Source organism: Mesorhizobium sp. U510 (genome assembly GCF_059180695.1).
This window is the reverse complement of record NZ_CP180532.1, coordinates 5,079,596-5,533,710: the sequence shown is the minus strand read 5'-3', so window position 1 is coordinate 5,533,710 and position 454,115 is coordinate 5,079,596. Positions and strand designations below refer to the sequence as shown.

Sequence of the window (454,115 nt, the reverse complement as noted above, 5' to 3'; positions counted from 1 at the left end):
GCAATGGCCTGCAAGTATACTTTTTCGTAAGCTTTGACGTTGGGGCTGTTCGGCAAACCGGACGATGTGGTTTAAGCGCCGCATGGTGGGAATAGACGACTCCATGGATGGTTGGGAGCCGGCGGGGCTGACTGCCGCCGGCCTTGACTCGTCATCGGTATGGCCCGGCCTGCTCCGCCATCCCTGGTATTTGTTGGCGCTTTTGTGCCTGGTGCAGATCCTGTGCTGGACGGTGGTGCCGGCACTGATCGATCCCGCCCCGCCCGGCGATGTGGTGGAAGGTTTCATGTGGGGCCGCGAATGGGTGCTGTTGACCTACAAGCACCCGCAGCTTCCAGGCTGGCTGCTCGAAACCAGCCATCTTCTGACCGGATCGTTCCGCTGGCCACAATATATGCTTGCCCAGCTGACGATCTCGTCGACCTTCATCCTGGTCTATCTGCTGGCCCGCGACATGCTCGGGCAAAGCCGTGCGCTGGCCGCCGTGCTTTTGATGCCGTCGGTCTATTTCTTCGGCTGGCCGACCCCGCAATTCAATCATGACTACGCGCAGATGCCGTTCTGGGCGGCCATTTGCTGGTTGCTCTGGCGCGCCGGCCGTGGCGGCGGGCCGGGCTGGTGGCTGGCGCTCGGACTGGTGTCGGGCGTCGGGCTCTATGCCAAGTTCTCCACCGGCCTGCTGCTAGCCTTCGGCGCGCTCTGGCTGTTGTATGACGCACGCGCGCGCAGCCGGCTGGCGACGCCCTGGCCATGGCTCGGCCTTGCCGTCTTTCTCGCCGTTGCCGCGCCGCTGGCCATCGCGCTCTACCGCATCGATTTCCTGCCGCTGACCTATTTCGCAGCCCGCGACCAATGGGTGACCGAAAACCGGGCGCGTCTCTACTACATCGGCGTCCAGATGGCCGGGCTCTCCGGCTTTCTTCTGGTGCTGACGATATCCGGGTTGTTGCGGCGCTCGCCGGCCCCAGAAGCGCCGGTCGAGCGCGGCATTCTGGTCTATCTCGTGTGGATGGGGCTCGGCCCGGCGACCCTGATCATGGTGGCCTCGTTGTTCACCGGCACCGGCGAGTCCTGGGGCGCGCCGATGTACAATCTTGTCGGCGTCACGGTGCTCGCCTTTCTCGGCCACCGGCTCGGCGCCATCGAGATGCGAAGGCTGGCGATCTGCGCGTTCCTCTGCATCCTCACCATGTCGGGTGCCTATGCGGCGCTGCGCTGGACGGGCTGCAATGTGCGGGGGCGCCTGGACGCCGTCTGCTGGCCGGCACAGCCGATCGCGGACGAGGCCGAGGCGGTCTGGCACGCGGCGGCGCCCGGCCGGCTCGACATTGTCGGCGGCGATACCCAGGTGGCTATGCTGGCGGGCCTCAATGCCTATGACAAGCCGTCGATCTTCACCGATCTCGATACGCGGTTCGCGCCCTGGATCACCAGGCAGCGCTTGCACGACCACGGCATGCTGATGGTTTGGCCAGGGCATGACGTTCCGCCGCAGTTGCAGACATGGCTGGGCAACCTCCCGGTCAAGACGGTTCTTTTCAATTGGTCGCGCACGGCGCCGCCGGTGGCAATCAGCTTTGCCGCCATTCCGCCCGGCACGCTGTATCCGCCGCTTGCCGTCGACAGCCGGACCCTGCATCCGGGCAACTGAAACGGTTCGATCCCGACCGCGTCGTGATATCGTTCGCTCATGGCCGCGTTGTTTCCACGCGACTGGACGAAGCGGACGACAATGCCCATTTATTGGTAAATCCAATTTTGTCCGCGCAATTCCGGGCGGGAAACCGCTACATGAGCTGGAATTGCCTTTTGAGGAGACGTGACATGGCGACTTCGACCGAACGCGCAGTGCTTGCCGGTGGCTGTTTCTGGGGCATGCAGGATCTGATACGGCGCTATCCCGGCGTCATCTCCACGCGTGTCGGCTATAGCGGCGGTGATGTAGCCAACGCCACCTATCGCAACCACGGCACCCATGCCGAAGCCATCGAGATCAATTTCGATCCGGCCGTGATCAGCTATCGCACGCTGCTGGAGCGCTTTTTCCAGATCCACGATCCGACGACGCGCAACCGCCAGGGCAACGATGTCGGGATGAGCTACCGTTCGGCGATCTACTATACGAGCGACGAGCAGAAACGCGTCGCCGAAGACACCATCGCCGAAGTCGATGCTTCCGGCCTGTGGCCTGGCAAGGTCGTCACGGAAGTCGCGCCGGCCGGCGCCTTCTGGGAAGCCGAGCCCGAGCACCAGGATTATCTGGAGAAATATCCAAACGGCTACACCTGCCACTTCGTCAGGCCGGGCTGGAAACTGCCGGTTCGCGAAAAGGCCGCATCCTAACGGTTGGCACAAAGCATCGTTGGAAGTGATATCGAAAAGCCGCCGGATGTCCGGCGGCTTTTTTGTTTTTGGACAATCACTTACTTGCCACAGTTGTTGTCGTTCACGGTGGGCGCCGTCAAATTGCCGTTGGCATCGGACTGCGCACCTTGCGGGTTGGTCGGGCAATTCCGATCCGCATTGGAGTTCATGTCGCCCGGCGCGATGGTGGTGCTGTTGGTAATTGCCGGATCGACCGTATTGGGCGAAGCCGGCGTGCTCGGGTCTACAGTCACTGAGTGGCCGCTGCCGCCTGACCCATCCATGCCGTTTGCGGTGTTGCTTTGCGCCATCGCGGAAGTGGCAAGCGCAACGGTGAACGCCGAAGCTGCGAGGATTTTCATGAACATGGTTTTGCCTCCGAACTCGCCGCGTTGCGACCGGTGGGACAACCTCTCGGCTTGGCGAAGGTTCCCCATAAAATTCCGATTGCGCGGCGTCGCCAGCGTCCACGCAACGGCCAGAGTTGGTGCAACGCTTTTGGCCCGGTGCGCTGAAAAAACGGCTTCCCCTTCCGTTCGAATGGTGCTTTAACGCGTCCATCCACAGGGGTGCTCCGTACGGTCGGGGCTGAGACGGGGGCGGCAAGCCCACAGACCCTAGAAGCTGATCTGGGTAATACCAGCGGAGCGAGGCGGGCTATGTTTTCAGGCGCACAGATTTCCCTATATCCCATGGCCGACGATTTCGTCGGCGTCATCCTGGGTGCGCTCGGCGCGCTCGATCCCTACCGGGACAGGCTCCGGATCGAAACCGACGACATCTCGACCTTGCTGGTCGGGCCGCCCGAAGTGTTGTTCCCGGCGCTGCGCGACCTGTTCGTGGCGGCGGCGCAGAGCGGCAAGCATTGCGTGCTGTCGGCCGCCATTTCGCGCGGCTGTCCTGGCGAGCCGGACGATCCGATCTGCCGCTCCGACGCGTCTGGCGGGCCTGTCGGGCCGCTCGGGCCGCGCAAGGAAGCCGCCATCGCCGCCGTGCGCAGTGCTGCTGCCACCGGCCAGCCGGCGGCGGCGCAGTTCTCGCTCTATGTGATGGGCACCGGCGACCACATGGATGAGATCTATGGCTGCATCGATTTCCTGAAACAGTCCGGCGTCTACGATCGCTCCAAGAATTTTTGCACCAAACTGCGCGGCGATACCGGCGCGATCTTTTCGGCGCTGAACGAAGCCTTCTGCCGCTTCGGACCGGGCGCGGGCCACGTAACCCTTGACGTCACGGTTTCCGCCAACAGCCCTACCGCTGTCTGAACAGAACGCGCTTTCGTCGCGCGGTCAAGGTTGTCCTCTCGTGGTCTCATTGTCGTCAAGCCGCCCGCGGCAGCTCGCGGGTCTCTTCGCCAGGGCGGCACCGGCCGTGATGTCGGTCGGGTTGCTGCTCGTGGCCTGGGAACTCTACGCAAATTATTCCGGCATCAAGCCGACGATCCTGCCGGCGCCGTCGCGCGTCTTCGAACAGGCGATGCTCAATCGCGAGGCGCTGATCGACAACGCCGTTCCCACCATCCGCGCCACGCTGATCGGCTTTGCCTGCTCGCTCGGCGCCGCTTTCGCGCTGTCGATGCTGGTCGACTTCTTCCAGCCGCTGCGGCGCGCGCTGTTTCCTGTCTTCATCGTCAGCCAGACCTTGCCGCTGGTGGCCATCGCGCCGCTGGTGGTGCTGTGGTTCGGCTTCGGTTTGACGCCAAAGATCATGCTGGTGGCGCTGGTCACCTTTTTCCCGATGCTGGTGGCTCTGGTGCAGGGCTACGAGGCGACCGAGGTGGAGATCGGCCAGATGCTGCGCGCCATGGGGGCAGGGCGCTGGCGTGTCTTCGTTCTGGCGCGGCTGCCTTCGGCACTGCCCTATTTCTTCGCCGGCCTGCGGATCTCCATCACCTATGCCGTGGTCGGCGCCATCTTCGCCGAATATGCCGGTGCGGCCAAGGGACTGGGCATCTACATGCTCAACGCCAAGAACAATTTCCGCCCCGATCTGGTGCTGGCCGCGGTCGGCGTGAGTGCCGCGCTCACGCTGATCCTGTTCGGGCTGACGGCGCTCTTGCAGCGCCTCGCCATGCCCTGGGAACGGATCGGCCGTCAGCCGGCAGGGAAGGGGCCGGGGCGATGAGCCGGCTCGAATTGCGGCATGTGCGCAAGGCGTTTGGCGGGCTCGACGTGCTCGCCGACATTTCGCTCAGCGTCGGTGCCGGCGAATTCGTCTCGATCCTTGGGCCTTCGGGCGCCGGCAAGTCGACGCTGTTCCAGCTTCTGACGGGTGCCGAGCATGGCGAAGGCGAGATGTTGTTCGACGGCATGCCGCTCGACGACCATGGCCGGCATTTCGCATTCATGCCGCAGCGCGACGCCCTGATGCCGTGGCGGCGCATCCTCGACAACACGACACTCGGGCTCGAAGTGCAAGGCGTCAGACGCCAGGCAGCGCGGGCGCGGGTCGCGCCGCTGCTTGCAGAGTTCGGCCTTGCCGGCTTCGAGCGGCATTTTCCGGCACGGCTTTCCGGCGGCATGCGCCAGCGCGCGGCGCTTTTGCGCACGGTGGTGCAGGAGCGCGACATGCTTTTGCTCGACGAACCGTTCGGCGCGCTCGACGCATTGACCCGTGCGGCCATGCAGCGCTGGCTCGAGCAGATGTGGCGTCACCATCGGTGGACGGCGCTGCTGATCACCCACGATGTGCGCGAGGCGGTGTTCCTGTCCGACCGCATCTATGTGCTGTCGGCGCGTCCGGCCCGTGTGTTGCGTGAGATCACGGTGCCCTTGCCGCGTCCGCGAGATCCGACTGGCGCCGCCGCGCAGCAGGCCGGCGCACTCGAGGCCGAGATCCTCGACATCTTGCTCAACCCTCAACCATCCAAAGGACATGACCATGACTGATATGACACGCCGGCAGGCCCTGCTGCTCACCCTTGCCAGCGGTCTTCCGCTGATCGCTGGAGCGAGCCGCGTCTTCGCCGCGACGCAAAAAGTCACCGTCGCGCTGGACTGGACTGTCAACACCAACCACATCGGGCTGTTCGTCGCCCGCGACAAGGGATTTTACCGCGAGGCCGGCCTCGAGGTCGACATTTTACCCTATAGTGACACCGGCGCCGGCACGCTGGTCGCCAACCGCGTTGCCGACTTCGGCATCAACGGCACCATCAGCCTGTTCAGCCAGAAGACCGGCGGGGCCGACTTGAAGGCCGTCTACGCCGTGGTGCAGTCCGAAACCGGCCGCGTGGTCTTCAATGCGGCGCGCAGCGAGATCAAAACTCCCAGGGATCTTGACGGCCTGACCTATGGCGGTTTCGGCAGCGCCTGGGAAAACGCACTGATCTCGACCATCATCCGCCACGACGGCGGCAAGGGCAATTTCGAAACGGTGACGCTCGGCACTTCCGCCTATGAAGCGCTGGCCAATGGCTCGGTCGACTTCACGCTCGAGGTCTCGACCTGGGAGGGCGTCGAGGCCGAACTCAAGGGCGTCAAGCAGCGGAGCTTCGTCTATGCCGACTACGGCGTGCCGGACGAGCACACGACGCTGATCTCGTCGAGCGAAGCCTATCTCAAGGCAAACCCGGCATTAGCGTCGGCCTTTATCCAGGCAACGCGGCGCGGCTATCAGTTCACCGTCGATCATCCGGCCGAAGCCGCCGCGCTGCTGATCGCCGGCAACAAGGACGCCTTGACCAATCCGGCATTGATCGAAGCATCGCTCAAGGCGTTGATCGACGGACACTATCTGCGCGCGGAGAACGGCGCCATCGGTACGATGGATCCGGCCAAGATGGACGCCATCGGCGACTATCTCTTCAAAGCGGGCATTTTGCGCGACGCGGATGGTAAGGTTCTGACGCAGCGCCCTGATTTTGCAGGGTATTTCAGCAATTCAGCTCTGGGGTAAGGTGCGTCGGTCTGCCTTTCGCGCCTCGAGGGAATGGCTGGCTAGCCAAAGGCGCTCGGTTGGCGTGAAAGCTTCCCATCGTTCAAAGCTTTTCAACGCGTCATCTGGCAGCGTTCTCGAACCTTACTTCGCGCCAAGGCTCAGCGCCTTCTTGCGGTCGGCCTCGGCGCGCTTGTGGTTGCCCTTGGCTTCCCACGCCTGGCTTTGCGCGTTGTAGGCGGTGGCGAAATCCGGTTGAAGCTTTATCGCGTGGCTCAAATCGGCGATGGCGCCGTCATAGTCCGCCCTGCTGGTCCGGATCACGCCTCGGCCCAAATAAGCAAAGGGGTTTCCGTGATCGAGGCTGAGTGCCTTTTCGAAATCGCGCAACGCAGCGACGTCCTCATGCCTGCCCATCCATATGAGTCCCCGATTGGCATAGACCCTTGCGTCCGAGGTGTTGAGACTGATGGCCATGTTGTAGTCCGCGAGCGCCCCGTCGTAATCGCCTTGGAAACCGAGGTTCTGGCCGCGGTCGTAATAGGTCTCGGCAAGATTCGGATTGAGCGTAATCGCCTGGCTGTAATCGGCGACCGCATGCGCGTAATCGCTCTTGGCCTCCCAGGCCACTGCTCGGGCTAGATAGGCGTCGTGGAATGCAGGAAAGAATGAAATCGCCTTGCCATACAGGGATATGGCGCCGTCATAGTCGTCCTTGCCATACAGCGCTCGACCCTTGTTGAAGGTCTGTGCGGCCAGCGAAGTCCAACTCGGCCTGGTCGCTTGCTCGCCAGCCCGGCCAACGGCTTGGCCCGGCATGTTCGATGCGTTGGCTTCGTCCCTTGCAAGCATCGCCAATTCGCGACCCTTGCGGGCGAGGGCCATCTTTGGATCGAGCTTCAGCGCTTGGTCCAGGTCGGCAATCGCCGGGTCGTAGTCGCCCTTGGTGAACCAGACAGCGCCACGTGCAAAATAAGCCGGCGCATATTGCGGGTTGAGTTCGATCACGCGGCTGTAGTCGGCGATGGCACGATCCAGTTCGTTCTTGTTTGTCCACGCGACGGCGCGGCCGATGTAGGCGTCTGAATGGCCGGGATAGAGTTTGATCACCTCGCCGAAGTCGGTGATGGCTGCGTCGTACATGCCCTTCTCGACAAACGACAGACCGCGGCCGACATAGGCCGAGGCCTTTCTTGGATCGAGCGCAATCGCCTTGCTGTATTCGGCGATGGCGCGATCGAATTTGCCTTTGTCGTAGAAGGCGTCGCCGCGGTCGATGAAAGCCTTGAGGTCCTTTGGGGCCGGGCCTACGGCGTCCGGCGCGGGGCCACCCTCTGCCAGCGCAGCCACCGTCGCTTTGCGCGCAACCGTATAGTCTGGATTGCTAGGGCTGAGCTTTATGGCTTGATCGAAGTCGTCAATCGCCTTCGAATAGTCCTTGCCGTCGGCCCACGCCATGCCGCGCCCGTAATAGCTTGCATCATCCTTCGGATCGATCCCGATCGCCACCGAATAAGCAGCGATTGCGCTTCCTGCGTCGCCCTTGGCATGCTGAGCCATGCCTTTGCAGTAAAATGCGTCGCGCGCCTTTGGATCGAGCGCGGCGGCTCGGTCGCAATCGGCGAGAGCACCATCGATGTCCCCAAGGGTGATCTTAGCGAGGCCTCGGCGAAAATGCGCCGCGGCAAAATTGGGGGCGCGTTCGATGGCCTGGCCGTAGTCGGCGATCGCCTGCTGGTAGGCGCGTTTGGCAGCCCAGGCCTTGCCGCGGCCGAAATAGGCGAACCGGTTGTCCGGGTCGAGCGCGATCGCGTGGTTGTAGGCGCCGATGGCCTGATCGTACTTGCCCATGTCCAGGAAGGCATCGCCGCCAAGGATCGCTTCCAGGGCCTGCGGGTCGTTCGCCTCCAGGGCCTTCGCGGCCAGCGTGTCCTGCGTGGCCGTTACATCGGCAACGACGGCTCGCGGCGTCGGCTGTAGGGTGTCCGGCAATGGTGGCGGTTTGCTGTGGTTACCCGCAACCTGTTCACTGCAGCCTCCCGTCCATTTTGGATCGAGTTCGGCGGCGCGACGGCAATCCGCCGCTGCACCGACCATATCGCCCTTCAGTGTCCTGGCACCGGCCCGGCTGAAATAGGCTTCGGCGCTCTCGGGATCCAGGTTGATCGCCTTGTCGAGATCGAGAAGTGCGCCTTCGATGCCATATTTTGCAAGCCGCGCCTCGGCGCGCTCGAGCAGGATTTTTGCGGCTGCCGGGTCCTTCCCTGTGGCAACCGACGGAGCTGTTTCGCCTGGGGCGTGTTCGCTGCAAGAGCCTGCGCGCTTCGGGTCGAGTTCGATGGCGCGCCGGCAGTCCGTGGCGGCAATGGCGTAATTTCCCTGGGATGCCTCGGCAAGCGCCCGGTCGTAAAAGGCCTCGGCGTTGTAAGGATCCAGCTGGATCGCAAAGCTGAATGAGTCTACCGCGCCTCCGACGTCGCCTTGCACCTGCTGCTCCAGCCCCCGTTTGAGATTCCAGGCAACGAGTTCGGAATGATCCTCTTTGGGGTATAGTTGCAGCGGCTCGTAAACCGGGGACGCGGCAGGCTTGGGTGTCTGTGGCACAGCCGGCGCCTTCGCGCCCACCGGCCCTGTGTCGCAGCCACCTGCCTTTTTCGGATCGAGCTCGATGGCCTTTCGGCAATCGGCGGCACCGCCGGTGGCGTCGCCGCTGCGGGTGCGCACCAGGGAGCGACCGAAATAGGCCCTGGCATAGTCTGCATCAAGAGCGATCGCTCTGTCGAAATCGGCTATGGCGCGATCGTTGTTGCCCTTGCTTGCCCACGCGACGGCTCGGTAATAGTAACCGTCGATACCAGCGGCATCGAGTTCGACTGCCTTGCTGGTGTCGGAAATCGCGCGAATCCAATCGTTCTTGCCAAGCCAGGCGGCACCGCGGTTGGCATAGGCGTCGGCGTTCTCGGGATCGAGGCCCAGCGCCACGTCATAATCGGCGATGGCGGGATCGAATTCACCCTTGGCGGCGCGGGCAATGCCGCGGTTGATGTAGACGATCGCGTCCTGCGGATCGATGCGGATCGCCTCGTCATATTCGGCGACGGCGCGCACCAGGTCATTCTTCCTGTCCCAGGCGATCCCGAGGCCGGCATGCGCCTTGCCGTTGCTGGGATCGGCCTCGATCGCCTGCTGAAAATCGAGAATGGCCGCGTCGGTCTTGCCTTTGCGCAGGAAGGCAGCGCCGCGGCTGGAATAAGCATCGCTGGACGACGGCTCCAGGCTGATGGCGGCGTTGAAATCCGCGATAGCCCGGTCGTTGTCTCCCTTGTCGTACCAATCGGCTCCGCGGTTGAAGTATGGCGAGGCCTGTTTTGGATCGAGCGCAATCGCCTCACTGTAGTCCGCGATCGCCCGATCTTGATCCTGCCTGTCGTCCCAGGCGATGCCTCGATAGAAGTAGGCCACGACGCGGATGCGCGTCACCTCCGTGGTGTCCTTGGCAATCGGGGTGCAGGCGGCGATGCGCTTGTCCGGCTCGATGTCCTTGCCGATGCAGGTAGCATAATCCTTCTCTGCCGCGAGCGCCGATACGTTCAGCGCAAGAACGACAGCAAGCCCAGCCAATAGCCGGCTGGGCGAAAGCTTCATCGGCACACGCAATCCGATCGCGGCTGCGGACAATCCCACACCTTTCCAGCTCGTCATATTGCTGGTCCTCCCCCGAAAAACCTTGGTCCGCCTCAACGGTTAATCCATGTATTGTTCCTTATTTGTTCCAAAAATGCAAGCATAAATTGTAGGCCCGCGCCGACACTGCCTGAACCTGATCTCGCGCCTGACGCGAACCCGATTTGATGCCGATCCGATCTTCCCGGTTAACCGCCCGGCAATGGTTGCGTGCAATGGTCCCTTCGAGGGATCATTGGGGTGTTTGCGTTGCTCACGTCAAAAAGTGAAGCGTTTTCGCATAGTAATGAGGGCGGATTTTTCTCCGCCGCGCGAAGGCGTGACATCCTGGTCGACCTGCGCGAAGGCTTCTTTCGCCTCTGTGCCCTGGCCTGCGCGGGGCTGTTCGTCTATCGCGGCGTGTCCCAGCTCGTGGAGGACCCGACCCGGCTCAACGCCGCGCTGGTGGCGATTTCCGAGATACTCACGTTCACCTGGCTGCTTCTGTCGCGGCGTCCGGTGACGCGTGATTGGAATCCGCTTACGGTCATCGTCTCCGTGACCGCCAGTTTCGGGGTTGCGCTGATCAGCCTCCAGCCCGGCATAGCGCTTGTTCCGGTCTATTTCGCCGCGCCGCTGCAGTTCGTTGCGCTGTTGTTTGTCATCTGGGGCAAGATATCGCTTGGCCGTTCCTTTGCCATCCTGCCTGCCAATCGCGGCGTGATGACGGGCGGTGCCTACCGGATTGTGCGGCACCCGATCTATGCCGGCTACCTTGCCGGCCATGTGCTCTATCTGCTGTCGGCCTTTTCCTTCCACAACCTCGCGGTCTATGCGGTCATCACCTATATGCAGCTGTATCGTATCCTGCGCGAGGAGGCTCTGCTGGCCGCCGAGCCGGAGTATCGCGCTTACATGGAACGTGTGCGCTACAGGCTGTTCTACCGCCTATTCTGAGGGCAGACTGTCGAAAGGCCGAGTGGCGTTCGGCTTGTGGCCTGCCGCGTATGTTAATAGCTGTTCGCCGTTTCTCAGAAACGCCAACCTGCCCATCTCGTGTTTTTGGCAAGTTCCCAAGGGAAGCGCTACGCGCCTTTCCCGCGACAACCGGTTCCAGATTTCCTGGAACTGCCTCAAGCCTGTGACGGCCTGGTTTTCCAACGCCGCCCGCTGGGTTCTGCGCTGCGAGCACAACCATCGTGGCCGATGTCCAATCATCACGATATGCGCTAGGCGTCAGCAATATGGAATCGAGTTTCTTTCCGCGCGATAAAGGTATATCGACGATTATCGTTCTCGATTTGGAATATTTTTTACATATGTATTATAGTTTTATCACTCTTATAATATATGCATTTCATCAATAAATACCATCATCTGCGTAAGTATGCGCCGAATGAAACTGAATCTCACCTGCGGCGTAGCTGAATGTGCAGTCGGCTGTGCGCCGGCTGTCATAGGGCAACGACAACAGGAGAGTGTTATGGCTTTCACCATCAAGACAGTCGCCAGTGTGTTGGCGGGTAGTGCAATGGTCCTCGTCCTTTCCATGCCCGCAAGCGCGGCTGGGCTCGGCGTCGGCGCCTCGGTGGGCGGCAGTGGCGGTATCAATGCCGGCGTCGGCGCCTCGGTCGGTGGTAGCGGTGGCGTCAACGCCGGCGTCGGCGCTTCTGTCGGTGGCGGCGGTGGCATCAATGCCGGAGCCGGTGCCAATGTCGGCGGCTCTAACGGCGCCAGTGCCGGGCTCGGTGCTTCCGTCGGGGGCAGCAACGGCATCAATGCCGGAGCGGGTGCCAATGTTGGCGGCACGGGCGGCGTCACCGCCGGGCTGGGCACTAATGTCGGTGGCGCTGGCGGCGTCACCGCCGGCCTCGGCGCCAATGTCGGTGGCACCAGCGGCGTCGGCGTCGGCTTGGGTATTGGTGGCGGAACCAATCCCAGCAATCCCTCGAACCCCAGCAATCCCAGCAATCCCAGCCATCCGAGCCTGCCGGGTGTCGTGGCGCAGATGTCCAGCAGCCAGGTTGCGCGCATGAAGAAGCGCTGTGTCGACGTGCTCGGCAGCGAAGGCACCTATGATCGCGACCTGCGTCAGCTTTGCCTGTTGATCGCCCGTCGCTGAAGCCAATGCTGCCAGGGATGGAGCCGTGAGGCTTGGCGCCCTGGCCTCCGGCCGGTCGGAAGCCCGCCATTCAGGCGGGCTTCCTGCGTATCGGGCCTTTCAATTCCGACCCTGTATCTATCGGGACGATCGGGTCCTTTCGTTCGCCGGTGGACATTGGGGGCGGAACGGTAAGGCGGCTCGAGCGTTCTCGTCTTCGAAACACCGTATCAGGCGGTGCTCAAACCGGCGCATCAGCGCCCAAGGGAGCGGGAAAAATGAGCTTAGGCACGATACTCATCATCATTCTTGTCATTGCGCTGCTTGGCGGCTTCAGCGGGCTCGGCGGCGGGCCGTTCTATGGAACGGGCTACTACGGCGGCGGCGGGCTCGGGCTTGTCTTGCTTATCATCATCATCCTTGTCGTGCTGGGGCGCATCTAGCTGCCTGCAAGCAGGATGATCGCAATCTCGTGACCGCGCCGAGGCCGAGGCGCACCGGATTGTGATGCAAGCAAGCCGGCTTGTGATCCGAAATTCCGCGGGACTCGCGTATGGTGATTTCGGTCCACACCCCCCGTGGAAACAAGAGGAGAGGGTCCCACCCCTTCATCCTCCTCCAAGGCCCGCCCCGGTATCCCGGAGCGGGCTTTTGCGTTGAAGCCGTGGGAACCGGCTGGCGTCGAGACAGTTGAGTTTGCGTTAGGCCCGCAACGCTCAGAACGACACTCTGCGAAACTCGCGATGATCTTCACGTCCGGTGGCGGCTCGCGGCCATATCGAGACCCTCCACAGCACAGACGCGGTGATCGGCATCGCGAAAGCAGAGGCTATCAAGGTGATACGCCGCATCGATCGCGCGGCCTGAACAGGAAGAAGGATTGGATGAATATCAAGGAGATGACGCGACAGGATTGCGTCGCCCTTTTGAAGGCGCAACGCCTTGGTCGCCTAGCCTGCGTGCGTGACCATAAACCCTATGTGGTGCCGGTCCATTTCGCCTTCGGCGAGAATTCCATTTTCAGTTTCTCGCTTCCCGGCCGGAAAGTCGACTGGATGCGGACCAACCCCCATGTCTGCCTTCAGGTCGACGATGTCGGGGGTGTCGATGGCTGGAGGAGCGTCGTGGTGGAAGGCGTGTTCGAGGAATTGCCCAAAGCGCCTGATCCGGATGCCGGCTTGACGAGCGCCGAAAGGATGACCACTTCCGTCGATGGCGACCGCCAGCTTGCCTGGTCGCTTCTTGCCACGCATGCGAATTGGTGGGAGCCGGGAGCACTGAAGCCCGGCGATGCCCTGGCGCCCTCGGGCAGCCATCTCTTTTATCAGATCAGGATCGAGGCGCTGTCGGGAAGGCAGGCCTCGTGGTAACGGTTCTTACGCCGCGCGCGGCACCCGTGAGGTGAACGTTGCCCGGGTGACCGAGACGCTGGTGCCGTCGTTGTCGCCGATGACTTCCACCTTGGCCTCGAGCTGTTTCACCAGCGCCTCCACGATGGCTGTTCCAAGGCCGGTGGCCGGCACGTCGTTAGCGATCTTGCCGACGCCATTGTCCGAAACCGTCAGTTTCCAGTCACTGCCGGCGGTCTCGTAGCTCACCTGGATCCGAGCGCCGTCCTTTTCCTTGGGGAAGGCATATTTGATGGCGTTGAGCACCAGTTCGGTGACGATCAGTCCGAGGCTGACTGCCTTTTGCGAGTCCATCCTGCCGCCTTCGGTCGTTACGGTGACTTCGATCGGCTGGGCCTCGCCAACCATCGAAGTGGCGAGGCTTCCGCACAGCTTCGAAAGGTAGGAGCCAACATCGATCTCGTCGACGCCGACCGAGGTGTGGAGATGGCGCTGCACCTCGGCCACGGACAGCACGCGCTGATGCTTCCTTGAGGTGTTGGCGTGTCTCCTCCGACGTGACAGAGCGCGCCTTCAGCAACAGGATGCTGGCGATGATCTGCAGGCTGTTGGCAACCCGGTGCTCCATTTCGCGCAGCAGCATGTCCTTCTGCCGGAGCAGATCCTCGGTGCGGCGCAGCAGCTCTTCCTTTTCGCGCTCGATGACACGGCGGGCGGTGATGTCATTGAAGGCAAGAAGGATGGTGACGGCCGGACTGTGGTCGTAAAGCACCTTGCGGGCGTTAAGCAGCATGGTGCGGCGGCCGATCCGCGGGAAATCATGCTCGACCTCGAAACCGTCCATGGCGGTCTTCTCGGGAATGATCGTCTCCAGAAGCACGCGAAGCGCGGGAATGTCCCACTGACCGTCGCCAAGGGCGTAGAGCAGCGTACCTTGCGTCTGTGCGGGGTCGACCTCGAATGTCTTGTAGAAGGAGCGGCTGGCGGCCAGCACACGAAACCGCTCGTCAAGCACCAGGAATGGCTCGGTGATCGTGTTGACGATCGCCTGCGCCAGCGTTTGCGCATCCTCGATATTCGCAATGGGTTGAAACATGGGCAAAAGCCAGACGAGCGGCGTCCTGCCGCTCCAAGGATTGAAGCTACACCTTTGCAGGACCGTTGTCGCGAATTGAATCCGCCAGCGGCTGCGTCGCGGGCGTATCGCCGAAAGGAAAAGACGGGCACTGGGCCCGCCTTATCCAAATGGTCAATCGGGCCTGCGCCCAATCGCGGTGCGTCAGTTCGCGCCGCCGAGTTGCTTGGTCATCTTGCAGAAATTGTCGTGCGACTTGCCGATGACACTGTCGCCGCAATCCTTCGTCATCGAGGTGCGGTCTTCGTCCTTCATAGCCATCCAGGCTGCCTTGAACTCCTTCTCGGACTTCATGGTTTTCATGCCGGAGTCTGTGTAGAAGGGCGCCATCTTTGCCGGATCGTCCAGCGCGGAGGTGTGGGTGGCGGCGAGCGCCGAGCCGGTCATCATTGCAAGCGCCATCGCGCCCATGGTCAGCATCTTGAAGTTCATCTGGAAATTCCTCTCTATCGAGGTCATTGGAATAAACGACCTGCAGATAAACGGTGTCGAGAGAAAACGGTTCCTCTATATCGGTAAATATTAAAACCAGATTTTATTTTACCGAGTCTACAGCGGGGCGTCGCCGCTACTCCATGTCGGGCACGTCGCCGCTAACAAACAGCGTGGTCGGCGGGCCGTAGTCGCCAAGTGTCGGGTCGGCATCGCGGCTCCAGGCGATGACGCCGACATGTTTTGCCGCCAGAGCTCGGGCGGTGCGTATGGCGCGGTCTTCGCTCTGCTGGTCGGCGGGGCCGAAGGCTGGAAACAATTCACCGTCCTCGCCGCGGTCGAATGCGGCCACGACGATCAGCTTAGGATTCTTATGCTCTGTTGATTGGGACATGTTGCTCCTTCGACCTGGAACCTACCACACTACCGGGAACAAGGGCGGTCTGTTTGACCTGTCTCAGCATCGCATTGACAGGAGGTTTACAGCCATGTATTGAACAGGACTATACAGGTTCACTGAACAGGTATGAATATGAAGCGGCGCGCGGTTCAACTGTCTCCCGGCACGGGCAAGCCCGAGCAGATCGCGACCGTTCTGGAGCATGAAATCCGCTCCGGCGTGCTCGGCTTCGGCGACCGCCTGCAAAGCGAAAACGAACTCGTCCAGCGCTTCTCCGTCAGCCGCAACACCGTCCGCAAGGGCCTCGAGGAACTGTCCAGCCGCGGGCTGATCACCACCAAGGTCGGCATCGGCTCCTTCGTCACCTTTGACGGCAAGCCGGTCGACGACGCCATCGGTTGGTCGCGGGCGCTGGCCAATGCCGGCGCCAATGCCGAGACGAGGACGCTGCGGCTGGAGGTCATCGAAGACGCCGATCTCGCCGCCTTGCTGGAGATCGAAAGCCCGTTCTTCATCGCCGTCGACCGTGTGCGCACCAATGCCAGCGACGGCCACGCGATTTCCATCGAGCGCAGCCGCCTGCCGCTGTCGCCAGAGCTTGAGGATGTGCCGCTGCGCGGCCTGCGCGAAGGCTCGCTGCACCAGACGCTGCGCGATGCCGGCCTCATCCCCGACCATGGCGAGGAATGGGTCGGCATCGAGATGCTCAATGCTGAGGATGCGGCGATCCTCGGTTGCCCGCAAGGCACGCCCTTCCTGCGCGGCCGCCGGCTGACACGCGCGGCCGACGATCGGCCGATCGAATATGTCACCAGCCTGCTCAACCCGGCGCATTTCGCGCTGTATATGAGGTTCTGAGCGATGGCGGATAACACCATTCTCGATCGTGCCATGGGCGCGCTTGTCGGCGGGGCGCTGGGAGACGCGCTCGGCATGCCGACGCAGCTCCTGTCGCCGGCGCGTATTGCCGAACTCTACGGCCATGTCGACGATTTCGTCGCGCCCTTCGCCGATCATCCGGTGTCGAAGGGATTGTTGGCCGGCACCATCACCGACGATACGGAACAGGCGCTGCTGCTCGGTCGCATTCTCGTCGAGTCAGGCGACCGTTTCGATCATACACGCTGGGTCAACGCGCTGCTCGACTGGGAGCGCGAGGTCAAGGCGCGTGGCAGCTACGATCTTCTGGGTCCGTCGACCAAGCGCGCCATCGATGCCATCAACAATGGCGTGCCGCCCGAGGAAGCGGGGCGCGGCGGCGATACCAATGGGGCTGCCATGCGCATCGCGCCGGTCGGCATCATGATGCCGCTGGAGCCGCTCGACGCATTCGTCGCTAAGGTGGCCGAGACCTGCCGCGCCACGCACAACACCTCGATCGCCATTGCCTCTGCCGCAGCGGTCGCGGCCGCCGTCAGCCGCGGCGTTTCCGGCGGTGACTGGCGCGCCGCCTCCGACAGTGCCGTCGCGGCGGCGCGGCGAGGGGTGACGCTTGGCCATTGGGTGACCGGCGGCGACATCGCCGCGCGTATCGTCTGGGCGCAGGATCTGGTGCGTGGCAAGGTGACGGGGGATGCAATCCAGCTGATCACCGACCTGGTCGGCACCGGCGTCGCCAGCCAGGAATCTGTTCCGGCCGCCTTCGCCGTGCTGGAGGTCGCCGGCGGCGATCCCTGGCAAGCGGCTGTGATCAGCGCCAATCTTGGCGGCGACACCGACACGATTGGCGCCATCGCGGCCGGCATGGCCGGCGCCTGCACCGGCCTTTCGCGGTTGCCGCAGCAGCATATTGCCCGGCTTGTCGGCATCGACATGTCAGAGGTGCGCGCGCTTGCCGCCGATCTCGTGGCGGCAAGGGTGGCGAAGACCGGCAAGGATGCGGCGGCATGAGCGGGCGCCTCGTCCATATCGGCAGCGCGGTGGTCGACTATGTCTACCGCATCGACGCCTTGCCGGCGCCGGGCACGGAGAAGACGGCATCGAGCTTTGCCCGGGTCGCCGGCGGCGGCTTCAACATGATGGTCGCGGCCAGCCGCACCGGCATGACGGTGGTGTTCGGTGGGCAACTCGGCAGCGGGCCGAACGGCGACTTCCTGCGCTCCGCCTTCGCCGCCGAAGGCATCGAGACGCTGACGCCGCCATCGCCGCATATGGACAGCGGCAATTGCGTCGCCATGATCTCGAGCGATGCCGAGCGCACCTTCGTCTCCTGGCCTGGTGCGGAGAGCATTCTCACCCTCGACATGATGGCGCCGGTATCGGTGGCGCCCGGTGATTGGGCGTTCACCTCGGGCTATACGCTGAGTTATCCCGGCAGCCGCGACGCGCTCACCGATTGGATCGAGGCGCTGCCTGCGCAAACGCCGTTCGTCTTCGACCCGACGCCGGTCATTTCAGACATTCCGCGTCCCATCCTGTCGCGCGTGCTTTCCCGCACCACATGGCTGAGCTGCAACGCGACGGAGGCGGCCGAGATTGCCGGCCCAGGTGATGTCGAGAGCCTGGCGGCGCGGCTGCTTGCCGACCATTGCCCCCGCGCCGCCGGTGTCGTCATCCGTTCGGCCGCCAAGGGCTGCCATGTCAGGCTGGCCGACGGCACGGCGCAGACCATTGCCGGCTTCAAGGTCACGGCGGTCGACACCAACGGCGCCGGCGACAGCCATATCGGCGCTTTCGTCAGTGCGCTGGCGCGTGGTGTGCCGCCCTTCGAGGCGGCGCGCTACGCCAATGCGGCAGCCGCCATTTCGGTCACCCGCCATGGCGGGTCATCGGCGCCGACCGACGCGGAAATCCAGACTTTCCTGAGCCAGGCCGCCGCGACCGGCGCGCCGGGCCAGAACCAGAAGGCCCATCAGACAGCCTGACAAGCCCCGCCAAGCGGGCAAACAAAGAGAGGAACCAACATGCGCATGCCAAGACTGACTGCTCTCTTGACGGCGACCGCCGTCTTCACCACCGCACTCACGCTGGCCGCCAGTGCCGCCGAAGTGCATGTGCTCAACTGGAAAGGCTACGGCGCCGACGAGCCCTGGGCGGTCGCCGCCTTCGAGAAGGCGACCGGCAACAAGGTCGTCAACGACTTCTTCAATTCCGAACAGGAAATGCTGACCAAGATCCGGACCAATCCGGGGCTTTACGACGTGGTCATGATCAACGCCGCCTTCAACGACCAGGCGATGGCGGAAAAGCTGATCCAGCCGATCGATACCTCGAAGCTGCCGAACTATGCCGACATCAGCAAGGACAAAGCCGGTTCGCCGATGCTCGACCATGACGGCAAGGTCTATGGCGTGCCATGGGTGTGGGGCCTGACGGCGCTCGCCATCAATGAAAAATCCTTCGACAAGCCGCCGACGTCGATCGCCGAAATGTGGGATCCCAAGCACAAGGGTCGCGTCGTCATTCGCGACGACGCCGTCGAGGCGGTGCAGTTCGGCGCTATCGCCACCGGCCAGAACATCAACGACATCAAGGATATGGATGCGGTCAAGACGAAGCTCACCTCGCTGATGCCGCAGATCAAGACCTTCTGGAGCTCGGAGAACGACTGGAACCAGATGGTCGCCTCCAACCAGATCGACATCGGCACCTATTGGAGCGGCTCGGCCGACCGTGCCAAGACGCATTTCAAGCTGCCGGTTTCGCTGGTCATTCCGCAGGAAGGCGCCGTCGCCTGGCTGGATGCCTTCTCCATTCCGGTCGGCTCCAAGAATGTCGAAGGCGCGCAGGCCTTCATCAACTGGATGATCGACCCGAAATTCTACGTCGAATGGGTCACCAAGGTCGGCGCGCCTGTCTCGGCAAACACCAAGGCGGTGGAGGCGCTGCCGCAGGATGCCTTCAACCGCAAGGTGATGGGCGATCCAGAGGTAGCCAAGCGCATCCAGTTCCAGGCGCCGATCACCGATGCCCAGCGCGAGGCCTATCTGGCGCTCTGGCAGCAGCTCAAGGTCGACGTGAAATAAAACCCACGTCCGGACCAGCCGGCGGTTCGCGCCGGCTGGTGCTTTCAATCCTGGGGAGGAGGGTGGCATGGCAGCACAAAGCGCGACCGCATCGCGCAGCGGGTTGAGATCGGCTCTGCCGCTGCTGGCGCCGGCCTATCTCTGGCTGACGGTGGCGATCTTCCTGCCGCTGTCGGCCATGGTCTTTTTCTCCTTCATGACCGACCTGCCGCTGTCGGGAAAGTCCTGGGCCTTCACCCTTGGCAATTATGCCGCCTTCTTCTCGCAGAGCCTTTATCTCACGCTGCTGCTCGCCTCGCTGCGCCTCGGCCTCGAAGTGACCCTGTGGTGCATCGTCATCGGCTATCCCGCCGCTTACGTGCTGGCCAAGGTGCTGAAGGGGCGCAGTCGTGAAGCGATCTTCCTGCTCGTCATCCTGCCGTTCTGGTCGAACGGGCTGGTGCGCATCTTCTCCTGGGCGATGGTTTTGCGCGAAGGTGGCATCCTCGATACGACGCTCAATGCCGTGCTGCCGTTCAAGATCAACATCGATCTGATGTATTCTTATCCGGCCGTGATCATCGGGCTGGTGCACTCCTACGTGCCCTACATGGTGCTGACCTGTTATCTCACCTTGCAGGCGATTGACGACTCGCTGATCGAGGCCGGGCGCTCGCTCGGCGCTTCGCGGCTGCAGGTGCTGAAGCGGGTGATCATCCCGCTGTCGATGCCGGGTCTTGTGGCGGGGGCGGCGCTGATCTTCGTGCCGGTTGTCGGCTCGTTCATGGAGCCGCGCATCCTCGGCGGCCGCACCGGCACCTTCTACGGCACGGTGATCGAGGACCAGTTCGTCGCCGTCTTCAACTGGCCACTGGGAGCGGCACTGTCCTTCATCCTGCTCGCCGTCGTGCTGGTCATTCTGGCGATCGCCTCGCCGGTGCTGCGGAGGGCTGCGTGATGGCGACGACCCGAATCCTCGAAGGACTTGGCCGCCTCTACATCGTCCTGCTGCTCGCCTTCCTCTATCTGCCCATCATCATAATGGCGCTGATGTCGTTCAACGTCTCGCCCTTCTACCAATTGCCGTTCGAGTGGACGACGGAATGGTATGCCTCGCTGTGGCAGAACGACCAGCTGATCGCGGCCACCTGGAACAGCCTCGAGATCGCAATCATCACCACGCTGATCAGCGTGGTGCTGGGCTCGGCGGCGTCACTGGCGCTCTACCGCTACGAATTTCGCGGCAAGAAGGTGCTGCAGGCGCTGCTCTTCCCGCCGATCGCCATTCCGTGGCTGATCACCGGCACGGCGATGCTGATCTTCTTCTTCGGCGTCGGCATCGGGCGCGGCCTGTTCGCCATCCTGCTCGGCCATGTCGCCTTGGCGCTGCCCTATGTCATCGTCGTCGTCTCGGCGCGGCTGCAGACCTTCGCGCCGGAGCTGGAAGAGGCGGCGCGCTCGCTCGGCGCCAACCAGTGGCAGGTCACAATGCGCGTGACGCTGCCGTGGATCATGCCGGGCGTCATTGCCGGCGGGCTGTTTGCCTTCGCCGTGTCGTTCGACCAGTTCGTCGTCTCCTACTTCCTGTCGACGCCCGGCCAGACGACGCTGCCGGTCGAGATCTACGCCGCGATCCGCAAGGGTTTCACGCCCGAGATCAATGCGGTCTCGACCATCATCATTGTCGTGTCGATGGCGCTGATGCTGCTGACGGCACGCTTCTTCAAATTCGGCGGAGAGAAATAATGGCCGGCGTGCAGGTAGCGAACGTCTCGCGCAGCTTTGGCGCACACAAGGCGCTGGACGATGTCTCCATCGATTTCGCCGATGGCGGCTTCTACGCGCTGCTTGGGCCTTCAGGTAGCGGCAAGACCACGCTGCTGCGCCAGATCGCCGGCTTCGATTTTCCCGATACCGGCCGCATTTCCATCGGCGGCGAAAGCGTCGAGCGGGTGCCGGTCGAGAAGCGGCGTATCGGCATGGTGTTCCAGAACTACGCACTGTTTCCCAATATGAGCGTCGCCGACAATGTCGCCTTCGGCCTTTCGGTGCGCGGCGAGGCCAAGGCGGTGATTGCAGCGGAAGTGCAGCGCGCGCTCGACCTGGTGCAGTTGGGCAAGCTCGGCGGCCGGCGTCCGCACCAGCTCTCCGGCGGCCAGCGGCAGCGCGTGGCGCTGGCGCGCGCCATCGTCACCAAGCCGCGCGTGCTGTTGCTCGACGAGCCGCTCGGCGCGCTCGACAAGGCGCTGCGCGTCGACATGCAGATCGAGTTGAAGCGCATCCAGCGCGAGATCGGCATCACGACCATCTTCGTCACCCATGACCAGGAAGAAGCGCTGACGATGAGCGACCGCATCGGCATCTTGCGCGACGGCAGGCTGGTGCAGGAAGGACCGCCGGAGGACATCTATGACCGGCCGAAAAGCGAATTCGCCGCCACCTTCCTCGGCGACGCCAATATCTTTCGCGGCGATACGACCGGCAACGGCATCCGCCTGCCGGACGGCACGGCGATTGCCGCAGGTGCGGGCGCGACGCTTGCCGCCGGCGCCAAGGCGAGCTGCGCCGTACGGCCCGAGCGCATTCGGATTGCCACCGATGCCGGAGCTTCGGATGGCGATGCCAACACGCTGAAGGGTCAGGTTTCCAAGCGCATCTTCGCCGGCAACAACAGCACCTATTTCGTCGAGCGTGACGGCCAGACGCTGAAGGTCATCGTGCAGAACACCGGCGCCGACCGGCTGGCGGAGGGGCAGGACGTGGTGCTGCGCTGGTCGCCGGAGAGCACGGTGTTGATTGCGGCCAATTAGGCCTAAATGGGGGAGGCGGGCGCCCGTCACCCCCCTCTAGCCTGCCGGCCATCTCCCCCGCAAGGGGGAGATCGGCAGCTTTGGCGCTGCTGCTCTTCCGGCAAAGCTGAAAATTTGCGAAAGCAGAGATGACGGCCAATCTCCCCCCTTGCGGGGGAGATGCCCGGCAGGGCAGAGGGGGGTGCTTCCCACCATCCTGTCAGGCATAAGCCCGGAGCATTCCGATGACGCTAGAACTGACCGCACAGGACCAATCCATGCTCGACGGCGAGCAAGGCCCGTCGGCCGCCGCCGCCATGAAAATCCTGGTCGCCTTCTCCAACGCGATCGGCGCGCGCGGCCTGCTCGATATCAGCGGCGCCCATATCGATGGCTGCCTCTATCACGGCAAGGCCGGGCTCGATTTCGTCGAACGGCTGGTCGAGGGCGGCGGGCGGGTGCAGGTGCCGACGACGCTCAATGTCGGCTCGTTCGACCTCATCCATCCCGGCATGGTGAAGATGCCGGCGTCGGAAGAGGTGCCGGCGCGGCGGCTGATGAAGGCGCATCTGGAGCTTGGCTGCCAGGCGACCTTCACTTGCGCGCCTTACCAGACGCGGTTCCGGCCTGAATTCGGCCAACAGGTCGCCTGGGGCGAATCCAACGCCATCGTCTTTGCCAATTCGGTGATCGGCGCGCGCACCAACCGCTATGGCGACTTCATCGATTTGTGCTGCGCCATGACCGGGCGCGCGCCGGCCTGGGGCCTGCATCTGAGCGAAAACCGGCGTGGCCGCATCCTGTTCGAACTGGACATCGGCGAGGCCGACCCAAACGACAGCCTGTTCGTCGGCGTCGGGCTGATCATCGGACAAGCCAGTGGCGACCGCATTCCGGTCATATCGGGCCTGCCGCAGGCGCGCGACGAGGATCAGCTGAAGGCGCTTGGCGCGGCGGCCGCGACGACCGGTGCCGTGGCACTGTTCCATGCGGTCGGCATCACACCGGAGGCCAACACACCAGACGAAGCGTTTCATGGCCACGCGCCGGATGAGACGATCCGCATCACCCCAGCAGACATCGATCATGCGCTGTCCAGATTGTCCGGAGTGGCCGACGGGGCGCCGCTCGCCGCCGTCTCGCTGGGCACGCCGCATTTCTCGCACGAGGAATGGACGCGCCTGTTGCCGATGCTGCGCGAGGCAGCGCCGGGCAGGGGCATCCCGATCTATGTCAACACCGGTCGCGCGACGCTGACGCGGCTGCAGGAGGAGGGCGCGCTGACCGGCATGGAGGCGTTCGGCCTGATCCCGGTCGCCGACACCTGCACCTATGTCACCTCCATCATCGAGCGGCTCGACGGCGTGGTGATGACCAATTCCGGCAAGTGGGCGCATTACGCGCCGGGCAATATCGGCGTGACGGTCGCCTTCGCCGAGATGGCGGATTGCATCCGCTCCGCCGCTGCCGGACATGTCGTGCGAGGTGCCTCATGACGCAACCCGTTGCAAAGGACGCCGTCGATCGGCTGGGCACTTTTCAACTCGCCGGTGAGGCCGATGGCCCGGCTTTGGTGTTCTCGCAGCCGCTCAGTTTCTGGGGCGGCATCGATGCCGAGACGGGGGAAATCATCGACCATTCGCATCCTGGGCTGGGCCAGAATGTCGCCGGCAGGATCCTGGTCATGCCAAGCGGGCGAGGCTCATCCTCCTCGTCCTCTGTCCTGGCCGAAGCGATCCGCCGGGGCACCGCGCCTGCGGGCATTCTTCTGGAGCGGCCGGACCCGATCCTGGCGGTGGGAGCGATCGTCGCCGAGTTTCTCTACGACATCCATATGCCGCTGGTGGTCTGCGACATTGCGGGGATCGTTTCGGGCGACCGGATCGCGGTGCGTGTCGGTGAGCAGGGCGGGGCGGTCATCCGTAAAGCCCAATAAACGCTGCCCCCGGTGATTGGTGTCGCTGATGGGAAATGATGGTGCCGGCCTTGGCTGACCGGCAAGCCCTGGCGCTATATGCTGTCCTCCAGGGAGGAATGGATGGCAGGCACGGATTTCGAACCGGATGTGAAGGTTCGCACCAGGGAATACCGGATCGGCTGCGTCGGTGCGGGCATGATCATGGCCGAATGCCATCTGGCCGCCTATGCGCAAGCCGGCTTCCCGGTGGTTGCGATCGCCTCGCGGACGAAGGCCAGCGCCGAGAAGGTGGCTAGGCGCTGGGATATTCCGATCGTTCACGATACGCCCGAGCAATTGATCGAGGATTCCAAGGTCGAGATCGTCGACCTTGCCTTTCCGCCCGACCAGCAGCCGGCTCTCATCCGTCACGCGCTGAAGCAGCCGCACATCAAGGCGATCCTGGCGCAGAAGCCGCTGGCGCTGTCAGTGGAGGAGGCGGTCAAGCTGCGCGATGAAGCCGCCAAGTCCGGCAAGATCCTCTCGGTCAACCAGAATATGCGCTACGACCAGTCGATGCGCGTCCTGAAGCAGATCATCGACAGCGGTGCGCTGGGGGACATCGTCTTCGCGCAGATCGACATGCATGCGATCCCGCACTGGCAGGCTTTCCTTGCCGATTACGACCGGCTGACGCTCGCCAATATGAGCGTGCACCATCTCGACGTGCTGCGCTTCCTGTTCGGCGACCCCCAGGACATCACGACGCTGACGCGCAAGGATCCGCGCACGGCATTCGACCATTCGGACGGCATCACGGTGTCGACGCTGCGCTTCCCCTCCGGGGTGCTTGCCGTTTCGCTGGAAGATGTCTGGTCCGGTCCGCGCGAGCAGGGCTATCGCGACGACCAGCACATCAACTGGCGTGTCGACGGCATCAAGGGCGTCGCCAAGGGCACGATCGGCTGGCCGACCGGCGTCGCCTCGACACTGACCTATGCCTCGACGCAGACGACAGGCGGTGAGTGGGTGACGCCCAGTTGGGACACGATGTGGTTTCCGCACGCCTTCATCGGCGTGATGGAGCAGCTGCAATATGCGGTGAAGACTGGCACGCCACCGGCCCTCTCCGTCGCCGACAACGTCAAGACCATGGCGCTGGTCGAGGCCGGCTACCGCTCGATGGCGCAAGGCCGCACCGTCAGGCTTTCTGAAATCTCGACCAACTGAAATACGCCGCCGTGCAATAAGCGTGGCGGCTGAATCGCTTACCGGGAGGAGCTCACATCATGATGCAGGCGGGGATCTTCACCGGCTACTTTCCCTACGAACTCGATGAGTCCGCCAGGCGCATCCGCGCGCTCGGCTTCAACACCGTACAGCTCGACCTGCATTTCCGGGATATCGATCTCACCCCCGGGCAGATCACCAGGGACAAGGCAAGGACCGTGCGTGATACGTTCCGCGATCACAATCTGCCGGTCTGCTGCATCTCCGGCTACACCAACATCATCCATCCCGACAAAGCCGAGCGCGAGAAACGCGTCGGCTATCTCAAGGAGATCATCCGCAGCGCACGCGAATTCGGGTCGCCCTACGTGATCTCGGAGACCGGGACCTACAACACCGAGTCCGACTGGGTGCATCACCCCAGGAACAAGACCGAGGAAGGTTTCGAGGAATGCCGCAAGGTGATTTCGGATCTTGCCCAGACCGCCTATGACCATGGCGCGGTCTTCCTGCTCGAAACCTACGTCAACAATGTCGTCGGCTCGGTCGAGGAGACGGTGAGGATGCTCGCGCAGGTCGACCATCCCAGCCTTGGCCTGCTGATGGACCCGACCAATTACTTCGAGGCGCACAACATCGACCGCATGGATCAGGTGCTGAACCAGGTGTTCGACACGCTGACCGACAAGATCCGGATCGCGCATGCCAAGGATGTGAAGCGCTCAGGCACCGACAAGTCGGAAAAGCACGCCGACATCGGCGACCAGGACGCGCATGAGGGACTGACGTTCCGTGGCGTCGGCGAGATCGAATTGCCGGCGCCTGGCCTCGGCTCGCTCAACTATGATCTTTACCTGAAGCGGCTCAGCGAAAAGCACCCGAACATCCCGGTCATCATCGAGCATCTGACCGAGGATGACGTGCCGCGCGCGAAAACATTCCTCGACGGAAAATTCCGCGCCAACGGCATCTAGGCCGCGCGGGAGGCGACGATGACGACGGCCAAGACAAAGCGCGATTACAGCCTGGTCGGCGAAAGCACCCGGGCCGCGATCGAGACCGGCCTGGCCTCGGCCGAATGGTACCACACCGACGTGCCGCGCAAGGCGATGAAGGAATTGATGCAGCGCTCGGACGGTCCGGCGATCCGCGACACCATCATCTGGCTCGCCGCCATCCTGGGCTCGGCCGCCGGCATCGTCTGGTTCTGGGGCTCGTGGTGGGTGGTGCCGTTCCTGTTCCTCTATGGCGTGCTCTACGGTTCGTCGAGCGACTCGCGCTGGCACGAATGCGGCCACGGCACGGCCTTCCGCACGCGCTGGATGAACGATCTCGTCTACCACATCGCCTCCTTCATGCTGATGCGCAATCCCGTGCAATGGCGCTGGAGCCACGCCCGCCACCACACCGACACCATTATCGTCGGCCGCGACGCCGAGATCGCGGTCATGCGCCCGCCGGACCTGTTGAAGGCGGCGCTGGCCTTCACCGGCATTCTCGATTTCCGCTATTCGCTGCCGACGCTGGTGCGCCAGGCCTTCGGTACGCTGTCGGAGGAGGAGAAGAGCTACATCCCCGAGATGGAACAGCACAGGGCGGTCGTCGCCGCCCGCTGGCACATGGCCGTGTACGTTGCGACGATCGCTTTCGCGATCGCGCTGGGATCGTGGGTGCCGCTGGTGCTAGTCGGCCTGCCGCGCCTCTACGGCACCTGGCACATGGTGATGACCGGCCTGCTGCAGCATATCGGCCTGGCCGACAATGTCGTCGACCACCGGCTCAACACCCGCACCGTCTACATGAACCCGGTCAGCCGCTTCATTTACTGGAACATGAACTACCATGTCGAACATCACATGTTCCCGATGGTGCCGTATCACGCGCTGCCCAGGCTGCATGAATTGATCAAGCACGATCTGCCGGACCCGAACCCGTCAATGTGGCATGCCTATCGCGAGGTCTGGCCGGTGCTGCTCAGGCAGCTGAAATACGAGGATTATTACCTCAAGCGCGAACTGCCGCAGACGGCCAGGCCCTATCGCGGCGAGTTCCACGAGGTCGATATGTCGGCTGCGGCCGAATAGCGATCGCGAATTTTTTGCAGGAGACCGAGATGGCCTATTGGGTTGAAGCATGCGCGGTGGATGATGTCGAGGAAGAGGATGTCATCCGCTTCGACCATGGCGGCCGCACCTTCGCGATCTACCGCTCGCCCGACGACGAGTTCTTCGCCACCGACGGCCATTGCACGCATGAGAAGGCGCATCTGGCCGACGGGCTGGTGATGGACGACATCATCGAATGCCCCAAGCACAATGGCCGCTTCAACTACAAGACAGGTGCCGCCAAGGGCGCGCCGGTCTGCGTTAATCTCGTGACCTATCCGGTCAAGATCGAGGCCGGTAAGGTGATGATCCAGATTTGACGCGCGGCAACCGATCCAGCATCACAAAGGGGACGTTTTCATGAGCCGAAAGAGACCGACCGTCGCCGATCTGCGCGCGATGAAGGGCAAACGGCAGCTGACCATGCTGCGCGTGCTCAACCTGGACGAGGCGCAGGCCGCCGAGCGGGCAGAGGTCGATATCGTCTCGGTACCGCCCGAACTGGTGCTCAACCCTGAGTATCGCGATGCCGCGCCCAGCCTGTTCACCATGCCGGGCGAGAATTTCTTCGAGATCGGCACGGCGGATGATTTCGTGCGCTGGGCCTTCCGGCTCTACAAGGCAAGCGCCGACGCGGTCTATTGCAGTGCCGGCTACGCCACGATCAAACGCATGGCAGACGACGCCATTCCCGTCATCGGCCATGTCGGCCTCATTCCGTCGCGCGCCACCTGGACCGGCGGCTTCAATGCGGTCGGCAAGACCGCCGACACCGCCCTCCAGGTCTTTGAGGCGGTTAAGCAGTTGGAGGCCGCCGGGGCTGTCGGCGCCGAGATCGAAGTGGTGCCGGTCGAGGTCGCCAAGGCGATCTCGGAGCGCACCTCGCTGATCATGCTGTCGATGGGGGCGGGCACGGGCTGCGACGCACAGTACCTCTTCGCCGACGACATTCTCGGCCAGAACCGGGGCCACATGCCGCGCCACTCCAAGGTCTATCGCAACTTCGCCGCCGAGTATGACCGGCTGCAGGCGGAGCGGGTGGCGGCGTTCTCCGAATATGTCGCCGATGTCAACAGCGGCGCCTATCCCGAGGACGGGCACGTCGTGCACATGGACCCGGCCGAGCTCAGCCTGTTCATGAAAAGGGTAGACGCGAAGAGCTGATCATTCGGTTTCTTTGCTGACCGCCGCAGCGCCTCGCCACGCTCCATCGGCGAGCATGGCGTGGAGCACCTCGGCGTCGGTCCCCAGCGGCCGGTCGTCTTTCAGCATCGATACATGCGCGCGCACCGCCGCATAGATCGCGCCAGTGCGCGGCGCCAGCGTCAATCCCTCACGCAGGTCGACGGCCTGGGCGGCGGCCATCAATTCGAAGGCGATCAGCCGCCGCCACAGCGCGATCATTCCGGCGCATTTCGAAACGGCGAGGGGCGACTGGGTCGCGTGGTCCTCGACGCCTTCCGAAACGGGCAGGAAGTCGAGCATCACCGGATTGGCCTTGTGGCGGATGGCAGCCAGGATCGATGTCGCCGTCTTCTGCAGCGGCACAAAACCGGCCGAGGCACCGCCGATCGGCGACAGATATTTGGTCAGGCCGTTGCGGCCTGAACCGGTGAGCTGGATGAAGCGGGCGACGCTCGCGGCGGCGCATTGCGCGATGGCCAGGCCGAGCGTCTCGAAGGCAAGCGAGAGTGCGGCCGTGTGGAAATTGCCGGTCGACATCACCAGTTCGTCGTCGCCGATCACCAGCGGGTTGTCGGCGGCGGCGTTCAGTTCGATCTCGACAGCACTCTTTGCCTGGCCGATCGCCTCGATCAGCGCGCCGTGGATCGACGGCATGCAGCGGATCGACAGGGGATCCTGAATGGTGGTGGGCGCCGGCATCTCGTCGCGGGCGAGAAGGTCGTGCAAGGCCTTCGCCGCCTCCTGCTGTCCGGCAGCCGGCCGCGCCATCTGCAGGCGTGGATCGAGGATGGTGCGGTTGGCGCCAAAACCTTCCATGGTCAGCGCGCCGGCCTGCTGCTGTTGGGCGAGCGCCGACAGCGCATCCGTGATCGCGAGGGCGCCGCTGCCGGCGGAGACCGCCGAGGCGTTGATCAGCGACAGTCCGTCCTTGGGAGCCAGGCTGATCGGCGCGAGGCGGGCCATCATCAGCGCCTTGGTCGCCGGCATGCGCCGGCCCTGATAGTCGGCTTCGCCTTCGCCGATCAGCAGGCGGGCAAGCGCGGTCATCAGCACGAGGTCGCCGGCGCCGATCGAGCCGAGCGACGGCATCACCGGATGGACGCCGGCATTGAGCGCGTCGACCAGAGCGACGAAGACCATGGGCGACAGGCCGGAGCCGCCGGCCGACAGCATCGAGGCGCGGGCGACCATCGTGGCCCGCACGGCCTCGACCGGTAGAGTTTCGCCGACCGCGCCGCTGCGGCCCTGCAGCAACTGGCGCTGGAAGGCGCTGGCGTCGCCTTCGACGGAGGTGCCAAGATTGGCGCCAAGCCCGGTGTTCAGGCCGTAGATCTGCTGGCCTGAGGCGGCGGCCTGGTCGAGCACTTTTCGCGCCTTGTCCAGCTTGCCGATGACATCGGGTCCGATCTCCACCTTGCGCGCCTGGCGGGCGACGGTGGCGACATCACCGACACTGACGCCGGCTCCGGCTAGGACGAGCGCGCTCATGCGAAACGCAGCCTCTGGCCGATGCCTTTTTCTCCTGCCTTGGCGAGCATCGCCTTGCCCAGCGCAATGTCGGAGAGCGACAGGCCGCGATGCCAGAACAGGATGGTCTCGTCGTCGCTCTGCCTGCCTGGCTTGAGGCCGGCGGCGATCTGGCCGAGCTCGGCATGCAGCGTCTTTTCGCTGAGCCGTCCGGTCTCGACATGGGCGCGCAGCGAGCCGAACTTGCCGCCCTTGCATTGGCCCCAGTCGTCGACGACCATCTTCTGCATGATGTCGGTCAGCGACAGCTCCACCGCGCTCATCGTGCCATAGGGCACGACCAGCGCGCCGGGCTTGATCCATTCGGTCTTGAGCAGCGGCTGCGGCTCCGGCAGCCGTGAGGCCTCGACGACGATGTCGGCGCCTTCGACGCAGCTTTTCCAATCGGCTACGGCCGTGACTGTCTTGCCGAGATCGGCGGAGAGTTTTGCGGCAAAACCGTCGCGGCTTTCCGGTCGGCGCGAATGGACGCGGATCTCGTCGAAATCGAAGAGATGGTCGAGCAGCCGCACATTCCAATAGGCAGTGCCGCGCGCGCCGATATGGGCGAGCACCTTCGAATTCTTGCGCGCCAGATGCTTGGCGCCGATCGCGGTGAGCGCACCAGTGCGCATGTCTGTGATGACGGTGGCGTCGAGAATGGCGCGCGGCGTGCCGGTGCGCGGATCGAACAGATTGAGGATGCCGAATTCCGAGGGCAGGCCGTGCAGATAGTTGTCGACATAGTCGCCGACGATTTTCACGCCCGCCGTGTCGAGCGGCGCCACATACCCGCGCAAGACGTTGAAATGGCCGTGGAAGGATGGATCCGGTTCAAGATGGACGCGCGGCTCGATCACTGTCTGGCCCTTGCCCTGGGCGACCAAGCCCGCCTCGACGGCGGCGATGATTTCGCCATCGGTCATGGCGAGCGCTTCGATGTCGAGGGCATTGAGATAGTCGATATAGATCGGCTTCATTTTATGCGCGCACTTTCCTCGATCACCCCGTTCATCCCATAGCAGGCCGCGGCGCGACACGAAAGTTTGTTGCGCTGTGTCTGGACGCTGCCGGCTAAATGCTGTTCAAACCGGATCGACATGACTGCCATTCCCGAGACTGAAGCCTTACCCGAAACGGCCACCAATGCGCGGCGCGTGGCGCTGATCGTCGCAATCGCTTTCTTCATGCAGCTGCTGGATTCGACGATCATCTCGACCTCGCTGCCGCAGATGGGGGAATCCTTCCGTGTGCCGGCCGTGGCAATGAGCATCGGCATCACGGTCTACATGCTGACCATGGCGGTGTTCGTGCCGCTGTCGGGCTGGCTCGCCGACCGTTTCGGTGCGCGCAACATCTTTCTCGTGGCGATCGCGCTGTTCACGCTGGCCTCACTTGCCTGTGGCTTTTCGGGAAATCTGACCCAATTTGTCGTCGCTCGCGCCGTGCAGGGGCTGGGCAGCGCGCTGATGACGCCGGTGGGCCGCATTCTCGTCCTGCGCAATGCGTCGAAATCCGAGTTGCTCAACGCCACCGCGCTGATCACCTGGCCGGCGCTGTTCGCGCCGGTGGTCGGTCCGGTGCTTGGCGGCTTCATCACCACCGCTCTGTCCTGGCACTGGAATTTCTTCATCAATATCCCGCTTGGGCTGGTTGGGCTGGCACTGGTTGCCCGCTTCATCCCGAGCGATCGCGAGGCCGATCCCAAGCCGCTCGACTGGCTCGGGTTTTTCCTGACCTCGCTCGGGCTCGCCTGCCTGCTCTACGGCCTCGAGCGCATCGCGCACCCGGAAGATGGCATGCTGCCGACAGTGGCGCTGATCGCGGCGGGCATCGTCATCGGCTGGCTGGCGGTGCGGCATCTGCGGCGCGCTCCGCATCCGCTGCTCGATCTCTCCTCGTTCAAGGTGCTGACCTTCGCCATCTCGACGCTCGCCGCCGGCACCATATTCCGGGTGGCGATCAACGCCACGCCCTTCCTGCTGCCGCTTTTGTTCCAGCTCGGCTTCGGCCTCTCGCCCGTCGATGCCGGCTTGATGATCCTGGCCTATTTCCTTGGCAATCTCGGCATGAAGACGGTGACGACGCCAACGCTGCGGCGTTTCGGTTTCCGTTCTGTGATGGTGGTCAACGGCATCATCGCCTCGGCCTCGATCATGGCTTGCGGGGTGATCTCGCCGCAGACGCCGCAGGCACTGGTGGTGGCGCTGATGCTGATCGCCGGGCTGTCGCGCTCGATGCAGTTCACCGCGCTCAACACGCTGGCCTTCGCCGATATCGAAGCCGCGCAGCGCAGCTCGGCGGCGACGTTGTCCTCGATGCTGCAGCAGGTGGCGATGCTGTTCGGCGTCGCCGTGGCGGCGGCGATTCTCAATTTGTCGCAGATCGCAAGGGCGCAGCCGGCGCTCGACCTCGTCGATTTTCGAATAGCCTTTTTCGTGATCGGCGCCATCGGGCTGGTCGCGGCGCTGCGTTTTCTCGTCCTGCCGCTCGGCGCTGGCGCCGAGGTTTCCGGCCACGCGCCGAGGAATTGAGAATCGGATTTTCTCGCCTGAAGCGGAGATAAATTCCGCCTCATCCTTTCGCCTTGATGCCGCACTTTCGCGAATGGCTGCGATGGCGCAATCGATTGCCAAAAATGCAGGATTTTCCGGGCATTGCACCAGTTTTGGCAATCGATGCGTCCACTCGGCGAATATCGGTATATGGCCACGTTCTGAACGCGGATTCATTTGACGAACCGGCGCAGAGCCGATTAGCTTTTGCTTTCGGGATGGCAGCGCTGCCATCGGGGCAAATGCAGACATGAATGCGATCGGCTGGCTAAATCTCAGGAGCCTGAATCAGGAAGGCATTGTCTTTGCCATCGCGGTGGTGCTGTTCGTTGCCGCTGCCATCGGCCTGCCAGGCTTCATCGACCCCAACAACCTCGTCGCTATCGTCAGATCCGTGTCGGTGCTGGGCATTCTGGCGCTCGGTATGGCGGTCGTCATCATCGGCCGCGGCATCGACCTGTCGGCCGTGGCGATCATGGCGATGTCGGTCGCCTGGTATCTGCAACTGCTCAACACCGGCACCTCGGACGGGCTGGCCTTCGCCTATGTGGTGGCCGGCGTGCTCGCCATCGGCCTGCTCAACGGCGTTCTCGTCGCCTATGCCGACGTGCCGGCGATCTTCGTGACGCTGGCAACCGGCTCCTTCGTCTTCGGCTATGTGCGCTCGCAACTGATCACGCAGGACGCGGTTCCGGTGCCGCAGGGCCATTGGGTCGAACTGCTCGGCGGCCTGCGCTTTCTCGATATCCCGATCGAGGTGTTCGTTTTCGCCGGGCTGGCTTTCCTGTTCTTCCTGTTCCTGCGCTACACCAAATGGGGCCGCTACATCTATTTCGCCGGCGACAATCCGGTCGCCGCCCGCAACATCGGCATTCCGGTGCGGCCGATGCTGGTGCTGCGCTACGTGCTCTCCGCTTTCGTGGCGCTGATCGCCGGCCTGCTGACGGCGTCCAGCCTGCATTCGATCAACACGCGCGTCGTCAATTCGACGCTGCTCTACGACATCGTGCTGGTGGCGGTGATCGGCGGCATCGGCCTGTCCGGCGGGCGAGGCGGGGTGCGCAATGTGCTGGTGGGGGCGGCGCTGATTGGCATCCTGCTCAATGCCATGACCATCATCGACATTCCGCTGCTCTACCAGAACCTGATCAAGGCGGCGATCCTGCTCGGGGCCATCATCGTCGACGGCATCATCAATCCGCGCGACGAGCAGACCGCGCAACAGGGCGACATTTAGAGCAGATGGGCTAGCCCATCTTGCTCGGGGTACCTGGCGCGATCGCGACGATCGGCCGGCAATGAAAACCGAACCAGAGGATGTGACATGAGACTGATCAAGACATTTATGGCCGCAGCAACGGCGCTCGCCATTACCGCTTTCGTGGCGCCGACTTTCGCCGCCGACGATCCGGGCCCGGCGGCCTACGCACAGGCGCTCAAGGGCAAGCGCGTCATGCTGGTGCCGCTGGCGATGGGCTTCGACCTGGCGCAGGGCTGGGCGCACTATCTGAAAAAGGAGGTCGAGGCCTGGGGCGGCACGTTCGAGACGCGCGATCCGAACTGGGTGGTCGACGCCGGCGCGCAGGCGATCACCGATGCCATCTCGTCCGATACCAGGCCCGACGTGCTGATAATCCACGCCCCGGACCTCAACTCCTATTCCAAGCTGATGAAGAAGGCGCAGGCCGCCGGCACCTATGTGCTTCTGGTCGACAACCCCGCCAACTTCCCGGCCGACGCCTTTGTCGGCAGCGACTGGGACCGACTGGGCCAACTCGAGGCCGAAGCAGCGATCAAGGGCTGCGGCGAGAATTCTTCCAAGAAGATCGGCCTTGTGCAGGGTGATCAGGCGAACTCCTCCAGCCTCTACCAGTATGCCGGCATCATGAAGGTGCTGGACAAGCATCCCGACTTCAAGGTCGTGGCCAAGCCCGACTCCAACTGGGATGCGACGACCTCGCGCAATGTGACGACGACGATGCTGCAGCAGAACCCGGACATCTGCTCGATCATCGATTTCTGGGACGGTGACGCCACCGGCGCATCCGCCGCGATCCGCGACGCCAAGCTCGACGGCAAGGTGTTCCTGGTCACCACCGGCGGCGGTGAAAAAGCCGCCGATTGCGACAAGCTTCAGGACGGCACCTATGGCGCCGTGGTGATGACCGAGCTCGCCCGCCAGTCGGGCGACATGAACGCCATCATCAAATTCCTTCTGCAGAGCGGCCAGCCGGCCGGAACCTCGCACACCTATATCTACACGCTGGAGAAGGCGACGACCAAGGCCGACCTCAAACCCGACAGCTGTTGGGATCTGAAGGCGCTACAGGCAGAAGCGGCGGCGAAATAAGCTACGCGGTCGAATAGACTCCACGAGGTGGCCGGATCAGTTCGGCCACCTCTTTCTCATAAGCCACGGCAGCCAATGTCCTTTCGCGAACGCCTCCAATCCTGGCGCTACAATCTCGTGCCCGACCATCTGGTCGGCGAGATCCTGACCAAACGCTGGACCGACAACGCCATTCCGTTCCTGGCACTGGTGGTGACATTGGCGAGTTTCGGCTCGATCATTCCCGGCTTCTTCAAGCTGAACGCGCTGCAGGAATTGACCCGCCAACTTGGCGAATTCTCCATGGTCGTCACCGGCATGACGGTGGTGATGCTGGGCGGCGGCATCGATCTGTCGGTCGGCTCGATCTTCGCGCTGTCGTGCTTCTCCGCCGTCTATGTCTTCTTCATCCTCGAACAGTCGATCTGGCTGGCGATGGCCGCCTCGCTCGCCACCGGGCTGATCTTCGGCGCCATCAACGGCTACCTCGTCGGCTACCTCAGGCTGCGCGCCTTTCTCACCACGCTGGTCACCTTCATCTTCGGCCGGGCACTGTTCGACATCCTTGTCACCACCTATGCCGCCGACGTGCAGCTTTCGACCGCCACCTCGGATGTGCTGGATTTCATCGGCGACAGCACCTTTTGGGGCCTGTCGGTCTCGGTGTGGCTGGCCATCATCCTCGCCATCGTCACCCATATCGCACTGACGCGGTCGCGGCCCGGCTGGCATGTGCTGGCGGTCGGTGGCTCCAGGCGCTCGGCGCACAATGCTGGCATCCGCGTGCGCCGCACCGTGTTCATGACCTATGTCTTTTCCGGCTTCTGCGCATCGATCGGCGGTTTTCTCATCGCCTGCCGCCTGAGCGGGGCAGGGCCGGGCACCGGCCTCAACCTCGAGATCATGGCGCTCACTGCGGCGGTGGTCGGCGGCGTCAGCCTGGGCGGTGGGCGCGGCTCGGTGATCAAGGGGCTGATGGGCGCCATCATCGTCCTGACCATGACCAACGGGCTGATCCGGCTGGGCTACGGCACCGGCACCAACCAGATGGTGCTCGGCATCATGCTGGCGGCGGCGGTGACCATCGACATCCGCTGGCTGAAGAACCGCCACAAGGTGCTGAATGAAGTCTATGTCGCGCCGGTTTATCTCAAGATGGGCGAGACACAGTCGGCAGTGCCGGGCTCCGGCACGCCTTACGAACTCGACAACCGGCTGTCGGCGGCCGACCATATCGGGCTTGGCGAACTGGAAGGGCCGGAGGACGTCATCCTCGACCGCGACGACCATCTCTATTGCGGCACCCGCCATGGCGAGATCGTCCGCTTCTTCGCGCCCGACTATGTGAAGTCGGAAGTGTTCGCCCATATTGGCGGCTTCCCGCTGGGCCTGGCCTTTGACAAGACAGGCAACCTGATCAGCTGCGTCGGCGCCATGGGGCTCTATTCCGTCTCGCCGCAGCGGGAGGTAAAACGCCTGACGGCCGAGACCGCGCGCTCCTGGACCTCGATCGTCGACGATGCCCGGCTGCGCGATCCCAATGATTGCGACATCGCGCCGGACGGCCGCATCTATTTCACCGACTCGACCAAGCGCTACGACGCGCATGACTGGGCGCTGGATTCGATCGAAAACCGCGCCACCGGCCGGCTGCTGGTCTATGACCCCAGGGACGGCTCGACCAAGACGCTCCTCGACGGCTACCGCTACACCAACGGCGTGTGCATGGCGCATGACGGCAAATCGCTGTTCTTCGCCGAAAGCTGGGCCTGCCGCGTGCATCGCTACTGGCTGGAAGGGCGGAAGGCCGGCACCGCCGAATGCGTCATCCGCGACATGCCGGGCTATCCCGACAACATCAACCGGGCCTCGGACGGCAATTACTGGATGGCGTGGCTCGGCATGCGCACGCCAAGCTTTGATCTCTCGCTGCGCCATCCCGACATGCGCAAGCGCATGACGCGCCGGCTGCCGCAGGACGAGTGGCTGTTCCCCAACATCAACACCGGCGGCGTGGTGAAATTCAACGAGAAGGGCGGCATCGTCGAGGCGCTGGGCGACCTCTCCGGCGACGCCCATCCGATGGTCACCTCAATGCGCGAACACAAGGGCTATCTCTTCGTCGGCGGCATCCTCAACAACCGCGTCGGCCGCTACAAGATATCAGGCGCCGACCCGAACTGGACCAGCCCCGCTTCCTATTGGGGAGCAAAGCCATGATCCTCGATCCGATCCTGGATATGTTTCGCGGCAAGGCGGTGACCATCCCGCCGCTCGACGGCGCTTTCCGGCCCAACACGCGGCTGGATGACGCGCCGGCATTTGCTGAGCTGAGCGAGCCCGACAATCTGCTGGTCTCGGGTGATCGGCTGCTCGCCTCCAGCGGCAACGCCGTCTATTCGCTTGCAGCCGGAGCCGAGCCCAAGGTGAACGACACCTTTCCGTCGCCCATCACGGCGCTGGCGCTGTCGCCATCGGGCGACCTGACGGTAGCGCTCGAAAGCGGCAAGCTGCTGATATCAGGCATGGACGTTTCGCTGCCGGCGGATCTCAGCTGCATAACCGCGCTCGCTTATGTCGAGGACGGCACGTTGTGGCTGGCCAATGGTTCGGCCGAACATGCGCCCTCGCAATGGGCCGCCGATCTGATGAAGAAGGGTGCGTCCGGTTCGCTTTGGAAGCGGGACGCCACGGGCGGCGCGTTCCGCAAGGTGGCCGACGATCTCGCTTTTCCCTATGGGCTCCAACCTCTTGGCGGGGACGTGCTGGTCAGCGAAAGCTGGCGCCACCAACTCATCCGCTTCGAAGGCGCGACCGGCAGCCGTTCGACGGTGCTGACGCATCTGCCTGGCTATCCCGCGCGGCTTGCGCCGGCCGGCGATGGCGGCGCCTGGCTGGCGCTGTTTGCGCCGCGCAACCGGCTGATCGAATTCGTGCTGCAGGAAACGCACTACCGGCAGGACATGATCGACCAGGTGCCGCCGGCCTACTGGATCGCGCCGGCGCTCGCCTCCAACCTCAGCTTCCTCGAGCCGCTGCAATGCGGCGGCATACGCACCATGGGCATCCACAAGCCGTGGTCGCCGAGCCGTTCCTACGGGCTGGTGGTCCGGCTCGATGCAAAGATGCAGCCGCAGTTCAGCCTGCACAGCCGCGCCAACGGCACGCGCCACGGCATCTGCAGCGTGGCGGAAAAGGACGGACGGCTGTTCATCGCCTGCAAGGGCGGCGACTGCGTGCTCGACGCGGGCGGTTTTTGATGGAACCGATCGTTCGCCTGGAAAACGTCACCAAAAACTATCGCGGTGTGCCCGCGGTCAAGAATGTCAGCTTCGAGCTGCGCAAGGGCGAGATCCACGCGCTGCTTGGCGAGAACGGCGCCGGCAAGTCGACGCTGACCAAGATCATCGCCGGCGTGGTCGACGCCACGTCGGGCGAGATGTTTCACAAGGGCCGTGAGATCGCCTACGCCTCGCCGCATGCCGCCCTCGAGGCCGGTATCGCCATGGTGTTCCAGGAAACCAGCCTGGTGCCGTCGATGACGGTGGCGCAGAACCTCTATCTCGGCACTGAAAAATTCCTCAACCGGCTGCGCGGCACGTATATTTCAGCACAGCAATTCCTGCAGTCGCTGAATTTCCCCGTCGATCCGAACGCCATGGTGGCGACGCTGGGCGCCGCCAAGCGGCAGATGGTTGAGATCGCGCGCGCCGTGCACCACAATGCCGAGATCATCATCTTCGACGAGCCGACGGCGACGCTGACGCCGGAAGAAAAGCGCCACTTCTTCGCGCTGATCCGCCGGCTGAAGGCGAGCGGCGTCTCCATTGTCTTCATCAGCCACGCGCTGGAGGAGGCGCTGATGATTGCCGACCGCATCACCATCCTGCGCGACGGCGAACTGGTCATCACCGACGACAAGTCGGCCTTCGACCGCGACAAGATCGTCGCCGCCATGGTCGGGCGCACATTGTCAGGCCAGATCTACCGCCAGCGCGACGAGGCCAAGCTGCGCAAGGCCGGCAAGAAAGTGCTGTCGGTGCAGGACATTTCGATGAGCAATGTCGTGCGCAACAATTCCTTCTCGATCTTCGAGGGCCAGATCACCGGCGTGTTCGGGCTGATCGGCTCCGGGCGAACCGAGACCTTCAAGATCGTCTCGGGCATCTACAAGCGCGATTTTCTGCGCGGCGGCGCGATCGAGCTCGACGACAGGCCCGTGCGCTATCTCGTGCCGAGCGAGGCTGTGGCCGACGGCATCGTCTACGTCACCGAGGACCGCAAGAGCGAAGGCATTTTCGAGACGATGGGCATTGCCGAAAACCTGTTCGGCGGGCTGCTCGCTGCGGGCCGCGAAAAGGCCTGGGTGATCAACCAGCAGGAGATGCGGCAGCTTTCCGCCGAATGGACGAAGACGCTCAACATCAAGGCGATCAACGACAATGCCCGCGTCGTCGAACTGTCCGGCGGCAACCAGCAGAAGGTGGTGATCGGCAAGGGGCTGGTGCAGCAGCCGCGCATCGTCATCTTCGACGAACCGACGCGCGGCGTCGACGTCGGCGCCATCGCCGAGATCCACCAGATCATCAACCGGCTGGCGGATGAGGGTCTGGCCGTCGTGGTGATCTCGTCCTATTTGCCGGAGATCATGAACCTGTCGGACCGGATACTGGTCTGCCGACAGGGCCGCATCGTCGAGGAGTTTTCGCCGGCGGAGGCCACGGAGGAGAAGATCATGTACGCGGCCGTGCATTAGATTCAGGTGAGGCCGGCCTGCAAATGGCGGCTTCCTGCGCTTCCGGTGCTCACGTACTTCAGTACGCTCCGCTCCGGTTCTCGAAAGCCACCATTTTCGACTCGGCCTGACCTGAATCTCGACGCCGGCGCTGGGAAAGTGAATCGAGCCAATCGATTGGGCGGATCTGCTCAGAATCTGATTCAAAACGAAGGGAACCCCTCCATGGCCACGACAAAACTCCTCAACGATGCCGAGGTCGAAAAAATCCCGGCGGTGAAGGCCGTGTTCGACGACATCAGGTCGACTCGCAAATCGGATTTCGTCAACAATTTCTGGCGCGGGCTGGCCAATGACCCGGCGTCGCTGAAGCGGGTGTGGGAGCAGCTGAAGGCGGTGATGGTGGCCGACAGCGCCATCGATCCGCTGACCAAGGAGATGATCTACATTGCCGTCTCGACCGCCAATGGCTGCTCCTACTGCGTCCATTCGCACACGGCCGCGGCGCGTGCCAAGGGCATGACCGATGCACAGCATGGCGAACTGATCTCGATCATCGGGCTGGCGGGCCAGACCAACCATCTGGTGACGGCGATGCAGATCCCGGTTGATCCGCAATTCGAGGTGAAGTGAGCATGATCTCCAGCCGCGCGTCACAAGATTGTGAGCGCGGCCAATGGGTCGCGTATCGACGGTAAGCGGCTGAATTTTTTCGATTTCCGCGTTGTGGCGCATGCCTCTGGCGCACTTCGACGACCGTTTCCCGCAATTGCACGATTTATCCCAGCCGCTGTTAAGGAAGTGACATGGAACGGCACTAAGGAAGCCCCTATGCGATGCCGCTTGCCTGGGGGCGCGGCTGCATGGTGGAGCCGGCATGAAAATCGTTCAGATCACAGACACACATTTCAGTCCGACCAAGCCGCACTTCAACGGCAATTGGGCGCCGCTCGCCGCCTGGATCGAGCAGAGCTGCGCCGATCTTGTCATCCACACCGGCGACCTCAGCGTCGACGGTGCCGACAAGGATGACGACATCGCCTTCTGCATGGATCTGATGCGGGAAGTCTCCGCGCCGATGCTACTGGTGCCCGGCAATCACGATGTCGGTCATCTGCCGGGCTCGCTGCAGCCGGTCAATGCCGGACGCCTCGAGCGCTGGCGCCGGCTGGTCGGCCCCGATTACTGGATGGAGGACGCCGGGAGCTGGCGTCTCATCGGGCTCGACAGCCTGCTGATGGGCTTTGACGATGCCGAGGACGAGGCGCAGTTCGAATGGCTGCGCAGCGCGCTGGAAAGCCGCGGCGGCCGGCGCGTTGCGCTGTTCGCCCACAAGCCGCTGTTTGTCGATGCGCCCGGCGAGGGTGATACCGGCTACTGGAGCGTCAGGCCGGCGCAGCGCCAGCGCCTCTACGATCTGATCGCCGCGCACGATGTCGCGCTGTTCGCAAGCGGCCACCTGCACCGGGCATGGCAAGGCCGGTATGAAAACACGTCGCTGGTCTGGGGTCCGTCGGCGGCCTTCGTGGTCGGCGACATGGAGCGCGACATGCCGGGCGAGCGGCTGCTTGGCGCCGTCATCCATCAGTTCGGGCACCAATTCGGCGATACGGTCGCCAGCGAGATCGTCGCCATCCCCGGCATGACCACCTACGTCCTCGATGATGTGGTGGCCGAGGTCTATCCGCACGAGGCGCACAAGGTTCGAAAGCGGGTCGCGTCATGAGCGCGCTGTCGCTTCGCGGCCTGAAAAAATCCTTCGGCGGTAATGCCATCTTGAATGGTGTGAGCCTTGATGTCGAAGCCGGCGAATTCATCGCGCTCGTCGGCCCCTCGGGATGCGGCAAGAGCACCTTGCTGCGCATCCTGGCCGGGCTCGACCATGCCGACAGCGGCGATATCTTCGTCAACGGCAAGGACATGTCGCCGGTTGCCGCGGCCGACCGTAACATTGCCATGGTGTTTCAGTCCTACGCGCTCTACCCGCATCTGACGGCGGGGCAGAACATTGCCGTGCCGCTTGCCATGAAGCGGCTCAGCCGGTCGCGGCGCCTGCCGCTGGTCGGCTCCCTGCTGCCCGGCCAGAAGGAGATCCGCACCGGCATTGCGCGCGATGTCCGCGAGATGGCTGTCTTGCTCAAGATCGACCATCTGCTCGACCGCAAGCCCGGGCACATGTCGGGCGGCCAGAGGCAGCGCGTGGCGCTGGCGCGCGCCATGGTGCGCCACCCCAGCATCTTCCTGATGGACGAGCCGCTGTCCAATCTCGATGCCAATCTGCGTGTGCATGCCCGTGGCGAGATCGTCGAACTGCACCGCCGCGCCGGCGTGCCGACGCTCTATGTGACGCACGACCAGGCCGAGGCGCTTTCGATGGCCGACCGGGTTGCGGTGATGATCGGCGGCAATCTGCTGCAGCTCGCCGCGCCCGATGTGATCTACAACGATCCCGCCCATATCGAGGTCGCGCGTTTCGTCGGCCAGCCGAGGATCAACATCATCCCGGCGCTTGCCGAAAACGGCCGTGTCGGCTTCGAAGGCATCCGGCTGGCTTTGCTGGAGAAGGTGGCAAACGGCCCGGTCAGCCTCGGCATCCGGCCGGAATTCGTCAAACTGTCCCCAAGCGGGCGCAGCGGCCTTGCCGGGCGGATCGAGCGTCTCGAATTCCTCGGCTCGGAAGTCATTGCCCATTGCCGCCTCGATGCCTCGGGCGACAGCGTCGTCGCCAAGCTGGCGCCTCAGGAGGCGAGGGACTTGATCGCCGGAATGAAGGTGGGTGTCGTCCTGGCCCCTGAACAGGCGATGGTCTTCGGGCCGGAGGGAAAGCGGCTGCGCATCGCGGCGAGTGCGCGGCAGGAGCCGGCCTATGGCTAGCGTCGCGCTGGCGGGCAATGTCGCGAGCGCCGCGGCACTGCGCGCGCGCAGCGAGGACCGGACCGCCTGGCTGCTGGCGGCGCCGGCCATCGTGCTGTTGCTGCTGTTCGTGCTGTTGCCGGTGGCCGCCGTCATCTTCCTCGGCTTCACCGATTTCGAGCTCGGCTACGGCAAATTTCGCTTCGTCGGCTTCGAGAATTATGCGCATCTCCTGAACGACCGCACCTTCCGCCGGTCGCTGTGGAACACCTCGGTCTATACGGCGATCGTCGCGCCGGTCTCGATCATGCTTGGCCTGGGGGTTGCGCTGCTGATCGAAGGCGAGGGACGGGCGCGCGGCTTTTTCCGCACCGTCTATTTTCTGCCCGTCGCCTCGCTGATCGTCGCCATGGCGACGGTCTGGCAATACATCTTCCACCCGACGATCGGGCCGCTCAACGCTTTGCTCTCGCTCGCCGGCATTCCCGGCCCGAACTGGCTCGGTGCGTCGAGCACCGTGCTCTACAGCCTGTCGATCATCGGCATCTGGCAGTCGGTCGGCTTCAACATGGTGCTGTTCCTGGCGGGGCTGACGGCGATCCCGCGCGAGCTCTATGCCGCCGCTCATGTCGACGGCGCGAAATCGGCGCTCGACCGGTTTTTCCTCGTCACCTGGCCGATGCTCGGGCCGACGACGCTCTTCGTCGTCACCATCAGCATCACCAATGCGGTGAAGGTCTTCGAGACGGTGAAGATGCTGACCGACGGTGGGCCCAACAAGGCCTCCGAAGTGCTGCTTTTCACCATCTACCAGGAGGGCTTCGTCTATCTGCGTGTCGGCTACGCCTCGGCGATGACGGTCGTCTTCCTGGCGATCCTGGTCGTGCTGATGCTTCTGCAATACCGCGTGCTCGACCGGCGGGTGCATTACACATGAACAGCATCCCGGCCGGCCGCATCATCCGCTTCGCGCTGCTTTCGCTCGGTGCGCTGATGATCCTTGCGCCCTACATCTTCATGATCTCGACCGCGGGCAAGACGCAGAGCGACATCTTCACCTCGTCGCTGTCGCTGATCCCGCAGCGTTTCTACTTCGCCGAGAATTTCGCCAAGGCGTTTGCCAAGGTGCCGATGGCGACGCTGCTGTGGAACGGCGTCGTCGTGTGCGGCCTGATCTTCTTCTTCCAGCTCGTGGTGGCGATCCCTTGTGCCTACGCGATGGCCAAGCTGAAGTTCCGCGCCGCACAGCTGATGATGGTGCTGGTCATGCTCGGCCTGCTGGTGCCGATCCACGCGACGGCGCTGCCGCTCTACGTCGCCTTCGACCGGATGTCGCTCTTGAACAGCTACACCTCGCTGGTCGCGCCCTTTACCATATCGGTGTTCGCGATCTTCATGTTCCTGCAGTTCTTCCGCGCCATGCCCGACGACTTGCTGCACGCGGCACGGCTCGACGGCATGTCCGAATTCGGCATCGTCGCGCGCGTCATCGTGCCCAATGCCTGGCCGGCGGTCACCGCCTTCGCGATCTTTTCCGTCGTTGCGCACTGGAACGATCTCTACTGGCCGCTGATCGTCGTCAGCAAACAGGCCTACGCCACGCCACCGCTCGGCCTGATGTATTTCCGCGCCGCCGAGGCCGGCGACGACTACGGCGCGCTGATGGCCGCCACGCTGATCATCACCCTTCCTCTCGTCGCCGCCTTCCTGCTTGCGCAGAAGCGCTTCGTCGAGGGCATCACCATGACCGGTCTCAAAGGCTGACCGGGCCAACAAGGAGCACGAACGATGAAGCATATTTCCAGGATCTTCGCCGCCGCGGCGGTGTCGCTGGCGGCGGCCCTTCCGGCCTATGCCGAGACGACGCTGACGGTTCACTACCCGATGCCCGGCTTCTTCAAGAACGTGATGGACACGATCTCGAAGAAGTTCATGGAGGAAAATCCCGACATCAAGATCCAGTTCGCCAGCCCGTCGGCGACCTACGAAGAAGGCATCCAGACCATTCTTCGCCAGGCCGGCACCGACGAGATGCCCGACATCACCTTCATCGGCCTCAACCGCCTGCGCATGCTCAATGAGCGTAACGTTGCCGTCGATCTCGGCCCGCTGGTCAAGAAGGAAGGCAATATGGTGGAGCTCGGCTTCTCCGACACGATCCTGAAGCTGGCGCAGGTCAACGGCAAGCAGGTTGGCCTCGCCTTCGCCACCTCCAACCCGATCATGTATTACAATGCCGACCTGGTGAAGGCGGCCGGCGGCGATCCGGACAATCCGCCCAAGACCTGGGATGAGGTCATCGCGCTCGGCGGCAAGATCAAGGCTCTCGGCAATGGCGTCGACGGTATCGACTTCCGCTGGCAGGGCGACGACTGGATGTTCTCGGCGCTGTTGTTCGGTGCCGGCGGCAAGATGCTGAACGAGGACGAAAGCAAGGTCGCCTTCAACGGGCCGGAAGGCGAGAAGGCGGTGGAGATCCTCGAGCGGATGGTGAAGGAGGGCGGCATGCCGGTCTTCACCAAGCCGGCGGGCGAGCAGGCGTTCGCGGCCGGCAAGGTCGGGTTCGAATTCCAGACCACCGGTGCGCTGGTCAACACGATCAAGAATGTCGGCGACAAGTTCACGCTGCGCACCGCCAAGATCCCGCTGATCGATCCGGTCAACGGCCATCTGCCGACCGGCGGCAATGCCGTGGTCATCCTGACCAAGGACGCGGCCAAGCAGGAGGCGGCCTGGAAGTTCGCGAAATTCGCCGCCGGCCCCTATGGCGCCTCCGTCGTCGTGCCGGGCACCGGCTATGTCCCCAACAACGAGCTGGCTGCGAAGTCTCCCGAGTATCTCGGCGATTTCTACAAGAAGAACCCGCTGTTCCAGGCCGGGCTCAGCCAGATGCCGCGGATGGTTCCCTGGTATGCCTTCCCGGGCACCAACGGGGTCAAGGTGACGCAGACGATCGTCGACAACCTGTCGCGCATAGTCGACCAGTCGGCGACACCGAAGGAAGCGCTCGACGACGCGGCCGGTGACGTCGAAGGCATGCTGCCGACGCAGTAAGGGGTTATGGCGACGCTCTTCCTTCCCCCCTTGCGGGGGAAGGTGGATCGGCGCGCAGCGCCGAGACGGATGAGGGGTGTTCCAGCGGAGTGAGACGTGGGCGTTCCCTGGAGCACCCCTCATCCGACCTCGCTTCGCGAGGCCACCTTCTCCCGCAAGGGGAGAAGGTAGGTCGCAGCTATACCGGCCGATACACGCGCTCCGCCGTGTTCCAGAAAATATCGGCCTCGGCTTCTGCGCCGTGCCTCGCCACCGCATCGCGGTGCGCCTTGATCAGTTCGGCGTGGCTGGTCCAGAGCTTCTCGATCGGGAAATTCGAGCCGAACATCAGATGATCCGCGCCCAGGATGTCGATGGCGTTGTCGACGATGTAGGTGATGACAGCCGGGTCGTTGCGGTGGACGAAGGTGCCGAGACCGGACAGCTTGGCATAGAGATTGAGTGCGGCCGACAGCGTGCGCAGGCCAGCCTTCCAGGTCTCGGTGGTTTCCTGATCCATGCCGGTCAGCATGCCGGCATGGGTGAGGATGAAGTTGGTCTCAGGGTTCTCGCCGACCAGCGTCAGCCCGTCCTTCATCTGGGCGGGGAAGAGCTGCAGGTCGAAGGACAGGCCGTAATCCTTCAGCCGCGCCACATTGGCCCGCACCTTGGGGTCGATGACCTGATCCGCCGAGGCGGCGAAGCGGAAGGCCGGCGTCTCGTGCCAGTGCAATTGCATGCGCACCCCGCGCAGCAGCCTGTATTTCATCAGCCGGTCAATCTGCGGCCGGACATCATCGACCGTCATGTCGGCATAGCCGACAATAGCGTGCGGCCAGCCGGTCTCGTCAGCGGTCTTCTGCAGGAAGGCGACTTCCTTCTCGAAATCCTGCTTCGCCCAGTTGGTCTGGACATAGACGGCTTTCTCGACGCCTGACCCCTCCTGGTCCTCGAGGAATTCGCCGATCGGATAGTCGCGGCGGATCGGCTCGTAGGGGCCGAAGATGCGCGGCACCATCGGCCCGACCAGCCAGGGCTGGTCCTTCTGGCGCCAGATGTGGAAATGCGCGTCGATGGCTTTCTGCATCACGATACCCTTTTCCAGATTGTCGATGCGGCAGGGGCAGGGCGGGCGAGCGACAGGATGAAATCGGCGAGGCTGGTCAGCGACGAGCCGTCGATGAGATCGTCGAGATCAGGCAGGATGGCGCGCAGCGCCGCCGTTGCCGGGCGGAAGCGCGGGTCGCCAGCCAAAGGCGTGGCCAGCGACAGCCGGAAGGCGCGGGCGCTCAGCCTTCGCATCGCGGTCTCCAGTTCGGCATGATCGCCGCGCTCCAGCGCGTCCGACAGGATCACGACCGCCGCACCGCGCGCGAACGACGAGAAGCGGGGAACGGAGAGAAAGGCAAGCAGCGTCGGCCCCATGCGGGTGCCGCCGTCCCAGTCGTCGACCTGGGCCGCCGCACGCGCCAGCGCCTGGTTGCGGTCGCGGATGCGCAGGGCCGAGGTGATGCGGGTCAGCCGCGTGCCGAAGGTGAAGATCTCGGCGCGGTCCGCACCTTGCAAGGCGGCATGCGCCAGCTTGAGATAGTCCGCCGTGTGCAGCTTCATCGAGCCGGAGACGTCGATCAAGAGCAGCAGCTTGCGCGGCACGGTCTGGCGGCGGCGCAGCAGCGGCGAGGGCACGTCGCCATCGGCGCTGACGATTTCCCTGAGCGAGCGGCGCAGATCAAGCTTGCCGCGCGAAGCGGTGCGCACGGTACGGAAGGAGCGGCGGGTGGGCAAAGCGGAGGAGAGCTTGCGGCGGAAGGCGGTCAGCCTGTCGTCGTCGCGCTGGAAATCGCGCGTGCTCAACTGCTCGAGTGCCGAAGATAGCTCGCCGCCTTCCTGGCTGCGCTCGGCCTCGATCCGCTCGTTATCGGCGCCGCCATCATCCTTGATGCGGGTTTCCTCGTCCGCTTCGCCTTCGACCACGGCTGAAGTGTTCCCATAGAAATGGCTCTGGAAATGGGCTTCGAATTCGTCGCGGCGATCGGGTGGGGGTGCCAGCGTGGCGAGGGCCGCCTCGCGAATGTCGGCCATTGAGCGCGGGCCAAGTAATGTCACCGCTTGCATGAAGCCGGAGATTTGCTCCGGTGCGACGGCGAAGCCGTAGCGGCGCAACAGCCGGCCGAAGCTGAGGAAGGGGTGGGCGGCGGGAGGTAGGCTCTCCTCCCCCGGTTTACGGGGGTCCGCAGGACGGGTCGAGACAGGCGGCTCGACCCCCGATGCCGGCAGGCAGGTGAGGGGCAGCGCCATCTTCTGCCCATGATGGCGCTGCCCCTCATCCGCCCCTTCGGGGCACCTTCTCCCCGTAAACGGGGAGAAGGGATTGTTGAGGCCGCGGCTCACCCCAGTGCCTCCTCAACAATCCTGCCGAGCTCAGGCGCGATGTAGGAGAGGTCCTCCTCGTCCTTGATCAATACGCCGATGGCGCGGCGGAAGGCTTCCGGCCAGGGGCTGCCGCCTTTTTCGAGGATGGTCGCGGCATTGGCCCATTCGACCGCTTCGGCGATGCCGGGCGGCTTGGCCAGCGGCCGGGCACGGATAGTCTGCACGGCTGCCGCCACGGCGCGCGCGGTTGCCTCGGCGACGTCGCCGGCGCGCAGCATGATAATGGCGGCCTCGCGCCCGGCATCGGGATAGCCGATCCAGTGGTAGACGCAGCGGCGGCGCAACGCCTCGGCGAGCTCGCGGGTGCGGTTCGAGGTCAGGATGACAATCGGCTGGGCTGCGGCGCGGATCGTGCCGCGCTCGGGAATGCTGATCTGGAAATCGGAGAGGAATTCCAGCAGCAGCGCCTCGAATTCATGGTCGGAACGGTCGATCTCGTCGACCAGCAGCACGCGCTGCTCCGGCGCCTTCAACACCTGCAGCAGCGGGCGGGCGATCAAAAAACGGTCGTCATAGATGTCGATCTCATGCTCGCCGGCATGGCGGATGGCGAGCAGCTGGCGCTGGTAGTTCCATTCGTACAGCGCGTGCGCGGCATCGATGCCCTCATAGCATTGCAGCCGCACCAGATCGCGACCGAGCAGCTCGGCGATCGCCTTGGCCGCTTCGGTCTTGCCGACGCCCGGCGCACCTTCGAGCAGCAGCGGCTTGCCCAGGCGTATCGCCAGGAAGATGGCCGTGGCCAGGCTGTCGTCGGCCAGATAGCGCGAAGCGGCGAGATGTTCTGACACCGCCTCTGGCGAGGTCGCGACGGACTCGGCTTTGACCTCGGGCATGTCAGTTCGCCGCTTGCGCCTTGAGCGCGCGCAGGATGCGCTCCGGCGTGATCGGCAGCGTGTCGATGCGCACGCCGACGGCGTCGAAGACGGCGTTGGCGACCGCCGGTATCTGCGGATTGGCGCACATTTCGCCCGGCCCCTTGGCACCGTAGGGACCATCCGCCGAAGGCCGCTCCAGAACGATGATCTCGGTCTGTGCGAGATCGCCCGGTCCCGGCATCAAATACTGGTTGAAGTCGGTGCCGCCATGAACGCGGTTGGGATAATAGGGCTCGGTGGTCTCGTAGAGCGCGTGGCTGATGCCCATCCAGGAACCGCCGACGAGCTGCTGCTCGACCATTTTCGGGTTCAGCGCGCGGCCAATCTCGAAGACGTTCTTCACGGTCAGCACCGTCACCTCGCCGGTCTCGTCGTCGACCTCGACTTCGGCCACGGTGCAGGCGTGGGCGTAGCAGGTCGACGGCTTCATCGCGCCGGTTTCCTTCTCCGGATAGGAGCGCGGGATCAGGAACATGCCGCGGCCCGATATGGACCGGCCGCGCTTGAAATGCGCCGACAGCGCGACATCGAAGATCGAGATCGATTTCTGCGGCGCGCCCTTGACCAATATGTTGCCCTGGCCGTCGGTCTCAAGATCGGAAGCATTCACTTCCAATTCCTCGGCCGCCACTTCCAGCATCACCTGGCGGGCTTCCCTGGCCGCCTGGATGACGGCATTGCCGGCGCGGTGCGTGCCGCGCGAGGCGAAGGTGCCCATGCAGTGCGGACCGGTGTCGGTGTCGGCGGTGTCGACGACGACGCGGTCGGTGGGCACGCCGATCGTCTCGGCGCAGATCTGCGCCATGATCTGCTTCATGCCCTGGCCGAGATCGACGGAGGACAGCGTCACCATGAAATTGCCGGTCGGTGTCGAATGCACCAGCGCCTGGGTCGGGTCGCCGCCAAGATTCATGCCGGTGGGATAGTTGATCGCGGCAACGCCGCGTCCACGCCGGATCGCCATGTCAGGCTCCCTTCCTGTAGGAGGACATCGCCATATATTTCTCCGCCACCGGCCAGTTGGCGGCGCGCGAGGCTTCCTGCATGCACTCGATGAGTGCCGCCCCCTCGGTCGGCTGGCGGTGTGCCTTCATGTCGCCGTCGCGATAGGCGTTGATGAAGCGGAATTCGAGCGGGTCCATGCCGATCAGCCGCGCCAGCTTGTCCATCTGCACCTCCAGCGCGAAATCGCCGATGGTGACGCCGAAGCCGCGCATGGCCGAGGACGGCGTGCGGTTGGTGTAGACGCAATAGGTGTCGATCCAGACATTGGGGATGGTGTAGGGGCCGGGATAGTGCCCGGCACCCTTCTGCGCGCCATAGGGCGAGTGGCGTGAATAGGCGCCGGCATCGGTGTAGCCTGTGACCTTGCGCGCGACGATGCGGCCATCCTTCATCACGCCATCCTTGATGACCACCTTTTCGGCGGCGCGGGGCGAGGAGATCTGCATCTCCTCCTCACGGCTGTAGACAAAGGAGACCGGCCGGCCCGTGAGCTTGGCGCCGAGGATGGCGATAGGCTCGACGATGACGTCGACCTTGCCGCCAAAGCCGCCGCCGACGGTGCCGCCGACGAAATGCAGCTTCGAGCCCGGCATCTGCAGGATGATCGAGGTGTTGTCGAGGGTGAAGAACATCGCCTGCGTGTTGGTGTAGCAGGTGAAGCGGTCATTGCCTTCGGGCGCCACCACGCAACCGGTGGTCTCGGTGGGCGCATGCTCGATCGGCGAGGATTGGTAGCTCTGCTCCAGGATGTGGTCGGCGCTGGCGAACCCCGCCTCGACATCGCCGAAGCGGACCTTGCGGCACTCGCCGCTGTCATAGAGATAATAGTTCTGGCCATGATATTCGTTGACCAGCGGCGCGCCGGGCTTCAGCGCTTCCTCCATGTCGAAGACGGCCGGCAGCACTTCGTAGTCGATCTTGACCTTGGCGGCGGCCTCCTGCGCGGCGCGCTCGGTCTCGGCCAGCACCGCCACCACGGCCTCGCCCTTCCAGCGCACCTTGCCGTCGGCCAGCACCGTCTCGTCCTCAGGGCCGATCTGGATGAGGATCAGGATGGTGTAGACATTGTGCGGCACATCCCTGGCGGTGAGGATTTTCACCACGCCGGGATGCTTCTCGGCCTCCGAGGTATCGATACTGCGGATGCGGGCATGGTGGTGCGGGCTGCGCACCATCTTCAGGTGCAGCATGCCGGGAAAACTGCGGTCGGCGAAAAAGGCAGTCTTGCCGGTGACATGGCCGGGTGAATCCGAACGGGGCCGGGGCTGGCCGATTTCGTGCAGATCGTCCTTGCGGACATCGGCGAAGTAGTTCTTGCGCAGTTCCATCTTTGCTTCCCCTCAGAGCATGATGCCGAAAAGTGTGAAGCGGTTTTCGGACGACATCATGCTCTATCTCTTTGATTTAGAGCCGGATTCGGATTTCAGGTCGAACAGACCTGAAATCATCCGGCTCTAGGCCGCGTTCTGCGAATTGGCGCGGGCCGCGGTGAGCACCGCCTGGATGATCGGCTCGTAGCCCGTGCAGCGGCAGATATTGCCCGACAGCGCCTCCACCACCTCGTCGCGGCTGGGGTTGGGCGTGTGGTCGAGCAACACCTTGGCGGCCATGATCATTCCCGGCGTGCAGAAGCCGCATTGCGTGGCGAAGGTGCCGAGGAAGGCGCGCTGCAGTGGATGCAGCACGCCGCCTTCGGCAAGGCCGGATGTCGTGGTGATGGCAGCGCCATTGCAGGTTTCGGCTAATGTCAGGCAGGACAGCCTGAGTTCGCCGTCGATGATGACCGAGCAGGCGCCGCATGTGCCCTGGTGGCAGCCGCCTTTCGGCGAAGTGTCGCCGATCTTGTCGCGCAAAGCGTTGAGTAGCGTCGTGCCGCTGTCGATGAATTCGGCTTTCTCGGAGCCGTTGAGCGTGAATTGAACCGGGACCTTCGCCATGTTTCCTCCTTGCGCGCCTGCCCGACGGATCGGACAGACGCGCGCCCCCCAACGGTGGTTTCAGGCCAGCAGCAGCCGGCCGAGATGGACCGGCAGGACTTCAGCGCGGTACCAGGCGCTGGCGATCGGATCTGTGATCGGCGCAATGCCCTCGGTGGCGGCGGCCAGTGCTGCCGCGATGCCGTTCTGGTCGAGTTTCTTTCCCTTGAGCGCCTTTTCCGCCGCCTTGGCCCGCATTGGCCGGTCGGCCATGCAGCCAAGCGCGATCCGCGCCGAGGACACGGTGCCGTCGGCAGCCTGTTCCAGAACGGCCGCGATGCTGAGCACCGAAACGCCTTTGGGCTTGACCCGCGACACTTTCAGAAAGCGGAAGCCGTCGGCCTTCGGCAGCGTGAAGCTCACTGACGTGACGATGGAGCGGCTGCCGTCCCGCCTGGCTAGAAAAGTCTCGATCGGCAATTCGCCATCCTCGGTGCCGACCGCGGCGTCGAGCGCCAGCAAGGCCACGGCGAAATCGCCATAGGGCGCCGGCGCGAACAGATTGCCGCCGACGGTCGCCATGTTGCGGATCGCCGGACCCCCGACGGCGCGTGCGGCCTTTGCGAGCGGGCCAAGGTCGGGATGACGAGCGATCGCCGCCATGGTCACCGAAGCGCCGATGCGGACCTTGCCGCCGGCGGCCGCGATGGCCGACAGGGCCGGGTCGGTCGACATGACAAGGCCGGAGACCGAAACATCGCCTTCATTGGCCGCGCGGACCACGAGGGTACCGCCGCCGAGGTAGCGGGTGCCGGCCGTCTTCAGCGCCGCATTGGCGTCCTTAACGGTCGGGAAAGTCTGGAGGGCAAGCGCCATGGAACGCTCCTGTTCTCAGTCCTGGCCGGCAAAATGGCTCTTCAGGGCGTTGAAACCGCCCTGGAAGACGTTGGCGCCCATGCCGGCGGCGATCTTGTCGGCTTCTTCGGGTGCTGCGTCGAAGCTGGCGGTCCATTCGGCATAGGTGCGGTCGCCATCGGTGACGCGGCGCAATTGCAGCGTCGCCTTGTGGTTGGTCAGCGGCTGCGGCGTTTCCAGGATGGAATAGCTGACGAGGTAGTTCTCATCGGAAAAGTCGAGCAGTTTTTCGCGCAGCCGCGCGCCGGTGATCAGTTCGAAATTGCGCACGCAGCCGATCGTCGAGGCGTTCTTGCCGTCCTCGATATGGCTTTCGACCATGCGCGGATGCCAGCCCGGCAGGCCGTTGAAATCGCGTATGCGCGCCCAGACCTTTTCGACCGGCGCGTCGATGACGCTGGAGATGGTGACTTTTGCCATAGGTCGTTCCCTTGCGAATTCGACAGTCGGGCAAGGGTAGGGCGGTGGCCCGGGTGACGCTTATCAATGCGTCTTGCGCGCGTATCAAGGAGTCTGAAAAAGCAGGCTCAGGCGGTTGCCCGCGCGGCCTCGCGGTAGAGCGTCGGCGGCACGCCGACATGGTCGCGGAAGAAGCGCGAGAAATTGCCCTGCGTGGTGAAGCCGAGATTGCAGGCAACCGAGATCAGCGGCTCTTGCGACCACTGCAACTGCCGCACCGCTTCCTCCATGCGCAGCGTGTTCCAGTAGACATTGGGCGTCAGATTGGTCTGTTCCTTGAACAGGGCGAAGAAATGCGGCCGCGACAGGCCGACGCTTCGCGCCACATCGTCGAAGGAAATGCGCTCGCAGACATTGGCCTTCATCAGCTGGATGGCCTTGCGGACGCGGAAGTCCTGCATGGTGTTGATGCGGGTGCGCGCCTCCTGCGGCGCAGACGCATCGGCGGCATCGAGCACCGAATCGATGAAGCGCTCGATCTCGTAATTGGCGACGTCGTCGACGCTCTCATTGTCGGTCAGATGGTCGAGCAGGCTGGCGGCGGCCTGGTGCAGCCATGGCTCGAGCGTGATCTTCGCCTGGGCAAACAGCGGCGCGGAGGAGGGCAGGTCGCGGCGGCGGCGCGCCCAGTCGGGATCGATGTAGAAGGCGAGAAACAGACCTGGCATCCCGTTTTGCGACAGGACGTGGCTGTGCGGCTGGAAGGAATTGATGCCGGCGGCGGTGCGGGGGCCGAGCCGCACCGTCTCGCGGCCGATGGTCATCTCGCCGGCGGTGCCTTCGAGCCAGATGATCAGATGTGCCTCGACATGGGCATGGGTGACGAAGTCGCTCGCGACATTCAGGACAGAAACATGTCCGAACCGGCCCCAGTAGAGCCTGATCGCTTCCGTCATGGGTATATCCTCCCGCAGACGACCGGCCTCCCTTCGTCTGCATCGAGGATTGTGCGGCCGGTTTCAAGCTTCCGTCAAGGCATCGGCCGTTGGCCGATAGGCAGGGCGAGCCGCTTCAGGCGATTTTCAGACTGAGCGATAGGAGGTGAAACGAATAACGCCCGGCACTTTCCTTCTCCCACCAGGGAGAAGGAAAGGCGCTTGAATCAGTCGCTGCGCCTGAAATTGCGGATGCGGTCGAACAGCACCGCCAGCAGGATGGCGCCGCCGATGAAGGTGCCTTGCCAGAAGGCATTGATGCCGAGCAGGCCAAGGCTGTTGCGGATGACCTCGATGAGGGCGGCGCCGACAATGGCGCCGAAGGCGGTGCCGACGCCGCCGGCCAGGTTGGCGCCGCCGATGACCGTGGCGGCGATCACCTGCAGCTCCATGCCGGTACCGAGATTGGTGGTGACGGCGCCGAGCCATCCGGTCTGGATGATGCCGGCAATGCCCGCCGACAGTGCCGAGATCATGTAGACGGCGACCTTGATCTGCTTCACCGGGACGCCGGTCAGCGTCGCCGCGTGCTCGTTGCCGCCAATGGCGAAGATGTGCCGGCCGAACTTGGTCCAGCGCAGGATGAAGCCGGTGATCAGCGCCAAAAGGATCATGTAGAGCACCGGATTGGCGATGCCGAACACCCAGGCGCCGCCGCCGAGCGCCAGCAGCTTGTCGTGGTCCGGCCCGAACTGGAAGACGACGGTGTTGTTGGAGGCGACCATGGCCAGGCTGCGGGCAATCGACAGCATGCCGAGCGTCACCACGAAAGGTGGAAAGCCGAGATAGGCGGTCAGGATGCCGTTGAAGGCACCGATGGCGAGCGCGGTGGCGATCGAGGCAAGGATGCCGATCTCGATCGAATAGCCGGCATGCATGGTGACGGCCAGCACCATCGACGACAGGCACAGAACCGAGCCGACCGAAAGGTCGATGCCGCCGGTGATGATGACGAAGGTCATGCCGAGCGCGACGATGGCGACGAAGGTGATGTTGCGGGTGATGTTGTAGAGGTTCTTCGACGTTGCGAAGGCGTCGGTGGCGAACGACAGGAAGATGCAGGCGAGGATGACGGCGATCACCACCCAGAAGGTCTGGGTGGAGAACAGCCGCGACAGGAAAGTGTGCTGCTTCTGCGCGATCGTCTGATCAAGGGTGACTGCCATTATCGACCTTTCCTGCCGGCGGCGATGCACGCCAGCCTGGTGAAATCCGGATTAGCCGCGCTCACGAGACCTGCTCGATGGCGCCAGTGATGAGCCCGGTGACCTCCTCGGGCGAGCTCGACGCGATTGCCTTGTCGGCGACCTTGCGTCCGCGCCGCATGACGATGACGCGGTCGGCGACGTCGAACACGTCGGGCATGCGGTGGCTGATCAGCACCACCGCTATGCCCTGGTCGCGCAGATGGCGGATCAGGTTGAGCACTTCGGCGACTTGCCTGACCGAGATCGCCGCCGTCGGTTCGTCCATCAGCACGATTTTGGCCTGCGACAGCATGGTGCGGGCGATCGCCACCGCCTGGCGCTGGCCGCCCGACATCTGCTTGACGAGATCGCGCGGGCGGGTCTCGGACTTCAGCTCGGCGAAGAGCTGGCCGGCGCGCTTGTACATCGCGGCATAGTCGAGGATGCGGAATGGACCGACGCCGCGCCGCAGCTCGCGGCCGAGATAAACATTGGCGGCGGCCGTCAGATTGTTGCAGAGTGCAAGATCCTGATGGACAATCTCGATGCCGTGCTGGCGGGCCTCCGCCGGCTTGTTCAGGATCAATTCCTTGTCGTCCATGCGCATGGTGCCATGGCTCGGATGGAAATTGCCGGCGATCATCTTGACCAGCGTCGATTTGCCGGCGCCATTGTCGCCCATCAGGCCGACGACCTGGCCGGGTTCGATCGACAGCGACACGTCGTTGACAGCCTGGATGGCGCCAAAATGCTTCGAGATGTTGGTGAGTTCGAGAACCGCCACCAGCCTGTTGCCTCCCATGTCTTGCTGCATGCCTTTTCCAGGTCGCAGCTCCGATATCGTGCTCCCCATTCCTCCCGGAAGCAACGATCTTCGGCATTTACGCGAATGCCTACTCGGGCGTCAATTGTCGAAATTGGCTATTTGTCAGACGAATAGTGACATGTGCTTCTGAAAAATCCGTTTTGTAGGACAAATAGCAATTGACGTTGGCGCCGCGCCGTTATTAGTTGATGGTCAGAGAAAGATTTCCGGTCCCAGGCCTTTGTCGCGACGGGACCGGTGGGAGGTTATCGGCCGGTCCGGCACGTTGCCGGTCCGGTCGCATCTGAAAATGCTTATCGGCCTTGCCCGGCGGCACGAGCGTTGGCTCTGCCATCTCGCATCAAGTCGATTTGTATGGCGGGCACGCCGTGTCCGTCTGTTTCCAAGGGAGGACTGACAATGAGGAAAACAGTATTGCTCGCCGCCGTCGCCGCCATGGCGCTGGGCGCCGGGCCGGCTTTGGCCAAGAAGCAGCTCGTCATCGTGGTGAAAGGTCTCGACAACCCGTTCTTCGAAGCCATCCATCAGGGCTGCGAGAAATGGAACAAGGAGAATGCCAGCTCGGAATATGAGTGCTTCTACACCGGTCCGGCGTCGACTTCCGACGAGGCCGGCGAGGCACAGATCGTCCAGGATATGCTGAGCAAGCCCGACACCGTGGCGATGGCGATTTCGCCGTCCAACGCGCCGCTGATCGCGCAGACGATCAAGAGCGCCAATCCGTCGATCCCGATCATGACCGTCGACGCCGACCTTGCCAAGGAAGACGCAGCCCTTCGCAAGACCTATCTCGGCACCGACAACTACCTGATGGGCAAGAAGATCGGCGAGTACATCAAGAAGGCCAAGCCGAAGGGCGGCACGATCTGCACGATCGAAGGCAATCCGGCTGCCGACAACATCCTGCGCCGCGCACAAGGTATGCGCGACGCTCTGACGGGCAAGGAAGGTCTCGCGACACTTGCCGGTGAAGGCGGATGGACGGAAGTCGCCGGTTGCCCGGTGTTCACCAATGACGACGGCGCCAAGGGCGTTCAGGCGATGACCGACATCCTCGCCGCCAACCCCAAGCTCGACGCCTTCGGCATTATGGGCGGCTGGCCGCTGTTCGGCGCGCCGCAGCCTTATCGTGACCTGGTTGGACCGCTGAAGGACCGGCTGGCCAAGAACGACTTCGTCATCGGCGCCGCCGACACGATCGGCGACGAAGTGGCGATCGCCAAGGATGGTTTGGTCACCGCGCTGGTCGGCCAGCGGCCTTTTGAAATGGGCTACAAGGCGCCGTCGGTGATGATCGACCTGATCGAGGGCAAGAAGGTCGACGATCCGGTCTTCACCGGCCTCGACGAATGCACCAAGGATACGGTCGACACCTGCATCCAGAAATAGGTCTTTCGATCCGGGGCGCTCGGCAACGGGCGCCCCGTCAATTCCTGAGCGAGACGCCGTGGCAAGGGGCAACAGGCTCCGGCCTTGACGCGTCCGTGGTTTGGATTTTTCGGTGACGGGATCGGCGCGCCAAAGGGTTCGGAGTATCTCCGGGCGACAGGCGGCCGACCTATTGGAACGTGGATGCCCCAGGACAAGGCAAAGAGACAAGCCAGCCGGGCCAAGGCGCAAGCCAGCCGCGATCCGGCGGTCGTGCGCAGGGCGGATGCGGCGCACTTTCCCGGGTCCAGTGTTCATGCCTCGCTCGCCAGCGAGATTGGGCTGCGGATCGTGCGCGGCGACTATCCGCCCGGCAGCATCCTGCCCAACGAGGCCAAATGGGCGGAGACGTTCAATGTCAGCCGCTCGGCGGTGCGCGAGGCGATCAAGATGCTGATGGCCAAGAGCCTTCTGGCATCACGCCCCAAGATCGGCAGCTGGGTCGAACCGAAGGAGCGCTGGAACCTGCTCGACCGCGACGTGCTTGCCTGGTACGCGACCGCACCCGACCGTGAAACCTTCCTGCGCACCGTGCAGGAGTTCCGCCATATCATCGAGCCGGAAGCATCCGCCTTCGCCGCCATGCGGCGCAGCGACGAGCAGATGGCCGAGATCAGCCTGGCCTGCCGCGAGATGGGGGAGGCTGCGAACCTGCCGGAACGCATCCGTGCCGACACGCGCTTCCACCTCGCCATCCTGCGGGCCTCGGGCAACGACCTGCTGGTGCCGCTCGGCGTGCTGATCGAGTCCGCACTAGACCATCTCTTCGTTTTCACGACACGCCAGGTCAGCGACCAGAACCGGGCGCAGAAACTGCACGAGGCGATCGAGAAGAACATCCGCCTGCAACGGCCGGCGGCGGCGCGCAATGCCGTGCACAAGCTGCTCGCCGACACCGATGAGGGGATCGGCAGCCGGCGGCGGTAGCCGTCCGGCCGTTAGAGCAATTCTCGGGAAAGCGCGTAGCGCTCTCCCTAGGGAGTTGCGTCAAAACAAAGAGTTAGAGCCTCAAATCGTCTGCTTCTTACCATCCTTGGTCGGCATCAGGTCGACGCCGTTGACCTTGCCGATATGCGTCGCCAGCATCGGCACGAACTGCTCGGCCGGGCCGGTGGCATGGGCGCCGGCGAAGGAGTTCTTGGTGGCGTTGCCGAGCGGGTTGGCGATGCCGGCGGCACCCGCCATCAATTCCAGATAGGTCAGGTCCTTGAAGGCGTTGGCGATGGTGAATTTGTGGGCGTCGCGGTCGCCTTCCAACGTCCAGCGCATGAAGGTCTGGTAGAAGCCGCAATCCATGCGCCCGTTGCGGATGACGCTGTCGAAACGCGGCGGTGAGATGCCGACCTTTTCGGCCAGGGCCAGCGCCTCGGAATAGATGGCGGCGTAGCCCAGCGAAATGAAATTGTTGAGCAGCTTCATGCGGTGGCCATCGCCGGTGTCGCCAATGTGGACGATGCGGCCGGCCCAGGTCTCGATCACCGGCTTGACCCTGGCAAAGACGGCGTCGGGTGCGCCGACCATGGCGTCGAGCGTGCCTTCCCAGGCTTCCTTCGGCGTGCGGCTCAGCGGCGCGTCGACATAGTCGATATCAAGCGCCTTGAGTTCGGCCGCAAGCGCCACGGTCGAGACCGGGTCCGAGGTCGAACAATCGACGACGACCGAGCCTTTCTTCAAGCCTTCCTTGAGGCCGCCGAGGCCGCGGATGATGGCTTCCACTTCGCGCGAACCGGTGACGCAGATGAAGACGATATCGGACGCTGCCGCGACATCGCGCGAGGTCGACGCCTCCTTGGCGCCGCGGCCGAGGAGGTCCTCCGCGGGTTTGCGGTTCTTGCGGCCAAGGAATGTCAGGGGATAGCCCTTGTCGACGATATTCTTGGCAATGCCGTGCCCCATCAGTCCAAGGCCGATGAAGCCGATCTTTTCGCGCGCGGTGGTGGTGTTCATGTCGTCGTCCTATCCCGGATTATCGATAATTGCGCCGCTGTTTTAGCCATATGCGGTTGCAGAAAGCAATATTGTCTGACAATAGACGGTAATTCCAGAGCCTGTCATGGAGACCAGAATGACGAAGCGGATCATGTTCACCGGCGGCAGCGGCAAGGCTGGGCGCCATGTCGTGCAATATCTTGTCGAACAGGGCTGCCAGGTGCTCAACATCGACACCAAGCCGCTCGACAATCCCAAGGTGCGCACGCTGATCACCGACATCACCGATAGCGGGCAGGTGTTCAACGCGCTGTCGAGTTATATGGGCCTGCACGAATTCGACCCCTCGCTGCGCCCGCAGCCGGTGGATGCGGTGGTGCATTTCGCTGCCATCCCGCGCATCATGATCACGCCGGACAATGAAGTGTTCCGCATCAATGCGATGGGCACCTACAATGTCATCGAGGCCGCGGTGAAGCTCGGCATCCGCAAGGTGATCGTCGCCTCCTCGGAGACGACCTACGGCCTGGTGTTCGCCAACGAGCCGCGCGACCCCAAATATTTCCCGCTCGACGAGGAGTATGACGTCGACCCGATGGACAGCTATGCGCTGTCCAAGATCGTCAACGAAAAGACCGCGCGTGCCTTCGCGCAGCGCAACGGCACCGACATCTATGCCTTGCGCATCGGCAATGTCATCGAGCCGCATGAATATTCGCTGTTCCCGAAATGGTTCGCCGATCCCGGTTTCCGCAAGCGCATCGCCTGGAGCTATGTCGACGCGCGCGATCTCGGCCAGATCACGCTGCGCGCCATCGAAAAGGACGGGCTCGGCTACCAGGTGTTCAACGCCGCCAATGACGACACCTCGTCCGACCTGCCGACGGCCGAACTCCTGAAGCGATTCTATCCCAACGTGCCGGTCAAGGCTGAACTCGGTGAGTACGAGACGCTGCTGTCGAACCGCAAGGCGCGCGATATGCTGGGCTTCCGTCCGGAGCATAGCTGGCGCAAATACGTCAAAACCGCCTGAGCAAGCAGGCAAAACGGGGTTGGGCTGTGCATAGCGGCGCGCTTTGCGGCCCAACCGCCCGGTGGTGCTTGACAGCTTCCGCAAACCGGCCTTTCTGAAGTCCATGCGGGACGCAAAGCCGAACAAGGAAAAATCGCCGAAAAAGCCGGCATCCGCCGAACGCCCCTCCGGTGTTCGCCGGCCCGACGCGGCACGCATTCCCGGCGCCAGCGTGCACACGTCGCTGGCCAGCGAAATTGGCCTGCGGATCGTGCGCGGCGATTATCCGCCCGGTACCATCCTGCCCAATGAGGCGAAATGGTCGGAAACCTTCAGCGTCAGTCGCTCGGCGGTGCGCGAGGCGATCAAGATGCTGATGGCCAAGAGCTTGCTTGCTTCACGCCCCAAGATCGGCAGCTGGGTCGAGCCCAGGGAACGCTGGAACCTGCTCGACCGTGACGTGCTCGCCTGGTACGCAACCTCGCCCGACCGCGAGGTGTTTCTGAAGACGGTGCAGGAATTCCGCCACATCATCGAGCCGGAAGCCACTGCCTTCGCCGCCATGCGGCGGACCGACGAGCAGATGGCCGAGATCAGCCAGGCCTGCCGCGAGATGGGGGAGGCGGCCAGCCTGCAGGAACGCACGCGCGCCGACACACGCTTCCACCTGGCCATCCTGCGCGCATCCGGCAATGATCTTCTGGTGCCGCTCGGAGTACTGATCGAATCCGCGTTCGACCATCTCTTCACCTTTACGACACGGGCGGTCGACGATCTCAATCACGTGCAGAAGCTGCATGAGGCGATCGAGAAGAACATCCGGCTGCAACGCCCGGACGCAGCGCGCGCCGCGGTGCGCAAGTTGCTCGCCAACACCGATCACGTGATCAAGTCGCGCTAAACCACTAATCTTCCTTCTCGCGGCCGAAGGCCACGCGCAGTTCGTCCTTGGCGTGCTCGAGCACTCGCCTGCGCGTGGCGGGCAGGTTCTTGCCGGCGCGGTTGATATAGAAATTCAGCATCGACATGGCGGATTGAAAAGGTTCGGCCTTGCGGCGGTGGCTGTGTTCGGCCGACTGTTTGAGCGAGGCGGCGATCTTCCTGGCATCGTCGGACTCGAAGATGTGATCCTCGAGATCCATGGCGTCGCTCTGCTCGGTCACCTCGGCCGACCATTTCTGCCTGGCAGCGGTCATGGCTGGGACTCCTTTGCGGTTTGATGGTCGGAAAACTCCAGACATTGGCGTCGGTTCCCGCCTTCTGACCGCTCTGGAGCCACGGATTTGCCTGCTGTGGCGCTGCTGCACGCAGAGAATGCGCCGATAGTGGTGCAAACGGCGGCCGGTTTTCGAGACCGCCGACAGGAAACGCCTTTGACCCGAACCGACCTGAACCGGCCGAGCCCCGGCATAGACAGTTCCTACGCTTGGGTGCGCCTGGCCATATCGATGGTGCTGGCGACGATCGGTGGGGTCGGCATGTGGGCTGTCGTCGTGGTGCTGCCCGCGGTGCAGGCGGAGTTCGGCGTCGACCGCGCCGCGGCATCCATGCCCTACACCGCGACCATGGTGGGCTTCGCCGCCGGCAATGTGTTGGTCGGCCGCGCCATCGATCGCATGGGGTATTGGATCCCGGCGCTGATTTCCTCCGTGGCACTCTCGGCCGGCCTGCTGCTTGCCGCACTTTCGACCTCGATCCTGCAATTCACCCTTGCGCAAGGGTTGCTTATCGGTGTCGGCACGTCGGTGATCTTCGGGCCGCTGATCGCCGACATCTCGCACTGGTTCAACCGCCGGCGCGGCGTCGCCGTCACGGCGGCGGCGGCCGGTAATTACCTCGCCGGAACGCTCTGGCCGACCATCATGCCGACGCTGATCAAGGCGGAAGGCTGGCGCTTCACCTATGCCGCGATCGGCATCTTCTGCCTGGTCACCATGGTGCCGTTGGTGCTGATGCTGCGGCGCGGCGCTCCTGAGGCTACCGCCGCCGGCTCACCGGGAAGCCGGTCTGTGCAGCCGATTCCCATGTCGCCGGCGGCGCTGCAGGCGCTGCTGGTTGTCGCCGGCCTTGGCTGCTGTGTGGCGATGTCGATGCCGCAGGTGCATATCGTCGCCTATTGCATGGATCTTGGCTACGGCATTGCGCATGGCGCCGACATGCTGTCGATCATGATGGCGGCGGGCGTCGTCAGCCGGCTCGCTTCGGGCTTCATCGCCGATCGCATCGGCGGTGCGAAGACCCTGGTCATCGGCTCGGTGCTGCAATGCCTGTCGCTGCTGTTTTACATTCCGTTCGACGGGCTCGCCTCGCTCTACGTCGTGTCGCTGGTGTTCGGCCTGTCGCAAGGCGGCATCGTGCCCTGCTATGCGATCATCGTGCGCGAATACCTGCCGGCCAAGGAGGCCGGCCAGCGTATTGGCATCGTCATGATGGCGACGATCTTCGGCATGGCGATCGGCGGCTGGATGTCGGGCTGGATCTACGACCTGACCGGATCCTACGCCGTAGCCTTCCTTAATGGCATCGCCTGGAATTTGCTGAACATAGTGGCGATCGGGCTGTTCATGTGGAAGGCAAGGCAAAGGGCCGTCATGGCAGCCTGAGGCGCGCCTCGGCTTGACAATAGGCAGGCACTGCGCGACCCCAGAGATCAAGGGTTGCGGCGACAGGCCGGTGAGATGGCGACAGCTGTGATGATCGTACTGCGGATGTGTGCAAGCGGACCTCGGCCTTGATCAAGCCGCGCTCGCGCCGCGGCGGCGGCCGCCCGACCATAGCGGATGTCGCGCGCAAGGCCGGCGTCGGGGCCATCACCGTGTCGCGGGCGCTGCGCGAGCCGGAGCGCGTCTCGGAAGAATTGCGCCGTCAGATCCAGGCCGCCGTCGACGAGCTCGGCTATGTGCCGGACCCCAATGCGCGCGCGCTGGCCTCGGCGCGCGCCGAGGTGTTCGGCGTGCTGGTGCCATCGCTCACCAACAACGTCTTCGCCGAGGTGGTGCGCGGCATCTATGACAGCCTGTCGGACAGCCCGTTCCGCATCCAGCTTGGCAACACGCACTATTCCGGGCTCGAGGAGGAGCGGCTCTTGCAGCTGTTCGGCTCGCAGCGGCCGGCAGCGCTGATCGTCGCAGGTATCGACCAGACGCCTACCTCGCGAAAACTGCTCGAAAATGCCGGCTGCCCCGTGGTGCAGGTGATGGAGACCGGGCCCGATCCCGTCGACATGATGGTCGGCTTCTCGCATTTCGACGGCGGCAGGACGGCGACCGAGCACCTGATCGAGGCAGGGTATCGCCGCATCGGCTTCATCGGCGCGCGCATGGACCCGCGTTCGCAGCGGCGCCTCGCCGGCTACCGCGCGGCGATGGAGAAGGCCGGGCTGTTTGATCCGCGCCTGGTCACCACCACGCCGGTGCTGTCCAGCGTGCCGCTTGGGCGAGAACTGTTCCGCGATGCCCTGGCCAAGATGCCGACGCTCGACGGCGTGTTCTGCAACAATGACGACATCGCGCTCGGTGTGCTGTTCGAATGCCACCGCGCCGCGATCGATGTGCCTAAGACCATCGGCATCGTCGGTTTCAACGATCTCGACATGATGCAGGTGGCGTTTCCCTCGATCACCAGCATCCGCACCTACCGCTACGAAATCGGCAGGCGTGCCGTGGCCATGGCACTGGCGGCGATCGCCGGCGACCGGCCGCAGGAGCGGGTCGTCGATCTCGGCTTCGAGCTCAAGCGCCGCGAGAGTACAGCCCGCTGAACCCACTTTCTAGAAGGCGCTCAAATGGTGCTTTACACAACGTTATGGTAGCGCTACCATTTTTCTGAACGAGCCTCGCCTCTGAAGTGCTGGGTTTGTTTATTATACATAAGCAACAGCTCATGCTTGTTTATTATGTATAATATGATAGTTTTTCTTCGATCGACGGGGACGGCAAAGGGGAGGTGGCGCAAAGGTCGTTGGCACCTGGGTAGGCGTGACTGGGCAAGGCGGGAGGGCCTGCCGGAAACGCGAGAATTGCATGAAACTGAAGCAAACAAATCAGAACTGCAATCGGGAGGATTATCGATGATCAAGTCACTCGTCGGTGGCATCGTTGCCGCCAGTGCATTCGTTATGTTGAGCTCGTCGGCGATTGCCGCGGGTCCCGAAATCGTCAAAGGTCCGGCTGCCGAGCCTGACTGTTTCGCGCCCTGGGCCGCCGACACGCAATTCTTCAAGTTCCCCAAGAAGGCCGGGCCGTACCGCATCGCGCTCGCCAATGGCTATATCGCCAATACGTGGCGCATCCAGATGGTGCAGACCGCGAAGGCCTATGCGGCGCAGAAGGACGTCGCCGCGAAGCTGAAGGAATTCAAGGTCGTCTCGACCGGCGAAGATGTGCCGGCGCAGATTTCGGCGATCAACAACTTCATCGATTCCGGTTATGACGCGATCGTCGTCAACGCGCAGAACCCGACCGCATTCGGGCCAGTGATCAAGCGCGCCAAGGAAGCCGGCGTCGTGCTGGTTGCCTTCGACAACATTCTCGACACCAAGGACGCCATCAACGTCAATGTCGACCAGAAGGGTCTTGGCGAGCTGTGGGGCAAATGGTTGGTCTCGCATGTGCCGAATGGCGGCAAGGTGCTCGAGGTGCGCGGCGTTGCCGGCACGTCGGTGGACACTGACCGCCACAATGGCATCCACGAGGTTCTCGATGCCTCCGGAAAGAAATGGGCCGTCACCGAGGTCGTCGGCAAGTGGGATGACGGCGTTGCGCAAAAGGCTTCGGCCGACGCGATCGCCACCAACGGCCCCTTCGACGGCGTCACCGGACAGGGCGGCGACACCGGCATCGTGCAGGCGATGATCGATGCCAAGCATCCCTTCGTGCCGTTCGGCGGCGAGACCGAGAACGGCTTCCGCAAATTCTGCGCGGCCCACGCGGCCGACGGGTTGAAGTGCTCGTCAGCTGGTACCGGTCCGGCGCAGGTGGCGGTTGCCATCAAGACGGCGATCGCGGCGCTTGAAGGCAATGTCGTCCCGCAATCGGTCAAGCTGCCGCTGGCGATCGTCGAGGATCCAAACTTCAAGGCTGGTCAGGATTTCTTCCCCGACCAGTCCGACAATTTCTTCGTCGGCAATTCCTTCCCGACCTGCGGCATCAATTTCACCGCACAGGAAATCATGGGGCAGACCAAGGCGGATCAGTAGGCTGCACTCCCGGCGCCGTGGGATCTCCCGCGGCGCCGGTCAATTGATACGCTCAAAGCGCCCCGGGGAGGGCCGATGGACAGTGCGGTTCCGCTCTTCCAGATGGAAGGCATATCCAAGCGCTATGGTGGCGTGCGAGCTCTGGAAAAGGCGGAGCTTGTCGTCACATCCGGCAGCATCCACGCCATCCTTGGCGAAAACGGCGCCGGCAAGTCGACGTTGATCAAGGTCATGGCTGGTGTCGTGGCGCCCGATGAGGGCCGCATGACGCTGGATGGCCGTGAGGTGACCTTCCTGTCGCCAGCCGCCGCCAACCAGGCAGGCATCGTCTGCATCTTCCAGGAGCTGTCGCTGGTTCCAGATCTCAGCGTCGCCGACAATATCGTCATTTCCGATCCGCCCAAACGCTTCGGCATGATCGACCGCAAGGCGCAACGTCGCGTCGCAGAGGAAGCCCTTGCGCGCGCTGGCGCGGCCGACATCCATCCGCTGGCGCTGGTCAAGGACCTTCCCCTTTCAAGAAGGCAGATGGTCGAGATCGCCAAGGCGCTGGCCAGAAAGCCACGCATTCTCATCCTCGACGAGGCGACATCGGCGCTCACGGCGGCGGATGTCTCGAAGATTTTTGGCGTCCTGAAACGGCTGCGCTCGGAAGGGCTGGCGTTGCTCTATATCTCGCACCGCATGAACGAGATCGCCGAACTTGCCGATCAGTGCACGGTGTTCCGCAATGGCCGCAATGTCGCCAGCTACAAGGCCGGCTCGAAGAGCGACAATGAGGTGGTCGAATTGATGATCGGCCGCGAATACAGTCACATCTTCCCGCCCAAACCGGCGACCGTGCCAGCTACAGCCGCACCCAGGCTTGAAGCCCGCAAGCTTTCCTGGGCCGACCGGCTGCACGACATCTCGCTGACCGTCAGGGCAGGCGAGGTGGTCGGCCTCGGCGGTCTCGACGGCCAGGGCCAGCGCGAATTGCTGCTTGCCTTCTTCGGCGTGCTGCGCGGCCTTTCCGGCGAGGTGCTGATCGACGGCAAGCCGGTGGCGATCAGCAGTCCCGCGGCGGCCCGCGAGGACGGCATCGGCATGGCGCTGATCCCCGAGGACCGCAAGACCGAAGGCTTGATGCTGCCGATGACGGTGCGCGAGAATTTGTCCTTCGCCGCGCTCGATCGCTTGTCCAAGGGCGGCATCATCGACCGCGCCGCCGAGCAGCGGCTGATCGACGATATGGTCGGCCTGCTCGCGATCAAGACGGCGGGCCTCGATATTCCGGTCGGCGCGCTGTCGGGCGGCAACCAGCAGAAGGTGGTCATCGCCAAATGGCTGATGCGCCAGCCGCGCATCATCCTGCTCAACGACCCGACGCGGGGCATCGATGTCGGCACCAAGCAGGAGCTCTATCAGCTGATGCGCAAGCTGGCGGACGCCGGGGCCGCGATCCTGTTCTATTCGACCGACTATGACGAGCTGATCGGCTGCTGCGACCGCGTGCTGGTGCTCTACGACGGAGCGGTCAAGCGCGAACTGGTCGGCGCCGAGATCACCGAGCGGGCGCTGATAGCGAGCGCGCTCAACATCCATGGCGAGGAGAGCCCGGTGGGCCTGGGAGCAAGTGCGTGAAAGATTGGCGCTACTGGCTGGCAGAGCAGCGCGGAACGCTGCTGGCGCTCGGCATCTTCATCGTCATGTTCATCATCTACACCTCGAACCATCCGGCCGGCTTCACTGCCAATGTGGTGCAGACGGCGGCGAACAAGGGTGTGCTGCTCGCCTTCGTCGCCATGGCGCAGACGCTGGTGGTGATCACCGCCGGCATCGACCTGTCCGTCGGCATGATTTTTCTGCTTACCAACTGCCTGGCCTCCTGGCTGGTGGTGGGCACGCCCATGCAGACGACGCTCGGCGTCATCGCCGTGCTGGCGGTCGGTCTTCTGTGCGGCGCCATCAACGGCGCCATCGTCATCTACGGCCGGCTGCAGCCGATCGTCGCCACCATCGCCACCGGCGCCGTCTTTTACGGCATCGGCCTTCTGCTGCGTCCCTTTCCAGGCGGCTCGGTCAATGAGGACCTGGCCGATGCGATGACCGGACGCGTCTTCGATGTGGTGCCGGCGAGCCTCGTCGTGCTGTTCGCCATCGTGTTGTTGATCTGGGTGCCGTTCAGCCGCTCGGTGCTTGGCCGTGCTGCCTATGCGGCGGGATCGTCGGAGACGGCGGCCTATATGTCGGGCGTTCCGATCAGGCGCGGCAAGTTCGCCGCCTACACGCTGGCCGGGCTGCTGGCCGCGATCGGCGGGCTGTTCCTGACCTTCTTCACCTATACGGGCGACGCTGCCTATGCCAGCGGCAACGCCTACACGCTGTTCTCGATCGCCGCCGTGGTGCTGGGCGGTGTCTCGCTGTTCGGCGGCAAGGGCAGCGCCATCGGCGCCATCTTCGGCGCGCTGGCCTTCCGCACCATCGGCGATCTGTTGTTCGTGTTCGATTTCGATCCGCTCTGGCAGCCGCTGTTCCAGGGGGTTATCCTGCTGATCGCGGTCAGCCTCGGCGCCTTCGCCCTGTTTCGGGTCCGCAACCGGCTGGAGTGGTTCCTGTGAGCGAAACGACATTGGGCGGCATTGCCGGCCGCATGCCGAAATTCATCCGCCGCGCCGATCCGGCTGTGCTGACGGCATTCGCCTGCATCGTGCTGTTGCTGTTCCTCGGCAGCCTCTATTCCAGAAGCTTCCTGTCACCTGAATATCTGCTGCAGCAGTTGAAGGTGGCCTCGTTCCTCGGCGTCATCGCCACCGGCATGATGCTGGTCATCCTGCTCGGCCAGATCGACCTGTCGGTGCCGTGGTCGGTGGCCGCGGGCGCCATGATGGCCTGCGCGGCGGCCGCCTACGGCCCGGTCGGCGTGGTGCTGGCCATTCCGTTCGGCATCTTCTGCGGCGTGCTGATCGGCGTCATCAACGGCATCGGCGTCGCCTATCTGCGCATTCCCTCGATGATCATCACGCTTGCCACCAATGCCGTCGCGCAAGGGCTGATGGTGGTCTATACCGGCGGTTTCTCGCCCCAGGATTCGGCCACGGGCGCGATGCGCTACCTCGCCACCGGCTTTGCCGTTCCAGGCGTGCCCAATGCGGTCATCATCTGGGCGCTGATCGGGGCGGCGATGGTCTTCGTGCTGACCCGCACCGGCTTTGGCCGCACCGTCTACGGCATCGGCAACCGCGAGCGCGCTGCCTATCTATCCGGCATCGACACAAGGCGCGTGGTGATGATTGCCTTCGCCGTCTCCGGGGGACTCTCGGCCTTTGGCGGCGTGTTGCTGGCCGGTTATGCCTCGAAGGCGGCGCAGTCGATGGGCGATGCGTATTTGCTGCCGTCGATCGCCGCAGTGGTGCTCGGCGGCACCTCGATCCTCGGTGGGCGCGGGTCCTATCTCGGCACCGTCGCCGGCGTCATCCTGATCACGCTTCTGCAATCCATCCTGTCGGTCATGCAGATGCCGGAGGCGGGGCGGCAGATCATCTATGGCGTCGTCATTGTCGCCATGCTGCTGCTCTACGGCCGCGCGCCGGCAAGCCGCTAGAGCCGGATGATTTCAGGCCGGATCGACCTGAAATCTGAATCCGCCTCTAAATCAAGGAGATAGAGCATGATGTCGTCCGAAAACCGCTTCACACTTTTTGGCATCATGCTCTAGCCGTGGACGAAGAAGCAGCGCAGGCGCCGGCGGGCGCTCCCGGTTCGGTGCCTCCGGCGATTGTGGTGATGGGCGTCGCCGGTTGCGGCAAGTCGGCTGTCGGCATTGCGCTGGCGGCCGCGCTGGGGGCCGTCTTCATCGAAGGCGACAGGCTGCATCCGCCGGAGAATGTGGCGCGCATGGCAAGCGGCGAGCCACTTACCGACCAGTTGCGTGAGGGCTGGCTCGACGCCATCGGCGAGCGCATCGCGGCGTCGGTCGGCGAAGGGCAGGGCGTGGTCGCGGCCTGCTCGGCGCTGAAGCGCGGCTATCGCGAGCGCCTGCGCGGTTTTCGCCCCGACATCGTCTTCCTCTATCTGGAGATCGATCCGGCGACGGCAAGGCAGCGGGTCGCCAGCCGCAAGGGCCATTTCATGCCGGCAAGCCTGGTCGACAGCCAGTTCGCCATTCTCGAGCCGCCGGGGAGCGATGAGCGGGCGCTGACAATCGACGCGACGCGTCCCGTTGCCGATGCCGTTGCGGACGCGATGCGTCTGCTGGCCAATTCGTAAGCCGGTACCGTCGCCTGTCATGGCATCGCCATGGGCGATCATGGAACCTTGCTATGACAAACGCCGCCCCCAGCCGTCAATCTAGACTAAATCTGCGAGGACAGCTCGACCGGGAAATCGTCGTTATCGGCATCGCGCATGGCTGCGAGGCTTCTGTTATCGAGCACCTCGGCAATGGCCTGGCGCACTTCCAGCATCATGTGCCGGACCTGGCAGGTCGCCTCGTCGCAATCCTCGCAGCGCTGGTACTGCGTGCGGCTGGCGCAGGGTATCGGCGCCAGCGGGCCGTCCAACACGCGCACGACATGGCCGATCTTGATCTCGGAAGCCGGGCGAGCGAGGCGATAGCCGCCTTCCTTGCCCTTGCGGCTCTGGACAAAGCCCGCATTGCGCAATTCGCCCAGAATGGCATCGAGGAATTTCTTCGGGATGTTGTTGGCGACAGCAATGTCGTTGACGAAGGCCAGTTGGCCCGCCGGCAGGCCAGACAGATGCACGAGGGCCTTGAGGCCGTATTTGCCTTTTTTTGTCAGCATGCCCGAGTCAACCCGTTGAAGCCCCAACCACCCCGCATCTGGCGGCTGTTTGTGTGCAAATAATGACGGTTTCGCCGCACGATGATATTTCGCGAAAACAAGACGCCGAATAGCACGTTAGGCACAAACGCGTTGATTCTTTGTAACGTTTTGCCGGGATGATGCCGTATTCGTCCTGGCTGATGGCAAAAACGAAGAAAGCCGGCTCACTGCCGGCTTTCCTCATCTGTTCAATCCATGCCGCAACCGTCAGCGGCTGCCATAGGCTTGGTCGAGCAGGCCGCCGGCGGCAAAGTGCTCTTTCTGGATCTTGTCCCAGCCGCCGAAGACGTCTTCCACCGTCAGCAGGCGCACGTCCGGGAAATCGGCCTTGTATTTGGCGGCGACGGCTGCATCACGCACCCGGTTGCCGTTCTGGGCGAGGATATCCTGGCCCTCGGGCGTGTAGAGGAAGTCGAGATAGGTCTTGGCGAGATCGCGCGTGCCGTGCTGGTCGGCGACCTTGTCGACGATCGCCACCGGGAATTCGGCGAGCAGGCTGACCGAGGGCGTGACCTGCTCGAACTTGTCGTCGCCATACTCCTTGCGGATGCCGCGCGTCTCGGATTCGAAGGTGATCAGCACGTCGCCGATCTCGCGCTGCACGAAGGTTGTGGTCGCGGCGCGGCCACCCGTGTCGAAGATCGGCACATTGTTGAACAGCTTGGTGATGAACTCCTTCACCTCGGCGTCGTCGCCCTTGAAGGCTTCCTTGGCGTAGGCCGTGGCGGCCAGATAGGTGTAGCGCGCATTGCCCGATGTCTTCGGGTTGGGGAAGATCACCTGCACGTCGTCGCGCACCAGATCGTTCCAGTCCTTGATGTGCTTGGGATTGCCGGCACGCACAAGGAATGAAGGCAGCGAATAGAAGGGTGAGGCGTTGTTGGGGAAGTCCTTCTGCCAGTCGGCGGAGACCAGCCCTTTCTTGACCAGGAAATCGACATCGGTGACCTGGTTGAAGGTGACGACATCGGCGCCAAGCCCTTCGGCAATGGCGCGGGCCTGCGCCGAGGTGCCGGCATGCGACTGGTCGACTGTCACGCCCGGATGCCCGGCGACGAAGGCCTTGTTGACCTGGACGAACAGTTCGCGGCCGACGTCATAGGAGGCGTTGAGCAGCTTGTCGGCCGACCAAGCTTGGGAGGATGCGAGGAACAGGCCGGCAACGGTGGCAACGCCAAGGAAAAATCGCTTCATGAAAAGGCTCCGGATGCAATGCGTTATGGCTCGACCATAGCCGTGGCGCAGGGGGCGGGGCGAGGCATGGGTTCCAGAGCTTGGCGCTCGTCGCTAGAAAAACCGTTGCCCGAACTGGCGGATCGTAGCATTTTCTTTCAGGTGGGTTCGCTCTGTCTGGCCGGCCCCTTCAATCCCTCCTGGCAAGGCAACAAGTAGATACACATTGTGTATGCGAAGTGCTATGATGCCGGAAAGGAGTCCTCCATGACAAAGGCCGCCCCTGAGAACCACGCCAAGCCTGTCAATCTGCGTATCCGAGAGGACATGCGCATACTAATTGACCGCGCCGCGAAAATACGCGGGAAAACCCGCTCCGACTTCATGATCGACGCTGCCTACCGTTCGGCTGAGGAGACGCTGCTCGACCAGACCCTGATCAAGGTGGATCCGGAGAGTTACCGGCATTATCTCGACATCCTTGACAAATCGCCAAGCGGGGAGGGTTTTGCGCGCCTTATGAACGCGCCCAAGCCATGGCAGGACTGATGCTATCGGCGCCGGCGCCCCTGGCCGAAAACCACGATCTCGAACTTTTCCAAAGTGGGACTGAAAGCCTCGACCAATGGCTTCGCCGTAGGGCGCGGGCCAACCAAGTCGGTGGCGCGTCTCGGACTTATGTGGTGGCGGAAGGCGCTCGGGTTGTCGGCTATTACTGCCTGTCTTCGGGCGGGCTTGATCTTGCGGAGGCGCCTGGCCCCATCCGTCGCAACATGCCGGATCCCATCCCAATGGTCGTACTCGGGCGCCTTGCCGTGGACGCAAGCTGGCAAGGCAAGGGGCTGGGTGCCGCGCTCCTGCAAGACGCCGTTCTGCGCGCCGGCCACGCCGCGACGATCCTCGGGATTCGCGGCATTTTCGTTCATGCCATATCGGATGAGGCGAAAGCCTTCTACGAGCACTACGGCTTCGCGGCTTCTCCGAAGCATCCAATGACCTTGGTGCTATCGTTGAAGGGCCTGGTGAAAGCTTAGGTCACTGCCATCGGTCCGAGATGTGCCTTTGGCGTACCAAATCACCGTGGCCCTAGGCCGCGGGAAACAGCTTCCAACGCCCCGGACGGAACGCCACCCGGCTCTTCTGCGCCGCGGGATGTCCGACGGGCAGTTCGATCTCGACCCGCTGGCGTTCGCCGCCGATCTCGAGTTCGACGCGCCGGGTGCCGGCGACGCGGCGGCTGGCGGCGACCGTGCCGGCGATGCAGCCGCTGCAGCCATCGAGCAGTTCGACGTCGTGCGGGCGGAAATAGAGCGTCGCCTCGCCCTCGGGCGCGTGCGGCGCCGACAGCCCGATCGGGCGATCAGCGAGCCAGATTTCGCCATTCTCGACCTTGACGGGAAGCGAGCTCGATTCGCCGATAAAGCCGTAGACGAAGGGTGAGTTCGGCGTGTCATAGATATCGTCGGCGGTGCCGACCTGCTCGATGCGGCCCTGGCTCATCACCACGACGCGGTCGGCAAGTTCCAGCGCCTCTTCCTGGTCGTGGGTGACGAAGACGGTGGTGTGGCCGGTGCGGTCATGGATCTCGCGCAACCAACGGCGCAACTCGCGGCGCACCTGCGCATCGAGCGCGCCGAACGGCTCGTCGAGCAAAAGCACCTTGGGTTCGATCGCCATGGCACGCGCCAGCGCGACACGCTGGCGCTGGCCGCCGGAGAGCTGTGCCGGATAGCGCTTCTCCAGCCCTGAAAGCTGGACGAGGTCGAGTAGCTCGGAAGCGCGACGGCGGATTTCTGCTGCCGGCGGCCGCGAGGCCCCGTGCCGGACCTTCAGGCCGAAGCCGATATTGTCGGCCACCGTCATGTGCCGGAACAGCGCATAGTGCTGGAAGACGAAGCCGACATTGCGCTCTTGGATCGACTTCTGCGAAGCATCCTCGTCGCCGAAGAAGATCTTGCCGCGCGTCGGCCGTTCCAGCCCGGCGATCAGCCTGAGCAGCGTCGTCTTGCCGGAGCCTGACGGCCCCAGCAAAGCGATCAGTTCGCCCGACTTGATGTCGAGCGACACGTCATGGAGCGCTGGAAACCGCTCGAACTCCTTGCGCACGTTGGCAACGCGAACTTCCATTTACAAAACCTTTTTTGGTGGATGCATGTCGTTGTCCCAAAACCGGTAGCCACTTTTGGGCGACATGCATCAATGTCCGCGCGTCGCGGCGAGTTCGGCGCCGTAGCGCATCTCGAGCAGTGTTTTCAAGACCAGCGTGACGAGCGCCAGCCCGGCAAGCAGTGAAGCGACGGCAAAGGCACCGACGGCATTGTACTCGTTGTAGAGGATTTCGACATGCAGCGGCATGGTGTTGGTCAGGCCGCGTATATGGCCCGACACCACCGACACCGCGCCGAATTCGCCCATGGCGCGCGCGTTGCACAGCAGCACGCCGTAGAGCAGGCCCCATTTGACGTTGGGCAGCGTCACATACCAGAAGGTCTGCCAGCCATTGGCGCCAAGCGAAAGGGCGGCTTCCTCATCGCCATTGCCCTGTTCCTGCATCAGCGGGATCAGTTCGCGGGCGACGAAGGGGAAGGTGACGAAGACGGTGGCCAGCACAATGCCGGGCACGGCGAACAGGATCTGGATGCCGTGTGCCTTCAGCCACTCACCGAGCAGCCCTTGCGCCCCGAACAGCAGCACATAGACCAGGCCCGAGATGACCGGCGAGACCGAGAAGGGCAGGTCGATCAGCGTGGTGAGAAACGCCTTGCCCTTGAACTCGAACTTGGCGATCGCCCAGGCGGCGGAGATGCCGAAGACGACATTGAGCGGCACCGAGATCGCCGCGACAAGCAGTGTCAGGTGGATGGCCGAGCGTGCGTCCGGCTCGCCCAATGCCTGCGTATAGGCGCCGACGCCTTTTGCCAGCGCCTCGTGGAAGACGATGATCAGCGGCAAAAGCAGGAAGACGCCGAGGAAGACAAAAGCGATCGCCATCAGCACGGCCTGTGCCGGACGGCTCTCGGTCACCGCCGCCGAGCGGCTCTCATGGTAGGGTTCGTAGGATTTGATTTCGGGATCAGCCATAGCGCTTGCGGCTCCATGTCTGCACGAGATTGACGACCAGAAGCATGACGAACGACAGGGCCAGCATGATCGCAGCGATCGCGGTCGCCGCCGGGTAATTGTATTCCTCCAGCCGGATGACGATCAGCAGCGGTGCGATCTCGGATTTGTAGGGCAGGTTGCCGGCGATGAAGATGACCGAGCCGTATTCGCCGACGCCGCGCGCGAAGGCCAGCGAGAAACCGGTGATGATGGCCGGCGCCAGGCCCGGAAACAGCACGCGGGTGATGATCTGGAAGCGGCTGGCGCCAAGCGTGGCGGCGGCTTCCTCCACCTCCTTGTCGATCTCCTCCATGATCGGCTGCACCGTGCGCACGACGAAGGGCAGGCCGATGAAGACGAGCGCCACGACGATGCCGAGCGGCGTATAGGCGACCTTGATGCCGAGCGGCATCAGCAATTTGCCGATCCAGCCATTCGGCGCATAGAGCGTGGTGAGCGCAATGCCGGCCACCGCGGTCGGCAGGGCGAAGGGCAGGTCGACCATGGCGTCGACAATGCGGCGGCCGGGAAAGCGGTAGCGCACCAGTACCCAGGCGACGAGCGTGCCGAAGACGACATTGACGGCCGCCGCGAGGAAGGCGGTGCCAAAGCTGATTTCCAGCGCGTTGATGGTGCGGCGGTCGCTGGCGATCGCCCAGAATTCAGCCCAGCCGAGCGAGGCCGAGCGCCAGATCAGCCCGGACAGCGGAATGAGGATGATGAGGGTGAGGTAGGCAAGCGAGAAGCCGAGCGTCAATCCGAAACCCGGAATGACACTCGGCTGCCTGAATCGCCACCCCGCCTGCGCGGGTGCTGTGGTCATGGAGTTCTGGATCGTCCCTTCTTACTCAACAAGATTTTCGCTGAAAGAAGCCCATTCGCGGGCTTCTTCGGGCACTGCCCAACCTCACTGGGCCGGCTTGTAGATCTGGTCGAATATACCACCATCGCCGAAATGATAAGGCTGCGCCTTCTTCCAGCCGCCGAAAAGCGGATCGTCGATGGAGATCAGCTTGATGTCGGGGGTCTTGGGCAGATCCGCCGGCGCCACCAGTTCGGGCTTGGCCGGACGATAGTGGTTCTTGGCGATGATCGTCTGGCCTTCCTTGGAATAGAGCCAGCCGAGATAGGCTTCCGCCACCTTGCGCGTGCCCTTGGCATCGACATTGGCATCGACGATCGCCACCGGCGGCTCGGCCAGGATCGATGTCGGCGGATAGACGATCTCGAAATTGTCGGCACCGAATTCGTCGAGCGCCAGATAGGCGTCGTTTTCCCAGCCGATCAGCACGTCGCCGATGCCCTTTTGCGCGAAGGTGACGGTCGAGCCGCGCGCGCCGGTGTCGAGAACCGGGGCATTGGCGTAAAGCTTGCCGACGAATTCCCTGGTTTTGGCTTCGTCGCCGCCATCATGGGCGTTGGCGTAGGCCCAGGCGGCGAGATAGTTCCAGCGGGCGCCACCCGAGGTCTTCGGATTGGGGGTGATCACCTGGGTGCCATCCTTGACCAAGTCGCTCCAGTCGTGGATGCCCTTGGGATTGCCCTTGCGGACCAGGAAGATGATGGTCGAGGTGTAAGGCGCTGAATTGTTTTCGAATTTCTTGCGCCAGTCGGGATTTACCTTCTTCGATTTGGAGACGATGGCGTTGATGTCGCCTTCGAGCGCCAGCGTCACTACGTCGGCGTCGAGGCCGTCGATCACGGCGCGCGCCTGGGCGCCCGATCCGCCATGCGACTGCTGGATGGTTACCGTCTCGCCGGTCTCGGCTTTCCAGTGTGCGGCGAAGGCCTCGTCATAGGCCTTGTAGAGCTCACGCGTCGGATCATAGGACACGTTTAGGATGGTGGTGTCGGCGAACGCGAAACCGAGCGTGCCGAACTGGACAGATGTGGCGACCAGTGCGCCGAGCAGTTTCCGGAAATGAGGTTTGGTCATTTCTGCCTCCGTTGAACCGCGCCAAATCTAGCGAATTGATAGAAATTAGATGCATCGAATGTTGCCTTTTTTGTCCTCCTGAAGAAAATCTTCGACGATCTTCGGTCGCATGGGGAAATATTTTCCTCGCCGGCGCTCGGCGCGGATTCGAGGTTCTATCTAGGGATGCGCGGTGCCGAGGCAAGGCGCGCTGGTCCGGCAAATCACTCGGCGCTCACCGGGAAATCGAAGCGCTGGGTGGGAAAGGGCTCATGCCGGAGCGTATAGTGCCACCATTCGCGCGCGTAGTTCTTGAAGCTGCCGGCACGCATGGCCTCGACGAGCAGCCTGCGGTTTGCTGTCGCTTCATTGCCGAGCGGGCGATGCGCCGTCTCGCTCATCGGGTCGAAACAGTCGAAACCGCTGCCGAAATCGAGCGTATCGGCATCGATGGCGCCGCAAGCGGATTTGGCGACGGATGGGCCGTCGGCCCGCGCGATCGCGACATCGACGGTCGAACCGCGCGAATGGGTCGACAGTTCGCCGACATAACCTTTGGCGATGAGGTCGCCACGCCGAACCCCGGGATACCATCGCGGATCGGGCGGCCCGCCATGTCGCGTCCAGTCGCCCATATCGGCGACGGCACGGGCAGGGCGGTAGCAGTCGAAGACCACCAGCGTCAGGCCTTTCGCGGCGATGGCCTGCTGGACGCCGGCAAGAGCTTGCGCCGCCTGCAAGGTGAGAATGCAGACAGGTGCATCGTAGCCGGTCACCTTGCGGTGCAGGAAATTGTCCGATCCGGCGTAGCGGATGTCCTGATAGATCGACGGGGCGATATCGGCGAGGCGGACGAAGCCGGCGGGCAGGGGGTCGGCAAGTGCCGGCAGAACGGGAGCGACAACCGTCAGCGCGAAAAAGCCAACGCGCAGAATCGCCTGGCGCACTCTATTCAACGAACACTTTCACGCTGGCCGCTCGCCCGGCCGCGTCGATCACGGTCAGCGTCGAATAGCCGGCGCCGTCCGGTTGCCAGGTCGCGGTACGGCGGCGGTCGAGGCCAACCAGCGGTTTGCCGTTCGCAAGCCAGCGGAACGGCGCACGGCCGCCTTGCAGTTTGAGCACCAGCGGCGTGGCGTCGGCGGAATTCGTGGCGAGGTCGACGCGGGCGCCGTCCGGCGGGAAGATGATTGTCGGCGCGGGCTCGGTCGGCGTCGCCTGCACCAGGCCATCGGCGCCGGCGCCGAAGCGGGCAAGCGTCACCGGCAGGTCCTCGCGCTTGGGGGTGAAGGCGCCGGGCGGCTTGCTCGGCAGCGGCACGGTGGCAAGGCCCGAGCGGACAAAGCCCTCGAACAGGATGGGGGCGGCCGAGACGTAGCCGGAAAGGCCCGGCACGGCGCTGGCATCGGGACGCCCGACCCAGACACCCAGTACATAGCGGCCGTCGAAGCCGACCGACCAGGCGTCGCGGTAGCCGTAGGAGGTGCCGGTCTTGTAGGCGATGCCGCGCTGCAAGGCGCCTTCGGGTGGCTTGACCCCCGACAAGATGTCGATGATCTGCCAGTTCGCCTGATCGTTGAGGATGGTGGCGGTGGTGCGCTCGGCATTGGCCGGCTCGGTGCCGTCATGCAGCGTGTGCGTCTTGCCGCCATTGGCGAGCCCCGTATAGAGCTGGACCAGGTCGCGCAGCGTGACGCCGACGCCGCCGAGGCCGATGGCCAGGCCCGGCGCCTCGTTGATCGGCAGGATCGGGTTGACGCCGGCTTGGCGGAAGCGCGCGGTCAGCCGCGCCGGACCGACCGCGTCGAGCACGCGGATCGCCGGCACGTTGAGCGACAATTGCAGCGCCTGGCGGACGCTGACATCGCCCTGATAACCCATGTCGAAATTCTTGGGCCGGTAGCCGCCGAAATCGACCGGGCTGTCCTCGATCAGCGTTTCCTGCGCCACCAGCCCCTGTTCGAAGGCGAGGCCATAGATGAACGGCTTCAGCGTCGAGCCGGGCGAGCGCACGATCTTGGTCATGTCGATCCAGCCGGAACGGCTGGCATCGAAGAAATTGGCCGAGCCGACTTCGCCGAGAATCTCGCCGGTGCGTGAATTGGCCAGCACCATGGCGACGGACAGACGCGGTCCAAGCTTGGTCGCGGCGTCGCGCGCCACCTGTTCCAGTCCTTCCTGGACGCTTTTGCGGATCGTGAGTTTGAGCGGCTGGCCGGGGACGGCCCTGGGCAGCATCGCATAGGCGGCGTGCGGGGCAAGCGCCGGCAAGGTGCGGCGCAGGCCCGACACGTCGTCAAGCGCGGCGCGCGCGGCCTCGCTTTCGCCGATCAGGCCCGAGGAGACCATGCGGGTCAGCACACGGTCACGGGCGGCGTGGGCGATTGCCAAGTTGCGGTCGGGCCGGCGCTTCTCCGGCAATTGGGGCAAGGCGACGAGCAGGGCGGCTTCGGAGACGGTGAGCCGCTTCGGCTCCTTGCCGAAATAGGCAAGCGAAGCGGCGCGCACGCCTTCGAGGTTGCCGCCATAGGGAGCCAGCGTCAGATAACGTTCGAGGATCTCGCGCTTGGACAGCCGCCGCTCGATCTGGATGGCGCGCAGCATCTGCTTGATCTTGGAGCCGAGGCTGCGGCTTTCGCGCGGCTCGATCAGGCGGGCCAACTGCATCGACAGGGTCGAGCCGCCGGAGACGATGTGGCCGCTGGTGATGAGCTGGCCGGCGGCGCGGCCAAGCGCCAGCACGTCGACGCCCTGATGGTCCCAGAAGCGCTTGTCCTCATAGGTGACCAGCATGTCGACGAACTGCTTGTCGACCTGGTCGAGCCGGGTTTCGAGCCGCCAGTAGCCGTCCGGCGTGGCGAAGGCGCGCAACAACTGGCCATCGCGGTCTTGGACTTCGGTTGAGACCGTGAGTTCCGCCGGCAAGGGTGGCGGGAAAGAGCGGTCGAGTTCCCACAGGGTGGCGACCGATAGCGCGAGGATGCCGGCGCAGGAAGCTGCCGTTATGGCGGTGCGGCGAAGGAATTTCTTGGAAAACATGGCGCCGCCCCTCATTGCCCTGCCGGCACGACGGCCCTTCGGGCGTTCGCCGTTCGAAAAGCCAAGCAATTGGCTTTTCGTCCGCTGCGCGGACCACGGCTCACCTCCCCGTACAGAGACGGGGAGAAAGGAGCCTTCACCGAGGCTTTCGCCAATTTCCAAAGTTGCAGAATCGGCGCTGACGACTGCGGCAGTCCCCTTCTCCCCGTCTCTATACGGGAAGAAGGTGCCGGCAGGTGGATGAGGGGCAGCGCCGTCGTCCTGTTCATGTTCACCAACAACGCCTTACGGTGCCTTGATCTCCATCATGCCGGTGGCGGTGCGGGCCGAATATTGCGGCCGGTACATGTCTTCCACCGTCGCCGCCGGATGGGCGTAGGTGCCCGGCGTCACGGCGCGCACGACATAGGCGAGCGTCAGATTGTGGTCGTGATCGCCGTCGGCCGGGTTGAACGCCGCGACGAAACGGTCGTCGCGGAATTCGAGATGAGCGGCGTCGGTCTGCGCCAGCCAGGAGAAGTTCGTCAACTGGGCGCTGGAGACCAGGCCGGGATTGTCGATCTCGAAGCCGGCCGGCAACAGGTCGGTGACCAGCAGGCGCGACGGCCAGCTGTTCTGCTCGGTGACCTTGAGCACGACGACATAGCGTTCGTTCTGGGTTGCCTCCGTCACATTGGCTTCGGTGCCGTCGAGCTTGTAGTAGGTGCGGCTGATGGTGAAGCCGTCACCGCCGGCCGGCAGGGGCTGGATCGGCGACGCCACGGTGGTGACGACGGCCTGCAGCGGGGTCTTGCCGGTGTTGGCGATTTCGAGCGGGCTGTCGACCAGTTCGGAGCCGTTGACCTGGTTGGAATAGCCGCCCGAATGCGGCGCGCCATTGACGGAGAGCGCAATCGAGTCATTGCCTTCTTTCAGCGCGCGGGCCGCCAGAAGCATCCAGGAATCGTCCTGGGTGCTGGTCCAGCGGGCTTCGGCGCGTTGCCTGGTCACCAGCTTGATCAGCTCCGGCACGACCGACGACACCGGCTTCGATTCCGCCGCCAGCGACAGCATCGCCGCGCCGTCACGCAGCGCCGAACCGTAGTCTGAGCGGTACCAGTCGTAGTCGGTGCTCGATTTGGCGAGCTGCAGCGCGGTCTTGAACGTCGCCTCCGAGCGCTGGGTGTCGCCGTAGAGCGCAAGGCTCGCCGCAAGCTGGGCAACGGCCATGGGGCTCGAGAAGGCTTCGAGCTGGGTGTCGGCATAGTAGCGCAGATCGCCGATCGAGGCCTTCTTGTTGCGGGCCAGGACGTAGAGGGCGTAGGCGATCTCGCTGCCGCGGTCCTGTACGCTCTGGTCGTAGCCGAGCGAGTTCTGCAGATTGCTTAGCGCCTGGTTCATGGCAAGCGCTGGCACGTCGTACTTCTGCTCGCGCGCCCTGGTCAGGAACTCGCTGACATAGGCGTCGAGCCACAGATCGCCGGAGCCCGGGCCCCACAGGCCGAAGCTGCCGCTCGAGGACTGGTAGCTCAAGACCTTGTAGATGGCATCCTGGATACGGCCATGCAGGTCGGGGTCGCTTTCCATGCCGATGCCCGAGGCCATCTCATTGACATAGAGAAGCGGCATGGCGCGGCTGGTGGTCTGCTCGGCGCAACCATAGGGGTAGCGATCGAGCGTCATCAGCAGCGAGGGCACGTCGAAGGCAGCCGCCTGCGAAACGCCGACGCTGACGGAAGCACCCTCAAGCAGGCTTGCCGCCAGCAGTTCCTTGTCGACGCGCAGCGCGCCGCCATTGCCCTTGAGGTCGACCACAAGGCGCGTGGTGACCGGCAATTGCGCCGGGCGCACCGGCACGTAGAGCGTCTGCTCGACCTTGGTGCCGTCGGCGTGCGCCAGCTTGATGGTGAGCGAGGCATTACCCGGCGTCTTGGCGATCAGCGGCACGGTCAGCGTCTGGCGCTTGCCCTGGGCGAGCGTCAGCTTCTGGGGCAAGGGCTTGTCGCCCGTCGACAGGTCGCCTGTCGTGTCGATCGAGAAGGCATAGTCGCCGGCCGGGCCGTCGGTGTCGGCCACGTCAAGCCGCATGACGGCATTGTCGCCGGGCGCCAGGAAGCGCGGCAGGCCGGCGGTGATGACCACCGGGTCGCGCACGATCACATCCGACTGGGCATGGCCGACCGCTTCCTTGGTCCAGGCGACAGCCATGACGCGCACGGTGCCATTGAACTGCGGGATGTCGAAGTCGATCCGTGCCTTGCCGTCGGCGTCGAGCTGGACCGGGCCGGAGAAGAAGGCGACCAGCTTTTCGGTGGGCGGGCTGCCTTGCGCCTGCATGTTGGCGCCGTCACCGCCGGTCCTGAGCTTGCCGGTGGTGCCGAGCGAACCGTCGATCAGGCGGCCATAAATGTCACGGATCTCCATGCCCAGCATGCGCTGACCGAAGAACCAGTTCTCCGGGTCCGGCGCCTTGTAGTTGGTCAAATTGAGGATGCCGACATCGACGGCGGCGACCATGACATAGGCGTTGGTCCCTGGCTGCACGCCGGCCACGGAAACCGGGATCGACAGCTGCTGGCGCGGCATGGTCTTGTCCGGCGGCGTCAGCGTGACCGCGAGCTTCTTGGCGCCCGGATCGACCGTCAGCCATTTCACGCCGATGGCGCGGGCCGGCATGCGCGTCTCCTGCGCATCGCCCGGCCGGAACAGGGTTGCCGTGACATAGGCGCCGGCGCCCCAGTCGTCACCGACGGGAATGTCGACGGTGCTGCCGCCGGCTGGCACGGTGGCCGTGATGGTCTTCAACAGCTTGTCGGATCCGATGTTGATCAGAAGTTCGCCGGCAAAATGCGGCGAGACCTTCAGCTTGGCCACTTCGCCCGCGGCATAATTGTCCTTGTCGAGAGCGATTTCGAGGCCGTCAGGCGTTTCGGTGGTGGTCGAGGCGACATACCAGCCGGCGTCGAACTCATAACTGGTCGCGGGACCCTCGGGGTCCGAGGTCTCGACCTCGAGCCGGTACTGGCCCCAATCGACCGGCACGGAGACGGTGGCGTCGCCATCGGCGCCGAGGTCGATCTGGCCATTGGCGATCGATTTGGTGAAGGTCACCGGTTCGTAGCTCCACGAATTGTTGGAGCGGTACCATTGGTAATTGCGTTCGACCTTGACCAGCGTCCACTGCGCGCCTTTCAGCGCCTCGCGCTTGCCGGCCGGATCGACCGCGATCAGGCTGAACTTGGCCGTGCCGCCCTGCGGCACCTCATCGTCGGCGAAGTCCGGACGGATGCCGATCATATGGCCTTGCGGGCGGATACCGATGTTGAGCGAGCGCTCGATGGCGCGGCCGCCGGTTTCGCGCATGCGCACCGTCACCTTGCCGTCGACCAGCTTGGTGGTCGAGGGCAACTGGTCGACGGTAACAGGGAAGGTCGCCTTGCCGTCATCGCCAACCACCGGCAGGTTGGTCAGCGGCGTGACCGTGGGCTCGGCCGACTGCTCATCGGCGAGGCCGAAGGAGAAGTTGGGGAAGCGGTCCCAGTCGCGCGCCGTCGACAGCGTCAGCTCGCCTTCCAGCGCCAGGCCCGCCGCCGGCGCGCCATAGAGGAAGCGGCCGTCAATGTTGATGTTGGCGGTTTCGCCGCGCTCGATCTCCTGCTTGTCGGCCTTCATGTCGAATTCGATGCGATCCGGCACGAAATCCTCGACCAGGAACATCTGGCTGGCGACCGCCGGCTGCTTCGGGTCGGTGTAGATCGACACCGACCAGGTGCCGCGCATGGCATTGGGTTCTAGCGGCAGGTCGACGGCATGGCCGCCGGCCGAAGCGCCGTCGCTGACGATGCGGCGGTCCTCGACGCCGTCGGGACGCGAGAAGATGAAGGTCAGCGGCAGGTTCTCGACCGCCTTGGCGGCGCCATCGCGGGCAAGGGCCGCGACATGGACATCCTCGCCGGCGCGGTAGATGCCACGCTCGGTCCAGGCATAGACGTCGAGCGCGCCGGGCGCCGCGCGCCCGGTGACGCCGCGGTCCGACAGATCGAAGCCGGCCTTGGACATGTCGAGGAAGACGAAATCATTGTCGCCCTGCTTGGCCATCAGCACGGCCGGCACCATGCCGCCGTCGCCGCGCGTCAGGCCGGGATTGAAGACGGCATGGCCGTCGGCATCCGATGTCGCGGTGCCGAGAACCTCGTTGTTCCTGGCAACCAGCGTCAGTTCGGCGCCGGCGATCGGCTTGGCCGAGCCCAGCGAACGGGCAAAGACATTGAGCCCGTCCTGGCCGGTATAGGTCGACAGGCCGATGTCGGAGACGACGAACCACTGCGTGGCCAACGAATTGTAGTCGTCGCCTTTGCCGTCGACGGCCTGTGCGGTCAGCACATAGACGCCGGGCTTGCGCTGCGGCAGCGCTTCGTCGACCGGGAAGGAGGTGGTGACCTCCTTGTTGAGGTCGTTGACGATGTCGAGCTTGCCATGCCAGACCGGGGCGCCCATCTGCTCGGAAATGTTGGAAATATCATAGCCGTCGAGCTGGTGCAGGAACTGGTAGCCCGACAGAAGCTGCGCCAGCGAACGATCGCCGATGCGGTAGAGCTTCATCTCGGCGGCGTTCATGTTGACGGTGACGACCGGAATGCCGCGGCGCGCGCCGGACGGCAGCACGAAACTGTCACCGGTGAAGCGGGCGGAAGGGGCGCGGTCCTGCACATAGATCGACAGCACCACGGGAGCGGCGGTCACTTCGCCGATGGCCGCCGGCAGGCCGGCGCGGAAGGTGACATCATAATGCTGGCCGTGTTCGAGGCCTTCGACGCAGATCTGCTTGTCCTTGGCCTCGACGCCCTTCGGCGGCGCATTGTCGACGGTGACGAACTGCGCGTAGTCGACGCCGGTCTTGACCAGTTCCTCGGAGAATTGCGCGCAGATGCGGGGCGCGCTGGTGTCGGCATCGACGCTGTGGTCGACGACACGAAAACCCTTGCGGGCCTTGAGATCGGCATAGTCGGCCTGCACGGCCGGCGACGTCACGAGCGCAAGGCTCGCCTCATAGGCCTGCAGGGCCGGGCGGTAGAGATCGCGCTTGTCGAGGCCGGCGCCAAGCAGCGCCAGCACGTCCGCGCGGGTCTTGGTGGTGCGCAAGAGCTTATAGGCGTTGAAGGCGGCCGAAGTGGCGTTCATCGGCAAGGTCGAGGCTTCGGAGGTGTTGGCGGCGGGCTGCACGGCCAGCGTTTCACGCGCCAGATTGAGCCAGAGCTGGCCATCATCGGGCATCACCGAGACCGCAGCCTCGTATTTCTGCATCGCGGAGCGATGGTCGCCGGTCAGCATGGCCTGTTCGGCCGAGTTGATCAGGGCGGCCATGCCTTCGGTCGGCTTGTCGAAGGCCGGGCCAAGCAGCCTGTTGCGGTATTGCTGGGCCTGGTCGGCCATCCAGTTGGGGAAGAAGGTCAGTTCCGGCGGCGCGCCGATATCGGGATCGCCGTCAATGTTGACGACCTTGCCGGCGACCGCGCCGTTGAACGGTTTCAGTTGGTTGTAGTCGGATTTGAGAAAGCACCATTTGGCCTTGGTGTTGTAGGTGAAGGCGCGGCAGGCCCGATCGCCAAGGCATGTCGTCTTGCACTGGTCGAGGGTGACATTCTGGTCGGATCTGAGATCAAAGCCGAAATAGTCGGAATTGTCCGTCGTTGCGATTCGCCGGGCCTCGGCCGCTTGCGCGACACCAATCCAGGCCAAGACATTGGCCCAGGCGAAGAAGAGAAGGATCAGGATCGACAGACCACGAGCCGCGCGCATTGCCATAACACCCTCCAGACAATTGCAGACGTCCAGGCATGTTCAAGCTTCAGTCAAGCTTGTCAACGCAGGACGCGGCAGGGTTCCGCCTGCCAACGGTTTCCTTTCCGGCCGATGACCGGTAGTACCTCCATAGGACAGGGGATCACGCATTCTTGCGGCGACGCAAAAGGTGTGAATTCCAAGCCCGTCCTATTTCAGACAATTGGATTGTGGCCCCTTTACGAGCGCTTCAGAACTTCATTCCAATTTTAGTTTTGTAACCTAGGTTGTCTTAATGCCGGCGCATGAAGAGCAGATGTCAGGAGGGACCGCGCCAGGGCGCGTGCTTCCGCGCGCCCTGCTTTTGGCCATGATGTGCGTGAGCGTGCTGGCCGCCGAATCAAGTCCTGCGGCCGCGTTCGAGCTTTTCGGCATCAAGCTGTGGGGATCGTCCAAAGACCAGGACGCCGATATCGTCGATCCGCTGCGCTACGCCGTGACCATCACCGCGCCCGATGCCGACAAGGATCTGGTCAAGAAGCTCGAAAACGCCTCGGCGCTGAAGGGCGACGAGGATCGGCCGGTTTCCGGTTCGCTCGGGCTGATGGCCAAGGCGCGCAGCGACCGTGAACAACTGGTTGCCGCCCTTTACGCCGATGCCCGCTACGAAGGCGTGGTCACCATCACCATCGACGGCAAGCCGCTCGACGACTTGCCGCCGGACGCCGAATTCAAGGGCCCGCAGCCGATTCCGGTGGCGATCACCGTCTCCGCTGGCCCCAAATTCACGCTTGGCGATATCAGGCTGGAGGGCGACGCGGCGGGGTTGATGAGCGCCGATTACGGCTTGATATCCGGCGGTGACGCCGGATCCGGCGCCGTCCTCAAGGCCGAGGCGCTGATCGTGCGGACGCTGAAGGAGCAGGGCAGGCCGCTGGCCAAGGTGACCGACCGGCAGATTGTCGCCGACCATACCACCTCGACGCTGGACGTGACACTGACGGTCGCGGCCGGGCCGGTCGCCGGCTATGGCGCGACCACGGTGGAGGGTACCGAGAAGGTCGATCGCGACTTCACCGAATACATGACCGGGCTGAAGCGTGGCAAACAGTACTCGCCGCAGGAGATCAGCGACGCGCGCGACCGGCTGCTGGCGCTGGAGGTCTTCAACAGCGTCACCTTCAAGGAAGCCGACAAGCTCGACGCCGACGGCAACATTCCGATCGGCGTCCAGGTCAGCGAGCGCAAGCCGCGCTATTTCGGCCTGGGCGGCACCTTCTCGAACACGGAAGGGCTGGGCCTGGAAGGCTATTGGGGACACCGCAACCTGTTTGGTCACGCCGAAAAGCTGCGCATTGATGGCGCCATCAGCGGCATCGGCAGCAACAATCTGTCCGATCTGAACTACAATGCCGGTATCATGTTCGAGAAACCCGGCGTGATCGGGCCGGCGTCGAAGTTCTTTGCCAGCTTCAAGACGGTGCTCGAGCATCCGGATGCGTATGACCATTTCTCGGTCAAGGGCAGCACCGGCCTGTCCTACGAACTCGACAAGAAGCAGACGGTCTCGGCGGAAGTGGCGCTCGACTATTCCAGGATCACGGATGCGTTCGGCAAGCACACCTACCTCATCGCCAGCGTTCCCCTGCAATATGTCTACGACAACAGGGATAGCAGGCTGAACCCGACTAGGGGCTTCCGGGTGCTGGCCTATGCCGAGCCGAGCTACGACATATTGAGCGGTGCCGCCTTCCTCAAGCTGAAGGGCGAGGGATCGGCCTATCAGTCGCTGGATACGGCGTCGAAATTCGTGCTGGCCGAGCGTGTCGCCATCGGATCGATCGTCGGGACCGGGCTGCAGAACGTTCCGGCCGACCGGCGCTTCTACTCCGGCGGTGGCGGTTCGGTGCGTGGCTATGCCTATCAGGGCATCGGCCCGAAAGACTTCACCGGCCAGCCGATCGGCGGCCTGTCCTTCTTCGAGACCTCGGTCGAAATGCGCATCGCGGTCACCGACACGATCGGTATCGTGCCGTTCGTCGATGCCGGCACGGTGTCGACCAAGTCGGTGCCCAACTTCTCCGACGTCAAGGTCGGCGCCGGTGTCGGCCTGCGCTACGTCACGCCGTTCGGCCCGCTGCGCATCGATGCGGCCGTGCCGCTCAACCGCGATCCCAGCGATCCGCATTTCGGCATCTACGCAGGCATCGGGCAGGCGTTCTGACATGAAGACGGTGTGGCGCATCCTTCGCATTGTCCTCTACACGCTGCTGATCGTGGTCGCGGGCGCCATCGGCGCGCTCGTTGTCCTGACCAAGACAGAGCGCGGACGCGACAATCTCGCCGGCATCATTTCGCGACTGGCTTCGAACGACGACCGCAAGATCACGGTCAGCGGCATTGACGGCATCTGGTCTGGCGCGCTCAGCGTCGACCATGTGGTGCTGGAAGACCGCCAGGGCGCCTGGCTGGTGGCGCGCAAGGTTGCCGTCGACTGGTCACCGTTTGCGCTTTTGTCGAAAAGCTTCAGCGCCGACCGCATAGCCGCCGAGCGCATCGAACTGGCACGCCTGCCGGTGGCGGGCACACAGCCGCCGGCGCAGGGCGGCACGACGACGCTGCCGGTTTCCATCGACATCAGGCAGATCGACCTGCCGGAAATCGCGCTTGGCCAGCAACTGGCCGGCAGCGGCATCGCCGAACTCGCCGCCAAGGGGATGCTCAAGGCCGACGCGGCGCCCCTGGCGGTCGAGACGGTGCTCAACGTCACCCGCCATGACGGCAAGCAAGGCAATGTCGACGCCAAGATCCACTTTGCACCGGCAGACAACAGGCTCGACCTCGACCTCAAGGCCTCGGAGCCGGCCGGCGGCATCATCGCCAATCTGCTCAAGCTGACCGATACGCCGCCGGTCGAAATAGCCGTCTCGGGCACGGGACCGCTTGCCAACTGGAATGGCATCGCCACATTCATGGTCGACGGTAAGATCGTCACGCAACTGACGGGCCGTCATCAGCTCACCGACAAGGGCAACCACGTCGAGGCCAAGGGCGACGGCGAGTTCGCGCCCTTCCTGCCGGAAAATCTGAGGCCGCTGTTTACGGGCAAGACCAGCTTCGATGTCGCAGGCACCGCCACATCGGCCGGCGGCATTAGCGTCGATCGGGCTAGTATCGAAAGCGACGCCATCCATGGCTCCGCGACCGGCATCGCCGATCCGGCCGGCGCCAGCGATCTGTCGGTCGAAATCGCGGCCAAAAGCGCGCCGGTGCAGATCGTTGTTGGAAGTGCGGCGCAACCGATCACCATTGCGATCAGGAACGCCACCGCCCGCGCCTTCGGCGACGGCAAGGCGCCGATCGTCGACATCGGTGCCTCGTTGGCTTCAGTGGTGGCGGGCGGCACTCAGCTCAACGATATTTCGGCGCAGATCCACTCCGACGGCTTCGACATCCCGAACCGCGCCGGCCCGGTCGCCGTCAAGCTGACGGCGGGCGGGCTGAAGACCGACGTGGCGACGCTGGCGCCGCTGGTCACCGGCAAGGTCGATGTCGACCTGGCGGGATCGCTGAGCAAGGACGCCATCGCCATCGACCAGGGCACGCTGCGCTCCGATGCGCTCAACGCCTCGCTGACCATGACGGTGGCGCTTGCGGATCTGTCGATGCAGCTCAAGATGAATGCCGATGCGGTGTCGACCGCCTTGCCGCCGCAGATCAGTTCCGTGCTCGGCGAGCGGGTGAAGTTCTCGGCCGCCGCGACGCGCGATCCGCAAGGGGCCTTTGCCGCCAATTCGATCTCGTTGACCTCCGGCTCGCTCAGCGCCAGCGGCACCGCCAGCGCGCAAGGCACCGACATCCAGGCCGACATCAAGGGCACGCTAGGCGATGTTTCGGTGCTGTCGCCGATGGTCGGCGTGCCGGTGGCCGGCGGCGTCAATTTCGCCCTTTCGGCAAGCGGCGCCAGGACGGCGCCGGATTTCACCATCTCCGCCGACAGCGACAGCCTGACGGCCTCGGGCCGCACGGTGAAGGCGATCAAGCTGACGGCAAGCGGCAAGGCCGACATAACAAGCCCCTCGGCCGATGTTTCGCTGACCGGGTCGGTCAATGACCAGCCGCTCGATATCAAGGCGGCGCTGGTGACCAGCGAGGGCAAGCGCTCGATCAACGGTTTCCTGGTCTCGCTCGGCGACAACAAGGTTTCCGGCGACCTGGCGCTCGATGACAAGCTCATGCCGCTCGGCACGCTGACGCTCGCCGCACCGGCAATCGACCAGCTGGCGGCACTCGCCGGCCAGGCCGTGACCGGCGACATCAACGGCACCATCCTCTTTGCCAAGGACGGCGACGCGCCCTCCGTCACCATCGATGCGAAAAGCACGTCGGTCGCACGTGGCGAAGTGACGGCCAAGGCGATCGCCATCAACGCGCTCATCGCCAACTATCTCAAGGCGCCGGCGATCTCGGGCACCATCAAGGCCGACAGCGTAACCTCAGGCGCCACCGAAATCAGCGGCATCGGCGTCGACCTGAAGCGTGACGGCGAGTGGACCAATTTCACCGGCGGCGCCACGATCGCGGGCATTCCGGCGACCGCCGCCGGCCGAGTCAAGATCGCTGAGGGCACCACCAGCGTCGAGATCGCCTCGGGCGAAGCCACGGTTCGCGGCATCAAGGCGGCAATCGCTGCACCCTCGACGCTGAGCATCGCCAACGGCACGACCAGCATCGAGAAGCTGGCGCTCGATGTCGGCGGCGGTTCGGTGACGCTGTCGGGCAGCGCCGGCCAGACGCTCGATCTCGCGGCACAGTTCTCCGCGCTGCCGGCGGCCCTGGCCAATGACTTTGCCCCCGAGCTCGATGCGGCGGGCACGCTCGGCGGCGCCGCGCAAGTGACCGGGTCGCCATCCGCTCCCGAAGTTCGGTTCAACGCGCAGCTTGAGGCCGCCGAAACCAGCCAGACCCGCCAGGCCGGGCTCGGGCCGCTTGCGGTCGATGCGGCCGGTGTCTACACCCTGGCCGGCGGCGTCGTCCTCGACCATGCGACGCTGTCCGGCGACAAGATTTCCGGCGAGGCCTCCGGCACCATCAATCCGAATGGCGCCAGCGATTTTGCCCTCGACCTTACATCGTCGGGACCGAGCCTGCCGCTGACGGTCGGAAGCGCCGAGAGCCCGGTGAAGCTCGAGATCCGGTCCTTGTCGGCGAAGGTGGCGGGTGAGAGCACGCAGGCCCGCCTTGACGTCTCCGCGATCCTGCCGTCAGTCACCACCAGCCCGGCGAAGGTGGACGGGCTTGTCCTGGCACTGCACTCGGATGCGTTCGATCTCAAGAACCGCGCTGGACCGGTTTCCGGCACAGTGTCGGTGGACAAGGTCGGTCTCGACAATGCCGCCATAGCGCCGCTCATCGCCGGCAAGGTGACGGCCGCGCTGAACGCCCGGCTGACGTCGGACGGCGTCGCCATCGACAGCGGCTCGCTCAAGAGCGATGCGCTGAACAGCCAGGTCGCCGGGCAGGTGTCGTTGCGCGATGGCGCCATCGACCTCAAGCTGAGTGCGGATGCCCCGTCATCGGCTTTGCCGGCGGCGGCGCGCGGCATGCTTGGCGAGCGTGCGCAGATCAGCGCCACGCTGAAGCGCGATCCTAACGGCAGCATCAATGTCGACGGGCTGAAGCTGGTCTCGGGCGGACTGACCGCACAGGGGCAGGCGAGCCTTGCCGACAACAAGCTGGCCGCCGACATCACCGGCGCCCTTGCCGATATCTCGCCGCTGTCGAAGGACGCCAAGGGCGCCATTGCGTTTGCGCTGAACGCACAGGGCCCGGCCATCGCCCCCGATCTGTCGCTGACGGTCAACAGCGATCGGCTTTTGGTGGCGGAGCGCGAGATCACCGGACTGAAGCTCACCGCCACCGGCAAGGCGGATGCCGCCAACCCGGCCGCGAACGTGCAACTGACCGGCAACGTCGCGGGACAAGCCTTGCAGGGCAGCGCGGTGCTGGCGACGTCGGATGGCAAAAGCGCCATCAACGGCCTGCTCCTGTCGCTGGGCAAGAACCGGATTTCCGGCGATCTGGCGCTGGACGACAAGTTCGTACCCGAAGGCACCATCTCGCTCGACCTGCCCGATATCGGCCCGCTCGCCGCGTTGGCGCTGGAAAAGGCGGAGGGCGACGTGCGTGGCACGATCGCCTTCACGAAGAACGGTGCCGCACCTCAGGTCGCCATCAAGGCGGCCACCGCCTCGATCACGCGCGGCGATCTCCAGGCGAAGGCGGTTTCCATCGATGCGCTGATCGCCAATTATCTCGCCGCACCGGTGATTTCGGGCAATATCCGCGCCGACACCGTCACATCGGGCGGCATCGTGATCAGCGGCATCGATGTCGACCTGAAGCGCGACGGCGACTGGACCGGCTTTTCCGGTGGCGCCACGGTCAAGGGCATTCCGGCCAAGGCCGCCGGCCGCGTGAAGGTGGCCAATGGCACGACCACCATCGAACTCACTTCCGGCCAGGCGACCGTCCAGGGCATCAGGGCGGCCATCGCCCAGGCTTCGACGGTCAGCATCGCCAACGGCACGACGACGCTGGACCGGCTGGTGCTCAACCTTGGCGGCGGCACGGCGACGGTGACCGGCAAGGTCGGGCAGGCGCTCGACATCAATGCGGCGCTGGCCAAGGTGCCGATGTCGCTCGCCAACGGTTTCTCGCCGGGGCTCGATGCCGCCGGTTCGATTTCCGGCACGGTGAAGGTGACGGGCGCGCCGGCGAGCCCTTCCGTAGCCTTCAATATAGACGCGGCCGGCGTGCAGACGTCGCAGACCCGAGGCGCCGGTATCGGCGCGGTGAGCGTGTCCTCCTCCGGTACCTTTGCCGGCAACAAGCTGACCTTCAACGCCAATGTCGGCGATGGCGCCGGCCTTGGCCTCAAGGGCGGCGGCACGGTGACGACGGCGGGCACGCCGGCGCTGGTGCTCGACTTCAATGGCGCCGTGCCGTTCGGCATGCTCAGCCAGAAGCTTGCCGCGCAGGGCTTGTCGCTGTCGGGAACGGCCACCGTCAATGTCCAGGTGCGTGGCCCGGCGACGTCGCCTGTCATCGGCGGCAGCGTCAGCACATCGGGCGCGCGGCTGGTCGATGCCCGCTCGGGCCTTGCCGTCAACGATCTGGCGGCCGACGTCTCGATCGGCGGCGGCGTCGCCAGGATCAACCGGCTGACCGGAACATTGTCGACGCGCGGCAGCCTGTCGGCCAGCGGCACGGTCGGCATCAACCCGGCGCAAGGGTTTCCGGCCGACCTGTCGATCAAGCTCACCGACGGGCGCTATACGGACGGACGCGTGGTGACCGCCAATCTCGGCGGCGACCTGACGATCAAGGGACCGCTGGTATCGGCACCGGTGATTGCCGGCACCGTCAATCTGGCCAAGACCGTCATCACGGTTCCGGACAAATTGCCGGGCTCGCTCTCGGCGCTCGACGTCAAGCACAAGAACGCGCCCGCCGCCGTCAGGGCGCAGGACAAGGCGCTGCGGCCGCCAACGACGTCGGGCAAGAGCGGCGGTAGCGGGCTTGCGCTCGACGTCACCGTCAATGCGCCGAACCAGATCTTCATCCAGGGCAGGGGCGTCGATGCCGAATTCGGCGGCTCGCTCAAGCTGACCGGGCCGGCCTCGTCGCCACAGGCGGTCGGCACCTTCACCTTGCAGCGCGGCCGGCTGTCGATCCTGGGCAAGCGGCTGACCTTCACCGAGGGAACGGTGGGTTTCTCCGGCTCGCTGGTGCCCTATCTCAACCTGACGGCGACCACGACGACCGCCAGCGCCACCGTCACCATCGTGGTGTCGGGCGAGGCGACCAATCCTAAGTTCACCTTCTCCTCGGTGCCGGCGCTGCCCGAGGACGAGGTGCTGGCGCAATTGATCTTCGGCCGGTCCATGTCGAACCTGTCGCCGCTGCAGATCGCGCAACTGGCCGAAGCGGCCGGGCAACTGGCCGGTGTCGGCGGCTCGACGTCGCTGCTTGAGAATCTGCGTAGCGCCATCGGCGTCGACGATCTCGACGTCACCACCGACGACAAGGGCGGCACGGCGGTCTCGGCCGGCAAGTACCTGAACGACCGCACCTACGTGACCATCCAGAAGGGCGACAAGCCCGGTTCGGGCAAGGCCACCATCGACCTCAACGTCGGGCGTGGCGTCAAGTTGCGCGGCGAGGCGACGGACGCCGGCGAGGCCAAGGGCGGCATCTTCTACGAAAAGGAATATTGAGGGCCTGGCCCTCACCATGGCCGGGACTGGCGCTGTCGTAACCCATGCCAATGTCTCAGTTTAATCGCCTTGAGTAGATTTTGGCGAAATCTGGGCGCACTAGCAATTTTGCGTCAAGACTGTCGCTATCGCGCGTACCGCTCCCTTTTCAAAGTTGCACATTCGTCAACATGTTCCCAATCCAAGCCGTCTTTGACATCATGGCCTGGATGCGGAATGTTAATCGGCGGAAAGCCAACAATGGGAGTTAGTCATGACAATCTACAAGAGTAATGGCGATCGCGTTCCGGATCACATCCTGGCCATGGCCGAAGAAGCCAAGGCAGGTAAGGTCGATCGCCGCGAATTTCTGGCCATGGCAAGCGTCTTCGGCGCCTCGACGGCGATGGCTTATGGCCTCCTCGGTCTCGCCGATCCGACGCCTGCAAGGGCAGAAGAGGTAAAAGGCAAGAAAGGCGGCACGCTGAAGGTCGCGCAGTGGATCAAGGATCCCAAGGATCCTCGCAAGGCCGACTGGTCGGAAATTGCCAATGCCGAGCGCCAGGCGCTGGAGCCGCTGGTCAAGTACACGAGCGAATATACGTTCCGCCCTTATCTGCTGGAAAGCTGGGACGTGAACGACGACGCCACCCAGTACACGCTGCATGTACGCAAGGGCGTAACCTGGTCGAACGGCGACCCCTTCATAGCCTCTGACGTCGTCTTCAACCTGAAGCGCTGGGCCGACAAGAAGGCCGAAGGCAATTCGATGCCCGGCCGTCTCGGCTCGCTGGTCAAGGATGACAAGCTCGACGAAAGCGCCGTGACGATGCCGGACGACCACACGGTCGTGCTCAAGCTCAGCAAGCCTGACATCGCGCTTATCCCCAACATGTGCGACTATCCCGGCCTGATCGTCCACAAGACTTTCGACGAGAAGGGCGGCGACTTCAAGGCCTGCCCGATCGGCACCGGCCCATTCGAGCTCGTCTCCTACGACGTCGGCCAGAAAGTCGTCTACAAGCGCCGCGAAGACAACAAGTGGTGGGACGGCGAAGTGTTCCTCGACGGCATCGAATTCATCGACTACGGCACCGATCCGGCCGCCATGGTCAGCGCTTTCGAGGCTGGCGAAGTGCACACCAACTTCGAAACGTCGGCCGACTATGTGTCGATCCTCGACAAGATGGACTTGGTCAAGTCGGAGATCGTCACGGCTTCGACCATCGTCTGCCGCACCAACGTCAACAACAAGCCCTATGGCGACCAGAAGGTGCGCAACGCGCTGCAGCTCGCGGTCGACAACAATGTCGTCCTCCAGCTCGGCTATGGCAATGCCGGCTCGGTCGCCGAGAACCACCATGTCTGCTCGATCCATCCGGAATATTACGAGCTGCCGAAGGTTGCCCGTGATCCGGCCAAGGCCAAGGCGCTGATGGCGGAAGCCGGCCAAGCCGACTTCGAACACGAGCTGATCACGGTTGACGAGGACTGGCACAAGAACACCGGCGACGCGATCGCCGCACAGCTGCGCGACGCCGGGATCAAGGTGAAGCGCACGGTGCTACCGGGCTCGACGTTCTGGAACGACTGGACGAAGTATCCGCTGTCAATGACCAACTGGAACATGCGTCCGCTCGGCGTCCAGGTTCTGGCCATCGCCTATCGCACCGGCGAGGCCTGGAACGAGGCTGGCTGGTCGAACCCCGACTGGGATGCCAAGCTCAATGCGGCACTCGCCGTCGCCGACGCTGCCAAGCGCAAGGACATGATGAAGGACATCGAGCAGATCCTGCAGGCTTCCGGCATCATCATCCAGCCCTACTGGCGCAAGCTCTACAGCCACTCGGTCAAGGCGGTGCAAAACTACAAGATGCATCCGACCTTCGAGCGCGACTACGGCAAGGTCTGGCTCGATCAGGCCTGATCGATCGGACCTGGGAAAGGGGCATTGCCCCTTTCCCTCCCTCTTTGCGTCGCCATTGCAGGTTCGTCCGCAAAAAATACGGACTCACCCGGGAAGGCCGTGCAATAAAAACAGGGTTGATCGCATTCGAGGGCCTGTTTGACGGCCAGTCCGCCGGTGACGGCAGGCGAGGCTTTGAAGCCGGCTCAAAACCCAACCCCATCGGCAGGGGGCCGTCATGCTTTCCTTCATTATCAGGCGTCTTGGCACCATGGCATTGACGATGCTGTGCCTGACGATGATCGTCTTCTTCCTGATCAACCTCGAACCCAACCTGAAGAAGCTGGCGATCAGCCAGACGGAAATGCACACTTCGGCCGAACAGCTGGAGGACTGGCTGGTCAACCATGGCTACCGGCAGAATTTCTTCGTCCGCTACGGACAGTGGCTGGGCCTGCTGCCCAAGCAGCCGGTGACCGACCCGGCGACCGGCAAGCCGACGCAGCGTTTCACTTTCTGCAACGACCCGGTCGTACCAACCTTCTCCGGCGTTCTCGAAGGGGATTTCGGTTGCTCGACCAAGTTCAAGACAACGGTTGCCTCGAAATTGTTTCCAGCACTTGGCGCCACCGGGATCCTGATGTTCTGTGTGTTGGCGGTGATGGTGCCGGTATCGCTCTTGATCGGCATCCTGGCCGGCATGCGCGAGGGATCGCGAACCGACCGGGTGCTTTCGGTGGCCTCGATCGCCTCGACGGCGACGCCCGAATATGTGTCGGGCGTCATCTTCACCGTCATCTTCGCCTCATGGCTCGGCTGGTTGAACGGTTCGGCCGCGTCCGCAAGCCAGGGCATCACCTTCTACAATTTCACCCTGCCGGTGATGACGCTGGCGATCTACGGCATCGGCTACATCGCCCGCATGACCCGCGCCTCGATGGTCGAGGTGATGACGCAGCAATATATCCGCACCGCCCGGTTGAAGGGTCTCTCCTTCGGCGGGGTGGTGGTGAAACATGCGCTGCGCAACGCGCTGATCGCACCGTTCACCGTCATCATGCTGCAATTTCCCTGGCTGCTCACCGGCGTCGTCATCGTCGAGGTGATGTTCCGCTACCAGGGCTTCGGCTACACGCTGGTCGAGGCCGCCGGCAACAACGACATCGACCTTTTGCTTGGTTGTTCGCTGGTCTCGGTGTTCATCGTCTTGATCACGCAACTCATTTCCGATGTCGGCTACGCGTTTCTCAATCCGCGTATCAGAGTTCAGTAGGGGGCGAAGCGGATGCAGGTCCAATATATCAGTGCCTTCAGCGTCGTTCTCGAAGTGCTCTCGCGCTTCTGGCCGGTCTGGGTTGCGCTCATCATCGTCATGGGTGCGAGCTTCGCCTACAAGAAAAGGCTGGCGCTCTACGGACAGCTGTTCGACAGCGGCGTCGGCATCGTCGGGGTCGGCATCTGCCTGTTCTGGCTGTTCACGGCGATCTTCGCATCGACCATCTCGCCTTTCGATCCGCTGGCACAGGTCCCGGTGATGAAGGACATGCTGCCCGGCGCCATTGAGCCGCAATCGGGGCTTGTCTATCTGTTCGGCGGCGACAAGCTGGCGCGCGACGTGTTTTCACGCATGGTCTATGGCAGCCAGATCGTGCTGATCATCGCGCCGGCGGCGACCGGCTTCGCGCTGATGGTCGGCATCACCCTTGGCCTGCCCGCCGGCTATTACGGCGGCAAGATCGATACGGTGCTGTCGTTTCTGGCCAACCTCGTGCTGGCCTTCCCGGTGATCCTGCTGTTCTACCTCTTGGTGACGCCGGGCATCATGGACACGCCGATCCCCTATGCCATGGCCGGCGTTTTCTTCCTGTTTCCGATCATCTTCTTCAGCGTGCTGTTCTGGACGCGTTACAAGAACCGCCCAGACCGGCTGTACATCCTGCTCGGCCTGACGCTGATCATAGGCGGCTGGATCTATCTCGGCCTCGTGTTCGACAAGGACCCGCTGCACATCGTCCACATCGATCCCAACCAGCTCAATATTTTCGTGGCGGTGGTGTTTGCCTCTAGTCCGGGCGTGTTCCGCATCGTGCGCGGCTTGGTGATGGACATCAAGACGCGCGACTATGTGGCGGCGGCGCAGACGCGCGGTGAATCGCCCTGGTACATCATGCTTTGGGAAATCCTGCCCAATGCACGCGGACCGCTGATCGTCGATGCCTGCCTGCGCATCGGCTACACCACGATCCTGCTCGGCACGCTGGGCTATTTCGGCCTCGGCCTGGCACCGGAAAGCCCTGACTGGGGCACCGCGATCAAGGATGCCAGCCGGCTGCTGCGCTCCTTCATCCATCCGGCGCTGCCGCCGACGATCGCGCTGATGTCGTTCGTGCTGGGGCTCAACCTGTTGGCCGACTCGCTGCGTGAACAATCGATGAAGGACTGATTGACGGGCTCCGGCCCGCATCTGGTAGAATTTGGATTGGAGCGACCCATGAACGAGGCAGTTCGAAATCCCGCAGAGCCGATCATCGAGATCGAAAACCTGTCGATCTCCTTCTTCACCCGCAAGGGCGAAATACCGGCGGTGATGGATTTTTCCTGCACGGTCATGCCCGGCGAGGCGATGGGCATCGTCGGTGAATCCGGCTGCGGCAAGTCGACCGTGTCGCTCGGCATCATGCGCGACCTCTCCAACATCGGAAAGATCGTCGGCGGCAGGATCAAGTTCCAGGGCAAGGACATGGGCGAGCTCTCCGAGGAGGAGCTGCGCGCCATTCGCGGCAACAAGATCGCCATGATCTACCAGGAGCCGATGGCCAGCCTCAATCCGGCGATGAAGGTCGGCCAGCAGTTGATGGAAGTGCCGCTGATCCACGACAAGGTGTCGAAGGAGGAGGCCTACAAGCGCTCCCTCGAAATGGTGCGCGCGGTCAAGCTGCCCGATCCCGAGCGCATGATGCGCTCCTATCCGCATCAACTCTCCGGCGGCCAGCAGCAGCGCATCGTCATTGCCATGGCGCTGCTGTCGAAGCCGGCGCTGCTTCTGCTCGACGAGCCGACGACGGCGCTCGACGTGACGGTGGAGGCGGGTATCGTCGAACTGGTCAAAGGGCTGGGCGAGAAGTTCGGCACGTCGATGATCTTCGTGTCGCACAATCTCGGCCTCATCCTCGAGACCTGCGACCGCATCACCGTGATGTATTCGGGCGAGGCGGTGGAGACCGGCAAGATCAAGGACGTGTTCGACCGGATGCGCCATCCCTATACGCAAGGGCTGTTCCGTTCGATCCCGCTGCCGGGCGCCGACAAGAATTCGCGGCCGCTGATCTCCATCCCCGGCCAGTTGCCGCTGCCGCATGAGCGGCCGAAGGGCTGCAATTTCGGTCCGCGCTGCCACCATTTCGTCGAGGGCGTCTGCAACGCCGCCGAAATCCCGATGGTCGAGGTCGCCGGCCACGAAGGCCATTTCTCACGCTGCGTGCGCTTCAACGAGATCGACTGGGAGGCGCTGCCGCCCGGCGCCAAGAAGGTCAATGAGCGTGTCGTGCCCGGCGCGCCGGTGCTCAAGATCGAGGATCTGCGGAAATACTACAAGGTCGGCGGCAGCGAGGTGTTCGGCTCGAGCGAAGGCCGCGTCGTCAAGGCCAACGAGACGATCTCGTTCATGGCACGAGAATCCGAGACGGTCGCCATAGTCGGCGAATCCGGCTGCGGAAAGTCGACATTGGCCAAGGTGCTGCTCGGGCTGGAGACGGCGAGTGCCGGCACGGTGACGCTGGGCAACAAGGAAATCCAGTCGACGGGCATCGAGAGCCGCAGCGTCGAAACCGTGTCGTCCATCCAGATGGTGTTCCAGAACCCGTTCGACACGCTGAACCCCAGCCATTCGGTCGGCTCGCAGATCATCCGCACGCTGGAGAAATTCAATGTCGGCAAGACGGTTGCCGACCGGCGCAAGCGCATGCTGGAACTACTCGACCTGGTGAAGCTGCCGCGCGCCTTCGAGACGCGCAAGCCGCGCCAGCTGTCCGGTGGCCAGAAGCAGCGCATCGGCGTGGCGCGCGCCTTTGCCGGCGATGCCAAGGTGGTGGTGGCGGACGAACCCGTCTCGGCGCTCGACGTGTCGGTGCAGGCGGCGGTGACCGAACTCTTGATGGACATCCAGCGCAAGAACAAGACGACGATGCTGTTCATCAGCCACGATCTGTCGGTCGTGCGCTACATCGCCGACCGCGTCGTCGTCATGTATCTCGGCTATATCGTGGAGCAAGGCACGACCGACCAGATTTTCGCGCCGCCCTATCACCCCTATACCGAGGCGCTTTTGTCGGCGATCCCGATCGCTGACACCAGCGTGGTCAAGCGGCACATCGTGTTGGAGGGCGACATTCCCTCGGCGATGAACCCGCCGTCCGGCTGTCCGTTCCAGACACGCTGCGGCTACAAGAAGCTGGTGCCGGACAATCTGTGCGAAACCAAGGTGCCGCCGGTCAAGCATCTCGGCGACGGCCATATGAGCCTGTGCTGGCTGTCCGACGATGTGCTGGCGACGATGGAGCCGGTGATCAAGTTCGACAAGGAACACGCGGCGCATGAAGGTGTTCCGGACGATGCGCACGGCACCGGGCCGGGTCCGACCGGAACGGCGCCCAACCGGCCGCGTGGCAAAACGGGCAGCGCGGAAGCCGACCAGATCGGGGACGCCGTGGAGCAAAGCGAGGCTGGCATGCGAGCCCGTCGCCACGAAGTGCGCGACGAGACTTCCGAAACCGGTGTCTCCAAGCCGAAAGATACCACAAGGCGGCACTAGCCAGGGCTGAGTGTCAGCTTCCGCACTGGCGTAGCTGCGATTCATAATCCCGCGCCATCTTGTCGGTCGCCCGGGCGTAACCCTGCACGCCGGCGTCGCCACGATTGCCGCGGCCATAGGCGGTCCAGCCGAGATAGTAGGCGAGGTAGAGATTGTAGGTGTCGTTGCGCGCGACGCCGTAAGTGTCTGCCGTCTTGGAATGGTACCAGCCGACGAAATCGACGGCGTCGGCGAATTTGGTGCGCCGCGCCGCCCAGTTGCCGGTTTCGCGCTGATATTGCGACCAGGTGCCGTCCAGCGCCTGCGAGAAGCCGGTGGCCGACGAGACATGCTTCCAGGGAATGAAGCCGAGGAGCTTGGTGCGCGGCGGCCGGGCATTGCTCTTGAAGCCGGATTCCTTGCGCACCGTCGCCATCAGCACAGGGACCGGCACGCCATATTTCTGCTCAGTGCGTTCTGCTGCCGACTGCCAATTGTCGAACCAGCCGTCATTCTGGTCGAAGACGGCGCAGACATTGTTGATGTGGCTGGGCGCTGTCGCGCAGGCCGAAAGTGCCAGCAACACGCCAACTGCTACGATTTTACTAAAACTCGACCTACGCATTGGATGAGCAATAGGCCGAAATCATAAAGGGAATCTTGCCGCCGCCGTTAACGCCTCGCAGTCACGAGCGCTCGGGAAAAGGCCCTGTAGATATTCCGACGCCTTCTGTCGCTTTTGATAAAATGGCGCTGCATAAATGCCGCCTTGGCTAAAATCGCGCCTGTAAACGGCGTATTTCTGACAGCTTGCCTGGTTTGCCAAGGCTTTGATGCCTGGCATGAACGAACCAAGACGCAAGCGTGGCGCCGAGCGCACCAGCAACCGGGGGCCGGCGCCCATCCCGCAGCTGCCGCAGAGGCGGGTGACCAATCCCTATCCGCCGATGGCGTTGCTGTCTCCAGACCAGATCGAGGCGATCCATCAAGCGTCGATGCATATATTGGAGAATTTCGGCATCGAGGTGATGAGCCCGCGGGCGCTGTCGCTGTTCGAGCAGGCGGGTGCCAGGGTCGACCACGCCTCGGCCAATGTCCGCCTCGATCGCGGCATGGTCGACGAGGCGCTGAAGACGACGCGCTCCAATTATACGCTGACGCCGCGCAATCCGGCCAACACCATCCATCTTGGCGGCAACACCATCAATTTCACGCTGGTCGCCGGCCCACCCAATGTGCACGACATGGAGCGCGGCCGCCGCGCCGGCAATCTCAAGGATTATGCGGACCTGACCCGGCTGGCGCAGCATTTCAACTGCATCCACATGCTCGGCAACCAGGTCTGCGCGCCGGTCGAACTGCCGGCCAATGCGCGCCATCTCGACACCTACTTCACCAACCTGACGCTGACCGACAAGAGTTTCCATGTCTCGGCGATCGGCCGGGGCAGGGCGCTGGACGGCATCGAGATGATGGCGATCGCGCGCGGGCTGACATTGGATCAGCTGCGCGACGATCCCGGCATCGCCACCATCATCTCGGTCAACTCGCCGCGCCGCTTCGACGAGATGATGGCCGAGGGCCTGATGACCATGGCCGAGTTCGGCCAGTCGGTGGCGGTGACGCCGTTCACGCTGATGGGGGCGATGAGCCCGGTGACGCTGGCGGGTGCCTTGGCGCAGCAGAATGCCGAAGCGCTGTTCGGCGTCGTGCTGACGCAATTGGTGCGGCCGGGCGCGCCGGTGATGTATGGCGCCTTCACCTCCAATGTCGACATGAAGTCCGGGGCGCCGGCCTTCGGCACGCCTGAAAACACCAAGGCCAACATTGCGTCCGGGCAATTGGCGCGGCGCTACGGGCTGCCCTACCGGACGACGCCCGGTTCGGCCTCCAATGCGGCCGACGCGCAAGGCGCCTACGAGACGCTGATGGCGCTGTGGGGCGCGGTGCTCGGCCATGGCAATCTCGTCTATCACGCCGCCGGCTGGCAGGAGGGCGGGCTGACGGCATCGTTCGAAAAGTTCATCATCGATGTCGAGATGATCCAGCACATGATGGAGTTCCTGCGGCCGATCGTGGTCGACGAGGCGGAACTCGCCGTCGAGGCGCTGGGCGCGGTGCCGACCGGCGGCCATTTTTTCGGCGAGCCGCACACGCTGGAGCGCTACGCCACCGCCTTCTACCAGCCGATGCTGTCCAACTGGCAGAATTTCGAAGCCTGGGAGGAGGCCGGCAGCCTCGATGCAACGGCGCGCGCGACCCGGCTGTGGAAGAAGGCACTGGAGGATTATGTCGAGCCGGTGATGGATATCGCTGTGCGCGAGGCGCTGGAGGCTTACATGGCCAGGCGCAAGGAAGCGATCGGGCAGGGTGAGCCGTGATACCTCCCATATCGATTCATCTCACTCATACAACTCACTGATATCAGAGAAAAATCCATGAAATCGCATGCAAAGGTCGTGGTCATTGGCGGCGGCGTCGTCGGGTGTTCCGTGCTGTTTCATCTCGCTCGCCATGGCTGGACCGACGTGGTGCTTCTGGAGCGCGACGAGCTGACATCAGGCTCGACCTGGCACGCGGCGGGCGGCATGCACACGATCAATGGCGACCCCAATGTCGCCAAGCTGCAGAAATACACGATCAGCCTCTACAAGGAGATCGAGGAACTGTCAGGCCAGGCGACCGGCGTGCACCTGACCGGCGGCGTGCTGCTCGCCGCGACCGAGGCGCGGCTGGACTGGCTGCGCGGTGTCGTCGCCAAAGGCCGCTATCTCGGCATCGACCTGGAAGTGATCTCGGCGAAAGAAGCGGCCGAGCTGATGCCGCTGCTCGACCCCAAAGAGTTCGTCGGCGCTGTCCGCAACAAGGAGGACGGCCATCTCGATCCCTCCGGCGTCACCCACGCCTATGCCAAGGCCGCCCGTAAACTCGGCGCCGAGGTCGAGCGCTTCACCAAGGTCGAGGACATTGTGCGGCGGCCCGACGGCCTATGGCGCGTCATCACCAACAAGGGCGAGGTGGTGGCCGAGCATGTCGTCAATGCCGGCGGCCTGTGGGCGCGCGAGGTCGGCCGCATGGTCGGGCTCGAATTGCCGGTGCTGGCCATGGAGCACATGTACCTGATCACCGAGGACATGCCGGAAGTCGCCGCCTGGAACGCCAAGACCGGCACCGAGATCATCCATGCGGTCGATTTCGATGGCGAGCTCTATCTGCGCCAGGAGCGCGGCGGCATGCTGATGGGCACCTACGAGAAAGCCAACAAGCCGTGGTCGGAATACCAGACGCCTTGGAATTTCGGCCATGAATTGCTGGCGCCCGACATCGACCGCATCGCGCCGTCGCTGGAGGTCGGGTTCCGGCATTTCCCGGCCTTCCAGAACACCGGCATCAAGCAGATCATCAACGGGCCCTTCACCTTCGCGCCCGACGGCAACCCGCTGGTCGGGCCGGTGCGCGGCCTACCGGGCTTCTGGGTCGCCTGCGGTGTCATGGCCGGCTTCAGCCAAGGCGGCGGCGTCGGGCTGGCGCTGTCCAACTGGATGATCGAAGGCGACCCTGGCGCCGATATCTGGGCCATGGATGTGGCGCGCTATGGCGACTGGGCGACGATGGCCTACACAAACGCCAAGGTGCGCGAAAACTATTCCCGGCGCTTTTCGATCCGCTTCCCCAATGAGGAGCTGCCCGCCGGACGGCCGCTGAAGACGACGCCGGTCTACGATCTGCTGTCGGCCAAGGGCGCACAGTTTGGCGTCGCCTATGGGCTGGAAGTGCCGCTCTGGTACGCGCCGGAAGGCGTCAAGGACGAGTTCTCCTGGCGCCGTTCCAGCGATTTTTCCCATGTCGCCAGGGAAGTCGCGACGGTGCGCGACGGCGTCGGCCTGTCGGAGATTTCGAGCTTTGCCAAATATAAGGTTACGGGCGAGGGGGCGTCGGCCTGGCTCGACCGCCTGCTCGCCTGCAAATTGCCGAAACCCGGCCGCATGACGCTGGCGCCGATGCTGAAGGATGACGGCAGGCTGATCGGCGATTTCACGCTGGCCAATCTGGGCAGCGATGGCTGGTTCATCGCCGGCTCCGGCATTGCCGAGCAGTACCATATGCGCTGGTTCGAGGCGCATCTGCCTGGCGACGGTTCGGTTCATATCGAGCCGCTGGGCGCGAAACTCACCGGCCTTGCCATTGCCGGCCCCAAGGCGCGGGAAGTGCTGGCCAAGGTCAGCCGCGCCGATGTCTCCAATGCGGCGTTTCCGTTCATGGCGGTGGCCAGGATGGATATCGGCATGGCGCCGTGCCTGGTCGGCCGCGTCAGCTACACCGGCGATCTCGGCTACGAGATCTGGGTGGCGCCGGAATATCAGCGCGCGGCTTATCATGCGCTGACGGCAGCGGGCGCGGAATTCGGTATCGGCCTGTTCGGCTCGCGCGCGCTCAATGCGCTGCGGCTGGAGAAGAACTATGGCTCATGGGGACGCGAATACCGGCCGATCTACGGGCCGCTCGAAGCCGGGCTCGACCGCTTCGTCGCCTATGGCAAGGAGGCGGATTTCATCGGCAAGACGGCAGCGCTGGCCGAGCGCAAGCAAGGCGGCAAATTGCGGCTGCGCAGCTTCATTGTCGACGCCGACGATGCCGATGTCATCGGCGACGAACCGATCTGGTTCGGCGGCGCGGTGCGCGGCTGGGTGACGTCGGGCGGCTACGCCCATCATTCAAAGAAGTCGGTCGCCGTCGGCTATGTGCCGAAGGAGATCGCCGACGAGAGCGACGGCTTCGAGATCGAGTTGCTGGGCAAGCGCCATGCGGCGCGTATTCAGGCAGCCCCGCTGTTCGACGCGAATTTTGAGCGCATGCGGGGGTGAAGGTTCATCCCCAGCGGGGACATCAGGCCTCGCTGCGATTGTCCAGCGCAAAGGCGCCGGCGCCGGCGAAGACCAGATAGAGGAAGATGAAGCAGAAGGAGATTGCCGCGTCGCCGCTGTTGTTGACCGGGAAGAAGTCACGCGGCATGTGCGCCATGAAATAGGCGATCGCCATTTCGCCGGCCAGAAGGAACGCCACCGGGCGTGTGAACAGGCCGAGCGCCAGCAGGATGCCGCCGGCGAATTCGAGGATGCCGGCGGCTGTCGTCAACCCGGTGAGGGCGTGAGGCTGGGCGCTGACGGGGAAGTTGAACAGTTTCTGGCTGCCATGTTCGATGAACTGCAGCGCGGTCATGATGCGCAGCACGCCGAGTGCCTGCGGCAGGTATCTGGAGAGGCCTTCAAAAAGCTTCATCTGAACTCCTTTTCGCCCTCCCGGCCCGGCCATAGATCATGGTCCGACGATGGACCATTCACTTCCCATGGCGCGCCATCAACAATCGGTGATTGGAAATGTTCTCCGGTATGCCCTTTCATATCGTTCTCGTCAGGGTTGCATTTGTATCGCTATGGTTGTATTGATGTGGGCACTCTAAACCTGTGGGTTCTCTTGCCATGAAAAAACTCGTCGTCAGCCTATTCGCACTCCTTGCAGGCACCAGCTTGGCCATGGCCGAGGACGCCGGTTGCGAGGCCTTCAAATGGCCGGTGACGCGGGAACAGGCGCTGTTTGCCGCAGCGCCCGCAACGCCGGCTGGAGCGGAGCTGGCGGTGGGTGCCGCCGCGGATCTGGCATTGGTTCCGGCGGACAAAGCCGGTTTTACGCTGCCGCCCGAGCGCGCGCCGGCGGGGGGCACGTTCGGTGCCGTCGCCAGCGTGGAGGTGCCGGCCAGCGGAGCCATTCAGATCAGCCTGTCGGGCGAAGCCTGGATCGACGTCATCCAGGACGGCAAGGCCATCAAGTCGGCCGGCTACAGCGGTGTGAAAACCTGCCCCGGCATCCGCAAGAGCGTGCGCTTCAAGCTCGCGGCCGGACCGGCCATCGTTCAGTTCAGCGGGGCGAAAAAGGCCGAGCTGAAGGTTGCGGTGCTGACGCCGGAATAGAGCGGCAAATGGAGCAATACGGCCTTTCATCGGTGGTGAGATGAAAGGCCGCCGCTTCGTGCCGGCGAAGCTGCCGTCAGCGCACCGGCGCCATCAGCGCGAAATGCGCGCCCTGCGGATCCTGGCACTGCACGATCCAGCTGCCGCCGGGCGCCTCCATCGGGCCCATCAAGATCTTGCCGCCATTGTCGGTGACGCGTCTTGCGGACGCGTCGATGCCGGTGACGTTGAAATAGAACTGCCAGACCGGGACGGGGATTTGCGCAGGCTTGTTCATGATGCCGCCGCCGGACTCGGGGCCGGCCGTAAACGTCTGGTAGATGCCCATCGGGCCCATGTCGAAATCACCGGCATTGGTCCAGCCGAACTGGCCGGAATAGAAGTCGAACGCGGCCTTCCAATCGCTGGTGTAGAGCTCGTGCCAGCCGATATGGCCAGGTGTGCTGGCTGGCACGACGGGCTGGTCGGGGCCGTTGGGCTGCAGGAACATGAAGGTCGCGCCTTGCGGGTCGGCGACCACGGCGAAGCGGCCGACGCCCGGAATGTCGCTGGGTTCGCAGTGAACGCCGCCGCCGGCGGCTTTCAAGGATTTGGTCGAGGCGTCCACGTCGTTGGTATGGATGTAGCCCAGCCAGGCCGGCGGCGCTCCCATCTTCCTGACATCCTCGGGCATCGTCATCAGCCCGCCGACGCCACGCTCGCCGACATTCATGACGATGTAGCGCGGCATGCCGGGCGCTTTGTCGAAGGGCTGCGCCGTCCAGCCGACAACCTTGGTGTAAAAGGCCTCGGCGGCGTCGAGGTCGGAAGTCATCAGCTCGTACCAGAAGAAGGGCATTGGGGATTTCGGCATGGTCGGTCTCCTCACGGTTCAGCATCGATCGTTGTCCGATCCACCGCAGGACGATCCAAGATACGGGATTCCGACAACCGCCCGGACAATAATGCCTGCCCATGACATGCGTTCCCGGTTGCGTGCCCCGCGATTTTCGATTTCTCTACGGCAAAGGGGGTGTTCATGCGCCAGATGTCGCTCACGCCGGAGCTTGTCGCACTGTGCCACAGGGAAGAGGCCGATCCTGGCCCAGACTTGAGTTGGACGGAGCTGAAGGACGGGGATTTCCAGACCCTTGCATCGCGGCTGTCCGGCGAAGCGGATGAGGGGCCGCTGTGGGTGTTTGCCTACGGCTCGCTGATCTGGAAGCCGGAATTCGAATCGGTCGAGCAACGGCTCGCCACGGCCTTCGGCTGGCATCGCTCCTTCTGCCTCGACATGGTCCGCTGGCGCGGCAGTGCTGCGCAGCCGGGGCTGATGATGGCGCTCGAACGCGGCGGTCGCTGCAACGGCGTGATCTACCGATTACCGGAAGGTGAAAAGCCGGCGCAGATCGAAAGGCTGCTGCGCCGCGAGATCAGCGACCATGAGAGCGTCAGCTCGGTCAGGTGGCTGCCGGTGCATACGGCGCAAGGCGCGCTGCGGGCGCTGGGTTTCTGGGTCGGCGTGAAGGGCAGGGGAACGTCGCTCAGCCAGCCGCTGGACAGAGTGGCGAGCATATTGGCCAGGGCCTGCGGCCATATCGGTTCCGGCGCCGAATATCTCTACAACACGGTCAGCCATCTCGAAGCGTTCGGCATCCATGACCGAAATCTGTGGCGACTGCAGGAACTGGTGGCGGACGAGGTCCGGGCACTCCATGGCCGGCCGGTCGACGAGGGTAGCGCACCCAGGCAAGAGCAGCCGTCCACTGCATAACATGAGTAAAAAAATCATGTTTTTATCGAGCCTTTTCAGCAGCTTGTGCCAAAAATTGACCAATTGATAAAAAAATAAAACGTGCTAGCCTTCCCCAAAACGAAAACATGGGGAACTGACAATGCCAGAAGGCCAGTTCAAGGAAGGTATCGTCGGCGGCCGGCTTCCAGCCGAGCAGTATGCGGACAATTTTTCCGACCTGCATCCGCCGCTCGATCATCACGAGGCGTTGGTCGAATCCGACCGCTGCTATTTCTGCTACGACGCGCCGTGCATGAACGCGTGTCCGACCTCGATCGACATCCCGCTGTTCATCCGCCAGATCTCGACCGGCAATCCGATCGGTTCGGCCAAGACGATCTTCGACCAGAACATTTTGGGTGGCATGTGCGCCCGCGTCTGCCCGACCGAGACGCTTTGCGAAGAGGTCTGCGTGCGCGAGGTGGCGGAAGGCAAGCCGGTGCAGATCGGCCGCCTGCAACGCTACGCCACCGATGTCGCCATGGCCGAGAACAAGCAGTTCTATCCTCGCCCGGAGCCGACCGGAAAGACGGTTGCCGTGGTCGGCGCCGGCCCGGCCGGCCTTGCCGCCGCGCACCGGCTCGCCCGCCATGGCCATGACGTGACCATATTGGAGGCGCGGCCGAAGGCCGGCGGCCTCAACGAATACGGCATCGCCGCCTATAAGAGCGTCGACAATTTCGCCCAGGCCGAGGTCGATTATGTCACGGCGATCGGCGGCATTGACATCCAGAACGGCAAGGCGCTCGGCCGCGACTACCAGCTCTCCGACCTGATCCGCAATTATGACGCGGTGTTCCTCGGCATGGGGCTTGGCGGCGTCAACGCGCTGCGCGCCGATGGCGAGGATGCCGCCGGCGTCACCAATGCGGTAGAGTTTATCGCCGAGCTGCGCCAGGCCGGCGATCTCGCCAGCCTGCCTGTCGGCCGCCGCGTCGTCGTCATCGGCGGCGGCATGACGGCGATCGACGCCGCCGTGCAGTCGAAGCTGCTCGGCGCCGAGGAGGTGACGATCTGCTACCGTCGCGGCCAGGAGCATATGAACGCCTCCGGGTTCGAGCAGGACCTGGCCGCCGCCAACGGCGTCACCATACGCCATTGGCTGCAGCCGAAGCGGGTGATCGCTGACGCCGGCCAAGTGTCGGGCATCGAACTCGAATACACGGCATTGAAGGGCGACAAGCTTGCCGGTACCGGCGAGACGCTGACGCTCGTCGCCGACCAGGTGTTCAAGGCGATCGGCCAGAGCTTTGTCCCGGCCGCGCTCAACGGCAGCGAGGCCTCGATCGAGCTCGAAGCCGGGCGTATAAAGGTCGATGGGGAAGGGCGCACCTCGCTGGCGAAAGTCTGGGCCGGCGGCGACTGCATCTTTGGCGGTGACGACCTGACCGTTTCGGCCGTGGCGCAAGGGCGCGATGCGGCGGAAAGCATACACAGGAGTTTGACGCAGGGATAAGGATCATGGCCACGGTGGAACCGGGCATCGCCCGTCACTACGACATAGCGGGTCTCGAGCAGCGCATCCTTGCCGCGCTCGCCGATACGGGCGTGGACGTTGCCCATCTGCGTGCCGGCGATCTCGAAGCGGTCGACGAATTCCACATTGGCGGTATCGCCGCCACAAGGGAACTCATCGGGCAGATGGGGCTGAAACCAGGAGCCATGCTGCTCGATATTGGTTCCGGCGTGGGCGGTCCCGCCCGTTTTGCCGCCAACGAAGCCGGGGCCGATGTCACCGGCATCGATCTCACGCAAAGTTATGTCGATATCGCGACCAGCCTGTCGAAGCGCACTGAAATGGCCGACAGGACGCACTTCGTGCAAGGCAGCGCGCTGGACATGCCGTTCGCCGATGCTGGCTTCGACGCGGCCATGATCCTGCATGTCGGCATGAACCTTCCCGACAAGAAAAAGCTGATGGGCGAGGCCGCGCGTGTGCTCAAGCCGGGCGGCGTCTTCGCCGTCTACGACGTGATGCGGCTCAAGGACGGCGCGCTGACCTATCCGCTGCCATGGGCTTCGGACGAGAGCATGTCCTTCGTTGCTACGCCCGACGACTATCGCTCGGCTGCCACGGCTTCCGGCTTCTCCGTCGTCGCCGAGCGGCGGCGCGGTGCTTTCGCCGTCGAATTCTTCGCCGCGACGCGTGCCCGGATGGCCGCCGCGCAAGCGGAAGGCAAGAAGCCGCCGCCCGGCGTCGGCCTCGTCATGGGCGAAGACGCCCATACCAAGATCGCCAATGTCACCGCCGCGCTTGAAGGCGGTATTCTCGCACCCGTTGAACTGCTTCTTCGTCTCGGCTGAAAGGGACCTGTCATGGCAGACCTCCGCAACAATTTCGTCGGCATCAAATCGCCAAATCCGTTCTGGCTGGCCTCGGCGCCGCCGACCGACAAGGCCTACAATGTCATCCGCGCCTTCAAGGCAGGCTGGGGCGGCGTGGTGTGGAAGACGCTGGGCGAGGAAGGCCCGCCGGTCGTCAACGTCAACGGCCCGCGATATGGCGCGATATGGGGCGCCGACCGGCGCCTGCTCGGCCTCAACAACATCGAGCTGATCACTGATCGTGACCTTCAGACCAATCTGCGCGAGATGAAGCAGGTCAAGATGGACTGGCCCGATCGGGCGCTGATCGCTTCGATCATGGTGCCTTGCGAAGAGGCAAGCTGGAAAGCCATCCTGCCGCTGGTCGAGGAGACCGGCGCCGACGGCATCGAGCTCAATTTCGGCTGCCCGCACGGCATGTCGGAACGCGGCATGGGTGCCGCCGTCGGCCAGGTGCCGGAATATATCGAAATGGTGGTGCGCTGGTGCAAGCAGTATACGCGCATGCCCGTCATCACCAAGCTGACGCCCAACATCACCGATATCCGCAAGCCCGCGCGTGCGGCGCATGCCGGCGGCACCGACGCGGTGTCGCTGATCAACACCATCAATTCGATCACCGGTGTCGACCTCGACAGCTTCGCGCCGATGCCGACCATCGACGGCAAAGGCTCGCATGGCGGCTATTGCGGCCCAGCGGTGAAGCCGATCGCCATGAACATGGTGGCCGAAATCGCGCGTGATCCGGAGACACACGGCCTGCCGATCTCGGGCATTGGCGGCATCACCACCTGGCGCGACGCGGCCGAATTCCTGGCGCTCGGCGCAGGCAATGTGCAGGTGTGCACGGCGGCGATGACCTACGGCTTCAAGATCGTGCAGGAGATGATCGCGGGTCTCGAAAACTGGATGGACGAGAAGGGCCACCGCTCGCTCGACGACATTATCGGCCGCGCCACGCCCAACGTCACCGACTGGCAGTATCTCAACCTCAACTATGTCGCCAAGGCGCATATCGACCAGGACGCCTGCATCAAATGCGGCCGCTGCCACATCGCCTGCGAGGACACTTCGCACCAGGCGATCACCAGCATGGTCGATGGCGTGAGGCATTTCGAGGTGATCGAGGCCGAATGCGTCGGCTGCAATCTGTGCGTCAATGTCTGCCCGGTCGAGAACTGCATCACCATGGAGCCGCTGGCCGCCGGCGTCATGGACCAGCGCACCGGCAAGCCGGTGTCGCCGATCTACGCCAACTGGACGACGCATCCGAACAACCCGATGGCCAAGGTGGCCGCGGAGTAGGGGCGGCATTCAACAAAAAAGCGGCGCCTTCGGGCGCCGTTTTTCACTTTCCTATTGCAGATAAGAAATATCCACGATAAAAGATATCAACGAAAGGGAGATCGGCATCATGAAGCTGGGCGAGGGCGTTGAGGCGGCCATCCACTGCACCGCCACGCTGGCGAGCGTCGAGGGCAACAGCACCATGCCGGGCGCTGCTCTCGCTGAGTGTTTCGGCCTGTCGGCGAGCTATCTGCTAAAGCATCTCAACATGCTGACCGCCGCGAGCATCCTGGAATCGGTGCCGGGGCCGGCGGGTGGCTATCGGCTGGCGCGGGCGGCCGAACGCATCACTCTGCTCGATATCGTGCTGGCCATAGAAGGGCGCGAACCGGCATTCCGCTGCGGTGAGATCCGCCGCAACGGTCCGGTCAAGATCGATGCCTCGGCCTATGTCAAACCCTGCGGCATCAATGCCGCGATGCTCAAGGCCGAGCGCGCCTATCGGGCAGCGCTTGCTGAAGTGAAGCTGTCCGACATCGTGGCGGATTACGCGGCAGAAGGCGATCCGCGATCCTTTGCCGCCAGTTGCGCTTTCGTGGCGCGCCACCAGCGGCCGCAGAAATCCAGTTCAACCCCCCAAAAGCAGATGTGAAAGGACATTAGATGAAACAGAGGATGCAATTCTTCGCCAAGGCGCCGGAGATCATGAAAGCGGTGTCGGCGCTGAACAAGGCGGTCGACGAATGCGGGCTGGAGGTCAGTCTGTTGCATCTGATCAAGCTCAGGGCCTCGCAGATCAACGGCTGTTCCTTCTGCGTCGAAATGCACAGCCGCGAGGCGCGGCGCGACGGCGAAACCGAGCAGCGGCTCTATCTCGTCGCGGCCTGGAAGGAATCGCCGCTGTTTTCCGAACGCGAGCGCGCCGCTTTCGCCTGGACCGAGGCGGTGACCCTGATCGCCAACAATGGTGTGTCGGATGAGCTCTATGCCCGCACGCTTGAGCATTTCTCGGAAGAGGAGTTGGTCAAGCTGTCGGTGGCGCTCGGCATGATCAACACCTGGAATCGGCTTTGCGTCCCGTTCCAGGCCATTCATCCGATGCCGGCCGCCAAGGCCGCCTAATCTTATCGCTATTGGAGCGCCGTCGAGGAGACGGCGCTCCCCATTGTTTCAAAGGGAGTGTTTTATGCCTGCCGATTTGCCATCGACCTTGTTGTTTCTGGGCCGCCTGCTGCTTGGCGGCGCCTTCGTCTTCGCCGGCCTGCGCAACATCCAGAACGCGGTCTTCCTGACCGGGCTGATGGCGGCGCGCGGCGTGCCGCAAGCGCGATTGGCGCTGTGGGCCGGCATTGTGCTCCAGATCATCGCCGGTCTCCTGGTGATGGCCGGCCTGTGGACGGCAACCGCCTGCGCGGTGCTGGTGCTGTTCCTGATTGCCGCCACGCCGATGTTCCACAATTTCTGGGACCACCAAGGCCCGGACCGCGCGGCGCGCATCAACGGCTTCGTCGGCAATGTCGCGCTGGGCGGCGGTTTCCTGACGTTGATCGCTCAGTCACTTTAGGGGCAGGAGTCAGGCCGCGAACCGCAACCCACCATCGCAGGTCAGCACCTGGCCGGTCATGAAGCCGTTGGAGACGAGGAAGGCTATCGCTGAGGCGACATCCTCGGCGCGGCCGATGCGGCCGACCGGCGTCTTGCCGGCATATTCCGCAAAGACCGCCTGCCGCTGGTCGTCGGGCAGAAAATCCCACCACGGCGTGTCGATGACGCCGGGCGCCACGACGTTGACGCGCAGGGGTTTCAGCTCGACCGCCAGGATCGGCGCCACGGTCAAGAGCATGCCGTTTATCGCGCCGATACCCGCGATGCCGGGCATTGTGGCCTGAGCCGACACCGCAGATATGAAGGTCACCGATCCAGATCTGTTAAGCGTCGGCAATGCCGCCTGCAGGCAGGACAGTTGCGGCCGCACCTTCTCTTCGACGCCGCTGCCGATATCGGCAAGGTCAAGCGTCTCGAACGGGCCAAGGCCCTTGCCGCCGCTGGCCGCCAGGACGAGGTGGTCGAACGGGCCGAGGCGCTCGAAGAACTGGTGGACCTCATGCGGTTTCGACGCATCGAACGCAGCCTTGTCGGCGGCGCCGCCGAGGCTCTTCCAGGCGCTGATAAGCTTGTCCTGGTTGCGCCCTGTGATCGTCACCTTCATGCCCGGGCCGAGCAGTTTTCGCGCGGTCGCCAGGCCGATGCCGGACGAGCCGCCGATAATGACTGTGTGTTCCGTTCTGTCGCTCATGAATTCAGGTCCTTCGATTTTGAGGAGGCCGGGCCGATAAGGTCGAGGCTCAGCTTTCGCAATTGTTGCCGTGCCCTGGCGTCGTAAGCCTGGGCATCGGCGCGGGCTTCGCGCAGTCCGTCGAAATAGAGGCCGCTGCGGCCTGCGAGCGCGGGTGAGGCGGCAAGGTTCACGATGGCTTCGGCGCCGGTCTCGACCGAACTCCATGGCGTCACGCCGGCCTGCCGGACCATGGTGGTGTTCATGTAGCTCGCCGGATGCAGCGCGTTGACGGTGACGCCGGTGCCTTTCAGCTGTTCCGCCAGATCGACGGTGAACAGGATTTGCGCCAGCTTGCTCTGGCAATAGGCGCGTACGCCGCTATAGCCGTGGGTGAGCATCACGTCGCCGAAATCGATCGCCTGCTGGCCGGCCGAGGCGACGTTGACGATGCGCGCCGGAGCGCTGGCCTTCAGCAGCGGCAGAAGCTCCGAGGTCAACAGGAAGCCGGCAAGATAGTTGACGGCGAAACGCAATTCGTAGCCATCGGCGCTGACCTGCCGCTTGGCGCCTGCCGTGCCGATGCCGGCATTGTTGATGAGGATATCGAGCCGGTTCGTTCGGGCACGTACCGCCTCGGCGAGGTGGCGAATTTCGGCCAGCGAAGCAAGGTCGGCGGCGAGGAACTCGGCCTTGCCGCCGGCCGATTCGATCTCGGCGACCGCTGCCTTGCCGCGCGCCGCATCGCGGCCATGCACCAGCACCCGGGCGCCGTCGGCACCCAGCCTTTGCGCGACGACGCGGCCGACGCCGTCGGTCGAGCCGGTGATGAGGATTGTCTTGTCTTTCAGGTCCATGTCCAGAGCCTCCTGTCTGCTGCTCTGAAGGCAAGATGGGACGTCTGGCCGATCTCAAACAGTTCAAACTTTATCCTGGTATCAATACTGCTATAGTACGCGTCATGGATGCTCCGTCTCATTCCGCTGAAGACAGCCGCCGGCGCGAGCTTGGGGCTTTCCTGCGCTCGCGCCGCGAAAGGCTGACACCCTCGGCGACCGGCATCTCGACTGGTCTCAGGCGCCGCACGCCAGGCTTGCGCCGCGAAGAGGTGGCGATGATCGCCGGTGTCGGCACCACCTGGTACACTTGGTTGGAACAGGGCAGGGACGTGCGACCTTCGGTGGAGGTGCTGACGGCGCTTAGCGGTGCGCTGCGCCTCGATGCCGTCGAGAAGCGGCACCTGTTCATCCTTGCCGGGCGTCAGCAGCCGGAGCGCCGCGTCGCCGCGCCGGAGAAAGCCGATGGTCCCTTGCTGCACATGTTGCAAAGCCTCGTCCTGCAACCCGCCTACGTCGTTGGTCGGCGCTGGGACGTACTCGCCTGGAACAGAGCGGCCGTCGCGGTGTTCGGCGACTACGGCCTGCTGGAGGGTGACGCTCGCAACATCGTCCACATGGTGTTCACCAGCCCGCACCACCGCCGTCTGCTGGTCGACTGGGAAGAACTCGCCCGCGTGGTGCTCGCGTCGTTTCGCGCGGAAAGCGCCAAATATGTCGGTGATCCCGATTTCGACCGGCTGATCGCGCTGATGATGCGCTCGAGCCCCGAGTTCCGTGACTGGTGGCCTCTGCGGGACGTGGCGCGAAGACTGACGGGTGTGAAGCATGTGCGGCACCCCATTGCGGGTGCGATGACATTCGAGCACATGAGCCTGTCGATCGACGATGGTTCTGACATGAGGCTGATCGTCTACACGCCGCTCGCCGAGCAGAACTCGATCGTCAAGCTGCAGTCCTTGCTGGACGCGCTCCCCGCCGAGCGGCGTAGCGCCTGAGCCGTCGTGGCGGGGTCAGCCCTTCGGCTTCAGCCCCTCAAGAAACAACTGCTCCAGGAACCTTGCCGCGTCCTCGAAGCGGCCGTCGCCGCCACGGTTCGGCCCGAGCACGGCGCGCACCTGGACGTCGAAATCGGCGTAGTGCTGCGTCGTTGCCCAGATCGAGAAGATTAGGTGCCAGGGATCGGTCCTCGCGATCTTGCCGGCGCGCATCCAACCCTTGATGACGGCGGCTTTCTCATCGACCAGCGTTTTCAACTCGCCCGCCAGCAGCGGCATGATGCGCGGCGCGCCTTGCAGGATTTCGTTGGCGAACAGCCGGCTCTCGCGCGGGAAATCGCGCGCCATTTCGAGCTTGCGCCTTATGTAGCTCCTGAGTTCGGTCATCGGATCGCCGATGTCGTCGAGCTCGCGCAGCGGCGCCAGCCAGGTATCGAGCAGGCGCTGCATCAGCGTCTCGTGAATGTCCTCCTTGCGACGGAAGTAATAGAGCAGGTTGGGCTTCGACATGCCGGCCGCTTCGGCGATCTGGTCGATGGTCGAGCCGCGGAAGCCATGGGTGGAGAACACTTCGAGCGCGGCCTCCAGGATGAGTTCGCGCTTTTCCTGCTGGATGCGCGTGCGGCGAGGGGCTTCCGTGCCGGTGTTCACCGTTGCGAACCCTCATGTTGCCAAATCTCGCATTCAAGGTCATCTGGACCAATTCTCTGGACCAGTTTTTCCCTAGGCTGTGGAACGCACTTCAGGAGCCGCATTTCCGCTAGTAATCCCTTGACCGCCGACAGGGCGGTGCTAACGTTTGTCCAATCGGTCAAAAATTTGCGTAGCATGAAAATGGCGCAAGGACCAAGCGTTGGACGCACCGAAACAGGTTACAAGGGGAAGTCTTGGTCATGTCCAACCGGCTGAAAGTCACGCCGAACGATCTCAGTGCATTCTGGATGCCGTTCACGGCAAACCGGCAGTTCAAGCAGGCGCCACGCATGTTCGTGTCCGCCAAGGACATGCATTACACGACCAGCGATGGCCGCAAGGTGCTCGACGGCACCGCCGGTCTGTGGTGCGTCAATGCTGGCCACTGCCGGCCGAAGATCACCGAGGCGATCCAGCACCAGGCCGCCGAACTCGATTACGCGCCAGCCTTCCAGATGGGTCATCCGATCGTGTTCGAGCTGGCCAACCGCCTGGTCGACATCGCGCCCAAGGGCATGGACCATGTCTTCTTCACCAATTCCGGTTCGGAATCGGTCGAAACGGCGCTGAAGATGGCGATTGCCTATCACCGCATGAAGGGCGAGGGCGCGCGTACCCGTCTCATCGGCCGCGAGCGCGGCTATCACGGCGTCAATTTCGGCGGCATCTCGGTCGGCGGGATCGTCTCCAACCGCAAGATGTTCGGCACGCTGCTCGGCGGCGTCGACCACATGCCGCACACGCATCTGCCGGAAAAGAACGCCTTCTCGAAGGGCGTGCCGGAATATGGCGCGGAGCTCGCCAACGAACTGGAGCGCATCGTTGCCCTGCATGACGCCTCGACCATCGCCGCCGTCATCGTCGAGCCGGTCGCCGGCTCCACCGGCGTCATCCTGCCGCCCAAGGGCTATCTGCAGAAGCTGCGCGAAATCTGCACCAAGCACGGCATCCTTTTGATCTTCGACGAGGTCATCACCGGTTTCGGCCGTCTCGGCGCGCCGTTCGCAGCCGACTATTTCGGCGTCACGCCCGACATCATGACCACCGCCAAGGGCGTCTCCAACGGCGTCATCCCGATGGGCGCGGTGTTCGTGAAGAAGGAAATCCACGACGCCTTCATGACCGGCCCCGAGCACATGATCGAGTTCTTCCACGGCTACACCTATTCGGGCAATCCGATTGCCTGCGCCGCGGCCCTGGGTACGCTCGACACCTACAAGGAAGAGGGCCTGCTCACCCGTGGTGAAGAACTGGCGCCCTATTGGGAAGACGCGCTGCACTCGCTGAAGGGCGAGCCGCATGTCATCGACATCAGGAACATCGGCCTGATCGGCGCGATCGAGCTGGCGCCGATCGCCGGCAGCCCGACCAAGCGTGCCTTCTCGGCCTTCGTCAAGGCGTTCGAGCGCGGCGCGCTGATCCGCACCACCGGCGACATCATCGCGCTGTCGCCGCCGCTGATCATCACCAAGGGCCAGATCAACGAACTGATCGACCATGTGCGTGAAGTGCTGAGGTCGATCGACTAAACTTGCTTTTACCTGGGCGGGTGGCGATGGGAACCGCCACCCGCCCAGATCTTGAAATGGAAGGACTTTGAATGGCCGCACCCGGCGAGAATCTGCGAATCAATTCAGACCGTTTGTGGGATTCGATAATGGAGATGGCGAAGATCGGCCCCGGCATTGCCGGCGGCAACAATCGCCAGACCGTGACCGACGAGGACGGCGAGGGCCGGCATCTGTTCAAGCGCTGGTGCGATGCCGCCGGGCTCGAAATGGGTGTCGACGAGATGGGCACGATGTTTGCCCGCCGCGAAGGCACCGACCCCAGCCTGCCGCCGGTTTACGTCGGCAGCCATCTCGATACGCAGCCGACCGGCGGCAAATATGATGGCGTGCTCGGCGTGCTTGGCGGCCTGGAGATCGTGCGCTCGCTCAACGATCTCGGCATCAAGACCAAACATCCGATCGTCGTTACCAACTGGACCAACGAGGAAGGCGCGCGCTTCGCACCGGCGATGATGGCGTCGGGCGTGTTCGCCGGTGTGCTCGACCAGGCCGACGTCTATGGGCACACGGACAAGAACGGCAAGAAATTCGGCGAGGAGCTGGAGCGCATCGGCTGGAAGGGCACCGAGAAGGTCGGCGATCGCAAGATCCACGCCTTCTTCGAACTGCATATCGAGCAGGGGCCGATCCTCGAGGACGAGGACATCGACATCGGCGTCGTCACCCATGGCCAGGGCCTGAAATGGCTGCAGGTGACGCTGACCGGCAAGGAAGCCCATACCGGCTCGACGCCGATGCCCAAGCGCCGCAATGCCGGGCTCGGCATGGCCCGCGTGATCGAGCTGGTGCACGAGATCGCCATGGACTACCAGCCCGACGCCGTCGGGGCGGTTGGCCATATGGAAGCCTATCCCAATTCGCGCAACATCATCGCCGGCCGCACCGTCTTCACCATCGACATCCGCTCGCCGGAGAAGGAAGTGCTTGACGCCATGGATGCGCGCGTCCGCGAAGGCATCGACACGATCTGCGAGGCTCTCGACATCCAGTACAAGGTCGAGCAGGTCGGCCATTTCGATCCCGTCACCTTTGATGCCGGATGTGTCAAGGCCATCCGCGATGCCGCTGACCGGCTTGGCTATACGCACCGCAATATCGTCTCGGGCGCCGGCCACGACGCCTGCTGGATCAACCGCGTCGCGCCGACGGCCATGGTGATGTGTCCCTGTGTCGACGGGTTGTCACACAACGAGGCCGAGGAAATCACCAAGGAATGGGCCGGCGCCGGCGCCGACGTCCTGTTCCACGCGGTGGTGGAGACCGCCGTCATCGTGGAGTGAACTTAGCCATCTAGATTCCAAACGCCGCTCGCAAAGAAGCGCGAAGAGAACAAGGGAACAAGACAATGACCAAAGTCATCAAGAACGGCACCGTCGTCACCGCCGACCGCAGCTGGAAGGCCGACGTGCTGTTCAGCCACGGCAAGATCGTCGCCATCGGTTCGGACCTGCATGGCGACCATGAGTATGACGCCACCGGTTGCTATGTCATGCCGGGCGGCATCGACCCGCACACGCATCTCGAAATGCCGTTCATGGGCACCTATTCGGCCGACGATTTCGAATCCGGGACGCGGGCCGCCCTTGCCGGCGGCACGACGATGGTGGTCGATTTCTGCCTGCCGGCGCCGCAGCAGTCGCTGCTGGAGGCCCTGCAGATGTGGGACAACAAGACCTCCAAGGCTGCCTGCGACTATTCCTTCCACATGGCCATCACCTGGTGGGGCAAGCAGGTGTTCGACGAGATGGCGACCGTCGTCGACAAAGGCATCACCTCGTTCAAGCACTTCATGGCCTACAAGGGAGCGCTGATGGTGGATGACGACGAGATGTATGCGTCGTTCCAGCGCTGCGCCGACCTTGGCGCGCTGCCGCTGGTGCATGCCGAGAATGGCGACGTGGTCGCGGCCCTGTCGCAGAAGCTGCTGGCCGCGGGCAACAACGGTCCGGAAGGTCACGCCTATTCGCGACCGCCCGAAGTGGAGGGCGAGGCGACCAATCGCGCCATCATGATTGCTGACATGGCCGGCGTGCCGCTCTATGTCGTGCATGTCTCCTGCGAGCAGGCGCATGAGGCCATTCGGCGGGCACGGCAAAAGGGCATGCGGGTGTTCGGCGAACCGCTGGTCCAGCATCTGACGCTCGACGAGACGGAGTATTTCAACAAGGACTGGGACCATGCGGCGCGCCGGGTGATGAGCCCGCCTTTCCGCAACAAATTGCATCAGGATTCGCTGTGGGCCGGCCTGCAGGCTGGGTCGCTGCAGGTGGTGGCGACCGACCATTGCGCCTTCACCACCAAGCAGAAGCGCTTCGGCGTCGGCGATTTCACCAAGATCCCCAACGGCACAGGCGGCCTCGAAGACCGTCTGCCGGTGCTGTGGACCAAGGGCGTCAACACCGGGCGGCTGACGATGAACGAGTTCGTCGCGGTGACCTCGACCAACATCGCCAAGATCCTCAACATGTATCCGAAGAAGGGCGCTATCGTCGAAGGCGCTGACGCCGACATCATCGTCTGGGATCCGAAGCGCAAGAAAACCATCACCTCGAAGAAGCAGCAGTCGGTGATCGACTACAACGTCTTCGAAGGCGTCGAGGTGACCGGCCTGCCGCGCTTCGTGTTCTCGCGCGGCGAATTGTCGATCGAGGAGGCCGAGGTGAAGGCAAAGCTCGGCCACGGCCAGTTCGTCGGCCGCGAGCCGAACGCCGCGGTCAACCGGGCGCTGTCGACGTGGAAAGAGATCACCGCGCCGCGCAAGGTGGAGCGCACAGGCATCCCGGCGACGGGAGTTTAGGCTTGGCGCGTTCGGCCGCGCTCATCTCGATGGTCTTGGCGGCAGTTGCCGGTGGCCCGGCAACCGCGGCTGGCGTGCTGGCATGCTCCTGGGGCAATGATGTCGGCTGTGCCGGCATCAAGGCCGGTTATCAGAACAGTGATGCCTACATCCTGCTGACTGCGGAAGGCATCGAGACCTATGGCAGCGGTTGCCGGTTCGAGCAGCAATTGACCCCAATGCCGGGTCCGCAATCGCTGCGCGCTACCTGTTCCGCCGAAGGCGAGGCGGGAACGACTAGCGAAACAGTCGTGGTCACCAACAAGGGTGCGGATGGTTTCTTCGTCACCATTCCCGGCCTTGAGGAACTGGGGCCGCTGCAATCATGTTCGTGATGTTGTGAGCATTGGGAGTTGGGGATGAGCATGCGCGGTTTCGGCTTGTCTGTTGCGATGACGCTTGTGCTGGCGGCGGGACAGGCTTCCGCGGCAAGCATTGATCTGTCGAAACCCTATGGCGACAAATATGGCTGCATCAACCGCAACGGCCAGGAAGTCGCCGCCGATCAGATGCTGCTTTTGACCGACAAGGAATTGATTACCGCCGCCAGCGCCTGCACGTTCACGAAGACGCAAGCGCAGGCTGACGGATCGCTGGTGGTGACAGCGACATGTGAGGCGGAAGGCGACGAGGGACAGGCGCCGACCAATTTCACCATCAAGCGCAGTGCCAAGAACGGCAAGAAGCTGACGATCGCCGATGCGGACGGCAATGTGATGGGGGAAGTCTCGCGGTGCAAATGACGGCGATCCCGTCGACCTCAGGCGACCAGCGCATCCAGTTCCGGCAGCAGGACGACGCTCTCCTGTTCGTTGGGGTCGGTGCGCGCAATGACGGCGGAGGACGGAGCGTTGCTCAGATTGGCCGGCAGATGCGGTACGCCGGCCGGAATGTAGAAGAGGTCGCCGGCCTTGACGACGATGTGGTGCTCGAGCCGGTCGCCATACCAGGTATGGACCTCGCCGGAGAGCACGTAGATCGCCGTTTCATGGTTCTCGTGCAGATGCGCCTTGGCGCGGGCGCCGGGCGGCATGGTGAGCACATGCATGCAGATGCCGGAGGAGCCGACCGACTCAGTGGCGATGCCGGCGAAATAGGTCAATCCCTGCTTGCCTTCATAAGTGCTTTCAGGGCGGATAAGATGACAAGTGGGTTTGGGCGACATCGGGGAACTCCGGGCGTCGATTTGCGTGGAACAGGGCCAATGGGACAGGGCGAGTGGAAAACAACATCGCGATAAAAGCAATCGGATTCCTGCCGGCGCCCCTTTGGCGGGAACAGGCAGGCAGCAGCCGATGACAGGGATTTCGCCAGCCGTCGTCGCGGCAAGCAAACTTGGCCTCACCTTCCAGACCAATGACGGCCCCGTCCAGGCACTGTCCAATGTCGATCTGACCATCGGCAAGGGGGAGTTCGTCTCCTTCATCGGACCGTCCGGCTGCGGCAAGACCACGCTGCTGCGCGTCATCGCCGATCTGGAGAAGCCGACCTCGGGCACGATCTCGGTCAACGGCATGACCGCGGAGCAGGCACGCGAGAAACGCGCCTATGGCTATGTCTTCCAGGCCGCCGCGCTGTTTCCGTGGCGCACCATCGAGCGCAATGTCGCCCTGCCGCTGGAGATCATGGGCCTGTCGAAGGCCGAGCAGGCGGAGCGCATCAAGCGCACGCTCGACCTCGTCAACCTCGCGGGCTTCGAGAAGAAGTACCCCTGGCAGCTTTCCGGCGGCATGCAGCAGCGCGCCTCGATCGCCCGAGCGCTGGCCTTCGACGCCGATCTGCTGTTGATGGACGAACCGTTCGGCGCGCTGGACGAGATCGTTCGCGACCACCTCAACGAGCAATTGCTGCAGTTGTGGGCGCGCACCAACAAGACCATCTGCTTCGTCACCCACTCGATTCCGGAAGCCGTGTATCTGTCGACGCGCATCGTCGTCATGTCGCCGCGCCCTGGCCGGGTCAGCGACATCATTGAATCGACGCTGCCCAAGGAGCGGCCGCTCGATATCCGCGAGACGCCCGAGTTCCTGGCGATCGCCGCGCGCGTGCGCGATGGTTTGAGGGCAGGGCACAGCTATGATGATTGAGGCGAAGCGCTAGATGGATAGCTTCCGCGACAAGCTCGTCCCCGTGACCTCGATCCTCGCCGGCGTGGTCGTGCTCTGGTACGTCTTCGCCGTCATCCTCAACGCGCCGTTCCAGCGCGATCTCGACACCCGGGCCAACGAAACGCCCGGCACCGTCGAGTTCATCGGCAAGACACTGGCGCAGCCGAAGCCGACGCTGCCGGCGCCGCATCAGGTGGCGATGAACTTCTTCGAGAACACATTTCTGCGGCCCATCACCTCTAGCCGCAGCCTCGTCTACAATGCGTGGGTGACGCTGTCGTCGACGCTGCTCGGCTTTGCCTTCGGCACGGCGCTCGGCATCATCATCGCCGTCGGCATCGTGCATGTGGCGACGCTCGACCGCAGCCTGATGCCGTGGATCATCGCCTCGCAGACGATTCCGATCCTGGCGGTGGCGCCGATGATCATTGTGGTGTTGGCGGCGATCGGCGTCACCGGGCTGATCCCGAAGGCGATGATCTCGACCTATCTGTCGTTCTTCCCGGTGACGGTTGGCATGGTGAAGGGGCTGCGCTCGCCCGAAATCATGCATCTCGACCTGATGCACACCTACAATGCCAGCCCCTCGCAGACCTTCTGGAAGCTGCGCGTGCCGGCCTCGGTACCGTTCCTGTTCACCTCTATGAAGGTGGCGGTGGCCGCGAGCCTGGTCGGCGCCATCGTCGGCGAACTGCCGACCGGTGCGGTCGCCGGCATCGGTGCCAAGCTGCTCGCCGGCGCATATTACAGCCAGTCCATCGACATCTGGTCGGCTCTGGTCGCGGGTTCCATCGTGGCGGCACTGCTGGTCATGGTGGTTGGCATGGCCGGGCGCATCGTCGACCGCGCCATGGGCGGGAGGTCGGCATGAACTGGCTGAAACCTTCGTGGCAAGCCGTGCTGGCGATCGTGTTGTGCGTGATCGCAATCGCGCTCGGCGCGATGTCGAAGCCGGAAGCGGCAGCGCTTGCGGACCCGACCGCCAGCATCAACTATCCCTATCTCGGAACCAAGGGCTTGATGCTCGGCCTGGCGATCTTGGCGGCGCTGGTCTCGATGGTCAGGATTCCATCGCTCGCGGAGGCCGGCGTGCTGTTTGTCGGCGCCCATCTCGTTGCCTCGCTGCTGATCTCGGGCATTGCGGGGTTCGAAGGCACGGCATTGGCGCCGTATTTCCTGCTGCTCACGGCCGCCTGGCTGCTTGGCTGGCGCTGCGTGGCGGTGCTGTCGGGGCTTCGCCCGATGGCGGGCTCGGCCCGCAACGCGCTGCGCCTGATCATCCCCGCCATCTTCGGAGCCTGGATCCTGATCATCTGGGAAGCGGTGACGCGCGGCGCCGGCATTCCCTTCATCCTGTTGCCGCCGCCGAGCGCCATCGGCGCGCGCATTGCCGGTTCGCTGCCGGTGCTCGGCGCCGATGTGCGGCAGACCATCTTCAAGGCGGTGATCTTCGGCTATGTCGTCGGCAGCGGCGCCGGCTTCATCACCGCCATCCTCACCGACCGCGTGCCCTTCCTGCGGCGTGGGCTTTTGCCGATCGGCAACATGGTCTCGGCGCTGCCGATCATCGGCGTGGCGCCCATCATGGTCATGTGGTTCGGCTTCGACTGGCAGTCCAAGGCGGCGGTCGTCATCATCATGACGTTCTTCCCGATGCTGGTGAACACGGTCGCCGGGCTCGCCGCATCAGGCCATATGGAGCGCGACCTGATGCGCACCTATGCATCGGGCTACTGGCCGACGCTGATCAAGCTCAGGCTGCCGGCCGCCGCCCCCTTCATCTTCAACGCGCTGAAGATCAACTCGACGCTGGCGCTGATCGGCGCCATCGTCGCCGAGTTCTTCGGCACGCCCGTCGTCGGCATGGGCTTCCGCATCTCGACCGAGGTCGGGCGGATGAACATCGACATGGTCTGGGCCGAAATCGCAGTTGCAGCACTTGCGGGTTCGGTCTTTTATGGCGTGGTCGCTCTTGTCGAAAGAGCCGTCACGTTTTGGCATCCCTCTGTCCGTGGTGGATAGGGGCGGTGGGTTTAAGGGTGCTAACTTCAGAGGGTAAAAACATGAAAAGACTTGTCATTCCAGTTCTGGCCGGCGCGATGTCGCTCGCCGCCTTCCAGGCAATGGCCGCCGACAAGGTGACGTTGCAGTTGAAATGGGTCACGCAGGCCCAGTTTGCCGGCTACTATGTCGCCAAGGCCAAGGGTTTCTATGAGGCAGAAGGCCTCGACGTCGACATCAAGCCCGGCGGTCCCGACATCGCCCCCGAGCAGGTGATCGCCGGTGGCGGCGCCGATGTCATCGTCGACTGGATGGGCGGCGCGCTCGCCGCGCGCGAAAAGGGCGTGCCGCTGGTCAACATCGCCCAGCCGTTCAAGAAGGCCGGCATGGAACTGGTCTGCCCGAAGGACGGCCCGATCAAGACCGAAGCCGATTTCAAGGGTCATACGCTGGGCGTCTGGTTCTTCGGCAACGAATATCCGTTCTACGCCTGGATGAACAAGCTTGGCCTCAAGACCGATGGCGGCAAGGACGGTGTCACCGTGCTCAAGCAGAGCTTTGACGTGCAGCCGCTGATCCAGAAGCAGGCCGATTGCATCTCGGTCATGACCTACAACGAGTACTGGCAGCTGATCGACGCCGGCTACAAGCCGGAACAGCTCACCGTGTTCAACTACTCGGCGATGGGCAACGACCTGCTCGAGGATGGGCTCTATGCGTCGGAAGACAAGCTCAAGGATCCGGCCTTCGCCGACAAGATGGTGCGTTTCGTGCGCGCCTCGATGAAGGGCTGGAAATACGCCGTCGACAACAATGACGAAGCGGCAGGCATCGTCATGGATGGCGGCGGCCAGGACGAGAACCACCAGAAACGCATGATGAGCGAAGTCGCCAAGCTGATCGACAATGCCGACGGCAAGCTCGATCCGGCGACCTATGAGCGCACCGCCAAGGCGCTGCTCGACCAGAAGATCATCACCAAGGAGCCGAAAGGCGCCTACACCACCGCGATCACCGACAAGGCGATCAAGTAACCCTACCGGAGCGTGATCCCGAAAAGATCATTCTCAAACGACAAGATGGAGCGGCGCCCCTGGCCAGATGTCAGAGGCGCCGTTCCTTTATGGTGTTCATGACGAAGCTGGTCTCGATCGAGGCGACGCATTTCAGCCGTGCGATCTTCTCCTTGATGAAGCGCTCGTATTGTTCGAGGCTTCCGGTCACCACTTTCAGCACATAGTCGCGCGAACCGGTGACGAGGTGGCACTCCAGCACCTCTTCCCAGCCGCGGATCGCGTCCTCGAACATGACGATCTCGTCCTCGTTCTGCCGGCTGAGCCGGATTGTGGCGATGGCGACCATGCTCCAGCCGAAGGCGGCGGGATCGACCAGCGTGGTGTAACCCTTGATCACACCCGTCTCCTCCAGCCGCCGCACGCGCCTGAGACAAGGTGACGGCGACAGGCCGATGCGCTCGGCGAGCTCGTTGTTGGTGATGCGGGCGTCATCACGCAGTTCGCGCAGAATCCTGAGGTCAAAATCGTCGGCTATCTTCTGCTGCATTTTTTATCACTCCGGGGCATTTCTTGCCGGCAAGCAGCCATGTACGGCCGAAAATAGCAAGGACTGGCCGATCTAGATCGCATAAATTGCGGCGGGATATCTCTCAAAAAAGCAGGAAAAGCCATGACCGCGCCACGCCCGTCGAAAACCCATATCGGCAACCACAAGCTCCATCCGGAGACGCTGATGCTGAGCTATGGCTTCGATCCGCAGCTGTCGGAAGGCGCGGTCAAGCCGCCAGTGTTCCTGACCTCGACCTTCGTGTTCAAATCGGCGGAAGAGGGGCGCGACTTCTTCGACTACACGTCCGGCCGCAAGGAACCGCCGAGCGGCACGGCATCGGGTCTCGTCTATTCGCGCTTCAACCATCCCAACAGCGAGATCGTCGAGGACCGGCTGGCGATCTATGAGGGCACGGACGCCTGCATCCTGTTTTCGTCCGGCATGTCGGCGATCGCGACGACACTGCTGGCCTATGCCCGTCCGGGCGACGTCATCCTGCATTCGCAGCCGCTCTATGGCGGCACCGAGACGCTGCTGACGCGCACGCTGTCCGGCTTCGGCATCGGCGCTGTCGGCTTCGCCGACGGTGTCGACGAGAAGGCGGTTCGGGCAGCCGCCGATGCCGCGGTGGCGAAGGGGCGCGTTTCCGTCATCCTGATCGAGACGCCGTCCAATCCGACCAACAGCCTGGTCGATATCGCGCTGATGCGGACGATCGCTGATGAGATTGGTGCGGGCCAAGGGTCAACACCGATCATCGTCTGCGACAACACGCTGCTCGGCCCGGTGTTCCAGCGGCCGATCGAGCACGGCGCCGATGTCTCCGTCTATTCGCTGACCAAATATGTCGGGGGCCATTCCGACCTCATCGCGGGCGCGGCCATGGGCAGCAAGGCCGTCACCAAGCCGATCAAGGCGCTGCGCGGCGCGATCGGCACGCAGCTCGACCCGCATTCCTGCTGGATGCTCGGCCGTTCGCTGGAGACGCTGTCGATCCGCATGGAGCGGGCCAACGACAATGCGCGCCTGGTCGCCGAATTCCTGCGCGATCATGCCAAGGTCGAGAAGGTGCATTATCTGCCGTTCCTGGGCGAGGGTACGCCGGCGGGGCGCGCCTATGTGAGGCAATGCAGCGGCGCCGGCTCGACATTCTCCTTCGACATCAAACGCGGAGAGAAGGCGGCTTTCGCATTTCTCAACGCCCTGCAGATCTTCAAGCTGGCGGTAAGTCTCGGCGGCACCGAGTTGCTCGCCAGCCATCCGGCGGCCATGACCCATTCCGGCATTCCATTCGACGTGCGCCAGCGCATCGGGGTGCTGGAGACCACGGTCAGGCTGTCGATCGGTGTCGAGCATCCGGACGATCTGATCGCGGACCTGACGCAGGCGCTGGCGTCGGCCTGAAGCTTGCTCTTTGGAAACTACAAAGGGGCGAGCGATCGTCCCCTTTGCTTTTCCTGGTAACAAAAACGTGTGCGGGGAAACATTGCGCGCTCCAGCCGTTGCGTTGAAGCATGCGCGCGTCGGGGGACCGTGACCCATGCGACAGCCAATCGGAGGTTTTTCATGCGCACATATTCTTTCCTGCCGGTGCTTTCGGCCCTTGCCGTTTCGACCGCCTTCCTGCTCGCTTCGCCAGCAATGGCCGAGGTGGTGAAGTACAAGGCAACGCTCGATGGCGGCCAGCAGAACCCGCCCGTCACCACCAAGGGCAAAGGCACCGCCACGCTCACCTTCGACACCACCAAGAAGAAACTCAGCTGGAACGTCAAATATTCCGGCCTCAGCGGACCGGCGACGGCAGCGCATATTCACGGCCCGGCGGCGATGGGTGCGAATGCCGCTCCGGTGATCCCGTTCAAAGGCAAGCTCAAGAGCCCGATCAAGGGGTCGGCAACGCTGACGGATGCGCAGGCCGCCGACCTGGCGGCCGGCAATTATTATGTCAATGTCCATACCGCCGCCAACAAGGACGGCGAGATCCGCGGCCAGATCGAGGCGGCGAAATAACGGAAACCGCTTAAAAAAGGGGCGGGCGACCGCCCCTTTTTGTTTGGATCACGCCTTGTCGCGGATCTGCGTCATCGTGCGGGTTGGCGTGATCGCTTCGGGGTCGAGCCTGATTTCGACGATGGCCGGCTTGCCGCTGGCCCGCGCTCGCTCGAAGGCCGGCGCGAAGTCGGCCGTCTTCTCGACCGTCTCGCCATGGCCGCCATAGGCGCGTGCCAGCGACGCGAAGTCGGGATTCCTGAGATCGGTGGCAACGACGCGGCCGGGATATTCGCGTTCCTGATGCATGCGGATGGTGCCGTAAATGCCGTTGTTGACGACGATCACGATAATGGGCAGGTCATATTGCACGGCGGTGGCGAACTCCTGGCCATTCATCAGGAAGCAGCCGTCGCCGGCAAAGGCGATCACGGTGCGATCCGGATAAAGGGCCTTGGCGGCGACGGCAGCCGGGGTGCCGTAGCCCATCGACCCGGAGGTCGGCGCCGCCTGCGTGCCGAAACGGCGGAAGCGGTGGAAGCGGTGCACCCAGGTGGCGTAGTTGCCGGCGCCGTTGGCGAAGATGGCGTCGTGCGGCAGCTCCTGTTCCAGATAGTTCATGATCGGGCCCATCTGCACGTCGCCCGGACCCGTCTGCGGCGGCGTCGACCATTCGAGATAGGCGCTATGCGCTTTCGCCGTCTCGGCTGCCCAGGATGGTGTGCCGGCCGGCTTGCGCTTGGCAAAGGCCTCGACGAAGGCGGCGGGCGAGGCGTTGATTGCCAGCGTCGGCCGGTAGACGCGGCCGAGCTCGCCGGCGTCGGCGTGGACATGCACCAGCGCCTGGTCGGGGTAGGGGCTTTTCAGCAGCGTGTAGTCGGAAGAGGGCATCTCGCCCATGCGCCCGCCGATCAACAGCACGACATCGGCCGCCTTGACCTGCGCCGCCAGCTTGGGGTTGATGCCGATGCCAACGTCGCCGGCGTAGTTCGCGTGAAGATGGTCGAAGAGCATCTGGCGGCGGAAAGAGCAGCCGACGGGAAGCGACCATGTCTCCGATATGGTGCGCATGCGCGCGACGGCTTCCTCATTCCAGCGTGTGCCGCCGAGGATGACGAATGGTCGCTTGGCGCCGTTGAGCAGCATTTCCAGCGCATCGAGTTCGGCCCCGCCGGGATAGGTCTCGACCGGCGTGTGGGGAAGCGCTTCCGGAGCCTGGACCTCGCTGGTCAGCATGTCTTCGGGCAGCGAGATGACGACCGGGCCAGGCCGTCCCGATGTCGCGACCGCGAAGGCGCGGGTGACGAATTCGGGGATGCGCGAGGCGTCGTCGATCTCGACCACCCATTTGGCGATGTCGCCGAAGAACCTCTTGTAGTCCACCTCCTGGAACGCCTCGCGCTCCTTGGCGTGGCTGGCCACCTGGCCGATGAACAGGATGAGCGGCACCGAATCCTGCATGGCGATGTGGATGCCGGCGGAGGCGTTGGTGGCGCCGGGGCCGCGGGTGACGAAGCAGATGCCGGGCTTACCGGTCAGCCGGCCCTGGCAGTCGGCCATCATGGCAGCACCGCCTTCCTGGCGGCACACGATGGTGCGGATCGATGAATCGTGCAGCGCGTCGAGCACCGCCAGATAGGATTCGCCCGGCACGCAGAAGATGCGGTCGGTGCCGTTTGCTTCCAGCGCCTCGACGATCAGTTGTCCACCGGTCTTCATTTCGCTGATCTCTCCAGTTCGGCAAGGATTTCGTCGGTGTGTTCGCCCAGGCGCGGCGAGGGGCGCTCATAGACCAGCGGCGTGCCCGACATCACCATCGGCGCGCGCACCGAGGGCAGAAGATTGCCATGGCCGTCGTTGAGGTCGAGCCGCATGCCGCGCGCGATCGCCTGCGGATCAGCAAACATCTGGCCGATCGTGTTGATCGGGCTGGCCGGCACGCTTGCCGCTTCAAGCTTTGCCAGCAGCGGGTCGCGATCGAGCGTGCTCAGCGCCTCGACGATGCGTTCGCGCAGCTTCACCCGGTTGGTGACCCGGGCCGGATTGGTGGCGAAGTCGGGATTCGTCGACAATTCATCCAGCCCGACGGCGGCGCAGAATTTGGCGAACTGGCCGTCATTGCCGACCGCCAGGATGATGTGGCCGTCCCGGACCGGCACCACCTCGTAAGGCGCGATGTTCATATGCGCATTGCCCATCTGCACCGGCGACTTGCCGGAGACGAGATAGTTGAGGTTCTGGTTGCCGAGCGCCGAGATCTGCGTGTCGAACAGCGCCATGTCGATATGCTGGCCCTCGCCGGTTTGTTCGGCATGCCGCAACGCGGCCTGTATGGCGATGACGGAATAGAGCCCGGTGAAGATGTCCGAGATGGCGACGCCGGCCTTTTGCGGCTCGCGGCCGACCTCGCCGGTGATCGACATCATGCCGGCCATGGCCTGGATGATGAAGTCGTAGCCGGCGCGCGGCGCATAGGGCCCGTCCTGGCCGAAGCCGGTGATCGAGCAATAGACGAGGCGCGGGTTGATCTTGCGCAGGCTGTCGTAATCAAGCCCGTATTTCTTCAGGCCGCCGAGCTTGAAATTCTCGATCAGCACGTCCGACGTGGCGACCAGCCGGCGCAGGGTCTCGGCGCCCTCCGGCGTCGAGAAATCGATAGCGATGGAACGCTTGCCGCGGTTGCAGGAATGGTAATAGGCGGCCGACAGGTTCTCGCCGTCATGGCTCATGACGAAGGGCGGGCCCCATTTGCGGGTGTCGTCGCCGCCATCGGGACTTTCGACCTTGATGACGTCGGCGCCGAGATCGGCAAGCAATTGCCCGGCCCATGGCCCGGCGAGGATGCGGGCGAGTTCGACGACGCGGACGCCTTTCAGGGGTGGTTCGGCCATAAATCACCGTGATTGCCGCAATCACCATGATTGCCGCGAAAGCAGAGCCTCTATCAAGCCCGGCATCGGCTGTCACGGCCCTTGCAATAGGCCAACGGGCCGGTTCGAAAAGGATTCAGGTCGCTATTTCAGCACGCTGTCAGCCCAGGTGGCGAAATCGTTCATGATGATATCGCGGTTCACCTCGTTCAGGCCTTCGTGGCGGGTGTCGGCGTAAACCTTTGAAACGAGATTCGAAAAGCCCATCCCGCGCATGCGATTGGCAAGGTGGGTGATGCCCTTGGCATAGTCCGAGGCGGGGTCTTTCTCGCCGCCGATGATGGCGACGGGAAGGTCGCGCCGGACGCCGGCAAAGCCGGCATCCTTGCCGCCGTTGAGCGCCATCGAGACCACGTCGCGCCACATCGACACGGAGGCATCCCAGCCGCACAGCGGATCGGCGATGTATTTCGCCACCTCGGCCTCGTCGCGCGACAGCCAGTCGAACGGCGTGCGGTGATCGGGCACCGCCTTGCCCCAGGCCTGAAAGGTGAGTTTCGGCAGCAGGCGGGACGGGACATCGGAGCCCAGCCGCATCCGTTCCCAGGCCAGGATGCCGAGCGCCACCTGCCCAAGCCGCCCTTGCGAAAAATTGCCGTTCCAGATCGCGGCGGCATGGATGCGCGGCGAGTGGCCCAAAAGGTAGTTCAGCGCCACCGACGCGCCCATCGAATGACCGAAGAGGATGACCGGGAGGCCTGGGCATTCGCTGGCGATGAGGTCATGGATGGCGTCGACATCGGCGATCACCTTGGCCGGTCCATCCTCGTCGGCGAATTTGCCGAGCGGTGCGTCAGGCGCCTTGGTCGCGCCGTGACCGCGATGGTCATGGACATAGAGGTGGAAGCCGCGCGCGGAGAGGAAATCGGCAAAACGGGCATAGCGCGCGGCGTGCTCGGCCAGGCCATGGTTGATCTGGACGACCGCACGCGGTTTGTCTTCAGCCTGCCTGACGAAGAGATTGAGATCGGCGCCGGTCGGTGAGTGGACCATGCGTTGCTGATTGAAAGGCATGGCCGCCCGCTCTCCCCCCTCGTTTTATCGTTGTTGGCTTTTCTTGCGCCGGCGCCGGTTACGCGTCAATCCACAGCAAATGCTTTTGCGCGACGATGTTTCTTGCGTTCGACCAGCAAAATATCGCAATTCTGACATGGAGACAGCTTCAGTCTGTCGCCCACTTCTCAGCCGGGGATCTCTCATGCGCATTGGTGTCGTTTTCGGATTGGCCATGCTGGCGGTATCGCTGGCCAATGCTGCGCATGCCGAAGTCAAGATGAGCGGCACCTTCGTTGCCGATGCGGCCTGTCCGGCAACGCAAGCCATCAAGAACGGCAAGAACCCCGGCAACGTCTCGACCGATGCCGGAAAGAGCTACCAGCTGCTGGCCGGCAACAAGGACGCGCCGACGCATTATCTGATCCTGGTGCCGGGCGCCGATCCGGAGCGCCGCTGGGTGAAGGTCACTTGCGGCCATGTCTCGGGCAGCAGTGCCTCGACGGTGCCTGCGGCACCTGGCGGACAAGGCAAGGCCGCCCCATCGGGGAGACCCGAATATGTCTTCGCGCTGAGCTGGCAGCCGGCTTTCTGCGAGACCAAGTCGAGTAAAACCGAATGCAGGGCGCAGAACCCGAATGAGTTCGACGCCACCAACTTCACCTTGCATGGGCTGTGGCCGCAGCCGAACGGCAATTCCTATTGCCAGGTGGCGGCCAGCGACAAGGCCAACGACAATCCCGTTCACTGGAAGGATCTGCCGCCGGTCAATCTGGACGCCGGCACCCGCAAGGAGCTCGATCAGGTGATGCCGGGCACGGCCTCCCAGCTGGAACGGCATGAATGGATCAAGCACGGCACCTGCTACGGCAAGAGCCAGCAGGAATACTTCTCCGACGCGCTCGGCCTGATGCGACAAGTAAACGCCTCGCCGGTGCGCGAGCTCTTCGCCAAGACCATTGGCGGCAAGCTGACGGCGGACCAGATCCGTGGCGCCTTCGACCAGGCCTTCGGTGCCGGGGCAGGGGATCGCGTGCGGGTGTCCTGCGTCATCGATCCCTCAAATGGCCGGCGGCTGATCGGCGAATTGACGCTCGGCCTTGCCGGCCCGATCAGCCCGAACGCTTCGCTTAAGGACCTGCTGCTGGCTTCCGTGCCGACCAACAAGGCCGGTTGCCCGATAGGCACCGTCGACGCGATCGGGTTCCAGTAAGGACACACCTAGCTCTAGATCAGAACTGCGCCGACCTGGTCCAGGCGATGGCGGCGTCCGGCTCATGGCCGCCCGGCTCGCCGACGACGCGGTCGCGTCCGGTGGACTTCGCCTTGTAGAGGCGCTGGTCGGCAAGCGCGAACAGATCGGCAAGACAGCGCGTCGTTTCGCTGACGGTTGAAACGCCGGCGCTGACGGTCAGCTCGAAGCGGCTGGCCACGGGCGATGCCTTGACGGCGTAGCGGATGCTTTCGCCAAACAGCCTGGCGACCGGATGCGGGCGCGAACTGAGGATGGCGAACTCCTCGCCGCCGATGCGGAACACCTGGTCTTCGGCGCTCGCCACTTCGCGGAGCAGGCTTGCTACCGCTTTCAGCACCTTGTCGCCTTCGGCATGGCCGAAACGGTCGTTGATCGACTTGAAATGGTCGACATCGACGATCAGCAGGCTGAGGGGCCTCGCCGTGCGCAGGCTGACCTCGACGGCGGCTTCACCGTCGGCGTCGAAGCGGCCGCGATGCAGCAGGCCGGTCAGGCCGTCGCGGCCGACATGCTCGACCAGCGCTTCATAGCGCTCGCGATAGGTCAGCGTTTCGAAAATGTCGGTCAGCCCGCGCGGCAGCGCAATGTCGCGGGCCTCGAACCATCTGAGGTAGGCCACGAGCATACCGCTGAAGGCAAGCGCCGCCGCCATCTTGGCGAACCAGCCGCCGAAGAAGACGGCAATCGGCGCGCCGGCGACGAAATGCAGCGCGGTGAAGAAGCCCGCCTGGTCGAAGGTCAGCACGCAGGCGACGCAGATCAGAATGCGCGCGAACTGCGCCTTGCGCAGGGTGCGTCCAAGTCTTTCATAGAGCAGGATGATCAGGATGGCGTCGATGAACAGGAGCGTCGTGCCCCACACCATCAGCCAGCCCATCTCGTCGATGAAGCCGATATCGGGCAGCTTGCCGTCGGGGAGCGGCGCGATGGCATGCAGGCGCAGGAGCAGCACCAGCCCGATCATCAACGCATTGCCGAGCAGCAGGCCATAGATGGGCTGGCGCACGGTGGCGGCGTCCTCCTTGATGTAGAGCAGGAGCAGCATCACCAGCTTGCCCGAAAACAGCACTGCCGAGCCCGGCGAGACCAGGCCGAACGGCAGCGCGACATAAAAGACGCTGGCGAGATAGGTTTCCAGGAAATGCATGACGCCGAGTGCGCAGACGAAGACGCCGAGACCAATGCGCTTCCTGAAGCGAAAAAGCGTCACCATGACGCTGAAGTAGACGACCGCTTCGGCAAGGAGCAGGAAACTGTTCAGCACTGCCGTCGATCCGCTTTCTCTACAGGAATCGCGGCCAGCCAGCGATTCCACCCCGATCCTGTTGTGACGCGGAAGGGTTAACCGGACATTTCAGCGCGCCTCGTGGCCGTGGGAAAACTTTGGCGGTCAGCGCACACGTGTCCGTGTGATCGGCTTGATCTGGCAAAAGCGATTGCCGTTCGCCGCCGCATCGCCTACATAGCGGCCAACCTCCATTCAATTCGACAATTCAGTCAGTTTTTCAGGGAAAGCGCGCGTGGCACGCCAGTTCATCTATCACATGTCCGGCCTGTCGAAGGCCTACGGCACCAAGAAGGTGCTCGATAACGTTCACCTGTCCTTCTATCCGGACGCCAAGATCGGCATTCTCGGGCCCAACGGCTCGGGTAAGTCGACCATCCTGCGCATCATGGCCGGGCTCGACAAGGAGTTCCAGGGCGAGGCGTGGCTGGCCGAGGGTGCCACCGTCGGCTACCTGGCGCAGGAGCCGCATCTCGACAACTCAAAGACCGTGCGTGAAAACGTCATGGACGGCGTCGGCAGGAAGACCGCCATCATCGAGCGCTACAACGAACTGATGATGAACTATTCCGACGAGACGGCCGACGAGTCCGCCAAGTTGCAGGACGAGATGGACCGGCTCAACCTGTGGGATCTCGACCAGCAGGTCGAGATGGCGATGGACGCGCTGCAGTGCCCGCCGGCCGATTCCGAAGTGACCAACCTGTCGGGCGGCGAGCGTCGCCGCGTGGCGCTCTGCCGGTTGCTTCTGGAACAGCCCGACCTGTTGCTGCTCGACGAACCGACCAACCATCTCGACGCCGAGACCACGGCGTGGCTGGAAAAGCACCTGCGCGACTATCCCGGCTCGGTGCTGATCATCACCCACGACCGTTACTTCCTCGACAATGTCACCGGCTGGATCCTCGAGCTCGACCGTGGCCGCGGCATTCCCTATGAGGGCAACTACACCAGATATCTCGACGCCAAGGCCAAGCGCCTGATCCAGGAAGGCCGCGAGGACGACGCTCGTCAGAAGTCGATCTGGCGCGAGCGTGAATGGATCCAGTCCTCGCCGAAGGCGCGCCAGACCAAGTCCAAGGCGCGTATCAAGGCCTATGAGGAACTGGTCGAGCAGTCGCAGAACCGCAAGCCGACCGACACACAGATCGTTATTCCCTCGAGCGAGCGCCTCGGCAACGTCGTCATCGAGGTCGAAGGCCTCAACAAGGGTTTTGGCGACGAGCTTCTGATCGAGAACCTGTCGTTCCGGCTGCCGCCGGGCGGCATCGTCGGCGTTATCGGCCCCAACGGCGCCGGCAAGACGACGCTGTTCAAGACCTTCACCGGCCAGGAAAAGCCGGATGCGGGCACCGTGCGCATCGGCGAGACGGTCAAGCTCGGCTATGTCGACCAGAGCCGCGACGCACTGGATGGGAACAAGACCGTGTGGGAAGAAATCTCCGGCGGCGCCGAAATCATCAAGCTCGGCAAGCACGAGATCAACAGCCGCGCCTATTGCTCGTCCTTCAACTTCCGCGGCGGCGACCAGCAGCAGAAAGTCGGCAACCTCTCCGGCGGCCAGCGCAACCGCGTGCACCTGGCCAAGATGCTGAAGAACGGCGGCAATGTCCTGCTGCTCGACGAACCGACCAACGACCTCGACACCGAAACGCTGGGAGCGCTGGAAGACGCGCTCGAAGCCTATGCCGGCTGCGCCGTCATCATCAGCCACGACCGCATGTTCCTCGACCGTATGGCGACGCACATGCTGGCCTTCGAAGGCGACGCGCATGTCGAGTGGTTCGAAGGCAATTTCGAGGAATATGAGAAGGACAAGCTGCGGCGCCTGGGCGCCGAGGCGGCGGCCCCGCACCGCATGACGCACAAGCGGCTGACGCGGTAGGGGATTGTTAGGGCGGTGAATTCTCAAAGCCACATGAGGAGTTCAAATGGCTGACTGGTCCGCCGCCCAATATCTGAAATTCGAGGATGAGCGCACGCGGCCGGCCCGTGACCTTGTCGCGCAAGTGCCGGTCGACTTCCCGCGCCGGGTCGTCGACATAGGCTGCGGGCCTGGCAATTCGACCGAGCTTCTGGTCGAGCGCTGGCCGGATGCGCAGGTGATAGGCTTCGACACCTCGCCCGACATGATCGAGAAGGCGAGGGCGCGCCTGCCCAATGTCAGCTTCGACCTGGCGGACGCGGCGACATGGCAGCCGGCCGAACCGGTCAATGTGATCTTCGCCAACGCGGTGTTCCAGTGGCTGCCCACGCATCCGGCGGTGTTCCAGCGGCTGATGGGCTTTCTGGCGCCTGGTGGCGCGCTGGCCGTCCAGATGCCGGACAACCTGCTTGAGCCCTCGCATCAGATGATGCGGGAAACCGCCGCCGAAATGCCCTTCGCCGATAAGCTGAAGGGTGCGGCGCGCGGACCGTTGCCGCCTGTGTCGTTCTATTATGACCTGCTGTCGCCGCTCTCCGATCGACTGGATATCTGGCATACGGCCTACAACCATCCTCTGGCCGACGCCGAGGCGATCGTCGAATGGGTGAAGTCGACCGGGCTGAAGCCCTTCCTCGATCCGCTGGACGCCGACGAGCGCAAGATGTTCCTGGACAATTACACGGCCAAGGTCAAAAAGGCCTATCCCAGAATGGCGAACGGCAAGGTGCTGCTGCGCTTCCCGCGTATCTTCATTGTCGCCAAGCGGGACGGCTAGGAAAGAATTATCCACTTCGCCTGCAGCCGATTGCCGTGGCTTGACCCGGTTTCGCCGTCATGCCCAATTCATCGCGTGGGGCCATGATGGCCGCGTGGCAGGGGGAAATGATGAGTTTGAAAAGGTTGCTCTATGGCGGCGGCGTTTGCGCGGCGGCACTTCTGGCGTTCTCGGTTTCGGCGCAAGCCAAGCGGGCGCGCTGCTTCACCACGGATGATGGGTATTTCCCGTGCAGCTACCGCGCCATCGATGATGCCGGCAGTTTCCGGATCTCGGCGCCGGGTTACCCGACCTATGTGCTGGAGATCGACGGGCCGGGCTTTGCCTATGGCTATGTCAATCTCGGCCGCCGCAACGTGCCGCTGGCGGGGCAGTTCGTGCGCAGCCGTGACGACGGCGCCTGCTGGAACAACCCGCAGACAAACACCAAGCTGTGCGCCTGGTGAAATCCTGGTTCAAGCCGGCCCGAATCCTTAGTTTAAGCCGGCGTAAACCGGCCGGATGAGAAAAGTGTTGCGCCGAAGCGTTTCGGCGCCCACATGAAGCCGCAACGCCTGCGGATGGGACGGACTGAAACATGCATCGCGTCATCATCAGCGGCATTGGCGCTGAAATTCCTGAAGCTGTCATCACGAATGAAGAACTGGTCGAGAGCTTCAACAGCTGGGTCGACACGGAAAATGCGCGCCGTCAGGGCACAGGCGAAGCGCTGCTGCAGAAATCCGATAGCGACTTCATCGTCCATGCCTCGGGCGTGAAATCCCGTCATGTCATCGAGCGCGAAGGCATTCTCGACCCGACCCGCATGACGCCGCGCATTCCCGCGCGGCCCGACGATGCGCTGTCGCTGGAGGCCGAGTTCGGCATTGCCTCGGCCAGGAAGGCGCTCGACCATGCCGGCGTTGAGCCGTCCCAGATCGACCTGATCATCTGCTCGGCCTCGCACCACCAGCGGCCCTATCCGGCGATCGCCATCGAAATGCAGGAGGCGCTCGGCACCACCGGCGCCGGTTTCGACATGGGGCTCGGCTGTTCGTCCGCGGCGGCCGCCCTGCACATGGCGGTCAATCTGGTGCGCTCTGGCGCGCACAAGCGCATCCTGGTGACCACGCCGGAAATCATCACCGGCCATCTCAATTTCCGCGACCGGCAGACGCATTTCATCTTCGGCGACGCTTCGGTGTCGATGGTGGTTGAGGGGCTTGCCCAGGGCGACAAGCGGCCGGGGCGTTTCGAGGTGCTGGATACGCGGCTGTGGACGCAGATGTCGAACAACATCCGCACCAATCTCGGCTACCACACCCGCACCGCCCAGGATGATCCCTACATGATCAATCTGGAAGGCAACCTGATCAAACAGGTCGGCAACAAGGTGTTCAAGGAAGTCACCGTCGCCGGCCAGAAATTCATCGTCGAGTTCCTGGCAGAGCATGGGCTGACGCCGCAGGCGATCCGGCGCTTCTGGCTGCATCAGGCCAATGCGCGCATGAATGCGATGATCCTGAAGCTGTCGTTCGGCCACGATGTCGATCACGATCGCGCGCCGATGGTGCTGGAGCGGCTGGGCAACACGGCGGGCGCCGGCGCCATCGTCGCGCTGTCGGAGAACCATGCCGACATGAAGCCCGGTGATTTCGGCTTGATCTGCGCCTTTGGCGCGGGGTATTCGATAGGCGGCGCGCTCATCCGGATGCTCTAAGCAATGTCGCGGTGACGCTGGCCCGAAAGGGCCATTCGGACTTTCGTCCTCAGCCGGGCCGCTGCGCGCCCGTCCTACATTCCCGTTCAGCCTGGACCGACCCTCGACACGCCCGTGTCGGGGGCGGCTTGAATCAACGCGATCCCGTTTCAGAAAGGAGAGTTCCAATGGTCGATGCCCGGTGTAGCTGCGGTGCCCTTACGCTGATGCTGACAGGACCATCAAAACTGGTTGTCGCCTGCCACTGTCTCGATTGCCAGCGCCGAACCGGCGCGCCCTTCGGCGTCGGCGCCTTTTATCCGGCTGACGCTGTCGCGATCTCTGGAACCGCGAAAGAATTCACGCGCGATACCACGAGCGGCGGCAAGGTGCACAACCACTTCTGTCCCGCCTGCGGCTCGACGGTCTATTGGAAAGCCGACAGGCTGCCATCGCTGATCGGTGTCGCGGTTGGTGCGCTTGCCAACCCGAACTATCCGCCGCCCGTCCGGTCGATCTTCGAACAGTCGAAGCATGATTGGGTTCAAATCGACGGTGCCGTCGACCATTTTCGGCAAGGCAGCGGGGCGGGGAAATCGAGCTGAGCGGGCGTTCGCCGCACCTTGGCGTGTCAGGCCGGCGTAAAGGGAACCAGCATCGGCACCCGCCGCGCGTAGTCGTCATAGGCGGGGCCAAGTTCGCCGCGCAAGAAGCGCTCCTCGAGTTTTGCCTTCATGACGATGCCGATGGTGAGCAGTGCGACACCTGCAATGCCCCACACAGTGCCTTTCGCGAGCATGGTGGCGAGGAGCGCCAGCAGCAATCCTGTGTAGATCGGGTGGCGGACGAGGCCGTATGGACCGGTATCGACCACGCGGTGGTCTGCCTTGGCAGTGACCGAGGCCGACCACAGCCTGCCCAGATGAATACGCGCCCACCACGAGAAGATGAGGCCGATGGCGATCAGGGCAATGCAAGCCCAGGCCTCGGCGAGGCTTGGTGTCCACAATCTCAACCTGCCCTCATAGCCGTGCGCCGGGACGAACAGCAGGACGGTGCCGGCCAGCCAGAACACTCGATAACGGACCTCCGCGCCGATGGTGGCGCGTTTTTTAGCCGGATCAGCCCACATGGCGGCCGCAATCCAGGTGACCACCCAGACGAGCCAAAGCAGCGCGATTGCCGTCGCCGGTCGCATGAGAACCTCCGCAGTGTCTCGCCAACATGAAAGCGATCCGACGCGGCGGCAATGCGGCACCAATTCCATTTCCGGTAAGAAGATCGTGATCCTTCGCCTTCATTGACCCGAGCAACTGAACATCCACTGCACGCCATAGGCGTCGACCAGCATGCCGAAGCTGGTTCCCCAATATTGCCGCGCCAGCGGCACGGTGATGCGGCCGCCGGCGGCCATGCGGGCAAAAAGCGCGCGCATGTACACCAGCTCGTCGAATTCCAGCATCATGGCGGAGCCTTTCATCGGCTCCGCATCGTCATTGTCGGAGGCATAAAACAGCACGCCCGGACCTTCGAAGCGCGCATGCAGGATTTTTCCGCGCATGGTTTCGGTCCGCACCGGCATGCCGTTATCGCCCCAGCGCAGCAGGATCGTTCCCCGGCCAAGCCCGCACTGTTCGTAGAAAGCCAGTGCCGGCTCGCAAATGGTGGTGAAGAAGAGCGAAGGGGAGAGCCGCATCACATCTTCCCTATCAGATCAATGCGCAGCGGCGGTGGCGGCGGCGATGAGCGCGTCGCCGGTAAATTGCCTGTCGCCGATGCCCCAGCCGCCGTCAGGCGCGTTGACGATGTTGATCCAGGTATTTTCCGGCTTGTGCCCGGGCACGCAGAGTTCGGCGACAATTCCGGCGGCCGTGGTGATGAAGGCGTTGCGGGTCTCGATCGAGCCAAGGCCGATATTGGGCAATTTCAACTCCACCATCACGACGGGCCTGTTGGCGCCGCCGGCATAGATATGGCGCAATGGCAGGATGTGGACCGTGCCGCCGACGATCGCGGTGAAGAAGGCATTGCCGGTGGCGCCGGAAGCTTCGATGAGGGCGGCGCTGAGGCGCGGCAGGATCTCGCGCTCTCCGGCCTCTGTCAGGACGCCTTCCGGCGCGGTCACGGTGATGGGCATTGGTCTCTCCTTGTCCTCGGGCTGCACGGCCTTGCCGGAAGATCGTCTTCCGGCTTGCCATGTTTCGTATCAATTGTTACGTTATGTGAAACGAGCAAGTCAATAGGTTTCGTATCGATCACTATGGATAATTTGGAAAAGGCTAGGGGTGGTCGTCCCCGCGCGTTCGACCCCGACCGGGCGCTGGATGCGGCGATGCATCTGTTTTGGGAGCACGGCTATGAGGCGACGTCGCTGGCCATGCTGCGCGAGGCGATGGGGCTGACGCCGCCGCAGATCTACAACGCCTTCACCGACAAGGAGACCTTGTTCCGCAAGGCGCTGACGCGCTACCACGAGACGGAGATCGGCTTTGCGCTGGATGCGCTGAGCGCGCCGGTACCGACGCGCGAGGCGATCCGGCGGTTGCTGCAGGGCGCGGCGGAGGCCTATTCCAGGCCCGGCAAGCCGGGCGGATGCCTTTTTGTCAGCGGTGCCCTGGCGGCCTCGCCGCAGGCGCAAGCCATCGCGGATGAACTCAAGGCCTATCGCAAGGCGAGCGAAGCGGCGATCGCGGAGCGTCTGGCCAAAGGCCAAGCGGCGAGCGATCTGCCGGAAGGCTTCTCCGTCGAGAGCTTCGCCAAATATATCGCCGGCGTCATGAACGGCATGTCGATCCAGGCGCGGGACGGCGCGTCGGCCGAAGAGTTGCGCATTATGGCCCAAACCGCCCTTGCTGCCTTGCCGCCCGAAGAGCAAAAACGGGGAGCATGATTCAAGGACGGAACGCCATCATGGATCTCTTCCCCAAAGCCGAGAAGCCGGTCGAAATCATTCCGGCGAAGAAGCTTTCCGCTCGCGCCGCAGCGCTCTTTGTCGCGCCGGCGGATCATTTCCAGACGCGACCGGTGGAGGAATTGCGGCTCGGCTTCGACGGCATTTCGGGCGATTTCCATGCCGGATCGACGCGGCGCTCGGGCGGGCGCGAACCCTGGTATCCGCGCGGCACCGAAATGCGCAACGAGCGGCAGCTGTCGATCGTGGCCGCGGACGAACTGGCCATCGTCGCCGGGCGGATGGGCCTTCCCGAGATCAAGCCGGAATGGATCGGCGCCAATCTGGTGATCGAAGGCGTGCCGCATCTGTCGATGCTGCCGGCCGGCACGCTGCTGTTCTTCAAGGATGGCGTGACCCTCAAGATCGATGCCCAGAACGGACCATGCCGCATCGCCGGGCGATCGATCGCCGAAAATGCTGATATGGCCGACATCGAGGCCGGCGCGCTGCTCTTTCCCAAGGTGGCCAAGCGGCTGCGTGGCGTGGTCGCCTGGGTCGAGAAGCCCGGAACGATCAGGGTCGGCGAAGAGATTTCGGCGCGGGTGCCGGAGCAGTGGATTTATCAGGCATAGCCGCCCGTTCTCATCGTGACCGAAGGCTACGCCGCTGATGAGCGGCGTAGCAAAATGCTGGAGCCTCAGCCCTTGCGGTTCTTGTTGGCGCCTTGCGCCATGACGGACACGTGGTCCCATTTGTCCCAGGTGGCGAGGCGGTTGGCGTATTCCTGGCGGATCATCGGCAGGCCGCCATCGCCGAAGAACACGCGCAGCGGCGGCTCGGCAGCATCGACGATGGCCAGCATCGCCGGGCCGGTCGCCTCGGGATCGCCGGCGACCGAATTGGCGCGGCGCTCGGCCATCTTGGCGCGGGCGGGCGCATAGGCTTCGATCGGCTTGGAGACCTTGGCTGAGGCGCCGGACCAGTCGGTGGAGAAGCCGCCCGGCTCGACCAGCGTGACATGGATGCCGAATTCCGCGACCTCGATGCTGAGCGACTGGCTGAAGGCTTCCAGCGCCCATTTCGAGGCATGGTAGAGGCCGAGCGAGGCAAAGGCGTTGACGCCGCCGATCGACGAGATCTGGATGATGTGGCCGGACCGCTGCGCCCGCATGATCGGCAGCACGGCCTGCGTGACCCACAGAGCGCCGAACACATTGGTTTCGATCTGGTCGCGGGCTTCTTGCTCGCTGACCTCTTCGATGGCGCCGAAATGGCCGTAGCCGGCATTGTTGATGACGACGTCGAGCCGGCCAAAGCGCTTGTGCGCCTCGGCGACAGCGGCATCGACGGCTTTCTTGTCGGTGACGTCGAGCTTGATCGCGGCAATGTTGTCGCCATATTTCTCGATCAGATCGGCGAGCGTGCCGGCGTCACGGGCGGTCGCGGCAACGCGGTCGCCGCGCGCTAATGCGGCCTCGGCCCAGACGCGGCCAAAACCCTTCGACGATCCGGTGATGAACCAAACCTTGTTTGTCATGATGTGGAATCCTTGCCCCTGCGGGCGCAATCTTGGATAAAAGCGGAGGCTTCTCCGCTTTCGGGCATATACGGCCTATCTCGTGATTTTCCAGAGGCGAGGGGGATCTTTTTTTGAACAAGACGCCCTTTGATCAGGGATAACTCACCTGAGACGACCAGGCCGGATCGTCGTGCTTTTGCCAGTAGAGCACCATCAGCCGGCCGGTAACAGGCCCGACCTTGCCGTCGGCGATCGCAGCGCCATCGATCTCAGTCACCGGCATGATGCCGCCCGCGGTCGAGGTGATGAAGACCTCGTCGGCCGCCTTGAGCGCTGCAACGCTGACATCGGCGGCGGCGGCGACAAGACCGTCTTCGGCGCAGAGATCGAAGACGGTGCGTCGGGTGATGCCAGGCAGCACGCCGATGGCCGGCGTCGACAGTTTGCCATCCTTGACGCAGAAGACGTTGAAGCCCGGACCTTCGGCGACATTGCCGTTGAAGTCGAGGATGAGCGCGGTCTCCGCACCGCGGTCATAGGCGTCGTAGAGGCCGCGCACCAGATCGAGCCAGTGGTAGTTCTTGATCGACGGATCGACCGAAGTCGGCGGGATGCGCACCTTGTCGCTGATGGCGACGCGCAGGCCGCGCTGCAACTGCTCGGCATTGGCGACCGAGCCGAAGGGCACGGCGAAGGCCATGAAGCGGTTGATTGCCTGGCGCGGATCGCGGCTGAAGGTCGGCGAGGCGCCGCGCGTGCACAGCATTTCGACATAGGCGGCGCGATGGCCCGAAAGGGCGACGCAATTGTGGAGGATCTCGGCCACGCCATCCCTGTCGAAGGGGATGGCCATGCGCAGCTTTTCCAGCCCGCCGAAGAAGCGATCGAGATGCAGGTCGAGGCGGAAGAAGCGGCCGTTCAAGACATGCACCGTGTCATAAGTGGCGTCGGAATGCAGGAACCCCCAATCCAGCACCGACACCTTGGCCTGCGACATCGGCAGATACTGGCCGTCGAGGAAGGCGATGCCACCGGGATAGGAATGCGGGTCGACGTGGCGGTCGCCGACCGTGAGCAGCGGCCTTGAAGCCTTTGTTGCCGTCGTGTGGTCCATCGGGACCTCCTCGTGTGTGGGGCGGGCCATCAGCCTACCGGCCCGGGAGAGGAGGCATAGTGCCAGCCGTCCGGGCGCTGTTCGTCCTCCATAACGGTCCAGCCGATACACCGGATTGGAATTGCCGTATGATAGGTGGCTTGGAGTGGGAGGGGATATGGGCAGGCTTGGGACGGTCATCGCAACCATGATGATTTTCGCCGGCGCGGGCGAGGTCAGCGCGCAGTGCGTGAAACAAGGTGACGAACTCTGCCAAAAGGGCCAGACCTATCGCTGCGAGAAGACCGGCAGCGAACTGACGCCGATCTTCCAGAATGTTCCTTGCGCGGTGAATGCGCCGGCGCCGACGCTGACCGGCACCTGGGTCGGCAGTGGCCACCAGAGCCCGGCGGGGGACGCCGGCGCCGACTGGTCGATCGCCATGACGATCAGGGATGACGGCGCGTCGATCGATTATCCGTCACTCGGCTGCGGCGGATCGCTGTCGCAGACGTCGAGGGACGAGACATCGGCGGAATTCCATGAGAGCATCACCTACGGCCAGGACAAGTGCATCGACGGTGGCGACATCACCGTCCGGTTTTTCAAGGGAAACCTGTCCTGGACCTGGGTCGGCCAGGCCGACGGCCAGCCCTACAATGCGATCGCCGTGCTGACCAGACAATAGCCGCCTCATTCCTCTTCGTCGTCGGCGTCGAGCAGGCGTGTCGCGCGCCAGCGGGTGAGCACGATGTTGGTCTGCTCGATGACGAAGAAGCGGGCGGAGTCGCGGTCATAACCCTCGGCCAGCAGCTTTTCGTAGTCGGTGTGCATGTGGCGGATGTGGGCGATCGTCGCCAGCCACACGGCAATGCCCGGCGGCAAGGTCTTCATATGCACCGCGCCGGCGTCGGCGCGGATCTTCTCCATGTCGGAATAGGGCGCCAGCGGCAGAAGGGCGGTCAGCGCCTTGGCGATGGCGCGGCGGCGGCCGGTCGGTGCTGTCATCGTTCATCGCGTCCTTCGACGATCGCCTCTGGCATGGCGTCGGTCGAGGCGAAGTAGGGCTTGATGTCGATGACCGCCGTGCCGTCGAGCACGTCGATGGCGTCGAGATCGATGCGCCCAGTGGCGATGTCCAGTCCGATGAGCCTTGCCACATGCAGGCCGACCGGGTTCGGCCGGGCAGGGGAGCGCAGGCCGAATACGCCTTTCGCTTCAGCCGCATGGCGAGGTTTTTGCACAATAAGATTCCGCGGCGCGTGATGCAGCCAGGACAGGATGATGACATGGCTGGCGCGCTCCAGCCCGCGCAGGCCTTCACGATAGGGCGCGTCGATGGTCAGCATCGCCGGCTGCCCGGTCTCGCGCGCCGTGCGCATGTTTTTCGGGCAGCTTTCCCGCGTTACCCAAGGCGAGGCGATGCGGCCGATGAAGACGATTCCGGCATCCGCCGGCATCGTTGCCGGATCCTGTTCCAGCCTCTGCTCGCCTTCGCGTGCCACGAACGTTTCGCGCGGCCCGGTCATTTTGCCCATCTCCGTGCTGCTGGCTGTCATTGTCAGAAGACCGCTACACATTTTTGGGCGGCGCGCACCGGAAAATCACGCATGCGGCATTTTCTTGTCCGGAAGCGACATAGAGCTTGCAAGGTTTTGAAAATCGACATAAACATATGTTTATATCTTTTTCAAAGTGAATGCGCTGAAAAGAGAATACGCTGAAAAGAGAATACGCTGAAAAGAGAATACGCTGATGCATGTTTCGCTCGACACCATGGTGGATACGCTGAAGGCGGCGGCCGAATCCAGCCGCCTGCGCATATTGGCACTGTTGTCGCGTGGCGACCTCACCGTTTCCGATCTTACCGAAATTCTCGGCCAGTCGCAGCCGCGCGTTTCGCGGCATTTGAAGCTGCTTCTCGAGGCCGGGCTGATCGACCGCTACCAGGAAGGGTCATGGGCGTTCTTCCGCCTATCGGATGCCGATTCCGCGCGTGACTTCGTCATGGGCCTGGTTTCCAGCATTCGCGGCGCCGATCCGCAGGTCGAGCGCGATCTCGAGCGGCTGGCCTCGGTCAAGCGCAAGCGGCAGGACCGGGCGGCGGAGTATTTTTCGGTGAATGCCGCAAGCTGGGACCATATCCGCTCGCTGCATGTGCCGGACCGCGCGGTCGAGGCGGCGATGCTGAAGCTGGTCGGCAAGCGGCCGTTCCAGTCGATGCTGGATCTCGGCACCGGCACCGGGCGGCTGCTCGAAATCTTCTCGCCGCTCTACCGGCGCGGTGTCGGCATCGACATGTCGCGCGAGATGCTGACCGTGGCGCGCGCCAATCTCGACAAGGCCGGCGTTTCCAATGCGCAGGTGCGGCAGGGCGATATCTTCTCGCCGCCGGTCGAGCGCGATGCCTTCGATCTCGTCACCATCCACCAGGTGCTGCACTATCTCGACGATCCGGCCCGCGCCATCCACGAGGCGGCGCGGCTTTTGCGCCCGTCGGGCCGGCTGGTCATCGTCGACTTCGCGCCGCACACGCTGGAATTCCTGCGCGAAGAGCACGCACATATGCGCCTCGGCTTTTCGGACCGGCAGATCGGCGAATGGTTTGCCGAGGCCGGCCTCGATCTCGAGGATGCCCAGGAATTCGAGCCGCGCGGCGGCAGCGAGCCCAGGCTCACCGTCAAACTCTGGCTTGGCCGCGATAGGCGCCTGATGATCGCCGACCCTGCCAACGACAGCCAGCAGACCAAAGTGAATTCGATAGGGGAAATCGCCTGATGAACCAGTTCCGCTTTTCCCGCCGCCCCGACATTGGCGACAAGGTCAAGGTTTCCTTCGAATTCTTCCCGCCCAAGAATGACGAGATGGAGGCGCGGCTGTGGGACACGGTCACAAGGCTGGAGCCGCTGAAGCCGAAATTCGTCTCGGTGACCTATGGCGCCGGCGGCTCGACGCGTGAGCGCACGGCGCGCACCGTCTGCCGCATCCTGAACGAGACCAGCCTGACGCCGGCCGCGCACATGACCTGCGTCGATGCCGCCCGCCATCAGGTCGACGCGGTGATCCAGGAATTCGCCGATATGGGCGTCAAGCGCTTCGTCGCCCTGCGCGGCGATCCGGCCGCGGGCGTGGGAACCGCCTACCGTCCGCATCCCGACGGCTATGCCAATGGTGCCGAGCTGGTCGGAGCTCTGAAGGACGCTGGCGATTTCGACATTTCGGTTTCGGCCTATCCGGAGAAGCATCCGGAAAGCCCCGACTTCGCCACCGATATCGACATGCTGAAGCGCAAGGTCGACAATGGCGCGACGCGGGCGATCACCCAGTTCTTCTTCGACAACGATCTCTACGAGCGCTATGTCGAGCGCGCGCGCCGGGCCGGCATCTACATCCCGATCGTTCCCGGCATCCTGCCGGTGCATAATTTCACCCAGGTCGCCAATTTCTCGGCGCGCTGCGGCGCGCTGGTGCCGGCATGGCTGGCCGAGCGCTTCGACGGCCTGCAGAACGACCCGCAGACCCATGCGCTGGTGGCATCCGCCGTCGCCGCCGAACAGGTTCTCGACCTGGTCGAACGCGGGGTGGGCGACTTCCACTTCTACACGATGAACCGCGCCGACCTCGTCTTTGCCATCTGCCACATGATCGGCATCCGCTCGCATGAGGCGGAGGTGGCGGGCTCGGCTGCTGCATGAGGCAGCGCTGAACAGCAAAAGGCCGGGTAAAAACCCGGCCTTTCGAATTGTTTAGACTATCTGGTGCTGGTCTTCCCTGTTTTGGCGGGTTCAGGGAAGGACGCCCATAATGAGGGCGCCGATGAAAGCAAACGCAGCACAAATCATCAATGCGTTGATTGGCCTCGTAAGTCCCATGACATAGCCTCCTCTTAAAGAGCTATGCCTAAGAGTCTAGGTCCATTTGTGCCACAGGCAAGCGGAAAATGTGCTGCATTGCGACGTGATTGTGAAATTTGCGACTCCGATTTTGCCGTTAGCCGTTGAAACTTCTCGGCAAAAACCCGCTTCAGACCTGTGAATAAATTGTGGCGGCGACGTGTCGATGCTGTGTCATGGCAGCGCTACCGCCGCGAAAATCGACTTCGATTTTCGCGCCTAACGCCTTCCAAGGACACGTCCGTCGATTGTGAGAAGACCGAGGCCGATCAGCACCACGCCGCCGATCTCGAACAGTTCCAGCCGCTCGCCCAGGAAAAGGAAACCGAGCAGCATGGCGCTGGCCGGCACGATCAACGTGACCAGCGAGGCGTTGGTGGCGCCGGCCGAGGCGACGAGGTTGAAATAGAGGACGTAGGCGAAGGCGGTGGACAACAGCGCCAGTGCCAGCACCGCCGCCCAGACTGGCGGCGAGGCCGAGAACAGGCCGGCCGGGCCGTGCGCCAGCAGCACGACCGGTATCATGATGATGGTCGAGGCGGTCAACTGCCCGGTGGCGATGACCGGCGAGGGCACGCCCTTGAAGCGGCGGGCGACCATCAGCGCGACGCCATAGGACAAAGACGCGCCGATCAGCGCGAATTTGGCCCATACCGGGCCGCCAAGCCCGGCAAGCACGCCGGGACCGATCATGACAGCGGTGCCGGCGACGCCGAGCCCGATGCCGGCGAGCTTGTTCCAGGAGAGCTTCTCGTCCGATGTCAGCGCGTTGGCAAGGATCAGCGTCCAGAACGGCGTCGTCGCGTTGAGCACCGAGGCGACGCCGGCGCCAAGCTCGGTCTGGCCGGCGAAGATCAGCGAGAAGGGGACGACATTGTTGGTGAAGGCCAGCAGGAAGAACAGGCCGGCATGCGGAAAGGCAAGGCGGAAGGACGGGCCGCGCAGGCCGAGATAGATCTGCAGCGCGATTGCCGCGATGGCGACGCGAAACAGCACCAGCACCAGAGGGTGAAGCTCCGCCACCGCGATGCGGGCGAAGAAGAACGAACCGCCCCAGATGGCGCCAAGCAGCAGCAACTGCCCCCAGTCGGTAAGCGTCATCGGTCCGCGCGACGCTGATGTAGCGGCAATTGCCATGTGGATCGTCCTCCCCCCGACATGCCGGCTCGAATGTCAGCTGGCCAGACACGGGCATATCGGGTCTGGCGACAAGCGCCACCCGAAACCTGATCGATGGTAAGCGATGTCGCCGAAGATTAGCGCCGCGGCGTCAGGTGCACGAGACACAGAATTGTTTTCATTGGCCGCTAGCTTGGATTAATTGTGCGCAGCCGAGATCGAGGATTCGTCAATGCAGCGATTCGAGAATGCCCGCGAGGCGGCACTGGCGCTTCGTCCTGACGATCCGGTCTATTGCTTCCGCCCGCAGGTGCTGAAGGCCGATGCCAGGCAGTTCATGGGCATGTTCCCCGGCAAGACCGCCTATGCGGTCAAGACCAATGGCGAGCAGATCGTGCTGAAGACCTTGGTCGAGGCCGGCGTCAACGCCTTCGACGTCGCTTCGCCCGGCGAATTCGCTGCCGTGCGCGCCGTCTCTGCCGATGCCGAGATGCTCTACATGCACCCGGTCAAGGCGCAGTCGGACATCAAGCTGGCGCTGGAGAAATACGGCATCCGCGTCATTTCGCTCGACCATGAGGACGAGATCACCAAGCTGACGCGGGTGGTGCGGGCGCTCGACATCGACCCCGGCTCGATCAGCGTATTCGTGCGCATCCAGACGAAAGGGTCGGCGGCCTACGAACTGTCGAAGAAATTCGGGGCCGGGCCGGCCTATGCGGTAGAACTCGCCGAGCGGCTGAACCGCACGGGCTACAAGGTCGGCCTGTGTTTCCATGTCGGCAGCCAGATCGAGGATCCCGACACCTATGAGCGGGCGCTGGCTTCGGCCGACTGGGTGCGCAACCGGTTGACCTTCGACATCGCCGGCCTCGATGTCGGCGGCGGCTTTCCGGCCGAATACGGCCATGATCCCAACCGCAAGCAGATCGAGATGCCGTCGCTCGGCCAGATCATGTCGCGGCTCTCCGGCGACTTGAAGGAATATCAGTTCGACCAGATCCCGCTGGTGGCCGAGCCGGGCAGGGTGATCGTGGCGCGTTGCCTGTCGCTGATCGTGCGCGTGCTGTTGCGCAAGGGCAAGCGGCTCTACATCAATGACGGCATCTGGGCGTCGCTATCGGATTCATGGACCGGCAAGATCACGCTGCCGGCGCGCTTCATTCCTGATCCGGCGATCAGGACCCGCAATGGCGCTGAAAAGAACATCGTGCCGTTCAAGGTCTGCGGCGCGACCTGCGATTCCGTCGACATCCTGTCCAGGCCCTTCTGGCTGCCGGAAACCGTCGACACTGGCGACTGGATCGAAATCGGCCATATCGGCGCCTATTCGCTGTCGCTACGCACACGCTTCAACGGGTTCTATCCCGATACTTTCGTCGAGGTGACGACGCCGTTCGACGAAGGCGATGCGCCGCAAGGCTTTGCGAGTTTGGAGACGATGGCAGACTAGGGGGTAGGGAATAGGGAGTAGGGATCGTTTGTTATACTGGCGCTTTCAATGTCACCTTTGGTATTTGCCTACTGCCTACTGCCTACTGCCTACTGCCCACTGCCTACTGCCTATCCCTACGCCACTCCACCGCCAGCCTGGATGTTCTCGCCGGTCAGCCAGCGGGCCTCGTCGCTGGCCAGGAAGACCGCGATATCGGCAACGTCGCGCGGCGCGCCTATCCTGCCGAAGGGCGACATGCCGGCAGCCACGGCGCGATCGCGCTCTGGAAGCAGGTCCGTGTCGGTGAAGCCCGGCGACAGCGCATTCACCGTGATGCCGCGCGATCCGAGTTCTCGGGAGAGCACGCGGACGAACTGTTCGACGGCGCCCTTGCTGCCGAGGTAGAGCGCCGTCTGCGTGAAGAACATCTTCGTGCCGCCGGTGGAGACAGCGATGATCCGGCCGCCGTCGCGCACCCGGCGCGCTGCTTCCTGCAATGTGAAGAAGGTGCCCTTGGCATTGGTGCCGAAGACCTGGTCGAAATCGGCTTCGGTTGCCTCGGTCAGCGGTTTGATGACGGCGACGCCGACATTGGCCACGACGATGTCGATTGCGCCCAGCTTACTGTCGGTCTCGTCAAACAGGCGGCGGACATCGGAAACGCTTGATATGTCGGCTTGGATGGCGAGCGCCTTTCCTCCCTTGCTGGCGATGCCGGCGACGACCTCGTCGGCGGCTTTCTGGTTGCCGACATAGTTGATGACGACGGCAGCGCCCTGGGCCGCGAGTCCTTCGGCGATGGCCCGGCCGATGCCGCGCGAACTGCCGGTGACGATTGCGGTTTTGCCGTGCAGAGACTGGGACATGATCAATTTCCTTCAACCATTCTGGCCCGCGGCTTTACCTGCGATGTGGCCGATGGCTGAGAAATAGCGGCATGCAATTGATAAGATAATGACCTATTATCTGATTGGCTTGTTAATCCATGGATACACAGTGCGCGGATCCGAATTCACTGAGCTCAAGGCATTTTCCGCCATCGTCGAAGAGGGCAGTTTCGTCCGTGCCGCCGCAAGGCTGCGTGTGTCGCCGCCGGCGCTTAGCCAGTCGATCCGGCAGTTGGAGATGCGCATCGGCGTCAGGCTCCTCAATCGCACGACGCGCAGTGTTTCCGCGACCGCGGCAGGCGACGCGCTTTTTTCGCGCCTTGCCGTCGCTTTTGGCGAACTGGAAAGCGCCATTGCCGATGTTCATGCAGCGCGCGATCGGCCGGCGGGTTCGCTACGCATCAATGTGCCGCGTGTCGCCGCCGTGCGGTTCATCGCGCCGATCCTCGGGGACTTTCAGCGCGCCTATCCCGATATCGCGCTGACCGTCATCGTCGACGACACGCTGGCCGACATTGTCGAAGGCCGGTTCGATGCAGGAATCCGGCTCGGCGAGCGGCTGCAGAAGGACATGGTGGCGGTGAAACTGAGCGAGGATTTGCAGATGGCCGCGGTGGCCGCTCCCGCCTATCTCGAGAACCGGGCCATACCGCGTCATCCGCAGGAACTGCACCAGCACCAATGCATCAAATTCGAGTGGCCGGGCGGCGGCAACCTCTACCGATGGGAGTTCGCGCGCGGCAAACGGGCCCTCGAAATCGCCATCGAAGGCAGCCTGACCGTCAACGATACCGAGCTGATGCTCAATGCCGTGCTGGATGGCGTGGGCATTGCCTACATGTTCGAATACCAGGTCCGGCCCTGGATCGAGCAAGGCAGGCTCGTCCGTTTTCTGGAAGCCTGGTCGCCGAGTTTTCCCGGCTTCTATCTATACCACCCAAGTTCACGGCACGTGCCGCCAGCCTTGCGGGCGTTCATCGATTTCGTGCGGGCGAGGAGAGCAGGCGCTAGCCGGTAGCGAGGGCCTCAAGAATGGCGGCCCCTCACTGCTTCGCCAAAAGCTCCGGTGTCGGCCAGCCGTCCACCGGCAGGCCAAGCCGCATCTGCTCCTTGCGGATCGCTTCGCGGGTGTTGGTGCCCAGAATGCCGTCGACCGTGCCGACGTCGTATCCCCGGGCCTCGAGCTTGGTCTGCAGCGCCTTCATCTGCTCGTTGTTGAGGCCTTGGTCCGGGGTGCGCGGATCAAGCGGCGGCGCGCCGGCGAGCCGCGCGGCGAGGTTGGCCGCGGTCAGCGCGTAAGTGAAGGACTGGTTCCATTCGAGATAGACATCGAAATTGTCATAGGTGAGGAAGGCCGGACCCTTGCGGCCCATGGGCAGCGCCAGGCCGGCCTTCAGGCCCTTGTCGACGAGCGGCGAGCCGTCGGGATTGGTGACGCCCCACTGCGCCCACTGCGTCAGCGGCAATTTGTTGGTGCGCCCGGTCTGATCCCAGGGCATCTCGTCGGGCACCCGCACTTCCTGTATCCAGGGTTCGTCGCGCTTCCAGCCGCGCGACAGCACCTTGTTGGCCGTGGTCATGATCACGTCGGGCACGCTGTTGCGCAGGTCGATCTTGCCATCGCCGTCGCCGTCGACGCCCCGGGCCAGATAGTCCGAAGGCAGGATCTGCGTCTGGCCGATCTCGCCGGCCCAGGCGCCCTTGACGTCGGCCGGCAGCACGCCGCGATCGATCAGCTCCAGAAGCGGCACCAGCTGCTGGCGGAACAGCTGCGGGCGGCGGCAATCATGCGAAAGCGTCACCAGCGCGCTCAGCGTGTGGAAATCGCCCTGCACGGCGCCGAAATCGGTTTCCAGCGCCCAGAAGGCGGTGATGACCGGCGCCTGCACGCCGAACTGCTGATCGGCGCGGGCGAAGACATCGGCGTATTTCTTCATGTTCGCCGCACCTTGCTTCAGCCGATAGGCCGAAATCATGCGGTTGGAGAACTCGATGAAGGTCTGGGTGAAGACGCCCTGCGCGCGGTCGCGCGCCAGCGCCCGCTCGTCAAAGGTGGCATCTTCCAGCGCATCGAGACCCACGGCGCCGACACCGGCCGCCTTGGCTTCCGCCGCCACGCCCTGTTTCCAGGTTTCGAAGTCGCCGCCGCATTCCTGCGCCATCGCCGGCAAGGCCGTGGCGCACAGGAATAGCGCCGCGAGGGCTTGGGAACGCAGTCGCATCAGCTTCCTTTCGAAACGAAGAGGGCATTGTCGCGCTTGGCTGGAAACCCAATGCCCCGGATTACCGGCGGTTGCACTCTTTACCGCTGGCTGTGTCGAAAAGCAGGCGGCAGGCCCGGTGTCAACGGGTGTTCTGCCGCAACCACTTATTCCATGCGGCTTCCGAGCCGTTGAAGACGTTGATGTCTGATTTGCCGGTCATGCCGGGAACGATGCCGGTTCCGGTGTATTGCCAGAAGGTGAAGGGGTGGCTGCCGTATTTTTCGCGCGGGTGGCCGGCGACCGAGCGCAGCCAGTAGGGGTAGCCGCGGAAGCTCGACAGCTCGTTGTCGTCGAAGAAGTCGACAGAGGTGTAGATGATCGGCTTCTTGCCGTAATGGCGCTCGACGATCTGGAGGAAGGTGGTCATCTCCGCGCGCACCGTGGCGGCGTCGGGACGCAGCCGGCAGGTCGGCGATTTCGGGTTCCATTCCATGTCGAGAACCGGCGGCATGGCGGAGCGGTCGACGGGAACGTTCTGGATGAACCAGCGCGCCTGCTGGGCAGCCGGAGTGCAGAAATAGAAGAAATGATAGGCCGCGCGCGGAACGCCGGCGGCTTTCGTGCGCGCCCAGTGCTCGTTGAAATACTCGTCGAAGCGGTCGCCGCCTTCGGTGGCCTTGATGAAGGCGAAGGAAATGCCGCTCGCCTTGGCGGTCGGCCAGTCAACCGAGGTCTGGTATTTGGAGACATCGGTGCCGTGAACGGCATAGTTCCACGGCGCGCCGCTGTCCCATTCATGCGGCTTGGAATCCTCGAAGCGCGGCGCGCGTACGGCGACCGTCGGGCTGCTGGACCCGGACGGCGACAGCGGCGACAGATCGTCCACGGTCGAGCAGGCGCCAAGCAGCGTCAGCATGAAAAGGGCCGCAAGACGGCGCATCACAACTTCCAAGCCGGAAACAGCCGGTCGCTGATGGGTCTGTGAACCGATGGCCGACGATTGGTCGAGCCCCCTCCGGGCGATCGCCCCACAGCATCGCCCAGTCTATCCCTTTTTGTGCATGTCGTGGTCCCAAAACCGCAGCGCACTTTCGGGCGACATGCCTCCTGTGATCGCCGATCATGGTTGAGAATCCGTTGACGGCGCTCGACAAGTGCCCTGATTTTGCGGAAGCAATGGCGGCAATTCGATGACATAAGGGGCCGGCGAAAGTCCGGGAGGAAGCGGAATGCGGTTCGTCGTCAAGATCGTCAGATGGCTGCTTGGCCTGATCGTTATGGCGGTCGCCGGGCTGTTTGCCTGGCTCTACATCGCGCCGCCAGAACTGATCCGCGTCGGTTCCGGCTATTCGGCCAAGATCGTCTGCTCCAACGTCTTTATTGCCGGGCGCGATGCCAACGAAGTGCTTGCCGTCGACGTGCAGGCGCCCGGCCACCCGCTGCTGCGGCTGATGCGGGTCTCGGTCGACAAGAACCGGGGCACCGTTTCGGCGGGCCTGCTGGGCTTCCTCGGCAAGAGCGAGGCGGTGTCGCGCGATGGGCTGGGCTGCGCCTCGATCCCCGACGGCGATGTCGGCAAGGCGCGGCGCACGACGGTCCATGTCGAGCCTTCGCCAACCAGCCGGGATACGCTGTGGCCCGAAGGCGAGCGGGTCGAGGCATCGCAGGATCCGGTGATTGCCAAGCTGCTCGACGATGCGGCGCTGACCGGTTCGGGCATGCGCGCGGTGGTCGTGGTCAAGAACGGCCGCGTCGTCGCCGAGCGCTATGGCGACGGCTTTTCGGCCAAGACGCCGCTGCTCGGCTGGTCGATGACCAAGACGGTGAATGCCGCCATCGTCGGCACGCTGGTCAAGGACGGCAAGATGGCCGTCGACAACAAGGGCCTGTTCGCGCCGTGGAAGGCGGACGGCCGCGCGGCGATCAGCCTTGCCGACATGATGGCGATGTCGAGCGGTCTGGAGTTCAACGAGGACTATGGCGACGTCGCCGACGTAACGCGCATGCTCTATCTCGAGCCCGACATGGCGGGCTTTGCCGAATCAAAGCCGCTGGCAGGCGAGGTCGGCAAGGTGTTCTCCTATTCGAGCGGCACGGCGGTGATGCTGTCGCGGCTCTGGCAGGACGCGATCGGCGACAAGGCGAAGGCGCTGACATGGCCGCGCACGGCGCTGTTCGGGCCGCTCGGCATGCACAGCGCCGTGCTTGAAACCGACGAGCAGGGCACCTTCGTCGGTTCGTCCTATCTCTACGCCACGGCGCATGACTGGGCGCGCTTCGGCCAGTTCCTGCTGCAGGGCGGCGTGTGGAACGGCAACCAGGTCCTGCCGACGGGCTTCGTCGACTGGATGCGCGAGCCGGCGCCTGCCTCGAAAGTCTACGGCAAGGGCCAGTTGTGGATCGAGGCGCCGGGCGATGAGGAAAATCCCGGGGCCGGCGTCGCGGCAGGCCTGCCAAAGGACACCTATTGGATGGAGGGGCATGACGGCCAGACCGTAGCGATCATTCCGTCGGAGCAGCTGGTGATCGTGCGGCTGGGGCTGACACCGGCCAAGGTCGGTTATCGCCCACAGACGATGGTGGGGGCGCTGGTGAAAGCGCTGCACTAGCTAGTTGCGCGGTCCAATTACGCCAAGCCAGGCATAACCGCGATAAAGCGTGAGGAAACGGAAGGTTGCGCCGGTTCGCCGAGATTCCGATTCCAGAACTTCGCGCAGCGATTCACGCGGCGTGACGTGGAATTTACTGAGCCAACCGCGCAGCAAGGTCCGGAACCAGCCCGGCAGGCCTTCCTGCTGGCCGAAATCGACGATGTGCAGCGAGCCGTCGGGGGATAGCGCGGCGAGTGCCGCCGACACCGTCTTTTCCCAGCCTGGGATCATCGACAGCGAATAGGAGACGAAGACCCGGTCGAAGCGCTCGATGCCGTAAAGGGAGCCCGCATCGAAATCGGTAGCGTCGCCTCTTGCCAGCGTGACGCGGCCGGACAGGCCTTCGCGGTCGATCGCCTTGCCGGCCGTCTCCAGCATCTCGGCCGAGATATCGAGGCCGAAGAAGCGGGCACCAGGGTAGCGACGGGCGGCCAGGATGATGTTGCGACCGGTGCCGCAGCCGAGTTCCAGCACGGTGCCGCCTTGTGGCACCTCAAGCCCATCGATCAGCCGGTCGCGGCCGAGCAGATAGTATTTGCGGGTCAGGTCGTAGATGTGCCGCTGCCAGTGGTAGACGCCGTCCATCAGCTCGGCATGATTGGCCTTGAATGCGGGGCTGGGCGGCAGCTCGGTCGTGCTCATGCGGCGCGCTTCACGTAGAGGTGGAAGCCGCCATAAATGGCGGAGCGGTCGCGGGTCGAGAATTCGCGTGAGGCCTCGTCCTGATAGTCCCACTGGTCGAGCAGCGAGGTCGAGACGCGGCCCGGCAGCAGGCTGGGTTCGGCGGCGGTGCGGAAAATGACGCGGGCGCCTGCGGAGGCGGTGCGGCTGATTTCCGACCACAGCGCGTTGAGCTGGTCGTCGGTCATCCAGTCCTGCGCATCGAGCAGGATGAAGCGGTCGACGGTGCCCGCATCCTTGCCGGCGAGGAACTCGATCAGATTGGCATGGTGGATGGCGACGCGGTCGACATTGCCGCGAATGGCGTCGTAGTTCTGCTTTTCCAGGTAGGCAGGCAGGGCGGCCTCGCCGGGCTCGGGATAGCGGCGGGCAAAGGCCTGCCAGGCGAAATAATTGTTTTCCAGGGGAAAATCGCAGGCTAGCTTTTCCAGCCGGGCCTTCAGCACGCTGGCCATGGTGCCGTCGCCAGACGTGATCAACGAATCGTATTGCGCCGGCGGAATGCCGAGGCCGAACAGCGAAGCCTTGCGCGACGTCGCCCATTTCAAAAGCTTCCTGTCGAAGACCGGCGCCAGTTCCTCGTTGAAGAAGCGGCGCTGCTCGGCGATATTCCTGGCTTCCATCATGCGGGCCGGGTTGACGCCGAAGAACTTCGCCGTGCGATGGCCCATGGCGATGAACAGGCCGAGCAGGCCGGTCTGGTAGAAATTGCGGTCGAAAACACCGATCCGACGGCGACCGCGCCAGTTGCGGCGTTCCCAATAGTGGCGGCTGACCGGATCGAGATGCGGCGCGATGAAACGGTCATAGGCTTGCGAATTGTGGCTGGTGTCGGCGGCGCCGAAGAAGCGGAACAGGTCGCCCTGCGAGGGCAGGCGGCGCACCGCCTCCAGCTTCATGCGGTTCAGCGCGACATGGGCGGCGTTGAGGTCGACGGCTTCGATCCGTGCCGGCGATCGGGTGAGGTAGGCCAGGATGTTGCAGCCACCGGAAGCGATCGTGACGATGCGATGGCCCTCACCAAGCTGCATGGCCTCCATGTCGACATCGGGGTCTTCCCAGATCTGCGGATAGACAAGGCCGGAAAACAGGAAGGCGAACAGCCGCTCGGAAATGCCGGCTTTGGAAAGCGCGCGGTTCTGGTAGACGGCCTTTCCAACTTCCTTGCCGCGGCGAAAAACCAGATCCGAGGAGACGTCCGTCATGGCAAAGTGATTCCCCATTTGCTTTGCCGCAAGCGGGTAGCGCAGCGTCATGACAGGCCGGTGACAGCCTGTTGACGTGTTCTTTACAGCTTGCCAAAGCCCCCCGGCGTCGGCGTCGTCAGGATCACTGCATCGCCGGCCTCGAGCACGGTCTGATCACAGGCCTTCAGCATCTCGATCGCGCCGTCCTTGCGGCGGATCTTGGTCGAGCCGACCTCGCCGTCGCCGCCGCCGTCCAGTCCCTGCGGCGGGCGGTTGCGGTGCGAGGACAGGATCGCGCATTCCATCTTCTCGAGAAAGCGGATGCTGCGTTTGGTGCCGTCGCCGGCGCTCCATTTACCCTTGCCGCCGGATCCCTTACGGATGTGGAAATCCTCCAGCACCACGGGAAAGCGCAGTTCCAGCACTTCGGGATCGGTGAGGCGAGAATTGGTCATGTGGGTGTGCACGCCGGAGGTGCCGGCAAAGCCGCGGCCGGAGTTCATATGGCCGGCCGGTGAGCCGGAGCAGATCGTCTCGTAATACTGGTACTTCTTGTTGCCGAAGGTCAGGTTGTTCATCGTCCCCTGCGCATTGGCCATCGCGCCCATGGCGCCGAACAGCGCGTTGGTGACGTGCTGCGAGGTCTCGACATTGCCGGCAACGACGGCGGCAGGGTAGGCGGGCTTCAGCATACAGCCGTCGGGAATGACGATGTTGATGGGCCGCAGGCACCCGGCATTCATCGGGATCATGTCCTCGACCATGACACGGAAGGCATAGAGGACCGCGGCGCGGGCCACCGGCTCCGGCGCGTTGAAATTGTTCTTCATGACAGGCGATGTGCCGGTGAAGTCGACGGTTGCCTCGCGCTTTTGCCGGTCGACCGATATCTTCACCTTGATCACCTGGCCGGTGTCCGTTGGATATTCATAGGCCGATGTATCGGGCAGCCGCTCGATCACCCGCCGCACGCTCTCGGCCGCATTGTCCTGGACGTGGCTCATATAGGCCTCGACGACATCGAGGCCGAAATGCGCGACCATCTTGCGCAGTTCGGCGACGCCTTTCTCATTGGCGGCGATCTGCGCCTTGAGGTCGGCAATGTTCTGGTGCGGGTTGCGGGCCGGGTAACGATGGTCGGTGAGTAGCGCATGCAGCTCTTTTTCGCGGAATTTGCCGCGGTCGACGATGCGGAAATTGTCGAACAGCACGCCTTCCTCGTCGACCGTGGTGGCGAGCGGCGTCATCGAGCCGGGGGCGGTGCCGCCTATATCGGCGTGGTGGCCGCGCGAGGCCGCCCAGAACAGGATCTCCTTCTGGGCGTCGTCGAACACCGGCGTCACCACGGTAATGTCGGGCAGATGCGTGCCGCCATTGTACGGTGCGTTCAAGGCAAAGACGTCGCCCGGGTGGACGTCGCCGGAGTTCAGCCGGATGATGGTTTCGACCGAGCGGTCCATCGAGCCGAGGTGCACCGGCATGTGCGGCGCGTTGGCGACCAGAGCCCCTGTATGGTCGAAGACGGCGCAGGAGAAATCCAGCCTTTCCTTGATGTTGACGGAATAGGCAGTGTTCTGCAGCGTGACACCCATCTGCTCGGCGATCGACATGAACAGGTTGTTGAAGACTTCGAGCATGACCGGATCGGCTGATGTGCCGAGGGCGGCGGCACGCGCCTTCTTTTCTGTACGGCGGATCACGACATGGTTGAGGTTGGTGATTTCGGCCTGCCAGCCCGGTTCGACGACAATGGTCTGGTTCGGTTCGATGATAAGGGCGGGGCCGGCCACCAGATTCGATGGGCGCAGGTTCTCGCGACGATGGATGCCGGCTTCATGCCACCGGCCCTCGGTGTAGATGCGCCGCGTTCCGGAAGCGCCGGCTTCAATCCGTGCGGGTCCGGCGGGCGCATAGGCCTCGGCGCTGCTCTGCCCGATTTCGCTGCCTTCGACGCCAACCGTCTCGACGATCATCGGCTTGTCGTCATAGACGAAGCCGAATTGCGCCTTGTGGGCGATTTCGAAGTCGCGCTTTGCCTGGAAAATCGAGTCGCTTTCGAAATTCACCGGCAGTGTCGTGTCGGTGCCGTCATAGCGGATGTGCAGGACGGGCTTGGCGGCAACCGTGTCCTCGGCGATGCCTTGCGCGGCCAATTCGGCGATCACGGCCTTTTTCAAGGTGGCGATGAGGCTGGCGATCTCTGTTCGGGACTCCTCGGCAAGCGGTTTGAGCAATGCCTGCTGGCGCGAGGCAAAGACCGATGCCAGGCCGATGCCATAGGCCGAAAGCAGGCCGGAGAAGGGGTGGATCAGCACCGCTTCCATGCCGAGCGCATCGGCGACCAGGCATGCGTGCTGGCCGCCGGCCCCGCCGAAGCAGTTGAGCAGATATTCGGTGACGTCGTAGCCGCGCTGCACGGAAATCTTCTTGATGGCGTTGGCCATGTTCTCGACGGCGATGGTAACGAAGCCTTCGGCAACCGCTTCCGGCGAGCGGCCGTCACCGATCTGGTCGGCCAGGGCCGCGAATCTTGAGCGCACGGTCTCGACATCGAGCGGCTGGTCCTGGCCGCGGCCGAAGATCGCCGGAAAGAAATCGGGCTGCAATTTGCCGAGCATCACATTGGCGTCGGTGACGGCGAGCGGGCCGCCGCGCCGGTAGGCGGCGGGGCCGGGATTGGCGCCCGCTGAATCCGGCCCGGCGCGAAAACGGCCAGCCTCGTAGTGCAGGACCGAGCCGCCGCCGGCGGCGACGGTGTGGATGCGCATCATCGGTGCGCGGACGCGCACGCCGGCGACTTCGGTGTCGAAAGCGCGCTCGTACTCGCCATCATAGTGGGCAACGTCGGTGGAGGTGCCGCCCATGTCGAAGCCGATGACCTTGCCGAAGCCCGCGAGCTTGGCCGTCTCGACCATGCCGACGACGCCGCCGGCCGGACCCGACAGCAGCGCGTCCTTGCCCTGGAACATGTCGGCGGCGGTGAGGCCGCCCGACGACATCATGAACATCAGGCGAGGGGACTGGTCGCCGTCTCTCGCGGCGCCCAACTCTCCCGCCACCCTTTGCACATAGCGTGACAGGATGGGCGAGAGATAGGCGTCGACCACGGTGGTGTCGCCGCGGCCGACCAGCTTGATCAGCGGCGAGACCTCATGGCTGACCGAGACTTGGGCGAAGCCGATCTTGCGGCAGACCTTTGCCACCGCCTTCTCGTGATCGGGGTATTTCCAGGCATGCATGAAGACGATGGCGACGGCATCGATGCCGTCGGCCTTCGCCTGCTCGATCGCCGGCCGGCAAGCGGCGATGTCGAGCAGTTGTTCGACGCAGCCGTCGGCGAGCACGCGCTCGTCGATCTCGATGACGCGCTCATAGAGCTGCTCGGGAAGGATGATCTCCTTGGCAAAGATGTCGGGCCGCGCCTGGTAGGCGATCCTCAGCGCGTCGCGAAACCCCTTGGTGATGAGCAGGAGCACGCGGTCGCCCTTGCGCTCCAGGAGCGCGTTGGTGGCGACCGTGGTGCCCATCTTGATGTCGCCGATCAGCCCGGACGGGATCGCGGCGCCAGGATCAACGCCGAGCAGGTCGCGGATGCCCTGGATGGCCGCATCGGCATAGGCTTCGGGATTCTCCGACAGAAGCTTGCGCGGATGCAGCCCCCCTTGCGGATCACGGCCGATGACATCCGTGAAGGTGCCGCCCCTGTCGATCCAGAAATCCCATTTCGCGGCCATGGCGGCTGTCTCCGGCATTTTTCGTTTTCAGCTTTCGTTGTTAATGCGCCAATGCGCCGGCAGCAACGCATCCCGTTGATGTTACACGCGGAAACGCAACGTTACGAAACTCATGGCCGTGTCGCGCATTTCCTCTTCGACCGTTCACCGCAACGTGAGCGTGTATTGAAGGAGAGATATTATGAAAAAGCTCATTCTGGCTTCCGTGTCCGCTCTTGCCCTGCTGGGCGTCGCGGCCTGCAGCGACAGCGGCAAGGGCACTGACACCACGACAACGCAGAGCACCAATCCGCCGGCTGCCGAGCAGCCGATGAAGCCTGCGGCTCCGGCCGACAATTCGACCAAGCCTGCCGAGCCGGCTCCGGCAACGCCTGCTCCTGCGCCCGCGCAGTAGTTTGTAAAGCAGTAAGAGTGTCTTGGGAGGAAGGGCCGGCGTCTCGCCGGCCTTTTCTTGCAAAGGCAGCCACCTGGACCGACCAAGGTGCCTCTGGTTCACGGACCCGGCAGCGGCCGTTATTGGCTTGATAGCGGGGACCGGTTGGTTCTATGAAGCGGGCCATGTCGATTTGGGACCGCCTCGGCGAGTTTATCACACGCGTATCGTCTTCAGCCTCGTCGGGCGTTGCCGATGTCGTGGAGGCCGTGCGCACGGTTTTTTCCGGCGATGCGGACCTGCGCCGCCGCGTCGCCTTTTCCGTGGCGATGATCGCGCTCTCGGCCAAGATGGCCAAGGCAGACGGCATCGTCACCCAGGATGAGGTGCGCGCCTTCCAGGAAATATTCGAAGTGCCGCCGAAGGAGACGCGCAACGTTGCGCGGCTGTTCGATCTCGCCCAGCGGGACGTGGCTGGGTTCGAAACCTATGCCGAGCGCATGGCGCAGTTGTGCGGTTCCGGGCATTCCAATTGCGTGATGCTGGAAGACATACTCGACGGCCTGTTCCACATCGCCAAGGCCGACGGGCTGGTGCATGAACGCGAAGGCATCTTCCTGCACCGTATCGCCGAGATCTTCCGCATCGACGAGGCCCATTACGAGTCGATCCTGGCCCGGCACGTCAATCTTGGCGCCGGCGACCCCTATGTCGTGCTCGGCATCGAGCGCGGCAAGCCGTTCGAGGAGGTCAGGAAGCGGTACCGCAAGCTGGTCTCCGACAACCATCCCGACCGGCTGATCGCGCGTGGCCTGCCGCAGGAATTCATCAAGATCGCCACGACCAGGGTCGCCGCGATCAACGCCGCCTATGAGATGATCGAGCGGGGCCTGCGGCACGTATGAGCGGCTTCCTGCCCGACGAGCCGAGCGCCGAGGTCAGGGTGTCGCCGAATTTCGGGCCACGGCGCGATACGCTGAAACCCGACATGATCGTGCTGCACTATACTGGCATGCCCACGGGGGCCGGAGCGGAAGCCTGGCTGTGCGATCCGGCGAGCGAGGTTTCATCGCACTATCTCGTCCACGAGAGTGGCCACATCGTGCAGATGGTGCGGGAAAGCGACCGCGCCTGGCACGCCGGCAAGAGTTCCTGGTTCGGACGCACCGATATCAATTCCTGCTCGGTGGGCATCGAGATCGTCAATCCTGGCCATTCGCTGGGCTATCCCGGGTTCCCTCGGCGCCAGATCGAGGCGGTGATCGGCCTGTGCAATGGAATTACCGCGCGGCATGCGATCCCCGCCATGCGGGTGCTGGCGCATTCCGACGTGGCACCCGGCCGCAAGATCGATCCGGGCGAGAAGTTCCCTTGGGCCGCCCTGTTTGCGGCCGGTGTCGGCCATCTTGTGCCTGCTGCACCCATCAGGCGCGGGACCGCGCTGAAGCCCGGCGACAGCGGTGCCGATGTCGAGGCGTTGCAGTCTATGCTGACGCTCTATGGCTATGGTGTCGAGATATCGGGTGTTTTCGACCATCAGACGCGGATTGTCGTCGAGGCCTTCCAACGGCATTTCCGGCCCCGTCTGGTCGACGGGCTGGCCGATGGCTCGACCATGCGCACGCTGCAGAAGTTGCTTGCCTCGGTGAGCGGCTAACCCAGGGCAGGGCGCCGCCCAAGTAATCTTTTTCCCCTGTCAGGTTACAAACTGTCACTCAAAGTGACTTGCCCCGCCTTCATTGCCGCCAATTCGGGCCTCAAAGGGCAATTCGTACAGTTTGTCGGACCTCTAGCCCCCCGGATGTTCCGCTATTAATCAAGCAGCGCCACGCGAACATCTTCGCGTGGTCCAGACAGAACAGGATCACATGCAGAAATTGACCGTTGTAACGGCAGCTCTTGCTGCCGGCGTAGTGACTTTTGCCTTCAGCGCGGCCGATGCCGCGACATGGAGCCCCCGGGCCGATCAGGGGCTCGTCGCGGTGACCAAGGGCAAGGCCATTTCAGCCAAAAGCAGCAGGAGCCTGAAGGCAACGGCGAAGCACGCTTCCGCCAAGGTGGAAAAAGCCAGCTGGACCAAGGCGAAGAAATCCTCCGCCAAAAGGCAGACGAAGCGTGGCCGCAAGACCGTCGACATGACGACAACGGCATCGATCGGTCTCAGGAATGTCGCTGCGTCGACGGCAGCGGTGGCCAGCAGCGGCCAGTATTCCGCTATCGTTGCCCGCTACGCGGCAAGCTACGGCGTTCCGGTATCGCTGGCCAACGCCGTCATCACGATCGAGAGCAACTATCGGCCGAACATGGTCGGCAGCGCCGGCGAGATCGGCCTGATGCAGATCAAGCCGGCGACGGCGCGGATGATGGGCTACAACGGTTCGGCCAAGGGCCTGTTCGATCCCGACACCAACATCAAATACGGCATGAAGTATCTCGCTTTGGCGCAGAACCTTGGCGGTGGCACGACTTGTGGCACGATCCTGAAATACAATGCCGGCCATGCCGCGACGCGGATGAACCCAGTTTCGGCCGCCTATTGCAGCAAGGTCAAGGTTCAGATGGCCGCGCTTTGATAGCAAGTTGCGAGAGCCGGCGGACAAGTCGGCTTTTTCATTTGCGTTTTCCCGGCTGAACCCCTTTATACGCCTTGCCAGCTGGCTGGGCGGCCGCACTCGCAAACGCCGAAAGGCCGCGAGTGAGGAAAGTCCGGGCTCCATGGAGACACGGTGCCGGTTAATGACCGGCGGGGGCGACCCCAGGGAAAGTGCCACAGAAAGCAAACCGCCACGACTTTGTCGGGGTAAGGGTGAAAGGGTGGGGTAAGAGCCCACCGCGCGACTGGCAACAGGAGCGGCACGGTAAACCCCACCGGGAGCAAAACCGAATAGGGGCGGTGCGAGGGGAAACCCTCGAGGGCTGTTTCCGGCTCACCGTCCGGGTAGGTTGCGTGAGGCGTATGGCAACATGCGCCCAAGATGAATGGCCGCCACGTTCTCGTCCCGCAAGGGGCGAGGGCCATACAGAACCCGGCTTACAGGCCAGCTGGCAGTTTCGTCCCTCGAAGAGAAATCCTTTTGAGATCAGCAGGTTGCGCCCTCGGGCGCGCCTGTCGATTTAAGTCTTTTCAGCTATTTGCAAGCAAGTCGGCAATCGGCCAACGCTTGAACCTGGTGCGATTAAATCGTACCATCTGCCGAATGGCATCGGGAGCCTATCCATGGGGCAAGTCGACAAACGCAGCATCACGCTGTCGCCGGAACTGGCGCAAGCGTGGACGATGTCGTTGCCGCCGGCGAATATGCTTCGGCGAGCGAGGTGATCCGCGAGGCGCTGCGGCGGTGGAAGGACCGTCGCGATCTCTTTCGGCTATACGGTTGAGGAACTGCGCAAGTTGGTGCAGGAAGGGATCGACAGCGGGCCGGGACGATTTGCATCGATGGATGAAATCAAGGCCGAGGCACGGAGACGCTTGCGATCTGACGACGCGGCATGAATTTTCTGCCTATCGTTCGGAACGCACGAGCTGAAGATGATCTGATCGCGATCTGGCTTCATATTGCGCGCGACAACGAGGCCGCAGCCGATCGGCTGCTCGACCGCTTCGAGGCGCGGTGGCACGGCCATCGCAACATCGAGGCCGACGACCTAGCTTCGTGACCAGTCCGTCAGGCGCCGATCCCGTCCAGCGACGTCTCAATGGCCTTCCAGAGCTCTTCCACCGGTTCGCAGCCGACTGACAGGCGTACAAAGCCGGGCGGTACCGCATCGCCTCGCTTCGAGCGTCGTTCGGCCGAAGTGTGGACGCCGCCGAAGGAGGTCGCGGCCTCTATCAATGGGCAATTGTTGATGAAATCCTCGGCTTTGTCCTCCGAGGCGAGTTCGAAGGAGATGAGGAAGCCGAAGCGCTCCATCTGGGCGCGGGCAAGGTTGTGCGACGGGTCGCCGTTCAGGCCGGGAAAACGCAGGCCGCGCACCGCGCGATGTTCCTTCAACCGCTGCGCGATCGTTTCGGCGGACGAGCACATGCGGTCGAAACGCACCTCCAGTGTTTCGAGGCCGCGATGCACCAGCCAGGCCTCGAACGGCCCGGGAATGCCGCCGGCCATTGCGCGCCAGTCCGTCACCTTGGATATGATGCCGGCGTCGCGGCTGGCGACGTGGCCGAACAGCACATCCGAATGGCCGTTGACCGCCTTGGTGTCGGCGGAGACGACGATGTCGGCGCCGAAGTCGAGCGGACGCTGGCCGAAGGGCGTCATCGTCGTGTTGTCGACGACAAGGATCCCGCCTTGTTCGTGGACAGCCTTGGCGATCGCCGAGATATCGCAGATGTCCAGCCGCGGATTGGACGGGGTTTCCACGAAGACCAGCGAATAGCCTTTGAAACCGCCGTCAAGGAAGGTCGGCGTCGGCCTGGTATCGCAGGTGATGCCGAGCGGCTTCAGGAAGCGTTCGGCCATCGCGCGCGTCGCGTGATAGCCGTCCGCCGGCAGGAGCACGCGATCGCCCGATTTCAGGAGCGCGAAAAACACCGAGGAAATCGCGCCCATTCCAGAGGGAAAACTCAAGCATTGCGCGTCTTCCAAATGGCCGAGCACATGTTCCACGGCGCGCCAGGTTGGATTGTCGTAGCGGCCATATTGATCGACCCCGGTCTCTACGCCCGGCGTGTGAAAGATCGAAGCCATGATCAACGGCAAGGGGATCGGATCGCCACTGGCGAAATCGCGGCTGCGCAAATGGGACAGTTCGGCGGCGCGTGACTTTGCCGTCTCGGACATGAGCTCGATCCTTGTTTTTTGGGCGGAAGACGTCGCTCGACGCTATGCGCGCGGGTGATCGGCGGCAAGCCGGGTCTTTTGGGCCAGCGGGCTCTAAACGCTTCGTTAGGCTTAATGGATCATAAAGACGAGACGTGCCGTAACGGCTGCTCGGATTGGTCGCGATGCGCGTGTTTGTGAAGCCTATTCCCGTTGACGCCCATAGTACCCCATGATATCCCATCGAGACATCAAAGCCTTCGTTCCGCGTCAGGGTAAAGCGTACGCCAGTCGGGCAGCCGCGGCGGCTGCGCGTTTGCCGGTTTTTGGCCATGCGGGCGAGGCTGATACGGGGCAGGGAACGCGCTGCGGCGGCGCGTACGAGACGATGAAGAGGGGTGCGGCGGCGCAAGCGGCTGTAGGGTTTAATGGACCGGTTTCTGTCGAACACGGTGAGCAGGATCGATGCGAAGGGGCGGGTGTCCGTTCCTGCGCATTTCCGCGCCGTCGTGCAGAAGCGCGGCTATTCGGAACTCTATGCACTGCGCTGCCTGGACCTGCCGGCGATGGATGTCGGCGGGCTGGATCTGCTCGACCGCTACGAGCAGCGCATCGCGCAGGAAGATCCCTTCCTGCAGACGGCGGACGACATGTCGTTCTTCTGCCATGGCGACGGAGCGTTCCTGAAACTCGACCAGGACGGCCGCATCACGATGAGCGATTTCATTCGCGAGCATACCGGCATCTCGGCGGAGGTGGCCTTTGTCGGGCGCGGCAATTTCTTTCAGATCTGGGAGCCGGGACGGCTTGCGGCCTATGGGGCGCAGGCGCGGGCCAGGCTGTTGCAGCTTCGGCAGGGGACGAAGCCTGGGGAGCGACCGGAATGACGGTGGGCCACGGCGATGACATCCACGCCGTTGGCGGATCGGTCCGCCACATTCCGGTCCTCCTTGGCGAAGTGCTCGAGGCACTGGAGCCGGCGAAGGGCGACATCATCATCGACGGCACGTTCGGCGCCGGCGGCTACACCAAAGCCATTCTGGCGACCGGCGCTTCGGTCGTCGCCATCGACCGCGATCCCGACGCGATCGCTGCCGGGCGCGATCTCGAGGCACAATCGGGCGGCAGGCTGAGACTGGTGCAGGCGCCGTTCTCGACGCTGGACGAACATGTCGAAAGCGCCGACGGCATCGTGCTCGACATTGGTGTGTCCTCCATGCAGCTCGACCAGGCCGAGCGCGGCTTTTCCTTCCGCTCCGACGGGCCGCTCGACATGCGCATGGCGCAAGCGGGCCTGAGTGCGGCCGATGTCGTCAATAGTTTCAAGCCGGGCGACCTTGCCCGCATCTTCGGCTTCCTCGGCGAGGAGCGCCACGCCGGCCGCATCGCCCGCATGATCGAGGCGCGCCGCGAAAAGAAGCCATTCGAGCGCACGCTGGAACTGGCCGACGCCATCGAGACGCATATTGGCCGCGCGCCGAAGGACAAGATTCATCCAGCGACCCGCGTCTTCCAGGCGCTGCGCATCTACGTCAATGACGAACTCGGCGAACTGGCCAAGGCGTTGTTCGCGGCCGAACGCGCATTGAAGCCCGGCGGGCGTCTGGTTGTGGTGACGTTCCATTCGCTGGAAGACCGCATCGTCAAGCGCTTCATCGCCGACCGCGCCGACGTCGCCACCGGCTCACGTCATTTGCCCGAGGCGCATGCGCGCACAGCGACCTTTCGCAAGGCCGGCGGTGGCGTGACGGCGGGCGATGCCGAGGTCGCTGCCAATCCGCGCGCCCGCTCGGCCAGGCTGCGCGCGGCGATCCGCACCGAAGCGCCGGCGCGCGCCGGCGATTTTTCCATTTTCGGCCTTCCAAAGCTTCCCGGCATCGATCGGCCGGGGGAGAGGTAGCACGTGTTCCGTACCAGCGACATTGTCCTGATCGCCGTCATGGTTTCGGCGGCGGCCCTGACCTACAAGACCAAGCGCGAGGCCGAGGATCAGTTGGCGGCGGTGCAGAAGATCCACAACCAGATACGCTACGAGGAGGAGACGATCGACCTGCTCAAGGCCGACTGGAGCCTGCTCACCCAGCCTTCGCGGCTGCAGAAGCTCGCTGAGCTCTACAAGTCGCAGCTCGCGCTCGAGCCGGTCAGCGCCCGCCAGATCGTCGGCTTGAGCGATCTGCCGGCCAAGGCCCTGGATATCCAGGATATTCTGAACGGACGCCAGGGCGGCATGGCCGACAATTCCGACAAGGCGCCTGCGGACGGCAAGGATCCCGTCGTGACCGGAGGCATCGCCCAATGATCGGCAAACTGCTGAAGCGTCGCCCCAGGACGGGTGAAGATGGATCGATTGTCGTCGAGGGCGCCCGCAAGGCGACCGGCGGCAAGGGCAAGGCGCGCATCGTGATGACGATGGCGGTGTTCTTCGGCATCTTCTCGACCATTTCTGGGCGGCTGGTCTACCTCGGCTTCCAGACCCCCGATTTGTCGGGCGGCCCGCAGAGCCGGATCACCGCCTCGCGGCCCGATATCGTCGACCGCAATGGCGAAGTGCTGGCGACCGACATCAAGACGGCGTCGCTCTTCGCCGAGCCGCGCCGCATCGTCGATGCCGACGAGGCGATCGAGAAGCTGTCGACGGTGCTGCCCGAGATCGACTACGAGCAGACCTACCACAAGCTCAAGAGCGGCGCCGGCTTCGTCTGGCTGCAGCGGCAGCTGACGCCCAAGCAGCAGGCCGACATCATGCAGCTCGGCATTCCCGGCTTCGGCTTCCGCACGGAGAAGCGCCGTTTCTATCCGAGCGGCGAAACCTCATCCTACATTGTCGGCCTGACCAACATCGACAATCAGGGCATCTCCGGCATGGAGAAATATATCGACGAGCAGGGCCTGAGCGACCTGCAGGCGTCGGGCCTGGCGGTGGCCAAGGATCTCAAGCCGGTGAAGCTGTCGATCGATCTGCGCGTCCAGCATGTGGTGCGCGACGAAATCGCCGCCGGCCTGGAGCGCTACCGCGCGATCGGCGCCGGCGCCGTCGTGCTCAACGTCAAGACCGGCGAAGTGATCGCCATGGCCTCGGTGCCGGATTTCGATCCGAACAATCCCTACAATGCACAGGAAAAAGATCGGCTGAACCGGATGTCGGCGGGCCTCTATGAGATGGGCTCGACCTTCAAGAGCTTCACCTCGGCGATGGCGCTCGATTCCGGCAAGGCGACGATGAACAGTCGTTTCGACGCGTCGCATCCAATCCGGGTAGGCCATCAGGCCATTCACGATTTCCACGGCAAGAACCGTGTGCTGTCGCTGCCGGAGGTGTTCCTCTATTCGTCCAACATCGGGTCGGCCAGGGAAGCCGAGCTGGTGGGCATCGAGGGGCACCGGGAATTCCTGCATCGCCTTGGCATCCTGGAAAGGATGCAGACCGAACTGCCGGAAGTCGCCCGCCCGACCGAACCGAAGGTCTGGAAACAGGTCAATTCGTTCACCATCGCCTTCGGCCATGGCGTATCGACGACGCCGTTGCAGGCGGCTGTCGGCTGCGCGGCACTGATGAATGGCGGCTATTTGATGAATCCGACCTTCCTGGTGCGCACGCAGCAGGAAGCGATGGCGATTGCCAAAAAAGTCGTCAACGAAAAGACGGTCGAGGGCATGCGCTACCTCTATTCGCTCAATGCCGAGAAGGGCTCGGCCAGAAACGCCAGAGTCCCAGGCTACCGCGTTGGCGGCAAGACCGGAACGGCCGAAAAGGTCATCAACGGCCGCTACTCTAAAGACCTGAATTTCAATACCTTTGTCGCTGCCTTCCCGATGGACGATCCGCAATATCTGGTGTTCACGATTGCCGATGCGCCGCACCCGGAAAAGCCCGGGATGACCGACGTCGCGGCCGCGAATGCGGGGGTCATAGCGGGTAATATCATCAGGCGGTCGGCGGCCATGCTTGGCGTGAAACCAGATTTCAGCCATGAAAATGGTGCAACGTTGGTTTCCTACGAGTGATTCTTAGGGCGCGCCGGCGACTGCGCGCTATTTTATTGCGGTGAACGGAACTCGATGAAGCTCAGAGATCTAGCCGGTGTCCTGCCAGTCGAAGGAACAGCTTCCGCCGATCTGGAGGTTACCGGGATTTCGTCCGATTCCCGCCAGGTAAAACCGGGCGTCGTCTTTTTTGCGCTCGCCGGTACCAAGGCGGACGGCGCGGCTTACGCTGCCGACGCGGCCAGGCGCGGCGCCCTAGTGATCGTGTCAGGCAAAAGCAGTTCCATCGCCGGACTGCCGGTTCCGGTGCTGGCGGTCGACGATCCGCGCCTGGCGCTGGCGCTGAGTGCCGCCCGCTATTTCGGCAAGCAGCCGCAGACCATGGTGGCGGTGACCGGCACCAGCGGCAAGACCTCGGTCGCCGCCTTCACCAGGCAGATCTGGGAGCAGGTGGGGTACGCCGCGGCTTCGATCGGCACCACCGGCGTGGTGGCGCCCGGCCGCAACGACTATGGCTCGCTGACCACGCCCGATCCGGTTGCCCTGCATCAGCTGCTGCGGGAATTGGCCGATGCCGGTGTTACCCACGCTTCGATGGAAGCCTCCAGCCATGGGCTCGACCAGCGCCGTCTCGACGGGGTGAAGCTCGCCGCCGGCGGCTTCACCAACCTTGGCCGCGACCATATGGACTACCATCCGACGGTCGAGGATTATCACCGCGCCAAACTGCGCCTGTTCGACACGCTGCTGCCGAAAGGCGCGCCCGCGGTCATCTTCGCCGACGATCCGTGGTCGGCGCCGACGATCCAGGCGGCCCAGGCTGCCGGGCTCAAGGTGCTGACGGTTGGCCGGCATGGCGATTTCCTCACGCTGAAGCGGGTCGAGCACGAACGCCATCGCCAGCGCGCCGAGGTCGAGGCCGAGGGCGTGCTTTACGAAATCGACCTGCCGCTGGCCGGCGATTTCCAGATTTCGAACGCGCTGGTTTCGGCAGGGCTCGCCATTTCCACGGGAACACCTGTCGCCAAGGCATTGGCCGCATTGGAAAAATTGAAGGGAGCGCCGGGTCGGCTCGACCTCGTTGGCACCACGGTCAGTGGTGCGCCGGTCTATGTCGACTACGCCCACAAGCCCGATGCGCTGGAAAACGTGCTGGCTTCGGTCCGCCCGTTTACCACTGGTCGCGTCATGGTCGTGTTCGGCTGCGGCGGTGACCGCGACCGGGGCAAGAGGCCGATCATGGGCGAAATCGCCACCCGGCTTGCCGATGTCGTCATCATCACCGATGACAATCCGCGCTCCGAAGTGCCCGAAACGATCCGCGCCGCCATTCTGGCCGCCGCACCCGGCGCCATCGAGATCGGCGACCGGCGCAAGGCGATCCACGAGGCTGTCGCCATGCTTCATGCCGGCGACACGCTGATCGTGGCCGGCAAGGGGCACGAGGAAGGCCAGACGATCGGCACCGAAACCCTGCATTTCTCCGACCACGAGGAAGTCCGCGCGGCGCTGCGGGAGCGTGCCGCATGAGTATGCTGTGGACCTCCGAGGCGCTGGTCGCCGCCATGGACGGGCGGCCGCTCGGGCCCATGCCCGAGGGCATATCGGGCATTTCGATCGACAGCCGCAGCCTGCAGCCGGGTGACGCCTTCTTCGCCATCAAGGGCGAGGCGATGGATGGTCACGACTTCGCCACCGCGGCCATCAAGGCCGGCGCCGGCGTGCTGGTGGTGGCGGAAGGCAAGCTGCCGTCGCTCGGCCGGCTGACGGCGCCGATTATCGTCGTCGAGGACGTGCTGGTTGCATTGGAAAAGCTTGGTGTCGCGGCGCGCGCCCGCTCCCAGGCCAAGATCATCGCGGTGACCGGGTCGGCCGGCAAGACCACCACCAAGGAAGCGCTGCGCCATGTGCTGTCGGCGGTCGGCAAGGTGCATGCCTCGGCGCAGTCCTTCAACAACCATTGGGGTGTGCCGCTGACGCTGGCGCGCATGCCCGATGATTGCGACTATGCGGTCTTCGAGATCGGCATGAACCATCCCGACGAGATCCGGCCGCTGGTGAAGATGGTGCGGCCGCATGTCGCCATCGTCACCATCATCGCGGCGGCGCATCTCGGCTTCTTCCGCAATCTCGACGAGATCGCCAAGGCCAAGGCCGAGATTTTCGAAGGGTTGGAGCCAGAGGGCGCGGCCGTCCTCAACCGCGACGATGCGCGCTTCAAGCTGCTCGACAAGATGGCGCATGCCGCCGGCGTCGAGCATGTCTACGGCTTCGGCGAGAACGCGCGCTCGACCTTCAAGCTTACCAGATGCGAATTGCATGCCGACCATTCCGACATCGCCGCCCGGATTGGCGGTCATGACATGATCGCCCGCATCGGCGCGCCCGGCCGGCACATGGTGCAGAACGTGCTGGCGGTGCTGGGCGCGGCGCAACTGGTCGGCGCCGATCTCGACAAGGTGGCACTGGCACTGGCCGATCTGTCAGCCGAGCGCGGCCGCGGCAAGCGCCATGTGTTGCGCCACCCCGGTGGGCCGATCACGCTGATCGACGAGAGCTACAACGCCAATCCGGCTTCGATGGCGGCGGCGATGGCGCTGCTCAACGCGACGCCGGTGACGGGTGAGGGGCGCCGCATCGCCGTGCTCGGCGACATGCTGGAACTTGGCGAGCATTCGGCCAAGCTGCATGCCGCCCTTGCCGATCTCATCGTCGGCACCGGCACGCAGACCGTGTTTCTTGGCGGCCCCGAAATGCGGGCACTGGCGGAAGCGCTGCCTGAGGACATCAAGACGGAATACCGCGCCGGCGTCGAGGAATTGAAGCCGGTGCTGCTTGCCGCGCTGAAGCCGGGCGACGTGGTGATGATCAAATCGTCGAAGGGCATCGGTTTTGCAAAACTGGTCGATGCGCTGCTGGGCAAGTACCCGGCTGAAACGACAACCAGCAAACTGACCTAGGTCGAGTCGGGGACGAAAGCGCATGTTTACACTGCTGGTCGATTTCGCGGACAAGATCTCGGTCTTCAATGTCTTCCGTTACATCACGTTCCGCACGGGCGGGGCGCTGATCACCTCGGCGCTGATCGTCTTCATCTTCGGACCGACCATCATCAATTCGCTGCGGCTGCGCCAGGGCAAGGGCCAGCCGATCCGTGCCGACGGCCCGCAGACGCATTTCAAGAAGGCGGGCACGCCGACCATGGGCGGGCTGATGATCCTGTCCGGCATCATCGGCTCGTCGCTTCTGTGGGCGAACCTGTCGAGCATCTATGTCTGGGTCGTGCTGCTGGTGACGCTGGGCTTCGGCTCGATCGGTTTTTATGACGACTATCTGAAGGTGACCAAGCAGTCGCATCTCGGCTTCTCCGGCAAGGCACGGCTGGGGCTCGAATTCATCATCGCCGGCATCGCCGCCTGGGTGATCATGCACAACGGCCAGGCGCCGTTCTCCTCGTCGCTGACATTTCCCTTCGCCAAGGAATTCATCATCAACCTCGGCTGGTTCTTCATCCCGTTCTCCTGCTTCGTCATTGTCGGTGCCGGCAATGCGGTCAATTTGACAGACGGCCTCGACGGACTGGCGATCGTGCCGATCATGATCGCGGCGGCATCCTTCGGCGTCATCGCCTATCTCTCGGGCAATGCGGTGTTCGCCGAATATCTGCAGATCCACTTTGTGCCCGGCACCGGTGAACTCGCGGTCGTGCTGGGCGCCGTCATCGGCGCCGGCCTCGGCTTCCTCTGGTTCAACGCGCCGCCGGCGGCGATCTTCATGGGCGACACCGGTTCGCTGGCCATGGGCGGCCTGATCGGCACGGTGGCGGTGGCCACCAAGCATGAGATCGTGCTCGTCATCGTCGGCGGATTGTTTGTCGTGGAAATCCTGTCGGTCATCATCCAGGTCGGCTACTTCAAGATGACCGGCAAGCGCGTGTTCCTGATGGCGCCGATCCACCATCATTTCGAAAAGCTCGGCTGGACCGAGAGCCAGGTGGTGATCCGCTTCTGGATCATCGCCGTCATCCTGGCGCTGGTCGGCCTCTCCACCCTGAAGCTCAGATAGGAAGCCTCCCTTGATCCCCGCTGCATCCTTCGCAGGCAAACAGGTTTCGCTCTTCGGCCTCGGCGGCTCGGGGATCGCGACCGCGCGGGCATTGATCGAGGGTGGGGCGCAGGTGCTTGCCTGGGACGACAATCCCGACAGCGTGGCCAAGGCAGCCGCCACCGGCATCGCGACCGCCGATCTGCGCGGCGCCGACTGGGCAAAATTCTCGGCTTTCGTGCTGTCGCCGGGCGTGCCGCTGACGCATCCCAAGCCGCATTGGACGGTGGAATTGGCGAAGGGCGCCGGCGTCGAGATCATCGGCGACATCGAGCTTTTCTGCCGCGAGCGGACGCTCAGCGTGCCAACGGCGCCTTTCATCGCCATCACCGGCACCAACGGCAAGTCGACCACCACCGCGCTGACGGCGCACATCCTCAAATCGGCGGGCCGCGATACCCAGATGGGCGGCAATATCGGCCGCGCGGTGATGACGCTCGACCCGCCGAAGCCCGACCGCCACTATGTCGTCGAGTGCTCGTCCTACCAGATCGACCTCGCGCCCTCGATCAATCCGACCGCCGGCATCCTGCTCAACCTGACGCCGGACCATCTCGACCGCCACGGCACCATGCAGCACTACGCCTCGATCAAGGAGCGGCTGGTGGCGGGCAGCGAGACGGCGATCATCGGCATCGACGATTCCTGGTGCGCGCAGATCGCCGAGCGGCTGGAGCGGGCCGGGCGGCAGGTCATCCGCATTTCCAAGCGGCTGCCGCTGACCGACGGCTATTTCGCCGACGGCACCAATCTGATGGAGGCCGTGCACGGCCGCTACAGCAAGGTCGCCTTCCTCGAAGGCATCGGTTCGTTGCGCGGCCAGCACAATGCGCAGAACGCGCTTGCCGCGGTCGCCGCTTGCCTGAAGGTCGGGCTCGACCTTGGCGAAATCCAGTCGGGGCTCGAAAGTTTTCCGGGTCTCGCGCACCGCATGGAGCAGGTCGGCCGCAAGGGCCATGTCCTGTTCGTCAACGATTCCAAGGCGACCAACGCCGATGCGGCCGCCCCCGCGCTGTCGAGCTTTCCGCGCATCTACTGGATCGCCGGCGGCCTGCCCAAGGAGGGCGGCATCGAGCCGCTGCGCGGCTTCTTCCCGCGCATCGCCAAGGCCTATCTGATCGGCGAGGCCGCACCTGCCTTTTCGGCGACGCTGGGCGAGGCGGTGCCCTACGAGATCTCGGGCACGCTGGCCAAGGCGGTCGAACACGCCGCGCATGATGCGGCCAAGGACGACAGCGGCGAGGTGGTGGTGCTGTTGTCACCGGCCTGCGCCAGTTTCGACCAGTTCAAGAATTTCGAAGTTCGCGGCGAAGCCTTCAGGCAAGCTGCGAGCGCTATAGATGGCGTCAAACCCATCGGAGGGGCACGATAATGCAGAGCCGTCTCGATAAAAGTCCTGTCGCAACCTGGTGGTGGACGATCGATCGCTGGTTCCTGGCGGCGTTCCTGTCGCTGATGGGGCTGGGCATCGTCTTGTCCTTCGCCGCCAGCCCAGCGGTGGCCGAGCGCATCGGCCTCGACAGTTTCCACTTCGCCACCAGGCAGATCATCTTCACCGTGCCGGCCCTCGGCGTGATGCTGGCGGTCTCCTTCCTCGATTCCCGGCAGATCCGGCGCATGTCGCTGATCATGCTGTGCCTGATGCTGGTGCTGATGGTGGCGGTGCTCTATATCGGCGTCGAGGTGAAGGGCGCACGGCGCTGGGTGTCGCTTGCCGGCCTGTCGATCCAGCCGTCCGAGTTCCTCAAGCCGGCCTTCGTCATCATGTGCGCCTGGCTGTTCGCCGAGCACAAGCGCCAGCCCGACATTCCCGGCAATTTGTTCGCCATGCTGCTCCTGGTGCTGGTCGTGTCGCTGCTGGTGGCGCAGCCGGACCTCGGCCAGACCATGCTGACGACCGGCACCTGGGGTATCATGTTCTTCATGGCCGGGCTGCCCTGGCTGTGGATCATCGTGCTGGGTGCTGCCGGCGTCGGCGGCGTCTTCGCCGCCTATACGGTGTTTCCGCACGTTGCCTTGCGTATCGACAAGTTCCTCACCGGCGAGGGCGATACGTTCCAGGTCGACATGGGACGCGACGCGCTGATCAATGGCGGCTGGTTCGGCGTCGGCCCAGGCGAGGGCACGGTCAAGCGGGTCATCCCCGACAGCCACGCCGACTTCGTCTTCTCGGTCGCTGGCGAGGAATTCGGGCTGATCATGTGCTTCTTCATCATGTCGATCTTCGCCTTCATCGTGCTGCGCGGCCTCAACACGGCGCTCAAGGAACATGACGATTTCACTCGCTATGCGGTCGGCGGTCTCGTCACCGTGTTCGGCCTGCAGGCCGTCATCAACATGTGCGTCAACCTGCAGCTGGTGCCGGCCAAGGGCATGACGCTGCCCTTCATCTCCTATGGTGGCTCCTCGCAGATCGCCATCGCCATTTCGATGGGCATGGTGCTGGCGCTGACCCGCAAGCGGCCGGAGAAGCGCAAGCAAATGGGTTTTGCGCTGCCGCCGCGCGCTTTACCGGCGGAGTGACATGGCGAGGGGTGTCATCCTTCTGGCGGCGGGCGGAACCGGCGGACATCTGTTCCCGGCCGAGGCGCTGGCGCATGAGCTGAAGGAGCGCGGCTGGACGGTGCATCTGGCGACCGACGACCGCGCCGAGCGGTTTGCCGGCCACTTCCCGGCCGCTGCCGTCCATCCGATCCAGTCGGCGACGATGGGCTCGAAAAATCCCATCGCCGTGCTTGGCGCGTTCTGGAAAATCTGGCGCGGCGTGCGCCAGGCCTCCGCCATTATCGGCCGGATCAAGCCGGATGCGGTGGTCGGCTTTGGTGGCTATCCGACCCTGCCGCCGCTCTACGCGGCGACGCGGCGCAAGGTGCCGACGCTGATCCATGAGCAGAACGCGGTGATGGGGCGCGCCAACCGGGCGCTGGCCGGCCGTGTCGATGCCATCGCCGGCGGCTTCCTGCCGCAGGATACGAGTGCCACCGGCGAAAAGACGGTGACGACGGGCAATCCCGTCCGGCCGGCGGTGTTGGAGGCGGCCAAGACGCCTTATGCGGCATCGACGGGGGAAGAGCCTTTCCGCCTGCTGGTGTTCGGCGGCAGCCAGGGCGCGCAGTTCTTTTCCGATGCCATGCCGGGAGCCATCGCGCTGCTTTCGGATGCACAGCGCAAACGTCTGGTGATCACGCAGCAGGCCCGCGCGGATGACGTAGCGCGGGTGAAGACGGCCTATGCCGCGCTTGGCGTCACCGTCGAGGTCTCGCCCTTCTTCACCGACATGGCGGCGCGCATGGCCGCTGCCCATCTGGTGATTTCGCGCTCCGGCGCCTCGACCGTCTCGGAGATCGCCGTCATCGGCCGGCCGGCGCTGCTGGTGCCCTATCCCTATGCGCTCGACCACGATCAGGCGGCGAACGCGGCAGCCCTTGCCGCTGCCGGCGGCGGCGAGGTGCACCCGCAATCGACGCTGTCGCCCGAGCGCATCGCGGCCCTTGTTGGCGGGCTGATGGACAATCCCGAGCAGCTGGCGGCGATGGCCGCGGGCGCGAAATCGGCCGGCAGGCCGGACGCGGCACGGTTGCTCGCCGATCTCACAGAGGCTATTGCGTCCCAAAAAACCGTTTCGGATTTCAGGAAAGGGACGCAAGCATGAAGATGCCGCAGACCATCGGCCTTGTGCATTTCATCGGCATTGGCGGCATCGGCATGAGCGGCATCGCCGAGGTGCTTCACAATCTCGGCTACAAGGTGCAAGGGTCCGACCAGGCCGACAGCGCCAATGTGCAGCGGCTGCGCGACAAGGGCATCGAATGCTTCGTCGGCCACAAGGCCGAGAATCTTGGCGATGCCGAGGTGGTGGTCGTCTCGACGGCGATCAAGAAGACCAATCCGGAGCTGAAGGCCGCGCGCGAAAAGCTGCTGCCGATCGTGCGCCGCGCCGAGATGCTGGCCGAACTGATGCGCTTCCGTCAGGCGGTGGCGATCGGCGGCACGCATGGCAAGACGACGACGACCTCGATGGTGGCGACCTTGCTCGAAGCCGGCGGGCTCGATCCGACCGTCATCAATGGCGGTATCATCAATGCCTATGGCACCAATGCCCGCATGGGCGACGGCGAGTGGATGGTGGTCGAGGCCGACGAGAGCGACGGCACCTTCCTCAAGCTGCCGGCCGACATTGCCGTCGTCACCAACATCGATCCCGAGCATCTCGACCACTACGGCAGCTTCGACAAGGTGCGCGAGGCGTTCCGCCAGTTCGTCGAGAATGTGCCGTTCTACGGCTTCGGCGTGATGTGCACCGACCATCCGGAAGTGCAGGCGCTGGTCGGCCGCATCGAGGACCGCCGGGTCATCACCTATGGCGAGAACGCGCAAGCCGATGTGCGCTTCACCAACCACCGCATGGCGGGGGCCACCTCCGAGTTCGACGTGGTGATCCGCGACCGCAAGACCGGCAGCCAGAGCACGATTTCAGGCCTGCGCCTGCCGATGCCCGGCCGCCACAATGTCTCTAACGCCACCGCGGCCATCGCCGTCGCGCATGAGCTCGGCCTGTCCGGCGAGGCGATCAAGAAGGGCCTGTCGTCCTTCGCCGGCGTCAAGCGCCGCTTCACCCATACCGGGTCCTGGAACGGCGTCGATGTCTTCGACGATTACGGTCACCATCCGGTCGAGATATCGGCGGTGCTGAAGGCGGCGCGCAGCGCCACCAACGGCCGCGTCATCGCCATTGCTCAGCCGCACCGCTTCACCCGGCTGCACGATCTGTTCAACGAGTTCTCCGCCTGCTTCAACGACGCCGACACGGTGATGGTGGCGCCGGTCTATGCTGCCGGCGAAGACCCGATCGACGGCGTCAGCTCGGACGAGCTGGTGTCGCGCATCCGCGCCGGCGGTCATCGCGATGCGCGCTACATAGAGGGTCCGGCAGCGATCGCGCCCATCATTCGCGACCTGGCCAAGCCCGGCGACTTCGTCGTCTTCCTCGGCGCCGGCAACATCACCCAATGGGCCTATGCTCTGCCAAAGGAGCTTGCCGCCTCATGATGCACGGCCAGGCCCTGATCGACAGACTTGGCGACCGGCTTGCCGGCCTGCGCGGCCGTCTCACGCCGAATGCCGAAATGGACAAGATCACCTGGTTCCGCGCCGGTGGCCTGGCCGAGGTGCTGTTCCAGCCGGCCGACGAAGAAGACCTTGCCGCGTTCCTGCGTGCGGTTCCCGAAGAAATACCTCTTACCGTCGTTGGTGTCGGCTCGAACCTTCTGGTCAGGGACGGCGGCATTCCGGGTTTTGTCATCCGGCTCTCGGCCAAGGGCTTTGGCGAGGCCGAGATCGTTTCGCCGATCAGGATTAAGGCGGGTGCCGCCACGCCCGACAAGCGTGTCGCGGCCCTGGCGCTGGAAGCCGGCATTGGCGGCTTCCATTTCTATCACGGCATTCCAGGCGCCATCGGTGGGGCGCTGAGGATGAATGCCGGCGCCAACGGCGTCGAGACGCGCGAGCGCGTGGTCGAGGTGCGCGCGCTCGACCGTAAGGGCAATGTCCAGACACTGAGCAATGCCGAGATGGGCTATGCCTATCGCCATTCGGCGGCTCCTTCCGGGCTGATCTTCACCTCGGCCGTGTTCGAAGGCTTTGCAGAGGACAAGGCCACGATCAAGGCGGCGATGGACGCGGTGCAGAACCACCGCGAGACGGTGCAGCCGATCCGCGAGAAGACCGGCGGCTCGACCTTCAAGAATCCTGAAGGAACGTCGGCCTGGAAGGAGATCGACAAGGCGGGCTGCCGTGGCCTGATGATCGGCGGCGCGCAGATGTCGCCGATGCACTGCAATTTCATGATCAACACCGGCACCGCGACCGGCTACGACCTCGAATATCTCGGTGAGACGGTGCGCGCCCGCGTGCTCGAACATTCGGGCATCCGGCTGCAGTGGGAGATCAAGCGCATCGGCAATTTCCGGCCCGGACATGCCGTCCAGGAGTTTCTGGGTCAGCTTCTCTAGGTACGCTGATATTCAGATGATGCCGGCCTGCAAACGACGGCCTTCTACGCTTCCGGTGCTCACGGACCCGAATGTCCGCTCCGCTCCGGTTCTCGAAGGCCATCGTTTTCGACTCGGCCTGACCTGCACCTCAACGTACCTTCGCTGTTCATGAAGTTCATGTGATGCATGAACTTCAATGCGCTCGCAAAACGCTTAAAACCGTTGCTCCAGGGACTCACCGGCACGGTTTTCGCAGCCATTTTCTCAGAAAGTGAATCTCTCGGATTCATAAGCACTTGCCAGTGAATCAACTCTCTGATTCTCTGCTGGAAAGCGTTTCCTGATTTGAGTCGTTCGACGCGTTACCCGCGTTTTCCGTCTGGGGGGCAACCTGCCGGGAGACTCGGACTCAATGTTGCGGAAATCTTGGTTTTTGGTCCGCCGTGAGAGGGGATGACGGGGAATGAAAAGCAAGCATGTGGCCGTCCTGCTGGGAGGTTTTTCGTCCGAGCGGCCCGTGTCCCTGTCCTCCGGAAAGGCCTGTGCCGATGCGCTGGAGAATGAGGGTTATCAAATCACCCGCGTCGATGTCGGACGCGATGTCGGCTCGGTGCTTGCCGATCTCAAACCTGACGTCGCCTTCAATGCGCTGCACGGTCCGTTCGGCGAGGACGGCACCATCCAGGGCATCCTCGAATATCTCGGCATTCCCTACACGCATTCCGGCGTGCTCGCCTCGGCGCTCGCCATGAACAAGGAGCAAGCGAAGAAGATCGTCAAATCGGTCGGCGTTCCCGTCGCCGAATCGAAGGTCGCCAATCGCTTCGCCATCCAGAACAAGCATCCGATGAAGCCGCCCTATGTGATCAAGCCGGTCAATGAAGGGTCGAGCTTTGGCGTCGTCATCGTGTCGGAGGGGCAGTCGCATCCGCCGCAGGTCGTCGGCTCGTCCGAGTGGAAATATGGCGATACCGTCATGGTCGAGCGCTACATCCACGGGCGCGAGCTGACCTGCGCCGTCATGGGTGATGTGGCGCTTGGCGTCTGCGAGATCATCCCGACCGGCCATTCCTTCTATGATTACGATTCAAAATATGTCGCGGGCGGATCAAAACACGAATGCCCCGCAAAAGTTTCACCGAATATTTACCAAAAAATACAGACACTGGCGCTCAAGGCTCACCAAGCTGTCGGCTGTCGGGGCGTTTCCCGGTCGGACTTCCGTTATGACGATCGTCACTCCGAAAATGGCGAAGTTGTATGGCTCGAGGTCAACACTCAGCCGGGCATGACGCCGACGTCTCTGGTGCCTGAAATCGCGGCCCATGCCGGGCATTCGTTTGGTGAGTTGTTGAGTTGGATGGTGGAGGACGCTTCGTGTCTGCGTTGAAATGGGGACAAGGCAAGGGGAAGGGCGCGGCCGGGCCGTCGCTGTTCGGCTTGTCGTTGTCATCGGGCCATTTCGTCCTGCCGCGCGTGCTTCGCCGCCCGGTGCGCATCCTGGCGCGCCTGGGCGATGGCGAATTCGAGGTGCCGCGCTTCTCCGCGGCGATGATGTCGGCGGTGCTGCTCGCTTCGAGCGGCGCCTATGGCGCCTATCTCGGCGGCCATGCCGATGGCATCATCCAGAGCATCACCGCCCGCACGGGCTTTGCCGTCGATCAGGTCAAGGTGGTCGGCAACCGCCAGACCTCCGAGATCGACATTCTCGACAGGCTCGAGCTCGACGGCTGGACCTCGCTGATCGGCTTCGACGCCGAGGCCGCGCGCGAGCGCATCTCCGGCCTGCCGTGGATCGAGGTGGCGGCGGTGCGCAAGGTCTATCCGCATACGCTGGAAGTGCGCGTCGAGGAGCGTGAGGCTTTCGCGCTCTGGCAGCAGGGCAATGATCTCTCGGTCATCGAGAGGGATGGCGCGGTCATTGCGCCGTTCTCCGGCGGCAAGCAGGTGCTGCTGCCGTTGCTGATCGGCGAGGGCGCGCCGGCCAAGGCGCCCGACTTCCTGGCCAAGGTCGAAAAGTACCCCGACCTCGCGAGCCGCGTAAAAGGCTATATCCGCGTTGGCGATCGCCGCTGGGACCTGAAGCTCGACAACGGCATCACCGTCAAGCTGCCCGAGGACGGGGAAAACCAGGCGCTCGCCGAACTGGTCAAGATGGATAAGGACAAGGGGCTCTTGTCGCGCGACATCGCTGCGGTCGACATGCGCCTGACAGACCGGCTGGTCGTGGAGCTGACGCCCGAAGCGGCGACGCAGCGCGAGGCCGCGCTCAACGAGAAGCCGAAGACCCTCAAGCGCAAGTCGGAGACGAAGATATGAGCTGGCTTGGCGGTTCAGGCGATGCCTCGTCGCGCCGATCCGGCACTCTGACAGTGCTGGATGTCGGCTCGAACAAGGTCTGCTGCATGGTGGCCAAGCTCAAGCCGAACGATGACGGCAAGCTGTTGCGCGGCCGCTCGCACCGGATCCAGGTGATCGGCATCGGTCATCAGAAGTCGCAAGGCGTGAAGTCGGGCGTGGTCGTTGATCTCGACCGGGCCGAGCATGCCATCCGCCTGTCCGTCGACGCCGCCGAGCGCATGGCGGGGCTGACGGTCGATTCGCTCATCGTCAACATGACCGCCGGCCGGCTGAAGAGCGAAGCCTTCTCGGCGACCATCAACCTTGGCGGCCACGAGGCCGACGAGGCCGACATCAAGCGCGTGCTCGGCGCCGGCGCCAAGCAGGCGCTCAAGGCCGAGCGCGAGGTGATCCATTCGCTGCCCGTCGGCTTCTCGCTCGATGCCGAGCGCGGCGTGCGCGATCCGCGCGGCATGGTCGGCGACGCGCTTGGCGTCGACATGCATGTGCTGACGGGTGACGCGGCGCCGATGCGCAACCTCGAACTCTCCATCAACCGCTCGCATCTGTCGGTCGAGCGCATGGTGGCGACGCCCTATGCAAGCGGGCTGGCGGCTCTGGTCGACGACGAGCTGGAACTGGGTGCGGCCTGCATCGACATGGGCGGCGGCACGACGACGATCTCGGTGTTTTCGGAAGGCAAGTTCGTCCATGGCGACGCCATCGCCATCGGCGGCAATCACGTCACGCTCGACATGGCCAAGGGGCTTTCGACCTCGCTCGATGCCGCCGAAAGGCTGAAGGTCATGCATGGTTCGGCGCTGCCGGGCAGTGCGGATGACCGCGACCTGGTCTCGATCCAGCCGATCGGCGACGATGGCGACGTGCCGCTGCAGATTCCGCGTTCGGTGATGACGCGCATCGTGCGCGCCCGCATCGACGAGACACTCGAACTGCTGCGCGACCGGCTGAACAAGTCCGGCTACGGCAACGCCGTCGGCAAGCGCGTCGTGCTCACCGGCGGCGCCAGCCAGCTGGCCGGCCTGCCGGAAGCGGCGCGCCGCATCCTGGGGCGCAATGTGCGCATCGGCCGCCCGCTCGGCGTGGCGGGCCTGCCCGAAGCAGCGAAGGGACCGGCCTTCTCGGCCGCCGTCGGGCTTCTGATCTATCCGCAGATGGCGAGTTTCGAGAGCCATCCTGCAAAAGGCATTTCCGGTCTCAGGATGACCGGAACGGGTGGAAAACTGCATCGCATGAGTCAGTGGTTGAGAGACAGTTTCTAATTGACGGGGACAGCCCCATAGGCGGCCGCGGCGGCGAAGCGGCGTGAAAGGCAAAGGACGGAGACAATGACCATCAATCTGCAGAAGCCGGACATCACCGAGCTTAAGCCGCGCATCACCGTGTTCGGTGTCGGCGGCGGCGGCGGCAATGCCGTGAACAACATGATCACCGCGGGCTTGCGCGGTGTCGAGTTCGTCGTGGCCAACACCGACGCGCAGGCGCTGACCATGTCGAAGGCCGACCGGCTGATCCAGCTCGGCGCGCATGTCACCGAAGGCCTCGGCGCCGGCTCGCAGCCGGAAGTCGGCCGCGCGGCGGCGGAAGAGTGCATCGACGAGATCATCGACCACCTATCCAACACCCATATGTGCTTCGTCACCGCCGGCATGGGCGGCGGCACCGGCACCGGTGCTGCTCCGGTCGTTGCCCGCGCCGCGCGCGAGAAGGGCATCCTCACCGTCGGCGTCGTCACCAAGCCGTTCCACTTCGAAGGCCAGCGCCGCATGAAGACGGCCGATTTGGGCATCGAGGAACTGCAGAAATGCGTCGACACCCTCATCGTCATCCCCAACCAGAACCTGTTCCGGCTGGCCAATGACAAGACCACCTTCGCCGACGCCTTCGCCATGGCCGACCAGGTGCTCTATTCCGGTGTCGCCTGCATCACCGACCTGATGGTCAAGGAAGGCCTGATCAACCTCGACTTCGCCGACGTGCGTTCGGTGATGCGCGAGATGGGCAAGGCGATGATGGGCACCGGCGAAGCTTCGGGCGAGGGCCGCGCGATGGCCGCCGCCGAGGCTGCGATCGCCAACCCGCTGCTTGACGAGACCTCTATGAAGGGCGCCAAGGGCCTGCTGATCTCGATCACCGGCGGCCGCGACCTGACGCTGTTCGAAGTCGACGAAGCTGCGACCCGTATACGCGAGGAAGTCGACCAGGACGCCAACATCATCCTCGGCGCTACTTTCGACGAGGAACTCGAAGGCGTCATCCGCGTCTCGGTGGTCGCCACCGGCATCGACAAGTCGGCGGCTGAAATCGCCGCGGCGCCGATCTCGATCCGTACGGCACCGCAGAAGCCGGCCGCCCGTCCGGCCGTTGCCGCCGTGGAGAGCCGCCCGGCGCCGGTCCAGCAGCCTGTCTATGAGCCGCGCGCCGCGGACCCGGTCGCCGAGGCCATCCAGCTCGCCGAGTCGAACGCTGCCGCCATGGCGCAGGCCCGCCCGGCTCCTGTCGCCCATGCGGACGATTTCCGCCCGCAGAGCAAGATCTTCCAGGCGCCGCCGCAGCAGCCAATGCCGCAGCCGGTTGTCCAGCAGATGCAGCCGGCCCCGCAGCCGCGCGAAATGCTGCGCGAGGTCCAGCAGCCGGTGGCGATGGCACCTCAGCGCATGCCGCGCGTCGAGGACTTTCCGCCGGTGGTGAAGGCCGAGGTCGACGCCAAGAGCCGCCCGGTGGACCACGAGAACAACAGCGGCCCGATGGGTCTGTTGAAGCGCCTGACCAACGGCCTGACCCGCCGCGAGGAGGAACCCGCAAGGCTGCAGCCGGCGCAACCGCGCGAGCCGAAGCTGCGCCAGGCAGCGCCTGAAGTGCGCCGTCTCGCCAGCCAGGACGCCCAGCTCTATGCGCCGCGCCGCGGCCAGCTGGACGACCAGGGCCGCCTGACGCCGCAGACCAGGGCGACTCAGGACGACGATCAGCTGGAGATTCCGGCGTTCCTGCGCCGCCAGGCCAACTGAGCGGTTAACGGACCGTAACAATTGTTAACAGGCAAGCAAGGAATTGCTTGCCTGTTAACGTTTTAAGTGCTGTAGAATCAAATAGTTACGATGTGGAGCTGACTCTGGTTCGCGGTTACAGAGGGTAAGAAACCGTGATTTGGAGTCTCCTTGGCGGGACATTATCTTCGCTGCCTACCATAGTCGGTCTGCCGGGATTTCGGGGAAGTGGCCCTGCCTGCCGATTTAACAAGAGCCGCGCCCTCGGGCTGGAGAAGCGGACTTAGGCATATCGGGCTTATGGGGATTGTCTTGCACGACTACCAGACGACAGTGAAAACGCGCGCGTCGCTTACGGGCACCGGCGTTCACAGTGGCAAAGAAGTTTCCATCAGTTTCCTGCCGGCGGATGCCGACACCGGCATCGTGTTCCAGCTCATCAATAGCGACGGGCTGGGCCGCGAGTTCCGCGCCCTGTTTTCCGAGATCGGCGCCACCGATCTGTGCACCATGCTTGGCGATCCCTCGGGCGAGCATATCGCCACGGTCGAGCACATCATGGCCGCGCTGTTCGGGCTCGGCATCGACAATGTTCTCATCGAGATCGACGGCCACGAGGTTCCCATCCTCGACGGCAGCGCCATGGCCTTCGTGGAAGCCATCGACCAGGCGGGCATCGAGACGCTGCCGGTCAAGCGGCGCTATATCAGGGTCGTCAAGCCGGTTCGCATCGAAAACGGTGCTTCCTGGGCGGAGTTCAGGCCCTATGACGGCACCCGCTTCGAGGTCGAGATCGATTTCGAAAGCCCGGCCATCGGCCGTCAGCTCTTTGCGTCGGACATCAATGCCGACATTTTCCGCCGCGACGTTGCGCGCGCCCGAACCTTCGGCTTCATGAAGGATGTCGAGCGGTTGTGGGCGGCCGGCTATGCGCTGGGATCTTCGCTCGAGAACTCGCTCGTGATCGGTGACGACAACCGCGTCATCAATATGGGCGGCCTGCGTTATCCCAACGAATTCGTGCGCCACAAGACGCTCGACGCCATGGGCGACCTGGCTCTGGCCGGCGCCCGCTTCATCGGCTGTTTCCGCTCCTATCGCGGCGGTCACAGGCTGAACGCTGCGGCGCTGCGGCGCCTGCTGTCGGACCGCACGGCCTTCGAGATCGTCGAGACGACACGCCGCGAGCGGGGCCGCGCGGCGGAGATGAGCGCCGTCAATGCGCCGCTCTACGCGCCCTGGATGATCTAAGCTCCGCACCGTTTTCGCACCCTGTGGCGGAATGCCGGGTGTTGCAGGAATGCATCATCGGTCGGCGAAAATATAGGGATGCGTCGGCGCCGTCGCGCCGCCACAAAAATGCGCCATTGCCCGGAGATAGCGTTGCCGGGCAAGGCGGTTATGGGTTATGGCTGCTGCCGTCGATTAGTGCATGTCGCTCAAAAGTGGGGACCAGTTTTGGGACAACAGCATGCAAGAGGCATTAAAATAACGCCGAAAGGGCGCAATCCAATCATGTTCTTCAAGCGAGTCGGTCAATCGAAAGCGCCAAAGCGGTCTGTTCTCCTGGCGCTTTCGCTGGTTGTTCCATCGCTCTTTCTGTCGGCCTGCATGTCGTCGGAGAAAGACATCGACCTGTCGAAATATGTCGACCAGACCGAGCCGGCCGACGTTCTCTACAACCAGGGTCTCGCCAATTTGAATGCCGGCCGCCTGGACGAGGCGAGCAAGAAGTTCGACGCCGTCGACCGCCAGCATCCCTATTCGGAATGGGCTCGCAAATCGATGGTGATGGGCGCTTTCACCGACTACCGAAAGGGCAGCTACGACGAGGCGATCTCGTCGGCCAAGCGCTATCTGGCGCTTTATCCGTCCACCGATGACGCGCCCTATGCACAGTACATCATCGGCCTGAGCTACTATCGCCAGATCAAGGATGTGACGCAGGATCAGAAGGAAGCGCGCCAGACGCTGCAGACGATGCAGGATCTGGTCACGCGCTGGCCGACGTCGGAATATGTCGACGACGCCAAGGAGAAGATCCGCTTCGCCAACGACCAGCTCGCCGGCAAGGAAATGCAGATCGGCCGCTATTATCTAGAGCGCCGCGAATATATCGCCGCCGTCAAACGCTTCCGCACCGTGGTGGAGAACTATTCCAACACCCGCCACGTCGAGGAAGCGTTGGCCCGCCTCACCGAAAGCTACTACGCGATGGGGCTGACCTCGGAGGCCCAGACGGCCGCAGCGGTGCTCGGCACCAACTATCCCGACAGCCCGTGGTACAAGGACTCCTACAAGCTCCTGCAGAGCAATGGGCTTTCGCCGCGCGAGAATGCCGGATCGTGGATTTCCAAGGCCGGCAAGCTGATCACCGGCGCCTGATCTGTCAGGCGCAAGCGTGCGCAGCGCGCTTTTCGGATTGATCCGATGCTGAAACAAAAAGATAGTGCGGCGCTGCGACTCCGATTGGTCGCGTGCCGCTCCACGGCGGTTCAGTGGTTTGATTGAAGCGCTGAGCCGTCCCAACTTTTTGTTCTACGCAATTCCCATGGGAAAAACGCTCCGCACTTTTCCTGGAATTGCCTGAGGTCCGGGTTCTGATGCTTTCCAGACTGTCGATCCGCGATATCGTCCTGATCGAGAAGCTGGATATCGACTTCCAGCCGGGCCTTTCCGTGCTGACCGGAGAAACCGGCGCCGGCAAATCCATCCTGCTCGATGCCCTGTCGCTGGCGCTCGGCGCGCGCGGTGACGCTTCTCTGGTGCGCCATGGCGCGGCACAAGGCCAGGTCATTGCCGTGTTCGATGTGCCGCGCAACCATCCGGTGCGGGCGCTGCTCGTCGAAAACGCCATCGAGGACGATGGCGACATCATCCTGCGCCGCGTGCAGACGGCGGACGGCCGCACCCGCGTTTTCGTCAACGACCAGCCATCCAGCGTAACCCTGATGCGCGATGTCGGGCGCGCTTTGGTCGAGATCCACGGCCAGCACGACGAGCGCGCCTTGGTCGATCCCGGCGCCCACCGCGACGTGCTCGACGCCTTCGGCGGCCATCTCGGCGCGGTTCGCTCGACCGGCGAGGCCTGGCGGCACTGGCGCGCCTGCGAGCAGGAGCTTACGCGCCACCGCGCCAAGGTCGCGGCGGCGGCGCGCGAGGCCGATTACCTGCGCGCCGCTGTGGCGGAACTGACCAAGCTCGATCCGCAGCCCGGCGAGGAAACGGAACTTGCCGAATTGCGCGCCCATATGATGCGCGCCGAAAAGATCGCTTCCGAAATCCATGACGCCCAGGATGTGCTGTCCGGCCCGTCTTCGCCCTTGCCGCAGCTCGCCAGCCTGCTGAGACGGCTGCAGCGCAAGGCGACGGAGGCGCCCGGCCTGCTCGAGGATGTGGTCAAGTCGCTGGACGAAGCCATGCTGTCGCTCGACGCCGCGCAATCCGGCGTCGAGGCGGCACTTCGCGCCACGGAGTATGACCCGCAGCGGCTGGAGAAGGCGGAAGAGCGGCTGTTTTCGCTGCGGGCGGCGTCGCGCAAGCACAGTGTGGCCGTCGACGATCTGGCGCAATTGCGCGACACGATGGTTGCCGATCTGGCCGATCTCGACGCCGGCGAGGAACGCCTGCACGGGCTAGAGAAGCAGGCCGCGGCGTCGCGCGAGGCCTATGACATCGCCGCCGCACAGCTTTCCTCGCTTCGCCATGCGGCGGCCATCGGCCTGACCAGGGCCGTCATGGCCGAATTGCCGGCGCTGAAGCTCGAACGCGCCGCCTTCATCGTCGAGATGAAGAGCGAGGCCGAGACCCGCATGGAAGAAGGCATCGACCAGATCGAGTTCTGGGTGCGCACCAATCCCGGCACGCGGCCCGGGCCGATGATGAAGGTGGCGTCCGGCGGCGAGCTGTCGCGCTTCCTTTTGGCGTTGAAGGTGGCGCTGGCCGACCGTGGCTCGGCGCCGACGCTTGTCTTCGACGAAATCGACACCGGCGTGGGTGGCGCCGTTGCGGACGCCATCGGCCAAAGGCTGGCGCGGCTGTCGAAGCGCGTGCAGGTGCTGTCGGTCACCCATGCGCCGCAAGTGGCGGCGCGCGCGGCGACGCATTTCCTGATCTCAAAATCGGGCAGCACCGACCGTGTGGCGACCGGCATTGCCGAGATGGACAGGCCGGCGCGGCAGGAAGAGATCGCCCGCATGCTGGCCGGCGCCACGATCACCGACGAGGCACGCGCCGCCGCCGAAAGGCTGCTGCGCGAGAACACAAACGCGGCATAAGGCCATCCAGCGTCATTGACGGGGCAGGATATGGCAGCGAGTCAGGATATGGCTCCATCCTGCTGTTCAGGAATGATCTTTTCCGAAAACCGGTTCCCACTTTTCGGGATCATGCTCTATTGTGGCGCGCCACCGTTCGGGGAAGAAAAGCATGGCCGAAAAACCTGTCGATTCGCTCAGCGAAAGCGAGGCTGAAGCCGAACTGAAGCGCCTGGCGGAGGAGATCGCCGAGCACGATCGGCGCTACCATACCGAGGACGCGCCGACAATCTCGGACGCCGCCTATGATGCGCTGACGCGGCGCAACCTTGCCATCGAGCAGCGTTTTCCCGACCTGGTGCGCGAGGATTCGCCATCACGCAGGGTCGGCGCGCCGCCGGCCGAGGGTTTCGCCAAGGTGCGCCATGCCGTGCCGATGCTCAGCCTCGCCAAGGCCTATACAGACGAGGATGTCACTGATTTCATCGAGCGCGGCCGGCGCTTCTTCGACCGCGACAAGGATCTCGATATCGCCTTCACCGCCGAACCGAAGATCGATGGGCTGTCGGCGTCGCTGCGCTATGAGAATGGCGTGTTCGTGCAGGGCGCGACGCGCGGCGACGGAACCGTGGGTGAGGACATCACCGCCAATCTCAGGACCATCGCCGATATTCCCGCGAAGCTGAAAGGCTCGGGCTGGCCTGATGTCATCGAGATACGCGGCGAGGTCTACATGACCTATGCGGAATTCGAGGCGCTGAAGGCGCGCTCGGCCGCGGCCGGCGGCCAGGATTACGTCAATCCGCGCAACACGGCTGCCGGATCGCTGCGCCAGAAGGATGCCTCTGTCACCGCCAGCCGCAATCTCAAGTTTTTTGCCTATGCCTGGGGCTTCACGACCGCGGATCCGGCGCCGACCCAGTATGAATCGGTGCAAAAATTCGCCGACTGGGGGTTCAAGATCAGCCCTTTGATGGTGCGGGCGAAGTCGGTCGAGGAACTGGTCGCGCATTACCATCTGATCGAGGAGCAGCGCTCCTCGCTCGGCTATGACATTGATGGTGTCGTCTACAAGGTCGACCAGCTGGAGCTGCAGCGCCGCTGGGGTTTTGTCACCGGCGAGCCGCGCTGGGCGGTTGCCCACAAGTTCCCGGCCGAGCAGGCAATGACGACCGTGCAGAGGATCGACATCCAGGTCGGCCGCACCGGCACGCTGGCGCCGGTCGCAAGGCTTGCGCCCGTCACCGTCGGCGGCGTTGTGGTCGAAAACGTCACGCTGCACAATGAGGATTACATCAAGGGTTTCGACAGCAACGGCCTGCCGATCCGCGACGGCATCGACGTGCGCATCGGCGACACGGTGGTGATCCAGCGGGCGGGCGACGTCATTCCGCAGATCGTCAGCGTCGTCATCGACAAGCGCCCGGCCGATACCGTGCCTTACGAATTCCCGCATACCTGTCCAGTCTGCGGCTCGCCGGCGACGCGCGAGATCAACGAGAAGACCGGCAAGGAAGATTCCCGCCGGCGCTGCACCGGCGAACTGATCTGCGCCGCGCAAGCCGTGGAAAGATTACGCCATTTCGTCTCGCGCGGAGCGCTCGATATAGAGGGGCTGGGCGCCGAAAACATCGACACCTTCTTCAATGCCGGGCTGATCAAGACCGCCGCCGATATTTTTACGCTCAGGGACCGCCGTCCCGCGGTCACCAAGGCACTGGCCGAGCGGCGCGAGGAGCAGGCCAGGCAGCGCGAGGCGGCGTCCGGCAAGACGCGCAAGAATGTGCGCAGCGTCGAGGACCGCAACTATGAGGGCCTCGACAAGCTGTTCGCGGCCATCGATTCGCGCCGCGAACCGGAACTCGATCGCTTCATCTTCGCGCTCGGCATCCGCCATATCGGCGAGACGACGGCGGCCGTACTCGCCAAGACCTTTTCCACCATCGAGGAACTGATCCGCGTCGGCAAGGAAACGGCGGCAGCGGAGGACCCGCACACCGTATTCCCATCGGTCAACGGCATCGGTGACACGGTGATCGATGCGCTGCGCGATTTCTTCGGCAATGAACGCAATGACGACGTGCTCGACAAGCTGCTCGAACAGGTCAGGCCCAAGCCCTATATCGTCACCGTCTCGGCCGACAGCGAGGTCGCGGGCAAGACCATCGTGTTCACCGGCACGCTGGAGAAGATGACCCGCTCGGAAGCCAAGGCGATGGCCGAGCGGCTCGGCGCCAAGGTTGCCGGTTCGGTTTCGGCCAAGACCGATCTGCTGGTCGCCGGACCCGGCGCCGGCTCCAAGCTCAAGCTTGCCAGCGAACTCGGCGTCGAGGTCATCGACGAGGACACCTGGCTGCAACGGGTCGGCAAGGCGTGACCGCGTTCAACGGCTTCGGCCCAAAGGCCATCCCATTCCTGAAGGCGCTGGATTTCCACCAGAGCCGGGAGTGGTTTCTGGAGAATCGCGACCTGTTCGAACAGGAATTGCGCGATCCCCTTGGCGATCTGGTCGACACGCTGACACAGCGCTTCGCAGAGGCAGGGCTCGGTTTGCGCGGCGATCGCAAGAAGTCACTGTTCCGCATCAATCGCGACGTGCGCTTCGCCAAGGACAAGCGGCCGTACAACCGGCATGTCTCGGCGATCCTGTCGCCTGACGGCAGCAAGGCCGTGCAGGGCGTGTTCTACATTCATATCGGGCTTGAGGGCTGCTTTGCCGGCGTCGCCTGGTGGCAGCCGGAGGCCGCGTTGCTGCTGGCGATGCGGCGCGCCATCGAGACATGGCCGGACAGGTTTCGCGCCATGGTGAAGGCGTTGAAGAAGAACGGCCTCGAGCTTAGCGCCGAAGACGCCATGAAACGCACGCCGCGGGGCTTCGAGCACGTCACGGATGAGGATCTTGTCGCTGCGATCCGCAATCGGCATTTTGCCGTCCGCCACGTCATCGATCCGGCAGGCATCCACGGGCCGGATCTGGTCGAGGAACTCGTCGATTTCACCATGCGCGCTAGGCCGCTGCTCGACTGGGGCAGGGCGATCAAGGGCAAAATCGCGAAGGACTAAGTTCCATCTCGAGCCCGGCGACGATCATTTCCGCTGATCGTTTGGCTCAAGCGAATTCGTGTGACAAGGCGGGCTGCACTACCTACATCGGCGGTTTCGACCCTGGGAGCGATCGATGGCGACGGACGTGATTTCCGAGAGCGGCGGCAGAAGCGACTTCTGGCAAGGCGTGCGACTCTCCATGCCTGTCGTCGTGGCGTCGGCGCCGTTCGCGGTGCTGTTCGGGGCGCTTGCCGTCGACAATGGCTTCTCGGTCCTCGAAGCCTTTCTGATGAGCGCGCTGGTCTATGGCGGCGCCAGCCAGATGGTCGGCATCCAGCTGTTCGGCCAGCATGTCGCGCCGTGGCTGATCGTGCTTTCGATCTTCGCCGTGAATTTCCGCCATGTGCTCTACTCCGCCGGCATCGGCCGGCGCATCGCGCACTGGCCTGTCATCCAACAGGCGCTCGGCTATTTCATCCTCACCGATCCGCAGTTCGCCGTGGCCGAGGCGAGGGCGGCGTCCGGCCAGACGGTCGGCTTTGCCTGGTATCTGGGGCTTGGCCTGCCGGTCTATCTGTTCTGGGTGATCGAAAGCGCGCTGGGTGCCGTGTTTGGCAAGCTCATCCCCGACACGCATGCGCTGGGCATCGATTTCCTGCTGCCGATCTATTTCCTCGGCCTGGTGATGGGCTTCCGCAAGCGGCCGCTGTGGCTGCCGGTGGTTATCGCCAGTGCGTGCGCCTCGATCATCGCCTACAAGACGGTCGGCTCGCCCTGGCACGTCTCGATCGGCGCCATTGCCGGCGTGCTGCTCGCCGTCATCCTGCCACCGCACCATAGCGGCGTGGAGACAAGGCCATGAGCACGACTTTCTGGATCATCATCGCCGGCGCGGTCGCCACCTATCTCACGCGAATCGGCGGGCATCTGGTCATCTCCCGCTTCGACAACATCCATCCACGCGTCGAGGCCGGCCTCAACGCCGTGCCGGCGGCGGTGCTGACGACGCTGGTGGCGCCGGAGCTGCTGAATGCCGGACCGGCCGAATGGGCGGCATTGGTCGTCACCGCCGTGGTCTCGCTGCGCGGCGGCCTGATGGCGATGTTTCTGGCGGGCGCGGCAGTGTTGATCGTGGCTCGGCAGTTCGTGGGATAGAATTCTGCGAGTGCCATCGATTTAAATCGCTGACTTACCAAGCTAGATTCAAATCTTCGCATCATGCGGCAGCGGTGCCGTCGCCTTCTCAAGCCAGGCCAGCGTCTCGCCGTCGAGCATCGGTCCGATCTCGGCCAGCACGCGGGCATGGTAGGCGTCTAGCCAATGCAGCTCCTCGCGCGTCAGCAGCTCTGACCGCACCAGCCTGATGTCGATCGGCGCCAGCGTCAGCGTCTCGAAGCCGTGCATGGCGATGTCGCCGCCCTCGATCTGTTGGGCCGGCGTCACCAGGATCAGGTTTTCGATGCGGATGCCGTAAGCGCCTTCCTTGTAATAGCCGGGTTCGTTGGACAGCATCATGCCTTCGAGCAGCTTTTCGGTGCCGGTGCGGGCAATGCGCTGCGGGCCTTCATGCACGGCGAGGTACGAGCCGACGCCATGGCCGGTGCCGTGGGCGAAATCGCAACCATGCTTCCACAGCGCCATGCGGGCAATGGCGTCGATCTCCGAGCCGCGCGTGCCGGCGGGGAAGCGCAGCGTGGAAATACCGATCATGCCTTTCAGCACCAGCGTGAAGCGTTCGCGCATTTCCTCGGTCGGCTGGCCGATCGGCACGGTGCGGGTGATGTCGGTGGTGCCGTCCTGATATTGCGCGCCGGAATCGAGCAGGAACAACTCGCCCGCCTGCAGCTTGCGGCTGGTGGCGCGCGACACGCGGTAGTGCATGATGGCGCCGTTCGGGCCAGCGCCGGAAATGGTGTCGAAGGACACGTCGCGCAGCGGCATCTGCGTTTCCTCGCCGGTCTGCCTGCGGCTCTCCTCCAGCCTGGTGACGACCGCGATCTCGTCGAGCGAGCCGGGTTTTTGCCGCTCCAGCCAGCACAGAAGCTTGGCCACCGCCGCGCCGTCACGACGGTGCGCGGCGCGCGAGCCGTTGATCTCGGCCTGGTTCTTGGTGGCACGCGGAATGCGGGCAGGATCGGGCGCGGCAACCACCGTGCCGCCATTGTCCTCGACCAGTATGCGCAGCCGGTCGGCCGCCAGGACCGGGTCGAGTGCGATCTTGGCGCCGCCCTTGGCAAGCGCCGCGATCGCCGCTTCGAATTCGCCGGGCTCGTGCGGATCGGCGAGCTGGGTGAGATAGGCCGCGACCTGGCGCGAGAATTTGCGGCTGTCCATGAACAGCTGGTGCGAACCATCCGCTGCGAGGATGGCGAAGCCGAGCGCCAGCGGCGTGTGCGGCACGTCGCCGCCTCGGATGTTGAAGGCCCAGGCGATGGAGGAGGGGTCGGTCAGCACCGCATGGGTGGCGCCGTCCTTGCCGATCGCTGTCGCCAGCCGCGCCAGCTTGTCCTTGGCGAGTTCGCCGGCAAAGCCGATCGGGTGCAGCTCGACCGGCGTCACCGGCGCCGCCGGCTGGTCCTTCCAGATGATGTCTATCGGGTTTTTCTCGAGCGGCACCAGCACCGCGCCGGTCTTGTCGGCCGAGGTCTGCAGCGCCTTGACCTCGCTGATCGTGTGCAGCCATGGATCGAAGCCCAGCCGCGCGCCCTTGCCTATATTGTCCTTGAGCCAGACGGCGGGCGGGTTGTCGACAAGGCTTTCGACCGAAAAAATGTCGAGATCGACCTCGCTGCGCACCTGCAGCGTATAGCGCCCGTCGACGAAGATGAAGGCGCGGTCGCGCAGCACGATGGCGACGCCGGCCGAGCCGCTGAAGCCGGTCAGCCATTTCAGCCGTGCCGAACGATCGGCGACATATTCGCCCTGATGTTCGTCGGCGCGCGGGATGATAAAACCGTCTAGGCCATTGGCGGCAAGCCATTGGCGCAGCAGCGCCACGCGCGGCTTGCCAACCGAAGGCTCGCCCGCGGAATCGAAGGTCTGGAACATGATGGGCCTCCTGATGTCGGCGTGACCGTAGCCTATGGGTCCGGAAATCGGAATCGATTTCCAGTTGGCGCAACCTGCTACAGCGCCGGCTGGCTGACAACCAGATGGGGCTGGTCCAGCCGCGGCACGATCAGCTTTCCGGCGAAATCCATGCCACGGCGCATCAAGTTCTAGGTGTTGGGACTGTCGAGGATCGGCAGTTGCCTTGCCGGTCTCAGCGCTTGAGGTGGATCGTCACCCAGCCTTCGCGGTGCAAGGTGCGCACGTGCCGGAAATTCTGGCCGACATAGGCCGAGATGACGGCGTCGCGCTGGCGCTCGAGAATGCCTGACAGGACGATCGAGCCGCCAAGTGCGATGTGCCCGGCCATTTGCGGCGCCAGCCGCATCAGCGGCCGCGCCAATATGTTGGCGACGATCAGATCGAAGGGGGTACGCTTGCCGAAGATCGGATGGTGGAAGCCCGGTGCGGTGACCGTTTCGATGAGCGCCTTGACGTGATTGAGCCGCGCATTGGCGGCGGCGACCCTCACCGCCACCGGGTCGATGTCGGTGGCGAGCACCGGAATATGCGCCAGCTTGGCGACGGCGATCGCCAGCACGGCACTGCCGGTGCCGAGGTCGAGCGCATTGCGCGGGTGCTCGCGCCGCACCACTTTCTCCAGCATTTCCAGGCAGCCTGATGTGGTGCCGTGATGGCCGGTGCCGAAGGCAAGGCCGGCCTCGATCTCGATGGCGAGTTCGCCGCTGTGGCGCTTCCTGCGGTCATGCGCGCCGTGGACGAAGAAACGGCCGGCGCGCACCGGCTTCAGGCCCTCCAGTGAGCGCGCCACCCAGTCGATGTCGGGCAGCACTTCGCGCTCGACCGGCTTCGACAGAGCAAGCCCGGCGAGAATGTCCTTCACCCGCGCTTCAATCGCATCGACGTCGCCATCGGCATAGAGCGAAACTTCGTGGATGTCCTGGTCTTCGTCGACCTCGAGCACGGCGATCGGCAGGCCCTCATCCTCGAAAGCCAGTTCGAGCGCCGCGAAGATGCGCTCAGCCTCGATCTTGCCGGTGGTGAAATGCAGCCGCGTCTGGGTCATGTGGATACTTATCAACCCTTGGCCGCGAGGCGCTTCAGCTTCTCCACGGCGGTGCCGGCGCTTTCGCCATAGGCGATCGTGCCGGCAAAGTCGCCCTTGGAGTTGAGCAGCAGCACCGAGGCAGTGTGGTCCATCGTGTAGTCGCCGTCGCCCGTGTCGACCTTCTTCCAGTAGATGCCGAACGACTTGGCCATGGCATGGACCTTGTCCGGGTCGCCGGTGATGCCGGTGATGCGGTCGGAGAAATTGCTGACATAGGCGTTCATCACCGGCGGCGTGTCACGCTCCGGGTCGACCGAGACGAAATAGGCATGCAAGGTCTTGCCGTCGTCGCCGAGCGTCTTCAGCCAGCCGGAGAGTTCGAACAGCGTCGTCGGGCAGACTTCGGGGCAGTGGGTGAAGCCGAAGAAGACGACGCTGGGCTGCCCCCGGAAGGCGGCTTCGGTGATCGGCGCGCCTTTCTGGTCGACGAGGGTGAAGGGCGCTCCGAACGGTTCGCCGCCATAATGGCCGCGGTACCAGTCGAAGGTCAGCCAGCCGATGCCGGCTGCCATCAGGACGAGAATGCCGACCAGGATAGAACGCATCATCATAAAAGTCCGTCCGCAGAAATCATCGCGCCGGCTCGATGCCGCGCCGGTGCGACAGTCTTGGAGCCCTGTTTGGAAATTCTACTCTGGCGGCCATCTGATGGCGTTTTCTGCGCTTCTCAGTTCTTACTGCATGCAGTAGAACTGAGCTCACGGACCATATGTCCACTGCGCTACGGTGTCGAAACCACCACCATATGACTCGCCAGAGCGAATTTCGAAACAGTCTCTTAGCGGTTTGGCCCTGCGCAGGCAAAGTGCCGCGATGCCGCAACCGTGGTGGTGTTGACGCATCCGCTTGCAAAGCCGCACGCCGGGTCCCACCTGATACCGGCAACTCGAACCGCAGGAGGCTCCTTTGCTCGAACTGGTTGGGCGCGAACGGATTGGGCGAAAACTGATCGGCGGCGCCTTGGCCGCGTGCGTCGTTCTTGGCGCAGGCAGCGCGGTCGCCGAGGAAGTCGGCAAGGTCGGCGTCGACTGGGTCGGCAATGACATCATCGTCGAAGCGATCAAGGATCCCAAGGTGGATGGCGTGACCTGCCATGTCTCCTATTTCGACCGCAGCATCATCGACCGCCTGCACAAGGGCAACTGGTTTGAGGATCCCTCCGATTCGTCGATCTCCTGCCGTCAGACCGGCCCGATCACCATCGGCGACATCGACATGAGCGAGGGCGGCGAGGAGGTGTTCAAGCAGGGCCTCAGCCTGATCTGGAAGAAGCAGGTGGTGAACCGCATCTACGACAAGACCAACGAGACGCTGATCTATCTCTCGCATTCGCGTCAGGTGCAGAACGGCTCGGCCAAGATGTCGGTCACCACAGTGCCGCTCTATGGCCAGAACGTGGTGTGGAGCAAGGGCAAGCCGAAATAGGCGGATGGGCGTCTTTTTGTGCTGATTGGCACCGCGAGCAATTGCTCCTGCCTTGCGGGAGCAATTGCCCTGAAGTAAAGCGCCGCATGGACCGCACCGAAAACCTCGTCCTGAAAGATCCCGAGCCGCGCATCCATCCGACCGCGGAGCTGAAGGCGTGCAAGCTCGGCCGCTACGCCTCGATCGGTGAACGGGTGGTGCTGCGCGAGGTGAGCGTCGGGGACTTCTCCTATTTCGAGCGCCATGCCGAGGCGATCTATACGAGTATCGGCAAATTCTGCTCGATTGCCGCCAACAGCCGCATCAACGCGCTGGAGCATCCGATCGAGCGACTGACCCAGCACAAGGTCAGCTACCGGCCGAACGAATATTTCCGCTGGCTGGGCGTCGATGCGGCGTTCCGCGCGCGGCGGCAAGCGAAGGCCGTGACCATCGGCCACGACGTCTGGATCGGCCACGGCGCGGTGATCATGCCCGGCATCGCGATCGGCAATGGCGCGGTCGTTGGCGCCAATGCGGTGGTGACGCAGGATGTGCCGCCCTACATGATCGTCGCCGGCGTGCCGGCAAAGCCGCTCCGCTCGCGCTTTGCTCCCGACATAGCGGCGCGGATCGAAGCCCTCGCCTGGTGGGACTGGCCGGTCGAGAAACTCGCCAGGGCGGTTCCCGACATCCAGTCCATGCCGATCGAGGCCTTCCTCGATCGTTGGGAAAACGACGTCGTCTAGGGCGCGCAGGCCATCAGCAGACCGAGAGCGGCGCTGGTGGGCGAGTTGCGGGAAATGGGGCGTCGCCTGTCCGTGTACCGGTCGCCGCTTTCGGTACTGAAGCCCCTTCCGCCATGCGGGGGTGGCGCGGCGGAAGGGGCCGGAGGTAAACCGCTGTGGAGCGGAACGAACAGGCGCTTTTGCCTGCATCGTTACTATGACATTGAACCGATAAGATGCGTTTTCCGTCGAGTGCCCGCTTCGCGTGTGCCCAATTGCATCCGATGTATTTGCTGCCGGCGGGAACCCAAGACGGCTGCCGGTTGTTTCTCATCGGCGCAGCCATTGATGGGTCTCGACAGATGGAAAAGCTCTTCACCAGGATCGCCAACTGGGTCGCCCATATAACCGGCCTGCCGCTGACCTTTGCGGGCTGCTGTGTGATTGTCGTCGTCTGGGCGGTGAGCGGGCCGTTCTTCGGCTTCTCGGACACCTGGCAATTGGTGATCAACACCGGCACGACCATCATCACTTTCCTGATGGTGTTCCTGATCCAGAACACCCAGAACCGCGATGGCGCGGCGATCCAGGCCAAGCTCGATGAGTTGATCCGGGTCAGCGAGGGCCATAACAACTTCATCGGCATCGAGCACCTCACGGAATCCGAAGTCGAGGAAATCCGTGACAAGTGTGAGCGGGCGGCACGGCGGCATGACGAAAAAATCGCCGCCATGGCCGCCAAGAAGGCCGTGGCGCAAAAGCGAGCTCCGAAAAAGCACGCGGCTTGAGGGCTTTCGGATCAGCCTTTGATGAAGTCCGCGAACGCATCCTTGTGATCGGGGTGCCAGCGCGACAGGGCCGGGCGGTTTTCGATGATGTCGCCGATCGCCCAGGCCATGCGCTTCTCGTCCAGCGGCCGCGCTACGTCATTGTCCGGGCACAGGATGTAGAAGTCGCCCCTGACCAGGGATTCCAGCATGAAATCAATGACCTGTTCGCCGGTCCAGGCGCCGGCCGGCTTTTCCGTCGTCCCTTCGGTGAGGCCGGTATAAGTGAAGCCGGGGATGAGCAGATGCGCCGACATTCGGTCGCCCGGTTCGTTGCGCAGCGCATGCGCCAGGCCTTCGGTGAACGTCTTCACGCCGGCCTTGGAGACATTGTAGGCGAGGTTGCCGGGCGGCGTGGTGATGCCTTGCTTGGAACCGGTGTTGATGATCAGGCCCGGCTTGGCCGACGCCAGCATGCGCGGCGCGAAGGCTTCGACGCCATGCACGACACCCCAGAAATTAATGTCGAGCAGCCGTTTCCAGCCATCGCGGTTTTCCCAGGGTTTTCCCGGATTGTCGCCGACGCCGGCATTGTTCATCAGCAGCGAGACCTCGCCGAAGGCGCCGAATGCGCGGTCGGCGAGACGATCGACCTCATCGGCCTTCGAAACATCTGCGGCGACGGCAAGCACGGCATCGTCGCCGGCAATGGCAGAGACGGCGCGGGAGGCATCGTCAAGGCGCGCGCCACCGATGTCTGCGAGCACGATCTTCATGCCCATCAGCGCAAGCCGCTTTGCGGCTGCCAGACCGATGCCGCTGGCGGCGCCGGTGATGACGGCGGTATTGCCGGGGCCAAGCGCGGGCAGGGCGCTCTGGATTTCAGCGTCGGTGATCATGAGCAACAGCATCCTTTTTTCGATGGCGCCGAACTTAGCGCCGGAACGGGCTTGCGCAAGCCTTCGTCAGCACGTGTTCGGGTTGACCAGTCGGGCCGCGACCGCGCATGCTGCCCCACAAATGGAGATTTTCGATTGACGGACTGGATCGCAATTCTGAAAGAGCAGACCGCCACCGGCGACCAGATGGGGCGCGAGGTGCCGCAGATGCTGGCCAATCCCGATATCAGCGAAGCCCAGGTGAAGACACTGTTTGCCGCGCTGGAAAAACAGGCCGAGTTCGTCGAGAAGCTGCGCATGGCGTTGGAGAAATTCGGCCATGATTTCTCGATCATCAAGGCAGCCGAAAGGCTGGAGGAGCGCTATGCCGACCTTGCGGCGTCGGTGGCGGAAAAGCTGAAGGCGATGCGTAAATAGAGCAATTCCAGGAAAGGTGTGAAGCGGTTTTCCCGGGGAAAGCGCGTAGCATTTTCCCCCGGGGAATCGAGTCAGGCAAAGAGCGCTACTTTTCGATCACCCGCGCGAAGCGCGTATCCGGCACGAGCCAGATCGTCGCGACCAGCACATAAAGCGCGACGCCGATCCACTGATTGACGAAGGTCAGCAGGACGGCCGCGATGTAGACGGCCAGCGAGAGCTTGCCCTTGCGGTCGTTGCCCAGCGCCTTGGCGAAGGCGGTGTCGTTGCCGTGCAGGCGATGCAGCGCGGATGCCAGAATAGTGTAAGCGATCGCGCATAGAGCGAGATCGGCGCCATAGACAGCGACCGGAACCGTGGCGAAATGATTCTCGCCCATGAAGGCGGTCGTTACCGGCATCAGCGACAGCCAGAACAACAGATGCAGGTTTGCCCAAAGCACCCGGCCGTCGACGCGTTGTACGGTGTGAAACATGTTGTGCAGATTGTTCCAGTAGATGCCGACATTGATGAAGGACAGCACGTAGCTGAAGAAGACCGGCCACAACGGCAACAAGGCGGAAACATCCTCGCCATGCGGCACTTTCAGTTCGAGGACCATGATGGTGATGATGATGGCCACGACGCCGTCGGTGAATGCCTCGACCCTGCCTTTGCCCATGATCCCCGCCTACAAACGAATTTGTCGAAAGACAGTAAACTGTTAGCGCAAGTTCCCGGGCCAATAAACGGCGCTCGGGAAATTCCTCAACTATGTCTGGGAAAACCAGCGCGCCGGTGGCTGCTTTGTCGGCAATGCCTTACCCGTCCGCGGCGTCGGCATCGTCTCGACCTACGTCAGGGCTGTCGCGGCAAGCCTGGCATTTGCCGGCATGATCATCGTCTTTGCGCTGGTGGCGCTGGGCTTTGAGCTAAAACACAGACATTGAGACAAAGCGGGCTCGCCTCAGCCGTTCGGCGTCTCGGGCGCCATGTTGGCGCGCCCTCGTGGCACACCGAGCCCGGTGTCGGGCGGCTCGCCGGCGGCCGGCCTGTTCTCGATCATGTGCAATGTGCGCCAGCCGCCGAAACGGTAGTAGGCCGCGGCCAGCACCAGCGAGGTGATCGAGCCTGCCGGGAAACTCCACCACAGCGCTTCCTCGCCGATCACGCCGCGCATGAAATAGGCAAAGCCGGTGCGCACGATGAGCACCGAAATCACCAGGATGATCAGCGGCGGCATCACCGCTCCGGTGGCGCGCACGGTGGCGAACAGCACGATGGTGATGCCGAACAGGATGAACGACCAGGATGCGGCAGAATTGATGTGCGCGGCGATGTCGATCGCCGCGCTGTCGCTGCTCAGGAACAGGCCGAGGATCGGGCGGTCGAAGAGCCACAGCAGCGCGACCAGGGCGCCGGTCAGGACGAGGTTGAAGCCGACGCCGGAGGCGGCGACGCGGCCGATCCGGTCCCAGCGGCCGGCGCCGACATTCTGCGCAGCCATGGAGGAAACCGCGGCTCCGATGGCCAGCGCCGGCATCTGGATGTAGGTCCACAGCTGCGCCGCGATGCCGTAGGCGGCGGCGACCTGCGACCCGTAGGAGTTGACGATGCCCATCACCGTCAGGGCCGCCGCCGAAATGACGATCATCTGCAGGCCCATCGGCACGCCCTTGAAGACGACGACGCGCAGCAAGCCAGGGTCGGGCCACAGCAGGGCGAGATTGGCGCCGGCCAGCCGCAGCGGGTGCTTGCGGGCATAGAGCACGACAAGGATGGCAATCACGCCCACCGTCTGGCCGATCAGCGTCGCGGTGGCGGAACCGGCGATGCCAAGTTCGGGGAAGGGGCCGATGCCGCGGATCAGCAGCGGGTTGAGCACGATGTCGAGGACGACCGCCAGCGCCATGAAGATGAAGGGCGTGCGTGAATCGCCCGCGCCACGCAGTACGGTCATGACGAAGGACAGAAGGTTCATCATCGGCACGGCGACGAAGATGATGCGCAGATAGGAACGCGCCAGCGGCAAGGCGTCCGCAGGTGTGCCGAGCATGCCCAGGATAGCATTTACCCAGATCCAGCCGCAGACGGCGAAGACCACCGAAATGAAGAAGAAGAAGGTGGCGCTGGTGCCGACGATGCGGCGCGCCTCGGGCAGGTCGCGGGCGCCGACCGACTGCGCCACCAGGATGGTGGCGGCCATGCCGATGCCGAACACGGTGCCCAGGATCAGGAACAGGACGAGGTTGGCGTTGGATGTGGCGGTCAGCGCCGATTCGCCCAGAAAGCGGCCGACCCAGACGGCATTGATCGACCCGTTGAGCGACTGCAGCACGTTGGAACCCAGCACCGGCAAGGCAAACAGCAGCAGCGTGCGCGGGATCGGGCCGCTGGTCAGGTCGCCGGTGCGCCGGCGCGGGGGCATTTTTTCGTCCATGGCTGGCAACTCGGCAAAGGTGATCTGGCCCCACCATCATTGCCGATTCAACGGGGCAGGTCGATGCGGTGTCGGAAAGGTCTGCTGGCGCCCCTTGATCTAATCATGTTCTCAAAACCCCCGGAATGGGCTATTGATCCCCTGGGGCGTGGGGCCCGCATTCCTGTATCTTGTGAATAGCCGGGGGGATCATGTCCGATAGTCCGCTGTTTTCCGAGCGCCTGAACCGGCGCGCGTTTCTCGGTGCGTCCGCCTTGGGCGCGGCCTCGATGGCTCTTTCGGCATGTACGACGACCGAGGTGGTGACGCCGCCGCCGCCGGTGGCCGCGGCGCCACCCGACACGGCGTTCGGCGACACCGCGACCATGTACGCGGCGCGCACCGACGAGGGCTATCAACTGCCGGCGATCCCGTTGGCCAAGCTCGATCCGAAGTTCGTGCGCCAGATCGTGGTCGACCCGACCGGCGAAAAGCCCGGCACCATCGTCGTCGATGTCTCCGAGCACTTCCTCTATCTGGTGCGCGACGGCGGCAAGGCCATCCGCTACGGCGTCAGCTTAGGGAAGGCCGGTTTCGGCTGGACCGGCAGCGCCGTGGTTCAGGCACGGAAGAAATGGCCGGTGTGGACGCCGCCGCCGGAAATGATCCAGCGCCGGCCGGAACTGGCGAAATTCAAGGACGGCATGCCGCCAGGCCCGCAGAGCCCGCTCGGCGCACGCGCGCTCTACCTGTTCCGCGACGGCAAGGACACGATGTACCGGCTGCACGGCACACCGGAGTGGGACTCCATCGGCAAGAACGCATCGTCGGGCTGTGTGCGCTTCATGAACCAGGACATCATCGACCTCTACAGCCGCGTCAACGGTCCCGCGCAGGTCTTCGTGCGGCCCAACCTGTCGGCTGCCGGCAAGATCATGGCCGTGTCGAGCAGGACGGCCGAGCCGATCGATGCCGGCGTGCCGAAGGATGCCGAGTTCTTGAAGTAAGTACCTCCACGATCGACGGTTCGATCGGAATAACTCAGGCGGACGCGATATACGCGTCCGCCTGGATCGCGCTGATTACTTCTTGGCCAGACCCGGCAGCGTGACCTGATAGACCAGGAACATGGTGTCGACATTGGCGCCGTCATCGGCCTTATAGGGCGCGCCGACCTGGAAGCCGTCCGGGGCAAGGAAGCGACGAACAGGAAATAGTCGTCAGGCAGCTTCGGATCGAGCACGCTGGCCAGCGACATCGCTTCCCATTTCTCGGACAGGTTGTTGTGGTCGTTCGGCGCGCCATTGTGCAGGCCGAAGCGATTGAGCTGCGCATTGTCGTTGATGTCGATGAACGGCGTCAGTCTGGCCGGCGTCACCGACGGATCGAGCACGCCCTTGGGCGCGACCGGCTTGTCGGCGGCGTCGAAAGGACCGCCCGCGATGTCGGTTGCGGCCGAAACGTCGACGACGAAGATCTGGCGCAGAAGCGAGGTGTCGCCCTTGACGCCCTGGCCGTTGCCGCTGTCGCGCGCCAGAATCAGAAAGGACGTGTCCGACAGCGCCACGATCTCGCTTTGCGCGGCGACCTTGGTCTTGCCCTTGGCGTCCTTGAACACCGGCAGCGGCACGACATACTCATGCGCCAGCTTCAGATGGGCGAGGTCTGAGGCGTCATAGACCAGCGCCCTGGTGTTTTGCCGGGTCGAACCCGAATCGCCGCCGTCCTGCCTCGTCGCCGACTGCAGCACGGCGATCAGGAACTTGCCGTCCGGCGTCATCGCCATGCCTTCCAGGCCCTGGTTGTTCTGGCGGCCGGTCTCGGGATCCTTCGGGTCGGGCTCGGCGGCACCGGGGCCAGGATTGTCCGAGGAGAAGTTCGGCGCGCCCTTGCGCATCGGCACCAGCGCCGCCGGCGGCTGTGTCGCCGACAGCAGACGGCCCTGCGCCGAGAAGCGGTAGATGTCGGGGCCATATTCGTCGGAGATGAACATCGAGCCGTCGGGCAGCCGCACGACCGCCTCGTTGTCGAGGGCGAGCTTGCCATTGGTGGCGGCGGGCAGCGTCGGCATGTCCCCGGTGGCGGCGCGCACATCCGACAGCGGGTCGAGGCCGGTGGCATTGGCGCCCTTGTCGTCGGTCAGAAGCATGGTGTCGGTGAGCGTCGCCTTGACTTCGGTCTGTCCCTGGCCAGCGGCGCCTGGTGCCGCCGGCGTGAACTCGATGCCGATGGTGTTGAGGCGCGGTCGGTAGTCGGTGGTACCGGCGACATTGTAGCCGCGGTCCGGCAGCAGCCAGAGCGACCCCTTGAAGGTGCCCGCATCATGCGTCCAGCTCGATGTGTCGATCGCCATGCCGGAACCCGAGCCGAACGTCTCGCCGAATTTGTCGCGCTGTGCGGCAGGGATGCGGCCGACGCCGACCAGGCCCTTGTTGACGAGGCCGCCTGCTGTCGTGGTGCTGTCGGCGAGCGCCGGCGTGAGAGCGGTGAACAAGGCCAGCGCGATCCCGAGCGAGGCGGTTCGGTGCAGGTGTTTCATGGATGATCCTCTTTGTGAAAGATGTGCCGGGGCGGCGGAAAAGCTGAAAGAGGCGGTACATCGATGATGCCGCGCGCCGCCCCCCGAAAGCGGTCTACGGCGCGAACATGATGCTTGCGTGACAGTGCGGCATGCCTGCCCGCCGGCGTGTTCGCCGGCCGAAAAAACACCCGCTCGGATGCGCAAGTGCAGTACTGGACACTTATGTCTAGTGTGTATATGTTGCTGCCTCGGACGCATTGGGAGGGAAGCCTTGAAGTCGCACTACCGTGCAGTCGTCATCGGGGGCGGGGTGGTCGGCGCCTCGGTGCTCTACCACCTGACGCGGTTCGGCTGGTCCGATGTGGCGCTGATCGAACGTGCGGAACTGACGGCCGGCTCGACCTGGCATGCGGCTGCCGGGTTTCATGCGCTCAACGCTGATCCCAACGTCGCGGCGCTGCAGGATTACACCATCAAGCTCTATCGCGAGATCGAGGCCGAATCCGGCCGGGATATCGGCTTGCACATGACCGGCGGCGTCAACATGGCCAGCGATCCCCAGCGCTGGGAATGGCTGAAATCGGCATGGGCGGTGTTCCAGTCGGTCGGCATCGAAACCGCCCAGCTGGTGACGCCCGACGAAATCAAGGAAATCTGTCCGATTGTCGACGTCACTGGCGTGCTCGGTGGTCTCTACGATGCCAATGAGGGTCATCTCGACCCCTATGGCACGACGCATGCCTATGCGGGTGCCGCCAAGAAGCGCGGCGCCGACGTGATCCTGCGCAACCGTGTCGCCGAGTTGAAGTCTCGCGCGGACGGCCATTGGGACGTCGTCACGGAGCAGGGCACCATCATCGCCGAGCATGTCGTCAACGCCGGCGGGCTGTGGGCAAAGCAGCTCGGCCGCATGGCCGGCGTCGACCTGCCGGTGACGCCGATGGAGCACCATTATTTCGTCACCGAGGACATTCCCGAGATCGCCGCTCTCGACCGGGAGCTTGGCCTTGCGGTCGATCTCGACGGCTTTTCCTACCTGCGCCAGGAGCGCAAAGGCGTGCTGCTCGGCGTCTACGAGCAGAACCCCAAGCATTGGAACATGGACGGCGCGCCATGGGACTACGGCATCGAGCTGATCCCGGAGGACATAGACCGCATCAGCCCGGAACTCGCCAAGGCGCATGAGCGCTTTCCCTGCCTGGCGAGCGCCGGCGTCCGCAAATGGGTCAACGGCGCTTTCACCTTTACCCCCGACGGCAATCCGATCGTCGGACCGGTGCGCGGCCTGAAAAACTACTGGGTCGCCTGCGGCGTCATGGCCGGCTTCAGCCAGGGCGGCGGTGTCGGCAAATCGCTGGCCGAATGGATGATCCACGGCGAGCCGCAGGCCGACATTTTCGGCATGGACATTGCCCGCTACGGCGCCTTCGCCGCCAACCGCGAATATCTCAGACAAACGACGCGGCAGTTCTATGCGCGCCGTTTCGTCATGACTTTCCCCAATGAGCGGCTGCCGGCGGGCCGGCCCTTGAAACGCCCCGGCGCCTATGACGGGATGAGTGCGGCGGGCTGCGAATGGACGGCGTCGTGGGGGCTGGAAATCCCGGCCTATTTCGCGCCGATGGGCTTTCGCGAGAACACCACGCTCAAGCGCTCCAACGCCTTCGACATCGTCGGCGATGAAGCGCTGCAGGTGCGGCGGGCCGCCGGTCTCCTCGATATCTCGGCCTATGCGCGCTATGCGGTGACGGGACCAAATGCCAGGGCATGGCTCGATCGGCTGCTTGCCTGCAAGCTGCCGAAAGCCGGACAGGCGCGGCTGGCGCCGATGCTCGGGCCGGACGGGCGGCTGAAGGGCGACCTCACCGTGATCAACTGGCCCGACGGCGACTATTGGCTGATGGGCTCCTACTATCTCAGGGAATTCCACATGCGCTGGTTCGAGAGACAGGCAGGAGAGGGCGTCACGGTCACCGACATCTCGGACGCGACGGGCGGCTTCCTGCTGACCGGGCCAAATGCGCGCAAAATCCTGGAACGCACCACGCATCAGGATGTGTGCGGCGCGGCACTGCCCTTCATGGCCTGCGGCGCGTTCGACATCGGCATGGTGCAGGCGCGGGTTGCCCGCCTCTCCATCGCGGGCGAGCTGGGCTTCGAGATCAACTGCCCGGTAACCACGCATGCGACGTTGCGTGAGACACTGCTCGCCGCCGGCGAGGATCTCGGCCTGGCCGAGATCGGCTACTACGCGCTGAATGCGCTGCGACTGGAGAAAAGCTTCGGCATCTGGTCGCGCGAATTCACGCAGGGCTACATGCCAGGCCAGACCGGCCTCGACCGGTTCATTGCCTTCGACAAGGGCGAGTTCGTCGGCCGCGAGGCGGCGCTGAAGGAGCGCAACGTTGGGGTGGCGCAACGGATCGTGATGCTGGAGGTCGACGCCGTCGATGCCGACGCCAGCGGCTTCGAGCCGGTCTGGCGCGACGGCCGGCGCGTCGGCTTCGTCACTTCGGGTGGCTTTGGCTACACGATCGGCAAGAGCGTCGCGCTGGCGTTGGTCGACGGCGATTTCGCCGAGGAGGGGACGGCGCTTTCGGTGCACATTGTCGGCGTCGAACGGCCGGCTCGCGTCATCGCGGCGTCGCCCTACGATGCCTCGGGCAGGGCGATGCGGCAATGAGGAGGATTTTCGATGATCGATGACGCGGCACGAGACATGAGGCGCGAGCGCCGGCGTGGACGCACGGGCGAGGCCGGCAGCGAAAGCAGCCGCCGACCCAACTACCGGTCGTTGAAGAACCCGTTCCTGCCGCAGCCGATCTTTTCGGATGACCAGGTGGCTTCCATCCACGACACGGCGCTGCGCGTGCTGGAGGAACTCGGCATCAAGGTGCTCTTGCGGCAGGCGCGGGAGATTTTCGCCCGCGCCGGTGCGTTTGTGGACCCGGACACCGACATGGTGCGCATCGGCCGCGACATCGTGGCCGCGGCACTGGCCTCGGCGCCGAAATCAATTCCAGCGCTGGCGGGCGACCGCAGCCGCGATCTTTTGCTCGAGCTCGGCTCGATGACGTTCCTCGCCGGCGCTGGCGCGCCCAACGTCACCGATCTCGAACGCGGCCGCCGGCCGGGAACGCTCGGCGCCTTCGAGGAATTGACCAAGCTCATCCAGCATTTCGACGTACTGCACATGCTTTGCCCCTGCATCGAGCCGCAGGATGTCGACAACCGTTTACGCCACTATGCCGTCAACCGCGCGCAGCTGACGCTGTCCGACAAGTTCCCCTTTGTCTTCGCTCGCGGCACGCCGCAGGTCGAGGATGGGTTCGAGATGATCCGGCTGGCGCGCGGGCTGTCAGAGGATGAATTCCGCGCTGGCGCCCATTGCTACACCATCATCAACACCAATTCACCGCGCCAGCTCGACATTCCGATGGCGCAAGGCATCATCGACTTCGCTCGCGCCGGGCAGGTCCTGGTCATCACGCCGTTCTGCCTGGCCGGCGCGATGGCGCCGATCACGGTCGCCGGCGCGCTGACGCTGCAGCATGCCGAGGCGCTGGCCGGTCTGGCACTGGCGCAGATCGTGCGCCCGGGCGCACCCGTGCTCTACGGTTCGTTCTCTTCCAATGTCGACATGAAGTCGGGCGCTCCGGCGTTCGGCACGCCCGAGCACGTCAAGGCGACACTGGGGGCCGGCCAATTGGCGCGCTTCATCGGCCTTCCCTGGCGTTCGGGCGCCGGCAGTGCCGCCAACATTTCCGATGCGCAGGCAGCCCATGAGTTGCAGTTCGCCCTTTGGGGCTCGGTGCTTGCCGGCGCCACCGTCTGTATTCACGCCGCGGGCTGGCTGGAGGGTGGCCTGAGTGTCTCTTTCGAGAAGCTGATCACCGACATCGAGGCGGTGCAGTCGATTGCCGAGCTTTGCGCGGCAACGCCTGGCGACGACGACGCGATCGGTTTCGAGGCCATCGCCGAAGTGCAGCCGGGCGGGCATTTCTTCTCGGCCGGCCACACCATGGCGCGCTACCGCACCGCATTCTATGAGCCGCTGGTGGCCGACTGGTCGAATTTCGGCAACTGGACGCAAAGCGGATCAAAGATCGCCAGCGAGCGCGCCACCGGCATCTGGAAACGCATCCTTGCCGATTTCGAGCCGCCCGCTTCGGCTGCCGCCACCGCCGGAGTGCTCGACGAATTCATCGCGCGGCGCACCGAAGAGGGCGGCGCGCCACCGGTGTCGTGAGGAGCGAGCTTTCGCGAGACACCCGGTCCTTGCCGCGACTTTCGCGGCGTGACCGGTGCCGGGGTCATTGGCAAGCGGTGCACGCCGTGCAGAAATGCGCTTCATGCGCGAAGCCCTGATCGCCTTGGTGATTTTTTCCTGTGCCTGGCGGCGGCGCCGCTGGCCAGCATGGCGATATGGCCGAGGCTGCCGGCCAGGCATCGCGACGACGACACGAACAATGTCGTGCGGCTCGCCGCCAATCTGTTCGGCGTCATGACCTCGCTGGTGCTCGGCCTGATGATCAATTCGGCCAAGAACACCTTCGAATCGATTGATCACAATGTGCACGCCTATGCAACGGAGCTCATCCTGCTCGACAGGACATTGCGCCAGTACGGGCCGGAAGCCGATGCGGTGCGCCAGCCGCTGGTCGCTTATGTGCAGCGGGTGGTGGCCACCTCGTCGCAAAACAGTGAAACGACTCTCGTCGCCAACCAGCTGTCCGAACATCTTTTGACGGAGATCGGCACGCGGCTGAACGCGCTGACGCTGTCCGATGCGACGCATGGCCCGCTGTTGCAGGATGCGCGTCAGCGCCTGCAGAAGGTGCTGGAAATGCGCTGGGTGCTGATCGAACAGTCGGAGGGCGCTATCCCCTGGCCGCTGATTGCCATGCTGGTTGCGTGGCTGGCGCTGATCTTCGCTAGTTTCGGGTTCAGGGCGCCGAAGAATGTGATCACGGTTGCAACCTATGTCGTCTCGGCCGCGCTGATTGCCGGGGCGATCTACTTGATCCTCGACATGGACGTGCCGTTCTCCGGCCCGATCCAGATTTCGCCGGCACCGCTGGAGCGGGCATTGGCGGAATTGCAGCGGTGATGCGGAACCGGCGGCATTCCCGAGCATTCATGGGGATGAACCACGGAGGACGACATGGGTTTCGACCAGTATCACGAACCGCCTGAAGACCTGTCGCAGAAGGTGCGGACCTTTGCCCGCATGATCACCTCGCTGATCGAGGAGGCGGAAGCGATTGGCTGGTACGAACAGCGCATCTCGGTGGAGAAGGATCCGCAAGCGCGGGCCATCATGCAGAACGCGCAAGGCGAGGAGTTCAAGCATTTCGGGATGGACCTGGAATTCCTGCTGCGCCAGAAGAAGGATTGGCGGGCGGAATTGAAGGAAATCCTGTTCACCACGGGCGACATCGTCAAGGCCGGCGAGCGGGGCGAGAAAAAGGTGGATTGATAGCTTGCGCCATCAATCGCTGTCGCGCGCGACCAGCTCCAGCGGCCAGACTTCGTGGATGATACGCGGGCCTTCCGGGCCGGCGAAGGCGGGAAGCGAGGCCAGCAGCATTTCGGCCAGGCGCCGGCCCATCGGCTCCAGCGCCGGACGGAAGGCGGTCAGCGCCGGGGAAAAATAGCGGCAGAGCGGCGTGTCGACGATGACGGTCACCGCGATGTCGTGGCCCGGCCGGATGCCCATCTCGGCCAGCGCCTTGCAGCCGCCGAGGGCCATGGCGTCGTTGTTGAAGATGATGGCTGTCGGCCGGTCCTTTGCCAGCATCACGCGCGGCGTCACCTGGTAGCCGCCGGCCTCGTTGATGAAGCCGTCGGCGATAAGCGCGGGGTCGACCTCGATGCCGTGCCGCTTCAGGGCTTTGCGGTAGCCGTCGAGGAACAGATGGCTGAAATTGAGATTGAGGGAAGGGCGGATGGCGGCAATGCGGCGGTGGCCGCGCGCCACCAGGCGGTCGACTGCGTCGCTGCCTGCCTGCTCGAAATCGAGGTCGAGCGAGGGATAGGTCTTGCCGCCGCTGCGGCTGCGGCCGAGCGTGGCGAAGGGGAAGCCGACCTGTGTGAGATAATCGATGCGCTCGTCCTGGCGCCGCGTCCAGGCCAGCAGCACGGCATCGGCGCGGCGGGTCTCGACGACGCGGCGCAGGCGCTCCTGCTGATAGTCGCCCGGCGCGCCCATCACCACGGTCAGGTCGAGCCCGCTTTCGGCAAGGCGGCCCTGGACCCCGATCAGGAAGGGAATGAAGAACGGTTCGCCATATTGCTGGTCGCCGGGATGCGGCTGCAGCATGAAGGCGATCGAATGGGTCGCGCCTTGCCTGAGACTGCGGCCGGACTGGTTGGGTGAATAGTTCAGCTTCTTGGCGGCGTCGAGCACGCGCTGGCGCGTGTCGGCATTGACGTCGGCGCGGCCGTTCAGCGCCCGCGATACGGTGCCGATCGAAATGTTCAGGTGACGCGCTAGGTCGTGGATGCTGGACGCCAAAGACTTTCTCCCCCGAGCTTCGCTAGCATTGGCCGGTGCCGAGGCCAAGGCGAAAGACGATTTTCGCGAGCGGCCAATTGACATTCTACGCTATCGGGTGTGTTGTCGTAAACGTTTACGGAAAAACGTTTACGGTGATGCCGTGGATGCCGTGACGATCGGTCTGGAGGGACCGAGCGGAGGAGGAACGCCGGATGATGAATGTCGTCCTCGTCGGCTGCGGCGCGATGAGCAGGCAATGGCTCGATGCCGCGAGGCAGATCGATGGGCTTGCCATTGTCGGCCTTGTCGACCTCGACGCCGAGCGGGCGAAGGCGAGGGCGCACGAATACGACCTCACCGGCATCGTCATCGGCACCAGCCTTGACGCGGTGCTCTCCCAGACCAGGCCCGACGCGGTGTTCGATGTCGTCGTTCCCGCTGCCCGGCGCGAGGTCGCGCTTTCGGCCTTCGCCCACAATTGCCATCTCTTGACCGAAAAGCCGCTGGCCGACAGTCCTGAAAACGCGCGCGCCATCGTCGATGCGGCTCGCCAGGCCGGGCGCATCCATGCCGTCGTGCAGAATCGCCGCTACGTCGCCAATGTCAGGCGCATCCGCCGCTTCCTGGACTCCGGCGCCATTGGCGCGGCGACCAGCATCCATGCCGATTTCTTCGTCGCGCCGCATTTCGGCGGCTTTCGAGAGGAGATGGCGCATGTGCTGCTGCTCGACATGGCCATCCACACTTTCGACGCCGCCCGCTACATGGCCGGCGGCGAGCCGGCTGGTGTCTATTGCCAGGAATGGGAGCCGGCCAATTCCTGGTACCGGCAGGGCTCGTCGGCAAGCGCGGTCTTCGATCTCGGCGGCGGCAAGGTCTTCACCTATGCCGGTTCCTGGTGCGCCGACGGCTTCCGCACCAGCTGGGAAGGCAGCTGGCGCATCGTCGCCGAGCGCGGCAGCCTCATCTGGGACGGCCATGACCTCTTGAAGGCGGAGGTGGTGGCGACGGGCCGCGATGGGCTGTTCGCCAAGACCCAGCCGATCGACGTGCCGCCGCTCGATCCAGCCGACCGCGTCGGCGGTCATCTCGGCATCATAAGGGATTTCATCCACGCCATCGAGACCGGGACCGAGCCGGAGACGCGCGGCACCGACAACATCAAAAGCCTGGCCATGGTTTTCGGCGCGATCGAGAGCGCCGAAACCGGACGCCGCGTGGCGATTTCATAGGAACACGATGATGCCAAACCCGCTTCTCGACATCAGGATCGGCACCATGGTGCGGGCTAACCTCGACGACCCGGCGGCGTATATCAAGCAGATCCTGCCGCTCGGCTTCGAGAGCATCCAGCCCTTCTTCTGGCAGACGCTGGGCGGCAAGGATCTTCCACGCCTTGCCGGCGAAATCCGCGACGCGATCGGCGATGCCGATGTCACGGTCTCGTCCATCGGCGTCTTTGGCAATCCACTGGAGAGCGGCGAGGTCGATCGCGGCGTGCTCGCGGCCTGGGAAACGGTCATCGACAATGCGCATCTGTTCGGCACTTCCATGGTCAGTGGCTTCACCGGGCGCCTGCGCGGCAAGAAGCTGACCGACAGCCTGCCGCGCTTTCGCGAAGTGTGGGGGCCGCTGGCCAGGCGCGCCGCCGACAAGGGCGTGCGCATCGCCTTCGAGAATTGCGCCATGGACGGCAATTGGGCGGCCGGCGACTGGAACATCGCCCACAATCCGGACGCCTGGGAGCTAATGTTCAACGAAGTGCCGGACGAGGCTCTCGGGCTCGAATGGGAACCCTGCCACCAGCTCGTCTATCTGATCGATCCGATCCCGCAGATCCGCAAATGGGCGCCGCGCATCTTCCATGTCCATGGCAAGGACGCCACCGTGCGCTGGGATGTCATCCGCGAGCACGGCGTGTTCGGCCGTCTGCCTTTCGTACAGATGCGCACGCCCGGCTTCGGCGACAGCGACTGGACGCGGGTGATCAGCGAATTGCGGCTGGCCGGCTACAAGGGCGCCATCGACATAGAGGGTTGGCACGACCCGGTCTATCGCGACGCTCTCGAGATCACCGGCCAGGTCCGGGCGCTGGAGTATCTCAAGCAATGCCGGGGAGGCGCCAGCTACCTGCAAAATCCGACGTGAGGACAAATTTGGTGAGAGGATTGGCCGGCGGAGGAGCCGGTTCGTAAGTGGCGAAGCAATCGTCAAGAGCCCCTCGGCTGGCGAGGGAAACAATGGGAGGACAAGTGCATGAGCATCGCGATCAGAACGACACTTCTGCGCACGACCGTCGTGGCCGCCGCCACGGCGCTTTGCGCCGCAATCTCGACCTTGCCGGCACGGGCGCTCGACGCCCAGTGGTGCAAAGATGTCCATATCCGCTTCTTCGTAGGCGGCGCCGAGGGCGACGCTTTCGGCACCATCGTCTACAATGGCGCCAAGCAGGCGGCGGCCGACCTCGGCCCGAAAGTCGACTACATCTTCTCCGGCTGGGACGTCGAAAAGATGGTGCAGCAATTGCGCGAGGCGGTCGCGGTCAAGCCCAACGGCATCGCCATGATGGGCCATCCAGGCGAAGACGCGATCATGCCGCTGGCGGAGCAGGCGCATAAGGACGGCATCAAGATGATGTACCAGAACGTGCCGGTGCCGAAGGTGACGGCGGCGTTCGGCGGCGGCTATGTCGGCGCGCAGCAGGAGCAGCAGGGCCGCGCGCTCGGCGCCGAGGCGTTCAAGCTGGCCGGGCTGAAATCCGGTGACAAGGCGATCATGATCGGGCCATTCGACAATGAGAGCCGGGGCGCACGCGAGCGTGGGACGGTCGCCGCCCTGAAAGAGGCCGGCGTCGATGTCGTGCAAATCAATTCCGCAACCGAGTGGGCCGCCGATCCGAACCTCGCCATCCCGGTGATCACCGCGGCGTTGCTCAACAATCCGGGTGTCAAGGCGGTCGGCTATCCCGGCGGCCAGATGCTCGGCAATGTGCAGACCTACATGCAGGCCGCGGGTCGGAAGCCCGGCGACATCTTCAATTTCGGCTTCGACACCAGCCCGCAGATCGTCGAGGGCTTCAAGGGTGGCTGGGTGCAGCTGACAGCCGACCAGCAGCCATTCATGCAGGGCTATCTGCCGATCCTCAGCCTCTGCCAGCAAGTGGTGCTGGGTCTGGCGCCGATGAATGTCGACACCGGTGCCGGCTTCGTCACGCCGCAGAACTATGAGATCGTCTCAGAGCTCGCCAAGCAGGCGCTGCGCTGACCTCCCAAGGCTGCCGGTCGGGTTGGACCCGGCCGGCAGGACCGCCGGCAAAGGGCCGGCATGTGACAATGAAAGCGAGGATCCGATGGCCGAACGCATCATCGAACTGCGCGATATCACGAAATCCTACGGTCAGGTCTATGCGCTGGGCGGCGTCAATCTCAGCGTTGACCGTGGCGAGGTGGTCGGCCTCATCGGCGACAATGGCGCCGGCAAGTCGACGCTGATCAAGATCCTGTCCGGCGTGGTCAGGCCGACCAGCGGCGACATCCTCGTGCGCGACAAGCCGGTGAACGGCTGGAGCGCGGCACGCTCGCGCGACGCCGGCATCGAGACGGTATTCCAGGACCGGGCGCTGGCCGTGCAGCAGACCATCGTGCGCAACATCTTCATGGGCCGCGAACTGACCGGCTTCATGGGCTGGCTGAAAGTCAACAAGGAGATCGAGGAGGCGAGCCGGCTGATGCGCGAGATCGGCTTCACCTCGAAAGTGTTCACGCCGCACTCGATCGTCGGCCAGCTGTCGGGCGGCGAACGCCAGGGCGTGGCGATCGCGCGAGCCATCTACAAGCAGGCCGAGCTGATCATCCTCGACGAGCCAACGACGGCGCTGTCGCTGACCGAGACCGCCAAGGTGTTCCACTTCGTGCGCCAGGTGCGGGCGAGCGGACGCTCGATCCTGTTCATCGGCCACAACATCCACCATGTCTTCGACATCGCCGACCGCTTCGTGGTGCTCGATCGCGGCAAGGTGGCGCTGACCGCCGACCGCAGCGCGGTCAAATCGGCGGAAGAGTTGATCAATTTCATGGAGGACGTCGCACATCCCGGCGGATTGCCTGGGCTGCGCGAGGCCGGCGAAGCGGAGCAGCAAGCGCGATGAGCAAGACCATGGAACCCGATCTCGAAAGCCCTCTGCGCGCTCATGCCGGGTCCGCCCGCCAAGAGTGGAAACATCCGTCCGATCACTGGCTGCGCGGCTTCGTCCTCGACAACCGCGCCTCGCTCGGCACGCTCGCCGTGTTCATCGTCATGATGGCGGTGTTCATGGTCGCCAACCCGACCGTGTTCACCACCTGGTATCTCTACAGCTCGGTGCTGACGACGCTGCCCGTGGCGCTGTTCGTGGTGGTGCCGCTGGTTTTCGTCGTCACCTGCGGCGAGATCGACCTGTCGTTTCCGGCGACGATGGGCTTTGCCTCCTGGGTCTTCGCCCTGGTGGTGCAGGCCGGCTACGATCCGTTCCTCGGCATTGCGGCGGCACTCGTCACCGGCATGCTGCTCGGCTTCCTCGTCGGCTCGCTGGTCGTCTATGGCGGGCTGTCGTCGCTAATCGCCACGCTCGGCATGAATTTCCTGCTGCGCGGCCTGATCCAGATCATCAACGAGGGCAAATCGATGTCGCTGACCAGCCTCAGCGGCAGCTGGGCCTACAGGATCTTCTCCAGCCAGATCCTGGGCGTTCCGGTGCAGATCTTCTGGGCGATCGCCTTCGTCGTGCTGTCGGCGATGCTCTACAACAGGCATCGCTTCGGCGCACAGGTGAGGGTGGTCGGCGACAATCCCGACAGCGCCCAGCAGATGGGCATCGACGTCAAGCGCGTGCGGGTGAAAGTGTTCGTCTTCGTCGGCATCGGCGCCGCGATCGCCGGCACGTTCTCGGTGATGATCAACTTCACCTGGTGGCCGACCGCCGGCGACGGCTATCTCCTGCCGGTACTGGCCTCGGTGTTCGTCGGCGGCACCCCGACCTGGGGCGGCATTGGCACGGTCGTCGGCGGCGCCATCGGCGCGGTCACCGTGTCGTTCATCCAGACCGGCGTCGTGGCGGCGGGATTGAGCGGCTTCTACGTGCAGTTCTTCAACGGGCTGATCATCATCCTGTCGCTGCTCGGGCACAAGTGGAACCAGGCACGGTATCGGTGAGGAAGGCACTGCCGTTTTTGGAACGGCGCCGAGAGCTGCTCGGGAGGGCAGCTCACACCGCCGCGACGAACCCGTCCAGCACGCGTTTCTGGCCGGCCTTGTCGAAGTCGATGGTCAGCTTGTTGCCCTCGATGGCCGAGATGTTGCCGTTGCCGAATTTCTGGTGGAAGACGCGGTCGCCGACGCTGAAAGGCGACGGCTTGTCGGCGACGGATTTGGCGACCAGCTCGCCGTCGATGGTGCGGCCCTTTACGCTGGTGCGGCCGGCGCCGTAGCCCGAGTCGGTCTCGCCATAGCCGATGCGCTCAACCTGGTGGCCGGAGCGCGTGCCCCAGTTGCGGTCGGTCGCTTCGGTGCGGTTGGCCTGCGCGCGCTGCCAGCCAGGCGTCGAATAGGTGTTGGAGAAGGCGCCGGATTTTTCGGTGTTGGCGCCGACACTGTCGAAGCGCGAGGCGCCATACGGGTTCTGGCGGCCGCCACGGCCGGAGGCGAAGGAGCCGCCGCCATAGGGGTTGCCGTAGCCGCCATAGGAATTGCCGCTTTCGGCGATCTCGACATGGGATTCCGGCAGTTCCTCGAGGAAGCGCGACGGGATGGTCGATTGCCAGAGCCCATGGATCAGGCGGTTGGAGACGAACCAGATATGCAGGTTCTTCTTGGCCCGGGTGAGACCGACATAGGCCAGCCGGCGCTCTTCCTCCAGCCCGGAGCGGCCGCCCTCATCGAGCGCGCGCTGGTGCGGGAACAGGCCTTCCTCCCAGCCGGGTAGGAAGACCGTCTCGAATTCGAGGCCTTTGGCAGAATGCAGCGTCATGATGGAGACGGCGTCCTGCCCGGCATTCTGCTCGGCATCCATGACCAGCGCGACATGCTCGAGGAAGGAGCGCAGCGACTCGTACTCCTCCATCGAGCGGATCAGTTCCTTGAGGTTCTCCAGCCGGCCCGGCGCTTCGGCCGAGCGGTCGTTCTTCCACATGTCGGTGTAGCCGCTCTCCTCGAGAATGGTCTCGGCGAGCTCGGTGTGCGGCTTGGTTTCCAGCGCCTTCTGCCAGCGCTCGACATTGGCGGCCACTTCACGCAACGCGGCGCGTGGTTTCGGCTTCAGCTCGTCGCTCTCGGCGAGATTGCCGGCGGCCTCCAGCATCGGGATGCGCAGGGCGCGCGCCGTGTCGTGGATCTGACGGATGGTGGCTTCGCCCAGGCCGCGCTTCGGCACGTTGACGATGCGCTCGAAGGCGAGGTCGTCGCCGCTGTTGGCAACGACGCGGAAGAAGGCCAGCGCGTCGCGAATTTCCATGCGCTCATAGAAGCGCGGACCGCCGATGACGCGGTAGTTGAGCCCGAGCGTGATGAAGCGGTCCTCGAAGGCGCGCATCTGGAAGGACGCGCGCACCAGGATAGCCATGTCGTTGAGATTATGCTTCTGGCGCTGATAGGCCTCGATGGTCTCGCCGATGGCGCGGGCTTCTTCCTCGGAATCCCAGGCGGCGTGGACATTGACCTTGCCGTCCTCGGGGTCGTTGCGGTCGGTGAACAGCGTCTTGCCGAAACGGCCCTCATTGTGGGCGATGAGGTGGGAGGCCGCGCCAAGGATGTGCGCGGTCGAGCGGTAGTTGCGCTCCAGCCTGATGATGGTGGCGCCCGGGAAATCCTTGTCGAAGCGCAGGATGTTGTCGACCTCGGCGCCGCGCCAGCCATAGATGGACTGGTCGTCGTCGCCGACGCAGCAAATATTGACTTTGTTTTCGCTCACGGCCGCATGCGAGCTTCGCTCGCTGGCCTCCGCGGGGGCGGCCTGGCCGGCCGACGCCAGGTCGGGCTTGCGGCCTTCGGCCGATCGCAAATCCGTCGACGTTGCCGCACGCCCGGCGTCCGGCCGCTGCGCCAGCAGGCGCAGCCACATGTACTGGGCGGTGTTGGTGTCCTGGTACTCGTCGACGAGGATGTATTTGAAGCGCCGGTGATAGTCCTTCAGCACGTCCGGATTGGCGCGGAAGATGCGGATGGGGTGGCAGAGCAGGTCGCCGAAGTCGCAGGCGTTCAGCGTCTGCAACCGCTCCTGATAGGCCTTGTAGAGTTCGCGGCCCTTGCCGTTGGCGAAGCTGCGCGCGTCGCCCTCTGCGATATCGGCCGGACCTTGCCCCTTGTTCTTCCAGCCATCGATCATCTGGGCGAACTGCTTGGCCGGCCAGCGCTTGTCGTCGAGGCCCTCGGCCTGGATCAGCTGCTTGATCAGCCGCACGACGTCGTCGGTGTCGAGGATGGTGAAGTCGGAACGCAAGCCTGCAAGCTCGGCATGACGGCGCAACAGCTTCACGCCGATCGAGTGGAAGGTGCCGAGCCAGGGCATGCCCTCGACATTGCCTTCACCGATCAGGATGCCGATGCGCTGCTTCATCTCGCGCGCGGCCTTGTTGGTGAAGGTCACGGCCAGGATCTGCGACGGGAAGGCCTTGCCGGTGGCAAGGATGTGGGCGATGCGGGTGGTGAGCACACGCGTCTTGCCGGTGCCGGCGCCGGCCAGCACCAGAACCGGGCCTTCGGTGGTCTCCACCGCCAGCCGCTGTTCGGGATTGAGGCCCTTCAGATAGTCAGGTGCACTGTTCTGGCCGCTGCGGGCAGCCATGGCGCGCGCGGCAATGCCCGACGGGGCCGTCGGCCGCGCATTGGGTTCGTCGAAAAAGGGCATGTCTTCGGAAAAGCCGGACATCTTCCCCCGAATGTAGTGATTCGGCAGGGAAAGACCAGAACTGTCTACGTTTTGTTCCGGGTAAAATGCCGGATATCGCGGTTCACGCCTTGCGGTAACCGAGGGCGACGAAAAATCGATGGCCGAAGGAGCGTGCCTCGTCCGTCATCACCGCGCCCAGCGCGACCTGCATCTGGTCGTAGTAGCGGCTGCCGGCGGGTGAGGCCAGGAAGGCATCATAGAGCTTCAGGTCGGCCATGGACATATCCCGGTAGATATAGGCTGCAGATTCCATGGCATCGTTGTCGATGTCACGGCGAAGCCCTTCGGTTTGCTTGCGCAGCAGGGCCATGACCTGGTCGTCGGGCAGGGGCTTTCCGGCCGCGCCCAGCATTTCGGAAAGCATGGCGTAGCCCATGTTCAAGGCGACGGCTTCGCCGGTGTCGACGGCGCTGATATCGTCCATCATCTTCCTGTACAGAGCGAGCCTGGCCGGATCCCTGGATGGAAGCTCGCCGAGGATTTTGGCGCCCTCGATCTTCTTGGCCTCCCTTGCTTGCGGCGACGAAGCCTGGATCTCGAGCGCGGTGACCTGTTTGCCCAGGGGTGACGCATAAAACGAGGCCAGTTCGGACAAGTCCCTGGCGCTGAGCTTGTCCGCCATCCGGGCTTCGATGGCCGCTTCCATCTTCTCCGGGTCAAAGGCACCTTCCATAGCGGCGGCAAGGGCGTCCTGGACCTTTCGTGGCGGCGTTCCCGGCGCCGATTTCACGGCCGCGGTGAAACCCGGGCCAATGCCCATCAGCATCTCATGAAAGCCGTTCGCCTTGTTGATCTCGCTGATTGTCTGCGCCTGCGCGGCCGCAGTGCCAGCAAAGAGCGGGACGAGGCAGTAGAGCACAAGCGCCATGCGCGTCAGTGGCGAAACGAGTGACGGCATGTTGCTTGCTCCACGGAAAAGATGATCCATGGAGACTGCGGGAAAACCCTGACGTAGGCAAGATGGATTGCCACCTTGGCGTGTGGGCAGCTTGACAGGCGGGGCAGGCGGGAGAAAGCTGTGCGCAGGGCAGGAGCGGTGCACCGGGTTGCCCGTGGCCGCGCGAGCGCGCAACAGTCGAAGGAGTATCATCTTGGCTGTCACCATCACCTCTCTCGTTCTCTTTCTCCTCGGTCTGGCGCTTGGTGGCGGTGGCATCCGGCTGGCTTCGCTGGGGGGCAGTTGGTATTACATCGTCGTCGGTCTCGCCTTCCTGATCGCCGCCTGGCTGCTCTACCGGCGCCGGTCCACGGCGCTTTGGCTCTATGCGGCGATCGTGATCGGCACGCTGGCCTGGGCGGTCTGGGAAATCGGCTTCGACTGGTGGGAACTCGGCCCGCGCGGTGGCATCATCGTGCTGGTGGCGCTGTGGCTGCTGACGCCGTGGGCAAGGCGAGGCCTTGCCGGGCCTGACGGGCGCGCGCCGCTGATCCTGGCCGTGCTGGCATCGCTGGCTGTGGCCGGCTATTCGATGACGACGGACCCCAAAGATATTGCCGGTGCGCTCGATACCGACAAGGTGATTCCCAATGCCAATCTTGGCAATGAAGTGCCGGCGGGCGAATGGCACTTCTATGGGCGCACGCAGTTCGGCCAGCGCTATTCGCCGCTTGACCAGATCACGCCGGACAATGTCGCCAATCTGCAGCCGGCCTGGACCTACCGCACCGGCGACGTGAAGGGGCCTGACGACATCGGCGAGACCACCTATCAGGTGACGCCACTCAAGATCGGCGACACGCTCTACATCTGCACGCCGCACAATTTCGCCATCGCGGTGGACGCCGCGACCGGCAAGGAAAAATGGCGCTACGATCCCAAGATCAAGCTCGATAAGGACCGCCAGCACCAGACCTGCCGGGGCGTGTCCTACTATGCCGATGCCACCGGCGCCGCCGGCCAGCCTTGTGCTGCCCGCGTCTACCTGCCGACCTCGGATGCGCGGCTGATCGCGCTCGATGCCGCCAGCGGGCAGGTCTGTCCTGCCTTCGCCGAGGGCGGCACGCTCAATCTTTTGACCGGCATGCCATACCCGAAGTCGGGCTATTACTACTCAACCTCGGCGCCGTTGATATCAGGCGGCAAGATCATCGTCGGCGGCGCGGTCAACGACAATTATTCGACGCAGGAGCCGTCCGGCGTCATCCGCGCCTATGATGCGGGCACCGGCAAACTGATCTGGAACTGGGATTCCGGCAATCCGGACCAGACGACGCCGCTGCCGGCCGGCCAGACCTACACCGCCAACTCGCCCAACATGTGGTCGACGCCGAGCGCCGACGAAAAGCTCGGCCTGCTCTACGTGCCGCTCGGCAACCAGACGCCGGACCAGCTTGGCGCCGGACGCAGCGCCAATGTCGAGAAATTCTCCTCCTCGATCACCGCGCTCGACCTCAACACCGGGCAGTTGAAATGGGTGCGGCAGACTGTGCACCACGATCTCTGGGACATGGACGTTCCGGCGCAGCCGAGCCTGATCGACATCACCAAGGCCGACGGTTCCGTCGTGCCGGCGCTGGTCGGGCCGACCAAGCAGGGCGACCTCTATGTGCTCGACCGGCGCACCGGCGAACCAGTGATCGCGGTCAAGGAAGTGCCGGCGCCCGGCGGCGCCATCGAGGGGGACCACACGTCGCCGACGCAGCCTTCCTCCGATCTCTCCTTCAACCCGAAGCCGCTGAGCGATGCCGATATGTGGGGCATCACCATGTTCGACCAGCTGGCCTGCCGCATCGCCTTCCACAAATTGCGCTATGAAGGCCGCTACACGCCGCCCTCGCTGCAGGGATCGCTGGTCTATCCCGGCAATTTCGGCGTCTTCAACTGGGGCGGGGTGGCGGTCGATCCGGTGCGGCAGGTGATGTTCGGCATGCCGACCTACCTGGCATTTACGTCGAGACTCATTCCCCGCGCCGACGTGCCGCCGCCGGGTGACAGCACCAAGGGCAGCGAACAGGGGCTGAACCGCAATGAGGGCGCGCCCTATGCGGTGGTGATGGGGCCGTTCCTGTCGCCGCTGGGCATCCCTTGCCAGGCGCCGCCGTGGGGCTATGTCGCAGGCGTCGACCTCAGGACGGGCACGATCAACTACAAGCACCGCAACGGCACCGTCTACGACATGACGCCGCTGCCGTTGCCGCTGAAGGTCGGCGTGCCCGGCATTGGCGGGCCGATGATCACCGCCGGCGGCGTCGCCTTCCTGGGCGCGGCGGTCGACGACTATCTGCGCGCCTATGACCTCACGTCAGGCAAGCAGCTCTGGCGGGCCCGATTGCCGGCAGGCGGGCAATCGACGCCAATGACCTACACGGTCGCCGACGGGCGCCAGTTCGTGGTCATCGTTGCCGGCGGCCACGGCTCGGTCGGCACCAAGCCGGGGGATTATGTAATGGCGTACGCGCTGCCGAAATAGCTGTGTCGCGCTAACCAAAAGCGGTCTTGGCGCTAGCCGAGCCCGAGATGGCTCTTGAGGCCAGGCACCGAGCCGAGCACCTGGTTGGTCAGATCGGGGCCGGCCGCGGCTTCGGCCTGCTGGACCAGCGTGGCGCCGGCCTTCTGGATCTGCGCTATGTCGAGCCCGGATGCCTTCAGCGCGGCGAGGCCGTTGACCAGCGCGCCTGCCTTTTCGCCGAGAACGCCGCCAAGCGCGCCTTGCAGCGAGGACAGGAAGCCGCCACCGCCGCCGGCCGGAGCGGCGGCCATGACGTCATATTTCTGCGCCAATGCATCGGCGCCTGGAATCTTGGCGAAGAAGGATGAGGCGCTGGTGCCTTCGGCCTCGTGCTCGAGCACCGAGAAAATGGTGCCGACGACTTTTTCGGTCGTTGCCTGGTCAAGGCCGGCCTTCTGCGAGACGGTGTTCACGATATCCTGTACGTCCATGACTTCACCTCAACCCTGGGTTTTCGTGTTTGCCGGATGGCGCTGGCGGCTGCGGACCTTGACCATGGACTTGCGGTTCGCCGCCACAATGGTTGCGCGCATCGCCAGAATGGCGGCTGTGGCAAGCATGAAGGCGGTTGCCAGGATCGGCGAAGGCACGGTCATCGGCATTTCCTTTCAGATCGGACCCTTCGGGGCCGTGACCGCGCCATGGGGCGGCCGGATAGTCAGTTTCCCCCACCATTGTGGCAGTGCCATCAAGATTCGTCGCCGATGACAAAATTGTGATGATGGTTGCCGCAGCTTGCCAGGGAACGGAAGCGTCACCGAGCCGTGACTGGACGATGTGAGGCTCGCCCCTATCTTGCGAACGCAAGGACATCAAAGTCGAGGAGCGCCCCCGTGACCAGATCCACCATCGCTGACAAACCTGACATCACCCAGGCGATGATCGATGCCTATGACGAATACACGCATCTGACGCTCGATCGCCGCCGCTTCATGGAACAGCTGACCAGGCTTGCCGGATCGGGTGCCGCGGCGGCGGCGATCGCGCCGATGCTGGCGGCGAATTCCGCCCAGGCGGCGATCGTCGCCGAAAACGATGCCCGCGTGAAAGGCGAGGACATCACCTATCCCGGCAGCGGCGGCGAGATGAAGGGCTATCTGGTCAAGCCGGCGAACCAGACGGGTAAGCTCGGCACCGTCATCGTCATCCACGAAAACCGGGGGCTCAACCCGCATATACGCGACGTCGCCCGGCGCGTGGCGCTGGAGGGGTTCGTGGCGCTGGCGCCGGATTTCCTGTCGCCGCTTGGCGGCACGCCTGATGACGAGGACAAGGCGCGCGACATGTTCACCAAACTCGATCCGGCGCAGACTGTCGCCAACGCCGTGGCGACAGTCGCCTTCCTCAAGGCCGACAAGGATGGCAACGGCAAGGTCGGCGCCATCGGCTTCTGCTGGGGCGGCGGCACGGCCAACATGCTGGCCGTCAACGCGCCCGACCTCGCCGCCAGCGTCGCCTATTACGGCATGCAGCCGAATGCCGCCGACGCGTCGAAGATCAAGGCCGCGTTGCTGCTGCACTATGCCGGCCTGGACGATCGCACCAATGCCGGCATCGATGCCTTCAAGAAGGCGCTCGATGCCGCGCATGTCGAATACACGGTCTATGTCTATGAAGGCGCCAACCATGCCTTCAACAATGATACGTCGGCGGCGCGCTACGACAAGAAGGCGGCCGACCTTGCATGGGGTAGGACGATCGCCTTCCTGAAGGAGAAACTGGCTTAGGCGGCGGGCGCCCAGACCGCTTCGAAGGCCGGCGACAGGGTGAAGCCGGCCGGCCGCGTGGAGACCGGCGGCGGGCGGCGCACGCCTTCCTGCAAGTACCGCAATGCCGACGTCAGACCGTTCATCGTATAGGGCTTGGCGATGACGCCGATCGCACCGGCGAAATGATCGGGGATGCGTTTCGGATTGGCGGTCATGAACACCACCATCGAACGTTTCTTCTCGCCGATATAGTGGGCCACGTCGACGCCGGTCGGGCCGTCGGTAAGGTGAATGTCGACAAAGGCGATGTCGGCATCCGTGGACTCGACCATGCTTCTTGCTTCCGCCGAAGACGTCGCCCAGCCGACGACGCTATGGCCAGCCTCCTCGACGAGGCTTTCCAGTTCCATCGCCAACAGCGCTTCATCCTCGACGATCAGGACCTTGAGCGGTTCAGTCATGAGAGAGTCCTTCTTGCTGCGGTTCGTTTGGCATCGAAATCACGACCTTGGTGCCGGGCCCGGCGTCACGCCATTCGATGTCTGCGTGCAATTGGCGGGCGAGCGATTTGATCAGGCGCATGCCGAACGAGGCGTCGCCATTGGCCTCGGCCATGCCGACGCCATCGTCGGACACCTCGATGTTGAAGTGGCCGTCGGGCTGGCTCATCTTGATGCCGATGCGCCCCGCCGTGGTCCCGTCCGGTCCCTCCTTGAAAGCGTGCTTCAAGGCATTGGTGACGAGTTCATTGACCATCAGGGCGACAGGCGTCGCCTTCTCGGCTGAAATCACGATTGGGTCGAGCTCGAGTTTCGGCTTGATCCCTGAGCGCCCCGAGGCCGTTAGCAGATCCGTCACCAGGTCCTTGGCGAAATCCGAGACGTCGAACCGGCTGACATCCTTCGACTGGTAGAGCCGGCGATGCACGGTGCTGAGTGCTTCTATGCGCTCCAGCATGGTGGTCAGCGAATGCCTGGTCGCCTCATCCTTTATGGTGCGGCGCTGCATGATAATCAGGGAAGAGATCATCTGCAGATTGTTTTTCACCCGATGATCGACCTCGTGCAGCAAGGTGGTCTGCGCCTCCAGTGCTGCTTCCAGTTCCGCGGTGCGTTCCTTCACCGCTTTCTCGAAGCGGTCCTTGTCCGCGGTGATGCGATGCTCCGAGCGCTTGCGGTCCGAGACATCGAGTTGCGAGGCGAAAAAGAACTGCACCTCGCCTTTGTCGTTAGAGACAGGGCTGATGTAGAGCGCGTTCCAAAAGGTTGAACCGTCCTTGCGATAGTTCAGTATGTCGACGCTGACATCGGCTTTGTCCTCGATTGCGGTGCGGATCTGTCCGACAGCTTCCTTGTCGGTCTTCGGCCCCTGCAGGAAGCGGCAGTTCTTGCCCAGCACCTCGTGGCGTTCATAGCCGGTCAGCCGCAAGAACGCGTCATTGGCAAAGACGATCGGGTTGTCGGGCCGCCGGGGATCGGTGATGATCATCGACATGCGGGTGGCGCGGATGGCCGCCGCGAACGGGTCGCCCTTGCCATGCTCGACATGAAGGTCGTCCGTCATGTGCCAAGCGTCGGCAGGCTCCCTGGTCCGTTTCCAGTCCATTGTGTCACTCCAAGCCGTTTTCGTGGGGGTCAACGGCTCGAAGGCGGATTTGGTTCAATTCCAGACGTCTTGTCGCAGTCAGATGAGATCGGGAACCGACTCGGCACTTGTGCAAGCAATTGACGATAAACGGTTTTCCCGGTGTCTAGTCGCTGGATGGAGGCTTGTGGAAGGCAACGCCGGCGACGACTAGTGCGATCCCCAGGCAATCGCCGAGGCTTGGAATCTGGCGCAGCACGATGACGCCGATCAGCGTCGCGGTGACCGGCAACAGAGACAGCATCAGCGCGAAACTCGAGCGCGGCAATCGCGACATGGCAAGCTGGTCGCAGATATAAGGAATGACCGAGGAGCAGATGCCGACGCCGATTGCAGCGATGAGCAGTGGCGGCGAGAAGAAAGCCGGCAGCGCGTCGCTGAAGCCGATCGGCAGCACGACGATGAAGGCCACCGCCATGGCGGCACCGAGGCCCGCAATGCCGTCGACGGCGCCGGAACGGGCGACACGGTGGCCGAGCACGATGTAGCCAACGAAGAGCGCGCCGTTGAGGAAAGCCCAGAACAGGCCGACGGGATCGCTGGACCATTTGACGTCGATCAACAGCAAGGTGCCGGTGACGGCCACCGCAAGGGCAACCAGGTTGCGGGCGCTCCTGAGGCCGATCAGCGCGACGCCGATGGTGCCGACGAATTCGATTGCCGCAACCAGCGAGATCGGCAAGCGGTCGAGGGCCAGGTAGAACGAGCAGTTCATCACCGCCAGGCAAGCGCCGAAGGCCAGCAACAGCACGCGTGTCGGCGGGTCGGCGCGGGCGAAGCTTCGCCAGGGGCGCGTCAGCGGCGCGAAGATCAGCGCCGCGGTGGCGATGCGCAGCCAAGCCATGCCGAGCACGCCGACATGCGAGAAAAGCAGCACGGCGAAGGCCGGGCCGAGATAGTGGAAGACGGCGCTGACGCCGAACCAGACATGCGGCGGCAGCCTTGTCGCCAGGCCGTCGAAGGCGGGAGCAGGGCGGGAAACGGGGGCTTGCGTCTGATGGTCCATCGGATCAGTATCGCAGGCAGTTTTTCCACTTTATATGGCGAACGGCCGACCACTCTCGCAATACTATTTCCAAAGGCAAGGACTTATCCGTGAAACGCCTTCGAACTGAAAATATCGATCTCGACGCGGCCGACATGAAGATCCTGCGCCTGCTGGAAAAGGATGCGCGCGCCAGTACGGCGGAGTTGGCGCGTTCGGTCGGCCTGTCGGCGCCGAGTGTCGCCGAGCGCATCAAGCGGCTGCAGGAAAACGGCGTGATCGAGGCCTATTGCGTCAAGATCAACCCCGCCGCGCTGGGCCTGAAGCTGTCGGCATGGCTGCGTATCCGGCCGGTGCCGGGGCAATTGTCCGTGGTGGCCGAGATCATCCGCGAAACGCCGGAGATCGCGCAATGCGACCGCGTGACCGGCGAGGATTGCTTCATCGCGCTCGCGCATGTCGGCTCGGTGGCCGAACTCGAACGGGTGATCGACCGGATCATTCCCTATGCGATGACGAACACGGCCATCATCCAGTCGTCACCGGTGGTGGCGCGCTCGCCGCTGGCGGCGGTGAAGCGGTCGCCGTGAACTGCGTGATTTGATGTTTTCGCGAGCCGTTTCGCCAGGCTATGCGTGGCCGCGCTTCAGGCGGGCGCGCTTCAAAATGCTGCGCCAGCGGATCATGTCGAACGGGATCGGCTCGTTGTTGTTGGCGATGTGGAATATCTCGTTGTCGACGTTCTTGAGCGAACGCCAGAAATCATAGTCGGTGATGCGCGGATCAGCGGCCAGCCTGTCCACCTCGACCTTGATGTCGGTTTTCATGCACGTCCCTCGAACCGGCTTCGCCCCGCCGTCCGTAAAACAACCCAGTGCGGACGTTTTCGACCGCTCTGCTGAGTCGTTCAACGGCTCAATTGGCTTGTTCCCGTTAAAACCTCGGTAAGGTTAATGCGGGTGCCGGGCGGCTTCAAGCACGGGGTGCCAGCCGATTTGAGGGTTCGGTGATTTTGGCTCGCCGGTGTGGCTTTGAGGTCCCGTCACTCTGTTCGGAGCGGTGTCGGCCTCGCCCTATTTGCGTTTGATGCCGATCGAGCGCCCTGCACGCTCCGGCATCGGCAGCACCGAATGGGCGGCGCGCATGGCTTCGACCTTGGCCATCACATCGGCGGGGAAGGGCGCGACCTTCGGCCCCGACATGTCGACATGCAGCGACAGCGTCTCGGAGGTGGCGGCGAGCCAGCCGTCGACATGGCGGATTTCCTGGTAGGCCCGCAGCCGCTTCTCGTCATGGTCGATGAGCTGGAAGGACACCTGGACCTTGTGGTCCAGATGCAGTTCCTGGACGTAGCAGACATGGACCTCGGCGGTGTAGATGGTGAGGCGGCGCTGTTTCACATAGTCCAGCCCCATGCCCATCGCCTCGAAGGCTTCGTCCGAGCAGCGGTCGAACAGCACGTTGTAATAGGCCATGTTGAGATGGCCATTGTAATCGATCCAGTCCTTCTCGATGTCCATGGGCTTGGAGACGAACGGGGCGGGGATGGACATCGAGACTTCCTTGTTCTGGCGCTGGACAAATTGTGGCTACGGAGACTACGCATCCATAGCTGCATAACAAGCGTGGACGCTGGTCCATTCGCGGAGGAATTCATGGCTCTGAGCGACCTCAATCCGGTCGAACGCAACGAGGAAGGCATCGCCGCGGTGCTTGGCATCCTCAAGCAACAGCTGGGCGAGCGCTTTCAGACCGGCCAGGCTATCCGCTCCCAGCATGCGCATACCACCACCTATATCCCGACACAGGCGCCCGATGGCGTGGCTTTCCCGGAGACGACGGCAGAAGTGCAGGAGATCGTCCGCGCCTGCGCCGCGCACCGCGTGCCGGTAATCGCCTTTGGCGTCGGCTCTTCTTTGGAAGGCCACACCAATGCGCCCGGCGGTGGCATCTCAGTCGACACCTCGCGCATGAACCGCATTCTTTCCGTCAATCCGCAGGATCTCGATTGCACGGTCGAGCCCGGCGTGACGCGCGAGGATCTGAACCGGCATCTGCGCGACACCGGCCTGTTCTTTCCGATCGATCCTGGCGCCAATGCCTCGCTCGGCGGCATGGCGGCGACGCGGGCGTCCGGCACCAACGCGGTGCGCTACGGCACGATGCGCGAGAACGTGCTGTCGCTGACCGCCGTCATGGCCGATGGCGAGACGGTGACGACCGGCAAGCGGGCAAAAAAGAGCTCGGCCGGCTACGATCTGACGCGGCTGCTGGTCGGCTCGGAAGGTACGCTCGGCATCATCACCTCGCTGACATTGAAGCTGCAAGGCATTCCGCAGGCGATCTCCGGCGGCGTCTGTCCGTTTCCGAGTGTCGAGGCGGCCTGCAACGCCGTCATCGCCACGATCCAGATGGGCATCCCGGTGGCGCGCATCGAGCTGGTCAACGCGCTGCAGATGCGGGCGATGAAGAATTATTCCAAGCTCGATTATCCCGAGAGCCCGTGCCTGTTCGTCGAGTTCCACGGCAGCGATGCCGGCGTGGCCGAACAGGCCGAAACCTTCGGCATGATCGCCGAGGAAAATGGCGGCGGGCCGTTCCTGTGGACCAGCGTCGCCGAGGAACGCACCAAACTGTGGAAGGCCCGGCATGACGCCTACTGGGCCTCGCTGACACTGCGGCCTGGCGCCAAGGGCCTGTCGACCGATGTCTGCGTGCCGATCTCGCGCTTTGCCGAATGCGTCACCGAGACCGAGGCCGACATCGCCGAAATGGGCTTGATCGCGCCGATCGTCGGCCATGCCGGCGACGGCAATTTCCACGTGCTGGTGCTGATGGATGTGAACGACCCCAATGAAATCGCGCTGTCGGAGAAATTCGTCGCGCGGCTCAACCTGCGGGCGATCGCCATGGACGGCACCTGCACCGGCGAGCACGGCATCGGCCAGGGCAAGATCGGCTTCATGCGCAGCGAACTCGGTCACGGCGTCGATATCATGCGTTCCATCAAGCAGGCGCTCGACCCGCAAAACATCATGAATCCCGGCAAGATATTGCCGGCTGTGGGGTGGATCGGTCGAGGTTAGAAAATTGGCAGGTGCGCAAGCCAACTACCCGCATTTACGGTCTGTCCGCCAGTAGCTCGCTCAAACTGATTTCGACAAACTCCGCACCCATCAGTCCATCTTCAGCGAGGCCTGTTGGGATCACAGGTCTCCGTTCTCTGGTTCCCAGGACGATATCGTCGTCTGAATATCGGACGATCGTGTCTGGCAAGATGTGTAGCGCGTCGTGATGGATGAATTCTGGGATAGGCCAATCGGCCCGGTTCCAGCCGCCCATCTCTCCAAAGATCTCCCACTTGCCGTCTATGAGATGTAGATCGCCAAATCGCCCGACGAGAACAGCTTCACTCGGCAGAAGATCGCTCGCGGCTATATCCGCCGAAAACATTTTCGGCCCGAAAAAGTAGCCCAGAAGTATTCGTCCTCGCGGGGCCATTCTCGCCACCACTCCGCTCGCAAAGCTTCCATCGGGCAGGGGAATCCGAAAGACCGAGCCCTCGCGATATGGCAGCCGTTTCGCCAATTTCGATCTCCCAGTCATTTGATCGCTACGGAGTTAGTCCACTGTCGTGGATCGCCAGCAGACAATTTTTCGGCTGAGGCCGCAACCAATAGCTCGTCTTGACCGCGCCACCATTCGGGTCGAGGCTCCTTCCGCGGCAAGCCTGACAAGTCAGGCGTTGCCAACGGAGGAGAACTGTCATGGCCATTTCACGCAAGGAAGAAGCCCGCGCGCTGAGCGCCGACGAAAAGGAACTGGTGGAGAAATCACACCATCCGGCGGTGCAGGAGCTTTCCGATGCCGACCTTTCCGGCTTGGTCAAGCTGCTGCGCGAGCGGCGCGACAAGGCGCAGACCGAAGCACACCGCCGCCGGCGTGAAATACGCGGCAAGGGCGCGCCGAAACGGGCTGCCGCCTCAAAGGCCGATAGTGGTTCGCAGGTGAAACTGGCGGTGCTGGCCATGGCGATGCGGCGGCTGAATGGCGAGGCCGAACGGCGACGCCAGCTGGCGGCTCGCATTTCGCTGGTCGGGAATGCACGCAAGGCGCTGGCCATGAAGCAAAGTGCGCCGGCGGACGGTCCCGCACACAATTCACGCACGGCTCACAAGGGCATGCGGGCCGTGACCAACGAGCGGGCGCCGAAGCTGGTCCGGCCGGCCGAACTCGGCCGGCAGCGCAAGGCCGGCAAGGTGGCGCAAGCCAAGCGCGACGCACGCTGATCCCAGCGACAAGGGCTGTCCGCAGCCGCTCTACCGTGCTGCGGGAAGCTGCTGCTGCGCGCCCTCGACAAGGGCCTGCAGCATTGGGCGGGTTGGCGCGAAGAATATAGTGCCGGTCTGCGGTGTCGAGACATCGAGCAGGCGGTCGTAGGCGCCCGGCGGGTCGCCGACATACATGCGCTGCAGCATCTTTTCGGTGACCCAGAGATACCTGGAATAGCCGATGAAATAGGTGCCGAACTCATTCTGCCCGGGCCGGCCGAACGGCATGTTGTCGCGCAATATGTCGTATTCGTTGCCGTCGGCATCCTCGATGGTGGCCAGCGACTTGTGCGATTTGCGCGGCGCGTCGTCATCATCGATTTCGATGTTGTCGATCTTGGTGCGGCCGATGATAGCCTCCTGCTCGGGCGTTGGAATGCGCGCCCAGGCCTGCATGTCGTGCAGATATTTCTGGACGACGACATAGGAGCCGCCGGCAAAGTCGCCATCCTCGTCGCCGACCAGCGCCGAGGCCGGCAGGTCGAGGCCGGTCGGGTTAGCGGTGCCGTCGATGAAGCCGAGCAGGTCGCGGGCGTCGAAATAGCGAAAGCCCGTCACTTCGTCGACGACGGTCACATCAGGGCCAAGCCGGTCGAGCAGGATACGCTCGAACTCGAAGCACATGTCTGATCGTTCGGCCCGGATGTGGAAGAGAAGGTCGCCCGGCGTCGATGGCGCCGAATGGACCGCGCCTTTGATCGGCGCGAACGGTTTCAGTTCCAGTGGCCGCCGGCCGGGGCTGAGGCGATCCCAGAGGTCGCGGCCGATGCCGGCAATGCACGACAGGCGGCCGCCAAGGTCGCGAAAGCCGACAGTCTTGACCAGATCATCAAGCTCGCCGAGCACGGAACAAACCTTGGCAAGGGCCGGTTGTTCGCCGGCGACGGTGACGACAAGAAAAATCGCCGATTGCGAAAGCGGCGCATCGACGCTCTGCGCGTCGATCGGCACGCGGTCCCAGTTCTTGCCTGACATCTGAAAAATCTCCGCTTTTGCCGGATTTGTTTCAGATCGACCGGGATGACGCAATACTGGATGAATTGCCTCTTTATCGACACGCGGATGCGGGTAGAGTGCGGCTGAATTTCAATCAACCTGTTCGGAGCTGATGCTCGCACGCCTGTTCGTGATCTTCGGTGGCCTGTTCGTGCTGGTGCTGTGCGCGGCGCTGGTGGTTCCGTACTTTGTCGACTGGACCGGCTACCGCGCCCAGTTCGAGCGCGAGGCAAGCGCCATTCTTGGCCGCAAGGTGACCGTGCAGGGCGACGCCACGGCAAGGCTGTTGCCGTTCCCGTCGGTGACCTTCTCAAACGTTGCCGTTGCCGGTGGCCCCAATGGCCAGCCGGCCATGACCGTCGAGACGTTTTCGATGGATGCGGAACTGGCGCCCTTCCTGCGCGGCGAGGTGCTGATCTTCGACATGCGGCTGGTGCATCCGAAGGCGACCATCGATATTGCCAATGACGGCACCGTCGACTGGGCGATGCGGCCGTCCTCGCCCTTCGACCTCAACCAGATCTCGATCGAGAAGCTGACGGTGACGGAAGGGCAGATCGAACTGCGCCATGCCGCCGGCGGACGCAGCCATATCTTCTCCGAGATCAATTCGACCATTTCGGCCAAGTCGCTGGCCGGCCCGTGGCGCATGGACGGCACGTTGCGGCTCGACGGATTGCGCACCACGGTCGCGGCGTCGACCGGCAAGGCCGAAGGCAACGGCCAGATGCGGCTGCGGCTGAAGGCCGATCCCGACGCCTATCCGCTGGTGATCGAAACCGACGGTAATGCCGGCATCGTCAAGGGTGCCGCTGTCTATTCCGGCCAGTTCAAGATCTCCGGCGCCGATAAGAATTCAGCCCAATTGCGCGGCACCGATGGCGAGACGGTGAAGGTCAGCGCCGGCAAGCCCGATCCGGGCTTTCGGTTGAACGGCAAGTTCTCGCTCGACCACCAGAAGCTTGGCGTCGACGAGTTCCGTTTCGAGACGGGACCGCTGGACAATCCCTACACGGCCGATGGCAAGGCTTCTGTCGATCTCGGCCAGAAGCCGAATTTCGCCATCGAGGCCAATGGCGCGCAGGTGCAGTTCGACGAGGCCGTGGGCGCAGAGGCCGGCGCCGGCCTGACGCTCGACCAGCGCATTGCCGGGCTCGAGCAGGCGCTGATCGCTCTGCCGAAGCCGACCATCCCCGGCACCGTCGAGGTCAAGCTGCCGGCCGTGGTGGCCGGCGACACCACGGTGCGTGACGTGCATCTGTCCGCCGAGCCGGCCGAGGGCGGCTGGTCGGTGAAATCGCTGGCCGCGACCTTGCCTGGACGCACCACGCTGGAAGCCGATGGCATGCTCAGCGTCGAGGGCCATTTCGGCTTCACCGGCTCGCTGCTGCTGGCCGTGGCGCAACCATCCGGTTTTGCCGCCTGGCTGTCGAAAGATGTCGACGAGGCGATCCGCCGTCTGCCCGCCGCAGGCTTCAAGGCCAAGGTCGACCTGACCGAAAAGCGCCAGGCCTTCAGCGATCTCGAACTGATCCTGGGCAAAGCGAAATTCTCCGGCCGTATCGATTCCAGCCAGCCTGACGAAGCCAGGCCATCGGTGCTGATGCGGCTCGAAGGCGGTGAACTCGATGTCGATGGGCTGGCGGCCTTCGCCTCGATCTTCGTCAGCGACAAGGGCGCCAACCGCTTTGCCGACCGCGATCTCGATTTCCAGATCAAGGCCGGGCCGGTCAGCGCCGGCGGGTTGACCGCCGACACGGTCGATACCGCGCTCAGGCTGCGTGACGGCTTGCTTGAAGTCGATCGGCTGTCGGTCGGCGGACTGGCCGGCGCCTCGATCAGCGCCACGGGCCGGATCAAGGATTTCCCGGCGAGCCCGACCGGCAAGCTCGACGCATCGGTTGTCGCTGTGGACCTCAAGCCGCTGATCGACGTCGCCGCGCAGCATTATCCGGACAATGCGGTGCTGAAGGGGCTGGCGAGCCGCGCTGCCGCCTATCCCGACCTGTTCCAAGATGCACGCGTCGACCTTGTGGCGAGTGCCGCCGACAATGGCGATGGCACGACCGGCCTGGCGGTGAGTGGGCAGGGCAAGGCCGGCGGCTCGGCCTTTTCGGCCTCGCTGTCGGGGAAGGGCGCGCCGGACAAGCTTCTCGAGGCGCCGGTGACACTGACCTTCAACGCCAAAAACCCCGACGCCACCGCGCTGCTCGCGCTTTACGGCCTGCCGGCGCTGCCGCTCGGCATGCTGGGCGAGGCAACGACCGACATTCAGGCCAAAGGCACATTGGGCGGCGGGCTGGCGACGACTTTCAGCCTTGCCGGCAATGACTTCAAGGCCAGCTTCGAGGGGACCGTTACCGACACGCCGCAAGGGCCTGCCGCCAAGGGCAAGATCAATCTCGATGCGGCGGACATCGAACCGTGGCTGATGACGTCGGGCATCGGCCTGCCGGGCATGGGGGCGGGCATGTCGACGTCGCTTTCGGCGCAGGGCGATTACGGCAACGGCCTGCTGGTGCTGGACAATGTCAGCGGCGCGATCAACGAGGCGGCGGTGTCCGGCGACGTCAACATCGACACCAAGGACGGCGTGCTGCATCTGGCGGGCGCGCTGGCACTCGACGAGCTCGATCTCGATCCGATGGCCGTGGCGCTGTTCGGCGATTCCGCTTTCCTTGTTGACAAAGACGGCGCCGACAAAAATGCGGCTGACAAGAGCGCGAGCGACAAGAGCGGCTCCTGGCCGGCAGCACCCTTCAGCCAGAAGTCCAGCCTGCCGTTTACCGCCGCACTCGACCTGACGACGGCGGCGCTTGCCGCCGGACCGTTCGCCACCGCCTATGACGCCGCTTTTTCGCTGAGGCTCGACCAGGAAGGCATCCGCGTTTCGGACCTGAAGGCGAAATTTCTTGGCGGAGCGCTGACCGGCCTGTTCGAATTGAAGAACAATGAGGGCACCGGGCTTTTCACTGGCCAGATGAAGCTGGCTGGCGCCGATCTGGCGAACGTGCTGCCGGATACCGGTATCGGCGGCGTCGGCGATTTCTCGACAACGCTGTCGACCAGCGGCAAGTCGGTCGAAGCGATGATCGCCGCCCTGTCGGGGTCCGGCACGGCGACGCTCAAGGGGTTGCAGGTGGCGGGCGTCAATCCCGACGCGTTCAACGCTTTGCTGGCCAAGGCGGACGCGATCGGGCGCGACATCGACGCGGCCAAGACAGCGGGCTTTGCGCCCGATATCGCTGCCGATGGCAATTTCCCCGCCGGGAATTCCGATATCGCCTTCACGATTGCCGGCGGCACGCTGAGGGTACCGCCGATCAGCCTCGAAAACCCGGCGGCGACCTTGTCCGCCGATGTCACGGCCGATCTCAACACCAGCACGGTTTCCGCCAAGGGCGCCATTACCTATCGGCCCGGCGAGGAGGCGCTGGTCGGTTCCGAGCCGGTCGTCAATTTCACCGCCGAGGGGCCGTTCGGCGCCGTCAAGCGGCAGTTCGACAGCGAGCCTTTGGCGCAGTTCCTGACCCAGCGCGCGCTGGAGAAGGAGCAGCAGCGCGTCGAGGCGATGCAGGCGGCGTTGCTGGAGAAGCAGCGCCTGCGGCGCGAAGTCCGCTATTACGCGGCACTGCAGGACGCGCGCGACAAGGCCGCCGAGGAACTGCGCCAGCAGGAAGAGGCGGCGCGGCTGAAAGCGGAGGCCGACGCCAAGGCGAAAGCGGAGGCCGAGGCCCAGGCGCAGGCCGAAGCGGAGGCCAAGGCGAAGGCCGACGCAGAGGCGAAGGCCCAAGCGGACGCTGATGCCAAGGCCAAGGCCGAAGCGGATGTAAAGGCAAAGGCGGATGCCGACGCCAAGGCCGCGGCCAAGCAGCAGGCCGCCGACGAAGCGGCCAAGGCGCAGGCCGAGCAGGAGCGCCAGAAGGCGGAAGAGGCGATGCGCATCGCCTCGCAGGAAAAGGCCAGGCTGGAAGCCGAACGCAAGGCCGCCGAACAGGCGCCCAAGGTCGAGCCGGCGCCGTTGCCGGAAGCCAACGACAGCCCGCCGCCGCCAGCCAAGCCGAAGTCCAATCCGTTCACGATCGACAATTTGTTGAAGTCGTTGCAGTAGCAGTAGGGCAGTAGGGCAGTAGGGCAGTAGGGCAGTAGGGCAGTAGGGCGAGGCCTTCCCGTCCCAAAATCGTTTCAAAGAACGAGCATCTCAGCGCCGTCGGCGACGTAGCGGGCGTGGCGGAAATCGCGGATGGCGGCGAGCCTTCCGTCCTGCCAGGCCAGCAGGATGAAATAGGTGGTCCGGGCCGTCGGGTCGTTGGGGTCGCGGACGAGGATTGCCGGCCTGTTTTCGACGAAGCCGGGCACGAGATGCCAATCGCGCACCCGGGAATAGTTGCCGAAATAGGTGCCGACTTCCTTGCGGCCGTTGAGCCGTGTCTTGGCTACCAGTTCGAGCCGCACCTCTTCTGCCAGCATGTCGCGCACCGCGTCGAAATCACGGGCATTGAAGCGATCGATGTAGGCGTTGAGCAACTGACGTTCCGCGGCGCCCAGTCTCGGGAGAGGGCGGTCGTCGGGCTCGTGCGCAATCTGGCGCAGGCGGTCGCGGCCGCGATGCAGCGCGGCCTTGACCGCGGGGATGCTGGTATCGAGCGTGGCGCAGATCTCCTGCAGGGAATAGCCCAGAACGTCCATCATGATGACGCTGCTTCGCTGCGTGACGGGAAGGCGCATGAAAGTATGCAGCCCCGCGGAAGCGGCCTGGCGATCGATGGTGGGATTCGCCGGGTCGACGATCATGTCCAAATCCTCGTCGGAATAGGCCTTTTCGCGGGCGCGGCGGCGCAGGAAATCGAGCGCCGCATTGTGGGCGATGCGAAACAGCCAGCCTTCCGGGTTGGCGATCGGGCCGGCACCGGGCAAGGCCTCGATCGCCTTGGCCAGCGTCTCCTGCAACACATCCTCGCCATCGAAGACCGAGCCGGTCATGCGGGCACAGTAGCGGTGCAGCTTGGGGCGCAATTCCCCAAACAGGCGCTCGAAGAGCCCATGCTGCCCGCCAGGAATGGGAATGTTCATGAGCCCCCGTTCTGCGACCTCGTCTTCCTCGATCACGCATCCAGCATCCGGTAGCTGCCTACCACGGTCATCTCGTCGCGTTGCGGAGGTTCGCTGCAGCGATCCCTGAAGCCGCTTTGAAAAGCCTCGAATGTGGCCAGGCCGGTGATGCTAACAGAATGCGCATTGCGTTTCGACCAGATGGATGAATGTCCCATTGGCGGCGCGCAACGTCATGTAGCGGACGCCGTCCGGCGATTTGTCGCGCAATTCCTGGAAAACGGCCTGGATCAGCCGCTCGTTCTCATCGGCTCGTTCGGGCTTCATCTTGTAGCGTATCAGGTGGCGTTTCATCGCAGGTCTTCCTCTCGATTGCCTTGCGCCCTTTGGGCCTCTCATCGCCTAGACGATGCCGGGAAGCCAAAAGATGCGGGCGCCCGAAAAATAAAGGTGCCATCCAGCGCAGGATGCCGAAGCGTCACTCGCGGCCCTGATCGAGCAAGCGCCTCAGCATGGGCTCGATGCGCGAAAGCTCATCGAGATGCGCCGCTGACAGTTCGGCCAGGCAATCGTCGGCGCGTTCGGTCAGCCGCAGCAGCACGCGGCGATGGTCGTCCTTGTCCTGGTCCCGCACGACCAGTCCGGCGTCGCTCAGGCGATTGATCAGCTCGACGGCGCTGTGATGGCGGATGCGCAGGCGCTCCGCCAGATCGCCGACCGTCACCGGTCCGCCGCCCGGATAGCCCTTGATCGCCAGCAAGGCCTGATGCTGGCGCGGCGTCAGGCCGGCGTCTTCCGCCTGCAGCTGACTGAATTCGAGGAAGCGGCGGATCAGATAGCGAAACTCGGACAGCCGCTGGTAGTCGGCCAGTTCGATGGCGGGGCGAGATTTTCCGGGCTGCGTCATTCCAGACATTTGTTCCATTCCGGCCAAAGGCTCAAACGGTTTTGATGCAAAACCAGCTTGAATTTATATCGTGTTACGATACATAGCGAGCCGACAAGCCGGCCGGCGTCTTCGCCGTGCCGCATATTCGAGATCCGGCCGCCGCCAGAAAGCTCGCCATGAAGCCCTCCGAAAACAGCCATCTCAGGGATTTCACCACCGACGCGCGGGTATTGACCATCGCGACCATCGCCGTGGTGGTCGCCACGGCGGGGCTGTTCGCCGGTATCGTGCTTTTGAAACTGATCCGGCTTGCCACCAACGTTGCCTATTTCGGCCAGTTCACGTTCGCCGAGCTGAAATTGCAGGATACGCCGCTTGGGCTTGCCGCGGTGGTGGTGCCGGTCATCGGCGCCCTGATCATCGGCCTGATGGCTAGATATGGCAGCGAGAAGATCCGTGGCCATGGCATTCCCGAAGCGATCGAGGCGATCCTGCTCGGGCGCTCGAAGCTCGATGCCAAAGTGGCGATCCTGAAGCCGTTGTCGTCGGCGATCTCGATCGGCTCCGGCGGGCCGTTCGGCGCCGAGGGCCCGATCATCATGACCGGCGGCGCGATCGGCTCGCTGATCGCGCAGATGCTGCCGGTCACCGACAACGAACGCAAGACGCTGCTGGTGGCAGGCGCGGCAGCGGGCATGACCACCGTGTTCGGGACGCCGATCGCGGCCATCATGCTGGCGGTGGAACTGCTGCTGTTCGAATGGACGCCGCGCTCCTTCATCCCCGTGGCGGTTGCGGCGATCATTGCCGAGGTCGAGCGTACCGCGCTGCATCTGCCTCAGCCGATCTTTCCGTTTCAAGGCAGCATGGCGATCTCGTTCGTGGGGCTTGGCGGCTGGGTTCTGGTCGGCATCTGCGCCGGCCTCTTGTCGGGGCTGCTCACCCAGATGGTCTATGCCTGCGAGGACGCCTTCCAGAAACTGCCCATCCACTGGATGTGGTGGCCGATGATCGGCGGCCTGGTGGTCGGCATCGGCGGGCTGATCGAGCCGCGGGCGCTCGGCGTTGGTTACGACAACATCGCCGACATGCTGGATGGTCGAACGGTCGCAGCCGCGGCACTGCTGCTGTTGGCGGTCAAGGCCATCATCTGGTCGGTGGCGCTCGGTTCGGGAACATCAGGGGGCGTGCTGGCGCCGCTGTTGATCATGGGTGGCGCAATGGGGGCGGTGCTCGCCGGCATCCTGCCCGCGGCGGATCCCGGCTTCTGGGCGCTGCTTGCAATGTCGGCGACCATGGGCGGCACGATGCGGGCACCGCTGACGGCGACGTTCTTCGCCGTGGAACTGACCGGCAACACGCATGTGCTGGTGCCGCTGATCGCGGCTTGTGCCGCGGCGCATGCCGTCACCGTGCTCCTGATGAAGCGGTCGATCCTGACCGAAAAGATAGCCAGGCGAGGGCACCACCTCGTGCGCGAATACCGCGTCGACCCGTTCGCGCTGACCAGGGTGCGCGAGGTGATGACGGCGCAGGTCGAGAGCGTGCCGGCGACGATGACGCTGCATGGCGCCGCCGCCTTCCTGACCGCGCCGGAAACCCGGCATCCGAGCTTCCCGGTGATCGACGAGAACAGGCGGGTGCTCGGTCTCATCGATCCGCCGGCTATCCTGCGCTGGCGCCGTGCCGGCAAGCACAGGACGACGACGCTCGGCGACCTGCTTGCTGGAAGCAAGGTGACGCTCGCTTTTCCCGAGGAGTATCTCGAAGGCCTCTCCGACAAGCTGTTGATGGCCAATGTCTCGCATCTGCCAGTCGTGACCCGCGAAAGCCTGCAACTGGTCGGCTATGTCGGCTGGAAGGATCTGATGCGCGTGCGGTCGAGAAAACAGGCCGAGGAACGCGACCGTTCGACCTTGCTTGGCTTCGGTTCCAGGCGCGGGAAAAAGGCGGACGCGGTCGAGGGCGTCTAGTCCAAGCTGGCTCCGCGCTTCGCCCATTCCAGCACATGCAGCCGCAGCGCCGAGGACAGGTTGGTCTCGCGGGGCCGTGTCTCATCGACTTCGGCGACAAGCGCGGCCAGCGTCAGCTTTCTCGCCGCCGCGATGGCGACGAGGTCGTCATAGAAGGGCTTTTCGAGGGAATAGCTGGTGCGATGGCCGCGAATGGTCACCGAGCGCTTTTCGACTACGCTCACGGCCGAATACTCACTGCTCATCTTTGCCGGACGGGTCGAGGCGATGGCCGGCGACAAATTTTTCGGCCTTGTCGGCATTCAACCGGTCGCGTTGCTTGTCCGCCTTGGAACGGCCATGCAGGGCCCGGTTCTGTTCGGCGACGCGCGTTTTCTCGTCCCGCGCCTTCTGCTTGCGAGCCTGGCGGAGATTGACGATGTCGGCCATGGCGCGGACCGCGAACCTATTTCTTGCGGAAGGCGTCGAGCGAAACCACTTCGGCGCCCTTGGCGCCGGCCTCGGTCGCGGCGGGCTTCTTCTCCGGCTCGGCGGCAGCCTTTTTCTCGGCCTTCGGCTTCTTCTCGGAAACGATGGTCAGCGTCTCGGGCGCCGGCTGGGCCGGTTCCTCTTCAGGCTGCGCATCGGTCTTGACGTCGAACTCGAGCTCGAAATTCACCGAGGGATCATAGAAGCCACGCACGGCCGAGAACGGGATTTCAAGTTTCTCCGGCACGTCCGAGAAGGACAGGCCAACCTCGAAGCCGGTGTCGGTCACCTTGAGGTCCCAGTACTGGAACTGGATGACGATGGTCATCTGCTCGGGATAGCGCTCGCGCAGGCGCGACGAGACGCGCACGCCGGGCGCGCCGGTCAGGAAGGTGATGAAGAAATGATGGTTGCCGGGGAGGCCGGTGCGTGCGACCTCGGCCAGGACCTTGCGCATGACGCCGCGCAACGCCTCCTGGGCCAGAATGTCGTAGCGGATGTGGTCGTCGGCCATGTGGTGGTCGGGTTCCGTTGAATCGTCCGCATAGCTGTAATCAAGCTTGAGCGCGGCGTAAACCTGATATAGCCCACCGTCGCGTCGAAGCGAGGACTATTGCCAACGATTTGATCGGCAAGTCGGCTTACCGGCAATCGCAAATGTTATGCGTTGGCCAGCGCAGTGTGCTTTTTGACGCTGCCGGGGGAAGGGCGCTTGCCGAAAGCGCGCAGGAAGGTGCGCACGCCATTCGTCGCCGATCGCACCACTTCGTCCTCGCGCGGCGTGCCGCCGAGCATGAAGGTGGTCTGCAGTTCGGCATTGACTAGGCCGAAGAACTGGCGCGCCGCGACGTCGGGGTCGTCGATCGTCAGGTAACCGCCATAGGCGAGGCGGGCGAAGCGGGCGGCGATTGCCGGCAATGTCGTGCCCGGACCCTGTTCGCGCCATTCGGCAAACAGTTCGGGGTAGCGTTCGCCTTCGGTCTGGATCAACTTGCGCAGGAATTTTCCGTCGCGATTGCAGATGCAGTTCTGATTCAGGCGCACGGCAAAGCCGATCAAATCCGCTTCGAGATCGCCGGGCTGGTCAGGAAAGGTGGCAATGGTGGCGAAGATGCCGACATTGCAGCGATCGGTGAGGTCGCGCACCACGGCCATGAAGAGCTTTTCCTTGTCGCCATGGTGGTTGTAGACGGTCTGGCGCGAGACGCCGGCCTCTGCGGCGATCAGGTCGATATTGGCGCCGGCGAAGCCTTCGCGGCAGAACACGCCAGCGGCGGCGTCGATGATCGACAGGCGTTTGGCCTCATGGCCGCGTGGCGGGAAAGTGTCAGGAGAAACGCTCGCTCTCATGAAAATATATATAGAGGTGATTGACGATTTAGACAAGACTGTCTAAATTTGTGGACATGCGATAAAGAGATTTCGCGCCGGGAGACGACAAGATTCGCTGCTGGAGTGTCGGAACCTCACGGGATGGAACGTCCTAGGTCAGACGTCGCTTGGCGGCGGCAACCAGATTTCGAAAGAAGCCAATATCATGAGTCCCAAATTCCTCCGCATCGCGGTCGTGCTCGGCCTGTTGTCCGCCATCGGCCCCTTCGCGATCGACATGTATCTTCCCGCTTTGCCGTCGATCGGCGCGGATCTGCATGCCGGCACCGCCGCCGTGCAGATGAGCCTGCTGATCTTCTTCCTGTCGATGGGCTTCGGCCAGATCGTCGTCGGGCCGATCTCCGACATGGTCGGCCGCAAGCTGCCGCTCTATGGCGGTCTTGCGCTGTTCATGGTCGGCGGCATCGGTTCGGCCATGGCGCCGACCATCGAATGGCTGATCGCCTTCCGCTTCCTGCAGGGCCTCGGCGCCAGCGCCGGCATGGCCGTGCCGCGCGCCATCGTGCGCGACCTGCATACGGGCAATGAGGCGGCCAAGCTGATGTCCTTGCTGATGCTGGTGTTTTCGGTGTCGCCGATCCTGGCGCCGCTGACCGGCAGCCAGATCATCGAGAATTTCGGCTGGCGCGCCGTGTTCTGGACAGTGACCGGGGCGGCGGCCCTTGCCACCATCCTGCTCGCGACCTCGCTCAAGGAAACGCGGCCGGCGGCAGAGCGCGTCGGTTCCTCCTTCGGCACCGCGCTTGCCGGCTACCGCTTCCTGATGGGTGACCGCAACTTCCTTGGCCTGGTGGCGATCGCCGGCTTTGGCATTGCGAGCTTCTTCGTCTATCTGTCGAGTTCGTCCTTCATCCTGATCGACCATTACGGGCTGTCGCCTTCGATCTACAGCGTGTTCTTCTCGATCAATGCGGTGGCCTTTATCGGCATGTCGCAGCTGACGGGCCTGCTGGCCGAGCGTTTCGGACTGCGGCGCGTGGTGCGTGTCGCGGTGACCGGCTACGCCTCGACGATGGTGGTGCTGCTCGCGATCATGGCCACGGGCGTCGATCGGCTCGACGTGATGGCAGCCCTGCTGTTCGTCGGCTACGGCTTCCTTGGCCTGGTCATTCCGACCACCTCGGTGCTGGCCATGGAAGAGCACGGCGAGATCGCCGGCACGGCCTCGGCGCTGATGGGCACGCTGCACTTCGCCATCGGCGCGCTCGCCATGGGCGTCGCCGGCGTATTCTTCGACGGCACGCCGCTGCCAATGGTCGCCGGCATCACGTTGTGCGCGGTAATTTCCTTCACGCTGGCCAAGGTCACGCTCGGCCGTTCGCGCGAGGCGGTCGAAGCGCCGGCGGAATAGGCACTGCTCGCAAGCGCATGAAAAGGCCGGGTTTTCCCGGCCTTTTCATTTCAGCCCTGCCTCGGCCAATACGAAACGCAACCGTGCCTCGACCGGAACCAGGGGCAGCGCAACAAGTTCGTAACCCAGCTCCGTATAGACGCCGGCCATCGCATGGTAGGTGCGCTCGGCCTCGTCTGAAGTCTGCTTGCGTTCTTCGTCCTGCGCAAAAATGTCCGGCTAGGGCGGAGCGACGAACACGCGCGGATTGTAGCGCAAGCGCTTGGCGGCGGCACTGACGTGTTCTGCCACGGGCAGGCCGCTCAGCCTGAGATAGCCGAGCGTGTCCGGCACGCCGCGATCGAAGAAAACCGGTCCCTTCTGCTCGATCGCGTCCCGATATGAGCGCATCTCCCACGACAGCATGAGTTCGGCGAACAGCGCGCGGTCGCTCCAGGGCAGGGCGGTTCCGCCTATCGAGGACTGGTCGCGGATGATGCCGCGTCCGGCTTCAACGGAAGTCGCAAAGCCCGCCCGACGCAGGGCTGCGATCAAAGTGGTCTTGCCGGAGCCCGGACCACCGGTCAGCACGAAGAATCGATCGGAATCGTTTTGCATTTTTGCCCATGGAGAAAAAGACACGCGAGCGGCGGCTTCGCGGCCCGAGGCCGTGCGAAGTCCGGACGGCAAAAGCGGCCGTTGCGCATGACGTGGATCGAGAGAGGGAGAAGTGGAGGTTTCTGTTGCCAGGTACCTCCGAACCCCGCCTAGAAGTGCGAACCCCTAGGGCTTGATTTGAAGCTATCGCACTGCATTAAGCAGCGAGACGTGCTTCCGCATAGTTGTCGTTGGCAACTATAAGTTTAGCCCGATGACGGTGGTACAATGCCGGGCAAAAGTACGATCTTTACACCTTCGTCGATCCTATTTCGCCCCCAGCAAAAACCGCTCTGTCGTCAACAGCGGCTTTTGGTGGAGGCGCCGGGTACCGCCCCCGGGTCCGAACGGCTTATTTCATCGCCCATTTATCGCCATAGTCGGTCAAGCCGACAAATAGAATATAGGGGGCGTTCGCCGGAAATGAAAGGCCGCAATGAGGCTTTGTCCCTGTGTCAAATTGCGACGGCAAGGGTTGACTTGGGCGCGGTCACAACGGAAGCTTTGCGAGCGGTGAGGAGTAACCGACCTAGCGCACGGATTGCGAAGCGCGCCACAGCCCTCATCGATCGGATCCGTGGCGCCGACGAGGGGAATTTTTGATGGCCGACTATCTTGCGGATGTGAAGAAGTACGACGCGGGCGCCAGTGCCGACGCGGTCGAAAAGATCGTCAAGCATCTGGGCATTGCGCTGAGGAACCGCGATTCCTCGCTGGTGTCCTGCACAGACCCGAAGGAGCTCGAGCGCGTCAAGGAGAGCTGGGTGGCCAAGAAGCTCGGCGTCAGCGATGGGGCGAAAGCCGACGCGTCGATCGAGAAGACCTGCAAGGCGATGCACGCCGACAACACCAAGAGCCGCGTGACCTTCTATTATCTGGTGGCCAAGGATCTGGGCAAACTCGGCTCGCTCTGAGAGGTCTGACAATTTCTGTTCTGGCGACCGATCGGCACGGTTTTATGCGCTTTCGGTCCGCCAGCGCGGGTTCTGAAGAGCGCTCCGCTTCATGTCCGGGTGGGGAAAGAATCTCAGACAGGCGTGGCGCCGGCGCGCACATGCGCTATGATTGGTGAAATCTCGAATCGAGCTGGAACCGATGCGCCAATATCTCGACCTCTTGCGGCATGTGCTGGACAACGGCGCCGATCGCGGCGACCGCACCGGCACCGGCACGCGCTCCGTCTTCGGCTACCAGATGCGTTTCGACCTGGCGCGCGGCTTTCCGGTCACCACGACCAAGAAGCTGCACCTGAAGTCGATCATCCATGAGCTCCTGTGGTTCCTGGCCGGCGACACCAACATCAAATACCTGACCGACCACGGCGTCACGATCTGGGACGAATGGGCGGACGAGAATGGCGACCTTGGCCCCGTTTACGGCAGGCAGTGGCGTTCCTGGCCGGACGGCCATGGCGGCTCGATCGACCAGATCGCGGGCCTTCTCAAGGAGATACGCCGCAATCCTCAATCGCGCCGGCTGATCGTTTCGGCCTGGAACCCGGCCGAGGTGGAGGCGATGGCGCTGCCGCCCTGCCACTGCCTGTTCCAGTTCTACGTGTCCGAAGGCCGGCTGTCCTGCCAGCTCTACCAGCGTTCGGCCGATATCTTCCTCGGCGTGCCGTTCAACATCGCGTCCTACGCGCTGCTGACGCTGATGGTGGCGCAGGTGACCGGGCTGAAGCCGGGCGATTTCGTCCACACGCTGGGCGATGCGCATCTCTATTCGAACCACTTTGAACAGGCGCGCGAGCAATTGCAGCGCACGCCGAGGGCGCTGCCGACGATGTGGATCAATCCGGAGGTGAAGGACCTGTTCGCCTTCCGCTTCGAGGATTTCCGGCTGGAAAACTATGTCGCCGATGCCTCGATCAAGGCGCCCATCGCCGTTTGAGCCGCAGACGGCTCAGTCGATGCCGACCATTACGTCCGAGGCCTTGACCACGGCATAGGCCTGCTTGCCCTTTTCGAGCTTGAGGTCGGCGACGGCCTCGTTGGTGATCGAGGCGGTGACGATGGCGCCGCTGCCGATGTCGATCCTGACATGCGACGTGGTGGCTCCCTTGACGATCTCGGTGATCGTTCCCTTGAGCACGTTGCGGGCGCTGATCTTCATTGGGCTCTCCGTTGCTTTCATGCAGGCCGTTCTCGCAAAACCGAGGTCACTTTTGGGCGACATGCATTGGGTTTCCTGCTCGTCTTACCAGAACGATCGGTGGGGCATAGGCGTTTTCGCGAGCCGCCGGGCCTTCCCTTGTTATATTCATGCGGATATATCGATCGGCAGGCTTCGCGCCGCACGGATTTCAAAGCAGGGAGTTTTCGATGACGCGCAAGGGTTTCGGGTTGAAGGCGATCGCCATTGGCGGTCTTGCGGCGACGTTGATGGCAGCGATGCCGGCCGCACATGCGCAAGACAAGGTCGTGGTTTTCGCGGCGGCCAGCCTCAAGGACGCGCTCGACGCGGTCAACAAGGCTTGCGAGGCCGATGTCGGCGAGGCCGCGACTGTTTCCTATGCGGCAAGCTCGGCACTGGCCAAGCAAATCGAAGGCGGAGCGCCGGCCGACGTCTTCATCTCGGCCGATCTCGACTGGATGAAATATCTTTCCGACAAGAAGCTGACCAAGCCCGATACCGAGGTGAAGCTGCTCGGCAACGAGATCGTGCTGGTAGCGCCAAAGGATTCGACGGTCGAGACGAAGATCGAGAAGGGTTTCGACCTCGCCAAGCTGGTCGGCGACGGCAAGCTCGCCATGGGCGACTTCAAGGCGGTGCCGGCCGGCAAGTACGGCAAGGCGGCACTGGAATCGCTCGGCGTCTGGTCCTCGGTCGAAAGCAAGGTGGCGCAGGCCGAGAACGTGCGTGCGGCGCTCAAGCTGGTTTCGACAGGGGAGGCCGCTCTCGGCATCGTCTATGCCACCGACGCGCATGCCGACAAGGGCGTCAAGGTGGTCGGCACCTTCCCGGAGGATTCGCATCCGCCGATCATCTATCCGGTTGCCCAGACCGCCGATTCGAAGGACAAGGATACGACGGCTTTCCTGAAATGCCTGCAGTCCGCCAAGGCCGGCGCGCTCTTCAAGGAACAGGGTTTTACCGTGCTCACGCCGAGCAACTGAACAGGGCCTGATAGCGCAATATGACCTGGCTGCTGGACCTCACTCCCGACGAATGGAATGCGGTCCGGCTGTCCATCAAGGTGGCGACCGTGGCGATGCTCGCCAGCCTGCCGCCGGGCATAGCCATCGCGCTGCTGCTTGCCCGCGGACAATTCTGGGGCAAGACGCTGCTCAACGGCGTGGTTCACCTGCCGCTAATCCTGCCGCCTGTCGTGACCGGCTACCTCCTGCTTTTGACCTTCGGCAAGCGCGGCCCGGCCGGGGCTTTCCTGGCCGAGCATTTCGGCATCGTCTTCTCGTTTCGCTGGACGGGTGCGGCACTGGCCTGCGGCGTCATGGGCTTTCCCCTGATGGTGCGGGCAATCCGGCTGTCGATCGAAGCGGTGGACCGCAAGATGGAGGCGGCGGCGGGCACGCTTGGCGCCAATCCTTTGTGGGTGTTCGCCACCATCACTCTACCGCTGATCCTGCCCGGGCTGATCGCGGGCGCCATCCTGGCCTTCGCCAAGGCGATGGGCGAGTTCGGCGCCACCATCACCTTCGTCTCCAACATCCCCAACGAAACGCAGACGCTGCCCTCGGCGATCTACACTTTCACGCAGGTGCCGGGTGGCGATGAGGGAGCATTGCGGCTGACATTGATCTCGGTCGTCATCTCGATGGCGGCTTTGGTCGCCTCGGAAGTGCTGGCGCGACGGGTTGGGCGGCGGATGGACATCGAATGAGCGTCCGCGTCGACATCGGCCACCGGCTCGGCGATTTCGCCATCGAGGCGCGCTTCGAGAGCGCCGGGCGGCTCACCGCGCTGTTCGGGCCATCCGGCTCGGGCAAGACCACGCTCATCAACATGATCGCCGGGCTGATCCGACCCGACAAGGGCCGCATCGAGGTGGAGGGCCGTGCGCTGGTCGACACCGATGCCGGCATTTTCGTGCCGAAGCACAGGCGCCGCATCGGCATGGTGTTCCAGGACGCACGCCTGTTTCCCCATATGAGCGTGGCCAGCAATCTGCGCTACGGCCGCTGGTTCACGCCGGCCAAGGAGCGCTACGCCGACATGGATGCCGTCGTCGACCTGCTCGGCATCGGCCCGCTGCTGAACAGGCGCCCGGTGAAGCTCTCGGGCGGCGAGAAGCAGCGCGTGGCGATCGGCCGGGCGCTGCTCGCCAGCCCCAGATTGTTGCTCATGGACGAGCCGCTGGCCTCGCTCGACGAGGCGCGCAAGGCCGAGATCCTGCCCTATATCGAACGGCTGCGCGATGAGACGAAGATTCCGATCGTCTATGTCAGCCATTCGGTCGCCGAGGTGGCGCGGCTGGCGAGCGACGTGGTGATGCTGGCGCAAGGCAAGGTCGTTGCCGGTGGCCCGACCGAAGTGGTGATGCAAAGGCTCGACCTGCTGCCGACGGAAGAGCGCGGCGAGGGCGGTGCGGTGCTGGACACCAAGGTTCTGCGCCACGACGAGACTTTCGGCATGACCGTGCTCGTCTCGGCCGCCGGAGAGATCCGCGTGCCGCGCCTGGCGATGAAAACCGGGGCTCCCGTGCGTGTCCGCATCCGTGCCCGTGATGTGATGATCGCTGCGGAGAAGCCGACAGGCCTCAGCGCGCTCAACATCCTGCCCGGCACGATCGTTGCGATCCGCCCGGGCGAAGGGCCGGCGGTCGAGGTCGACATCGATTGCAATGGCGCAACCGTGCTCGCCCGCATCACCGAACAGTCGCGGCAGGCGCTGGAACTGCGGCTCGGCGGCAAGGTTTTCGCCGTGGTCAAGACAGTGAGTTTCGACCGGGCCAACACCGGCGCCGGCCTGCCGCTCGAGGTCGATGGCTGACAGAAGCGGCGATCGCCGCTATATTGATTTGGAATAACGCTATCGCTGAATTGGCTTCGGCAGGAGTCCTGGTGACCGCGGAGGAGCAAAGATGCCATCGCTGAGCTTGCGGATAAATCTCGATCCCGACGGGCGGATCGGTCCGGGCAAGATCGAGCTTCTGGAGCAGATCGCCACCTTCGGCTCGATCTCGGCCGCCGCGCGCGGCATGGAGATGTCCTACAAGCACGCCTGGGATCTGGTGGAGGACATGAACCGGGTGTTCGGCAAGCCGCTGGTCGCCGCGCAGACCGGAGGCCGCAAGGGCGGCGGCGCGCAGCTGACGGCTATCGGCCTTGCGGTGGTCAGCCGTTTCCGCGCCATCGAGCGTGCGGCCACCGCGGCAGCGGCGACGCATATGGATGCACTGCAGGCGGAGATCGATGCGGGCTGAGAGGCGTGGGCGGAGCGAGGTTTCGCGCTGCCAACGCAATCGGGGCAGGTCACCGCGCGAACCAGATGCTGCGATCGTGCCGCCTACATTATCACCGCAATCCCCAGTCGCGATTGATTCCCGCGCGCGACCATGATTGGTAGTTTCGCAACGCGACCAACGAGGAAATTGAGATGGACGCCGCTCCGCCAGAGTTCAACCGAAATGCCCTCGCTTCTCTTGTTGACGGCAAATCAACGCTTGAGGTGGGGCCTTTCACGAATCCGACTTTGCGCGGTCCAAACGTTAAATATTTCGACGTCATGGACAAACAAGGACTGATCAACAGGGCTAATGCGATCGGCTATGTCTACACCGTCCCGGTGGATATCGACTATGTTTCCAGCACCGGCGACTTGAGCATCGTGGACAAAAAGTTTGATTTTTGCCTGAGCAGTCACTGCGTCGAGCATCAACCAGACCTGATTTACCACTTGAATCAGGTCGCGAGGATTCTCACTGCGACAGGCAGATACCTCCTGATTATCCCGGACAAGCGTTACTGCTTCGACCATTTCATCGCAGAGAGTTCGATTGCCGATTTCATCGGCGCTCGAGGCAACAAAGTTCACACCGCAAAGAGCGTCATCGAACACATTGCTCTAGCCACGCATAATGATCCGGTTCGCCATTGGACCGGCGATCACGGGGTACCGAGATTTCGTGACAATCTGTCCAGTGTTTCCGTGGCCATGAGCCAGTACGACACCTCCGCTGGGGCCTACATCGATGTTCACGCTTGGCAATTTACACCTCAAAGTTTTCGCTCGGGAATAGAGGTGCTTTCCAATCTCGGCCTGATCGGGCTGGAAGTGGAGCAAGTCTATGCCACGCCGCACAACACTTTTGAGTTCTGCGCCATTTTGAAGCGACGGCTGGCGTAGAGAAGCAGCCCGTGGCGATCAGGCGGGCACTGCTCGCCAGACCCAGATTGCTGCTCATGGATGAGGCTCTGGCCTCGCTCGACGAGGCGCAAGGCCGAGATCCTGGCCTATATTGGGATGACGCGACCGTGCCGGCCCGCGACATAGGACAGAGGGGCGACCGAAAGGCCACCCCTCGTCGGTTTTCTTACTCCGAGAGCGTGAACGGAGCCGTGTACTTGTCGACATTGTCCTTGGTGATGAGGAGGCAATCGAACAGCTGCTTTTCGGTCGCGGCGCCGGTCTTGCCGGTCTTGATGAAGGAGTCCGCCTGCTGCACGGCTTTCGCCGAGTAGACGGCCACCGGCTGCAGCACGGTGTATTGCAGGTCACCGGCCTTGATGGCGGCGACAGCGTCCGGCGAGCCGTCGAAGCCGCCAACCTTGATGCTCGACAGTTTTCCGGCCTCCTTCAGCGCAGCGATCGCGCCGAGCGCCATCTCGTCATTGCCGCTGGTCACGCCGATGATGTCGGGATGGGCCTGGAGCAGGCTCTGCATCTTGTCGTGGCCCTGGGTGCGGTCCCAGTTGGCGACTTCCGAGCCGACCTTCTTGAGGTCGGGATACTGGCTGATAACGGTCTCGTAGCCGTTCGACCGTGTCGCGGCGTTGTTGTCGGAGGGGGCGCCGAGCAGCTCGACATAGTTGCCCTTCTCGCCGATGGCCGTCACCCATTGCTGGCCGCCGAGCGCGGCGCCCTGGGCGTTGTTCGAGACAAGCTGCGCCTTGGCGAGGCCCTCCTGGTTGATCTCGGCATTGACGAGGAAGACCGGGATGTTGGCGGCGATCGCCCTCTTGACCGCGCCGATCGAGCCGCTGGCATCGGCCGGATCCAGGATGATGGCCACGGACTTGTTGGTGATCGCCGTGTCGATCAGCTTGCTCTCGGTGTTGGTGTCGGCCTTGGAGGCGCCGACGGTCGCGGTGTAGCCGAGCTTTTCGGCTTCGGCCTTGGCGACATTGCCTTCGGTGAGCCAGTAGGGGTTGGCGGGGTCGATGACGATGATCGAGATGAGGCCGCTGGCCGACGCCGCGCCTGCCGCGACGATCGGTGCGGCAAGGGCGAAGGCCGAGAGCATCAGAATTCTGGCACTGCGATACATAGAGTTCCTCCTTTGGTTAGCAATCGCGCCGGTCAGCCGGCGGTCTTCTCGAGGGCGGGATCGGCCGTTGTGGCCTTGTCCTTTTGTGGAGAAGTGGGCGAGCCGCCGGCCGGGCTCGGAAGCTTGACGCGGCGGCGATACTGGATAGCGTTGAGCAGCACCGCCAACACGATGACCGCGCCGGTGAACACTGTTTGCCAATATGCAGAGACGCCGATGATCACCAGACCATCGGACAGGAAGCCGATGACGAAGGCGCCGACCAGCGTGCCGCGGATGTTGCCCCGGCCACCGGTGAGCGCCGCACCGCCGATGACGACTGCGGCAATTGCCGTGAGCTCGTAAGAGGTGCCGGCGGTCGGACCCGCCGAGGTCAGTTCGGAGGACAGGATGAGGCCGGCCACGGCGGCGCAGATGCCCGAGAGCATATAGACCGACACCTGCACCTGCTTGACCGGCACGCCGGAGAGTTCGGCGGCGCGTTCGTTGCCGCCGGAGGCGTAGAGCCAGCGGCCGAAGGCGGTGCGGTTGAGGATGATGCTGCCGATGATGGCGATGACGGCCATGACCAGCACGCCGATCGGGATGTCGAGCAGGCGGTTGAAGCCCAGCCATTCGAAGCCGGTGTTGCCGAGCTCCGGCTTGCCGCCGAGATCGTTGTAGGTCAGGCCATTGGTCATCAGCAGGGCCGCGCCACGCACGACGTAGAGCATGCCGAGCGTGGCGACGAAGGCGGGGACCTTCAGCCAGGCGATAAGGACGCCATTGACCAGACCGACCAGCGCGCCGAGCACGCAGACCAGCACCGCGACGACCCAGACCGGCGGGTAGAGGATGACGCCGAACGTGGTCAGCTGCACGCCCTGCATCAGGAAGCCGGCGATCACGCCGGAGAAGCCCAGCGTCGAGCCGACCGACAGGTCGATGCCGCCATTGAGGATGACCAGCAGCATGCCGACCGCCAGTATGCCGAAGATGGCGACATGCGAGGCCATGGTCAGGAAATTGCCGACCGAGAAATAGTAGGGAGACAGCAGCGAGAAGACGATGATGATGGCGATCAGCGCGAAGAAGGCGCGGCCCTCCAGCAGAAGCTTGGCCAGGCTGAAGCCGTCGGCCGAAACCCTCGGGGAGCGGCTGCGATCGGGGCTAGCGTCGGTCACGGTGGTGGCTCCTGTGTTCTTCATGGTCGGAGACCACGGCCTCGCCGGAAGCGGCCATGATCTCCTCCTTCGTGGCATCGGCACCGAATTCGGCCGAGATCCTGCCGCGATGCATGACGATGATCCGGTGCGCGATGCTCAGGCATTCGGCGACTTCCGAGGTCGAGAAGACGACGGCGAGCCCGCGCGCCGCCCGCTCGCTGAGCAGCCGGAACACCTCGGCCTTGGCGCCGATGTCGATGCCGCGGCTCGGCTCGTCCAGCAGCATGACCCTGGGATTGGTGGTCAGCATCTTGCCGATGACGACCTTCTGCTGGTTGCCGCCGGACAGCGAGCCGATAGGCGCGCTGCCGCCCGCGGTCTTGACGTGCACGTCACGGATGGAGGCTTCGACCAGCGTCCGCTCCTGCGAGCGCGACAACAGCATTCCCCTGACGAAAGCGCCGATGCTGGCGAGCGACAGGTTGGCGCCGACCGACATCGTCTGAACCAGGCCGTCACGCTGGCGATCCTCGGGCACCAGCACGAGCCCCCTGGCGATGCGCTCGGCGATGCCGAAGCGGGAGATGTCGTTGCCTCCGAGCAGGATGCGCCCGCCCGATGGCTGCAGGCGCCCGGCGATGCATTCCAGCAATTCGGTGCGCCCGGCGCCCATCAGCCCGTAGATGCAGACGATCTCGCCGCTGCGTACGGCAAGCGACAGCCTGTCGACCACGGAACGTTCCGAGCTCGATGCATCGGGGACACTGACATCCTCGACCGACAAGGCAACCTCGCCGAAGGCGTATCCGGTGGGCGGCGAGCCCAAATCGAAGTTCTCGCCCACCATGTTGCGGACGATCCATTCGAGGTTGATGTGCCTGGCGTTGGCCGTCGCGGTGATCGCGCCGTCGCGCAGCACCACGGCGTGGTCGGTGATCTGCAACGCCTCCTCGAGGTGGTGCGAGATATAGACGATCGAGACGCCGCGGGCCGTGAGGTCGCGGATCACCCTGAACAGCACCTCCACCTCGGTGGCGCTCAACGCCGAGGTCGGTTCATCCATGATCAGGATGCGTGAATCCACCGAGAGCGCGCGGGCGATCTCGACGATCTGCTGCTGTCCCAGGCGCAGGTCCTGAACCAGCGTCAGCGGATCGATGTCTTCCTCGAGGTCGGCCATCAGCCGCCGCGTCTGGCGGGCCTCCTCGGCGAAATCGACACCGGTCGCGCCGCGTATTTCCCGGCCCATGAAGATGTTGTCGCGCACGCTCAGATTGGGCGCGAGGCTGAGTTCCTGATGGATGATGGAGATGCCGCGATCGCGGGCGTCGGAGGCTGAGGAGAAGGTGACGGACTGGCCGTCGAGCTCGATGGTTCCCGATGTCGGCGTCGTCACGCCGGAGAGGATCTTCATCAATGTCGACTTGCCGGCGCCGTTTTCGCCGAACAGCGTCGTGACCTTGCCGCGGCGTATGTCGAAATTGACCCCTTTGAGCGCGTGCGTGCCACCATAGGTCTTTACGATGTGGCGGGCCGCGAGCACGGTGTCGCCCGGCGCCGGCTCGAATTCGGGCGCCGCATTCATTGGACGCTCAGCTTCACCGGCGCGACCAGCCAGCCTTTGGGGTTGATCAGCTTAAAGACACCGACGACCGAGATGGTCTTGCCGGTGAGCTGGGTGTTGTCGATGGCCGACAGCACCTGCTTCTTCATCTCGTTGTTCAGGGCCGAGCCCGCATTCTGGTACTCGATCTGGTTGGTGAACTGGCCGAAGGTGATCGCGCCGGTGGCGTCGCGCAGATCGGTGCCGTTGATCGCCGGTCCGGTCTGGATGCGAATGACCAGATTGTCCGGGACGTCAGCCACCTTGACGGTGTAGATGCCCGACTTTCCCTCGCCGACGACGCCAGTGAACTTGACCGAGAATTCGGTGCCGACATTGGCCGGCACGCCATATTGTTTCTCCGCGGCCGCCTTGTCCTTGGCGATGGCGGTTGCAAGCGTCGGTGCATCGACGGCGCGCTGCTCGACGGCGGATTGCACGTTCGGAAATTCAGCCCTGCCGAACGCCTCCGGCGAAAACGCCGCCTTGCGGGTGTCTTCGGCCGAGCCGATCGTGACGATCTTGGTGTCGAGGATCATTGCGCCGAGCAGCGCCAGGATCGCGATCGCGACGGCCGCCCAGCGGACGCCTGGCGATCCTCGCCGGTTCATCGTGGTGGTTGCTGGCTGCGAACTCATGCTGTGACGACCTGTGTAGTGGCGGCGATGAGAGGTGGCATTTCGTTTTGTTGGCGCGAAGCGCCGCATAAGCCGCTGTGCGGTTGGCCCGCTTGCATCGACCCCTCCCGCAGCGTGCTCCTCCAGCGCAATCGACCATACATCGATGTTAATTTACCGTCAATGACTGTGATACTTTGTCGATAACGTAACATTCATGTGACCGAGCGGCTGATATATATCCATATATGATATTGATATTGTTTAGGTTTTCAAAAATCGACAATATCTCACAGGTGCTGTGACACGCTTGCTTTCAAGTCAGCAATGAGGCTGTGCCGCGCTCAAGCCAGTTTGGCGCGATCACTCGTGGTTCGCGGCAGGTGCTCCGGTTGCAGCCCCATCAAATTGTTGCCGTTGAGCTGCGTGACAACCGCGTCGATCTCCTCGCTGATCCTCTGAGCGTTCCAGCCGAGCGCCCGGCCGGCAATCAGGGCGATCTGCTGCAAATCGCTTGTCGTCAGGGAACCGCTGATGGCCAGCGTCGTGCGCCGCATGACGATGTCGGCCAGATGTTCGACGAATTCGCTGCGAGCGATGTAGTCGATCTCCGATACGCTGTAGTCATGCGAGTCCGGCAAGCGGTCTTCATTGCTCGATGCGCTCTGGTGCCGGGCTATCGGCAATGCCTTGGTGCCATAGCGCGACAGCAGCAGGTCGAGCCGGGCCTCGTCGATGCCTGAGGCCGACGCGGCCTTGGCCAGCCAGCTTGATCGTGCAGTTGTGTCGGCCGGAAAGTCCTTGCCGCCGCCGATCGGCATCGAGCGCGTCGTCACCTTGCGGATGCGGCCGAGACGATCGAGCACTGTGTCGGCGACCTCCTCGGCGAAACCGCGAAATGTCGTCCATTTGCCACCGATCAGCGAGATGATGGGGAAGGGCCGCGATGGCTCCGACTCCGCCACCGGCGCCGAATGATCGCGGCTGATCAGGCCGGGGATGGCGGCGTCGGATGCGGGCAGGGGTCTGATGCCGCTATAGGCATAGACGATCTGGTCGCGTTCGAAACGCATGCCCGGCAACAGCGTGCGCACGCTTTCCAGCAGATAATCGATCTCCGCCGGCTCGCAGCGAACCGTATCCGGATTATCGGCCGCGAGATCCGTCGAGCCGACGAGCGCCTTGCCGAGATAGTCGTAGACAAGGCAGATGCGCCCGTCATCGGCTTCGAAATAGAGCATGCGCCCGGCCAGACTTTGCACCAGCGCTTCGTGCTTGAGAAGGATGTGCGAGCCCTTGGTGCCGCCGATCATCCTGGACGGCGCCCCGAGTGCCGCGTTGACATGGTCGATCCATGGGCCGGCGGCGTTGACGACCAGCCTCGGCCGCAACGAGAATTCGCCGCGGTTCTGTCGTCTGAAGGCCAGCACGCCGTTCGAGGAAGAGACCAGCGAGGTGTAGTTGGCCGCGCTGGAGTTAGGGTTGGCCTCCAGACCATCGGCGATTAGCTCGAGCACCAGCCGTTCGGGATGTGTGATCTTGGCGTCGTAGTAGGTGCCGGTGGCGACGATCGAGCCAGTCAACGCCGGCATGTCGCGAAGCGCTTGACGGCGTCCGACAAGCCGATGGCGCGGCATCACCCGGTGCCGCGAGCCGTAGAAATCATAGATCATCAGGCCGATCTTGATGAGGATCGCGCCACGGCTGCGCGGCGCGCTGGTCGAGCCCAGCAGCGTGCGCAGCGCCGCCCACATGCCCTTGCCCCAGGAGAAGATCGGGATGACCGTCGGCAGCGGGCTGACATAGTGCGGCGCGTTCTTGAGCAGCAGGTTGCGCTCCAGCGTCGACTGCGCCACCAGCCCGAATTCGCCGGTCTCCAGATATTTCAGCCCGCCATGGATCAGGCGCGAAGGCGCCGCACTGGTGCCGGAGCCGAAATCCGCCTTGTCGACGATGCAGCAGCTGACGCCCTGCGCGCTGAGATCGCGAAACAGGCCTGCCCCATTGATGCCGGCGCCGAGGATGACGACATCGATATCGCCGGGGACACCGGTCCGTTGCTCGGAGCCGTGCTGGCTTTCGGCCGTTGATGTCATGGCCTCGCCGTCTTGACGATACGCAGCTGGACCCCGGCCTGCTCCAGCTTTTGCGCATGCTTGTCGCTGATGCCGTCGGTAACCAGGACCGCCTCGAAGCTGACCAGGTCGTCGAGCACGTGCAGGGCCACTTTGTCGAACTTGGAATGGTCGACCAGGAGGATGCGCTTGATCGCCGCCGCCATCATCGCCTGCTTTACCCGCACCACATGCTGATCCTGGATGAAGGCCGTGGTGCCGCTGATCGCGGAGGCCGAGCAAATCAGGAGATTGGCGCGCAGCCGCGAGATCGCATTCTCGCAGACGATGCCGATATAGGCGTTGTAGGTGCGGTGGTACTGACCGCCGAGGCAGATGAAGTCGATGTCGTCGACATTGGTCAGCAATGCAGCCGTCGACACGCTGTTGGTGATGACGGTCAGAGGCGTGACCTCGAGCAGCAGTGGCGCAACGGCGTTGGCTGTGGTCGAGTCATCCAGGATTATCGCCTGTCCCGGCTCGACGTAATCCATGGCGGCGCGGGCCAGTGCGTCCTTCTCCGCCCGCCCAACCGTCACCCGGTAGCGGAAGGCACTTTCATAGAGGCCGGATGGCTGCACGGTGACGGCGCCATGCAGCTTGCGCAGCACGCCTTGATGCGCCAGCTGGTCGATGTGGCGGTGGATGGTCATGCGCGACACGCCGAAATGCTCGACCAGATCGTCGATGCGCACCTGGCCGAGTTTTATCACATATTCGGCGATCTCTTCGCGCCGTTCGTCAGCCTTGATCATGCTGTGCCCCCCATTGCTTGCGCTGCAAGGCTTTCGATTTCGGCCCATTTCGGCCTGAGCTGTTCGGCGATGCGGCCATAGATGGAATAACGCTCGTCCAAGACGGCGCTGCGTGCCGGGTCCGGGCGGTATTCGCGGCTCACCGTGCAGGTGGCGCGCGCGCCTTCCTGCGGCGAGGCGAACAGGCCGACTGCCGCGCCGGCGCAAAGGGCGGCGCCGTAGGCGGCCGCCTCGTCGGTCGAGGTGACGGTGACCGGCACGTTGAGCACGTCGGCGAACATCTGCGCGAAGGCCGGATTGCGCGAGCCGCCGCCGGTCAGCCGCACCTCGCGGACGGCAAAGCCGTCGCGCAGGGCTTCGACATGGGTGCGGTGGTTGAAGGCGATGCCTTCCAGCACCGCCTTCAGCATGTCGCCGCGGTCGTGCCAACCGCGCAAGCCGACAAAGCTGGCGCTGGCGGCATTGCCGTAGGGCGAACCGAACAGATAGGGATGGAAGAGCAGGGTCGACGGCTTCTTCAGCGCGGTGTCGATTTCGGTCGCCAGCATCTCGTGGATCGAGCGGCCGGTCTTCTTGGCCTCGTCCTGTTCGGCCCGGCAGAGCGTGTCGAGGAACCAGTCGTAATTCGCCGTCGAGGCCGGCGAGATCGACATGTTATTCCAGCGGCCGAGGTCGATGGCGTTGCGGCAGAACCAGCGCTGGTCGGTACGCGGCTCGGCGGAGACCACTTCGTTGATCGAGTAGGTGCCGGCGACGATGCTGACCACGCCCTCTTCGTGGCCGCCGATGCCAAGCGCCGAGGCGGTGACGTCATGCAGGCCGCAAGCAACCGGAGTTCCTTCCGCAAGCCCGGTCAATGCGGCCGCTTCGGCGGTGGCGTAGCCGACAATGTCGGCCGAATGTGCAGCCCCGGGCAAAGCCGCGAACAGCTCCTCCAGGCCAAAGATGCGCATCGCCTCCTGCGCGTAGACTTGCGTGCGGACGTCGGTGAACGAGGTGCTCGCCTCGGTCAAATCGGTGCCGACGGTGCCTGTCAGGCAAAAGCGCAGCCAGTCCTTGCAACCGACGATATGGCCGATCTGGCTGAAGCGTTCCGGCGCATGCTTTTTCAGCCAGCCCAGTATCGCCGATGGCGCCGAAGCGTGCGGAACCTGTCCGGTCAAAGCGAGGGCCTCGGCAAACACCGAACCCTTTGCCCATTCGTCGACGATCTCGCCGGCGCGGCTGTCGAGCGACAGGATGCCGGGGCCGAGCGGTCGGCGGTTCCTGTCGAGCAGATACAGCCCGTCGCCATGCGCGGTCGCCGCCACGGCCTTGATATCGCCAGCTGGCCGGCCGCTCAGGGCAATGGCTTCCCTGATCGCCTCGGCGGTCGCCTGCCAGAGGCCCAGCATGTCGCGTTCGACCCAGCGGGGATGCGGCATCGATTGCGGCACACGGCGCCTGGCCACCGACAGCTGGGTGCCGTCGGCATCGAAGATCACTGCCTTCGTCACCGTCAGGCCGTTGTCGATCCCAAGCAGGCTGGACATGATGATCCCGTTCAGCGTGAGCCGGTACGCGTTGCGAATTGGTTCCAAGCAAGGTTGGCGCTGAACATCATGGAAATCATCCTCGTCGGGATCCGCCATTGCCGATTGCGGCCGCCGATGAAACAGCGGCAGGATTCGAACCGGCCAACTGACCATACAATTCTGTGAATTTAACGTCAATATGTGTGATATACGCCAGGCGAGCAGGCTCCGCCAGGCGGAGCTTGATTATCAAATTGGCATAAAACGCTGTTTTTTCTAACTCTTGAGGGCCGCCAATCCGTCTCGCCGGTCTTGTTACCCGTTACCCGCTTGCGTGGCGACTGCCAGGGCAGTGGCTAGATATCCTCTGGCTCACCGGGCTTGCGCAGCAGATAGGTGTCCATGATCCAGCCCTTTTGCCGGCGGGCTTCCTCCCGGACCTTTTCGATCTCGGCGCTGACATCGCTGAGGCGACCGGAGACGATGATCTCGTCCGGCGTGCCGAGATAGGCGCCCCAATGGATGACGACATCCGGGTCGGCCAGTGTGTTGAAGGCGCATTTGCCGTCCAGTATGACGACTGTGCTGCCGGCATTGCTGGCCAGACCTTCTTCGGTCAGCCTGCGGCCGGTGGTGACCAGGAACGAATTGCCGATGCGGTTCAGCGCCATTTTGTGGCTGGCGGCAAGCGCCTGGATGGCAGTGATGCCAGGGATGACCTCCAGTTCGAAGGCGACGTTGTTCCTGAGGCGCACGCGCTCGAGAATGCGCAACGCGCTGTCGTAGAGCGAGGGATCGCCCCAGATCAGGAAGGCGCCGCAGCCATCCTCGGCGATCTCGTCGCGGATCAAGGCTTCGTAGATGGCCGCGATGGCTTCGTGCCAGTCATCGACGGTCGAGCGGTAGGAAGATGTCGGTTCGGCGCGGACCGGCACGTCGAATTCGACGCGGCGCGATTTCGGATTGGTGACAAAGCGGTCGCAGATCTCGCGCCGCAATTCGGCAAGGTCGTTCTTCTTGGCGCCCTTGTCGGGGATGAACAACACATCGGCACGGTTCAGGCCTGATATGGCCTGAACCGTCATGTGGTCTGGATTGCCGGCGCCGATGCCGATGACGAGAAGCTTGCGCATGGGGCGAACTCCTGCCCGATCGGAAGCTGTTAGTCCAGACCGCTCGCGTGTCCAGACCGCTCGCGTGTCCAGACCGCCCGCGTGTCCAGACCGCTCGCGTGTCCAGACCGCTGGCATGTCCAGGCCGGTGTGGTGTAGTCACGCAAGTGGAAGGGCTTTGAAACGCCGCATTGAAACGGCTAGGGTCGTCAGGGCATTCTTGCCGAGGGGGGCTTCGATGTTGCGAACTGTTCTGACTGCGGCGCTGGCGCTTTCGGCGGCACCCGCATTGGCCAACGATTCTGTTGCCGAGCTTGGCACAGGCGGGCTGATCCTGTCGCGCAGCGATGCCGTTGCGATGCAAAGCGAGGATCTCTTCATCTCGCCTGAAAAGGTGACGGTCGACTACGTCTTCCACAACAACACCGACAAAGATGTCGACGCGATCGTGGCCTTCCCGATGCCCGACATTTCGGGCGATCCCGAAGAAATGCCGGCCATCCCCGAAAACCAAAGCGACAATTTCCTCGGCTTCGAGGTGACGATCGACGGTGCCGCGGCAAAGCCTCAACTCGAGCAGAAGGTGTTCGCGCTCGGCATCGACATCGGCGCCGATCTCAAGGCGCAGAATGTGCCGTTCAACCCGTTCGGCGATGCGGCCAAGGCGGCACTGGCGAAGCTGCCACAGGCGGTGGCCGATGACTGGGTCAACCGCGGCATCATCATCAAGGACACCGCCGATGACGGCAGCGGCATGAAATCCAACTATGCGCCGTTCTGGCAATTGCGCTCGACCTACTGGTGGCGCTCGACCTTTCCGGCCAACAAGGACGTTCACGTTTCCCACCGCTACAAGCCGAGCGTCGGCGGCACGTCGTCGGTCAGCTTCTTCTATGACGGCCAGTTCCAGGGGCAGTATGCGACATACAAGACCCGCTACTGCATGGACGACACGTTCGAGAGCGCGGTGCGCAAGGCGGCGAAGGACAATCCGGACGGCTATCCCAAATATTTTGAAAGCCGCATCGCCTATATTCTGACCACCGGCGGCAACTGGGCGGCGGGCACCATCGGTAAGTTCAAGCTGACCGTCGACAAGGGCAATCCCAAAGCCCTGGTCTCGTTCTGCGGCGATAATGTCAAAAAGGTCGGGCCGACGAGTTTCGAGATGACCGCGAACGATTTTTACCCGGAGCACGACATCGATATCCTGCTGCTCGAACCGTCGGACAGCAATGGCGGGGACGCGAACTGATGCATGTGGCAATCTACGTCGCCATCGCCGAGAACGGAGTGATCGGGCGGGATGGCGGACTGCCCTGGCGGCTCTCCACCGATCTCAAGCGCTTCAAGGCCGACACGATGGGCAAGCCCATCATCATGGGCCGCAAAACCTATGAAGGCATAGGCCGTCCGCTGCCGGGCCGGCTCAACATCGTCGTCACCCGCGACAAGGGCTGGCGCGCCGAGGGCGTCGAGGTGGCGCATACGCTGGAGGCCGCGATTCAGCTGGCAACGGTGCGCGCACGCTGCATGACCGGCATCGACGAGGCCTGCGTGATCGGCGGCGGTCAGATCTATGCCCAGGCGCTGCCGCTGGCCGACCGGCTGCACGTCACCCATGTGCTGGCCGCCGTCGATGGCGACGCGCATTTCCCGCCGATCGACGCTGAGACATGGCGCGTGGTCAGTTCGCAGGAGGTTCCGGCCGGGGAAAAGGACAGCCACGCAACACGCTATTCCGTTTATGAGCGCCGCCGCCCGATACTTTGATAGACAAAAAGTGCATTGAAGGACGACAAAGGGTCGCTACCGGCCCAAAACGGATGATGTCGGCGGCGCATCGCGTTGAAAGCGTGCCGTGGCGTCCCTATAGAAGAACAACACTGGATTTTGCGCCGTAATTCCGGCGCTTGAGGGAATTCCAAGCGAAAGGACATTCATGCCCTGGAACGACAAGAGTGGCGGAGGCGGCGGCCCGTGGGGCGGCGGCGGTAACAATCAGGGGCCCTGGGGGCAGGGGCCAAAGGGGCCAAGCGGCCCGCAAGGGTCGCCCCCCGATCTCGAAGACATTATCCGCCGCGGCCAGGACCGGCTGCGGCGCGCTCTGCCCGGCGGCGGTGGCGCCAGTCCGGCGGTGTTCGGGCTGATCGCCGCGGTGCTGGTCGTTCTGTGGGCATTCCAGGCGGTCTATACCGTGCAGCCCGACGAGGTCGCCGTCGAACTGCGTTTCGGCAAGCCGAAGCCCGAACTCTCACAACCTGGCCTGCATTTCCATTGGTGGCCGCTCGAGACCGTCGAGACGGCCAAGATTTCCGAGCAGCTCGTCGACATTGGCGGCGGCAACACCAGCGGCAACGGCCTGATGCTGTCGGGCGACCAGAACATCGTCAACGTGCAGTTTTCGGTGGCCTACCAGGTCTCCGATCCCCGTGCCTATCTGTTCGACGTCTCGGATCCGGACGGCATGCTGCGGCAGGTCGCCGAAAGCGCCATGCGCGAAGCCGTCGGCCGCCGGCCGGCACAGGACATTTTCCGCGATGACCGCCAGGGCATAGCGGCGTCGGTGCGCGAAATCATCCAGTCGACGTTGGACGGCTACAAGGCCGGTCTCAACGTCAATGCCGTGTCGATCGAGGATGCAGCACCGCCACGCGAAGTGGCCGATGCGTTCGACGAGGTGCAGCGTGCCGAGCAGGACGAGGACAAGTTCGTCGAGCAGGCCAACCAGTATTCCAACCAGAAACTCGGCCAGGCGCGCGGCGAGGCGGCACAGATCCGCGAAGACGCGGCCGCCTACAAGAACCGTGTGGTGCAGGAAGCCGAAGGTGAGGCCCAGCGCTTCATCTCGGTCTATGACGAATATGCCAAGGCGCCGGATGTGACCCGCAAGCGCCTCTATCTGGAAACCATGGAGAAGGTTCTGAAGGACTCGAGCAAGGTCATCGTCGAGCAGGGCAACGGACAAGGTGTCGTGCCCTATCTGCCGCTGCCGGCATTGCAGGCGAAACCGCCGGCTCCGGTCGCGCCTGCCGCGAACACGGGAGGTACCCAGTGATGGCCAACCGTCTTCCCATTTTCGTCGTCATCGCGGCGGTCATCCTGTTCCTGATCTATTCCTCGGTCTTCGTGGTCAATGCGCGCCAGCAGGCGCTGGTGTTGAGGTTCGGCGAGATCGTCGACGTCAAGAGCGAGCCCGGCATCTATTTCAAGGCGCCGTTCTCGTTCTTCGACGCCGATACGGTGCAGCTGATCGAAAACAGGGTGCTGCGCTTCGACCTCGACAACATCCGCGTCCAGGTGTCTGGTGGCAAGTTCTATGAGGTCGATGCCTTCATCGCCTATCGCATCTCGGATCCGCGCGTCTTCCGTGCCGCCGTGTCCGGTCAGATCGAATTGGCCGAAGCGCGGCTGAGGACGCGTCTCGACGCTGCCTTGCGCCGCGTCTACGGTCTGCGCGATTTCGAGGCGGCGCTCTCGGAACAGCGTGCCGTGATGATGCGTGAAGTGCGCGATCAGCTCCGGCCCGACGCCACCTCGCTCGGCCTGCAGATCGAGGATGTCCGCATCCGCCGCACCGACCTCACGGCCGAGGTCTCACAGCAGACCTATGACCGCATGAAGGCGGAACGTCTGGCCGAGGCCGCCCGGCTTAGGGCCCGCGGCAATGAAGCGGCACAGCGCATCACGGCACGCGCCGATCGTGAAGTGGTCGAGATCGTTGCCGAAGCGCAAAAGGAATCCGAGATCCTGCGCGGCGAGGGCGAAGCCCAGCGCAGCGCCACCTTCGCGGATGCCTACAAGCGCGACCCGGCCTTCTTCGACTTCTACCGGTCGATGAATGCCTACGGCACGGCGCTGGACAGTACCGGGACGACCATGGTGCTGTCGCCGAGTTCGGAGTTCTTCCGCTACTTCCGCGATCCCGATGGCAAGGAAGGGCCGGCGAAGCCGGCGGTACCCGCCGCACCGGCAACGGCGCCCGCCGCGCCGACGACTCAACCCAGCACCGGCCAGAAATAGCCGGTGCAGGACTTTTTCGCGGCGATGGGCCTGGTCCTCGTCATAGAGGGCCTGGTCTATGGCGGCTTTCCCGGCTTGGCGAGGAAGCTCGCCGGCGAGGTGCTGTCGATGCCGGAGAACGCATTGCGGATCGCCGGGCTGGTCGCGATCGCCATCGGTGTCGGCATCGTCTGGCTGGTGCGGGGCGGATGAGATGGCCGTTTTTCGTCCGCGGCAAAACGGAGGATTAATCCTCTGCCGATAGTCGTAGCCGCAAACGTGCCGTATTTTTTGCCAACATAGCGCAACGCGGTGTTTTCGCCGTTGCGCTTTCTCTTTCAGAAAGACCGGGAGGCTTCTCGATGACATCCACACTCCTTTTGCGCGCGGCACGGCGGACGCTCATCGCCGGCACGGCAGCGCTTCTTGTCGGCACTGTTGCTGCCCCGTCCTTCGTGACGCCAACCTTCGCGGCCGATGGGCCTGCTTCGGTGGCCGACCTGGCGCAGGGCGTGCTCGGCGCGGTTGTCAACATCTCGACTTCGCAGACGGTGAAAGGCACGGAAGGGCCGGGCGCCGTGCCGATGCCGCAGCTTCCCGAAGGCTCGCCTTTCCAGGACTTCTTCGACGACTTCTTCAAGAACCGCGGCGGCGACAAGGACAATAGTGCGCAGAAAGTGCAGTCGCTGGGATCCGGCTTCGTCATCGATGCCGAGCAAGGCATCGTCGTCACCAACAACCACGTGATCGCCGACGCCGACGACATCGAAGTCAATTTCTCCGATGGCGTGACCCTGAAGGCGACGCTGGTCGGCACCGACACCAAGACCGACGTCGCGGTGCTGAAGGTCGATCCGAAGGGCCACAAGCTGACCGCGGTGAAGTTCGGTGATTCCACCAAGATGCGCGTCGGCGACTGGGTGATGGCGGTCGGCAATCCATTCGGCCTTGGCGGCACAGTCACGGTCGGCATCGTCTCGGCGCGCAACCGCGACATCAATTCCGGTCCTTATGACGATTTCATCCAGACCGATGCCGCGATCAATCGCGGCAATTCAGGCGGGCCGCTGTTCAACAGCGTCGGCGAAGTCATCGGCATCAACACCGCGATCATCTCGCCGTCCGGCGGCTCGATCGGCATTGGCTTCTCCATTCCCTCGCAGCTTGCCTCGGGCGTCGTCGACCAGTTGCGCCAGTTTGGCGAGACGCGACGCGGCTGGCTCGGCGTGCGCATCCAGCCGGTGACGGACGACATCGCCGAAAGCCTCGGCATGGCGACCGCCAAGGGCGCGCTGGTCGCCGGCGTCATCAAGGGCGGCCCCGTCGACAACGGCACCATCCAGGCCGGTGACGTCATCATCAAGTTCGACGGCAAGGACATCCATGAAATGCGCGACCTGCCGCGCGTGGTCGCCGAAAGTCCTGTCGGCAAGGCCGTCGATGTGCTGATCGTGCGCAAGGGCGTCGAGCAGACGGTGAAGGTGACGCTTGGCCGGCTCGAGGATGGCGAGAAGCTTGCCAGCGGCGAGAACGGCAACACCGACCAGGACAAGGGCAAACAGGCTCCAGCCGTCTCGACCGCCTCGGTGCTCGGCATGACCGTCGGCGAGCTCAATGACGAGACGCGCAAGAAGTTCAGCATCGCCGGCGATGTCTCCGGCGTCGTCATCACGGACGTGGCCAAGGATTCGGCCGCCGCCGAGCGCGGCATCCAGCCGGGCGAGGTGATCACCGAGATCGCGCAGGAATCGGTCGCCACGCCCAAGGACGTCATGGATCGGATCGGCGCGCTGAAGGAGCAGGGCCGCAAGAACGCGCTGTTGATGCTGGCGTCGAAGACTGGCGAGTTGCGCTTCGTGACCATCCGGATGGATTGAGATTTCAATCCGGCGATTTCCAAAAAAGGCGGCTAACCAGCCGCCTTTTTTCTTGCCCGCCAATTCTCGCGCGAAAGCCGGAAGAGCACATGCCGCCTGAGCGCGGAATGGCTGTCGGGAATGCCGGGATGATCGAAGTCAGCGGTTGGATCGGCTGTCATGCCGAGGCGTTTCATGACGTCGGTCGAGCGGTGGTTTTGCGCGACGGCAAAGGAAACGATCTCGTCGACGGCCAATGTCTCGAAACCGTAAGCCAGCCAGGCTTCCGAGGCCTCGGTGACATAGCCCTTGCCCCAGAATTCGGGTGCCAGCCGCCAGCCGATCTCGATCGTGCCGGCCGGCAGGACATCAATATCCTCTGTTCCCGACAGGCCGACAAAGCCGATGCACTCGCCCGTGGCGGCGATTTCGGCCGCGGCGAAGCCATATCCGTCCTTGTCGATCCATGCCCGGACCTCGTCCATCTTGGCGTCCGCGGCGGCACGGTCGCGGCGGAACGGGAAGAATTCCATGACGCGTTCATCGGAATTGATGCGATGGAAGAGCTCGCGGTCACGGTCCTCCCAATTGCGCAGGATGAGGCGTCCGGTGCGCATGGGTTTCATTGGACGAACTCTTCCTGGCGATAGCCCTGCAGATAGAGCAGTGCGGTGAGGTCGCCATGGTCGATGCGAACCTTGGCCTGCGCCGCCACGGTCGGCTTGGCGTGAAGCGCCACACCGGTGCCGGCAAGCCGGATCATATCGAGGTCATTGGCGCCATCGCCGACGGCGATGGCGTCGGCCGGCGTCAGGCCAAGGCGTGCGGATATTTCGAGCAGCGCGTCGGCCTTGGCGGCGCGGCCGAGGATCGGCTCGCCGACCAGGCCGGTAAAGCGTCCATCCTGTTCGAGCAGGCGGTTGGCGCGGTTCTCCTGAAAGCCCAGCATGGCCGCGATGCGGGTCGTGAACACTTCGAAGCCGCCCGAGACTAGCGCCGCCCAGGCGCCATTGGCGCGCATGGTCTGGACCAGCGCGCGGCCGCCCGAGGCCAATGTCAGCCGATTGGCGACGATGCGGTCGACGACGGCGGCATCGAGCCCCTTCAACAGCGCGACGCGTTGGCGCAGGGCCGGCTCGAAGGCGATCTCGCCGTTCATCGATCGCGCGGTGATCGCCGCGACGTGCTCCTTGACGCCGATCTCGTCGGCCAGCTCGTCGATGCACTCCTGGTCGATCATGGTCGAATCCATGTCGGCGATGAGGATTTGCTTACGGCGCGTTTCGGCCTGCTGGACGATCACGTCGACCGGTTCCGCGGCCAATGCGGCACGCAGGGCAGCCGTGGTATTGGCGGTGTCAGCCTCTTGCGGCAAGGCAAGATCGCAGGCAATGCCTTCGGCCAGCCAGACGACAGTGCTTGCGCCCACCGACCGCGAGGCCATATTCGCAAGCGACGGCGATAGGGCGCGGTCAGCGGGACGGGAAACAAGCGTGGCAATGAGCGGCATCGAGAATTCCGGCGCGGATGCGGGCGAAGGCCGCGTGAAGAACGCGATCCTGATAGCCGGGCCGACCGCCAGCGGCAAGTCGGCATTGGCGCTCGACCTGGCCGAACGCGCAGGCGGCGTCATCGTCAACACCGATTCCATGCAGGGCTATTCGGTGCTCGATGTGCTGACCGCCCGGCCGGAAGCGGCCGACCTCGCACGGGTGCCGCATTTCCTCTACGGCCACGTTCATCCCGCTACCGCCTATTCGACGGGCGCGTGGCTGCGCGATGTGAAACTCATCGACGACGGCGTGCTGTCGCGGCGGCCGGTCTTTGTCGGAGGCACCGGCCTCTATTTTCGCGCGCTGGCCGAGGGTATTTCGGAAATGCCTGACATTCCGCCGCGCATCCGCGACCGCTGGCGCTACGAGCTGAAAGAGCAAGGCGCGGTCAAGCTGCACGGCCTGCTGTTGCGCGAGGATTCGAGAGCCGCCATGCAGCTCAAGCCTACCGACAGCCAGCGCATCGTGCGGGCGCTCGAAGTGCTCGACGCCTCCGGCCGATCGATCCTGGAATGGCAGGCGGAGCGCGGCCGGCCGCTCATCGACAGGCAGACGGCGCGTTTCCTGGTCATCGAGCCGGATCGGGCCGCGCTGGGCAATCGCATCGAGAGGCGCTTCGACCAGATGCTGGACAAGGGCGCGCTGGAGGAAGTCAGGCAGCTTGCGGCCCTTCGCCTCGATCCGGATCTGCCGGCGATGAAGGCGATCGGCGTTCGGGACCTGCAGGCGGCGATGGCTGGAGAGCTGAGCTTTCCCGAAGCAATCGAGCGCGCCAAGATTGCAACCCGGCAATACGCCAAGCGGCAGGCGACCTGGTTTCGCCACCAGCTGGGGCCGGAATGGCAGAGATTGCGCCCCGGTGACGATCTCGAAACCACGATCCAAGCACTTGTTGCTAATGCAACTTAAAAAGTTGACCATGACGGAAGGGTTCGCGCCGAAGTTGCCGGGATTAACGCTCCGTAAGGCGGTCCGTGCCATAAGGTCGATGGGCACTTTTCCATTGGGGAGCAGATGCGTTTCCATAAGGCGGAATCCGCTTTTTTCGTCTTTATTTTCGTGATCCTGGCCGCTGGCCTGGTGACGCTGCACGCCTATGGGCTCTTGCAATCCTTCGCCACGGAACTCCATACCCAGTCGGGCCTGGACAAGGTCATCTACCTCAACAAGCTGTTGTTCGCGACCGGCGTGCTGCTTGCGACCGCGCTGTTTTTCGGCATCTTCTTCATCTATCCGCTGATCCGCAAACAGGCGACGGAAGAAGGCAAGCTGCGCGCCATGACGGTTTCGCTCAGCGCTCGCTCCGAAACGCTCGAGCACGCCGCGCTGACAGACAGCCTGACCGGCATGCAGAACCGACGCTATTTCGACGATGCGCTTAAGGAATATCTCGAGGAGTTCCGCCGCATCGAAAAGCCGGTCGGGCTGATGATCCTCGATCTCGACCATTTCAAGCAGGTCAACGACACGCACGGCCACGATGTCGGCGACGAGGTGCTCAGGGCCGTCGCCAGTTGCCTCAAGGACATGACACGTTTCCACGACGTGGTGGCACGGCTGGGCGGCGAGGAGTTTGCCGTAGTCACGCCCAACATGGAGGCGGAGCTGCTGGCCAAATTCGCCGAGCGCATCCGCAAGGCGATCGCCAACATGTCGATCCTTTCGGGCAACGTCCGGCTCAAGATCACCACCAGCGTCGGCCTTGCCGTCTGGGACCGCAAGGAAACGGCCGAGGAGTTCTATCGCCGTGCCGACCGCCAGCTCTATGAGGCGAAGAGGCAGGGCCGCAACCGCGTCTGCGCCTAAAATCCCGAAGAAGAATCCATGAGGCCGGTTGCCTGACGCGGCTTTCTCGACTTCCGGTGCTCACGGACTGAATGTCCGCTCCGCTCCGGCTTCTCGAAATCCGCGCCATTCAATCCGGCCTGATGAATTCCCTTTCGGGATTTGCCCAAGCTGGTTCGACGATGTCGAGCCTTTCGAAGCTGCTGCCGCTCTTCGTCTGAGAGTTGTAGGCTCAGTCGTTCTGGGGGCGCAGGCCGAAGGTGGCGGGCTTCAGGCCGTAGCGCATGTCGAAATCGTCATCCGATTGCAGGCGCCCGGTTGCCGGCTTGCGGTAGTCGGGATCGCCGGCCTGGCGACCGGAATCGACCACTTCGGCGAAGGCCATCGCCTGCGGCGTCGGTTTCGGCACGTTGCGCAGCCGCTCGACGATCGCCACCAGGTCGACATCGTCGCCGGCCTTTGGCGACTCGATCTGTTCGCGCTTGGCCGCGCCGGGAAGCAGGTGGCTGGGCAGTCTTTCGAATTTCAGCCGCATGGTCGTCGCCACGCCTTCGCCGAAGGCGATGGCTTCGCGCTGTCCCATGGACGACAGGAAGGCAAGCGTGGAGGCGGAGGAGTCGGCGATGGCCGAGCGGATGATCGCCTGGTCCTGCTCGTTGGCGAGCCGCATGGCGAAGAAGGTCGAACATTGCGACAGGATGGTCGGGTCAAGCTCGCCGGGGCGCTGCGTGACGACGCCGAGATAGCAGCCATATTTGCGGCCTTCCTTGGCGATGCGCGACAGCGCGTGCCTGGTCGGCGCGAAGCCGAGACGAGGATCGGCCGGCATGTAGCGATGCGCTTCCTCGCAAAGCAACAGCAGTTGCAGCTTGCCCTCGCTCCACAGAGCGAGGTCGAAGGCCAGGCGCGCCAGCACCGAACAGACGGAGTTGACCACTTCGGAAGGCATGCCGGCCATCTCGAAGCAGGTCACCGGCCGGCCGTGATGCGGCACGCGGAAGATGTTGCCGATCGTCTCGTGGATGGTATCCTCGATCAGGCGCGAACTGAACATGAAGCGATAGCGCGGATCGGCGGACGCCGATTCGATGCGCGTCTTCAGCGATTTGAGCGTCGGGCGCTCGTTCTTGCTTTCGAGCATGCCCATACGTTCGTCGATCTGCTTGAGCAGGTCCGCGATGCGGTAAGGAACCGGCGTATCGGCGGTCAACGCGTCGTTGCCGCGCCTGAGATAGGCACCTGAATTCGGGTTGCGGTAGAGGCTCTTGGCCAGCGGAATGAGGTCGCGCAGGGCGTCGATCTCTTCCGGAACCGTTTCACGGCCGCGAAACAGCACCTCGGCGAATTCCTCGAGCTTGAACATCCAGAACGGCAGGTCGAGCGTCTTGGAATCGACCTTGACGCAATATTCCGGCAGCGACGCCGCGAATTCATTGTGCGGGCCGAGGATCAGGATGCGCAGATCCGGCCGCGCCGCGATCGATTTGCGCAGCAGCAGCGAGACGGCGGTGGATTTGCCGACGCCGGTGGTGCCGACAATGGCGAAATGGCGCGCCAGCGTGTCGTCGATGGCGATGTTGGCGGCGATCGCCTCGTCCTGCGACAGCGAACCAATGGTGATGGAATGGCGGCCGGCCAGATCGTAGACGGCCTGCAGATCGCGGCTGCGGATGCGATGCGCAACCGCGCCGATATGCGGATAGGTGGTGATGCCGCGGTCGAAGATCGGCTTGGCTCCGGGCTCGGCCCCATCGCGTACTTCACCGATCAGCTCGATGCTGACCTCGATGGGGTTCTGGCCTTCACTGCTCCAGGCGCGATCCGATTTGCCGATGCCGTAGACCAGGCCAACGGTTCGGGTCGTGCCCAGATTGATCGAGATCATCTTGCCGACCGTCCAAAGGCCTGTCACCGCGCCGTCGACATCGTCGGCATAGGCGGCGATGGTGGCGCGCGCGCCGTCGCATTGCACGACGTTGCCCAGGATGCGCCGGTCGTTCTGCTCTGCGTTGCGGCGCTCCTGCGATGTCGGTTCTCCGACGGAAGCTTCGCGTTCGACATACATGGACAGGCCAATCCCCATTTCCCTTGATATCAGACCCTACCGGAATGGGGTTAAGGCCGGATGAGGTCGGATGGTGTAGAGAGGATTAAGCGCCTGGCGAAAATTGTCGCGACACGGCTCTTCTCCATCTCAGGCATTTCGCTATAGTGGACGAATGGTCGATATAACGAACGATATTTCTTCGACCATCGGCAGGCGGATCCACGCCGAAAGGGTCATGCGGGACTGGTCGCTGGCCGAGCTTGCCGAGCGGTCCGGTGTTTCCAAGGCCATGCTGAGCACGATCGAGCGTGGCATGACCAGCCCGACGGCGGCCCTTCTGGTGCGCATCGCGGCAGCGTTCGGCATGACGCTGTCGACCCTCATCGCGCGCGCGGAATTGCAAGGCGGCGGGCTGCTGCGCGAGGCCGATCAGCCGGTGTGGCGCGATCCCGATACAGGCTATGTCAGGCGGCATCTGTCACCGGCCGGCGACCTGCCGCTCGAACTGATCAAGGTGCATCTGCCGGCGGGCGCCAGGGTCAGTCTGCCGGCGGCTTCTTACGCCTTCATCAAGCAGCAGATCTGGCTGATTTCCGGACTGCTCGAATTCACCGAGGGTGATGTGGTGCACAGGCTCGAACCCGGCGACTGCCTGGCGCTCGGCGCGCCGTCGGACTGCACCTTCCATGCCCTGGAGGCGGGCGCCGACTATCTCGTCGCGCTGGTCAGGGGCTGAGATCATGGCGAGACGGCCAAAGCGCTCCCACAATGGGGGGCCGCCTCTTGATGAGTATAAGGGGCCACCCTGGGGCAAGGGCGACCCCTATATTTTCCTGGCCTGGCAGGCCGCGCACGCCAAGGCATGGAAGGCGCCGAGCCGCGAAATCATGCTGATGCGCATGGACAAGGCCGAACGGCTGGGCCTGACCTATGAGGAATACACGCTCGAGATCCTGGAGCGTGGACGGCATCTGCGAGAAGAAGACACCGAGCGGATCAGCGCCATCAAGGCCGCGCGCAAGCGACGCCGCGTGCGCCTTCTCGATTGAGGCCTCTACGTCGGGGCCTTTCTGGATAGGTGCCCCAGCAACCACTGGCGGAAATCCTGTTCGGCACTGGTCAGGCGCGCGGTCGATGCGCTGGTCAGAAAATGGCCTGAGCTGCTGGAGAGCTCGAAATCGGAAAGCGGCACTAGGCTCCTGGCCTTGAGCGCAGCGTCGACTAGCGGCCGCGACCCCAGAAGCACGCCGGTGCCAGCGCTCGCCGCTTCCATCGCCGCGACGAAACTGTCGAAGCGATGCGACCGCTGGGGGTGGCCGGCCAGTCCAGCGGCCGCGAACCATTCCGCCCACATTTCGCGCGCGCCGGCGACCAGAAGCAGCGGCAGGGCTGTCCAGTCGGCGGCACCGGCGAGGGTCGGACTTGCCAACGGCACAAGGCGCTCGGCAGTCAGCCTGTCGGCCTCGCGTCCGGGAAAGGAGCCGTTGCCGAAACGGATGTCGAGCGCCGAGCCCGGCAAGTCGTAATCGGTCGGCCGATGGATCGTCACCAGATCGAGCTGGATGCGCGGCAGCGCCTGGGCGAGATCGGGCAGCGCCGGGACCAGTATCAGCAAGGCGAAGGAGATCGGCACCCGGATCGATACGGTCTGCAGCGCGCGCGGCTCGAACAGTTCGGTCGTGCTGCTGGAGATGGTGGCGAAAGCCGACTGGATGTGCGGCAGATAGGCGGCACCCTCGGGCGACAGCGCGACGCCGCGCGCCAGCCGCGAGAACAGGCGCGTCTTCAACCGCTCCTCGAGCAGCCGGATATGTTGGCTGACGGCCGCTTGGGTCAGGCCGAGTTCGGCCGCGGCCGCCGTGAAATTCGACAGCCGTGCCGCGGCCTCGAAACTGCGCAGCCAGTCGAGGGGAGGCAGAGCGGGAATGGGTTTTTGATACATTAGAAATTTGGGGTCTTTGGCTAAAAAATGATAATTTGAGTTATGCCTGCCTTGTTGCCAACATGCAATCGAAACCCTGCGGACCGGGCCGCGGGCGTAGAGGACAGGAACGGATCCATGCTCACCCACGCGCTGATTGGCGACGAAGGCAGAACGATCGAACTTGGCTGGCAGGGTGGGAGACGCACCCGCTTTCACGCCATGTGGCTGCGTGACAATGCGCTGGACGACAAGACGCGCAGCGCCGGCAATGGCCAGCGGCTGATCACCATCCTCGACATTCCGGCCGAGACGAGGATCGGCGCGGCCGCGATCAAGGGCGGCGCGCTGGAAGTTAGCTTCGTGCCAGAGGCAAAGACGGTCAGCTTTCCCGCGCAGTGGCTCAGCGCCAACGCCTATGACCGCGACGAGCTTCGCGAACCCGGCTGGACGGGCGATATCATCCAGCGCTGGACCAAGGCGACGATGCAGAATTCGGTGCCGCGCGCCAGCTACAAGGCGGCCTTTCATGGCCGCAGCGTCCTGCGCGAATGGCTTTCGGCGGTACGAACCTACGGCTTTGCGGTAATGGACGGCCTGCCGGCGCAGTCCGGGGCGTTGTGCAAGGTCTCCGACCTGTTCGGCTATATCAGGGAGACCAATTACGGCCGCTGGTTCGAAGTGCGCGCCGAGGTCAATCCGAACAATCTCGCCTACACCAATCTCGGGCTCCAGGCGCACACCGACAATCCCTATCGCGATCCGGTGCCGACGCTGCAGATCCTGGCCTGTGTCGAGAACACGGTGGAGGGCGGCGAGTCCAGCGTGGTCGACGGTTTTGCCGTTGCGGCCGCGCTGCAGGCCGAAAACGCTGAAGGCTTCCGGCTGTTGAGTTCCTGTCCGGCGCGCTTCGAATATGCCGGCTCGTCCGGCGTGCGGCTGCAGGCGAAGCGGCCGATGATCGAGCTCGGACCGGATGGCGAGCTGATCTGCATCCGCTTCAACAACCGTTCGCTGGCGCCTGTCGTCGACGTGTCGTTCGCCTATATGGACGCCTACTATGCCGCCTATCGCCGGTTCGCCGAGCTGATCGAGGATCCCGCCTTCGAAGTGACGTTCAAGCTTCAACCTGGCCAGGCCTTCATCGTCGACAACACGCGTGTCATGCATGCCCGCAAGGCGTTTTCCGGCACCGGCAAACGCTGGCTGCAGGGTTGCTACGCCGACAAGGACGGCCTGCTGTCGACGCTTGCGGCGATCGAGCACAGCTTCAAGGAGGCCGCGGAATGAGCGGCCAGGATTTGAACGCGGACAATATCGTCGAATTCATCGCCGACATTTTCGAGCGCCGGGGCGCGGAATCCTATCTCGGCGAGCCGGTGACCATGTCCGAGCACATGCTGCAGGGGGCCTGGCTGGCGGAGCAGGATGGTGCGCCCGAAGTGCTGGTGGCGGCCGCGCTGCTGCACGACATTGGCCACTACACCAGCGAGTTCGGCACCTATTCGCCCGACGATGTCGAGGACAAGCACCATGATGAGGCCGGCGGCGAGGTGCTGGCGCCGTTCTTCCCGCCGGTCATCGTCGAATGTGTGAGGCTGCATGTCGCGGCCAAGCGCTATCTCTGCGCCACCGACCCGACCTATTTCTCCAGGCTGTCGCCGGCTTCGGTCCACACGCTGTCGCTGCAGGGCGGACCAATGAGCGCCGACGAGGTGGCCGATTTCCGCAAAAACCCGTTCCACGAGGAAGCGGTGCGGGTCCGTATCTGGGACGAGGGCGGCAAGGTTGCGAACATGAAGACGCGGGCGTTTCGCGACTACATGCCGTTGCTGCAGCGCGTGGTGCGCGATTTCGCCAACCACGCCTAACGGCGGTTCATCACCAAAACCCATGTGCTTCTGCTTCGACGGGCAAGTTGCGGTGACGCCACATAGGTCCGAGGAATGCCGAGAGCGCGGTCATACCGAAGGCGTTCCCCCCGGTGCAGCCCGGCGCCTTCGTCGGCAAGCCAGCTTCCCTCGATCCGGCGAGCCGGTCCGAAACGCTCGACGTCACAGACATTCCGCGCGCATAGCGATGCATTCTGGAGGCGCGGCATTTGCCGCGCCTTCCTGGTGCCAGCCGCAGCTGACCACCCAGTCCCGCTATCCCTTGTGGTGCACCGTCTGCAGCCCGTAGACGGGCGTCGGCAGGCCGGCATGCCGGGCCTTCAGCTGCAACGACAGGAACTGCGAATAGTGGCGCGACTGGTGCAGATTGCCGCCATGGAACCACAGCGCTTCCTGCTGCGTCGGCTTCCACATGTTGCGCAATTCGCCTTCCCAGGGGCCGGGATCCTTGGTGGTGTTGGAGCCGAGGCCCCAGCATTTCCCGACCTTGTCGGCGGTTTCGCGCGATATCAGATCGGCGGCCCAGCCATTCATCGACCCGTAGCCGGTGGCGTAGACGATGAGGTCCGCGGGCAGTTCGGATCCGTCACTGAGCAGAACCGAATGCGGCTTGATCTCTTCGACGGCGACACCGCTCTTCAGCTTGATCGAACCATCGATGATCAGCTGGGAGGCGCCGACATCGATATAATAGCCAGAGCCGCGCCTGAGGTACTTCATGAACAAGCCGGACTCGTCGTCGCCCCAGTCGAGCATGAAACCGGCCTTTTCCAGTCCCTTGTAGAACGCCGCGTCGCGCTTCTTCATCTCGGCATAGGCCGGAATCTGGAACTCGTGCAGGATCTTGTAGGGCAGGGAGGCGAAGATCAAATCGGCCTTGGCCGTGGTGATGCCATTCTGCAGCGCCTGCTCCGAATAGAGCGAACCCAGTCCGATCTCCATCAACGTGTCGGATCTGGAGATATGGGTGCTCGAACGCTGCACCATGGTGACGTCGGCGCCGGCTTCCCAAAGGGCCGCCGCGATGTCATGGGCGGAATTGTTGGAGCCGATGACGACGGCTCTTTTCCCGGCATAGTCATCGGGGCCAGGGTGCTTCGAGGAGTGGTGCTGATCGCCCTTGAAACTCTCCATGCCCTTGAATTTCGGCATATTGGCCTTGCCGGACTGTCCCGTCGCCAGCACCAATTGCTTGGGCTTCAAGGTGATGTCCTTGCCGTCGCGGCGGACGACGACGGTCCATTCCTTCTTCTTGTCGTCATAGGAGGCGCTCTTGGCCTCCGTCGAGGACCAGTAGTTCAGCTCCATCACCTTGGTGTACATTTCCAGCCAGTCGCCGATCTTGTCCTTGGGTGAGAAGACCGGCCAGTTCTTCGGGAAATCGATATAGGGCAGATGGTCGTACCAGACCGGATCGTGCAGGCAGAGCGACTTGTAGCGCTTGCGCCAGCTGTCGCCGGCGCGCTCGTTCTTCTCGACGATGATGGTCGGTACGCCGAGCTGCCGCAGCCTTGCGCCGAGCGCGATGCCGCCCTGGCCGCCGCCGATGATGAGCGTGTAGGGCTGCGTCTTGAAGCCGAGCTCGGCGGCTTCCTTCTCACGCTCTTCCTTCCATGTCGGACGGTTCTTGCCCGAGCCATGCTTAGCGCCCATCGGCCGCGCGAAGCCGGCCGGTTCCTCGTGGCCTTTCAATTCGACCATGGTGGTCAGCAGAGTCCAGATCTTGCCTTCCTTAAGCCTGATATGGCCAAAGCCGCGCGCCACTTCGGTCTCGAAACTGATCCAGCCCTCGATCAGCCCGTCGCTCTCGGTCGCGTCCTCGCCCTTGGCGAGTGCCCAATGCGACGGCTTTGTCTTCGACAGCTGGCTCTTCAGCATGTCGCGGACCTGGTCCCGGCCTTCCATGGTCTTGATGTTCCAGGTGAAGGTGACGAGGTCGCGCCAGTAGCAATCCTCCTGGAAGCAACCGACAGCCCTGTCGATGTCATTGGCGGCCAGGGCGCCGCCGAATTGGTCGAGCAGGTCGGACAGTTTCTTGCTTGGGGCCTTGTCGAGCATAAGTTATCCTCCGTGAAATCCAGGCCGTCATGGTGGCTCCTCCCGACTTGCAAGCCGGACGATGAAGTATCGGCAGAGAGGACGGCCTTCGTCACGCCCCACCATAGTTTCGCGTGGCTTCAAGGACTTATCTGGAGAACGCGGTTTGCGAGCCGGTTTGGAGCGCTCTTGCGACGGGCGATGGGGGTGGTGTCGGCACGATGCGGCGTCCATCGCGAAATCGTGACGGGCCATTTGTCGAATTGGGAAGCGCCTTCATCGCCGGCGCGATTTTTGCCGTTGACAGGGCGCCTTGCCGGCCCGTAGTGTCCGCGACCATGAAAAAGGCACTCATTCTCGTAGGAAGGCGCGTGGGCAAGGCGGTGTAACCGCCGGGCGAAAACCTCCCATGCGCAACACACAGGCTCCCTCGGGGGCCTTTTTTATTGCCCGAAACACGACTAAACGACCAACAACACCCAAATGGCAACGCCCAAGTGGCGACAGTACGGGACCAGACCGATGAGCAACGGACAGAGTGAGCGGCGCGAGATGACGGGCGCCGAAATGGTGGTGCAGGCGCTGAAGGACAATGGCGTCAAGCACGTCTTCGGTTATCCCGGCGGCGCGGTTCTCCCGATCTATGACGAGATCTTCCAGCAGGACGATGTCGAGCACATTCTCGTGCGGCATGAGCAAGGTGCCGGCCATGCGGCCGAGGGCTATGCGCGTTCGACCGGCAAGGCCGGCGTCATGCTGGTGACGTCAGGCCCCGGCGCGACCAATGCGGTGACGCCGCTGCAGGATGCGCTGATGGATTCGATCCCGCTGGTCTGCCTGACGGGCCAGGTGCCGACCTCCTTGATCGGCTCCGACGCGTTCCAGGAATGCGACACGGTCGGCATCACGCGCCCCTGCACCAAGCACAACTGGCTGGTGAAGGACGTCAACGAACTCGCCGCGACCATCCATGAGGCTTTCCATGTCGCGACCACGGGCCGTCCCGGTCCGGTTGTGGTCGACATCCCCAAGGACGTGCAGTTCGCCAAGGGTTTCTACGTCCCGCCGCAAATCGCACCGCGCACCAGCTACCAGCCCAAGGTTCAGGGCGATCTGGAGAAGATCAAGGCCGCGGTCGACCTGATGGCCACCGCCAAGAAGCCGATCATCTATTCGGGCGGCGGTGTCATCAATTCCGGTCCGGAAGCGAGCCATCTGCTGCGCGAACTGGTCGACCTCACCGGTTTCCCGATCACCTCGACGCTGATGGGTCTGGGCGCCTATCCGGCATCCGGCAAGAACTGGGTCGGCATGCTCGGCATGCATGGCACCTACGAGGCCAACATGGCCATGCATGACTGCGACGTGATGATCTGCATCGGCGCGCGCTTTGACGACCGCATCACCGGCCGGCTCAACGCGTTCTCGCCGAACTCGAAGAAGATCCACATCGACATCGACCCGTCCTCGATCAACAAGAACGTACACACCGAGGTGCCGATCATCGGCGATGTCGGCCGGGTGCTGGAGGATATGGTGCGGCTGTGGCGGGCAACCGCCAAGGCCGACAAGAAGGCGCTCTATCCCTGGTGGGAGCAGATCGCCAAATGGCGCGGTCGCGATTCACTCGCCTATAAGATGAACCACGAGGTGATCATGCCGCAATACGCCATCCAGCGGCTCTACGAGCTGACCAAGGACAAGGACACCTACATCACCACCGAGGTCGGCCAGCACCAGATGTGGGCCGCGCAGCATTATCATTTCGAAAAGCCGAACCGCTGGATGACCTCAGGCGGTCTGGGCACGATGGGCTATGGCCTGCCGGCGGCACTCGGCGTGCAGATCGCGCATCCCGATGCGCTGGTCATCGACATTGCCGGCGACGCCTCGGTGCAGATGACGATGCAGGAGATGAGTGCCGCGGTGCAGTACAAGGCGCCGATCAAGATCTTCATCCTCAACAACCAGTATATGGGCATGGTGCGGCAATGGCAGCAGCTCTTGCACGGCAACCGGCTGTCGCATTCCTACACCGAGGCGATGCCGGACTTCGTCAAGCTGGCGGAGGCCTATGGCGGCCATGGCATACGTTGCGAGAAGCCGGACGAGCTGGACGACGCCATCAAGGAGATGATCTCGGTCAGGAAACCCGTGCTGTTCGATTGCCGCGTGGCGAACCTCGCCAACTGCTTCCCGATGATCCCGTCGGGCAAGGCGCATAACGAGATGCTGTTGCCCGACGAGGCCACCGACGAGGCCGTGGCCAACGCCATCGACGCCAAGGGCAGGGAACTGGTGTAATCGACGGGCCAAGGCAGGGCTTGTCGAAAGAAGCCGTGCGCAAACAAAAAATCAGACCAAGAATTTGAGATCCATGTCATGAACGCACAGCACCTTCAACCGACCGGCTCCGCCTACTTCATCGCCAAGGAAACGGAGCGGCCGGAAAACCACACGCTCTCCGTACTGGTCGACAACGAGCCGGGCGTACTCGCCCGGGTCATCGGCCTGTTCTCCGGACGCGGCTACAACATCGAGAGCCTGACCGTTTCCGAGACGGAGCACGAAAAGCATCTGTCGCGCATCACCATCGTGACGCGCGGCACGCCGCATGTGCTGGAGCAGATCAAGCATCAGCTCGAGCGCATCGTGCCGGTTCACCGCGTGGTCGATCTCACCGTGCGCTCCCATGAATTCGGGCAGGAGCGGCCGCTGGAGCGGGAACTGGCGCTGGTCAAGGTGGCCGGCACCGGCGAGGCCCGGGTCGAGGCGCTGCGGCTGGCCGACGCTTTCCGCGCCAGCGTCATCGACGCCAACACCGAGCATTTCATCTTCGAGATCACCGGCAAGGGCTCCAAGCTCGACCAGTTCATCGCCATCATGAAACCGCTCGGCCTGGTCGAGATCTGCCGCACCGGCGTGGCGGCGATGAACCGCGGCCCGCAGGGCATGTAGGCACGCCACCGCGCAAGGGGGCCGACGCTCACAACGCCTGGTTCGATCGGCGGCCAGGCGCTGGCCTTTGCGCAGCCAGCAATAAGAGACAATAATGCTGACGTATCTGGGAGGATAACATGTCACTCGACGCATTCCTCGCACTGCTCGTCTATGCCCTCGTCACCTCGATCACGCCGGGGCCGAACAACCTCATGCTCTTGGCCTCCGGCGTCAATTTCGGTATCGCCAGAACCGTTCCGCACATGCTTGGCATCAGTATGGGCTTCCTGGTGCTGCTGCTTGCCGTCGGCCTTGGCCTTGGCGCTGTGCTGACGGCGTTTCCGGTGTTGCACATCGGATTGAAGATCGCCGGCGGCGCATATCTGCTCTATCTCGCCTGGAAGATCGCCATGTCGCGCTCGCTGGCCGGCAAGGGTGAGACGAAGGCGCGGCCGATGCGCTTCATCGATGCGGCGGCTTTCCAGTGGGTCAATCCGAAAGCCTGGGTGATGGCGATCACCGCCATGGCTGTCTATGCCAATGCCGAGCACCCGTTCCTGTCAGTGTTGTTGATCTCGATCGCCTTCACCATCGTCAACCTGCCGAGCGTTTCGATTTGGGCGGGATTCGGCACGGCACTGCGGGGATTCCTGTCGGATCCTGTGCGGCTGAAATGGTTCAACATCGCCATGGGCGTGCTCTTGGCGGCGACGCTGTGGCCGATGCTGAAATAGGTCCCCCAATTGTTCGACGGGCTTCGGCTCGCGGCAATGACCGCACTGCCCACTCATTGTGCAGTGCACATTAAATCTTCGTAATGCCGTGTTTTGGCCCTTTTCCAACAAATGCCTGTCCTATCTATTCGGCGAAATCACGGCAATGAGCCGTGGATTGCGCTAGAATACGACCACCTGACTACGGCGTGTCGGACGGAGAGGCCTTTTTTCGATGCGTGGAAAAGTCATTGTTTCATTGCTTGTCGTCGCCTGTGCGGGCGCGGCCTGGCTCTATCTGTCTCCGGATACGCTAGGCAAGGTTGAGCAACTCATCGGCGCAAAGCAAGTCGTGGCGTCGAACAAGGCGGCAACCGACAAGCAGGCAGCCGGGGGCAAGCAAGGGGCCGGCGGAGGTGGCGCCCGTTCGGCCTCGATCGTTTCGGCGACGGCAACGACGGCTGACTTCCCGATCCGGCGCTACGCCATCGGCTTCGTCTCCTCACCCGCCGTGGTCAGCATCAACGCGCGGGTCTCCAGCCAGATCGTGTCGATCGACGTCAAGGACGGGCAGATGGTCAAGGCCGGCGACACCCTGTTCTCGCTAGACGACCGGGCGCTCAAGGCGCAACTCGCCAAGGACCAGGCCACGCTCGCCAAGGACCAGGCGCTGCTTGCCAGTTCGAATTCCGATCTTCAGCGCGCCAAGGACCTTGTCGCCAAGCAGGCCGGAACGCAGCAGACCTATGATCAGGCTGTAGCCGCACAGAAGGCAGCGGCCGCGACCGTCGATGCCGACAAGGCGACGATCGACGCGGACAATGTCCAGCTTGGCTTTGCCACCATCACGGCGCCGATCGCGGGCAGGCTCGGTGCGGTCAACGTTGCCGTCGGTGATCTGGTGACCACCAGCAATGGCAACAGCAGCACCTCGACACCGCTGGTGACCATCACCCAGATGGACCCGTTGCAGGTCAACTTCAACCTGCCGGAAAGCAATCTTGCGCTGTTGCACAAGGCGCTTGCCAATCCGCAGCAAGGGGCAGTGACGCTGACCAAGGACGGCGAGCCGACGCCGATCGGCAAGGGTACGCTCGATTTCGTCGATTCCAGCGTCGATACCGCCTCGGGCACGATCGCCACGCGGGCGAGCATACCGAACGCGGATCTTTCGCTGTGGCCGGGCCAGTATGTGAATGTCGTCCTCGACGCCGGCATCATGCCGCAGATGACCTCCGTTCCCACCGTCGCGGTCCAGCCCAGTCAGAAGGGCCCGTTCGTCTATGTGGTCAAGCCGGACAACACGGTCGAGATGCGGCCGGTGCAGGTCGCGCTGACCGAAGGCCAAAACAGCGCCATCAGCCAAGGCCTCAAAGCCGGCGAGAAAGTGGTCACAGAAGGCCAGACCAGGCTGAAGGATGGCGCCGCCGTGCACGAAGGCACCGCGGCCGCCGCGCCCAACGTGGCCGAAGCAACCAACGCCGGCGAGGCGGCCCGATGATTTCCGAATTCTGCATTCGCAGGCCCGTCGCCACCCTCCTGATGTCGTTCGCCCTGGTGCTGGCCGGACTCTTCGCCTATAAATTCCTGCCGGTGGCAGCACTGCCCAGCGCCGAATTCCCGGTGGTCAACGTCTCGGCTTCACTGCCGGGCGCCTCGCCGGAAACCATGGCGACATCGGTGGCGACGCCGCTGATCAAGCAGTTCGCGACCATCGCCGGCATTGATTCCATTTCGACCACGAACTCGCTCGGCCAGACCTCGATCGCCATCCAGTTCGTGCTCAACAGGGATATCGACGCCGCGGCGGCGGATGTGCAGGCGGCGATCGCGCGAACGCAAAAATCGCTGCCGCCGCAGATGACGTCGCCACCCAGCTATCGCAAGGTCAATCCGGCCGATGCGCCGATCCTTTTGATGTCGCTGGTCAGCGACACGGTTCCGCTGACCGACCTCGATGCCTTTGCCGAGAACGTCATCTCGCCGTCGCTGTCGACCATCGACGGCGTGGCGCAGGTCTCGATCTTCGGCCAGCAGAAATATGCCGTTCGCATCCAGATCGATCCGACGGCGCTTGCCGCGCGCGGTATCTCGATCGATCAGTTGCAGGCGGCGGTTGCATCGGCCAACAGCAATACGCCGCTCGGCGTGCTGCAGAACAACAAGCAGCAGCTGACCATCACCGCCAACACCCAGCTGACCGACGCCGCGGGCTTCTCCAACCTCATCATCGCCACCAAGAACGGCCATCCGGTGCGGCTGGGCGAGGTGACCCGTGTCGTCGATTCGGTGCAGACCACCACGACGGCGAGCTGGTATGACGGCACGCGCGCGATCATCATGGCCGTGCAGCGCCAGCCCGATGCCAACACTGTCGACGTCGTCGACAAGGTCAAGGCGATGCTGCCGTCCTTCCAGGACCAGATGCCGGCCGCTGCCCAGATCAAGCTGCTCAACGACCGCTCGACCTCGATCCGCCAGGCGGTCGACGACGTCCAGTTCACGCTGCTGTTGACCATCGCGCTGGTGGTGATGGTGATCTTCGTGTTCCTGCGCCGGGTGACGGCGACCATCATCCCGGCCGTGGCGGTGCCGATCTCGCTGATCGCCACGCTCGCTGCGATGTTCCTGTTCGGCTTTTCCATCGACAACATATCGCTGATGGGCCTGACGCTGGCGGTGGGCCTCGTCGTCGACGACGCCATCGTCATGCTGGAAAACATCTTCCGCCATATGGAGGAGGATGGGTTGTCGGCCTTCGACGCGTCGCTGAAGGGCGCGCGCGAAATCGGCTTCACCATCATCTCGATCTCGATCTCGCTGGTGGCCGTGTTCATCCCCGTGCTTCTGATGGGCGGTGTCATCGGGCGCATCTTCAACGAGTTCGCCGTGGTGGTGACGGTCGCCATCCTGGCATCGATGTTCGTGTCGCTGACGCTGACGCCGATGCTGTGCTCGCGGCTCTTGTCGGTCACCAAGGCCGATCGCGAGGCACACGCCCCTGGCCACAAGCACGACCTCATCACACGCGGCTACGACCGGGTTCTGAGCTTCTGTCTGCGCCACACTTTCCTGGTGTTCCTCGTCTTCATCGGCACCGCGGCGGCGTCGGTATGGCTGATCGAGATCTCGCCGAAGGGCTTCTTCCCGCAAGAGGATATCGGCCAGATATCGGTGACCACCATTGCGCGCCAGGACATCTCGTTCGACGCCATGTCGAAGCTGCAGGGGCAGGTGGCCAGCGTCTTCTCGCACTCGCCCTATGTCGACCATGTTGCGTGGTCGGCGGGCAGCGGCAACAACGCGCTCAACCAGGGGCAACTCTTCGTCCAGCTCAAGGGCAAGGACCAGCGTCCCGATATCGAGAAAGTGCTTTCGGATCTGCGCAAGCAGCTGGCCGGAGTGGCGGGTATCGAAACCTACATGCAGCCGGTGCAGAATTTGCGGCTGGGTTCGCGGTCGTCGGCCAGCGCCTACCAGTTGGTGGTTCAGGGCCTCGATACCGTCCAGACCGATATCTGGGCGCAGAAACTGAATGACGCGATGGCGGCCGACCACGCGACCTTCACCGACGTCACCAGCGACCTGCAGAACAATGCGCTGCAGGCATCGCTGGTGGTGGATCGCGACAAGGCTGCCCAGCTCGGCATCGATACCGACACGCTGCGCTCGGCCCTCTATGGCGGCTTCGGCACCGACCAAGTCTCGACGATCTTCGGTTCGGCCGACAGCTACGAAGTGATCACCGAGCTCGACCCAAAGATCGAATGGTCGCCCGAGCGGATGCTCGCCATCCAGATGCGGACGGCGAGCGGCAGTCTGGTTCCGCTTGGCGCCTTCGCCCGCGTCGATCGCACGGCGGGCGCCCTGACGGTCAACCAGCTCGGCCAGCTTCCGGCCGTGACCATCTCCTACAATCTGCCGCAAGGTGTGGCGCTTGGCGACAGTACGGCTCGCATCAGCGCGCTGAAGGAGCAGATCGGCATGCCAACGGCGATCTCGACTTCCTTCGCCGGCACGGCAAAGACCTTCCAGGATTCGCTAGCCAATCAGGGTCTGCTGGTCGGCGGCGCGATCCTGACCATCTATATCGTGCTCGGCATTCTGTACGAGAGCTTCATCCACCCGCTGACCATCCTCACCGGCCTGCCGTCGGCGGTGCTGGGCGCCGTCGTTGCCTTGCGCTTCGCCGGCATGGATCTGTCGGTCATCGCGGTGATCGGCATTCTGATGCTGATCGGCATCGTCAAGAAGAACGGCATCATGATGGTCGACGTCGCGCTCGAATTGCGACGAGAGGGCATGTCGGCCAAGGACTCCATCCACAAGGCCTGTCTGATGCGTTTCAGGCCGATCATGATGACGACGCTGGCGGCGCTGATGGGCACGTTCCCGATCGCGCTCGGTACCGGCGCCAGCGCCGAACTGCGCCAGCCGCTGGGCGTCGCCGTTGTCGGCGGCCTGCTGGCTTCGCAGGCGCTCACCTTGTTCGTGACACCGGTGATCTACGTCTACATGGAGAATTTCTCGGGCTGGCTCGCCGGGCTCATGCCGAAGCGCAGGGCCGAATTGCATGCGGTCGACAATCCCGAACAGCCCTCGCTGTTCGGGATCAACGACGACATCCCGGCCGAGCCGCAGAAGACGGCCGCCGAATAGCCGGCCAGCAGGCGCTGATTTTCGCTGGCCCAAGCCGTCATGCTTGCGGCCGGCGGGTCGGGACCGTAATTTGCGGCCATGTCCCATGATCATGACCACGACAACGAGCTCGATCCGTTTGCCGCCCGCGTGCGGGCGCTGGAGACCATCCTGACCCGCAAGGGGCTGATCGATCCGGCTGCGATCGACGTTATCGTCGATACCTACGAGACCAAGATCGGCCCGCGCAACGGCGCCAGGGTGGTGGCAAAGGCCTGGAGCGATCCTGCCTATGCGGATTGGCTCAAGCGCGACGCGACGGCGGCGATCGAATCGCTGAGCTATACCGGCCGCCAGGGCGAGCACATGCAGGCGGTGTTCAATACGGCTGATACGCACAACCTCGTCGTCTGCACACTGTGCTCCTGCTATCCATGGTCGGTGCTCGGCCTGCCGCCGGTCTGGTACAAGGCGCCGCCCTATCGGTCGCGCGCGGTGATCGATCCGCGCGGCGTGCTCGAGGAATTCGGGCTGACGCTGCCGGCCGCCACCAGGATACGCGTCTGGGATTCGACGGCGGAACTGCGCTATCTCGTCGTGCCGATGCCGCCGGCCGGCACCGAAGGCTGGAGCGAGGAGCGGCTGGCGGAGCTGGTGAGCCGTGACGCGATGATCGGCACGGCGCTCGCCCAGGAACCGCAACAAACGAGGCAGCCGGCATGAACGGGCCGCAGGATCTCGGCGGACAGATGGGGTTCGGGCCGGTCGCGCCCGAAAAGGACGAGCCTTATTTCCACGCCGACTGGGAAAGGCGGGCGCTGGGTGTGACGCTGTGCGCCGGCGCCATGGGCGCCTGGAACATCGACGAGAGCCGGCACGCGCGGGAATCGCTGCATCCGGCCGACTATTATTCCTCCAGCTATTACCAGATCTGGATCAAGGCGCTGGAAACCCTGCTCAAGCGCCATGGTTTCGTCAGCGAACGCGATCTCGATGCGGGCGAAGCGATCGATGCGGCGGCGACCCCGAAACGGGTGCTGAAGGCGGAAAATGTGCCTGCCGTGCTGGCCAAGGGCGGTCCCTGCAACCGGCCGATGGCAGAGCCGGCGCGGTTCAAGGCCGGTGACGCCGTGCGGACGAAGAACTTCCACCCGACCGGCCACACAAGGCTGCCGCGCTACGCGCGCGACAAGCGGGGCAGGGTCGAGGCGGTGCGCGACGGCTTCGTCTTTCCCGACAGCAACGCGCATGGGCAAGGCGAAAACCCGCAATGGGTCTATACCGTGGTCTTCGACGGCACGGAGATCTGGGGCGAGGGGGCGGATCCGACCCTTGTCGTCTCGATCGATGCCTGGGAGAGCTATCTTGAGCCTGCCTGACGCGGCCGATACCAATTCTCCCGCCAGCCGCGATGCGCCGGTTTTTGCGGAGCCCTGGCAGGCCGAGGCGTTCGCCATGACGGTGGCGCTGCACGACAAGGGCCTGTTCTCCTGGAGCGAGTGGGCGGATGCGCTTTCGACAGAGGTGAAGAAGCCGGGTTCTGCAGCCGACGGTCATGACTATTACGAGCATTGGCTGGCGGCGCTGGAAAGCCTGCTTGCGTCAAAGGGGCTGGCCGGCAAATCCGATGTCGATGCGATGGCGCAGGCCTGGGAACGCGCCGCGCACGCCACGCCGCACGGCAAGCCGATCCTGCTGGAAAACGATCCGCATGCCGCGAGGTGATCACGGGCAGAACTGTGGTTGTTCCCTTTACGTTCCTGTTTGCGCCTGGTAATCTGGGTGCGGGGAGTTAGCCGCTGTCTGTATCGATGGTGGCGCCTATCTTGTCTTTCCCTCGCGAATCCGGTCACACGATCAGATGGAATTCTCACCCCAACAGGACGAGGCGCTGCAAGCGGTCGCCCGCTGGCTGCAGGCCGGCAAGCCGCAGCTGTTCAGGCTGTTCGGCTATGCCGGCACCGGCAAGACGACGCTGGCGCGCTATTTCGCCGAACATGTCGACGGCCAGGTGCAGTTCGCCGCCTTCACCGGCAAGGCCGCCCAGGTTCTGCGCTCCAAGGGTGCGGTCAATGCCCGCACTATCCATTCGCTGATCTACAGGCCCAAGGGCGAGGAATCGGTAGAAGACGAGGTGACGGGCAAGACCTCGATGTCGCCGACCTTTTCGCTCAACCGGCAGAGCCCGATCTCGCGCGCGAAACTGGTCGTCATCGACGAATGTTCGATGGTCGACGAGCAGCTCGGCCGCGACCTGATGAGTTTCGGCACGCCGATCCTGGTGCTGGGCGATCCCGGCCAGCTGCCGCCGATCTCGGGCGGCGGCTTCTTCACCGATCACGAGCCCGACTTCCTGCTCACTGAAATCCACCGGCAGGCGCGCGACAATCCGATCCTGCGGCTGGCGCTCGACGTGCGCGAAGGCCGCGAATTCATGCGCGGCGACTATGGTACGGCGCAGGTGATCGGCAAGGAAGACGTCACCCAGGAACTGGTGCTGAAGGCGGACCAGGTGCTGGTCGGGACCAATCGCACGCGCCGCCGCTACAATCAGCGCCTGCGCGAGCTCAAGGGCTTCAACGCCGACTACCCCCAGGCCGGCGACAAGCTGGTTTGCCTGCGCAACGACCCGGCCAAGGGCCTGCTCAACGGTTCGCTGTGGAAGGTGATGACCTCGTCGCGCGAGACGGTGAAGCCGGGGATCAATCTTCTTGTGTCGCCGGAAGAGGACGATCCGGATCGCGGCGTCGCCAAGATCAAGCTGCTCAAGGCGGCGTTCGAGGATCCCGACGCCGATATCCCCTGGCAGCAGAAGAAGCGTTTTGATGATTTCGACTACGGCTATGCCTTGACCGTGCACAAGGCTCAGGGCTCGCAGTGGAACGAAATCGTGCTGTTCGACGAAAGCTGGGCCTTCAAGGAAACGCGCCAGCGCTGGCTTTACACCGCGATTACGCGGGCCGCCGAGCGATTGACTATTGTCCGATAGAGTTACGACGCCGGCTTCTCTCGCACGCCGACCTGCCGGACCCCAAGCCATTCCCAGGCCTCGGCTTCGTCGTCAGCGTCGAAATGGCGGAATTCGATGGGCGACGACGTGGGCAAAGCGTGTCGCGCGTCCGATGTCCAATCCGGCATGCCGATCGCCGCGCAGCGGCCTATATGTTCCAGTGCATGGACGGCGCCCTGCTTCAGGGTCTCGTCGGAGATGTCGGCCCAGTCGACGCCATCGTGATCGACGATTCGCACGGCTACATCGATCCGCTGATGCAGCGCGTAGGCCGCCTCCAGCAGGCCGAACAGGTTTTCCGCATCGGCCGCCGAGACATGACCGACCACGTCGATGGCGAACAGGTCGTCGCGATCAGTGTCGATGCGACGGATCGTCGGCACGGATTGCAGGAAATTCACGAGTGGGCCTCCTTGCGCAAGACAGCGTTGGTCTTCTGGAACACCGGAAAGCTCTATCTGTTCCCATCAAAGGCGCTATAGATGCCGGATCTCAAGCGCGCCGCGGCTGAACGGACAAGGTGTGGCGCGTGCTAACCGCCTGATTTCACGGACACCAGACATGCCCGCAAAGCTTTCCGTCAACCTCAACGCCATCGCCATGCTGCGCAACCGACGCGACCTGCCATGGCCCAGCGTCACCGGCATCGGCCGGCTTGCGCTTGCCGCCGGGGCGCATGGGCTGACCGTGCATCCGCGTCCCGACGAACGTCACACGCGGCATTCCGACCTGCCCGAGATCCGGGCGCTGATCGATGATGAGTTCCCGCAGGCGGAATTCAACATCGAAGGCTACCCGAGCGAGGATTTCCTGGCGCTTGTGGAAAAGCATCAACCCGAGCAGGTGACGCTGGTTCCCGATGATCCGGCGCAGGCAACCTCCGACCATGGCTGGAACTTCGTCGCCGATGCGGCGTTGCTGGCGCCGATCGTCAGGCGCCTGAAGAAGGGCGGCTTCAGGGTGTCGCTGTTTTCCGACGCCGATCCCGCCGGCATGACAGCCGCGCGAGACACTGGCGCCGACCGGATCGAGCTCTATACCGGCCCTTATGGCAGCTATCATTCCGACTCCGCAAAGGCCGCCAAGGAACTGGAACGATTGGGAAAAACGGCCGACGCGGCACTCGCTGCCGGCCTCCAGGTCAATGCCGGGCACGATCTGACGGTGGGCAATCTGCCGGCCTTGGCCAAGCGCATTCCGGCATTGGCCGAAGTGTCAATCGGACATGGGTTGACAGCCGACGCGTTGGAGTATGGCATGGCCGGTACGGTGGGTCGGTTTCTCAGAGCCTGCGGTTGGTAGGGGTAGAGTTTCGCCTTGCAGGTATGGCAGCCATAGCGTGCAACTGACATCGCATCGCAGCATGCGTGAAGCACCGCGCGCTCGTCGGGGAGTGGTCTATGGACCTTGCCAGTCGCGATAGCGAGGCCGAAACCGTCGAGCAATCGAGCCATTCCGGGGCCGAACAGCACAGCACCAAAGTTCTTATGCTGGGTGCGCTCGGCGTTGTCTATGGCGATATCGGCACCAGTCCGATCTACGCTTTCCGTGAGGCGCTTCACGCTTCGCCCGGTATCGATACGCGCGCTCAGGTGCTTGGTGTACTGTCGCTGATCGTCTGGGCACTAACGATCATCGTGACGATAAAATATGTCGCCTTCGTACTTCGCGCCGACAATAAGGGCGAAGGCGGTACGTTATCGCTGATGTCGCTGGCGCGAACCGCCTATCCCAAAGGTGCGCGACTTATTCTGGCGATCGGCCTTTGCGGCGCGGCGTTGTTTTTCGGCGATTCGATCATAACGCCGGCCATCTCCGTGCTGTCGGCGGTCGAAGGCCTCAGAGTGGTGACGCCGACACTGGACGCCTACGTCGTGCCAATCACGCTGATCATCCTGGCCATCCTGTTCTCGGTGCAGCGCTTCGGCACGGGAAAGGTGGCGGCGGTGTTCGGGCCGGTGACCGCACTGTGGTTCCTGGCTATCGGCGTAGCAGGGCTCTATCACCTGATGGACGATCCATCGATCCTACTGGCCATCAATCCCTATTACGCGGTCGCCTATCTCGCCAGCACACCCACGGCCGCCTTTGTCACTGTCGGCGCGGTGTTCCTGGCGGTGACCGGGGCCGAGGCACTTTATGTCGATCTCGGCCATTTTGGACGCAAGCCTATCGTGTTGGCGTGGTTTTCCGTGGTTTTCCCATGCCTGCTGCTCAACTATTTCGGGCAAGGTGCTTTTGTGCTGGCCAATGGCGGGAGGCCAACCAATCCATTCTTCCAGATGCTGCCCGACTGGGCACTGATGCCGATGGTGGGGCTGGCGACGGCCGCAACCGTCATCGCTAGCCAGGCAGTCATATCAGGTGCTTTTTCGCTGACCCGCCAGGCGGTACAGCTCAACCTCCTGCCACGCATAGAAGTGCAGCATACGTCCGAAATGCAACTCGGCCAGATCTACATGCCCCGCGTCAATCTGCTCATCTCCCTGGGAGTGATGCTGCTGGTCGTCGGTTTCGGCAGTTCGAGTTCGCTGGCTTCCGCCTACGGCATCTCGGTAACCGGCGAAATGCTGATGACGACGATCCTTTTGTTCGTCGTCATGCGCAAGCTGTGGAAATGGAGGCTGGCGGTCGCGCTGCCGCTGACATTGCTGTTCGGCATCATTGACAGCGGCTTTTTCCTGGCAAACATCGTAAAGATATTCGAAGGCGGCTGGGTATCGATCACGGTTGCCTGCCTGATGGGGCTGATCATGTGGACCTGGATACGCGGCACGCGCTATCTGTTCGACAAGACCCGCCGCAACGAGATCCCGCTCGATTTTCTTGCCGCCAATCTGCTGAAGAAGAAGCCGCACCTTGTGCCAGGCACGGCTGTGTTCCTGACCAGCGATCCCTTGAGTGCACCGACAGCGCTGATGCACAGCCTGAAGCACTACAAGGTGCTGCATGAGCAGAATGTCATCCTTTCGGTGGTGACGGCGCCACAGCCGGTGGTATCAGACAGCGACCGGGTCAAGATGGAGACGGTCAACGAGCTGTTCATGCGGGTAACGCTGACCTTCGGCTATATGGAACAGCCCAACATTCCGCGCGCGCTGGCGATCTGCCGCAAGCGGGGCTGGAAGTTCGACATCATGACGACATCGTTCTTCCTGTCGCGGCGTTCGCTCAAGGCCTCGCCCAATTCCGGCATGCCGGTGTGGCAGGACAGGCTGTTCATCGGCCTGGCCCGCACGGCGGCCGATGCAACCGAATATTTTCAGATCCCGACCGGACGTGTCGTGGAAATCGGCACGCAAGTCGCTATTTAAAGGCTGATACGGCAGCTTTTATGGGCGCCAGCCATGCCCCGTGGCCGCGAATTCAGCCCGCGACCATTGGACTATAGGCCATTTCCCAAGGAGCCTAGCGTTGCCAACATGGGAGCCATCACGCTACGGCACTTGATATTGCATTGCAGCAAGCGTAGAGCACCGCGCGCTTATCGGAGTGTCGTCCATGGCCCTTGCCAACACTGGTAGTGAGGCAGAACCCGTCGAACAGTCGAGCCATCCGGAAATCGAACAGCATAGCACCAAGGTGCTGATGCTGGGCGCGCTGGGCGTTGTCTACGGCGATATCGGCACCAGCCCGATCTATGCCTTTCGCGAGGCGCTGGTGGCGTCGTCTCACGGCACCGTCGCCGATCGCGGAGATATTCTTGGTGTCCTGTCGCTGATCATCTGGTCGCTGACGATCATCGTCACCATCAAATACATCATGTTCGTGCTGCGGGCCGACAACCGCGGCGAAGGCGGCGTGCTGTCGCTGATGGCGCTGGCGCGCGGCAGTTTCCCCAAGCGCTCGGCGGTGATCCTGGGCATCGGCATCGTCGGCGCCTCGCTGTTTTTCGGCGATGCGGTCATCACGCCGGCGATTTCCGTGCTGTCGGCGGTCGAAGGCATGAATGTCGTCACCCCCACCTTCCAGCCCTATGTCGTGCCGCTGACACTTGTGATTCTCGCCGTGGTGTTCGCGGTGCAACGTTTCGGTACGGGCGGGGTGGGACTGGTCTTCGGACCGGTGACCGCCGTATGGTTCCTGGCGATCGGTCTTTCGGGACTCAAGCACATCATCGCCGATCCGGAAATCCTGTGGGCGATCAGCCCGCACTACATCGTCGCCTTCCTGATCCATTCGCCCGACGTTGCCTTCGTCACCATCGGCGCCATCTTCCTGGCTGTCACCGGCGCCGAGGCGCTTTATGCCGATCTCGGCCATTTCGGACGCAAGCCCATCGTGCTTGCCTGGCTGTCGATCGTGTTTCCCTGCCTGCTGCTGAACTATGCCGGGCAGGGCGCCTTCGTGCTGGCCAAGAATGGCGTCGTCGGTCATCCGTTCTTCGAGATGAACGAGGGCTGGGCACTGATTCCGATGGTGGTGCTGGCGACCGCAGCGACCGTCATCGCCAGTCAGGCTGTGATTTCGGGGGCCTTCTCGCTGACCAGGCAGGCAGTGCAGCTCAACATGCTGCCGCGCCTCGAAATCCTGCACACCTCGGAAAAACAGTCCGGCCAGATCTACATGCCGCGTGTCAACCTTCTGCTGGCATTGGTGGTGATGATGCTGGTGGTCGGCTTCGGCGAGTCCAGCAAGCTCGCCTCCGCCTATGGCATCTCGGTGACCGGCAACATGCTGGTGACGACGGTGCTGCTCTATGTCGTGATGACCCGCATCTGGAAATGGCGGCTCTGGGTTGCGATCAGCTTGTCGGTGCTGTTTGCCTTCATCGATATCGGTTTCTTCGCCTCCAACATCGTCAAGGTGTTCGAAGGCGGCTGGGCGTCACTGCTGGTGGCCTTCACAATCGTGCTGGGTATGTGGACCTGGGTGCGCGGCAGCCGCTATCTGTTCGACAAGACCCGCCGCAACGAGATCCCGCTCGATTTCCTCGCCGGCAATCTGTTGAAGAAGAAGCCGCAACTGGTATCCGGCACCGCGGTGTTCCTGACCAGCGATCCCTTGAGTGCACCGACAGCGCTGATGCACAGCCTCAAGCACTACAAGGTGCTGCATGAGCAGAACGTCATCCTTTCGGTGGTGACGGCACCGCAGCCGGTGGTGCCCGACAGCGACCGGGTCAAGATGGAGACGGTCAACGAGCTGTTCATGCGCGTGACGCTGACTTTCGGCTACATGGAACAGCCCAACATTCCGCGCGCGCTGGCGATCTGCCGCAAGCAGGGCTGGAAGTTCGACATCATGACGACGTCGTTCTTCCTGTCGCGGCGCTCGCTCAAGGCTTCGCCCAATTCCGGCATGCCGGTGTGGCAGGACCGACTGTTCATCGGCCTGGCACGCACGGCGGCCGACGCGACCGAATATTTCCAGATCCCGACCGGGCGTGTGGTGGAGATCGGCACGCAGGTGGCGATCTGAAAAGCTCGATCGCCTTACCTTGAAGCGGTGCGGAGGCGGGCATGAGCGGCGAATTGGTGCTTGTCACCGGCGGATCTGGCTTCCTCGGCGCGCACTGTGTCCTTGCCCTGCTGAACGCGGGCTACCGCGTGCGCACCACGGTGCGCTCCGCCAAGCGTGAAGCCGATGTTCTGGCCATGCTCAAGGCCGGTGGCATCGCGCCGGGCGACCGGCTGTCCTTTGCCATGGCTGACCTCATGAGCGACGCCGGCTGGCCGCAAGCGGTCGCCGGCTGTGACTATGTGCTGCACGTCGCCTCGCCATTTCCGCGCGGCATGCCGAAGCACGAGGATGATCTGATCATCCCGGCTCGCGAGGGGGCGCTGCGGGTGCTGCGGGCGGCGCGCGACGCTGGCGTCAAACGCGTCGTGCTGACCTCGTCCTTCGCGGCTATCGGCTACGGGAAGATGCCGCCAGAAGGCCGGCCGTTCACGGAGGAGAGCTGGACCGATCCGACGGCCAACGTCAGCGCCTATGTGAAGTCGAAGACGCTTGCCGAGCGCGCGGCCTGGGATTTCATTGCCACCGAGGGCGGCAGGCTGGAATTGGCGGTCGTCAACCCGGTGGGTATTTTCGGGCCTGTGCTCGGCTCCAACCATTCGACCTCCACCGAATTCGTCCAGCGCATGATGAACGGTGCCATGCCGGGGCTGCCGCGCCTGTCCTTCGGCGCGGTCGACGCACGCGACGTGGCGGACCTGCATGTGCGCGCCATGACCAATCCGGCTGCCAAAGGCGAGCGCTTCCTGGCGGTATCGGGTGATTTCATGACCGTACGGGAAATCGCGCAGACCTTGAAGACGCGGCTCGGCGACGCGGCGGCGCGCGTCACGACGCGTGAGCTTCCCGATTGGCTGGTGCGGATCGTGGGGCTGTTCAATCCCGAAGCCGCGCAGCTGGTGACGGAGCTTGGCAAGGTCAAGAATGCCACCAACGCCAAGGCCGTGCGTGTGCTCGGCTGGGCGCCGCGCTCGCGCGAAGACGCGCTGGCCGCCACCTGCGAGAGCCTGGTCCGGCTCGGCCTGCTCAAGAAGTAGCGCGGCGGCAGGGAGACCTCCCGCCGCTCCAGCTTTCCTGGGATTGCTCTGGTTTCAACCAGCCAGTGCGGCCTTATTGGCTTCGAGGAACTGCTTCAGCGTCCGCGGCTTCCTGCCGGAAAGCGTTTCGACCGCGTCCGTCACCATGGCGATGCGGCCGGACCGCGTGTTGGCATCGAAGGAAACGATGACGCGAGCAAACTCCTCGGGAACGCCGGCCGCCTTCACGCCTTCGGTCAGGGCCTCGTCGGGCAGCTGGATGACGTCCAACGGCTTGCCGGTGACTTCGCTCACCAGGGCGGCGATTTCGGCTGTCGTATAGGCCCGCGGGCCTGTTAGCGTATAGGTCTTGCTGTCGGTCGAACCGGAGGCGAGACCCGCGGCGATGGCCGCGGCCATGTCGTCGCGTGAGCCATGGGCGATGCGGCCGTCGCCCGCCGACGTGTACCACTGTCCCGAGGCAATGGCGTGCGGCAGGGCCATGAACAGGTTCTCCTGGTACCAGCTGTTGCGGAAGATCGTATAGGCGATGCCGCTGGCCTTGATCGCCTGCTCAGTGCCGTAGTGGTCGCCGGCAAATAGCACTGGCGAAACCGGCTCCGGATTAGGCATCGAGGTGTAGAGCAGATGTGAAACGCCTGCTTTCTTCGCAGCGGCTACCGCCGCCTCATGCTGCTTCAGACGCCTGCCGGTTTTGAGATCGAGATCGCTGGTCGAAATGATCAGCACCCTGTCGGCGCCCTTGAATGCGTTTTCCAGCGAGGTCGCGTCGTTGAAGTCGGCGGCTCTGACAACGATGCCACGCGCTGCCAGATCGGCGACGCTTTCCGGGTTGCGGGTGGTGGCGATGATCTTTGCCGGCGGAACTTTGTGCGTGTCCAGGAGATAGCGGATGACACTGCGGCCGAGCTGGCCGGAAGCGCCTGTGACGAGAAGGGTTTCGGTCATGGGAGGAGGTCCTGATTTTGCGCCAGCATGGCGGGTGTGTACGTCGGTCTCAAAAAGAGACCAGCACTAAAATAGGAATTGACCTGGTGCCGTAAAGAAGGCAGTTTTTCGGGAGGTAGGCACACGCAGGGAACGAGCCATGGACAGCCGGATCGTCAATCTGAGATCCAAACTCGACGTCTACAAAGGCATGACCGGCGGTGGAAATCTTGCCGATTGTCCGGTCCGCGAGGTCATCCAGGGGCTCAACGGCAAATGGAGCTCGCTGCTGATGGCGGCGCTCGCCGAGCAGCCCTATCGCTTTGGCGAATTGCGGCGGCTGGTGCCCGACATCTCGCAGCGCATGCTGACCCAGACGCTCCACGATCTGCAGCGTGACGGCTATGTGCATCGTAAAGTGTTCCCGACCAAGCCGCCCAGCGTCGAATACAGCCTCACCGACCTCGGACGCTCGATGTTCGGCGCCCTGCATCATCTGATCCAGTGGGCCGAACTCAACCACGATGCGGTGCGTCAGGCGCGTGCCGGTTTCGACGCGACGCAGGCTTGAGTAGCGCGACTTGATTTCATCAGGCGGCTGAAGGATTGTCCCGGCCAGTTCGGCTTGGGGGCATCGGTATTTCCTACGACATCGCAATTGCAGGCGCCGGTCCGGCGGGGCTGGCCGCGGCGCTCTATCTCAAGCGGGCAGGGCACAGGGTCACCATCTTCGAGCGCTTCGAGGAGCCGAAGCCGGTCGGTTCCGGGCTGATCCTGCAGCCGACCGGCCTGACCGTTCTGGCCGATCTCGGCTTGCTCGACGACATACTGGCGCTCGGCGCCCGCATCGACCGGCTGCATGGCGCCGATGCCTCGACCGGGCGCACCGTGCTCGACGTCCGCTACGACGCCCAGCGCGGCCGCCGGTTCGGCCTGGCGGTGCACCGGGCGGCGCTGTTCGGCGTGCTTTTTCGCGCCGCCCGGCGCGAGGCCATCGCCATCGAGACCGGCGTCGAAATCGAGACGGTGGAAGCCGGCGAACGGGCGACGCTGATCCGGGGCAATGGGGCAAAGGCAGGGCCGTTCGATCTGGTGGTCGACGCCAGCGGTTCGCGCTCGAAACTGCGGCAGAGCGTGGCCAATGCAGGCGCGCCACGGTCACTCACCTATGGCGCGTTCTGGGCGTCGCTTGGCTGGCGCGGCGAAGGCTTTGACGAACACGCGCTGTCGCAGCGCTACGACAAGGCCAGCGTGATGATCGGGGTGCTGCCGATCGGCCGGCCGGAGCCGGGCGCAGAGAAGATGGCGGCCTTCTTCTGGAGCCTGAAGCCCGATGATGCCGACGCAGTGCGCGCTGTCGGCATCGACGCCTGGAAGGAGAGGGTCATGCGGCTGTGGCCACAAAGCGAAGCGTTCACCAGCCAGATCGACAGTTTCGACCAGCTGTCGCTGGCCCGCTACGGCCACCACACGATGAAGATGCCGGTTGCGCGGAGACTTGCCGTCATCGGCGATGCAGCGCACTCGACCAGCCCGCAGCTTGGGCAAGGGGCCAACATGGCGCTGCTCGACGCCGCGGCGCTCAGCCATGCGCTGGCGCGCACGCAGAGTGTCGAGGCGGCACTCGAAGCCTATGCCAAGGCGCGGCGCTGGCACGTGCGTGTCTTCCAGGCGCTGTCGCTGGCATTCACGCCATTCTACCAATCGGATTCGGTGGCACTGCCCTTCATCCGCGACAGGCTGGTGGCGACCGTCGCGAAAATTCCGCCGGCGCCGCAGTTTCTGGCCTCGATGGTCGCCGGCACGGTGATCGACCCGTTCAGGCGGGCAGGATTGACGGAAACGCGATGGGATGTCGGACGAAATCTAGGTCATGATAGGACCGCTTCATAGAGTTTTTCGCCCCGGCAGGTTCGCACGCACACCATGTTCAGAACACGAGAATCGCAACATCTGATGCGCGTTGTTGCATCTGTCCTGGTGATGCTGGCGGCGGCGTTTCTCTCACCGCAGGCGCAAGCCCAGACGCCGGACCAAGCCAGCCAGCAGGGGGCAGCTGGCACTGAAGAGGCGCTGAAGGCCCGCATTGACGCGGCCTACAAACTGATGATGGACACAGGACGCTTCGATGAAGGCTATGCGCAATTGCGGGCCACTCTGCTCGATGCCGCCAGAAGCGACCTCTACGACTTCACCGTGGAGAGCTACTCCAATGCCGGCGCGACGTTCCTCAACAACCAGATTCTCGACTACGCCGAAGAGATTTTTGCCGAAGGGCTGAAAACCAGGGCGATGCAGCAGGATGTCGCCAAGCGCGGCGACTTTTATCTCAATTACGCGATGCTGAAGCAGACCGAGAAAGACTATCAGGGCTTCGTTTCCATGTGCGCGACAGCCACCAATCTATACGCCCATTACCACGGCAAGGAATCCCAGGAACTCCTGTTTGCCAACGATGTGTTGGCGACCGGGGTCGCCGCATTCGGTCAAATCGCGTCGGCCATCAATATCGAGCAGCGCAATCTGAGGTTGGCTGCGCAGGTAGCCGGTACCGATGATCGTTTCATCTGGAAGCTGCAGAACAATCTGGCCGACATGCTGCGCCAGATGGGGGCTCCAACACGCGCCTTGCAATACGATCTGGCCGTGCTGGAGAAGCGGATCGGCTACTACGGCTCAGATCACTTCAACGTTTTGGTCACCGCCAACAACACGGCGCAGGACTATCTGGACCTTGGCAAATACGACGAGGCCTTGCGCTATTTCCAGCAGGATCGGGACATTGCCGTCGTTCTCAAGCAGGAAGGCAATCTGGTCGAACAGGCGGATGCCTGGCTGCTCTATACCAGGGCACTCTCTGGTGCGCAGCCGCTCGATCAGCCGACAACGGCAAGGCTGCAACAACTGACCACCGACCCGAACTATCCCGAAATACTGGCAATCAAGATCGCCAACCTGCTCGCCGCGCATTTCATCGCAGTAGGCGACACGGAAAACGGGATGAGCCAGCTTGAGCGAGCCCAAAGCATCGCCGAAGCGACGTACGGGGTGGTGCATCCGCTTACCTTTGCCGCGCGGCAGGCCATGGCCAATCTCAGGGCGAAGACGAGCCCGGAGAAGGCGGCTGCCGATTTCGCGACTCTCGACGAGGACATGCTGCGTTGGAATTGGTTCCAGGTAAGCACTGCCGGCAACCCAATCGTGGCCGAGGCCAGCCGCGCCCTGGCCGACGACATGCTGTACGACTATGCGCGCCTCGCTAAAGGCAATGCATCGGTGGTGCCGGCCTTTGCCGAAGCCGTGCGCCGCTGGCCGACGCTTGAAAATGAGAAACGCGATCTGTTGCGCAGACTGTCCCGCTTGATCGATCCGAACGATACGGAGACACGGTATTTGATCCAGACCGGGATCCGGCTGTCCTTGGCTTATCAGGAGTCGTCCTCTAGTGGTGACAGTTCCGACGATCCAGGGGCGGTGCAGCCGGGACAGGTTCAGGCGGCATACGAAAAGGCCACGGCCAGCGTCATGGCCAAATACAGTTTCAGCCAGAGCGTGGTGGACAAGCCGCTGCCGTCGGCCGGCACCCTGCTGAAGCCAAACGAGGCGCTGATCGACTACTTCATTGCCCGCAAGTGGCGGGCGGATCGGGAGAGTGCCGATCCGCTGGAAGACGAGCGCCTCTATGCGATCGTCACCCGCAAGGATCGGCAGCCGTCTCTCTATGATCTCGGCGATCCACGCCGGCTCATCCCGGCCGCTCGCGAAACACGCATGGCGAACCTGAGGTCGACGCGTTCCGCGCAGGAACGGGGCGCGGTGACCTTGGTCGATCTGAGCGCCACATTCACCGGGCTTTATGCCGGTCTGATCGCGCCGTTAGAGCCGTCGCTTGGTGGAGCCGATACGCTTTTCGTGGTGCCGGACGGAAAACTGTTTTCGGTGCCATTCCCCTTGCTGCAGGACGGCAAGGGCGCGTCGCTCGATGACCGTTTCGTCGTGCGCATGCTGACGCGGCCGGAATCGCTGTTGAATGCCGGCGTCGATCAGAGTTTTCCCAAGACGGGCAGAGCCTTGCTGGCCGGCGGGTTGGACTATGCGCGAGGTTCGGAAAAAGGGGCGGAGCCGCTGCCCGGCACCCGCAAGGAGGTCGACGCGATCGCCTCGATCCTGAGCGGTGATCACTATTCGGTCGAAATGCTCACCGGGACGGCGGCCAGCGAGCGGATGCTGCGCAAGGATATGGAGCGGGCGACGATTGCGCATCTGGCCACCCATGGCGCCTACCGTGATGAGAAAGAGGGCGGCGTGGGCGCCGTGAATGCGCTTTGGCAGAGCCAGGTCGTGCTGTCGCAGTCGGGAGACCGGCAGTCGATGAAACGTGATGACGATGACGGTCGGCTCTATGGCATGGAATTGATGAGCTGGGATTTGTCGGGCCTCGACCTGCTTGTCCTGTCCGCCTGTGAGACGGCTCGCGGCCAGGAGACATTCGTCGGCGGTTTGCGCGGCCTGCCGACGGCAATCGGCATTGCCGGCGCAAAACGCTCGCTGTTGACGCTGTGGCCTGTGGACGACGCCGGAACCGCTGCCTTCATGGTTGGGTTCTACGGTCATCTTGCCGCCGGACAAACCTATCCGGAAGCGCTGCGCCAGACCCGCCGCGATGCCCGCGACCGCAAAATATCAGGCGCCCAGGATCCGCGGGTCTGGGCCGCCTTTGTCATATTCGAGAACTGAGGCCGCTCGAAGCGCATACTTGCTCACGATCCGTGCGTTCAAGCCGATCGTGCCAACGCAAATGGTCCGGCTTGATCGTTTCGGCGGATGAGGCTCGACAGAAAGGATCCCTTTGCTTGCAGAAAAGCATGCAGACGCTGCGGATAATCCGGCGCTACGGCGTGCTTGATCGACGGACGATCATTCAACGCCTTCCGCCAGGCCTGGACGTGCGGCTTGCCGTCCAGGATGCCGAAATCGCCGATCCGGTCGAAAGCGTCGAGATATCTGAAGACAGGCCCGTACACCGCATCGACCAGCGAAAAGCGGTGGCCGGCGAACCATGGCGCGCTCCGCAAGGCATCGTCCGCCAGTTCGGCCTCAAGGCGGTCAAACATTCCCGACAGCGCGCGGGACTCGGCAAGGAAACCGGCCTCGGTCGGTGCTGAATAGAGCCGGCCGATGGCGTTGAGCACGGCCGAGCCGTATTCGATCCAGGCACGGTGCCGGGCACGGGCGTAGGGGTCGGCCGGGTGGAGGGGATTGGCCTGTGTCTCCTCGAGGAATTCGAGGATGACCGCGGATTCGAAGATTGTCGTTTCGTCGCCATTTCGCTGGACGCGCAACAGCGGCACCTTGCCGAGTGGCGAGATCGCCTTGAACCAGTCCGGCTTGTCGGCGAGGTCGATGTCGACGCGCTCGAACGGCACGCCCTTCTCGGTCAACGAGATCGCCGCACGCTGGACATAGGGGCAGAGAGGGTGGCTGACGAGAATGAGCTTGTCGGTCATTTCACTCTCCCCAGACATAGTTCAACGCGCCGTTTTCGACGCGTGTCGACAGGAACATCAGACGGGAATTCTTCGGTGCCGGACCGTCGATGCGTTCGCCCGACATCATGTCGAATGCGGCGCCGTGCCATTGACAGACCAGCCTGCCATCCTTGCAGTTCAATGGCCCGCCGAAATGCAGACAGGCATTGGCGGCGGCGCGGATGCGTTCGCCTCTGCGCCAGACATGGACCTCGCGGCCGAAGAATGGGGCGATCAGGCTGCCTGTCTCGGGGACGTCGGCGATCTTGCAGATCTCGTGTTTCATGGGTTTGCCTTTCGATGTTGATGCAATTGCATTTATATAGATGCAGATGCATTTATCGTCAAGCTTGATGCATTTGCATCTATCGTCTAGGGTGGGCCATGACCGAGAAAGCCACGCCTTCGCCGGAAGCCATCACCGCCTGGGCCCGCCTGATGCGCGTTTCGCGTCAGCTGGTCGAGAATGCCGAGGACGCGTTGAAGGAGAGCGGCTTGCCGCCGCTCGCCTGGTACGACGTGCTGCACGAACTCGCCGAGGCGGGCGAGGGCGGCCTGAGGCCTTTTCAATTGATCGAGCGCACTTTGTTTGCGCAGTACAACATCTCGCGGCTGCTGGCCCGGCTAGAGGCCGACGGTCTGGTCGAGAAGCTGCCGGTGGCCGATGATGGTCGCGGCCAGACCATCCGCATCACGGCCAAGGGGCGCGAGACGCGCCGGCGGATGTGGGCCGTCTATGGACGATCAATCGCCGACCTGGTTGGCGGCAAACTTTCAGCGGATGAGCTGAAGATGATGTCGGCGCTGCTTGGCCGGCTGCGTGATCCGGCTGTCCTCGACTGATCTTGGCCGCTGTGCCGCGACGCCTCAATGACAACGCTGGCGCTCGCGGCCGTCGATCTTTTTCCGCGCCGCCCCCTTGCGCGCCGGGCCGGATTGCGCAATATGCCGAACCGTAACGTACGGTACGGCTTGCCGGGCTAATCGGTTTGCCTGTCCGCGAGGGAAGAGCGTGTTGCACATCGTGCCTGACATCGACACCAGCGAGACGCTGACGGAGCGGCAGAAGGCCGTTCTGGATGCGGCGTTGCGGCTGTTGGTCGAGGAGGGCGATCAGCTGACCATGACCGCCGTGGCCAGGCGGGCCAGCTGCTCCAAGGAAACACTCTACAAATGGTTCGGCGACCGCGACGGGCTGTTGACGGCAACCGTGCAGTGGCAGGCCTCCAAGGTGCGTGTGGCGCCCGTCGACGCCAAGGGGCTCGACCTTGCCTCGCTGACGGCAAGCCTTGAGCGTTTCGCTTCCGACTGGCTGAAGGTGATTTCCAGCGATACTTCGATCGCGCTCAACCGGGTGGCGGTCGGGCATGCCGGCTCGGGTAAGGACGACCTCGGCGCCGTCGTGCTGGAGAATGGCCGCTTCGCGCTGGCCCGGCGGCTGAAGCCGGTGCTGGAGGCCGGGCGCCAGGCCGGGCTTCTCGATTTCGCGGATGCCGAGACGGCGTTCCGCACCTTTTTCGGGCTGGTCGCCCGCGACGTGCAGATCCGTCTGCTGCTCGGCGACCGGCTGGAATTGACTGAGGCGACGATCGGCGGCGATGCCGTACGGGCGACGCAGCAGTTTCTCGCTCTTTTCGGAGCAAAAACCGGGCCGCAGGGCCTCTGATCTTAGAAACGGGAAGGAAGTAAAAAATGCGCGTCTATTACGATCGTGATGCCGATCTCAACCTGATCAAGGGCAAGAAGGTCGCCATCATCGGCTATGGCAGCCAGGGCAGGGCGCATGCGCTCAACCTCAAGGATTCCGGCGCCAAGGAAATCGCCATCGGCCTCAAGGCCGGCTCGGCGACCGCCAAGAAGGTCGAGGCCGACGGGCTCAAGGTGATGAGCGTGGCGGACGCCGCCAAATGGGCCGACCTGATGATGATGGCGACGCCCGACGAGCTGCAGGCCGACATCTACAAGAACGAGATCGCGCCGAACATCCGCGACGGTGCGGCGATCGCCTTCGCGCACGGCCTCAACGTGCATTTCGGCCTGATCGAGCCGAAGTCGACCGTCGACGTCGTCATGATCGCGCCGAAGGGCCCGGGCCACACGGTGCGCGGCGAATACCAGAAGGGCGGCGGCGTGCCGTGCCTGGTCGCCGTCAACCAGGATGCCTCAGGCAATGCGCTCGACCTGGCGCTGTCCTACGCCTGCGGCGTCGGCGGCGGCCGTTCGGGCATCATCGAGACCAATTTCCGCGAGGAATGCGAGACCGATCTGTTCGGCGAGCAGGTCGTGCTGTGCGGCGGCCTGGTCGAACTGATCCGCGCCGGCTTCGAGACGCTGGTGGAAGCCGGCTACGCGCCGGAAATGGCCTATTTCGAGTGCCTGCACGAGGTCAAGCTGATCGTCGACCTGATCTATGAAGGCGGCATCGCCAACATGAACTACTCGATCTCGAACACCGCCGAGTGGGGCGAGTATGTCTCGGGCCCGCGCATCATCACCGCCGAGACCAAGGCCGAGATGAAGCGCGTGCTGAAGGACATCCAGACCGGCAAGTTTACTTCGGAATGGATGCAGGAATACCGCGCCGGCCTGTCGCGCTTCAAGGGCATCCGCCGCATGAACGACAGCCACCAGATCGAGGAAGTCGGCGCCAAGCTGCGCGCGATGATGCCGTGGATTTCGAAGAACAAGCTGGTCGACAAGGCCAAGAACTGATCGAAATCTGTTCTTCTTGATCAAAAAAACGGCGCCCCCAGGGCGCCGTTTTCATTTCCGCGTGGCGCGCTTACAGATCAGCTATAGGGCGACCAGCATTGCTGGCGCGGGCCGCCATAGGGCTGGAACGTGTTGTCCCAGGCACGATACGACCGGTAGCGGTTGTAGCACCACCGGACATGGGCATTCGAAAGCCGCCCGGCGCGGTAGTAGCGGCGCGGTGCCGGCGCATAGTAATCGTAGTTGTTGTAGTTGTTGTACATGCTGCCGAGGCCGAGCCCCAGGCCAAGGCCAAGGATCGCGGCACCCGCACCGTCATCATAGTAGCGGCGATGGTGATGGCGGCGCCAACGCCAGTCATCGCCGCCGTTCCAGTTTCCACGGTTCCAGTTTCCGCCATCCCAGTTGTTGCGGTTCCATTGCCGGCCACCGTTCCAGTGGCCTGACCGGCGCCATCTCCAGTCGTTGTTGAAAACCGGGCTATTGTTATTGCCACCAGCCCAGCTGTCGCGCACCGGCGTGACCGCCGGTGCTGTCGTGCTTGTGGGAAGCGCCAGATCCGGTTGCATGATCGGTCCGGCGGCCGATGGCGCCGTGATGCCGGAGACAATGCCGAGCGCAATCAGCCCGGATTTGATGGTGGATGAAAAGAGCGAGTTCATAACACTCTCCAAGAGCTAAAGGCCCCACGCCTACCCTGGAATGGGTCCACTGTGGATCTTTGCGTCTGAACGGCGGATGAACGGAAAGGTTCCGTCAACCATGGCGCGAATGCCGTCAGGTCCAAACGATCTTGGCTTGTGGTCCTGCGATCTTGTGTTCCGGCGCTCTTGCAGGCAAAGGTCAGGGCATGTCGCTGCGCCTTGCCACCTTCAATGTCGAGAACCTGATGAACAGGTTCGATTTTTCCGGCTATCGCAACCAGCTCAACGAGGATCGGACGCTGGCGCTGTTCGACATCCAGAGCGAAGCCGAATACAAGATGCTGGAGCAGGCTCGCGCCATCGCGCAGTCCGACGACACGCGCCAGCTGACGGCGCTGGCGATCGCCGCCACCCGGGCCGACATCATCTGCATGCAGGAGGTCGACAATATCGAGGCGCTGAAGGCCTTCGAATACGGCTATCTGTTCAAGATGGTGGGGCAGGGCTATCGGCAGAAATACACCACCTCAGGCAACGACTCGCGCGGCATCGATGTCGCCGTGATGATGCGCAACGAGACCGCGCAGGGACAGCCGATCGAATTCGTGCGCATGACCAGCCATGCCTACGTCACCTACGAGCAGTTCGGGCTGCACACGCCTGAACTGGCGGCCCTCGGCAGCGAGGCCAATGAACGCATCTTCCGGCGCGACTGCCTGGAAGTCGACATCACCGTGAGTGGCGTGCCGCTGACGCTCTATCTCGTGCATTTCAAGTCGATGGGCTCGCCACGCAACGGGCTCGACGGACGCGAGGCGACGATGCCTGTGCGTATCGCCGAGGCGAAAGCCGTGCGCCGGATTATCGAGGAACGCTTCGGTGCGGATCATGCCGCTGACAAGCGCTGGGCGATCTGTGGCGACATGAACGATTACCGCCAGCGCGTGAAGATCGCCGGCGACGACCTCGACGGCTACCGTTTCGAGGTGGTCGACGAGGCGCAGTCCTGCATCGACGTGCTGACCGCCGGCGGCTTCTGCGAGAACGTCATCGAGCGTCGGCCGGAAATGGACCGCTGGACCTTCTATCACACGCGCGGACCCGAAGAGCGGCATCTCTGCCAGCTCGACTATATCCTGCTGTCCAGGGGGGTGGCGGCGAAGAACGCCACCGCCGTTCCCGACATCATCCGCAATGGCCAGCCCTGGCGCACGATCTTTCCGGCTGGCCAGGAAGTCGAGCGCTTTCCGCGCGCCGGCTGGGACCGGCCGAAAGCGTCGGACCATTGCCCGGTGGCGATCACGCTGGACATGGTTGGATAAGCATGATCGGGGCTCGATAGGCGGTATTGGGGCTTAGACGCATGAGTTTCAATCTTCCGCGCAATGTCATCCTGCCCGTCGATGCCGTCGACGTCCGGCTCGATCCCGGCCCGCATCCCTTCGCCAGGGATAATGCCGAGGCGATCGCCGAGAACTGGCAGCGCGAGATAGCAGCCAATCCGGCGCTGTTCGACGGCACGGTGGTGCTGCTGTCGCAGCTTGCCTGGCGTGACAACAGCCTGATCGGCCGCTGCCATGCGGTCAACTACTCCACCTTCATGCTCTGGCGGAAGCAGCGCGAGAATTCCGGAGCCGAGCATGCCTATGCCCATGCCATGCTGGTGGCCGGCGACAATGCGCTGGTGGCGATCCGCATGGGACGTCACACGGTCAATGCCGGCCGCGTCTATTTCGCCGCCGGTTCGTTCGAGCCGGTCGATTTCCGCGATGGGCTGGTCGATGTCGACTTCAACATGATCCGCGAGGTGCGCGAAGAGACCGGCCTCGACCTGTCGGCTGCTGAACGCGGCGAGCGCTACCACGCCTTGTCGACGAACAGCGGCACGGTGATTTTCCGCCGTTATCACGAGCCGGCGCCGGCTGATGAGATCGCGCGGCGAATCTCAGCCTTCGTCGCCAGCGAAACCGATCCGGAGATCGAAGGGCCGGTGGTCATACGCCATGCCGGCGACCTGCCGGACGGGCTGACATCGTATATGAAGCCGCTGATCGAGTGGCACTTTTCCGGCCTGGATTAAGGGCGCGCCTTCTCCTGCGCCGCCTTGCGGTCGTTGCGGGCCGCGACGAGAAACAAGATTAAGCCGATGCCCAGCAACCCACCCATGGCCATTCCCATGGTCTGGCCGACGACTGCCTGGAAATCCGACGTGACGCGATCGGGATTGGCCATGCCGAAGCGGGCGAGATACCACCAGATGCCTGCCAGGGCGGCCTCGATGATCACCATCGTCACGATCAGTCGTGTCTTCTTGCTCATGTGTCGTTCCTCAACCTGAGATGTCTTAGCATCGTCGACCAGAGGGCGACAGTGCTGCCGGTGCAGGCAAGCATCCAAGGTTGGGAATAGCCGTCGCTCGTGATGGAGCCGGCCCGGCTTTCTACTCGTGCCGCAGCGCGTCGATCGGATCGAGGCGCGCGCCGCGCAGCGCCGGGAAGAAGCCAAACACCATGCCGATCAGTGCCGAGAAACCGACGGCCAGCAGGATGACCGCCGGGCTTGGCGCGAAGGGGATGGTCAGCGTCGCCGAGGCGAGGCCGGCGAGCCCCAGGCCGATCAGGATGCCGATGATGCCGCCGAGCAGCGACAGCACGGTTGCCTCGACCAGGAACTGGATCAGGATGTGCTTTTCATGCGCGCCGATGGCGAGCCTGATGCCGATCTCGCGCGTGCGCTCGGTGACCGAGACCAGCATGATGTTCATGATGCCGATGCCGCCGACCAGAAGGCTGACGCCGGCGACCGCGCCCAGCATGCCGGTCATGGTGGTGGTGGCGCTGGCCATGGCGTCGGCGATCTGGGTCATGTCGCGGATGCCGAAATCGCTTTCGCGATCCGGCGTGATGCGCCTGATATCGCGCAAAATGTCCTCGACGCGCGGCTGCAACTCGCTGGTCGGGGTGCGGTCGTCGGCGGCGATGTAGATGTTGTCGATGTCACGATTGCCGGCGATGCGGCGCTGATAGGCGTGCAGCGGCATCAGGACGACGTTGTCCTGGTCTTGGCCGAAGCCGGTGTAGCCCTTAGGTTCGAGCAGCCCGATGATCTTGCAGGAGGTGCGGTTGACGCGGATGATCTCGCCTTCGGGATCGCCGGCGCCGAAGAATTGCTGGCGCACCGTCTCGCCGATCAGGCAGACGCCAGTGCCCGAGCGGGTTTCGGAATCGCTGAACGGCCGGCCCGACACCAGTTTCCAGTCGCGCGCATCGAGATAGGCGCTGTCGGTGCCGGTGACGCCTGAGGTCAGGCTCTCGGTGCCGAAGATGACGCGGACCTGCTTTTGCGAGGCCGGCGAAATGGCGCGCGCGCCGGTCAGATGCGCGACCAGCGCCGCGAGATCCTTCTCGGCCAGCGGCCGCACCACCTGGTCGAGCCCGCCCGGGCCGCCGGGGCCTGCCGGGCGTCCGGCACGAACGACCAGAAGATTGCTGCCGAGCTTGGAGATGTCGGCCTTGACCTTCTGCGTCGTGCCGGAGCCGATGGTCAGCATGGCAATGACGGCGGCGACGCCGATGACGATGCCGAGCAGCGTGAGGAACGAGCGCAGCACGTTGCGGCGGATCGAGCGAAGCGAGAGGCGGACGGTTTCCCAGATCATGGTTATGCCGTCTCCAGATTCGCGGTGTCGGAGGCGACGTGGCCGTCGAGGAAGCGGATGGTGCGTTCGGCATAGTCGGCGACATCGGCCTCATGAGTGACCATGGTGACGGTCAGGCCGAGCTCCTTATTGAGCTTTGTCAGCAGCTCCATGATCTCGTGCGTGCGTGCGGTGTCGAGATTGCCGGTCGGCTCGTCGGCGACGAGCAGCGTCGGCCGGGTGACGATGGCGCGCGCGATGGCCACGCGCTGCTGCTGGCCGCCGGAAAGTTCGGCCGGCGTGTGATGCTCGCGGCCGACCAGGCCGACCTGGGCGAGCGCCTGCATGGCAAGGTCGCGGCGCTCGCGGCTGGCCACGCCGCGATAGATCAGCGGCAGTTCGACATTTTCGGCCGCCGTGGTGCGCGCCAGGAGATTGTAGCCCTGGAAGACGAAGCCGACATAAAGGTTGCGCAGCATGGCGCGGCGGTTGCGGTCGAGCCGGCCGGCATCGACGCCCATGAAGGAGTAGGTTCCGGCCGTCGGCGTGTCGAGGCAGCCGATGATGTTCATCGCCGTCGATTTGCCCGAGCCGGAAGGGCCCATGATGGCGACGAATTCGCCGCGCCGGATGGCGAGGTCGACGCCGGCCAGCGCGTGAACCCGGGCCTCGCCCTGGCCATAGCTCTTCCAGACCTTGTCGAAGGTGATGAGGGGCGCGCCCGCGGCCACGGCCTCAGCTCCGCAGCTGCGAGGTGGTGATGACCTGCGCGCCTTCCTCCAGGCCGGACGTGATCTCGGTCAGCTCGCCATCGGTCGAGCCGATCTTGACGTTGACCGCATGCGGCCGGCCGTTCTCCAGCACATAGAGTGTGCGCGAGCCGTCGGTGGGGGCCGTTGCGGCCTGGCGCTGGCGATTGCCGCCCGGACGGCCCATGCGGCCGGTAAACAGGTCGCTGAAGCTCCATGCGCGGGCTGCTTGCTGCGTCGGGCGATAGCGGAAGGCGCTGGCGGGCACGGTCAGCACATCCTTGGCCTGTCTTGTGACGACCGTAACCGTGGCGGTCATGCCGGGGCGCAGCAACAGTTCGTTGTTGTCGACCTCGAGCCGTGCATTGTAGGTGACGACGCCGTCCGTCGTGACCGAAGCATAGGAGATGTCGCGGATCTCGGCGTCGAACGGCCGCTCCGGGAAGGCGTCGACGGTGAAGCGGGCATGCTGGCCAGTCTTGACGGCACCGATATCGGCCTCGTCAACCGCCGCCACCAGCTCCATGTTCCTCAGATCGGCGGCGATGATGAACAGCACCGGCGCCTGCAGCGAGGAGGCGACCGTCTGGCCGGGGTCGACCGAGCGCGTCAGCACGATGCCGTCGATCGGCGCGTAGATGGTGCTGTTGGCAAGGTCGGTCTGCTGCGATTTCAGATCGGCATTGGCGATGGCGAGATTGGCCTGCGCGCTATCAAGCGCTGCCTTCGAGCGGTCGCGCGTCGCCGTCGCTGCCTCCAGCGACTGGTCGGTCGCCATGCCGCGCTTGGTCAAGGCGGCCGCGCGCACCAGCGCGCTCTCGTTCTCGGCGAGCGTCACCGTGGCATCCTCGACATTGGCCGCCGCGCCCTTGGCGGAAGCCTCGGCGCGCTCGATTTGCACCTGCAGCTTGGTGGTGTCGAGGGCCGCCAGCACGTCGCCCTTCTTCACCTGCTGGTTCTCATTCACCGAGACCGAGCGGATGATGCCGGAGAGCTGGCTGGAAATATCGACCTGGGTGAGCGGCTGCAGTGTGCCCGTCGCCGAGACCTGGACAGTGAGGTCGGCCCTGGCGGCCGGCACGGTGGTATAATCGATCCTGGCGGGCGTGCCAGCATACCACTGATAGAGGCCAAGACCGGCGGCGAGCACGATCAGGGTCAGCAACGCATAGAGCCAGCCACGCCGGCGCGTCTTGCTCCGCCCCTTCTTATCGAGCCCGAGCGCCGTCTCGATGGCGGAATCCGATTCCGTCTTTGGCAGATTGACAATCTGGTCCACGTCGGACCCCTATGATGCGTAATGTCCCTGTCTGTGCACAGATCAGGGTTACCGGTCCAAATATCAAATTAAATTTCGCCCATGTTGGGATTGAGGCAGGAATGCAAACCCGGAATTACTTGCTTTACGATGTGTTTACGACCGAGCGACTGGCCGGCAACCCGCTGGCCGTGGTGTTGGATTGCAAAGGTCTGGACACGGCAGCGATGCAGGCCATCGCGCGCGAATTCAACCTGTCCGAGACGGTCTTCGTGCTGCCGCCGGACAACCCCAAGCATAAAAACCGCATCCGCATCTTCACGCCGGACTATGAAATGCCGTTCGCTGGCCATCCGACAGTTGGTTCGGCAATCGCGCTGGCCGACCTGGCCGGCGAGGACGGAGCCGGTATCTTCGTGCTGGAGGAAAACATCGGCCCGGTGCGCTGCGCCGTCAGCAGGCATGACGGCGCCGCTTTCGCCGAGTTCGACCTGGCGAAATTGCCCGAGCCGTTGAAGCTCGAGGCCGATCCGCAGGCGATCGGTGCCGCCCTCGGCCTGGCGCCGCATGAGATCGGCTTCGAGAATCACCGCGTCGCCTTCTGGTCGGCGGGCGTGCCCTATGTGACCATTCCGGTCGCCAATCTCGAAGCGGCGGGCCGCATCCGGCTGGACAACCAGGCCTGGTCGGAGCTGGCGCCGCGCAAGAGCGAGTGGGCCTTCGCCAGCCCCTATGTTTATTGCCGCGAGACGGTGAACCATGAGAGCGCATTCCATGTGCGCATGATCGTGCCCGGCACGCCTTCCTATGAAGATCCGGCGACCGGTTCGGCGGCGGCGGCCTTTGCCGGCGCCATCATGCATTTCGATGCTCCGACGGACGGCATTTCGCAGCTGTGGATCGAGCAGGGGCTGGAAATGGGCAGGCCGTCGCGCATCCGCCTGGAACTGACCGTACAGGGCGGAAAACTGGCCTCCGCGCGCATTGGCGGCCATGCGGTCAAGGTGGCGGAAGGCAGACTGTTCGTCTGATCGCGGTAAGGGTTTGTCGATTTGTCGGGAAATGATTCCGGCAGGGCTAGACATGACCGATGGTGGCGGCTATATGCCCGCCAACGCCGGCTTTCGCCGGCCGAGTGGGTGCGTAGCTCAGTTGGTAGAGCAGCTGACTCTTAATCAGCGGGTCCACAGTTCAATCCTGTGCGCACCCACCAAATTCCTTGAAGACTTGGTGGAAAGACCCTGAAAGCGAGACGCGTTTGGCGCGTCTCTAACCGCGTCCAAAAACGCGGCTTAGAAATCTGCCGAATCGAAAAGCAATGTTCTTTTCCACGCTTGCAGCTTCGTTAGCGTCAGTTCCGCCTTTGCCGCCTGAAAAATCGCTGATCAGCCACCAGAAGAAACCAGGAAGACAATGAAAATCGCTTTGTCGATCGGGCCGTAGCTGGAGTATCCACTGCGCCGAAGCACAAGTGCAAGCACTACGGCAATAGCCACGGCAGCGGCTGCGGGATGAAGCTTTTTCATCCGCCAGATCTATTCGAGAATCGCCGCAACCGGAGGATGCCGCTCCTGCCATGGCGAGAGCGGCTCGGTCGACTGAACCGGCGGAGTCTGGAACTACTTTTCCGACACCCCGGCCTCGGCAAAGCTTGCCATCCTAGCATGGCACTCCAGCGCCGAGCGGACGATGTTGACGGCGAGGCAAGCGCCGGAGCCTTCGCCGAGCCGCATGCCGAGATCGAGCAGGGGGGGCAGGCCGAGCGCTTCGAGCAGGCGGCGATGGCCCGATTCGGCCGAAACATGGGCCGCGATGGTGTGGGAGAGGCCGGTCGGATGTAGTCTGGCCAGCGGGGCGGCGGCAGCCGTGCAGACGAAGCCGTCGAGCAGCACGGGTATGCCGAGATGACGGGCGGCCAGCGTGGCGCCGAAGATGGCGGCGAGTTCGCGGCCGCCGAGTGCCGCGGCAACGCCCAGCGGATCGGCGAGGGCTGCGGCGTGGCGCTTCAGGCCGGCTTCGATGGCGACCACCTTGCGCTTCAGGCCGGCATCGTCGACGCCGGTGCCGCGCCCGGTCCATTTTTCCGCGCCACCGCCGAACAGCGCCGCCGAAATGGCGGCTGCCGGCGTGGTGTTGCCGATGCCCATTTCGCCGAAGCAGACCAGATCGAGGTCCTTAGTCACCGCATCATAGCCAGCTGAGACATTGGCAAGGAAGGCTTTCTCATCCATTGCCGGCACTTGCGTGAAGTCGCCGGTGGGATGGTCGAGGTCGAGCGGGATGACATCGAGCTCGGCGCCGGCGATGCGGGCGAACTGGTTGATGGCGGCACCGCCGCCGGCGAAGTTCGCCACCATCTGCACGGTGACTTCTGAGGGATAGGCCGACACGCCTTGCGCGGTGACGCCGTGATTGCCGGCGAAGACGAAGACTTTCACCCGGTCGAGCCTGGGCATGTCGCGGCCCTGCCAGCGCGCCAGCCAGGCGGCGATGGTTTCCAGCCGGCCGAGGCTGCCTTGCGGCTTGGTCAGCGTGTCCTGGCGGCTGGCAACGGCCTTTGCCGCGGCATCGCTGCCGGCGGGCAGGTCGAGGCAGGCGGCGCGCAATTCATCGAGGGATTTGAAGGGCATGGGGGCAAGGTCTCCGAAAGGGAATCAGGTCAAGAGGAAAGCGCTACGGAAGCGACGAGAAGCACCGCGATTTCGCTGACCTGCTGCAGGGCACCGATCGTGTCGCCGGTCTGGCCACCGATCTGGTTGAGGCAAAGGGCATGGAAGGCGGCAAAGAGCAGGCCAAGCAGGATGAGCGCGGCAATGGCGCCACCGGCTCCGAGCAGGAGCAGCGGGATCGCGCCGAGCACGGCGCCGGCGATGGCAGTTTCAAGCGAGACGGTACCGGCGCCGGCCGAGAGGCCGTCAGACCGCGCCGGCGGCAAGAGGTGCATGAAGACGCCCAGCACGCCGCGCGAGGCCGCATGCGCGGCAACAAGGGCAAAGAGAGCCTGGGTGGGATCCACCAGTTCCGAAAGCACGTTCCAGCGGATCAGCAGCGACAGCGCCAGCGCCATGGCACCATAGGCGCCGATGCGGCTGTCGCGCATGATGTCGAGTTTGCGGCCGCGCGACTTGCCGCCGCCAAAGCCGTCCGCGACGTCGGACAGTCCATCCTCGTGCAGGCAGCCGGTGGTGATCACGGTTGCAACGAGGGCAAGTGCCGCCGCCGGCCCCATGGCAAGGCCGAACCGTTCCGCCGTGGCAAAGACGATGGCGCCGATCAGCCCGACAAGGAGGCCGGCGACCGGTGCGGCCCAGATCGCGGCGGCAAGGCCGCGGCCGCGAAAGTCGAGGTCGGGCAAAGGCAGGCGGGTGAAGAAGACCAGGCAGAGCGCGACGTCGTCGAGGATTTGCCGGGGCGAAAGGGTCAAATTCGGGAGCTTCATGCACTGGCCCTCGCTATCGCATGGAAGAAGGTACCGCTGACATGACCACGCCGGTAGCCGGAAGCGCCGATCGGATTGCCCTGGCCGTCGGCAAGGTCGGCCAGAGGCTCGTCATTGCCGGTGGCCGTCATCTGCGCATAGTGGAATTCATGGCCGCGGATCAGCGCGCCTTGCGCGCCCAGCGGGCAATCGGCGCGCAACCGCGCCTCGCGATAGCCGAGATTCATCTTTCTCTTGGCGAAGCTGGTGGCATGGCCGAGCAGGCCAAGCATTCCGTGCGTCTCGCCGGAGGCATCCTCCAGCGCTTCCCCAAGCACCATGAAGCCGCCGCACTCGCCATGGATGGGCCTGGTCGCGCCGAAACGCGCCATTCCGGCATGGAAATTCGCAGCAGCGGCAAGCTTGCCGGCGTGAAGCTCGGGGTAGCCGCCGGGCAGCCAGCAGACGTCGCAACTGTCGTCGGGCGCCTCGTCGGCGAGCGGCGAGAACGGAACGATCTCCGCGCCGGCCTTGCGCCAATAGGCGGCAACGTGCGGGTAAAGGAAAGTAAAGGCGCCATCCTCGGCGAGCGCGATGCGTTGACCGGGCGGCTGCAGCGCGCCGGCGAAGCCGCCAGCCGCCGGAGCGAGGGGCGTCGCCAGCCTCATCACGGCATCGAGGTCGAGCGACTTCTCCGCCATGTCGGCCAGCCGGTCGAGATGCGCCATCAGATCATCATACTCGCCAGCCTGGACGAGGCCGAGATGCCGTTCGGGCAGGTTCAGCGTGGGATCGCGCAAGATGGCGCCGACGACAGGCAGGCCGATCGCCTCGATGGCGTCGCCTGACAGCTTGCGATGGCGTTCGCTGCCCAGCCGGTTGAGCACGACGCCGGCCATGCGCACATCCGGATCGTAGGTGGCGAAGCCCTTGGCGACAGCGGCCGCCGTGGTCGACTGGCCCGACACGTCGAGCACCAGCAGCACCGGCAGGCCGTAGAGCCGGGCAAGGTCGGCGGCAGAACCGGTTCGCCCAGGCGCGGCCGGAATGCCGTCGAACAGGCCCATGGCGCTTTCGAGGATGACGAAATCGGTGTCGTCGGCCTGTTGCGCGGCCAGCGCATTGAGCAGCGACGGCGGCATGGCCCAGCTGTCGAGATTGACGCCGGACAGGCCGGTGGCGGCGGTGTGGAAACCGGGGTCGATATAGTCGGGGCCGGATTTGGCGCCGCGCACCTTCAGGCCGCGCCGGGTGAGCGCGCGCAAGATGCCGATGGTGACGCTGGTCTTGCCCGAGCCGGAGCGCGGCGCGCCGATGATGATGGCGCGGGCGGTCATGCCTGCCCCCTCAGTGCCGCGCGCATGGCGACGATGCCGCCGACGACGATCAGCGCCGGCGAGGTCAGCCCTGCTGCGGCCGCTTCCTCGGCGATTGTGGTGAGCGTAGCGACGACGGTCCGCTCCTGCGGCGTGGTGGCGGCGACGATCACCGCCGCCGGCGTCGATGGAGCCAGCCCGCCGTCGAGCAGAGCTGCCGCGATCAAAGGCAAATTGGCCATGCCCATATAGACCACGACTGGCTGGCCGGTGCGGGCGATCGCCGCCCAGTCGATGTCGTCGTCGGTGCCGGCGGCGTGGCCGGTCGCCAGGATCACCGCCTTGTTGATGCCGCGCATGGTGGCCGGGATGCCGGTGGCGGCGAGCGCGCTCAGGCCGGATGTCAGGCCCGGCAGCACGCGGAATGGAATGGTTTCGCGTGCGAGCGCCAAGGCTTCTTCGCCGCCACGACCGAAAATATAGGGATCGCCGCCCTTGAGCCTGATAACGCGGCGGCCTTCGCGCGCCAGCCGGACCAGCAGAGCGGTGATGTCATCCTGCTTCATCGACGGCTGGCCGCCGCGCTTGCCGGCAAAGAACAGCTCGGCGTTTGCGGCAACGGCGACGACATCCGGCGAGACCAGCGCGTCGTAGACCAGCGCGTCCGCCTCGGCCAAAGCCGCCAGCACTTCCAGCGTCAGGCAGCCGGGGTCGCCGGGACCGGCGCCGGCCAGCCAGACATGGCCCGGCTCCAGTGGGCGCGGCTTGAAGTTCAGCCGGGCGAGCGCCTGTTCGAGCGTGGCGTTGCCGCCGTTGTTTTTGCTGCTGCCGCTCACAATCCGTCCCGTCCGCGAAAACGCCGCTGATAGTGGGCGTCGTACAATGAACTTTCGCCGAAACCTTCCGCCGCCAGTGAGCGGCCGACGAAGATGATCGCGGTGCGCTCCATCGGATCGGCGGCCAGCTGCGCCTCGATCGTTTCCAGCGTACCGGTCAGCACCCGCTCGTCCGGCCAGGAGGCGCGGAAGACGATCGCCACCGGACAATCGCCGCCATAATGCGGCGTCAATTCGGCGACGACGCGGTCGATGGCGTGGATGGCAAGATGAATGGCGAGCGTGGCGCCGGTGCGGCCGAAGCCTGCCAGCGTTTCGCCGGGCGGCATTTTTGAAGCGCGGCCGGAGACGCGGGTCAGCACCAGGCTTTGCGCGACTTCGGGAATGGTCAGCTCGCGGCGAAGTGCTGCGGCGGCTGCAGCGAAGGAGGGGACGCCTGGCGTCAGCGTGTAGGGTATGCCGTGCTTTTCCAGCCGGCGGATCTGTTCGGCAACCGCGCTCCACACCGACAGGTCGCCGGAATGCAGGCGGGCGACGTCGTGGCCTGCCTTGTGGGCCTCGACATAGGCCGCCTCGATCTCGTCGAGCGACATCGGCGCGGTGTCGATCAGCTTCGTTCCCGGCGCGCAATGCTGCAGCAATTCTGGCGCGACGATCGAGCCGGCATGCAGGCAGACCGGGCAGCTTGCCAGCAGCCTGGCGCCGCGCAGCGTGATGAGGTCGGCGGCACCCGGACCGGCGCCGATGAAATGAACGGTCATGGCGCGTCTCCGCTGACGGCGATGGCGCAGGTGACCGGGCCAAGCATGATGCGAGGGCCAAGCAGTTTTGCGCCGGCGCCGGCCACGGCAAGGGCGGATGCCTCGGAAACCGAGGGCGTGCCGGCGACTTCTTGCGACAGGTCGGAGTGGCTCAGCGTTTCCTCCGAGACGCCCCGAAGAGCCGCGTCATCGACGATGATGACCGGAAGGTTCAACGCGCGGCCGGCGGCGGCAATAGCTGCTTCATCCTTCTTAAGTGCGGCGGTGGCCAGTGCGGAAAGCGCCGTCATGGCCAGCCCATGCGCTTCCAGAGCGGTTTCAATCGCGGCAAGCACGTCTTCAACGCCAACGCCTTTTCGGCTGCCGATGCCCGCGACCATCATGGCTTCACCCAACTCCATTGGGTGACCGGCATGGCCGGCCGCCAGGCCTGCATCGAGCCGACCGGCGAGGCACGCGATATGTTTATCCGGATGAGGTCACCACCAAGCTTTGTGTGCTGCGCGAGAAGCAGGGCTTCCATCTCCAGCGTGACTGCATTGGCGACGAGCCGGCCGCCGGAACGCAGCGCCTTGATGGCAGCGTTCAACACGCCGGTATCGCTGCCGCCGCCGCCGATGAAGATCGCGTCCGGCGTGTCCAGCCTGGCCAGCGCCTTGGGTGCGCTGCCTTCCACCACGACAAGGCCGGGAACACCACAGGCGGCGGCGTTGCGGTGGATGCGGGCGGCGCGGCCCGGATCGGCTTCGATAGCGATCGTGCGCATCAAGGGGTGGGCGAGCATCCATTCGATGCCGATGGAGCCCGAGCCGGCGCCGATATCCCACAGCAATTCGCCGCGCCTCGGCGCCAGTGACGACAGGGTGACGGCGCGGATTTCGCGTTTGGTGATCTGGCCGTCATGGTCGAACAGATGATCGGCAAGACCAACCGTGAGTGGCAGGATGCGGGCTTGCGGATCCGAATCAATTTCTATGGCCAGCACATTGAGCGGATTGATGTTTTCGAGGTCGAAGGCATCGGCTCGAGTCGAGCGCTGGTTCTCCCTTGGACCGCCCAGAGCTTCCAGAACCGTCAAGCGCGAGGCGCCGAAATCGAGCTCGGTGAGCAAGCGGGCAATCGCAGCTGGCATTTCGGCATCCGACGTCAGCGCCAGGATGCGTGCTTCGGGCTGCAGCAGCGGCCGGATCAGGTCGAGCGGCCGGCCATGCAGCGAGACGATCTCGATATCCTGCAGCGCCCAGCCAAGGCGGGCGGCGGCCAGCGAAACGGCCGACGGCGCGGGGATGACATGCATCTCCCGGGGCTTGACCTTGCGGACGAGGGTGGCGCCGACGCCGTGAAAAAAAGGATCACCGGAGGCGAGCACACAGACGTTTCTGCCGGCAAGCGCCAGCACATCGGCCATGCCGGCATCGAAAGGAACCGGCCAGGGCCGCGGCTCGCCCTTGGCGAAGGACGCGACCAGCGCCAGATGCCGCTTGCCGCCGAAGATGATCTCGGCCTTGGCAATCCGCTGCTTGGCCTCGTCGCCGAGACCCGCTAAACCGTCCTCGCCGATGCCGATCACCGTCAGCCATTTAGGCCTGGCGCGGCGCGAACTTTCAGCAGGCATGATGACCCACCGCATTCTGATCCTCGGCGGCACCACGGAAGCCCGGCAACTGGCCGGCAAACTGGCGGTACGCGCTTCGGTCACGCTGTCTCTGGCCGGCCGCACCGAAAGCCCGGTCGCGCAAGGCGTGCCCGTGCGAAGCGGAGGCTTTGGCGGCGCCGAGGGGCTGGCGGCCTATCTCAGGGAGGCCGGCACCGACCTGATGATCGACGCCACGCATCCTTACGCAGCGCGAATCTCCGCCAATGCCGCGCAAGCGGCGCGGCTGACCGGCGTGCCGATCCTTGCTTTGCGCCGTCCGGGCTGGGAGCCGGTCGATGGCGACCGCTGGACTGAGGTCGATACAACAAGCGACGCCGCGCAAACGGCTGGTCCGGCGCCGCGGCGCGTCTTCCTGGCGCTTGGCCGGCAAGAGGTTGCCGCTTTCGAAGCAGCCCCCCAGCATCACTACCTCATTCGCAGCGTCGATCCCGTCGAGCCGAAGCTGGCCGTGCCGGATGTGAGCTATCTGCTGGCTCGCGGACCGTTTGGCGAGGCGGAAGAACGCGCGCTGCTCGAAGAGCACCGCATCGAAGTCGTCGTGTCCAAGAACAGCGGCGGCGCCGCCACTTACGGCAAGATTGCCGCCGCGCGGGCGCTTGGCATCGACGTGGTCATGGTCCGCAGGCCTGATCTGCCGGACGTGCCTTCGGCTGAAACCGTCGATGAGCTCGCCGCAATGGTCGATCATTTTGTCGAGCCTGCTGCAGAACGAGGCGTGTAGACCAGCGCCGGTTTGTCGCCGCGCTTTATGATGCGGGTTTCCGGCGAGCCGATGATGATGCAGGTCGCCATGTCGGCCTTTTGCGCGTCGACGTCAGCCAGCAGATAAACTTCGATGCGCTCGTCCGGACGGCCGGCGGCGCGGCCGAAAATGACAGGCGTGGTGCCGGGCAGGATCGCGGTCAGGCATTCGAAGGCGCGGCCGAGCTGCCAGGGGCGCGCCTTGCTGATCGGGTTGTAGAGCGCAATGACGAAGCCAGCGCCGGCAGCTGCCAGAAGGCGCAGTTCGATCAGCTCCCAGGGTTTCAGATTGTCGGAAAGCGAGATGGCGCAGAAATCATGGCCGAGCGGCGCGCCGATGCGGGCGGCAACGGCAAGCATGGCCGTGATGCCGGGCACGACGGCGACATCGACCGCGCGCCATTCGGCCGGCCCGGCCTCGATCGCCTCGCAGACGGCGGCCGCCATGGCGAAGACTCCGGGATCGCCGCCGGAAACCACGGCGACGTCATGGCCCTCGGCGGCCTTGATCAAGGCATCCTTGGAGCGGGCGAGTTCCTCGCGGTTGTCGGACGCGACACGGGTCTGGTCGGGGCGCAGATGCAGCCGGTCGAGATAGGGTTTGTAGCCATAGAAGAATTTCGCCTCGGCCACGGCACGGCTGGCTTCCGGGGTGACCTGGTCGGTATTGCCAGGCCCGAGGCCGATGACAGTGAGACGGCCGCTCATGCCTGCGCTCCCAGCGCGCCGGGCCGGCCTGACCAGCCGGCGACCAGTACAATGGCGAAGTAGGGGGCCTTGTCGTCCTGTTTGTCGGCGAGCTTCATCGAGACGCTGCCGGCCATGGTGCCGCGCTCGACATAGATGGCGCGCGTCAGCTTGCCGGTGGCCTCCAGCGCCCGCCTGATCTTGGGCAGATTGCGGCCGACCTTCATGATGACGGCGGCATCGGTGTCGGCCAGCCGGCGCGTCAGTTCGAACTCGCTCATCGTGCCGGGCAGCACGGTCAGCACATCGTCGCCCTGGACGATCGGCACACCGGTTTGCGACCAGCAGCCGGACATTGCGGTGACGCCGGGGATGACCTCGGTCGGGAAACGATGGGCGAGGCGCACATGCAGATGCATGTAGGAGCCGTAGAACAGCGGGTCGCCCTCGGACAGGACGGCAACCATCCTGCCGGCTTCGAGATGTTCGGCGACCTTTTGCGCCGACTCCTCGTAGAAACCGGTGATCTGCGAGCGGTAGTCGTCGTGATCCTTGTCGATCTCGGTTGTGACGGGATAGAGCAGCGGCAGTTCCAGCATGTCCGGCCGGAAGCGCGCCTCGACGATGGCGCGCGCGTTGCTGTTGTTGCCGCGCTTGGCGAAATAGGCGACGACATCGGCCTCGGCCAAGGCCCGCGCGGCCTTCAGCGTCAACAGTTCAGGATCGCCGGGACCGGTGCCGACGCCGACAAGGCGGCCTTTTGCAAGCGCGTTCACAGGCCGGGCCTCGCCAGCGAATTGAGCGCTGCGGCGGTCATGGCGCTGCCGCCAAGCCTGCCGCGCACGATGGCGTAGGGCACGCCATAGGAATTCTCGGCCAGCGCATCCTTCGATTCGGCCGCACCGACGAAGCCGACCGGCATGCCGATGATGGCCGCCGGCTTCGGTGCGCCGTCGCGCAGCTTCTCCAGGAGGTAGAAGAGTGCGGTCGGCGCATTGCCGATGGCGACGACCGAACCGGCCATGCGTTCGCCCCACAGGTCGATGGCGGCGGCCGAGCGGGTGTTGCCGATCTCCCTGGCGATGTCGTGCGTGCGCGAGTCGCGCAGCGTGCAGATCACCTCGTTGCCGGCCGGTAGCCTGGCGCGGGTGACGCCATGGGAGACCATCTCCGCGTCGCAGAAGATCGGCGCGCCGGCGGCAAGAGCCTTGCGCGCGGCGGAGACGAAGTCGGGCGAAAAGACGAAATGGCTTGATGCTTCGACCTGGCCGCAGGCATGGATCATGCGGGTCGCCACATCGGCCTCGGCGTCGGAAAAGCGCGACAGGTCGGCCTCGGCACGGATGATGGCGAAGGAGCGCTCGTAGATCGCTGTGCCGTCGTGGATGTAGTCGTAGGCGGCCATGCTCATTTCCGTTTTTTAGTTTGGGCCTGTCGGTAAGTCTCGGCGATTGCCGCCGGCCCGAGCCTTGTCAGGCAGGCGGCGGCGGTCTCGCCCTGGAATCGTGCGCTGCGGATCAGCGCAGCGACGCGACTGAAGCCGCGCGCGGCGTCATAGCCCGGCCTGTAGCCGGCAGGAAGAGCCTTTGCCGTCGCGTTCACGACAAGTCCGGCTCCATTTTCGCCGCCGACGATTGTGAGCGCCGCCGGGCCGGGATGCGCGCAGCCCTTGGCGCAGCCGGAAATGTGCAGGGTGAAGTCAAGGATGTCGGCGTTTTCCGTGGCGATCGTCTCGGCGATGTCGCGGGTGGCGATGCGGCCGGAGGCGCAAGCCGGCGTGCCGGGGCAGGCGGCGATGCGCGTGCGCGGGTCGGCGGCGGAGGTGACGAAGCCGAGGGTGGCGGCGATAGCCTGGAGGGGTTGGTTGGTGTCCGTCGGCTGGCCAAGGAAGAGCAGAGCGCGGCCTGGGGCGAGGCGGATTTCGGTGGTGCCGAGGGTCACGGCGCTTTGCGCAAGGTCGAGGATTTTATCCGCCGGCATGCTGCCGTAGGGGAGGGCAATGCCGAGGGTGAAAGTGTCGCCGGCTAAGGGAAAAGGGCCGATAGGTTTGCGCGAGGCGCCCCCCTCTGTCCTGCCGGACGCCTCGCGCAAACCTGTCAAGCATAGCCAACCTGCTAGAGACACCAACTGCCGCTCCGACAAGTCCCGCGCATGCGCCTCACGGCCTTTTTCAGCGACCATCCTGAGTGCAGCCACGGCTATGTCTCTGGCGGCATCCGCATCGACCGTTGCCAGCACCTTCGCGTTTTGGCCATCGCCGGCAACCGATACGCTCCAAACGATGCCGTTGTCGGCCCGTACCGCCTTCAGCCGCACATCGGTCGTCACCGCATCCATCGTCAGTTGCCCGCCGCCATCCACCACGACAGACACCTTCGGCCCGAGCCTTGGCGTCAGCCCGGCCTCGTCAACCGCCACCCTGACCCGCTCAGCCAGTGGTCGTGGATCGGCAACCTCCTGCGGATCGATGCCCGCCAGCGGCCCCGTCTCGATCGGCACGCCGGTGCGCACCGCAATGCCCAGCGCGTCGACCTCCGCCGTCAGCAGCGCAGCGCTATCCGCCGTCAACCCGCGAATCTGCAGGCTGCCGCGCGCTGTCACTTCCATGATGCCGTTGCCATGCCGCAGGGCGGATTCGGCCAGACCGATCAACAGCTTCGGCGAAAACGCTCCAGCAACCGGGTTGAGCCGCACCAGCAGTCCATCGCCGGTCTGCATCGGCGCCGACAGGGCCGGGCAGGCGCCGCGACGTGAGAAGGCGTTCATGCCGCCACTCCCAGCGCCTCGGCCTCTGCAATCAGCGCGGCGAGATCGTCGTCGATGGAATTGCGCAAGGGATGCCAGAGGCCGCGCCGGCGCGCCGACAGGAAACGCTCGGCAATGACTTTCGCCGCCGCCGGGTTTTCCCGAAGGATAAAGGCGCGAACATCCGCGTTGCCGACATAGGCGTCGTGCACGGCCTCGATCAGCGCGCCCGATATGGCATGCGTGGTTTCGGCGAAGCCGACCAGCCGGTCGACCGTCTCGGCGAATTCAGAGGCGCCGCGTGGGCCGTGCCGCATCTGGCCTGAGATGAAGCGGGCATTGACAGCGCGGGCGCGCACCACGCGCGATACGGCCTCACTGATCGAGCGCGGCTTCGGCATTTGCGGGTCCGTCGTATCGAGCACGATGACGTCGGCATTCCGGCCAAGCGCCGCAAGCGCGGCTGAAAAGCCGCCGATGAAGGCGACGTCGGCGGAGCCTTCGAGAATGTCGCGGCCGGGGTCGTCGCCGGTGTGGACCAGAAGATCGGCCTCGGCGATGCGGGTTTCGAAGGCGCCGGGCGCGGAGACGCCTTCGCCGGCTTCGCCGCCATAGGCGTGCGAGGTGGCGTCGAGATAGGCGCGGCCGATCTCTTCACGCGCGCCCCAGTCGCCGCTCGACAGGAGATTCTCGACGCCGGCGCCATAGGTGCCGGGTGAGGTGCCGAAAATGCGCGGGCTGATCTTGCCATCGGCGCGGGTCCGGGCCGCGAGCGGGTTTTCCGAATCTTCTTCATCGCGGGCTGCAACGGCGTTGGCGGCGGCGTCGATCAACGCGATCTGGGTCGGGAACATGTCGCGGAACAGGCCCGATATGCGCCAGGTGACGTCGACGCGCGGGCGGCCGAGCGTCGCCGGCGGCAGCACTTCGATGCCGGTGATGCGGCCGGTGGCGGCATCCCATTGCGGCCGGCAGCCCATCAGCGCCAGGCCCTGCGCGATCTCCTCGCCGCCGGTGCGCAATGAGGCCGAGCCCCAGAGATCGATGACCAGCGAACGCGGCCAGTCGCCATGCGATTGCAGATAGCCGCGCACCACTTCTTCCGCCGCCGCCTTGCCCAGATCATAGGCGGTCGGCGTCGGCATGGTGCGTGGATCCGACGTGAACAAATTGCGGCCGGTGGGCAGCACGTCGGAACGTCCGCGCGCCGGCGCGCCGGCCGGGCCGGCCTTGACGTGGCGGCCATCGAGCGCGGCAAGCAGCGCCGACCTTTCAGCCTCGGCACTTTGGCGGCGCATAGCGTCGGGCTCGTCGTCAGCCGCGCGGCCATAGATATGCAGGCCATCCTTGATGGCGAAATCCTTGAGGTCACAGAGCCAGGCATCGATGCGGCGCAGCGCTTCGTCGGGCGCGTCGGTCCTGGCGACACCGGCTTCGGCGGCGAGGCCAGTTTTCTGCGCGGTGTCGACGATCAGTTTTGCCAGGCGGTCGCGGCGGCGGCGGTCGAGGCCGTCGGCCTGGGCGTATTCATCGACCAGGCGCTCGAGTTTGTGCTGATCTTCGTCAAGTCCCGCACCGGCCAGCGGCGGTGGCAGATGACCGAGGGTGACGGCGGCGATGCGCCGCTTGGCTTGTGCTGCCTCGCCGGGATTGGAGACGATGAAGGGATAGATGACGGGCAGGGCGCCGGTGACGATCTCGGGGAAGCAGGCCTTTGACAGCGCGACAGTCTTGCCCGGCAGCCATTCCAGCGTGCCGTGGGCGCCGACATGGATCAGGGCGTGGACGCCGAGAGATTTGCGCAGCCAGAGGCCGAAGGCGAGCAGGGCGTGGCGTGGCGGGAGTGTCGGGTCGTGGTAGTCGGCGCGGCGGTCGGCCGAGCGGCCGCGGTCGGGGGCGAGGGCGACGGTGATGTTGCCGAAGGTCGTGGCGCGGAAGGGGAAGTGCAGCGAGGTCGGCGCTTGAACACCCCCCTCTGTCCTGCCGGACATCTCCCCCGCAGGGGGGGAGATTACGCTGTCATCTCTGCCCTCGCCAATCTCCGACGTTGCAAGAGTGGCCTTAGCGCTGAAACTGCCAATCTCCCCCCTTGCGGGGGAGATATCCGGCAGGACAGAGGGGGGTGCCTGGCGCAAACCTGTCTTGTCTTCCGCTTTCCCCCACGCCGCCTCAACAGCAGTCATTGCCTCGACAGGCAGGTCTCGTGAAAGGTCGAGATACTCATCCAATCCCAACCCACCATCGCCCCGCTCCAGCAAATCCAGCAATTCCCGAGGCGATTGCGGGATCCCTTCAACCCCGTAGCCCTGTTCCTTCAGGTCGTGCAGCATCGCCAGCACGCTCGACGGCACGTCGAGGCCGACGGCATAGCCGGTACGGCCAGGCGCGCTGGGATAGTCCGGGATCAGGATGGCGAGCTTGCGCGTCGCGCGGGGCGTCTCCTGCAGGCGAATGAAGGCTGCCACGCGGTCAGCGACCTGCGCGACGCGATCCGGTTCCGACCGGTTGGCGAAGGCGCGGTGGCCAAGCGCGGGATCGACATCGCTTTCACCCTTGAAGGAAATCGCGCCGGCGAGGATGCGGCCGTCCAGTTCTGGCAGCACGACATGCATGGCGAGGTCGGCGGGCGCCAGGCCACGCTGGTTATTCTCCCAGATGTCGCGGCGGGTGGTGGCGACGATGACCTGGAAAACGGGCACGCCGGCGCGGTCGAACAGGGTTTCAACGCCGGGTTCGGCGCCGGAAGCGAAGGCGGTCGCGGCGATGATGGCAACGGGTCTGAGCTTGGCGATGGCGGTTTCCGCGAAGGCCAGGGATGTCGGGTCTTTGAGGCCGGAGACGAAGATGGGGACAGGCGTCATGCCGCGCTGCCGCAGCGCGTCGAAAAGGGCGTCGATGGGTGCGACGTCGGCGGCCAGCAGCATCGAGCGGTAGAAGAGAATGGGCACGACCTTTCCCTCTCCCTCAAGGGCGAGGGGGACGACGCCGCGGCCTGGCTCGTAGTAGCCGGCCTTCGGCACCGCCACCGGCTCAACAACGGCCGCGTCCTGCCCAGCCAGCCTGGCCAGCCGCTGCACCAGCGCGCCCATATTGGCCGGGCCGCCCTCGCGGAAATAGCCGAGCAGGGCGTCCAATTCCCAGCGCGGCAGCGTCGAGGCTTCGATCAGCCTGATATCCTCGTCATGGCTTTCACCGGGCAGCAGCGCCAGTTTTATGCCGCGTTCCCGAGCGGTCGAGGCCAGCTGGTCGCAGCCGTAGCGCCACCAGTCGTAGCCGCCGAGGATGCGTACCAGGATGATCTTGGCGTGGCGGGCGACGCTGTCGACCCAGAGGTCGACGGACATAGGGTGGCGCAGGTCGCGAAGCGCCGCCAGCCGCATCGAGGGCAAACGGCCGGCATCCGCCTTCCAGGCGGCCGCCAGCCCGGCGAGGTCGCTGTCGGTGAAGGACAGGGCCACGATATCCGCCGGCGTCTGCCGCAGATCGACCGGCTCGGCGAGATCGTCGAGCGAGGCGGAGGTCGTGGTGAGGATATGCATCGCGGCCCGTGTCTGAACTCAGCCGGCGAGTATACGCTCGATTGCCGGGCGGTTCAGCCCCTTGAGGCCGATGACGACCAGGCGCGAACGGCGGTCGTCCTCGGCGGTCCAGGCGCGGTCATAGTAATGATTGACGCGCGGGCCGACGGCCTGCAGCAAGAGCCGCATCGGCTTGCCGCCGACCTCGACGAAGCCTTTCACGCGCAGCACGTTTTCCTGTTCGGCGGCGGCGGCGACGCGTTGTGCCAGCTCATCCGGATTGGCGATCGAGGGAATGTCGACGATGAAGGTGTCGAAGTCGTCATGCTCGTGGTCGAAGGCGCCGTCATGATGGGATTTGCGGTTCTCGATGTCGTCCTCGACGGCGAGACCGAGCCCGAGCAGCACGGAGGGATCGACCTTGCCATGCGAGGTCGGCACGATCTTCACGGCACGGGCGGAGTGTTCGCCGATGATGGCGTTGGCGCGGGCCGAACCGGCGGCGTCCATAAGATCGCTTTTCGACAGGATGATCAGGTCGGCGCAGGCGATCTGGTCCTCGAACAGTTCCTCGACCGGGTCGTCATGGTCGAGGCTACCATCTTGCGCGCGCTGCGCCTGCAAGGCGTCCATGTCGTTGGCGACCCGGCCTTCGGCCAGTGCGGGACCGTCGACCACGGCGATGACGCCATCGACGGTGACGCGGCTCTTCACCGTCGGCCACTGGAATGCCTGGACCAGCGGCTTGGGCAGGGCCAGGCCCGAGGTCTCGATCAGGATGTGATCGACCTTGGGGTTGAGCGACAGGATCTGGTCGAGCGCCGGCACGAAATCGTCGGCCACGGTGCAGCAGATGCAGCCATTGGCCAGTTCGACGATGTTTTCCTCCGGGCAGGTGTCGATGCCGCAGCCCTTCAGAATCTCGCCGTCGATGCCGATGTCGCCGAACTCGTTGACGATGATGGCAATGCGCTTGCCGCCGGCGTTTTCCAGGAGATGGCGGACCAGCGTCGTCTTGCCGGCACCAAGGAAGCCGGTGACGACGGTGCAGGGGACGCGGGTGACGGAAGCGCTCATGATCAATCCTTCAGCAGGTTGAGGGGAGGAATGCGGGCAACGAGGCCGCGCTTGAGGGAATTGGGCCGACCGCGCCATGGAATGAGGCCGTCGGTCGAGGTGGCGAAGAGTTTGGCGCCGGTGACGAGGTCGGCGCCGCTGGTCGCGGTCAGGTCGCCGAAGACATAGCTCCAGCAACCGTCGCGCAGGATCGCGGCGCTCAGCCGGCGCTTGCAATTGCCGAGGCACTCGACCGTGCGGATGCGGATGTCATCGCTCGCAGCGGCTTGGCGCGTGTCTTCGGCTAGCAGTTCGCCGGCGCGGGGATGGGCGTCGGAGCCGGTCTCGTCGCGGCAGGAGGCGCAGACGATGACGGTGACGCCGGCCAAGGCATCCCCGTCGGCGGACGAATTGTCCGCTGTGCCAGCCGAAAAACTGCTGTTCTGGTCCAAAAACCGGGCTCCTTGCCCGGAAACCCGCCGGGCGATCGGATTCTTTTGTCGCAGACGGCAGGTCTCCTGGCTCGCGGGTCATCGCCTTGGGTGCCGCCTTCCCGGGAACGTCCCAGTGGCTTTCGGCCTTGGCTCTTCGCTTACAGTTGCGGGGACAGCCGCGGATTTGAGATCGAAATCCCGCACCGCATTCCCTCTTAGCCCCTGCCGTTGCGGGCAAGGGACCGTCTGGAGCGGATTTAGGCTTTTGCAGGCAGCGGTGTCAACGCGCGGCTACGACATGGCGATGTCGGCGAGCGCCGGACCCAGATCGCCGGCGGGTGTCACTTCGATGCGTTCAAGGCCAAGCCAGCCCTGCATCTGCTGCAGTTCCTCGAAGAGTTGCGCGGCGGTTTCAGGTGGCGCGCCGGGTTCGGCGTAGGCGGCGTGGATGCGCAGGACGCTGGCCGGCCGGTCAGCCTTGAGGTCAACGCGGGCGACGATCCGGTCGCCGAGCAGGAAGGGCAGGACGTAATAGCCGTATTGGCGCTTCTCAGCCGGCGTGTAGATCTCGATGCGGTAGTGGAAATCGAACAGCCGCTCCGAGCGCGAGCGCTCGAAGACGACCGGGTCGAACGGCGCCAACAGTGCGCGGGCCTCGATTTTCCGGGGCAGGCGGGCGTCCTTATGAAGGTAGGCCGGCTTGTCCCAGCCCTCGACACGCACCGGCAGCAATTCGCCCAGCTCGACCAGTTCCTCCAGCCGGCCTTTCATGTCGGCCGGCGATAGCCGAAAGTAGTCGCGCAGGTCGCCTGATGTCGCCACGCCATGGGCGCGGGCAGAAATGCGCAGCAATTCGCGGTGCGCGTCCTCGGCTGGCGGCACGGGCAGGTCGAGGATCGCCTGCGGCAGCACGCGCTCGGGCAAATCATAGAAGCGCTCGAAGCCGCGGCGGTGCGCCGTGGTGATGCGCCCGGCCCAGAACAGCCATTCGAAGGCATGCTTGGCATGGCTCCAGCCCCACCAGCCGCCCGAACCTTTCTGACCTTCCAGCGCCGAAGCGGCGATCGGGCCGCGCGCGGCGACCTCGCGGTAGATCTCTTCTATATAGGCGGCGTGCTCGCGGCCCCATTTGGCCAGGCCCAGATACATCTCGTCGCCCTGCTCGGCGCGCTGCATGCGCCAGCGCATCAGCGGATAGGTCTCGACCGGCAGGAAGGAAGCCTCATGCGCCCAGTATTCGAAGACGGTGCGCTTGCGCGTCACGGCGGCATTGTCGAGCAAGGTCAAGGGATAGGGGCCAAGGCGGGAATAAAGCGGCATATAATGCGCGCGCACCACCGCGCTGACGGAATCGATCTGCAGCAGGCCGGTGCGGGAGAGCACGCGGGCGAAGTGGCGGCGATCGGGTGTGCCATTTGGGCGGGGATCGAGAAACCCCTGTGCGGCGAGCGCGATGCGCCGGGCCATGGCAAGCGAGATTTTTTCCTTCATGCAGGTATCACTCTGGGCGCTTCTGCTGTGGGTCTGACGGGTGATTCCAGCCCATGCTAGCAGGGTTTTAGCGGCAACCCTGTCAGGAGAGAAAAGTGGAGTAAAAAACGAAGGAAATCAAACAGGAGCGGATCGGACCAGTTTCTCCGGATATGCCGTCCAGGTCGGCGTTTTGAACAAGGTTTGACTTGCTTCGCTGGAAGTGCTGCGCTAACCCTCGCCGCGTTGCAGCATAGGCCCCTTAAAACGGTTCAGCGGTTAATCTGTCACGCTTCCGCATTAAGGTCCGGTGCTGTAATCAAAGTGGATTGGCGCCAACGGAAAGCCGCTGCATGAACGCACTTCTCAGTTCGTACCTGCCCATCGTCCTGTTCATCGGCGTGGCGCTGGTCGTCGGCCTGGCGCTGCTGGCCGCACCGTTCCTTGTGGCCTACCGCAATCCCGATCCCGAAAAGCTTTCCGCCTACGAGTGCGGTTTCAACTCGTTCGACGATGCCCGCATGAAATTCGACATCCGCTTCTACCTGGTGTCGATCCTGTTCATCATCTTCGACTTGGAAGTGGCCTTCCTTTTTCCCTGGGCGGTGTCCTTCTCGAAGATCGGCATGCTGGGTTTCTGGTCGATGATGGTGTTTTTGGCAGTGCTGACCATCGGCTTTGCCTATGAATGGAAAAAAGGAGCGCTGGAATGGGATTGAACGACAGTTCAGGCACCCTCGTCGCGCCGAAGCCGAAGGGCATCATCGATCCCAACACCGGCCGGCCGGTGGGGGAGGACGATCCCTTCTTCCTCGAAATCAACAATGAGCTTGCCGACAAGGGTTTCCTGGTCACCTCGACCGAGGCGCTGATCACCTGGGCGCGCTCGGGCTCGCTGATGTTCATGACCTTCGGTCTGGCATGCTGCGCCGTCGAGATGATCCACACCTCGATGCCGCGCTACGATTCGGAGCGCTTCGGCGTCGCGCCGCGTGCGTCACCGCGCCAGTCCGACATCATGATCGTCGCCGGCACGCTGACCAACAAGATGGCGCCGGCGCTGCGCAAGGTCTACGACCAGATGCCGGAGCCGCGCTACGTCATCTCGATGGGCTCCTGCGCCAATGGCGGCGGCTACTACCACTATTCCTATTCGGTGGTACGCGGCTGCGACCGCGTCGTGCCTGTCGACATCTATGTGCCCGGCTGCCCGCCGAGCGCCGAAGCTTTGCTCTACGGCATTCTTCTCCTGCAGAAGAAAATCCGCCGCACCGGCACGATCGAACGGTAAATCCATGGCCGCATCCCTTAGCGAACTGTCGACCTATCTCGGCGAAAGGCTGATCGGTCGCGTCAATGGCGCTGACATTGCCTATGGCGAGCTCACCATTCATGTCGAGCCGCGCGACCTCATCGAAGTCGTGACTTTCCTGCGCGACGATGCGCGCTGCCAGTTCATCTCGATCATCGATGTCTGCGGCGCCGACTATCCGTCGCGGGCCAAGCGCTTCGACGTCGTCTATCACCTGCTGTCGCCGAAACAGAATGTGCGCATTCGCGTCAAGGTGCAGGCCGACGAGGAGACGATGGTGCCGTCGATCACCGGGGTTTTCCCCGGCGCCGACTGGTTCGAGCGCGAGACCTACGATCTCTATGGCGTGCTGTTCTCGGGCCATCCCGATCTGCGCCGCCTGCTGACCGACTACGGTTTCGAAGGCCATCCGCTGCGCAAGGATTTCCCGCTGACAGGCTTCGTCGAAGTGCGCTACGACGACGAAGCCAAGCGCGTCATCTACGAGCCGGTCGAGCTCAAGCAGGAATTCCGCAATTTTGATTTTCTTTCCCCTTGGGAAGGCACCGACTACGTGCTGCCCGGGGACGAAAAAGCCAAGACGAATTGAGGCGCCAGAATGGCTGAGACCTCCGTCCGCAATTTCAACATCAATTTCGGCCCGCAACATCCTGCGGCGCACGGCGTTTTGCGCCTCGTGCTGGAGCTCGACGGCGAAGTCGTCGATCGCGTCGATCCGCATATCGGGCTGCTGCATCGCGGCACCGAAAAGCTGATCGAGGCAAAAACCTATCTGCAGGCTGTGCCTTATCTCGACCGGCTCGACTATTGCGCGCCGATGAATCAGGAACATGCCTTCGCACTGGCCGCCGAACGCCTGCTCGGCATCGAAGTGCCGAGGCGCGGCCAGCTGATCCGCGTGCTCTATTGCGAGATCGGCCGCATCATGTCGCACATCCTCAATGTGACGACGCAGGCGATGGACGTCGGCGCGCTGACGCCGCCGCTGTGGGGTTTCGTCGAGCGCGAAAAGCTGATGGTGTTTTATGAGCGCGCCTCCGGCTCGCGCATGCATGCCGCCTATTTCCGGCCCGGCGGCGTCCATCAGGACCTGCCGCGCCAGCTGGTCGAGGACATCGGCAAGTGGATCGACCCGTTCCTGAAGTCGATCGACGACCTCGACAAGCTGCTGACCGGCAACCGCATCTTCAAGCAGCGCAATGTCGATATCGGCATTGTTTCGCTGGCCGATGCCTGGGCCTGGGGCTTTTCGGGCGTCATGGTGCGCGGTTCGGGCGCGGCCTGGGATCTGCGCAAGTCGCAGCCCTATGAATGCTATTCGGAAATGGATTTCGACATTCCGATCGGCAAGAACGGCGACTGCTACGACCGTTACCTCGTGCGCATGGAAGAAATGCGCCAGTCGGCCAGGATCATGCGCCAGTGCGTCGATCTTCTACTCGGCAAGGAAAGCACCGGCCCGGTGTCGAACCTCGACGGCAAGGTCGTGCCGCCCAAGCGCGCGGCGATGAAGCGTTCGATGGAAGCGCTGATCCACCACTTCAAGCTCTACACCGAGGGCTATCGCGTGCCGGCCGGCGAGGTCTATGCGGCCGTCGAGGCGCCGAAGGGCGAATTCGGCGTCTATCTCGTCTCCGACGGCACCAACAAGCCGTATCGCTGCAAGCTGCGCGCGCCCGGTTTCGCGCATCTGCAAGCCATGGATTTCCTGTGTCGCGGCCACATGCTGGCCGACGTCACCGCCGTTCTTGGCTCCCTCGACATCGTGTTTGGTGAGGTCGATCGCTAAATGTCAGTCCGCCGTCTCGCAGAAGCCAGCGTCCAGCCAGCATCCTTCGCCTTCAACCGGGCGAACGCGGCAGCGGCGAAGCAATGGATCAAGAAGTACCCGAAGGGCCGCGAGCAGTCGGCGATCATTCCGCTGCTGATGCTGGCGCAAGAACAGGAAGGCTGGGTCACCAAGGCGGCGATCGAGACGATTTCGGACATGCTCGGCATGCCCAGGATTCGCGGGCTCGAGGTCGCGACCTTCTACACGCAGTACCAGCTCAATCCGGTCGGCACCCGCGCGCACATCCAGGTCTGCGGCACCACGCCCTGCATGCTGCGCGGCTCGGAAGCGCTGATGGATGTCTGCCGCTCGAAAATCCATCACGACCAGTTCCACACCAACGACAAGGGCACCTTGTCGTGGGAAGAAGTCGAGTGCCTCGGCGCCTGTGTCAACGCGCCGATGGTGATGATCTTCAAGGATACGTTCGAGGATCTGACGCCGGAACGCCTGGCCGAAATCATCGATCTCTACGATGCGGGCAAGGGCGCCTCGGTGGTGCCGGGACCGCAGAATGGCCGCACCGGCTCGGAGCCGGCCTCTGGTCTCACGACGCTGAAAAGCGAAAAGGCGATCCTCAAGTCGACCCGCGACCGGGAAGCCAGGGAGGCAGCGAAGGCCGCCAAGGCGGCACCCGACGCGATCATTGCGGCGCCCGTTCCGGCACCCGCTCCCGTCGCACCGTCCAACGCCAGCAAGCCGAAGACCGACGCGCCTGAAACCAGCCCGGCGTTGAAGACACCCTCAAAGACCAAGGTGGCGCCGGCGGCGGAGAAGGCGGCGAGTGTTTCGGCGCCGCCGCATTCGGCCGCCAACGCCAACAAGGCAGCGCCGGAAGTCGAGAAGGTCTCCAAGCAGCGCAATGGGCCGAAGGCCAAGGCCGAACCGGCCTCTGCCTTCAAGGCGCCGGAAGCCAAGGCGCCGGCGGCAAAGCCCGCAAAACCGTCGCTGGAGGACAAGAACCGTCCGGCCGGTATCGACAGGCCGACCGCGGTCGACGATCTCAAGCTGATCTCCGGCGTTGGCCCGAAGATCGAGGGCGTCCTGCATACGCTGGGCATCTTCACCTTCGCGCAGGTCGCTTCCTGGAAGAAGGCCGAGCGCGAGTGGGTGGACGGCTATCTCTCCTTCCACGGCCGCATCGAGCGCGACGACTGGGTCAAGCAGGCCAAGGCGCTCGCCAAGGGCGGCGTCGCCGAATACATCCGCGTCTTCGGCAAGAAGCCGGTCTGAGGGACGAAAAATGCTTCAGGATAAAGACCGCATCTTCACCAACATCTACGGCCTGTTCGACAAGTCGCTGGCCGGCGCCATGGCGCGTGGCGCCTGGGACAACACGCCCGGCATCGTCGCCAAGGGGCGCGAATGGATCGTCAATGAGATGAAGGCGTCCGGCCTGCGCGGCCGTGGCGGCGCCGGCTTCCCGACGGGCCTCAAATGGTCGTTCATGCCCAAGCAGAGCGATGGCAGGCCTAGCTACCTCGTCATCAACGCCGACGAATCCGAGCCTGGCACCTGCAAGGACCGCGACATCCTGCGCAACGACCCGCACACGCTGGTCGAAGGGGCGCTGCTCGCCGGCTTCGCCATGGGCGCGATTGCCGCCTACATCTATGTGCGCGGCGAGTTCATCCGTGAGCGCGAGGCGCTGCAGCGCGCCATCGACGAGGCCTATGAGGCCAAGCTGATCGGCAAGAACAACACGTCCGGCTACGATTTCGACGTCTACATGCATCACGGCGCCGGCGCCTATATCTGCGGCGAAGAGACGGCGCTGCTGGAAAGCCTGGAAGGCAAGAAGGGTCAGCCCAGGCTGAAGCCGCCATTCCCGGCCAATGTCGGCCTTTATGGCTGCCCGACCACCGTCAACAATGTCGAATCGATCGCGGTGGCGCCGACCATCCTGCGCCGTGGCGCGGCCTGGTTCTCGTCCTTCGGCCGGCCCAACAATGTCGGCACCAAGCTGTTCTGTGTCTCCGGCCACGTCAACAATCCGTGCACCGTCGAAGAGGCGATGTCGATCCCGTTCCGCGAACTGATCGAGACGCATTGCGGTGGCATCCGCGGCGGCTGGGACAATCTGCTCGCGGTCATCCCGGGCGGCGCCTCGGTGCCGCTGGTGCCGGCCGAGCAGATCATCGACACGCCGATGGATTTCGACGCGCTGCGCGACCTCAAATCCGGCCTCGGTACGGCGGCCGTCATCGTCATGGACAAGTCGACCGATGTCGTGAAGGCGATCGCGCGGCTGTCCTACTTCTACAAGCACGAGAGCTGCGGCCAGTGCACGCCGTGCCGCGAAGGCACAGGCTGGATGTGGCGGGTGATGGAGCGGCTGGTGCGCGGCGAGGCGCAGAAGCGCGAGATCGACATGCTGCTCGACGTCACCAAGCAGGTCGAGGGCCACACGATCTGCGCGCTGGGCGATGCGGCGGCATGGCCGATCCAGGGCCTGATGCGGCATTTCCGCGGCGAGGTGGAGCGGCGCATCGACGAGTTTTCGCGCAACGCGCATCGAGCCGAACCGGTGATGGTGGCGGCGGAATAGAAGATTTTTGAATGCTGGAATAACGGGGCGGGGCGAACGAAGAAACGACCAGGAGAACTCTATGGCGCCGTATTCGACACCCTACCCATTGATGCCTAATTTGGACCAGATCGAGAAGATGAACCAGGACCTGACCAGGATGATGCCGAAGGAGATGGCCAGCGCCGTCAACCTTTTCGCGCACCCTGTCGCTGGTGCGGCGGCAATGTCGGCGCTTGGCATCGGGCTTGCCAATCATGCGTTCGGCGTCTGGCTGGGGGCACTCACAGGAGCCGCCGAGGCATCACAGCGCCTGATGCAGCCGCTGATCGAGGATTTCGAGGCGCGCGTCGAGCAATTCGAGGACGCGAGCTCGTCGTCCATCAAGGCGCGGGCGACGGCCAAAACCATGATTGCCGAGGCGCAGTCCTTCGCGCAGGAAGTCACCGACATCGCCGCCAAGGAAGCCGCCACCACGGTGCCTGCGGTAAATGTCGCTCCTGCAACGAGCGAGGCCGCCGACGTTCTGCTGCCCGAGGATTTCAGGCAGCCCAAGGCTATGGACAAGCCGGCGAAACCGTCCGACCTCAAGGCGATATCGGGCATCGGTCCGAAGCTGGAAAAGGTGCTGAACGGGCTCGGCATCTGGACCTATGCCCAGATCGCCGCCTGGTCGCCGCAGGAGATCGCCTGGGTCGACGACTATCTGTCGTTCAACGGCCGTATCGGCCGTGACGAGTGGACTGCGCAGGCGGCTGTGCTGGCCGCGAAGAAGTGAATGAAATGCCGGGCGCTGCGTCTGACGCGCCCGGGAAATGAGATTGCGGGAAATCCGCAGGGGTTTGAAGCGAATGGCAAAGCTCAAGGTCGACGGGAAAGAGATCACTGTACCCGACCACTACACGCTGCTGCAGGCGGCGGAAGACGCGGGCGCGGAAGTGCCGCGCTTCTGCTTCCATGAGCGGCTGTCGATCGCCGGCAATTGCCGCATGTGCCTGATCGAGGTGAAGGGCGGGCCGCCCAAGCCGCAGGCCTCCTGCGCCATGGGCGTGCGCGATTTGCGCCCCGGCCCCAATGGCGAGCCGCCGGAAATCTTCACCAACACGCCGATGGTCAAGAAGGCCCGCGAAGGCGTGATGGAGTTCCTGCTGATCAACCATCCGCTGGATTGCCCGATCTGCGACCAGGGCGGCGAATGCGACCTGCAGGACCAGGCGATGGCCTTCGGCGTCGATTCCTCGCGCTATCATGAGAACAAGCGCGCGGTCGAAGACAAGTATATCGGCCCGCTGGTCAAGACAGTGATGAACCGCTGCATCCACTGCACGCGCTGCGTCCGCTTCACCACGGAAGTCGCCGGCATTTCCGAACTCGGCCTGATCGGCCGCGGCGAGGACGCCGAGATCACCACCTATCTCGAACAGGCGATGACCTCGGAATTGCAGGGCAATGTCATCGATCTGTGCCCGGTCGGCGCGCTGACCTCCAAGCCCTTCGCCTTCCAGGCGCGGCCGTGGGAACTGACCAAGACCGAATCCATCGACGTGATGGACGCCGTCGGCTCGGCGATCCGCATCGACAGCCGTGGCCGCGAAGTGATGCGCATCCTGCCGCGCGTCAACGAGCAGGTGAACGAGGAGTGGATTTCCGACAAGACCCGCTTCATCTGGGACGGGTTGCGCACGCAGCGCCTCGACCGTCCCTATGTGCGCAAGGACGGCAGGCTGGTTGCGGCAAGCTGGGCCGAAGCGTTCGCGACGATCAAGGACGCGGTGTCGAAGACCACGCCCGAGAAGATTGGCGCCATCGCTGGCGATCTCGCGGCGGTCGAGGAAATCTACGCGCTGAAGCTGCTGATGGCTTCGCTCGGCTCTAAGAATGTTGACTGCCGCCAGGATGGCGCCGCACTCGATCCGGCGCTCGGCCGTGCCAGCTACATTTTCAACCCGACCATCGAAGGCATCGAGCAGGCCGATGCGGTGCTGATCATCGGCGCCAATCCGCGATTCGAGGCCTCGGTGCTCAACGCCCGCATCCGCAAGCGCTGGCGGGTCGGCAATCTGCCGGTCGGCGTCATCGGCGATGTCGGCGACACACGCTACGAGTATGAATTGCTCGGTGCCGGGCCGGATTCGCTGAAGGATCTGGCCGACGGCAATGGCACGTTCTTCCAGACGCTGAAGAAGGCGACGCATCCGCTGATCATTATCGGCCAGGGCGCGTTGGCGCGCGCCGACGGCGCGGCCGTGCTCGGCCAGGCGGCGAAGCTCGCCGCTGCTGTCAATGCCGCTCGCGCCGACTGGAACGGCTTTGCCGTGCTGCACAATGCGGCGGCCAGGGTCGGCGGCCTCGATCTCGGCTTTGTGCCGGGCGAGGGTGGCAAGGATGTCGCCGGTATGCTCGGCGAAACGGACGTGCTGTTTCTGCTCGGCGCCGACGAGATCGATATGGGCAAGACCGGCGGCGCCTTCGTCGTCTATATCGGCACCCATGGCGACCACGGCGCGCATCGCGCCAATGTCATCCTGCCGGCGGCTGCCTACACGGAAAAGTCAGGCACCTACGTCAACACCGAAGGGCGCGTGCAGCAGACCAACCGCGCCGGTTTCGCGCCTGGCGATGCGCGCGAGGACTGGGCGATTCTGCGGGCCCTGTCCGACGTGCTGGGCAAGAAGCTGCCGTTCGATTCACTGCCGCAACTGCGCGCCAAGCTCTATGGCGAGTATCCGCATCTGGCCCGCATCGATCAGGTCGCGGCCGGCAATGCCGAGGACATTGCCGGCGTGGCGAAGCTCGGCGGGCGACTGAACAAGGGCACCTTCACCTCGCCGGTCAAGGATTTCTACCTGACCAACCCGATCGCGCGGGCATCGGCCGTGATGGCGGAATGCTCGGCACTGGCCAAGAGCGGCTTCAAGCAGGCGGCGGAATAAGCATGGACACCTTCTTCTCCTTCTACGTGCTGCCGGCGCTGCTGATCCTTCTGAAGTCAGTCGTGCTGATCGTGGTGCTGCTGATCTTCGTGGCCTACATCCTCTACGCCGACCGCAAGATCTGGGCGGCGGTGCAGTTGCGCCGTGGCCCGAACGTCGTCGGCCCCTGGGGCACGCTGCAGGCCTTCGCCGACCTGTTGAAATTCGTCTTCAAGGAACCGGTCATCCCGTCCGGCGCCAACAAGGGCGTGTTCCTTCTGGCGCCGCTGGTATCGGCGGTGCTTGCGATTTCGGCCTGGGCGGTCATTCCAGTCAACCAGGGTTGGGCGATCGCCAACGTCAATGTCGGCATCCTCTATGTCTTCGCCATCTCCTCGCTCGAGGTCTACGGCGTGATCATGGGCGGCTGGGCGTCGAACTCGAAATATCCGTTCCTCGGCGCGCTGCGTTCGGCCGCGCAGATGGTCTCCTACGAAGTCTCGATCGGCTTCGTCATCGTCACCGTGCTGCTCACCGCCGGCTCGCTCAACCTCAGCGATATCGTGATGTCGCAGCAGGGTGGGCTTGGCACCAGACTCGGCCTGCCCAACACCTTCCTCGACTGGAACTGGCTGGCGCTGTTCCCGATGTTCATCATCTTCTTCATCTCGGCGCTGGCCGAGACGAACCGCCCGCCTTTCGACCTGGTCGAGGCCGAATCGGAACTGGTCGCCGGCCATATGGTCGAATATTCGTCGACGCCGTTCCTGCTGTTCTTCCTCGGCGAGTATGTCGCCATCGTCCTGATGTGCGCGCTGGCGACCATCTTGTTCCTCGGCGGTTGGCTGCCGCCCTTCGACTTCGCGCCCTTCACCTGGGTGCCCGGCGTCATCTGGTTCGTGCTGAAGGTGTGCTTCGTGTTCTTCGGCATCTCGATGGTGAAGGCCTTCGTGCCGCGCTACCGCTACGACCAACTGATGCGGCTGGGCTGGAAAGTGTTCCTGCCGATCTCGCTGTTCATGGTTGTCGCCACCGCAGCCTTCCTCAAGATCACGGGGTTTGCGTGATGTCCGCTTTGTCCCAGGCCGCAAAATCGCTGCTTCTGCAGGATTTCGTCAGCGCCTTCTTCCTGTCGATGCGCCAGTTCTTCGCGCCGAAGGAGACGATCAACTATCCGCACGAGAAGGGGCCGACCAGCCCGCGCTTCCGGGGCGAGCATGCGCTGCGCCGCTATCCCAATGGCGAGGAACGCTGCATCGCCTGCAAATTGTGCGAGGCGATCTGCCCGGCGCAGGCCATCACCATCGAGGCCGGCCCGCGCCGCAATGACGGCACGCGCCGCACGGTGCGCTACGACATCGATATGGTGAAGTGCATCTATTGCGGCTTCTGCCAGGAAGCCTGCCCGGTCGATGCCATCGTCGAGGGGCCGAATTTCGAATTCGCGACTGAAACGCGCGAGGAGCTCTACTACGACAAGGACAAGCTGCTGGCCAATGGCGACCGGTGGGAGCGCGAACTGGCGCGCAACATCTCATTGGATGCGCCGTACCGCTGATATTTGACGCATGGACGAGGCGAGGGGCCTCGTCTAAGGACACAACGAAACTTGCCGACCGGAGGCGGTCGCAAAAATCAAACACGACGAATGTCCTGTTTGGGATAGGAACCCGGGGGAACCCCAATGCTGAGTGGACTAGAGGCGGCCTTTTTCTACCTCTTCGCCTTTGTCGCCGTGGCGTCGGCGTTCATGGTCATTTCATCGCGCAACCCCGTGCATTCGGTGCTGTTCCTGATCCTGACCTTCTTCAACGCCGCCGGCCTGTTCATGCTGACCGGCGCCGAGTTCCTGGCGATGATCCTGCTCGTCGTCTATGTCGGCGCGGTCATGGTGCTGTTCCTGTTCGTCGTCATGATGCTCGACGTCGACTTCGCTGAAATGAAAGAGGGCGCGCTGCAATACGCGCCGATCGGCGCGCTGGTCGGGCTGATCCTGGCGGCGGAGCTGATCGTCGTGCTCGGCGGCTACACATTCGCGCCGAAGCTGGCCGCGACAGTGTCCAAACCGATCCCCGATCTCGCCACGCGCTCGAACACGGCCGCGCTCGGCGACATCCTCTATACCGACTACCTCTACTACTTCCAGATTTCGGGCCTCATCCTGCTGGTTGCCATGATCGGCGCCATCGTGCTGACGCTGCGTCACAAGGAAGGGATCAAGCGGCAGTCGATCGCAGCCCAGGTCGGCCGCACGCCGGCCACCGGCATGGAAATCCGCAAGGTCAAGTCGGGCGAAGGAGTCTGAGATGGTCGTCGGCATCGCACATTATCTGACCGTATCGGCGATCCTGTTCACGCTCGGCGTGTTCGGCATCTTCCTGAACCGCAAGAACGTCATCGTCATCCTGATGTCGGTCGAGCTGATCCTGCTTGCGGTCAACATCAACTTCGTCGCCTTTTCGGCGGCGCTCGGCGATCTGGTCGGCCAGGTGTTCGCGCTGTTCGTGCTGACGGTCGCGGCGGCTGAAGCCGCCATCGGACTTGCCATTCTCGTCGTCTTCTTCCGCAACCGCGGCTCGATCGCGGTCGAAGACGTGAACATGATGAAGGGTTGACGGAACCACCATGTATCAGGCCATCGTCTTCCTTCCACTGCTCGGCTTCCTGATCGTCGGCCTGTTCGGCACGTCGCTCGGCGCCAAGGCGTCCGAATACATCACCTCCGGCTTCCTGGTGATCTCCGCGGTGCTGTCGTGGGTCGCCTTCTTCAGCGTCGGCTTCGGCCATGGCGAAGTGTTCACCGTGCCGGTGCTGCACTGGATCCAGTCCGGCGGGCTGGACGTGTCCTGGGCACTGCGCATCGACACGCTGACGGTGGTGATGCTGGTGGTGGTCAACACCGTTTCGGCGCTGGTCCATATCTATTCGATCGGCTACATGCACCACGATCCGAACCGGCCGCGCTTCTTCGCCTATCTATCGCTGTTCACCTTCGCCATGCTGATGTTGGTGACGGCCGACAACCTCGTGCAGATGTTCTTCGGCTGGGAAGGGGTCGGTCTCGCCTCCTACCTGCTGATCGGTTTCTGGTACAAGAAGCCGTCGGCCAACGCCGCAGCCATCAAGGCCTTCGTCGTCAACCGCGTCGGCGATTTCGGTTTCGCGCTCGGCATTTTCGGTGTGTTCGTGCTGTTCGGCTCGGTCAATCTCGGCACCATCTTCGCCAATGCGGCGACGTTCGTTCCGGCCGAAGGCGCGCCGCAAGGTGCTGCCGTGCTGACCTTCCTCGGCCATGCGCTGGACAAGCAGGCGGCGATGACCGTCGTCTGCCTGCTGCTGTTCATGGGCGCCATGGGCAAGTCCGCGCAGGTGCCGCTGCACACCTGGCTGCCGGACGCCATGGAAGGCCCGACGCCGGTCTCGGCTCTCATCCATGCCGCCACCATGGTGACCGCCGGCGTGTTCATGCTGGCGCGGTTGTCGCCGCTGTTCGAACTGTCGCATTCGGCGCTGACCGTGGTGACCTTCATCGGCGCCTTCACCGCCTTCTTCGCGGCGACCGTCGGTCTCGTTCAGAACGACATCAAGCGCGTCATCGCCTATTCGACCTGCTCGCAGCTCGGCTACATGTTCGTGGCGCTCGGCGTCGGCGCCTATGGCGCGGCGATCTTCCACCTGTTCACGCACGCCTTCTTCAAGGCGCTGCTGTTCCTCGGCTCGGGCTCGGTCATCCATGCCGTCTCCGACGAGCAGGACATGCGCAAGATGGGCGGTCTGCGCAAGCTGATCCCGACCACCTACTGGATGATGGTGATCGGGACGCTGGCGCTGACCGGCGTCGGCATTCCGGTGACCGTCATCGGCACCGCCGGTTTCTTCTCCAAGGACGCCATCATCGAGAGCGCCTTTGCCAGCCACAATTCGGTTGCCGGCCTCGCCTTCGTGCTTTTGGTCATCGCCGCCTGCTTCACCTCCTTCTATTCCTGGCGGCTGATCTTCATGACCTTCCACGGCCAGCCGCGGGCGAGCCATGAGGTGATGCACCACGTGCATGAATTGCCGCCGGTGATGCTGGTGCCGCTGTTCATCCTGGCTGCGGGTGCACTGTTTGCCGGCATCATCTTCCACAATTCCTTCATCGGCGAAGGCTATGCCGAGTTCTGGAAGGCGTCGCTGTTCACGCTGCCGGACAATCACATCCTGCACGAAATCCACGAACTGCCGCTGTGGGTCGAACTGTCGCCCTTCATCGCCATGCTGATCGGCTTCGCGGTGGCCTGGAAGTTCTACATCCGCTCACCGGAATTGCCCCGAAGCGTCGCCGCCAACCATCGCTTGCTCTACGCCTTCCTGCTCAACAAGTGGTATTTCGACGAGCTGTACGACTTCCTGTTCGTGCGGCCCGCCAAGCGCCTTGGCCATTTCCTGTGGAAGACCGGTGACGGCACCGTCATCGACGGGCTCGGGCCGGATGGCATTTCGGCGCGGGTCGTCGATGTCACCAACCGCGTCGTCAAGCTGCAGACCGGCTACCTCTATCACTATGCCTTCGCCATGCTGATCGGCGTTGCCGCACTCGTCACCTGGATGATGCTCTGATGACCGCCTGGCCAATCCTCTCGCTGGTCACCTTCCTGCCGCTGGTTGGTGCGCTGCTGATCCTGTTCATCAGGGATGACAGCGAAAACGCGCGCCGCAACATCCGCGCCATCGCGCTGTTGACGACGACGTTCACCTTCATCGTCTCGCTGTTCATTTGGACCGGCTTCGACAATTCGCAGGCCGGCTTCCAGTTCGTCGAGAAATTCGCCTGGCTCGACTCTGGCATTTCCTACCATATGGGCGTCGACGGCATTTCCATGCTGTTCGTCATCCTGACGACGTTCCTGATGCCGCTCTGCATCCTGGCGTCGTGGGAAGCGATCGACAAGCGCGTCAAGGCCTACATGATCGCCTTCCTGCTGCTCGAGACGCTGATGATCGGCGTGTTCTGCGCGCTGGATATCGTGCTGTTCTATGTCTTCTTCGAGGCCGGCCTGATCCCGATGTTCATCATCATCGGCGTCTGGGGCGGCAAGCGGCGCGTCTATGCCTCGTTCAAGTTCTTCCTCTATACGCTCGCCGGCTCGGTGCTGATGCTGCTCGCCATCATGGCGATGTTCTTCCAGTCCGGCACGACCGACATCCCGACGCTGTTGACGCACAGCTTCCCGGCCAACATGCAGACCTGGCTGTGGCTTGCCTTCTTCGCCTCCTTCGCGGTGAAGATGCCGATGTGGCCGGTGCACACCTGGCTGCCCGACGCGCACGTCGAGGCGCCGACGGCGGGTTCGGTGATCCTGGCCGGCATCCTGCTGAAGATGGGCGGGTACGGCTTCCTGCGTTTCTCCCTGCCGATGTTCCCGCTGGCCTCCGAAATGTTCGCGCCGCTGGTGTTCACCCTCTCGGTCGTCGCCATCATCTATACCTCGCTGGTGGCGCTGATGCAGGAGGACATGAAGAAGCTGATCGCCTATTCGTCGGTCGCTCATATGGGCTTCGTCACCATGGGCATCTTCGCCATGAACCAGGAAGGCGTGCAGGGCGCGATCTTCCAGATGCTCAGCCACGGCCTGGTCTCGGGCGCGCTGTTCCTGTGCGTCGGCGTCATCTATGACCGCATGCACACGCGTGAGATCGCTGCCTATGGCGGGCTGGTCAACAACATGCCGAAATACGCCACCGTGTTCATGGTCTTCACCATGGCCAATGTCGGCCTGCCCGGCACCAGTGGTTTCGTCGGCGAGTTCCTGACCATGCTCGGCGTGTTCCGGGTCAACACCTGGGTGGCGTTCTTCGCCGCCACGGGCGTCATCCTGTCGGCGGCCTACGCGCTCTGGCTCTACCGCCGGGTGATCTTCGGCGCGCTGACCAAGGACAGTCTGAAGGGGCTGCTCGACCTGTCGTTGCGCGAGAAGGTGATCATCTACCCGCTGGTCGCGCTGGTCATCTTCTTCGGCGTCTATCCCGCTCCCGTCTTCGACGCGACGGCCCAGTCGGTCAAGTCGCTCGTCACCAATGTCACCGCATCCATCGGCGCCGCGCAAACCGCGGCGGCGAACTGACCCAGGGGTTTTGCGAACCATGACGCCGGACCTTCTCTCCAGCCTGTCGCTCTCGACGCCCGAGCTGATCCTTGCCATCGGCGCGCTCGCGCTGCTGATGGTCGGCGCCTATTCGCGTGCCAACACCGCCAATACGGTGACCGGCCTTGCCGTCGCCGTGCTGGTGGTCGCCGGCGTCTGGCTGGTCTTTTCCACGGGGCAGGGCAGCGCCTATGGCAACGCCTTCATCCAGGATCCCTTCTCCCGCTTCATGAAGGTGCTGGCGCTGGTCGGCTCAGCGGTGACGCTCGTCATGTCGATGCGCTTTGCCAAGGCGGAGCGTTTCGACAAGTTCGAATATCCGGTGCTGATCCTGCTGTGCACGCTCGGCATGATGCTGATGATCTCGGCCAACGGCATGATCGGGCTCTATCTCGGCCTCGAGCTGCAGTCGTTGGCGATCTACGTGCTGGCGGCGATCAACCGCGACAATCTGCGTTCGACAGAGGCCGGCCTGAAATACTTCGTCCTCGGCGCGCTGTCGTCGGGCATGCTGCTCTACGGCATCAGCTTGGTCTATGGCTACACCGGCAACACCGGCTTCCAGGAAATCGCCTCGGCGCTCGGCAGTGGCCCGCGCCAACTCGGTCTCGTTTTCGGCCTGGTCTTCGTGCTTGCCGGCCTTGCCTTCAAGATCTCGGCGGTGCCGTTCCATATGTGGACGCCCGACGTCTATGAAGGCGCACCGACGCCGGTGACGGCCTTCCTGGCGGCGGCCCCCAAGATGGCGGCGATGGCGCTGATCGTGCGCGTCACTATGGGCGCGTTTAAGCCGATCGCCGCCGATTGGCAGCAGATCATCGTCTTCATCTCGATCGCCTCGATGGCGCTCGGCGCCTTTGCCGCGATCGGCCAGACCAATATCAAGCGCCTGATGGCCTATTCCTCGATCGGTCACATGGGCTACGCGCTGGTCGGCCTTGCCGCCAACAGCCAGGCCGGCGTGCGTGGCGTTGCCATTTACATGCTGATCTATCTGGTGATGACGCTCGGCACCTTCGCCTTCATCCTCGCCATGCGGCGCAAGGAAGGCAATGTCGAACAGATCAGCGACCTGGCCGGGCTGTCATCGACCAACCCGATCATGGCCACTATTCTCACGATCCTGATGTTCTCGCTGGCCGGCATTCCGCCGCTCGCCGGCTTCTGGGGGAAGTGGTACGTCTTCCTCGCCGCCATCAACGCCAACCTCTACGCGCTGGCGATCATCGGCGTGCTGGCCTCGGTGGTGGGCGCCTATTACTATCTGCGCATCATCAAGATCATGTGGTTCGACGAACCGGTCGGCGGCTTCGTGCCGATGGCCAGTGAATTGCGTGTCGTGCTCGGCGTCTGTGGCGCCTTCGTGCTGTTCTATGTGCTGATCGGCGGACCGATCGGCACCTATGCCGAAGCCGCCGCCAAGACATTTTTCTGACGGGATGGCATTTCGGCTGGCCCCAACCTCGGCGTCGGAAGGGTTCCGGCTCGAGGCCCATGACAGCGTCGGCTCCACCAACACGGTGGCGCTGGACCACGCCCGGGCAGGTGACCCGGGCAGGCTGTGGGTTGTTTCCAAGAAGCAGGAAAGCGGGCGTGGCCGGCGCGGCCGCGCGTGGGTGTCGCCCGATGGCAACCTGGCGGCGACCTTGCTCGTCATCACCGGTGGTGAACTACGGCTGGCCGCGACGCTGGGTTTCGTCGCGGGCCTTTCGCTTGCCGATGCACTCGACGCCGCGGTGCCGAAGGGCCGCATCGCCGTAGGACTCGATGGCGCAAGCCAGGGACAAAACCGTTTCGAGCTGAAATGGCCGAACGATGTGCTTGCTTCGGGCGCCAAGCTCGCCGGCATCTTGCTGGAGTCGGCGATACTGGAGGGCGGCCGTTTCGCGGTGGCGGTCGGCATCGGCGTCAATGTCGTGGCGCACCCCAGGGATTTGCCTTATCCCGCGACATCGCTGCAAGCTCTCGGCGCGACATGCGATGCCGAAACGCTGTTCCTGGCGCTGTCGGATGCATGGAGCGAAAACGCCCGGCTGTGGGATGAAGGCCGCGGCCTTGCCGCCGTCAGGCGGCGCTGGCTGGCGCGCGCGGCGGGGCTCGGCGGCGAGGTAGCCGTCAGAATTGACGGTAATGTGGTGCGTGGGGTGTTCGAGACCATTGACGAGGACTGCCGTTTCGTGATCCGCGACGATGAGGGGGCGGTGCTGACGATCGCGGCCGGCGACGTGCATTTCGGCGCGGTCGCGTCCGCTCAAGTATAGTTTGTTTCTGCGCAATTCCGGACGGAAAACCGTTAGACACTTTTCCTGGAATTGCTTTAACGGCTTGGCCCGAGGGTCAGGAAGGGAAAAATCATGGCGAAAGCGGAAAACGCCGAACTCGTCTTCGTGCCGCTCGGCGGCGTCGGCGAGATCGGCATGAACTTCGCCCTCTACGGCTACGGCCCGCCGAGCGCGCGCGAATGGATCGTCATCGATGTCGGCGTCACCTTTCCCGACGCGGCGCATCCGGGCGTCGACCTGATCCTGCCCGACACGCGCTTCATCGAGGAGAACCTCGCCAATCTGCGCGGCATCATCATCACCCACGCGCATGAGGACCATTATGGCGCGCTGCTCGACATCTGGCCGAGGCTGAAGGCCCCCGTGTGGATGACGCCGTTCAGTGCCGGGCTGCTGGAAGCCAAGCGGCAGGGCGAGCAGGGGGCGCCGAAGATTCCGCTGACGATATACCGGGCCGGGGAGAAATTCACCGTCGGTCCGTTCGAGATCGAAGCCATTCCGGTGGCGCACTCCATCCCCGAGCCGATGTCGCTGGCCATCACCACGCCAGCCGGCACGGTCATCCACACCGGCGACTGGAAGATCGACCCAGAACCGACGATCGGGCCGAAGACCGACGAGGCGCGCTTCCGTGCCTATGGCGACAAGGGCGTGCTGGCGCTGATCTGCGATTCGACCAATGCGCTGCGCGAAGGGGAATCGCCGTCGGAAGTGGCGGTTGGCGAGGGGCTCAAGGGCGTCATCCAGAGCGCCGTCGGCCGTGTCGCCGTGACGACCTTCTCCTCCAATGTCGGGCGTATCGTCTCCATCGCCAAGGCGGCGCGCGATGCCGGCCGCCAGTGCCTGGTGCTCGGCCGCTCGTTGAAGCGCGTTATCGACGTTGCCGACGAGCTTGGCTATATGGACGGCCTGCCGGAATTCATTGCCGAGGAGGATTTCGGCTTCATCCCGCGCGAAAACCTGGTCATCATCTGCACCGGCAGCCAGGGCGAGCCGCTGGCAGCACTTGCGAAACTGTCGCGCGACGAGATGAAATCGGTGTCGCTGACGGCGGGCGACACGGTGGTGTTCTCCTCACGCACCATACCCGGCAATGAGAAGGCGATCCTCGAGATCAAGAACCGCCTCATCGATCTCGGCATCAAGATCATCGAGGACGGCGACGCCCTGGTGCACGTCTCCGGCCATCCCCGGCGCAGCGAGTTGCGCAAGATGTATGAGTGGGTGCGCCCAAAGATCGGCGTTCCCGTGCATGGCGAGGCGGCGCATCTGGTGGCGCAGGGCTCGCTGATGTCGACCTCCGGCATCGGCCAGGTGGCGCAGGTGCGCGACGGCGACATGCTGCGGCTCGCTCCCGGCCCCGCCACCATCATCGACCAGGTGCCGTTCGGCCGCATCTACAAGGACGGCAATCTGATCGGCACCGACCAGGCGATGGGCATTCGCGACCGGCGCAAACTGTCCTTTGCCGGCCATGTCGCGGTCAATGTCGTGCTCGACGACAAATACGAGCTCGCCGGCGATCCCGATCTGGTCGCCATCGGGGTCGCCGAGGCCGACGCCAGCGGCGAGACGCTGGAGGATTTGATGATCGATGCGGCCGTCGGTGCGGTCGATTCGATTCCCCGCCAGCGGCGCAAGGACCTCGACCTGGTACAGGAAGCGGTGCGGCGCGCGGTGCGCGGCGCCGCCAACGAAGCCTGGGGCAAGAAGCCGCTGGTGACGGTGTTCGTCACCAGATGAGGGTAGCGCTGGTTCGCGGCTCTAGACGTTCAGCTGATAGCTGACCGGGAGCCAGCGAAAAGAGCCGTTCACCGCTTCGATGTAGCCCAGGCCTGGAAACGGCATGTGATGGCCGGCGACCAGCAGGCGCTGGTCCGCCGCCATCTTCAGCAAACGCTTGCGGGTCTCGATCGCCCGTTCCTTGTCATCATCGAAATCCGCATGCCATTCCGGATGCTGGATGGACACGACATAGTGCAGGAACGCATCCGACCAGATCAGCAATCGCTGGCCGCCGCTTTCGACGAGAAATGCCAGCAGGCCGGGGGAATGGCCTGACGCGTCGATGGCGGTAATGCCCGGCAGCACCTCATCTCCAGGCGCTATGAACGTTGCCCGGTCGGCCAGTCCGGTGCAAATCCGCCGGAACAGATCACGGTTGGCCAACCTGGCCGGGCGCACCGTTGTTGCCTCGGTCCAGAAAGCGAATTCAGCCGCGCCGAACACATAGCGTGCCTGGCTGAAAACAGGTCTACCGTTGCTGACAAGCCCACCGATGTGGTCCGGGTGGCCGTGGGTGATGACCACCACGTCGATATCGTCAGGATCAAGCCCAAGGTCCTGCAAGCACTCCAGGAGTGAACTGCCCTCATCGCCGCATCCGGTGTCGAACAGGATCCTTTCGGATCCGGTGTCGATCAGCGTCGGGATGAAGCAGTGCTCGAATCGATCCCGGTCGATGAAGTTCGAGACCGCGAGTTGCTGCACCGCGGTTGGCGGCTGTCCGGCCGCGAAGGCTGCTGCAAGATTGTCTCTGATATCGACAGCGTCGAGCAAGGCGGCAATCTTGAATGAGCCGAGATCGAAGGTGAAAACGCGGGCGCGGGCAGGGCGGATGTAAGACATTGCCGTTTGTACTTTGCGGTTGTGGGCCGGAATAGCCTCGATCGTGATTCGGCCGAATGTTCACCAAAGTGCGACAGTGCGCGCCTCGTGAATGGCTGTTGATCTCAGCCGATTTGACGTATGACGCCAGCCAGTGGACAGAAGAGAGATAGCTCCCACATGCTCGGACGGCTGAACCATGTCGCGCTTGCGGTGCCGGATCTGGCTGCCGCCGTTGCCGCCTACCGCAACACGCTTGGCGCCGAAGTGACGGAGCCGCAGGCTTTGCCGGAGCATGGCGTCACGGTGGTGTTCGTCAATGTCGGCAACACCAAGATCGAATTGCTGGAACCGCTGGGCGAGGGCTCGCCGATCGCCGCGTTCCTGGCGAAGAACCCGTCAGGCGGCATGCATCATCTCTGCTACGAGGTCGACGACATCCTGGCCGCGCGGGACCAGCTCAAGGCCGCAGGCGCGCGCGTTTTGGGCGACGGCAATCCGAAAACCGGCGCGCATGGCAAGCCGGTGCTGTTCCTGCATCCGAAGGATTTCTTCGGCACGCTGATCGAACTGGAGCAATCATGAGCTGGGTTTCGTTCACCGCCCTGTTTTTCGCGACCTGGTGGGTGGTGCTGTTCGCCGTACTGCCGTTTAGCGTCAGGACGCAGGACGACGATCATGACGTGACACTGGGCACGGTTCCAAGCGCGCCGCGCGGGCCGCACATGCTGCGCGCGGTGATCCGCACCACCATCGCCACGGCGATCCTCATGGGCATTTTCTATGGGGTGACGCACGGGCTGGGCTACAGCCTCAACGACATCCCGCATATCGTGCCGGATTTCGGCCAGACCCCGGCGAAATAGATCGCCCGGCGAGAGTGCGACGACGACGTCGATGCGCCGCGGATGAGGGTCGAGACGCTGCCATGCTTCACGGCTGACCGCTTGCTGACGTTAGGTCATGTGTTCTGACAGCACGCCACGCTAACCAGATGATTGCACAAAAAAAATGCAAGGCACGAGGCCTTGCAATTAAACGCGTCCGATCTGTTTCCGGTTTCCGGCGGCAGCGAGTAACCGCGCCTAGATCGCATCCTCCCAAGACTTTGACCGCGTAGGAGAGCAGATTTTTCTCCGCCCTCTCGGTTATCGCGGCACACTAGCCTAAGCCGAATGAAAATGTCACGAAGAATTTTGCCTCGAAACAGGCATTCTCGTGCTGCACTGCACAATAGTATGGCATGCTTTGCTTGGGAAACGACCAGCAAGGCTCGGCGGAGCCTTTGCGGCATGTTCTGGATTGACGCGCGCAAAGAATTGGCGGCCAAACCGAAGAGGTTCGGCATGCCCGATGCCGGCACGTCATGGTCCGGAAACCGGAGGATTCCGGGCCGTAGCGCGCTAATGTGCCGCCATGCCCGGGTTTCCATTCCGTCATGAAATGGCTATGAAGCCGGGGCAAGCAAGCCTGCGTCGCGCCGATTCTGGCGTGGCCGTTCTCATTCACGGACCAGTCCATGCGTTTGTCGCGCTATTTCCTGCCTATCCTCAAAGAAAATCCGCGCGAGGCCGAGATCGTCTCGCATCGGCTGATGCTGCGTGCCGGCATGATCCGCCAGCAGGGGCAGGGCAGTTTTTCTTGGTTGCCACTTGGCAAGCGGGTGTTGGACAAGGTCTGCCAGATCATCCGCGAGGAGCAGAACCGCGCCGGCGCGCTGGAAATCCTGATGCCGACCATCCAGTCGGCCGATCTGTGGCGCGAAAGCGGCCGCTACAACGACTATGGCAAGGAGATGCTGCGCATCAAGGACCGCCAGGACCGCGACATGCTCTACGGCCCGACCAACGAGGAAATGGTCACCGAGATCTTCCGCGCCTATGTGAAGTCCTACAAGGATTTGCCGCTCAACCTCTACCACATCCAGTGGAAGTTCCGCGACGAGGTGCGGCCACGCTTCGGCGTCATGCGCTCGCGCGAGTTCCTGATGAAGGACGCCTATTCCTTCGACCTCGACTTCGAGGGCGCGAGGGCTGCCTACAACAGGATGTTCGTCTCCTACCTCAGGACGTTTACGCGCATGGGCCTGCAGGCGATTCCGATGCGCGCCGACACCGGGCCGATCGGCGGCGACCTCAGCCATGAATTCATCATCCTGGCCGATACCGGCGAAAGCCAGGTTTTCTGCCATCGCGACTATCTTTCGCTTGCCGTGCCGGGCCCCAATACCGACTTCGCCAATGACGGCGAGATATCAGATATCGTCAAGACATGGACGACGCCCTACGCCGCCACCGACGAGATGCATGACGAAGCAGCTTGGGAAAGGGTGCCCGAGAGCGACAAGGTTTCGGCACGCGGCATCGAGGTTGGTCACATCTTCCATTTCGGCGAGAAGTATTCCAAGCCGATGGGCGCCAAGGTGACCGGACCGGACGGCAAGGACCATTTCGCCTCCGGCGGTTCCTACGGCATCGGCCCGTCGCGCCTGGTCGCGGCGATCATCGAAGCCAGCCATGACGAGAACGGCATCGTCTGGCCCGACGCGGTGGCGCCGTTCGACATCGGCCTGATCAACATGAAAGTGGGCGACGCCGATTGCGACCGTGTCAGTGAAGAGCTGAATGCCGCCTTCACCGCCGCCGGCAAGGACGTGCTCTATGACGACACCGACCAGCGGCCGGGCGGCAAGTTCGCCACCGCCGACCTGATTGGTCTGCCCTGGCAAGTGATCGTCGGACCGCGCGGCGTGGCCGCCGGCGAGGTCGAGATCAAGAATCGCAGGACCGGCGAGCGCGAAACGCTGCCGATCGCCGATGCGAAAAAACGCTTCGGTGTCGCCGCATGAGCGAGGCGGCGGCGGCAAGATCAGCGGGCGCCGGCCCGTTCTCCTTCTTCGAGCGCACGGTTGCCTGGCGCTATTTGCGCTCGCGGCGCAAGGAGACGGTGATCTCGGTCATCGCCTCGATCTCCTTCCTCGGCATCATGCTGGGGGTGGCGACGCTGATCGTCGTCATGGCTGTGATGAACGGGTTCCGCGCCGAGCTTTTGACGCGCATCCTTGGCGTCAACGGCCATCTGATCGTGCAGCCGCTCGACTCGCCGCTTGAGGACTACGCCCAGGTTGCCGGCCGCATCAACGGCGTGCCCGGCGTCAAATACGCCATTCCGCTGATCGACGGCCAGGTGCTGGCGCAAGGCAATGTCGGCGGCGGCACGGGCGCACTGGTGCGCGGTATCAGGGGCGAAGATCTCGGCAAGATCGCCATCGTCGCCAACAACATCAAGCAGGGTTCGCTCGCCGGTTTCGATTCGGGCGAGGGCGTCGCCATCGGCAAGCGCATGGCCGAGAATCTCGGCCTGACGCTGGGCGACACCATCACGCTCATCTCGCCCGATGGCGACGTAACGCCGATCGGCACGACGCCGCGCATGAAAGGCTACAAGATCGCGGCGATCTTCGAAGTCGGCATGTCGGAATATGACACGTCCATCGTCTACATGCCGTTCTCCGAAGCGCAGCTCTATTTCAACATGGATGGCCGCGCACAGACGATCGAGATCTATGTCGACAATCCCGACAATGTCGACGCGCTGAAACCGAAGGTGGAAGAGGCAGCGCAGCGGCCGATCGACATGGTCGACTGGCGCCAGCGCAACGAGACCTTCTTTTCCGCCCTGCAGGTCGAGCGCAACGTCATGTTCATGATCCTGACGCTGATCGTGCTGGTGGCGGCGCTCAACATCATTTCGGGACTGATCATGCTGGTGAAGGACAAGGGGCACGACATCGCCATCCTGCGCACCATGGGCGCCTCGCGCGGCGCCATCCTGCGCATCTTCCTGATGACGGGGGCGGCGATCGGCGTCACCGGTACGCTCGCCGGCGTGCTGCTCGGCGTCGTCATCTGCACCAACATCGAATCGATCCGCCAGTTCTTCTCCTGGATGACCGGCAAGGTGCTGTTCAACCCGGAGCTCTATTTCCTCAGCCAGCTGCCGGCGAAGATGGATCCGCGCGAGACGACCTATGTCATCATCATGGCGCTTGGGCTGTCCTTCCTGGCAACGGTGTTTCCGGCATGGCGGGCCGCCCGCCTCGATCCGGTCGAAGCCTTGAGGTACGAGTAGTGGCCGAGATCATTATCGAGCTGAAGAGCGTCGAGCGGCACTATGTCCAGGGGCCGCGCAAGCTCACCATTTTGAACGGCGCCGATTTCTCGCTGAAGCGCGGCGAGATGGTGGCGCTGGTGGCGCCATCCGGCACCGGCAAGTCGACGCTGCTGCATACGGCCGGCCTGCTGGAACGCCCCGACGCAGGCGACGTGATCCTGGCCGGCCGGGCCTGCGGGCGGCTCTCCGACGACGAACGCACGTCAATCCGCCGCAACGATGTCGGCTTCGTCTACCAGTTCCACCATCTGCTGCCGGAGTTTTCCGCGCTGGAAAACATCATGATGCCGCAGCTGATCAAGGGCCTGCCGCGCAAGGAAGCGGCCGAGCGCGCCGCGCAACTGCTCGACTATATGCAGATCGGCAAGCGCGCCTCGCACCGGCCGTCCGAACTCTCCGGCGGCGAGCAGCAGCGCGTCGCCATTGCCCGCGCCGTCGCCAATGCTCCGCTGGTGCTGCTGGCCGACGAGCCGACCGGTAATCTCGACCCGGTCACCGCCTCCTATGTCTTCGAGGCGCTGGGCGCGCTGGTCAAGCAATCGGGCCTGGCGGCGCTGATCGCCACCCACAATCACGAGCTGGCATCGCGCATGGACCGGCGCGTCACGCTCGCCGACGGCAAGGTCGTGCCGCTTTAGGCTGTGCCGATATCAGGCGAATTGACCGAATATCGACACATCCGCGAAGATGGGTTTGGCCGAATCTTCATATGGCTTTCTAGACCTCGCCGAGGGCCTGTCGCCATTCACTATCGTGACCTGTTGATAGGCGTCTCGCCATCAACCTTTCCTTAACCCTGCCGATCTGATCGCCCGGAGATTCTTGCCGGGACCGGATTCTGCGCGTTGACATTGAAACAAAATTAGAACAAATTGCGAACATATCAACAACAGGAGAGAGTTATGACCGATCTGGTTCAGGATGTCATCTCACTGGTTTGCATGAGCACTTTCCTCATTTCCATGGCGATCTGGATCGGCGCCATGTGATCTGGCGGCTCTCGCCGCCGTCGTTCCTGGCGGATGAAGTCCGCTTTCCCGTTAAGCCTTTCTTGCCGCCGCGGCGCTAGGGTGCGCCTCTCAGGCAGGGAGCAACATTCAGGTGTCGCCCATCGTCACGGCCATTCTGGTGGCCAGCAATCTCGGGCTGATCTTTCTCTTGATGACCGTGCCGCTTGGTTCGCGCACGGTCAGGGTCAGCCGCGTGATTGCGATGGACCGCCAGCGACTCTGGCAGGCGCTATGGCCGCTTGGCAGCGATGCCGGCTGGTCCGGCGAGATCCTGTCGGCCGAGCCGCTGGACGGGGAGGGTGTGTCCCGCATCATGCTGTCGTGGGAAGGCCGCGACGGCAAGCCGATCGAGCGCAGGGCGCGGTTTGACGATGTCGTCGAGGGCAGCCGCTTCTCGATGCGCGTGCTTGAGGATACGGCGCTCGATGCCTCGTTCTGGAAAGACTATCGCGAAACCGCCGAGCTCGTCTCCGAAGGCAGCGGCGCGCGGGTAACGCTCGGCCGGACGGATCGTTACCGCGGTGTTGCCTTTCTGGTGTTCCGTTATTTCGCCATGCGCCGCGAACTGTCCAAGCTGCAGCGTTGGGCGATGACCGGGCAGTACCGCAAGGGCGGTTGGTTCGAGCATCCGCTGAGCCAGGTCGGCTTTGCCGTGCTGTCGGCATTGATCTTGTGGCCGTTCTTCGGCCTTCACCTCGGGGGGCTGGCGCTGGCCGCCATCCTGACGTCGGTCGTTGCCCTGCACGAGCTTGGCCACATGGCGGCATTCCGGCTGATGGGCCACCGCAAGGCGCGGATGATCTTCATCCCGCTGCTCGGCGGCATCGCCATTGGCGGCCGGCCCTACAACAGCCGTTTCGAAGTGGCCTTCGTGGCGCTGATGGGGGCGGGTTTTTCCGCCTTCCTGGTGCCGATCGTCATCGCCGCCAGTGCGCTGGCCGGCAGCGAGGGGCATAAGGGCGCGGCCGCGCTGCTGGCGGCGCTGGCAGGCTGTGCGGCCCTGTTCAACATCGCCAATCTGGTGCCGGTGTGGAAGTTCGATGGCGGCCAGGTGCTGCGCCAGATCTGCCCGGGGCCGGTCGCGCTGGCGCTGGCCTCGTTCTTCCTGCTCTCGGCATTTTTGGCGGTGGGCTGGCGGGCCGGCTTTTCCTCCGGCTTTCTGCTGGCGACGGGAGCGGTCTTTTCAATCCTAAGCCTGCTGACGATGGGCAGCGGGGTGAAGCCGCGTTACGAGCTGAAGCCTATCCGTACCGTCGACCGCTTCGCCATCGCCGGCGCACTGCTGGCGGCGTTCGTCATCCATGGCTGCGGCGTTCTGTGGGCGTCGGCGCAATTGCTTTGAGCTGGAAAGGATCAACCCGTCTTGCGGGCAGCCTCGGCCGACAAGGCCGCCACGGGACCAAAAACATCCTCGAAGGCTGATTTCAGCGCCAGATCCAGATCGGCCATGCCGACGGGCAGGCCGAGGTCGACGAGGCTGGTGACGCCATGGTCCTGGACGCCGCAGGGAACGATGCCGCCGAAATGCTCGAGCTCCGGTTCGACATTGATGGCGATGCCGTGAAAGCTCACCCAGCGCCGCAGCCGGATACCGATCGCGGCGATCTTATCCTCCGCCGGCGAGCCGTCCGGCAGGGCAGGGCGATCAGGCCGCACCACCCACACGCCTACCCGGTCCTCGCGGCGTTCGCCGCGCACGTTGAAGGCGGCGAGCGTGCCGATGATCCATTGTTCGAGCGCGGCGACGAAAGCGCGCACATCCTCGCGCCGCCGTTTCAGGTCGAGCATGACATAGGCGACCCGCTGGCCCGGCCCATGATAGGTGTATTCGCCGCCACGTCCGGCGGCAAAGACGGGAAAGCGATCAGGCTCGATCAGGTCCTCGATGCGGGCGCTGGTGCCGGCAGTGTAGAGCGGGGGATGCTCGACCAGCCAGACCATTTCGCCGGCGGCCCCGCTGCGGATCGCCTCGGCCCGCGCTTCCATGAAGGCCAGTGCTTCGGGGTAGGCGGTAAGGCCGGGCTCGATGCGCCACTCCACCGGTGCCGAACCGGGGAGCGGCAGGAACGACGTGGCGATCTGGCTGCGTTCTGTCATGGTTCTTCGTTTTTGTTCATGCATGCCGCGATCCCAAAACCGCCTCGCGCTTTCGGGCAACATGCATTCGCCTCCCATATGGCGATATCGGACGCAAACGTCCAGTTCCGCATGCTCATTCCGATCCTGTGGACCGATATGCCAATCGGTTGAGATTATTGCGCATCGCGCACTTGTTTCGCCGGAAACGATTTGCTACACGCCGCGAGCCGGTCGGTTCCGGCTCCTACCACGTGCGGTCGTGGCGGAATTGGTAGACGCGCAGCGTTGAGGTCGCTGTGGGGCAACCCGTGGAAGTTCGAGTCTTCTCGACCGCACCAAATTTCCTGAAGCAAGCCTTCGGACGCCTTGAAATAACCTCCGGCAATCTGGCGATCATCAGACCCTGAGCACGGTGCCGGCCGCTCTATAAGGGCCGGACCTCGGGTCCATTCGGCAGATCGACGGTCACGACGAGGCCGCTTGGCTGGTTGTCGTGCAACTCGATCTTGCCGCCGTGACCCTGGATGATATCTGCCACGATCGGGAGGCCGAGACCGAAACCGTGTTTCGACGCAACGCCGCGCGACATATCCTCCTTGAAGAAGGGTTCGAAAACGCGCGAGCGCGCCGTCATCGAAATTCCCGGCCCATCGTCGCCCACCGCGATACGCGCCGCCGAGTCGGTCTGCGTCAAGGCGACGGTGACGTTGCCGGCGAATTTGACCCCGTTGTCGCATAAATTGGTGATGGCGCGCGCCAGCGCATTGGGTTTGCACCAGCCCAGAAGCCTGTCCGGTCCGGAATAGGAAACCGAAAACCCGACATCGGAGAATTCGGCACAGACGGTCTGCAGCACGCTGGCAATGTCGGCCCGCTGCAGCTTTTCGGTCGAGACGTCGTTGCGCAGATAGGTCAGGGTCTCGTCGATCAGATCCTCGATGTGCCGGACGTCGGACAATATGGCGGCTCGAACGGGACTGACGCTGCGCAGCATGCGGGTGCGGTTCTCGATCATGGTGCGGATACGCGTTCTCATCCTGTTCAGCGCGCGCGCCAGGCCGACCATTTCGATGGAGCCGCGTTCGGCGAAAAGTTCGTTGCCATTCTCGATCTCGGCTTCCCCCACTGCGTTCGAGATGCGCTTCAATGGCTCCGTCACGGCCCAGACCGCAAATAGCCAGATCAACACGGGCAGGGCGACGAAAGCCATGAACCTGTAGAACGAGACACGGACGAAGCCTGATGTCAGCCAGGAATTGGGCATGCCGAAATGCGCCAGGACGCTCTGCTGGTCCAGGTCGATGACAAACGCATATTGGCGGCCGATCCTTATCCAGCGCCCAGGGATCGAGCCGCTCTCGATCTGAAGAAGCCATCCGATGCTTCGCCATTGCAGATAGGAATCTGGAATAGTGCTGATCTGCTCCCTGGGCAGGATCTTGAAATCAAAGCCGGCGCGTGTCGCCGCAGCCAGAACAGCGCCGCGGGCTTCGGTTGGCGTTTCGCGCAACAAGGCAGCGACAACGCCAGCCCGCCTGGCGCTGTCTTCCACCACGGGAAGGTCGACATTCGCTATCAAACCCTCGACGACCGATCCGACGGACATGATCGCGATCACCGCCATGAAAATAATTGCCGCGAACTGCCCACGCACCGACTGCGGCAGGAAGCGGCGGACCAAGCGCCTCACGCTTCCTCCACCGTGGCGGTGAAGATGTAGCCACCCAGCCGGACAGTCTTGAGGAGAACGGGATCGCGCGCATCCTTTTCGATCTTCTGGCGAATCCGGCTGACATGGACATCGACGCTTCGCTCGATCGGGCCGGCAAGCCCGGCATGGGTGACGCTGAGAAGCTCCTCGCGCGACAGAACCCGGCCTGCATTGCGGCAGAACGCCAGCAAAAGATCGAATTCATGCGTCGTGGTCGCAACCCGCGCATTGCTGGGATCATGCAATTGCCGGCGAACGGGATCGAGGCGCCAGCCGTTGAAGCGAAGCACCCTTGTGCGGTCCCGTTCGTCGGGAGCGTAAGCCGTGCGGCGCAGCAAGGCCCTTATCCTTGCGGTCAGTTCGCGCGCGCTGAACGGTTTGGTCACGTAATCGTCGGCGCCGATCTCCAGTCCGAAGATGCGGTCGATTTCCTCGCCAAGCGCCGTCAGCATCAGGATCGGAACGTTCGTTTGCGCGCGAAGCCGGCGGCAGATGCTGAGGCCGTTCTCGCCAGGCAGCATGATATCGAGCACGATGAGATCGAATTTCTGGTTGCGAAGCGCGGCGTTCATGCGGACGCCGTTGCCGGCGATTTCGACGATCATGCCGTTTTCCGTCAGCGTCTCGCCCAGCATGCGGGCGATCTCGATGTCGTCTTCGACAATGAGGATCTGCGGGCCTTGCCTCGGCGATTTGAACTCGGCGTTCAGATCGATCCGGCTGGAGCTTACCGCGGCCTGCATTGTATTATGTGTGGGCATCAAAACCGATATCCGACGAGAAGCATCCCCGAGGGCTGGACCTTGTCGACGACAACAGGGCTGTCGGCAGCGTCCCCCATGAGAATGCCCACCCCCGCCTGGCCACGCACCATCCAGTTGTGATTGAGCGTATATGTGGCGGAAATCGAAAAATCGGCGCGCTTCAACCCGGCGCGGGCATCATACTGGGTCAATCCCGAGCGAGCCGATTGCTCCGGCGTGACGCCGAAATAGGCCTGCATGTATTTTTCGTCAGCGAAGACGACCGATGCGCCCGCGCCGACCATCCATGACTGGGACAGAGGCTGGGTCACCTCGATGCCAAGCGTGCCCTGCATGCCGTCGCTGCCGCCGATGGTCTTGTCCAATTGCGCGTAGATTTTCGCCGGGCCGAACTTCACCGCCGCCTTGGCCCCGACGACCGCGCCCATGTCGACATCCCCCAGGCCGCGCAGACGATCGGCATCGTCCTCCTTGCGGCCCATGTCATAGCCAAGCCGCGCGCTGAGTTCGAACGGCCCGTGTTCATAGACGGCGATGTTGGCGCCCGTCGGATCTACCCTCACCGTGTCGAGGAATGTCGCCGATACGAAAGGGACCGGCATGACCTTGAACTCGTTGCTGCCCTCATATTTGGGAACGATGATGGCGCCGCCGCCCAGGACGACATGCCAGTCGGCCAGTTTCTGTTCGAAGCGCCCGAAACGCGAAGGATCGGGCTGCGGGGTCAGATCCCCGGTATCGTCGGCATCGGTGTCGACGGCAATGGCGTCCGCCGCCTGCACGATCTCAGAATGCGTTGAAAACACGATTGCCATCGCCGCGAGAGAGGCCCGGCCGGCGAAGGTCCCAGAAACCAATTTGAACATGCATGCTCCAGAGCAGGGAGGCAGTAAGAGCCCCGATGCTCCGGACTATTTCAGGTGAAAATGGCTGCATGCGTGAAGTGATGTTAAGTTTTGTTGCGCAATCTTGGCCTGATCTCGGCTCGTGTAGAAGCGCGCCACCACAAGCGCGGGAGGTCAATCGACGACTTCTGCTTCCAGAACGTCCTCTTGCCTCCGGCCACCGTCAGAGCGGCGAGCTGCTCGATAACGGCCAGGCGAAAGGCCGTGATGTCGATGGAATAGCTTCGAAAACGCGGCCGCGGTCTCATAGCCGACACGGGCCGCAATCCGTGCAATCCCCTCGTCGCTCGTTTCGAGCAGAAATGCGGCCTCCGACATCCGGCGTGAGATCAGATAACGGTACATGGACTCCCCGACGAGCTTGGTGAAGCGAGCCGAAAACGCCGAACGACCAAGTCCCACGCTTTGCCCGAGCTCGCCAAGCGTCCAGGGTCGATCCGGTCGTTCGTGGATCAACTGAAGTGCCGGTCCTATGTGCGGGTCCGCCATCGCCCCCAGCCAACCGCCTTCCCCGGGGTCGAGCGACTTGATCCAGCTTCGCAGCACCTCGACGAAGAGCACTTCTGTCAGTCGTGAGAGTGCAACGCCTTGGCCGGGACGCGCGTGCGCCGCCTCGCTCACCATGCGTTGCAGAATCGCATCGAGCCATCCGCCGTCTTCCGTCGGCTTCAGGAGAAGCAGGGGCGGAAGCAATTCCAACACGCTGCCGCGCGAGGGCCGCGCCACGGTGAAATTGCCACAGATCATCGTCGCGAGCGGCTGCTCGCCGCCTCCGTGACGAATGAGGCCAAGACGCCCAGCCAGTCGATCGATGTCGAGAATCGGTAACGGCTCTGTCCGACGATCCGAGTAGATCACATGGGGCTCGCCGCGCGTGACGACAACAAAGTCGCCCTCGGTCATGTGAAGTTCTCGTCCATTTTCGAGCGCGAGGGTAGCCGAGCCACGGCTGAGATAATGGAACAGGGCGTATGGGCGCGCTGGCAATGCCAGATTCCAGGGATGGCCGAGCTCGAAGTGGAACAGCAAGGTTCCGCCAAGGCGAACGCGGTCGAGCACTTCAGCGAGGATGTCCATCTTCCGATGTTAATACGACGGACGGTCGGACACAATATTCGGACGATTGAGGCCTAACGTCCAAGTGCTCCACGTATTAGTTGATCGCAAGTCGAGCCAACAGGTCGCGCCGCAACCATCACCCGGGCGGCAGATGGGAGAACCGCGACTGTTGCCGACACGCCTGCCTTTCCTCGGACCCGCGTCGTCCGTTATCTCAACAGGAGCAACCAATGCGAAATCTTCTACTCTCAGTCGCCACCGTCCTCATGGCCGGAGCAACAGTCGCCGCCCCCGCCCAATCAGCTCAACTGCCCAAGGGGGCGGCCCACAATATCGTGCTCGTCCATGGCGCTTTCGTCGACCAGACGAGTTGGAAGCCGGTCGCCGATATCCTCACGAAGAAGGGCTACAATGTCACGCTCGTCGAAAACCCGCTCACCTCCCTCGCGGCAGACGTCGATGCCACCAAACAGGCGCTTGCGAAACAGAACGGCAAGACCGTCCTCGTTGGCCACTCCTGGGGCGGTGTGGTCATCACGCAGGCAGGTGACGATCCCAACGTCTCGGCGCTCGTCTACGTCTCCGCATTCGCGCCCGACGTGGGAGAATCTCTGGCGAGCTTATCCAAGAGCGGTCCGGCAACGGAAGGCGCCGCGGCGATTCATCCCGACGAAAAGGGCAACCTCTACATCGATCCCAAAGTGTTTCCCTCTGCAGTCGCGGCTGACCTTCCCGCGGAGATCGCCGAATCCTTGGCAAACCATCAGCTCCCGTTGAACCACACGGCGTTCGAGGCTCCCGTCGATAAGGCGGCCTGGCACGACAAACCGACGTTCTATGTGATCAGCACTAAGGACAAGGTCATCGCACCCGAGGTCCAGAAGCTGTTCGCCGAAAGGATAAAGGCCCAGACGACGGATGTCGCCGGCAGCCATGCATCCCTGGTCGTCCACGCGAAGGAAGTCGCCGCGGTGATTGAAAAGGCCGCGCTCGTGAAGTGACGATTGTGCTCCCGGCGCCTTCGTGCCGGGAGCACCATGCGTGCTCGGCGGACTACGGAATGCCTTGGTCCGCGAGCGGCTCAAACCTAGCCAAAACCGCACCAGCTACTCCCACTCGATTATCTGTGCCAAGCATCCGGAGGATGACATGACTGAGTTCGACACCTCGAGCCAGGACGCCGCAACGCTAGAAACAGCGCCCACCCGTTACATCGAAGGCGGCGGAATCCGCTTCGCCTATCGCCGCCTCGGCCCATCGACCGGAACTGCGCTTGTCCTCCTGCAGCATTTCTCGGGCAACATCGACGCGTGGGACCCCGCCGTCGTGAATGTCCTGGCCACCGATCGACCGGTGATCGCTTTCGATAACGCCGGGGTCGGCCGCTCGACAGGCCAAACGCCCGACAATATCGCGGCGATGGCCCAAGACGCGGTCGCTTTTATCAAACTGCTCGGCCTCTCCGAAGTCGACCTTCTTGGCTTTTCCCTCGGCGGCTGTGTCGCCCAGCAGATCGCTGCCGAGCACGGACGGCTGGTGCGCAAGCTCATCCTCGTCGGCACGGCTCCGAGAGGCGGAGAAGAGCATCTGTTGACGGTTCTCCAGGACGCGTTTTCCCAAACCGACGCGCCGGACGTCCGCCTGCCACTATTCTTCACGAAGTCGTCCGCCAGCCAGTCGGCCGGCCTGGCGTTCCTAAAGCGGGCGAAGGCGCGTAAGGAGGATCGGGACACCGACAACGGCGGCGCGGTGACGGATCCGCAGGCCAAGGCGCTTATTACCTGGTGCGCCACACCTGATCCCGAGCACGCCATTCTGCGCGCCATCCGCCAGCCCGCCCTTGTGGTCAGCGGCAGCCACGACACCATGCTGCCGGCGGACAACGCCTACGCAATGTTCAAGGCTCTAAGCAACGCCCAGCTGGTCCTCTATCCCGATTCCGGCCACGGCGCCCTGTTTCAGTACCACGAATTGTTCGTCAGCCACGTCCGGACCTTCCTGGAAGCGTAATCGGCCTGCATAACCTCGGCGCGATCGGTCGCACCTTTATTCTTGAGAGCTGTTACGGAGAAAGAAATGACAATCGCAAAGGTCGAGGTTGAGCGTTTCAGCCTGACGTGTTCCAAACCATTCGACGCCGTTGTGGCCGCGCTCAAGTCAGCGGTCGGGCAACCTGACATTGTCGAATTTTTCAAGGCGACGAGGGCTGCAAATTCCTTCTCGGATTTGGAGCGCGTTGTGCAAAGCGGCCTGGGCCGCACAGGTCTCATGCTTTTCGCGGAATTCGACTTGGGCGCCATTCTGCGCCGCGAAACTGGAACCGAGACTCCCAGGAGCATGCGGTTCCTGGTGGGCAATCCACTCATCATGAAAGAAATGGTCAAGCACGTTCCCGATGCTGGATCTTACGCTCCAGTCACAATCCTTGTTGATGAACGTCCCGATGGCGTGCACGTCTCCTACGACAAAATGGAGAGTTGTCTGCTCCCTTATGGTAGTTTGGAGGCTCTTGCCGTCGCTCGCGATCTTGATGCGAAAATCACAACCTTGCTACGCGAATGCGCAAACTAAGCTCATGGTGACGCTTCCGGCGGCAGATTACTCCCACGCGTTTGGCCATGACATGGCATTGGCGCTGCTGCCGCTGGGGCCTGGCACGCCCGGCACGGCGCTGGGGTTTCAATTCTCGGCGGGCGGTGCCTGGCAAGGGTGATCGCCGACTCTCCGGGAGGCTCGCGCGGGCTTATGTGAGAGCCCCCCAGCGTGGAGAGGCGCGGAAATCACGCCGCCTTCTTCATCCGCGCCAGTGTATCCGCAACCACCTCGCCAAACGACGACGGCGTCGGCACGATGATCACGCCTGCCTCCTTCAGGATCTCGACCTTCTCCTGCGCCGACTCGCCGAAGGCCGAGATGATGGCGCCGGCGTGGCCCATGCGGCGGCCTTTCGGGGCGGAGAGGCCGGCAATGTAGGCGATCAGCGGCTTGCGCATGTTGTCACGCGCCCAGATCGCGGCTTCCGCCTCCTGCGGTCCGCCGATCTCGCCGATCATCACCACGGCGTCGGTCTCGTCGTCCTGCTCGAACAGTTTCAGCATGTCCTTGAAGGAGGAGCCGTTGATCGGGTCGCCGCCGATGCCGACGCTGGTCGACACGCCGATGCCGAGCGCCTTCATCTGCGAGGCCGCCTCGTAGCCGAGCGTGCCGGAGCGGCCGACAATGCCGACGCGGCCGGGCAGGTAGATGTTGCCGGGCATGATGCCCATCAGCGCCTGTCCCGGCGTGATCATGCCGGCGCAGTTCGGGCCGATCAGCCGCATGCGGTCCTCGAAGCGGTAGCGGCGCATATAGCGCTTGACCTGCATCATGTCCTGCGAGGGGATGCCGTCGGTGATGCAGACGCAGAGTTTGATGCCGGCGTCCGCGGCTTCCATGATCGAATCGGCGGCGAAGGGCGGCGGCACGAAGACGATGCTTGCCTCCGCGCGGGTCTCGCGCACGGCGCCCTTGACCGTGTTAAAGACGGGCAGGCCGAGATGCGTCTGGCCGCCCTTGCCGGGGGTGACGCCGCCGACCAGCTTGGTGCCGTAGCGTTTCATGTCCTCGGCATGGAAGCTGCCGATCTTGCCGGTGAAACCCTGGACGATGACGCGGGTGCTGCGGTTGAGCAGGATTGCCATTTTCTCGACCTCCCTCAGGCTGCTTTTTTCTTGGCGGCCGCGCGCCAGGCGGCGACGGCTTTTTCGGCGGCTTCTGCCAGCGTGTCGGCGACGATCACCGCCTCACCGGAATCGGCCAGGATGCGGCGGCCTTCCTCGGCTTTGGTGCCGGAGAGCCGCACCACCAGCGGCACGGTGACGCCGACCTCGCGGATCGCCTTGATAACGCCCTCGGCGACCCAGTCGCAGCGGTTGATGCCGGCGAAGATGTTGACCAGGATGGTCTCGACATTCTTGTCGCCGAGCACGGCGCGGAAGGATTTCGCCACCCGCTCGGGCGAGGCGCCGCCGCCAATGTCGAGGAAGTTGGCCGGCTCGCCGCCAGCGATCTTGATCATGTCCATCGTCGCCATAGCCAGGCCCGCGCCATTGATGATGCAGCCGATATTGCCGTCGAGGCCGACATAGGAGAGGCCGCGGTCGCTGGCGAAAGTTTCGCGCGGGTCTTCCTGGCTCTTGTCGCGCAGTTCGGAGATTTCAGGCCGCCGGAACAGCGCGTTCTCGTCGAACGACATCTTGGCGTCGAGCGCGATCAGATTACCGTCGCGCGTCACCACCAGCGGATTGATCTCCAGCATCGAGGCGTCGTAGTCGCGGAACACCTGGTAGCAGCTGAAGATGGTTTCGGTCGCCTTGCCGATCAGATTGTGATCGAGGCCGAGCCCGAAGGCGATCTCGCGTGCCTGAAAGCGCTGCATGCCGACGCCGGGGTCGACCGATGTGCGCAGGATGGAATTGGGTTCTTTCTCGACAATATCCTCGATCTCCATGCCGCCGGCTGCCGAGGCCACGATCATGACGCGCTCTTCCTTGCGGTCGAGCACGAAGCCGACATAGAGCTCCTGGGCGATGTCGACGGCTTCCTCGAGATAGAGCCGGGAGATCAGCTTGCCACGCGGTCCGGTCTGCTGGGTCACCAGCTTGCGCCCGAGCATGGCTTCGGCGGCGCTCGAGATCTCCTCGTCATTGGCGCACAATTTTATGCCGCCGGCCTTGCCGCGCGCGCCGGAATGAACCTGCGCCTTCAAGACCCATTTGCCGCCGCCGATCTCGCGCGCCCTGTAGGTCGCCTGTTCGGGGCTGTAGGCCAGCCCGCCGCGCGGCACATGCACGCCGTGCCGGGCGAGCAGTTCCTTGGCCTGGTATTCGTGGATGTCCATTTTGTCCTCCCTGAACAGTCAATGCGTGGCGGTTTGGCCGGCGCGTTCGATGGCCTCGTTGACCACCAGAACGTTCCTCGCCATGCGTTCCGACGCGGCGTCGATCATCTTGCCGTCGAGGGCGGCGGCTCCCTTGCCCTGAGCCTCGGCTTCCTTGAGCACCTCAAGGATGCGCCTGGCGCGCGTGACCTCTTTTTCGGGCGGGGAGAAGACGTCGTTGGCGAGCGCGATCTGCGAGGGATGGATCGCCCATTTGCCTTCGATGCCCAGCGCCGCGGCGCGCCTGGCGCCGGCGATGTAACCTTCCGGATCGGAGAAATCGCCGAACGGCCCGTCAATGGCGCGCAGGCCATAGGCGCGGCAGGCAACCGTCATGCGCGACAGCGCGAAATGCCACTGGTCGCCGGGATAGTCGGGGTTGAGGCCGCCAATGTTGACGGTGCGCGCCTTGCAGCTCGCCGCATAGTCGGCGACGCCGAAATGCATCGCTTCCAGCCGGCCTGGCGTCGCGGCGATCGCCTCGACATTGGCCATGCCGAGCGCGGTCTCGATCAGCGCTTCGAGGCCGACCCGGGTCTTGTAACCCTTGGCCATCTCGATCTGGTTGACCATGGCTTCGACCATATAGAGGTCGGCCGGCACGCCGACCTTCGGCACCAGGATCGTGTCGAGCCGGTCGCCGGCCTGTTCCATGACGTCGACCACGTCGCGGTACATGTAGTGGGTGTCCAGCCCGTTGATGCGCACCGAGACGGTCTTGCCCTTGGCGCGCCAGTCGATGTCGTTGAGTGCCTGGATGATGTTCTTGCGGGCGCGTTCCTTGTCGGGCGGGGCGACCGCATCCTCGATGTCGAGGAAGACGAAGTCGGCGGCGCTGTTGGCCGCCTTGTCGATCATTTCCGGGCTGGAGCCGGGAACCGCCAGCTCGCTGCGCTGCAGCCGCAGCTTCTTCAAATGGTTGATGGTGTGGCTCATCGTCGGTTTCCCTCAGGCGGCTTCGGCGACCGGCACGGCGGCCGAGGCGCGGAAATGCTGGATGGCGGCGCCGACGCCGGAGCCCGGCGCCAGCCGCACGCGGCAATCTAGCAGCGCCATTTCGGCCGCCGACAGCGAGGCGAGCACCATCACCTCGTTCAGCCAGCCGAGATGGCCGATGCGGAAGACCTTGCCCATCACCTTGTTGAGGCCGCCGCCGAGCGAGGTCTGGTAGGTGCGGTAGGCGCGCTTGACGATGTCGGCGCTGTCGATGCCTTCCGGCACCAGAATGGCGCTGACCGTATCGGAGTGCCATTTCGGCGCCTTGGCGCAGAGTTTCAGGCCCCAGGCGTCGACCGCCTTGCGCACGCCTTCGGCCAGGCGATGATGGCGGGCGAAGATATTGTCCAGCCCTTCCTCGGCGATCAGGTCGAGCGAGGCGCGCAGGCCGCGTAAGAGCTGCGTCGCCGGCGTGTAGGGGAAATAGCCGGCATCGTTGGCGCGGATCATGTCCTCGAAGGAGAAGAAGCAGCGCCGATGGGTGGCGGTCCGTGAAGCGACGAGCGCCTTCTTGCTCACCGAAAGGAAACCGAGGCCGGCGGGCAGCATGAAACCTTTCTGTGAGCCGCTGACGGCGCAGTCGACGCCCCATTCCTCCTGGCGGAAATCGATCGAGCCGATCGACGACACACCGTCGACGAAGAGCAGGGCAGGGTGGTTGGCGTCGTCCAACACGGCGCGGCAGCCCGCGACATCGCTGGTCACGCCTGTCGCTGTCTCGTTCTGCGTGCAGAAGACGGCCTTGATGCGGTGCGCCTTGTCCGCCTTCAGCCGCTCGGCATAAAGCTCCAGCGGCACGCCGGTGCCCCATTCGCAGTCGATGACATCGACCTCGAGGCCGAGGCGCTCGGCCATGTCGACCCATAGATGCGAGAACTGGCCGAAGCGCGACATCAGCACGCGGTCGCCGGGGCTCAGCACATTGGTCATCGCCGCTTCCCAGGCGCCGGTCCCCGAGGACGGGTAGATGAAGACGCGGCCGGTCTCGTTCTTGAAGACTTTTTTGATGTCCTCGAACAGCGGCAGAGTGAGATCGGGGAAGGACGCGGCGCGCATATCCTCCATCGGCAGGTTCATCGCCTGCCGGACCTGTTCGGGGATGTTGGTCGGTCCGGGAATGAAAAGATGGGTGAAACCGGCCATGATGCGAACTCCTCCTGATCCAGCAAAGCGGTGGGGGGAGTTTCGTTTCGACGGCTAAAGCCAACAACACCTCAGCGGGTAAGATCTCGCCGCGCGCGGGTGGGGAAAGCCTACCCTGTTGGCCTACCCGAAAGGCTGCTTCTGGGTACGCCTCTCGCGCGCATAGAGCGCGACGGCCATCGCCCGGTTGCGGACGTCGAGCTTGTCGTAGAGATTCTTGAGGTGGTACTTCACCGTGTTCTCGGAAATGCCGGTGCGCGTGGCGATTTGCAGATTGGTCCAGCCATCGGAAAGCACCGCCAGCAGCTCGCGCTCACGCACCGTGAGCTGCGCGAGCGGCGTGTCGTTGACCTTGTTGATGTCGATATAGGGGATGCAGATGCGGCCATGCGCGACAGCCAGGATCGTGTCGAAGATAATCGCCGGATCGTCGAACTGGAAACAGTAGCCCTGCGCTCCCAGCCGCACGCATTGCTTCAGGATGCCGATGTCATGGTCGTTGGAAAAGATGGTGATGCGCACGTCGAGCTTGCGGCTCTGGACCTCGGCCAGCACATCCGCGCCGTCCATGTCGGCGAGCTTCCAGCCGATGATTGCGACGTCGAACCCGCCCGTCGTCGCCAGATCCAGGAATTGCCTGCCGCTCTGACCGCTGCTCAGCAATTCGAAACGGCCGTCGCATTCGAGCATTTCACGCAGCGCCGATATGACGAATGGGTTGCGCTCGGCGACGACAATGCGCATGCGCCGGTCGCCAATTGCCTTGCTCGTTTTCCCGGGCTTGCTGTTCAAGGGCCGTTTTTGTCCTGGGCTGGTCGTGCCGCAACTCAAAGGCCAGGCTTCAGGCCTGGACCCGTATCATGACAATTCTGCCCCAATCGCGCCGGGGTGCTCTTTCCCCAGCGACATCGGCTGTCGCGCCGTCTGAAGCCGGGATTGGCTGGTTCCTGATGGAAATGGCATTGCCAGGTCAGGCATCGGCGATACGCTCACCTGGTTGCGTGGAACCAGCGTTTCGTTTGATATTCCGTGCCTTAGAGCGATAAGTTCTCAAACCGAATCGCGTCTGCGGGCGAGATGCATCGCATTTCCGTGAAACCGGTTTCCGCTTTAAGCTGCGATGCTCTAGACCTGAGACACAATTTTTCCGGGATGGCGGGAGGCGCTGGTGGAGGACAAGCAGACGATCTCCGCCAAGGCGGCTGACGACGCCCACGCCGATATCTATGGCGAGGACGGTGCGGTCCTTTCATCCTTCCTTGTGCAGATCGGCGCCGCGATCGCCGACCGCGATACGCCGACCCTCAAGCATGAAGTCGACCATCTGCACCAGTCGGAACTGGGCGACCTGATCGAGGCGCTGCATCCCGAACAGCGGCGAGCCCTGGTCGAACTGCTAGGCGCCGATTTCGACTTCTCCGCGCTGACCGAGGTCGATGAAGCGATCCGCATGGAGATCGTCGATCATCTGCCCAATGCGCAGATCGCGCAGGCGGTGCAGGAACTCGATTCCGACGACGCCGTCTACATTCTCGAAGACCTTGAAAAGGAAGACCAGGACGAGATCCTGTCGCAGCTGCCGTTCACCGAACGGATCAGGCTGCGCCGCTCGCTCGACTATCCGGAAGAGACCGCCGGGCGGCGCATGCAGACGGAGTTCGTCGCGGTGCCGCCGTTCTGGACCATCGGCCAGACCATCGACTACATGCGCGAGGACAAGAACCTACCCGACCGCTTCAGCCAGATCTTCGTCATCGACCCGACCTTCAAGCTCGTCGGCGCCATCGATCTCGACCAGATCCTGCGCACCAAGCGCGCTGTCAAGGTCGAGGATGTCATGCATGAGACGCGGCACGCCATTCCGGCGACCATGGATCAGGAAGAGGCGGCGCGGGAATTCGAGCAGTACGATCTTTTGTCGGCCGCCGTCGTCGACGAGAACGAGCGGCTGGTCGGCGTGCTGACCATCGACGATGTCGTCGACGTCATCCAGCAGGAAGCCGAGGAAGATCTGCTGCGCATGGGCGGCGTCGGCGACGAGGAACTCTCCGACACGGTGTTTGCAACCTCGCGCTCGCGCGTTCCCTGGTTGCTGGTAAACCTTGTCACCGCATTTCTGGCGGCATCGGTCATCGGGCTGTTCGACCACACGATCGAGCGGATCGTGGCGCTCGCCGTGCTGATGCCGATCGTGGCCGGCATGGGCGGCAATGCCGGTTCGCAGACCATGACCGTCACCGTGCGGGCGCTGGCGACGAAGGATCTCGATATCTACAATGCCGCCCGCATCATCCGCCGCGAAATGGGTGTGGGCTTTATCAACGGCATCGTCTTTGCCGTTTTGATCGGCATCGTCGCGGCGCTGTGGTTTCGCGATCCCAATCTGGGCGGGATCATCGGCGCGGCGATGATCATCAACATGTTCGCGGCCGCCCTTGCCGGCATCCTGATCCCGCTCATGCTCGACCGGTTCAAGATCGATCCGGCCGTGGCGTCGGCGGTTTTCGTCACCACCGTCACCGACTGCGTCGGCTTTTTCGCCTTCCTCGGCCTTGCAAGCTGGTGGTTCGGCGTCAGGTAGCCTCAATTGACTTTTACGTAAATGCCGTGCGAGGCTCGCGCGGGGGCCATGTCGATTCCGGCGGGCAAGGGTTTGGTTCGGGACGGGAGGCAGCGCCGCGTGGCGTTGCCCGGGGTTCGGGCATGGAGCGACAATGCGGGAATATTATTCAATCACCGAACTGACCCGCGAATTCGACGTGTCGACGCGGACGCTGCGTTTCTATGAAGACGAGGGGCTGGTGCAACCGGTGCGGCGGGGTCGCACGCGGCTGTTTCGCCCGTCCGACCGCCATCTCATCCGGCAGATCATGCGCGGAAAGCGGCTCGGTTTCTCGATCAACGAGATCCGCGAAATCATCCAGATGTACAAGGAGCCGCCGGGCGAGGTCGGACAGCTGAAGCTGATGATCAAGCGCATCGAGGAAAAGCGTGAGGATCTGCGCCAGAAGCGCCGCGACCTCGAGGAGACGCTGGCCGAGCTCGACCAGGCCGAGGAATCCTGCGTCGAGCGGCTGGTGGAGCTCGGCGTCAATACGTAACGCCGCTCAGATCCAGCGCCGCACCCTTTTTGCGTAATCCCGGTATTTCTTGCCGAACTTCGCCGCCAGCATCTTTTCCTCACGCTCGATGGCGACCTTCTGCGTGGCGAAGGCGGCGATGAACGCCAGCGGCAGGAACCAGACGATCCCCGTGACAAAGGCGACGCCGATCAAAAGCAGCGTGTTGGCCAGATACATCGGGTTGCGGGTAATGCCGAATGGACCTGTGGTGACGAGGTGGTCCGGCACCGCATTGGGGTTGAGCGTCGTCCTGGCCCGGACCATGGTGCGGATGGCGGTGAACCACAGTGCCGCGACGCCGAACAGCGCCACCCAGCCGGCCGCAAACAGCAGGTCGCCCAGGAGGTCGCCGATCCAGGGCAGCGGATAGAGCAGGCCAAGGATCACGCTGATGGCGATTGCCGCGACGTAGATCACCGGCGGCCACGGTATCACACCCGGCTTCGGCTGGGTTTCGGTCATTGCGTTCCTCCCTCGTCCATCTTGTCCTCGGTCTGGCCCGTGCAGCTGGCGGCCAGATCGCCCAGATGCGCTCGGAATTCCGCAGTCTGGTCGTTGTTCTCGAGCCGATCAAGCGCGGCCTCGCCCTCGAGCGTCGTCAGCATGCAACCGCAATAGCTCGAACAGAAGGTCGCGTTGCGCGTCTGCTCGCATGAGCGCTGGCAGGTTTTGAGGAAATTGACCTGCACGGTTTCGACCTGGGCCGGCATGACTTGCGAGAACAGCCAGACGCAGCCGATCAGCAGCGGCTGGTGGATCAGGTAGAAAGCGAGGCTGTGGCGGCCGATGAAGACCAGCGGATTGGCCCGGCGGCCGGGCATGAGGCTCGCCAGGCGAGCTCGCAGGCCGGAGGCTGAAACGAGTTTCGCCACCCCAATGCCGACAAGCACCGCGCCGAACCATGGAAACAGCGGCACATAGTCGTTGGAGCGTGGATTGATCGCCGACAGGCCGATCCACCACAGCCAGGGATGGTCCAGGGCTTCGAAGCGCAGATAGACGGGCGCGGCGATGACCAGCGCCGCAACGACAAGCGTCAGCAGGGCCGGCAGCCGCAGGAAGGCGAGGCCGAGCAGGCTGGCGAGCGCGATCTCGTGCAGGATGCCGAAGAAGATGAATCCGTCCGGCGTCGCGATGCGGGTGACCACCGAAATGGCGATCGCCGCTCCGGCGACCATGGCGAAACGCTTCCAGAAACCGTTCCAGCGGATTTGCTGGCCATGCGCGAGGTAGAGGCTGACGCCGACCAGGAACAGGAAGGTCGAAGCGATGCAGCGCGCGTAGATCTTCCACCAGCCGAAGGCGGTGAGGCCTGGATCGGTATAGCCGAAGAATTCCAGGTCCCAGGTGAAATGGTAGCTCGCCATGGCCAGCAGCGCGACGCCGCGCACGATGTCTATGGCGATGATGCGCTTCGAAGGCTCCGGAACGGGTGCGGTCGGCGTATGGATGGTCATGGTCTCGCGATCTGATTCAGCCCTGCGTGAGAACTATCACGGTTGGACCGGACAGAAGAAGGCCGGGGCACCGGATCAAGCGACGCTTTGAGGTGTGCCGATATTCAGGTGATGCCGGCCTGCAAACGGCGGCTTTCTGCGCTTCCGGTGCTCACGGACCTGAATGTCCGCTCCGCTCCAGTTCTCGAAAACCGCCATTTTCGGCTCGGCCTGACCTAAATCTCAACACACCTTGGGCCAGCGCCGGGAAGTCGTTGACCGACTTCGCTTTTCACGGCCTATGCGTCGGTTTCCTCTTAATCGTCCGGGAACGGCCAAGGCAGATTTGACCGGTGATTCTGCTTTGGGGAAGCAATGTCCACCCATGTGCGCCATCCGATCTGGCTTCCGGCCCTCAGGGCCGCGGATGCGCGCACCTTCGCCTCGCTCTATGCTGTCGAATCCTTCGCTCGCGCCACGGTGTCGAGCGTCATCCCAATCCAGGCCTACGAGATCCTGCACAACGAGCAGATCGTCTCGATCCTCTACACCATCGTGGCGCTGCTCGGCCTGTCGGTGACCCTGTTCATGCCGATGCTGATCCGCCGTTTTGCCCGGCGCTGGGTCTACACCGCAGGCGCCTGCCTGCTCGCCATCGGCTCGCTGTTCTTCGTCACCCATACGCTGGCCGGGCAATTGGCGGGCATGCTGTGCCGGGTGATGGGCGCCAGTGCACTTTCGATCACGCTCAATCTCTACATCATGGACCACATCCGCAAGACCGACTTCATGCAGGCCGAATCGCTGCGCATGGCGTGGTCGATGCTCGCCTGGACCGGTGGGCCGACGCTCGGCATCTTCCTCTACACGCGATTCGGCATCTACGCCGCGCATGGTGCGGTGGCGGTGTTCGCGCTGGCCCTGCTCGCACTGTTCTGGACCTATCGGCTGGGCGACAACCCGTCGATCCGGCCCGGCAAGACACGGCCGGCCAATCCGCTCGCCAATATCGGCCGCTTCGTCGCGCAGCCCAGATTGAGGCTTGCCTGGCTGATCGCCTTCGGTCGCTCCTGCTTCTGGACGACGTTCTTCGTCTATGGGCCACTGTTCATGGTGATCACCGGCGAGGGCAAGCTGGCCGGCGGTCTGCTGGTTTCGGCCGGCAACGCGCTTTTGTTCATGGCGATCTTCTGGGGCAAGGCCGGAAAACGCTTTGGCGGCCGGCGCACCATGACATTTGCCTATTTCGCCATGTCGGCGATGCTTCTGGCGGCGGGCACGGTCGGCGAAACCGTGCCGCTGCTCACCGGCGCCTTCCTGTTGTGCGGCGCCTTTTTCACCATAGCGCTCGATGCGTTGGGCTCGACCGCCTTCATGCGTTCGGTGCGCTCCTATGAGCGGGCGCAGATGGCGGCGGTCTACCGCACCTATCTCGATTTTTCCGAGCTGACGCCGCCGCTGGTCTATTCGGTGGTGCTGGCCTTCTTCGGACTGGGCTCGGTGTTCGTCACGCTCGGCCTGCTGGCGGCGGTTTGCGGGTTCGTGACCTGGCGTTACCTGCCGAAGTCTCTGTGAGGATCACGGTGAAAGTGCCGCATGCTGCTCGCGCACCCAGTTGTGGAAGCGGTGCAGTTCATACTCCTCGGGCATGAGCACGCCGGCCTGGTGGCGCATCGAGCGCAGGCCCCTCTGGTTGACCTCGCAAATGGCGGCGTCCTCTTCCAGCACCTGTGTGCCGAAGGCGACGATGTTGTCGATATCGGTCGCGGCCAGCGCCTCGGGCGCGAACAGCCACTCGGCGACAAGTTCGGTCTCTTCCGGGCCGAGCGGCACCAGGCGTACGGTCCTGACATAGTCGACATGACCGACGATGAACATCGAGGGCAGGCTGGTGGCGTATGTCTGGCCGGCGGCGCGTTCGGCTGGCGTCAATCCGGAGAAGACCGGCCCGTGCGCCTGGCCGTCGCGCGACCAGGTCTCGGCGCCGGCGCGCAGGCCGCCGGAAAATTCCGGTGCGTCATTGTCGGCATGGCGCGTCCATTCGGGATCGTCGTGCCGGCTCATCAGGCCGCGGCCATAGATCGGCACCAGCCGCGAGAGGTCCTTGTGGACGCCCGGGCAGTGCAGGCACTCGTTGAAGTTTTCCCAAAAGATCTTCCAGTTGCAGTGCATTACCTTGCGCAGCACATGGCCTGATACCAGCGTTTCCAGCGGCCAGTTGCCGAGATTGCCGGAGGCCGGGTCGAAGGATGCCTGCGCTGAGCCCGCCGCATCCTCCTGCAGATTGATGAACACGAAACCGCGCCACACCGAGAGCGCGACGCGGTAGAGCGGATGGTCGGCCTTGTCGAAGCCAACGGGCAAGGATTTCGACGGCACGCGCACGAGGTCGCCGCGCAGCGAATAGGACCAGGCGTGGTAGGGGCAAGTGATCAGTCGCGCCTTCAGCCGGCCCTCGCTCTCCTGGCAAAGCTGCGAGCCGCGGTGGCGGCAGGTGTTGTGGAAGGCGCGCAGCGCGCCGGTGTCGTCGCGCAGCACGACGATGTCCTGCGTGCCGATGCGGAATCGGCGGAAGGCCAGCGGCTGGGCCAGATCGGCCTCGCGGCAGATGAGCAGCCAGTTCTTGTACCAAATGGCATCGAGGTCGCGCTGGTACTTCTCACCATCCCAATAGGCCGATGAGGGCAGGGTCGGTTCGGCCTGGGTCAGGCCATTGTAAGGGGCGCGCTCGCTGGCAGTGGGCTGCATGGCTGGCTTCCTGTGAAGCGGCCAGCCGACACCCGGCAGGAAGAATTGTCAATTCTCGTGCCTGGAAACGGCATGGCGCAATCGCGCTGTTTGCCGGCGGAATTTGGTTTGCCGCGTGTCGCGATTTTCCCTATAGTCATGCAGTCGTCGGTTCCGTTTTGGAGCCAAGAGGGAATGCGGTGCGGGCGAAATTCTTGCCCAATGCCGTGGCTGCCCCCGCAACTGTGTGCGGTAGTCCTCTCCATATGCCACTGAAGGTTCGTCTTCGGGAAGGTGGGGAAGGGCGCTGATCCGTGAGCCAGGAGACCTGCCGACGACGGCAAAACTGACAGGCCCTCGGGTGGAGGGTGAAAGGACAAGATATGAATACCGCTTCCGTCTCCCTCGGCGCCTCCGTCTCCTCGCAGTCGCGCTTCATGCAGCTGGCGCTCGCCGCACTGCTCGGCACCTTCATCATCGGCTTTGTCGGCTTCTCGCATATCGAAGCGGTCCACAATGCCGGTCATGACAACCGGCATTCGATGGCGTTTCCCTGCCACTGACGAGGATCTGACATCATGAATCTGTTTCGCAACGTCGTGTTCATCGCGGCGATCGCAGGGCTCGTGGCCGGCGTCGTTCTTGCCTGCATGCAGGCCTATGCCACCGTACCGCTGATCCTCAAGGCGGAAGTCTACGAACAGGCCGAAGGCGGCTATAGCCATGACCATGCCGCGGCGCCGACTGGGGCCGCCAGTGGCAACGCGATGAGTTCGGCCGCACCGGCGGCAAATTCGATGAGCGCCGCGACCCCGGCACCGGCCGCAGCCGCCGCTCCGGCCGAAGACCAAGGCTGGGCACCGGCCGACGGCTTCGAGCGCTTTGCCTTCAACGTGGTGTCCAATGTTGTCACCGGCATAGGCTTCGCGCTGATCCTGGTCGCGGTTTCGGAATTCGCCGGCGGCATCGGCAATTGGCGCCAGGGCGTGTTCTGGGGTCTGGCCGGCTTTGCCATCTTCACACTGGCGCCCGGTCTCGGCCTGCCTCCGGAACTGCCGGCCATGCCGGCCGCCGACCTGACGCAGCGCCAGATCTGGTGGGTGGCAACCGTGATCGCGACCGCTATCGGGCTCGGCCTGATCGCATTCCGCAAGTCGCTACCGCTGGCCATCCTTGCCGTGGCGCTGATCGTTGCTCCGCACATTGTCGGCGCGCCGCAGCCCGACAGCTTCGAGACGCCGATCCCGGAGGGCCTGCACCACCAGTTCGTGGTGGCGGTGACGCTGACCAATCTGGTGTTCTGGCTGGTCCTCGGCGCCGTCGTCGGCGTGGTGCGCGGACGCTTCACTGGCACGGCGACCAGCCTGCGCGACAGCTTTGCCTGATCGCAACAAGCTGACCTTCATCATCGGCGGTGCGCGCTCCGGCAAGAGCGCGCATGCCGAAATCCTGGCGACGGCGTTGCCGTCACCGTGGACCTATATTGCCACCGCGCAAGCCTATGACGACGAAATGCGCGAGCGCATCGCGCTGCACCGCTCGCGGCGCGGCGAGGGCTGGACGACCATCGACGCGCCGCTCGACCTTGCCGGCGCGCTCGAGGCCTTGCCGGACAACCAGCCGGTGCTCATCGACTGCCTGACGCTGTGGCTGACCAATCACATGCTGGCCGATCACGACGTCGGCGCCGAGTGCCGGCGGCTGGCGGATGTGCTGTCGCGGCCGCGCGGCCCCTGGTTCGTAGTCTCCAACGAAGTCGGGCAAGGCATCGTGCCGGACAATGCCCTGGCGCGCCGTTTTCGCGATGACGCCGGCCGGCTCAACCAGCAGGTCGCGGCGATCGCCGATACGGTGCTGCTGATGGTGGCGGGGCTACCGCTCAAGGTGAAGTGACATGACCGACATCGACAACAAGCCCACCGAGGACCGGGACGAAGAACGCCATCGCGCCAAGATGGCCAAGCGCAAGGCGGTGCAGGATGCCGAGGTGGCGAGCAAGACGGTCGAAAAGGGACTGCTGATCGTCAACACCGGTCCGGGCAAGGGCAAGACCACGGCCGCCTTCGGCCTGGCGCTGCGGATGCTCGGCTATGGCAAGCGCGTCGGCGTCGTCCAGTTCATCAAGGGCAAGTGGCACACCGGCGAGAAGGATGCGTTTGCCGCTTTCGGCGACCGCGTCGTCTGGCATGCGATGGGCGAGGGCTTTACCTGGGAGACGCAGGATCTGAAGCGCGACATCGCCGCCGCCGAGGCCGCCTGGGCCAAGGCACTGGAGTTGATCGCCGATCCCTCGATCAGCCTTGTCGTGCTTGACGAGCTCAACATCGCCCTGCGCTACGATTATCTCGATCTCGACAAGGTGGTTGCGGCGCTGAAGGCGCGCCGCGAGGGCCTGCATGTCGTCGTCACCGGCCGCAACGCCAAGCCGGCGCTGGTCGAGGCGGCCGATCTGGTCACCGAGATGGGCGTGACCAAACACCACTTCTCGGCAGGCGTGAAGGCGCAGCAGGGGATCGAGTTCTAGAACGCAAGAACGGCGATGACCGAAACCACGGCGAACAACGCGATCAGCAAATAATCGGCGACGCGGTAGAGTTTCAGCGCCCGCCTGATGTCGCCGCTGTCGACGTCGCGGAGGCCGCCTTCGCCCATGAAGACGTCGTCGACCACGATGCCGCCATAGCTGCGCGGGCCTGCAAGCGCCAGGCCAAGCGCGCCGGCCATGGCCGCTTCCGGCCAGCCGGCATTGGGAGAGCGGTGCTTTTTGGCATCGCGCCGCACCGCCTGCCAGGCATTGCGGGGATCGGCGTCCTTGACCAGGAAAGCCGCCAGCACGATCAGCAGCGCCGTCAGCCGCGATGCCGGCAGGTTGATCCAGTCGTCGAAGCGCGCCGCCGCCCAGCCGAAAGCCTCGTGGCGGGGGGTGCGGTGGCCGATCATCGAATCGGCGGTGTTGGCGGCCTTGTAGGCAGCGCCGCCGGCGAGCCCGCCAACACCTGTCCAGAAGGCGGGGGCGACGATGCCGTCGGAAAAATTCTCGGCCAGGCTCTCGATCGCCGCGCGGCAGACGGCGGCACGGTCGAGCGCTTCGGGATCGCGGCCGACGATGCGCGAGACGGCGACACGGCCCATTGCGAGGCCGCCCGATTCGAGCGAGTCAGCCACGGCCTCGACATGTTCGTAGAGGCTCCTCTGCGACAGCAGCGATGTCGCCAGAAGCGCGGCGATGAAAAACCCCAGGGGTACGAACCAGAGCAGGACAAGCTGCACGCAAAGGCCGATCATCGCCGGCACCAGCACGATGATCAGCAGCGCCTGGATGCCACGCTGGCGACGCAACGCGTCGGGATCAGTGGCGCGGTTGAGCCTCAAGTCGAGAAAGGATATCAGCCTGCCGAACCACGTCACCGGATGGCCGATGGCGCGGAAGAGCCAGTCCGGGTAACCCAGGACAAATTCGACGGCCAGTGACAGGAAAGCGATCAGGACAGACATGAAGCTTCTTGATGGAGCGGTGGACCATGGTGGGAAGTCTTGGCAGGGCGAGGGCGCTTTTCCCCAACGCTCCTCTGCCTTTCGTCGACCTTTCGACTGGTATCAACCCGCACTCCTACCCGCTTTTCGACCTGCCCGCCACCTCGCTGTGGCGATTGCCGGAAGCGGCACGGGCGTGTGAGCTGATGGAGATCGCGGCCAGCACTTATGGCGCGCCGTCGCCGGCCAATGTCGTCGCGGCGCCCGGCACGCAGATCCTGCTGCCGCGCGTGGCATCGCTGGTCAGGCCCCGCAAGGCTCTGGTGCTGGGGCCGACCTATGCCGAACATGCGCGCGCAGCGGCGATCGCGGGGCATCAGGTGAGCGAAGTCAGCGATTTTGCGGCGCTGGCGCAGGCCGATCTTGCCGTCATCGTCAATCCGAACAACCCGGATGGGCGCGTCATCGAGCGCGAGCGGCTGCTGGCACTGGCCGCCGGGCTGCGCGCCAGAGGCGGGCTGCTGGTCGTCGACGAGGCGTTCATGGATGTCGGCCCACGCCAACACAGCCTCGCCGGAGATGCAGATCAAGGCGGCCTCGTCGTGCTGCGCTCGTTCGGCAAATTCTTTGGGCTAGCCGGCCTGCGGCTTGGCTTCGCGCTTTCCGATAGCGCGACCGTCGAACGGCTGGAGACGCAATTCGGGCCATGGGCCGTCGCTGGCCCAGCGCTGGAATACGGCATTCGCGCGCTTGCCGATATTGGCTGGCAGGACGCAATGCGGGCATCACTCGCCGAGGGTGCGGCGCGGCTCGACGCACTCTTCGGCCGTTTCGGCGTGCCTGTAGCGGGCGGTACCACGCTGTTCCGCTATATCAGCCTTCCGGATGCCGCCTGCCTGTTTTCGGCGCTTGGCGAGAGGGGCATTCTGCTTCGCCACTTCAAAGACCGGCCGTTTGTGTTGCGGGCCGGCCTGCCGGGGAGCGAGGTGGAATGGCAGCGGCTCGAATCCGCTCTTGCCGAATGGGCGTCGCGGCGCGAGGATCAATCGAAGGGCTCGAAACAATGATCCATGTCTGCTCGCTGGCAAAGGTCGAGGAAACGGTGGCAAGGACCGGCGCCGACCGCATGCTGTCGCTGCTCGCCGCCGGAACCGAGGTGGTGCGACCGGCCTCGATCGCCCGGGAAAACCATCTGCATCTGGTCATGCACGACATTGTGGTGGCGCAGGACGGCATGACCATGCCGGGCGAGGAGCATGTCCGCGACGTGCTCGATTTCGCCCGCCGCTGGGATCGGGCGAAGCCCATGGTCGTGCATTGCTATGCCGGCATCAGCCGCTCGACCGCTTCGGCCTACATCATCGCCGCCGCACTGTCGCCGAAACGCGACGAAGCCGAACTGGCCCAGACGTTGCGGGCGCTGTCGCCCTCGGCGACGCCCAATCAGCGGCTCATTGCCGTGGCCGACGCGCTGCTGGAGCGCAATGGCCGGATGATCGAGGCGATCCAGTCGATCGGGCGCGGCGCCGACGCGTTCGAAGGCACACCGTTCGAGCTGAAGATCATGGGCTAGCGGTGCCCATGCATCGCTGTAGGACTATCGAGTGCCTTCATTCGCCCAATCTTCGTGCCCGTGGCGTACCCGCACAATGAACACGTCGCCGTCGACTTCTATCCGGTAGACGACAAGATGGGCTTTGAAGGGATGGATACGCATTGGTGGCGACAATTCAAGCCGCTCCCGTGCCATTCGGGGACTGGCAGCGATCAGATCAAAGATCGCGAACAACTCGTCATGATACTGTCTAGCCTGCACAGCACCGAACAGGCGCACCCCTTTGCTCGGCAATACCGATGATGTCCTCTTCCGCGGCTAAAGAAAGGCGAAATCCCATTACCCGTTGCCGGGTGACTTTCCAGCGCGCTTGACTGCCTCAGTAAAGAGCGCGTCCCTGGATCGATTGCCGATGCCACTCTTCAATCCGTCATCGACAAAGCGTTGCATGGCGGCAATGTTGTCGTTGCGCTCCTGATCCCGACGGATCAAATCGCGGACATAGTCGCTCGCGTTGGCGTAGCGACCCGTTTCGGTTTGCGCCTCAACCCAATCCTTCATCGGATCAGGCAATGATACGTTCATTGTTGCCATATCGGCCTCCATATCCCGCGCAGTATGATCCATTTTGGCAAAGTTTGTCAAAAATCCAGATGCGGGGTTAGTGTCTCAGTTCAAGGCGGACTGCCGAGTCTCGAAAGCGTCGCTGAAATTCAAACTGAGACACTACTGATGCGGGAGTGTTTTGCGAAGGCGCGATTGTGACTTAGGCGCCTATTTCAGCCAGTCGGCGAGCTTCGCCTTGCGCACATCCCGCAGCAGGCTGATGAAACCGTCGGCCTGATGCTCTGCCGTCAGCCGGCCCTTTTCCGCCGTCGCAATGCTGGCGTCGCCGACCACGCCGTTCGGGTTGAGATCGGTGGCGATCCAGGCAAAGGCGTGGGTGCCGGTGTGGCGCAGCAGCGAAAATTCCTTCTCGGCCCTGGCGACATTGGAAACGAAATTGTCGGCCTTGGCCATGTCGACGAGGTCCGGCCGGAAATGCAGCATCAGCGAGGTCTCGACATCGCCGCCATGGATGCCGTGGCGGTCCTCGAGTTCGGTGTACATGCCGGCCGGGCGGCCAAAGCGCTGCCAGCTCGTCTTCACCGCCAGCATCTTTTCGCGCACCCGCAATTCGCGCGTGATGATGCCCATGATCTCTTCATTGCCGCCATGCGAATTGACGACGATGAGTTTGCGCACCCCGGCGCGCGCGATCGACATGCCAAGCTCGGTCCAGGCCTCGACCAACGTCGTTGCCGGCAGAGTGAGCGTGCCCGGCGCATGCAGGTGCTCGTTCGACTTGCCCACCGCCTGGACCGGCAGGATGCGGATGTCGAGATCGTCGGGCAGGCGGGCGATCACCGTGTCGAGCATGCCGTTCATGATCGAGGTGTCGGTCGAGACAGGCAGATGCGGTCCATGCTGCTCGATCGCGGCCACCGGCAGAACGGCGATCGTCGCCTCCGGATCGATCGAGGCGTATTCGGTTGTCCGGTAGTCTCCCCACCAGACGCGTCTTTTTGCAGCGGTCATGTCATGCCTCTTCGATGAACGGTGAGACCTAGCGCGGCACAGGCCTGCTGTCGATCACCCGGCAGCGATGACCTCGACCTCGACCTTGAATTGCGGACGGGCAAAGCCGGAAACGATCATCAGCGTCGAGGCCGGCGCCGGGCTCGAAAACAGCCGGTCACGGACATCCATATAGGGGCGCAAATGGGCGCGGTCGGTGACATAGGCGTTGATGCGCACGATGTCCCCGAGCCCCAGCCCGGCCTCGCCGAGGATAGCCTCGATGTTGCGGAAGCAGAGTTCGGCCTGGGCGCCGGCGTCCTCGGGAATCTGGTCGTCCGCCGTGATCGCCACCTGGCCCGAGCACAGCACCAGCCGCTTGCCCGCCGGCACTTCGACGCCGTGGCTGTAGCGGGCAAAGGGTGGCTTGATCGACTTCGGGGTGAGGAATCTGAACATGGCAATCTCCTGGATGCCGTCAGCCTAAGGCCGTATTCACTACAGCTTCAAGATGGCTTGGGATGTCGCTGGTGCGATTGTGGACAGGCGTTCAAAAAATAGGCACGATGCCTTCGGTGCAGCACGACCTTTCCGGCTTTCGCAGATGGCTGTGGTGCAGGCGGGCGGGTTCCGGCGCGAGCCGCCGGTGGCATGTGTCTTGCTTCTTGAATCTTTGGTGTCGAGCCTGGCGCGTGGCGCCGGAGCAAACAGAGGGTGGTTGTCGATGTATGCAAAACGGAAGATCTCGGTAGCGGCGGCGGCCCTGCTGGCGGCCGGCACGCTGGGGGCCGCGGCGAATGAAAAAGTCACCTTCGGCACCAACTGGTTGGCCGAGCCGGAACATGGCGGTTACTATCAGGCCGTGGCGGACGGCACCTATGCCGCCTGCGGCCTCGATGTCACCATCATGCAGGGCGGACCGCAGGTCAGCGGCCGGCCGATGCTGCTTGCCGGCAAGATCGATTTCTACATGGGCGGCAACTTGCTGTCGGCTTTCGACGCCGTCCAGCAAGGCATTCCGATGCGCGTGGTGGCGGCCGATTTCCAGAAGGACCCACAGGTCATCATGTCCCATCCCGGCGAGGGGCTGGACAAATGGGAGGACCTGAAGAACGCCGACCAGTACATACTGGGTGACGAAGGCGTGCAGACCTTCTTCCAGTGGATGGTCACCGCACTCGGCTTCGACGCCGCCAAGCGCGCGCCCTACACCTACAACACCGCTCCCTTCCTCGCCAACAAGAAGTCGATCCAGCAGGGCTACGTCACCTCGGAGCCGTTCGCGGTCAAGAAGGAAGGCGGCTTCGTTCCGAACCAGTTCCTGCTCGCCGACTATGGCTGGGACACCTACTCGACGACGATCGAGGTGATGCAGGACACGATCGACAAGAAGCCGGAGGTGGTCCAGTGCTTCGTCGATGGCTCGGCCAAGGGCTGGTACAAGTACCTCTACGGCGACAACAAGGCGGCCAACGACATGATCAAGAAAGACAATCCTGACATGAGCGACGAGCAGATCGCTTTCTCGATCGAGCAGATGAAGAAGTTCGGCCTTGCCGATTCCGGTGATACCGAGAAACTCGGCATCGGCGCCATGACCGACGCGCGCATCAAGAGTTTCTATGACAAGATGGTCAAAGCCAAGGTTACGCCGGAAGGCATCGACATTACGAAGGCCTACACGCTGGCCTTCGTCAACAAGGGCGTCGGGCTCGACCTGAAGAAATAGGCCAGCCTGAGCATGATAGGGGAAAAGGTGGCGCGAGCGCCGGCATCGGACGTCGCTCCGACCTTGCTGGCGCTGCGCGGCGTCGGCAAGGTGTTTTCCAACGGCGTGACGGCGCTGAGCAATGTCGACCTGACGATCCGGGAAGGCGATTTCCTCAGCCTGCTCGGGCCGTCCGGTTGCGGCAAGTCGACGGCGCTACGGCTGATCGCCGGCCTGTCGACGCCGACCTCCGGCGTGCTTGACTGGCGCGGCGGCGGCTCGCTCGACCGCGCCAATATCGGCTTCGTCTTCCAGGAGCCGACGCTGCTGCCCTGGGCCAGCGTCTTCGACAATGTCTGGCTGCCGCTCAGGCTGAAAGGCGTTTCCCGCGGCAAGGCCGCCCCGGCGATCACGCAAATGCTGGCGCGGGTTCACCTGACCGGCTTCGAGAACGCCGTGCCGCGCGAACTGTCGGGCGGCATGAAGATGCGCGTCTCGATCGCGCGCGCCATGGTGACCAAGCCGCGCGTGCTGCTGATGGACGAACCGTTCGCGGCACTCGACGAGATCACCCGTTTCAAGCTCAACAACGACCTTCTGGAGCTGTGGCAGGACGAACGCTTCACCGTCGTCTTCGTCACCCACAGCGTTTTCGAAAGCGTGTTTTTGTCCAACCGGGTCGTCGTCATGGCGGCGCGGCCGGGCCGGGTGTTCGACGAACTCGCCATCGAGGCGGCCTATCCGCGCGACGAGGCGTTTCGCACCTCGCCGGACTATGCAGCCCTTTGCCGTCAGGCCTCCGACGTGCTGGTCAATGCCATCAATTCAACAGCGGGCCCGCATCATGACGGTCATTGACGGCACGTTGAAACTCGACCCCGAGGAAGCGCGGCGTGTGCGCCAGGAGCGGCTCGAGCGGGTCGGCCGCTGGGTGCTGCCGCTGGCGATCATGATCCTGGCGATCTGGCTGTGGGACCGCATCTGCGTGTGGAACGAGATCCCGCAATATATCCTGCCGCGCCCCGGCGTGGTGCTGCAGACGCTCTACAACGATGCCGGCCTGCTGTTCTCCTCGCTGCTGGTCACCTTGCGCATCACCTTTCTCAGCCTGGCCTTGGCGGTCATCGGCGGCGTCGGCCTGTCGGTGCTGTTCGCGCAATCGAAATGGGTGGAGATGTCGTTCTTCCCGTTCGCTATCGTGCTGCAGGTGACGCCGATCGTGGCGATCTTTCCGCTGATCAACATCTATGTGAACAACCAGACGACCAAGCTTCTGCTGTGCGCTTGGATCGTCGCTTTCTTCCCGATCCTGTCCAACACCACGCTCGGCCTGAATTCGGTCGACCGCAATCTGCGCGATCTGTTCAAGCTCAATGGCGCGACGCGCTGGCAGCAGTTGCGCTATCTCAGGCTGCCGGCGGCGATGCCGTATTTTCTCGGCGGGCTGAAGATCGCCGGCGGCCTGTCGCTGATCGGCGCCGTGGTGGCCGAGTTCGTCGCCGGCGCCACCGGCCAGTCGTCGGGGCTCGCCTCGCGCATCATCGAGGCCGGCTACCGGCTGAACGCGCCAAGACTGTTCGCGGCGCTGTTCCTGATCTCGCTGACCGGCATTCTCATCTTCCTTGTGCTGTCGCTGATGTCGCATCTTATACTCAGGCGCTGGCACGAAAGCGCGCTGAAGCAGGAGCGGTAGTGCCTTGATTCCGGACTCAGCCTCATATCAGCTCGCCAATGCGCGACTTCACGCGTCGCTGACGCCGGGGCTTGCTGCGGCCTATAACGGCGACGGTTTTGTACTGGCCGATATCACTGTCGCCGAAGGCAAGATCGCCGCCATTGCAGCGCATGATCGGGGAGCCGCGCCACTTGGTGCTGTCGACCTTGCCGGTCGCATCGTGCTGCCGTGTTTCGTCGACTGCCACACCCATATCGACAAGGGCCATATCTGGCCGCGAAAGCCCAATCCCGACGGCACATTCATGGGCGCGCTCAATGCCGCGGGCGCCGACCGCGCCGCGCGCTGGAGCGCCGAGGACCTGGCCAAACGCATGGATTTCTCGCTGCGCTCGGCTTACGCGCATGGCACCAAAGCGCTGCGCACCCATCTCGACAGCGTCGCGCCGCAGGAGGAAATCTCCTGGCCGGTGTTCGGGGCGGTGCGCGAGACATGGCGCGGCCGCATCGAGTTGCAGGGCGCCTGTCTGCTCGGCATCGAGGGCGTGCGCGACAAGAAGTGGTTCGACAGGCTGGCGAAACGGGTGGCCGCGGCCAAGGGCGTGCTGGGCGTCGTCACCTATATGGTGCCGGACCTGGAAGAACTGCTCGATCATGTCTTCGCGCAAGCGATCAAGCATGGACTCGATCTCGATTTCCATGCCGATGAGACCGACGACATTGCGGCGATCTCGCTGAAGAAGATCGCCGAGGCAGCACTATGGAATGGTTTCGAAGGCAAGATCCTCGTCGGCCATTGCTGTTCGCTGGCGCGGCAGCCCGATCTCGAGGTGCTGGACACGCTGGACAAGGTGGCGAAGGCCGGGCTGGCGGTGGTGTCGCTGCCGATGTGCAATCTCTATCTGCAGGATCGGCGCGGGGACCAGACCACGCCGCGTTGGCGTGGCGTGACGCTGCTGCACGAGATGAAGGCGAGGGGCATTCCTGTCGCCGTCGCTTCCGACAACACGCGTGATCCCTTCTACGCCTATGGCGATCTCGACATGCTGGAGGTCTACCGCATGGCGACGCGCATCCTGCATTTCGATCATCCGGTCGCCGACTGGCCGCAAGCGGTCACTGCCACGCCGGCCAAGGTGATGCGGCTCGATGGTTTTGGCACGCTTGCGGCCGGCGGCGATGCCGATTTCATCCTGTTCAAAGGTCGAAGCTGGACGGAATTGCTGTCGCGGCCCGAATCGGATCGCATCGTCGTGCGCGGCGGCCGCGCGATCGAGCGGCAATTGCCCGACTATGCCGAACTCGATGAACTGATGGTGGAATGATGGACGTTTCGGCGCTCAAACGCGATCTCGACGGGCTGAAACTCGACGACAATCCGGCCATCGTCCAGCAGAAGAGCCGCGATTTCTACTGGTACAGCCCGGTCCTGAAACAGCAGCTCGACCATGTCACCGGCGACCTGATCGTGACGCCGAAGACCGAGGCCGAGCTGATCCGCGTGCTCGCCGCCTGTCACCGGCATGGCGTGCCGGTGACGCCGCGCGGCAGCGGCACCGGCAATTACGGCCAGGCGATGCCATTGTCGGGCGGCGTGGTGCTCAATCTTGCCGAGATGAACGAGATCAAGTCGATCGCGCCGGGGCGCGTGGTGACGGGGCCTGGTGCTATTCTGGCCGATATCGACAAGGCTACACGCGCGCATTCCGGGCAGGAGCTCAGGCTCTCGCCCTCGACCTACAACACCGCCTCGATCGGCGGCTTCATCGCCGGGGGCTCTGGCGGCGTCGGCTCGATCAATTTCGGCGGGTTGCGCGATTTCGGCAATGTGCTGCGCCTGCGCGTGGTGACGATGGAGGCCGAGCCGAAGGCGCTCGAACTCACCGGCGAGGATCTGCACAAGGTGACCCACGCTTACGGCACCAACGGCATCATCACGGAAGTCGAGATGCCGCTGACGGCGGCCTATGAGTGGATCGATGTCATTGTCGGCTTCGATGCCTTCATGGACGCGGCGCGCTACGGCAATGCGCTGGCCTGCCAGGACGGCATCCTGACCAAGCTGATCACACCGATCGCGGCGCCCGTGCCGCAGCTTTATTTCAAGCGCCACCAGAAGTTTTTCAGGGAGGGCCAGAGCATTTGCGTCGTCATGGTGGCGCAGCATGGGCTGGATGCGTTCCTCGCCTTCACCCGGCGCGCTGGCGGCGAGGTGGTCTTCAACGCCGCGACCGCGACGCCCGAAGAGAAAAAGGGTCTGCCGCCGGCCTATGAGCTGGCCTGGAACCACACCACACTGAGGGGACTGCGCGTCGATCCCGACATCACCTATCTGCAGTCGCTCTATCCGTTTCCCAATCAGCTGGCGCTGGTCGAGAAAATGGACGCGATGTTTCCCGGCGAAGTGTTTTCGCATCTCGAGTTCGTGCGGCTGGACGGCAATATCACCTGTTTCGGCCTGCCGCTGGTAAAATTCACCACCGAGGCGCGGCTCGACGAGATCGTTCGCCTGCATGAGAAAAATGGCTGCCCGATCTTCAACCCGCATCGCTACACGCTGGAGGAGGGTGGCATGAAGCAGACGGATGCCGTGCAACTCGCCTTCAAGCGCGAGACCGACCCGCAAGGCCTGCTCAACCCCGGCAAGATGATCGCCTGGGAAAATCCGGACTATGATTATCGCTCGGGCCGCACTTTCTTGTTCAAGGGGCTGCAGAGGGCGGGGTGATGCAATGACGAACGCGTGGCTTGGCGCTGACCTGCGGGATGTCCTCCCGTGAACATCCTTGTCCTCTACGCTCACCCGGTCGAGACCAGCTTCAATGCCGGCCTGCACCGGTTGATCGTCGAGCGGCTGACGGCGGCGGGCCATGATGTCGATGATTGCGACCTCTACGCCGAGGATTTCGACCCGCGGCTGATGCGCCAGGAGAGGCTGGATTATCACAACCAGCGGGGCGCCGCGGACCCGGCGGCGCCTTATGTCGAGCGACTGCTGCGTGCCGAGGCGCTAGTGCTTTCCTATCCGGTCTGGAACTACGGCTTTCCGGCGATCCTCAAGGGTTTTTTCGACCGCGTCTTCCTGCCCGGCGTGTCGTTCAGGCTGGTCGACGGCAAGGTGCAGCCGTCGCTGCACAACATCCGTAAGGTCGCGGCCGTCACCACCTATGGCGGTAGCCGGTTCCGTGCCATTGTGATGGGCGATCCGCCACGCAGGCTGATCAAGCGCATGCTGCGCGCCACCGTAAAGCCCGGCGCGCCGGTGACCTACCTCGCGCACTATGCGATGAACCTGTCGACTGACCAAACGCGAAAATCCTTTATGACGAAGGTTGCGGCGAGCATGGATGCATTCTGATGCGGGTCCTCGTGGTCTATTGCCATCCGGTGCCGGAAAGCTTTTGCGCCGCGATCCGCGACACCGCTCTGGATGTGCTCAAGGCCAAGGGTTGGGAGGTGCGGCTGCTCGACCTCTATGCCGAGAAATTCGACCCGGTGATGGGCTGCGACGAGCGGCGCTCTTACAACAATCAGGCGCCGCAGGATCCCGCGCTGAAACCGCATTTCGAACTGCTCGGTTGGGCCGAAGCAATCCTGTTCGTCTATCCGACCTGGTGGTACGGGCTGCCGGCAATGCTGAAGGGCTGGCTCGACCGGGTGTGGGCGACGGACGTCGCCTTCAAACTGCCGGTGGGCAAAGGGCGGATCAAATCGCTGATGACGCATGTCACCAAGGTCGGCGTCATCACCACCTGCGGCGCGCCGACCTGGTGGAGCGTCGTCGTCGGCCAGCCCGGGCGCAAGACCTTGCTGCGCGGCATGCGGGCGCTGTGCGCGAGGCGCTGCACGACGTTCTTCCTGGCGCATTATCTGATGGACGCCTCGACGCCAAAGACGCGGGCAGCGTTTCTGGCGAAGGTGCGGATGAAGCTGGAAAGGTTTTGAGGAATTAGCGTCCTTCTCCCCGTTCAACGGGGAGAAGATGCCGGCAGGCAGATGAGGGGCGGCGCGAACGTTTGCCTTATTCTGGGGCGCTGGCGCGGCCCCTCATCCGACCCTATCGGGCCACCTTCTCCCCGTGAAACGGGGAGAAGGACGAGGGCGCTACATTCTCGTCCGTTCCGCCTTCGGATCATACATCGGCTTCAGCGAGGCTTCCGCCGCAAACCGCTCGCCGGCGATCTCGATCTCGTAGGACGAGGCCAGCACATCGGCCTCGCTCTCGCCCTGGCACGGCACATAGCCGAGCCCGATCGCGCCGCCGAGATGGTGGCCGTAATTGCCCGAGGTGATCGGGCCGACGATCTTGCCGTCGCGCAGGATGGCTTCATTGTGGAAGAGCAGGGGCTGCGGGTCTTTCAACCGGAACTGCACCAGCCGGCGGTTCAATCCGGCCTCCTTCTTCTTCAGCACCGCATCGCGGCCGATGAAGTCGCCCTTGGCCGTCTTCACCGCGAAGCCGAGGCCGGCTTCCAGCACATTGTCCTCGTCAGTGATGTCGTGGCCGAAATGCCGAAAGGCCTTTTCGATGCGGCAGGAATCCAGAGTGTGCAGGCCGCAGAGTTTCAGCCCGACATCGGCGCCCGCCTCGTCGATCGCCTCGAAGACATGGGCGGCCTGGTCGGTCGAGACATAGAGCTCCCAGCCGAGTTCGCCGACATAGGTGACGCGGTGGGCGCGGGCGAGGCCCATGCCGATCTCGATCTCCTGGAACGTGCCGAACGGGTTGTTCTCGTTGGAGAAGTCGTTGGGGCTGACTTTCTGGATCAGCTTTCGCGCATCCGGACCCATCAGGCAGAGCACGCTTTCCGCCGCCGTGACATCGGTGATGACGACGAACTCCTCGCCGACATGCCGGCGCAGCCAGGCCAGATCGCGCTGCAGCGTGGCGCCTGGGACGACGAGGAAGTAGGCGGTGTCCGACAGGCGCGAGACCGTGAGATCGCTCTCGATGCCGCCGCGCTGGTTGAGCATCTGGGTATAGACGATCTTGCCCGGTGCCACGTCCATGTCGTTGGCGCACAGCCTTTGCAGGAAGGCACAGGCATCGCGGCCCTCGACGCGGATCTTGCCGAACGAGGTCATGTCGAACAGGCCGACCTTGTTGCGGACCGCCAGATGTTCCTCGCGCTGGTTGTCGAACCAGTTCTGCCGCTTCCAGGAATAGCGGTATTCGCGCTCCTGGCCGTCGCGGGCGAACCAGTTGGCGCGCTCCCAGCCGGCGACCTCGCCGAACACGGCGCCGCGCGCCTTCAGGTGCTCATGCAGGGGTGAGCGGCGCACACCGCGCGACGTCGCCATCTGCCGATAGGGGAAATGGTCTGCATAGAGCAGGCCGAGCGTTTCGGAGACGCGCTGCTTGAGATAGCGGCGGTTCTTCTGGAATGGCTGGGCACGGCGGATGTCGACTTCCCAGAGGTCGAACGGCGCTTCGCCATCGTTGATCCACTGCGCCAGTGCCATGCCGGCGCCGCCGGAGGAGACGATGCCGATCGAATTGTAGCCGGTCGCCATCCAGTAGCCGGACAGTTCCGGCGCCTCGCCGAGATAGTAGCGGTCGTCCGGGGTAAAACTCTCGGGGCCGTTGAAGAAGGTGTGGATGCCGGCGGTGGCCAGCATCGGCATGCGGTTGACGCCCATTTCGAGGATCGGTTCGAAATGGTCCATATCCTCCGGCAATTGGTCGAAGCAGAAATCCTCGCGGATGCCGTCCATGCCCCATGGCTTGGCCACCGGCTCGAAGGCGCCGAGCATCATTTTGCCGGCGTCTTCCTTGTAGTAGGCGCATTCGTCGGGAACGCGCAGCACCGGCAAGCGGGAGAGGCCGGGGATAGGCTCGGTGACGAGGTAGAAATGCTCGCAGGCGTGCAGCGGAATGGTGACGCCGTTCTGGGCGCCGAGTTCGCGGGCCCACATGCCGGCGCAGTTGACGACAATGTCGGCCTCGATCATGCCCTTTTCGTTGCCCTGCGCCCAGGACACGCCGGTGACGCGGCCGTTCCTGGTATGGACTTTGGTGACCTTCACATTCTCGACGATGGCAGCACCCCGCTGGCGCGCGCCCTTGGCTAGAGCCATGGCGATGTTGGCGGGGTCGCACTGGCCGTCGAGCGGCAGATGCACGGCGCCGACGACGTCGGAGACGTTGAGATGTGGATACATCTCTTTGACTTCATTCGGCGAAATCTCGCGCACGTCGACATCGAAGGCACGCGCCAGCGATGCCTGCCGGTAGATCTCGTGCTTGCGCTCCTCGGTGAGCGCGACCGTGATCGAGCCGACCTGGCGCATGCCGGTGCCGACCTCGGTCTCGGCTTCCAGCTTGACGTAGAGGTCGGCCGAATATTTCGCCAGCCGCGTCATGTTCTGCGAGCCGCGCAACTGGCCGATCAGGCCGGCGGCATGCCAGGTCGTGCCCGAGGTCAGCTGCTTGCGCTCCAGAAGCACGATGTCGGTCCAGCCGAGCTTGGCCAGGTGATAGGCGACCGAACAGCCGGAAACGCCACCGCCGATGATCACCGCCGTCGCTTTGGTAGGAATGGCCTTGGTGGGGATGCTCTTGGTCATGCGGCCTCGCGGCGATAGCTGGAAGCAAAACGGCGCAGCCGAGCGGCCGCCTCCTGCAGTACGGGCTCGGGCTGGCAGAGGCTGATGCGGATGTGGCCGGCGGCGGCTTCGCCGAAGCTGGAGCCGGGCATCACGCCGACCTTCTCCTGGTCGAGGAGGGCCCAGGCGAATTTTTCGTCATCCGGTTCGACATCGGATATGTCGAGCATGACATACATGCCGCCTTCGGAACCGCGCACGCTGACATTGTTCATGCCGCGCACGGCATCCAGCAGGACGGTGCGGCGCGCCGCGTAGCGCTCGGCGATCTCCTTGACGCCGTAACGGTTCTCGAGTGCCTCGGCGCACGCGATCGAGATGAAGGCCGGCAGGCCGTATGTCGTCACCAGATTGAGGTTGATGAGCAGCGTAATCATATCCTGCGGACCGGTCAGCCAGCCCATGCGCCAGCCGGTCATGCCATGGCTCTTGGACATGGAATTGATGACCAGCGTGCGCTCGGCCATGCCGGGTAGCGAGCGTGGCGAGACATGCTCGCCGCCGCCCAGCGTCCAGTAGACCTCGTCCGACAGCAGCCAGAGATCATGCTCGCGGCAGATTTCGGCCAACTGTTCCAGCCGCTCGCGCGAATAGACCGCACCTGTCGGGTTGTTCGGCGTGTTGATCAGGATGGCGCGCGTGTTGGGCTTGAGTGCCGCGCGGATCATGTCCGCGCGGGGCTGAAAACCGTCCTCGGCCGGCGTTTCGACGACGGTGAAACTCGCGCCGGCGGCGCTGAATGTGTTGGGATAGGTGGCATAGTACGGCGCCACGACGATGGCATGATCGCCCTGGTCGAGAACGGCCTGCACGGCCGCATAAAGGGCCGCCTGGCCACCCGGCGTGGCGATGACTTGATCGGGCGTCGTCTCGACGCCGGTGCAGGCGCTGGAGGCGGCCGCCATTGCCTGGCGCAGGCGCGGCAGGCCGGGAAGCGGCGTGTAATGGTGATTGCTGCCGCGAACCGCGGTTACGCAGGCCTCGACCGTTTGCGAGGGCGTGTCGAAGTCGTGATCGCCGACCGACAGCATGATGATGTCCTCGCCGGCTTCCTTGCGGGTCCAGGCGGCGAAATGAACCTCCCAGCCATCCTTGCCCGAAGGCACGATGCCGGAGATGCGAGACGATGGTCTAGGCATGCAAAACCCCCGAAATTTCGTAACCGTCCTGCTGCAGCCGATCGCGCAGCGCGGCAATGTGCGGCGGTCCGACTTCGCAGCAGCCGCCGACGATGTCAGCACCTGCCTCCACCCAGCCGATCGCTTGCTCGGCATAGGCGTCCGGGCCGAGGTCGTGGCGGGCGTGCAGCACATCGACGGTACCGCCGTGCTTGAGCGCTTCCGTGGAGGTGAAGCCATTGGCATAGGCGCCGACCGGGCCGCCGAGGTCGATCAGTTCAGGCAAGGCGGCGGCGATCGCTTCCGGCCGGCAGCAGTTGAGCAGCCGCGCCGCTATCGGCAGGCCATCGAGCGCGCTTGCCGCGGCGGCTATTGTTTCACCGCTGCGCAGCCGCGGCGCGCCGTGATCGGCGAGCGTCCACGACACCCAGACCGGCTTGCCGCTTTCCGATGCCGCGGTGACGGCCGCGCGCGCCTCATCGGCAGAGGCCATGGTTTCGCAGAGGAACAGATCGACGCCATCCGCCTGCTCGGCAACGATGCGGCGGTAGATGTCAAGCGTCTCCTGGTAAGAGATGGTCAGCGCAGGGGCGTAGCTGCCGAAAAGCGGCGACAGGCAGCCGGCGATCGCTGCGTCGCCGGCTGCGTCACACGCTTGCCGGGCCAATTCGATGCCGCGCTTCTGCAACGGCTTGAACAGGTCCTCGGCACCCTCGCGCGCCAGGCGCTCAGGTGTCGCCGAATAGGTATTGATGGTGATCACGCGGGCGCCGGCGCGGATGAATTCGGCATGCAGGTCGCGCACCAGATCGGGTTCGTCGATCAGGACCCTGGCCGACCACAACGGCGTCGGCTCGGATTTGCTGCGCCGGACCAGTTCCTGGCCCATGCCACCATCGGTGAGGATGACATTCTTCATGCGCGCAGCCTCTCGTTCCTGGGATCCCAGAGCGGCTCGTCCTTCTGCACGACCGCCTGGAAACGGTCGCCGAAGATTTCGACCTCGACGGAGGTGCCTGGCTCGGTCAAATCCACGCGCAGCATGCCGAGCGCGATCGACTTGTCGATGCGATGGCCCCAGCCGCCTGACGTGGTCTCGCCGACGATCTGGCCGCCATGCCACAGCGTCGACATGTAGGGCGCGTCGCAATCACCGGGGTTTTCGACGACCAGCGTGACGAAGCGCTTCTTCACGCCTTGCTGCTTCTCGTTCTGCAGTGCTGCCTTGCCGCGGAAATCGGGCTTCTCCCATTTGACGAAGCGCTCGAGCCCGCCCTGCAGGATAGAATAGTCGGTCGACAGATCGCCCTTCCAGGCGCGGTAGCCCTTCTCAAGCCTGAGCGAATCCAGCGCGTACATGCCGAACGGCTTCAGTCCATGCTTCTGCCCGGCCGCCCAGATGGCGTCGAAGATGGCGCCGGTGTCACCGATCTTGGTGTGGATTTCCCAGCCGAGTTCGCCGGCAAAGGAGACGCGCACCAGCTTGGCCCAGCGGCCGGCTATCCTGGTTTCCTGATGCGTCAGCCACGGTAGGGCGAGGTCGGCGTCGCAGACATCGGCGAGGATTCTTCGCGAATTTGGGCCGGCCAGGATCTGAGTGGAATAGTCCTCGGTGCGGTCGGTCAGGGTGAAGGCCGCATCCCCGGGCATGCGCGACTTCAGCCATTCGAAATCATGCCATTGCGCGACCGCCGCGGTGATCAGCGTCATCTGGTCCTCGCCGTGGCGCACGACCGACATTTCGGTGACGATGCGGCCCTTGTCGTCGGCGAAATAGACCAGGCCGATGCGGCCGGGCTTCGGCACCAGTCCGGTGACCTGCAGGCTTAGCCATTCGGCGGCGCCGGGGCCTTCGAGGTTGAAGCGCGAGAAACCCGGCAGGTCGAGTATGCCGGCGGCGTCACGCACGGCCAGGCATTCTTCGCGCACGCGATGCTGCCAGGGTCCGTCGCGGCGGAAGGTCAGTGTTGCTCCCTCCGAGATGTCGTCGCCGGGTTGCGCATACCAGGTGGCGCGTTCCCAGCCATTATAGGCGTCGAAGCGGCCGCCGAGCGCCTTTGTGCGGTCGTGGATCGGTGACAGTTTACGGTCGCGACCTTCCGGCCAGGCATGGCGCGGGAACTGGATGGCGTATTCATTGCCGTAGATTTCCATGCCCTTGGCGACGCAATAGTCTGGCGCCGAGGCAAAGGACGTAAAGCGGCGCGGATCGCAGGACCACATGTCCCATTCGGTCTGGCCCTGCGTGACCCATTCGGCCAGCACCTTGCCGGCGCCACCACCCTGGGCGATGCCGAAGGTGAAGACGCAGGCCTCGAAGGCGTTGGGCACGCCGGGCATCGGGCCGATCAGCGGGTTACCGTCCGGCGCATAGGGGATCGGTCCGTTGATGACTTTAGACAGGCCGGCGGTACCCAGGATCGGCACGCGGGCGACGGCGTCTGCCAAATAATGTTCCAGCCGGTCGAGATCGTCGGGGAAGAGTTGGAAGGAAAAATCCTCCGGCATCGGATCGCCAGGGGTGGCCCAATGCGCGCGGCAATTGCGCTCATAGGGGCCGAGATTCATGCCGGCCTTTTCCTGGCGAAGATAATAGGACGTATCGACATCGCGCAGCAGCGGCAGTTTCTTGCCTTGTTCCTTCGACCAGGCCGCCAGTTCCGGAATTTCCTCGAACAGGATGTATTGGTGGCTCATCACCATCATCGGCACCTCGCGGCCGAACATCCGGCCGACTTCGGCGGCACGATAACCGGCGGCGTTGACAACGATCTCGCAGCGGATCTCGCCTTGCGGCGTGGTCACCACCCATTCGTCCTTCTCACGGCGCACCCCGGTGACGGGACAGAAGCGGATGATTTTCGCCCCAAGGTCACGCGCGCCCTTGGCCAGCGCCTGGGTCAATTGCGCCGGGTCGATGTCGCCGTCGCTCGGGTCATAGAGCGCGCCCTTCAAATCATGCGTCTCGATGAAGGGATAACGGCGCTTGATCTCGTCGACGCCGACCACGTCGATGTCCATGCCCTGATAGCGGCCCATGCCCTTGGCGCGCTGGAATTCCTGCATGCGCTCTTTTGTATGGGCAAGGCGCAGCGAGCCGGTGACGTGGTAATTCATGGGATAGTCGACCGCGTCGGCGAGGCCGCGGTAAAGCTCGGTGGAATAGCGCTGCATGTTCATCAGCGACCAGGACGAGGAGAAGGTCGGCACATTGCCGGCGGCATGCCAGGTCGAGCCCGATGTCAGCTCGTTCTTCTCCAGGAGCACGCAATCGGTCCAGCCTGCCTTGGCGAGATGATACAGCGAGGAGGTACCGACGACGCCACCTCCGATGATCACCACGCGCGCCGTGCTCGGCAAACCCGCCATGTTCTTCTCCCAGACCGAAGCGCGTCGCGCTTCTATTTCTTGTTTTGATGCATGTCGCCCAAAACCGCTGCACACTTTTGGGCGACATGCATTTCAATAAACCGGTGGCGAAACCACCCAGATGACAACCGCCGGCTCGGTGCCTGGATTGCGCCAGCGATAGGGCTTGCCTTCGAAGCGGAAGGAATCGCCTTCGCCGAGTCGGTGCCAGACGCCAGCTATCTCGATCTCGAAAATACCCGAGGCGAGATAGCCGGCTTCCTCGGTCGGCCGCAGCTGCTCGGTCTTCATCTGCGCGCCCGGCGCGAAGATCGAGCGCACCATCTCGAAGCTACCACCGAGATCGGGCGACAGGAGTTCTTCCACCAGGCCGGTCTCGCTGGTGCCAAGGGTGCGGCGCCTGCCGGCGCGCACCACCACGCCGCGCTCGCTTTCGACCGGCACGTCATGGCTGAAGAACAGGCTGATCGGCACACCGAACAGTTCGGCGAACGCCCTGAGATCGCTGAGCGACGGCGTCGACAGGCCGCGTTCGACCTGGCTGACCCAGCCGACCGAACGGCCGAGTTTCAGCGCGATTTCGGCGAGCGTCAGCCCGCGTGCCCGGCGCAGCGCGCGGATATCGCTGGCCAGCACGCGTTCGTCAGGTCCCTGCAATGTTCGTGCGGTAGGAGACGCCAAAACGCTCACTTCATGAAAATTTCAATCCGAATTTCATGAGAAATCAAGCTCATGAAAAAATCAAGTAGATTTTCACCAATGCTCAAGATTTGCTTGCAGGATTTTCACGGTTCATGCAAAGGCTCCGCCGCGAGCGGCGAGTGGGGACGTCCGATCGACGCAATGGCTAAGGGACGGCCCATGTTGGAAAAGAAGGCTCGAATCGCGGATGAGGCCGAGATCGTCGACGAGGCGATCGTGTCGCGCCGTTCGGTGCGCGCGTTTTTGCCCGACATGATCGACGACAACACCGTTCGCGACATTCTGGCGGTTGCGGCACGCGCGCCGTCCGGCACCAACATGCAGCCATGGCGGGTCTACGTCACCAAGGGTGAGACCAAGCAGCAGATATCGGATGCCATTCTGAATTCCGGTATCCGCGCCGAAAAGGCCGACTGGGACGAGTATCGCTACTATCCCACCCAGTTCTTCGAACCTTATCTGACGCGGCGGCGCGCCAACGGTTTCGGTCTCTACGGCGCGCTCGGCATCGGCCGCCGCGAGGTCGACAAGATGCGTGCCCAGCACGACCGCAACTTCGTCTTCTTCGACGCGCCCGTCGGCATGATCTTCACCATCGATCGCCGCCTCAACCAGGGCTCGTGGATCGACTACGGCATGTTCCTGCAGAACATCATGGTCGCGGCGCGGGGCAGGGGCCTGCACACATGTCCGCAGGCGGCCTTCGCGCCCTACCACCGGCAGATCCGGCCGGTGCTCAACATTCCCGACGAGGAGATCGTCGTCTGCGGCATGGCGCTCGGCTATGAGGACACCTCCAAGCCGGAAAACGCCTTCCGCACCGACCGCGTGCCGCTGGAAGAGTGGGTGACGTTCAGCGAATAGAGCGGCTGCTGACTTCAGCTATTCGGTATTCATCTGCATGCCATGGCCGCTGACATGGGCGCCGTCCTGGGGCGTCAGCTTGAGGTAGGCAAGCAGCGCGCAGAGCGTGATGAGGCCCTCGATCGCGAACAGGATCCGGAAATCATTGGTCACGGCAGGCCCGCCGCCGGCCAGGAACGACAGCATGGCCGCCGCCAGGCCGACGCTGACCGCCACCGCCAGCTGCCAGAGGATGTAGTAGAGCGCGCTGAAGCGAGCGAGCTGGTCTGGGGCGATGTCGGAATAGGCGAGGTTGCCGGTCGAGGCCCATTGAACAGACCGAAAGACGCCGAAAGCAAAGATATAGCCAAGCACGATCCAGACCGGCGTGGTCGCCTGCATCAAGGCGAAGCCGGCGACCATGGCGGCAACAACAGGCGTGTTGAAGACCAGGACGCGGCGGAAGCCGAACCGGTTGAGGACGCGCGGCATGAAGAAACGCATGATCACCGAGCCGAGCGCGGCAACGAAGGTCAGCGATCCCGCCTGCACCGCGCTCATGCCGAAGCCGAGCTGGAACATCAGCGGCAGCAGGAAGGCGACGGAACTCAGCCCGATCGTGTCCAGCCCGCCGCCGGTGAGGAACGAGATGCGGAAGGTGCGGATGCGCAGGAGCTTGAGATCGAGCAGGGGATTGGGTACGCGCAGGCAGTAGAGCGAGGCAATCGACAGGATGATGACCGCCAGCGCCAGTTCGCCGGCAATCATACCGCCGCCGGCGTCTTTGGCGGCAAGCGAATCCATGCCGAACACCAGCAGGATCATGCCGCTGCCGACCAGCAGGAAGCCTGGAAAATCGAACCGCGTGCGAACGGGCTTGGTCATGGTCGGGAACAGCGACGCGGCAAGGACTGCCGCCGCCAGCGCGAACGGCACGTTGATGAAGAAAATCCAGCGCCAGGAAATGTAGGTGGTCAGAGCGCCGCCGACGAGCGGCCCGACGAGCGGCCCGGTCTGGCTTGCCACCGAGATATACATGTTGATTTTCAGCGTCCGGTTGCGCGGGAAGCTCGACAGGATGACGACCTGGCCGAGCGTGCCCATCAGTGCCCCGCCAAATCCCTGCAGCGCGCGGGCGCCGACCAGTTTCCAGATGTTATCAGACAGGCCGCAGAGCGCCGACGAGGTGGCGAACACCAGCAAGGCAAAGCAGTAGACGTTGCGCAGGCCGAAGCGGTCGGCGGCCCAGCCGCCGAGCGGCATCGAGATGATCAGGCTGGCGACATAGACGGTGATCAACAGGCCGAGCTGGCTCGGCGGGCGGGCGAGGCTTTCGCCGATGCCGGGCAGCGCCGTCACCACGACATTCTGGTCGAGGCTGGTCATGAACACGCCGCAGGCGACCGTTAGCGGCAGCAGGAGCAAGGCTCTGGCCGACACATCGGCGCGATCCGTGGCGCCGGCGGATAGTTCTGCGGTCATGGGGATGTTCGAACCAAACGAATGTGCCGAGCCTGAGACGGGATTTTTATCCCTTAGGCCGATCTGGCGGCCATGTTGTTCCACCATGGCCGCCCGCGGCGCGATTCTCTAGCGGCAGAACCGGCGGGCATTGAGGCCAGAAGCAGGGGCGAAGCGGCCATATGCCGCCACCGCCTACTGCACCTCGTAGCCGACTTCCTCGCTGGCATGGCAGAGCGCCTTCCAGAACGAACGTGCAAAGGAGCGGAAGACGTAGATGTCGAACTGGTCGGCGCCGGTGCGCTGAATCTGGGCGAAGACGTCGTGGTGAGCGGTCGACCGCCCGGCGCCGACCGGGAAGGCCGGCAGCGCGAAGTCGATGGCGAAGAATTTCGCCAGCACCCATTCGGCCTTCGGCCCCGCGATGCGGATGGCGGTGCGACCATGGGACAGGTCCGTCACCGTGCCGATGGCAGGCGTCACCGCCTTGGCAAAAGCCGCGGCCAGCCCTTCCGCCTCGTCGGCCACGGTGAATTTTCCCGGCGCGAAGCCGAACACCGATTTCACGCCGTCGCTCGAGCCCCCGCCGGCGCCGTCCGGCAGCGCCAGCCCGGTGACGCTGCGGATGGCAGCGATCAGTTTCTTCTCCTCGCCCGGCCAGGCGGCGAGCTGAACGATCGAGCCCGGCCTCGTCTCGGTCAGCAGGATCTCGACGCCATGCTCGAAATTGCCATGCGAGCCGACATGAAACTCCGGCTCGAGGGAGGATTGGCGCTCAACCATGCATGCGGGTCCCTTCCGGATCGTAGAAATGGTTGGAGACGATCTCGACCGGTCCGAACCTATTGCGCAAGGGATCGGAGACATGGGCACGCGTGCCGTGTCGTGCCTTGCCGCCCTGGACCAGCGCCAGCGCGATATGTTTGCCGAGTGCCGGGGAATAGCAGCAGGCGGTGATGTGTCCGATCGATCCGTGCGGATTGGCCTCGTCCAACGCCTCAACAATGTGCGCGCCGCCACTGAGCGGCCGGTTGTCGAGCGCGATCAGGCCGACCAGTTCCAACCGATCGGACGCGATCAGGCCTTCGCGGTCCATCATCGCCGAGCCGATGAAGGGCTTCTTCTTCGACAGCATCCAGTCGAGATGCAGGTCGCGCGCAGTGGTGCGGCCGTCGATCTCCGCGCCAGTGACATGGCCCTTCTCGATGCGCATCGTGCCCAGCGCCTCGAGCCCGTAGGTGACCAGGCCGAACGGCTTGCCGGCTTCGATCAGCGCTTCCCAGACATGGGTGCCATAGCCGGCGCCGGAATAGACCTCGAAGGCCATTTCGCCGGAGAAGGAAAGCCGGCAAATCATCACCGGCACGCCTGCGATCTGGCCACGGACGATGCCCATGAAGGGCAGTGTCGCATTGTCGACCGCGGTGCCTATGACGCAGGCGGCGAGGATCTGCCTGGCTTTCGGGCCGCCGATCGCCGCACCCGCCCATTCGTCGGTCACCGAAGTGACGTGAACCTTGAGGTCCGGCCAGATCACGTCGAGGAAGTATTCCAGATGCTGCATCACCTTGCCGGCATTGGCCGTCGTGGTGGTCATCAGGAAATCCTGTTCGCCGAGCCGCCAGGTGGTGCCGTCGTCGAAAGCGAAGCCGTCCTCGCGCAGCATCAGCCCGTAGCGCGCCTTGCCGACGGCGAGCGTCGAAAACATGTTGGTGTAGACGCGGTCGAGGAACGCGGCGGCATCGGGGCCCTGCACGGCGATCTTGCCCAGCGTCGAGACATCGACGATGCCAGCACTTTCACGCGTCGCCTTGGCTTCGCGCACATAGGCCTGCTCGATCGTTTCGCCTGAAAGCCCGTAGATCATCGGCCGGTACCAGAGGCCGGCGGAATACATGGTCGCGCCATTGGCGAGGTGCCAATCATGCATCGGCGTCAGCCGCTCCGGCTTCAGGTCGCCAAAGCGCTCCGCCGCCAGCGAGCCAATCGAAACGGGCGCGAAGGGCGGCCGGAAGCGCGTCGTGCCGACTTCGGGGATCGGCTTGCCCAGCGCCTCGGCCATGATGGCGAGGCCGGGAACGTTGGAGCTCTTGCCCTGGTCGGTGGCCATGCCGAGCGTGGTGTAGCGCTTCAGATGCTCTACCGAGACGAAGCCTTCGCGGTGCGCCAGCCGGACATCCTCCGCCGTCACGTCATGCTGGAAGTCGACAAAGCTCTTGCCCTTGGCCCTGATCTCGAACACAGGCGCCGGATCGGGATCTCCGTGGACGGCTTCGACCGTGGGCAATGCCGCCGGCGTGCTCGTTCCGCCGGCCGCTGCAAGGCCGGCGGCGCGGCCTTCGGCGATGGCCTCTGCGGTGGAAAAACTGCCGGTGAAAGCGCCGGCGCCAATCCACTGCTGTGTCGGCCCATGCTGCGTCGGCTTCGGCGGCAGGAATGCCTGGCGTGCGGCATTCCATTCCGCTTTGGCGCCGGCCTGGCTGGCCAGATGAATGGTCGGCGACCAGCCGCCGGACATCAGCAGGCAGTCGGCATGGATGCTTCGCTCATCGCCGGTGAGCGCGCCGGTGACCATGTCGAAACGCTGAACCTTGACGCCGGACAGCGCCTTGCCGCCCTCGGTGGCGACCACGGCATGGCCCGCAAAGATCTCGGCCTCGGCTTCCGTGGCCAGCTTGCGCATCTCTGGCGAAAGCTCGGACCTGACGTCGGCGATGGCAACGATCGCCGCACCGGCCTTCTTCAGGGCGACGGCCGCGCGATAGGCGCTGTCATTGTTGGTGAACAGCGCGATCCGCTCGCCCGGCAGCACGCCGAACTCGTTGGCATAGCGCTCCGCCGCATGCGCCAGCATCACGCCCGGCCTGTCATTGCCGGGGAAGACCAGCGGCCGTTCGAAGGCGCCGGTGGCCAGCACCACCGATCTGGCACGGATCGCCCAATAGCGATGGCGCGGCTCGCCCTTGGCGGGCTGCTCCTTGTGGTCGCTGACCCGTTCGAGCGCGGCAAGCGTGTTGTTGTCGTAATAGCCCCACACCGTGGTGCGCGGCAAAAGCCGGACATTGTCACGGCCTTCGAGCTGGGTGACGGTGCGGCGCGCCCAATCGGCGGCCGGCGCGCCATCGATGGTTTCGTCCGACCAGTTGGTCGAGCCGCCAAAACGCGGCTCGAGATCGGCCAGCATGACGCGGGCGCCCTGATCGGCGGCGGCCTTGGCGGCCATCAGGCCGGCCGGGCCGGAGCCGACCACCAGCACGTCACAAAAAGCGTTCATGCGTTCGTAGCGGGCGGGATCCTTCGCCGATCCGGCGCTGCCCAGACCAGCGGCGCGGCGAATGAAATGCTCGCAGAACATCCAGAAATGCGTGCCTTTCAGCGGACCGATCACCGGCCCCATGAAAGTCTTGTAGTAGAAGCCGGCCGACAGGATCTTGCCGCCGAGCTGGTTGACGGCATGGATATCCCAGGCCAGGGAAGGGAAACGGTTCTGGCTGATCGCCACCAGCCCATCATGAATCTCGACCATGGTCGCTGGAATGTTAGGCTCGCGCACCTCGCCCTTCAGCACCGTCACCAGCGCGTTGGGCTCCTCGACGCCCGCGGTCAGCAGGCCGCGCGGACGGTGGTATTTGAACGAGCGGCCGAAAAGCGTGACGCCGTTGGCCAGCAGCGCTGAGGCCAGCGTGTCGCCGGCATGGCCGGTAAAGGCAACGCCGTCGAAGGTGAAGCGGATCGTCTTCAGCCGGTCGATGCGGCCGCCAGTGTCGGTGCGGCGCGGGCTCATGCCTTGTCCTCCGCCTTGCGGCGCGCGGTTGAGGCATGATCGCCGCGCACGAAGGCGACGCTCGAAATCTCATGCGTCAGCGTGTTGCGCACGACGCGCAGATGCGTGCGACAACCGCCGGAATGCTGCCAAATCTCATTGTGGTCGCCGGCCGGGTTCAGCCGGTCATAGACATAGGCGTTCCACGCCTCGAAATTCTGCGAGGCCGGGTCGGGACGTTCGCGGTTGCCGTCGCCCTGATAGGTGAATTCGATGACGTCGCGCGGGCCGCAATAGGGACAGGTGATCAACATCGAATATTCCTAATGCAGCCTGGGGTTCGCGCCCTGGCCCTTGTCGTCGATGACGAGGCCTCGGTGGAAGCGATCGAGGGTGAACGGCGCGTTGAAATCGTGCGGCTCATCCTTGGCGATGGTCCAGGCGAAGGTCCAGCCGGAGGCCGGCGTCGCCTTGAAGCCGCCGTAGCACCAGCCGCAGTTGAGATACATGCCGGGCAGGGGACCGGTGGTGATGATCGGCGAACCGTCCATCGACATGTCGCAGACACCGCCCCACGAACGCAGCATGCGCACACGCGCAAGGCCCGGAAACAGCGCCAGCATCTCGCTCATCACCTCGTCGACGATGGGCAAGTTGCCGCGCTGGGCATAGCTGTTGTAGCCGTCGATATCGCCGCCATAGACAAGGCCGCCCTTGTCGGACTGCGACATATAGAAATGGCCCATGCCGAAGGTCACGACCGTGTCGATGAAGGGTTTTAGCGATTCCGTCACGAAGGCCTGCAGCACATGGCTCTCGATCGGCATCGTCTCGATGCCGGCCAACCGCATGACGCGTCCGGTGCTGCCGGCCACGGCGACCGCCACCTTCTTGGCCCTGATGTCGCCGCGCGACGTGGTGACGCCGGTGACGCGATCGCCATCGCGCAGGAAGCCGGTGACCTCGCAATTCTCGATGATGTCGACGCCGCGCCGGTCGGCGCCGCGCGCATAACCCCAGGCCACCGCATCGTGACGGGCGGTGCCGGCGCGCCGTTGCATCAGGCCGCCGACGACGGGAAAGCGTGCGTCGCTGGAGATATCGAGCGCCGGGATCAGGCGCTTGATCTGCGCCGGCGTCATCAGTTCGGCGTCGACGCCGAGATGGCGCATGGCGTTGCCGCGCCTTGCATAGTCGTCGAACTGCGCCGGCGTATGCGCCAGGTTCAGGCAGCCGCGCTGCGAGAACATGACGTTGTAGTTGAGTTCGTGCGACAGGCCCTCCCATAGCTTCATCGAATGTTCGTAGAAGCGGGTGTTGGCGGGCAACAGGTAGTTCGAGCGCACGGCCGTTGTGTTGCGGCCGACATTGCCGGAGCCGAGCCAGCTCTTTTCCAGCACGGCGACATTGGTGATGCCGTGCTCCTTGGCCAGATAGTAGGCGGTCGCCAGCCCGTGGCCGCCGCCACCAATGATGATGACGTCATAGGAAGCCTTCGGGTCCGGCTTGCGCCAGGCCGGCTTCCAGTCCTTGTTTCCCTTGAGCGCGTTCGCGAGCAGCGAAAAGGCCGAGTACTCTGCCATCATTGTCATCCGGTTCGGGCGATGCGGCAGACTATAGAGCAGGCCGCATCCGCAAAGCCAATATTGCGCCATGGCCTTTCGACTGGCCGACGCCGCGATGCGACGGCTTGCCCGACGATATGGCCGTCTTTATCAAGGACAGGCTTTTTAAATGCCGTTGCCGCCCGTGAGTCGCCAATAGTCATGTTTTTGAGATTGCTTCGCCTCGTTTTGGTTTTCACGCTGGTCATTTCGGCGTCGCCTTCGTTCGAGGCGATGGCGCAGGCGCTTGGCCAGGGCTCCATCGGCCTGATCACCGATCAGCAGAAAGTCATCCAGGGCCTGACGGCCAAGACGGACGATCTCGAGAAGAAGATGCAGCAGGACGGTGAGGACGACGCCTCGCTCGTGGACATCCGTCTGCAACTGGAGGATCTGTCGCGGGCGGCGCTGACCAGCGCGGTGGCGTTTCGTCCGCGGCTTACAGACATCAACAATCGCATCGAGGTGCTAGGCCCGCCGCCGGCCGCGGGCCAGCCGCAGGAGCCAGACATCGTGACCGGCGAGCGCCAAGCGCTGGCGTCGGAAAAGGCCGAGATCAACGCGGTCGTCGCCAGCGCGCAGAACCTGTCGATCCGCATCAGCGGGCTGATCGACAAGATCGGCAATATGCGCAGCGAGCAGTTCCGCAACTTCTTGACCAAGCGCTACGCACTGTCCGAGGCGCTGAGCCCACAGGTGTTTTCCGACGCCCGGGACGAATACGCCAACTTTTACAAGGCGGTGTCGTCCTGGCTGAGTTTCGCTTTCAAGTTCAAGTTCCAGGCCGTCCTCGCGGCAACCTTCGTGGCGCTCGGGCTGGCGCTGGTGCTGCTGGTCGGCGGCAGGCGGCTTTTCGGGCGTATATTCGAAGCTGATCCGACGGTCGAGGATCCGTCCTATCTCAGCCGCCTGTCTGTAGCCTTCTGGTCGACCTTGCTGCCGACGCTGGCGGTCGGCGTGTTCTTGGCCTCCACGGTGTTCTTTTTCAACTATTACAATGTGTTGCGCGGCGACATCGGCGTCTTCCTGAATGCGCTGGCGGCCGTCATCGCGGTGGTGTTCTGCGTCAACCGGCTGACCAATGCCGCGCTTGAGCCGCGGCTGCCGAACTGGCGGCTTATTCCCGTCCAAACCGGCCCGGCGCGCTGGCTGGTGCGGCTTACAACCGCCATGGCCGTGGTCATCGGCGTCAACAATTTCCTGTCGATCATCAACGACAAGATGGGCTCGCCACTGTCGCTGACCATCGCCCGCAGTTTCGTCGCCACCATTGTCGTCGGCATCATCCTGATTCTGATGGCGATGCTGCGGCCGTTCAAGGCACGCGACGGAAGCTGGCGGCCGTGGCCGGCTTGGCTGCGCTATCTGGCGCTGGCGCTTGGCCTGTTCACCATCGCCGCCGCCCTGCTTGGCTATATCGGCCTTGCCCTGTTCGTCTCGCTGCAGGTCGTGGTCACCGGTACGGCGCTGATCACCGCCTATATCGGCTTCCTGTCGGCGCAGGCGATCGGCGAGGAGGGGGCGTTCGCCAACACCACTGTCGGGCGCTGGCTGTCGGCCAACTCCAGCTACGAAGACGCCGCCCTCGACCAGCTCGGCCTTGTCGTCAGTGTCGCCATCAATTTGATGATCGTGCTGGTCTTCCTGCCACTGATCCTTTTGATGTGGGGCTTCCAGCCCGGCGACATCCAGGCCTGGGCCTACAAGCTGGCGACCGGGATCACCATCGGCTCGGTGACGATTTCGGTCACCGGAATCCTTTCGGGCATCATCGTCTTCATCATCGGCTATTTCCTCACGCGCTGGTTCCAGGGCTGGCTCGACGGGTCGGTGATGGCGCGCGGCAAGGTCGATACGGGCGTGCGCAATTCGATCCGGCTGGCGGTCGGCTATGCCGGCGTCGCCGTGGCGGGGCTGGTCGGCATATCGGCGGCGGGTATCGACCTCTCCAGCCTGGCTCTGGTCGCCGGCGCGCTTTCCCTCGGTATCGGTTTCGGCCTGCAGAATGTCGTCTCCAACTTCGTCTCCGGCCTGATCCTTTTGGCCGAGCGGCCGTTCAAGGTCGGCGACTGGATCGTCGCCGGCGACGTCAGCGGCACGGTCAAGAAGATCAGCGTGCGCGCCACCGAGATCGAGACTTTCCAACGGCAGTCGGTGATCTTGCCCAATTCAAACCTGATCAACAACGCCGTCGGCAACTGGACGCACCGGAACAAGCTCGGCCGTATCGAGATCAAGGTCGGCGTCGCCTATGGCAGCGACGTCAAGCAGGTGCATGCCATCCTGCTGGAAATCGCGCGCAGCCATGCGATGGTGCTTAAGAACCCCGAGCCCTTCGTGCTGTTTTCCAATTTCGGCGCGGCCGCGCTCGAGTTCGAAATCCGCGTGTTCCTGGCCGATATCATGAACGGCAGCGTCGTGCAGAACGACATTCGTTTTGCCGTGCTTGAGAAGTTCAGCGACCTGCATATCGAGATCCCGTCGACGCCGCGCGCTGTCGTCGAGGTGAACAAGCCCAAGGCCTGGCCAACCGACGACGACAAGATCGAGGCCGACTTCGCCGAACAGGAACAGGCAAAGGTGGAAGCCGCGGCCGAAGCGAAAAAACTCGCCAAATCTGGACGCAAGGCGCGCAAGCCCGATCCCAGCTAGGGCCGGTTGCCGTCAGCCTCTCGCGACCAACGCCTCCAGCGCCGGGCGAAGATCGGTCTTGCCGCGTCTGACTTCGCCGACACCGTGCTCGACATCGATGCGGCCGGCATTGTGGGCGTCGAACATCGCGGCGACCAGTCCGGCATAACTCGTGCCGATGCCACCGCCGATGAGGGCGGGAACCCAGTCCTGCCTTGGCAATTCGCGAGCGACGATCGCGCGGCCGGCAATGTCGCCAAGCGTTCGCGCCACATCGGCTGCGCTGTAGCGATTTGGCCCTTCGGCGTGGACCACGTGCAGCGCATCGCCGCTGCCCGAAAGGAGGAGATCCGCCGCCATCAGCCCGACATCGCCGGCCGACACTGTCGGAAAGGATTTGGTCACGGGATGGTGCAGGCTCTGCAGCACGCCGGTCTCGATTGCCCGGCCGACCAAGCGGTCCCAATTCTGCATGTGCTCGGCGGAACGCAGCACCGTCAGGGCTGCCGGTATCGTCCTCAACTGCGTTTCCAAATGATGGAACGTGAGCGTGATGCCGGTGCCGGCGGCAAGCTGGGCGCCATAGTCCGAGATCGCCAGAATTCTTTGCGGTCTGACTTGATCGAGTGCATTCACAACGGATCGAATGGTGGCTTCCATCTCCGCCGAAGCATCATCGGCGCGGACGCTGGTTGGACAGATGACCTGAACGGCGGTGGCGCCCCTTGTTGCCCGCGCCAACGCCGGCGTATCGCGCAGATCGGCAATCTCCGCCTCGCAACCGAGCGCACGGAACTCCTCGGCGTGCGACGGGTTTCGCACCAAGGTTCTGAGTGGAACGTGATGCCTGCGAAGCGCACCAATCGTGGCCCGTCCGATCTTTCCTGCCGCGCCCAACACAACAAACATGCCCGTGTCCTTCATCCTGACCAGTGGGACGTCAGGAATGCCGAATGGGCGGGCGAAGCCCGCTTCCAGCGCGATCTGGCTGAGCGGCATTTTCCCCTGATACAGCAAGGTCCTGGCCCGCTCGACCCGGCGACGGATGACATATTGGTGGGGAGGCATGCCGAAGGTGCGGCGAAACAGCACTTTCAGATGCGAGACGCTGATGGCTGCCACTTGCGCCATCTCATCCAGCGAAAGATCCTGGTCGAGATTGGCTTCGATGAAATCGGTCAGCCTGCGCTTCTGGCCGAAAGAGAGCATTTGTCTGGCTGGAGCTTCCGGCTTTGAAGCGCCCTGGATGATCTGGACCGCCAGCGCCTTGGCCAGGCTTTCGAAATACAGCCGGTCGGATGGCACATCCGGGTTCAGACCGGTCGCCAGCGCATGGGCGATGTGTTCGATCCTCGCATCGCGGCGCTGGAACTGCGGATTGACGACGACCCTGTCCGGGTCGATATCGAGGTCCTCGGCAGCGCGCCGAACCAGCGCCGGACTGACCCACAGCCGCAGGATGGTGCAGTCCGCGTCATCCTTCCAGTCGCCATCGAGCCCGGCGGGCACAATATCGATGTCGCCGTCCGACTGGACCCGGCGGTGATGTTTTCCATCGCAATGGCACGACGCGTTGACCGGCGCTCCGACGTGGATTCCAAGCCGATGGTTGATGGATGCGGGTACATAGTGGGTCAGCCCCGCGGCAATCCTTCGCGACTCAACGCCAACGCCGATCGTTTCAAGCCAGTTGTCGTGCATGGTCTCTTTTTCGCGTTGCGCCTCGGCATCATATCGTGCCGGCCAGCGAAATTAACAGGGTCGGGCGTATGCTTGCGGACAGGCCAAAACCAATTGCGGCATGAATGCGGCATTCAGTTGCGGTTCAGCTTCCATCTCATATAAGCTCCCATGCAAAGGGCGAAAATGCCTTGCGAAATGCAACAGAGGCGGTGGGAACACCGATATTGCAACATGTGGAAGTCTCTCGTCACTGCCGTGGCCTTGCTCGCCGTGAGCGGCTCGGCCCATGCCGCCAGCGCGGTCAACAAGGACGCCGAGACCCGCACGCTGGTCGTGACGGAAGGCGGCAGCAAGACCGACCTTGCGCTGGCCGGTGGTGAAACCGTCGAATTCTGCCAGAACGGCTGCTTCGTCACCTTGCCGAACGGTGACCTTGAAGCCCTGACCGGCTCGGAAACCGTCGAAATCTCGGGCGGCGTCGCCCGCATCAAGTAACCCAGGCGGCATGATTGGAAAGGCCGGGCATTTGCTCGGCCTTTTATCGTTTCCGGTAGCGCTTGTTTAACAATGACGCCGGAAATACCGCCGCGGCAGCCGCCTGCAACCAGGCGTTTTAACGTTCGCTACGCCATCCCTCGCTATACCAGAGTCAAGACGCCGAAAAGCGGCGCGCAACGGGATTCCGGTTTTCCGGATCATACGCTGGCAGGGCAGGACGGGCATGGATGCGCGGTCGGACAGGAACGCAATACCGCTTGCGGTCGATCTCGACGGCACGCTGATCGCGACCGACCTGTTGTGGGAAGGCTTGTTCCTCCTCCTCAAGAAGAACCCGCTCTATATCTTTCTGGTGCCGTTCTGGGCCGCCGGCGGGCCGGCGCGGCTGAAGCAGGCGATCGCACAGCGCATCGATATCGACCCCGCGACGCTGCCCTATCGCGCGCCGCTGCTCGACCGGCTGCGCGCCGAGCACGGCGAAGGCCGCAAGATCGTGCTGGCGACCGGTACGCCGCGCAAATTCGCCGACGCCATATCAGCCCATCTCGGCATCTTCGAGCGGGTGCTGGCGACCGACGGCCTAGACAACCTCACATCCGGCAAGAAGCGCGCCTCGCTGATATCAGCCTATGGCGATGGCGGCTTCGACTATGCCGGTAACAGCCGCCATGATCTCCAGGTCTTCGACGCCGCGCGCAATGCAATCGTCGTCGCGCCCGACCGCCATGCGGCGCGCTGGCAAGCAGCGCATGGCGCCGAAACCATGCCGGCGCCGAAGCCGACCTTGCGGACCATCATCAAGATGCTGCGCGTGCATCAGTGGCTCAAGAACTCGCTGATCGCCGTGCCGATGGTGCTGTCGCACGAATATTTCAACACCAACATGATCTGGCAATGCCTGCTGGCGTTCGTCTCATTCAGCGCGGTGGCGTCGGCGATCTATATCCTCAACGATTTCTTCGATCTGGCGCTCGACCGCAAGCATGTCACCAAGCGCAACAGGCCGTTCGCCTGCGGCGCACTGTCGATCCCGTTCGGTCTGGGCGCGATCGCGGTGCTGCTGGCGATCGGCGTCGGTACCGGGCTGTTCCTGTCGCTCGAATTCCTGGCCGTGCTTGGCGGTTACATGGTCGTCACGACGGCCTATTCGCTGTCGTTCAAGCGCATGCTGCTTGTCGACGTGTTGACGCTGGCCGGCCTCTACTCGATCCGAGTGATCGCCGGTGCTGCCGCAACCGGCGTCGCCGTCTCGTTCTGGCTGCTCGCCTTCTCGATCTTTTTCTTCCTGTCGCTGGCGCTGGTGAAACGCTTCGTCGAACTGCGCACAACCGCCATTCCACCCGGCGAACGCATTGCCGGCCGTGGCTACCGCACGGAAGACCAGGAGATCGTCGCCCAGGCCGGCATGGCCTCCGCCTTCTCCTCGGCGCTGGTTCTGGCGCTCTACATGGACAGTGTCGCGGTGCGCGAGCTTTACCCGCATCCGTGGCTGATCTGGCCGCTGCCGCCGATCGTGCTTTACCTCACCATGCGCGTCTGGATCCTGGCGCGCCGCGACGAGATGAATGACGACCCGGTCGTCTTCATCATTCGCGACTGGCGCAGCCAGATCGTGGTGCTGATCGGCGCCGTGCTGCTGGTCATCGGAGGCTGGTAGGCATGGCCGAACGCTTTTTGAGCTTTGGCCTTGCCACGCCGCCGGCACCACGCGCGATCAACGCCGACGAAGCCATCGCGCTGCTGAAGGGCGGTCAGGCGAAGGAAGCCTCGCTGCTCGCCTACGGCAATGGGCGCTCCTACGGCGATTCCTGCCAGAACCAGGCCGGCGCGGTCGTCGACATGCGGACGCTGAACCGCATCCGCGCCTTCGACGCCGAGACCGGCGTGCTCGAAGCGGATGCCGGTGTGCTGCTGTCCGATATCATCGCGCACGCCGCACCCTACGGTTTCTTTCCGGCGGTGGTTCCGGGCACGCAATTCGTCACGCTCGGCGGCGCCATCGCCAATGACGTGCACGGCAAGAACCATCACCAGCGAGGCACGTTCGGCTGCCATGTCGAAAGCTTCACGCTGCTGCGGTCCGATGGAAAGACCTATCGCTGCTCGGCGACGGACAATCCGCGCCTGCTCGCGGCGACCATCGGCGGCATGGGCCTGACTGGCCTGATGCTCTCGGCCTCGATCCGGCTGATGCGGGTGCCTTCGCTCGACATCGTCGAGAAGACGACGCCGTTTCGTGATCTCGGCGAATTCTTCGATCTGGCCGCGGCGGCGGACCAGGCCAACGAATATGCGGTCGCCTGGATCGATCAACTCGCCGGCGGCCGCAACAGCGGGCGCGGGCTGCTGTTCACCGGCAACCATGCCGAGCATGGCTCGCATGCGGCCTCGCGCGCCGGCGGCAATCTTTCCGTGCCGTTCCAACCGCCGTTCAATGTGCTCAACCGGCCGTTCCTGACCGCTTTCAACGCCGCCTACCGGTGGAAGAAAGGCCAGGCGACCGCGCCGCGCCAGACCGGCTACCACGGTTTCTTCTTTCCGCTCGACGGCGTGCGTGATTGGAACCGGCTTTATGGCCCCAGAGGGCTGTTCCAGCACCAGAGCGTGGTGCCGGAAGAGGCCGCGCGCAGCGTCGTGCCGGAATTGCTCGCGGCTGCCCGGCGAGCCGGGCAGGGGTCCTTCCTCACCGTGCTGAAACGCTTCGGTTCGATCCGCTCGCCGGCGCTGCTGTCATTCCCCAGGCCTGGCTATACGCTGACGCTGGATTTTCCCAACAAGGGAGCGGCGACGCTTGCCCTGCTTGGCGAACTCGACCGCATCACAGTCGCAGCCGGCGGGGCGGTCAATCCCTACAAGGATGCGCGCATGGGTGCGGCAATCCTTGCTGCTTCCTTTGCGGACTGGCCGAGGCTGGAAGCGCTGCGCGACCCTGCCTTCATGTCCGATTTCTGGGCGCGCACGGCCGGCAGCATCGACCTGCGGCGGCGCGGCGTTGAGGCCGCCGAATAGATAAAGATGGAATGAATCGTGGTTAGCGAACGGTTAATCGCAAGGTTTACTCAAAACAGTCTCGTGAGTTCACGAAATCTTTTCGGGTTTGTATTACTGGAAATCACGGGATGGGCGCGCAAGTATGAAATATATCGTCTTCATTCTATTTACAGTCATGACCAATGCCGCTGCGCAGCTCATGCTGAAGCAAGGCATGATGTCGCTTGGCCCGATCTCGTTCGAGGGCGTCAATCCGCTCGTCAAGCTGCTGCAGATCGTCTTCAGCCCCTGGGTGTTCCTCGGGCTCTGCACCTTCGTGATTTCCATGGCCTCGCATCTCTATGTGCTGTCCAAGGTCGAGCTTTCCTTTGCCTATCCGTTCCTTAGCCTCGCCTATGTCGCCGTCGCCATCTTCGCCTATTTCGTCTTTCGCGAGGACCTCAATGGCTGGCGCATCGCCGGCATTGCCTTCATCTGCGTCGGCACGGTGTTGATCGCGCAAAGCGGGCGAGGGCATGAGGACCAGACCGCTTCCATCGCGCCCGACAAGATCCCTGCAAACGAGACCGTTCGATGAGACATGTGATTTTCGGCGGTGACGGCTTCGTCGGCCGCCACCTTGCGCCCAAGCTTGTCGCCGATGGCGAAGAGGTCATCGTCGCCGACATCGCCAGGAGCGACCTTGCGCACTACCGCAACGTCCGGTTCGTCCAATGCGACGTCACCGATCCCGCCTCGGTCGCCGCCGTCGGGCTCAAGGCCGACGACATGGTCTACAATCTGTCGGCCAAGATGCTGTCGCCGATCCAGGTGCGCGCCAAGCGGCACGACTTCTTCTTCCCGGTGAATTTCCACGGCACCGAGCACATCATGCAGGCCATGGACAGGGTTGGTGCGCCGAGGCTCGTCCACTACACGACCGACATGATCTACGGCCACACGGTCACCCAGCCGATGACCGAGGAGCACCCGGTCGCGCCGCTCGGCGAATATGGCTGGTCGAAGCAGAAGACCGAGGAACTCGCCGCCGAATGGCGCACGCGCGGCATGTCGATCTCGCTGTTCCGGCCGCGCCTGATCATCGGCCCCGGCCGGCTCGGCATTCTCGAAAAACTGTTCAAGCTGATCGACTGGAACCTTCCGGTGCCGATGATCGGTTCGGGCAGAAACCCCTATCAGTTCATTTCTGTTTTCGATTGCGCGGAAGCTGCCCGCGCCGCCTGGAAGGCCGGCGTGCCCAACGAGGCCTATAATCTCGGCTCCCTCAACCCGCCGCCGGTGAAGAAATTGCTCGGCGACCTGATCCGCCATGCCGGTTCGAAGTCGATCCTGCTGCCGACGCCGGGCTGGGCGGTCAAGCGCACGCTCGACCTGCTCGATCTCATGAACATGCCGATCATGGATCCGGAGCAATATCTGATCGCCGACGAGGAGTGCGTGCTCGACGTGTCCAAGGCCGAGCGCCAGCTCGGCTGGGTGCCGCAATATCGCGACGAGGACATGCTGATCGCCGCCTACAGCGAATACCGCGCCAAGAAGGCCGGGCCCGCTGTCGCCACCAAACATGTGCCCGCCGAGTAGCAGGCCCGCCAAACTATTCATAGCGCACGACGCTGGTCGTCAGCGCGGACAGGAGATTGAAATGACCGTCATGGCCAAGCCCGAACAGACGAATGCGCGCACCCTGGTGAGCGCGCCGGCGCTGTCGCCCGCAGCAATAGCCAAGCCCGATCTGATCAGTGTCGAGCAGGCCAAGGCGATGGACGTGGCACGCATGACTGACCTGTTCAAGGCGCATCTCAATCCTGGCCAGCTGCATTTCATGAAGCTGCTCGGCTTCCACAAGATCAAGATCGAGCGTGCCGAAGGCATGTTCTACATCGACCAGAACGGCCGCAAGATCCTCGATTTCTTCGGCGGCTTCGGTTCGCTGGCCTTCGGCCACAACCACCCCCGTATCCTGGACGCACGCAAAAAATTCCAGGAGGAGAAGCGCCAGGAAATCGCCATCGCCTTCATGTCGCAATATGCGGCAGCGCTCGCACACAACCTCGCCAAATGCTCGCCCGGCGATCTCGACATGGTGTTCTTGGGCTCGTCCGGCTCCGAAGCAATGGAAGCGGCGGTGAAGCTCGCTGAACGCGCTGCCGGCCCGAAGCGGCCGAAGGTGGTCTATGCCGAGAATTCCTTCCACGGCAAAACCAAGGGCGTGCTCGGCATCACCGACGGCCAGCTCTACCGCGCCGATTTCAAGGTGGCCGACAATACGGTGCGCATTCCCTTCGGCGACATCGAGGCGGTCGAGCGCCTGTTCCGCAGCGATCCGGAGGTCGGCGTCATCGTGCTCGAAACCATCCAGGGCGGCGGCGGCATAATCCAGGCAGAGGCGCAATACTGGCAGAAGCTGCGCGCGCTGTGCGACCAGCATGGCGTGCTGTGGGTCGCCGACGAAGTGCAATGCGGCTATGGCCGCTCGGGCCGCTTCTATGCCTTCGAGCATTACGGTGTCGTTCCCGACGTGACGGCACTGGCCAAGTCGCTCGGCGGCGGCAAGGCGGCGGTCGGCGCGATGATCGCCAGGCGCGACGTTTACATGAAGGCCTATGGCACGCCGAAAACGGCGATGATCCATGCCATGGCAACCTTTGGCGGCATGGGTGAGGCCTGCGTCACCTCGATCGAGGCGCTCAACGTGCTTTATGACGAGGGGCTGATCGACAACGCCGCCGTCACCGGCGACTATCTGCTGCAGCGGCTGCAGGCGCTCAAGGAAAAGTACCCGAAGATCATCAAGGACGTGCGCGGCAAAGGCCTTATGGTCGGGCTGGAGTTCCACGACTTCTCGCAGACCTTGCCGATGGTGCTGCGCCCGGTGGTCAGCGTGCTCGACGACAAGCTGAAGGGCTCGCTGTCCGGTTTCGTCGGCGCGCTGCTGCTGCGCGACTACGACGTGCTCGTCGCCTTCACCGAATACAATCGCAACGTCATTAGGCTCGAGCCGCCGCTGATTTGTCAGCGCGAGCATGTCGACCGCTTCGTCGATGCCTTCGACAGCTTGCTGTCGCGCGGCATCGTTTCGATCGTGAAGGATTTCGTCAAAAGCCAGGTCCGTTAAAGAAAGTCCGTTGAGGGCAACGATGCTGACCAAGTCTCCCGCTGCGAAAAACCCGCTCGACCGGCTCGCCGAGACCGGCCTGGCGTGGGGCGAGGGGACCTATGCCAGGCTGGCAGCCCCCATCGGTGCGGCGACCTTCGCGCTCTACATCCTTCTGACCGCGTTCACGGCATGGGTGATGCCTGACGCCAATTGGGACATGCTGCCCTATCTAGCAATATCGGAGGAAGGCACCTATCCCGACGCGCAGGCGCTGCATGATTATGCCTACAGCACCGTCAAGGCAGGCGTGTCGGCGAGTGACTACAAGGCGCTGACCGATGATGGCGGCGGCTTCCGCAGCCACATGACGGACAATGCCGCCGACTTCCATTCGCTGCTCGGCATGTACCGGATAAAATTCCTCTATGCCGAGATCCTGTCGACACTGAGCGCGGTGATGTCGCCGGTCGAGGCGATGCGGCTGGTACAGGTGTTTTCGGTGCTGCTGTTCGGCGCGATCACGCTGCTCTGGCTGCACAGGGAAAAGGCCCTGGCCTTGGCGCCGGTAGTCGGGGCGGTGCTGATCATGGCCGATTTCGGTGACGCGGCGCGCGCCTCGACGCCGGACCTGCTGACGTCGGCGCTGCTGCTTGGCGGGCTCTACGCCTATGTCAGATGCCGCGAGGCGGCGACGGCGATCCTGCTCTTCCTCGCCTTCATGGTGCGGCCGGACAATATTGTTTTCCTTGCCATATTCGCGGTGCTGCTAGTCGCTTTCCGGCAAAAGGCGTGGGGCGCGCTGGCCGGTTTTGCCGCATCCTTCGTCGCCTATTTCGCCATTTCGCACTGGGCCCAGCATCCCGGCTGGTGGCCGCATCTGTGGTTCTCCAGCATCGAGCAGCACTACAATATGGACGCGTTCGAGCCGGCGTTCTCGGTCACCGCCTATCTCAAGGCGTTTGCAACGTCCCTGCTGCGCGCCGTCAATCTGAACAGCTGGGTCGGCGTTTCGGTGCTGGCGCTGGCCGGCTGGTTCGCCGCCGGCCGCGCCGGCTTCCGCCTTGATCGGCGCGCCGGCATTTTGTTCGCGGCGCTGGTGTTGGGCGCACTGGCGAAGTTCACGGTCTTTCCGATCCATGACACGCGTATCTATTTCCCGCATCTGATCCCGCCCTTTCTGCTGCTGGCAACGCCGTTCATGGCGCTGTGGGCAGCATCGGTCCGCGGCCAGCATCGCGCGGCCTTGCACATCATTCCGGGAGACAAGCCATGAGTTCGCTATCCAGGCTGGCGCGCATCGCCTTGTCGCTCGGCCTTCCCTCCGGCCTGCTCGATCGTGGGCCGTCGCTGCGCGGCACGAAATTCCTGGCGAAGGCGGCGCTGAAAGCGCGCTTCGGCGGGGCAGGGCAGCCGTTCCAGATGGTCAATGTCGGCGCCTGCGACGGCGCGCTCTTCGACGATGTCACGCCGTGGCTGCACACGATCGCCGGCGCCCGCGCCATGCTGGTCGAGCCGATCCCCTACAATCAGAAGCGGCTGCGTGCCAACTATCCCGACACGGGCCGCTTCATCATCGAGCCGGTGGCCGTCACAAAAACCAAGGGCACGATCACCGTCCACACTTTCGATGCCGCGGCGCTCGAGGCCGGCACGCTGCCGATCGAGTTCATCGGCTGCTCCTCGGTCACCGACACCAATCTGATGTCGGGCAAGAATGCCTGGGGCGAGGCCGATGCCAATTTCAACAAATTCGCGCCGCATCTCAGGGATATCGAGGTGCCGTCGGAAACGCTGCAGACGCTGCTCGACCGCAACGGCATCGGCCATATCGATGCTTTTCTCGTCGATTGTGAGGGCGCCGACTGGATCGTCTTCGAACAACTTGATCTGAAACGCTACCGTCCGGGCATGATCAAGGTCGAGGTCGGCGCGTTGCCGGCCACCGAGATTGGCCAGGTCGTGGTCAAACTGAAGACAGCGGGCTACCAGGTCGGCTTCCAGGCCGAGGACGTCTGGGCCTTCGCCTGACGGCTGGCGTTTTCTCCGATCCGGATCGGGTCGCGCCGCACCTGCGGCGTGTCGCAAACAGGCGGTAGCGCCGTGCCTGTCGTCTGCATATTGTGCGCCGATCAAACGGGCGCCGAAGCTGCCCGCAATAGCATCTGGAGTCGCGGGCAATGGCAGAGTTTCCGAAAAAGGCGAAGGTCGTCATCATTGGCCTCGGCGGTATCGTCGGCGCATCGATCGCCCATCACCTGATCGAACGTGGCTGGTCCGACATTGTCGGCATCGACAAGTCGGGCATCCCGACCGATATCGGTTCGACCGCGCACGCTTCCGATTTCTGCTACACCACCAGCCATGATTTCCTATCCTGCTGGACGACGCTTTATTCCATCGATTTCTACGAGAAGATGGGCCATTACGCCCGCATCGGCGGCCTCGAAGTGGCTCGCGTCGGCGACGACAGCCGCATGGACGAGATCAAGCGCAAGATCGCCTCGGCAAAGGCCTTTGGCACACGCGCGCGCCTGATCGAACCGGCCGAGATCAAGGAAAAATTCCCGCTGATCGAAGAGGGGATGGTGCAGGGCGGCCTTTGGGATCCGGATGCCGGTCTGGTCATCCCGCGCTCGCAGACCGTCGCCGGCAAGCTGGTCGACCAGGCGGAAGCATCGGGCAAGCTGAAATCCTTCGCCAACACGCCGGCCAAGTCGCTCGTCGTCAAGGACGGCCGCATCAGCGCCGTGGTGACCGATCGCGGCACCATCGAGGCCGACTATGTCATCGTCTGCGCCGGCATATGGGGCAGGCTGATCGCGGAAATGGTCGGCGAGGATTTGCCGGTCATGCCGATCGACCATCCGCTCACATTCTTCGGCCCCTACAACGAGTTCGCCGGCACCGGCAAGGAGATCGGCTGGCCGCTGCTGCGCGACCAGGGCAATTCGGCCTATATGCGCGACACCGGCGATCCCAAGACCGCCGAGGGCGGCCAGATCGAATGGGGCTATTACGAAGAAAACAATCCGCGCCTTTGCCATCCGCGTGACCTCCTGGAAAAGCATGAGGCGCGGCTGTCGCCGTCGCAGCGCGATCTCGACATGGAGCAGATCCTGGCGCCGCTCGAGCGCGCCATGGAACTGACGCCGATCCTGGGTGAACTCGGCTACAATGAAAGCCATTCCTTCAACGGCCTGCTGCAGGTGACCGCCGACGGCGGCCCGTCCATGGGCGAAAGCCAGAAGGTGCGCGGGCTCTGGTATGCCGTCGCCATCTGGGTCAAGGACGGCCCAGGCATGGGCAAGCTGATCGCCGACTGGATGACGGACGGCCGCACGGCAATCGACCATCATGCCATCGATTATGCGCGCTTCTATCCGCACCAGACGAAGGAACAGTTCATCTGGGATCGCTGCACCGAGACGGCGATGAAGGTCTACAATCCCGCGGTGCATCCGCGCGAGCCCTTCTCCAAGGCCCGCAACATAAGGCGCTCGCCGTTCTGGGAGCGCGAGAAGGAACTCGGCGGCTATTTCATGGAGCTGGGCGGCTGGGAGCGTGCCCATGGCTACGCCGCCAACGAGCACCTGCTTGAGAAATATGGCAACCGCGTTCCCGTACGCGAGAACGAGTGGGACAACCGCCATTTCTGGCGCGTCTCCAATGCCGAGCATCTGGCGATGAGCGAGGATTGCGGCATCGTGAACCTGTCGCATTTCTCGATGTATGACGTCGAAGGGCCAGACCATGTCGCGCTGCTTGAATGGCTTTGCGCGGCCAAGATCGGCGGCGACAACAACATCGGCAAGGGCATCTACACCCACTTCCTCGACGAGGAAGGCATGGTGCGCGCCGACTTCACCGTGATCCGCATGGCCGACCGCTGCCGCGTCATCGACGGCGCCGATGCCGGCCCGCGCGACTTCCGCTACATGCAGCGCACCGCGCAGGACAAAGGCTTTGACGCCACCGTCACCGATGTGACGGAGAAATACGTCACCATCGGCATCTGGGGTCCGAATGCCCGCACCACCTTGCAGAAGGTGGTCGAGAATCCCGAGGGCCTTTCGCCGGAGAATTTCCCCTTCGCGGCGATCAAGCCGGTCCGCATCGGCGGCAAGGATGTCACCGCGTTCCGCATCTCCTACGTCGGCGAGCAGGGCTGGGAACTGCACATGCGCTACGAGGATGGCCTCGCCGTCTGGGACGCACTGCGCTCGACCGGCGTGATGCCGTTCGGCGTCGAGACCTATGCCAATACGCGCCGCATGGAAAAGAGCCTGCGCCTGCAGAATGCCGACCTTCTGACCGAGTACAATCTGCTGGAAGCCGATCTCGCGCGGCCGAAGGTCAAGGAGAACGATTTCTGCGGCAAGGCCAAGCATGTGGAATACCGCGCCCGCGAGCACCAGCCGGCGACTTTGTGCACGCTGGTGATGACCGAAAACACTGATTCCAAGGGCGTGGCGCGTTATCCCGTTGGCACGATGCCGGTGCTGGACCCGGCCACCGGGGAAACGTTGGTCGATGAACTCGGCCGCCGCTCCTTCACCACCTCGGTCGCCTATGGACCGACGATCGGCAAGAACATCGCGCTCGCCTATCTGCCGCATTCGTATGCGCAGGAAGGCCGCAAGCTCAATGTCGAGTACTTCGGCGAGACCTATCCTGTCGAAGTCGCCGGCGTCGGCTACAAGCCTCTCTACGACCCGGAGAACCTCAAGCCGCGCAGCTGAGGTTCGGCCGGAGCAACGGACTGATCGCAAAAGCCTGGTTTCGAGCCGGGCTTTTGTCTTTTTAAGCGGGCGGTTTTCGCTTACCCTTGCGGGATGTCTGCTTTGTCGCGCGCAAGACATCTCCTTTCCGGATGCGCCGTACTGGCGCTGATGCTCTGGCTGACGCCTGGGTCTCGCGCGGATGAGCCGGTCGATGTCGAGCTGGTGCTGGCGGTCGACGTTTCGCTGTCGATGTCGGCGGACGAGCTCGAGATCCAGCGTCATGGCTACGCGGCGGCGCTGACGCACGACAACGTGCTGCAGGCGATCGCCGATGGCGCCCATGGCAAGATTGCCGTCACCTATGTCGAATGGGCCGGCACCACATGGCAGCGTGTCATCGTGCCATGGACTGTCATCGCCAACCGTGCCGACGCGGAGCGGGTGGTCGCGCAATTGTCCGCGCAGCCGCCCAACAGCGCGCGGCGCACCTCGATCTCCGGCGCGCTGGAATTCGGCAGCGACCTCTTCGCCGAAAGCGGCTACCAGGGGACCAAGCGGGTCATCGACATTTCCGGCGACGGACCCAACAACCAGGGCGCTCCGGTCAATCTCGCCCGCGACGGCGTGGTCAGACAAGGCATCGTCATCAACGGCCTGCCACTGATGACCCGGGGTGGCCTTTCCGGCGCCTACGACGTCAACGATCTCGACCGCTACTACAGCGACTGCGTGATCGGCGGCCCGGGCGCCTTCATGATCCCGGTCAATGACTGGACGCAATTTCCCGAAGCCATTCGCCGCAAACTGGTGCTGGAGCTTGCCGGCCCGGCCTCACCGCAATGGGCGGCGGAGGAGGCCGATCATCCGCCGGTGGTGCTGGCGCAGGACAAGGCCGCCGCCGACTGCCAGATCGGCGAGAAAATGTGGCGCAACCGCAACTGGATGCTCGACAGCCGCTGAGCCGAGCGAGCCAACCAACAGTGACGACTGCCACAATCGGCCGAGCGCCGTTGCGGCGACTGTCCATGGGCAGGGCTTCAATTCTGACCCAACGCAGGTGGTGAGGCGAGCCTGCTGGCAGCAGCCGAACACGTTCCTGTTGATTGACAAGCCGACAGGCGTCTGTGAACAATTTCGGCCAGAGAAACAAAAGGGGAACCGACATGAACAGGATCGCCGTTTTCGCCGCGACTTTGACGCTCGCCGCCGGTCTGTCCGTGCCGGTGATGGCCGCTACATCGGTCACCATCGGCATCAGCGGCTGGACCGGCTTCGCGCCGCTGACGCTTGCCAAGCAGGCAGGGCTCTTCGAGAAGCACGGCCTCGACGTGACCTTGAAGAAGGTGCCGCAGGCCAGCCGTCCGCTCGCCATCGCCAGCGGCGACCTGCAATGCGCCGCCACTACGGTCGAGACCTGGCTGGTGTGGAACGCCAGCGGGGTGACCACAAAGCAGATCTTCCAGCTCGACAAATCCTATGGCGCCGACGGCATCGTCGTGCGCAACGACATCAAGACGGTCGCCGATCTCAAGGGCAAGAACGTCGCCTCCTCGGCCCCGGGCACGTCGCCCTATTTCCTGCTCGCATGGGTGCTGAACAAGAACGGTATGTCGACCAAGGACGTGACGGTCGTCAATCTGGAGCCGGACGCTGCGGCGCAGGCCTTCCTTGCCGGCCAGAACGATGCGGCGGTCACCTATGAGCCGTTCATCTCGGCGGTGCGCGACAAGGCCGACCAGGGCCACATACTGGCGACCACGCTCGACTATCCGATGGTGCTCGACACGGTCGGCTGCACGCCTGAATTCCTCAAGGCCAATCCCAACGCTGCCAAGGCACTCGCCGACAGCTATTTCGAGTCGCTCGACCTGATCAAGAAAGATCCGCAGAAATCCTACGAGATCATGGGCGCCGACGTGAAGCAGTCGGCCAAGGAATTCGAGGATTCGGCGAAGTACCTGAAATGGGCCGACAAGGCCGAGAACCAACAGTTCTTCACCAAGGAATTCCAGGATTTTTCCAAGACCGCGGGCGAGTTGCTGCTGCAGATGGGGCTGATCAAGGAAGCGCCCGACGTCGCCACGCTGGCCGACACCAGCGCGGTGGCGAACTGATCGTCCGGCCCTTGCCCATCGTGCGGCGCCGCCCGGCGCCGCTGCTCTCTCCTGGACACGTGACCATTTGATAGGGACGATGTGAAGATGCGCCCCTTGCATCCAGTCTCGCCGGGCCTGCGAATCGCGCTCGGTATTTCGTTTTTCGTGCTGTTCATTGCCTTCTGGGCCTGGATCACGCTTGGCGGCCACGTCAACCGCATCTTCCTCGCCGACCCGCTGTCGATGCTCAGGGATGGCTGGCGGTTGCTGGTCGAGGACCGCTTCTGGCTCGACATATTGATCACCATCTGGCGCGTCTTCGGCGGCTTCGTGCTGGCCTCGGTCGTCGCTGTGCCGATCGGCATCGCCATGGGCGCGTGGAAACCGGTGGAAGCGTTCCTGGAGCCCTTCGTCTCCTTCGCTCGCTATCTGCCGGCCTCGGCCTTCATTCCGCTGCTCATCCTGTGGGCCGGCATTGGCGAACTGGAAAAGCTGCTGGTCATCTTTGTCGGCTCGGTGTTCCAGATCATCCTGATCATCGCCGTCAAGGTCGGGTCGACGCGGCGCGATCTGGTCGAGGCCGCCTATACGCTGGGCTCGACCAACAACGGCATCGTCAAACGGGTGATCATGCCGGCCAATGCGCCCGAAATCGCCGAGACGCTGCGGCTGGTGCTCGGCTGGGCCTGGACTTATGTCATCGTCGCCGAGCTGATCGGGTCGTCGTCCGGCATCGGCTACATGATCATCAACAGTCAGTCGCGGCTGGCGACCGGACAGATCATTTTCGGCATCATCGTCATCGGCCTGATCGGGCTGTTGTCCGATTTCGCCTTCAAGGCGTTCAACCGCTGGCTCTTTCCATGGAGCCTGGCGTGAGCAAGCTTCTCATCGAGGGCGTCTCGCGCACCTTTGCCGGCGTGCGTGGCGGACTGCCGGTCAAGGCGCTGATGCCGATCGATTTGGCGGTCGCCGCCAACGACTTCATCACCATTCTGGGGCCGTCCGGCTGCGGAAAGTCGACGCTGCTTAGAATTGTCGCCGGCCTGGAAGCGCCGAGTGAAGGCCGCGTGCTGCTCGACGACAAGGCTGTGACGCGGCCGGGACCCGATCGCGGCATGGTCTTCCAGTCCTATACGCTGTTCCCGTGGCTGACGGTCGCCGAGAACATCGCCTTCGGCCTGGGCGAACGCGGCATGGCGCCAAAGGAGCGGGACGACATCGTCGCCTCCTATGTCGATCTGGTCGGGCTGAGGGGATTTGAAAATCATTGGCCGAAGCAGCTTTCCGGCGGTATGCAGCAGCGCACGGCGATCGCCCGGGCGCTCGCCAACGATCCCGAGATCCTGTTGCTGGATGAGCCGTTTGGCGCGCTCGACAACCAGACACGCGGGCTGATGCAGGAGCTGCTTCTCGGCATCTGGGAGCGGCGCAAGAAGACGGTGCTGTTCGTCACCCACGATATCGAGGAGGCGATCTTCATGGCCTCGCGCGTCATCGTGATGACGGCGCGGCCCGGCAGCATCAAGTCGGATGTCGCCATCGACCTGCCGCATCCGCGCCACTACACGCTGAAGACCAGCCCGGAATTCTCGGCGCTGAAGGCGCGGCTGACCGAGGACATCCGCGTCGAGGCGATGCGCACGGCACAGGCCCAGCCGGCCGAGGCATGATCCCGCAATCAGGCCGCCAGCAACTGCTTGCGGTCGACGCGCTCCTGCTGCGGCGAGCGGGCATAGAGCTCGCGGTAGCATTTCGAGAAATGCGAGGCCGAGACGAAGCCGCAGGCGACCGCCACCTCGACCACCGGCATCGATGACTGGATCAGCAGATGCCGGGCGCGGTCGAGCCGGATCTCCAGATAGTAGCGGGCAGGGGAACGACCCATCTCGGTGCGGAACAGGCGCTCGATCTGGCGACGCGACAGGTCGACATGGTCGGCGATCTCGATCAGCGACAGCGGCTCGGAGAGATTGCCCTCCATCAGCTCGATGATGGTCAGCACCTTCGAGTTCTGCACGCCGAGACGGGCGCGCAGCGGCAGGCGCTGGCGGTCGGTCGGGCTGCGCACGCGATCGGTCAGCACTTGTTCGCAGACCCGGTTGACGAGGCTCTCGTCGAAATCGTCGCCGATCAGCTTCAACATCATGTCGAGCGCGGCGGTGCCGCCGGCGCAGGTATAGATGTTCTGGTCGACCTCGAAGAGGTCGGCAAAGACATTGGCCTTCGGGAACGCCTCGGAAAAGCCCGGCAGGTTTTCCCAATGGATGGCGCAGCGCTTGTTGGACAGGAGGCCAGCGGCGGCAAGGATGTGCGCGCCGGTGCACAGGCCGCCGACGGCGACGCCACGATTGTACTCCTCGCGCAGCCAGGCGAAAGCCGATTTGTTCTGGTAGCGCTCGACATCGATGCCGCTGCAGACGATGGCCATGTTGGGCCGGTCGGGGCCCGCCATCTTCTTGCGCTCTTCCTCCAGCGAGGTGTTGACCGCGCATTCGACGCCGTTCGAGGCGCGCACCGGCTTGCCGTCGATGCTGGCGAGGCGCCAGCGATAGGCCTCGTAACCGAGCATGCGGTTGGCGGAGCGCAGCGGGTCTAGTGCGGTCGCAAAAGCGATCATGGTGAAATCGGGGACAAGGAAAAAGACAAACGATCGCTTGATCGGATGCTTGATGGCGTTCACGGGAACCTCACCTGGCCATGGCGCGAACAGGATGTCGCGAATAGCATAGCGACATCAGGAAAAACCTTGGCTGTCAATCGGCTACGCTGCCTTGGCTAGACAAAATTTGCGACATGGGTCGCAAATGGGCAATCAGTGTGCGGTAATGCTCAGGGGAGCTGCATCAACTGTTCACGCGACAGGCAAAATGTACAAAGGCAAAACAAAAACGCCGCCTTGGCTGGAGCCAGGCGGCGTTGCAGTCTTGAAGCAGCGGCAGGGAGACGCTGCCTGAAAAATGGTCAGGCGACGAAGCCGAGGCGCGCCGCAGCCATCGCGCCGGTCTGGCCGGGCATGGTGTTGGCAAGGCGCTGGCGCTCGAGAGCGGTGGTCAGGTTCATTTCGCGGCGGGTAAAGAGGCGGGCAAAAAGCTTCATCATCATCTCCTATCGGTTGCTCAGACGGGTCGCCTTCGCTTGATGGAGTGGGGCAGCTCGTTTGCTGGCTGTGATATAGGCTTGTGTTGCGTAAAACTAAATCGCAAAAACGAAGCACTTGATATGAAATGCGACACGGATTGCGACAAATTTGGGCAATCTGCTCGAAATTTGTGATTGTTTACAATGTATTAACTCGAAATCGGAGCCGCTATGCGGCTTGCTCATATGCGCCATGCGTTGGCGACATGGCTTCGAAACTCATTTGAATGCAAATAAAATAGAGAAGGCCTGCCGGGCTGGGTGGGCGCGGCAGGCCTTCAGCATTTGGTACACACGATCTACTTTGCTCCAGCCCAGGATCCAACGCCGTTGCGAGTGCCGGTCTTGGTGTCCGAAGCCTCAGGCCAGCCGATATCCTTCTGCAGTTCGATCGGCAGGGAGCGGATGGCGCGTTCAGTCTGGTAGCGGGCGCGTGCCGCGCTGAATTCAGTCGCGATGCGACCGAGGGACGACAGGATAGACATTTCATTCTCCTTTGGTGGCGGGCCGGAGACATTCCGGCCTTTGGTGTGGGGGCTTACACGTGGCGTGTTTCAACCCCATTTCATGTCGATTGCAGGCCTGTGACGTGGTCGTTTCGTGGCTGCTTGTGGCAGGAACCTCACTCGATGGAGTTGACTATCCTCCTGATCCGGTGTTCAATCAAACGAAATGGAATGATGCTTTGTATCAGAAAAATTGAAGGTTACTTCCCATGAACGCCCCGCTCAATCATCCACTGCCGCTCCTCGATCTCGACGTTTTGCGCACTTTCGTGGCGATTGCCGAGACCGGCAGCTTCACCACTGCCGCCAATGCCGTCTTCCGCACACCGTCCGCGGTCTCCATGCAGATCAAGAAGCTGGAGGACATTCTCGGCCGTTCGGTGTTCGCGCGCGATGCGCGTTCCGTGTCGCTGACCACGGATGGCGAGATGCTGCTCGGCTATGCCCGCCGGCTGCTGTCGATCAACCGCGAGGTGGTGTCGAAGTTCATCATTCCCGAGATTGTCGGGGTGGTGCGGCTCGGCTCGCCGGATGATTACGGCGAACGCGTGCTGCCGCATGTGCTGAAGCGTTTCGCGCAGTCGCATCCCTCGATCGCCGTCGACGTCACCATCGACCAGAGCAGCAATCTGCGCCGGCGCATGGACGACCGGGCGCTCGACATCACACTTCTTACCAACTCCTACAAGACCAGCGCGCTCGGCGCCGAGGTGCTTTTGACCGAGCCGATCGTCTGGGCGGGCGCCAAGGGCGGCTGCGCGCATCTGCGCGAACCGCTGCCGGTGTCGTTGTGGGAAGAGGGCTGCGCCTGGCGTGCCGGCGCGCTCGAAGCGCTGGGACGCGAGGGCCGCAACTACCGCGTCGCCTATATGAGCGCACACACGGCCGGCCAGCGCGCCGCGATCATGGCCGACCTCGCGGTCGCGCCGCTGCCGCGATCATTCCTCGGCAACGACATGGTCGAGCTCTGCCCCAAGGACGGCATGCCCGATATCGGCACCTACAATCTTGCCATGGTGGTGGCGCCGGACGCCAGCGCGCCGGTCAAGGCCGTCGCCGACCACATCCGCGCGACCTTCGAAGTGTTCCGGGAAACCGGCAAGTTCTGATCTGTCGTCGGATCGAAAGCGCTACTCCGCCGCCTCGGCGGAGGGCGCTTGAAATCTCGTTTTCCTATCTTGCCTGACCGGTGAGAGGCTCTCGCCGAGGAACGTGACGATGTGCTGTCGCGCGCGTCGCGATTCCGGCATGTCGATCAATGGCCATGCATGGAACATGCCTTCCTCGTGGACGACATCAACCTCGACACCCGCTTCCCGCGCCTTTTGCGCGAAGATCAGATTGTCGGGCGTCAAGAGATCGCGCGAGCCGGTCAAAAGCAGCGTTTTCGGCAGCACCGACAGGTCGCCATAGATCGGGCTGATGTGCCAGTCGCTGCGGTCGATGCCGGCGCTGTACATGCGGATTGCTTCGAGACCGCCCGGGATGCCGAGCCAGGGGTCGTTGCGCTCTGCCTCGAACAGCTGGGGGTTGGAAAGCGACATGTCGAGGCCGGGCGAGATAAGCACGTGGCGCGAGGGCAGGGGCAAGCCTTCTTCGGCGGCCATCATTGTCAGCACCACCGCCATGTTGCCACCGGCGGAGTCGCCCATGAAGACAATGTCTTCCGCCTCGGCCTCGTCGAGCATCTGGCGATAGACGTCGCCGACCATGCCGAACATGGCGTGGAAATCGTGCTCCGGGGCGATGGGATAGATCGGCACCGTGATGCCGTAGCCCAGCCGGTCGGCCATTTCGGCAATCAGGTGCCAGTGATAGGGCGTGATTTCAAAGACATAGGCGCCGCCATGCAGGTAGAGAATCCGCTTTTGCTCGCCTGCTCTTGGTGCGACTTCGTAGACCGGAAATCCGTCGATGGTACGTGTCTGGATGTGAAAACGCTGATGCAGCGAGGCCGGCGGACGGTGATCCTCGGTCTTGCGCGCGGCCGCTATCCAGCGCTGCAGGTTTTCCGGGCTGGCAAACGCCTTCTTGCGGCTGTACCTGAGCACGAAGGACACGACGTGGCTTTTGAAACTTGGCATGCGGATACACGAACTTCGGCTGCAGCCGACTAAGAGAAACCTCCACTAGCTCCGAAGATCGTACGCTCACCCGAAATGTCAAGTTTTGCGCTCTGTCCACACGGCGGTGTGATCGGCGCCGCCGACGTCAGCGGCGCGGCAAAAAGGCCGCGCGCAGCCGGTTGCTGGTGGCAGCCAGGGATTTCCGAGATCCCCGGCGCCTGCCGAGCAATTTGCATTTGTCGGCAAAGGTCATCAGCGCGCCGTGCCCAGAAGCAGCGACGTGAGCGCGGCCTGCGGATCGCTGGGCGGCGATGCCGGCCAGCCAATGTCCTTCTGGACATGCGCCGGCAGGCTGTTCAGCGCGCGGATCGCCTTGTTCCTGGCGTGGTTCTGCCTGATGGTCACACCGAAGCGGCCGAGATTTTCGAACATCGACATTTTCATCTCCCTTGAAGAACGGCGGAGGCCGAGGATTGTCCTCGGCCGCCGTTCGATGCGGGGTAAATGCGCCTGCCATGTATCGGATGGATTTCGCGAAAACAGCGGTTTGGTTTCCAGATCGGTTCGATCCGGAAACATTTGCATGCAAATGAGTTCGAGGTTCGAGATGGCGTGTGAAGGTCGCGTCTATTCGCGGCTACGCCTTGCCGCGTGGCCTTCGCGCGAGCGTCGGCGCGGCGTGGCGTCGCCGGCGATGCCGTCCTCGCTCACCGTCTTGCGCGGCGGCAGTTTCACCGCCACCGACAGTTTCGGGAACGGGTCGACCTTGTTGGGCAGCGCCATGGCGTAGACGAAATGCTCCTGGAATTTCGGTTCCAGTGCGGTCTCGATCTTCTCGATCTGGCTCACCGTCTCCTCGATCTCGCGGCGATAGCCACGGTTCAGGAGCGCCATGCGCGCACCAGCACCCGCGGCGTTGCCGACGGCGGAAACCTTGTCGAGGTCGCAATCGGGGATCAGGCCCAGCACCATGGCGTATTTCGGATCGATGAAGGAGCCGAAGGCGCCGGCGAAATGGATGCGGTCGACATGCTCGGTATTCTGCTTTTCCATCAAAAGCTTGGTGCCGGCATAGAGGGCTGCCTTGGCGAGTTGGATGGCGCGCACATCGGTCTGGGTGATGGTGATCTTCGGTTCGCCTTCCTTCAGCACATAGGAGAAGGTGCGACCATTGGCGGTGACGCGCGGAGAGCGCGCGGCAAGCGATCCGTCGACAACGCCATCCTCCGAGATGATGCCGGCGAGATACATCTCCGCCACGATCTCGATGATGCCGGAGCCGCAGATGCCGGTGACGCCGGTCGCCTGCACGCTGTCGAGGAAGCCGGGCTCATCGGACCACAGTTCCGAGCCGATGACGCGGTATTTTGGTTCCAGCGTGTCGGGATCGATGCGCACGCGCTCGATGGCGCCGGGGGCGGCACGCTGGCCGCCGGAGATTTCGGCGCCCTCGAAAGCCGGACCGGTCGGAGAGGAGGCCGCCACGACCCGCGCACGGTTGCCGAGCACGATCTCGGCATTGGTGCCGACGTCGACGATCAGCATCATCTCGTCCTGGCGATGCGGGCCTTCCGACAGCGTCACCGCCGCCGCGTCGGCGCCGACATGGCCGGCGATGCAGGGCAGCATATAGAGGCGCGCACCCTGGTTGAGCTTGAGGCCGATGTCGGAGGCCTTGATACGCACCGCACCCGAGACGGCGAGTGCGAAGGGGGCGCCGCCGAGTTCGGTCGGATCGATGCCGAGGAACAGATGGTGCATGATCGGATTGCCGACGAAGACGGAATCCAGAATGTCGTTGCGCTGGACATTGCCCTCCGCGCAGACCTTGTCGACGAGGCTGGAGATCGCCTCGCGCACGGCCACCGTCATGCCTTCGCGGCCGTCCGGGTTCATCATCACATAAGAGACACGGCTCATCAGATCCTCGCCGAAGCGGATCTGCGGGTTCGAGGTGCCGGACGAAGCCGCGACGCGGCCCGACAGCAGCGACACCAGATGCATGGCGATGGTGGTCGAGCCGATGTCGCAGGCCAGGCCATAGGCCTCGTTCTTGAGGCCCGGCCACAGCGCGATGACGCGCGCTATATCGCTGTCGGCGTCCTTGTGGATGGCGGCGGTCGCGGTCCAGTTGCCCTTGCGCAATATGCCTTGCACCTGCGGCAGCAGGTAGAAGTCGAATTCGAGGTTTTTGAAGCCCCAATCCTTCATCAGCGCGATCTTCAGCCGGTCAAGGTCGCCGAGCGGCTTGTGCATGTCGGGCTCTTCGATCTCGACATAGCACATGCGGATCGCCGTATCGCGGGCGATCACCCTGGTGTCGGCATCCTTGCGGATGGTCTGCGCGTTGATGACTGTGTCCTGCGGCACGTCGATGACGAGGTCGCCGAGGATCTGCGCCGAGCAGGAGAGGCGACGCCGCTCAGGCAGGCCGCGCACGCGCTCGTAGCGCTCTTCCTTGGGTCCCTTGGGTGAGATGTGGTCGTTGGAGGAGACGATCTTGTGCTTGGCGAAATTGCCTTCCTGCACCTCGATCTGGCAGCGCCCGCACGTGGCGCGGCCGCCGCACACGCTCTCGACATAGACGCCAAGCTGACGCGCGGCATCGAGCACCGGCGTGCCGACGGGAAACCGCCCGCGCTTGCCCGACGGCATGAACAGCACGAGTGGATCGGTAATGTTGGCAGGCGAGTTCATGCGTACACGTGTCTCGGAAGGGATTGTCGATACCGTTTAACGGATCGTTTCACTATTGGGCGGACTGTCTGATGGTCCAGAGGCCAATCATGTCCGATCTCCTGCTGTCCAGCATATTCACCGCTTTTACCATGGTGCGGGTGCTGAAGGGGCCGTGGCTGCGCAATCCGCAATATCTGGCCACCGGAATTCTCGGTGCGATTGTCGCGGTGCTGCTGCTCAACGGGCTGTGGCCCGCCTATGACGATGACTTCGTCATAGGCGGCGTGACCGGCATATTCGGATCGTGGGCGGGAATGGCGTTGTTCGACGCCATATTGGGCGTCGCCTGACCGCAAAGCAGACGCGTCCGACCGCATCGATGATGCGATCGGTCCAGTGTGGTTTGCAGTCCGGTTCACGATTGCGCGCTTACCCCCGACCCATGCGGGCTTCACGGCCGCCGCGGCGGCGGCCACCATTGGCAGCGCCGTCGCCTGGCGCATTGACCTGCGTCGGCGCCGCGACCGCATGGCCGCCTTCGGCCGGCTTGTAGTCCTTGTAGGTCCTGATCCAGTTGGTGCAGTTCTCGTCGGTGCCGTTGAGCACATTGGCGCCGCGCACGGCTTCCATTTCCTGCGGACGCACCGGGTTCATGATGGCGCTGGTCATGCCGGCGCCGATCACCATCGGGATGAAGGCGGCGTTGATGCCATGACGATGCGGCAGGCCGAAGGAGATGTTGGACAGGCCGCAAGTGGTGTTGACCTTGAGCTCTTCGCGCAGGCGGCGCAGCAGAGCGAACACCTGGCGACCGGCGTCACCCAGCGCGCCGATCGGCATGACCAGAGGGTCGACGACGACGTCGTGCGCGGGAATGCCGAAATCGGCGCAGCGCTGCACGATCTTCTTGGCGACGGCGAAGCGCACGTCCGGATCCATCGAAATGCCGGTCTCGTCATTGGAGATGGCGACGACCGGGACGTTGTATTTCTTGATCAGCGGCAGGATGGCTTCGAGCTTTTCTTCCTCGCCGGTGACGGAATTGACCAGCGGGCGGCCCTTGGCGACCTTGAGTGCCGCCTCGATCGCGGCGGTGACCGAGCTGTCGATCGACAGCGGCAGGTCGACAAGGCCCTGGACGATCTCCAGTGTCTGCACCAGCAGCGCCGGCTCCGTGGCGTTGGGGTCGACCGCGGTGACGCCGGCATTGACGTCGAGCATGGTGGCGCCGCAGGCGGCCTGTTCCAGCGCGTCCTTGATGACGGTCTCGAAATTGCCGGCGACCATCTCGGCGGCGAGCTTTTTGCGGCCGGTCGGGTTGATGCGCTCGCCAATCACGCAGAAGGGCTGGTCGAAGCCGATGATGATTTCTCGTGTCGCCGAGGCAACGATGGTCCGGGTCATGAAATCTCTCCGTCGTGATATAAAGAGTTCTTTATATCGTTATCTCTTTTCGATCAAGCGAATGGTGATCCTCCGCGCGGATCAATGCGCGGTCTTCACCATATCCACCTGGGTTTCGGTAATCTCGTCGTGCAGGATGTGGTCGAGCCGGTCGGCAACCATCTGGTCGTCGCGACGGATTTCGCGCTTCCAGGGCTGGCGGCCCTTCAGCACGCCCGATTCATCGACGATCTCGGCGACATATTCCTCCTGGCGGTAGGCCATCACATGGACGCCCGAGATCCCAGGGATTTCCTTCACCTCGTTGATGATGTCGATGCAGAGCTGCTTGCCTTCCTTCTTCTGATCCTGCGCGCCTTCCAGCCGCTTGATGACGGCATCCGGGATGTGGATGCCAGGCACGTTGGAGCGGATCCACTTGGCGGTCTTGGCCGAGGCAAGGGGACCGACGCCGCACAGGACGAACACTTTTTCGGTATGGCCGAGATCGCGCGCCTTCTGCATGAAGGTCCTAAACATCGGCACGTCGAAACAATACTGCGTCTGCACGAACTGCGCGCCGGCGGCGATCTTCTTGCCGAGATGGATCGGGCGGAAGTCGAAGGGCGGCGCGAACGGGTTGACGGCAGCGCCTAGGAAGACCTGTGGCGGCGTCGTCAGCTTGCGGCCGGACAGGAACTTGCCGTTGTCGCGCATGATGCGGATGGTCTCGAGCAGCGACATGGAATCGAGGTCGAACACCGGCTTGGCGCCGGGCTGGTCGCCGGCCTGCACGCCGTCGCCGGTCAGGCACAGCATGTTAGCGACACCCATGGCGGCACCCCCCAGCACGTCGCCCTGGATGGCGATCCGGTTCTTGTCGCGGCAGGCGATCTGCATGATCGGGGCATAGCCCATGCGGGTCAAAAGCGCGCAGATACCGACCGAGGACATGTGGCAATTGGCGCCGGAGGCATCGACGGCGTTGATGGCGTCGACCCAGCCGTCGAAGATCTTGGCCCGGTTGTAGACGTCCTCGGGATCGGCGCTGTCGGGGGGATTGAGTTCGGTCGTCACGGCGAATTCACCGCGCCGCAGCACACGCTCCAGCCGGCCGCGGGACGAATGGCCGGGCAGGGGATCGAGCGGCAGGTGAATGCCGGCCGGGTTCTCGTCGCGCTGACGGGCGCTCATGCGGCGGCTCCGGTCTTTGGTGCGGCGGCGGCTTCACGGGCGGCAGCCGCCTGCGCGGTGACCCGCAGCCAGGCGGAGGTTTCACGCAGCGACTGGTCGACCGGCTTCTGCACGGCCAGGATCTTGTCGGAGTTGACCATGTTCTGCGAGCCTTCCCAGGCCTTGACCCAGACGCAGGGCATATCGGGCTCGACCTCGCAATTGCCATTGGCACGCACGCCACCGCAGGGGCCGTTGCGCAGCTGCTTGGGGCAATTCATCGGGCACGACATGCCGGTCGACGACAGGATGCACTGGCCGCACATGCGGCAGTCGAACATGAACCCCTTGACGCGCTTCTCGACGAATTTGATCGGAGCCTCGACGCGGCCGTAGCCGATGCCTCTCCACAGAGGATGGAGGAGCAGAAACATGTCGGCGAAGCGGGAATAAAACCATTCGAGCAGACGCGAATGCCGGATCGACCATAATCTCACCGCGAAGGAGCGCTGCACGCGCCGCTGCGGCGACACGTCGGCCGGCTTGTAGTCGGATTTCGGCGCAGCCTTCTTGACCAGGGTGGCCTGGGTAACCGTCGGCCCATCGTTTTTGACAGGAGTGGTCTCAGACATTTTCTTTGCCCCCCGCCTTGACCAGAGCGACCAATCTTTCACGGTCATATTTCGTGTCGAGGTCCTTGAAAGCCTTTTCGACCTCGGCTTCGAGATCGTCGCCGACCGGAACCGGATCGGCCTTGCGCCATTCGGCCAGATAGTCGTCGGTACCGCCGGCGCCGGTGCGCATGGCGCACATGTCGATGGCTTCGGTGAAGCGCAGCGGCAGCTCGCGCTTGGCATTTTGCCGGCCCTTCTTGACGATGACCTGGGCAGGGATGTCGCGCCAGTAGACGACGATAAGATCGGCCATGAATTCTCGCTCCTCGATCTCAGAGCATTGCCGGATGCGCAATGGACCCGCTTGTTATGGGACGACGCGCGCGCATTCAAAAGCGACGCATTTCAATGGCGTAAAATGAAAGGCGTGTTTATTCGTTCGCGGGGCGCACCGGCGGCAGGGTCGGCGTGCCGAAAAGCCGTCTGGCCCTGTGCGGCTCCGGGCTGATGAGACCTACCAGATTCCGGTTCTGAGGCCGGTCCAGAGGTAGAACCAGATCGTCGGATGATACCATTGTTTGGAAGGCAGGCCGGGATCGATCGTTGTGAGTTTTCCGGCCAGTGCATCGCTGACGGCCTCGATGCAGATATCGCGCGAGAACGCCGCCTGGCGGAGCGCGTGACTGGAGATGGTGTCGCCTTTTTCCGGTCTGCCGCGTGCCTGCTTCAGCACGCCGCCAGTGTCGACGCCAGCGTCGACGAGGTGGATGGTCGTGCCGAAATTCTGCGCGTCACCGGATGCCAGGGCCCAATAGCCGCCATTCATGCCGCGATATTTCGGCGTGATGCCCGCATGGTAGTTGAGCACCGGGCAGGGCATTTTGCGCAGCATCTCGGCCGAGATCAGTCGGCAACCGTTGAGCAGCACGACGCCTGGCTGGATCTTCTGGATCGCCTGCAGGCACTCAGGCCCATTGGCCGAGGCTACGTGGATAATCTCCTGGCCTGGTCGTGGCTCAACCTCCAGTCTCTCCTCGGCAATCAATCGCGCGCTATGGCCTGCCCGCAGCCGCTTGCCCAACCTGCTCAGCACCATCGTGCCGAGCTGGCCCATGGCCGAGACCCAGCCCTGGCGGCGAGCCCGACCACGCAGCAATTGCTTTTTGGATTCAGGGGTTTCGAGGATGACGCTGACAGGACCAACGCGATCTGCGATTGCGTTGATCATGGCCCAGACATGCTGGCCGCCGCCGGTCACGACGACGATCGACGCGCTGGTTGCTACCGGTGAAGACATGGCCCGCTTTCCTGCCTTGCACGCGGCCAGCTGCCGCATGCTGGCCGGATTTGTGCCGGAACGGGGTTAAATCTTGATGACCACGCTCAGCGCTTGAACTCGATGATGTCGAGCTTCGATTCGTAGTAGGGCGCGGGAAGTTCGACGCGCCATTCGCTGGCACCGGTGCGGAAGGCATAGCCGACCTGGTCGGTTTGCGGACCGCTGCCATAAGGTTTTGCCCGATCGTTGTTGACGGAGCCGGAGCCGAGATAGATGGCGCGCTTCTCGCCATCGTCGAAAAAGCGGCCCTGGGTTCGCTGCGAGCCGCTGATCTTTTCCAGCCGCCAGCCGGAACCGTCGTCGGTCACCTTGCACTTGAACCAGCCATAGATGACGAGCGGGCTCAAACCGCCTGCCTTGATGGTGCGGCACTTCCAGTTGCCGGTCAGGTCCTTGTCGGAGAACGACACCAGCGGCTTGGCCAGCAAGGCATCGAGTTGTTTGACCTCGGCCGGGCTGCCCGCTTTCGCCTCGGCGAGCGCCGCCTTGCGCGTCTCGCCATATTTGTCGAGGCGGACCTTGTCGGAGGGCGTGATCAGCTTCTGTACCTGGCCGTCGGCAAGGGCGGGCAGGGTGCAGCAGAGCAGGCCGATGGCGGCAAAAAGGGGACGAAGGATCATCTGGAACTCCCTGAGTCTCTAAAATGGCACTCGATAAAAATGGCAGTTGATGTCTGGAGCGGCGCCGTTGCCGGCCGATGACTGACCTTATCGAGTCGCTCGCGCCTGTCATCCGTGCTTAACAGCGTCGCCGTCAAAAATCATGGTGCGACGCATGCGAATCTTGCTCACGGGATCGTCGGGTTGGCTGGGCAGCGCGCTGGCGCCGCGCCTGCGCGCGCTTGGTCATGAGGTGATTGGCCTCGATCCTGTTCCTTCGGTGGAAACGCAGGTGATCGGCTCGATCGCCGATCGCGATCTGGTCATGCGGGCGGTCGGGGATAATCGAATCGAAGCCATCATTCACAGCGGCGCGCTGCACAAGCCCAATATAGAGAGCCGCGCCAACAGCGATTTCGTCGCCACCAACGTGCAGGGCACGCTGAACCTTCTCGACGCCGCGGTGGCGAGCGGCGCGCAGCGCTTCGTCTTCACCTCGACCACCTCGCTGATGATCTCGCAGGCGATACGCGACGGCTTCAAGGGCGGTGCGCGCAAGGCCGCCTGGCTGACCGAGGCGATGTCGCCCGAGCCGCGCAACATTTATGGTGTCACCAAGCTTTCAGCCGAACATCTCTGCCGCCTCTATCATCTGCAGCATGGCCTGCCGGTGGTCGTGCTGCGCACGGCTCGTTTCTTTCCCGAAGCTGACGACATGGCGCATGCGATCGAACAATCAGATGCCAACACCAAGGCGAACGAATTGCTGTTCCGCCGGCTGACAGTGGAAGACGCGGCGGAAGCCCATGTCGCGGCATTGGAGAAAGCGCCGCAGCTTGGCTTCGACATTTTTATCGTCTGTGCGCCGACGCCGTTCCGGCCCGACCATTGCGCCGAACTGATCGCCGATGCGCCGTCGGTGGTCGCGCGCTATTTCCCGGACTTTCCGGCGCTCTACGCGCAAAAAGGCTGGACGATGTTTTCCTCCATCGACCGCGTCTATGATGCCTCGCGGTTGCGGGAGAGGCTCGGCTTTGTCTGTAAGACGAGCTTTGCCGATGTGCTGGCGGCGCTAAGGGCGGAGAATGGGCCAGGCTAGCGCAATCGCGATCAGGCGACCTTCGCTGCCTGCGCCATTTCGACCGTCAGGTCGCCATAACCGGTCGCGCGCCGCTCATAGGCAAGGCCGAGCAGGGCGGCGGCCTTTTCCGCAACCTTGTCGAGTTCCGGGTCGTCGGTCTGGGCCAGGTAGACCAGCTTTTCGTAATTGCCGAAATAGTCCTTGATCAGTTCCGGGTGCTTGTCGAGGCCGAGCGGCTTCATGAAGAAGGCATCGAACTGACGGCACAGGAAATCCGTCATGTAGAAGGACATCATGTCGTCGTCGGCGACCTTCCCGTAGGCTTCGATGCCTTGATAGAAGGCGAAGCAGTGCGGGCCGGCCATGCGCTCGACGCCATGCTTCTCGATGACGCGGTCGAGCAGGCCACCGGTGCCACAATCGGCATAGCCGACGAAGATGTGCTCGTACCCTTGCGTCTTGGCCTTCTCGATCGCTCTGTCCATGGCGGGTGCGATGCGGTCGGGATAAAAATGAAACTCGGCCGGCAGGCAGGTCAGTTCCAGGTGATCCAGCCCGAGCTGTTCCTTGACGGCTAATACCTCACGCGCAATCATCCCACAGGCGATGACAAGCAACCTGTCTGTTTGATTCGGTTTCGTTTTTTGCGTCTTGACCAAGTCGATCAGGCTTTCGCTGCCGGGCTAATTTATCTGTCGAGGGAGACACCACCCATGAAACTGCTACGCATCGCGCCGATAGCCATCCTTGCCTGCGCACTTGCACTCACCGCCTGCGCCAACACCATTCGGGGTGTCGGCAAGGATGTCAAATCGACGGCGAGAGCAGTCAAAGACACTGTCGCCAACTGATCGGCTGCCTCGTCTATCATCTGGGAACAAAAAAGCCGCGCTGCAAGGCGCGGCTTTTCATGTCGGTCATCCTGATGCCTTGGGTCAGGCCGAAGCGCGGACATTGTGCTTGCGCTTCATGAAGTCCTTGGCGGTCTCGACGGCTACCGCGGCATCGCGACAATAGGCGTCGGCGCCGACGGCCTTGCCGAATTCCTCGTTGAGCGGCGCGCCGCCGACCAGCACGACGTAGTCGTCGCGGATGCCCTTTTCCTTCATCGTGTCGATGACGACCTTCATGTAGGGCATGGTGGTGGTCAAAAGCGCCGACATTCCGATGATGTCGGGCTGATGCTGCTCGATCGCATCGAGATATTTCTCGACCGCATTGTTGATGCCGAGGTCGATGACGTCGAAGCCTGCGCCTTCCATCATCATGCCGACGAGGTTCTTGCCGATGTCATGGATGTCGCCCTTGACGGTGCCGATCACCATCTTGCCCTGCTTCGGCGCTCCGGTGGCGGCGAGCAGCGGGCGCAGGATGAACATGCCGGCCTTCATGGCGTTGGCGGACAACAGCACTTCGGGAACGAACAGGATGCCGTCGCGAAAATCCTCGCCGACGATGCGCATGCCTTCGACCAGCGCCTCGGTGAGCACCTTGTAGGGTACCCAGCCGCGCTCCAGCAGGATGCGCGTGCCTTCCTCGATCTCTTCCTTCAACCCGTCATAGAGATCGTCGTGCATCTGCTGCACCAACTCGTCGTCGGAAAGTTCAGAAAGGATGATCTCGTCGTCGGACATTTTTATCCAGCTCCTCACGGCATCGCGACTGTGTCGCAAGGCACAAAATATTAGCGTTCATACCTAACCCGCAACGGGCGGCTATCCATAGCTGATTTGCGACTTCCCGCAAAAGGAAAGCGACTGGAAAATCTATTGGTTTTCTTGTCGATTTTGCGACAGGCGTTGGCGCGGACGGGCCGTTTCGAATAGGGTGCATGGCTACGATCCGGCGAAAGCCGCGCCATGCGGCCACAACGGCTACGGACCAGCCATCGTCAGGCCAGGCCATATTCAGGGAAGAGCGATCATGAGCGAACACGCGGCAGTCGACCAGGAAGCGTCAAACGCGCGGCGTGGGCGAGGCGCGAGCGGCGGAGCGGCGGCAAGGCGCGCCGCGCGTTCTGGCGGCGGACCCGGTACCCAACTCACCTACATCAAGCGCAAGATCAACATCTATGAGGTGCTCGACGAGGAAGGCCTCGCCCTGATCGAGAAAAACACCGACACGGTGCTCGAAGAGATCGGTATCATTTTTCGCGACGACGCCGAAGCGCTGCAGCTTTGGAAAGAGGCCGGCGCCGACGTCAAGGGCGAGCGCGTGCATTTCCCGAAGGGTCTTTGCCGTTCGCTGCTGAAGACCGCGCCGTCCGTCTATACCCAGCATGCCCGCAATTCCGAGCGCTCGGTGCAGATCGGCGGCAATGCTACTGTCTTTGCGCCGGTCTATGGCCCGCCCTTCGTGCGCGACCTTAACGGTGTCAGGCGCTACGCGACGATCGAGGATTTCCGGAATTTCGTGAAGCTCGCCTATATGGCACCGTCGATCCACCATTCGGGCGGCACGGTGTGCGAGCCGGTCGACGTGCCGGTCAACAAGCGCCACCTCGACATGATCTATTCGCACATAAAATACTCGGACAAGCCGTTCATGGGCTCCGTGACCGCGCCGGAACGCGCCGAAGACACCGTTGCCATGGCCAAGCTCGTGTTCGGCGACGATTTCGTCGAGAACAACACGGTGATGACCAGCCTGATCAACGCCAACTCGCCGATGGTGTTCGACGAAACCATGCTGGGCGCGCTGAAGGTTTATTCGCGCCACAACCAGGCCTGTATCGTCACGCCGTTCATCCTTGCCGGCGCGATGAGCCCGGTGACGGTCGCAGGCACGCTGACGCAGGTTCTGGCCGAAGTGCTGGCCGGCGCATCGTTCACGCAGCTCATCCGGCCTGGCGCGCCGGTGCTGTTCGGCACCTTTGCCTCGTCGATCTCGATGCAGTCGGGCGCGCCGACCTTCGGCACGCCGGAGCCGTCGCTGGTGTCTTATGGCGCTGCCCAGCTCGCACGCCGCCTCGGACTGCCGTTCCGCACCGGCGGTTCGCTCTGCGCGTCCAAGGTTCCGGATGCGCAGGCGGCCTATGAAAGCGCCAACACGCTGAACTCGACGATCCTCGCCGGCACCAACTTCGTCCTCCACTCGGCCGGCTGGCTCGAGGGCGGGCTGGCGTCCTGCTACGAAAAATTCATGATGGACATCGATCAGCTCGGCATGCAGCAGAAATTCTCCGAAGGCGTCGACCTGTCGGAGAACGGCCAGGCGATGGACGCGATCCGCCAGGTCGGCCCGGGCAGCCACTATCTCGGCTGCGACCACACCCAGGCCAATTTCCAGACGGCCTTCTACCGCTCCAGCATCGCCGACAACAATTCCTACGAACAGTGGCTGGCCGAAGGCGAGAAGACCGCGCCGCAGCGCGCCAATGAGCTCGCCCGCCGCTGGCTGGAAAGCTACGAGGCGCCGCATCTCGATGCGAGCATCGACGAAGCCCTGAAGGAATTCATCGCCAAGAAGAAGGGGTCGATGCCCGACGCCTTCACTTGAAAGGAGCCCGAGTCAGGCGGGGCTAAAGTCGCCAACATCATCCACAAGGAAGTCTGGCGGAGCGCCTTCTCCGACCCGGACGAGAAGGGATGATTCTGTGCGCGGCATGATCGAAGAGATCACGGCCGCGCTCGGCGCCAATGGCCTCATCCTGCGTGGCGGCTTTGTTTTCTCTGACGGCGAGGACGCCCCTCACGGCGCCTCGGGCGCGCCGGCGAAATCCGTGCTGCTGGTGGGGCAGGCGGGTGCTACACCCTGGCCGCATTTCCTGCGCTGGCGCGAACAGCAGCCGTCGACAATCGCCAATCCGCTCGACAGCTGGTCGCGGCAGGTCATTGGCGATGTGGCGGAGGCATTTGGCGCGCGCTCTGTTTCTCCCTCCGACAAGCCCTATCTGCCGTTCCAGCAATGGGCTGTTCGGGCAGAGGGGCTAAAACCGTCGCCGCTCGGCATCCTCATGCATCCGCAATACGGGCTTTGGCATGCCTATCGCGGCGCGTTGCTTTTCGAGGACGAGATCGCGCTTTCGGAGCAGGGCGAGGCAATTCATCTTTGCGACGCGTGTGTCGCGAAACCCTGTCTGAAATCCTGTCCGGTCGATGCCTATGCCACGGAAGGCTTCGCCTACCGGGCCTGCCTGGCGCATGTGCGGGGAGGGAATGGCGTACCGTGCCGGAGCGGCGGCTGCCTCGACCGCAACGCTTGTCCCTATGGCACGGAATATCGCTATCCGTCTGATATCCAGGCCTTCCATATGGCGGCATTCGCCGGCCTGTGATCGTCACGCGATGCTGCACGAAATGTTGACGGATACTTCTAGGGAATGCCTTGCCGTGGAAGGTCGCGTGGATATGTATCGCGCATCTGACAAATGGAGCAGGCAATGACGAAGCATGACCTCAGGATCAAGACCCGTGACGGGGTGGCGAAGGCGGGCCTGTTCCGCTCGGCCAAGACGTCCCCTGCCAAGGCCGGCGTCATTCTCTACCAGGATGCCTTCGGCCCGCGTCCGGCGCTCGACGGCATGGCCGAGCGGCTGGCGGGCGAAGGCTATGCGGTGCTGGTGCCGGACCTGTTCCATCGCAATGCGCCCTATGGTCCGTTCGACGCCAAGACCGCCTTCACCGAGGAAGACAGCAAGGCAGCGCTGATGGCGCTGGTCGCTGGCACGACACAGCAGATGACCATCAGCGACGGCGAGGCCTTTCTCGATGCGCTCGCCGGCGAAGGCATCACGGGTCCGATCGGGACCGTCGGTTATTGCATGGGCGGCGCACGGGCGCTCAACGCGGCCGCGGCCTACCCGGACAGGATCAGGGCCGCCGCCAGTTTCCATGGCGGCAATCTCGCCAGCGATGCCGCCGACAGCCCGCACCGCAAGGCGGCATCCATCAAGGCGAGGGTCTATGTCGGCATGGCCGGCGTCGACCGGAGTTTCCCACCGGAGCAGTCGACACGGCTGGAGGAGGCGCTGCGCAATGCCGAAGTCGACCACGCCATCGAGAACTATGTCGGCATGGCGCATGGCTGGTGCGTGCCCGACCACAGCGTCTACAACGAAGCCGGCGCCGAACGGCATTGGCGAAGGCTGATCACGCTGTTTGCCGAAACACTCGGGTGAAGCTTCCGCCTGCCTGGCACCTTTTCCCGGTAGAACGGGGAGGAGGAAGAGGCGGTGCGTAAAAAATCTTTGCATCACCCCAAGGATTAGCCATTAGCCTTCGTCCAACAGGCAAATGATGGCGATGATGCTGGATGAGAGCGAAGCCTCCGACGCCGAACTGATCGGGCGGGCGAAGGGCGGAGACAGGGGTGCCTTCGGCAAATTGCTGGAGCGCCACTACGACTTCGTCTATCGCGCCGCCTATCGCTGGTGCGGCAAGAAGGCGGATGCCGAAGACATCGCCCAGGAAGTCTGCGTCCGGCTCGGCAAGGCGATCCGCGACTATCGCGGCGGCGGCGCCTTCACGACATGGCTCTATTCCGTGACGATGAATGCGGCGCGCGACATGATGCGCAAGACCGCGCGCGAGACCGTGAAGACCGAGGCCTATGGCGTCCATGCGCTGATTTCGGGCGAGGCCCCGGCCGAGAGCGAGGATCCGGCCGAGGCGCTGTGGACCGCGGTGCGGCAGCTTCCGGACAAGCAGCGCGACGCCGTACTGCTGGTCTATGGCGAGGGCTTGAGCCATGCGGCCGCCGCCGAGGCGATGGCGATCTCGGAGACGACGGTTTCCTGGCACATCCATGAAGCGAAGAAACGGCTGAAGGCGCTGATGCGTTCAGCCGGGGAAGTGTGACCATGGTCGACGACAACGAACTCAACAGACTGCGCGATATCGCGGCACCGGCGCCGGGTGAGAGCGCGAAGGCGCGCGCCTTCGAAGCCGCCCTGCGTGCCTATGATGAGGAAAATATTTCTGCCGTCACCCAAGGATCGGTCGGCGGCCTTCGTCTCACAGAGCGAGCACAAAAGCTCTGGAGCGAGATCATGCAAAAGAAACTCATCGCCACGCCGGCTCTTGCCGGGCTCGTCGCCCTGCCGATCGCCGGATACGCCACCTTCCATCTGCTGAGGGAACAGCCGGCCAAATTCGGCGGCGACGAAAAGATCACCGAGACGCTGGCCGACAAGCCGGCGACGTTGAAGCCGGCCGAGCCGAAGCAGGCTCCAACCGAACTGGCGAAGGACAAGAAGGCCGACGCGGATGTCGAAAGCCGCGACGCGACCGGCGTGCTTGTGGCGCCGGCGTCGCCGCCGAAATCCGAAGCCGCCCAGGCCGGCGGCACAGCTCAGCAGACTGCCAATGAACGCGCGGTGGTGGCCGAGCCGGCACCACCGGCGCCAACGGGTGAATTCGCGCTGAATAGCGCCGCGCCGAGCACGTCGCGGCTCGCCCGCGCGCCGGCTGCCGAGTCCAAGCTGATGGCGCCGCAGCCGACCATCGCGCCGGCGGATCAGATCGCGCCGCAGGAGGAAAACCGCAACCGCGTCCAGGATTTCAAGACCAATCCGGTGCATGCGGCGCTGGAAGATCCGGTCTCGACGTTCTCGATCGATGTCGACACGGCCTCCTATTCCTTCGTGCGCCGCTCGCTGAAGGAAGGTGCGGTGCCGCAGGCCGACACGGTCCGTGTCGAGGAGATGATCAACTACTTCCCCTATGACTGGAAGGGACCGGATTCGGCGTCGACGCCGTTCAACTCGACCGTCAGCGTCATGCCGACGCCGTGGAACGGGCACACCAAGCTGATGCATGTCGCCATCAAGGGCTTCGACATCAAGCCGACCGAACAGCCCAAGGCCAATCTGGTCTTCCTGATCGACGTTTCGGGCTCGATGGACGAGCCGGACAAGCTGCCGCTGCTCAAGTCGGCATTCCGGCTGCTGGTCAGCAAGCTCAGGGCCGACGACACGATCTCGATCGTCACCTATGCCGGTGAAGCCGGCACCGTGCTGATGCCGACCAGGGCTGCCGAGAAGGACAAGATCCTCAATGCCATCGACAATCTGCAGCCGGGCGGTTCGACGGCCGGTGAGGCCGGCATCAAAGAAGCCTACAAGCTTGCCCAGCAATCCTTCGTCAAGGACGGCGTCAACCGGGTGATGCTGGCCACCGATGGCGACTTCAATGTCGGACAGAGCGACGATGATGATCTCAAGCGCCTGATCGAGCAGGAGCGCAAGAGCGGTGTCTTCCTGTCGGTGTTCGGCTTCGGACACGACAATCTGAACGACCAGATGATGCAGACCATAGCCCAGAACGGCAACGGCACCGCCGCCTATATCGACACGCTGGCCGAGGCGGAAAAGGTGCTGGTCGAGGATGCCTCCTCGACGCTGTTCCCGATCGCCAAGGACGTGAAGATCCAGGTCGAGTTCAACCCCAACAAGGTCTCGGAATACCGCCTGATCGGCTACGAGACCCGGGCGCTCAACCGCGAGGACTTCAACAATGACCGCGTCGATGCCGGCGATATCGGCTCGGGCCATTCGGTCACCGCGATCTACGAGATCACGCCGAAGGGCAGCGGCGGCGATCAGATCGATCCGCTGCGCTATGGCCAGGCCACGGTCAACAATGGCGGCGTCGCCAATGCGGACGAATATGCCTTCGTCAAGATCCGCTACAAGCTGCCGAACGAGGATGTCTCGAAGCTGATCACCACGCCGGTGACCTCGGCCAACGAGGTGGCGTCCTTCGACCAGGCCAGCACCGACCAGCGATTCTCCGTCGCGGTGGCTGCCTTCGGCCAGAAGCTGCGCGACGAGGATGCGACCGCGAAGTTCGGCTACGACAAGATCATGGAGATTGCCACTGCCGCCCGAGGAGCCGACCCGTTTGGATACAGGTCCGAGTTCCTCTCGCTTGTGCGCCTTGCCTCGGCGCTGGGCGGTAACCGGTAGTGGCGATGACGGCCGGTTTCCTTCGGATGGGATCGTTCTGACAGGGGAAACCGGCCCACGGGCGGGTGAGGCAGGCCGGCGAGGGGTCATTCCCTTGCCGGCCTTTTTTTGGATCCGTCGATGTTCAGGTGAGGCCGGCCTGCAAACGATGGTTTCCTGCGCTTCCGGTGCTCACGTACCCAAAAGTACGCTCCGCTCCGGTTCTCGGAACCCATCGTTTTCGACTCGGCCTGACCTGAATCTCAACGGATCCTGGCGCAAGCGTTAACCGGCATGATCGTTAAATTGCGCGAGATTTCCGGTACCGGATCGCAATTTCCTGTTGCTACACCGGACTTGTTTACAGGGCTTGAGGGAGCCGGAATTGCAGATCAGGACTATCGCCAACTCGCCGCCGCCGGTGCGGGACGCTTCGACGGTTTCATCAGCCCCATCGGCCGAATCCAGACGCATCAGCGACGATGTCGCGCAGGCGCGTCACACCGCCATGTCGGCGCTGACCAACGACCGCTTCCGCGCCATGCTGGAACAGATCACCGATCCGGCTTCTTCCGGCGCGCTGATGACGATGCGCGGCGACAATGTGGTCGACTTCAAGTCGGCGCAGTCGAGCTACGCCGACAACAGCGAATAATCGAAATCCTCAGGCCCGGCTGCGGCGACGCTCGCGGCGGGCTTCGCTGGTTTCGGCGGTGTTTTCCGTCGCCACCTTGTTGCGCATCGGACCGATGCGCTCGACGATCGTCTCAACCGTCGGACGACCCGCCTTGGTGTGGGCGTCGAGCGCCTTGCGCATGGCGGCGAGGTGCTGGAACGAAGTGCCGCAGCAGCCGCCGACAATCTTGGCGCCGGCATCGACGGCGAGGCGAACATAGTCGGCCATCAGTTCCGGCGTGCCGGAATAATGGATCTCAGTACCGCGGAATTCCGGAATGCCGCAATTGCCCTTGACGATCACCGTCGCCTGCGGCTTCGCCTCGGTCATGTCGAGGAGCGAGGCCAGGATGTCTGAAGCGCCGACGCCGCAATTGGCGCCAACGCCGAGCGGTGCTTCGGACAGCCCGTCAACGACACCATGGATGTCTTTCGGCAGCAGGCCCATCATGGTGCGGCCGGCTGTGTCGAAGGAGCCGGTATAGGTGTAGGGGAGGCCGACGCGGATGGCGGCTTCGGCGGCGGCGCGGATCTCGTCGGGCGCCGACATCGTCTCGATCCAGGCGACTTCGGCGCCGCCTTGCTTGAGGCCCTCGATCTGCTCGGCAAAGGCGTCGACAGCTTCGTCATAGGTCATGGCGCCAAGCGGCACCAGCAATTCGCCGGTCGGGCCGACGGAGCCGGCAACGATCACCTTGCGGCCGGCCTTGTCGGCGACGGCGCGGGCAATCTCGGCGGCGCGCTTGTTGAGCGCTTGCACGCGATCCTGCGCATGGTGGAGCTTCAGCCGGTGGCGGGTGCCGCCGAAGGAATTGGTCAGGATGATGTCCGCGCCGGCATCGACGAAATTCTGGTGCAGGCTGGTGATGGTGTCGGGCGCTGTCTCGTTCAGCAATTCCGGCGCCTCGCCGGCCTCCAGGCCCATCGCGAACAAATTGGTGCCGGTGGCGCCATCGGCCAGCAGCACGCCCTTTTCAGCCAGCAGGGCATCGATCGGATTGGTGGTGGTCATCGGATTGGCTTTCGTGTTTCAAATTCGAATAAGGATATAAAGAAGTCTTTATGTCTAGTCAATGATTTGTGGCGGCCTCGGCAATGCGAATGGCGTGGCCCTCGACCATGTCGGGGTCCAGCAATCGAATGACCATGATTGCCGTCGATCAGACAGAGCCTGACGAGAACGACATGCCGGCCAGATTGCGGGCGAAGGCGGCGGCCTCGTGCGGATTGACGTCGGCGGCGCGGATCAGATTGTCGAAATGCTGGGTCAGCGCCTGGACCGGCTGGGTGGCGTTCAGCACGACATACATGTCGCCGACATAGATGGCGGCGCGATAGGGGCCGAAGATGGTGAGCGGGATCGAATAGCGCATGCGGCCGTCATAGAGAAACAGCCGGAAGGTCGGGTAGAGATCTTCGAGCAATGTCGCCATATGGGCGAGCTGCTGCCGGCGGTCGGCCTCGGGAAAACGATCCCACACACCGAGGCCGCGCGCGAAAATCTCCAGCGTGTGGCGCGGCATGCAGACTTCCATGTCGGTTTCCGGGCGTCGGTTGTATTCGATGCGGTATTGCGTCTCGCTGGCCTGTGCCAGGCGGCTCCTGTTGGTGATGTTGGCCTCGTAGTCGACCAGCGCGCGGGTCCGCAGCAGATCGGGAATGCCTGCGGGCACGTAGCGGATCTTGGTGCCGGCTGCCTCGGCGAACCATTTGGCGAGCAGCGTGCGGTCGAAACCGTCGGGCGCCTCCTCGATCTCCAGGCTTTCGCGAATTTCGCCGGTGACGCCTTCGTCCTGGCTGAGGCCGAGCAGCCAGTCCAGCGACACTTTGAATTCGGCGGCGATGTTGAGCAGCGTTTCGGCGCGCGGCAAGCGCGTCGAGGCGCCCGACATCAGCTGCGACAACGCCGAGCGGTCGATGCCGACTGCTGACGCGAAGGCCGACTGATTGAGGTCGGATCGTGTCAGGAGCAGCTTCAGACGCTCCCGGAAAATTGCTGACAGATCGCGTTTGTCCATCGTCCGCTTCTCCGAATCTTGAGGAAAAATTTGCGCCGAAACCGTCCACCGAGGTGCCTCAGGCGTAAATGAATCCCTAAGCGTGTTTACAATGTGTAACATGTGCAGTCAAAAATGCGCAATCGCAACATTTTGTATACTTTGTCGCGTTGAGTGGAATCGCTTCTCCTGACACTATGCTGTCAGGAACCAGTTGGGGTTCCGACGACTGAGGGGCAGTGGTCGATAGCATGACAGGCAAGAGCATCAAGCGACGCAACACACCGGCCATCGAGTGGCCGACTGCGGTTCTCGCTTTCTTCTGTTACGGAACGTGGCTTGCAACCGGTTTCCTGCTCTGGCCTTCCCATCCCATCGTGGCCCTCGCTCTCCTTGGCTTCATTCTCGCACTGCAGTCGTCGATCATGCACGAAGTGCTGCATGGCCATCCGACGCGCAGCGCGCTGATCAACGAGGCCTTCGTCTTCCTGCCGATCGGTCTGGTCTGGCCGTTCCGCCGCTTCAAGACGCTTCACCTGCGCCACCATGCCGACGAGCGGCTGACCGATCCGCTCGACGATCCCGAAAGCTACTATCAGGCGCTGTGGCAGCACGACGATTTGCCGCCGACGATGAAGTTCCTGCTCAAGATCAACAACACCATGGCCGGCCGTTTCTTCCTTGGCCCGTGGCTGTCTTGCATCGGCTTCTTCATCGACGATTTCAAGCAGATGATGGCCGGCGACAAGGCGATCCGCAAGGCTTGGCTGCTGCATGCGATCGGCCTCGCCATCGTGGCGCCGATCGTGCAGTTCGGCTTCGGCATTCCGCTGTGGCTCTACATTCTGGCGCCGGTCTGGCTCGGCCAGTCGCTGATCGCGATCCGCACCTTTGCCGAGCATCAGTGGTCCGAACATCCGGAAGGCCGCACGGTGATCATCGAGCGCTCGCCGCTGTCGTTCCTGTTCCTCAACAACAATCTTCACTTCGTCCATCACAAGACGCCTACGGTGGCCTGGTACAAGCTGCCGAAACTGTTTCGCGAGCGCCGTGACGAGTGGCTGCGGATGAACAATGGCTATGCCTATCCGAACTATTTCGCGCTGATCAAAGCCTATGCCTTCAAGGCGAAGGAGCCGATCGTGCATCCGGTGCTGCGGCGTGCGCCTGAGCACGGCCGGGCGTTCAAGCCGCGCATCCGGGCACGCAACATCAATGGACTCGGCACGGCGCCGGTGCCCGCCGAGCCGCCCAAGGAATAATTCGCGGCATCCCTCGTGTCGGCCAATTCTGATTGGACGCCGCGTTTTTGTGGTCCTTTTTACAGACGTGATGATTTGATATCGGCATGAGCGAACTGGTTGCGGCATTGCCCATGTATGACTGGCCCGAAGTGCGCGGCGAGGTCGACGCGCAATGGGGGCAATTGCGCGATGCCTTCCGGCAAAAGGGCATCGACGCGCCGCAAGCCATCGCGCGCAGCAATGGCGATCTGCCGCCGGTGCCGGGCGGCATCCATGATGCACAAGGGGCGCTGATCGCGCCGGATCCTTCGACATTGCCGCCGGGCGAACTCGATTATCACAAGCTCTGGCTGCATCCGGCGCTGCTGTTCGCGCAGACCTGCTGGGGGCCGATGGAACTCGGTCTGTCCAGCCAGGTGCAAGTGATCGGCCAGCCAAGCTATGACGCCTATGAGGGCGGGCAGGGCGAACTCTATTCCAGCGCGCTGGTGATGCGGACGGGCGAGGGGCCGGAAGCTCGCTCGCCCGCGGACGGCAAGGCCTTGCTGCCGCTCGACCTGTTCCGTGGCAAGCGCTTCACCTTCAACAGCCTGGATTCCATGTCGGGCATGATCGGGCTGACGCGTGATCTGCAGGCGGCCGGCGAAAGCCTCGATATCTTTTCCTCGCGCAGCGAAAGCGGCGGTCATCGCGCTTCGATCGTTACTGTTGCCGAGGGCAGGGCAGATGTCGCAGCAATCGACTGCGAAAGCTGGGCGCTGGCGCAGCGTTTCGAACCGGCGGCACGCAAAGTCGTGATCGTCGGCTGGACGGCACGGCGCAAGGGCTTGCCCTTCATCACGGCCAGGACGAGGCCGGAAAAGATGGTCCGGGCAATGCGCGAAGCCCTCGCTGGGCTAGCCGAGCAGCCTCGCATCCAACGGGTAGGTTGAAAGCTGCTCATTGCCGGTCTCGGTGATCAGGATCTGCTCCTCGATCTTGACGCCTTCGCGCCCGCCAAGCCTGCCGATATAGCTTTCCACGCACAGCACCATGCCGGGTTCGATCACGCCGTCCGGCGTATCCGGCGTCCAGTCGCTGGCATGCGGCAGCGTGGGGTATTCGTCAGCCAGGCCGACGCCGTGGTAGAGCACGCCGTAGCGGGTCGAGAAGCAGTCTCCCGGCGGCACCGCCGAGCGCTCGACAAGGTCGCGAAACGAGATGCCCGGCTGCATCAACTGCGTGTTGTGCTCGATCTGGTCGGCGGCGATGCGGAACAGGTCGCGCTGCTCATTGCTCGGCTTGGCATCGCCGCACAGCCAGGTGCGCGACAGGTCTGCGCAGAAGCCGTATGGGCCGATCAGGTCGGTGTCAAAGGCAACGAGGTCGCCGGCCTCGATGATGCGCGACGAGCACTCCTGGAACCACGGATTGGTGCGCGGGCCGGACGTCAGTAGCCGCGTTTCGATCCATTCGCCGCCGCGCGCAATGTTGCCGCGGTGCAGCTCGGCCCACAGTTCGTTCTCAGAAATGCCGGGCTGCAGAGCCTGTTCCATCTCGCCCATCGCCGCCTCGCAGGCGACAATGGTGCGGCGCATGGCGAGGATTTCGTCCGGTGATTTGATCAGCCGGGCATTCTCCATCACCGCTTCGCCATTGCCGATGGAGATGCCGAGACGGGCGAGTTCCTCGACGCCTTCTGGATTGATGTGATCGACCGCGATGCGGCTGTTGCCGCCGCCATGTTCCCTCACCAGATCGGCAATGCCGGCGGCCCAGCGGCGGACCTTTTGCTCCGTGAGTTCGCCGCTGTAGAGATACATCCACGAGACAGCCGGGCGCACTTCGTCGACGACGCCGGAATGGTCGGACAGATGCTCGCAGGAGAAATAGTCGAACAGCACCACAGGGCCTTCGGTGGCGACGAAGCAATGCCGCGTCGGATTGTGCGCCACCCACAGCTGCATGTTGGTCGAGTCGGTGGCGTAACGGATGTTGACGGGGTCGTAGAGCAGGGCGCCGGCATAGCCGCGCCGCTTCAGCTCGGCGCGGATGCGCTCCAGCCGGTATTTGCGCATCGCCGGAAGATCGGGGGCGGCAATGCCTGCCGCCGCCCATTCTGCTTCAGCCTGCGCGCCATAGCCCAGCACATGCTGGTTGAGCGACGCCGCCTTCTGGCGGGAGCCTTCACGCAATTCCTCGATCGAGCCAGGCTCGAACGGCATGATCTTGCGATGGCGGCCGAAGCCGCCTTTTGGCGCCGCGCCGTCCATGGCTGAACCTCAGGTCCGCATCTTCTCGCCGCTCGGGTCGAAAGGCGCCTCGACATTGATGCGCGCCGGGCGACGGTGTCCGAGGATCTCGATCTCGAACAGGCCGGCACTTTCGTCCTCAGCGAGTGCCGCAGGAACGTAGCCCTGCGCCATCGACTTCTGGACATAGTGGGCATAGCCGCCCGACGTCA

Annotated in this window: 416 protein-coding genes, 2 tRNA genes, 2 other RNA genes, 9 pseudogenes and 3 riboswitches (1 of these 432 cut by a window edge); of the genes and pseudogenes, 258 read left to right on the top strand and 171 right to left on the bottom strand. The window is 63.7% G+C overall.

Annotated features, from left to right (window positions below; translation table 11 throughout):
- Positions 1-103: 103 nt before the first annotated feature.
- Both ACLGL5_RS28560 and msrA read left to right on the top strand, forming a co-directional pair.
- Complete coding sequence (locus ACLGL5_RS28560) at positions 104-1,651, top strand: glycosyltransferase family 39 protein (protein ID WP_080643771.1); 1,548 nt, start codon at positions 104-106, stop codon at positions 1,649-1,651.
- A 173-nt stretch (positions 1,652-1,824) separates the two neighbouring features.
- A complete protein-coding gene (msrA, locus tag ACLGL5_RS28555) occupies positions 1,825-2,343 on the top strand; it encodes a peptide-methionine (S)-S-oxide reductase MsrA (RefSeq protein ID WP_069092557.1) in 519 nt (172 codons plus the stop codon).
- A gap of 80 nt (positions 2,344-2,423) precedes the next feature.
- On the opposite strand, the gene ACLGL5_RS28550 is transcribed toward msrA, so the two are convergent.
- Positions 2,424-2,732, bottom strand: coding sequence for a hypothetical protein (locus tag ACLGL5_RS28550; protein WP_019859280.1), 309 nt, complete (start codon positions 2,730-2,732; stop codon positions 2,424-2,426).
- Positions 2,733-2,919: 187 nt separating this feature from the next.
- Positions 2,920-3,033: riboswitch (TPP riboswitch) on the top strand.
- Between ACLGL5_RS28550 and ACLGL5_RS28545 the strand changes: the two genes are divergently transcribed.
- The 4 genes from ACLGL5_RS28545 (at position 3,024) to ACLGL5_RS28530 (ending at position 6,264) form a co-directional block, all read left to right on the top strand.
- Complete coding sequence (locus ACLGL5_RS28545) at positions 3,024-3,632, top strand: YkoF family thiamine/hydroxymethylpyrimidine-binding protein (protein WP_069092556.1); 609 nt, start codon at positions 3,024-3,026, stop codon at positions 3,630-3,632. (Overlaps the previous riboswitch by 10 nt.)
- Before the next feature lie 109 nt (positions 3,633-3,741).
- The gene (locus ACLGL5_RS28540) at positions 3,742-4,491 is read left to right on the top strand and encodes an ABC transporter permease (protein WP_236952006.1); all 750 of its coding nucleotides are present in this window, start codon (positions 3,742-3,744) and stop codon (positions 4,489-4,491) included.
- Entirely contained in the window at positions 4,488-5,255 is a 768-nt protein-coding gene (locus tag ACLGL5_RS28535) for an ABC transporter ATP-binding protein (RefSeq protein ID WP_069092555.1), read from the top strand. Before ACLGL5_RS28540 ends, ACLGL5_RS28535 begins: the two co-directional genes overlap by 4 nt.
- The gene (locus ACLGL5_RS28530; RefSeq protein WP_069093463.1) at positions 5,248-6,264 is read left to right on the top strand and encodes an ABC transporter substrate-binding protein; all 1,017 of its coding nucleotides are present in this window, start codon (positions 5,248-5,250) and stop codon (positions 6,262-6,264) included. The genes ACLGL5_RS28535 and ACLGL5_RS28530 overlap by 8 nt, the downstream gene beginning before the upstream one ends.
- A gap of 123 nt (positions 6,265-6,387) precedes the next feature.
- Here ACLGL5_RS28530 and ACLGL5_RS28525 read toward each other — a convergent pair whose 3' ends face one another.
- Positions 6,388-9,888, bottom strand: coding sequence for a tetratricopeptide repeat protein (locus tag ACLGL5_RS28525; RefSeq protein ID WP_494372958.1), 3,501 nt, complete (start codon positions 9,886-9,888; stop codon positions 6,388-6,390).
- Between the two features lie 279 nt (positions 9,889-10,167).
- On the opposite strand from ACLGL5_RS28525, the gene ACLGL5_RS28520 reads away from it, so the two are divergent.
- The 4 genes from ACLGL5_RS28520 to ACLGL5_RS28505 all read left to right on the top strand — a co-directional run bounded on the left by ACLGL5_RS28520 (position 10,168) and on the right by ACLGL5_RS28505 (position 13,377).
- A complete protein-coding gene (locus ACLGL5_RS28520) occupies positions 10,168-10,863 on the top strand; it encodes a methyltransferase family protein (protein WP_019859273.1) in 696 nt (231 codons plus the stop codon).
- 526 nt (positions 10,864-11,389) lie between these two features.
- Positions 11,390-12,028 carry a hypothetical protein gene (locus tag ACLGL5_RS28515; RefSeq protein WP_083246800.1) on the top strand — a complete coding sequence of 213 codons (639 nt, stop codon included), beginning with the start codon at positions 11,390-11,392 and terminating at the stop codon, positions 12,026-12,028.
- Positions 12,029-12,285: 257 nt separating this feature from the next.
- Positions 12,286-12,450 (top strand): DUF3309 family protein, encoded by a 165-nt coding sequence (locus ACLGL5_RS28510; protein ID WP_064983672.1) that lies wholly within the window; start codon positions 12,286-12,288, stop codon positions 12,448-12,450.
- A gap of 441 nt (positions 12,451-12,891) precedes the next feature.
- Positions 12,892-13,377 (top strand): pyridoxamine 5'-phosphate oxidase family protein, encoded by a 486-nt coding sequence (locus ACLGL5_RS28505; RefSeq protein WP_069092554.1) that lies wholly within the window; start codon positions 12,892-12,894, stop codon positions 13,375-13,377.
- 6 nt (positions 13,378-13,383) lie between these two features.
- Here ACLGL5_RS28505 and ACLGL5_RS28500 read toward each other — a convergent pair.
- The 3 genes and pseudogenes from ACLGL5_RS28500 to ACLGL5_RS28490 form a co-directional block, all read right to left on the bottom strand.
- A pseudogene (locus ACLGL5_RS28500) lies at positions 13,384-14,452 on the bottom strand (sensor histidine kinase).
- A 183-nt stretch (positions 14,453-14,635) separates the two neighbouring features.
- Positions 14,636-14,923: a hypothetical protein gene (locus ACLGL5_RS28495; protein WP_038647891.1), complete on the bottom strand. Its 288-nt coding sequence runs from the start codon at positions 14,921-14,923 to the stop codon at positions 14,636-14,638.
- A 136-nt stretch (positions 14,924-15,059) separates the two neighbouring features.
- Positions 15,060-15,317: a hypothetical protein gene (locus ACLGL5_RS28490; protein ID WP_019859265.1), complete on the bottom strand. Its 258-nt coding sequence runs from the start codon at positions 15,315-15,317 to the stop codon at positions 15,060-15,062.
- 138 nt (positions 15,318-15,455) lie between these two features.
- Between ACLGL5_RS28490 and ACLGL5_RS28485 the strand changes: the two genes are divergently transcribed.
- From ACLGL5_RS28485 to ACLGL5_RS28420, 14 genes are all read left to right on the top strand, one after another.
- Positions 15,456-16,181: a GntR family transcriptional regulator gene (locus ACLGL5_RS28485; protein ID WP_069093460.1), complete on the top strand. Its 726-nt coding sequence runs from the start codon at positions 15,456-15,458 to the stop codon at positions 16,179-16,181.
- Positions 16,182-16,184: 3 nt separating this feature from the next.
- Positions 16,185-17,213, top strand: a complete 1,029-nt coding sequence (locus ACLGL5_RS28480; RefSeq protein ID WP_069092553.1) for an ADP-ribosylglycohydrolase family protein — start codon at positions 16,185-16,187, stop codon at positions 17,211-17,213.
- Entirely contained in the window at positions 17,210-18,187 is a 978-nt protein-coding gene (locus ACLGL5_RS28475; RefSeq protein WP_069092552.1) for a PfkB family carbohydrate kinase, read from the top strand. The genes ACLGL5_RS28480 and ACLGL5_RS28475 overlap by 4 nt, the downstream gene beginning before the upstream one ends.
- A gap of 39 nt (positions 18,188-18,226) precedes the next feature.
- Positions 18,227-19,288, top strand: coding sequence for an ABC transporter substrate-binding protein (locus ACLGL5_RS28470; protein WP_010910397.1), 1,062 nt, complete (start codon positions 18,227-18,229; stop codon positions 19,286-19,288).
- 67 nt (positions 19,289-19,355) lie between these two features.
- Positions 19,356-20,225, top strand: coding sequence for an ABC transporter permease (locus tag ACLGL5_RS28465; protein WP_069092551.1), 870 nt, complete (start codon positions 19,356-19,358; stop codon positions 20,223-20,225).
- The gene (locus ACLGL5_RS28460; protein WP_069092550.1) at positions 20,225-21,013 is read left to right on the top strand and encodes an ABC transporter permease; all 789 of its coding nucleotides are present in this window, start codon (positions 20,225-20,227) and stop codon (positions 21,011-21,013) included. Before ACLGL5_RS28465 ends, ACLGL5_RS28460 begins: the two co-directional genes overlap by 1 nt.
- On the top strand, positions 21,013-22,077 hold the full coding sequence (locus ACLGL5_RS28455) for an ABC transporter ATP-binding protein (protein WP_069092549.1): 1,065 nt from the start codon (positions 21,013-21,015) through the stop codon (positions 22,075-22,077). Before ACLGL5_RS28460 ends, ACLGL5_RS28455 begins: the two co-directional genes overlap by 1 nt.
- 224 nt (positions 22,078-22,301) lie before the next feature.
- Positions 22,302-23,552, top strand: coding sequence for an aconitase X (locus ACLGL5_RS28450; protein ID WP_069092548.1), 1,251 nt, complete (start codon positions 22,302-22,304; stop codon positions 23,550-23,552).
- A complete protein-coding gene (locus ACLGL5_RS28445) occupies positions 23,549-23,992 on the top strand; it encodes an aconitase X swivel domain-containing protein (RefSeq protein ID WP_069092547.1) in 444 nt (147 codons plus the stop codon). Before ACLGL5_RS28450 ends, ACLGL5_RS28445 begins: the two co-directional genes overlap by 4 nt.
- Positions 23,993-24,094: 102 nt before the next feature.
- The gene (locus ACLGL5_RS28440) at positions 24,095-25,183 is read left to right on the top strand and encodes a Gfo/Idh/MocA family protein (protein WP_069092546.1); all 1,089 of its coding nucleotides are present in this window, start codon (positions 24,095-24,097) and stop codon (positions 25,181-25,183) included.
- Positions 25,184-25,242: 59 nt separating this feature from the next.
- Complete coding sequence (locus ACLGL5_RS28435) at positions 25,243-26,157, top strand: sugar phosphate isomerase/epimerase family protein (RefSeq protein WP_069092545.1); 915 nt, start codon at positions 25,243-25,245, stop codon at positions 26,155-26,157.
- Positions 26,158-26,175: 18 nt separating this feature from the next.
- Positions 26,176-27,267 (top strand): fatty acid desaturase family protein, encoded by a 1,092-nt coding sequence (locus tag ACLGL5_RS28430; protein ID WP_494372812.1) that lies wholly within the window; start codon positions 26,176-26,178, stop codon positions 27,265-27,267.
- Between the two features lie 29 nt (positions 27,268-27,296).
- Positions 27,297-27,608 (top strand): MocE family 2Fe-2S type ferredoxin, encoded by a 312-nt coding sequence (locus ACLGL5_RS28425; protein WP_069092543.1) that lies wholly within the window; start codon positions 27,297-27,299, stop codon positions 27,606-27,608.
- A 40-nt stretch (positions 27,609-27,648) separates the two neighbouring features.
- Entirely contained in the window at positions 27,649-28,452 is an 804-nt protein-coding gene (locus ACLGL5_RS28420; protein ID WP_069092542.1) for a 3-methyl-2-oxobutanoate hydroxymethyltransferase, read from the top strand.
- Here the strand turns inward: ACLGL5_RS28420 and ACLGL5_RS28415 are convergent, their stop codons facing one another.
- Both ACLGL5_RS28415 and ACLGL5_RS28410 read right to left on the bottom strand, forming a co-directional pair.
- A complete protein-coding gene (locus ACLGL5_RS28415; protein WP_069092541.1) occupies positions 28,453-29,961 on the bottom strand; it encodes an HAL/PAL/TAL family ammonia-lyase in 1,509 nt (502 codons plus the stop codon).
- On the bottom strand, positions 29,958-30,959 hold the full coding sequence (locus ACLGL5_RS28410; RefSeq protein ID WP_038647870.1) for an ornithine cyclodeaminase family protein: 1,002 nt from the start codon (positions 30,957-30,959) through the stop codon (positions 29,958-29,960). Before ACLGL5_RS28410 ends, ACLGL5_RS28415 begins: the two co-directional genes overlap by 4 nt.
- A 120-nt stretch (positions 30,960-31,079) precedes the next feature.
- Between ACLGL5_RS28410 and ACLGL5_RS28405 the strand changes: the two genes are divergently transcribed.
- The 12 genes from ACLGL5_RS28405 to ACLGL5_RS28350 all read left to right on the top strand — a co-directional run bounded on the left by ACLGL5_RS28405 (position 31,080) and on the right by ACLGL5_RS28350 (position 45,505).
- The gene (locus ACLGL5_RS28405; protein ID WP_069092540.1) at positions 31,080-32,513 is read left to right on the top strand and encodes a DHA2 family efflux MFS transporter permease subunit; all 1,434 of its coding nucleotides are present in this window, start codon (positions 31,080-31,082) and stop codon (positions 32,511-32,513) included.
- Between the two features lie 271 nt (positions 32,514-32,784).
- Positions 32,785-33,771, top strand: coding sequence for an ABC transporter permease (locus ACLGL5_RS28400; RefSeq protein ID WP_038647866.1), 987 nt, complete (start codon positions 32,785-32,787; stop codon positions 33,769-33,771).
- Between the two features lie 87 nt (positions 33,772-33,858).
- Positions 33,859-34,884 carry a sugar ABC transporter substrate-binding protein gene (locus ACLGL5_RS28395; protein WP_069092539.1) on the top strand — a complete coding sequence of 342 codons (1,026 nt, stop codon included), beginning with the start codon at positions 33,859-33,861 and terminating at the stop codon, positions 34,882-34,884.
- Between the two features lie 75 nt (positions 34,885-34,959).
- Positions 34,960-37,083, top strand: coding sequence for an ABC transporter permease (locus tag ACLGL5_RS28390; RefSeq protein WP_494372811.1), 2,124 nt, complete (start codon positions 34,960-34,962; stop codon positions 37,081-37,083).
- Positions 37,080-38,123 carry a hypothetical protein gene (locus ACLGL5_RS28385; RefSeq protein WP_069092537.1) on the top strand — a complete coding sequence of 348 codons (1,044 nt, stop codon included), beginning with the start codon at positions 37,080-37,082 and terminating at the stop codon, positions 38,121-38,123. The genes ACLGL5_RS28390 and ACLGL5_RS28385 overlap by 4 nt, the downstream gene beginning before the upstream one ends.
- Complete coding sequence (locus ACLGL5_RS28380) at positions 38,123-39,619, top strand: sugar ABC transporter ATP-binding protein (RefSeq protein WP_069092536.1); 1,497 nt, start codon at positions 38,123-38,125, stop codon at positions 39,617-39,619. The genes ACLGL5_RS28385 and ACLGL5_RS28380 overlap by 1 nt, the downstream gene beginning before the upstream one ends.
- 204 nt (positions 39,620-39,823) lie before the next feature.
- Positions 39,824-40,231 carry a carboxymuconolactone decarboxylase family protein gene (locus ACLGL5_RS28375; RefSeq protein WP_069092535.1) on the top strand — a complete coding sequence of 136 codons (408 nt, stop codon included), beginning with the start codon at positions 39,824-39,826 and terminating at the stop codon, positions 40,229-40,231.
- Between the two features lie 244 nt (positions 40,232-40,475).
- Positions 40,476-41,324: a metallophosphoesterase family protein gene (locus ACLGL5_RS28370; protein ID WP_069092534.1), complete on the top strand. Its 849-nt coding sequence runs from the start codon at positions 40,476-40,478 to the stop codon at positions 41,322-41,324.
- Complete coding sequence (locus ACLGL5_RS28365) at positions 41,321-42,472, top strand: ABC transporter ATP-binding protein (protein ID WP_069092533.1); 1,152 nt, start codon at positions 41,321-41,323, stop codon at positions 42,470-42,472. Before ACLGL5_RS28370 ends, ACLGL5_RS28365 begins: the two co-directional genes overlap by 4 nt.
- Positions 42,465-43,388 (top strand): carbohydrate ABC transporter permease, encoded by a 924-nt coding sequence (locus tag ACLGL5_RS28360; RefSeq protein ID WP_069092532.1) that lies wholly within the window; start codon positions 42,465-42,467, stop codon positions 43,386-43,388. Before ACLGL5_RS28365 ends, ACLGL5_RS28360 begins: the two co-directional genes overlap by 8 nt.
- Positions 43,385-44,215 (top strand): carbohydrate ABC transporter permease, encoded by an 831-nt coding sequence (locus tag ACLGL5_RS28355; protein ID WP_069092531.1) that lies wholly within the window; start codon positions 43,385-43,387, stop codon positions 44,213-44,215. Before ACLGL5_RS28360 ends, ACLGL5_RS28355 begins: the two co-directional genes overlap by 4 nt.
- 24 nt (positions 44,216-44,239) lie before the next feature.
- Positions 44,240-45,505: an ABC transporter substrate-binding protein gene (locus ACLGL5_RS28350; RefSeq protein ID WP_019859231.1), complete on the top strand. Its 1,266-nt coding sequence runs from the start codon at positions 44,240-44,242 to the stop codon at positions 45,503-45,505.
- Positions 45,506-45,683: 178 nt separating this feature from the next.
- Here the strand turns inward: ACLGL5_RS28350 and ACLGL5_RS28345 are convergent, their stop codons facing one another.
- From ACLGL5_RS28345 to ACLGL5_RS28295, 11 genes are all read right to left on the bottom strand, one after another.
- Positions 45,684-46,571, bottom strand: coding sequence for an amidohydrolase family protein (locus ACLGL5_RS28345; protein WP_069092530.1), 888 nt, complete (start codon positions 46,569-46,571; stop codon positions 45,684-45,686).
- Entirely contained in the window at positions 46,571-47,782 is a 1,212-nt protein-coding gene (locus ACLGL5_RS28340; RefSeq protein ID WP_494372810.1) for a vWA domain-containing protein, read from the bottom strand. Before ACLGL5_RS28340 ends, ACLGL5_RS28345 begins: the two co-directional genes overlap by 1 nt.
- An 89-nt stretch (positions 47,783-47,871) precedes the next feature.
- The gene (locus ACLGL5_RS28335) at positions 47,872-48,753 is read right to left on the bottom strand and encodes an AAA family ATPase (RefSeq protein ID WP_069092528.1); all 882 of its coding nucleotides are present in this window, start codon (positions 48,751-48,753) and stop codon (positions 47,872-47,874) included.
- A 1-nt stretch (position 48,754) separates the two neighbouring features.
- Positions 48,755-49,759, bottom strand: a complete 1,005-nt coding sequence (locus ACLGL5_RS28330; RefSeq protein ID WP_069092527.1) for a xanthine dehydrogenase family protein molybdopterin-binding subunit — start codon at positions 49,757-49,759, stop codon at positions 48,755-48,757.
- Between the two features lies 1 nt (position 49,760).
- The gene (locus ACLGL5_RS28325; protein WP_069092526.1) at positions 49,761-51,128 is read right to left on the bottom strand and encodes a xanthine dehydrogenase family protein molybdopterin-binding subunit; all 1,368 of its coding nucleotides are present in this window, start codon (positions 51,126-51,128) and stop codon (positions 49,761-49,763) included.
- Between the two features lie 126 nt (positions 51,129-51,254).
- Entirely contained in the window at positions 51,255-51,737 is a 483-nt protein-coding gene (locus ACLGL5_RS28320; RefSeq protein ID WP_069092525.1) for a (2Fe-2S)-binding protein, read from the bottom strand.
- A 60-nt stretch (positions 51,738-51,797) separates the two neighbouring features.
- Positions 51,798-52,592: an FAD binding domain-containing protein gene (locus tag ACLGL5_RS28315; protein WP_069092524.1), complete on the bottom strand. Its 795-nt coding sequence runs from the start codon at positions 52,590-52,592 to the stop codon at positions 51,798-51,800.
- Between the two features lie 15 nt (positions 52,593-52,607).
- Positions 52,608-53,051: an SRPBCC family protein gene (locus ACLGL5_RS28310; RefSeq protein ID WP_019859222.1), complete on the bottom strand. Its 444-nt coding sequence runs from the start codon at positions 53,049-53,051 to the stop codon at positions 52,608-52,610.
- A 107-nt stretch (positions 53,052-53,158) separates the two neighbouring features.
- Positions 53,159-53,986: an AraC family transcriptional regulator gene (locus ACLGL5_RS28305; RefSeq protein ID WP_019859220.1), complete on the bottom strand. Its 828-nt coding sequence runs from the start codon at positions 53,984-53,986 to the stop codon at positions 53,159-53,161.
- Between the two features lie 206 nt (positions 53,987-54,192).
- Positions 54,193-55,191, bottom strand: coding sequence for an ABC transporter permease (locus tag ACLGL5_RS28300; RefSeq protein ID WP_019859219.1), 999 nt, complete (start codon positions 55,189-55,191; stop codon positions 54,193-54,195).
- A gap of 61 nt (positions 55,192-55,252) precedes the next feature.
- Positions 55,253-55,996 carry an ATP-binding cassette domain-containing protein gene (locus tag ACLGL5_RS28295; protein ID WP_027047043.1) on the bottom strand — a complete coding sequence of 248 codons (744 nt, stop codon included), beginning with the start codon at positions 55,994-55,996 and terminating at the stop codon, positions 55,253-55,255.
- Positions 55,997-56,437: 441 nt separating this feature from the next.
- Between ACLGL5_RS28295 and ACLGL5_RS28290 the strand changes: the two genes are divergently transcribed.
- Positions 56,438-57,427, top strand: a complete 990-nt coding sequence (locus ACLGL5_RS28290) for a sugar-binding protein (RefSeq protein ID WP_019859217.1) — start codon at positions 56,438-56,440, stop codon at positions 57,425-57,427.
- 183 nt (positions 57,428-57,610) lie between these two features.
- On the top strand, positions 57,611-58,393 hold the full coding sequence (locus ACLGL5_RS28285) for a FadR/GntR family transcriptional regulator (RefSeq protein ID WP_069092523.1): 783 nt from the start codon (positions 57,611-57,613) through the stop codon (positions 58,391-58,393).
- Between the two features lie 81 nt (positions 58,394-58,474).
- Here ACLGL5_RS28285 and ACLGL5_RS28280 read toward each other — a convergent pair whose 3' ends face one another.
- Positions 58,475-59,413, bottom strand: a complete 939-nt coding sequence (locus ACLGL5_RS28280; protein ID WP_494372809.1) for an NAD(P)-dependent oxidoreductase — start codon at positions 59,411-59,413, stop codon at positions 58,475-58,477.
- 118 nt (positions 59,414-59,531) lie between these two features.
- Here ACLGL5_RS28280 and ACLGL5_RS28275 point away from each other — a divergent pair, with 118 nt between their 5' ends.
- A complete protein-coding gene (locus ACLGL5_RS28275) occupies positions 59,532-60,428 on the top strand; it encodes an NAD-dependent epimerase/dehydratase family protein (protein ID WP_027047042.1) in 897 nt (298 codons plus the stop codon).
- A gap of 103 nt (positions 60,429-60,531) precedes the next feature.
- A complete protein-coding gene (locus ACLGL5_RS28270) occupies positions 60,532-61,308 on the top strand; it encodes a FadR/GntR family transcriptional regulator (protein WP_027047041.1) in 777 nt (258 codons plus the stop codon).
- A gap of 4 nt (positions 61,309-61,312) precedes the next feature.
- Here the strand turns inward: ACLGL5_RS28270 and ACLGL5_RS28265 are convergent, their stop codons facing one another.
- Positions 61,313-61,603 carry a DUF3175 domain-containing protein gene (locus ACLGL5_RS28265; RefSeq protein ID WP_069092521.1) on the bottom strand — a complete coding sequence of 97 codons (291 nt, stop codon included), beginning with the start codon at positions 61,601-61,603 and terminating at the stop codon, positions 61,313-61,315.
- 177 nt (positions 61,604-61,780) lie between these two features.
- Here ACLGL5_RS28265 and ACLGL5_RS28260 point away from each other — a divergent pair, with 177 nt between their 5' ends.
- The 7 genes from ACLGL5_RS28260 to ACLGL5_RS28230 all read left to right on the top strand — a co-directional run bounded on the left by ACLGL5_RS28260 (position 61,781) and on the right by ACLGL5_RS28230 (position 69,852).
- Positions 61,781-63,010 (top strand): MFS transporter, encoded by a 1,230-nt coding sequence (locus tag ACLGL5_RS28260; RefSeq protein ID WP_027047040.1) that lies wholly within the window; start codon positions 61,781-61,783, stop codon positions 63,008-63,010.
- 128 nt (positions 63,011-63,138) lie between these two features.
- Positions 63,139-64,167, top strand: coding sequence for an HTH-type transcriptional regulator GntR (gene gntR, locus ACLGL5_RS28255; protein WP_027047039.1), 1,029 nt, complete (start codon positions 63,139-63,141; stop codon positions 64,165-64,167).
- 309 nt (positions 64,168-64,476) lie between these two features.
- Positions 64,477-65,604: a sugar ABC transporter substrate-binding protein gene (locus tag ACLGL5_RS28250; RefSeq protein ID WP_019859208.1), complete on the top strand. Its 1,128-nt coding sequence runs from the start codon at positions 64,477-64,479 to the stop codon at positions 65,602-65,604.
- Positions 65,605-65,679: 75 nt separating this feature from the next.
- Positions 65,680-67,227 carry a sugar ABC transporter ATP-binding protein gene (locus ACLGL5_RS28245; RefSeq protein WP_019859207.1) on the top strand — a complete coding sequence of 516 codons (1,548 nt, stop codon included), beginning with the start codon at positions 65,680-65,682 and terminating at the stop codon, positions 67,225-67,227.
- Positions 67,224-68,204, top strand: a complete 981-nt coding sequence (locus ACLGL5_RS28240) for an ABC transporter permease (protein ID WP_019859206.1) — start codon at positions 67,224-67,226, stop codon at positions 68,202-68,204. Before ACLGL5_RS28245 ends, ACLGL5_RS28240 begins: the two co-directional genes overlap by 4 nt.
- Complete coding sequence (locus tag ACLGL5_RS28235) at positions 68,201-69,187, top strand: ABC transporter permease (protein ID WP_069092520.1); 987 nt, start codon at positions 68,201-68,203, stop codon at positions 69,185-69,187. The genes ACLGL5_RS28240 and ACLGL5_RS28235 overlap by 4 nt, the downstream gene beginning before the upstream one ends.
- Positions 69,188-69,303: 116 nt before the next feature.
- Positions 69,304-69,852 carry a gluconokinase gene (locus ACLGL5_RS28230; protein WP_069092519.1) on the top strand — a complete coding sequence of 183 codons (549 nt, stop codon included), beginning with the start codon at positions 69,304-69,306 and terminating at the stop codon, positions 69,850-69,852.
- 86 nt (positions 69,853-69,938) lie between these two features.
- Here the strand turns inward: ACLGL5_RS28230 and ACLGL5_RS28225 are convergent, their stop codons facing one another.
- Positions 69,939-70,388 (bottom strand): RrF2 family transcriptional regulator, encoded by a 450-nt coding sequence (locus ACLGL5_RS28225; protein ID WP_019859201.1) that lies wholly within the window; start codon positions 70,386-70,388, stop codon positions 69,939-69,941.
- A gap of 249 nt (positions 70,389-70,637) precedes the next feature.
- Positions 70,638-71,624, bottom strand: coding sequence for a sulfate ABC transporter substrate-binding protein (locus tag ACLGL5_RS28220; protein ID WP_069092518.1), 987 nt, complete (start codon positions 71,622-71,624; stop codon positions 70,638-70,640).
- 246 nt (positions 71,625-71,870) lie between these two features.
- Between ACLGL5_RS28220 and ACLGL5_RS28215 the strand changes: the two genes are divergently transcribed.
- Complete coding sequence (locus tag ACLGL5_RS28215; RefSeq protein WP_069092517.1) at positions 71,871-72,152, top strand: type II toxin-antitoxin system TacA family antitoxin; 282 nt, start codon at positions 71,871-71,873, stop codon at positions 72,150-72,152.
- On the top strand, positions 72,152-72,637 hold the full coding sequence (locus ACLGL5_RS28210) for a GNAT family N-acetyltransferase (RefSeq protein WP_069092516.1): 486 nt from the start codon (positions 72,152-72,154) through the stop codon (positions 72,635-72,637). The genes ACLGL5_RS28215 and ACLGL5_RS28210 overlap by 1 nt, the downstream gene beginning before the upstream one ends.
- A 52-nt stretch (positions 72,638-72,689) precedes the next feature.
- On the opposite strand, the gene ACLGL5_RS28205 is transcribed toward ACLGL5_RS28210, so the two are convergent.
- From ACLGL5_RS28205 to ACLGL5_RS28175, 7 genes are all read right to left on the bottom strand, one after another.
- Entirely contained in the window at positions 72,690-73,730 is a 1,041-nt protein-coding gene (locus ACLGL5_RS28205) for a sulfate/molybdate ABC transporter ATP-binding protein (protein ID WP_019859197.1), read from the bottom strand.
- A gap of 69 nt (positions 73,731-73,799) precedes the next feature.
- Entirely contained in the window at positions 73,800-74,684 is an 885-nt protein-coding gene (gene cysW, locus ACLGL5_RS28200; protein ID WP_019859196.1) for a sulfate ABC transporter permease subunit CysW, read from the bottom strand.
- Positions 74,677-75,528 carry a sulfate ABC transporter permease subunit CysT gene (gene cysT, locus ACLGL5_RS28195; RefSeq protein ID WP_019859195.1) on the bottom strand — a complete coding sequence of 284 codons (852 nt, stop codon included), beginning with the start codon at positions 75,526-75,528 and terminating at the stop codon, positions 74,677-74,679. Before cysT ends, cysW begins: the two co-directional genes overlap by 8 nt.
- Before the next feature lie 84 nt (positions 75,529-75,612).
- A complete protein-coding gene (locus tag ACLGL5_RS28190) occupies positions 75,613-76,641 on the bottom strand; it encodes a sulfate ABC transporter substrate-binding protein (protein ID WP_069092515.1) in 1,029 nt (342 codons plus the stop codon).
- A 203-nt stretch (positions 76,642-76,844) separates the two neighbouring features.
- On the bottom strand, positions 76,845-77,576 hold the full coding sequence (locus tag ACLGL5_RS28185) for a M15 family metallopeptidase (RefSeq protein ID WP_083246793.1): 732 nt from the start codon (positions 77,574-77,576) through the stop codon (positions 76,845-76,847).
- Positions 77,569-79,659, bottom strand: coding sequence for a penicillin-binding protein 1C (gene pbpC, locus ACLGL5_RS28180; RefSeq protein ID WP_494372808.1), 2,091 nt, complete (start codon positions 79,657-79,659; stop codon positions 77,569-77,571). The genes ACLGL5_RS28185 and pbpC overlap by 8 nt, the downstream gene beginning before the upstream one ends.
- A 285-nt stretch (positions 79,660-79,944) precedes the next feature.
- Positions 79,945-85,443 (bottom strand): alpha-2-macroglobulin family protein, encoded by a 5,499-nt coding sequence (locus ACLGL5_RS28175; protein ID WP_069092514.1) that lies wholly within the window; start codon positions 85,441-85,443, stop codon positions 79,945-79,947.
- Positions 85,444-85,714: 271 nt separating this feature from the next.
- Between ACLGL5_RS28175 and ACLGL5_RS28170 the strand changes: the two genes are divergently transcribed.
- The 6 genes from ACLGL5_RS28170 to ACLGL5_RS28145 all read left to right on the top strand — a co-directional run bounded on the left by ACLGL5_RS28170 (position 85,715) and on the right by ACLGL5_RS28145 (position 100,393).
- Positions 85,715-87,643: an autotransporter assembly complex protein TamA gene (locus tag ACLGL5_RS28170; protein WP_069092513.1), complete on the top strand. Its 1,929-nt coding sequence runs from the start codon at positions 85,715-85,717 to the stop codon at positions 87,641-87,643.
- A 1-nt stretch (position 87,644) separates the two neighbouring features.
- Entirely contained in the window at positions 87,645-93,698 is a 6,054-nt protein-coding gene (locus ACLGL5_RS28165; RefSeq protein WP_069092512.1) for a translocation/assembly module TamB domain-containing protein, read from the top strand.
- Positions 93,699-93,951: 253 nt separating this feature from the next.
- Entirely contained in the window at positions 93,952-95,604 is a 1,653-nt protein-coding gene (locus tag ACLGL5_RS28160; protein WP_038647814.1) for an ABC transporter substrate-binding protein, read from the top strand.
- Between the two features lie 217 nt (positions 95,605-95,821).
- Entirely contained in the window at positions 95,822-96,856 is a 1,035-nt protein-coding gene (locus ACLGL5_RS28155; protein ID WP_019859185.1) for an ABC transporter permease, read from the top strand.
- A 12-nt stretch (positions 96,857-96,868) separates the two neighbouring features.
- The gene (locus ACLGL5_RS28150) at positions 96,869-98,026 is read left to right on the top strand and encodes an ABC transporter permease (RefSeq protein ID WP_019859184.1); all 1,158 of its coding nucleotides are present in this window, start codon (positions 96,869-96,871) and stop codon (positions 98,024-98,026) included.
- A gap of 48 nt (positions 98,027-98,074) precedes the next feature.
- Positions 98,075-100,393 (top strand): dipeptide ABC transporter ATP-binding protein, encoded by a 2,319-nt coding sequence (locus ACLGL5_RS28145; RefSeq protein ID WP_069092511.1) that lies wholly within the window; start codon positions 98,075-98,077, stop codon positions 100,391-100,393.
- 13 nt (positions 100,394-100,406) lie between these two features.
- Here ACLGL5_RS28145 and ACLGL5_RS28140 read toward each other — a convergent pair whose 3' ends face one another.
- A complete protein-coding gene (locus ACLGL5_RS28140; RefSeq protein ID WP_019859181.1) occupies positions 100,407-100,997 on the bottom strand; it encodes a transglycosylase SLT domain-containing protein in 591 nt (196 codons plus the stop codon).
- A 217-nt stretch (positions 100,998-101,214) separates the two neighbouring features.
- On the opposite strand from ACLGL5_RS28140, the gene ACLGL5_RS28135 reads away from it, so the two are divergent.
- Complete coding sequence (locus ACLGL5_RS28135; RefSeq protein WP_069093457.1) at positions 101,215-102,753, top strand: trimethylamine methyltransferase family protein; 1,539 nt, start codon at positions 101,215-101,217, stop codon at positions 102,751-102,753.
- Positions 102,754-102,810: 57 nt separating this feature from the next.
- Positions 102,811-105,237, top strand: coding sequence for a GcvT family protein (locus ACLGL5_RS28130; RefSeq protein WP_069092510.1), 2,427 nt, complete (start codon positions 102,811-102,813; stop codon positions 105,235-105,237).
- A gap of 22 nt (positions 105,238-105,259) precedes the next feature.
- Here ACLGL5_RS28130 and ACLGL5_RS28125 read toward each other — a convergent pair whose 3' ends face one another.
- The gene (locus tag ACLGL5_RS28125; RefSeq protein ID WP_019859178.1) at positions 105,260-105,652 is read right to left on the bottom strand and encodes a DoxX family protein; all 393 of its coding nucleotides are present in this window, start codon (positions 105,650-105,652) and stop codon (positions 105,260-105,262) included.
- Positions 105,653-105,852: 200 nt separating this feature from the next.
- On the opposite strand from ACLGL5_RS28125, the gene ACLGL5_RS28120 reads away from it, so the two are divergent.
- The gene (locus tag ACLGL5_RS28120; protein WP_080643765.1) at positions 105,853-106,341 is read left to right on the top strand and encodes a hypothetical protein; all 489 of its coding nucleotides are present in this window, start codon (positions 105,853-105,855) and stop codon (positions 106,339-106,341) included.
- 76 nt (positions 106,342-106,417) lie between these two features.
- On the opposite strand, the gene ACLGL5_RS28115 is transcribed toward ACLGL5_RS28120, so the two are convergent.
- Complete coding sequence (locus ACLGL5_RS28115) at positions 106,418-107,194, bottom strand: VOC family protein (protein WP_027047035.1); 777 nt, start codon at positions 107,192-107,194, stop codon at positions 106,418-106,420.
- A 165-nt stretch (positions 107,195-107,359) separates the two neighbouring features.
- Between ACLGL5_RS28115 and ACLGL5_RS28110 the strand changes: the two genes are divergently transcribed.
- The 7 genes from ACLGL5_RS28110 to ACLGL5_RS28080 all read left to right on the top strand — a co-directional run bounded on the left by ACLGL5_RS28110 (position 107,360) and on the right by ACLGL5_RS28080 (position 113,291).
- Positions 107,360-108,094, top strand: a complete 735-nt coding sequence (locus tag ACLGL5_RS28110) for a gamma-glutamylcyclotransferase (protein WP_027047034.1) — start codon at positions 107,360-107,362, stop codon at positions 108,092-108,094.
- Between the two features lie 121 nt (positions 108,095-108,215).
- Complete coding sequence (locus tag ACLGL5_RS28105) at positions 108,216-109,571, top strand: NAD(P)-dependent oxidoreductase (protein ID WP_019859174.1); 1,356 nt, start codon at positions 108,216-108,218, stop codon at positions 109,569-109,571.
- A 5-nt stretch (positions 109,572-109,576) separates the two neighbouring features.
- The gene (locus ACLGL5_RS28100; RefSeq protein WP_019859172.1) at positions 109,577-110,419 is read left to right on the top strand and encodes a class I SAM-dependent methyltransferase; all 843 of its coding nucleotides are present in this window, start codon (positions 109,577-109,579) and stop codon (positions 110,417-110,419) included.
- A 12-nt stretch (positions 110,420-110,431) separates the two neighbouring features.
- Positions 110,432-111,745: an NAD-dependent dihydropyrimidine dehydrogenase subunit PreA gene (gene preA / locus ACLGL5_RS28095; protein WP_019859171.1), complete on the top strand. Its 1,314-nt coding sequence runs from the start codon at positions 110,432-110,434 to the stop codon at positions 111,743-111,745.
- A gap of 109 nt (positions 111,746-111,854) precedes the next feature.
- Positions 111,855-112,379, top strand: coding sequence for an RrF2 family transcriptional regulator (locus ACLGL5_RS28090; RefSeq protein ID WP_010910321.1), 525 nt, complete (start codon positions 111,855-111,857; stop codon positions 112,377-112,379).
- Positions 112,380-112,390: 11 nt separating this feature from the next.
- Positions 112,391-112,849: a carboxymuconolactone decarboxylase family protein gene (locus tag ACLGL5_RS28085; RefSeq protein WP_019859170.1), complete on the top strand. Its 459-nt coding sequence runs from the start codon at positions 112,391-112,393 to the stop codon at positions 112,847-112,849.
- A 64-nt stretch (positions 112,850-112,913) separates the two neighbouring features.
- The gene (locus ACLGL5_RS28080; protein ID WP_027047033.1) at positions 112,914-113,291 is read left to right on the top strand and encodes a DoxX family protein; all 378 of its coding nucleotides are present in this window, start codon (positions 112,914-112,916) and stop codon (positions 113,289-113,291) included.
- Positions 113,292-113,300: 9 nt separating this feature from the next.
- On the opposite strand, the gene ACLGL5_RS28075 is transcribed toward ACLGL5_RS28080, so the two are convergent.
- Positions 113,301-114,023 carry an SDR family oxidoreductase gene (locus ACLGL5_RS28075; RefSeq protein ID WP_069092509.1) on the bottom strand — a complete coding sequence of 241 codons (723 nt, stop codon included), beginning with the start codon at positions 114,021-114,023 and terminating at the stop codon, positions 113,301-113,303.
- On the bottom strand, positions 114,020-114,859 hold the full coding sequence (locus ACLGL5_RS28070) for an SDR family oxidoreductase (protein WP_069092508.1): 840 nt from the start codon (positions 114,857-114,859) through the stop codon (positions 114,020-114,022). Before ACLGL5_RS28070 ends, ACLGL5_RS28075 begins: the two co-directional genes overlap by 4 nt.
- Before the next feature lie 104 nt (positions 114,860-114,963).
- On the opposite strand from ACLGL5_RS28070, the gene ACLGL5_RS28065 reads away from it, so the two are divergent.
- A complete protein-coding gene (locus ACLGL5_RS28065; protein ID WP_019859164.1) occupies positions 114,964-115,836 on the top strand; it encodes a helix-turn-helix transcriptional regulator in 873 nt (290 codons plus the stop codon).
- 15 nt (positions 115,837-115,851) lie between these two features.
- Here the strand turns inward: ACLGL5_RS28065 and ACLGL5_RS28060 are convergent, their stop codons facing one another.
- Positions 115,852-116,487 carry a TetR family transcriptional regulator C-terminal domain-containing protein gene (locus tag ACLGL5_RS28060; protein WP_069092507.1) on the bottom strand — a complete coding sequence of 212 codons (636 nt, stop codon included), beginning with the start codon at positions 116,485-116,487 and terminating at the stop codon, positions 115,852-115,854.
- 242 nt (positions 116,488-116,729) lie between these two features.
- On the opposite strand from ACLGL5_RS28060, the gene aptA reads away from it, so the two are divergent.
- The 5 genes from aptA to ACLGL5_RS28035 all read left to right on the top strand — a co-directional run bounded on the left by aptA (position 116,730) and on the right by ACLGL5_RS28035 (position 121,679).
- Positions 116,730-118,058 (top strand): omega-aminotransferase AptA, encoded by a 1,329-nt coding sequence (aptA, locus tag ACLGL5_RS28055; protein ID WP_020628924.1) that lies wholly within the window; start codon positions 116,730-116,732, stop codon positions 118,056-118,058.
- 71 nt (positions 118,059-118,129) lie between these two features.
- Entirely contained in the window at positions 118,130-119,380 is a 1,251-nt protein-coding gene (locus ACLGL5_RS28050; protein ID WP_019859161.1) for a Zn-dependent hydrolase, read from the top strand.
- A 65-nt stretch (positions 119,381-119,445) separates the two neighbouring features.
- Positions 119,446-120,897, top strand: a complete 1,452-nt coding sequence (gene hydA, locus ACLGL5_RS28045) for a dihydropyrimidinase (RefSeq protein WP_038647796.1) — start codon at positions 119,446-119,448, stop codon at positions 120,895-120,897.
- A 2-nt stretch (positions 120,898-120,899) separates the two neighbouring features.
- A complete protein-coding gene (locus ACLGL5_RS28040) occupies positions 120,900-121,271 on the top strand; it encodes a hypothetical protein (RefSeq protein WP_069092506.1) in 372 nt (123 codons plus the stop codon).
- Positions 121,272-121,295: 24 nt separating this feature from the next.
- Complete coding sequence (locus ACLGL5_RS28035) at positions 121,296-121,679, top strand: hypothetical protein (protein ID WP_245307172.1); 384 nt, start codon at positions 121,296-121,298, stop codon at positions 121,677-121,679.
- A gap of 17 nt (positions 121,680-121,696) precedes the next feature.
- Here the strand turns inward: ACLGL5_RS28035 and ACLGL5_RS28030 are convergent, their stop codons facing one another.
- Positions 121,697-122,101 (bottom strand): cupin domain-containing protein, encoded by a 405-nt coding sequence (locus ACLGL5_RS28030; protein WP_015317160.1) that lies wholly within the window; start codon positions 122,099-122,101, stop codon positions 121,697-121,699.
- A 130-nt stretch (positions 122,102-122,231) separates the two neighbouring features.
- On the opposite strand from ACLGL5_RS28030, the gene ACLGL5_RS28025 reads away from it, so the two are divergent.
- Genes ACLGL5_RS28025 through ACLGL5_RS28010 form a run of 4 tightly spaced genes read left to right on the top strand, consistent with a single transcriptional unit; the run spans position 122,232 to position 126,079 of the window.
- Positions 122,232-123,023 carry an ABC transporter ATP-binding protein gene (locus tag ACLGL5_RS28025; RefSeq protein ID WP_069092505.1) on the top strand — a complete coding sequence of 264 codons (792 nt, stop codon included), beginning with the start codon at positions 122,232-122,234 and terminating at the stop codon, positions 123,021-123,023.
- A gap of 13 nt (positions 123,024-123,036) precedes the next feature.
- Positions 123,037-123,915: an ABC transporter permease gene (locus ACLGL5_RS28020; RefSeq protein ID WP_069092504.1), complete on the top strand. Its 879-nt coding sequence runs from the start codon at positions 123,037-123,039 to the stop codon at positions 123,913-123,915.
- Positions 123,912-125,066: an ABC transporter permease gene (locus ACLGL5_RS28015; protein ID WP_069092503.1), complete on the top strand. Its 1,155-nt coding sequence runs from the start codon at positions 123,912-123,914 to the stop codon at positions 125,064-125,066. Before ACLGL5_RS28020 ends, ACLGL5_RS28015 begins: the two co-directional genes overlap by 4 nt.
- 41 nt (positions 125,067-125,107) lie before the next feature.
- Positions 125,108-126,079, top strand: coding sequence for an ABC transporter substrate-binding protein (locus tag ACLGL5_RS28010; protein ID WP_019859152.1), 972 nt, complete (start codon positions 125,108-125,110; stop codon positions 126,077-126,079).
- A 70-nt stretch (positions 126,080-126,149) separates the two neighbouring features.
- Here ACLGL5_RS28010 and ACLGL5_RS28005 read toward each other — a convergent pair whose 3' ends face one another.
- A complete protein-coding gene (locus ACLGL5_RS28005; protein WP_019859151.1) occupies positions 126,150-126,608 on the bottom strand; it encodes an Lrp/AsnC family transcriptional regulator in 459 nt (152 codons plus the stop codon).
- Positions 126,609-126,731: 123 nt separating this feature from the next.
- Here ACLGL5_RS28005 and ACLGL5_RS28000 point away from each other — a divergent pair, with 123 nt between their 5' ends.
- Both ACLGL5_RS28000 and ACLGL5_RS27995 read left to right on the top strand, forming a co-directional pair.
- Positions 126,732-128,015: a cystathionine gamma-synthase family protein gene (locus tag ACLGL5_RS28000; protein ID WP_494372807.1), complete on the top strand. Its 1,284-nt coding sequence runs from the start codon at positions 126,732-126,734 to the stop codon at positions 128,013-128,015.
- A gap of 162 nt (positions 128,016-128,177) precedes the next feature.
- Entirely contained in the window at positions 128,178-128,621 is a 444-nt protein-coding gene (locus ACLGL5_RS27995; protein WP_019859149.1) for a CHRD domain-containing protein, read from the top strand.
- A gap of 48 nt (positions 128,622-128,669) precedes the next feature.
- Here ACLGL5_RS27995 and ACLGL5_RS27990 read toward each other — a convergent pair whose 3' ends face one another.
- From ACLGL5_RS27990 to ACLGL5_RS27980, 3 genes are all read right to left on the bottom strand, one after another.
- Complete coding sequence (locus tag ACLGL5_RS27990; protein WP_069092501.1) at positions 128,670-130,319, bottom strand: thiamine pyrophosphate-binding protein; 1,650 nt, start codon at positions 130,317-130,319, stop codon at positions 128,670-128,672.
- Positions 130,316-131,491 carry a CaiB/BaiF CoA transferase family protein gene (locus ACLGL5_RS27985; RefSeq protein ID WP_069092500.1) on the bottom strand — a complete coding sequence of 392 codons (1,176 nt, stop codon included), beginning with the start codon at positions 131,489-131,491 and terminating at the stop codon, positions 130,316-130,318. The genes ACLGL5_RS27990 and ACLGL5_RS27985 overlap by 4 nt, the downstream gene beginning before the upstream one ends.
- Positions 131,492-131,614: 123 nt before the next feature.
- Positions 131,615-132,544: an alpha/beta fold hydrolase gene (locus ACLGL5_RS27980; RefSeq protein WP_069092499.1), complete on the bottom strand. Its 930-nt coding sequence runs from the start codon at positions 132,542-132,544 to the stop codon at positions 131,615-131,617.
- 184 nt (positions 132,545-132,728) lie between these two features.
- Between ACLGL5_RS27980 and ACLGL5_RS27975 the strand changes: the two genes are divergently transcribed.
- On the top strand, positions 132,729-133,736 hold the full coding sequence (locus ACLGL5_RS27975) for a ribonuclease T2 family protein (RefSeq protein ID WP_069092498.1): 1,008 nt from the start codon (positions 132,729-132,731) through the stop codon (positions 133,734-133,736).
- 19 nt (positions 133,737-133,755) lie between these two features.
- Here the strand turns inward: ACLGL5_RS27975 and ACLGL5_RS27970 are convergent, their stop codons facing one another.
- Positions 133,756-135,042 carry a GGDEF domain-containing protein gene (locus tag ACLGL5_RS27970; RefSeq protein ID WP_083246790.1) on the bottom strand — a complete coding sequence of 429 codons (1,287 nt, stop codon included), beginning with the start codon at positions 135,040-135,042 and terminating at the stop codon, positions 133,756-133,758.
- A gap of 256 nt (positions 135,043-135,298) precedes the next feature.
- Here ACLGL5_RS27970 and ettA point away from each other — a divergent pair, with 256 nt between their 5' ends.
- The 5 genes from ettA to ACLGL5_RS27945 all read left to right on the top strand — a co-directional run bounded on the left by ettA (position 135,299) and on the right by ACLGL5_RS27945 (position 140,048).
- The gene (ettA, locus tag ACLGL5_RS27965) at positions 135,299-136,948 is read left to right on the top strand and encodes an energy-dependent translational throttle protein EttA (RefSeq protein WP_019859140.1); all 1,650 of its coding nucleotides are present in this window, start codon (positions 135,299-135,301) and stop codon (positions 136,946-136,948) included.
- Between the two features lie 46 nt (positions 136,949-136,994).
- A complete protein-coding gene (tam, locus tag ACLGL5_RS27960) occupies positions 136,995-137,765 on the top strand; it encodes a trans-aconitate 2-methyltransferase (protein ID WP_038647773.1) in 771 nt (256 codons plus the stop codon).
- 110 nt (positions 137,766-137,875) lie between these two features.
- A complete protein-coding gene (locus ACLGL5_RS27955) occupies positions 137,876-138,211 on the top strand; it encodes a hypothetical protein (protein WP_069092497.1) in 336 nt (111 codons plus the stop codon).
- A 131-nt stretch (positions 138,212-138,342) separates the two neighbouring features.
- Complete coding sequence (locus ACLGL5_RS27950; RefSeq protein ID WP_032930845.1) at positions 138,343-139,464, top strand: beta-ketoacyl-ACP synthase III; 1,122 nt, start codon at positions 138,343-138,345, stop codon at positions 139,462-139,464.
- Positions 139,465-139,631: 167 nt separating this feature from the next.
- Positions 139,632-140,048 (top strand): GFA family protein, encoded by a 417-nt coding sequence (locus tag ACLGL5_RS27945; RefSeq protein ID WP_038647769.1) that lies wholly within the window; start codon positions 139,632-139,634, stop codon positions 140,046-140,048.
- A 26-nt stretch (positions 140,049-140,074) separates the two neighbouring features.
- Here the strand turns inward: ACLGL5_RS27945 and ACLGL5_RS27940 are convergent, their stop codons facing one another.
- From ACLGL5_RS27940 to ACLGL5_RS27930, 3 genes are all read right to left on the bottom strand, one after another.
- Complete coding sequence (locus tag ACLGL5_RS27940; RefSeq protein WP_038647767.1) at positions 140,075-140,641, bottom strand: methyltransferase family protein; 567 nt, start codon at positions 140,639-140,641, stop codon at positions 140,075-140,077.
- Between the two features lie 99 nt (positions 140,642-140,740).
- Positions 140,741-141,139 (bottom strand): VOC family protein, encoded by a 399-nt coding sequence (locus ACLGL5_RS27935; protein WP_019859131.1) that lies wholly within the window; start codon positions 141,137-141,139, stop codon positions 140,741-140,743.
- An 18-nt stretch (positions 141,140-141,157) separates the two neighbouring features.
- Positions 141,158-141,580, bottom strand: a complete 423-nt coding sequence (locus tag ACLGL5_RS27930) for a hypothetical protein (protein ID WP_020628922.1) — start codon at positions 141,578-141,580, stop codon at positions 141,158-141,160.
- Positions 141,581-141,703: 123 nt separating this feature from the next.
- Here ACLGL5_RS27930 and ACLGL5_RS27925 point away from each other — a divergent pair, with 123 nt between their 5' ends.
- Both ACLGL5_RS27925 and ACLGL5_RS27920 read left to right on the top strand, forming a co-directional pair.
- Complete coding sequence (locus ACLGL5_RS27925; RefSeq protein ID WP_069092496.1) at positions 141,704-142,333, top strand: TetR/AcrR family transcriptional regulator; 630 nt, start codon at positions 141,704-141,706, stop codon at positions 142,331-142,333.
- Positions 142,330-142,968 carry an MOSC domain-containing protein gene (locus ACLGL5_RS27920; protein ID WP_069092495.1) on the top strand — a complete coding sequence of 213 codons (639 nt, stop codon included), beginning with the start codon at positions 142,330-142,332 and terminating at the stop codon, positions 142,966-142,968. Before ACLGL5_RS27925 ends, ACLGL5_RS27920 begins: the two co-directional genes overlap by 4 nt.
- Before the next feature lie 65 nt (positions 142,969-143,033).
- On the opposite strand, the gene ACLGL5_RS27915 is transcribed toward ACLGL5_RS27920, so the two are convergent.
- A complete protein-coding gene (locus ACLGL5_RS27915) occupies positions 143,034-143,873 on the bottom strand; it encodes an SDR family oxidoreductase (RefSeq protein ID WP_494372806.1) in 840 nt (279 codons plus the stop codon).
- 133 nt (positions 143,874-144,006) lie between these two features.
- Entirely contained in the window at positions 144,007-144,969 is a 963-nt protein-coding gene (locus ACLGL5_RS27910) for a D-amino acid aminotransferase (protein WP_069092494.1), read from the bottom strand.
- A gap of 157 nt (positions 144,970-145,126) precedes the next feature.
- Between ACLGL5_RS27910 and ACLGL5_RS27905 the strand changes: the two genes are divergently transcribed.
- The gene (locus ACLGL5_RS27905; RefSeq protein ID WP_069092493.1) at positions 145,127-145,636 is read left to right on the top strand and encodes a hypothetical protein; all 510 of its coding nucleotides are present in this window, start codon (positions 145,127-145,129) and stop codon (positions 145,634-145,636) included.
- A gap of 5 nt (positions 145,637-145,641) precedes the next feature.
- Here the strand turns inward: ACLGL5_RS27905 and ACLGL5_RS27900 are convergent, their stop codons facing one another.
- Together ACLGL5_RS27900 and tsaA are read right to left on the bottom strand one after the other, a co-directional pair.
- Complete coding sequence (locus tag ACLGL5_RS27900) at positions 145,642-145,956, bottom strand: DUF2293 domain-containing protein (RefSeq protein WP_019859122.1); 315 nt, start codon at positions 145,954-145,956, stop codon at positions 145,642-145,644.
- Positions 145,953-146,477: a tRNA (N6-threonylcarbamoyladenosine(37)-N6)-methyltransferase TrmO gene (gene tsaA, locus ACLGL5_RS27895; RefSeq protein ID WP_069092492.1), complete on the bottom strand. Its 525-nt coding sequence runs from the start codon at positions 146,475-146,477 to the stop codon at positions 145,953-145,955. Before tsaA ends, ACLGL5_RS27900 begins: the two co-directional genes overlap by 4 nt.
- A 226-nt stretch (positions 146,478-146,703) precedes the next feature.
- Here tsaA and ACLGL5_RS27890 point away from each other — a divergent pair, with 226 nt between their 5' ends.
- Positions 146,704-147,726, top strand: coding sequence for an ArsR/SmtB family transcription factor (locus tag ACLGL5_RS27890; protein WP_069092491.1), 1,023 nt, complete (start codon positions 146,704-146,706; stop codon positions 147,724-147,726).
- Positions 147,726-148,643 carry a methylenetetrahydrofolate reductase [NAD(P)H] gene (gene metF / locus ACLGL5_RS27885; RefSeq protein WP_019859120.1) on the top strand — a complete coding sequence of 306 codons (918 nt, stop codon included), beginning with the start codon at positions 147,726-147,728 and terminating at the stop codon, positions 148,641-148,643. Before ACLGL5_RS27890 ends, metF begins: the two co-directional genes overlap by 1 nt.
- A 417-nt stretch (positions 148,644-149,060) precedes the next feature.
- On the opposite strand, the gene ACLGL5_RS27880 is transcribed toward metF, so the two are convergent.
- Positions 149,061-149,978 carry a DMT family transporter gene (locus ACLGL5_RS27880; RefSeq protein WP_069092490.1) on the bottom strand — a complete coding sequence of 306 codons (918 nt, stop codon included), beginning with the start codon at positions 149,976-149,978 and terminating at the stop codon, positions 149,061-149,063.
- Positions 149,979-150,192: 214 nt separating this feature from the next.
- On the opposite strand from ACLGL5_RS27880, the gene ACLGL5_RS27875 reads away from it, so the two are divergent.
- Positions 150,193-151,413 carry an alanine racemase gene (locus tag ACLGL5_RS27875; RefSeq protein ID WP_019859118.1) on the top strand — a complete coding sequence of 407 codons (1,221 nt, stop codon included), beginning with the start codon at positions 150,193-150,195 and terminating at the stop codon, positions 151,411-151,413.
- 116 nt (positions 151,414-151,529) lie between these two features.
- Here ACLGL5_RS27875 and ACLGL5_RS27870 read toward each other — a convergent pair whose 3' ends face one another.
- On the bottom strand, positions 151,530-152,261 hold the full coding sequence (locus ACLGL5_RS27870) for an SDR family oxidoreductase (protein ID WP_069092489.1): 732 nt from the start codon (positions 152,259-152,261) through the stop codon (positions 151,530-151,532).
- A 130-nt stretch (positions 152,262-152,391) separates the two neighbouring features.
- Here ACLGL5_RS27870 and ACLGL5_RS27865 point away from each other — a divergent pair, with 130 nt between their 5' ends.
- A complete protein-coding gene (locus ACLGL5_RS27865; protein WP_069093454.1) occupies positions 152,392-153,300 on the top strand; it encodes a LysR family transcriptional regulator in 909 nt (302 codons plus the stop codon).
- A gap of 25 nt (positions 153,301-153,325) precedes the next feature.
- Here the strand turns inward: ACLGL5_RS27865 and ACLGL5_RS27860 are convergent, their stop codons facing one another.
- Positions 153,326-154,504 carry a lytic murein transglycosylase gene (locus ACLGL5_RS27860; protein ID WP_069092488.1) on the bottom strand — a complete coding sequence of 393 codons (1,179 nt, stop codon included), beginning with the start codon at positions 154,502-154,504 and terminating at the stop codon, positions 153,326-153,328.
- A 121-nt stretch (positions 154,505-154,625) separates the two neighbouring features.
- On the bottom strand, positions 154,626-155,426 hold the full coding sequence (locus tag ACLGL5_RS27855; RefSeq protein ID WP_027047027.1) for a glycoside hydrolase family 25 protein: 801 nt from the start codon (positions 155,424-155,426) through the stop codon (positions 154,626-154,628).
- A 289-nt stretch (positions 155,427-155,715) separates the two neighbouring features.
- Here ACLGL5_RS27855 and ACLGL5_RS27850 point away from each other — a divergent pair, with 289 nt between their 5' ends.
- Complete coding sequence (locus tag ACLGL5_RS27850; RefSeq protein WP_069092487.1) at positions 155,716-157,095, top strand: serine hydrolase domain-containing protein; 1,380 nt, start codon at positions 155,716-155,718, stop codon at positions 157,093-157,095.
- Here ACLGL5_RS27850 and ACLGL5_RS27845 read toward each other — a convergent pair whose 3' ends face one another.
- The 3 genes from ACLGL5_RS27845 to ACLGL5_RS27835 are packed head-to-tail and all read right to left on the bottom strand — an operon-like array spanning position 157,096 to position 162,739.
- Positions 157,096-157,779 carry a class I SAM-dependent methyltransferase gene (locus ACLGL5_RS27845; RefSeq protein ID WP_069092486.1) on the bottom strand — a complete coding sequence of 228 codons (684 nt, stop codon included), beginning with the start codon at positions 157,777-157,779 and terminating at the stop codon, positions 157,096-157,098.
- Positions 157,776-159,074 carry a BtaA family protein gene (locus ACLGL5_RS27840; RefSeq protein ID WP_069092485.1) on the bottom strand — a complete coding sequence of 433 codons (1,299 nt, stop codon included), beginning with the start codon at positions 159,072-159,074 and terminating at the stop codon, positions 157,776-157,778. The genes ACLGL5_RS27845 and ACLGL5_RS27840 overlap by 4 nt, the downstream gene beginning before the upstream one ends.
- Positions 159,075-159,106: 32 nt before the next feature.
- Positions 159,107-162,739, bottom strand: coding sequence for a hydantoinase B/oxoprolinase family protein (locus tag ACLGL5_RS27835; RefSeq protein ID WP_069093453.1), 3,633 nt, complete (start codon positions 162,737-162,739; stop codon positions 159,107-159,109).
- Between the two features lie 181 nt (positions 162,740-162,920).
- Here ACLGL5_RS27835 and ACLGL5_RS27830 point away from each other — a divergent pair, with 181 nt between their 5' ends.
- The 7 genes and pseudogenes from ACLGL5_RS27830 (at position 162,921) to ACLGL5_RS27800 (ending at position 166,769) form a co-directional block, all read left to right on the top strand.
- Positions 162,921-163,133 (top strand): hypothetical protein, encoded by a 213-nt coding sequence (locus ACLGL5_RS27830; RefSeq protein WP_019859105.1) that lies wholly within the window; start codon positions 162,921-162,923, stop codon positions 163,131-163,133.
- 164 nt (positions 163,134-163,297) lie between these two features.
- The gene (locus tag ACLGL5_RS27825; protein WP_027047025.1) at positions 163,298-164,017 is read left to right on the top strand and encodes a J domain-containing protein; all 720 of its coding nucleotides are present in this window, start codon (positions 163,298-163,300) and stop codon (positions 164,015-164,017) included.
- Positions 164,014-164,769, top strand: a complete 756-nt coding sequence (locus tag ACLGL5_RS27820; RefSeq protein ID WP_064983794.1) for a peptidoglycan recognition protein family protein — start codon at positions 164,014-164,016, stop codon at positions 164,767-164,769. The genes ACLGL5_RS27825 and ACLGL5_RS27820 overlap by 4 nt, the downstream gene beginning before the upstream one ends.
- A 211-nt stretch (positions 164,770-164,980) precedes the next feature.
- A complete protein-coding gene (locus ACLGL5_RS27815; protein ID WP_027047024.1) occupies positions 164,981-165,685 on the top strand; it encodes a lytic transglycosylase domain-containing protein in 705 nt (234 codons plus the stop codon).
- A 77-nt stretch (positions 165,686-165,762) separates the two neighbouring features.
- An RNA gene (rnpB, locus tag ACLGL5_RS27810) (RNase P RNA component class A) lies at positions 165,763-166,162 on the top strand.
- A 167-nt stretch (positions 166,163-166,329) separates the two neighbouring features.
- Positions 166,330-166,605, top strand: a pseudogene (locus ACLGL5_RS27805) (type II toxin-antitoxin system ParD family antitoxin).
- Positions 166,602-166,769 (top strand): hypothetical protein, encoded by a 168-nt coding sequence (locus tag ACLGL5_RS27800; RefSeq protein WP_210184886.1) that lies wholly within the window; start codon positions 166,602-166,604, stop codon positions 166,767-166,769. The pseudogene ACLGL5_RS27805 and the gene ACLGL5_RS27800 overlap by 4 nt, the downstream one beginning before the upstream one ends.
- Before the next feature lie 8 nt (positions 166,770-166,777).
- Here ACLGL5_RS27800 and ACLGL5_RS27795 read toward each other — a convergent pair whose 3' ends face one another.
- Positions 166,778-167,893 carry a cystathionine gamma-lyase gene (locus ACLGL5_RS27795; RefSeq protein ID WP_069092484.1) on the bottom strand — a complete coding sequence of 372 codons (1,116 nt, stop codon included), beginning with the start codon at positions 167,891-167,893 and terminating at the stop codon, positions 166,778-166,780.
- Positions 167,894-168,300: 407 nt separating this feature from the next.
- Between ACLGL5_RS27795 and mraZ the strand changes: the two genes are divergently transcribed.
- The 23 genes from mraZ to ACLGL5_RS27680 all read left to right on the top strand — a co-directional run bounded on the left by mraZ (position 168,301) and on the right by ACLGL5_RS27680 (position 195,757).
- Positions 168,301-168,759: a division/cell wall cluster transcriptional repressor MraZ gene (gene mraZ / locus ACLGL5_RS27790; protein WP_019859099.1), complete on the top strand. Its 459-nt coding sequence runs from the start codon at positions 168,301-168,303 to the stop codon at positions 168,757-168,759.
- A complete protein-coding gene (gene rsmH, locus ACLGL5_RS27785) occupies positions 168,756-169,772 on the top strand; it encodes a 16S rRNA (cytosine(1402)-N(4))-methyltransferase RsmH (protein WP_019859098.1) in 1,017 nt (338 codons plus the stop codon). The genes mraZ and rsmH overlap by 4 nt, the downstream gene beginning before the upstream one ends.
- A 3-nt stretch (positions 169,773-169,775) precedes the next feature.
- The gene (gene ftsL, locus ACLGL5_RS27780; RefSeq protein WP_010910261.1) at positions 169,776-170,171 is read left to right on the top strand and encodes a cell division protein FtsL; all 396 of its coding nucleotides are present in this window, start codon (positions 169,776-169,778) and stop codon (positions 170,169-170,171) included.
- On the top strand, positions 170,168-171,877 hold the full coding sequence (locus ACLGL5_RS27775) for a peptidoglycan D,D-transpeptidase FtsI family protein (RefSeq protein WP_038647732.1): 1,710 nt from the start codon (positions 170,168-170,170) through the stop codon (positions 171,875-171,877). Before ftsL ends, ACLGL5_RS27775 begins: the two co-directional genes overlap by 4 nt.
- 54 nt (positions 171,878-171,931) lie before the next feature.
- Positions 171,932-173,386 carry a UDP-N-acetylmuramoyl-L-alanyl-D-glutamate--2,6-diaminopimelate ligase gene (locus ACLGL5_RS27770; protein ID WP_069092483.1) on the top strand — a complete coding sequence of 485 codons (1,455 nt, stop codon included), beginning with the start codon at positions 171,932-171,934 and terminating at the stop codon, positions 173,384-173,386.
- Positions 173,383-174,816 carry a UDP-N-acetylmuramoylalanyl-D-glutamyl-2,6-diaminopimelate--D-alanyl-D-alanine ligase gene (locus tag ACLGL5_RS27765; protein ID WP_038647729.1) on the top strand — a complete coding sequence of 478 codons (1,434 nt, stop codon included), beginning with the start codon at positions 173,383-173,385 and terminating at the stop codon, positions 174,814-174,816. Before ACLGL5_RS27770 ends, ACLGL5_RS27765 begins: the two co-directional genes overlap by 4 nt.
- 22 nt (positions 174,817-174,838) lie before the next feature.
- Positions 174,839-175,921 (top strand): phospho-N-acetylmuramoyl-pentapeptide-transferase, encoded by a 1,083-nt coding sequence (gene mraY / locus ACLGL5_RS27760; protein WP_010910257.1) that lies wholly within the window; start codon positions 174,839-174,841, stop codon positions 175,919-175,921.
- Positions 175,922-175,931: 10 nt separating this feature from the next.
- Complete coding sequence (murD, locus tag ACLGL5_RS27755; protein WP_069092482.1) at positions 175,932-177,332, top strand: UDP-N-acetylmuramoyl-L-alanine--D-glutamate ligase; 1,401 nt, start codon at positions 175,932-175,934, stop codon at positions 177,330-177,332.
- Positions 177,332-178,483, top strand: a complete 1,152-nt coding sequence (ftsW, locus tag ACLGL5_RS27750; RefSeq protein WP_038647725.1) for a putative lipid II flippase FtsW — start codon at positions 177,332-177,334, stop codon at positions 178,481-178,483. Before murD ends, ftsW begins: the two co-directional genes overlap by 1 nt.
- Before the next feature lies 1 nt (position 178,484).
- Positions 178,485-179,612 carry an undecaprenyldiphospho-muramoylpentapeptide beta-N-acetylglucosaminyltransferase gene (murG, locus tag ACLGL5_RS27745; RefSeq protein WP_019859092.1) on the top strand — a complete coding sequence of 376 codons (1,128 nt, stop codon included), beginning with the start codon at positions 178,485-178,487 and terminating at the stop codon, positions 179,610-179,612.
- Positions 179,609-181,009: a UDP-N-acetylmuramate--L-alanine ligase gene (murC, locus tag ACLGL5_RS27740; protein ID WP_019859090.1), complete on the top strand. Its 1,401-nt coding sequence runs from the start codon at positions 179,609-179,611 to the stop codon at positions 181,007-181,009. Before murG ends, murC begins: the two co-directional genes overlap by 4 nt.
- Positions 181,006-181,971 (top strand): UDP-N-acetylmuramate dehydrogenase, encoded by a 966-nt coding sequence (gene murB / locus ACLGL5_RS27735; protein ID WP_069092481.1) that lies wholly within the window; start codon positions 181,006-181,008, stop codon positions 181,969-181,971. Before murC ends, murB begins: the two co-directional genes overlap by 4 nt.
- Before the next feature lie 445 nt (positions 181,972-182,416).
- Positions 182,417-183,343, top strand: coding sequence for a D-alanine--D-alanine ligase (locus ACLGL5_RS27730; protein WP_019859086.1), 927 nt, complete (start codon positions 182,417-182,419; stop codon positions 183,341-183,343).
- Entirely contained in the window at positions 183,331-184,272 is a 942-nt protein-coding gene (locus tag ACLGL5_RS27725) for a cell division protein FtsQ/DivIB (RefSeq protein ID WP_069092480.1), read from the top strand. The genes ACLGL5_RS27730 and ACLGL5_RS27725 overlap by 13 nt, the downstream gene beginning before the upstream one ends.
- Positions 184,269-185,576: a cell division protein FtsA gene (gene ftsA, locus ACLGL5_RS27720; protein WP_010910249.1), complete on the top strand. Its 1,308-nt coding sequence runs from the start codon at positions 184,269-184,271 to the stop codon at positions 185,574-185,576. Before ACLGL5_RS27725 ends, ftsA begins: the two co-directional genes overlap by 4 nt.
- Before the next feature lie 66 nt (positions 185,577-185,642).
- Positions 185,643-187,322 (top strand): cell division protein FtsZ, encoded by a 1,680-nt coding sequence (gene ftsZ, locus ACLGL5_RS27715; protein ID WP_038647720.1) that lies wholly within the window; start codon positions 185,643-185,645, stop codon positions 187,320-187,322.
- A gap of 279 nt (positions 187,323-187,601) precedes the next feature.
- Positions 187,602-188,552 carry a UDP-3-O-acyl-N-acetylglucosamine deacetylase gene (lpxC, locus tag ACLGL5_RS27710; RefSeq protein ID WP_019859083.1) on the top strand — a complete coding sequence of 317 codons (951 nt, stop codon included), beginning with the start codon at positions 187,602-187,604 and terminating at the stop codon, positions 188,550-188,552.
- A 264-nt stretch (positions 188,553-188,816) separates the two neighbouring features.
- The gene (locus ACLGL5_RS27705; RefSeq protein WP_019859082.1) at positions 188,817-189,686 is read left to right on the top strand and encodes an outer membrane protein assembly factor BamD; all 870 of its coding nucleotides are present in this window, start codon (positions 188,817-188,819) and stop codon (positions 189,684-189,686) included.
- 218 nt (positions 189,687-189,904) lie between these two features.
- The gene (gene recN, locus ACLGL5_RS27700) at positions 189,905-191,578 is read left to right on the top strand and encodes a DNA repair protein RecN (RefSeq protein ID WP_069093452.1); all 1,674 of its coding nucleotides are present in this window, start codon (positions 189,905-189,907) and stop codon (positions 191,576-191,578) included.
- Between the two features lie 151 nt (positions 191,579-191,729).
- Entirely contained in the window at positions 191,730-193,934 is a 2,205-nt protein-coding gene (ligA, locus tag ACLGL5_RS27695; protein WP_069092479.1) for an NAD-dependent DNA ligase LigA, read from the top strand.
- Positions 193,931-194,620, top strand: a complete 690-nt coding sequence (locus ACLGL5_RS27690) for a DUF2461 domain-containing protein (protein ID WP_019859078.1) — start codon at positions 193,931-193,933, stop codon at positions 194,618-194,620. The genes ligA and ACLGL5_RS27690 overlap by 4 nt, the downstream gene beginning before the upstream one ends.
- 115 nt (positions 194,621-194,735) lie before the next feature.
- Positions 194,736-195,464: an AzlC family ABC transporter permease gene (locus ACLGL5_RS27685; protein ID WP_019859077.1), complete on the top strand. Its 729-nt coding sequence runs from the start codon at positions 194,736-194,738 to the stop codon at positions 195,462-195,464.
- Entirely contained in the window at positions 195,461-195,757 is a 297-nt protein-coding gene (locus ACLGL5_RS27680; RefSeq protein WP_019859076.1) for an AzlD family protein, read from the top strand. The genes ACLGL5_RS27685 and ACLGL5_RS27680 overlap by 4 nt, the downstream gene beginning before the upstream one ends.
- 48 nt (positions 195,758-195,805) lie before the next feature.
- On the opposite strand, the gene ACLGL5_RS27675 is transcribed toward ACLGL5_RS27680, so the two are convergent.
- From ACLGL5_RS27675 to ACLGL5_RS27665, 3 genes are all read right to left on the bottom strand, one after another.
- A complete protein-coding gene (locus tag ACLGL5_RS27675; RefSeq protein ID WP_069092478.1) occupies positions 195,806-197,650 on the bottom strand; it encodes an aminopeptidase P family protein in 1,845 nt (614 codons plus the stop codon).
- 214 nt (positions 197,651-197,864) lie between these two features.
- Positions 197,865-198,737 (bottom strand): 50S ribosomal protein L11 methyltransferase, encoded by an 873-nt coding sequence (locus ACLGL5_RS27670; RefSeq protein ID WP_019859073.1) that lies wholly within the window; start codon positions 198,735-198,737, stop codon positions 197,865-197,867.
- 11 nt (positions 198,738-198,748) lie between these two features.
- Entirely contained in the window at positions 198,749-199,327 is a 579-nt protein-coding gene (locus ACLGL5_RS27665; protein WP_027047022.1) for an SCO family protein, read from the bottom strand.
- A gap of 358 nt (positions 199,328-199,685) precedes the next feature.
- Between ACLGL5_RS27665 and ACLGL5_RS27660 the strand changes: the two genes are divergently transcribed.
- The 3 genes from ACLGL5_RS27660 (at position 199,686) to ACLGL5_RS27650 (ending at position 201,699) form a co-directional block, all read left to right on the top strand.
- Complete coding sequence (locus ACLGL5_RS27660) at positions 199,686-200,204, top strand: CreA family protein (protein ID WP_019859072.1); 519 nt, start codon at positions 199,686-199,688, stop codon at positions 200,202-200,204.
- Positions 200,205-200,290: 86 nt separating this feature from the next.
- Entirely contained in the window at positions 200,291-200,932 is a 642-nt protein-coding gene (locus tag ACLGL5_RS27655) for a transferase hexapeptide repeat family protein (protein WP_038647706.1), read from the top strand.
- A gap of 341 nt (positions 200,933-201,273) precedes the next feature.
- Complete coding sequence (locus tag ACLGL5_RS27650) at positions 201,274-201,699, top strand: low affinity iron permease family protein (protein WP_027047021.1); 426 nt, start codon at positions 201,274-201,276, stop codon at positions 201,697-201,699.
- Between the two features lie 11 nt (positions 201,700-201,710).
- Here the strand turns inward: ACLGL5_RS27650 and ACLGL5_RS27645 are convergent, their stop codons facing one another.
- Complete coding sequence (locus tag ACLGL5_RS27645) at positions 201,711-202,577, bottom strand: SDR family NAD(P)-dependent oxidoreductase (protein WP_069093451.1); 867 nt, start codon at positions 202,575-202,577, stop codon at positions 201,711-201,713.
- Between the two features lie 135 nt (positions 202,578-202,712).
- Here ACLGL5_RS27645 and ACLGL5_RS27640 point away from each other — a divergent pair, with 135 nt between their 5' ends.
- Complete coding sequence (locus ACLGL5_RS27640; RefSeq protein ID WP_019859068.1) at positions 202,713-202,994, top strand: hypothetical protein; 282 nt, start codon at positions 202,713-202,715, stop codon at positions 202,992-202,994.
- Between the two features lie 85 nt (positions 202,995-203,079).
- Here ACLGL5_RS27640 and ACLGL5_RS27635 read toward each other — a convergent pair whose 3' ends face one another.
- Both ACLGL5_RS27635 and ACLGL5_RS27630 read right to left on the bottom strand, forming a co-directional pair.
- The gene (locus ACLGL5_RS27635; RefSeq protein WP_019859067.1) at positions 203,080-203,655 is read right to left on the bottom strand and encodes a TMEM175 family protein; all 576 of its coding nucleotides are present in this window, start codon (positions 203,653-203,655) and stop codon (positions 203,080-203,082) included.
- A gap of 285 nt (positions 203,656-203,940) precedes the next feature.
- Positions 203,941-205,413 (bottom strand): MATE family efflux transporter, encoded by a 1,473-nt coding sequence (locus tag ACLGL5_RS27630; protein ID WP_019859066.1) that lies wholly within the window; start codon positions 205,411-205,413, stop codon positions 203,941-203,943.
- A gap of 191 nt (positions 205,414-205,604) precedes the next feature.
- Here ACLGL5_RS27630 and ACLGL5_RS27625 point away from each other — a divergent pair, with 191 nt between their 5' ends.
- Positions 205,605-206,399, top strand: coding sequence for a L,D-transpeptidase (locus tag ACLGL5_RS27625; protein WP_069092477.1), 795 nt, complete (start codon positions 205,605-205,607; stop codon positions 206,397-206,399).
- A gap of 75 nt (positions 206,400-206,474) precedes the next feature.
- Here the strand turns inward: ACLGL5_RS27625 and ACLGL5_RS27620 are convergent.
- Positions 206,475-207,931: pseudogene (locus ACLGL5_RS27620) on the bottom strand (esterase-like activity of phytase family protein).
- Between the two features lie 253 nt (positions 207,932-208,184).
- Here ACLGL5_RS27620 and ACLGL5_RS27615 point away from each other — a divergent pair.
- The 4 genes and pseudogenes from ACLGL5_RS27615 (at position 208,185) to ACLGL5_RS27600 (ending at position 213,392) form a co-directional block, all read left to right on the top strand.
- Positions 208,185-210,596 (top strand): GcvT family protein, encoded by a 2,412-nt coding sequence (locus tag ACLGL5_RS27615; protein ID WP_069092476.1) that lies wholly within the window; start codon positions 208,185-208,187, stop codon positions 210,594-210,596.
- A 12-nt stretch (positions 210,597-210,608) separates the two neighbouring features.
- A complete protein-coding gene (locus ACLGL5_RS27610) occupies positions 210,609-212,162 on the top strand; it encodes a trimethylamine methyltransferase family protein (RefSeq protein ID WP_494372805.1) in 1,554 nt (517 codons plus the stop codon).
- Between the two features lie 55 nt (positions 212,163-212,217).
- Positions 212,218-213,023, top strand: a pseudogene (locus ACLGL5_RS27605) (bestrophin-like domain).
- A gap of 54 nt (positions 213,024-213,077) precedes the next feature.
- Positions 213,078-213,392, top strand: coding sequence for a ferritin family protein (locus ACLGL5_RS27600; RefSeq protein WP_019859060.1), 315 nt, complete (start codon positions 213,078-213,080; stop codon positions 213,390-213,392).
- Between the two features lie 12 nt (positions 213,393-213,404).
- On the opposite strand, the gene ACLGL5_RS27595 is transcribed toward ACLGL5_RS27600, so the two are convergent.
- A complete protein-coding gene (locus ACLGL5_RS27595; protein ID WP_027047017.1) occupies positions 213,405-214,430 on the bottom strand; it encodes a LacI family DNA-binding transcriptional regulator in 1,026 nt (341 codons plus the stop codon).
- A gap of 194 nt (positions 214,431-214,624) precedes the next feature.
- On the opposite strand from ACLGL5_RS27595, the gene ACLGL5_RS27590 reads away from it, so the two are divergent.
- The 5 genes from ACLGL5_RS27590 to ACLGL5_RS27570 all read left to right on the top strand — a co-directional run bounded on the left by ACLGL5_RS27590 (position 214,625) and on the right by ACLGL5_RS27570 (position 219,602).
- Positions 214,625-215,644, top strand: coding sequence for a Gfo/Idh/MocA family protein (locus ACLGL5_RS27590; protein WP_019859058.1), 1,020 nt, complete (start codon positions 214,625-214,627; stop codon positions 215,642-215,644).
- Positions 215,645-215,651: 7 nt separating this feature from the next.
- Positions 215,652-216,560, top strand: a complete 909-nt coding sequence (locus ACLGL5_RS27585) for a sugar phosphate isomerase/epimerase family protein (protein WP_038647698.1) — start codon at positions 215,652-215,654, stop codon at positions 216,558-216,560.
- Positions 216,561-216,668: 108 nt separating this feature from the next.
- Positions 216,669-217,676 carry a substrate-binding domain-containing protein gene (locus ACLGL5_RS27580; protein ID WP_069092474.1) on the top strand — a complete coding sequence of 336 codons (1,008 nt, stop codon included), beginning with the start codon at positions 216,669-216,671 and terminating at the stop codon, positions 217,674-217,676.
- A gap of 85 nt (positions 217,677-217,761) precedes the next feature.
- Positions 217,762-218,559, top strand: coding sequence for an ATP-binding cassette domain-containing protein (locus tag ACLGL5_RS27575; protein ID WP_027047015.1), 798 nt, complete (start codon positions 217,762-217,764; stop codon positions 218,557-218,559).
- Complete coding sequence (locus ACLGL5_RS27570) at positions 218,556-219,602, top strand: ABC transporter permease (RefSeq protein ID WP_019859054.1); 1,047 nt, start codon at positions 218,556-218,558, stop codon at positions 219,600-219,602. The genes ACLGL5_RS27575 and ACLGL5_RS27570 overlap by 4 nt, the downstream gene beginning before the upstream one ends.
- A 52-nt stretch (positions 219,603-219,654) precedes the next feature.
- Here the strand turns inward: ACLGL5_RS27570 and ACLGL5_RS27565 are convergent, their stop codons facing one another.
- Together ACLGL5_RS27565 and ACLGL5_RS27560 are read right to left on the bottom strand one after the other, a co-directional pair.
- Complete coding sequence (locus ACLGL5_RS27565) at positions 219,655-222,312, bottom strand: ATP-dependent helicase (RefSeq protein WP_069092473.1); 2,658 nt, start codon at positions 222,310-222,312, stop codon at positions 219,655-219,657.
- Positions 222,313-222,394: 82 nt separating this feature from the next.
- Positions 222,395-223,438: a DUF2059 domain-containing protein gene (locus tag ACLGL5_RS27560; RefSeq protein ID WP_245307169.1), complete on the bottom strand. Its 1,044-nt coding sequence runs from the start codon at positions 223,436-223,438 to the stop codon at positions 222,395-222,397.
- On the opposite strand from ACLGL5_RS27560, the gene ACLGL5_RS27555 reads away from it, so the two are divergent.
- A complete protein-coding gene (locus ACLGL5_RS27555; protein WP_069092471.1) occupies positions 223,425-225,743 on the top strand; it encodes a glucose/quinate/shikimate family membrane-bound PQQ-dependent dehydrogenase in 2,319 nt (772 codons plus the stop codon). The genes ACLGL5_RS27560 and ACLGL5_RS27555 overlap by 14 nt on opposite strands.
- Before the next feature lie 32 nt (positions 225,744-225,775).
- Here ACLGL5_RS27555 and ACLGL5_RS27550 read toward each other — a convergent pair whose 3' ends face one another.
- Both ACLGL5_RS27550 and ACLGL5_RS27545 read right to left on the bottom strand, forming a co-directional pair.
- Positions 225,776-226,213, bottom strand: a complete 438-nt coding sequence (locus ACLGL5_RS27550) for a hypothetical protein (RefSeq protein ID WP_038647688.1) — start codon at positions 226,211-226,213, stop codon at positions 225,776-225,778.
- 9 nt (positions 226,214-226,222) lie between these two features.
- The gene (locus ACLGL5_RS27545; RefSeq protein WP_019859049.1) at positions 226,223-226,378 is read right to left on the bottom strand and encodes a hypothetical protein; all 156 of its coding nucleotides are present in this window, start codon (positions 226,376-226,378) and stop codon (positions 226,223-226,225) included.
- A gap of 282 nt (positions 226,379-226,660) precedes the next feature.
- Between ACLGL5_RS27545 and ACLGL5_RS27540 the strand changes: the two genes are divergently transcribed.
- A complete protein-coding gene (locus tag ACLGL5_RS27540; RefSeq protein ID WP_051726923.1) occupies positions 226,661-227,509 on the top strand; it encodes a dienelactone hydrolase family protein in 849 nt (282 codons plus the stop codon).
- On the opposite strand, the gene ACLGL5_RS27535 is transcribed toward ACLGL5_RS27540, so the two are convergent.
- From ACLGL5_RS27535 to ACLGL5_RS27525, 3 genes are all read right to left on the bottom strand, one after another.
- Complete coding sequence (locus ACLGL5_RS27535; protein ID WP_019859047.1) at positions 227,506-227,952, bottom strand: response regulator; 447 nt, start codon at positions 227,950-227,952, stop codon at positions 227,506-227,508. The two genes, ACLGL5_RS27540 and ACLGL5_RS27535, sit on opposite strands and share 4 nt — an antisense overlap.
- Positions 227,945-229,096, bottom strand: a complete 1,152-nt coding sequence (locus ACLGL5_RS27530; protein WP_027047013.1) for a histidine kinase dimerization/phosphoacceptor domain -containing protein — start codon at positions 229,094-229,096, stop codon at positions 227,945-227,947. Before ACLGL5_RS27530 ends, ACLGL5_RS27535 begins: the two co-directional genes overlap by 8 nt.
- Before the next feature lie 145 nt (positions 229,097-229,241).
- Positions 229,242-230,141: an EamA family transporter gene (locus ACLGL5_RS27525; protein WP_069092470.1), complete on the bottom strand. Its 900-nt coding sequence runs from the start codon at positions 230,139-230,141 to the stop codon at positions 229,242-229,244.
- Between the two features lie 89 nt (positions 230,142-230,230).
- On the opposite strand from ACLGL5_RS27525, the gene ACLGL5_RS27520 reads away from it, so the two are divergent.
- Positions 230,231-230,710 carry an Lrp/AsnC family transcriptional regulator gene (locus ACLGL5_RS27520; RefSeq protein ID WP_069092469.1) on the top strand — a complete coding sequence of 160 codons (480 nt, stop codon included), beginning with the start codon at positions 230,231-230,233 and terminating at the stop codon, positions 230,708-230,710.
- 39 nt (positions 230,711-230,749) lie between these two features.
- On the opposite strand, the gene ACLGL5_RS27515 is transcribed toward ACLGL5_RS27520, so the two are convergent.
- Positions 230,750-230,947, bottom strand: a complete 198-nt coding sequence (locus ACLGL5_RS27515) for a hypothetical protein (RefSeq protein WP_013894716.1) — start codon at positions 230,945-230,947, stop codon at positions 230,750-230,752.
- Between the two features lie 246 nt (positions 230,948-231,193).
- Positions 231,194-231,673, bottom strand: a complete 480-nt coding sequence (locus ACLGL5_RS27510; protein ID WP_069092468.1) for a thioesterase family protein — start codon at positions 231,671-231,673, stop codon at positions 231,194-231,196.
- Between the two features lie 102 nt (positions 231,674-231,775).
- Between ACLGL5_RS27510 and ACLGL5_RS27505 the strand changes: the two genes are divergently transcribed.
- On the top strand, positions 231,776-233,206 hold the full coding sequence (locus ACLGL5_RS27505; RefSeq protein WP_069092467.1) for an FAD-binding oxidoreductase: 1,431 nt from the start codon (positions 231,776-231,778) through the stop codon (positions 233,204-233,206).
- 34 nt (positions 233,207-233,240) lie between these two features.
- On the opposite strand, the gene ACLGL5_RS27500 is transcribed toward ACLGL5_RS27505, so the two are convergent.
- Entirely contained in the window at positions 233,241-233,708 is a 468-nt protein-coding gene (locus tag ACLGL5_RS27500; protein ID WP_167470414.1) for an Imm26 family immunity protein, read from the bottom strand.
- Between the two features lie 179 nt (positions 233,709-233,887).
- Here ACLGL5_RS27500 and ACLGL5_RS27495 point away from each other — a divergent pair, with 179 nt between their 5' ends.
- Positions 233,888-234,409, top strand: coding sequence for a hypothetical protein (locus ACLGL5_RS27495; protein WP_019859041.1), 522 nt, complete (start codon positions 233,888-233,890; stop codon positions 234,407-234,409).
- A 30-nt stretch (positions 234,410-234,439) separates the two neighbouring features.
- Here the strand turns inward: ACLGL5_RS27495 and ACLGL5_RS27490 are convergent, their stop codons facing one another.
- Positions 234,440-235,426 carry a Dyp-type peroxidase gene (locus ACLGL5_RS27490; RefSeq protein ID WP_069092466.1) on the bottom strand — a complete coding sequence of 329 codons (987 nt, stop codon included), beginning with the start codon at positions 235,424-235,426 and terminating at the stop codon, positions 234,440-234,442.
- A 133-nt stretch (positions 235,427-235,559) separates the two neighbouring features.
- Here ACLGL5_RS27490 and ACLGL5_RS27485 point away from each other — a divergent pair, with 133 nt between their 5' ends.
- A complete protein-coding gene (locus ACLGL5_RS27485; protein ID WP_069092465.1) occupies positions 235,560-239,558 on the top strand; it encodes an AsmA family protein in 3,999 nt (1,332 codons plus the stop codon).
- A gap of 74 nt (positions 239,559-239,632) precedes the next feature.
- Here ACLGL5_RS27485 and ACLGL5_RS27480 read toward each other — a convergent pair whose 3' ends face one another.
- From ACLGL5_RS27480 to ACLGL5_RS27470, 3 genes and pseudogenes are all read right to left on the bottom strand, one after another.
- Positions 239,633-240,520, bottom strand: coding sequence for a sigma-70 family RNA polymerase sigma factor (locus tag ACLGL5_RS27480; RefSeq protein ID WP_069092464.1), 888 nt, complete (start codon positions 240,518-240,520; stop codon positions 239,633-239,635).
- 32 nt (positions 240,521-240,552) lie between these two features.
- Positions 240,553-240,853 (bottom strand): annotated as a pseudogene (locus ACLGL5_RS27475) (hypothetical protein).
- A gap of 124 nt (positions 240,854-240,977) precedes the next feature.
- Entirely contained in the window at positions 240,978-241,424 is a 447-nt protein-coding gene (locus ACLGL5_RS27470) for a MarR family winged helix-turn-helix transcriptional regulator (protein ID WP_171903300.1), read from the bottom strand.
- A gap of 140 nt (positions 241,425-241,564) precedes the next feature.
- On the opposite strand from ACLGL5_RS27470, the gene ACLGL5_RS27465 reads away from it, so the two are divergent.
- Positions 241,565-243,361 (top strand): chloride channel protein, encoded by a 1,797-nt coding sequence (locus tag ACLGL5_RS27465; RefSeq protein WP_083246787.1) that lies wholly within the window; start codon positions 241,565-241,567, stop codon positions 243,359-243,361.
- Here the strand turns inward: ACLGL5_RS27465 and ACLGL5_RS27460 are convergent.
- The 4 genes from ACLGL5_RS27460 to ACLGL5_RS27445 form a co-directional block, all read right to left on the bottom strand.
- A complete protein-coding gene (locus ACLGL5_RS27460; protein WP_019859034.1) occupies positions 243,358-243,585 on the bottom strand; it encodes a ribbon-helix-helix domain-containing protein in 228 nt (75 codons plus the stop codon). The genes ACLGL5_RS27465 and ACLGL5_RS27460 overlap by 4 nt on opposite strands.
- 10 nt (positions 243,586-243,595) lie before the next feature.
- On the bottom strand, positions 243,596-243,790 hold the full coding sequence (locus tag ACLGL5_RS27455; protein ID WP_069092462.1) for a DUF4169 family protein: 195 nt from the start codon (positions 243,788-243,790) through the stop codon (positions 243,596-243,598).
- A gap of 16 nt (positions 243,791-243,806) precedes the next feature.
- Positions 243,807-244,343, bottom strand: a complete 537-nt coding sequence (locus tag ACLGL5_RS27450; RefSeq protein ID WP_019859031.1) for an SspB family protein — start codon at positions 244,341-244,343, stop codon at positions 243,807-243,809.
- A 146-nt stretch (positions 244,344-244,489) separates the two neighbouring features.
- A complete protein-coding gene (locus ACLGL5_RS27445; protein ID WP_019859030.1) occupies positions 244,490-245,179 on the bottom strand; it encodes a TetR/AcrR family transcriptional regulator in 690 nt (229 codons plus the stop codon).
- A gap of 187 nt (positions 245,180-245,366) precedes the next feature.
- Here ACLGL5_RS27445 and ACLGL5_RS27440 point away from each other — a divergent pair, with 187 nt between their 5' ends.
- Positions 245,367-246,572, top strand: a complete 1,206-nt coding sequence (locus ACLGL5_RS27440; RefSeq protein ID WP_069092461.1) for a multidrug effflux MFS transporter — start codon at positions 245,367-245,369, stop codon at positions 246,570-246,572.
- Between the two features lie 45 nt (positions 246,573-246,617).
- On the opposite strand, the pseudogene ACLGL5_RS27435 reads toward ACLGL5_RS27440, so the two are convergent.
- Both ACLGL5_RS27435 and ssrA read right to left on the bottom strand, forming a co-directional pair.
- Positions 246,618-247,169 (bottom strand): annotated as a pseudogene (locus ACLGL5_RS27435) (AAA family ATPase).
- 111 nt (positions 247,170-247,280) lie between these two features.
- Positions 247,281-247,641: a transfer-messenger RNA gene (gene ssrA / locus ACLGL5_RS27430) on the bottom strand.
- Positions 247,642-247,810: 169 nt separating this feature from the next.
- On the opposite strand from ssrA, the gene ACLGL5_RS27425 reads away from it, so the two are divergent.
- Positions 247,811-248,122, top strand: a complete 312-nt coding sequence (locus ACLGL5_RS27425; RefSeq protein ID WP_064983857.1) for a DUF2853 family protein — start codon at positions 247,811-247,813, stop codon at positions 248,120-248,122.
- 181 nt (positions 248,123-248,303) lie between these two features.
- Positions 248,304-249,098, top strand: a complete 795-nt coding sequence (locus ACLGL5_RS27420; RefSeq protein ID WP_019859027.1) for a thymidylate synthase — start codon at positions 248,304-248,306, stop codon at positions 249,096-249,098.
- 12 nt (positions 249,099-249,110) lie between these two features.
- Here the strand turns inward: ACLGL5_RS27420 and ACLGL5_RS27415 are convergent, their stop codons facing one another.
- On the bottom strand, positions 249,111-249,320 hold the full coding sequence (locus ACLGL5_RS27415) for a TOBE domain-containing protein (protein ID WP_019859026.1): 210 nt from the start codon (positions 249,318-249,320) through the stop codon (positions 249,111-249,113).
- 209 nt (positions 249,321-249,529) lie between these two features.
- Here ACLGL5_RS27415 and modA point away from each other — a divergent pair, with 209 nt between their 5' ends.
- The 6 genes and pseudogenes from modA to ACLGL5_RS27385 form a co-directional block, all read left to right on the top strand.
- Positions 249,530-250,324 carry a molybdate ABC transporter substrate-binding protein gene (gene modA / locus ACLGL5_RS27410; RefSeq protein WP_069092460.1) on the top strand — a complete coding sequence of 265 codons (795 nt, stop codon included), beginning with the start codon at positions 249,530-249,532 and terminating at the stop codon, positions 250,322-250,324.
- Positions 250,325-250,344: 20 nt separating this feature from the next.
- Positions 250,345-251,049, top strand: coding sequence for a molybdate ABC transporter permease subunit (gene modB / locus ACLGL5_RS27405; protein ID WP_038647670.1), 705 nt, complete (start codon positions 250,345-250,347; stop codon positions 251,047-251,049).
- Positions 251,046-252,158 (top strand): molybdenum ABC transporter ATP-binding protein, encoded by a 1,113-nt coding sequence (gene modC, locus ACLGL5_RS27400; protein ID WP_019859023.1) that lies wholly within the window; start codon positions 251,046-251,048, stop codon positions 252,156-252,158. The genes modB and modC overlap by 4 nt, the downstream gene beginning before the upstream one ends.
- 91 nt (positions 252,159-252,249) lie before the next feature.
- Entirely contained in the window at positions 252,250-252,591 is a 342-nt protein-coding gene (locus tag ACLGL5_RS27395) for a winged helix-turn-helix domain-containing protein (RefSeq protein WP_010910183.1), read from the top strand.
- A gap of 173 nt (positions 252,592-252,764) precedes the next feature.
- Positions 252,765-253,514, top strand: a complete 750-nt coding sequence (locus ACLGL5_RS27390) for a class I SAM-dependent methyltransferase (protein ID WP_069092459.1) — start codon at positions 252,765-252,767, stop codon at positions 253,512-253,514.
- Positions 253,505-253,640, top strand: a pseudogene (locus ACLGL5_RS27385) (molybdenum ABC transporter ATP-binding protein); the annotation flags it as partial. The gene ACLGL5_RS27390 and the pseudogene ACLGL5_RS27385, both read left to right, overlap by 10 nt.
- Before the next feature lie 61 nt (positions 253,641-253,701).
- Here the strand turns inward: ACLGL5_RS27385 and ACLGL5_RS27380 are convergent.
- The 8 genes from ACLGL5_RS27380 to cobF form a co-directional block, all read right to left on the bottom strand.
- A complete protein-coding gene (locus tag ACLGL5_RS27380; RefSeq protein ID WP_069092458.1) occupies positions 253,702-254,655 on the bottom strand; it encodes a D-ribose ABC transporter substrate-binding protein in 954 nt (317 codons plus the stop codon).
- Positions 254,656-254,687: 32 nt separating this feature from the next.
- Positions 254,688-255,842, bottom strand: coding sequence for an ABC transporter permease (locus ACLGL5_RS27375; RefSeq protein WP_069092457.1), 1,155 nt, complete (start codon positions 255,840-255,842; stop codon positions 254,688-254,690).
- A complete protein-coding gene (locus ACLGL5_RS27370; RefSeq protein WP_019859018.1) occupies positions 255,805-257,385 on the bottom strand; it encodes a sugar ABC transporter ATP-binding protein in 1,581 nt (526 codons plus the stop codon). Before ACLGL5_RS27370 ends, ACLGL5_RS27375 begins: the two co-directional genes overlap by 38 nt.
- Positions 257,382-258,041 carry a DUF2291 family protein gene (locus tag ACLGL5_RS27365; protein WP_069092456.1) on the bottom strand — a complete coding sequence of 220 codons (660 nt, stop codon included), beginning with the start codon at positions 258,039-258,041 and terminating at the stop codon, positions 257,382-257,384. Before ACLGL5_RS27365 ends, ACLGL5_RS27370 begins: the two co-directional genes overlap by 4 nt.
- 323 nt (positions 258,042-258,364) lie before the next feature.
- Positions 258,365-260,116, bottom strand: coding sequence for a glycerol-3-phosphate dehydrogenase/oxidase (locus tag ACLGL5_RS27360; RefSeq protein WP_069092455.1), 1,752 nt, complete (start codon positions 260,114-260,116; stop codon positions 258,365-258,367).
- Positions 260,113-260,889: a DeoR/GlpR family DNA-binding transcription regulator gene (locus ACLGL5_RS27355; RefSeq protein ID WP_064983867.1), complete on the bottom strand. Its 777-nt coding sequence runs from the start codon at positions 260,887-260,889 to the stop codon at positions 260,113-260,115. Before ACLGL5_RS27355 ends, ACLGL5_RS27360 begins: the two co-directional genes overlap by 4 nt.
- Positions 260,886-262,421, bottom strand: a complete 1,536-nt coding sequence (locus tag ACLGL5_RS27350; RefSeq protein WP_069093448.1) for an FGGY-family carbohydrate kinase — start codon at positions 262,419-262,421, stop codon at positions 260,886-260,888. Before ACLGL5_RS27350 ends, ACLGL5_RS27355 begins: the two co-directional genes overlap by 4 nt.
- A 338-nt stretch (positions 262,422-262,759) precedes the next feature.
- Positions 262,760-263,536, bottom strand: coding sequence for a precorrin-6A synthase (deacetylating) (gene cobF, locus ACLGL5_RS27345; RefSeq protein ID WP_494372804.1), 777 nt, complete (start codon positions 263,534-263,536; stop codon positions 262,760-262,762).
- A 217-nt stretch (positions 263,537-263,753) separates the two neighbouring features.
- Between cobF and ACLGL5_RS27340 the strand changes: the two genes are divergently transcribed.
- The 6 genes from ACLGL5_RS27340 (at position 263,754) to ACLGL5_RS27315 (ending at position 269,394) form a co-directional block, all read left to right on the top strand.
- Positions 263,754-264,770 carry a DUF4424 domain-containing protein gene (locus tag ACLGL5_RS27340; protein WP_069092453.1) on the top strand — a complete coding sequence of 339 codons (1,017 nt, stop codon included), beginning with the start codon at positions 263,754-263,756 and terminating at the stop codon, positions 264,768-264,770.
- Positions 264,770-265,288 carry a dihydrofolate reductase gene (locus ACLGL5_RS27335; RefSeq protein ID WP_069092452.1) on the top strand — a complete coding sequence of 173 codons (519 nt, stop codon included), beginning with the start codon at positions 264,770-264,772 and terminating at the stop codon, positions 265,286-265,288. Before ACLGL5_RS27340 ends, ACLGL5_RS27335 begins: the two co-directional genes overlap by 1 nt.
- A 169-nt stretch (positions 265,289-265,457) precedes the next feature.
- Positions 265,458-266,573 carry an FtsH protease activity modulator HflK gene (hflK, locus tag ACLGL5_RS27330; protein WP_019859010.1) on the top strand — a complete coding sequence of 372 codons (1,116 nt, stop codon included), beginning with the start codon at positions 265,458-265,460 and terminating at the stop codon, positions 266,571-266,573.
- Positions 266,573-267,538, top strand: a complete 966-nt coding sequence (hflC, locus tag ACLGL5_RS27325) for a protease modulator HflC (protein WP_069092451.1) — start codon at positions 266,573-266,575, stop codon at positions 267,536-267,538. The genes hflK and hflC overlap by 1 nt, the downstream gene beginning before the upstream one ends.
- Before the next feature lie 3 nt (positions 267,539-267,541).
- Positions 267,542-267,730, top strand: coding sequence for a DUF2065 domain-containing protein (locus tag ACLGL5_RS27320; protein ID WP_038647658.1), 189 nt, complete (start codon positions 267,542-267,544; stop codon positions 267,728-267,730).
- A gap of 149 nt (positions 267,731-267,879) precedes the next feature.
- Positions 267,880-269,394 (top strand): DegQ family serine endoprotease, encoded by a 1,515-nt coding sequence (locus ACLGL5_RS27315; RefSeq protein ID WP_019859007.1) that lies wholly within the window; start codon positions 267,880-267,882, stop codon positions 269,392-269,394.
- A gap of 32 nt (positions 269,395-269,426) precedes the next feature.
- Here ACLGL5_RS27315 and ACLGL5_RS27310 read toward each other — a convergent pair whose 3' ends face one another.
- Both ACLGL5_RS27310 and serB read right to left on the bottom strand, forming a co-directional pair.
- The gene (locus ACLGL5_RS27310; protein ID WP_069092450.1) at positions 269,427-269,999 is read right to left on the bottom strand and encodes a GNAT family N-acetyltransferase; all 573 of its coding nucleotides are present in this window, start codon (positions 269,997-269,999) and stop codon (positions 269,427-269,429) included.
- Positions 269,996-270,883: a phosphoserine phosphatase SerB gene (gene serB, locus ACLGL5_RS27305; protein ID WP_083246785.1), complete on the bottom strand. Its 888-nt coding sequence runs from the start codon at positions 270,881-270,883 to the stop codon at positions 269,996-269,998. The genes ACLGL5_RS27310 and serB overlap by 4 nt, the downstream gene beginning before the upstream one ends.
- On the opposite strand from serB, the gene miaA reads away from it, so the two are divergent.
- Positions 270,873-271,835, top strand: coding sequence for a tRNA (adenosine(37)-N6)-dimethylallyltransferase MiaA (gene miaA / locus ACLGL5_RS27300; RefSeq protein WP_069092448.1), 963 nt, complete (start codon positions 270,873-270,875; stop codon positions 271,833-271,835). The genes serB and miaA overlap by 11 nt on opposite strands.
- Before the next feature lie 105 nt (positions 271,836-271,940).
- Positions 271,941-272,732, top strand: coding sequence for a GGDEF domain-containing protein (locus tag ACLGL5_RS27295; RefSeq protein WP_019859002.1), 792 nt, complete (start codon positions 271,941-271,943; stop codon positions 272,730-272,732).
- Between the two features lie 211 nt (positions 272,733-272,943).
- Here ACLGL5_RS27295 and ACLGL5_RS27290 read toward each other — a convergent pair whose 3' ends face one another.
- Positions 272,944-274,776, bottom strand: a complete 1,833-nt coding sequence (locus tag ACLGL5_RS27290) for an ATP-binding protein (protein WP_069092447.1) — start codon at positions 274,774-274,776, stop codon at positions 272,944-272,946.
- A 154-nt stretch (positions 274,777-274,930) separates the two neighbouring features.
- On the opposite strand from ACLGL5_RS27290, the gene ACLGL5_RS27285 reads away from it, so the two are divergent.
- Positions 274,931-275,494, top strand: a complete 564-nt coding sequence (locus ACLGL5_RS27285; RefSeq protein ID WP_069092446.1) for an XRE family transcriptional regulator — start codon at positions 274,931-274,933, stop codon at positions 275,492-275,494.
- Between the two features lie 4 nt (positions 275,495-275,498).
- The gene (locus ACLGL5_RS27280) at positions 275,499-275,807 is read left to right on the top strand and encodes a hypothetical protein (RefSeq protein WP_019858999.1); all 309 of its coding nucleotides are present in this window, start codon (positions 275,499-275,501) and stop codon (positions 275,805-275,807) included.
- 5 nt (positions 275,808-275,812) lie between these two features.
- On the opposite strand, the gene ACLGL5_RS27275 is transcribed toward ACLGL5_RS27280, so the two are convergent.
- A complete protein-coding gene (locus tag ACLGL5_RS27275) occupies positions 275,813-276,700 on the bottom strand; it encodes a LysR family transcriptional regulator (protein WP_069092445.1) in 888 nt (295 codons plus the stop codon).
- 117 nt (positions 276,701-276,817) lie between these two features.
- Here ACLGL5_RS27275 and tmpA point away from each other — a divergent pair, with 117 nt between their 5' ends.
- Positions 276,818-277,969: a 2-trimethylaminoethylphosphonate dioxygenase gene (tmpA, locus tag ACLGL5_RS27270; RefSeq protein ID WP_069092444.1), complete on the top strand. Its 1,152-nt coding sequence runs from the start codon at positions 276,818-276,820 to the stop codon at positions 277,967-277,969.
- The gene (gene tmpB, locus ACLGL5_RS27265; protein ID WP_038647641.1) at positions 277,966-278,550 is read left to right on the top strand and encodes a (R)-1-hydroxy-2-trimethylaminoethylphosphonate oxygenase; all 585 of its coding nucleotides are present in this window, start codon (positions 277,966-277,968) and stop codon (positions 278,548-278,550) included. The genes tmpA and tmpB overlap by 4 nt, the downstream gene beginning before the upstream one ends.
- 276 nt (positions 278,551-278,826) lie before the next feature.
- Here the strand turns inward: tmpB and ACLGL5_RS27260 are convergent, their stop codons facing one another.
- A complete protein-coding gene (locus tag ACLGL5_RS27260) occupies positions 278,827-280,629 on the bottom strand; it encodes an NAD(P)/FAD-dependent oxidoreductase (RefSeq protein ID WP_064983881.1) in 1,803 nt (600 codons plus the stop codon).
- Between the two features lie 501 nt (positions 280,630-281,130).
- Here ACLGL5_RS27260 and ACLGL5_RS27255 point away from each other — a divergent pair.
- The 9 genes from ACLGL5_RS27255 to ACLGL5_RS27215 all read left to right on the top strand — a co-directional run bounded on the left by ACLGL5_RS27255 (position 281,131) and on the right by ACLGL5_RS27215 (position 291,888).
- Positions 281,131-282,912 carry an acetolactate synthase 3 large subunit gene (locus ACLGL5_RS27255; RefSeq protein ID WP_081296079.1) on the top strand — a complete coding sequence of 594 codons (1,782 nt, stop codon included), beginning with the start codon at positions 281,131-281,133 and terminating at the stop codon, positions 282,910-282,912.
- Positions 282,913-282,990: 78 nt separating this feature from the next.
- On the top strand, positions 282,991-283,566 hold the full coding sequence (gene ilvN / locus ACLGL5_RS27250) for an acetolactate synthase small subunit (protein WP_013894763.1): 576 nt from the start codon (positions 282,991-282,993) through the stop codon (positions 283,564-283,566).
- A gap of 119 nt (positions 283,567-283,685) precedes the next feature.
- The gene (locus tag ACLGL5_RS27245; RefSeq protein WP_038647636.1) at positions 283,686-284,282 is read left to right on the top strand and encodes a LysE family translocator; all 597 of its coding nucleotides are present in this window, start codon (positions 283,686-283,688) and stop codon (positions 284,280-284,282) included.
- 214 nt (positions 284,283-284,496) lie between these two features.
- Positions 284,497-285,762: an efflux RND transporter periplasmic adaptor subunit gene (locus tag ACLGL5_RS27240; RefSeq protein ID WP_069092443.1), complete on the top strand. Its 1,266-nt coding sequence runs from the start codon at positions 284,497-284,499 to the stop codon at positions 285,760-285,762.
- On the top strand, positions 285,759-288,920 hold the full coding sequence (locus tag ACLGL5_RS27235) for an efflux RND transporter permease subunit (protein WP_069092442.1): 3,162 nt from the start codon (positions 285,759-285,761) through the stop codon (positions 288,918-288,920). The genes ACLGL5_RS27240 and ACLGL5_RS27235 overlap by 4 nt, the downstream gene beginning before the upstream one ends.
- Positions 288,921-288,998: 78 nt before the next feature.
- On the top strand, positions 288,999-289,622 hold the full coding sequence (nthA, locus tag ACLGL5_RS27230) for a nitrile hydratase subunit alpha (protein WP_069092441.1): 624 nt from the start codon (positions 288,999-289,001) through the stop codon (positions 289,620-289,622).
- Complete coding sequence (gene nthB / locus ACLGL5_RS27225) at positions 289,619-290,278, top strand: nitrile hydratase subunit beta (protein WP_069092440.1); 660 nt, start codon at positions 289,619-289,621, stop codon at positions 290,276-290,278. Before nthA ends, nthB begins: the two co-directional genes overlap by 4 nt.
- The gene (locus ACLGL5_RS27220; RefSeq protein ID WP_494372803.1) at positions 290,247-290,624 is read left to right on the top strand and encodes a nitrile hydratase accessory protein; all 378 of its coding nucleotides are present in this window, start codon (positions 290,247-290,249) and stop codon (positions 290,622-290,624) included. The genes nthB and ACLGL5_RS27220 overlap by 32 nt, the downstream gene beginning before the upstream one ends.
- 136 nt (positions 290,625-290,760) lie before the next feature.
- Entirely contained in the window at positions 290,761-291,888 is a 1,128-nt protein-coding gene (locus tag ACLGL5_RS27215; RefSeq protein ID WP_010910153.1) for an ATP-dependent DNA helicase, read from the top strand.
- 2 nt (positions 291,889-291,890) lie between these two features.
- Here the strand turns inward: ACLGL5_RS27215 and ACLGL5_RS27210 are convergent, their stop codons facing one another.
- A complete protein-coding gene (locus ACLGL5_RS27210) occupies positions 291,891-292,310 on the bottom strand; it encodes a SpoIIAA family protein (RefSeq protein ID WP_038647625.1) in 420 nt (139 codons plus the stop codon).
- Positions 292,311-292,470: 160 nt separating this feature from the next.
- Here ACLGL5_RS27210 and ACLGL5_RS27205 point away from each other — a divergent pair, with 160 nt between their 5' ends.
- From ACLGL5_RS27205 to ACLGL5_RS27190, 4 genes are all read left to right on the top strand, one after another.
- Positions 292,471-293,211: a pyridoxine 5'-phosphate synthase gene (locus ACLGL5_RS27205; RefSeq protein WP_069092438.1), complete on the top strand. Its 741-nt coding sequence runs from the start codon at positions 292,471-292,473 to the stop codon at positions 293,209-293,211.
- 98 nt (positions 293,212-293,309) lie between these two features.
- A complete protein-coding gene (locus ACLGL5_RS27200) occupies positions 293,310-295,223 on the top strand; it encodes a potassium transporter Kup (protein WP_019858984.1) in 1,914 nt (637 codons plus the stop codon).
- Between the two features lie 187 nt (positions 295,224-295,410).
- The gene (locus tag ACLGL5_RS27195; protein ID WP_064984304.1) at positions 295,411-297,330 is read left to right on the top strand and encodes a potassium transporter Kup; all 1,920 of its coding nucleotides are present in this window, start codon (positions 295,411-295,413) and stop codon (positions 297,328-297,330) included.
- Positions 297,331-297,371: 41 nt separating this feature from the next.
- Entirely contained in the window at positions 297,372-298,406 is a 1,035-nt protein-coding gene (locus ACLGL5_RS27190) for an SDR family oxidoreductase (RefSeq protein WP_069092437.1), read from the top strand.
- Positions 298,407-298,460: 54 nt separating this feature from the next.
- On the opposite strand, the gene ACLGL5_RS27185 is transcribed toward ACLGL5_RS27190, so the two are convergent.
- Positions 298,461-299,354: an SDR family oxidoreductase gene (locus ACLGL5_RS27185; RefSeq protein WP_069092436.1), complete on the bottom strand. Its 894-nt coding sequence runs from the start codon at positions 299,352-299,354 to the stop codon at positions 298,461-298,463.
- A gap of 139 nt (positions 299,355-299,493) precedes the next feature.
- Between ACLGL5_RS27185 and ACLGL5_RS27180 the strand changes: the two genes are divergently transcribed.
- The 3 genes from ACLGL5_RS27180 to ACLGL5_RS27170 all read left to right on the top strand — a co-directional run bounded on the left by ACLGL5_RS27180 (position 299,494) and on the right by ACLGL5_RS27170 (position 304,070).
- Positions 299,494-299,904 (top strand): winged helix-turn-helix transcriptional regulator, encoded by a 411-nt coding sequence (locus ACLGL5_RS27180; protein ID WP_064983902.1) that lies wholly within the window; start codon positions 299,494-299,496, stop codon positions 299,902-299,904.
- Between the two features lie 35 nt (positions 299,905-299,939).
- The gene (locus ACLGL5_RS27175) at positions 299,940-301,226 is read left to right on the top strand and encodes an FAD-dependent oxidoreductase (RefSeq protein WP_069092435.1); all 1,287 of its coding nucleotides are present in this window, start codon (positions 299,940-299,942) and stop codon (positions 301,224-301,226) included.
- A 63-nt stretch (positions 301,227-301,289) separates the two neighbouring features.
- Positions 301,290-304,070, top strand: coding sequence for a CHAT domain-containing protein (locus tag ACLGL5_RS27170; RefSeq protein WP_069092434.1), 2,781 nt, complete (start codon positions 301,290-301,292; stop codon positions 304,068-304,070).
- A gap of 38 nt (positions 304,071-304,108) precedes the next feature.
- Here ACLGL5_RS27170 and ACLGL5_RS27165 read toward each other — a convergent pair whose 3' ends face one another.
- A complete protein-coding gene (locus ACLGL5_RS27165; protein WP_064983908.1) occupies positions 304,109-304,840 on the bottom strand; it encodes a glutathione S-transferase family protein in 732 nt (243 codons plus the stop codon).
- Between the two features lies 1 nt (position 304,841).
- Complete coding sequence (locus ACLGL5_RS27160; RefSeq protein ID WP_069092433.1) at positions 304,842-305,147, bottom strand: Rieske (2Fe-2S) protein; 306 nt, start codon at positions 305,145-305,147, stop codon at positions 304,842-304,844.
- 98 nt (positions 305,148-305,245) lie between these two features.
- Here ACLGL5_RS27160 and ACLGL5_RS27155 point away from each other — a divergent pair, with 98 nt between their 5' ends.
- The 3 genes from ACLGL5_RS27155 to ilvC all read left to right on the top strand — a co-directional run bounded on the left by ACLGL5_RS27155 (position 305,246) and on the right by ilvC (position 307,573).
- Positions 305,246-305,704: a MarR family winged helix-turn-helix transcriptional regulator gene (locus ACLGL5_RS27155; protein WP_019858973.1), complete on the top strand. Its 459-nt coding sequence runs from the start codon at positions 305,246-305,248 to the stop codon at positions 305,702-305,704.
- A gap of 169 nt (positions 305,705-305,873) precedes the next feature.
- Positions 305,874-306,527: a TetR/AcrR family transcriptional regulator gene (locus ACLGL5_RS27150; protein WP_069092432.1), complete on the top strand. Its 654-nt coding sequence runs from the start codon at positions 305,874-305,876 to the stop codon at positions 306,525-306,527.
- 26 nt (positions 306,528-306,553) lie between these two features.
- Positions 306,554-307,573: a ketol-acid reductoisomerase gene (ilvC, locus tag ACLGL5_RS27145; protein WP_010910140.1), complete on the top strand. Its 1,020-nt coding sequence runs from the start codon at positions 306,554-306,556 to the stop codon at positions 307,571-307,573.
- 77 nt (positions 307,574-307,650) lie between these two features.
- On the opposite strand, the gene ACLGL5_RS27140 is transcribed toward ilvC, so the two are convergent.
- The gene (locus tag ACLGL5_RS27140; RefSeq protein WP_019858971.1) at positions 307,651-308,235 is read right to left on the bottom strand and encodes a BA14K family protein; all 585 of its coding nucleotides are present in this window, start codon (positions 308,233-308,235) and stop codon (positions 307,651-307,653) included.
- A gap of 188 nt (positions 308,236-308,423) precedes the next feature.
- On the opposite strand from ACLGL5_RS27140, the gene ACLGL5_RS27135 reads away from it, so the two are divergent.
- Together ACLGL5_RS27135 and ACLGL5_RS27130 are read left to right on the top strand one after the other, a co-directional pair.
- A complete protein-coding gene (locus tag ACLGL5_RS27135) occupies positions 308,424-309,539 on the top strand; it encodes an endonuclease/exonuclease/phosphatase family protein (protein WP_069092431.1) in 1,116 nt (371 codons plus the stop codon).
- 41 nt (positions 309,540-309,580) lie between these two features.
- Positions 309,581-310,297, top strand: a complete 717-nt coding sequence (locus ACLGL5_RS27130) for a hypothetical protein (protein ID WP_069092430.1) — start codon at positions 309,581-309,583, stop codon at positions 310,295-310,297.
- On the opposite strand, the gene ACLGL5_RS27125 is transcribed toward ACLGL5_RS27130, so the two are convergent.
- The 4 genes from ACLGL5_RS27125 to ACLGL5_RS27110 form a co-directional block, all read right to left on the bottom strand.
- Positions 310,294-310,536, bottom strand: coding sequence for a hypothetical protein (locus ACLGL5_RS27125; RefSeq protein ID WP_019858967.1), 243 nt, complete (start codon positions 310,534-310,536; stop codon positions 310,294-310,296). The genes ACLGL5_RS27130 and ACLGL5_RS27125 overlap by 4 nt on opposite strands.
- Before the next feature lie 121 nt (positions 310,537-310,657).
- Positions 310,658-311,875 carry an ABC transporter permease gene (locus ACLGL5_RS27120; RefSeq protein WP_019858966.1) on the bottom strand — a complete coding sequence of 406 codons (1,218 nt, stop codon included), beginning with the start codon at positions 311,873-311,875 and terminating at the stop codon, positions 310,658-310,660.
- A 2-nt stretch (positions 311,876-311,877) separates the two neighbouring features.
- Entirely contained in the window at positions 311,878-312,585 is a 708-nt protein-coding gene (locus ACLGL5_RS27115; protein WP_069092429.1) for an ABC transporter ATP-binding protein, read from the bottom strand.
- 4 nt (positions 312,586-312,589) lie between these two features.
- Positions 312,590-313,882 carry an efflux RND transporter periplasmic adaptor subunit gene (locus ACLGL5_RS27110; RefSeq protein WP_069092428.1) on the bottom strand — a complete coding sequence of 431 codons (1,293 nt, stop codon included), beginning with the start codon at positions 313,880-313,882 and terminating at the stop codon, positions 312,590-312,592.
- 101 nt (positions 313,883-313,983) lie between these two features.
- Here ACLGL5_RS27110 and ACLGL5_RS27105 point away from each other — a divergent pair, with 101 nt between their 5' ends.
- Complete coding sequence (locus ACLGL5_RS27105; protein ID WP_069092427.1) at positions 313,984-314,892, top strand: PhzF family phenazine biosynthesis protein; 909 nt, start codon at positions 313,984-313,986, stop codon at positions 314,890-314,892.
- A 106-nt stretch (positions 314,893-314,998) separates the two neighbouring features.
- Positions 314,999-315,074: transfer RNA gene (locus tag ACLGL5_RS27100), tRNA-Lys, on the top strand.
- 172 nt (positions 315,075-315,246) lie between these two features.
- Here ACLGL5_RS27100 and ACLGL5_RS27095 read toward each other — a convergent pair.
- The 8 genes from ACLGL5_RS27095 to ACLGL5_RS27060 all read right to left on the bottom strand — a co-directional run bounded on the left by ACLGL5_RS27095 (position 315,247) and on the right by ACLGL5_RS27060 (position 321,807).
- On the bottom strand, positions 315,247-315,387 hold the full coding sequence (locus ACLGL5_RS27095) for a hypothetical protein (protein WP_155249110.1): 141 nt from the start codon (positions 315,385-315,387) through the stop codon (positions 315,247-315,249).
- A 93-nt stretch (positions 315,388-315,480) separates the two neighbouring features.
- Positions 315,481-316,491, bottom strand: coding sequence for a nicotinate-nucleotide--dimethylbenzimidazole phosphoribosyltransferase (gene cobT, locus ACLGL5_RS27090; protein WP_069092426.1), 1,011 nt, complete (start codon positions 316,489-316,491; stop codon positions 315,481-315,483).
- A gap of 29 nt (positions 316,492-316,520) precedes the next feature.
- Complete coding sequence (gene cobS, locus ACLGL5_RS27085; protein ID WP_064983930.1) at positions 316,521-317,300, bottom strand: adenosylcobinamide-GDP ribazoletransferase; 780 nt, start codon at positions 317,298-317,300, stop codon at positions 316,521-316,523.
- Positions 317,297-318,616: a cobyrinic acid a,c-diamide synthase CobB gene (locus ACLGL5_RS27080; RefSeq protein WP_069092425.1), complete on the bottom strand. Its 1,320-nt coding sequence runs from the start codon at positions 318,614-318,616 to the stop codon at positions 317,297-317,299. The genes cobS and ACLGL5_RS27080 overlap by 4 nt, the downstream gene beginning before the upstream one ends.
- Positions 318,613-319,431 carry a uroporphyrinogen-III C-methyltransferase gene (cobA, locus tag ACLGL5_RS27075; RefSeq protein ID WP_069092424.1) on the bottom strand — a complete coding sequence of 273 codons (819 nt, stop codon included), beginning with the start codon at positions 319,429-319,431 and terminating at the stop codon, positions 318,613-318,615. Before cobA ends, ACLGL5_RS27080 begins: the two co-directional genes overlap by 4 nt.
- Complete coding sequence (gene cobM / locus ACLGL5_RS27070) at positions 319,428-320,192, bottom strand: precorrin-4 C(11)-methyltransferase (RefSeq protein ID WP_038647521.1); 765 nt, start codon at positions 320,190-320,192, stop codon at positions 319,428-319,430. Before cobM ends, cobA begins: the two co-directional genes overlap by 4 nt.
- On the bottom strand, positions 320,189-320,575 hold the full coding sequence (locus ACLGL5_RS27065) for a cobalamin biosynthesis protein (protein WP_069092423.1): 387 nt from the start codon (positions 320,573-320,575) through the stop codon (positions 320,189-320,191). The genes cobM and ACLGL5_RS27065 overlap by 4 nt, the downstream gene beginning before the upstream one ends.
- Positions 320,572-321,807 (bottom strand): bifunctional cobalt-precorrin-7 (C(5))-methyltransferase/cobalt-precorrin-6B (C(15))-methyltransferase, encoded by a 1,236-nt coding sequence (locus ACLGL5_RS27060; RefSeq protein WP_069092422.1) that lies wholly within the window; start codon positions 321,805-321,807, stop codon positions 320,572-320,574. Before ACLGL5_RS27060 ends, ACLGL5_RS27065 begins: the two co-directional genes overlap by 4 nt.
- 1 nt (position 321,808) lies before the next feature.
- On the opposite strand from ACLGL5_RS27060, the gene ACLGL5_RS27055 reads away from it, so the two are divergent.
- The gene (locus tag ACLGL5_RS27055; RefSeq protein ID WP_038652893.1) at positions 321,809-322,570 is read left to right on the top strand and encodes a cobalt-precorrin-6A reductase; all 762 of its coding nucleotides are present in this window, start codon (positions 321,809-321,811) and stop codon (positions 322,568-322,570) included.
- Here ACLGL5_RS27055 and ACLGL5_RS27050 read toward each other — a convergent pair.
- The 8 genes from ACLGL5_RS27050 to ACLGL5_RS27015 all read right to left on the bottom strand — a co-directional run bounded on the left by ACLGL5_RS27050 (position 322,534) and on the right by ACLGL5_RS27015 (position 332,521).
- Positions 322,534-323,298: a precorrin-3B C(17)-methyltransferase gene (locus ACLGL5_RS27050; RefSeq protein ID WP_038647518.1), complete on the bottom strand. Its 765-nt coding sequence runs from the start codon at positions 323,296-323,298 to the stop codon at positions 322,534-322,536. The two genes, ACLGL5_RS27055 and ACLGL5_RS27050, sit on opposite strands and share 37 nt — an antisense overlap.
- Positions 323,295-324,053 (bottom strand): precorrin-2 C(20)-methyltransferase, encoded by a 759-nt coding sequence (locus ACLGL5_RS27045; protein ID WP_069092421.1) that lies wholly within the window; start codon positions 324,051-324,053, stop codon positions 323,295-323,297. Before ACLGL5_RS27045 ends, ACLGL5_RS27050 begins: the two co-directional genes overlap by 4 nt.
- A complete protein-coding gene (locus ACLGL5_RS27040; protein ID WP_038647514.1) occupies positions 324,050-324,682 on the bottom strand; it encodes a precorrin-8X methylmutase in 633 nt (210 codons plus the stop codon). Before ACLGL5_RS27040 ends, ACLGL5_RS27045 begins: the two co-directional genes overlap by 4 nt.
- A 2-nt stretch (positions 324,683-324,684) precedes the next feature.
- Positions 324,685-326,043: a precorrin-3B synthase gene (gene cobG, locus ACLGL5_RS27035; protein WP_069092420.1), complete on the bottom strand. Its 1,359-nt coding sequence runs from the start codon at positions 326,041-326,043 to the stop codon at positions 324,685-324,687.
- Positions 326,040-329,561: a cobaltochelatase subunit CobN gene (cobN, locus tag ACLGL5_RS27030; RefSeq protein ID WP_069092419.1), complete on the bottom strand. Its 3,522-nt coding sequence runs from the start codon at positions 329,559-329,561 to the stop codon at positions 326,040-326,042. The genes cobG and cobN overlap by 4 nt, the downstream gene beginning before the upstream one ends.
- A gap of 18 nt (positions 329,562-329,579) precedes the next feature.
- The gene (gene cobW / locus ACLGL5_RS27025) at positions 329,580-330,617 is read right to left on the bottom strand and encodes a cobalamin biosynthesis protein CobW (protein ID WP_069092418.1); all 1,038 of its coding nucleotides are present in this window, start codon (positions 330,615-330,617) and stop codon (positions 329,580-329,582) included.
- Positions 330,618-330,619: 2 nt separating this feature from the next.
- A complete protein-coding gene (locus ACLGL5_RS27020) occupies positions 330,620-331,048 on the bottom strand; it encodes a DUF1636 family protein (RefSeq protein ID WP_494372802.1) in 429 nt (142 codons plus the stop codon).
- Positions 331,049-331,087: 39 nt separating this feature from the next.
- Positions 331,088-331,292: riboswitch (cobalamin riboswitch) on the bottom strand.
- Positions 331,293-331,321: 29 nt separating this feature from the next.
- Positions 331,322-332,521 (bottom strand): winged helix-turn-helix domain-containing protein, encoded by a 1,200-nt coding sequence (locus ACLGL5_RS27015; protein WP_069092416.1) that lies wholly within the window; start codon positions 332,519-332,521, stop codon positions 331,322-331,324.
- Between the two features lie 332 nt (positions 332,522-332,853).
- On the opposite strand from ACLGL5_RS27015, the gene ACLGL5_RS27010 reads away from it, so the two are divergent.
- The 17 genes from ACLGL5_RS27010 (at position 332,854) to ACLGL5_RS26930 (ending at position 351,232) form a co-directional block, all read left to right on the top strand.
- Positions 332,854-333,219: an NADH-quinone oxidoreductase subunit A gene (locus ACLGL5_RS27010; RefSeq protein ID WP_010910112.1), complete on the top strand. Its 366-nt coding sequence runs from the start codon at positions 332,854-332,856 to the stop codon at positions 333,217-333,219.
- Positions 333,210-333,791 (top strand): NuoB/complex I 20 kDa subunit family protein, encoded by a 582-nt coding sequence (locus tag ACLGL5_RS27005; protein ID WP_015317338.1) that lies wholly within the window; start codon positions 333,210-333,212, stop codon positions 333,789-333,791. The genes ACLGL5_RS27010 and ACLGL5_RS27005 overlap by 10 nt, the downstream gene beginning before the upstream one ends.
- Before the next feature lie 4 nt (positions 333,792-333,795).
- Positions 333,796-334,401: an NADH-quinone oxidoreductase subunit C gene (locus ACLGL5_RS27000; RefSeq protein WP_019858942.1), complete on the top strand. Its 606-nt coding sequence runs from the start codon at positions 333,796-333,798 to the stop codon at positions 334,399-334,401.
- 9 nt (positions 334,402-334,410) lie between these two features.
- Positions 334,411-335,601: an NADH-quinone oxidoreductase subunit D gene (locus tag ACLGL5_RS26995; protein WP_019858941.1), complete on the top strand. Its 1,191-nt coding sequence runs from the start codon at positions 334,411-334,413 to the stop codon at positions 335,599-335,601.
- The gene (locus ACLGL5_RS26990; protein ID WP_069092415.1) at positions 335,602-336,876 is read left to right on the top strand and encodes an NADH-quinone oxidoreductase subunit E; all 1,275 of its coding nucleotides are present in this window, start codon (positions 335,602-335,604) and stop codon (positions 336,874-336,876) included.
- A 10-nt stretch (positions 336,877-336,886) separates the two neighbouring features.
- Entirely contained in the window at positions 336,887-338,191 is a 1,305-nt protein-coding gene (gene nuoF / locus ACLGL5_RS26985) for an NADH-quinone oxidoreductase subunit NuoF (protein ID WP_019858939.1), read from the top strand.
- 61 nt (positions 338,192-338,252) lie between these two features.
- Entirely contained in the window at positions 338,253-338,948 is a 696-nt protein-coding gene (locus tag ACLGL5_RS26980; protein ID WP_069092414.1) for a helix-hairpin-helix domain-containing protein, read from the top strand.
- Positions 338,949-339,021: 73 nt separating this feature from the next.
- Positions 339,022-341,103, top strand: a complete 2,082-nt coding sequence (gene nuoG, locus ACLGL5_RS26975; protein ID WP_069092413.1) for an NADH-quinone oxidoreductase subunit NuoG — start codon at positions 339,022-339,024, stop codon at positions 341,101-341,103.
- A 2-nt stretch (positions 341,104-341,105) separates the two neighbouring features.
- Positions 341,106-342,149 (top strand): NADH-quinone oxidoreductase subunit NuoH, encoded by a 1,044-nt coding sequence (gene nuoH / locus ACLGL5_RS26970; protein WP_019858935.1) that lies wholly within the window; start codon positions 341,106-341,108, stop codon positions 342,147-342,149.
- Complete coding sequence (nuoI, locus tag ACLGL5_RS26965) at positions 342,149-342,640, top strand: NADH-quinone oxidoreductase subunit NuoI (protein WP_027046992.1); 492 nt, start codon at positions 342,149-342,151, stop codon at positions 342,638-342,640. The genes nuoH and nuoI overlap by 1 nt, the downstream gene beginning before the upstream one ends.
- A gap of 126 nt (positions 342,641-342,766) precedes the next feature.
- Positions 342,767-343,387 (top strand): NADH-quinone oxidoreductase subunit J, encoded by a 621-nt coding sequence (locus ACLGL5_RS26960; protein WP_019858932.1) that lies wholly within the window; start codon positions 342,767-342,769, stop codon positions 343,385-343,387.
- Between the two features lies 1 nt (position 343,388).
- A complete protein-coding gene (nuoK, locus tag ACLGL5_RS26955; protein ID WP_019858930.1) occupies positions 343,389-343,697 on the top strand; it encodes an NADH-quinone oxidoreductase subunit NuoK in 309 nt (102 codons plus the stop codon).
- A gap of 10 nt (positions 343,698-343,707) precedes the next feature.
- Positions 343,708-345,681 carry an NADH-quinone oxidoreductase subunit L gene (gene nuoL, locus ACLGL5_RS26950; RefSeq protein ID WP_494372801.1) on the top strand — a complete coding sequence of 658 codons (1,974 nt, stop codon included), beginning with the start codon at positions 343,708-343,710 and terminating at the stop codon, positions 345,679-345,681.
- Positions 345,681-347,186: an NADH-quinone oxidoreductase subunit M gene (locus ACLGL5_RS26945; protein WP_069092412.1), complete on the top strand. Its 1,506-nt coding sequence runs from the start codon at positions 345,681-345,683 to the stop codon at positions 347,184-347,186. Before nuoL ends, ACLGL5_RS26945 begins: the two co-directional genes overlap by 1 nt.
- A 19-nt stretch (positions 347,187-347,205) precedes the next feature.
- Positions 347,206-348,642, top strand: a complete 1,437-nt coding sequence (nuoN, locus tag ACLGL5_RS26940; protein ID WP_019858927.1) for an NADH-quinone oxidoreductase subunit NuoN — start codon at positions 347,206-347,208, stop codon at positions 348,640-348,642.
- 4 nt (positions 348,643-348,646) lie between these two features.
- Positions 348,647-349,468 carry a biotin--[acetyl-CoA-carboxylase] ligase gene (locus ACLGL5_RS26935; protein ID WP_069092411.1) on the top strand — a complete coding sequence of 274 codons (822 nt, stop codon included), beginning with the start codon at positions 348,647-348,649 and terminating at the stop codon, positions 349,466-349,468.
- Between the two features lie 93 nt (positions 349,469-349,561).
- The gene (locus ACLGL5_RS26930) at positions 349,562-351,232 is read left to right on the top strand and encodes a ribonuclease J (RefSeq protein WP_019858925.1); all 1,671 of its coding nucleotides are present in this window, start codon (positions 349,562-349,564) and stop codon (positions 351,230-351,232) included.
- 21 nt (positions 351,233-351,253) lie between these two features.
- On the opposite strand, the gene ACLGL5_RS26925 is transcribed toward ACLGL5_RS26930, so the two are convergent.
- Positions 351,254-352,117: an MBL fold metallo-hydrolase gene (locus ACLGL5_RS26925; protein ID WP_069092410.1), complete on the bottom strand. Its 864-nt coding sequence runs from the start codon at positions 352,115-352,117 to the stop codon at positions 351,254-351,256.
- A gap of 159 nt (positions 352,118-352,276) precedes the next feature.
- On the opposite strand from ACLGL5_RS26925, the gene mce reads away from it, so the two are divergent.
- The 6 genes from mce to ACLGL5_RS26895 all read left to right on the top strand — a co-directional run bounded on the left by mce (position 352,277) and on the right by ACLGL5_RS26895 (position 358,621).
- On the top strand, positions 352,277-352,681 hold the full coding sequence (gene mce / locus ACLGL5_RS26920) for a methylmalonyl-CoA epimerase (RefSeq protein ID WP_069092409.1): 405 nt from the start codon (positions 352,277-352,279) through the stop codon (positions 352,679-352,681).
- Positions 352,678-352,962 carry a DUF1467 family protein gene (locus ACLGL5_RS26915; protein ID WP_069092408.1) on the top strand — a complete coding sequence of 95 codons (285 nt, stop codon included), beginning with the start codon at positions 352,678-352,680 and terminating at the stop codon, positions 352,960-352,962. Before mce ends, ACLGL5_RS26915 begins: the two co-directional genes overlap by 4 nt.
- A 653-nt stretch (positions 352,963-353,615) precedes the next feature.
- Positions 353,616-354,944 carry a proline--tRNA ligase gene (gene proS, locus ACLGL5_RS26910; RefSeq protein ID WP_069092407.1) on the top strand — a complete coding sequence of 443 codons (1,329 nt, stop codon included), beginning with the start codon at positions 353,616-353,618 and terminating at the stop codon, positions 354,942-354,944.
- The gene (locus ACLGL5_RS26905; protein ID WP_019858920.1) at positions 354,941-356,227 is read left to right on the top strand and encodes a lipoprotein-releasing ABC transporter permease subunit; all 1,287 of its coding nucleotides are present in this window, start codon (positions 354,941-354,943) and stop codon (positions 356,225-356,227) included. The genes proS and ACLGL5_RS26905 overlap by 4 nt, the downstream gene beginning before the upstream one ends.
- Positions 356,179-356,907 (top strand): ABC transporter ATP-binding protein, encoded by a 729-nt coding sequence (locus tag ACLGL5_RS26900; protein WP_171880380.1) that lies wholly within the window; start codon positions 356,179-356,181, stop codon positions 356,905-356,907. Before ACLGL5_RS26905 ends, ACLGL5_RS26900 begins: the two co-directional genes overlap by 49 nt.
- Positions 356,908-357,370: 463 nt before the next feature.
- The gene (locus ACLGL5_RS26895) at positions 357,371-358,621 is read left to right on the top strand and encodes a site-2 protease family protein (protein ID WP_069092406.1); all 1,251 of its coding nucleotides are present in this window, start codon (positions 357,371-357,373) and stop codon (positions 358,619-358,621) included.
- An 11-nt stretch (positions 358,622-358,632) separates the two neighbouring features.
- Here ACLGL5_RS26895 and lipB read toward each other — a convergent pair whose 3' ends face one another.
- A complete protein-coding gene (lipB, locus tag ACLGL5_RS26890) occupies positions 358,633-359,376 on the bottom strand; it encodes a lipoyl(octanoyl) transferase LipB (protein ID WP_038647476.1) in 744 nt (247 codons plus the stop codon).
- A 235-nt stretch (positions 359,377-359,611) separates the two neighbouring features.
- Between lipB and ACLGL5_RS26885 the strand changes: the two genes are divergently transcribed.
- Positions 359,612-359,696, top strand: a tRNA-Leu gene (locus ACLGL5_RS26885).
- Positions 359,697-359,782: 86 nt separating this feature from the next.
- On the opposite strand, the gene ACLGL5_RS26880 is transcribed toward ACLGL5_RS26885, so the two are convergent.
- From ACLGL5_RS26880 to ACLGL5_RS26865, 4 genes are all read right to left on the bottom strand, one after another.
- Positions 359,783-361,048: a sensor histidine kinase gene (locus ACLGL5_RS26880; RefSeq protein WP_494372800.1), complete on the bottom strand. Its 1,266-nt coding sequence runs from the start codon at positions 361,046-361,048 to the stop codon at positions 359,783-359,785.
- Positions 361,045-361,812: a response regulator gene (locus ACLGL5_RS26875; protein WP_019858780.1), complete on the bottom strand. Its 768-nt coding sequence runs from the start codon at positions 361,810-361,812 to the stop codon at positions 361,045-361,047. The genes ACLGL5_RS26880 and ACLGL5_RS26875 overlap by 4 nt, the downstream gene beginning before the upstream one ends.
- A 17-nt stretch (positions 361,813-361,829) precedes the next feature.
- Complete coding sequence (locus ACLGL5_RS26870; protein WP_069092404.1) at positions 361,830-362,699, bottom strand: MipA/OmpV family protein; 870 nt, start codon at positions 362,697-362,699, stop codon at positions 361,830-361,832.
- 153 nt (positions 362,700-362,852) lie between these two features.
- Complete coding sequence (locus tag ACLGL5_RS26865; RefSeq protein WP_019858778.1) at positions 362,853-363,815, bottom strand: AraC family transcriptional regulator; 963 nt, start codon at positions 363,813-363,815, stop codon at positions 362,853-362,855.
- Between the two features lie 212 nt (positions 363,816-364,027).
- Between ACLGL5_RS26865 and ACLGL5_RS26860 the strand changes: the two genes are divergently transcribed.
- From ACLGL5_RS26860 to ACLGL5_RS26845, 4 genes are all read left to right on the top strand, one after another.
- Positions 364,028-364,798 (top strand): alpha/beta fold hydrolase, encoded by a 771-nt coding sequence (locus ACLGL5_RS26860; RefSeq protein ID WP_069092403.1) that lies wholly within the window; start codon positions 364,028-364,030, stop codon positions 364,796-364,798.
- Positions 364,799-364,946: 148 nt separating this feature from the next.
- The gene (locus ACLGL5_RS26855) at positions 364,947-365,807 is read left to right on the top strand and encodes an alpha/beta fold hydrolase (RefSeq protein ID WP_069092402.1); all 861 of its coding nucleotides are present in this window, start codon (positions 364,947-364,949) and stop codon (positions 365,805-365,807) included.
- Positions 365,808-365,873: 66 nt separating this feature from the next.
- Entirely contained in the window at positions 365,874-366,368 is a 495-nt protein-coding gene (locus ACLGL5_RS26850; RefSeq protein ID WP_069092401.1) for a DUF302 domain-containing protein, read from the top strand.
- A gap of 4 nt (positions 366,369-366,372) precedes the next feature.
- Positions 366,373-366,510, top strand: coding sequence for a hypothetical protein (locus ACLGL5_RS26845; RefSeq protein ID WP_171903299.1), 138 nt, complete (start codon positions 366,373-366,375; stop codon positions 366,508-366,510).
- A gap of 67 nt (positions 366,511-366,577) precedes the next feature.
- Here ACLGL5_RS26845 and sucD read toward each other — a convergent pair whose 3' ends face one another.
- The 5 genes from sucD to ACLGL5_RS26820 all read right to left on the bottom strand — a co-directional run bounded on the left by sucD (position 366,578) and on the right by ACLGL5_RS26820 (position 371,598).
- Positions 366,578-367,477: a succinate--CoA ligase subunit alpha gene (sucD, locus tag ACLGL5_RS26840; protein ID WP_019858772.1), complete on the bottom strand. Its 900-nt coding sequence runs from the start codon at positions 367,475-367,477 to the stop codon at positions 366,578-366,580.
- A gap of 14 nt (positions 367,478-367,491) precedes the next feature.
- Positions 367,492-368,676: a malate--CoA ligase subunit beta gene (locus ACLGL5_RS26835; protein WP_064983969.1), complete on the bottom strand. Its 1,185-nt coding sequence runs from the start codon at positions 368,674-368,676 to the stop codon at positions 367,492-367,494.
- Positions 368,677-368,694: 18 nt separating this feature from the next.
- On the bottom strand, positions 368,695-369,651 hold the full coding sequence (locus ACLGL5_RS26830) for an HpcH/HpaI aldolase/citrate lyase family protein (protein ID WP_069092400.1): 957 nt from the start codon (positions 369,649-369,651) through the stop codon (positions 368,695-368,697).
- A gap of 12 nt (positions 369,652-369,663) precedes the next feature.
- On the bottom strand, positions 369,664-370,854 hold the full coding sequence (locus tag ACLGL5_RS26825; RefSeq protein WP_069092399.1) for an aminotransferase class V-fold PLP-dependent enzyme: 1,191 nt from the start codon (positions 370,852-370,854) through the stop codon (positions 369,664-369,666).
- A gap of 123 nt (positions 370,855-370,977) precedes the next feature.
- Positions 370,978-371,598, bottom strand: a complete 621-nt coding sequence (locus tag ACLGL5_RS26820; protein WP_069092398.1) for a response regulator transcription factor — start codon at positions 371,596-371,598, stop codon at positions 370,978-370,980.
- A gap of 424 nt (positions 371,599-372,022) precedes the next feature.
- Between ACLGL5_RS26820 and mgtE the strand changes: the two genes are divergently transcribed.
- Both mgtE and ACLGL5_RS26810 read left to right on the top strand, forming a co-directional pair.
- Positions 372,023-373,435 carry a magnesium transporter gene (gene mgtE, locus ACLGL5_RS26815; RefSeq protein WP_069092397.1) on the top strand — a complete coding sequence of 471 codons (1,413 nt, stop codon included), beginning with the start codon at positions 372,023-372,025 and terminating at the stop codon, positions 373,433-373,435.
- A gap of 133 nt (positions 373,436-373,568) precedes the next feature.
- A complete protein-coding gene (locus ACLGL5_RS26810; protein ID WP_006203215.1) occupies positions 373,569-373,955 on the top strand; it encodes a MerR family transcriptional regulator in 387 nt (128 codons plus the stop codon).
- A 6-nt stretch (positions 373,956-373,961) separates the two neighbouring features.
- Here ACLGL5_RS26810 and ACLGL5_RS26805 read toward each other — a convergent pair whose 3' ends face one another.
- Positions 373,962-374,438 (bottom strand): methyltransferase family protein, encoded by a 477-nt coding sequence (locus ACLGL5_RS26805; protein WP_064983976.1) that lies wholly within the window; start codon positions 374,436-374,438, stop codon positions 373,962-373,964.
- A complete protein-coding gene (locus ACLGL5_RS26800) occupies positions 374,435-375,433 on the bottom strand; it encodes a heparan-alpha-glucosaminide N-acetyltransferase (RefSeq protein ID WP_064983978.1) in 999 nt (332 codons plus the stop codon). The genes ACLGL5_RS26805 and ACLGL5_RS26800 overlap by 4 nt, the downstream gene beginning before the upstream one ends.
- 354 nt (positions 375,434-375,787) lie before the next feature.
- Here ACLGL5_RS26800 and ACLGL5_RS26795 point away from each other — a divergent pair, with 354 nt between their 5' ends.
- On the top strand, positions 375,788-376,987 hold the full coding sequence (locus tag ACLGL5_RS26795) for an MFS transporter (protein ID WP_019858762.1): 1,200 nt from the start codon (positions 375,788-375,790) through the stop codon (positions 376,985-376,987).
- Positions 376,988-376,990: 3 nt separating this feature from the next.
- Here the strand turns inward: ACLGL5_RS26795 and ACLGL5_RS26790 are convergent, their stop codons facing one another.
- The gene (locus tag ACLGL5_RS26790) at positions 376,991-378,160 is read right to left on the bottom strand and encodes an aromatic ring-hydroxylating oxygenase subunit alpha (RefSeq protein ID WP_069092396.1); all 1,170 of its coding nucleotides are present in this window, start codon (positions 378,158-378,160) and stop codon (positions 376,991-376,993) included.
- A gap of 131 nt (positions 378,161-378,291) precedes the next feature.
- Positions 378,292-378,489: riboswitch (cobalamin riboswitch) on the top strand.
- Between the two features lie 33 nt (positions 378,490-378,522).
- Here ACLGL5_RS26790 and ACLGL5_RS26785 point away from each other — a divergent pair.
- Genes ACLGL5_RS26785 through cobO form a run of 4 tightly spaced genes read left to right on the top strand, consistent with a single transcriptional unit; the run spans position 378,523 to position 380,663 of the window.
- Complete coding sequence (locus ACLGL5_RS26785; protein WP_027046966.1) at positions 378,523-378,702, top strand: CbtB domain-containing protein; 180 nt, start codon at positions 378,523-378,525, stop codon at positions 378,700-378,702.
- Between the two features lie 15 nt (positions 378,703-378,717).
- The gene (locus ACLGL5_RS26780; protein ID WP_064983981.1) at positions 378,718-379,524 is read left to right on the top strand and encodes a CbtA family protein; all 807 of its coding nucleotides are present in this window, start codon (positions 378,718-378,720) and stop codon (positions 379,522-379,524) included.
- Entirely contained in the window at positions 379,517-380,032 is a 516-nt protein-coding gene (gene cobU / locus ACLGL5_RS26775; protein WP_064983983.1) for a bifunctional adenosylcobinamide kinase/adenosylcobinamide-phosphate guanylyltransferase, read from the top strand. Before ACLGL5_RS26780 ends, cobU begins: the two co-directional genes overlap by 8 nt.
- A 1-nt stretch (position 380,033) precedes the next feature.
- Positions 380,034-380,663, top strand: coding sequence for a cob(I)yrinic acid a,c-diamide adenosyltransferase (cobO, locus tag ACLGL5_RS26770; RefSeq protein ID WP_019858756.1), 630 nt, complete (start codon positions 380,034-380,036; stop codon positions 380,661-380,663).
- Here cobO and cbiB read toward each other — a convergent pair.
- The gene (gene cbiB / locus ACLGL5_RS26765) at positions 380,660-381,634 is read right to left on the bottom strand and encodes an adenosylcobinamide-phosphate synthase CbiB (protein WP_038647448.1); all 975 of its coding nucleotides are present in this window, start codon (positions 381,632-381,634) and stop codon (positions 380,660-380,662) included. The genes cobO and cbiB overlap by 4 nt on opposite strands.
- Between cbiB and cobD the strand changes: the two are divergent.
- Together cobD and ACLGL5_RS26755 are read left to right on the top strand one after the other, a co-directional pair.
- Positions 381,633-382,680 (top strand): annotated as a pseudogene (gene cobD, locus ACLGL5_RS26760) (threonine-phosphate decarboxylase CobD). The gene cbiB and the pseudogene cobD sit on opposite strands and share 2 nt — an antisense overlap.
- Positions 382,677-383,186: a tyrosine phosphatase family protein gene (locus tag ACLGL5_RS26755; protein WP_069092395.1), complete on the top strand. Its 510-nt coding sequence runs from the start codon at positions 382,677-382,679 to the stop codon at positions 383,184-383,186. Before cobD ends, ACLGL5_RS26755 begins: the two are co-directional and overlap by 4 nt.
- A 24-nt stretch (positions 383,187-383,210) precedes the next feature.
- On the opposite strand, the pseudogene ACLGL5_RS26750 reads toward ACLGL5_RS26755, so the two are convergent.
- The 4 genes and pseudogenes from ACLGL5_RS26750 to ACLGL5_RS26735 all read right to left on the bottom strand — a co-directional run bounded on the left by ACLGL5_RS26750 (position 383,211) and on the right by ACLGL5_RS26735 (position 385,184).
- Positions 383,211-383,508: pseudogene (locus ACLGL5_RS26750) on the bottom strand (type II toxin-antitoxin system RelE/ParE family toxin).
- Positions 383,508-383,762, bottom strand: a complete 255-nt coding sequence (locus ACLGL5_RS26745) for a type II toxin-antitoxin system ParD family antitoxin (RefSeq protein WP_027046965.1) — start codon at positions 383,760-383,762, stop codon at positions 383,508-383,510. Before ACLGL5_RS26745 ends, ACLGL5_RS26750 begins: the two are co-directional and overlap by 1 nt.
- 180 nt (positions 383,763-383,942) lie before the next feature.
- Positions 383,943-384,746, bottom strand: coding sequence for a creatininase family protein (locus tag ACLGL5_RS26740; protein WP_038647444.1), 804 nt, complete (start codon positions 384,744-384,746; stop codon positions 383,943-383,945).
- A 54-nt stretch (positions 384,747-384,800) separates the two neighbouring features.
- A complete protein-coding gene (locus tag ACLGL5_RS26735; RefSeq protein WP_019858748.1) occupies positions 384,801-385,184 on the bottom strand; it encodes a RidA family protein in 384 nt (127 codons plus the stop codon).
- Positions 385,185-385,449: 265 nt separating this feature from the next.
- Between ACLGL5_RS26735 and ACLGL5_RS26730 the strand changes: the two genes are divergently transcribed.
- The 7 genes from ACLGL5_RS26730 to ACLGL5_RS26700 are packed head-to-tail and all read left to right on the top strand — an operon-like array spanning position 385,450 to position 392,052.
- Positions 385,450-386,454 (top strand): ABC transporter substrate-binding protein, encoded by a 1,005-nt coding sequence (locus ACLGL5_RS26730; RefSeq protein WP_064983992.1) that lies wholly within the window; start codon positions 385,450-385,452, stop codon positions 386,452-386,454.
- Positions 386,455-386,466: 12 nt separating this feature from the next.
- Positions 386,467-387,291, top strand: a complete 825-nt coding sequence (locus ACLGL5_RS26725) for an ABC transporter ATP-binding protein (protein ID WP_064983993.1) — start codon at positions 386,467-386,469, stop codon at positions 387,289-387,291.
- Positions 387,278-388,126 carry an ABC transporter permease gene (locus ACLGL5_RS26720; protein WP_069092394.1) on the top strand — a complete coding sequence of 283 codons (849 nt, stop codon included), beginning with the start codon at positions 387,278-387,280 and terminating at the stop codon, positions 388,124-388,126. Before ACLGL5_RS26725 ends, ACLGL5_RS26720 begins: the two co-directional genes overlap by 14 nt.
- A 4-nt stretch (positions 388,127-388,130) precedes the next feature.
- Positions 388,131-389,432 carry a cytosine deaminase gene (locus ACLGL5_RS26715; protein WP_069092393.1) on the top strand — a complete coding sequence of 434 codons (1,302 nt, stop codon included), beginning with the start codon at positions 388,131-388,133 and terminating at the stop codon, positions 389,430-389,432.
- On the top strand, positions 389,432-390,835 hold the full coding sequence (locus ACLGL5_RS26710) for an FAD-binding oxidoreductase (protein WP_064983996.1): 1,404 nt from the start codon (positions 389,432-389,434) through the stop codon (positions 390,833-390,835). Before ACLGL5_RS26715 ends, ACLGL5_RS26710 begins: the two co-directional genes overlap by 1 nt.
- A 48-nt stretch (positions 390,836-390,883) precedes the next feature.
- Complete coding sequence (locus ACLGL5_RS26705) at positions 390,884-391,465, top strand: NAD(P)H-dependent oxidoreductase (RefSeq protein WP_064983998.1); 582 nt, start codon at positions 390,884-390,886, stop codon at positions 391,463-391,465.
- Complete coding sequence (locus ACLGL5_RS26700; RefSeq protein WP_038647428.1) at positions 391,465-392,052, top strand: NAD(P)H-dependent oxidoreductase; 588 nt, start codon at positions 391,465-391,467, stop codon at positions 392,050-392,052. The genes ACLGL5_RS26705 and ACLGL5_RS26700 overlap by 1 nt, the downstream gene beginning before the upstream one ends.
- Before the next feature lie 159 nt (positions 392,053-392,211).
- Here the strand turns inward: ACLGL5_RS26700 and ACLGL5_RS26695 are convergent, their stop codons facing one another.
- The 5 genes from ACLGL5_RS26695 to ACLGL5_RS26675 all read right to left on the bottom strand — a co-directional run bounded on the left by ACLGL5_RS26695 (position 392,212) and on the right by ACLGL5_RS26675 (position 399,836).
- Positions 392,212-394,674: a GcvT family protein gene (locus ACLGL5_RS26695; protein ID WP_069092392.1), complete on the bottom strand. Its 2,463-nt coding sequence runs from the start codon at positions 394,672-394,674 to the stop codon at positions 392,212-392,214.
- Complete coding sequence (locus ACLGL5_RS26690; protein WP_069092391.1) at positions 394,671-395,852, bottom strand: pyridoxal phosphate-dependent aminotransferase; 1,182 nt, start codon at positions 395,850-395,852, stop codon at positions 394,671-394,673. The genes ACLGL5_RS26695 and ACLGL5_RS26690 overlap by 4 nt, the downstream gene beginning before the upstream one ends.
- Positions 395,845-396,750, bottom strand: a complete 906-nt coding sequence (locus ACLGL5_RS26685; protein ID WP_019858738.1) for a homocysteine S-methyltransferase family protein — start codon at positions 396,748-396,750, stop codon at positions 395,845-395,847. The genes ACLGL5_RS26690 and ACLGL5_RS26685 overlap by 8 nt, the downstream gene beginning before the upstream one ends.
- Positions 396,747-399,200 carry a GcvT family protein gene (locus tag ACLGL5_RS26680; RefSeq protein ID WP_069092390.1) on the bottom strand — a complete coding sequence of 818 codons (2,454 nt, stop codon included), beginning with the start codon at positions 399,198-399,200 and terminating at the stop codon, positions 396,747-396,749. Before ACLGL5_RS26680 ends, ACLGL5_RS26685 begins: the two co-directional genes overlap by 4 nt.
- Before the next feature lie 93 nt (positions 399,201-399,293).
- Positions 399,294-399,836, bottom strand: a complete 543-nt coding sequence (locus ACLGL5_RS26675) for a helix-turn-helix domain-containing protein (protein WP_019858736.1) — start codon at positions 399,834-399,836, stop codon at positions 399,294-399,296.
- Between the two features lie 225 nt (positions 399,837-400,061).
- Between ACLGL5_RS26675 and ACLGL5_RS26670 the strand changes: the two genes are divergently transcribed.
- Positions 400,062-400,766 carry a nitroreductase gene (locus ACLGL5_RS26670; RefSeq protein ID WP_069093446.1) on the top strand — a complete coding sequence of 235 codons (705 nt, stop codon included), beginning with the start codon at positions 400,062-400,064 and terminating at the stop codon, positions 400,764-400,766.
- A gap of 18 nt (positions 400,767-400,784) precedes the next feature.
- Here the strand turns inward: ACLGL5_RS26670 and ACLGL5_RS26665 are convergent, their stop codons facing one another.
- The 5 genes from ACLGL5_RS26665 to ACLGL5_RS26645 all read right to left on the bottom strand — a co-directional run bounded on the left by ACLGL5_RS26665 (position 400,785) and on the right by ACLGL5_RS26645 (position 407,552).
- Complete coding sequence (locus tag ACLGL5_RS26665) at positions 400,785-402,227, bottom strand: MFS transporter (protein ID WP_069092389.1); 1,443 nt, start codon at positions 402,225-402,227, stop codon at positions 400,785-400,787.
- 174 nt (positions 402,228-402,401) lie between these two features.
- A complete protein-coding gene (locus ACLGL5_RS26660; protein ID WP_069092388.1) occupies positions 402,402-402,989 on the bottom strand; it encodes a sarcosine oxidase subunit gamma in 588 nt (195 codons plus the stop codon).
- Positions 402,982-405,990 carry a sarcosine oxidase subunit alpha gene (locus ACLGL5_RS26655; RefSeq protein ID WP_069092387.1) on the bottom strand — a complete coding sequence of 1,003 codons (3,009 nt, stop codon included), beginning with the start codon at positions 405,988-405,990 and terminating at the stop codon, positions 402,982-402,984. The genes ACLGL5_RS26660 and ACLGL5_RS26655 overlap by 8 nt, the downstream gene beginning before the upstream one ends.
- Entirely contained in the window at positions 405,987-406,283 is a 297-nt protein-coding gene (locus ACLGL5_RS26650) for a sarcosine oxidase subunit delta (RefSeq protein WP_019858730.1), read from the bottom strand. Before ACLGL5_RS26650 ends, ACLGL5_RS26655 begins: the two co-directional genes overlap by 4 nt.
- Before the next feature lie 9 nt (positions 406,284-406,292).
- Positions 406,293-407,552 (bottom strand): sarcosine oxidase subunit beta, encoded by a 1,260-nt coding sequence (locus ACLGL5_RS26645; protein ID WP_069093445.1) that lies wholly within the window; start codon positions 407,550-407,552, stop codon positions 406,293-406,295.
- Positions 407,553-407,735: 183 nt separating this feature from the next.
- Between ACLGL5_RS26645 and ACLGL5_RS26640 the strand changes: the two genes are divergently transcribed.
- The gene (locus ACLGL5_RS26640) at positions 407,736-410,225 is read left to right on the top strand and encodes a mechanosensitive ion channel family protein (RefSeq protein ID WP_069092386.1); all 2,490 of its coding nucleotides are present in this window, start codon (positions 407,736-407,738) and stop codon (positions 410,223-410,225) included.
- Positions 410,226-410,237: 12 nt separating this feature from the next.
- Here ACLGL5_RS26640 and ACLGL5_RS26635 read toward each other — a convergent pair whose 3' ends face one another.
- Positions 410,238-411,905 carry a helix-turn-helix domain-containing protein gene (locus tag ACLGL5_RS26635; RefSeq protein ID WP_348628512.1) on the bottom strand — a complete coding sequence of 556 codons (1,668 nt, stop codon included), beginning with the start codon at positions 411,903-411,905 and terminating at the stop codon, positions 410,238-410,240.
- A gap of 213 nt (positions 411,906-412,118) precedes the next feature.
- Between ACLGL5_RS26635 and ACLGL5_RS26630 the strand changes: the two genes are divergently transcribed.
- The 13 genes from ACLGL5_RS26630 (at position 412,119) to ACLGL5_RS26570 (ending at position 426,963) form a co-directional block, all read left to right on the top strand.
- Positions 412,119-412,382, top strand: coding sequence for a hypothetical protein (locus ACLGL5_RS26630; RefSeq protein WP_027046960.1), 264 nt, complete (start codon positions 412,119-412,121; stop codon positions 412,380-412,382).
- Positions 412,383-412,608: 226 nt separating this feature from the next.
- A complete protein-coding gene (locus ACLGL5_RS26625) occupies positions 412,609-414,042 on the top strand; it encodes a UbiA family prenyltransferase (protein ID WP_069092385.1) in 1,434 nt (477 codons plus the stop codon).
- Between the two features lie 2 nt (positions 414,043-414,044).
- A complete protein-coding gene (locus tag ACLGL5_RS26620) occupies positions 414,045-415,394 on the top strand; it encodes an FAD-binding oxidoreductase (protein WP_069092384.1) in 1,350 nt (449 codons plus the stop codon).
- Between the two features lie 124 nt (positions 415,395-415,518).
- Positions 415,519-415,953 carry an EamA family transporter gene (locus tag ACLGL5_RS26615; protein ID WP_019858723.1) on the top strand — a complete coding sequence of 145 codons (435 nt, stop codon included), beginning with the start codon at positions 415,519-415,521 and terminating at the stop codon, positions 415,951-415,953.
- Positions 415,950-416,957: an NAD-dependent epimerase/dehydratase family protein gene (locus ACLGL5_RS26610; RefSeq protein WP_064984019.1), complete on the top strand. Its 1,008-nt coding sequence runs from the start codon at positions 415,950-415,952 to the stop codon at positions 416,955-416,957. The genes ACLGL5_RS26615 and ACLGL5_RS26610 overlap by 4 nt, the downstream gene beginning before the upstream one ends.
- 61 nt (positions 416,958-417,018) lie before the next feature.
- Positions 417,019-418,491, top strand: a complete 1,473-nt coding sequence (locus ACLGL5_RS26605) for an aspartate aminotransferase family protein (protein ID WP_019858721.1) — start codon at positions 417,019-417,021, stop codon at positions 418,489-418,491.
- A gap of 22 nt (positions 418,492-418,513) precedes the next feature.
- The gene (locus ACLGL5_RS26600; RefSeq protein WP_069092383.1) at positions 418,514-419,746 is read left to right on the top strand and encodes a DUF2029 domain-containing protein; all 1,233 of its coding nucleotides are present in this window, start codon (positions 418,514-418,516) and stop codon (positions 419,744-419,746) included.
- The gene (locus ACLGL5_RS26595) at positions 419,743-420,501 is read left to right on the top strand and encodes an FkbM family methyltransferase (RefSeq protein ID WP_027046957.1); all 759 of its coding nucleotides are present in this window, start codon (positions 419,743-419,745) and stop codon (positions 420,499-420,501) included. The genes ACLGL5_RS26600 and ACLGL5_RS26595 overlap by 4 nt, the downstream gene beginning before the upstream one ends.
- Before the next feature lie 149 nt (positions 420,502-420,650).
- Positions 420,651-423,212 carry a GcvT family protein gene (locus ACLGL5_RS26590; RefSeq protein WP_069092382.1) on the top strand — a complete coding sequence of 854 codons (2,562 nt, stop codon included), beginning with the start codon at positions 420,651-420,653 and terminating at the stop codon, positions 423,210-423,212.
- A gap of 93 nt (positions 423,213-423,305) precedes the next feature.
- Positions 423,306-424,154 carry a DUF1194 domain-containing protein gene (locus ACLGL5_RS26585; protein WP_069092381.1) on the top strand — a complete coding sequence of 283 codons (849 nt, stop codon included), beginning with the start codon at positions 423,306-423,308 and terminating at the stop codon, positions 424,152-424,154.
- A 203-nt stretch (positions 424,155-424,357) separates the two neighbouring features.
- Positions 424,358-425,308, top strand: coding sequence for an ABC transporter substrate-binding protein (locus ACLGL5_RS26580; RefSeq protein WP_064984029.1), 951 nt, complete (start codon positions 424,358-424,360; stop codon positions 425,306-425,308).
- A gap of 87 nt (positions 425,309-425,395) precedes the next feature.
- Positions 425,396-426,169: an ABC transporter permease gene (locus ACLGL5_RS26575; protein WP_027046955.1), complete on the top strand. Its 774-nt coding sequence runs from the start codon at positions 425,396-425,398 to the stop codon at positions 426,167-426,169.
- Positions 426,166-426,963, top strand: coding sequence for an ABC transporter ATP-binding protein (locus ACLGL5_RS26570; RefSeq protein ID WP_069093443.1), 798 nt, complete (start codon positions 426,166-426,168; stop codon positions 426,961-426,963). Before ACLGL5_RS26575 ends, ACLGL5_RS26570 begins: the two co-directional genes overlap by 4 nt.
- Positions 426,964-426,971: 8 nt before the next feature.
- Here the strand turns inward: ACLGL5_RS26570 and ACLGL5_RS26565 are convergent, their stop codons facing one another.
- From ACLGL5_RS26565 to ACLGL5_RS26555, 3 genes are all read right to left on the bottom strand, one after another.
- On the bottom strand, positions 426,972-427,910 hold the full coding sequence (locus ACLGL5_RS26565; RefSeq protein WP_276315187.1) for a GlxA family transcriptional regulator: 939 nt from the start codon (positions 427,908-427,910) through the stop codon (positions 426,972-426,974).
- 344 nt (positions 427,911-428,254) lie between these two features.
- Positions 428,255-428,389 (bottom strand): hypothetical protein, encoded by a 135-nt coding sequence (locus ACLGL5_RS26560; RefSeq protein WP_080512035.1) that lies wholly within the window; start codon positions 428,387-428,389, stop codon positions 428,255-428,257.
- Positions 428,390-428,730: 341 nt separating this feature from the next.
- Positions 428,731-428,916 (bottom strand): hypothetical protein, encoded by a 186-nt coding sequence (locus ACLGL5_RS26555; RefSeq protein ID WP_032930657.1) that lies wholly within the window; start codon positions 428,914-428,916, stop codon positions 428,731-428,733.
- Between the two features lie 230 nt (positions 428,917-429,146).
- On the opposite strand from ACLGL5_RS26555, the gene ACLGL5_RS26550 reads away from it, so the two are divergent.
- The gene (locus ACLGL5_RS26550) at positions 429,147-430,046 is read left to right on the top strand and encodes a LysR substrate-binding domain-containing protein (RefSeq protein ID WP_010910020.1); all 900 of its coding nucleotides are present in this window, start codon (positions 429,147-429,149) and stop codon (positions 430,044-430,046) included.
- A gap of 21 nt (positions 430,047-430,067) precedes the next feature.
- On the opposite strand, the gene ACLGL5_RS26545 is transcribed toward ACLGL5_RS26550, so the two are convergent.
- The 3 genes from ACLGL5_RS26545 to ACLGL5_RS26535 all read right to left on the bottom strand — a co-directional run bounded on the left by ACLGL5_RS26545 (position 430,068) and on the right by ACLGL5_RS26535 (position 433,700).
- Entirely contained in the window at positions 430,068-431,021 is a 954-nt protein-coding gene (locus ACLGL5_RS26545) for an alpha/beta hydrolase (RefSeq protein ID WP_069092380.1), read from the bottom strand.
- A 234-nt stretch (positions 431,022-431,255) separates the two neighbouring features.
- Positions 431,256-431,441 (bottom strand): hypothetical protein, encoded by a 186-nt coding sequence (locus ACLGL5_RS26540; RefSeq protein ID WP_027046953.1) that lies wholly within the window; start codon positions 431,439-431,441, stop codon positions 431,256-431,258.
- A 189-nt stretch (positions 431,442-431,630) separates the two neighbouring features.
- Positions 431,631-433,700: an ASKHA domain-containing protein gene (locus tag ACLGL5_RS26535; RefSeq protein ID WP_069092379.1), complete on the bottom strand. Its 2,070-nt coding sequence runs from the start codon at positions 433,698-433,700 to the stop codon at positions 431,631-431,633.
- Positions 433,701-433,789: 89 nt separating this feature from the next.
- Between ACLGL5_RS26535 and ACLGL5_RS26530 the strand changes: the two genes are divergently transcribed.
- The gene (locus ACLGL5_RS26530; RefSeq protein ID WP_236952029.1) at positions 433,790-434,032 is read left to right on the top strand and encodes a hypothetical protein; all 243 of its coding nucleotides are present in this window, start codon (positions 433,790-433,792) and stop codon (positions 434,030-434,032) included.
- Positions 434,033-434,111: 79 nt separating this feature from the next.
- Here ACLGL5_RS26530 and ACLGL5_RS26525 read toward each other — a convergent pair whose 3' ends face one another.
- The 6 genes from ACLGL5_RS26525 to ACLGL5_RS26500 all read right to left on the bottom strand — a co-directional run bounded on the left by ACLGL5_RS26525 (position 434,112) and on the right by ACLGL5_RS26500 (position 438,811).
- Entirely contained in the window at positions 434,112-435,086 is a 975-nt protein-coding gene (locus tag ACLGL5_RS26525; RefSeq protein ID WP_010910015.1) for a methyltetrahydrofolate cobalamin methyltransferase, read from the bottom strand.
- A gap of 81 nt (positions 435,087-435,167) precedes the next feature.
- The gene (locus ACLGL5_RS26520) at positions 435,168-436,259 is read right to left on the bottom strand and encodes a methylenetetrahydrofolate reductase (protein ID WP_010910014.1); all 1,092 of its coding nucleotides are present in this window, start codon (positions 436,257-436,259) and stop codon (positions 435,168-435,170) included.
- On the bottom strand, positions 436,256-436,870 hold the full coding sequence (locus ACLGL5_RS26515) for a methylenetetrahydrofolate reductase C-terminal domain-containing protein (protein ID WP_038647388.1): 615 nt from the start codon (positions 436,868-436,870) through the stop codon (positions 436,256-436,258). The genes ACLGL5_RS26520 and ACLGL5_RS26515 overlap by 4 nt, the downstream gene beginning before the upstream one ends.
- The gene (locus ACLGL5_RS26510) at positions 436,863-437,165 is read right to left on the bottom strand and encodes a virulence factor (protein WP_019858703.1); all 303 of its coding nucleotides are present in this window, start codon (positions 437,163-437,165) and stop codon (positions 436,863-436,865) included. The genes ACLGL5_RS26515 and ACLGL5_RS26510 overlap by 8 nt, the downstream gene beginning before the upstream one ends.
- A 201-nt stretch (positions 437,166-437,366) precedes the next feature.
- Entirely contained in the window at positions 437,367-438,149 is a 783-nt protein-coding gene (locus ACLGL5_RS26505; protein WP_027046952.1) for a formyl transferase, read from the bottom strand.
- 86 nt (positions 438,150-438,235) lie between these two features.
- Positions 438,236-438,811 (bottom strand): DUF4893 domain-containing protein, encoded by a 576-nt coding sequence (locus ACLGL5_RS26500; protein ID WP_069092378.1) that lies wholly within the window; start codon positions 438,809-438,811, stop codon positions 438,236-438,238.
- Between the two features lie 154 nt (positions 438,812-438,965).
- Between ACLGL5_RS26500 and ACLGL5_RS26495 the strand changes: the two genes are divergently transcribed.
- Positions 438,966-439,889, top strand: a complete 924-nt coding sequence (locus ACLGL5_RS26495; protein ID WP_069093442.1) for an NAD-dependent epimerase/dehydratase family protein — start codon at positions 438,966-438,968, stop codon at positions 439,887-439,889.
- Positions 439,890-439,900: 11 nt separating this feature from the next.
- Here the strand turns inward: ACLGL5_RS26495 and ACLGL5_RS26490 are convergent, their stop codons facing one another.
- Entirely contained in the window at positions 439,901-440,530 is a 630-nt protein-coding gene (locus ACLGL5_RS26490) for a DUF1638 domain-containing protein (RefSeq protein WP_069092377.1), read from the bottom strand.
- A gap of 54 nt (positions 440,531-440,584) precedes the next feature.
- Between ACLGL5_RS26490 and ACLGL5_RS26485 the strand changes: the two genes are divergently transcribed.
- Complete coding sequence (locus ACLGL5_RS26485; RefSeq protein ID WP_019858698.1) at positions 440,585-440,722, top strand: entericidin A/B family lipoprotein; 138 nt, start codon at positions 440,585-440,587, stop codon at positions 440,720-440,722.
- An 84-nt stretch (positions 440,723-440,806) separates the two neighbouring features.
- On the opposite strand, the gene ACLGL5_RS26480 is transcribed toward ACLGL5_RS26485, so the two are convergent.
- A complete protein-coding gene (locus ACLGL5_RS26480; protein WP_027046950.1) occupies positions 440,807-441,505 on the bottom strand; it encodes a corrinoid protein in 699 nt (232 codons plus the stop codon).
- Between the two features lie 289 nt (positions 441,506-441,794).
- Here ACLGL5_RS26480 and ACLGL5_RS26475 point away from each other — a divergent pair, with 289 nt between their 5' ends.
- The 6 genes from ACLGL5_RS26475 (at position 441,795) to ACLGL5_RS26450 (ending at position 448,411) form a co-directional block, all read left to right on the top strand.
- The gene (locus ACLGL5_RS26475) at positions 441,795-443,369 is read left to right on the top strand and encodes a trimethylamine methyltransferase family protein (RefSeq protein WP_069092376.1); all 1,575 of its coding nucleotides are present in this window, start codon (positions 441,795-441,797) and stop codon (positions 443,367-443,369) included.
- 97 nt (positions 443,370-443,466) lie between these two features.
- Positions 443,467-444,147 (top strand): 4Fe-4S dicluster domain-containing protein, encoded by a 681-nt coding sequence (locus ACLGL5_RS26470; RefSeq protein WP_069092375.1) that lies wholly within the window; start codon positions 443,467-443,469, stop codon positions 444,145-444,147.
- A gap of 105 nt (positions 444,148-444,252) precedes the next feature.
- Positions 444,253-444,990, top strand: a complete 738-nt coding sequence (locus ACLGL5_RS26465; RefSeq protein ID WP_083246978.1) for a dienelactone hydrolase family protein — start codon at positions 444,253-444,255, stop codon at positions 444,988-444,990.
- 118 nt (positions 444,991-445,108) lie between these two features.
- Positions 445,109-445,669, top strand: coding sequence for an RNA polymerase sigma factor (locus tag ACLGL5_RS26460; protein ID WP_027046948.1), 561 nt, complete (start codon positions 445,109-445,111; stop codon positions 445,667-445,669).
- 2 nt (positions 445,670-445,671) lie between these two features.
- Positions 445,672-447,777, top strand: coding sequence for a vWA domain-containing protein (locus ACLGL5_RS26455; protein ID WP_064984039.1), 2,106 nt, complete (start codon positions 445,672-445,674; stop codon positions 447,775-447,777).
- 364 nt (positions 447,778-448,141) lie between these two features.
- A complete protein-coding gene (locus ACLGL5_RS26450; protein ID WP_064984317.1) occupies positions 448,142-448,411 on the top strand; it encodes a hypothetical protein in 270 nt (89 codons plus the stop codon).
- Positions 448,412-448,420: 9 nt separating this feature from the next.
- Here ACLGL5_RS26450 and bmt read toward each other — a convergent pair whose 3' ends face one another.
- Together bmt and ACLGL5_RS26440 are read right to left on the bottom strand one after the other, a co-directional pair.
- Positions 448,421-449,443, bottom strand: a complete 1,023-nt coding sequence (gene bmt / locus ACLGL5_RS26445) for a betaine--homocysteine S-methyltransferase (protein ID WP_019858688.1) — start codon at positions 449,441-449,443, stop codon at positions 448,421-448,423.
- Between the two features lie 148 nt (positions 449,444-449,591).
- Complete coding sequence (locus ACLGL5_RS26440; RefSeq protein ID WP_069092373.1) at positions 449,592-450,449, bottom strand: helix-turn-helix domain-containing protein; 858 nt, start codon at positions 450,447-450,449, stop codon at positions 449,592-449,594.
- Between the two features lie 230 nt (positions 450,450-450,679).
- Between ACLGL5_RS26440 and ACLGL5_RS26435 the strand changes: the two genes are divergently transcribed.
- Both ACLGL5_RS26435 and ACLGL5_RS26430 read left to right on the top strand, forming a co-directional pair.
- A complete protein-coding gene (locus tag ACLGL5_RS26435) occupies positions 450,680-451,690 on the top strand; it encodes a fatty acid desaturase (protein ID WP_064984044.1) in 1,011 nt (336 codons plus the stop codon).
- Between the two features lie 86 nt (positions 451,691-451,776).
- Complete coding sequence (locus ACLGL5_RS26430) at positions 451,777-452,604, top strand: phosphate/phosphite/phosphonate ABC transporter substrate-binding protein (RefSeq protein ID WP_069092372.1); 828 nt, start codon at positions 451,777-451,779, stop codon at positions 452,602-452,604.
- Here ACLGL5_RS26430 and ACLGL5_RS26425 read toward each other — a convergent pair.
- Both ACLGL5_RS26425 and ACLGL5_RS26420 read right to left on the bottom strand, forming a co-directional pair.
- Positions 452,569-453,924, bottom strand: a complete 1,356-nt coding sequence (locus tag ACLGL5_RS26425) for a M24 family metallopeptidase (protein ID WP_069092371.1) — start codon at positions 453,922-453,924, stop codon at positions 452,569-452,571. The genes ACLGL5_RS26430 and ACLGL5_RS26425 overlap by 36 nt on opposite strands.
- A gap of 9 nt (positions 453,925-453,933) precedes the next feature.
- Positions 453,934-454,115: the 3' end of a GcvT family protein gene (locus tag ACLGL5_RS26420; protein ID WP_494372799.1), read on the bottom strand. The gene runs 2,389 nt beyond the window's last position; the window shows 182 of its 2,571 coding nt (coding positions 2,390-2,571); its start codon lies off the right edge, out of view — the gene reads right to left on this strand; the stop codon is at positions 453,934-453,936.

Coding starts and splice junctions, on each gene's coding strand:
- ACLGL5_RS26995 (WP_019858941.1), top strand. CDS start 334,411: ATGGCTGAGACCTCCGTCCGCAATTTCAACATCAATTTCGGCCCGCAA.
- cbiB (WP_038647448.1), bottom strand. CDS start 381,634: ATGTCTGTCCTGATCGCTTTCCTGTCACTGGCCGTCGAATTTGTCCTG.
- ACLGL5_RS27765 (WP_038647729.1), top strand. CDS start 173,383: ATGAGTATGCTGTGGACCTCCGAGGCGCTGGTCGCCGCCATGGACGGG.
- ACLGL5_RS26725 (WP_064983993.1), top strand. CDS start 386,467: ATGATAGGGGAAAAGGTGGCGCGAGCGCCGGCATCGGACGTCGCTCCG.
- ACLGL5_RS27485 (WP_069092465.1), top strand. CDS start 235,560: ATGCTCGCACGCCTGTTCGTGATCTTCGGTGGCCTGTTCGTGCTGGTG.
- ACLGL5_RS27510 (WP_069092468.1), bottom strand. CDS start 231,673: ATGTCCATCCCCGCCCCGTTCGTCTCCAAGCCCATGGACATCGAGAAG.
- ACLGL5_RS28550 (WP_019859280.1), bottom strand. CDS start 2,732: ATGTTCATGAAAATCCTCGCAGCTTCGGCGTTCACCGTTGCGCTTGCC.
- ACLGL5_RS26505 (WP_027046952.1), bottom strand. CDS start 438,149: ATGTCTTCACCGGTAGCAACCAGCGCGTCGATCGTCGTCGTGACCGGC.
- ACLGL5_RS27040 (WP_038647514.1), bottom strand. CDS start 324,682: ATGGCCGCCTACGACTACATCCACGACGGCACAGCGATCTACGAGCGC.
- ACLGL5_RS27220 (WP_494372803.1), top strand. CDS start 290,247: ATGCCTGGGAGAGCTATCTTGAGCCTGCCTGACGCGGCCGATACCAAT.
- ACLGL5_RS27050 (WP_038647518.1), bottom strand. CDS start 323,298: ATGAGCGGCCGTCTCACTGTCATCGGCCTCGGGCCTGGCAATACCGAC.
- aptA (WP_020628924.1), top strand. CDS start 116,730: ATGTCCAACCGGCTGAAAGTCACGCCGAACGATCTCAGTGCATTCTGG.
- ACLGL5_RS26835 (WP_064983969.1), bottom strand. CDS start 368,676: ATGGACATCCACGAATACCAGGCCAAGGAACTGCTCGCCCGGCACGGC.
- ACLGL5_RS26925 (WP_069092410.1), bottom strand. CDS start 352,117: ATGTCTTACATCCGCCCTGCCCGCGCCCGCGTTTTCACCTTCGATCTC.
- ACLGL5_RS27255 (WP_081296079.1), top strand. CDS start 281,131: ATGAGCAACGGACAGAGTGAGCGGCGCGAGATGACGGGCGCCGAAATG.
- ACLGL5_RS27835 (WP_069093453.1), bottom strand. CDS start 162,739: ATGGCCGCGAAATGGGATTTCTGGATCGACAGGGGCGGCACCTTCACG.
- ACLGL5_RS26915 (WP_069092408.1), top strand. CDS start 352,678: ATGAGCTGGGTTTCGTTCACCGCCCTGTTTTTCGCGACCTGGTGGGTG.
- ACLGL5_RS27815 (WP_027047024.1), top strand. CDS start 164,981: ATGCAGAAATTGACCGTTGTAACGGCAGCTCTTGCTGCCGGCGTAGTG.
- ACLGL5_RS27945 (WP_038647769.1), top strand. CDS start 139,632: ATGGTCGATGCCCGGTGTAGCTGCGGTGCCCTTACGCTGATGCTGACA.
- ACLGL5_RS27630 (WP_019859066.1), bottom strand. CDS start 205,413: ATGGACGAAAAAATGCCCCCGCGCCGGCGCACCGGCGACCTGACCAGC.
- nthB (WP_069092440.1), top strand. CDS start 289,619: ATGAACGGGCCGCAGGATCTCGGCGGACAGATGGGGTTCGGGCCGGTC.
- ACLGL5_RS27855 (WP_027047027.1), bottom strand. CDS start 155,426: ATGCGCCGTCTTGCGGCCCTTTTCATGCTGACGCTGCTTGGCGCCTGC.
- murG (WP_019859092.1), top strand. CDS start 178,485: ATGGCGAGGGGTGTCATCCTTCTGGCGGCGGGCGGAACCGGCGGACAT.
- ACLGL5_RS27245 (WP_038647636.1), top strand. CDS start 283,686: ATGTCACTCGACGCATTCCTCGCACTGCTCGTCTATGCCCTCGTCACC.
- ACLGL5_RS26800 (WP_064983978.1), bottom strand. CDS start 375,433: ATGACCATCCATACGCCGACCGCACCCGTTCCGGAGCCTTCGAAGCGC.
- ACLGL5_RS28290 (WP_019859217.1), top strand. CDS start 56,438: ATGAGGAAAACAGTATTGCTCGCCGCCGTCGCCGCCATGGCGCTGGGC.
- ACLGL5_RS28220 (WP_069092518.1), bottom strand. CDS start 71,624: ATGAAGCGATTTTTCCTTGGCGTTGCCACCGTTGCCGGCCTGTTCCTC.
- ACLGL5_RS27655 (WP_038647706.1), top strand. CDS start 200,291: ATGGACCGCACCGAAAACCTCGTCCTGAAAGATCCCGAGCCGCGCATC.
- ACLGL5_RS28335 (WP_069092528.1), bottom strand. CDS start 48,753: ATGCCCGAGGTCAAAGCCGAGTCCGTCGCGACCTCGCCAGAGGCGGTG.
- ACLGL5_RS27850 (WP_069092487.1), top strand. CDS start 155,716: ATGCGGTTCGTCGTCAAGATCGTCAGATGGCTGCTTGGCCTGATCGTT.
- ACLGL5_RS26650 (WP_019858730.1), bottom strand. CDS start 406,283: ATGTTGATCACCTGTCCCTATTGCGGCCCGCGCGACGTCATCGAATTC.
- ACLGL5_RS28330 (WP_069092527.1), bottom strand. CDS start 49,759: ATGGCGATCCGGCGTGGACGCGGCGTTGCCGCGATCAACTATCCCACC.
- ACLGL5_RS28350 (WP_019859231.1), top strand. CDS start 44,240: ATGAAGCATATTTCCAGGATCTTCGCCGCCGCGGCGGTGTCGCTGGCG.
- ACLGL5_RS27480 (WP_069092464.1), bottom strand. CDS start 240,520: ATGAACATTCCCATTCCTGGCGGGCAGCATGGGCTCTTCGAGCGCCTG.
- ACLGL5_RS26600 (WP_069092383.1), top strand. CDS start 418,514: ATGCTGACCAAGTCTCCCGCTGCGAAAAACCCGCTCGACCGGCTCGCC.
- ACLGL5_RS26860 (WP_069092403.1), top strand. CDS start 364,028: ATGCGAAATCTTCTACTCTCAGTCGCCACCGTCCTCATGGCCGGAGCA.
- ACLGL5_RS27335 (WP_069092452.1), top strand. CDS start 264,770: ATGCATGTGGCAATCTACGTCGCCATCGCCGAGAACGGAGTGATCGGG.
- cobN (WP_069092419.1), bottom strand. CDS start 329,561: ATGCATATCCTCACCACGACCTCCGCCTCGCTCGACGATCTCGCCGAG.
- ACLGL5_RS27010 (WP_010910112.1), top strand. CDS start 332,854: ATGAACGCACTTCTCAGTTCGTACCTGCCCATCGTCCTGTTCATCGGC.
- hflC (WP_069092451.1), top strand. CDS start 266,573: ATGGCCAACCGTCTTCCCATTTTCGTCGTCATCGCGGCGGTCATCCTG.
- cobM (WP_038647521.1), bottom strand. CDS start 320,192: ATGACCGTTCATTTCATCGGCGCCGGTCCGGGTGCCGCCGACCTCATC.
- nuoG (WP_069092413.1), top strand. CDS start 339,022: ATGGCAAAGCTCAAGGTCGACGGGAAAGAGATCACTGTACCCGACCAC.
- ACLGL5_RS27830 (WP_019859105.1), top strand. CDS start 162,921: ATGAAAAAGCTCATTCTGGCTTCCGTGTCCGCTCTTGCCCTGCTGGGC.
- ACLGL5_RS28440 (WP_069092546.1), top strand. CDS start 24,095: ATGGCAGGCACGGATTTCGAACCGGATGTGAAGGTTCGCACCAGGGAA.
- ACLGL5_RS27440 (WP_069092461.1), top strand. CDS start 245,367: ATGAGTCCCAAATTCCTCCGCATCGCGGTCGTGCTCGGCCTGTTGTCC.
- ACLGL5_RS27705 (WP_019859082.1), top strand. CDS start 188,817: ATGTTCTTCAAGCGAGTCGGTCAATCGAAAGCGCCAAAGCGGTCTGTT.
- ACLGL5_RS28360 (WP_069092532.1), top strand. CDS start 42,465: ATGGCTAGCGTCGCGCTGGCGGGCAATGTCGCGAGCGCCGCGGCACTG.
- ACLGL5_RS27975 (WP_069092498.1), top strand. CDS start 132,729: ATGCGCATTGGTGTCGTTTTCGGATTGGCCATGCTGGCGGTATCGCTG.
- ACLGL5_RS27165 (WP_064983908.1), bottom strand. CDS start 304,840: ATGACCGACAAGCTCATTCTCGTCAGCCACCCTCTCTGCCCCTATGTC.
- modA (WP_069092460.1), top strand. CDS start 249,530: ATGACGCGCAAGGGTTTCGGGTTGAAGGCGATCGCCATTGGCGGTCTT.
- ftsA (WP_010910249.1), top strand. CDS start 184,269: ATGAGCTGGCTTGGCGGTTCAGGCGATGCCTCGTCGCGCCGATCCGGC.
- ACLGL5_RS27190 (WP_069092437.1), top strand. CDS start 297,372: ATGAGCGGCGAATTGGTGCTTGTCACCGGCGGATCTGGCTTCCTCGGC.
- ACLGL5_RS28370 (WP_069092534.1), top strand. CDS start 40,476: ATGAAAATCGTTCAGATCACAGACACACATTTCAGTCCGACCAAGCCG.
- tmpB (WP_038647641.1), top strand. CDS start 277,966: ATGAGCGGCCAGGATTTGAACGCGGACAATATCGTCGAATTCATCGCC.
- ACLGL5_RS26930 (WP_019858925.1), top strand. CDS start 349,562: ATGGCGAAAGCGGAAAACGCCGAACTCGTCTTCGTGCCGCTCGGCGGC.
- ACLGL5_RS26855 (WP_069092402.1), top strand. CDS start 364,947: ATGACTGAGTTCGACACCTCGAGCCAGGACGCCGCAACGCTAGAAACA.
- ACLGL5_RS27340 (WP_069092453.1), top strand. CDS start 263,754: ATGTTGCGAACTGTTCTGACTGCGGCGCTGGCGCTTTCGGCGGCACCC.
- ACLGL5_RS27135 (WP_069092431.1), top strand. CDS start 308,424: ATGTCGCTGCGCCTTGCCACCTTCAATGTCGAGAACCTGATGAACAGG.
- ACLGL5_RS27140 (WP_019858971.1), bottom strand. CDS start 308,235: ATGAACTCGCTCTTTTCATCCACCATCAAATCCGGGCTGATTGCGCTC.
- ACLGL5_RS27065 (WP_069092423.1), bottom strand. CDS start 320,575: ATGATGGTCGCGGGCATCGGCAGCCGAAAAGGCGTTGGCGTTGAAGAC.
- ACLGL5_RS27155 (WP_019858973.1), top strand. CDS start 305,246: ATGACCGAGAAAGCCACGCCTTCGCCGGAAGCCATCACCGCCTGGGCC.
- ACLGL5_RS27125 (WP_019858967.1), bottom strand. CDS start 310,536: ATGAGCAAGAAGACACGACTGATCGTGACGATGGTGATCATCGAGGCC.
- ACLGL5_RS26825 (WP_069092399.1), bottom strand. CDS start 370,854: ATGGCCGGTTTCACCCATCTTTTCATTCCCGGACCGACCAACATCCCC.
- ACLGL5_RS28075 (WP_069092509.1), bottom strand. CDS start 114,023: ATGAGCGACAGAACGGAACACACAGTCATTATCGGCGGCTCGTCCGGC.
- ACLGL5_RS28420 (WP_069092542.1), top strand. CDS start 27,649: ATGAGCCGAAAGAGACCGACCGTCGCCGATCTGCGCGCGATGAAGGGC.
- ACLGL5_RS27395 (WP_010910183.1), top strand. CDS start 252,250: ATGCCATCGCTGAGCTTGCGGATAAATCTCGATCCCGACGGGCGGATC.
- tsaA (WP_069092492.1), bottom strand. CDS start 146,477: ATGACCGGGCCGCGCGAAACGTTCGTGGCACGCGAAGGCGAGCAGAGG.
- ACLGL5_RS27105 (WP_069092427.1), top strand. CDS start 313,984: ATGCAAACCCGGAATTACTTGCTTTACGATGTGTTTACGACCGAGCGA.
- ACLGL5_RS27840 (WP_069092485.1), bottom strand. CDS start 159,074: ATGACGCTGCGCTACCCGCTTGCGGCAAAGCAAATGGGGAATCACTTT.
- ACLGL5_RS26875 (WP_019858780.1), bottom strand. CDS start 361,812: ATGCAGGCCGCGGTAAGCTCCAGCCGGATCGATCTGAACGCCGAGTTC.
- ACLGL5_RS27870 (WP_069092489.1), bottom strand. CDS start 152,261: ATGTCCCAGTCTCTGCACGGCAAAACCGCAATCGTCACCGGCAGTTCG.
- ACLGL5_RS28480 (WP_069092553.1), top strand. CDS start 16,185: ATGGCGGATAACACCATTCTCGATCGTGCCATGGGCGCGCTTGTCGGC.
- ACLGL5_RS26755 (WP_069092395.1), top strand. CDS start 382,677: ATGATCCATGTCTGCTCGCTGGCAAAGGTCGAGGAAACGGTGGCAAGG.
- ACLGL5_RS28135 (WP_069093457.1), top strand. CDS start 101,215: ATGAACGAACCAAGACGCAAGCGTGGCGCCGAGCGCACCAGCAACCGG.
- hydA (WP_038647796.1), top strand. CDS start 119,446: ATGACCAAAGTCATCAAGAACGGCACCGTCGTCACCGCCGACCGCAGC.
- cobO (WP_019858756.1), top strand. CDS start 380,034: ATGACCGACATCGACAACAAGCCCACCGAGGACCGGGACGAAGAACGC.
- ACLGL5_RS26585 (WP_069092381.1), top strand. CDS start 423,306: ATGTCTGCTTTGTCGCGCGCAAGACATCTCCTTTCCGGATGCGCCGTA.
- ACLGL5_RS28080 (WP_027047033.1), top strand. CDS start 112,914: ATGCCTGCCGATTTGCCATCGACCTTGTTGTTTCTGGGCCGCCTGCTG.
- ACLGL5_RS26430 (WP_069092372.1), top strand. CDS start 451,777: ATGAGCGAACTGGTTGCGGCATTGCCCATGTATGACTGGCCCGAAGTG.
- ACLGL5_RS28085 (WP_019859170.1), top strand. CDS start 112,391: ATGAAACAGAGGATGCAATTCTTCGCCAAGGCGCCGGAGATCATGAAA.
- ACLGL5_RS26620 (WP_069092384.1), top strand. CDS start 414,045: ATGGCCGAACGCTTTTTGAGCTTTGGCCTTGCCACGCCGCCGGCACCA.
- ACLGL5_RS28265 (WP_069092521.1), bottom strand. CDS start 61,603: ATGACCGCTGCCAGGCAGAAATGGTCGGCCGAGGTGACCGAGCAGAGC.
- ACLGL5_RS27775 (WP_038647732.1), top strand. CDS start 170,168: ATGATCGGCAAACTGCTGAAGCGTCGCCCCAGGACGGGTGAAGATGGA.
- ACLGL5_RS28340 (WP_494372810.1), bottom strand. CDS start 47,782: ATGGCGCTGCCCCTCACCTGCCTGCCGGCATCGGGGGTCGAGCCGCCT.
- ACLGL5_RS26745 (WP_027046965.1), bottom strand. CDS start 383,762: ATGGCAACAATGAACGTATCATTGCCTGATCCGATGAAGGATTGGGTT.
- ACLGL5_RS27295 (WP_019859002.1), top strand. CDS start 271,941: ATGCGTTTCCATAAGGCGGAATCCGCTTTTTTCGTCTTTATTTTCGTG.
- ACLGL5_RS28390 (WP_494372811.1), top strand. CDS start 34,960: ATGTCCTTTCGCGAACGCCTCCAATCCTGGCGCTACAATCTCGTGCCC.
- mraZ (WP_019859099.1), top strand. CDS start 168,301: ATGGACCGGTTTCTGTCGAACACGGTGAGCAGGATCGATGCGAAGGGG.
- ACLGL5_RS27380 (WP_069092458.1), bottom strand. CDS start 254,655: ATGTATCGCAGTGCCAGAATTCTGATGCTCTCGGCCTTCGCCCTTGCC.
- ACLGL5_RS27080 (WP_069092425.1), bottom strand. CDS start 318,616: ATGACCGCCCGCGCCATCATCATCGGCGCGCCGCGCTCCGGCTCGGGC.
- ACLGL5_RS26735 (WP_019858748.1), bottom strand. CDS start 385,184: ATGTTCAGATTCCTCACCCCGAAGTCGATCAAGCCACCCTTTGCCCGC.
- cobS (WP_064983930.1), bottom strand. CDS start 317,300: ATGAAGCTCCCGAATTTGACCCTTTCGCCCCGGCAAATCCTCGACGAC.
- ACLGL5_RS27900 (WP_019859122.1), bottom strand. CDS start 145,956: ATGACAGCACCGACCGGCCGCCGCCGCGCCATCGCCAAGGCGCTGACC.
- tmpA (WP_069092444.1), top strand. CDS start 276,818: ATGCTCACCCACGCGCTGATTGGCGACGAAGGCAGAACGATCGAACTT.
- ACLGL5_RS26455 (WP_064984039.1), top strand. CDS start 445,672: ATGGTCGACGACAACGAACTCAACAGACTGCGCGATATCGCGGCACCG.
- ACLGL5_RS26850 (WP_069092401.1), top strand. CDS start 365,874: ATGACAATCGCAAAGGTCGAGGTTGAGCGTTTCAGCCTGACGTGTTCC.
- ACLGL5_RS27355 (WP_064983867.1), bottom strand. CDS start 260,889: ATGATCAAGGCTGACGAACGGCGCGAAGAGATCGCCGAATATGTGATA.
- ACLGL5_RS28175 (WP_069092514.1), bottom strand. CDS start 85,443: ATGGCAATGCGCGCGGCTCGTGGTCTGTCGATCCTGATCCTTCTCTTC.
- ACLGL5_RS26720 (WP_069092394.1), top strand. CDS start 387,278: ATGACGGTCATTGACGGCACGTTGAAACTCGACCCCGAGGAAGCGCGG.
- bmt (WP_019858688.1), bottom strand. CDS start 449,443: ATGACCACCACCAATCCGATCGATGCCCTGCTGGCTGAAAAGGGCGTG.
- ACLGL5_RS27675 (WP_069092478.1), bottom strand. CDS start 197,650: ATGTTCCAGACCTTCGATTCCGCGGGCGAGCCTTCGGTTGGCAAGCCG.
- ACLGL5_RS26690 (WP_069092391.1), bottom strand. CDS start 395,852: ATGCCTAGACCATCGTCTCGCATCTCCGGCATCGTGCCTTCGGGCAAG.
- proS (WP_069092407.1), top strand. CDS start 353,616: ATGCGTTTGTCGCGCTATTTCCTGCCTATCCTCAAAGAAAATCCGCGC.
- lipB (WP_038647476.1), bottom strand. CDS start 359,376: ATGACAGAACGCAGCCAGATCGCCACGTCGTTCCTGCCGCTCCCCGGT.
- ACLGL5_RS27925 (WP_069092496.1), top strand. CDS start 141,704: ATGGATAATTTGGAAAAGGCTAGGGGTGGTCGTCCCCGCGCGTTCGAC.
- ACLGL5_RS27465 (WP_083246787.1), top strand. CDS start 241,565: ATGAAGCCCTCCGAAAACAGCCATCTCAGGGATTTCACCACCGACGCG.
- ACLGL5_RS27955 (WP_069092497.1), top strand. CDS start 137,876: ATGAGTTTGAAAAGGTTGCTCTATGGCGGCGGCGTTTGCGCGGCGGCA.
- ACLGL5_RS27800 (WP_210184886.1), top strand. CDS start 166,602: ATGAATTTTCTGCCTATCGTTCGGAACGCACGAGCTGAAGATGATCTG.
- lpxC (WP_019859083.1), top strand. CDS start 187,602: ATGGGGATTGTCTTGCACGACTACCAGACGACAGTGAAAACGCGCGCG.
- ACLGL5_RS28405 (WP_069092540.1), top strand. CDS start 31,080: ATGACTGCCATTCCCGAGACTGAAGCCTTACCCGAAACGGCCACCAAT.
- ACLGL5_RS27575 (WP_027047015.1), top strand. CDS start 217,762: ATGGCCGAACGCATCATCGAACTGCGCGATATCACGAAATCCTACGGT.
- ACLGL5_RS26870 (WP_069092404.1), bottom strand. CDS start 362,699: ATGTTCAAATTGGTTTCTGGGACCTTCGCCGGCCGGGCCTCTCTCGCG.
- ACLGL5_RS27845 (WP_069092486.1), bottom strand. CDS start 157,779: ATGAGCACGACCGAGCTGCCGCCCAGCCCCGCATTCAAGGCCAATCAT.
- ACLGL5_RS28105 (WP_019859174.1), top strand. CDS start 108,216: ATGCCAGAAGGCCAGTTCAAGGAAGGTATCGTCGGCGGCCGGCTTCCA.
- ACLGL5_RS27505 (WP_069092467.1), top strand. CDS start 231,776: ATGGCTCTGAGCGACCTCAATCCGGTCGAACGCAACGAGGAAGGCATC.
- ACLGL5_RS26540 (WP_027046953.1), bottom strand. CDS start 431,441: ATGTCGATGTTCGAAAATCTCGGCCGCTTCGGTGTGACCATCAGGCAG.
- ACLGL5_RS28355 (WP_069092531.1), top strand. CDS start 43,385: ATGAACAGCATCCCGGCCGGCCGCATCATCCGCTTCGCGCTGCTTTCG.
- cobG (WP_069092420.1), bottom strand. CDS start 326,043: ATGAACGCCTTCTCACGTCGCGGCGCCTGCCCGGCCCTGTCGGCGCCG.
- ACLGL5_RS28130 (WP_069092510.1), top strand. CDS start 102,811: ATGAAATCGCATGCAAAGGTCGTGGTCATTGGCGGCGGCGTCGTCGGG.
- ACLGL5_RS28010 (WP_019859152.1), top strand. CDS start 125,108: ATGAAAAGACTTGTCATTCCAGTTCTGGCCGGCGCGATGTCGCTCGCC.
- ACLGL5_RS27980 (WP_069092499.1), bottom strand. CDS start 132,544: ATGCCTTTCAATCAGCAACGCATGGTCCACTCACCGACCGGCGCCGAT.
- ACLGL5_RS27275 (WP_069092445.1), bottom strand. CDS start 276,700: ATGTATCAAAAACCCATTCCCGCTCTGCCTCCCCTCGACTGGCTGCGC.
- ACLGL5_RS26990 (WP_069092415.1), top strand. CDS start 335,602: ATGTCAGTCCGCCGTCTCGCAGAAGCCAGCGTCCAGCCAGCATCCTTC.
- ACLGL5_RS27540 (WP_051726923.1), top strand. CDS start 226,661: ATGATCGATGCCTATGACGAATACACGCATCTGACGCTCGATCGCCGC.
- ACLGL5_RS27005 (WP_015317338.1), top strand. CDS start 333,210: ATGGGATTGAACGACAGTTCAGGCACCCTCGTCGCGCCGAAGCCGAAG.
- nuoH (WP_019858935.1), top strand. CDS start 341,106: ATGGACACCTTCTTCTCCTTCTACGTGCTGCCGGCGCTGCTGATCCTT.
- ACLGL5_RS26905 (WP_019858920.1), top strand. CDS start 354,941: ATGAGCGAGGCGGCGGCGGCAAGATCAGCGGGCGCCGGCCCGTTCTCC.
- ACLGL5_RS26520 (WP_010910014.1), bottom strand. CDS start 436,259: ATGAGCGCCCGTCAGCGCGACGAGAACCCGGCCGGCATTCACCTGCCG.
- ACLGL5_RS28065 (WP_019859164.1), top strand. CDS start 114,964: ATGGATGCTCCGTCTCATTCCGCTGAAGACAGCCGCCGGCGCGAGCTT.
- ACLGL5_RS28535 (WP_069092555.1), top strand. CDS start 4,488: ATGAGCCGGCTCGAATTGCGGCATGTGCGCAAGGCGTTTGGCGGGCTC.
- murB (WP_069092481.1), top strand. CDS start 181,006: ATGATGCACGGCCAGGCCCTGATCGACAGACTTGGCGACCGGCTTGCC.
- ACLGL5_RS28455 (WP_069092549.1), top strand. CDS start 21,013: ATGGCCGGCGTGCAGGTAGCGAACGTCTCGCGCAGCTTTGGCGCACAC.
- ACLGL5_RS28205 (WP_019859197.1), bottom strand. CDS start 73,730: ATGGAAGTTCGCGTTGCCAACGTGCGCAAGGAGTTCGAGCGGTTTCCA.
- ACLGL5_RS26580 (WP_064984029.1), top strand. CDS start 424,358: ATGAACAGGATCGCCGTTTTCGCCGCGACTTTGACGCTCGCCGCCGGT.
- ACLGL5_RS27215 (WP_010910153.1), top strand. CDS start 290,761: ATGGAATTCTCACCCCAACAGGACGAGGCGCTGCAAGCGGTCGCCCGC.
- ACLGL5_RS27585 (WP_038647698.1), top strand. CDS start 215,652: ATGATGCCAAACCCGCTTCTCGACATCAGGATCGGCACCATGGTGCGG.
- ACLGL5_RS27795 (WP_069092484.1), bottom strand. CDS start 167,893: ATGTCCGAGACGGCAAAGTCACGCGCCGCCGAACTGTCCCATTTGCGC.
- ACLGL5_RS26510 (WP_019858703.1), bottom strand. CDS start 437,165: ATGGCCGATCTTATCGTCGTCTACTGGCGCGACATCCCTGCCCAGGTC.
- ACLGL5_RS26630 (WP_027046960.1), top strand. CDS start 412,119: ATGTGGAAGTCTCTCGTCACTGCCGTGGCCTTGCTCGCCGTGAGCGGC.
- ACLGL5_RS26595 (WP_027046957.1), top strand. CDS start 419,743: ATGAGTTCGCTATCCAGGCTGGCGCGCATCGCCTTGTCGCTCGGCCTT.
- ACLGL5_RS27450 (WP_019859031.1), bottom strand. CDS start 244,343: ATGGCCGACGACCACATCCGCTACGACATTCTGGCCCAGGAGGCGTTG.
- ACLGL5_RS26495 (WP_069093442.1), top strand. CDS start 438,966: ATGCGAATCTTGCTCACGGGATCGTCGGGTTGGCTGGGCAGCGCGCTG.
- ACLGL5_RS27580 (WP_069092474.1), top strand. CDS start 216,669: ATGAGCATCGCGATCAGAACGACACTTCTGCGCACGACCGTCGTGGCC.
- ACLGL5_RS27000 (WP_019858942.1), top strand. CDS start 333,796: ATGGCCGCATCCCTTAGCGAACTGTCGACCTATCTCGGCGAAAGGCTG.
- ACLGL5_RS28380 (WP_069092536.1), top strand. CDS start 38,123: ATGGAACCGATCGTTCGCCTGGAAAACGTCACCAAAAACTATCGCGGT.
- ACLGL5_RS27880 (WP_069092490.1), bottom strand. CDS start 149,978: ATGGCAATTGCCGCTACATCAGCGTCGCGCGGACCGATGACGCTTACC.
- ACLGL5_RS28090 (WP_010910321.1), top strand. CDS start 111,855: ATGAAGCTGGGCGAGGGCGTTGAGGCGGCCATCCACTGCACCGCCACG.
- ACLGL5_RS26425 (WP_069092371.1), bottom strand. CDS start 453,924: ATGGACGGCGCGGCGCCAAAAGGCGGCTTCGGCCGCCATCGCAAGATC.
- ACLGL5_RS27995 (WP_019859149.1), top strand. CDS start 128,178: ATGCGCACATATTCTTTCCTGCCGGTGCTTTCGGCCCTTGCCGTTTCG.
- ACLGL5_RS27890 (WP_069092491.1), top strand. CDS start 146,704: ATGCATGTTTCGCTCGACACCATGGTGGATACGCTGAAGGCGGCGGCC.
- ACLGL5_RS28190 (WP_069092515.1), bottom strand. CDS start 76,641: ATGACCAAACCTCATTTCCGGAAACTGCTCGGCGCACTGGTCGCCACA.
- ACLGL5_RS28250 (WP_019859208.1), top strand. CDS start 64,477: ATGATCAAGTCACTCGTCGGTGGCATCGTTGCCGCCAGTGCATTCGTT.
- cobF (WP_494372804.1), bottom strand. CDS start 263,536: ATGCGCAAGCTTCTCGTCATCGGCATCGGCGCCGGCAATCCAGACCAC.
- ACLGL5_RS27570 (WP_019859054.1), top strand. CDS start 218,556: ATGAGCAAGACCATGGAACCCGATCTCGAAAGCCCTCTGCGCGCTCAT.
- ACLGL5_RS28460 (WP_069092550.1), top strand. CDS start 20,225: ATGGCGACGACCCGAATCCTCGAAGGACTTGGCCGCCTCTACATCGTC.
- modC (WP_019859023.1), top strand. CDS start 251,046: ATGAGCGTCCGCGTCGACATCGGCCACCGGCTCGGCGATTTCGCCATC.
- ACLGL5_RS28425 (WP_069092543.1), top strand. CDS start 27,297: ATGGCCTATTGGGTTGAAGCATGCGCGGTGGATGATGTCGAGGAAGAG.
- ACLGL5_RS26535 (WP_069092379.1), bottom strand. CDS start 433,700: ATGAACTCGCCTGCCAACATTACCGATCCACTCGTGCTGTTCATGCCG.
- ACLGL5_RS26960 (WP_019858932.1), top strand. CDS start 342,767: ATGCTGAGTGGACTAGAGGCGGCCTTTTTCTACCTCTTCGCCTTTGTC.
- ACLGL5_RS26640 (WP_069092386.1), top strand. CDS start 407,736: ATGTTTTTGAGATTGCTTCGCCTCGTTTTGGTTTTCACGCTGGTCATT.
- ACLGL5_RS27940 (WP_038647767.1), bottom strand. CDS start 140,641: ATGCGACCGGCGACGGCAATCGCGCTGCTTTGGCTCGTCTGGGTGGTC.
- ACLGL5_RS28270 (WP_027047041.1), top strand. CDS start 60,532: ATGCGGGACGCAAAGCCGAACAAGGAAAAATCGCCGAAAAAGCCGGCA.
- ACLGL5_RS28030 (WP_015317160.1), bottom strand. CDS start 122,101: ATGTCGCCCAAACCCACTTGTCATCTTATCCGCCCTGAAAGCACTTAT.
- ACLGL5_RS27470 (WP_171903300.1), bottom strand. CDS start 241,424: ATGGAACAAATGTCTGGAATGACGCAGCCCGGAAAATCTCGCCCCGCC.
- ACLGL5_RS26680 (WP_069092390.1), bottom strand. CDS start 399,200: ATGGCGGGTTTGCCGAGCACGGCGCGCGTGGTGATCATCGGAGGTGGC.
- ACLGL5_RS27680 (WP_019859076.1), top strand. CDS start 195,461: ATGAGCACGACTTTCTGGATCATCATCGCCGGCGCGGTCGCCACCTAT.
- ACLGL5_RS27415 (WP_019859026.1), bottom strand. CDS start 249,320: ATGAAGATCAGCGCCCGCAACGTGCTCAAGGGAACGATCACCGAGATC.
- ACLGL5_RS27860 (WP_069092488.1), bottom strand. CDS start 154,504: ATGCGACTGCGTTCCCAAGCCCTCGCGGCGCTATTCCTGTGCGCCACG.
- ACLGL5_RS28490 (WP_019859265.1), bottom strand. CDS start 15,317: ATGTCCCAATCAACAGAGCATAAGAATCCTAAGCTGATCGTCGTGGCC.
- ACLGL5_RS26560 (WP_080512035.1), bottom strand. CDS start 428,389: ATGAAGCTTTTTGCCCGCCTCTTTACCCGCCGCGAAATGAACCTGACC.
- ACLGL5_RS27635 (WP_019859067.1), bottom strand. CDS start 203,655: ATGGGCAAAGGCAGGGTCGAGGCATTCACCGACGGCGTCGTGGCCATC.
- ACLGL5_RS26440 (WP_069092373.1), bottom strand. CDS start 450,449: ATGGACAAACGCGATCTGTCAGCAATTTTCCGGGAGCGTCTGAAGCTG.
- ACLGL5_RS26635 (WP_348628512.1), bottom strand. CDS start 411,905: ATGCACGACAACTGGCTTGAAACGATCGGCGTTGGCGTTGAGTCGCGA.
- ACLGL5_RS28510 (WP_064983672.1), top strand. CDS start 12,286: ATGAGCTTAGGCACGATACTCATCATCATTCTTGTCATTGCGCTGCTT.
- ACLGL5_RS27930 (WP_020628922.1), bottom strand. CDS start 141,580: ATGCCCATCACCGTGACCGCGCCGGAAGGCGTCCTGACAGAGGCCGGA.
- ACLGL5_RS28000 (WP_494372807.1), top strand. CDS start 126,732: ATGACCGCGCCACGCCCGTCGAAAACCCATATCGGCAACCACAAGCTC.
- ACLGL5_RS28160 (WP_038647814.1), top strand. CDS start 93,952: ATGACAATCTACAAGAGTAATGGCGATCGCGTTCCGGATCACATCCTG.
- ACLGL5_RS27610 (WP_494372805.1), top strand. CDS start 210,609: ATGATCGATGACGCGGCACGAGACATGAGGCGCGAGCGCCGGCGTGGA.
- nuoL (WP_494372801.1), top strand. CDS start 343,708: ATGTATCAGGCCATCGTCTTCCTTCCACTGCTCGGCTTCCTGATCGTC.
- cobT (WP_069092426.1), bottom strand. CDS start 316,491: ATGCCCTTCAAATCCCTCGATGAATTGCGCGCCGCCTGCCTCGACCTG.
- ACLGL5_RS28515 (WP_083246800.1), top strand. CDS start 11,390: ATGGCTTTCACCATCAAGACAGTCGCCAGTGTGTTGGCGGGTAGTGCA.
- ACLGL5_RS27060 (WP_069092422.1), bottom strand. CDS start 321,807: ATGCCTGCTGAAAGTTCGCGCCGCGCCAGGCCTAAATGGCTGACGGTG.
- ACLGL5_RS28145 (WP_069092511.1), top strand. CDS start 98,075: ATGAACGAGGCAGTTCGAAATCCCGCAGAGCCGATCATCGAGATCGAA.
- ACLGL5_RS28545 (WP_069092556.1), top strand. CDS start 3,024: ATGTTTTCAGGCGCACAGATTTCCCTATATCCCATGGCCGACGATTTC.
- ACLGL5_RS28245 (WP_019859207.1), top strand. CDS start 65,680: ATGGACAGTGCGGTTCCGCTCTTCCAGATGGAAGGCATATCCAAGCGC.
- ACLGL5_RS27360 (WP_069092455.1), bottom strand. CDS start 260,116: ATGACATCAACGGCCGAAAGCCAGCACGGCTCCGAGCAACGGACCGGT.
- ACLGL5_RS26710 (WP_064983996.1), top strand. CDS start 389,432: ATGGACGTTTCGGCGCTCAAACGCGATCTCGACGGGCTGAAACTCGAC.
- ACLGL5_RS27910 (WP_069092494.1), bottom strand. CDS start 144,969: ATGGACCACACGACGGCAACAAAGGCTTCAAGGCCGCTGCTCACGGTC.
- ACLGL5_RS27185 (WP_069092436.1), bottom strand. CDS start 299,354: ATGACCGAAACCCTTCTCGTCACAGGCGCTTCCGGCCAGCTCGGCCGC.
- serB (WP_083246785.1), bottom strand. CDS start 270,883: ATGCCGCTCATTGCCACGCTTGTTTCCCGTCCCGCTGACCGCGCCCTA.
- ACLGL5_RS27560 (WP_245307169.1), bottom strand. CDS start 223,438: ATGGTGACAGCCAAGATGATACTCCTTCGACTGTTGCGCGCTCGCGCG.
- ACLGL5_RS26945 (WP_069092412.1), top strand. CDS start 345,681: ATGACCGCCTGGCCAATCCTCTCGCTGGTCACCTTCCTGCCGCTGGTT.
- ACLGL5_RS28115 (WP_027047035.1), bottom strand. CDS start 107,194: ATGCCGAAATCCCCAATGCCCTTCTTCTGGTACGAGCTGATGACTTCC.
- ACLGL5_RS27685 (WP_019859077.1), top strand. CDS start 194,736: ATGGCGACGGACGTGATTTCCGAGAGCGGCGGCAGAAGCGACTTCTGG.
- ACLGL5_RS26830 (WP_069092400.1), bottom strand. CDS start 369,651: ATGAGCCACACCATCAACCATTTGAAGAAGCTGCGGCTGCAGCGCAGC.
- ACLGL5_RS28445 (WP_069092547.1), top strand. CDS start 23,549: ATGACGCAACCCGTTGCAAAGGACGCCGTCGATCGGCTGGGCACTTTT.
- ACLGL5_RS27550 (WP_038647688.1), bottom strand. CDS start 226,213: ATGGACGTACAGGATATCGTGAACACCGTCTCGCAGAAGGCCGGCCTT.
- hflK (WP_019859010.1), top strand. CDS start 265,458: ATGCCCTGGAACGACAAGAGTGGCGGAGGCGGCGGCCCGTGGGGCGGC.
- ACLGL5_RS27950 (WP_032930845.1), top strand. CDS start 138,343: ATGCATCGCGTCATCATCAGCGGCATTGGCGCTGAAATTCCTGAAGCT.
- ACLGL5_RS27375 (WP_069092457.1), bottom strand. CDS start 255,842: ATGAAGAACACAGGAGCCACCACCGTGACCGACGCTAGCCCCGATCGC.
- ACLGL5_RS28150 (WP_019859184.1), top strand. CDS start 96,869: ATGCAGGTCCAATATATCAGTGCCTTCAGCGTCGTTCTCGAAGTGCTC.
- ACLGL5_RS28475 (WP_069092552.1), top strand. CDS start 17,210: ATGAGCGGGCGCCTCGTCCATATCGGCAGCGCGGTGGTCGACTATGTC.
- ACLGL5_RS28470 (WP_010910397.1), top strand. CDS start 18,227: ATGCGCATGCCAAGACTGACTGCTCTCTTGACGGCGACCGCCGTCTTC.
- ACLGL5_RS26575 (WP_027046955.1), top strand. CDS start 425,396: ATGCGCCCCTTGCATCCAGTCTCGCCGGGCCTGCGAATCGCGCTCGGT.
- metF (WP_019859120.1), top strand. CDS start 147,726: ATGAACCAGTTCCGCTTTTCCCGCCGCCCCGACATTGGCGACAAGGTC.
- ACLGL5_RS26550 (WP_010910020.1), top strand. CDS start 429,147: ATGAACGCCCCGCTCAATCATCCACTGCCGCTCCTCGATCTCGACGTT.
- ACLGL5_RS28485 (WP_069093460.1), top strand. CDS start 15,456: ATGAAGCGGCGCGCGGTTCAACTGTCTCCCGGCACGGGCAAGCCCGAG.
- ftsZ (WP_038647720.1), top strand. CDS start 185,643: ATGACCATCAATCTGCAGAAGCCGGACATCACCGAGCTTAAGCCGCGC.
- ACLGL5_RS26515 (WP_038647388.1), bottom strand. CDS start 436,870: ATGTCTGAGACCACTCCTGTCAAAAACGATGGGCCGACGGTTACCCAG.
- ACLGL5_RS28170 (WP_069092513.1), top strand. CDS start 85,715: ATGCCGGCGCATGAAGAGCAGATGTCAGGAGGGACCGCGCCAGGGCGC.
- pbpC (WP_494372808.1), bottom strand. CDS start 79,659: ATGTTTTCCAAGAAATTCCTTCGCCGCACCGCCATAACGGCAGCTTCC.
- ACLGL5_RS28125 (WP_019859178.1), bottom strand. CDS start 105,652: ATGAAGCTTTTTGAAGGCCTCTCCAGATACCTGCCGCAGGCACTCGGC.
- ACLGL5_RS26625 (WP_069092385.1), top strand. CDS start 412,609: ATGGATGCGCGGTCGGACAGGAACGCAATACCGCTTGCGGTCGATCTC.
- ACLGL5_RS27600 (WP_019859060.1), top strand. CDS start 213,078: ATGGGTTTCGACCAGTATCACGAACCGCCTGAAGACCTGTCGCAGAAG.
- ACLGL5_RS27235 (WP_069092442.1), top strand. CDS start 285,759: ATGATTTCCGAATTCTGCATTCGCAGGCCCGTCGCCACCCTCCTGATG.
- ACLGL5_RS27280 (WP_019858999.1), top strand. CDS start 275,499: ATGGCGAGACGGCCAAAGCGCTCCCACAATGGGGGGCCGCCTCTTGAT.
- ACLGL5_RS28020 (WP_069092504.1), top strand. CDS start 123,037: ATGGATAGCTTCCGCGACAAGCTCGTCCCCGTGACCTCGATCCTCGCC.
- ACLGL5_RS28450 (WP_069092548.1), top strand. CDS start 22,302: ATGACGCTAGAACTGACCGCACAGGACCAATCCATGCTCGACGGCGAG.
- ACLGL5_RS27160 (WP_069092433.1), bottom strand. CDS start 305,147: ATGAAACACGAGATCTGCAAGATCGCCGACGTCCCCGAGACAGGCAGC.
- sucD (WP_019858772.1), bottom strand. CDS start 367,477: ATGGCAATCCTGCTCAACCGCAGCACCCGCGTCATCGTCCAGGGTTTC.
- ACLGL5_RS26700 (WP_038647428.1), top strand. CDS start 391,465: ATGCGGGTCCTCGTGGTCTATTGCCATCCGGTGCCGGAAAGCTTTTGC.
- ACLGL5_RS27170 (WP_069092434.1), top strand. CDS start 301,290: ATGCGCGTTGTTGCATCTGTCCTGGTGATGCTGGCGGCGGCGTTTCTC.
- ACLGL5_RS28280 (WP_494372809.1), bottom strand. CDS start 59,413: ATGAACACCACCACCGCGCGCGAAAAGATCGGCTTCATCGGCCTTGGA.
- ACLGL5_RS27525 (WP_069092470.1), bottom strand. CDS start 230,141: ATGGACCATCAGACGCAAGCCCCCGTTTCCCGCCCTGCTCCCGCCTTC.
- ACLGL5_RS28025 (WP_069092505.1), top strand. CDS start 122,232: ATGACAGGGATTTCGCCAGCCGTCGTCGCGGCAAGCAAACTTGGCCTC.
- ACLGL5_RS28110 (WP_027047034.1), top strand. CDS start 107,360: ATGCGCCAGATGTCGCTCACGCCGGAGCTTGTCGCACTGTGCCACAGG.
- ACLGL5_RS28345 (WP_069092530.1), bottom strand. CDS start 46,571: ATGCAGAAAGCCATCGACGCGCATTTCCACATCTGGCGCCAGAAGGAC.
- ACLGL5_RS28005 (WP_019859151.1), bottom strand. CDS start 126,608: ATGCAGCAGAAGATAGCCGACGATTTTGACCTCAGGATTCTGCGCGAA.
- ACLGL5_RS26805 (WP_064983976.1), bottom strand. CDS start 374,438: ATGACCGAAACCCAGCCGAAGCCGGGTGTGATACCGTGGCCGCCGGTG.
- ACLGL5_RS27625 (WP_069092477.1), top strand. CDS start 205,605: ATGTCCGATAGTCCGCTGTTTTCCGAGCGCCTGAACCGGCGCGCGTTT.
- cysT (WP_019859195.1), bottom strand. CDS start 75,528: ATGACCACAGCACCCGCGCAGGCGGGGTGGCGATTCAGGCAGCCGAGT.
- ACLGL5_RS28275 (WP_027047042.1), top strand. CDS start 59,532: ATGACGAAGCGGATCATGTTCACCGGCGGCAGCGGCAAGGCTGGGCGC.
- ACLGL5_RS26605 (WP_019858721.1), top strand. CDS start 417,019: ATGACCGTCATGGCCAAGCCCGAACAGACGAATGCGCGCACCCTGGTG.
- ACLGL5_RS26465 (WP_083246978.1), top strand. CDS start 444,253: ATGACGAAGCATGACCTCAGGATCAAGACCCGTGACGGGGTGGCGAAG.
- ACLGL5_RS28320 (WP_069092525.1), bottom strand. CDS start 51,737: ATGGCGAAGGTCCCGGTTCAATTCACGCTCAACGGCTCCGAGAAAGCC.
- ACLGL5_RS27260 (WP_064983881.1), bottom strand. CDS start 280,629: ATGCTCGACAAGGCCCCAAGCAAGAAACTGTCCGACCTGCTCGACCAA.
- ACLGL5_RS27770 (WP_069092483.1), top strand. CDS start 171,932: ATGAAGCTCAGAGATCTAGCCGGTGTCCTGCCAGTCGAAGGAACAGCT.
- ACLGL5_RS28310 (WP_019859222.1), bottom strand. CDS start 53,051: ATGGCAAAAGTCACCATCTCCAGCGTCATCGACGCGCCGGTCGAAAAG.
- ACLGL5_RS27180 (WP_064983902.1), top strand. CDS start 299,494: ATGGACAGCCGGATCGTCAATCTGAGATCCAAACTCGACGTCTACAAA.
- ACLGL5_RS27130 (WP_069092430.1), top strand. CDS start 309,581: ATGAGTTTCAATCTTCCGCGCAATGTCATCCTGCCCGTCGATGCCGTC.
- ACLGL5_RS27935 (WP_019859131.1), bottom strand. CDS start 141,139: ATGCGGCTCTCCCCTTCGCTCTTCTTCACCACCATTTGCGAGCCGGCA.
- ACLGL5_RS28530 (WP_069093463.1), top strand. CDS start 5,248: ATGACTGATATGACACGCCGGCAGGCCCTGCTGCTCACCCTTGCCAGC.
- ACLGL5_RS28495 (WP_038647891.1), bottom strand. CDS start 14,923: ATGAACTTCAAGATGCTGACCATGGGCGCGATGGCGCTTGCAATGATG.
- ACLGL5_RS26795 (WP_019858762.1), top strand. CDS start 375,788: ATGTCCACCCATGTGCGCCATCCGATCTGGCTTCCGGCCCTCAGGGCC.
- ACLGL5_RS28210 (WP_069092516.1), top strand. CDS start 72,152: ATGCTATCGGCGCCGGCGCCCCTGGCCGAAAACCACGATCTCGAACTT.
- ACLGL5_RS28430 (WP_494372812.1), top strand. CDS start 26,176: ATGACGACGGCCAAGACAAAGCGCGATTACAGCCTGGTCGGCGAAAGC.
- ACLGL5_RS27985 (WP_069092500.1), bottom strand. CDS start 131,491: ATGGCCGAACCACCCCTGAAAGGCGTCCGCGTCGTCGAACTCGCCCGC.
- ACLGL5_RS28225 (WP_019859201.1), bottom strand. CDS start 70,388: ATGCTGACAAAAAAAGGCAAATACGGCCTCAAGGCCCTCGTGCATCTG.
- ACLGL5_RS28400 (WP_038647866.1), top strand. CDS start 32,785: ATGAATGCGATCGGCTGGCTAAATCTCAGGAGCCTGAATCAGGAAGGC.
- ACLGL5_RS26900 (WP_171880380.1), top strand. CDS start 356,179: ATGGCGGGCCGCCCGCCTCGATCCGGTCGAAGCCTTGAGGTACGAGTA.
- ACLGL5_RS26460 (WP_027046948.1), top strand. CDS start 445,109: ATGGCGATGATGCTGGATGAGAGCGAAGCCTCCGACGCCGAACTGATC.
- ACLGL5_RS27455 (WP_069092462.1), bottom strand. CDS start 243,790: ATGGCCGACATCGTCAATCTCCGCCAGGCTCGCAAGCAGAAGGCGCGG.
- ACLGL5_RS26685 (WP_019858738.1), bottom strand. CDS start 396,750: ATGAAGAATGTCATCCTCACCGATGGTGGCATGGGCCAGGAACTGGTC.
- rsmH (WP_019859098.1), top strand. CDS start 168,756: ATGACGGTGGGCCACGGCGATGACATCCACGCCGTTGGCGGATCGGTC.
- ACLGL5_RS26740 (WP_038647444.1), bottom strand. CDS start 384,746: ATGACCGCTGCAAAAAGACGCGTCTGGTGGGGAGACTACCGGACAACC.
- ACLGL5_RS28435 (WP_069092545.1), top strand. CDS start 25,243: ATGATGCAGGCGGGGATCTTCACCGGCTACTTTCCCTACGAACTCGAT.
- ACLGL5_RS28155 (WP_019859185.1), top strand. CDS start 95,822: ATGCTTTCCTTCATTATCAGGCGTCTTGGCACCATGGCATTGACGATG.
- ACLGL5_RS27590 (WP_019859058.1), top strand. CDS start 214,625: ATGATGAATGTCGTCCTCGTCGGCTGCGGCGCGATGAGCAGGCAATGG.
- msrA (WP_069092557.1), top strand. CDS start 1,825: ATGGCGACTTCGACCGAACGCGCAGTGCTTGCCGGTGGCTGTTTCTGG.
- ACLGL5_RS28285 (WP_069092523.1), top strand. CDS start 57,611: ATGCCCCAGGACAAGGCAAAGAGACAAGCCAGCCGGGCCAAGGCGCAA.
- ACLGL5_RS26475 (WP_069092376.1), top strand. CDS start 441,795: ATGAGCGAACACGCGGCAGTCGACCAGGAAGCGTCAAACGCGCGGCGT.
- ACLGL5_RS27495 (WP_019859041.1), top strand. CDS start 233,888: ATGGCCATTTCACGCAAGGAAGAAGCCCGCGCGCTGAGCGCCGACGAA.
- ACLGL5_RS26655 (WP_069092387.1), bottom strand. CDS start 405,990: ATGAGCCCGCGCCGCACCGACACTGGCGGCCGCATCGACCGGCTGAAG.
- tam (WP_038647773.1), top strand. CDS start 136,995: ATGGCTGACTGGTCCGCCGCCCAATATCTGAAATTCGAGGATGAGCGC.
- ACLGL5_RS26670 (WP_069093446.1), top strand. CDS start 400,062: ATGTTGGAAAAGAAGGCTCGAATCGCGGATGAGGCCGAGATCGTCGAC.
- ACLGL5_RS28015 (WP_069092503.1), top strand. CDS start 123,912: ATGAACTGGCTGAAACCTTCGTGGCAAGCCGTGCTGGCGATCGTGTTG.
- ACLGL5_RS27645 (WP_069093451.1), bottom strand. CDS start 202,577: ATGATCACCGACGCTGAAATCCAGAGCGCCCTGCCCGCGCTTGGCCCC.
- ACLGL5_RS27055 (WP_038652893.1), top strand. CDS start 321,809: ATGACCCACCGCATTCTGATCCTCGGCGGCACCACGGAAGCCCGGCAA.
- nuoI (WP_027046992.1), top strand. CDS start 342,149: ATGTCCGCTTTGTCCCAGGCCGCAAAATCGCTGCTTCTGCAGGATTTC.
- cobW (WP_069092418.1), bottom strand. CDS start 330,617: ATGAGCGCTTCCGTCACCCGCGTCCCCTGCACCGTCGTCACCGGCTTC.
- ACLGL5_RS26790 (WP_069092396.1), bottom strand. CDS start 378,160: ATGCAGCCCACTGCCAGCGAGCGCGCCCCTTACAATGGCCTGACCCAG.
- ilvN (WP_013894763.1), top strand. CDS start 282,991: ATGAACGCACAGCACCTTCAACCGACCGGCTCCGCCTACTTCATCGCC.
- ACLGL5_RS28050 (WP_019859161.1), top strand. CDS start 118,130: ATGGCCGCACCCGGCGAGAATCTGCGAATCAATTCAGACCGTTTGTGG.
- ACLGL5_RS27445 (WP_019859030.1), bottom strand. CDS start 245,179: ATGAGAGCGAGCGTTTCTCCTGACACTTTCCCGCCACGCGGCCATGAG.
- ACLGL5_RS26480 (WP_027046950.1), bottom strand. CDS start 441,505: ATGTCCGACGACGAGATCATCCTTTCTGAACTTTCCGACGACGAGTTG.
- ACLGL5_RS28165 (WP_069092512.1), top strand. CDS start 87,645: ATGAAGACGGTGTGGCGCATCCTTCGCATTGTCCTCTACACGCTGCTG.
- ACLGL5_RS28120 (WP_080643765.1), top strand. CDS start 105,853: ATGAAAAAACTCGTCGTCAGCCTATTCGCACTCCTTGCAGGCACCAGC.
- ACLGL5_RS28035 (WP_245307172.1), top strand. CDS start 121,296: ATGAGCATGCGCGGTTTCGGCTTGTCTGTTGCGATGACGCTTGTGCTG.
- ligA (WP_069092479.1), top strand. CDS start 191,730: ATGGCCGAAAAACCTGTCGATTCGCTCAGCGAAAGCGAGGCTGAAGCC.
- ACLGL5_RS26485 (WP_019858698.1), top strand. CDS start 440,585: ATGAAACTGCTACGCATCGCGCCGATAGCCATCCTTGCCTGCGCACTT.
- murC (WP_019859090.1), top strand. CDS start 179,609: ATGAAGATGCCGCAGACCATCGGCCTTGTGCATTTCATCGGCATTGGC.
- ilvC (WP_010910140.1), top strand. CDS start 306,554: ATGCGCGTCTATTACGATCGTGATGCCGATCTCAACCTGATCAAGGGC.
- ACLGL5_RS26980 (WP_069092414.1), top strand. CDS start 338,253: ATGGCGCCGTATTCGACACCCTACCCATTGATGCCTAATTTGGACCAG.
- ACLGL5_RS26590 (WP_069092382.1), top strand. CDS start 420,651: ATGGCAGAGTTTCCGAAAAAGGCGAAGGTCGTCATCATTGGCCTCGGC.
- ACLGL5_RS27095 (WP_155249110.1), bottom strand. CDS start 315,387: ATGAAAAAGCTTCATCCCGCAGCCGCTGCCGTGGCTATTGCCGTAGTG.
- nuoK (WP_019858930.1), top strand. CDS start 343,389: ATGGTCGTCGGCATCGCACATTATCTGACCGTATCGGCGATCCTGTTC.
- ACLGL5_RS27825 (WP_027047025.1), top strand. CDS start 163,298: ATGTCGATTTGGGACCGCCTCGGCGAGTTTATCACACGCGTATCGTCT.
- ACLGL5_RS26555 (WP_032930657.1), bottom strand. CDS start 428,916: ATGTCTATCCTGTCGTCCCTCGGTCGCATCGCGACTGAATTCAGCGCG.
- ACLGL5_RS26610 (WP_064984019.1), top strand. CDS start 415,950: ATGAGACATGTGATTTTCGGCGGTGACGGCTTCGTCGGCCGCCACCTT.
- ACLGL5_RS26545 (WP_069092380.1), bottom strand. CDS start 431,021: ATGCCAAGTTTCAAAAGCCACGTCGTGTCCTTCGTGCTCAGGTACAGC.
- ACLGL5_RS27515 (WP_013894716.1), bottom strand. CDS start 230,947: ATGAAAACCGACATCAAGGTCGAGGTGGACAGGCTGGCCGCTGATCCG.
- ACLGL5_RS27820 (WP_064983794.1), top strand. CDS start 164,014: ATGAGCGGCTTCCTGCCCGACGAGCCGAGCGCCGAGGTCAGGGTGTCG.
- ACLGL5_RS27650 (WP_027047021.1), top strand. CDS start 201,274: ATGGAAAAGCTCTTCACCAGGATCGCCAACTGGGTCGCCCATATAACC.
- ACLGL5_RS28505 (WP_069092554.1), top strand. CDS start 12,892: ATGAATATCAAGGAGATGACGCGACAGGATTGCGTCGCCCTTTTGAAG.
- ACLGL5_RS28385 (WP_069092537.1), top strand. CDS start 37,080: ATGATCCTCGATCCGATCCTGGATATGTTTCGCGGCAAGGCGGTGACC.
- ACLGL5_RS27195 (WP_064984304.1), top strand. CDS start 295,411: ATGGCCCTTGCCAACACTGGTAGTGAGGCAGAACCCGTCGAACAGTCG.
- ACLGL5_RS28395 (WP_069092539.1), top strand. CDS start 33,859: ATGAGACTGATCAAGACATTTATGGCCGCAGCAACGGCGCTCGCCATT.
- recN (WP_069093452.1), top strand. CDS start 189,905: ATGCTTTCCAGACTGTCGATCCGCGATATCGTCCTGATCGAGAAGCTG.
- mce (WP_069092409.1), top strand. CDS start 352,277: ATGCTCGGACGGCTGAACCATGTCGCGCTTGCGGTGCCGGATCTGGCT.
- ACLGL5_RS27915 (WP_494372806.1), bottom strand. CDS start 143,873: ATGACAAACAAGGTTTGGTTCATCACCGGATCGTCGAAGGGTTTTGGC.
- ACLGL5_RS26695 (WP_069092392.1), bottom strand. CDS start 394,674: ATGACCAAGAGCATCCCCACCAAGGCCATTCCTACCAAAGCGACGGCG.
- ACLGL5_RS28215 (WP_069092517.1), top strand. CDS start 71,871: ATGACAAAGGCCGCCCCTGAGAACCACGCCAAGCCTGTCAATCTGCGT.
- ACLGL5_RS27240 (WP_069092443.1), top strand. CDS start 284,497: ATGCGTGGAAAAGTCATTGTTTCATTGCTTGTCGTCGCCTGTGCGGGC.
- ACLGL5_RS26500 (WP_069092378.1), bottom strand. CDS start 438,811: ATGATCCTTCGTCCCCTTTTTGCCGCCATCGGCCTGCTCTGCTGCACC.
- ACLGL5_RS27370 (WP_019859018.1), bottom strand. CDS start 257,385: ATGAATGCGGCGCCCGAATTCGAGCCGGCGCCGGGCGACACCGTGCTC.
- preA (WP_019859171.1), top strand. CDS start 110,432: ATGGCAGACCTCCGCAACAATTTCGTCGGCATCAAATCGCCAAATCCG.
- ACLGL5_RS26820 (WP_069092398.1), bottom strand. CDS start 371,598: ATGCGCATTGTCGTCGCCGAGCGCAACCCATTCGTCATATCGGCGCTG.
- ACLGL5_RS26865 (WP_019858778.1), bottom strand. CDS start 363,815: ATGGACATCCTCGCTGAAGTGCTCGACCGCGTTCGCCTTGGCGGAACC.
- ACLGL5_RS27990 (WP_069092501.1), bottom strand. CDS start 130,319: ATGAAGACCGGTGGACAACTGATCGTCGAGGCGCTGGAAGCAAACGGC.
- ACLGL5_RS27365 (WP_069092456.1), bottom strand. CDS start 258,041: ATGAGTTCGCAGCCAGCAACCACCACGATGAACCGGCGAGGATCGCCA.
- ACLGL5_RS28375 (WP_069092535.1), top strand. CDS start 39,824: ATGGCCACGACAAAACTCCTCAACGATGCCGAGGTCGAAAAAATCCCG.
- ACLGL5_RS26565 (WP_276315187.1), bottom strand. CDS start 427,910: ATGATCGCTTTTGCGACCGCACTAGACCCGCTGCGCTCCGCCAACCGC.
- ACLGL5_RS27285 (WP_069092446.1), top strand. CDS start 274,931: ATGGTCGATATAACGAACGATATTTCTTCGACCATCGGCAGGCGGATC.
- ACLGL5_RS26810 (WP_006203215.1), top strand. CDS start 373,569: ATGCGGGAATATTATTCAATCACCGAACTGACCCGCGAATTCGACGTG.
- ACLGL5_RS26615 (WP_019858723.1), top strand. CDS start 415,519: ATGAAATATATCGTCTTCATTCTATTTACAGTCATGACCAATGCCGCT.
- ACLGL5_RS26730 (WP_064983992.1), top strand. CDS start 385,450: ATGTATGCAAAACGGAAGATCTCGGTAGCGGCGGCGGCCCTGCTGGCG.
- ACLGL5_RS28070 (WP_069092508.1), bottom strand. CDS start 114,859: ATGGACCTGAAAGACAAGACAATCCTCATCACCGGCTCGACCGACGGC.
- ACLGL5_RS27120 (WP_019858966.1), bottom strand. CDS start 311,875: ATGATCTGGGAAACCGTCCGCCTCTCGCTTCGCTCGATCCGCCGCAAC.
- ACLGL5_RS27350 (WP_069093448.1), bottom strand. CDS start 262,421: ATGTCCAGCCTGCTTGGGATCGACAACGGCCTGACGGTGACGAAGGCA.
- ACLGL5_RS28100 (WP_019859172.1), top strand. CDS start 109,577: ATGGCCACGGTGGAACCGGGCATCGCCCGTCACTACGACATAGCGGGT.
- ACLGL5_RS28540 (WP_236952006.1), top strand. CDS start 3,742: ATGTCGGTCGGGTTGCTGCTCGTGGCCTGGGAACTCTACGCAAATTAT.
- ACLGL5_RS27545 (WP_019859049.1), bottom strand. CDS start 226,378: ATGACCGTGCCTTCGCCGATCCTGGCAACCGCCTTCATGCTTGCCACA.
- ACLGL5_RS28365 (WP_069092533.1), top strand. CDS start 41,321: ATGAGCGCGCTGTCGCTTCGCGGCCTGAAAAAATCCTTCGGCGGTAAT.
- ACLGL5_RS26435 (WP_064984044.1), top strand. CDS start 450,680: ATGACAGGCAAGAGCATCAAGCGACGCAACACACCGGCCATCGAGTGG.
- ACLGL5_RS28325 (WP_069092526.1), bottom strand. CDS start 51,128: ATGGAACTGCGCAAGAACTACTTCGCCGATGTCCGCAAGGACGATCTG.
- ACLGL5_RS28315 (WP_069092524.1), bottom strand. CDS start 52,592: ATGGCGCTTGCCCTCCAGACTTTCCCGACCGTTAAGGACGCCAATGCG.
- ACLGL5_RS27730 (WP_019859086.1), top strand. CDS start 182,417: ATGAAAAGCAAGCATGTGGCCGTCCTGCTGGGAGGTTTTTCGTCCGAG.
- ACLGL5_RS26665 (WP_069092389.1), bottom strand. CDS start 402,227: ATGACCGCAGAACTATCCGCCGGCGCCACGGATCGCGCCGATGTGTCG.
- ACLGL5_RS26780 (WP_064983981.1), top strand. CDS start 378,718: ATGAATCTGTTTCGCAACGTCGTGTTCATCGCGGCGATCGCAGGGCTC.
- ACLGL5_RS26935 (WP_069092411.1), top strand. CDS start 348,647: ATGGCATTTCGGCTGGCCCCAACCTCGGCGTCGGAAGGGTTCCGGCTC.
- ACLGL5_RS26845 (WP_171903299.1), top strand. CDS start 366,373: ATGGTGACGCTTCCGGCGGCAGATTACTCCCACGCGTTTGGCCATGAC.
- nuoF (WP_019858939.1), top strand. CDS start 336,887: ATGCTTCAGGATAAAGACCGCATCTTCACCAACATCTACGGCCTGTTC.
- ACLGL5_RS27015 (WP_069092416.1), bottom strand. CDS start 332,521: ATGAAGGAAAAAATCTCGCTTGCCATGGCCCGGCGCATCGCGCTCGCC.
- cysW (WP_019859196.1), bottom strand. CDS start 74,684: ATGGCTGATCCCGAAATCAAATCCTACGAACCCTACCATGAGAGCCGC.
- mraY (WP_010910257.1), top strand. CDS start 174,839: ATGTTTACACTGCTGGTCGATTTCGCGGACAAGATCTCGGTCTTCAAT.
- ACLGL5_RS27290 (WP_069092447.1), bottom strand. CDS start 274,776: ATGTATGTCGAACGCGAAGCTTCCGTCGGAGAACCGACATCGCAGGAG.
- ACLGL5_RS27905 (WP_069092493.1), top strand. CDS start 145,127: ATGGGCAGGCTTGGGACGGTCATCGCAACCATGATGATTTTCGCCGGC.
- ACLGL5_RS27425 (WP_064983857.1), top strand. CDS start 247,811: ATGGCCGACTATCTTGCGGATGTGAAGAAGTACGACGCGGGCGCCAGT.
- ACLGL5_RS27315 (WP_019859007.1), top strand. CDS start 267,880: ATGACATCCACACTCCTTTTGCGCGCGGCACGGCGGACGCTCATCGCC.
- miaA (WP_069092448.1), top strand. CDS start 270,873: ATGAGCGGCATCGAGAATTCCGGCGCGGATGCGGGCGAAGGCCGCGTG.
- ACLGL5_RS27565 (WP_069092473.1), bottom strand. CDS start 222,312: ATGTCCGGCTTTTCCGAAGACATGCCCTTTTTCGACGAACCCAATGCG.
- modB (WP_038647670.1), top strand. CDS start 250,345: ATGACCTGGCTGCTGGACCTCACTCCCGACGAATGGAATGCGGTCCGG.
- ACLGL5_RS28415 (WP_069092541.1), bottom strand. CDS start 29,961: ATGAGCGCGCTCGTCCTAGCCGGAGCCGGCGTCAGTGTCGGTGATGTC.
- ACLGL5_RS27670 (WP_019859073.1), bottom strand. CDS start 198,737: ATGACCCAGACGCGGCTGCATTTCACCACCGGCAAGATCGAGGCTGAG.
- ACLGL5_RS26645 (WP_069093445.1), bottom strand. CDS start 407,552: ATGGCAGAGTACTCGGCCTTTTCGCTGCTCGCGAACGCGCTCAAGGGA.
- ACLGL5_RS26525 (WP_010910015.1), bottom strand. CDS start 435,086: ATGACCCGGACCATCGTTGCCTCGGCGACACGAGAAATCATCATCGGC.
- ACLGL5_RS27535 (WP_019859047.1), bottom strand. CDS start 227,952: ATGACTGAACCGCTCAAGGTCCTGATCGTCGAGGATGAAGCGCTGTTG.
- nuoN (WP_019858927.1), top strand. CDS start 347,206: ATGACGCCGGACCTTCTCTCCAGCCTGTCGCTCTCGACGCCCGAGCTG.
- ftsW (WP_038647725.1), top strand. CDS start 177,332: ATGCAGAGCCGTCTCGATAAAAGTCCTGTCGCAACCTGGTGGTGGACG.
- ACLGL5_RS27390 (WP_069092459.1), top strand. CDS start 252,765: ATGGACGCCGCTCCGCCAGAGTTCAACCGAAATGCCCTCGCTTCTCTT.
- ACLGL5_RS28560 (WP_080643771.1), top strand. CDS start 104: ATGGATGGTTGGGAGCCGGCGGGGCTGACTGCCGCCGGCCTTGACTCG.
- nthA (WP_069092441.1), top strand. CDS start 288,999: ATGTCCCATGATCATGACCACGACAACGAGCTCGATCCGTTTGCCGCC.
- ACLGL5_RS28525 (WP_494372958.1), bottom strand. CDS start 9,888: ATGAAGCTTTCGCCCAGCCGGCTATTGGCTGGGCTTGCTGTCGTTCTT.
- ACLGL5_RS27205 (WP_069092438.1), top strand. CDS start 292,471: ATGCCCGCAAAGCTTTCCGTCAACCTCAACGCCATCGCCATGCTGCGC.
- ACLGL5_RS28305 (WP_019859220.1), bottom strand. CDS start 53,986: ATGACGGAAGCGATCAGGCTCTACTGGGGCCGGTTCGGACATGTTTCT.
- ACLGL5_RS27875 (WP_019859118.1), top strand. CDS start 150,193: ATGCAGCGATTCGAGAATGCCCGCGAGGCGGCACTGGCGCTTCGTCCT.
- ACLGL5_RS26530 (WP_236952029.1), top strand. CDS start 433,790: ATGTCCGATCTCCTGCTGTCCAGCATATTCACCGCTTTTACCATGGTG.
- ACLGL5_RS26660 (WP_069092388.1), bottom strand. CDS start 402,989: ATGGTTGAGCGCCAATCCTCCCTCGAGCCGGAGTTTCATGTCGGCTCG.
- ACLGL5_RS27530 (WP_027047013.1), bottom strand. CDS start 229,096: ATGGACTGGAAACGGACCAGGGAGCCTGCCGACGCTTGGCACATGACG.
- ACLGL5_RS27920 (WP_069092495.1), top strand. CDS start 142,330: ATGATTCAAGGACGGAACGCCATCATGGATCTCTTCCCCAAAGCCGAG.
- ACLGL5_RS27490 (WP_069092466.1), bottom strand. CDS start 235,426: ATGTCAGGCAAGAACTGGGACCGCGTGCCGATCGACGCGCAGAGCGTC.
- ACLGL5_RS27665 (WP_027047022.1), bottom strand. CDS start 199,327: ATGATGCGTTCTATCCTGGTCGGCATTCTCGTCCTGATGGCAGCCGGC.
- ACLGL5_RS28465 (WP_069092551.1), top strand. CDS start 19,356: ATGGCAGCACAAAGCGCGACCGCATCGCGCAGCGGGTTGAGATCGGCT.
- ACLGL5_RS28140 (WP_019859181.1), bottom strand. CDS start 100,997: ATGCGTAGGTCGAGTTTTAGTAAAATCGTAGCAGTTGGCGTGTTGCTG.
- ACLGL5_RS27420 (WP_019859027.1), top strand. CDS start 248,304: ATGCGCCAATATCTCGACCTCTTGCGGCATGTGCTGGACAACGGCGCC.
- ACLGL5_RS27200 (WP_019858984.1), top strand. CDS start 293,310: ATGGACCTTGCCAGTCGCGATAGCGAGGCCGAAACCGTCGAGCAATCG.
- ACLGL5_RS27310 (WP_069092450.1), bottom strand. CDS start 269,999: ATGAAACCCATGCGCACCGGACGCCTCATCCTGCGCAATTGGGAGGAC.
- ACLGL5_RS28410 (WP_038647870.1), bottom strand. CDS start 30,959: ATGAAGCCGATCTATATCGACTATCTCAATGCCCTCGACATCGAAGCG.
- ACLGL5_RS26785 (WP_027046966.1), top strand. CDS start 378,523: ATGAATACCGCTTCCGTCTCCCTCGGCGCCTCCGTCTCCTCGCAGTCG.
- ACLGL5_RS28300 (WP_019859219.1), bottom strand. CDS start 55,191: ATGGCAGTCACCCTTGATCAGACGATCGCGCAGAAGCAGCACACTTTC.